Source organism: bacterium, from assembly GCA_036504735.1.
GTDB lineage: Bacteria > Electryoneota > RPQS01 > RPQS01 > RPQS01 > DASXUQ01.
The window spans coordinates 57672-434659 of sequence record DASXUQ010000009.1; the positions used below are offsets into that span (position 1 = coordinate 57672).

301 protein-coding genes, 1 other RNA gene and 1 pseudogene (1 of these 303 only partly in view) are annotated in these 376988 nt (G+C 56.9%); 140 read left to right on the top strand and 163 right to left on the bottom strand.

Features of this window, described 5'->3' with window-relative positions; translation table 11 throughout:
• Both VGL38_07820 and VGL38_07825 read right to left on the bottom strand, forming a co-directional pair.
• A protein-coding gene (locus tag VGL38_07820; protein ID HEY3295331.1) for an FAD-dependent oxidoreductase crosses the window boundary here: on the bottom strand, positions 1-728 show its 5' portion. Its footprint begins 409 nt before the window's first position; the window shows 728 of its 1137 coding nt (coding positions 1-728); the start codon lies at positions 726-728; its stop codon lies off the left edge, out of view.
• A 300-nt stretch (positions 729-1028) separates the two neighbouring features.
• Positions 1029-3290, bottom strand: coding sequence for a VIT domain-containing protein (locus VGL38_07825; GenBank protein ID HEY3295332.1), 2262 nt, complete (start codon positions 3288-3290; stop codon positions 1029-1031).
• 237 nt (positions 3291-3527) lie between these two features.
• Here VGL38_07825 and VGL38_07830 point away from each other — a divergent pair, with 237 nt between their 5' ends.
• The 6 genes from VGL38_07830 to VGL38_07855 all read left to right on the top strand — a co-directional run bounded on the left by VGL38_07830 (position 3528) and on the right by VGL38_07855 (position 12292).
• Entirely contained in the window at positions 3528-4124 is a 597-nt protein-coding gene (locus VGL38_07830) for a sigma factor (GenBank protein HEY3295333.1), read from the top strand.
• Positions 4121-5500: a tetratricopeptide repeat protein gene (locus VGL38_07835; GenBank protein HEY3295334.1), complete on the top strand. Its 1380-nt coding sequence runs from the start codon at positions 4121-4123 to the stop codon at positions 5498-5500. The genes VGL38_07830 and VGL38_07835 overlap by 4 nt, the downstream gene beginning before the upstream one ends.
• Positions 5501-5910: 410 nt before the next feature.
• Entirely contained in the window at positions 5911-9573 is a 3663-nt protein-coding gene (locus tag VGL38_07840) for a PAS domain S-box protein (protein ID HEY3295335.1), read from the top strand.
• A 52-nt stretch (positions 9574-9625) separates the two neighbouring features.
• Positions 9626-9892 (top strand): hypothetical protein, encoded by a 267-nt coding sequence (locus VGL38_07845; GenBank protein ID HEY3295336.1) that lies wholly within the window; start codon positions 9626-9628, stop codon positions 9890-9892.
• Positions 9893-10102: 210 nt separating this feature from the next.
• Positions 10103-10597 carry a chemotaxis protein CheW gene (locus VGL38_07850; protein HEY3295337.1) on the top strand — a complete coding sequence of 165 codons (495 nt, stop codon included), beginning with the start codon at positions 10103-10105 and terminating at the stop codon, positions 10595-10597.
• 72 nt (positions 10598-10669) lie between these two features.
• Positions 10670-12292, top strand: a complete 1623-nt coding sequence (locus VGL38_07855; protein HEY3295338.1) for a methyl-accepting chemotaxis protein — start codon at positions 10670-10672, stop codon at positions 12290-12292.
• Between the two features lie 252 nt (positions 12293-12544).
• On the opposite strand, the gene VGL38_07860 is transcribed toward VGL38_07855, so the two are convergent.
• Positions 12545-17545, bottom strand: a complete 5001-nt coding sequence (locus tag VGL38_07860; protein HEY3295339.1) for a carboxypeptidase regulatory-like domain-containing protein — start codon at positions 17543-17545, stop codon at positions 12545-12547.
• Positions 17546-18250: 705 nt separating this feature from the next.
• Here VGL38_07860 and VGL38_07865 point away from each other — a divergent pair.
• The gene (locus VGL38_07865; GenBank protein HEY3295340.1) at positions 18251-19351 is read left to right on the top strand and encodes an efflux RND transporter periplasmic adaptor subunit; all 1101 of its coding nucleotides are present in this window, start codon (positions 18251-18253) and stop codon (positions 19349-19351) included.
• Positions 19348-22437 carry an efflux RND transporter permease subunit gene (locus VGL38_07870; GenBank protein ID HEY3295341.1) on the top strand — a complete coding sequence of 1030 codons (3090 nt, stop codon included), beginning with the start codon at positions 19348-19350 and terminating at the stop codon, positions 22435-22437. The genes VGL38_07865 and VGL38_07870 overlap by 4 nt, the downstream gene beginning before the upstream one ends.
• Positions 22438-22559: 122 nt before the next feature.
• Here the strand turns inward: VGL38_07870 and VGL38_07875 are convergent, their stop codons facing one another.
• The 12 genes from VGL38_07875 to VGL38_07930 form a co-directional block, all read right to left on the bottom strand.
• Positions 22560-23606, bottom strand: a complete 1047-nt coding sequence (locus tag VGL38_07875) for a rhodanese-like domain-containing protein (protein HEY3295342.1) — start codon at positions 23604-23606, stop codon at positions 22560-22562.
• Between the two features lie 205 nt (positions 23607-23811).
• The gene (locus VGL38_07880; protein ID HEY3295343.1) at positions 23812-24171 is read right to left on the bottom strand and encodes a HepT-like ribonuclease domain-containing protein; all 360 of its coding nucleotides are present in this window, start codon (positions 24169-24171) and stop codon (positions 23812-23814) included.
• Entirely contained in the window at positions 24161-24472 is a 312-nt protein-coding gene (locus VGL38_07885) for a nucleotidyltransferase domain-containing protein (GenBank protein ID HEY3295344.1), read from the bottom strand. Before VGL38_07885 ends, VGL38_07880 begins: the two co-directional genes overlap by 11 nt.
• A 174-nt stretch (positions 24473-24646) precedes the next feature.
• A complete protein-coding gene (locus tag VGL38_07890) occupies positions 24647-27619 on the bottom strand; it encodes a chemotaxis protein CheB (GenBank protein HEY3295345.1) in 2973 nt (990 codons plus the stop codon).
• On the bottom strand, positions 27616-29346 hold the full coding sequence (locus VGL38_07895; protein ID HEY3295346.1) for a PAS domain S-box protein: 1731 nt from the start codon (positions 29344-29346) through the stop codon (positions 27616-27618). Before VGL38_07895 ends, VGL38_07890 begins: the two co-directional genes overlap by 4 nt.
• A gap of 280 nt (positions 29347-29626) precedes the next feature.
• Positions 29627-30499, bottom strand: a complete 873-nt coding sequence (locus VGL38_07900) for an MlaD family protein (protein HEY3295347.1) — start codon at positions 30497-30499, stop codon at positions 29627-29629.
• A 30-nt stretch (positions 30500-30529) separates the two neighbouring features.
• Complete coding sequence (locus VGL38_07905) at positions 30530-31345, bottom strand: ATP-binding cassette domain-containing protein (protein ID HEY3295348.1); 816 nt, start codon at positions 31343-31345, stop codon at positions 30530-30532.
• A 16-nt stretch (positions 31346-31361) separates the two neighbouring features.
• Positions 31362-32174 (bottom strand): ABC transporter permease, encoded by an 813-nt coding sequence (locus VGL38_07910; GenBank protein ID HEY3295349.1) that lies wholly within the window; start codon positions 32172-32174, stop codon positions 31362-31364.
• Positions 32175-32197: 23 nt separating this feature from the next.
• Positions 32198-33502 carry an Nramp family divalent metal transporter gene (locus VGL38_07915; GenBank protein HEY3295350.1) on the bottom strand — a complete coding sequence of 435 codons (1305 nt, stop codon included), beginning with the start codon at positions 33500-33502 and terminating at the stop codon, positions 32198-32200.
• 277 nt (positions 33503-33779) lie between these two features.
• Entirely contained in the window at positions 33780-34055 is a 276-nt protein-coding gene (locus VGL38_07920) for an RNA-binding protein (protein ID HEY3295351.1), read from the bottom strand.
• Positions 34056-34241: 186 nt separating this feature from the next.
• On the bottom strand, positions 34242-35435 hold the full coding sequence (locus VGL38_07925) for a hypothetical protein (protein ID HEY3295352.1): 1194 nt from the start codon (positions 35433-35435) through the stop codon (positions 34242-34244).
• A 221-nt stretch (positions 35436-35656) separates the two neighbouring features.
• The gene (locus VGL38_07930) at positions 35657-35845 is read right to left on the bottom strand and encodes a hypothetical protein (GenBank protein ID HEY3295353.1); all 189 of its coding nucleotides are present in this window, start codon (positions 35843-35845) and stop codon (positions 35657-35659) included.
• A gap of 626 nt (positions 35846-36471) precedes the next feature.
• On the opposite strand from VGL38_07930, the gene VGL38_07935 reads away from it, so the two are divergent.
• On the top strand, positions 36472-37833 hold the full coding sequence (locus tag VGL38_07935) for a C10 family peptidase (GenBank protein HEY3295354.1): 1362 nt from the start codon (positions 36472-36474) through the stop codon (positions 37831-37833).
• A 124-nt stretch (positions 37834-37957) separates the two neighbouring features.
• On the opposite strand, the gene VGL38_07940 is transcribed toward VGL38_07935, so the two are convergent.
• The 14 genes and pseudogenes from VGL38_07940 to VGL38_08005 all read right to left on the bottom strand — a co-directional run bounded on the left by VGL38_07940 (position 37958) and on the right by VGL38_08005 (position 62812).
• On the bottom strand, positions 37958-38074 hold the full coding sequence (locus VGL38_07940) for a lmo0937 family membrane protein (GenBank protein ID HEY3295355.1): 117 nt from the start codon (positions 38072-38074) through the stop codon (positions 37958-37960).
• 120 nt (positions 38075-38194) lie between these two features.
• Positions 38195-39640 carry an OmpA family protein gene (locus VGL38_07945; GenBank protein ID HEY3295356.1) on the bottom strand — a complete coding sequence of 482 codons (1446 nt, stop codon included), beginning with the start codon at positions 39638-39640 and terminating at the stop codon, positions 38195-38197.
• Between the two features lie 139 nt (positions 39641-39779).
• Positions 39780-41294 (bottom strand): DUF4070 domain-containing protein, encoded by a 1515-nt coding sequence (locus tag VGL38_07950; protein ID HEY3295357.1) that lies wholly within the window; start codon positions 41292-41294, stop codon positions 39780-39782.
• Positions 41295-41340: 46 nt separating this feature from the next.
• On the bottom strand, positions 41341-41709 hold the full coding sequence (locus VGL38_07955; GenBank protein HEY3295358.1) for a hypothetical protein: 369 nt from the start codon (positions 41707-41709) through the stop codon (positions 41341-41343).
• 559 nt (positions 41710-42268) lie between these two features.
• Entirely contained in the window at positions 42269-42445 is a 177-nt protein-coding gene (locus VGL38_07960; protein ID HEY3295359.1) for a hypothetical protein, read from the bottom strand.
• A gap of 23 nt (positions 42446-42468) precedes the next feature.
• Positions 42469-43158 (bottom strand): helix-turn-helix domain-containing protein, encoded by a 690-nt coding sequence (locus tag VGL38_07965; protein HEY3295360.1) that lies wholly within the window; start codon positions 43156-43158, stop codon positions 42469-42471.
• 800 nt (positions 43159-43958) lie between these two features.
• Positions 43959-44414 (bottom strand): nuclear transport factor 2 family protein, encoded by a 456-nt coding sequence (locus VGL38_07970; protein HEY3295361.1) that lies wholly within the window; start codon positions 44412-44414, stop codon positions 43959-43961.
• Positions 44415-45836: 1422 nt separating this feature from the next.
• Positions 45837-47023 (bottom strand): annotated as a pseudogene (locus VGL38_07975) (IS3 family transposase).
• A 245-nt stretch (positions 47024-47268) separates the two neighbouring features.
• On the bottom strand, positions 47269-53934 hold the full coding sequence (locus VGL38_07980) for a peptidoglycan DD-metalloendopeptidase family protein (GenBank protein ID HEY3295362.1): 6666 nt from the start codon (positions 53932-53934) through the stop codon (positions 47269-47271).
• 195 nt (positions 53935-54129) lie between these two features.
• Entirely contained in the window at positions 54130-58128 is a 3999-nt protein-coding gene (locus VGL38_07985) for a PKD domain-containing protein (protein HEY3295363.1), read from the bottom strand.
• Between the two features lie 921 nt (positions 58129-59049).
• The gene (locus tag VGL38_07990; GenBank protein HEY3295364.1) at positions 59050-59613 is read right to left on the bottom strand and encodes a hypothetical protein; all 564 of its coding nucleotides are present in this window, start codon (positions 59611-59613) and stop codon (positions 59050-59052) included.
• Between the two features lie 96 nt (positions 59614-59709).
• The gene (locus tag VGL38_07995; GenBank protein HEY3295365.1) at positions 59710-60567 is read right to left on the bottom strand and encodes a hypothetical protein; all 858 of its coding nucleotides are present in this window, start codon (positions 60565-60567) and stop codon (positions 59710-59712) included.
• The gene (locus VGL38_08000) at positions 60533-61567 is read right to left on the bottom strand and encodes a type IV toxin-antitoxin system AbiEi family antitoxin (protein HEY3295366.1); all 1035 of its coding nucleotides are present in this window, start codon (positions 61565-61567) and stop codon (positions 60533-60535) included. Before VGL38_08000 ends, VGL38_07995 begins: the two co-directional genes overlap by 35 nt.
• A 630-nt stretch (positions 61568-62197) precedes the next feature.
• The gene (locus tag VGL38_08005) at positions 62198-62812 is read right to left on the bottom strand and encodes a nucleotidyltransferase domain-containing protein (GenBank protein HEY3295367.1); all 615 of its coding nucleotides are present in this window, start codon (positions 62810-62812) and stop codon (positions 62198-62200) included.
• 272 nt (positions 62813-63084) lie between these two features.
• Here VGL38_08005 and VGL38_08010 point away from each other — a divergent pair, with 272 nt between their 5' ends.
• A complete protein-coding gene (locus tag VGL38_08010; protein HEY3295368.1) occupies positions 63085-63423 on the top strand; it encodes a killer suppression protein HigA in 339 nt (112 codons plus the stop codon).
• Positions 63416-64537, top strand: coding sequence for a HigA family addiction module antitoxin (locus VGL38_08015; GenBank protein ID HEY3295369.1), 1122 nt, complete (start codon positions 63416-63418; stop codon positions 64535-64537). The genes VGL38_08010 and VGL38_08015 overlap by 8 nt, the downstream gene beginning before the upstream one ends.
• 326 nt (positions 64538-64863) lie before the next feature.
• Here VGL38_08015 and VGL38_08020 read toward each other — a convergent pair whose 3' ends face one another.
• The 20 genes from VGL38_08020 to dcm form a co-directional block, all read right to left on the bottom strand.
• Positions 64864-66204, bottom strand: coding sequence for a hypothetical protein (locus VGL38_08020; protein ID HEY3295370.1), 1341 nt, complete (start codon positions 66202-66204; stop codon positions 64864-64866).
• 774 nt (positions 66205-66978) lie between these two features.
• Positions 66979-67848: a hypothetical protein gene (locus VGL38_08025; GenBank protein HEY3295371.1), complete on the bottom strand. Its 870-nt coding sequence runs from the start codon at positions 67846-67848 to the stop codon at positions 66979-66981.
• Between the two features lie 29 nt (positions 67849-67877).
• Entirely contained in the window at positions 67878-68834 is a 957-nt protein-coding gene (locus VGL38_08030) for a hypothetical protein (GenBank protein ID HEY3295372.1), read from the bottom strand.
• Positions 68835-68837: 3 nt separating this feature from the next.
• Entirely contained in the window at positions 68838-69935 is a 1098-nt protein-coding gene (locus VGL38_08035) for a GTPase-associated system all-helical protein GASH (protein ID HEY3295373.1), read from the bottom strand.
• Positions 69925-71292, bottom strand: coding sequence for a metallophosphoesterase (locus VGL38_08040; protein HEY3295374.1), 1368 nt, complete (start codon positions 71290-71292; stop codon positions 69925-69927). Before VGL38_08040 ends, VGL38_08035 begins: the two co-directional genes overlap by 11 nt.
• Positions 71293-73704: 2412 nt before the next feature.
• Positions 73705-74298 (bottom strand): hypothetical protein, encoded by a 594-nt coding sequence (locus tag VGL38_08045; GenBank protein ID HEY3295375.1) that lies wholly within the window; start codon positions 74296-74298, stop codon positions 73705-73707.
• Positions 74291-75742, bottom strand: coding sequence for a hypothetical protein (locus tag VGL38_08050; protein HEY3295376.1), 1452 nt, complete (start codon positions 75740-75742; stop codon positions 74291-74293). The genes VGL38_08045 and VGL38_08050 overlap by 8 nt, the downstream gene beginning before the upstream one ends.
• A gap of 652 nt (positions 75743-76394) precedes the next feature.
• A complete protein-coding gene (locus tag VGL38_08055) occupies positions 76395-77504 on the bottom strand; it encodes a site-specific integrase (protein ID HEY3295377.1) in 1110 nt (369 codons plus the stop codon).
• A gap of 226 nt (positions 77505-77730) precedes the next feature.
• Positions 77731-78381, bottom strand: a complete 651-nt coding sequence (locus tag VGL38_08060) for a retron system putative HNH endonuclease (GenBank protein HEY3295378.1) — start codon at positions 78379-78381, stop codon at positions 77731-77733.
• Positions 78378-79667, bottom strand: a complete 1290-nt coding sequence (locus VGL38_08065; GenBank protein ID HEY3295379.1) for an AAA family ATPase — start codon at positions 79665-79667, stop codon at positions 78378-78380. Before VGL38_08065 ends, VGL38_08060 begins: the two co-directional genes overlap by 4 nt.
• 146 nt (positions 79668-79813) lie before the next feature.
• The gene (gene thyX / locus VGL38_08070; GenBank protein ID HEY3295380.1) at positions 79814-80758 is read right to left on the bottom strand and encodes an FAD-dependent thymidylate synthase; all 945 of its coding nucleotides are present in this window, start codon (positions 80756-80758) and stop codon (positions 79814-79816) included.
• A 55-nt stretch (positions 80759-80813) separates the two neighbouring features.
• Positions 80814-81797: a hypothetical protein gene (locus VGL38_08075; protein ID HEY3295381.1), complete on the bottom strand. Its 984-nt coding sequence runs from the start codon at positions 81795-81797 to the stop codon at positions 80814-80816.
• 2 nt (positions 81798-81799) lie between these two features.
• Positions 81800-83590, bottom strand: coding sequence for a hypothetical protein (locus VGL38_08080; GenBank protein HEY3295382.1), 1791 nt, complete (start codon positions 83588-83590; stop codon positions 81800-81802).
• The gene (locus tag VGL38_08085) at positions 83577-84419 is read right to left on the bottom strand and encodes a hypothetical protein (protein HEY3295383.1); all 843 of its coding nucleotides are present in this window, start codon (positions 84417-84419) and stop codon (positions 83577-83579) included. Before VGL38_08085 ends, VGL38_08080 begins: the two co-directional genes overlap by 14 nt.
• Before the next feature lie 366 nt (positions 84420-84785).
• Positions 84786-84974 carry a hypothetical protein gene (locus VGL38_08090; GenBank protein HEY3295384.1) on the bottom strand — a complete coding sequence of 63 codons (189 nt, stop codon included), beginning with the start codon at positions 84972-84974 and terminating at the stop codon, positions 84786-84788.
• 40 nt (positions 84975-85014) lie between these two features.
• Positions 85015-87099 (bottom strand): AIPR family protein, encoded by a 2085-nt coding sequence (locus VGL38_08095; GenBank protein ID HEY3295385.1) that lies wholly within the window; start codon positions 87097-87099, stop codon positions 85015-85017.
• Positions 87086-88102 carry a PD-(D/E)XK motif protein gene (locus tag VGL38_08100; GenBank protein ID HEY3295386.1) on the bottom strand — a complete coding sequence of 339 codons (1017 nt, stop codon included), beginning with the start codon at positions 88100-88102 and terminating at the stop codon, positions 87086-87088. The genes VGL38_08095 and VGL38_08100 overlap by 14 nt, the downstream gene beginning before the upstream one ends.
• A gap of 3 nt (positions 88103-88105) precedes the next feature.
• Positions 88106-90886 carry a Z1 domain-containing protein gene (locus tag VGL38_08105; GenBank protein HEY3295387.1) on the bottom strand — a complete coding sequence of 927 codons (2781 nt, stop codon included), beginning with the start codon at positions 90884-90886 and terminating at the stop codon, positions 88106-88108.
• 4 nt (positions 90887-90890) lie between these two features.
• A complete protein-coding gene (locus VGL38_08110) occupies positions 90891-92423 on the bottom strand; it encodes an ATP-binding protein (GenBank protein ID HEY3295388.1) in 1533 nt (510 codons plus the stop codon).
• A 524-nt stretch (positions 92424-92947) separates the two neighbouring features.
• Positions 92948-94048, bottom strand: a complete 1101-nt coding sequence (gene dcm, locus VGL38_08115) for a DNA (cytosine-5-)-methyltransferase (protein HEY3295389.1) — start codon at positions 94046-94048, stop codon at positions 92948-92950.
• Positions 94049-94750: 702 nt separating this feature from the next.
• On the opposite strand from dcm, the gene VGL38_08120 reads away from it, so the two are divergent.
• From VGL38_08120 to VGL38_08135, 4 genes are all read left to right on the top strand, one after another.
• Positions 94751-95182, top strand: coding sequence for a hypothetical protein (locus VGL38_08120; GenBank protein ID HEY3295390.1), 432 nt, complete (start codon positions 94751-94753; stop codon positions 95180-95182).
• Positions 95183-95721: 539 nt separating this feature from the next.
• Positions 95722-96159 (top strand): hypothetical protein, encoded by a 438-nt coding sequence (locus VGL38_08125; GenBank protein ID HEY3295391.1) that lies wholly within the window; start codon positions 95722-95724, stop codon positions 96157-96159.
• Positions 96160-96171: 12 nt separating this feature from the next.
• On the top strand, positions 96172-96468 hold the full coding sequence (locus VGL38_08130) for a hypothetical protein (protein ID HEY3295392.1): 297 nt from the start codon (positions 96172-96174) through the stop codon (positions 96466-96468).
• Positions 96413-98998, top strand: a complete 2586-nt coding sequence (locus VGL38_08135) for a primase-helicase family protein (GenBank protein HEY3295393.1) — start codon at positions 96413-96415, stop codon at positions 98996-98998. The genes VGL38_08130 and VGL38_08135 overlap by 56 nt, the downstream gene beginning before the upstream one ends.
• 950 nt (positions 98999-99948) lie before the next feature.
• On the opposite strand, the gene VGL38_08140 is transcribed toward VGL38_08135, so the two are convergent.
• The 6 genes from VGL38_08140 to VGL38_08165 form a co-directional block, all read right to left on the bottom strand.
• Positions 99949-102228: a right-handed parallel beta-helix repeat-containing protein gene (locus tag VGL38_08140; GenBank protein HEY3295394.1), complete on the bottom strand. Its 2280-nt coding sequence runs from the start codon at positions 102226-102228 to the stop codon at positions 99949-99951.
• Positions 102229-102879: 651 nt separating this feature from the next.
• Positions 102880-103176 (bottom strand): hypothetical protein, encoded by a 297-nt coding sequence (locus VGL38_08145; protein ID HEY3295395.1) that lies wholly within the window; start codon positions 103174-103176, stop codon positions 102880-102882.
• Positions 103177-103181: 5 nt separating this feature from the next.
• Positions 103182-103838, bottom strand: a complete 657-nt coding sequence (locus VGL38_08150; protein ID HEY3295396.1) for a ThiF family adenylyltransferase — start codon at positions 103836-103838, stop codon at positions 103182-103184.
• On the bottom strand, positions 103838-104563 hold the full coding sequence (locus VGL38_08155) for a hypothetical protein (protein ID HEY3295397.1): 726 nt from the start codon (positions 104561-104563) through the stop codon (positions 103838-103840). The genes VGL38_08150 and VGL38_08155 overlap by 1 nt, the downstream gene beginning before the upstream one ends.
• Positions 104532-105671, bottom strand: coding sequence for a hypothetical protein (locus VGL38_08160; GenBank protein ID HEY3295398.1), 1140 nt, complete (start codon positions 105669-105671; stop codon positions 104532-104534). Before VGL38_08160 ends, VGL38_08155 begins: the two co-directional genes overlap by 32 nt.
• Before the next feature lie 100 nt (positions 105672-105771).
• On the bottom strand, positions 105772-105981 hold the full coding sequence (locus VGL38_08165; protein HEY3295399.1) for a MoaD/ThiS family protein: 210 nt from the start codon (positions 105979-105981) through the stop codon (positions 105772-105774).
• 250 nt (positions 105982-106231) lie between these two features.
• On the opposite strand from VGL38_08165, the gene VGL38_08170 reads away from it, so the two are divergent.
• From VGL38_08170 to VGL38_08195, 6 genes are all read left to right on the top strand, one after another.
• Positions 106232-108028, top strand: coding sequence for a sigma 54-interacting transcriptional regulator (locus tag VGL38_08170; protein HEY3295400.1), 1797 nt, complete (start codon positions 106232-106234; stop codon positions 108026-108028).
• A 324-nt stretch (positions 108029-108352) separates the two neighbouring features.
• Complete coding sequence (locus tag VGL38_08175; GenBank protein ID HEY3295401.1) at positions 108353-108859, top strand: hypothetical protein; 507 nt, start codon at positions 108353-108355, stop codon at positions 108857-108859.
• A gap of 153 nt (positions 108860-109012) precedes the next feature.
• Entirely contained in the window at positions 109013-109471 is a 459-nt protein-coding gene (locus VGL38_08180) for a hypothetical protein (GenBank protein HEY3295402.1), read from the top strand.
• 149 nt (positions 109472-109620) lie between these two features.
• On the top strand, positions 109621-110445 hold the full coding sequence (locus VGL38_08185; GenBank protein HEY3295403.1) for a hypothetical protein: 825 nt from the start codon (positions 109621-109623) through the stop codon (positions 110443-110445).
• 487 nt (positions 110446-110932) lie between these two features.
• A complete protein-coding gene (locus VGL38_08190; GenBank protein ID HEY3295404.1) occupies positions 110933-111193 on the top strand; it encodes a helix-turn-helix domain-containing protein in 261 nt (86 codons plus the stop codon).
• Positions 111194-111433: 240 nt separating this feature from the next.
• Positions 111434-112423, top strand: coding sequence for a site-specific integrase (locus VGL38_08195; protein HEY3295405.1), 990 nt, complete (start codon positions 111434-111436; stop codon positions 112421-112423).
• 141 nt (positions 112424-112564) lie between these two features.
• Here the strand turns inward: VGL38_08195 and ssrA are convergent.
• From ssrA to VGL38_08250, 11 genes are all read right to left on the bottom strand, one after another.
• Positions 112565-112924: a transfer-messenger RNA gene (gene ssrA, locus VGL38_08200) on the bottom strand.
• Positions 112925-113301: 377 nt separating this feature from the next.
• Positions 113302-116301, bottom strand: a complete 3000-nt coding sequence (locus VGL38_08205; protein HEY3295406.1) for a FlgD immunoglobulin-like domain containing protein — start codon at positions 116299-116301, stop codon at positions 113302-113304.
• 18 nt (positions 116302-116319) lie between these two features.
• The gene (locus VGL38_08210; GenBank protein ID HEY3295407.1) at positions 116320-117033 is read right to left on the bottom strand and encodes a hypothetical protein; all 714 of its coding nucleotides are present in this window, start codon (positions 117031-117033) and stop codon (positions 116320-116322) included.
• A gap of 265 nt (positions 117034-117298) precedes the next feature.
• Entirely contained in the window at positions 117299-118996 is a 1698-nt protein-coding gene (locus tag VGL38_08215) for a hypothetical protein (protein HEY3295408.1), read from the bottom strand.
• A gap of 289 nt (positions 118997-119285) precedes the next feature.
• Positions 119286-120317, bottom strand: coding sequence for a tetratricopeptide repeat protein (locus VGL38_08220; GenBank protein ID HEY3295409.1), 1032 nt, complete (start codon positions 120315-120317; stop codon positions 119286-119288).
• 479 nt (positions 120318-120796) lie between these two features.
• Positions 120797-124000, bottom strand: a complete 3204-nt coding sequence (locus tag VGL38_08225; GenBank protein HEY3295410.1) for a right-handed parallel beta-helix repeat-containing protein — start codon at positions 123998-124000, stop codon at positions 120797-120799.
• A gap of 66 nt (positions 124001-124066) precedes the next feature.
• On the bottom strand, positions 124067-127729 hold the full coding sequence (locus VGL38_08230; protein HEY3295411.1) for a right-handed parallel beta-helix repeat-containing protein: 3663 nt from the start codon (positions 127727-127729) through the stop codon (positions 124067-124069).
• Positions 127730-128190: 461 nt separating this feature from the next.
• Positions 128191-131700 carry a right-handed parallel beta-helix repeat-containing protein gene (locus VGL38_08235; GenBank protein HEY3295412.1) on the bottom strand — a complete coding sequence of 1170 codons (3510 nt, stop codon included), beginning with the start codon at positions 131698-131700 and terminating at the stop codon, positions 128191-128193.
• 19 nt (positions 131701-131719) lie between these two features.
• Positions 131720-132883 (bottom strand): T9SS type A sorting domain-containing protein, encoded by a 1164-nt coding sequence (locus VGL38_08240; protein ID HEY3295413.1) that lies wholly within the window; start codon positions 132881-132883, stop codon positions 131720-131722.
• Positions 132884-133295: 412 nt separating this feature from the next.
• Positions 133296-135731 (bottom strand): T9SS type A sorting domain-containing protein, encoded by a 2436-nt coding sequence (locus VGL38_08245; protein HEY3295414.1) that lies wholly within the window; start codon positions 135729-135731, stop codon positions 133296-133298.
• Positions 135732-136259: 528 nt separating this feature from the next.
• Positions 136260-137489 carry a T9SS type A sorting domain-containing protein gene (locus VGL38_08250; protein ID HEY3295415.1) on the bottom strand — a complete coding sequence of 410 codons (1230 nt, stop codon included), beginning with the start codon at positions 137487-137489 and terminating at the stop codon, positions 136260-136262.
• 551 nt (positions 137490-138040) lie between these two features.
• On the opposite strand from VGL38_08250, the gene VGL38_08255 reads away from it, so the two are divergent.
• A complete protein-coding gene (locus VGL38_08255) occupies positions 138041-138370 on the top strand; it encodes a DMT family protein (GenBank protein HEY3295416.1) in 330 nt (109 codons plus the stop codon).
• Positions 138371-139031: 661 nt separating this feature from the next.
• Positions 139032-139583, top strand: coding sequence for an SWIB/MDM2 domain-containing protein (locus tag VGL38_08260; protein HEY3295417.1), 552 nt, complete (start codon positions 139032-139034; stop codon positions 139581-139583).
• Between the two features lie 121 nt (positions 139584-139704).
• On the opposite strand, the gene VGL38_08265 is transcribed toward VGL38_08260, so the two are convergent.
• Entirely contained in the window at positions 139705-140661 is a 957-nt protein-coding gene (locus VGL38_08265) for a hypothetical protein (protein ID HEY3295418.1), read from the bottom strand.
• Between the two features lie 9 nt (positions 140662-140670).
• Positions 140671-141645 (bottom strand): homocysteine S-methyltransferase family protein, encoded by a 975-nt coding sequence (locus VGL38_08270; protein ID HEY3295419.1) that lies wholly within the window; start codon positions 141643-141645, stop codon positions 140671-140673.
• A gap of 350 nt (positions 141646-141995) precedes the next feature.
• Between VGL38_08270 and VGL38_08275 the strand changes: the two genes are divergently transcribed.
• The 9 genes from VGL38_08275 (at position 141996) to VGL38_08315 (ending at position 155830) form a co-directional block, all read left to right on the top strand.
• Positions 141996-144158, top strand: a complete 2163-nt coding sequence (locus tag VGL38_08275) for a P-loop NTPase fold protein (GenBank protein HEY3295420.1) — start codon at positions 141996-141998, stop codon at positions 144156-144158.
• A gap of 210 nt (positions 144159-144368) precedes the next feature.
• The gene (locus VGL38_08280) at positions 144369-147761 is read left to right on the top strand and encodes a hypothetical protein (protein HEY3295421.1); all 3393 of its coding nucleotides are present in this window, start codon (positions 144369-144371) and stop codon (positions 147759-147761) included.
• A 215-nt stretch (positions 147762-147976) separates the two neighbouring features.
• A complete protein-coding gene (locus VGL38_08285) occupies positions 147977-149311 on the top strand; it encodes a T9SS type A sorting domain-containing protein (protein HEY3295422.1) in 1335 nt (444 codons plus the stop codon).
• Positions 149312-149355: 44 nt separating this feature from the next.
• Positions 149356-149895 carry a pyrimidine dimer DNA glycosylase/endonuclease V gene (locus VGL38_08290; protein ID HEY3295423.1) on the top strand — a complete coding sequence of 180 codons (540 nt, stop codon included), beginning with the start codon at positions 149356-149358 and terminating at the stop codon, positions 149893-149895.
• A 10-nt stretch (positions 149896-149905) separates the two neighbouring features.
• Entirely contained in the window at positions 149906-150559 is a 654-nt protein-coding gene (nth, locus tag VGL38_08295; GenBank protein ID HEY3295424.1) for an endonuclease III, read from the top strand.
• 113 nt (positions 150560-150672) lie between these two features.
• Positions 150673-151113 carry a hypothetical protein gene (locus VGL38_08300; GenBank protein ID HEY3295425.1) on the top strand — a complete coding sequence of 147 codons (441 nt, stop codon included), beginning with the start codon at positions 150673-150675 and terminating at the stop codon, positions 151111-151113.
• 125 nt (positions 151114-151238) lie between these two features.
• The gene (nth, locus tag VGL38_08305) at positions 151239-151865 is read left to right on the top strand and encodes an endonuclease III (protein HEY3295426.1); all 627 of its coding nucleotides are present in this window, start codon (positions 151239-151241) and stop codon (positions 151863-151865) included.
• A 501-nt stretch (positions 151866-152366) separates the two neighbouring features.
• A complete protein-coding gene (locus VGL38_08310) occupies positions 152367-155240 on the top strand; it encodes a right-handed parallel beta-helix repeat-containing protein (GenBank protein ID HEY3295427.1) in 2874 nt (957 codons plus the stop codon).
• 236 nt (positions 155241-155476) lie between these two features.
• Entirely contained in the window at positions 155477-155830 is a 354-nt protein-coding gene (locus tag VGL38_08315) for a VOC family protein (protein HEY3295428.1), read from the top strand.
• Between the two features lie 204 nt (positions 155831-156034).
• Here VGL38_08315 and VGL38_08320 read toward each other — a convergent pair whose 3' ends face one another.
• The 55 genes from VGL38_08320 to VGL38_08590 form a co-directional block, all read right to left on the bottom strand.
• Positions 156035-156727, bottom strand: coding sequence for a redox-sensing transcriptional repressor Rex (locus VGL38_08320; GenBank protein ID HEY3295429.1), 693 nt, complete (start codon positions 156725-156727; stop codon positions 156035-156037).
• Positions 156728-156778: 51 nt separating this feature from the next.
• The gene (locus VGL38_08325; GenBank protein HEY3295430.1) at positions 156779-158224 is read right to left on the bottom strand and encodes a sugar transferase; all 1446 of its coding nucleotides are present in this window, start codon (positions 158222-158224) and stop codon (positions 156779-156781) included.
• Positions 158225-158338: 114 nt separating this feature from the next.
• Positions 158339-159241: a tetratricopeptide repeat protein gene (locus VGL38_08330; GenBank protein HEY3295431.1), complete on the bottom strand. Its 903-nt coding sequence runs from the start codon at positions 159239-159241 to the stop codon at positions 158339-158341.
• A gap of 57 nt (positions 159242-159298) precedes the next feature.
• Entirely contained in the window at positions 159299-160171 is an 873-nt protein-coding gene (locus VGL38_08335; protein HEY3295432.1) for a retropepsin-like aspartic protease, read from the bottom strand.
• A 52-nt stretch (positions 160172-160223) separates the two neighbouring features.
• On the bottom strand, positions 160224-162386 hold the full coding sequence (locus VGL38_08340; GenBank protein ID HEY3295433.1) for a YCF48-related protein: 2163 nt from the start codon (positions 162384-162386) through the stop codon (positions 160224-160226).
• 446 nt (positions 162387-162832) lie between these two features.
• The gene (locus VGL38_08345; protein HEY3295434.1) at positions 162833-163723 is read right to left on the bottom strand and encodes an aspartyl protease family protein; all 891 of its coding nucleotides are present in this window, start codon (positions 163721-163723) and stop codon (positions 162833-162835) included.
• A gap of 369 nt (positions 163724-164092) precedes the next feature.
• Positions 164093-166591, bottom strand: coding sequence for a DNA gyrase subunit A (gyrA, locus tag VGL38_08350; GenBank protein ID HEY3295435.1), 2499 nt, complete (start codon positions 166589-166591; stop codon positions 164093-164095).
• Between the two features lie 164 nt (positions 166592-166755).
• Complete coding sequence (locus VGL38_08355) at positions 166756-167097, bottom strand: HepT-like ribonuclease domain-containing protein (GenBank protein HEY3295436.1); 342 nt, start codon at positions 167095-167097, stop codon at positions 166756-166758.
• A complete protein-coding gene (locus tag VGL38_08360; protein HEY3295437.1) occupies positions 167087-167398 on the bottom strand; it encodes a nucleotidyltransferase domain-containing protein in 312 nt (103 codons plus the stop codon). Before VGL38_08360 ends, VGL38_08355 begins: the two co-directional genes overlap by 11 nt.
• Before the next feature lie 57 nt (positions 167399-167455).
• The gene (locus VGL38_08365) at positions 167456-167923 is read right to left on the bottom strand and encodes a DinB family protein (GenBank protein HEY3295438.1); all 468 of its coding nucleotides are present in this window, start codon (positions 167921-167923) and stop codon (positions 167456-167458) included.
• 10 nt (positions 167924-167933) lie between these two features.
• Positions 167934-168434, bottom strand: coding sequence for a DinB family protein (locus tag VGL38_08370; GenBank protein HEY3295439.1), 501 nt, complete (start codon positions 168432-168434; stop codon positions 167934-167936).
• A 241-nt stretch (positions 168435-168675) separates the two neighbouring features.
• The gene (locus VGL38_08375; protein HEY3295440.1) at positions 168676-168990 is read right to left on the bottom strand and encodes a hypothetical protein; all 315 of its coding nucleotides are present in this window, start codon (positions 168988-168990) and stop codon (positions 168676-168678) included.
• Positions 168991-169079: 89 nt separating this feature from the next.
• A complete protein-coding gene (locus VGL38_08380; protein ID HEY3295441.1) occupies positions 169080-169418 on the bottom strand; it encodes a DUF6614 family protein in 339 nt (112 codons plus the stop codon).
• Positions 169419-169483: 65 nt separating this feature from the next.
• Positions 169484-169825, bottom strand: coding sequence for a DUF6614 family protein (locus VGL38_08385; protein HEY3295442.1), 342 nt, complete (start codon positions 169823-169825; stop codon positions 169484-169486).
• Between the two features lie 195 nt (positions 169826-170020).
• The gene (locus tag VGL38_08390) at positions 170021-170488 is read right to left on the bottom strand and encodes a PH domain-containing protein (GenBank protein ID HEY3295443.1); all 468 of its coding nucleotides are present in this window, start codon (positions 170486-170488) and stop codon (positions 170021-170023) included.
• A gap of 32 nt (positions 170489-170520) precedes the next feature.
• Positions 170521-170748 carry a hypothetical protein gene (locus tag VGL38_08395; protein ID HEY3295444.1) on the bottom strand — a complete coding sequence of 76 codons (228 nt, stop codon included), beginning with the start codon at positions 170746-170748 and terminating at the stop codon, positions 170521-170523.
• 11 nt (positions 170749-170759) lie between these two features.
• Complete coding sequence (locus VGL38_08400) at positions 170760-170927, bottom strand: hypothetical protein (protein ID HEY3295445.1); 168 nt, start codon at positions 170925-170927, stop codon at positions 170760-170762.
• Positions 170928-171044: 117 nt separating this feature from the next.
• Positions 171045-171572, bottom strand: coding sequence for a putative metal-dependent hydrolase (locus VGL38_08405; protein HEY3295446.1), 528 nt, complete (start codon positions 171570-171572; stop codon positions 171045-171047).
• 48 nt (positions 171573-171620) lie between these two features.
• Entirely contained in the window at positions 171621-172094 is a 474-nt protein-coding gene (locus VGL38_08410) for a YdeI/OmpD-associated family protein (GenBank protein ID HEY3295447.1), read from the bottom strand.
• Between the two features lie 170 nt (positions 172095-172264).
• Positions 172265-173272, bottom strand: coding sequence for an alpha/beta hydrolase-fold protein (locus VGL38_08415; protein ID HEY3295448.1), 1008 nt, complete (start codon positions 173270-173272; stop codon positions 172265-172267).
• Positions 173269-175143, bottom strand: coding sequence for a T9SS type A sorting domain-containing protein (locus VGL38_08420; GenBank protein HEY3295449.1), 1875 nt, complete (start codon positions 175141-175143; stop codon positions 173269-173271). The genes VGL38_08415 and VGL38_08420 overlap by 4 nt, the downstream gene beginning before the upstream one ends.
• 71 nt (positions 175144-175214) lie before the next feature.
• Positions 175215-176642, bottom strand: coding sequence for a T9SS type A sorting domain-containing protein (locus VGL38_08425; GenBank protein HEY3295450.1), 1428 nt, complete (start codon positions 176640-176642; stop codon positions 175215-175217).
• A gap of 169 nt (positions 176643-176811) precedes the next feature.
• Complete coding sequence (locus VGL38_08430) at positions 176812-177315, bottom strand: MauE/DoxX family redox-associated membrane protein (protein ID HEY3295451.1); 504 nt, start codon at positions 177313-177315, stop codon at positions 176812-176814.
• Between the two features lie 204 nt (positions 177316-177519).
• Positions 177520-178050, bottom strand: a complete 531-nt coding sequence (locus tag VGL38_08435) for a rhodanese-like domain-containing protein (protein ID HEY3295452.1) — start codon at positions 178048-178050, stop codon at positions 177520-177522.
• A 49-nt stretch (positions 178051-178099) separates the two neighbouring features.
• Positions 178100-178963 (bottom strand): TIGR00730 family Rossman fold protein, encoded by an 864-nt coding sequence (locus tag VGL38_08440; protein HEY3295453.1) that lies wholly within the window; start codon positions 178961-178963, stop codon positions 178100-178102.
• Between the two features lie 96 nt (positions 178964-179059).
• Positions 179060-180466 carry a T9SS type A sorting domain-containing protein gene (locus VGL38_08445; protein ID HEY3295454.1) on the bottom strand — a complete coding sequence of 469 codons (1407 nt, stop codon included), beginning with the start codon at positions 180464-180466 and terminating at the stop codon, positions 179060-179062.
• A 36-nt stretch (positions 180467-180502) separates the two neighbouring features.
• A complete protein-coding gene (locus tag VGL38_08450; GenBank protein HEY3295455.1) occupies positions 180503-181765 on the bottom strand; it encodes a T9SS type A sorting domain-containing protein in 1263 nt (420 codons plus the stop codon).
• 30 nt (positions 181766-181795) lie between these two features.
• The gene (locus VGL38_08455) at positions 181796-182413 is read right to left on the bottom strand and encodes a DUF4276 family protein (GenBank protein HEY3295456.1); all 618 of its coding nucleotides are present in this window, start codon (positions 182411-182413) and stop codon (positions 181796-181798) included.
• Positions 182410-183615 (bottom strand): AAA family ATPase, encoded by a 1206-nt coding sequence (locus VGL38_08460; protein ID HEY3295457.1) that lies wholly within the window; start codon positions 183613-183615, stop codon positions 182410-182412. Before VGL38_08460 ends, VGL38_08455 begins: the two co-directional genes overlap by 4 nt.
• Before the next feature lie 32 nt (positions 183616-183647).
• The gene (locus VGL38_08465) at positions 183648-184778 is read right to left on the bottom strand and encodes a saccharopine dehydrogenase C-terminal domain-containing protein (protein HEY3295458.1); all 1131 of its coding nucleotides are present in this window, start codon (positions 184776-184778) and stop codon (positions 183648-183650) included.
• A 54-nt stretch (positions 184779-184832) separates the two neighbouring features.
• A complete protein-coding gene (locus VGL38_08470) occupies positions 184833-185024 on the bottom strand; it encodes a hypothetical protein (GenBank protein HEY3295459.1) in 192 nt (63 codons plus the stop codon).
• Positions 185025-185133: 109 nt separating this feature from the next.
• Positions 185134-186264, bottom strand: coding sequence for a saccharopine dehydrogenase C-terminal domain-containing protein (locus VGL38_08475; protein HEY3295460.1), 1131 nt, complete (start codon positions 186262-186264; stop codon positions 185134-185136).
• 67 nt (positions 186265-186331) lie between these two features.
• Entirely contained in the window at positions 186332-186772 is a 441-nt protein-coding gene (locus VGL38_08480) for a hypothetical protein (GenBank protein ID HEY3295461.1), read from the bottom strand.
• 114 nt (positions 186773-186886) lie between these two features.
• On the bottom strand, positions 186887-187315 hold the full coding sequence (locus VGL38_08485) for an SRPBCC domain-containing protein (protein HEY3295462.1): 429 nt from the start codon (positions 187313-187315) through the stop codon (positions 186887-186889).
• A gap of 94 nt (positions 187316-187409) precedes the next feature.
• A complete protein-coding gene (locus VGL38_08490; GenBank protein ID HEY3295463.1) occupies positions 187410-188333 on the bottom strand; it encodes a diacylglycerol kinase family protein in 924 nt (307 codons plus the stop codon).
• A gap of 100 nt (positions 188334-188433) precedes the next feature.
• Positions 188434-188919, bottom strand: coding sequence for a GNAT family N-acetyltransferase (locus VGL38_08495; protein HEY3295464.1), 486 nt, complete (start codon positions 188917-188919; stop codon positions 188434-188436).
• 53 nt (positions 188920-188972) lie between these two features.
• Positions 188973-189536, bottom strand: coding sequence for a transposase (locus tag VGL38_08500; GenBank protein ID HEY3295465.1), 564 nt, complete (start codon positions 189534-189536; stop codon positions 188973-188975).
• Positions 189537-189767: 231 nt separating this feature from the next.
• The gene (locus VGL38_08505; protein HEY3295466.1) at positions 189768-190076 is read right to left on the bottom strand and encodes a superoxide dismutase; all 309 of its coding nucleotides are present in this window, start codon (positions 190074-190076) and stop codon (positions 189768-189770) included.
• 177 nt (positions 190077-190253) lie between these two features.
• Positions 190254-192194, bottom strand: coding sequence for a DNA topoisomerase (ATP-hydrolyzing) subunit B (gene gyrB / locus VGL38_08510; GenBank protein HEY3295467.1), 1941 nt, complete (start codon positions 192192-192194; stop codon positions 190254-190256).
• Between the two features lie 268 nt (positions 192195-192462).
• Positions 192463-192666 (bottom strand): hypothetical protein, encoded by a 204-nt coding sequence (locus tag VGL38_08515; protein ID HEY3295468.1) that lies wholly within the window; start codon positions 192664-192666, stop codon positions 192463-192465.
• A 21-nt stretch (positions 192667-192687) separates the two neighbouring features.
• Positions 192688-192918, bottom strand: a complete 231-nt coding sequence (locus VGL38_08520) for a hypothetical protein (protein HEY3295469.1) — start codon at positions 192916-192918, stop codon at positions 192688-192690.
• Positions 192902-193177, bottom strand: a complete 276-nt coding sequence (locus VGL38_08525) for a hypothetical protein (GenBank protein ID HEY3295470.1) — start codon at positions 193175-193177, stop codon at positions 192902-192904. The genes VGL38_08520 and VGL38_08525 overlap by 17 nt, the downstream gene beginning before the upstream one ends.
• Before the next feature lie 66 nt (positions 193178-193243).
• A complete protein-coding gene (locus VGL38_08530) occupies positions 193244-194413 on the bottom strand; it encodes a ketoacyl-ACP synthase III (protein HEY3295471.1) in 1170 nt (389 codons plus the stop codon).
• A gap of 231 nt (positions 194414-194644) precedes the next feature.
• Positions 194645-195331, bottom strand: coding sequence for a hypothetical protein (locus VGL38_08535; GenBank protein ID HEY3295472.1), 687 nt, complete (start codon positions 195329-195331; stop codon positions 194645-194647).
• Between the two features lie 36 nt (positions 195332-195367).
• Positions 195368-196153, bottom strand: coding sequence for a hypothetical protein (locus tag VGL38_08540; GenBank protein HEY3295473.1), 786 nt, complete (start codon positions 196151-196153; stop codon positions 195368-195370).
• Positions 196154-196227: 74 nt separating this feature from the next.
• Positions 196228-197409 (bottom strand): amino acid--tRNA ligase-related protein, encoded by a 1182-nt coding sequence (locus VGL38_08545; protein HEY3295474.1) that lies wholly within the window; start codon positions 197407-197409, stop codon positions 196228-196230.
• Positions 197410-197873: 464 nt separating this feature from the next.
• Positions 197874-198491: a hypothetical protein gene (locus tag VGL38_08550; GenBank protein HEY3295475.1), complete on the bottom strand. Its 618-nt coding sequence runs from the start codon at positions 198489-198491 to the stop codon at positions 197874-197876.
• A gap of 12 nt (positions 198492-198503) precedes the next feature.
• Positions 198504-198836: a hypothetical protein gene (locus VGL38_08555; protein HEY3295476.1), complete on the bottom strand. Its 333-nt coding sequence runs from the start codon at positions 198834-198836 to the stop codon at positions 198504-198506.
• 8 nt (positions 198837-198844) lie between these two features.
• Positions 198845-199078: a hypothetical protein gene (locus tag VGL38_08560; GenBank protein HEY3295477.1), complete on the bottom strand. Its 234-nt coding sequence runs from the start codon at positions 199076-199078 to the stop codon at positions 198845-198847.
• Positions 199079-199103: 25 nt separating this feature from the next.
• The gene (locus tag VGL38_08565) at positions 199104-199871 is read right to left on the bottom strand and encodes a glucose 1-dehydrogenase (protein HEY3295478.1); all 768 of its coding nucleotides are present in this window, start codon (positions 199869-199871) and stop codon (positions 199104-199106) included.
• 101 nt (positions 199872-199972) lie between these two features.
• Positions 199973-200263, bottom strand: a complete 291-nt coding sequence (locus VGL38_08570) for a DUF721 domain-containing protein (protein ID HEY3295479.1) — start codon at positions 200261-200263, stop codon at positions 199973-199975.
• Between the two features lie 467 nt (positions 200264-200730).
• Positions 200731-201582: a hypothetical protein gene (locus VGL38_08575; GenBank protein ID HEY3295480.1), complete on the bottom strand. Its 852-nt coding sequence runs from the start codon at positions 201580-201582 to the stop codon at positions 200731-200733.
• A gap of 92 nt (positions 201583-201674) precedes the next feature.
• The gene (gene dnaN / locus VGL38_08580) at positions 201675-202790 is read right to left on the bottom strand and encodes a DNA polymerase III subunit beta (protein ID HEY3295481.1); all 1116 of its coding nucleotides are present in this window, start codon (positions 202788-202790) and stop codon (positions 201675-201677) included.
• Positions 202791-203038: 248 nt separating this feature from the next.
• Positions 203039-204421 carry a chromosomal replication initiator protein DnaA gene (gene dnaA, locus VGL38_08585; protein HEY3295482.1) on the bottom strand — a complete coding sequence of 461 codons (1383 nt, stop codon included), beginning with the start codon at positions 204419-204421 and terminating at the stop codon, positions 203039-203041.
• A 799-nt stretch (positions 204422-205220) separates the two neighbouring features.
• Positions 205221-206513, bottom strand: coding sequence for a T9SS type A sorting domain-containing protein (locus tag VGL38_08590; GenBank protein HEY3295483.1), 1293 nt, complete (start codon positions 206511-206513; stop codon positions 205221-205223).
• Between the two features lie 321 nt (positions 206514-206834).
• On the opposite strand from VGL38_08590, the gene rpmH reads away from it, so the two are divergent.
• The 30 genes from rpmH to VGL38_08740 all read left to right on the top strand — a co-directional run bounded on the left by rpmH (position 206835) and on the right by VGL38_08740 (position 235415).
• Positions 206835-206984, top strand: coding sequence for a 50S ribosomal protein L34 (gene rpmH, locus VGL38_08595; GenBank protein HEY3295484.1), 150 nt, complete (start codon positions 206835-206837; stop codon positions 206982-206984).
• 404 nt (positions 206985-207388) lie between these two features.
• Entirely contained in the window at positions 207389-207625 is a 237-nt protein-coding gene (yidD, locus tag VGL38_08600; protein ID HEY3295485.1) for a membrane protein insertion efficiency factor YidD, read from the top strand.
• A 133-nt stretch (positions 207626-207758) separates the two neighbouring features.
• A complete protein-coding gene (yidC, locus tag VGL38_08605) occupies positions 207759-209525 on the top strand; it encodes a membrane protein insertase YidC (GenBank protein HEY3295486.1) in 1767 nt (588 codons plus the stop codon).
• 391 nt (positions 209526-209916) lie between these two features.
• Positions 209917-212460 carry a tetratricopeptide repeat protein gene (locus VGL38_08610; protein ID HEY3295487.1) on the top strand — a complete coding sequence of 848 codons (2544 nt, stop codon included), beginning with the start codon at positions 209917-209919 and terminating at the stop codon, positions 212458-212460.
• A gap of 570 nt (positions 212461-213030) precedes the next feature.
• Positions 213031-214626: a YCF48-related protein gene (locus VGL38_08615; protein HEY3295488.1), complete on the top strand. Its 1596-nt coding sequence runs from the start codon at positions 213031-213033 to the stop codon at positions 214624-214626.
• A 164-nt stretch (positions 214627-214790) separates the two neighbouring features.
• Positions 214791-215501: a VIT1/CCC1 transporter family protein gene (locus tag VGL38_08620; GenBank protein ID HEY3295489.1), complete on the top strand. Its 711-nt coding sequence runs from the start codon at positions 214791-214793 to the stop codon at positions 215499-215501.
• 191 nt (positions 215502-215692) lie between these two features.
• On the top strand, positions 215693-216190 hold the full coding sequence (locus VGL38_08625) for a hypothetical protein (protein ID HEY3295490.1): 498 nt from the start codon (positions 215693-215695) through the stop codon (positions 216188-216190).
• A 21-nt stretch (positions 216191-216211) separates the two neighbouring features.
• Entirely contained in the window at positions 216212-216421 is a 210-nt protein-coding gene (locus VGL38_08630) for a TOBE domain-containing protein (protein HEY3295491.1), read from the top strand.
• Positions 216422-216451: 30 nt separating this feature from the next.
• The gene (locus VGL38_08635; GenBank protein HEY3295492.1) at positions 216452-216922 is read left to right on the top strand and encodes a DinB family protein; all 471 of its coding nucleotides are present in this window, start codon (positions 216452-216454) and stop codon (positions 216920-216922) included.
• 52 nt (positions 216923-216974) lie between these two features.
• Positions 216975-217340 (top strand): cupin domain-containing protein, encoded by a 366-nt coding sequence (locus tag VGL38_08640; GenBank protein HEY3295493.1) that lies wholly within the window; start codon positions 216975-216977, stop codon positions 217338-217340.
• A gap of 130 nt (positions 217341-217470) precedes the next feature.
• On the top strand, positions 217471-218766 hold the full coding sequence (locus tag VGL38_08645) for a retroviral-like aspartic protease family protein (protein HEY3295494.1): 1296 nt from the start codon (positions 217471-217473) through the stop codon (positions 218764-218766).
• A gap of 275 nt (positions 218767-219041) precedes the next feature.
• Entirely contained in the window at positions 219042-220349 is a 1308-nt protein-coding gene (mnmE, locus tag VGL38_08650) for a tRNA uridine-5-carboxymethylaminomethyl(34) synthesis GTPase MnmE (protein ID HEY3295495.1), read from the top strand.
• Between the two features lie 48 nt (positions 220350-220397).
• Positions 220398-220916 carry a transposase gene (locus VGL38_08655; protein ID HEY3295496.1) on the top strand — a complete coding sequence of 173 codons (519 nt, stop codon included), beginning with the start codon at positions 220398-220400 and terminating at the stop codon, positions 220914-220916.
• A gap of 20 nt (positions 220917-220936) precedes the next feature.
• Complete coding sequence (locus VGL38_08660; protein HEY3295497.1) at positions 220937-221443, top strand: hypothetical protein; 507 nt, start codon at positions 220937-220939, stop codon at positions 221441-221443.
• A 35-nt stretch (positions 221444-221478) separates the two neighbouring features.
• Positions 221479-222315 (top strand): OmpA family protein, encoded by an 837-nt coding sequence (locus VGL38_08665; protein ID HEY3295498.1) that lies wholly within the window; start codon positions 221479-221481, stop codon positions 222313-222315.
• Between the two features lie 45 nt (positions 222316-222360).
• Entirely contained in the window at positions 222361-222711 is a 351-nt protein-coding gene (locus VGL38_08670; GenBank protein HEY3295499.1) for a TfoX/Sxy family protein, read from the top strand.
• Positions 222708-223187 (top strand): hypothetical protein, encoded by a 480-nt coding sequence (locus VGL38_08675; GenBank protein HEY3295500.1) that lies wholly within the window; start codon positions 222708-222710, stop codon positions 223185-223187. Before VGL38_08670 ends, VGL38_08675 begins: the two co-directional genes overlap by 4 nt.
• Before the next feature lie 62 nt (positions 223188-223249).
• Positions 223250-223813, top strand: coding sequence for a transposase (locus tag VGL38_08680; protein HEY3295501.1), 564 nt, complete (start codon positions 223250-223252; stop codon positions 223811-223813).
• A complete protein-coding gene (mnmG, locus tag VGL38_08685; protein ID HEY3295502.1) occupies positions 223810-225675 on the top strand; it encodes a tRNA uridine-5-carboxymethylaminomethyl(34) synthesis enzyme MnmG in 1866 nt (621 codons plus the stop codon). Before VGL38_08680 ends, mnmG begins: the two co-directional genes overlap by 4 nt.
• A 306-nt stretch (positions 225676-225981) precedes the next feature.
• Entirely contained in the window at positions 225982-226599 is a 618-nt protein-coding gene (rsmG, locus tag VGL38_08690; GenBank protein HEY3295503.1) for a 16S rRNA (guanine(527)-N(7))-methyltransferase RsmG, read from the top strand.
• Positions 226600-226690: 91 nt separating this feature from the next.
• Positions 226691-227641 carry an N-acetylmuramic acid 6-phosphate etherase gene (gene murQ, locus VGL38_08695; protein ID HEY3295504.1) on the top strand — a complete coding sequence of 317 codons (951 nt, stop codon included), beginning with the start codon at positions 226691-226693 and terminating at the stop codon, positions 227639-227641.
• Positions 227642-227835: 194 nt separating this feature from the next.
• Positions 227836-228693 carry a hypothetical protein gene (locus VGL38_08700; GenBank protein ID HEY3295505.1) on the top strand — a complete coding sequence of 286 codons (858 nt, stop codon included), beginning with the start codon at positions 227836-227838 and terminating at the stop codon, positions 228691-228693.
• Positions 228680-230431: an RNA-directed DNA polymerase gene (locus VGL38_08705; protein HEY3295506.1), complete on the top strand. Its 1752-nt coding sequence runs from the start codon at positions 228680-228682 to the stop codon at positions 230429-230431. The genes VGL38_08700 and VGL38_08705 overlap by 14 nt, the downstream gene beginning before the upstream one ends.
• A 194-nt stretch (positions 230432-230625) precedes the next feature.
• Positions 230626-231168 carry an SRPBCC domain-containing protein gene (locus tag VGL38_08710; protein ID HEY3295507.1) on the top strand — a complete coding sequence of 181 codons (543 nt, stop codon included), beginning with the start codon at positions 230626-230628 and terminating at the stop codon, positions 231166-231168.
• Between the two features lie 35 nt (positions 231169-231203).
• The gene (locus tag VGL38_08715; GenBank protein ID HEY3295508.1) at positions 231204-231782 is read left to right on the top strand and encodes a YdeI/OmpD-associated family protein; all 579 of its coding nucleotides are present in this window, start codon (positions 231204-231206) and stop codon (positions 231780-231782) included.
• 254 nt (positions 231783-232036) lie between these two features.
• Positions 232037-232873: a sulfite exporter TauE/SafE family protein gene (locus VGL38_08720; GenBank protein ID HEY3295509.1), complete on the top strand. Its 837-nt coding sequence runs from the start codon at positions 232037-232039 to the stop codon at positions 232871-232873.
• A gap of 89 nt (positions 232874-232962) precedes the next feature.
• Positions 232963-233304, top strand: a complete 342-nt coding sequence (locus tag VGL38_08725; GenBank protein HEY3295510.1) for a DUF1634 domain-containing protein — start codon at positions 232963-232965, stop codon at positions 233302-233304.
• Between the two features lie 37 nt (positions 233305-233341).
• A complete protein-coding gene (locus VGL38_08730; GenBank protein HEY3295511.1) occupies positions 233342-233851 on the top strand; it encodes a hypothetical protein in 510 nt (169 codons plus the stop codon).
• A 144-nt stretch (positions 233852-233995) separates the two neighbouring features.
• A complete protein-coding gene (locus VGL38_08735) occupies positions 233996-234646 on the top strand; it encodes a DUF5698 domain-containing protein (protein HEY3295512.1) in 651 nt (216 codons plus the stop codon).
• A 139-nt stretch (positions 234647-234785) separates the two neighbouring features.
• Complete coding sequence (locus tag VGL38_08740; GenBank protein ID HEY3295513.1) at positions 234786-235415, top strand: TMEM175 family protein; 630 nt, start codon at positions 234786-234788, stop codon at positions 235413-235415.
• A 4-nt stretch (positions 235416-235419) separates the two neighbouring features.
• On the opposite strand, the gene VGL38_08745 is transcribed toward VGL38_08740, so the two are convergent.
• A complete protein-coding gene (locus VGL38_08745; protein ID HEY3295514.1) occupies positions 235420-235542 on the bottom strand; it encodes a hypothetical protein in 123 nt (40 codons plus the stop codon).
• A gap of 11 nt (positions 235543-235553) precedes the next feature.
• On the opposite strand from VGL38_08745, the gene mfd reads away from it, so the two are divergent.
• From mfd to VGL38_08845, 20 genes are all read left to right on the top strand, one after another.
• Complete coding sequence (mfd, locus tag VGL38_08750) at positions 235554-238997, top strand: transcription-repair coupling factor (GenBank protein HEY3295515.1); 3444 nt, start codon at positions 235554-235556, stop codon at positions 238995-238997.
• Between the two features lie 11 nt (positions 238998-239008).
• Positions 239009-240532 (top strand): glycosyltransferase family 39 protein, encoded by a 1524-nt coding sequence (locus tag VGL38_08755; GenBank protein HEY3295516.1) that lies wholly within the window; start codon positions 239009-239011, stop codon positions 240530-240532.
• A gap of 41 nt (positions 240533-240573) precedes the next feature.
• The gene (locus VGL38_08760; protein ID HEY3295517.1) at positions 240574-242157 is read left to right on the top strand and encodes a glycosyltransferase family 39 protein; all 1584 of its coding nucleotides are present in this window, start codon (positions 240574-240576) and stop codon (positions 242155-242157) included.
• Positions 242154-243617, top strand: a complete 1464-nt coding sequence (locus VGL38_08765; protein ID HEY3295518.1) for a glycosyltransferase family 39 protein — start codon at positions 242154-242156, stop codon at positions 243615-243617. Before VGL38_08760 ends, VGL38_08765 begins: the two co-directional genes overlap by 4 nt.
• Before the next feature lie 188 nt (positions 243618-243805).
• Positions 243806-245569 (top strand): peptidylprolyl isomerase, encoded by a 1764-nt coding sequence (locus VGL38_08770; protein HEY3295519.1) that lies wholly within the window; start codon positions 243806-243808, stop codon positions 245567-245569.
• Between the two features lie 247 nt (positions 245570-245816).
• Entirely contained in the window at positions 245817-246524 is a 708-nt protein-coding gene (locus VGL38_08775; protein HEY3295520.1) for a peptidylprolyl isomerase, read from the top strand.
• A 152-nt stretch (positions 246525-246676) separates the two neighbouring features.
• Positions 246677-247972, top strand: a complete 1296-nt coding sequence (locus tag VGL38_08780) for a peptidylprolyl isomerase (protein ID HEY3295521.1) — start codon at positions 246677-246679, stop codon at positions 247970-247972.
• A gap of 118 nt (positions 247973-248090) precedes the next feature.
• Positions 248091-248843 (top strand): DUF4846 domain-containing protein, encoded by a 753-nt coding sequence (locus VGL38_08785; protein HEY3295522.1) that lies wholly within the window; start codon positions 248091-248093, stop codon positions 248841-248843.
• Positions 248844-248973: 130 nt separating this feature from the next.
• The gene (locus VGL38_08790; GenBank protein HEY3295523.1) at positions 248974-250311 is read left to right on the top strand and encodes an ATP-binding protein; all 1338 of its coding nucleotides are present in this window, start codon (positions 248974-248976) and stop codon (positions 250309-250311) included.
• A 135-nt stretch (positions 250312-250446) separates the two neighbouring features.
• Positions 250447-250947, top strand: a complete 501-nt coding sequence (locus VGL38_08795) for a hypothetical protein (GenBank protein HEY3295524.1) — start codon at positions 250447-250449, stop codon at positions 250945-250947.
• A 323-nt stretch (positions 250948-251270) separates the two neighbouring features.
• A complete protein-coding gene (locus VGL38_08800; GenBank protein ID HEY3295525.1) occupies positions 251271-251915 on the top strand; it encodes a DUF4159 domain-containing protein in 645 nt (214 codons plus the stop codon).
• 115 nt (positions 251916-252030) lie between these two features.
• Positions 252031-252309, top strand: a complete 279-nt coding sequence (locus VGL38_08805) for a zf-TFIIB domain-containing protein (protein HEY3295526.1) — start codon at positions 252031-252033, stop codon at positions 252307-252309.
• 15 nt (positions 252310-252324) lie between these two features.
• Positions 252325-252552: a CDGSH iron-sulfur domain-containing protein gene (locus VGL38_08810; GenBank protein ID HEY3295527.1), complete on the top strand. Its 228-nt coding sequence runs from the start codon at positions 252325-252327 to the stop codon at positions 252550-252552.
• Between the two features lie 373 nt (positions 252553-252925).
• On the top strand, positions 252926-253273 hold the full coding sequence (locus tag VGL38_08815; protein HEY3295528.1) for a hypothetical protein: 348 nt from the start codon (positions 252926-252928) through the stop codon (positions 253271-253273).
• A 205-nt stretch (positions 253274-253478) separates the two neighbouring features.
• Positions 253479-254120 (top strand): hypothetical protein, encoded by a 642-nt coding sequence (locus VGL38_08820; GenBank protein HEY3295529.1) that lies wholly within the window; start codon positions 253479-253481, stop codon positions 254118-254120.
• A 117-nt stretch (positions 254121-254237) separates the two neighbouring features.
• On the top strand, positions 254238-257693 hold the full coding sequence (locus VGL38_08825) for a DUF4175 family protein (protein ID HEY3295530.1): 3456 nt from the start codon (positions 254238-254240) through the stop codon (positions 257691-257693).
• 146 nt (positions 257694-257839) lie between these two features.
• The gene (locus tag VGL38_08830) at positions 257840-258619 is read left to right on the top strand and encodes a phosphatase PAP2 family protein (protein ID HEY3295531.1); all 780 of its coding nucleotides are present in this window, start codon (positions 257840-257842) and stop codon (positions 258617-258619) included.
• The gene (locus tag VGL38_08835) at positions 258619-259323 is read left to right on the top strand and encodes a phosphatase PAP2 family protein (GenBank protein HEY3295532.1); all 705 of its coding nucleotides are present in this window, start codon (positions 258619-258621) and stop codon (positions 259321-259323) included. Before VGL38_08830 ends, VGL38_08835 begins: the two co-directional genes overlap by 1 nt.
• Entirely contained in the window at positions 259324-261210 is a 1887-nt protein-coding gene (locus tag VGL38_08840; GenBank protein HEY3295533.1) for a tetratricopeptide repeat protein, read from the top strand.
• A 142-nt stretch (positions 261211-261352) separates the two neighbouring features.
• Positions 261353-262399, top strand: coding sequence for a trypsin-like peptidase domain-containing protein (locus VGL38_08845; GenBank protein ID HEY3295534.1), 1047 nt, complete (start codon positions 261353-261355; stop codon positions 262397-262399).
• A gap of 211 nt (positions 262400-262610) precedes the next feature.
• Here VGL38_08845 and VGL38_08850 read toward each other — a convergent pair whose 3' ends face one another.
• Both VGL38_08850 and VGL38_08855 read right to left on the bottom strand, forming a co-directional pair.
• Complete coding sequence (locus tag VGL38_08850; protein ID HEY3295535.1) at positions 262611-262886, bottom strand: hypothetical protein; 276 nt, start codon at positions 262884-262886, stop codon at positions 262611-262613.
• 11 nt (positions 262887-262897) lie between these two features.
• Entirely contained in the window at positions 262898-263224 is a 327-nt protein-coding gene (locus VGL38_08855; GenBank protein HEY3295536.1) for a hypothetical protein, read from the bottom strand.
• 104 nt (positions 263225-263328) lie between these two features.
• Here VGL38_08855 and VGL38_08860 point away from each other — a divergent pair, with 104 nt between their 5' ends.
• From VGL38_08860 to VGL38_08870, 3 genes are all read left to right on the top strand, one after another.
• Positions 263329-264612, top strand: coding sequence for an asparagine synthetase B (locus VGL38_08860; protein ID HEY3295537.1), 1284 nt, complete (start codon positions 263329-263331; stop codon positions 264610-264612).
• Between the two features lie 873 nt (positions 264613-265485).
• Positions 265486-266445 (top strand): hypothetical protein, encoded by a 960-nt coding sequence (locus VGL38_08865; protein HEY3295538.1) that lies wholly within the window; start codon positions 265486-265488, stop codon positions 266443-266445.
• A gap of 95 nt (positions 266446-266540) precedes the next feature.
• On the top strand, positions 266541-267311 hold the full coding sequence (locus VGL38_08870) for a DUF3800 domain-containing protein (GenBank protein HEY3295539.1): 771 nt from the start codon (positions 266541-266543) through the stop codon (positions 267309-267311).
• 279 nt (positions 267312-267590) lie between these two features.
• Here VGL38_08870 and VGL38_08875 read toward each other — a convergent pair whose 3' ends face one another.
• Positions 267591-268514, bottom strand: a complete 924-nt coding sequence (locus tag VGL38_08875; protein HEY3295540.1) for a cysteine synthase family protein — start codon at positions 268512-268514, stop codon at positions 267591-267593.
• Between the two features lie 68 nt (positions 268515-268582).
• Here VGL38_08875 and VGL38_08880 point away from each other — a divergent pair, with 68 nt between their 5' ends.
• From VGL38_08880 to VGL38_08945, 14 genes are all read left to right on the top strand, one after another.
• Positions 268583-269506, top strand: coding sequence for a hypothetical protein (locus VGL38_08880; protein ID HEY3295541.1), 924 nt, complete (start codon positions 268583-268585; stop codon positions 269504-269506).
• Between the two features lie 27 nt (positions 269507-269533).
• Positions 269534-270208, top strand: coding sequence for a carboxypeptidase-like regulatory domain-containing protein (locus VGL38_08885; GenBank protein ID HEY3295542.1), 675 nt, complete (start codon positions 269534-269536; stop codon positions 270206-270208).
• Between the two features lie 82 nt (positions 270209-270290).
• Positions 270291-271550 (top strand): carboxypeptidase regulatory-like domain-containing protein, encoded by a 1260-nt coding sequence (locus VGL38_08890; protein HEY3295543.1) that lies wholly within the window; start codon positions 270291-270293, stop codon positions 271548-271550.
• Between the two features lie 338 nt (positions 271551-271888).
• A complete protein-coding gene (locus tag VGL38_08895) occupies positions 271889-273019 on the top strand; it encodes an acyl-CoA dehydrogenase family protein (GenBank protein HEY3295544.1) in 1131 nt (376 codons plus the stop codon).
• Positions 273020-273034: 15 nt separating this feature from the next.
• On the top strand, positions 273035-273895 hold the full coding sequence (locus VGL38_08900) for a PhnD/SsuA/transferrin family substrate-binding protein (protein ID HEY3295545.1): 861 nt from the start codon (positions 273035-273037) through the stop codon (positions 273893-273895).
• Between the two features lie 246 nt (positions 273896-274141).
• Positions 274142-274468 carry a hypothetical protein gene (locus VGL38_08905; GenBank protein ID HEY3295546.1) on the top strand — a complete coding sequence of 109 codons (327 nt, stop codon included), beginning with the start codon at positions 274142-274144 and terminating at the stop codon, positions 274466-274468.
• Between the two features lie 90 nt (positions 274469-274558).
• The gene (locus VGL38_08910; protein HEY3295547.1) at positions 274559-274861 is read left to right on the top strand and encodes a hypothetical protein; all 303 of its coding nucleotides are present in this window, start codon (positions 274559-274561) and stop codon (positions 274859-274861) included.
• A gap of 104 nt (positions 274862-274965) precedes the next feature.
• On the top strand, positions 274966-275427 hold the full coding sequence (locus VGL38_08915) for a metal-dependent transcriptional regulator (GenBank protein HEY3295548.1): 462 nt from the start codon (positions 274966-274968) through the stop codon (positions 275425-275427).
• 107 nt (positions 275428-275534) lie between these two features.
• Positions 275535-275990, top strand: coding sequence for a large-conductance mechanosensitive channel protein MscL (gene mscL, locus VGL38_08920; GenBank protein HEY3295549.1), 456 nt, complete (start codon positions 275535-275537; stop codon positions 275988-275990).
• Between the two features lie 52 nt (positions 275991-276042).
• A complete protein-coding gene (locus tag VGL38_08925) occupies positions 276043-276981 on the top strand; it encodes a DUF3078 domain-containing protein (protein HEY3295550.1) in 939 nt (312 codons plus the stop codon).
• Positions 276982-277032: 51 nt separating this feature from the next.
• Positions 277033-278352: a glycosyltransferase family 39 protein gene (locus VGL38_08930; GenBank protein HEY3295551.1), complete on the top strand. Its 1320-nt coding sequence runs from the start codon at positions 277033-277035 to the stop codon at positions 278350-278352.
• Positions 278353-278394: 42 nt separating this feature from the next.
• Entirely contained in the window at positions 278395-279678 is a 1284-nt protein-coding gene (locus tag VGL38_08935; protein ID HEY3295552.1) for a glycosyltransferase family 39 protein, read from the top strand.
• A 66-nt stretch (positions 279679-279744) separates the two neighbouring features.
• Positions 279745-280194 (top strand): GtrA family protein, encoded by a 450-nt coding sequence (locus tag VGL38_08940; protein HEY3295553.1) that lies wholly within the window; start codon positions 279745-279747, stop codon positions 280192-280194.
• Positions 280195-280950, top strand: coding sequence for a CDP-alcohol phosphatidyltransferase family protein (locus tag VGL38_08945; GenBank protein ID HEY3295554.1), 756 nt, complete (start codon positions 280195-280197; stop codon positions 280948-280950).
• Positions 280951-281023: 73 nt separating this feature from the next.
• Here the strand turns inward: VGL38_08945 and VGL38_08950 are convergent, their stop codons facing one another.
• The 4 genes from VGL38_08950 to VGL38_08965 all read right to left on the bottom strand — a co-directional run bounded on the left by VGL38_08950 (position 281024) and on the right by VGL38_08965 (position 284093).
• The gene (locus VGL38_08950) at positions 281024-281653 is read right to left on the bottom strand and encodes a porin family protein (protein ID HEY3295555.1); all 630 of its coding nucleotides are present in this window, start codon (positions 281651-281653) and stop codon (positions 281024-281026) included.
• A gap of 18 nt (positions 281654-281671) precedes the next feature.
• Entirely contained in the window at positions 281672-282979 is a 1308-nt protein-coding gene (locus VGL38_08955) for a PLP-dependent aspartate aminotransferase family protein (GenBank protein ID HEY3295556.1), read from the bottom strand.
• 60 nt (positions 282980-283039) lie between these two features.
• The gene (locus tag VGL38_08960) at positions 283040-283522 is read right to left on the bottom strand and encodes a hypothetical protein (protein HEY3295557.1); all 483 of its coding nucleotides are present in this window, start codon (positions 283520-283522) and stop codon (positions 283040-283042) included.
• Positions 283523-283730: 208 nt separating this feature from the next.
• A complete protein-coding gene (locus VGL38_08965; protein ID HEY3295558.1) occupies positions 283731-284093 on the bottom strand; it encodes a carboxymuconolactone decarboxylase family protein in 363 nt (120 codons plus the stop codon).
• Positions 284094-284558: 465 nt separating this feature from the next.
• Between VGL38_08965 and VGL38_08970 the strand changes: the two genes are divergently transcribed.
• The 17 genes from VGL38_08970 (at position 284559) to VGL38_09050 (ending at position 308232) form a co-directional block, all read left to right on the top strand.
• Positions 284559-285740 carry a hypothetical protein gene (locus VGL38_08970; GenBank protein HEY3295559.1) on the top strand — a complete coding sequence of 394 codons (1182 nt, stop codon included), beginning with the start codon at positions 284559-284561 and terminating at the stop codon, positions 285738-285740.
• Positions 285741-285749: 9 nt separating this feature from the next.
• Positions 285750-286685, top strand: coding sequence for a cytochrome c3 family protein (locus VGL38_08975; GenBank protein HEY3295560.1), 936 nt, complete (start codon positions 285750-285752; stop codon positions 286683-286685).
• Between the two features lie 8 nt (positions 286686-286693).
• Positions 286694-288013, top strand: a complete 1320-nt coding sequence (locus tag VGL38_08980) for a CxxxxCH/CxxCH domain-containing protein (GenBank protein HEY3295561.1) — start codon at positions 286694-286696, stop codon at positions 288011-288013.
• 109 nt (positions 288014-288122) lie between these two features.
• Positions 288123-289475, top strand: a complete 1353-nt coding sequence (gene ccsA / locus VGL38_08985; GenBank protein ID HEY3295562.1) for a cytochrome c biogenesis protein CcsA — start codon at positions 288123-288125, stop codon at positions 289473-289475.
• A gap of 45 nt (positions 289476-289520) precedes the next feature.
• Positions 289521-291122, top strand: a complete 1602-nt coding sequence (locus tag VGL38_08990) for a cytochrome c biogenesis protein ResB (protein HEY3295563.1) — start codon at positions 289521-289523, stop codon at positions 291120-291122.
• Positions 291123-291180: 58 nt separating this feature from the next.
• A complete protein-coding gene (locus VGL38_08995) occupies positions 291181-291756 on the top strand; it encodes a cytochrome c family protein (GenBank protein ID HEY3295564.1) in 576 nt (191 codons plus the stop codon).
• Between the two features lie 367 nt (positions 291757-292123).
• Positions 292124-293842, top strand: coding sequence for a T9SS type A sorting domain-containing protein (locus tag VGL38_09000; protein ID HEY3295565.1), 1719 nt, complete (start codon positions 292124-292126; stop codon positions 293840-293842).
• A gap of 260 nt (positions 293843-294102) precedes the next feature.
• Positions 294103-295053 (top strand): 4Fe-4S dicluster domain-containing protein, encoded by a 951-nt coding sequence (locus VGL38_09005; GenBank protein HEY3295566.1) that lies wholly within the window; start codon positions 294103-294105, stop codon positions 295051-295053.
• Positions 295053-296282, top strand: a complete 1230-nt coding sequence (nrfD, locus tag VGL38_09010) for an NrfD/PsrC family molybdoenzyme membrane anchor subunit (protein HEY3295567.1) — start codon at positions 295053-295055, stop codon at positions 296280-296282. Before VGL38_09005 ends, nrfD begins: the two co-directional genes overlap by 1 nt.
• Positions 296283-296300: 18 nt before the next feature.
• Positions 296301-296429, top strand: a complete 129-nt coding sequence (locus VGL38_09015; GenBank protein HEY3295568.1) for a hypothetical protein — start codon at positions 296301-296303, stop codon at positions 296427-296429.
• A gap of 104 nt (positions 296430-296533) precedes the next feature.
• The gene (locus VGL38_09020; protein HEY3295569.1) at positions 296534-297634 is read left to right on the top strand and encodes a cytochrome c3 family protein; all 1101 of its coding nucleotides are present in this window, start codon (positions 296534-296536) and stop codon (positions 297632-297634) included.
• Between the two features lie 163 nt (positions 297635-297797).
• Positions 297798-300281, top strand: coding sequence for a cytochrome c3 family protein (locus VGL38_09025; GenBank protein ID HEY3295570.1), 2484 nt, complete (start codon positions 297798-297800; stop codon positions 300279-300281).
• Between the two features lie 4 nt (positions 300282-300285).
• Positions 300286-302778 carry a hypothetical protein gene (locus VGL38_09030; GenBank protein HEY3295571.1) on the top strand — a complete coding sequence of 831 codons (2493 nt, stop codon included), beginning with the start codon at positions 300286-300288 and terminating at the stop codon, positions 302776-302778.
• 88 nt (positions 302779-302866) lie between these two features.
• Positions 302867-304807: a cytochrome c3 family protein gene (locus tag VGL38_09035; GenBank protein HEY3295572.1), complete on the top strand. Its 1941-nt coding sequence runs from the start codon at positions 302867-302869 to the stop codon at positions 304805-304807.
• Entirely contained in the window at positions 304804-305118 is a 315-nt protein-coding gene (locus VGL38_09040) for a helix-turn-helix domain-containing protein (GenBank protein ID HEY3295573.1), read from the top strand. The genes VGL38_09035 and VGL38_09040 overlap by 4 nt, the downstream gene beginning before the upstream one ends.
• Positions 305119-305285: 167 nt before the next feature.
• Positions 305286-306755, top strand: a complete 1470-nt coding sequence (locus VGL38_09045; GenBank protein ID HEY3295574.1) for a T9SS type A sorting domain-containing protein — start codon at positions 305286-305288, stop codon at positions 306753-306755.
• A 37-nt stretch (positions 306756-306792) separates the two neighbouring features.
• Entirely contained in the window at positions 306793-308232 is a 1440-nt protein-coding gene (locus tag VGL38_09050) for a T9SS type A sorting domain-containing protein (protein ID HEY3295575.1), read from the top strand.
• A 77-nt stretch (positions 308233-308309) separates the two neighbouring features.
• On the opposite strand, the gene VGL38_09055 is transcribed toward VGL38_09050, so the two are convergent.
• The 3 genes from VGL38_09055 to VGL38_09065 form a co-directional block, all read right to left on the bottom strand.
• Positions 308310-309320, bottom strand: a complete 1011-nt coding sequence (locus VGL38_09055; GenBank protein ID HEY3295576.1) for a hypothetical protein — start codon at positions 309318-309320, stop codon at positions 308310-308312.
• Between the two features lie 229 nt (positions 309321-309549).
• Positions 309550-310206 carry a hypothetical protein gene (locus VGL38_09060; protein HEY3295577.1) on the bottom strand — a complete coding sequence of 219 codons (657 nt, stop codon included), beginning with the start codon at positions 310204-310206 and terminating at the stop codon, positions 309550-309552.
• Positions 310207-310332: 126 nt separating this feature from the next.
• On the bottom strand, positions 310333-311058 hold the full coding sequence (locus VGL38_09065; protein ID HEY3295578.1) for a hypothetical protein: 726 nt from the start codon (positions 311056-311058) through the stop codon (positions 310333-310335).
• A gap of 561 nt (positions 311059-311619) precedes the next feature.
• Here VGL38_09065 and VGL38_09070 point away from each other — a divergent pair.
• Together VGL38_09070 and VGL38_09075 are read left to right on the top strand one after the other, a co-directional pair.
• Positions 311620-313125 (top strand): right-handed parallel beta-helix repeat-containing protein, encoded by a 1506-nt coding sequence (locus tag VGL38_09070; GenBank protein ID HEY3295579.1) that lies wholly within the window; start codon positions 311620-311622, stop codon positions 313123-313125.
• 39 nt (positions 313126-313164) lie between these two features.
• A complete protein-coding gene (locus VGL38_09075) occupies positions 313165-314850 on the top strand; it encodes a right-handed parallel beta-helix repeat-containing protein (GenBank protein ID HEY3295580.1) in 1686 nt (561 codons plus the stop codon).
• A gap of 283 nt (positions 314851-315133) precedes the next feature.
• Here the strand turns inward: VGL38_09075 and VGL38_09080 are convergent, their stop codons facing one another.
• The 5 genes from VGL38_09080 to VGL38_09100 form a co-directional block, all read right to left on the bottom strand.
• On the bottom strand, positions 315134-315358 hold the full coding sequence (locus VGL38_09080) for a hypothetical protein (GenBank protein ID HEY3295581.1): 225 nt from the start codon (positions 315356-315358) through the stop codon (positions 315134-315136).
• A 166-nt stretch (positions 315359-315524) separates the two neighbouring features.
• Entirely contained in the window at positions 315525-316961 is a 1437-nt protein-coding gene (locus tag VGL38_09085; protein HEY3295582.1) for an FAD-binding oxidoreductase, read from the bottom strand.
• Between the two features lie 446 nt (positions 316962-317407).
• Positions 317408-318130: an alpha/beta fold hydrolase gene (locus tag VGL38_09090; GenBank protein HEY3295583.1), complete on the bottom strand. Its 723-nt coding sequence runs from the start codon at positions 318128-318130 to the stop codon at positions 317408-317410.
• Positions 318131-318276: 146 nt separating this feature from the next.
• On the bottom strand, positions 318277-319242 hold the full coding sequence (locus tag VGL38_09095) for an aldo/keto reductase (GenBank protein ID HEY3295584.1): 966 nt from the start codon (positions 319240-319242) through the stop codon (positions 318277-318279).
• A gap of 72 nt (positions 319243-319314) precedes the next feature.
• On the bottom strand, positions 319315-319635 hold the full coding sequence (locus tag VGL38_09100; protein ID HEY3295585.1) for a ferredoxin family protein: 321 nt from the start codon (positions 319633-319635) through the stop codon (positions 319315-319317).
• Positions 319636-319965: 330 nt separating this feature from the next.
• On the opposite strand from VGL38_09100, the gene VGL38_09105 reads away from it, so the two are divergent.
• Positions 319966-320403: a hypothetical protein gene (locus VGL38_09105; GenBank protein ID HEY3295586.1), complete on the top strand. Its 438-nt coding sequence runs from the start codon at positions 319966-319968 to the stop codon at positions 320401-320403.
• A 105-nt stretch (positions 320404-320508) separates the two neighbouring features.
• On the opposite strand, the gene VGL38_09110 is transcribed toward VGL38_09105, so the two are convergent.
• Positions 320509-322005: a T9SS type A sorting domain-containing protein gene (locus VGL38_09110; protein HEY3295587.1), complete on the bottom strand. Its 1497-nt coding sequence runs from the start codon at positions 322003-322005 to the stop codon at positions 320509-320511.
• A gap of 205 nt (positions 322006-322210) precedes the next feature.
• Positions 322211-323512 carry a DUF1015 domain-containing protein gene (locus VGL38_09115; GenBank protein HEY3295588.1) on the bottom strand — a complete coding sequence of 434 codons (1302 nt, stop codon included), beginning with the start codon at positions 323510-323512 and terminating at the stop codon, positions 322211-322213.
• A 253-nt stretch (positions 323513-323765) separates the two neighbouring features.
• Here VGL38_09115 and VGL38_09120 point away from each other — a divergent pair, with 253 nt between their 5' ends.
• From VGL38_09120 to VGL38_09140, 5 genes are all read left to right on the top strand, one after another.
• Complete coding sequence (locus VGL38_09120; protein HEY3295589.1) at positions 323766-325049, top strand: CBS domain-containing protein; 1284 nt, start codon at positions 323766-323768, stop codon at positions 325047-325049.
• A 367-nt stretch (positions 325050-325416) separates the two neighbouring features.
• On the top strand, positions 325417-326505 hold the full coding sequence (locus VGL38_09125) for a hypothetical protein (protein HEY3295590.1): 1089 nt from the start codon (positions 325417-325419) through the stop codon (positions 326503-326505).
• A gap of 89 nt (positions 326506-326594) precedes the next feature.
• Entirely contained in the window at positions 326595-327794 is a 1200-nt protein-coding gene (locus VGL38_09130; protein ID HEY3295591.1) for a DUF2130 domain-containing protein, read from the top strand.
• A gap of 134 nt (positions 327795-327928) precedes the next feature.
• Positions 327929-329191, top strand: coding sequence for a DEAD/DEAH box helicase (locus tag VGL38_09135; protein HEY3295592.1), 1263 nt, complete (start codon positions 327929-327931; stop codon positions 329189-329191).
• Between the two features lie 162 nt (positions 329192-329353).
• Positions 329354-330628 carry an Nramp family divalent metal transporter gene (locus tag VGL38_09140; GenBank protein ID HEY3295593.1) on the top strand — a complete coding sequence of 425 codons (1275 nt, stop codon included), beginning with the start codon at positions 329354-329356 and terminating at the stop codon, positions 330626-330628.
• A 98-nt stretch (positions 330629-330726) separates the two neighbouring features.
• On the opposite strand, the gene VGL38_09145 is transcribed toward VGL38_09140, so the two are convergent.
• The 20 genes from VGL38_09145 to VGL38_09240 form a co-directional block, all read right to left on the bottom strand.
• Entirely contained in the window at positions 330727-331587 is an 861-nt protein-coding gene (locus VGL38_09145; protein HEY3295594.1) for a DMT family transporter, read from the bottom strand.
• 139 nt (positions 331588-331726) lie between these two features.
• Positions 331727-333295, bottom strand: a complete 1569-nt coding sequence (locus tag VGL38_09150) for a T9SS type A sorting domain-containing protein (GenBank protein HEY3295595.1) — start codon at positions 333293-333295, stop codon at positions 331727-331729.
• A 51-nt stretch (positions 333296-333346) separates the two neighbouring features.
• Positions 333347-334915: a T9SS type A sorting domain-containing protein gene (locus tag VGL38_09155; protein HEY3295596.1), complete on the bottom strand. Its 1569-nt coding sequence runs from the start codon at positions 334913-334915 to the stop codon at positions 333347-333349.
• Between the two features lie 77 nt (positions 334916-334992).
• Positions 334993-336531, bottom strand: coding sequence for a T9SS type A sorting domain-containing protein (locus tag VGL38_09160; protein ID HEY3295597.1), 1539 nt, complete (start codon positions 336529-336531; stop codon positions 334993-334995).
• Between the two features lie 93 nt (positions 336532-336624).
• A complete protein-coding gene (locus VGL38_09165) occupies positions 336625-338196 on the bottom strand; it encodes a T9SS type A sorting domain-containing protein (GenBank protein HEY3295598.1) in 1572 nt (523 codons plus the stop codon).
• Positions 338197-338204: 8 nt separating this feature from the next.
• Positions 338205-339806, bottom strand: coding sequence for a T9SS type A sorting domain-containing protein (locus VGL38_09170; protein HEY3295599.1), 1602 nt, complete (start codon positions 339804-339806; stop codon positions 338205-338207).
• A 67-nt stretch (positions 339807-339873) separates the two neighbouring features.
• A complete protein-coding gene (locus VGL38_09175) occupies positions 339874-341274 on the bottom strand; it encodes a T9SS type A sorting domain-containing protein (protein ID HEY3295600.1) in 1401 nt (466 codons plus the stop codon).
• Positions 341275-341363: 89 nt separating this feature from the next.
• Positions 341364-343304, bottom strand: coding sequence for a T9SS type A sorting domain-containing protein (locus VGL38_09180; GenBank protein ID HEY3295601.1), 1941 nt, complete (start codon positions 343302-343304; stop codon positions 341364-341366).
• 14 nt (positions 343305-343318) lie between these two features.
• Positions 343319-344905: a T9SS type A sorting domain-containing protein gene (locus VGL38_09185; GenBank protein HEY3295602.1), complete on the bottom strand. Its 1587-nt coding sequence runs from the start codon at positions 344903-344905 to the stop codon at positions 343319-343321.
• 58 nt (positions 344906-344963) lie between these two features.
• A complete protein-coding gene (locus tag VGL38_09190; GenBank protein ID HEY3295603.1) occupies positions 344964-345917 on the bottom strand; it encodes a T9SS type A sorting domain-containing protein in 954 nt (317 codons plus the stop codon).
• Positions 345832-346395: a hypothetical protein gene (locus VGL38_09195; GenBank protein ID HEY3295604.1), complete on the bottom strand. Its 564-nt coding sequence runs from the start codon at positions 346393-346395 to the stop codon at positions 345832-345834. Before VGL38_09195 ends, VGL38_09190 begins: the two co-directional genes overlap by 86 nt.
• Positions 346396-346423: 28 nt before the next feature.
• Positions 346424-346522: a T9SS type A sorting domain-containing protein gene (locus tag VGL38_09200; GenBank protein ID HEY3295605.1), complete on the bottom strand. Its 99-nt coding sequence runs from the start codon at positions 346520-346522 to the stop codon at positions 346424-346426.
• Positions 346523-346575: 53 nt separating this feature from the next.
• Complete coding sequence (locus tag VGL38_09205; protein ID HEY3295606.1) at positions 346576-346719, bottom strand: hypothetical protein; 144 nt, start codon at positions 346717-346719, stop codon at positions 346576-346578.
• A gap of 740 nt (positions 346720-347459) precedes the next feature.
• Positions 347460-350567, bottom strand: coding sequence for a T9SS type A sorting domain-containing protein (locus VGL38_09210; protein ID HEY3295607.1), 3108 nt, complete (start codon positions 350565-350567; stop codon positions 347460-347462).
• A 108-nt stretch (positions 350568-350675) separates the two neighbouring features.
• Entirely contained in the window at positions 350676-351584 is a 909-nt protein-coding gene (locus tag VGL38_09215; protein ID HEY3295608.1) for a D-2-hydroxyacid dehydrogenase, read from the bottom strand.
• Between the two features lie 172 nt (positions 351585-351756).
• Positions 351757-352590, bottom strand: coding sequence for an arylamine N-acetyltransferase (locus VGL38_09220; protein ID HEY3295609.1), 834 nt, complete (start codon positions 352588-352590; stop codon positions 351757-351759).
• 9 nt (positions 352591-352599) lie between these two features.
• The gene (locus VGL38_09225) at positions 352600-354012 is read right to left on the bottom strand and encodes a T9SS type A sorting domain-containing protein (protein ID HEY3295610.1); all 1413 of its coding nucleotides are present in this window, start codon (positions 354010-354012) and stop codon (positions 352600-352602) included.
• A 16-nt stretch (positions 354013-354028) separates the two neighbouring features.
• The gene (locus VGL38_09230) at positions 354029-355471 is read right to left on the bottom strand and encodes a T9SS type A sorting domain-containing protein (protein ID HEY3295611.1); all 1443 of its coding nucleotides are present in this window, start codon (positions 355469-355471) and stop codon (positions 354029-354031) included.
• 16 nt (positions 355472-355487) lie between these two features.
• The gene (locus tag VGL38_09235) at positions 355488-356234 is read right to left on the bottom strand and encodes a hypothetical protein (GenBank protein HEY3295612.1); all 747 of its coding nucleotides are present in this window, start codon (positions 356232-356234) and stop codon (positions 355488-355490) included.
• A gap of 127 nt (positions 356235-356361) precedes the next feature.
• Complete coding sequence (locus VGL38_09240) at positions 356362-357462, bottom strand: alanine--glyoxylate aminotransferase family protein (GenBank protein ID HEY3295613.1); 1101 nt, start codon at positions 357460-357462, stop codon at positions 356362-356364.
• A gap of 317 nt (positions 357463-357779) precedes the next feature.
• Between VGL38_09240 and VGL38_09245 the strand changes: the two genes are divergently transcribed.
• The 14 genes from VGL38_09245 to VGL38_09310 all read left to right on the top strand — a co-directional run bounded on the left by VGL38_09245 (position 357780) and on the right by VGL38_09310 (position 371659).
• Positions 357780-358202 carry a hypothetical protein gene (locus tag VGL38_09245; GenBank protein ID HEY3295614.1) on the top strand — a complete coding sequence of 141 codons (423 nt, stop codon included), beginning with the start codon at positions 357780-357782 and terminating at the stop codon, positions 358200-358202.
• An 88-nt stretch (positions 358203-358290) separates the two neighbouring features.
• Positions 358291-358764, top strand: coding sequence for a DinB family protein (locus VGL38_09250; GenBank protein ID HEY3295615.1), 474 nt, complete (start codon positions 358291-358293; stop codon positions 358762-358764).
• A 301-nt stretch (positions 358765-359065) separates the two neighbouring features.
• Positions 359066-359347: a hypothetical protein gene (locus tag VGL38_09255; protein ID HEY3295616.1), complete on the top strand. Its 282-nt coding sequence runs from the start codon at positions 359066-359068 to the stop codon at positions 359345-359347.
• Between the two features lie 15 nt (positions 359348-359362).
• Positions 359363-359908 (top strand): hypothetical protein, encoded by a 546-nt coding sequence (locus VGL38_09260; protein ID HEY3295617.1) that lies wholly within the window; start codon positions 359363-359365, stop codon positions 359906-359908.
• Positions 359909-360162: 254 nt separating this feature from the next.
• Positions 360163-361902: a sodium:solute symporter family protein gene (locus VGL38_09265; GenBank protein HEY3295618.1), complete on the top strand. Its 1740-nt coding sequence runs from the start codon at positions 360163-360165 to the stop codon at positions 361900-361902.
• Between the two features lie 9 nt (positions 361903-361911).
• Positions 361912-362820 (top strand): cation diffusion facilitator family transporter, encoded by a 909-nt coding sequence (locus VGL38_09270; GenBank protein ID HEY3295619.1) that lies wholly within the window; start codon positions 361912-361914, stop codon positions 362818-362820.
• A 100-nt stretch (positions 362821-362920) separates the two neighbouring features.
• Positions 362921-363772: an undecaprenyl-diphosphatase UppP gene (uppP, locus tag VGL38_09275; GenBank protein HEY3295620.1), complete on the top strand. Its 852-nt coding sequence runs from the start codon at positions 362921-362923 to the stop codon at positions 363770-363772.
• Positions 363773-363820: 48 nt separating this feature from the next.
• Positions 363821-364267, top strand: coding sequence for a chromate resistance protein ChrB domain-containing protein (locus VGL38_09280; protein ID HEY3295621.1), 447 nt, complete (start codon positions 363821-363823; stop codon positions 364265-364267).
• A complete protein-coding gene (locus VGL38_09285; protein HEY3295622.1) occupies positions 364267-365022 on the top strand; it encodes an RNA methyltransferase in 756 nt (251 codons plus the stop codon). Before VGL38_09280 ends, VGL38_09285 begins: the two co-directional genes overlap by 1 nt.
• Before the next feature lie 21 nt (positions 365023-365043).
• Positions 365044-366228 (top strand): toll/interleukin-1 receptor domain-containing protein, encoded by a 1185-nt coding sequence (locus VGL38_09290; GenBank protein ID HEY3295623.1) that lies wholly within the window; start codon positions 365044-365046, stop codon positions 366226-366228.
• 3 nt (positions 366229-366231) lie between these two features.
• Positions 366232-367305, top strand: coding sequence for a BamA/TamA family outer membrane protein (locus VGL38_09295; GenBank protein ID HEY3295624.1), 1074 nt, complete (start codon positions 366232-366234; stop codon positions 367303-367305).
• A gap of 1 nt (position 367306) precedes the next feature.
• Positions 367307-368827, top strand: a complete 1521-nt coding sequence (locus VGL38_09300; GenBank protein ID HEY3295625.1) for a SpoIID/LytB domain-containing protein — start codon at positions 367307-367309, stop codon at positions 368825-368827.
• A 95-nt stretch (positions 368828-368922) separates the two neighbouring features.
• Positions 368923-369300 (top strand): cupin domain-containing protein, encoded by a 378-nt coding sequence (locus VGL38_09305; protein HEY3295626.1) that lies wholly within the window; start codon positions 368923-368925, stop codon positions 369298-369300.
• Between the two features lie 103 nt (positions 369301-369403).
• Positions 369404-371659 (top strand): M1 family aminopeptidase, encoded by a 2256-nt coding sequence (locus VGL38_09310; protein ID HEY3295627.1) that lies wholly within the window; start codon positions 369404-369406, stop codon positions 371657-371659.
• A gap of 86 nt (positions 371660-371745) precedes the next feature.
• Here the strand turns inward: VGL38_09310 and VGL38_09315 are convergent, their stop codons facing one another.
• The gene (locus tag VGL38_09315) at positions 371746-372156 is read right to left on the bottom strand and encodes a hypothetical protein (GenBank protein HEY3295628.1); all 411 of its coding nucleotides are present in this window, start codon (positions 372154-372156) and stop codon (positions 371746-371748) included.
• A 279-nt stretch (positions 372157-372435) separates the two neighbouring features.
• Positions 372436-373554, bottom strand: coding sequence for an arsenite methyltransferase (arsM, locus tag VGL38_09320; GenBank protein HEY3295629.1), 1119 nt, complete (start codon positions 373552-373554; stop codon positions 372436-372438).
• 210 nt (positions 373555-373764) lie between these two features.
• Between arsM and VGL38_09325 the strand changes: the two genes are divergently transcribed.
• On the top strand, positions 373765-376002 hold the full coding sequence (locus VGL38_09325) for a M1 family metallopeptidase (protein ID HEY3295630.1): 2238 nt from the start codon (positions 373765-373767) through the stop codon (positions 376000-376002).
• A 145-nt stretch (positions 376003-376147) separates the two neighbouring features.
• A partial coding sequence (locus VGL38_09330; protein HEY3295631.1) for a hypothetical protein occupies positions 376148-376988 on the top strand: 841 nt, incomplete at its 3' end.

Below are 376988 nucleotides of genomic sequence, written 5' to 3' on the forward strand. Positions count from 1 at the left end.
CCGAGGAACAAGTCATAGGGCATCTCACTTCGGTCATCCAAAACAGCCACGCGCCGTACAGGGTCAAGCTCCACCACACACCGGTTCGGGACGAAGCCGATTCCCCGCTCGGCAAAGGCCGTAAGCAGAGCGTTGGACGTGTCGGGCGAAGGCGGAATCGGTGTGCCGAACGGCATGACCAGGCTGATCCGGCAGGCATCGCGTACTCCGCGCGTTACAAGGTCGTCGTGCAGCAGCAGGGCGGTTTCGCTGGGAGCCGGCGGACACTTGAACGGCGCCGCCGCAACGCCCACAATCGCGTGTCCTCTCGAGAAGGTGGGCAGCACCTCCCGCAGCCGCTCCGCGCCCGCAAAAGAGTAGAATTCATTGCCTCCCTCCGTCAGCCCCGGTGTCGCTCCAAAATCGTAATCTGCGCCCAGCGCCACCACCAGAATATCGGCCTCGTAGCTTCCCTTCCGGGTGGTGACGCGCCGGGTTTCAGGGTCGATGGCGGTGATGGTCTCCCGCAGAAAGCGCACTCCGGGTTTCAGAATACTGCGGTAGGCAAGCCGCACCGAATCCGGCGTCTTGCGGCCAAACATCACGTCGAGCTTGGAAAAGCCGAAGACGAAGCAGTCACTCTTGTCGATCAGCGTAAGGTCAAGGCTGTCGGTGAGCGTCTCGGACAGGATGGTGCTGATTTCGAGTCCACCGAAACCCGCTCCTAAAATGAGAACACGTAATTTCATGCGTAAGGGGTACTCCATTTAAGCAGATAAATAGGTAATGTTCACATCGCGTTGCGTTCCTGGAGTTCAGGTCTACAACCTAACTTTATAGACGGGCAAATGCAATTCACCCCCAACATCTTTTCTTGCAAGTTTTCGAACTTTCTGAGCAGCGGCGAGCCTCCTTACTGATGCTCTCCTGTCTCATCTTGTTCTCTGCGGCGAAATGCCGAGAGGCAGCTTCATCTCGGAAGAGAAACAGGCTCCCCCTTACGGAGGAGCCTGTGCCGGCGATCACGAGAACGTCAGGGTGTGCGGTTGTTACTCGATCAGGTAAGCCGTGCCACGAAGCAGGATCGCCAGTTTCTCGCTCGGCTTCTGGGAAGCCAGAACCTTGTTTTCTTCTGCGGTGTTCTCGCGGGTGAGAGCAAAATACTCTTCGGAGAACCGCTGAATGATTTTAAATTTGCTGCGGTCCTTCACCGGATCGCGGTCGCCGACTGAAGCGGTCACCCAAATGTCACCGTGCTTGTACAGGGTCTCGTTGCCGGCGATGCGGATGGTGGTGATGGCGTCGCTCCCCCCGCGCTCATACTGGGTTTGACTGGATGCGCCCAGCCGCATCGCGTGGCCTTCGGTATCCACCTTGAATCCCGGACTTTTCGAGATCAGCGCCTCTGTGCTGGCGGCGGCATCCATTTGAGCCTGCGGGCCGGTGACGGAATGACTCCTCGTCAAGGCCTTGGAGGACACTTGCCTACGCACTTCCTGGGAGGACAAGTCATATTGCCGTTCATCCGCAAGGTAACTCGTGTACGGCGTGACTATCCCGTACTGTTTGCTGAGCCGGATCAGTTCATCGACGGTCTCTTCCGCGCGGCCCCGGAGCCGGATCTCTTCAAGCAATTGGCCGATGCGCCGCGTTGCCCAGAGCTTCTCCACAAACCGGTGGGAGGAAGATTCGCCGTTCGCATCGAGGGCAATCGGATACTCGAAACTACGGTGCTCCCCGCCGAACATGCCCGACACCGTCAGCATCGCCGGACAGTCACGCGCCTGCATCAGGTCGTAGGCCTTGTCGCTGTTCGGATAAATCCTTCCCGCCCGAATCAACTGATCTCCTTCGAAGAGATCGCCCAGTTCAGCGGGGCTGTCGTCACCGGTGCCGAATCCATCCAGCGCCACGGAGACATTGGTCATGAACGGATTCTTGATCCGCTTGTAGAGCGCGGATACTTTCGCTTCGATGGATTCATTCGGCTTTACATAATCGCTGCGGCCATGATTTTGATTGACCAGATTGTCCAGCAGCCGCACGTTGACATCATAGCCGACGCCGAAGGAAAACAGCCGCACGCCCGCCTGATTGGCGCGGGAGGTGTTCTCCAGAATGGCCGTCTCATCGGTGTTGCCCACCGTAGGCAGACCATCGGTCAAGAAGATAATGAACGCCGGACGCTTGCTTCCGCGCTCACCATCGAACCGGTTATGGGGAAACTGCGTCATGGCATCATCAAGGGCACGGTAGATGTTTGTGCCGCCCGACGCTTCCACCCGGTCCAGCCTGTCCATCGCCCGTTCGATATTCTGCCGCGAGGCCGTCTGCAGCGAATTGAAGCAGGGTGCCGGGCTGTCATTGTAGGTAATGAAGTTGAAACGGTCGCGGGAATTGAGATTGCGCAGAATGAACCGCGCGGCGTCGCGCGCCTGTCGAATCTTTTCACCGCCCATCGAACCGCTGCGGTCCAATACCACAATGATGTCCTTGGCCAGGGCGGTGCCGGCCTCGGCGCGCGGATTGGGGCTCACCATCAGGAAATAGTAGCCATCTTTGGAGTGATCCGGCCAATAGGTCAGCAGCGTCGCGCCCACCTGATCGTGTGACGTCTCGTAGAAGAGCTGCAGGTCGGACTGCGGACGGTACTGCTTGGCCGCATAGCTTACGACCACACGGTTCGGGCCGCGGCGGTCCACATCCAGATCCATCGTGGGAGAGTACACATTCACAATATCCGCCGCCGACCGGATGTCCGCCGACACCCGGAAGCGGCCCACCGGTTCCGCTCCGAACCGGCCCGTGGTCATAGGGTACCATAGTTCTACCACGTCGCCATCCTTTTTGCAGGTGGCGGTGTAATGCACCACAAGGAGCGCCGCCTGGTGCGCTCCCAGCGGAAATGCGCTGGAGCGGTAGAAGCCATAGCCTGCATATTCAAGCAGACCGGGATCGCGCCTGCGGCGGACAATGTCATTGTAGACCTGTCTCGCCTCCTGAGCATCCAGCATCCGCCCGGTCAATTCCCGGCCATCCACCACCAATGTAAACTGATCCACCGCCGCATCGGCGGGCAGCGGAAACACATATTCCACTTCCACATCATGGTCACTGGGATTGGTCACCGCATCCGTCACCGTAACCGATGCCACCTGATCCTGCACCTGCATATCCACGGTGCGCTCGCGTACCGACCAGCACTCCCACCCGTAGTCCCCACGTATTGGAAGCGCCATCTGCCCGAGGGCGCGTGAGGCGGCCCACCCCATTAGAAAGATCATGGCTAAGAATTTGATGCGCGGTGACATGGCGGGTCCCTTTCAATGCAATGATGAGGTTGCGTTCCAAGGCGTCAAGGCTGGTTGCCTTCCGGTTCAACCCAGTGATTTGAACTGATCCTGTTTTCTTACCGCGTCCCTAAAAGAGCAACCGAAAAATCGTAAAACGATGGAAATAGGATCTTTACCTGTTGCCATCGCGTTCTATTGACAGCCAAGGTCCGGATCATTACATTGTAGCATGAACCTCGAGAGGACGCCGCCGCAATGATGAGTGAACAGGATCTGGCCCGGCACCTCGCCCAGGCAAAAGCGGGCGATGCGGCGAGCCTTGGCCTTTTGTGCGAAGAGGCCAGGGTAAGACTTCAGCTCGTGGTCAAATATCGGTTGGGACGGTGGCCGGAGGCCGACCGCGAGGACTTGGTGCAGGATGCCTTGATGACATTTTGCGACAAGCTTCAGGAAATAGACCGGACTCCCATGGCCTTCGCGCTGTGGATTCTCCGGCAGAAAATCGGCAATGAATTCCAAAAGGCTTACCGGAACCGGGAGCGCTCTTTTACCGAAGCCTTTGGACTTCCCGGACGGGAGGGAGAGGACCGAATTGTGGAGCCTCCGGATCCGGAGGATGATCTGGCCGTCCAATATGATCGCAAGGAAACCGTGGAGCGTATGCGCGTGGCTATCCGTGGGCTCAGTGATTTCTGCCGGGCCGTCTTTGCGGGCGTGCTCGAAGGACTGCGCATGCAGGATATCTGGGAGCAGTACCGGCAGATTGAACCGGGCTTGCAGCGCAGCGCCTTTGACAAGCGCACGCACGATTGCCGCCGCAAACTCTTCGCGCGGATGGGAGCAGCCGAATGAAGAACGACATCCGGCAATTGCAGTGCGTAAATCCCGAACTGGGCGAACGGCTCTTCCCCTACGGATTGGGAACCCTTGCTGCGGAGGACGCGGCAGCGTTTGAAGACCACCTGATGGAGTGCGCCTACTGCCGCACCGAACTGGCGGCGGGATTCGAAGCCTTTGCCGCGCTGAAAGAGCATCGTTCGGATCTCGTGGAGCAGATGAAAGCCTCCGGCGAAGATTATGATACTCTGTTTGCCAAGTTGCGCGAGGCCGCAGAGCCTGAGCGCCGACGCGCGATTTCCTTGCCCACACGATGGAAACAATTCATCGATGCCGTGCTGAATCCGTGGGTCTATGGCCCGGTCGTGACCGCCGCGGTCGCGGTCATTCTTATTTTGCATACGACGCGTCCTCCCCAGCTCGGCACTCCCTCAGCGCCCCGGACCCACTCGGGGGACACTCATCAACTTCGTGCACTGGAAGAAGCAAAGCCCGAGTCTCAGCCTTCCCAACCACAGGCAGAAGAGAAGACTATTGAGCGCATTGCGCCACCCGTACCGGAGACCGCGCCGCTGGCGGATCAGGTGATGCCCCAGCAGAGAAGTCTCAGTCCGGATGTGGCGAAGCAAGCCGTGCCGGCGCTGCCCGAACCGCGCGCCATGCGCGCAGGCCATTCAACTTCCGAGCTGCGCTCCGAAGTGCGGGTGCTGCCCCCTCAAAGCGTTTCTGCGCCGCCGGAATCTGCGGTGCCACAGCAGGACATCACCTACCAGTCTCCGCCGGTCAAGATCGACGTCTCCTCCAAACAGATGCGGTTTGCAGCCGGCCAGAGCCACGAAACGCCTTTGCCGCCTGCGGTTCAGAACCGGGCGCTGGCCCTCATTGCAAATCCACCCCTGATGCAAGAGCGCGCTGCCTCGACGTCCATGCAGCAGATGTTATCCAAGCAACCGGGATTCAAGGTGGATCCTTCCGGCGAGAAGCATGTACGGAAGAGCCATGAAAGTGCGGCTCCGGATACAGCCCGGCCACATCCTGTTCTTGCAGGAATGGCTGCGTACCGCCACGGGGACTATGCCGCCGCCATTCCCGCATTCGCAGAAGCGGCGCGCGAGCAGCCCGCCGACAGCAGCGTCTGGTTCAATCTGGGCATCTCGCACCTGCAACTGAGCCAGTGGGCGGCAGCCGCCCAAGCGCTGACCAAGGCCGATTCCCTTTCCGGCAGCCGCAATCCGCTGCCACACTATTATCTTGCCCTGGCTACGCTCCTGAACGGCGACCTTGAAACCGGACGACTGCTGCTTAAAGGATTGTCCGCAAGGCAGGATTCATTGGGCATCCGCGCCGCCGAGCTTGAGCGTCTGCTCGACGCTCCTGTCAAACGCAGGTAACCGTTTCTCTATCGAACACAAAGCGGGCGACCCTTCAAGGTCGCCCGCTCTGTGTTTAGGCCCAACGCCCAAACTGTGATTTGCCCCGTGGTCGTATCAGGATTTTATGGCACAACGTCTCGAAGCCTTGCGCGGCCAACTGTAAATATGCGTCTACAGGACGATTTTAGGATCTCATGGCATTCCGCCCGCTGCCGGAGAGGTCTCCGCCTCATAAAATCTCAAATAACAGAATATTGGATCTACTGATCGTTATGTTTATTCATGACTTGCGATGTGCTCCCCTGTATTATCACTTGCTCAATTTACTTGTGTGAGAATGCAGGAACCCCTATACTGGAGGGATATTACCATTATGTCATTATGGTGACCCTAAACTGGCAGCCCGTGCGCTGTCTCCGGACGTAATTATGGCGACTGACAAGAAAAAGGGCGCAGTAAGACGGCCTAAAGTCCCTTCCGCGGAACTACACACCGCAACGAACCAGACAACCGAACCCATGCACCGCAGCCCCGAGAGCGACCTGCCTGAACTGCACCAGGCAACCCTGAGCGCTATCCTCGAAAGCTCTGATCAGCCGATCTTTGCCATAGACCGGAGCTATTGCTATACCGCTTATAACGCGGCCCATGCCCGGGCGATGAAGGCGCTCTTCGGTACGAGGATTGAAATCGGCGCCAATATCCTGGATTACCATACGCTTCCCGAAGAACGCGCCACCGCAAAATCCAACATCGATCGCGCTCTGCTCGGAGAATCTGTAGTCGTCGAACACTATGCCGGCGACGAAGCCTTCGAACGCCGCTATTTTATGATCGTTCATAATCCGGTTCGGGACACGAACGGAGCCGTTGCCGGGGTCACCATCTATGCTCAGGACTTGACCGAGCAAAAACGGGCCGCCGCACGGCTCGAAAAGGAGGCCAAACGGTCCGGATTTCTGCTGGAACTCCACGAGAAGTCGTCCCGGCTGACCGAGCGGGAACTCTATGGCTATGCCCTCGACGAAGCGGTAATGCTCACCAACAGCACCATCGGGTATCTTCATCTGGTCTCCGATGATCAGCAGGAGATCAACCTTACCCTGTGGAATAAGAGTGCGCTGGAAGGATGTACCGCCGTCTACGATTCCCATTACCCCATCGAAAAGGCCGGCAACTGGGCCGATTGCGTGCGCACGCAGCAGCCTGTCGTCTATAATGATTTTCCCAATTCTCCGAACCAGAAAGGGCTTCCTGAAGGGCACGCGCCCGTCACGCGGTTCATGACCATCCCCGTACTGGATAACGGCAAGGTAAAAATCATCTTCGGTGTGGGAAACAAGGCGGCCTGCTATGACGAACACGATGTCAACCACATTCAACTGGTCGCCAATGAGCTGCACAAGATTCTCGAGCAGCGCCGCGTTGAAGCCGCACTGCGGGAGTCCGCCGAACGGCTCGATCTTGTCCTGAAAGCTTCCGCCGCCGGAACGTGGGATTGGGATGTTGCGTCGGACACACTGGTCTGGTCGCCGCAATTGTTCAGGATCTTCGGCCTCGATCCCTCCGTGGCAGAGGCTTCCTTCGCAAAGTGGGATGCGGCGCTGCGCCCGGAGGACCGCGAACCCGCCCGCATGCGAATTGAGGATGCGCTCCGCGAGCACCGCTCCCTCGACGCTGAATATCAAGTCGTCTGGCCCGACGGGCAGGTCCGCTGGATCCATGCCCTGGGCCTTGCGGTGTACGATGATCAGAGGCAACCGGTTCGCATGAGCGGTATCTGTATGGATATCACCGAGCGCAAGCGGGCGGAGCAAAAACTGGAACGCAGCGAGTTGCGGTACCGTACGCTGTATGAGAACAGCCTCGACGGAATTCTGCTGACGAAACCCGACGGCACGATTCTTACCGCCAATCCCCAGGCCTGCCGCTTGCTGGGTATGACCGAAGCGGAGATCATCGCAGCCGGACGCGATGAACTTGTGGTCGCCGACGACGCACTCACCGTGGCGCTCGAGGAGCGCACCCGGAAAGGCCGGTTGCGGGCCGAACTCACGTTCCGCCGCAAAGACGGCAGCACCTTCCCCTGTGAGGTAGCCTCCGGCATCTTTACGGACACCGATGGCCTGACGAAAACCAGCATGGTGATCCATGATATCACCGAGCGCGTGCGAGCGGAGGACGAGCGGCGGAAGAGCGAAGAAAAGTTCCGCGTCGCCTTCATGAGCAACCCGAACCCCTGCTATCTGTTGACCATGAACGATGGCGTGATGGTGGAAGTGAATAGTGCCTACGAAGCCCTCTACGGCTATGCGCGGGAGGAGTGCATTGGCCGAAGCTCCGCAGAATTGAATGTCTGGGAAAACTACTCCGATCGCGCCCGCTTGCTTCACGAACTGGAATCGAAGGGATTCGTGACCGGTTTCAGAAGCCGCAGCAGATTGAAGAGCGGCGAAATTATCGATGTGCAGCTTTCGGTCACCCGGCTGAATCTGGATGGAAAGGCCTACCTCTACGGGGTCGTCCAGGATATTACCGAACAGCTCCGTGCCGCCCATGCGTTAAGCGAAAGCGAGCGGCAGTACCGGACACTGATCGATTTTCTGCCGGTGAGCATTCTGGTCCACCGCGATGGCATCATCCTGCTCGCCAATCACAAGAGTGCACAGTCCTTTGGCGTCGCTTCGCCGGAACAGCTCATCGGAACTCGCGTGCTGGATCTGGTCCATCCGGACGACCGCCCCAGAGTCATGAAACGGGTGCTGGCGGCCATCTCTTCGGGCCAGTTGGCGGAACTCGAACGGGAGACCCTGCTGCGCAAAAATGGCGAGAGCTTTGCCGCCCAGGTCACCGGCATGTCCGTGGTGTTCGGCGACCGCCCGGCGGTGCTGGTGGTCTTCGACGACATTTCCGAAAAGCTGGCCTCCGAGGAGGCGCGTGCCGTCCTGACCCAGCAGCTCCGGCAATCGCAAAAGATGGAAGCTGTCGGCCGGCTGGCCGGAGGCGTGGCGCACGATTTTAACAACCTGCTGACGGTGATTACCGGCCATACCGAGTTGGCGCTCCTGCAACTTCGCGACGGAGATCCCCTCCGCCCCGAAATCGAGGAGATTGCCCGGACTGCCCAGCGCGCCGCCAATTTGACGAGGCAACTGCTCGCCTTCAGCCGCCGCCAGATCATGGCTCCGGTGATTCTCGATCTGAACCATATCGTGTCGAGCATGGATCGCATGCTGAAGAGGATTATCGGCGAGAACATCCATCTCGAAACATCTTCCGCGGACGACTTGTGGAACGTCAAGGCCGACCCCGGTCAAATCGAACAGGTGATCGCCAACCTTGCCGTAAACGCGCGCGATGCAATGCCCCGCGGAGGCGCCGTCACCATCGAAACGCTGAATGTCACGCTGGACTCCGGCTTTGTCCGCTCCCATCCGGAAATGACTCCCGGACCGTATGTGCTGCTGTCTGTGACGGACACCGGCATTGGCATAAGTCCGGAGATTCAGGCCCGGATCTTTGAACCGTTCTTCACCACCAAACCGCTGGGCGAAGGCACCGGGCTTGGCCTGGCCACGGTGTACGGCATCGTCAAACAGAGCGGCGGCCACATCCTCGTCGAAAGTGAGGAAGGGCTGGGGACAACGTTCAACATTTATTTGCCCGCGGCGATGGAAGCGGTAGCGGCATCGGAAGCTCAACCGGTTATGGAACGGCGCCTGGGCGGCTCCGAGTTCATTCTGCTGATCGAAGACAGCGCCACCGTCCGGAAAGTGCTGACGCGTGCCCTCGAAGGATATGGCTATCGCGTCATGGCCGTCGGCAGCGCCGAGGAGGCTTTTGCGGCCATTCCCCACATGTCCGGTCCCGCTGATCTGGTACTCACGGATGTCATTTTGCCGGGACTGAACGGCGTGGAACTCGCCGGAAAGATCCGGCAACTCTGGCCCACCTCGAAAATTCTGCTTATGTCCGGCTACACGGCCGACGTTATTCCAGAGGGTACATCGGAGTTGGAACTTGAACTGCTCCAGAAACCCTTTGGTCCCGCCTTCTTAGTTTCGAAAGTACGTACAACCTTAGATCGTTAGCCCTATGGACAGAGGTCGTACGTGATGCCGGGACCTGCGCGGCTATGTGTCGATGACATTTCGCAACATGATCGACGCCACGGGAGAACTCAAACGGCTGCTCGATTTTGCCTATCCGGATGTCAACAATGCCGAGGTCTGCCGCACCGTCCGCTGCCCCGTGAAACAGAGATTCGAACTTATGATGGAGCAGGCCGTCACCGCTTTGCGGGAGCCGAAAGGCTCCTTCAAATCCAAAGAAATTGCGGATTTGCGCAAGCGGTTCGAACACCTGCTGACGGAGGAGCGTCCGGTGCCGTCGAGGCCACAAGAGTTGTAGTGGTACACTCCTTGCTCGACACTTTCCCGTAACCTTCGCAATCAGGCGGAGAGCCTTACCGGGTAAGTATCCAGACTTACCAGTTGGAGGCACAGTCTACGGATCCATTCAGGGATCTTAGGACTGTGCCTTTTTGCGTTCTGAACATTGCCTTCTCGACCTCTGTACTTGGATACGGATACAAACTAAAGCGAGAAACGCATGAGTGCCATGGCACAACAACGGTCCCGGCTGGACGCATCGGCGGCGTCCGATTCCCGGGCAGGCAAATATCTTACATTCGTGCTCGCGAATGAAGAGTATGGGTTGGAGATTTTGAAGGTGCGGGAGATTATCGGAAGCATGAGCACGACGGCGGTGCCGGGAATGCCTCCCTATGTCAAAGGGGTGATCAATCTGCGGGGGAAGGTGATCCCGGTGATCGACTTGCGGTTGAAGTTCGGGATGGAGGGCACGGAGCAGACGGCGGAAACGTGCATCATCGTGGTGGACGTGCAAGGCAATTTGATCGGCGTGAGAGTAGACCAGGTCTCGGAGGTGCTGGACATTCACGGCGACGAGATCGAGGATGCTCCCAACGTGGGAGTAGCCATTCAGAACGACCATCTCCTCGGCATGGCCAAAACGAAAGGTCGCGTCAAAATATTGCTTGAAATCAGCAAGGTGCTGACGGAAACCGGCCGGAACTTTGCCATCTCCGAGTAATCATCTGCACCGGACATTGCACCAGCGGCAACTGCCGCCGCCTACCGAATAATCAACATAGGAATCTCGTCGATGTTTGCCAACTTGTCTCTGAAAACGAAATTGATCGGATCCTTCTGCATTGTCGCAACCCTTCTTGCCATCGTCGGGTATGCCGGATACTTCGGCCTGGCACGCGTCGGTCGCGGACTGGACGAATTGGGCGACAACCGGGTGCCCAGCTACATCGGGCTCTCTGCGATGGAAGCCGGACTCAACCGCGTGCGCCTCAATGTATACATGGTACAGAACGACCGCTTCGACCACGACACCCGCGCACAATACGTGGATCGCGTAGCAAGCGCCTGGAAAGATATTGATGAAGGTCAGAAGCTTTATGAGCCGCTCTCCCATACAGCGGAGGAAGCCGCAAAGTGGAAAGAATTTGCCGCGACTTTCGAGCGCTATCGCAAAGACTGGAATGTCTTCCATCAGGTTGCGCTCGTCTCTTTAAGTGAAAAAAATCCCAAATTAGAAGATGCCGACTTTGCCCAAATGGCCGAGCTTTCCAAAGGGGGCATGAAAGCATCAGCCCGTCAGGCAACGGATCAGATCCGGGCCTTGCTGGACATAAACGCTAAGGCTGCTACGGATGCAAATACGGCGGCGGACACAGCGAAAAATCGCGCGATAACGCTGTCCCTCATTCTGAGCATGGTGGGAGTCATTACGGCCCTTGCCTTCGGCATCTTCCTCAGTTTGAATATAACCCGCAAGCTGAACCGGATCGTGGCCGAATCGGCGGAGGGGGCCTCGCAGATCGCGTCGGCGGCCTCGCAGGTCTCGTCGGCGGCGCAGGGGGTGGCCCAAGGGTCGCAGGAGCAGGCGGCGGCGATTGAAGAGAGCAGCAGCAGCCTCGAGGAGCTGGCCTCGATGACCAAACAGAATGCCGATAACGCCAAGTCGGCGGCCTCGCTGGCCGGCGAAACCAAGAGCATGATGAGCAAGTCCGCCGAGGGCGCCAATGCGATGGATCAGGCGATGAAGGACATCAAGAGCGCCAGCGATCAGACCAGCAAGATCGTCAAGACCATCGACGAGATCGCCTTCCAGACCAACCTGCTGGCGCTGAATGCGGCGGTGGAAGCGGCCCGTGCCGGGGAAGCAGGGAAGGGTTTCGCCGTCGTCGCTGAAGAAGTACGGAACCTGGCCATGCGTGCTGCCGAAGCGGCCAAGAACACCGGATCGCTGATCGAAGAAAACGTGAACCGGGTTAACGGCGGGGTGCAGATCGTGGACGGGCTCAAAACCACGCTGGGTCAGACGGTGGCGGCGGCGGACAAGGTGACGAATCTGGCCAATGAAGTCGCGGCGGCATCGGATGAACAGTCCAAGGGGATCGAACAGATCAATGTGGCGGTGACGCAGATGAATGCGGTAACGCAGCAGAACTCGGCCAACGCCGAAGAGGCCGCCTCCGCGTCCGAAGAAGCCGCAGGCCAGGCCGAAAATCTGCAAGCGTCGGTGGCTGAATTGACCGCTATCGTCAACGGCAGCGCCAAACACTCGGCACGACACATGCACCACGCCACAGCATCTGTCCGTCCGGATCAACGACGCGCAAGTGGCGGATCCAAACCGCGCGTGAGCCCTGTCGTAACACGCCAACAGCCTATTCCCCTCGATGCGCAGGAAGAACAACTCGTCCGGTTCTGAGTGACAACGGGATTCTGCCGGATCCCGTGGCCAATGCGCAAACACAAAGCAGAAGCGGACCCGCTGCAACAGGTCCGCTTCTGCTGTAATCATCCCCGACGCAATGTGTCCCCACTGAGCACACAGGCTCCCCAAAAATGGGGAGCCTGTGCGTTGTTCGAGGTTGAAAAGGCATCGGGACTTAGTTTGACCTTCATCCTTCCGCCTTGTCCCCTTCCCCTACTTTAGTGGGGGAAGGGTTAGGGATGGGGGTTACTTCAGCAGCATCATCTTGTTCATGGCGGTGTAATTGCCCGCCGTCATCTTCACAAGGTAAAGACCCGAAGGAAGATTTCCGGCATCGAAGCTGACCTGATACCGGCCCGCGGCGTACTTGCCGTTGACCAGCGTCGCCACTTCCTGCCCCATCACATTGTAGACGATGATAGCCACCTGACTGTTCTGCGGCACATCAAATGGCAGCAGCGTCGTCGGGTTGAAGGGATTCGGATAGTTGGCATGCAGGGCAAACTCCGTCGGCAGCAGGCCGGGGAGCTGATCCACCGACAGCACGTTCATATCCACCTGAAGCAGGAACGGGCTGCCCGGCGCGTTGCACAGCACCCGCATCGTGGTGTGGTACTCATTCGGCTGCATGGTACCCGGCGATGCTGTCACCGTAACGGTCACGCTCTGGTTCGGATCCAACGTACCACTGGCCGGATCGCTCGTGATCCAGGTGACACTGTCCAGCACCTGATAACTCAGCGGGCAGGTGCCGTTTACATTGGTAATCGTGAAGGTCTGCGGCTGCGTCTGGAAGCGGCGCACCACAAACGTCAGCGAACTGGCCGAGAGTGTGGCATTCGGCGAATGCAACGACATGTTGATGGTAGAATTCACATTCGCTTCCACCACGACGCCAGTGCGCACCGAATCGCAATGCGTGGCGTGCTGGTAATGCACCGTGTATGTTCCCGGATCCACCGGCATCTGATAATGGCCATTGGCATCGGTCAGCATCGTATCGGGCAAACCGGTCACCCACACGCGGGCATTTTCGAGGAGGGGATTGGTGCCGCCCAGATGGCGGATCGTGCCGTCAATCGCCTGACGCGGACCGCCCCAGAACTGCACGGCATTATTGCCCGGCGTAAACGGCCCGGCGTTTGTGCACCGCAGGCTGACACCGTCGGATCCATCCGCATTCTCAACACCAATCACGGCGTCGGTGCCGCCCATTGTACCGTAGTTGAGCGTCACGCCACCGTTCGCATCCAGAATCACCTGGAAGTTGAATATCGGACTGCCGCCGAAATGCGGGCAGTTATCCCAACTCACGATGAACCGTTGGCCTGCCGCATCCGCGTAGTACTTGCATTGCCCCGCGGTCGGAAACAAGTCCGTTCCGAAGACATACACCACGCCGTTAGGTATACCCGTATTCGGTGGGCACGGCGGATACAGCGTTACACTCTGGTCGCCAAAGGTAATGTAGCCATTGGAACCCACCATCACCGATGTGTAGGTCTGGCCGTAATAGGGGAAGCTGAAGCCCAGATCGTACGGGCCGGTAACAATGTCGTCGCTCTGCGCGGCCACGGTGCCGTTGGTGGTGATGTCCACCCACTGCAAATCCACCGTATGCCACGGACTGATTACCGAACCGGAACCATCCGCACCCGCCCCTTCATTGGGTACCTCGTCAATCGCTTTCACCGACCAGGTATAAATTATCGTCGGATCGGGCGGTGTGTCCGTGTACTGATGCACTCCCGGAGCCACAGGGGTCGCCGTGATCAATGTGCCGTCACGGTAAACGCGCAAGCCGGCCAGATCCGTGCACGGCGTCCCATCGGCATTCACTACCGGGTCCGTCCACGCGATGCGCATCTGCGTCTGACCCACCGCGGTAACGGTAACGCCCGTCGGAGCGCCCGGAGCCATGTTGCACATCGCGGTCACAGCGTTCGACGACGGAGACAACAGGCCGTCATCATAGCGTGCTTTTACAACATAGGTATGATTCTGATTCTCGACCACGCCGGTGTTGTCATAGGTCAGAACGCTGGGCAGCGTCGAGCCAATCGAATCGGGGGCGCCGTCGCGGAAGATCACGTAGCTGACGATGTCATCCAGTGCGCGGCCACCGCGTCCGCGGGACGCCGACTCGGTTGCCAGCACCGTCGGTGCATGCGGTGCCACCGCCGAGTTCAACCGCTGGGCGGTCTGCCAAGCCTGTAAGCCCGTGCGCGTGCCGTTTTCTTCCGGAGTCGTCGAATAGATTCCCGGCTTGACATTGTTCTGATCCGCGCCCAGCGTTATTGTCTGAGTCGTCGCGGGAGCCGTCAGAGCCTGAATCTTTGCGGGCGTCTTGCCGAGGAAACCGTTCTGCGGCGCGGCGCGGCGTACCAGCATCGAGGAGACCAGCGCGTGTGAAGCGGCAGCCACCTCTTTGGCGGCCTCAACGTGGGCCGAGAGCATCGGAAGCGACAACAGTGCCGGCTCCCAGGTGTTCCACGCGGCGCCATCGAAGTTGTAGAAGAAGGTATTGGTGATGAACGGCGTCGTGTTGTCGCCGCCCAGACAGAGCGAACGGTCGCTCATCTGGCGGATTCCCACAAAGAAGGAGCCGTTCTCCACGGTCACCGGAATATCCAGCGTCCACTCGTGCACGGTATTCAGCGGCGCTTCCACCGCGGCGCCAAGCACATACAGCGGAGTATGCGCCGGATGCCCCGTGCCATCGTCGGCAAACACACCCACCTGCAGCGGAGCGCCCAGCGTGGCATTCTGCGTCAAAAAGGCCCGTACACCCTTTACCGTCAGCGGACCGTTGCCCTGGTAATGGGCCACCATCCAGCCGTAAGAAGGAGTACCGCCCCACCATCCGATGCCGTCCACGTCATTCAAGCCATCGTCATAAGACAGATGGGACTCGGCCAGCGTCGTGGGCGCATTCCATGACAGGCGGATCCGGTCATCGAACACGCCGTTCGCCGTCAGGTTGATCGGGGCCAGATGCCCGAACGGACTGGTGACGCTATCCGAATACGCCGACTCCACCCACGGCGGAGCCAGCATGTTGGTGTCTACCGCCGTCAGTACAAAGTTGTACACGCCATCGGTCTCAAACGTGTCCTTGATGAAAACCGTCGTGCGGCCCAGGATGGTCTGACGGAGAGTAAACGTGGCATCCGTTGACAGTTTACGGTACAGCTTGTATTCGTCCACCAGCAGATCGGTGGAGGCCGTCCAATGCAGACTGTCTTTGCGCTCGGCCGTCAACACCGTGCTCGTCAGGCCTGTCGGAGCCGGCGGATTGCTGCGGCGCAGCGTCAGGTCGGCGCCGGTATGGCCACTCTCGTCAAGGTTGAACACCGTCGATCCGTCAATGTAGCCGGCGAGGGTCGCCGTGACGCGGCGGTTGTTGCCGATCTGCACATTCGGCAGCGTATAATCACCGTTCGCAGCCGGGTGAACGGACGGGTTACCCGCACCGCCCGCAACCACGTTGACAGCGGTCACATTGCCGTTGCCGCCATCCAGCGTCACATGTCCCGTAACGGTCGCGTATACCAGCGGGCCGCCCCAGAACTCTACGGCATTGTTGCCGCCAGGCGTAAAGTCACCTGCCGTATTGCACCACAGGCCATAACCGTCGCTGCCGTCCAGATTCTCCAGACCCACGACGCCCGAGGTATTGCCCATCGCGCCGTAGTTCATGGTGATGCTGCCGCTGCTGGTCAGGATGATCTGGAAATTGTAGAAGGGGCTGCCGCCGAAAGCCGGGCAGTTGTCCCAGCTCACGATGAAGCGCTGGTTGACCGCATCCGCGTAATACTTGCACTGGCCCGCGGTAGGAAACAGATCTCTTCCGAAGACATACACCACGCCGTTCGGCACGCCGGTGTTGGGCACACAGGGCGGGCTAAGGATAACGGACGCATCACCGAAGGTGATATAGCCGTTGGAGCCGACGCGAATCTGCGTGAAAGGCGTATCGTAATAGTTGAACGTGAAACCGAGATCGTAGGGGCCGGTGTTGATGTCGTCCGCCTGCGCGGCAATCGTGCCGTCGCTGGTGATGTCCACCCAGTCGTAACCGGTCTCACGCCACGGGGTCGCGCCCACTGCCACCGCGACGCTCGCCGGAGCGCTCAAAAAGGCATTGGCCTTCGCGACGGCAAAATACGTGTAATGGCCGTCCGGCTGGCCGGACAATGTAATCGTCTGCACACCGGCGCCGACATGACCGATCTGAGAAGCCGGCTGCGTATTGCTGCGGAAGATCAGAATGCTGTCCGGAGTAAGCAGATTGCCGTTCGTATCGTGATCCGGATCTGTCCAGGTCAGGATGACGTCCGGTGCCACATAGCTGCCCGCAAGGCCGGTTACCGGATTCGGAACGCCTGCCGGTTGGGAGAATTTCACCGCCGAATTGGAGACAGGCCGCGTGCCGATCTGCTGGTTGCAGCACCAGAGCTGAACCGCCTGCGTGCCCGTCGCGTTCTCGATGCCCACAAAGCAACTGTCCGGTCCCGTCAGCGTCCCGAAGTTATAAAGGATCGTGCCGTCGGTGCGGATCACAATCTGAAACGTGTACGAACCGGCCGGCCCGGAAGGCATCCACATGGGCACATTTTCCCACGCCACAATAAACCGGCCCGCCGCAACGTCCGAACGGTACCGGATGCTTCCGCCACCGGTGGGGGAAGGGTCCAGGTCACTCCAGAATCCATACATCATATTGTTCGGTACGCGCGTGCTGGGAAGGCATGCGGCCACGATGGGATTGTAGATGTTGTCCGTCCCCGTGTCCGTGGGGCTGATCGAACCGTTGGAATTAATGTGCATCTGGGTATAGCTGTTCCCGTAATAGGAAATCGTGAACCCGATGTCAAACGGTCCCTGGCTGTCATCATCGCCCATCGTCACAACGGTGCCGCCCGTCATGTCGATCCAGGAGTACGTCGTGTCCTGCGACACATAATCATCCAGCGTGTGGTGCGGCGGACGCGGTGTGGCCGAAGCGTTCGCGGCAATCTCGCGCTCGATATCGGCCACGGCAGACATAATGTCCTGCCGGTCCATGCTGGCCGCGTGAATCTGCCGGGCCACGGCGAAATCGGCCTCGGACAATGGCCCCTTGGCCGCCAGGTTTGCTTTCAGGCGTTCGTAGCCGGCTTGATTGAAGGTCGCGGACTGTGCCGCAGCACACAACAGCAGAATCGCTGCCATGCTCCAAACGAAAAACTGTTTCCACGATCTCATAACGTTTCCTCCCTGGTGAATGCGGATGATGACAGTGGTGGCTTACGTAGTGCTGATGTTCAGCGAAGGGTGATTGGCATGTTTGCATCTGCCTCTCCATGCAGGACCTGCGTTGGGGCAGAATCAGCGAGCCCGAGGCGCCCCGGCGGCGCCTGATTAGGGAATAGAATCACAAGGTATAACTATACCGTTTGTTAATCTACTCAACCAAAAGGCTTAAGTCAATGAACATAAGCAATTTTGAAAAGTTCTGCATTCATCTTATGTCACTAATTATCAATATGTGAAAGATTGATCCGGCATTGGACTTCAACGAACCCTGCCCATTTAGAAGAGGTCAGAAGCCTTGGGTAAACGCTTAATCCTGCGGCAATTCTCTTGCAGTCGAGAGGCCCAAGACCAGCGAAAACAAACCTGTACAGCATCATCAGAGTCGCATCCCGGTGGTTCAAAGCCCAAGTCAAGGGCTGCCTGTCTTCCCTTCGGCGTGTGCCCTTTGCCGAAAATCACTATCGCAAGGAACATGTGCAGTAGCGGACTGGTTTCCATCTTATGCACGTATGACTTTCCCATGCACCACACCAGTCACCTTCAACCACATCTATCTCGTCTCAACTTATTCATACCCCAACGGATCGTCGACTGCCGTAGGCGATTCACCCTTTCCAATTTCAAGCATATCCTCCGAATCGGGAGATTCTTAGAATGAAACTTGTACGGTACAGTACTCTTTTTGCGGTGGCGTCAGCCTTGGTCTTAACCGGATGCAAGGGAGCAGGCGGTTGGGGCAAAGGATTCTCCATGCCGCCCGCGATTGTGGAAACGGCAATCGCCACGGTCCGGCCAGTGGCGGACCGCTTCGAAACCGTCGGCACCATTGAGGCAGATGAAGCCGTCACGGTGGTCTCCGAATTGGGCGGCATCGTCCTGAAGATCCCCTTCCCTGAAGGAGGCTCGGTCGAACGTGGCGCTCTGATTGCCCAACTCGATGACAACGAACTCAAGGCCGAACTCGACCGCACCAAAGCGGTGCGCGATCAGGCGCAGTTGAACTACAATCGCATGAAGATCATCGTGACCCAGGGCGCTGAGGCCCAGCAAAGCCTTGACGATGCGGCCGCCGCGCTGAAAGTGGCTGAAGCGAACGTTGCTTCGGCGCAGGCTCGATTCGACAAGACACGCATCACCGCCCCTTTTAGCGGCATGGTGGGAGCGCGGCGCGTGAGCCCGGGTACCTATGTCCAGCCGGGCACGGCCATCACCAACCTCGCCAGTCTGCAGATGCTGCGCGTGAATTTTTCCGCGCCGGAACGCTACCTGCCGCTGCTGAAGCGTGGTTCCGAAGTCACGGTCTCCGTGACCGCGTTTCCCGACGACGCGATCACCGGGCGGATTGAAGTGGTGGAACCCCAAATCAATGCCGCGACGAGAAACGTCGGCATCGTTGCCCGCGTTCCCAATCCGGGAAACAGGCTCCGACCCGGCATGTCCGCCAATGTCGCCGCGGTGCTCAGCGAACGCGCCTCGGCGCTCACGATTTCCAGTGAAGCCGTGGTTGTGGATCAGAACCAGCCCGTGGTGTATGTGATCAAGCCCGACTGTACGGTCACCCGCACGGTGATTCGGCTCGGCTCTCGAATGAAGGATGTGGTGGAAGTGGTGGACGGCCTGAAGGCAGGGGATCGTGTGGTGCGGGCCGGCCACCAGAAGGTCTATGAAGGCGCGAAGGTCATTCCGGCCTCCGGTGCGGACTCGGTTGCGGCCTCATCCCGCGACACCACCGTCTCCAGGAGCGCGGCGCAATGAAAATCAGCGATCTCTCGATCCGGCGGCCGGTATTCGCCACGGTCATGAGTCTGGCGATTGTCCTCTTTGGAATTATCGCCTTCCTGCGGCTTCCGGTGCGTGAATATCCCGACATCGACCCGCCGGTGATTTCCGTCGTAACGCTCTACCGTGGCGCCAGCGCCAGCGTGGTCGAAACCGAAATTACGGACCCGCTCGAAGAACAGTTTGCCACGCTCTCCGGAGTCAAGACCATGACCTCATCGAGCCGCGAGGAGGGCTCGGTGATCACCATTGAATTTGAACTCAGCCGCAATGTAGACGAGGCCGCCAACGACGTGCGCGAGCGCGTCTCCCGCACACGGGGAACTCTGCCCCGGGAAATCGATGAGCCGGTCGTCTCCAAGGTAGACGTAAACGCGCAGCCCATCGTCTGGCTGGCGCTGGCCAGCGATAAGTACACCGGCCTCCAACTGACCGACGTGGCCGACAACATTCTCAAAGAGCGTATCCAGCGTTTACCCGGTGTGGGTTCGGTGATTCTTGGCGGTGAGCGCCGCTACGCCATGCGGGTCTGGCTGGACGCGCAGCGCATGGCGGCGCGCGGGCTGACTCCGCAGGACGTCGAAAACGCCATCCGCCGCGAAAACGCCGAAATTCCCAGCGGTCGCGTCGAAGGCTCCCAGCGGGAATTTGCCGTGCGTACCCGGGGCGAACTCAACACGCCCGAGGAATTCGGCGGGATCGTTGTTGCTCAGAATGCCAGTGGCGTCGTGCGCCTGCGGGACGTGGCCGATGTTCAGGTGGGAGCCGCCGATGAACGGACAGTGGCCCGCTGGACCGGCCAGCCGGCGGTCGGTCTGGGCATCGTCAAACAGACCAAGGCCTCGACGCTCGACGTCGCGCGCGAAGTGCGCAATGCGCTCGGCAATCTCAAGGGCTCGATTCCTCCCGGCATGGACCTCAAGATCGCTTACGACTCCTCCGAGTTTATCCGCGACTCCGTGCAACAGGTCGGTGAGACGCTGCTGATTGCCATGTGCCTGGTGATTCTGGTCGTGATCGCCTTCATGAAGAGCCTCCGCGCCACGCTCATTCCCACTCTGGCGATTCCGGTGTCCATCATCGGCACGTTTGTGGTCATCTATTTCCTCGGCTTCACCATCAATATTCTCACGCTGCTCGCGCTGGTGCTGGCCATCGGATTGGTGGTCGATGATGCCATTGTCATGCTGGAGAACATCTTCCGGCATATGGAAATGGGCAAGGGGCGCATGCGGGCCGCCTATGACGGCTCGAAGGAAATTGCCTTCGCCGTGCTGGCCACGACCATTACGCTCGTTGCCGTGTTCGTGCCCGTCGCCTTCCTGACCGGATCCGTCGGACGCCTGTTCCGCGAATTCGGCTTCACCGTGGCCATCGCCGTGGCCCTCTCCGGCTTCGTGGCGCTCACCCTGACCCCGATGTTCAGCTCCCGCATCCTGAAGCCGCTCCACGGCACCGGCGGCGGCTGGGCCGCGCGCAGTTTCGACGCCTTCTTCGTCTGGCTGGGTCGGGTTTATGAATCGTCGCTCCGCTTCGCGCTGCGCCACCGGGTGCTGGTGATTTCGCTATCGGCCTTCGCGGTCATTATTACCTTGGGGCTCTTCAAATTCATGCCCCGCGAACTCGTCCCCACCGAAGACCGGGGCATCGCGTTCGGCATCGTCCTTGCTCCCGAAGGTTCTACACTCAACTACACGGACCGCTACATGCGCGAGGTGGAAAAACGCCTGCTTGCCCTCCCCGAAACCAAAGGCCTTTTCACCGCAACCGGCGTCGGGTTCGGAGGCCCGGGCCGGGTCACCGACGGCTTCCTCTTTTTGAATCTCGGGCCGAAACGTGACCGTAAGCGTTCGCAGCAGGCGATTGTCCAGAGCCTGTTCCCGCAGATGTTTTCGATTCCCGGCGTGCTGGCCTTCGTGATCAATCCGCCCAGCCTCGGCAGTTTTTCTTCCAGCCCGATCGACTATGTGCTCGAAGCGGATAGCTATGACGAACTGAATCAGGCGGTCGGCATCATGCAGGCTGCGGCCTCCAAGCTTGGATACCTCTTTAATGTGGACACCGATCTGAAACTGAACAAGCCGGAACTGAACATCGCCGTGGACCGCGACCGCGCCTCCGCGCTCGGGGTTTCCGTCACCGATATCGGCTCCACACTCGAAGCGTTACTCGGCGGGCGCGTCGTGAGTGATTTCAAGCGCGGCACCAAACAGTATGACGTGCTGATTCAGGTGAAAGCCGCCGATCGCGCCACGCCGGATGTGATTCAAGACGTCTATGTGCGCGGGGACACCGGTCTTGTACAGCTTGCCAACGTGGTCAATGTGTCCGAAGCGGTCGGCCCGAAAGAGCTGAACCACTTCAACCGTCAACGCTCCGCCACCATCACGGCGAACCTGATTCCGTTTGTCTCCCTCGGCCAGGCGCTGAGCGATCTCGACAATGTCGCCAAAACCAGTTTGCCGAAGGACATCAAGCACGACTATGCCGGGCAGTCGCTGGAATACAAGGAATCCAGTTCCGGTCTGTACTTTTTCTTTCTCCTTGCGCTGGTGTTCATTTTTCTCGTGCTGGCCGCACAGTTTGAAAGCTTTTTCCATCCCTTCACCATTCTGTTGTCGGTGCCGCTGGCCGTGTTCGGAGCTATCGTCGCCCTCTTCGTGTTCAAGCAGAGTCTGAACATCTTCTCCCAAATCGGACTCATCATGCTCATCGGCCTCGTCACCAAGAATGCGATTCTGATTGTCGAATTCGCCAACCAGCTTCGCGCCGGGGGGAAGGACGCGGTGGAAGCCGTCGTCGAAGCGGCGAGCATTCGCCTGCGGCCGATTCTCATGACGTCGTTGGCCACCGTGTTCGGCATCCTGCCCATCGCCATCGGTTTCGGTGCCGGAGCGGAATCCCGGCGGCCGCTGGGAATTGCCGTGGTGGGCGGTCTGCTGTTCTCGACCTTTCTGACCTTGATCCTGGTCCCCGTCGTATACACACTGCTCGCACGCTTCACGCACATTCCCCAGCCCACACCCGAGGTGACGGAGCAACCGCAGCCGGTGGCCGTATGAATCGGTAATGAACCCCCACCAGCCGCCGGAAAAGAAACGGGCTGTCCCTTCTTAGGGGACAGCCCGTTGTTTATCGGCGATATGCCTGAGAGCTTCTCTGGGACACACCGGCAAGGCGTTCGTCAGTGACGCTCGATGGCGCCCTTTTCAACCGGATAACTAAGCTTCTGGGGTGGAACCCACGTATTGTTCGGACCCAGAATCGCGCTATTATCCGTTAACGCATTGGCTCCGAAGCGGAGCGTCCAGGCGTCATAGCCCAGCATGCGGAGGTACATACAGACTTGCCCGGAAGCGTGGCCGCTGCTGCACGAAACAAGAATCGGCTTATCCGGCGGCAGGTAGCGAAGGCTTTCATTTTCACCGAGCGTGCCCGGTTCGATGCAATAGGCTCCGGCGATATGCCCGGCATTGTATTGACCACGCGGCATGTAGCTGATGATGAAATAGTCGTTCGTCGAGTCCGCATCGTGCATCCTCTCGCGAACCATCGTCCAATCCGCGATCTTCGACTTATATCCCGCGCGGAAATACGCGTCGAAACGCTCCGTGATCATGCCCTTCAGATCAGACGCTTTGCAAACCGGATTGGGAAACGGATATGTCCTGGTTAATTCGTGCGGCGTGGTTTCAATGCCTTCAGGACTTCGACGCAAGGCATACCAGGCTCCACCGACTCCGACGACCGAAGTGTCGGTCGTCCAACCGCTCATCCCCCATTTCAGATTGTAAGCGTCGTAGCCCATCAAATTCAGATAGGCGGTGACCAGACTCGATGTCTGCCCCGCATAGCAATAGACCACGATCTTCTTGTTCGCCGGCAGCAAACCGCGATTGGCGGGGTTCGTCAGCGATGTATAGTCCCAATGGACAGCCCCCGGAATGTGCCCGCGCGCCGAATCATCTCCAAAGTGGCGGACGCTGATAATATACGGCTGTGTGGTGTCCGCATCGTTCATCTCGGCCCAAAGCTCTTGCGCGGAGATCTTCTTGGGAGAGTTCGGTTGACTGAGGTAGGCATCACCGGCTGCCGACATCTGCTCAAAAGCGCTCTGTGAAAGACCGTGTTCGTCTGTCCGCGTCCCGGCATTACCTGGCGACCAGCCGATAAATATAAACGATGCCGCGCCCACTATCGAAACGCACAGGATGCGATGGAACCACTTCATGAACCGCTCCTCGTTTAATTGCTTGTGGTTTACGCAAAGATGCTCACGTAATCCGTGTCCATTACTGCTGACTGTCAGCAACCATTCGTCTCTGATATCTTTTATGCCAGGATAATGAAAAGAGTGCTGGCAAGCAACACATTTGCCCGCATGCAGTTCAGCACACTCTTAGCACACCAAGTCGATTGTGAAACGTGGGTGCAATCTAACCGTTTGAAGGCTCGTGTTGGGCGGGAATGAAGGGCTGGATCGCTGCCAACAAATCAGGCAAGTCGTGCCGAACGGTCTCCCAAACTACGGCCAGGTTCACCCGGAAATACTCGTGGACTAAACGGTGCCGCATTCCCGTGACGTCTTCCCAAGACACTCCGGTCACCGTTTGTTTGGCTTCCTTCGATAGTTTGGTGGCAGCCTCGCCAATAATGGTCAGCATCCGGATCAGCGTGTGCTGCAAGAGTTCGTTGGACAGCAGATCTTCCCACGTCTGCCCGGCAGCATAAGTCTGTGCCTTGCGGAGCGCGGTTTCGATGTCTACCCGGTAGCCAATATCCCGTTCAGGCAGCATACACCCTCAGAACTGACTGCAACACGCTATTGCGCCGGATGAAATTCTCACTCATCTCCACTTCGCTGCGTTCGACGATGTCCGCTTCCCGACCCAGAATGGAGGTCAATTCGCGCTGCATGCGAGACAACGCAAAGAGCCCATAACGGACCGTCGGCGCGAATGCAACCAGGACGTCTATGTCGCTATCGGGGCGGAAGTCCGGGCGAACAACAGAGCCGAACAGGCTCAGTTCCACAATTCCCCAACGCTGGCAGAATTGGGCGATACGTTCGTTATCCAGAGGGATTTGAGGTGCCATGGTTTGACGTGTTAAGCCACTGTTTTGACGATAACTGCAACAATGCAATATACAAAAGCGATCCTCAATAAGCAAGGGCCTGTTTCACAACAGGCCCTTCACATTTTAAGGGTGCAGAAAGGGTGCTCATCCCGTAATCGAGTCTTCGAACGACCCCTTTGCGTGCCCGTTCCTTCAACTGGCTCCGTTTTCGTCCTTCGCTTCCATCGCCAGCAGAATCAAGTCCTGACTGAGGTGCTTATTACGGACACGGCGCGCATTCAGAATCAGCTTCCTTCGTCCTGTCGGCGCGGAGTCAAAATCCAAAACAAATCCGGTAATCTCCGTGTGACCTGGCAGCACGGTTTCGAGTTGCTGCTCGAGCAGCCGGTTATGCCACTGTCCCCCGCCGATTTCGGACAACAGCCTGCCTTCCGTTTCTTCCGGCGCTGCTCTGAAGAACTGATAGTAAGACCGGTTTGCCGAGACGACCCGGAACGTACTATCGAGGATAAGCAGCGGCTCGCGGACCGTGGCAACGATATTCTCCGCATAGGTCATGGCCTCCTGCGCCCCCTGCTCACTGTCTCTTAGAGAGCGCTCCAACTGCTTGATCGTCGTAATGTCCGTGAAGGTGAGCACCGCGCCGGCGATCACATCATTTCGTGTGCGGTAGGGATGAATGCGCAGAAGGTACCAGCGGCCGTCCTTGGATTCGACATGTTCCTCCCGGTGCACCAGAGTGCGCACCACTTCGCGGGCCCGTTCGTCAAGGTCGCAGTTCACCAGATTGGTCATCACATGCGACAGGGGACGTCCGACGTCCGCCGGAATCAGGTTCACCAGGTGAGTGACCTCGGCGGTAAAGCGTTTGATATGGAAACCGCCATCCACAAAGATCGTGGCGATCTCCGCGCTGTTCATAAGGTTGGTCAGGTCGTCATGGGCCACGGACAATTCCGAAACCTTGCTTTCCAGCTCCGCATTGGTCGTCGCCAGTTCTTCATTCGTGCTCTGCAGCTCTTCATTCGCGGACTGCATTTCCTCATTGGTGGAGGTCAATTCCTCCTGCACGCTGGCCATCTGCTCCATCGTGCTCTGCAGCAGGTCACTGGTCTGTTCAAGTTCCTTTTTCAGCGACGTTTCCGCTTCCGAGTCCTTCCCCTTCAGGCGGCGCCGTCGCCGGCGTGTTGCGGTTGCGGCGCCGACCAGGCTCGAGGGGTCTTCAAAAGTGATCAGCACCAAGCCTTGCATGGTCTGCAGCTGGTCAATGCGCCGGACAATAATCGTCACCGGCTGGGGGTGGCCATCCACTTCGAAATCTGCCAGTTCGACCCTGATCTCCTCGGGCTGTACGGCCGCTTGCCGCACCGCCCGGTTCAACTCCAGCCGCAGCCCTTCACGAGCCATGGCATAAAGATTCATGTTGGTCTTTCCGGCGGGCAGCTCGAGGTACTTGCCGGTGCGGCCATGCACGAACACCACGTCTCCCTGAGGGGTCACTACGACCGACGGCGGAGCGTAGAGTTCCGCCAGCAGTCGACCGACAGGATCAGGGGCCATCTCTTTTTCCCGCAGCAGAACGGAATTGGGATAGGATCGTTCGCTCGCGCGGATCGCGGGCACAACCGGCATCTCGGGCAGCGAACGCCGCGCGGACGACGTAGCCCTGCGCTCATAAATACGCCACTTGGAGTCGAGTGTTGCAAACAGGTCCGCCCGCGCGCCGATGGTTTCCGCCGAACCCAGAAACAGCAGGCCGCCGGGATTCAGCGCGTAATGGAACATGGACAGCAGCCGCTGCTGCAATTCCGGAACCAGATAGATCAGCAGGTTCCGGCAACAGATCAGGTCCAGCTTGGTAAACGGCGGATGCATGATGACATCCTGCGGCGCGAACACGATCTTGTCCCGTATGTTCTTGCGCACTCCGTAATTGTCGCCTTCCCGCCGGAAGAACCGCTGCAGCCGTTCTTCGGACAGATCCGCCAGAATATTGGGGGGGAACAGTCCCCGCCGCGCGTTTTCAATGGCAACCTTGTCCAGGTCCGTCGCAAAGATCTGACAGTTCATGTCGGCGCCTGCAGGGAGAGCCGCCTGGCATTCCTGCACAGTGATGGCTACCGAGTAGGCTTCCTCGCCGGTAGAGCAGCCGGCGACCCAGGCACGGAACGGCGAGCCCTCGGGACCGTTCGCCGTGAGCCGCGAAAGCAGTCGTTCTTTCAACGCAGTAAAGGCCTCGGGATCGCGGAAGAATTGGGTGACACCGATCAGGAGTTCTTTACTCAGCAGATCCAGCTCCGCATTATTTTCCTGCAGATAGCGGACATAATGCGCCAGATCGTCAATGCGATGGATCCCCATCCGTCTTGCCAGACGGCGATCGATCGTATTGCGCTTGTAGAGCGTGAAGTCATGGCCAGTCCGGTTCCGCAGCAGCACGAACACCTTCTGCAAGGGATCACCGCCCGTGACAATCGCGGGATGCTCCGGGATAGGAAGATGCACAGACCGGCGGCTGTAATCCGCGATCCGGGCCGCCAGTTCCGGTGGCGGAGCGACAAAGTCCACCAGGTCCGTGGCAATGGCGCTGCGCGGCATGCTGTCGTATTTTGCCGATTGCGGGTCCTGCACGACCACCAGTCCGAAGTGCTCTTTGAGCGAACGCATCCCCTGCGTCCCATCGGTCCCCATCCCCGACATGATCACGCCGATGGCCCGGTCCCCGGCGTCGGCGGCGAGCTGGCGAAAGAAATAGTCGACCGGCAGGCGTTGCCCCCGAGGCTCGATCATCTCCATCAAGTGCAGCGTTCCGCGCAAGATGGATAAGTCACAGTTCGGCGGAATCACGTACACCTGATTCGGCTGAGTCCTCAATCCGTCTGTCGCCTGCGTTACCGGCATGGGGGTGTGCTTCTGCAGCAATTGCGCTATAACCCCCTTGCGGTCCGGATCCATATGCTGAATCACCACAAAGGCCATACCTGTGTCCGGGGGCATGGCCTCAAAGAAGCTGCTGAAGGCCTCCAGTCCCCCTGCGGAGCCGCCGATTCCCACCACAAAGGAAGGCCCGCTTTCGTGTCCGTCCGCAGCCTCCGGCGACGGCTGCGTCATGGCGTGCTCTCTGCGCTGGGTGCCCGGCTTCTTGCCGCGATGGGTCTGATTCATGGTTGCTGTTCCACGGTTTGGGCGGCGGGAAGTTGCACCACGACGGTCGTTCCCTTTCCTTCCGCAGTGCTCAGTTCGAGTGTTCCGTTTGCCCCCTCGACCAGTGTGCGCGAGGTGGACAACCCGACATGCATTCCCTTCTCCCGGCGGGCTGCTATACCATCGGTGAAGGAATCAAAAATGTGCGGCAGAATGTGGGCCGGGATGCCGCTGCCATGATCCTGAACCGCAATGTGGACCATACCTCCCGACTGCTGAATGGCAAATCCGATTTCGCTTCCCTCCTGTGACGCCTTGAGCGCGTTGGTGTACAGGTTATACAACACTTGCTTCAAGGCGCTCTCGCTTATCTTCACTGTGGCCTTGGAGGAAACGTCCACCCGCACTTTGATGCGGCGGGACTCCACATCCGCCGCCATGACCATCAGGACGTCATCGAGCACCCGGTTGGGATCGCACTGCGCGTTCACCTCGGTTACGGGTTGTCCGTAGCCGTACATCTTCCGCACTAACTGGGCCAGCCGCTCCAGTTCGCGGTTAATCAGCTCGAGAAACTGGTAATAGGGATGGTCCGGTGATATTCCTTTCCGAATCAGGCGGAAGGAATTCAGAATGCCGGCCAGGGGGTTGTTGATTTCGTGAATCACTGTTGCGGCGACCCGCCCGGCGGTGACCTCTTCCGTCATGGCGTCCCGCTGCTGCTCGAGTTGCCGGATTTGCGTCGCCCGCTCCAGCGATTGCCGCTCGACGTCCCGTGCAGCCTGGTGCAGCGCCTCTTCCACCCGCTTGCGGATCGTCACGTCGCTAAGAATGCCGTCCGTGCGCTGCTTCCCGTTCACTTCAAAGGTGCGCACACTGCGGCTCTGAATCCAGATCTGCTCGCCGCTCTTGTGCCGGAAGCGGTATTCGACTTCGTAGATATCCCTGCCCTTCGCCAGTCCCTGAAACGCCTGCAGAGCCGCGTCCAGATCCGCAGGCTCAATGCGCTCTTCCCAGAAATCGGGCTTGCTCTCCAAAATCTCGGCTGCCGTAAAGCCCGTCAGCCGCTCCACATTCGGACTGATATAGGTGAGCCGCCCGCGCTCATCCACCGTCCATGTCACATCCGGAATATGCTGTACGAGCGTGCGAAAATGCTCTTCACTCTGCCGCAGCGCGTCCATCGTGGCCTGCAGGACGCTGACGTCGCTGATACTGAGCCGCAGTTGCGGCGGGCCGTCTGGGACTTCAAGGGCGAGGCCATCCATATGCACCGGAAAGGTCGTGCCGTCGGCACGCACCAGTGTCGCATCCAGCGGAACCCGGACCTCCGACTGGCGGGCCGCCTGTATATACGCCTCGAAAGCGCTCCTCGCGTCCGCAGCCACATAGCGCGCCAGTGTCTGGTCCAACAGCCTGCCGCGTTCAACCCCCAGCATTCGCGCGATCATCAAATTGGCCTTGACCATCGCGCCCTGCGCATCCAAGGTCACATAGCCAACAGGAGCAAAGTCATACAGACTGGAATAGCGGTCGCGTGACAGTCTGAGTTCCTCTTCGGCGCGCCGCAACTCTTCGTTCTGCATCTCCAGTTCAATCTGATGGACCTGGAGTTCGTGCACCAGCCGCAACGCTTCTTCCGGCGTGATGGCCGCACTCTGCCCCCCCTCCGCGACTCTTGCGGTGAGTAGGGTTTCGGCCTGCTTACGCCGATCCTGTGACGTGGGTTCTTTGTCTTTCTTACGCACGGAAGGCTCGTTCGAGATGAATCATACTCGCATTACATTGTTCAACTTACGCCGGGAGTTACAGCCCTATTTGAATATATGGAGAATTCATATAACAATCAAAGCGGCTGTAGGTGGAAAAATGATCTTGTCATTCTTTTTCCAACATCAGCCGCTGGCGCAAAAGCACGTCAACCGTGTCAGCTTGCCAACATCAACAAAAACATCCCCTGAATCGTCAACCCGCAGGCAGGTCAGAACCAGCAAGGTCGGAGTCCATCGCCAATGCCTCCCCCAGCGTCTAAAATCCCCACAGCAGGAAACTCTTCTTGGCCTTCTTCGTCACAAACTTCATGTTCTCCGTTCCCTGCTGAATGTTGATCATCATGGTATCCATCGCGAGTGCGGCCGCCGAATCCGAGATCAGCCTTCCCGCGATACCGTGGCCCAGGCGTATGGATTCCATCATCTGCTGCAAGTCACTGGTGATCTGAATCGCGTTGTCAATCGGGATTTTGAGACGCGTTGTGTCCATCATCAGTTGCCCAATCGTGCCCTGGCGAAAGGAGGCCACCATCCCTTTGACATCGTTGGTGATGCCGATCGCATTGGCAATCGGGACGGTCAAGTAGGTACTGTCCATCAGCAGTTGCCCGATCGTCCCCTTACCCTCGCGGATCGAGTGGACGATATCGGCCAGATCACCGGTGATCACGGCCAGATTATCGTTCGTCTTTTTAACCGTACCCATTAACTGGTCAATATTCATAGGTGCATTCGTCTTGAGGGTGTCCCCATCTTCGATTTCCGGCAGATTGCTGGTGCCGGGCGTGATGACAAGAACCTTGTTTCCCATCAGGCTCTCGGTTCCGATGACCGCTACAGCGTCTTTCTTTATGAACCGCCGCACGTCTTCGTTGATGGACGCGTCCACGCGCACCGTGGTGTCGCTTTCCATCTTTATGCGCTGGATGATGCCGACGGTAATGCCCGAAAACCGCACGTTGTTGCCCGCCTGCAGACCGCTCACGTCGTTGAAGATTCCGCTGATGTGAAAGGTCCTATTGAAGAGTTGCTGATTCATGCCCACGACATAGATCGCCACGGCAAACAGGACAAAGCCGATCGTGATAAATATTCCGAGCTTGATATGGGTTGTTGCTTTTTTAATCATGACTAACATTCCTTCGTATGCGAATTCACATCATTGATGCGAATCGGTTTGCCATTCAAAGAATGACTTCACTTCCTCATCGTGCGAGTTTTCCAGCTCCTCGAACGTACCCTCCGCCACGCAAAGGCCGCCTTCCAAAACGACGATCCGGTTCGAAGTGATTTTCGTGCATTCCATATCATGGGTGATGATGATGGACGTTGTCCGGTTGGTTTTCTGCACCTCCAGAATGAGCGTGCTGATTTCCCGCGCGGTAATCGGATCGAGTCCCGTGGTCGGCTCGTCGTACAGCATGATCTCGGGTTTCTGAATCAGCGTGCGCGCCAGTCCCAGACGCTTGCGCATTCCGCCTGAGAGTTCTGAGGGCATCTTGTCGATGGAGTCGGACAGTCCCACACTCTTCAACGCGTCGCGGACCAGCTCATCCGTTTCGGTGCGCGAAGGCCGGGGCTTCAGATTCCGCAGGGGGAATTCGAGATTCTCCCGTACGCTCATCGAATCGTACAGCGCCGCGCTCTGAAAAAGAAAGCCGATCTTCTTCCGCAGGCCCGTCAGCTCCTTCTTTCCGATCGTCGAAATATCCTTGCCGAACAGAATAAGGGTTCCCTCGTCCGGTTCCAGCAGCCCCACCAGGCACTTGATGAGCACCGATTTTCCCGCTCCTGACCTTCCCAGCACCGCCAGACTTTCTCCCTTTGCCACATTCAAGGAGACGTCTTTGAGGATATCGGCGGTGGCAAACGATTTCTTCAGGTGCTTGATCTCAATCACATACGGGTTCGCTCCGCTGGATTCCTGCACCGGCGTCACCCCCCTCGCTTCAATCTCTGATGACAGTAATTCCATTCTTCAATACCTGACGTTACATGAATACGCTGATAATCTGCACGGCGACCAAATCAATAATGAATACGGACAGGGAGGCCATTACGACGGCGGAGTTTGCCGCTCTTCCCACGCCCTCGGTTCCGCTGTTGGCATTGTACCCCTTAAAGGCTCCGATCAGGCCGATGGCGAATCCGAAGAAAAAGGTCTTGATGAACGCGGGCAGAATATCTATAAACGTGAGGCTTGCCATGGCCTGCGAAAAGAACAAGGTCAGGCTGACGTCCCCCCGCAGGTTGACTCCCAGAAACGATCCGTAAAACGAGCAGGCGTCGGAGAAGATCGTCAGCACAGGAATCATGATCGTGGCCGCCAGAACCCGCGTCACGACAATGTATTTGAAGGGGTCCGTACCCGACACCTGCATGGCGTCAATCTGCTCGGTCACTCTCATGGAGGCCAGTTCAGCCCCGATGCCGGAACCTATCTTGCCGGCACAGATCAGCGCGGTGATAATGGGACCGATTTCTCGCACGATCGAAACCGCGACCATCGCCGGCAGCCACGACTCGGCGCCGAACTGCAGCAGGGTCGGGCGCGACTGAATCGTCAGCACGAGCCCCATGATGAAGCCTGTGATGGCGACCAGCGGCAACGACTTATTGCCGATCAGATAGCACTGCTTCAGGAATTCACTGATCTCGTACGGCGGTTGAAGCACCTTGCGAACGTAACGAAACGTGAACAGGACGAGCTGCGCGGTGCCCTCGAAGAGGCTTTGCAAGCCGGCGTAGGCACGTTTCCCGGGAGACGGTTCAACCGCTATTTCAATATCCGCTTTAGTCATCATTAGATCTCACATAATTCAGCATGCTACATGGTCACAAACATCCCGATTGCCGCGGCCGTCATGATCCCCGCCGTTATCCAGCCTAAATAGCGCAGCGGCCGTGAACTGACTCGCGTCCCCATGACCTCAGCCTTGCTCGTCAGCAACACCACCAATACAATCAACGGGGGCGCCAGCACGCCGTTCAGCACTGCCGAATAGAAGAGCATCTTCACCGCGTTGAAACCGACAAAGTCCAACGCCAGACCAAGCACCATCGAGATGGCGACCACCGCGTAGAACTTGCGCGAGATACCCGGACGATCCTCTAACGTCCCCCGCCATCTTCTTGCCTCTGCCACCGCGTAGGCAGCGGAACCGGCCAGCACGGGAACCGCGAGCATTCCCGTCCCGATCAATCCAAGCGTGAAGAGAAGGTATGCTCCCTTTCCCGCCAAGGGGCGCAGTGCTTCAGCCGCTTCGCGGGCCGATTCGATGTGTATCTTCCCATGCGCGTGCAGCGTCGCGGCGGTTGTCAGGATAATGAAGTACATGACGAGGTTCGAGAAGAACATCCCGATCAAGACATCTGTTCTTGCTCCTCTGAGTTCTCTGTCGGTCGCGCCCTTTCGCTGCTCGACGGTGGTTCTCCCTTGGGCCCGCTCGTCTTCAACCTCCTGTGATGCCTGCCAGAAGAAGAGATAGGGCGAGATCGTGGTGCCGAGTATGCCGACAAATGTCGCCAGAAACGCGCTCGACCATTCCACGCGCGGGACCAGGGTCGCCCTCCAGACGGCGCTCCAATCCGGTTTCGCGAGGAAGGCGGTCACAATGTAGGCAAAGAGAACGAGGGTCAGCCATTTGAATATGCGCGCAATTTGCCTGTACGAGGAAAAGAAGAGCAGCGATATGATCAGCAGCGTAAAGACCGGTGTCCAGAAGTAGGACTTGATTCCCGTCATCATTTCGCTCGCTTCCGCCATGCCGCCCAAGTCGGCGCCGATGTTAAAGACATTGGCGACGATCAGCAGCGCGCAAGCGCCCCAAAGGACAGACCGCGAATAGTTGCGCCGCACAACGCCTGCCAGCCCGCGCCCTGTGACCATGCCGAGTCGAGCGCACATCAATTGAACGGCAGTCATCAGTGGAAACGAGAAGAGCGCCGTCCACAGCGGGAGATAGCCAAACGCTGCGCCCGTTACCGAATACGTTGAGATGCCCGACGGGTCGTCATCAGCCGCACCCGTGATGATCCCGGGGCCAAGACCGGCAAAGAACCCTTGGACTCTCTCCGGGGCTTTGGACTTCGGTTCTACCGGACCCTTCCGGGCAGGGGTGGTATCGTTCATTTTGTGAGTCTCTCCATCGAATCAAAGTCGCCGGACACGCAGCCGTCTCTCTACTCCGTAGTCTTGCCATCGAATAGTGATGATAGTGTGATTGGTCCCGGCCGGCACAACGATCGCGCAGCCCGCGTCGGATTTCCGTCCGAACACTGTCGAGAACCGCCACACCTTGTCAGCCATCCCAAGGAATCGCCACCGGAACCCGTACTCTGGATGGACCATATCCCCGAAGGGGCGGATCATCTCCGCCCCTTCAGGTGCATCACGATGGAACCGAAGCTTAGTAGCGGTCGCGACGGGCGGGGCGATCCTCTTTGGGCTTGGCCACGTTGACCATCAGCTTGCGGCCTCCCGTTTCCATTTCATTCAGCGCGCCAATGGCCGCATGGCCTTCCTTGTCATTGGGCATTTCGACAAAACCGAAACCTTTGCTGCGGTTCGTCATGCGATCCATGACGACGCTGGCGCGGTCTACCCGGCCGTGTGCTTCGAACATGTTGCGGAGATCGGCTTCCGAGGTCTCGTAAGACAGATTGCCTACGTAAATGTTAACCATTTTCAAATCCTTCTCGACTTGGGGGAGTGTGCCCCCGCTCATGCCACCTGTGTACCTATCGCCAAGCCGAAGAAGGGCGTCGGAGTCCAAACCTTCCCGTGACAGAGGCCTGCGAAGAGCTCCTGATGGAGCATCTGTTAAGAGGTTGATTGCCGGGGGGGAAGAGCCACCCCACTGACCGATGGCTCAGCGCAAGCGGTAGGTGATGCTGCCGAGGAGCGACCAGTTGGTTAGCGCTTTATCCACGCCGTTGTCGTGATAATTGACCACGAAGGATGGTCCGAAAGTCAGACGGTTTTCCAGATAGAACAGAAAGGCACTCGTGAAATTCCCGGAAACATCCGTCTTGGCGCCGGTTGCGGTTGGAATATTGAACTCCGCGCGTACCGAATTGTCCCAGTCGATCCGGTTGGTAATTTCGTAATAGACCTGGAAGTAGTCGCCCACAAGGTAAGACATATCCGTGGCGAAAACGGCACGCGAATAGAAATTATCGTTGAGTTGCAGGTCAATGCTCAGCGGCTTCGACCAGTCCAGTTCGGCGGAGGCAAAGGGATCGCCCTTCTTACCGTTGAAATTGTGCAGTACCACGCCGCCACCGAGGCGCGCTTCCCAGCCGGTAATGCGCCTTCCCGTCGGTTCATCCAGCACTTCCTGGATGCGAATGATGCCCATGGCGCCGAGATTCGGCCCGGTCAGAACATTGGCATCCCGTACCACCTGCTCCATCGCTTCATACCAGTATTTGCGGTACTCCACCGGTCCGTACTTCGACTGGAATTCGCCCTTGCGGTCAATGATCCGTGCCAGCGCAATGAGCTGATCATCGGACAGGTCACCCTTAATCACGCCGAACCGCTTCCAGTCTTCCTGCATCCGCCACGCCTGCTTCAGCACGGTGGCGTCAATCGTTCGTCCGTAGCCGACGCCCGCCGAGACATCCGCGTATGGATCGTCCGTCGTGTCCACACCCAGTTGCTTGCGGTACTCGAAGGTAGCCGCGCCAAAGCCGAAATAGTCCTTGTCATTGGAAAAGTACCTGTTGCCCCGCGTCGTCGCCCGGACATCATAGGCATCCTGGCTCTTCGCCCCTTGGGTGACCGCCTTGGCGGAAACGATATTGCCTACAACGTCGAAGTTGTAGCTGAACGGAAGCGAGCGGTAAAACAGATCATAATTTGCCACCGCCGACAGGTTGTAGCCTGTTTGCGTGCTGTCGGCATTGGTGCCGCTGAGGTTGAAATTTCCGGTAAGGTACGCATTCTGTGAAGTACTGGTCGGAAAGGTGTACTTGGTCAGATTCACCAGAGCAGGAGCCTGATGGGCGGCTGCCAATAGTGCTGCGACGATCAGCGCAGAGCGAAAAATAATAGACTTCATTTCATAAATCCTTCTTAATGTGATAGGGCCTGCGAACACTCCGTTTGTGCCACGAAACAGTCAGACACAGACAATGCGGACTAAGAACCTGCATTATGCAGAGGAGCCAACTTAGCATAGACAACAGGAACAATGAGAATTGTTTGTATCTATACAAATCAACCCCTATACATGGTGTCAAGTTCCTCCGTCCGTCCAGAGCCATACCACAGCACGACAGGTCAGTCTTCGGGCATGCGTTTCTTCTTCGCGTCCATCCGCCGGGCAAGAGCGGACAAGCGGGGTATGTCCGTCATCTGGGAAATGATCTCTACCACTTTCGACCGGAATTCCCGGCTCAGATCAAGCTGCTGCATGCGCATTTCGATCTGCGTGCGAATCGTAAACAAGTGCCATTCGAGATTATTCATGCAACTCCTTACATGAGCCATAGGGGGTACAAATAGACAAACCTTTTGACGTGACTGACACCGTTCGGGACAGACCGGGCGAGAGGCGAGCCTCTCTATTCCTAACGAGTTTGCGTCCTCAATCGGTGAGACGGTTTTCACCTCGTGGTGCTCCACGATTTGAAAAATCGCTCGTTCCGTTAAGCTCCGATACAGAAATCAGTGTTGTCAAGTGCTAATGACGAGTGGCCGTTACGCCATTTTTGTGATGTGGCTTGATATTCTCAACCCCCGTCACTTCTTCCCGTCCTTTTCCCGCCCTCGTGCTATGGGAAGCGCACCGCCGCGCTATTCTCCCGAATCTTCATGCAATTGCTGAATTTGAGGTACGAGGTCACAAGCAGTTTAAAGGCCAGCGCTTCCGCTTGACAAAGGCGACATCAATGTCTAATTTAGATCAAGCAAGTTCGAGCACCTCGTTTGCCCGGCACACGAAGCTCGAGAAATCGGAGTAGTCGAGCTTGAACGGATTTCTGCTCTGTACCACCGCAACAAATTCGTTTCCCGTTTAAGCCCTCAATTGTACCCGGCCGAAAGTAGGTCGGAATCACCGGATCCTGGGACGAATTGTGAAAATAGCATTCGCCATGCGTATTTGCGCAGCCATGATTCTGATCGTGGCTTATGCTGTTGTCGGACTTTCCGTCAGCGATGCGTCACCGCTGACCGGCGCCAGCCGTGATGCGGCTTCCGCCGTGGTGCAAAACTGGATGCACTATTGCCGTGAGATGCACTGGACTCTCAGCAATCCTATGGATGATAGTGCACCCGTGCTGCAGGACATTTTTTACGACGGACAACTGGTTGGCTATGTCTCCGCTCAGGGAAACGGCTACGTCGTGGTGCCGGCGTACAAGGATCTCCCGCCGGTGACCGCCTATTCGACCGCATCACATTTCTATGTGAATGACGAGGGCGGCCTGGTCGCGCTTGTCAAAAAGGATCTCGCGAACAAAATTCGCGTGGCGCAGTCCGCACTGGATATGACCCGGAGCGCTCCGAAAATGGAACCGGCTCGCGAACAAGTCGAAAAGGATCATCGCCTCTGGCAGAGTTATGCGGCAACCTATGACGTATTCCGTCGCGCCGCCGACGCCGAGACGAACGCTCACCCCTTGGATGAAAGGCTGGACACCGGCCCGCTCTGTAAGACCGCCTGGCACCAGACGGCGCCGTTCAACAATTTCTGTCCGATGGGAAGCGGTGGCCGCTGTGCCGTGGGTTGTGTCGCCACCGCCATGTCTCAGATCCTTGCGTACTGGCGATCTCCCGCCGGTGGCACAGGCTCCCACAATTATTCGTGGCCCGGTGACAGCTCTTGCGGTGAGGCAACTCCCGGCGCAATCCTCGGCGCGTCGTTCAGTGATCCGTATGATTGGGCCAACGCCGGGAACGTTGTTACAATCAATTCTCCTCAAGCTCAGCAGGATGCCGTCGCTCACATCAGCTATGAAACCGGCGTGGCCGTAAACATGATGTACGGACATTGCGGCTCCGGCGCGTATGTCCCCGGCCCGGTAATGACTGCCTTTCAGAACTACTTCGGCATGGCCGCCGGCGAGAACGTTGTCATGCGCAGTTCCTGCACCGCCACCTCGTGGTTCGCGGCACTCCGGCAGGAACTCCAGGCGGGCCGGCCTCTATTCTACACGATCTATTCGCATGCCCTTGTTTGCGACGGGTACCGTGTGTCCGGCGGAAATCAACTTCACTTCAATTTCGGCTGGGCTGAGGGACACACGACATGGTACACGGTAGATAATCTCTACAGTCCGGAGAGCGGGCTCACACCGATGGCTGAGCAGGCAATTCGTGGCATCATGCCCGCCACGACACCGCCACAGATGGCCAGCACAATTGTCAAATCTCCTGGCGGTGGAGAAACCGCACTGCGGAATTCATTTTCTTCCTTGCGTTGGATTTCAGCGGGCATCTACTTCGTCCCCTGAGCGCGGGATCCGGACCATACAGCGGGGTATTCAGCCTGACGAATTCGCGGGTCTGCAAACCAATTGTTTGCGGACCTTTTTTCATGTGCCCCCTGCGACTCCCTGTCCATTTCAACCCGCTCCCTCAGAGGACCTTTCTACCCTGAATGAGGCGAACAACGACCACGATAACGGCGATGACAAGCACAAGGTGAATGAGACTGCCTATATGAAACACGGCAAACCCGAGCAACCACAGCACAAGCAATATGACGGCAATGGTCCAAAGCATGATAAACTCCTTCTGCTGCAGCGCACCGCTGTACGCGGTGCGCTGCAATGGGTGTAAGAAACAGGCAACGGAGTCACATCGACTTCGCAGCTATTTCGTACGTTTGAATTCAATGCGGCGGTTCAGCGCCCGGCCTTCTTCGGTATCGTTCGTCGCAATCGGATTGGTCTTGCCATACCCCACGGCCATGAGCCGATTGGCCTCGATGCCCTTGTTGATCATCCACTGACGCACCGATTCCGCTCTCTTCTGTGAAAGCATCTGATTAGCCTTCGCGCTCCCAATGGCGTCGGCATAGCCACCGATCTCGACGTCAATGTCTTTATGATCATGCAGCGAGTTGTAGGCCTCGATGAGTACAGCTTCTGATTCCGGCTTAATGACGGCCTTGTTGAACTCGAACTGGATTCCCGGCAGCACCACCGGTTTGTCCAGCTCGAACATCATGACTTGCGGCGCAGGCACATCATCGGCAGAAGCCAGCGGATCCGTTCCGCGTTCCACTTCAAGTCCGTCAGGAACCGTGCCACCGTCGGTGTCCATCTTCAGGGGATCGGTCTTGTACTTGTTGACTTCAAGTCCATCGGCAAGTCCATCGCCGTCGGTGTCCGCTTTATTCGGGTCCGTCTTGTATTGCATGACTTCTGCGCTGTCCGAAAGGCCGTCACCATCCGTGTCTGTTTTGAGCGGGTCTGTCTGGTACTGCGTGACTTCCGCAAAGTCGGAGAGGCCGTCGCCATCCGTGTCCGTCTTCAGGGGATCCGTGTGATGCTTGAGGACTTCATCGCCATCCGCCAGACCATCGCCGTCGGTATCCATCTTCAGCGGATCGCTGTGGTAGGTGTGGACTTCGTCGCCATCCGTCAAGCCGTCACCGTCCGTATCGGCTTTCTTGGGATTGGTGCCCAGTCTCTTCTCATCCTTGTTTGACAGCCCATCCTTGTCCCAGTCGCGATTGGGGCGACTCGCGGTAAACTGTACGCCGGCAAGCACACCCCAGAATCTGTCATGCTGCGTCCGGGTTACGCTAGGAGAAACGTCCGACGACAACATCTGATTGTAGGTACCGCGAAGATCGAGCTGCGTGACTTGGCTGAGCTTGAACTGAAGACCTGCGCCCACCGGAATATAAGGCACCCATCCGTTGCGGACCGTTCCTGCTGCGGTATTGAGCGGGAAATCGTCATAGCGGTAATTGAGCACGCCGGCACCGCCGAAGAAATAGGGGAAGAGCATCGACAGCCCACCGGGACTTAATTTCATAATCAGATCGGCGGGCGTCATCACGGTATGCGAGTGTTCGCTCCGCAACTCGGTGAAACCGCCACCGAGTTCTAATTGTGCAAACGGCAAAAGGGTTGCCGCCAAGGAAAGCCGAGCCTGCAACCCCGGTTGCACATTTTTTACACCGTCACTGTTATCATAGGTAGTGGATCCCATAATCCCGACCTGAACCCCTGTGTCCCTGTACTGAGCGTGCACCGGACTCAGGAACAGGGCGCAGATCAAGATAGCGAGAGCAATGCGAATAGACATGATATCCTTCTTTTGTTACGGGTCATCCGGCATTTGGACATGGCGGACCCTACAGACATTAATTCGAGACGAGTATCTTACTCTATTTAAGTAAAGTTCATGGTCTATGTTTTCTGTTTCCTTCAAATCGCGCCTTCATTCAGTGATCGAAGATTTGAGTTGGTGGGGCCAGATGCTCTTCGAAAACCTTACGAAAATGGAACCCGTAGATGGCGTGCGTAATGGCCAGCGGAAAGAGTCTGGGCCGGCAGAACAGGGACCAGAAGAAGAGTTTCCAATAATGAAAGCGCTCCCGCCCGACAATACCCAGCAGCACGGTGGACTTGAGGAAGGCGGAGATCTGTCCGAACCGGAGGTGAAATCCACCGCGGGTGACCGGCTGAAAGCCTCGCAGAAAATGCCGGACACGTGCATAGTAGTGCTCCGGGGTATAGATGTTGCTCAGGACGTGCTGATATCCCTTGAGGAGGGTTTCGGAATTCATCTTCGGCGCAAAGTTCATGGAAGCGTCCGTATTGTCTCCCGAAATCTGCTCCAGTAACCGGCCTTCTTTCACCAATCGTTCGTAGAGCCTTGTGCCGCGCGGCGCGTTCAGCAACCCCACCATGGCCGTAACGATCCCGCTCTCCTGAATGAAACCGGTGAGCCGGTCGAAAATCGAAAGCGGGTCGCTATCGAACCCGACGATGAAGCCCCCTTGCACCTCCAATCCCGCTTGCTGAAGCTTCCTGACGCAGGAGATCAGGTCCCGGTTGCAGTTTTGGTCCTTGCCGCACTCGGCCAGGCTCGCCTCGTTGGGAGTTTCGATTCCCACGAACACCGTGTCAAAGCCCGCCGCGACCATCAGGTGGAGCAGACGCTCGTCGTCGGCCAGGTTGAGCGACACCTCCGTCGACAGCGTGACGGGGCGCCCCAGATCTTCCATCCAGCGGATGATTGCAGGAAGAATTTCCCGCTTGAGCTTGACTTTGTTGCCGATAAAGTTGTCGTCCACCAGAAAAATGTGTCCGCGCCAGCCCCGGTCGTAGAGACTGTTCAGTTCGGCGATGACCTGATCCTTGGTCTTGGTGCGCGGCGTCCGGCCATACAGCACGGTGATGTCGCAGAACTCGCAGTCGTAGGGACAGCCCCGCGAATACTGAAGGTTCATCGTCGCATAGTGCTTGGGATTGATGAGATCCCACAGCGGCACCGGCGTGGTCTGGATATCGGCCCAAGCGGAGCTGGTATACACGGGCTGCGGATGTCCGGCCGCAAGATCCGCCAGAAAGAGCGGCAGCGTGATCTCCGCCTCGTTCAGCACAAAATGGTCCACTTGTTCAGCGGCGAAGTCCTCATGCCGCGCGGTGAACAGAGGCCCGCCAGCGACCACCTTCACTCCCAGTGATTTGCAGCGGCGGATCACGAAACGCGCGGACTCCTGCTGCACCGACATCGCGCCGATGAACACGTAGTCTGCCCAGCGGATGTCGTCGTCATTCAACTCTCGAACATTCATGTCCACGAGACGTTTATCCCATGCGCGCGGCAGCAAGGCGGCTACCGTAAGCAGCCCCAGCGGCGGGCTGCCGGCCTTCTTTGAGATAAACTTGAGTGCATGCCGGAAACTCCAGAATGTGTCCGGGCACCGAGGATAGACGAGAAGGATCTTCATGGTCATGTCCGTTTCGTTGGCGAAGGGGGGACTATCCGCGGCGGCGCTAAAAGCGCAGTCGCACGGAGACGCCTGCATACCCCCGGCTGAGCTTGGGTCGAATGTGGACGGCGAGCCAGGAGTCCGGACTCACTCCGTAGTCATACGACGAATACTCTGTGACAAAGTTCTGAACCGGGCCCGCCAGCGCCATCACACTTACAAGGAAGCGCCCGGTTCCGGATCGCTGCATCACACCTGATGTCGAAGAATCCCCCTCGAGTCCGGGAGCGGCATCAATCCAGTTCAGCCGGAAATCCTTTTGAGGCTTCAGAACACCGATACCGGCGGGCAAAGCTCTCTGGTCCGTGCTGGTCCGGTTGGATAGCAAGCAGATGCTCAGCCGGCAGGAAGGGAATTCGCTGCGTGCGCGCATCTTCTCCTCCGCGAACACAACGTTTGCGAAGAGTAGAAGAACATACAGGAGTCGGTGCATGAGGACCCAATCGGCTCGGGCTCCCTTCTCAATGTGACGATCCCGCTACGATAGTTCGTCCAGCGGCGGCCCTCGCCGGGCAATATCGCGTTCGGGAGAACCCGCCAAGAATGTGCAGAGGGAGTTGCAGTTTGCTGCAACTCCCCATCATCTAACGCCGGTAATTAAGATCAGACCGATAAAGTCTTCGCATAATGATCACCCTGAATCATTTTGAAGCCTTGACTGGCTGCACACGGGTCGGCCACTCGTCAGGAGGTGCCGGGAGTGGCACTCCGCTACCAGGAATGCCGCCCGCTTCCGAAAGGTGTTTAGACAGATCCTATCTGCTGGGAGGTGCTTTGAATGGCGCATCAGGTGACCGCTATTTTCGAAATCCGGAGACAAAGATGACGTCAGAGAAGGTGCTGCGATAAGCGGAAGTGTCCGGTATGGATACGTGCAGGTGCCATGGCGCTACTCTGCCCGAACCTTCCGAACTCGCGGGGACACATATGGACTACGCGCTGATCCAGCGCAATAATCGAAGAGCCTCGTCAAGCTGTCGTGCTTCCTGGATCAGCGCCGGGGCGTCCCGACCCTCACTATCCGCTTCAAGGCGTTTTCTCTGGGCAATATGCTCCAACTGCATGATCGCCGAGCGCAAGCCTGTCCGGGCCGGGATGGTCGCTTTCATAAATCCTCAGAATGATGGTGTGACTAAGGCTTTGTAATCAACAATCCGCGCTTGAGGATTGTGCTCAAGGTCAGTTTCCATTCTTCCCACACGATCTCGCTGTGGAAGTCCCGCTCGTTGATCATCGAAATCAGCGGAGCGAGATAAATGGCGCTGTAGCCGATAGCCAGCAGGCATTCCCGCACCGCTTCAATCGGCAGTTCAACGGCTTTGCCGTCGCGCACCGCCGTCAGATAAGCGTTATGGAAGTGCAGATTCGCTCCCAGCGGGCCATGTTCCGCGACGTCCTTCAGTGCGCGCCGCAGGTGAACCGCCCCGTCGGCAATTTCGCGCCGCAGCAAGGACGCCCATTGCGGGTTGTCATGCAGCACCTGCATCAGGCGGATGGGAGTGTCGATCAGCATCTCCTCGGGCGACTTATGATCAGGGTTCCCCCCGAAGATCACTGCCAGCATCGCCATGCCTTCGTGCTTGAGCACCGCTTCGTAAAGCTGTTCCTTGCTGCCATAATAGTAATGCAGCATGACCGGCTTCACTCCGGCGGCGTTCGTGATCGCACGGGTGTGAGTTGCCTGAAAGCCGGACTTCGAAAACAGCCGCGTGGCCGCTTCGAAGATCTGGCCCTTGGGAGTATTCGGATCCGGAGGAGTCTCCACGTCAACCAACCGGTTCACCAGCGCCGTATCTTCAAATATTTCGGGTATTACGGGCATTAGTTCGCTCTTCTCATCTTAAGCGGTATGCACAGCAGCACGAACGTGATCAAAGGTACTTCGAGCGCGCCCGCTGAACAGCGGACTGCCAACCACTCGCCATTTCCGTCCGCCTTAGCCAATAGCCTTAGCCACTTGGCACTGTCAACAGCTAATATAAACATATTTTACAAATATGCAACATATTTAATAATTATTTCGTAAGTTATTTGCAAAGTTAATTTCAATTAATCATACTTTCTCATACAATAACACTTTTCTTCCGTGATTCGAATAATTTCGAGGAGAGGCCTTCGGACAATTTTTTGCCTCTCGCAAACCAGCATTTGATTATAACCCATATAAAACAGCCCCTTGATAGGGGCTGCCGCGAGTCAATCCATGTATTTTTCGAGTTCACAGCGGTGCGTCGGTGTCGAGCGCTTACCAGATTCCATACTCGCGCTGAACCGTCTCCATGCCGTGCTTCCGCTCAATTCCAGCCACCGTTACAATCGAACAATCGTCCGTTTTTCGTCTCTTTGGCTTAAATGTAGTACTTACAGAGACCTGCGACATCGAACCGCAGGGTTATTTTAGTTCTGTAAGTCTATATTTTGTAATATTTTATCCGCGCAGTTTGGCATATTTACGGCACAGGAAACGCTGTCACATTCTGTCACAAAACGAACAGGCTCCCCCGGTGATGAGGAGCCTGTAACTGCCATTTTGACAACCGCCAGTCACGCGTACGGCGCGCACTTCGCCAGTGATGTTTCCCGAGAACCTAAAGCATCGCTGACGGAGAAACGTTCCCCGCCTTAGCGTCCACCGGATGGAGCAGAGGATTCAGCGGCTTGCAGGCGGCTAAGCACATCAAGCATTGCAGGTGAAATATCCGTGTGGTGGTGGACAAGCTTCCACGCCCCGCCTTCACGCTGATAGATGTTGGTAACACGATGCTCGATAGCAACTTTTTGTCCGGCCAGTTTGAATTGTCCCTGCTCAACGCCCACTTCGTAGGCTACGTCTCCGATGACTCTGATCAGTTGATCCTTGAGCTCGACTTTCCCCTCGGAAGCCAATTCTCCAACGTGCCCAAAGGATTGCTTGACTGCATCCCAACCGACTTCACGCCCGCCAATCGGGTGCATGGTCGTGACCGTCGGGCCGTGCGACCAGATCTCGGCCAGGGAGTTGCTGTTCCCATTGGCCATGAGGGTCAATGCGGCATAGAACTTCTGGGATGCCTTGCGGACATCGTCTTCGACTGCCATAAGAGGTTTTCCTTTCATTAATAGCTGGTTACTAAGAGTGGTGCGATTCGTCGAGAAGGGCACAAGTAAGAGTAGATGCGTGCGCAGACTATTCCGCAGCACTTAGAACTTGATATGTGAAGGTTACACAGCGTGTCTGACCGAAGGTTCCCCGTGAGTTTCAAAATCGCTGACAATAAGAGTAGTGTCAAGCTTCCCATTACTGCAGAGCACACAACATGAGTAACGATCGACCTTAGGGGACAGACTGGCATGGTACGAAGCCGTTTCTCCATCCACCGACGAGTTCGGGCAGAGCAAACATGCCGACGTGCTTGATCGTGATGTCTGTCGAGGAATGGTCGAGCATCTGAGTCAGGGCAACAGATCCATTCTCGCCCGCAACGACTGTACAGCAAACGTCTGGCACCCACAATTAGCCTCAGCCGAGGAATATGAGCCTTGCCTTGCAAGACCCCTATTGGGGTCGTTTAGCCAGGAACAATCTTCGGCGCAGCGTTAGCCCGCGGCCCTGACGGACGCGGGCAATTTCATTTCGTCCGAGTTGCCTTTCACAAACTCCGCAAACAGTAAAATCAAGCACATAGGAAAGGCCGCCACGCCTTTGTGACGGCCTGTGTGCCCAAAATGTGCCGAAACTCGGTCACAACACATAACACCTTTCGCTTGCAACGTCAACAATATGTGCTATGTGCATATATATGCCAAGATATTACTCTGCAATCGAACTTGAGTCCTTGCCCTTTGTGAATCACTGCAACATCATTAGAAACAATACCCGGAAGTATTACGCGGTTTACCCGTTCTTCATAGCTAAGTCCAATGTTTTGCTCGCGGATTTTGGGGTGTTTAGGACAGAATTAGGCCAGGTTTTTCGATGTCACAAGCATCACAAAGTCGTTGTTTAGATGGTTCTTGGAAGCAGGTCCGGATGGTGCTCGCGGAGCTACTCTGCAAGCTTGACACGCAAATCTGTGGACAGATCGAGCATCTCCAGTGCCTGCTTCTTGGACACCATATCCACCTAATCATAGCCGCTAATATTGCTGAGCTGACAGAAGCTTTCTGAGGTAATCGCTTACTGCGATAGGGCTGCAGGCGCTGGCAATGGAGTAATTTCCGTCAGGCTGAGGCCGGATTCTGAGCAAATGAAGTCAAAACGGTAGATTGGCTCTAAGTCCATTGCAAGGACCGGAAGTGTCTTTGTCAAGCTGACAATTTCTTCCCTCACCTGTGCCCTATCCCCCAACGCCTGCTGTGTGAGCGATTTCTCTCTGCATGCCAGGCTGTAAGTCTGCCGGTTCTTTGATACACTGACTCGCACAACCTGCGAAGAGTGTTCATATCCATCTGCCTCAGATCTTCGCACTCACCGAGAGGAAGAACGCGGTCGACGTGAATATGATCGACACTGTGAGACATAAGACTCTGGTCTGCCCCCCATTTTGGTACCAGGTGCAATGTCACACTTTGGGGCTCTCCCTGCTTCCGGCGTAGCGGGGGAGCGGAGCCGGAAGCAGGGTCAACACCGTTTTCGGCGCGGGCGGCCGGTAGCCCAGGCTGCTGTGGGGACGCTCGGTGTTGTAATGCACCCGCCACTGTTCGATCACGATCTGCGCTTCTTTGACCGTATCGAAGATCTCGGTGGACAGAAAGAGCTTGAGCCTTGCGTTGTAGCTCTCGATGTAGCCGTTCTCCCAGGGACTGCCGGGGGTGATGAACAGCGTCTGCACGCCCAGCCCCGAAAGCCATTGGCAGACCAGCTTCGCCGTGAACTCCGGGCCGTTGTCGCTGCGGATGTACTCCGGAATGCCCCGCTCCAGGAACAGTTCTGCCAAAAGCGCCAGGATATCGTCGGCGGTGATGCGGCACGCCACCAGGATCGCCAGGCTTTCCCGCGTGTACTCGTCCAGAATCGACAGTGCGCGGAAGGGACGGCCCCGCGCCGTCTGCCCCGTGACGAAATCGTAGCTCCACACATGGTTAACATGCTGCGGACGCAGCCGGATGCACGAGCCGTCGTGTAACCATAACCGCCGCCTGCGCGGCTGCTTCCTCGGCACCTTCAGCCCCGCTTGGTGCCAGATCCGTTCTATGCGCTTGTGGTTCACTCGCCAGCCGGTCAGCCGGATCATGGCGGTGATGATGCGGTAGCCGTAGACCCCGTACTGGCCTGCCAGCGCGATCACCAGACTTTCCAGCGCATCCTCATCGTCCCGTCGCACCGGAGCATAGCGCTGCATCCGCCGCGACTGCCAAAGCACCCGACACCTTCTCCTCGCCCAGCGAACGGCGGACCGCCACCACGGTCTCCCGGCGCGCCGCTGGGCTCAGGATTTTCCCTTTAAGGCCTCGGACAGGATCTGCTTGTCCAAGGTCAACTCCGCCACCGCCCGCTTCAGGCGGCTGTTCTCCAGTTCCAGCTCTTTTAAGCGCTTGGCCTGGTCCAACTTCATCCCCCCGCACTCCCGCCGCCAGTGATAATACGTGTGCTCATGCACCCCCAGCTTGCGGCACACCTCCCGCACCGACTTGCCTTGCCCGATCTCCACTTCCGCCTGCCGCAGCATCGGAATGATCTGCTCCGGTCGATACTCCGCCTTTGGCATAGCCACCTCCTGCTCCCGTAATATACCACTTCTCTCTGACTTTCAAAGTGGTACCAATTCCGGGGGCTAGATCAATGCCGAGGCCTCGCACTTTGGCACGTTTACGGCACAGGAAACGCTGTCACAATCAGTCACAAGATGCAGGCTCCCCATCGCTGAGGAGCCCGATCAGTTAGGACATTACTTTTTCAGCCGCTGACGCTTCAATAACACCGCAGGCGGATGAGCGCGGACTGCGGCTGTAGTCACGGCTCCCTATTTGTTTGATGCGGTTCAACTCTCGTCGGTGGGGCTGACTGAGAACGGAGTGCCTGCTCTCTCTGCCGATTCGTCCGGACCGCACGGACTCTGAAGAAGGCCTTCGCGGGTAGGTTTGTTCGGCCCAATGCGTAATTGGAGGTGTCGGCTGATCCAACAGTGCTCCAACCCACGAAGTCTGTGCTCATTTCAATCACATAGGAAATATCGCCGATAGGATTCCCGGAAGTATCCGTGAGCACCGGAGACCAGTCAAGTCTCACAGAATCAGGCTGCATTGTGACCACAACATCATTCACGGCACGCGGTGCAGCAACGAAAAGAACCGTCCATGTTGCCGCTGATGACATGACTCCGCCGTGCCCATCCGTTGCGCTTACAAGGACATTGTGTATACCGGTGTCCGACAGCGCGGGGGTGAACTGGATCCACCCCGTTGAAGGTTCGACGTCAAACATGGCCGCATTGTCCGTGAACATCAGGGTATCCAAATCGATGTCATATGCTCCGACCGTCCACTCGAACATCTCGCCGACCAAGACGGTTGTGTCGGGAAGCGGATCAATTTCCGGCGAGGTGTTCGGAGTAATCGCGCTCACAGGCGCAGAATAAACCGAGCGCCCTGCCGAGTTCCAACTTCCTGCACGATATTGGTAGGCGCGATGTCCTCGAACTGTTGAATCCATAAGGGAGACCGTGTTTGCAGGCACCGCGCCAATGTCCAAGAACGGTGCGGATTCTCCGTCCTGACGTTGAATCACAAAACCCGATTCGTTCTGGGAGACGTCCGTCCAGTTGATTTGCACAACCGTGCTGGACTGAATCGCGGCCGTCACGCTTTGTGGAGCGCTCGGCGTGGTTTGGCTGGTTGTACTGAAATACCAGAGAGGACCTGAAGTTTGCGCCCCTTGGTTGTCTATAGCCGTCACTCTCCAGAAAATAAAGCGGCTATTCTGCAGGCCCGACACGGCCTTAAACGTGTCAACGAGGGCGGTATCGATAACGGGAGGTACGGACGATGTCCCGAACTGCAAGCGATAATGTACCTGATCTCCCGGGTCTTCATCGCCGCCGGAGTACCGGAGTGTCAAATCAAGTGGTTGATTGGTCGTCCCATTAAGAGGATGGGGCCGGGCCGGTACCCGTGGCGGTGTATTTCCCGTAACCACGACGACTTCATTGGAGCTTGGGGACAGATGCACGCCGTTGGATGCGTACACTCGATAAATGTGCCGTGTATTCGGGGGCAGATTATCTAGCGTCAGCCCCGAAGAGTCCACCGACGTGACGCCGGCGATTACCCAAAGGGAATCTGAGCGGTCCTCGACCACAGTCATTACTGCCGAAGTTGGGTGGTTGCGCCAGGCTAGCCTGATTTGACTCGTGCCAAGCGGCCATCCCCTCAGGCTATCCGGTCCAGCGAGGACAGATGCCATAGTGAATTTCCAAATAGGCCCCAGCACTGTATGATACGGATCATGGACTTCGATGCGCCAAAAATACGTTGTCCCTTCCGGAATCCCCTGTGACGCCCATGATGTGCTGTCTGTCGGGCCAGCCACATGCGTCAGGTTGATCGAGTCTGTGCCTGCCCAGACGTGGTACGACAAGTGATCAGCATCCGGATCTGTTCCCTGCCATGAAAGGATGGCCGGTGCCATCACATTAGAGGAGGCGTGCACGGGGACCGGCGCAAACGGCGGCAGGGGAGCCGCATTGGCTGGCATGATCGTCAGATAGGTCTGAGAGCTGTCTGTCACTTCGTTCCCTTGCCGGTCGCGTACTCGCACCACCACACGTGCGTTCGGGCTGGGCGCGCCCGTCGCGGTCCATAACAGGACAAAAGGAGTGTGTGCCCCCGCCGTCAGTATCTCGGGATCCGAAGAAGGAGTTCGCCGCAATAGTACATCGCATGACAGGGAATCTACCGGCGTGTAGTTGTCCGATGCTGTCCAACGGATGGTGTCGGCTTGTCCAATCACCCAATGCCCGCCTCCGTCTGGCGCCAGGAATTCTACCGTTGGCGCGCTGAGGTCGTGAATAGCAAACACCGTTGGCGAAAGCGCCGTTCCGGTATTTCCGCCTGTATCGTGAACGATCAGCTTCATCAGGCAGGAATCGCTGCTTACGGCAGGCACAATCCAGCTTTGAGAACCTGTGTTGGCGGCCGAAGCCGCTAACAAAGTGAAGTTCCGACCCGAATTGGTCGAAAGGTAAATGTCCACTCCGGCGATGCCGATGTTGTCGGACGCTGTCCAACGCACTGTATCGGTGCATCCCATGGCTTTGATCTCGCCTCCAGTCGGGGCAAGCAATGACACCTGCGGTGGAGTGAAATCGCTGCTCAGATGGGCGGCCGAGAACTTCAGACAGTTCTCCACGGGATCGTTGTAGGCAAGATACGCAGAGTCGTCTGGCGTAATCACATACCCCAGCCTGGTACCCACGTTGCTGTTAGCCGTGAGTGATACGGCTGGACCCCACGTTACGTTATCACGGCGTCTCCATGTGAGGCGATCATTCTGTAAGAGGCTGGGCCACCCTCGGCTGTCCAGGGCAAGTGGCCCGTAGTAGATGGTGCCGGGCAGAGGTTCGATACTACCCCAGATTCCGCCCGTGCGTACACGGTATTGTGCCTGATCACCTCCCAGACTCCGTGTACATACAAGATGTTCGGCACTATCCGCTGTGATGAGATAGTCAAAGAGATAGCCTCCGTCCACATAATAACCGGATGCCATACCGGGAATAAACGCAGCGCTTGTCCATAGCCCGCCGATGCGTGAGACCGTCGCCAACCCGTGGCCGGCAGTGGTAGAGTCCGGCGATTGATATGCAAAAAGTATCTTTGGTGATTGGCCGAGCATCTGGATCCTGACGCCGGCAACACTGGGGAATGCCCCTACTTGCTCAGTCGCCCCCCATGTTCCGCCTGACCACCGGGCTGCGCCTACTCGCCCCGTGGCATAGCCGGAGACGCCCCATGCGGCCCAAACATCTCCGGATGCCGTAGCTACGGCTTGTACATAATTCAGAGCAGGTTGACTGTCCAGTGAAACGGGGGCTTGCCAGCTGCTGCCGTCAAAATACCGAGCGCGGACATAGCGCATCGAATGATTGTAGTCGTTGTAGTCATAAACTACCATCGGATGCCCGGGACTTGGTAGCACAAGAGTAGGAGAGTCACCAAGCGAATCCAGAGTGGTTTCAGAGCTCCAGTTCCCCGCCGGGCTTCGCTTCAAGTAGCGCAGCGTATAACCAGTGCCACGAGTGTATACCAGGTGCAGTGTGCCGTCGGTATCCCGCGCCATGGCTACTCGCGAGACACCACCCACCCCGCTTGCGAGGACAGCGCTCGGTGACCAGGGAGAAGGAAACTGAGTCGAGTTTGGAAGAATCCGGAACGTTCCATCGCTCCAGTCAGCCGCCTGCCCCCCGTGCCCGTCAATCGAGATATGGACTGCTATCGAGTCACCGGATGCGCTCCCCGGAACCGTCCATTGGTAACTGGTAGCCGGTGGCAGAACCAGTGAGGCAATGGTCATGTACTGTGGCGAGCCGACACCGGTATTGCTGTAATGGAGACTTGCCGATACCCAGTTCTGCGCCGTCCATTGAAGGGTATGGGTTTCTCCTACACGCCACACCTCACCACCGTTCGGGGACAGGATCGTCACCGAGGGATTCGCAAAGTAAAGAACATGAACGCTATCGGATACCAGTGATGCGGAGTCTCCTGACACATCAATGACAACCACCTTCAGACGTCCGGCGTCCGTCGTGTCTGCAACTGCTGGCGTCCAATCAAAGTGCAGCGACACGTCGTCATTGTAGGGTGGGGGTGTTTCTTCCCATGGACGGACAGTATGCCACGTTATTCCATTGTCCCGGCTGAAATCCCAGCGGAATCGTGCGATACCGGCCTGGTCAGACGCTTGCCCGCTCGGATGATATGTCTGTCCGGCCTGAAACCACAGGGGCGAGTATCCCGGCATGTGTCCCCAGGACCAATAGGGATTCCCTTCAAACGTCACTAGCGGAAGATTTGTATCCACCCAATTCACTTCATCAAGGGCGCGATTGTTCGTCAGCACCGGCTCTACCACCCCTTGAACATCGACAACGGCAATCAGGTAGCTGGTGCCAACGGTCACTTCTGGTAATCTGACCGTCTGGCTGACCACCACTGATTGTCCTATGGCCAGCGCAGGAAATACCGTCCAGCGCGGGTATAAGGCGGTACCGTTGGATGCGGAATCCTGCGACCAGTACCAATAGACGGAACCGCCGGGCGCATCAAAATTACCGATGTTTCTGACCGTGACGGACATCGTGATACTGTCTCTGCGGCCGAACGTGCCGGTGTAGGAACAGTTGCTGGCTTGATAGTCTGGGAACTCATAGGCGGTGGTGAAACTCCACAGCGGGCTGGTCGCTATTGTTCCGGAGCCGTACGGATCCCAAGCCTTGACCTGCCAATAATATGTGCTGCCTCCCGAAAGACTATCCATGACGGCATGCGTGGTCGCGTCGCCGAACGGGCCCGTCGGGTAGAGTTCATTTGCAGACACGCCAAACCATGGCTGATACTGCAGCGCATCATTATCCGGATCAGATCCTGTCCAACTCAACACCACATGGGACCGCGAGAACCCGGTCGCGGCATGCGCAGGTGAAGGCTGCGATGGTGACCAGGGCGGATGATTGACATGCCATCCAAAGTCAATGACATTGGACCATCCACTCTCGCCATTGTTGTTAACCGCCTTTACGCGGAACCAGAAGTCGCCGTTGGGATGGTTGTAGAATGTGTATTCTGAGGCGCTCGTGGTCACCTGTGCCGGCGAAGAAAACGACGCGTTGTCATCCTCTTCCAGAACGTAATAGCTGACGTTGTTTGCGTTGCTCCAGTCAATAGTGTAATCAGGGTTCAGGCTGTAGAAACCGGGATCGTTCAATTGGGGCACACCGGGACTTCCAGGAGTCCCGGTGATCATGATCTCCGTGGTGTAGGCGACATTCAGGTTGCCGGCGCCATCCTCTGCTACAAGCCGTATGGAAACCGCACCATTGAGCGTGTCTGGAACGGTCCAATCGTATGAGCCATTCACCTCTGTAGTCGCCACAAAGGGCGACAGATTGGCCATGGTCCTCCAGAACTGGGATGCCAGGCTCGACACTTGTAAAAACACACGGCGGAGCGTTCCGTTATCGCGGGCTGAAAACGGAACCGCAAGCATCTGATGAGGCTCAGCCTGGGCGTTCGCGCATACCATCGCAACCGGCGGGATATCGTCGCCATTGCAGGCTGGTGGAGCCTGAATCAATGCCTCTGTTATGACTTCGCCCTGTTCGTCAAAGCAACCCTGTCCCCATTCGATTTCCGATTGAGTGGCCTGAATCGCACTGGACCTCCGGTAGCCCATGGCGTCATAGACCGCGTCCGATTCGAACTGCCTCAACTTGCCGTGCTCCACGGCATACTTGTTGTGGGTCGGCGATTCCAGCAACGCTCCGTCCCTGAAGGAAATGCTGCCGCCCCATGGCAGAGACGCGAGCGCGCAGCCCGGCTGCACGACTTGAGCAGAACCCCAATCATAGCCCCAGGAGCGTGCAATCGCCGGCGATGCCACGTTAAGCCGGCTCCCGTTCCTGGCCAGATAATGGTTGTTAAAGTTGTCTCCGGCGATGGTGAAGAAGGCGTCAAAAGCATCCAAGCTCACATCCGCACCGATTCCGCATCCCGATGCGCCACTTGTGTACGCCTCATACTCCGCCGTCGAAATGGTCACGATCTGGCAAGTTGCATAGCGATTGCCATTGAACACATCCATGTTGGGAATGTGGCGCAGGTGCGTACCTTCGATCACATAAATATCTGGCGAGGCCGCCTGCTTCACCAGTGTTCCGCTCGGATGCCAGGCAACTCGACCTTTCAGGTTATCCCATAAGTACTCATTCGTTGCCCGCGTATAGGGATCGGATCCACAACCTTGCCAGCCATATGGGTCGACAGGAATCCATCCATGGCCTGTCACGAACCGTCGTACCTCGAAATGAAGATGGGGCGCGCCAGGAGCTCCTGCATCGCCTGTGACGCCGATCTGTTGACCCTGGGTTACATGTCCTGGCTCGACCGTAATGTTTGTCATGTGAAGATAGATTGATGCAAGCCCTGAGCCGTGATCAATCCATACTTCATGGTAGTTGCCATTGTAACCGCCGTTGGCCAGTGCATCGGTGTGCAGTGTGCCACTAGCCGCTGCATAGACTGGACTGCCGTAACCGCTCGGATGACCGTAAAGCGTGCTACGATAGTCAATCCCGGGATGCCCATTGTAACACAAGTGTTGTCTTGCAATCGTCGCGTCACCGCATTCCGCAGTCCCGCAGTAATGTCCGTTTGCAAGAAAAGCTTGCGCGTGTTCGCCTTCATAACAATCCTGGCATACGGTTCCCCAAGTGGGGCGCGCTTCTTCACCCCACGCGTCAATAATCCGACTATCACTATCATAATCGTAGGTACACCTACCTTGAGTGCAGAGGACCGAGTGATCAAAGACGCTCACAATGGTCGCCTCGTCCGGACTCAAATTCGGGTCCAGCGGAAACCACAATCTCACCTGTCCCTGAGCCTCCACAGCTGCCAGCATGACCAGAAGCAGGTATGCAATCCGAGTAGTGCTCTTCACGCGTGTTCTCCCATCTTCTCCCCGCAGCCATTCACGTGTATTTTGTTCAAGTGCCCGTTTTGTCTTCGAACATCGGTACCATCGCTCAACGTTCCCTTGAGGCAATGATCGGTTCCGACTCGCACGCTTCGGCGCGACGATGTCCAGCAGATCATCTCAGTGCGAACCGGATACTACAGCCTTCACGCGGTAAAATCTCAGGTTCTCCGGCACCGCCTGCAAGCTCTCCGCAAATCCGGTTTGAGTTCCGGGCACCCTTCCAAGCAGCAGATAGGGACCGTCAATGCTGCTCGAGCCAAGAACCTCGTACTGCTGAATGACTTCCGGGCAATCGCCAATTGATCGCACCACGGGGTCCCAGTGGAGGGTCAAACCGTCACCCGCTATGGTTGCCGTGATCGGAGGCGATGCAGGAGTCCAATCCGAGCAGGGACTATCGGCGGCAATTTTCAGAACATAATAGTCGTAGTAACCCGCGCCGTATGACTGTGTGTAGCCGGTTAACAGGAAGTCTCCATCTCGTGTTTGCAGAACGGCATTGAGTCCTTCATCGGATGGTCCACCATAAGTCCGCACCCAGAGAGTATCACCGTTCTGGTCGAGCTTGGCCAGTATCATGTCACCATTAAGGCCATTACCACCTACTAGAAAGCTGCCGTCGAAGAGCTGCTTTACACTGTTGCCGCGTCTGAACATTGGAGGCGGATACGATCTCATCCATAATGTGTCGCCGTCGGAGTTCGTCCGCACAACAAACATCTTCCACATGTCGCCAAACGAGAACGTTTCGCCGACAATCACGTACCCGCCATCATGGGTCTCCGTGATTCCGTAGGCGCGGTCATAACTGGCTCCTCCATATGTCCGCGTCCACAGAACATCACCCGCACCGCTGGTCTTTACGACGTACATGTCTTCAGCTCCGGCACCGAACGATCCCGTAGTTCCTGCGAAAACATAGTCGCCACCGATTGTTTGCAGGACGGCATTGGCAACATCCATACCCCCGCCTCCATAGAAGCGGCTCCAGAGGGAATCGCCTGCCGCACTGACGCGCACAAGTTCTGCATCGCCGCTTTGGCTCTGGCCCGCTCCAAGGTAGCCGCCGTCGTCCGTCTGAATACCCGCCCAAGCGACACCGCACGGGCCGCGCATCACTCGATTCCACATCATATCACCGGCAGCGTTAGTCTTTACGAAATACGGCCGTGATCCTCCCCAGTATCCGATCAGAATGAAGCCGCCGTCCGTGGTTTGCTGGACGGCAAACGCGGCTTCCGAATAGGGCGGGCCATTGTATCGCCGACTCCAGAGAGTGTCCCCCGCACTGTTCAACCGGATAAGCCACATGTCTTCGTCGCTGTTTCCGGGCAAGGTCGATCTTCCGGCGACCACATATCCATTGTCCGCTGTCTCATCCGCGCTCTGTGCCGCATCGTAGTTGGAAGATCCGAACGTTCGGGTCCACAGGACGCCCGGCGGCTGAATATCCGTGATCGTAAAGTCTCCGTCGGTCGTGTCCGTGAGCAGCGGATAGGAGGTCGTGGAAATCCTCACGCGAGCATGGTTGGAGACAGGTGGCGTCACCACCCAGGCGAAATTCCCGGTGTTGGGAGCAGCCGGAGTCAACACTTCCCAGGGGCCACCCGGATAACTCCGGTTCAACTCGATCATTACCGGGCAGTCCGCATACCAACTGGACCAGGTGACGCTGTGAACTTGGCCAGCATTCCACACCGTATTGGTCCAGGGTTGCTCTATGGAAATGGCAGGTGTTGTGAAGTAGAAGTCGCTGTCGGATACCGTGTAAATTCCCGGGTAATACAGGCTGCGGATCTCGATGGACGCGCTCGCGGTAAGCGGTATTTCGTACCCCCAGGGAATCCGGATGATACAGGGTTCAGATCCATCGTTTGGAGTGCACTCCTGCAGGACTTGTGTGCCGCCGCCACCGAAATTACTGAAGTAGTTCAGCGTGATTCGCACGTCTCCTGGAAGGTTATGGGTAGTCCAGGCGACATCGTAGGGAATCGCGGCCATCACGGTGTCGCCCGGCGCGGGACTGGTCAACTCCAACTCGGGTGCCAGAATAGTGAAGTCTGAATCCGACCAGTCGTTAATACACGATCCCTCGCCGCCGATGATCCGGATCCTTGCATGGGAGGTGGCAGGGCCTGTAACGTACCACCAGGTTTCGCCATCATTCGGTGTTTGCAGCTCAATCGGTTCCCACTGGCCGTCCGGGTAACTTCGATTGAGTTCGATGCGGACCGGTGTCGAAGACTCCCACGCCGGATCCCAGGTAACGTGGTAAGTTCCGTTCCGTGCCACCAGCACTTCGCCGCCATTCGGTGAGATTACTGCGGGAGCAATGATCGTGAGATCCGCATCCGAGACATCCCAAATTGTCGGATCGTAATTGCTGGTCACCTTGAACCGGGCGCGCTGAGTTGGGGGGCCAGTAACCAACCATGCGAAGAATCCGTTGTTTGGAGCATTATACGCCAGCGTCTCCCATTGACCTTCGGGGTAGCTCCGGTTCAACTCGATCCGCATCGACTCCATGTATCCGGTGGTTGTCCACTGCACCGCCAGGCCACCGCAGGCGCCCACCTGGCTCATGGTCGGCCCCGTGACGTGAACTCCCGGCTGGTTCACCGCGATGAGGTGCTCCTTTTGCTCCTGGTCCCATCCGGCGACGTTGTGGGCGACTAGTGTTACGGTGTAATACCCTGCCACGGTATAGGTGTGGCTCGGATTCTGGGCCATCGACGAACTCCCATCCCCGAAATACCACTCCCAAGATATCGGACTGCCTGTCGACAAATCCGTAAACTGGACATTCAAAGGTAGACTGCCCGACGTCGGATTCGCGCTGAAATCAGCCTGCGGCGCCGGAGCACCGACGTCGATCGTCATATCTCCCGTGACCGTGAACGTAGGAATAGTGACTTGCGCGCCGTTGATCACGGCATAGAATCCACTGTAGATTGAGCCGTTTACCAATTCGACCGGTGTGCCGAACCCGGTGACTGGGACTCCTGAACAATACACCCCGTCTTCATCACTGAGCAGGGAGGGGCCAACGAACGTGACGTTGTTCATCAGCAGGGGGATGCCGTTTTGGTACTCCACGTGTACGCTGCCGTTCACCCACCGGAAGATGCTGGTCAGACCATTCTGATAAAACATCTGTGCATGGTCCGGTGCATTCGGATCTTCATCCGTAACAGGAGCGCCGAAGTTTATCCAGCCATGATGGTTGATCCAGTGATCCCAGAACCCCTCTTTCAAGAGGCAGACATTCCAATCCCCGACCTTGCGAATCAGTGCGGAGTACGGCAGGGTGAAATTGTTGTTGCAGCCTGAGAAGTCCTGCATGTACATGCCGTTCTGTTCATGCACGAAACGGCCCCCGGGACCATTATTCCAGGGAAAACCTAAATTATGGCTCGGATTGGCTGATTGCAATGCCTGATACTTGCTCAAAAAAGCCTGAGATATTCCATCGTTATGCCAGCCGTCCGAAAACTGCCCGACCGGGTTGGCCGCTTCGTAATGCGTGTTCGCCGCCGGATGGTCTCGTATGAAATCCGAAGGGTCCCACCAATCGCTCAAGACACAATCGTTGGGGGAGTAACCCTCCCAAGCCCATCCACCGTCACAGGGCATGTGATTAGCATGATCGTAGGAATCTCGATGGATACCGAAGTGAAAATGTGGATCATAGCCGCCGTTATGCTCTCGATCCGCAACATAGCCGATTACGTCTCCGCGACGGACTTGGTTAAATGGAGCGGTGGTTTTGACTTCCAAGGCAGGAGCACACAGGTGGGCATAGAGCGACACCACATGTTCCCCGGATGAAAGCAGGTGCTCGATCAAGACAATGCTGCCGTAACTATGTCCGGATTCCGCCATGCGAACGATGCCGTCAGCACACGCGTACACAGGACTTCTCACGGATAAAGCATAGTCTTCGGCCAAATGGTATTCACCGGGCGTGAGGCACTCCCCGAACCTGCCAAACTCGCACATCTGACGAGGATTACCCGTATACGGGCTCTGAAATCCGTCTGCCACCGGAACCGTCTGTGACCAGGCACCGCTGCGGGCGGCAAGCAGGAGCATGAAAATCAGGAAGCATCGCGTCATTGAATTGGGCCTCTGTGTTACGCCAAATGCACATTATACGAGCGTACTGAGGGGAGCAGCATCAGACCGGAGTGCCAAAGCTCTTTACGTAGCCGTATTGCGGACCACAACCAAAAGGACTGCGCGTTCGCAAACAAATAAGCGAGCCCTGCCACTGAATAGCGGAAGACTCGCTCGTCTGAAGGTGCTTGTCGGGATGAATCCTCGGTAAACCGGCATCTAATACATTCTAAGGTACTACTTCTTCAGCATGTTGTCAAGGTTTTCTATGGTCTGCAGCACTTCTGTTTGCATTCAGTATCTGCGGAAGCTTTTCTCTTCATAGGTTCTTGTCACTCGCAACTGCGCTTCCAAATCTCCTGTGCAGTAGACGACGAGTACTTTTCGCACGTCCGACTTGCCTTTCACAATCTCCGCAAGCAGTAAAAACAAGTACATAGAAAAGGCTCTCTCGAGATTGAGAAAGCCCCTGTGCCCACAACGTGCCACAACGCAGTCACAACGCGTCACACTTTTGTCGTGTAACATCTATATTATTGGCTGTTTGCAATCAATATTTCTTGTTCTACTCTGTAATCCAACAAATAATCTGTTTTTGTCTCTTTGACCTAAATCCAATACTTACAGATCCATGCGACATTCTCGCTACGGGTCAAGATGATTCTGTAAGTCTATATTTTGTGATGCCGAGTCCTCTCGATTTGGCACATTCATGGCACAGGAAACGCTATCACATTCTGTCACAAAATACAGGCCCCCATCGCTGAACAGCTTGTCCATAACCGCCCAACTTGTTATCACTTGCACATGGGGTTGGCTTCAATACCCTTGTGTCGCGGTCTGCTCGGGAACTGATTGGATGGCTTCAGACAAGAGAACTGTTACTCCTTCTTGCGAGCGCCAAAAGGATCCCAAATCGGATTACCCATTCGATCCTCCTGATTCTTGCTGGGAATCCAACTTGTCACGGAAAAGGACTTCGCCGACAACGCGGAAGTATATTGTTCCGTTTTCTAAGTCACCACGTACTCCGACAGGGAACATTTCCGAGGCCCATAGCCGCACGTCTTCACCGAACGCTTTGTCTATGAATTTGCCACGGAATGCTGCGTCATCGTCCTCGCACAGCCCTTCCATCATTTCAGAAAGCTTCAGCCCAACGACGACATCGAACTCATCACCATTCATGTATGGTGCGCGCTTTTCCGGTGAGTCCAAAGGCTGGGTGACAGGTCCGTGATAACTACGAAGCAAATCCTCCCGAAGGTGTTTGGTTTTGCTGGCAACGGACTGAGTGTTTTCCCGGATCTCATCAAATTCAACGAGTTCAGATTCAACATCGTTCATCAGTTTATGGGTTGCTTCAACGCCGGTTGTGCCAAGTAACACCAAATCTTTGGCATCTTCCAAGCTTTTCGCTTCGATGCCTTGATAAGTCGTTTCAACGCGGTAGGTTTCGATGGCTACAATGTCGTACTTGGGCATAGAGATTTTCCCGTTCGGTTCGTGTGTGCACTGATGATCGCAAGGGCTCTTTTCGTGCTAAGCATCGTGGATAATCGCTTAAACTTTCCTTGGCATTTACCGCATGCCGGCCAGCAGCTCGCGAATTAATAGCAGGGCCTTCGCCAGACTATCCTCGCTGCCGAGTAGTAGTTGCTCACGGGCCATGTTCATAGCAAGCAGCATCGATCCGTCCGTGCGGGCTTCTTCAATCAGAATCCTCTCGAGTATTGTGCGAGTTGAGGTGCTCGCAAGGCTTGCAATATGTCTTCCCAGAAGCCGAGCACTGGCTTCTTCGAATGGCCTCTCTTCGGACCAGATATCGGAGTCATCACCACGTGGATGGATTTCGGGAACATTCAAGTACTCACGCATGAGAAACAGCAAGTCCACCGCATCCTTTTCACCCCCACGCGTTTTCCGGTCCGCCCAACTGATCAGCTTCAGAATAGCCATTCCCACTGGTGAACAAACCTTGATGTCCAAGCTGGGATCGGATCGAACACGAAGGGTTACGGCGTTATCCATGGCTTCACGCATACCTACCGCCTGCATAACGAAGCCTCCATCCGGCGGCCAAGCAATGGCGCCTTTGGCGTCTTCAATGCCACCGAAAGGGATCAGGTCAACAACGGTTCCTGGGTGATGAAAGAAACGCTGGCGCTGCTTCGTGTCCTTCGTGAATTTCTTTCCGACAACCAAGGCTGACGCCATGGCCTCATAGTTCACCCAAGCCGCAACTTGCACTGAGAAGTCCACGTCTACCGTCTTCCGTCCGGTATGAATGTTGAACACGGACTGGAAGATTGCATCCCTCGCGGCGGCTCCTACCAGCATGTACTCGATGCTCAGAGGCCGAAGCACGGCGTCAAGATCCGCGATCAATCCTGCAGTTGCGGGGTCAATGGTCGCGGAGATGTCTTTCCAGATGCTCATCGTAGATCAGCTTGGCGGTTTCGACATTGCGGGGATCTGGATGCGCCATCAAATCGGCGTAGATGAGCAGCGGCGGGACAATGCCGGGCACTGCGGTCTCATAGGGAAAGTCCCAGAAGAGTTCGCGTAGTTCAACATCCCCTTCAGGATGGGCCACCAGTTTGTATTCGATCACCAGTTCTTTTACGGGACGGCGCAGATAAATGGTTGTGATGGCAGGCTTCAAGTAGCTGGTGAGTTTTGCTGCAGCGGTCTCGCCTCCCCACAAAGCGTTGTGATGTGGCACATCGAGATTCGCCCAATCTATCGCTTTGCCGGCCCGGTATGTCCCTATCAGTTGTTTTGGCCGCAGCTGCTCCGCGTAGGCGATGATCCAGCGTTCGAAGAGCTGTGCCGTGTTGAGTAACCGGCGGCCTTGGGTCCCTGTATCTGCCAGGAAAGCTTGGCGCTGTAGTCCCTTCAACACACGGCTGATCGTTTCCAAGCCGACATCCGCAGCCCGTGCGATCTCGCGATAGGCCGCATTCACAAGATCTGGGTTGCAGAGTAGGGTATAGATGACCTTGGTTCCTGCCGGAGTGAAAATTCCCTTCTGTGCTTTGCCAGCGTTTGCTCGCAGAGGCTTGTTCCCGTGAAGAAACAGGTAAGCTCCCGGTGCATTCAAGAAAGCATTGCCAGCGGTGTCGAGGAATTGAATGCCCAGATCACGCAGCTTCGTCGCCTGAGGTGGCGGCACATGCCGCGCAATCAACAGCGCCTGGTGCTGGACTCTACGGAATTGCTGCGTCACGCGGCCAATAACTACGTCGTTGACGTTAGGCTTCACTTCCACCCAGTAAGTCTGCAACTGGCCATTCCACTCCAGCCCCAGTTCCGCGTCGAAATCTTGATCTTTGTCTTTTCGCTCGTGGAGGGCATGCCTTATCCTTAGCCGCGCATGCACGCGCAGCGCCTCAACGGCTTCCTCGATCAAGTCCATATGCTGGGTTGCGCGATCCATGACCTGCCTGTTCGAACCTCGCGTGTTTGTAGTTATCGAACATACGAAATAATCGAACAAGAGTCAAGCCTTGACCAATGTACAACCCGTAAGGCTCTTCTTGAGGTAGGACGCGGGCATTTTTGTTTCGTCCTACGCACCTTTCACAAACTCCGCAAGCAGTAAAATCAAAGACATAAAGAAGGCTTTCCTGACATTGAGAAAGCACGTGTGCCCAAAACGTGCCACAACTCGGTCACAACATATCACACTTTACGCTTGTATAGTCTATAGACATAACAAATTACGAACGTCTGTCATCATTTTACTCTGGAATCGAACTTGAGTCCTTACCCTTTGTGAATCACTCTAACATCAATAGGAACAATACCTGTAAGTATTACCCAGTTTACCCATTCTTCATAGCTAAGTTCAGTATTTTGCTCGCGGATTTTGGGGTGTTTAGGACAGAATTAGGCCACCTTTTTGGATGTCACATGGATCACAAAGTCGTTGTTTGCGGGGTTCTTGGAAGGAGATTCGGGCAGTACTTTCACAGGCAGTCGTGGCAGACTTGGCCCATATGTCGATGGCCAGCAAGGCTCGATTGATGGTCATGAAGTCGACGTTATCTTGACAGGTTCGAGCCGGTCATTCCTGACCCAGTCGGTCAAGCTCATTTGATGTGCCGATCAGAAAGATCTTCGCTTCGCTTTGCAAGGATGTGAGGAAGTGGTTACCACCTTTTAGGCGGGCTCGGTATTCATCCGCAGGGTACACAATCGGATTGAGCTCACGGTTCAGCGAGTCTTGGACGCTGTTCAGTACACCCACCAAATCACGCATGCTAATGTCACCAATGATCAGCACGTCCACGTCACTCTTGACGTTCTCACCGCCGCGAGCAAACGATCCGAAGATAAAGGCGACTTGAATCTGATCCCCAAAAGTCTTCAGCGCATCGCGCAGTGCGATGGACACGCCCATTGTTTTAGCCACCAGAGATCTTAGCTCTGTGAAAATCGGGCAGTCTTTGTTCGCCCGATACACCGGCTGTAGATCCCGCAGTTCTCGCAGAATGATTCCAGCTTCAGTCAGTCGCTGAAGTTCTCTTTGAATGGTCCCTTGTCCGATCCCCACCTTGCGAACGATTCCCCGGAAATGATATGAAGTGTCGGGATTCGTGAACAACAAGCCGAGGACTGCCTGCTGTGTTTTCGTGAAAAGCGCATCCGAAAGCTGGCTATAAAAGATAGTTGAACCCATATAGGGTGCCAATATACCCACTTTGGGTGCTAAGATCAAGCAATCGGGCAAATATCAACGCACGCTCCTGACTTAACTTTATAATTCACATAATATTGTAGCATTTTGGGAGAGATGGTTGTGGTTACCGTTAACCGGATTGTCGGCTGACCTACGGATCAGGATTCCAACGCGACGCGCATTGAAATCAACTTCGAGGCACAACTTACGCTTGACTTTGCGGGTCTTGTTTCGTAACTTATTAACCACTTTGGTTAATAAGTGCATTCAAGTTGAATATTCAGTTTGCCGATAAGAAGATGCTGAAGAGTTGCTCCGATCCCCTATTAGCCTCGAAGGCATGGGGTCAACGAGGAGCCAAGATTCGTCAGCGCCTGGACGAATTCCGTGCTGCGGTTTCGCTCAAAGACATCGCGATGCTGCCAGCGGCACGCTTACACCCCTTGAAGGGAAACCGGTCCGGGCAGTTCGCCGTTGACATCATACACCCCTTTCGACTGGTGTTCGAGCCGGTTGGAAGTCCGAATGATCTCAACGACGTGCGCGGCAACTTGGACCTGAAAAAGGTAAAGACGATTCGCATTCTGGAGGTAGTTGATTATCATGATTGATCATAGCCTGAACCAATACCATCCCATCGAAGTCACGTTGCCCGGCGCCACGCTCTTGGAGACTATCGAATCATTGGGAATTCCTCAAGTTGAAGTAGCGCGTCGAACGGGGTTCACGCCGAAGCATATTAATAGTATCATCAGCGGCAAAGCCAGTATCACTCCCGAGACAGCACTGCGCTTGGAACGTGTCCTTGGAGTTTCGAGCCATTTCTGGCTGAACCTTGAGCAGAATTATCAAGCATCTGTTGAACGACAGCGTGAACGTGAAATGATCGAACAGCGTATAGTGACCTACACGAAATGGGTGGCGCAGTTCCCGATTGCCGCCATGATCCGGCTTGAATGGCTGCCCAAGACCTCTGATCAGATTGACCGAGTGCGTTCATTGCTGGACTTCTTCGGCATTGCATCCGAAGAGCAGTGGTCGTGGGACAGGGTTCTTGGTACCAATACGGCGTTTCGACAGTCGCAGGCATTGAAGGCAGACAAAGGATCTGTAGCTGCCTGGGCGTGGAAAGGTTACTCTGAGGCACAACGCCTGGTATGCAGTCAGTTTAGTGCGACCAAGTTCAAAGCTGCGTTGAACGAGGCGCGCAATTTGTCTCGCAACCCATTGTCCGAATCATGGCCTGTTTTAAGAGCTCTCTGCGCTGACGCCGGTGTTGCGCTGCTAACAGTTCCAAGTCTGCCTGGACTTCACATGTATGGGGCTGCGCGCTGGGTGAATCCTCAACGAGCGATGATCCAGTTAAGCTTCCGTGGCAAGACCAATGACCAGTTCTGGTTCAGCTTCTATCATGAAGCAGGACACATTCTTCTTCACGGCAAGACAGAGACCTTTATTGATTCTGTAGGTGCACAGGAACATACCAAGGAAGAGAACGAAGCCAACGCGTTCGCTAGTGATGCTTTGATACCACGGGATCAGTGGAAAAGCTTCTTGGCCAGCAACGCTTCTTTCACCGGCAAGTCTATCAACAGCTTCTCAGTGAAACTTGGCATCGCTCCCGGCATCGTTGTAGGTCGGCTGCAAAAGGAGAAATTACTTCGCTACGATCAATTCAATGGCTTGAAGCAGCACGTAGATCTCTTCGATCTTACAACACACTGATTTCTACAATCCAATAAATGAGTAAAGCCGGTAGCGATACCGGCTTTTCCATTAACTCCACACAATGGACCATTCCCCTGGCGCTGGATAGACCGACATTACGTACGCCCTCCAGCTATCCGGTAATGCAACTGGGTCAACTGTCCCGTGCTGACGACGAACAAGATGCCGAATCAAAGCTAGATCCAGTGTGTTCAAGAGTAGTACTTGCGCGAAGAGGAGAAGATTCTACATTTGCAAATCCACTTCTCCATCATAATCGCTACCATTGCTACCAGGTCATGTGTGTCACATTCGCAGTTAGACAACACTTTTTAGCAAGTTCGTCATAAGTATCTGCGCAGAATCGCCTGGCGTTCGTCGGACAAATTGTCCGAAGCAGTGTTTCTGAGAGCCGACCTCAAAGATTTCAGATACGCCTTGCCCGTTCGCTCATGGGAAATCACGTTTGCAGCGTGCTCCAGTGCGTTGAGACTACGTATAGTGGCAAAGAATTCTGTGTCTGGAGACTGCGCCTGCAACAATCGAGTGCTGACGGCTGCCGTAATACGCTCGCACTTATCCCAATCCTTCCACCTATGGCGAACTGGGGCGTATCTCTCAACCCACGCCCAAACCTCAAATTCATGAGCATCGTCCCATAACGCATCAAACACATCCTGAAAGAACCCGCTCAGTAGATTGCTGAATGTTGGTAATGCGAGACCGAGGGCCAAACCAAACGCTGCGATACGCGGATTGTGCGGTCGATTCTCGCCGACAGTAGCAAGGTACGTTTTCCAAACTGGAGAAGTTCTCTTGGCGGTCAGTTTATCACGAGGATCCAGCACACGCGCTGCGACCATCATTGCAGAGTCGTCAATCGAAGATTGCTTCTCGACCCATTCCAGAATCGGAACTTGTTGCCCTTGAAGCGCCTGCCTCCATATCCATGTACATTCCATCCGCTTTTCCCGAATTGCGTCGAGAATTAGTGGTACGGCGACCCCGCCCAAGTCAGAGCATAGGATATCTGCGACATCCTCGGCGGGTGAGGTAAGGATACTTGCTACTAATTGACGTGCATAATCCTTATCCTGCCTCATGTCTTCGACCAACTCGGACAGAAGTTCCCGTTTTCGAGGCCCGACCCCGCTCCAAAGCCACGGCGAGCAGGCAAGAAGGCGATTTGCTTTTACCAATGTGGCCGTAAGCTCGGGATGGGTATTGACAATCTGTAAGGCATCTTGGACATCAACGTGGGCCAGAATTCTCGTCACGATCTCCTCCCCGAGTGGTTCGAGATCAGCCTTCAACAAATCAGTTAGCAAGTCCAGTACTTGGCTTTTGCCTGCATCGTACAAACGACTGATCTCTTCCTCGATCTCTGGAATACAGAAGCTGAATAGAGCCAATTCGTCGATAGACGCCAGCGCTCTAAGAATAGGAGTAACTCCGTCGGAGTCCGTTTGTGATTGATAGCGGCTAAATACTTGGTCAAGGAGCTTTGACAACGACTTTGATCGTATCGTTTCGGGCGATAGGCTGCGTGATATTGTGCGAAGTAAATGGATCGGATCCGTAGACGCAGTGTCTGTCCAGTCGCCGAAAATTGTAGCCACTGAAGGCATCAGGTTGCGTGAAGACTCACTCGTGATCCAGCTATCGACCCAATAGCGAAACGACATAGGCGAGTGATCCGTAAGGTCTCTTCGGAGAACTGCCACCCAATCGCTTCTTTCGTGGGAAGTTCCTATACGGCGCGGATCAATAACCGCCGCCCCACTTGACAATCTTCGCTGCAAGGAAAGCGAAGTTGTTCGGGGGACGACTTGCACGTCAATGGTCTTTTCTAGGACAGCGCGCGGGCTAAGTGCACCGCTGCAGAAGCCGAATCTCGATCTGAGGTTTGGCCACTGCTGCAACCAAAGAGCGAATAGAAGACCTTCAAATTGTTCGGCATTGTCACCCAAAATTAGGACAGGGCTACTGCTCTCTGAGTAAATCGACTTGATAATGCAGTCTACCGCACTTTCCTCATCCGTCAGAAAATCGTCATCGTTGGTGCCAGTCCAAGGCTTACAGCTTGTCAACGGCTCCAGGCTTGGACCAGACGCTACGCTCTCCATGGTAGGTCTGCTAAACAGTCGCGTGATGAATTGTCGGCTTGAGATACCACGAAGTGCCGAGTTATCGAGAAGGAGAGAGTGAGTCCACACACAGCCTGGTCTGCGCATTTCGCTTGCATACCAAGTCTTAGCCAAAACATATTGCTTTCCGTTGGGTAGCGGATAAGCAGTAACGTATTGCTCGAATCCTGGCTCCATAGAGGGACCCGACATGTCACTCATAACCAGAAGTATTCGGTTCACCTCTGAGTCGATGCTCGTCGACGCTTGGAGTAGACGATGTCCTTCACGATAGCCGTGGACGAATTGATGAATGACAAAATTCTCCACGTACTACCCTTGTTGATCTAATAGCCAAGATATTGGTGCAGTAATGTCATGCGGAGGACAGTTAAGCCCTTCCACTTGTATCCGATCCGACGCAGACATTGTTTCCACCAACTTGGTGTGGTCTCGTTTCAAATCGCCACCTTGGGCGCTTACCCCAACGACACTGTAGTTGATGATGTCGTTGTTCGATTCGAGAAATTGGTGCAATAAGGGTAAGTAGGTGCGCAGGACCTCATCCGGATTGCCTTGTGGGATTAGGTCCCACGCAGAAATGATGACGACTGTATTCAACCCTTTGTCAGAACCACGGCGTTCTAACAAGAACTGCAACAACTCCACGTAGCCAACTTGGGTCGGCATATCGTCATATGTCCATGGCTTTGGCTTGTCGTCATTGTTTCCTTCGGCTGACGATGTGTCGTTCGCTTCCTTAATGGTGATTGCCAGGATGTTGGCAATATCTAATCTTGGACCTAAGTTCAACTTGCCAGGATGGACGAAAAGTAGAATCCCGTCTGCGGATTGAGCCATAGCCTCGTACTCAGGAGACCATCGTCTCTCGCTTAGTTGAAGTTGAAAGACCTCGCCGAAATGGTCAGGGATTATGACCTGAATGTGCCGACCGTTCTTATCATTCAAAGATAATTTCACGGTCTGCATGTCGTTCAAGTTGGTCCTTCCGATCTCACTACAGGAAAGCCAACTCTTGTGTATCCGGTTTAGATATGTCCGATCACCCTCGAGACCCGATAGTTCCAGCAACGACTCTGTACTATTGTCCTGCACTATGTGCCATAATCCAGCAAGAAATGTTGTCTTTCCGGTCTTAGGGAGTCCAATCAGGAGTGCATGTAGTTGTGGAACTTCGGTCACTTGCGTTCTCCGTTGATGTTGTATTCAGACTATCGGAATCGCGCAATCTCGCGCGCATTTTGTACCCTTGAAACCACGCTTTCGGATTCAGTTATGGTAATTGCAGACGGCACCGCAAGCCAGTCTATGAATGCCTCTTCAACCCCATACGCTAAAGGCAAGTCCTCGCCAACGGGCCGAGCAGCCACCTCACGAACCTTAAGCGTCGGCAGGAGCGAGGAGAATGCTACATTGAGTCTCTTCTTGGTCATATTAGCGAAATCTTCCGCATCTTGTCCCCCGCGCCGAATACAATCATACTTCGATATGAGGTACTCTACTCGGGTACTGGTCCCTATCATGTTAGCATCGAGAAAGCTACGCAACATTTGGATAGCAGAGTCAAGTTCATATGCACGCGTGTCAGCATTGGAGAGCTTCTCCCCGTTGATGAGAATCGCGAGTACATCGGCTCGTCTCAGAAACACAAGCGCTCTGCAATCATCAGCGGAATCACATGCGAGTTCATACAACTCACCAGACGGTACAGCAAAGATAACCTGCTTCTGCAATTTATCGCATTGAGTACTATGCTGTTTCAGGGATAAGTGGTAGTAGTAGGCTTCATCCGATCCTTTCGTGCGCTCTGTCTCTGCAGTAGACAGTCCAGAAGCGAATCTGTTCAAGTGGCATACCCGTTCGTATCCAACGAGTGTCTTGGAGCCTGCGAAGGCGAATCCGCCGAACGGTCCTTGGAGAAACTCTTCGTAAATCGAGGTCAACAGAGTCGTCTTTCCGCTTGCTACATTTCCAGCGAACACTACAACCGTCGTCCTATCGCGGTTAGTTATTGTGTCGCACTCGGAGGCAATAAGAGCGGTGCCTGGTAGCAACCCAACATAGCCGCTCGATGCAGTGGACTCGAGCACGCCCTCCTCCGGCTTCGACTTAACGTCGTCTGGAACACTGGCGCTTGGTGGTTGATCAGAATTTGGCACTGCGACCATATCCTACTTCTCCTCAGCAAGTGTTTTAAGCAATGTAGTTTCGTTATACATCTGAACCGAAAGCTGATCGGCTGGCATGGACATGTCGGTCGGCAGACCAGTCGAGGACTTGACAAAGGCAGACCATGTCTCAGCATCGCGAGCAGATCTCCGTTTCATTATAGCATTCCAGATTGGCGTCAATTCAGAGGCATGCTTGGATACAGGCGTTGCGGTGTATGCGTCAATAGTCTCAATCGGGACAGAATTGATTGCATCCGCAATCGTCGCTGTCTCTGGCCGTACAGATGTGGCAACGTGTTTCAGTAGGGTAATAGCGTATTTGGGGCCAGGCAAGAAGTGAGTCAGATCAGCGAGTTCTTTGGCCGACACTAACGGGATGGCAGAAGGCACGACCTCAGTCCACTTCCGACTAAGATCACGGCTGTATTCTGACTGGAACCACCAGAGCATATTGCACTCTTCATCGCTTCGCAGTTGGTTATCGAGCAAAAGGGCATAGGAGGACAAGAGAGCCTTCTGTTTTGCGTCCAGATCTTTGACGACGGCCAAGATGCTTGCGTGAAAGTCAGCTGGCTGCTCGGTCGGATTGACTTTCTCGAGTTGCGCAATCAAGGGTTGGAGTTTCTTGCTCGCATCTTTAAGTACGACGTTGGCGTTGTCGCGCTCTCGAATTGTTACGGATGCACTGTCAATGTATTGTTGGGCAAGCGTGATGACTTCCGCATAGACCTCGCGCGGGGCATTGTGAGAGATCGGCTTGGTGGAAATAAGCGCGAGCGCCGACGCGAGTCGTAACCAGGTATCGTCACCGCTCGAAAAACAATTTACAAGCGAACTCCCGGCCAATACTTGAATCTCAAAACGGTTTCGTTGCGAAAATGCAGAATCAAACTCTTTTATGCTGGTGGTGAACTGGATCGCGGTATCGGAGTTCTCTAAATCCGTGCCGATGAAAATGCGCAAAGTGTCAAAGAGTAGCTTGTGGCTGGCCCTAATCTGAGAGCACCACTTCTCGACTCCTGTCCATCTGCGTTTCAGCAGGTCATCATTCGGGACGATAGATGCAATGCGGTACCACTCAGAAAAATCACGATGCATGATTAGCCTCGGTTCCTTCTTGGTTGGATGAGAAAGGATTATCTACGGCGTCAATCCCATGGCGTTTCGCAGTCTCTTCCCACAATCTAGCAAGCATGCCCTTTGATTTCGCCCGCGAGAAAGCGAGCGCAAGTAGCTTGGCGTTTGCTAAGAGCTTATCTGATTCCTCCAGCAGGCCGAGCTCAAGCAGGATATCTATTTGGTCAGGAAAAGGAAGCGACATAAAGAGATAAGTCAGACGGCGTTCGTTATCCACTATGTCTCCTTCACGGCTAACTTCGACAGGAGTCGGCGCGGGATTATCATTCGACGGTGTCTCATTAGATGGAGCAATAGTCACAATCACATCACTAGTTGCACGGAGAGTGTCAGCTCTCATGGGAGCCGCGTTTTCCCAAATGGCCTCAGAGAACAAGTCGCCACTTATTGGATCAGGATAGGGCTGAAACTTCAGGGTAGTCTTGTTCAACTGTCTCGCGTAGCTCCGAATCCTAAGCCGCTGTTCGTCCACACGTCCTATCTGCAAAAGATTGTACATGGGAAGCCACTCTGGCTCGCGCCTATCAGGATGAGTCGCTCCCGCTATCAACCGCAGGCCACCGTTAATGTGCGTGACTTCCGGCGCATGCTTATGACCGTACAATTGTAATCGAGCACGCGATTCGGTAGGTCTCACGATTCTATTTTTGTCACGAAACCAGTCTAATGGATGATGGCACAAGAAAACAAACTCCGTGTGCGCGGCGTTTTCATATTGTGCCTGAAGGCTTCCCAGGATCAAGTTACTTTCTTGATCATCCGAGTCCGAAATAAGGACAGATGTACCACCGCGAAGAACAATTCGTGTTCCGCAGGGTAACACCAATGGCTTTTCCCAAAATGGCTTGTCTGCAGTAATATCGCAGGAATACTGCATTGCGAAGGTGTTGTAATTTGTCAACGGCGACATTAGCGCTTCAGCGAGTGGATGATCTTCCGCCGCGTCCCACAATTCTTGATCAATTTCGCCCACTGCTAGCTTTCGAAAGCGCTCGTGTAAAATGCGGGTTGTCTTGCTGCTTTCTATCACGGTGCGATCTACGTCGTGATTTCCAGGAACTGTCCACACATGCTCGTCAGAACATCCGAGCTCCGCATTAAGATGCTCAATCCATTGCTGCGCCTTTGTGTATTCCGCTTCCTTCCCAGAATAAGCGATGTCTCCTGTAATCAGCAAGCCACTGACTTGGCCCAGGTCCGCCGCGTTCGACACTGCGTCGTGCAACAAATTGTCCCGCAGGACCTTGTCAAGGTCGTGAAGCGAGGTGTCAGAGCGCTTGGTGAAATGGATATCCGACAGGTGAACGAAAGTCAGCATTGTACATGTTCCAGTGAAGCCGAGCTTCGGTGATCACTATATCTTACTAATGTATTCGGTCGCAATTCGTGTACGTCATCGGGCCATAGGCACACTTGCGCATAGGCCTAACGAAGGCTCTAACAGCAGCGCCATGTCTTCTCCTGAATGTTCATATGAGTATACGATGTCGAAGCGGAGGCTTAGCTAACAGACCCGAATGGTTTGATACGGGACAAGCGAACCCTGCCACTTCATCAGCGGAAGATTCGCTCGCACATAAGTTGCCCGCCATGATGAATCTGTGGCCGCAAGTAATTGTGCTATAAGCTACTAAATTGACAGGAACATGTCAACACGCCGTATTGGCAACATAATATGATCAACCGTGTCTGATTGTAACCTATTTTCCGGGTAGTTAGCACTCGCCGTTCTGGCATAAGATAATAGAAATTATGGATCCACGCGGCTCAACTTGTTCCTTGTCCCCGCCTACCATGACCCTATCGCTTCCCGTATCTTTGGGAGCCCTTCCGTTGACTCGGTTGCTGGCTGGTGAAATTGGCCGCCAGCCAGCGGATGGAGCGCTCATGCATTTATCTCCGGTGCGAACATCAAACTAAAGGAAATCCATGAAAACGTTGTTGACTGCTAAGCAGACGGCAGTCTACCTGAATGTCAAGCTGAGCACGATCCGAAAGTGGACGCATCTCGAATTCATTCCTGTTGTAAAGATGAGAGGCGCTGTACGATATGACCAGGCGAAGCTTGACGTCTGGATCGAAAAGCGATCCGCTGAAGGACGGACCAGGCTAAGGAAATCCGTGCACGAGAATGGTGCCGGACTTCCTCGACGCGATCCCACGAAGCCTGTCTCTTTTGAATTGGATTAGAAGAAAGCCCCGTGATCATCTGGTCACGGGGCATTATTTCATCGAGTTTGGGTCTTGAAATCGCAATCTGAACAGGTCAAATTCAATGACAAGACATACTTGTGAGATTCAAGTGCGATACACAATACTGCGAATAAAGTACTTGCGAAATCGCTTGTACTGGACTGGCTAAAAGGTCTATCGACTGTATCACCGAGCTTTCTCCACACTGGATCTGGCCCAGCGCATCTGCCTTTGTGAGTATTGCTGTTCTTCAATGTGCCGAATTAAAGCATGTTGCCGAACATCGTTTACCATCAACGAGACCTTTCGTGATTCGGCCACATTTAGCTTCAGAGAGGCCGGATTTACAAGCACAGCACCGTTCTTCAGTGCAAGGCCGAAATCGGCGTTAACGACCGCTAAGGATGATCGAAAGTAGTCAACAAAAGTGCGCATATCGAACCGGTCGAGATGCGTTGCGACGTGGATGTTCAAGATATCTGTTTCGTCCGGTGATCGGGTGATATCGATTATCAGCCTACATACCCTCTCCCCTGTAATAGCAAAGTGATCATCACATATTGCCTGGATGTCGACTGGGAACACAATAGCACTCCCAGCAATGAAGACCGAATCTGTACGCCCCAATACACGGTACCTTGGCGCCATCCTTCCGCACACGCATCGGTCAGGTAGCACAACTCCCAAATCGCCAAGCTTATATCTGATTAAGGGCATGAGATCACGGAACGTAGTCACGATGATCTCCCCGAGTTCATAGTCCCTTGCAGGTTCCTCCGTGACCGGGTTAATCAATTCGATGAAAGTCCCACGCGAAACTGCATGGACCCCTTCACACTGTGGTGAGCCAAAGCCAAGCATCATTGTCTCTACGCTACCGTATAGCTCGGATATGTCGTTGGTCCTCCAAAGATGAGACAATAACCTTCGCGTTCCATTCGTGATAAGCTCGCCGCAGACAATTAGGGATTTGACATTGCTGAGTCCGGATTCGAAGTACTTTCGGCCCAATGGTAACAATGTTGTCGGCATGCCAAACAACGTACAAGTGTCTAACGATGGCAACAGAGCCACGACTGAATCTGCCTCATGAACAGAAATGGGTAATGTTATCACCCCCAGTCTCTCGGCAGCATCAAGTAACTCCGCTGAACCACTATGGCTGTAGCTCAAGATTGGAATAAAGTACGTACTTTGATCGACCCGCGATAAAGCGAGACCTTCGCTCAGATTGAGAGTCCATTCTTCGACATCTTCTCGTGACAGGAGTAGTTTCTTGTGCGCCCCCGTAGTGCTGGATGAAAGAAAGACTCGCCGCGCATCCGAAAGATCGCCGCATACAAGTTGCCTAGATGCTTGCTGCACTTGGCCTGGCGTAATGTAGGGCAACTGTCTAAACGATGCGTATTCGAAACTCGCAGAATCTTCGAGGTCCAAGCCATCATAGATTGAATGATAGAATTCAGATCGAGCGAAGGCTCGACGAACAAGCTGGAGTGACGGTTGTGCAGGAAAGTTATGCAATCGCAAATCCTTACTATTGCGCCGTGAGCTTTTGGTAGAATACTGGATCGCAGAGTTGGTCCTTTTTCATTGCGGACCGCCTGCATTTGACAAAAGAACAAAATGCCGCTAGGAACACGACTATCGAGATCACCAATAAGACCTGGAGGCTGTCGGATATTGAGTCTATGGTCGAATTGCTCACCACGACAAATGTCAGATTGCTAGCTGTAATCCAGAGGATGCTTAGTACGAAGACCAACATGAGAAAGAGTTGACCTATGATTCGCAGTGTTCTCATCACGAGAATTTGGTACTTCCAATAACGCCAATCTGCAATTCCGTCTAGCACAATGAGGTTGGCACTGTGTCGCACTAGCTGTCCGACAAGAGAAGTATTTTTTAGGGTCGCTGCAGCTGCTTCGCCGGGGCTTGCATATTCAGTGGTTACCGGTGTTGGAAGCTCCTTGACCGAATTGATGATTCGTTCCCTAATGCGCTGCAGCATCTGCATGTGAACTTCAAAACTCTCCAAAGATGCCTTCAGCCTATCCACAAAGGCATCGAGGGCCATGAACATTGCCAACGTGATTGTCATGACCGCCAATACGGATCTGATGTCAAGCATTACTCAATACCTTGACTGACTTACCCTTACGTGTCCGCTTGCCGAAAATGAAATAGATTCCACCCGTCACCAATACCGCGATTATCGGTGAAATCGCCGCCCATCTACCATGATCCATTACTATCATTGGGAACATTATCGTTAAGCCGACCACAACAGCAGTGAGCGCCACTCTGGGGCTCTTGTAGTCATCCTTAACACTGCCAATTAGGAGTGGTACGAGAATCAGCTGTGCGCCTGCGAATAGAAATGCGCCTTCGATAACACCAGGAAGCACAAATGCAAGGGCAACCCCGAGAACGCCCATGACCGCAACAATTAGTCGGGACTGCATCATGCTCACCTCGATCCCCGGCTTCATGCTGGGCAGAAAATCTTGGTAAACAACCTGCGCGGCGGTGATCAAACATGTGTCGGCAGTAGAAAGTGCAACCGCAAATATCAACACCAAAAAGCTGCCAATAATCCCTTGCGTTGCTGGCCCGGATCCATTTGTAAACTTGATAAGACTAGGAAGAACTCCTTCGAAGCCCTCAGCCTGAACTGGCAAAATGTTGTACGCCAACAAGCCGACACTCAGAATACCAAGAAAGAAGATACTACCCAACACGCTCCATATTAACCCTGATTTGGGCTCACTGAGGTTTCTGCTCGCATTAGCAGCTTGGGTACGAACCCACATGTCCATTGCGGTTATCTGGAAGGCCACCCCAATTACCACCAGTAGCACGATAACTCCAATGCTCTCGCTGATCGGAATAGTGCGTGCAGCAAATAGGGTAGACACAGGAACCGGATGAGCGGCAAATACCGAATAGCTGAACCACACCACGGAAATTCCTAGTATGCCTGTCTGAATCCCATCGGTGAGAAACACACTCTTGTAGCCGCCGATAATCGTGTAGAAAACACATATGAGTCCGCCAAGCAAGATCAGCCAGTATGCGTCATCTGCCCAGAATGGACCGAGTATCTTCGCAACCGCGAGAAGCTCTGCCGAAAAGGTTGCCCAATAGCTTACTATTATGGCGACACTCACGACAGTAGTAAGTTTGCGTGTGTCTTTGTCCGCTTCATAATTGTTAGATATGAATGATATGATACTGTAATTTTCTGTTTCGGAGAAGAAAGCTCTGACTTTTAGCACCTTCGAAATGAATCGTCTATATACTATTAACCCAATTATGAAGGATCCCAAGATTCCGATTCCGATTGACCAGCCATATCTGTAAGCATAAGCAATGGTCAGTACAAGCCCTCCAGAGACAGAAATATTAGTTCCAATCGTATTAAGCGCGAAATGATACCAAGTCATGTCGCGTGCAAATAGGTAGTCTTTTGCTGAGACCATACCTCTGCGACTTAGAAAACCGACAATGAGGCTTCCAAATAGCAATACGGCAAGTAAAATAATCGCGAAAAGAGCTTCAAAAGACATTGCCATAGTGTATCCTGCGATTCCTATCGGTCAAGTTTCGAACAGATAGCGTGAAGATCTGAAGGCCGTGCTTGTGCCAGATCCGTGATAGCACACAATTGGGAAGGTGAATCACTCTGAGAATGATATCGGCCAATGAAGATGAAAGGAGATAATGTGATGTATTTCGTGACAAACACAAAAAGAGCGAACCATTCTGCCTATTGAAACAGGGGCTTCGCTCGTCTAAGGTGCGCGTCGGGAGAACCCCCGGCCATCGTGAAAGATGCTTTCAAGTTAGTAATTTATCAGTAAGGTGTCAATTTCCCCATTTCATGAATCACTAGGATTTGATTAACTTATGTTGTTGATTAATTATATCTTCCAAAGTTATTTCAACACATGTTCAGATGTTCATGGTTTGAGGGGAGGAGTTGTTGCTGCAGGAAGCGTTGCACAAGAACCGTAGAGCGCATTGTGCTATCGAATTTTTCACTTAGAGATCTGTAGAAAGTACTTCACCTTTTGACGAACATTCCTCAGTCGGTATGAACGACAGGCTCGGTATTATCACTCTACGAAGCCTGCGGCTCTCAAACCAAGCTAAAGCAAAGGCCCTCGGACTACTCACTTTGGGGCCCACGCTTCAGGTGTGCGGCGCATTGCTCGCAACAGATAATCAGGTTTCTTCTCCAATCGGTATCTCCAGCCGTCGGGCTTGCGCCTGAAGTTGTCCCGGAAGCAGATTGGTGTATCGTTGCGTTTGGAGGATGGAAGCATGTCCGAGCCACTGTTGAACCACGCGAATGTCGATGCCGGATGCCAATGCGTTTGTCGCGTACGTGTGCCTGAATAAATGCATACCCGTCATATGATCGCCCTTCGCAATCCTCACTCCTTCCTTGCGCTCTATCCGCCTTAGGCAGCTTATCCAGGCGTTGCGATTGTTGCTTCGCGGTCCGCCCGAACGTCCCGGAAATACAAAAGGGCTTTCGCCCCTTCGTCTGTTCTTCAACCGATGAAACAACGCGATTGCCGCTGGACAGAGTGGCACCGCTCGGTCTCGTCGGTTCTTTGTAAGGTGAACCTCATTGCTGCGAATCTTGATATGCTCGCCGCCCGGTGTCAGCACAACGTCTTTCCACTGCAGGTGCCTGGCTTCCCCATCTCGCATTCCTGTGTACAACAGTGCCTTGTAGAAATCGGCAGATCCCTTATTTGCATGCTTGAAGATGAGTGCCAACTCCATCGGGGTATAGACCTCAACGGAATGGATTGGTACACGTTGCCGGCCAATTTGGGTAGCTGGACTGTGGGTTAGATACTCCCGATCAACCGCAAATCTGAAGTAACGCTGGATTATGTTTAACTCGTCGTTCCAACTCTTCGGAGACAGCGTTTTGCTTCGCTCTTGCAGATGAGCTTCAATATGGCTCGTTCCAATCCGCGCCAGGTTGTTGAACTTGTGACTCTGCAGGTAAAGCATGAACGGCTTGAGTTGCTGATGCATCCGCTTTGCCTGGCTTTTGGATTTCAGCAAGATCACCGCCCGCTTGAATTCTTCATATACTCGATAGTAGTCCACAAAGCTTTGCGGCAGTCCTGCCACCCCTCGTTCAAGATTGCTTTCTATCTCCGCCTTCATCTGCTCAGCGATCATCTGGCTTGTCACTTTCAGTGACCGCTGGACCTGCCTCCCATCCTGTATGTAGCTAATCCACCAAACCTTCCCTCGTCGCTTTCCTCCAGTCTTAGAGTCAGGCAATAGTCGCTTGAAAAGTGATGCCATAGAATCTCCTGAGTTTCATGTACTCTCTTATTCCATGACACCATTATTCTGCCGCGCTACTAATCCGGAAATGGACTTCGTCCGGCTACGAAACTTTCAAGCTCAATGTTCAGCTTCCGAGAGGTTTCTGCGGCATCGCCTGGTATTATCTTCTGGCTTCTTCGCTCCTCGTATTCATTGTGCCCCCTCTGCCTTGGCTCTCTTGCAAAGGTGTCCTTGCAGGCAATCAAGCGCGTTTTAGCCGCTTCTTAAGGTGGTAGACTGCGACCTCACAGTACTCTGGCAACTTCCCCATGGCGTCTCTTGACTGCCAATCCCGTAGCAAGTCTTCAAGCTCTGCTTTTGTACGAGTCGTCCCTTTAGGCCTATCCAAGTCTGCATAGAGGTTTCGGATAAGGAGCTCGCGATTGCGCTTCAGAATAGGGTGATTCAAATTCAGAATATCATTCAATTCCTTGTCAAAATCCGCCCGGCTCGAACTGACTATTCCATCGCCCATGTACCTTATCAACTGATCAAAGTCTCGGGCGGGATCTGCAGGATTGTAGAGTAAGTCATCGTCGCCTTTGCGGTAATCGCAATGCTGTAACTTGTATGGTTGTTTTTGGCCGCCTGGACAGGCTGCCAAAAGGTTTCTATAATCGAGGCTCTCACCATCGTATTTGGTTTGGCAGTGCCAATGCTCGATCCTGCATGTCTGCTCATCAACTCGGGACATGCAGTAGCAGCACAAGTAGCCCTGCTCTGCCAAGAGGCTGGCTCTGAGTTCTTCTTTGGCCGCAGGATTGCTATTGAGATCTCTTTTGTAATTTGTTCCAGGTTTGTTTCTAATTTCTTGTAGGCTTCTGGGTTCCTTTTGTTTGCTGATATTTCTCATTTGTCAGTCCGTGGGCCCTCAAGCGAGAAGATCATGGACATGGCTTGTCGAGTCTCTGGAATCTGGTAACCAATTTCCTTCTCGATTTGTACTACCAATTCCTTCGCTTCCTCCAACTTGTCCTCATCAATTAGAGAGAACACCTGTTTCAATTTCGCAGATACTTCAGGATCCCTGTCCTCTGTCCGCATTAACAGTGTCAGCAGCAAGTTGGAATCCAGCCCTTTCGCGTACTCTGGGAAAAAGCATTCTATCTCGTGTGATTGTGGGTTCCGGTTCAAGATTCTAACTTCAGTGTTATGCAACTCGCCAAGAATCTGCGGTGAATGTGTTGATAGCACGAATTGGCAATTAGGAAAGGTACTGCGTAGCCGAGGGATCACGGTCCACTGCCACGCCGGATGCAAATGCAAATCGATCTCGTCGATTAGTACGATGGCCTCGCTACGAAGCGGATTCTTTATATTCGGATTGGCAGTAGCAAGCCTTCGTGCTATGTCGCCAACCATGGCCAACAAGCATTTTTCGCCATCCGATAGTTGATCAACGCGCAGGGTTTCCGCGGCTTTCTCAATCGTCATTTGATTCGGTGAACGGCGAACGCGAAGACCCTTGTAACCTGGCATCATCTTCTCGACCGCTGATCTCACAGCATCAAGTTGGCGGTCAGAATAGCTTCTGCCACCCGAGGGACCGTGACGTACTCCTTGCTGATCGCGAAGCATTTCATTTTCCAAATCCTCCCTTGTTCGGAACCACTGGAAGAAACTGCGAAAGTTGTTTTGCCCATACAAAGCCCCATCGTAGGCTGCCAATTGGTTCTTCAGTTGGCTCTTCAACGGTGCCAGTGGAACGTCGATCACGTTCCTATTTACTGAATAGTGAACAATAAGAGGGAAACTGGCGTTCGGATCGGCTTGGAATCCATCCAAAACTACACCAGCGAGATCTTTTGCTTCCTGGGTATTAGAATACACAGACGGTTTCTTTCCAGGACGAGGCTTCGCAAGAATCCAACGATAGCGTTTATCGTAATGCGAGACCTGGAGGGATAGTACCGCTTCGCTGGAATCGTTATTTATATCGTAGCTAGATATATGCTTCCCAGAACTCCGTTGTGTTGTTATCCAACCCTGAAGCCGTGAAGCCATCTTCGATATTGCATCCAGCACACTTGACTTGCCTACACCGTTCACGCCAACAAGTACAGTCACCCGCTCCGGGAACTCCAATACTAATTCCCTGACGCCGCGGAAGCCACGAATCTCTAATTGGTCTATCTTCATTGAAGTATGCCTCTGGCCATATGTGAAATCTAGATTGGAGTGAAGCGAAACTCAGGTGTCGATACAAGTTACCTATGAGCACACATCGTTGCTAGTGGTGACTTGAGTAGGTTTGCCGTCAACGGAAAGTCCGAGGAATGTGGCTTTCAAAGGTGACTGTTTCGCCACGGAGGAAGAATCCCGAGCCTTTCAAGGATATCTTCTGCCTCTTGGCGCTCACGGCTGACTTTGGCGTTCGCTCCTGCGGCTGCAATCCAGCCCTGCGCAACAGCGATCTCCATTGCATTGTCAATTCTGCCCTGTACGGTCGCACGGATGAGCTCTATCATCGGGGAAGCCAATATCATAGCATTAAGACGATAGTCTAGGAATGCTTCCCATGTAAGCGGACACCATCTTGATACTATTTCATTCCCGATAATGTCCGCGTATTGCCGGATTTCTATTTGAGCGTGTGAGTCCATCCGCAGGTGGAGAAAGTGAAGCAGGTTATGAAGATCAATCTTCCAGTAGGCCTCGGTGTAGGTTGACAACGGCAGATCTTTCCGCGCCTGCTCACGTGTCACCCCAGCCTGTATCCGTGCATCATATATCTGACGACAATGCTGGTGCAGTAGCACTTCATCATTTGTAAGAGTTTGGCCGATAGTATCAGTCAATTTTCCTTTGCTCCCTTGCCGATTGTCGGATGTCTGGAGCCGCCATTGATCCGGTTTGGTCTGATGAGCTGAGTCGATGGCTATCGAATATCTGGTTGAGTACTCGTTCACATTGGCAGTCCGATGCCGTATCCACTGGCGCCATGTATCCATCGGAACGCGGATATGCAGCTTGATTTCGCACATCTCAAAAGGCGTCGTGTGCCGGTGCCGCATCAAGTACCGGATCAGGCCTCGGTCTTCATGAATTTGTTTCGTTCCTTGGCCGTAGGACACACGAGCAGCCTGAACGATGGCATGATCGGATCCCATGTAATCGATAACACGGATGAACCCATCATCAAGGACCTTAAGCGGCACACCCAGCAGGCCGTTTAGTGATGTACAATCTGCCCGGCTAGTATTCTCGATTTCGACCATGTTGGGAGTCATGGGGCGATCTCTCCTCTGCTTGCATCAAACGATGAAAGATTGAAACAAAAGCTCTTCACGCAAACAAACTGCGCAAATCGAGCAGATACGCATTCGTGCCAGGCTGTGAGTACTCTGCATAGTTGTACAACCACGCCTGTGCATAGCACAGCTGTACAGATTCGTCTGCCAAGTTGACCAGAGCACTACCCAACGTAGACATCTTCGTATTCATGGGGGCTATCGCATGGTTATGCTTTGGGGTCTGCCGCACTTGCAGCATGATGGCATCGCGTGCATCCACCGGATCGCAACAGGAAAATGCGAACTCGCGAACATCCGGATGCGTAGCGTATGCTTGCTTCACCAGTTCGTGAAACCGCCGATTGGTTGTTTCACCATCGCCTGATGACGTGTGGGTGCCAGGTGTTCCGTACCCCAGCGACAATACCTCCGGTTCGTAGGCTTGAATGAGTGACATAGCACGATCATCCTCGTATCCAACAAGTACAATCAAATGAGTCTTATTTGTTGGCATCATCTTGCCAGGGTATCCAAGGACAGATCGAACCTGTCGCACCCCGCGGCTAAGCCATCCACTGCACGGGTCTGTCTCTGGGCTATACGTGGCCCCAGTATATACTAGATCAATATGTACGTTCTCCGCAAAATGCCTCAGCAACACCTGCAACAGAATCAGCAATCCTTCGTGAGTGAACGTGGTCATGTCCACGACTACGTGACGCTCGCAGGTAGCCTCCCATTGCACCTGTCGCGAAGTTAGCATTCTTCCAAATGCGTCTGCGGTGATGATTGGGTCCACTGTCGAAGTCTCAACAATGCTTGGATTTGGAAGTAGGGCGCTCAGTGCTTCCGCGCTTGCACGTACATGCTCCAGAAGATTTGAATTCATTACCACGAAGGCGGACTTTACTTTGGCGAGATCGAGATTCTGAGCGACTGCAAGCGATCTGCTTTCGTAGCTAGAACAACAAATAAACAAGTCTATCGGGTACTTGAGTGTTTCTGATAGGCGACTCAATGACAGTTTCGTCACCATTCTCAATCCTCTCCTTCGAACAGCGCCAACTGCTGAGTATCTAACAGTATGTCAGGGTTCTCTTTTGCCTTTCGTAGAACAGCATTCGGATTGCTCATTGCTTCCTCCATCCGCTCGTTCGTCACAAATAGGTAACCTGCAAAGCTTGTGGGATCCAATCTAAAATGTGGTGCCAGCTGGCGCGTTAGGACATAGAGCCTTGTTCTGCCGGTGCCCATCTTGTTTCCTATAGAGGATACATGGAAATACCCTAGGTCTCTTCCCAATCGGAGTATTTTCTCCACATCCCGGCTTGCGTCGTTGCTAAAGGCAATGGAAAACACTCGACGCTCGGCTTTGTCCGATACCAGTATCTGGTGGAAGACTCCTCCAAGCACCCGAATCATATTGTGGAGTCGGCGTAGATCCTCTGGATCGAGTCTGAAGCGGCTCTGATCCTGGCTTTCCTTTTCAAGCTCCCAAAATGCAAGCTTGTCGGAAAGCTTGCGGATTTCTCGGTCTTGAATGCCTGCCGGAATCGCCGATATTGGTTGCGGTAAGCCTGCCACCGTCGCTTCGCTATACATCATTGCTGCAGCGTCGAGAAAGATACGGATCACGCCTGAGGAAATATGAGTCAGTTGTTCGAAACCGGCATATGAATAAGTTGATCCCGACTTGCTTATCCCTTCGAGTCTCTTGATGAAGTCAGGTCTAGCATAGCGCTTTGCGTCGTCAATTCCCTTATAATCTCTCTGATCGCTGGTCGCCCGTTCTTTGTAGCTTTCAGCAATTGCCGTGATCTGGCGCTCCTGGTCGAGATCGGGAGGGAAGAAATCATCCGGTTCAACATCTATGTCCAGCAACTGAAGTCGTCGCCGGACGATTTCGCGAAGACGTTTCTTGTAGCGGCCATGGGATGTTGTATAGATCTCGGAAATATCAATTTCTGAGAAATCGTGTGGAACGTCAATTCTTCTTCCTGAACCGGTCCTGAATGTTTTGTAGTCGTATTGAGTGGACACCTTTATACTTACGTCCGAACTCGTACGTGAGCTAACCCACGAGTTCAGCACCATTGTTTGAGAGAGGTTAAAGTGCCCTGCATCGTCAATTAGCAGGTATACCGGCTTCGCTCCAATATACGGAAGCTTCTTGAGGTCCATTAGTGTCGGAAGCAGGAAATCTCCGTACCCAAGCAAAGGTCCGTCATATGGGTGCGGCCCCGGATTAAATAGTCGTTTCACGTACTGCAGAAACTCTGCATAGATAGTGCTTAGGATGTCGATGAGTATCCTAAAAGACATAGTGTGGTCATTGCTTTCAATCACACCATCGTCGCCCTTCCACCCGCTGAGTCGTAGTCGATTGAGCACGCCCTTCACGAAGGCCGCATTAGCTTCCTTGCCTTCCTGCGTACCAGAGTCGGGTATGTTCAGCGCAGAAAGTGCTTCGAACGCCTTTGAGGCAATGTACAGAATCATGAAATGTTCGTTCAGCACTAGGCTGCTGTGCTCATCCTTAAGACGATCCAGCTCGGACAAGCAGAGTTCGGTGTTCTTCACCTGCACCCAAATGCTCAGGAAATCGAGATTCGTGATAGTTGTGTTATTAGAAAGACATTGACAGTCCGGCTCCAAGAAACGGAAGATCATACTCTTGCCAGATCCTCGGGGCCCATGAATGAAACAATGCCCTTGTTGTGCCACTTTCGGAAAATCACTGAATACATCCACGAACAGCCTTACAGCATCGTCAGCCGGCAACTTTTCAGGAGAACGAATGGTGAATGGATTCACGTTAGTGTGTGGCATTCGGAGCCTCTTGTTGGGTCTCGGGCCAGAGTTTAGATTTCAGCGCTTCCCCGGACGGCAAATCGTGATTGGGAAGTAGTTCTTGAATCGTCTTACCGGAGTAATCCGGATAAGCGGTCGGTTCTTCAAGCGTATAGCCAATTTGTTCCCTGGGCACAAGAAACGTATTGCTGTCATAATTATCAAACACATCAATCTTGACACGCACACGGTCTACCGTAATAAGCGGCCTTAAGAACCGCATGCAATACACCGTTTCCTGTTGCACCTTCAGTGTTCGCTTATATATTTCTTCCAAAAGATAGACTGAGCCCTGCTCCTTCGCCAATGTTCGATCTGCATACTTTTTCAGCAACTCGAAGTCCAAATATATGTCCGGAGGTTCTACGATTGCACTCTGAAGGGCAAACGAGTAAGCATGATAGATTTCGCTTCCCGCAAGCAATTTCTCATTGTGCTCAAGTATAAATCTGTTGGCTCGCTCGCGCTCATCGGCAAGTTCATCAGACAGACGGAGCAAGGCCGCGAGAACTTGCACGCGCACATGCTCGCCCAGAATGCGCGTTCGAAAATCCAAATTCCTTATCGTGTCCTTCTCCCCTGTAGGCGTCAGTCCGCCATGCGATTGTGCAATACGCACAATGATAAGCTTCTCAATCACGTCGTCGCCGGCCCGTGACCCTAAGGTCGCAAGAACTTCGTGACATTTGAGCTCGTGCTCCTTTCTGCCATACACGATGCCGACATCATGTAAATATGTCGCCGCCAGGAGTACATAGGTTTCATATGGCGTGAGAAGAAGATGAGAATGATTCAAGAGATCAGTCATTCGTCTCAACACACACAGGATATGACCTTCGCCGTGGTCATTCAAAAAGAGCGGTGACTTGTCCACAGTCTGGGATGTCGCCAACGCAGCCGTAACTGTTCCCGGCCAAACATCTCGCCGAAGATAGTCCGATATGCTCTTCAGTCTCGAAACGTAATCGGCGTTGCTTGGGAATCTGCACTCGGGCGCTCGACTATAGAACCACTCGTCTAAACGTTTTTCTTGATAGTATGATCGAGCGTTCTCGGTGGGTGGAGGATTCATAACGAACATCCGGCGCGGTTGTTAGCTTGATTTACGAGCGTGTTGTGACCCTTGGAATAGTGCACTTGGAATAAAAGCGAACCTAGCCACATCAGGACCAGTCTACTGAAGCTCTTGGCGTTTTGCATCGACCAAATGCTCAATTTCATCGAACGTCCGCTGGGTTAATGACGCAATTAGTGACATGCAGTTGTCCCTTACTGCATCGGCCATGATGTTGCCATTGTCTGACCACTGCAGGGTCAGGGCGGACAGCAACGCGTCTATCAGTAGCGTCTTCTCATCGTCCATTTCTTCTGTCTCCTTGGGCTGGATTCCACTCATTCCTTCCCTACGCGCTGGGTTTGAGCATGTCGGATGCTTCTTCGACTTTCCGAAGTATTTTCATTCCCGATTTTGCCTGCGCAGGTGACGGTTTCTTATTCCATCCCTGTAGCGCGTATAGGCTTAACGACTCTGCGATGCTACATTGTCTTGGATAGAGATTGCTGGTTTCCCTTCCCCACTTTGCGATGCGAGACCACATCTCGGCACCGACTTCCATAACACGAGCCGTGTTCTCCCTATCCTCGAATGAAAGCGGGATGTGTTCGCTGTTTGCTGGCTCACCGTCACCGTTGTGTTCCAGAGGGGTGCTTTCAATTTGACGCTTCAGGGAATCGGGCAGATTCAGATCCAGTGATCTAATCGCCTGCCAGCAGTCTTCGCGCTTGCACCATTGGGTAACGTTCCGGCCAGCCGCAGACCCGACAATAGCATTGTATATTTCTTCGGCCCATAGATTGAGTGCATCCAGCACGCCAGATCCGATGTCCTGTTGCTGCCATACATTCACGAAATCGATCAGTCCTGAGGTCCGATGCGATAGGTAGGCAACCAAGTACGTAACAATGTTAGCACGATATGCTGGAAAGTCCTTTTCTCGCACTAGTTTCTTTGCCGACCGATATAAGATGGCTTTCCCTATCATTTGCTTGAAATACACGTCGTCCGGCAACCAACCCGTTTCGAGTTTCACTCTTAGCGCTTCCATGAACGCGACAAAGTTAGCCTGTTCTCCACGGCTTACGAGTTGCGGCAATTTGTCCCAGCTGTTAAGGAACTTGGCAAGATCGGTCTTGGTGAACTTCTGAGACGGTGGACATGCCTCTTCGAATTTCCGTAACTGCGCTGGCGTAGCGCCCTGCCTTTGCTTCGCGACTTGATACTGACCTCTTGCTCGTTCGTAGAACCAGCGGCTGCGCTCTCCCGGATTCCATAGTCGCTCGGAGAGATGCTGGATTCGGACGTGGAAGGGGTTATTTGCAGAGAAGTCAGATTCGCTTATCTTGTTCTGGCTGTTAGCATACAATGATATGTGTCTTACGACCTCTTCCCTGTCGTTGTCACCGATGAGGCAGATCTTTGCTGGTACAAATACCTCCCGCAAGTCCACCTTATCCACAAAGTGGGCGCGATGGATAGACGCCATGGTTTGTCCACCGTTCACCACTTGAAATCCTTGCATCCGAACAACCGCTCCTCCGGATTGATTATCGGTGACGTCTAGCATGTCTACTACGGCAGTAATGCCGTTGTTGTACGCGAGAAATCGTTCTGGACTCGTGCGGAGTGTCTCTCGAATCTTGGCGTTGACCTTTCCTTTAACCTGTAAGAAAGAGCGAACGTTCAAATCCAAGAGCCGTGTGCCGTGTTCCTCATATAGATCGGCAAGTAGTCGTCCCGGTAGGACTGCCAGGTACGCTTTGTAGTCTACGCTCGCTGTAGGAGCAACCAGACACGGAATAGCTGTTGCACCATCATTAGAAAGGTCGACAACAATTTGCGAGTGCGGATCTCCCACGCTTCTGAATAGTCGTCTCAGATCCCAGACGATAGTCCTCACAGAGTAGGGAAGTTCGCCATCGACTTGTATGTCGGATGTGGTCGCGATGCCATCTACGAGAAGAAAGACTCGTGCCTGTGAGAGGTTTGAGCTGCAATCGCTGATTTGCTGAAACATGCTGTATTGGTCAGACGCTGGCTCCAACAGATGGTACTCTCCTCGCGAAGCGAACTTCAGAAGCCGGACCGCCCGCTTGGCAGCCTTGATGAGTTCCTCGCGCCCGACCAAGTCGGAAGATCTCGTTGCATCACACAGCGAGATGAAGATGTCGATGCGGCAACCGTCTTCATCCAAGAAGTACGCGTTCGATTTCAGCTGACCGCGTGTTGTGTCCTTGAAACAATAGCAGATTTCGGCATCGTCAATTTCGCCGATCTCAGTCAAGTACTCGGTAAATAACTGGGTAAAAGCGTTTTCTTTGAAATCCGAGTCGGACCCATCACTTGTCGCGTCTGCGACTCCCCTGGCGCGTTCCATGACTTCCGCTCGGAAATTCAGAACGTACTCTTCAAGCTGTCTATCGGTTGGCATGGCCGGCCCTATGGATTTCCCTTTGCGCGTCCTCATCACTCATTATGTAATCGTGCCCTGCTTTCAAGTCAAGTGTATATGCGACGTCTTCTATTCCAAAAGGCAAGTGGTTCTCGACTAACCGCGGAAAACCATCGGTGACCATAAAGAAGGTATGATTGCGGACATGATACCCCCTACCGGCATATCTCTCGGATTGAGAGTCTAAGTACCCTGCCGCCAGTAAGCCCTCGTCAAATAGCTGGCCAGCCGATGGGTCATTTTCAGCCAGTGTTGTGCGAATAGCGTCTATGACCTGATTCAGCGTCTCGCCACTGCCACTCCGCAACTCTGTTGAGATGTGGATCAAAATCAGGGATGCTAACCCTGCGCCGTCGAGTTGTCTTATATTGCTAATGTGAACCGTTGCGAGCGTGACCGTAGTAGTCTTGACCTCTAAGGCGCATGCACCTATTTGAAAGTCCTGATTTGATCCATAAGGGGCAGTCCATGCTCGAATGGCATCAAGGGGCAGCATTGACGGAAGTAGATGCTTGGATAGGAACCACAACTCGCCAAACAGACCAATTTGTTGGTTCTCAGAGAGCCCCTTGGGCTGAAATGACTGTAGAAGCAACTGCCATCTCTTTAGGCGCGAAATCAATTGCTGTACAGCAGACTTCGCGTCAAAAGTCTCGGCCACCACCTTCACAAGATCCTCTCCCAGAACACCGAATATATCTGAGTAGCTATTGTCCACCAACTCGATTGTAATCTGTACTGTGGCCTTAGCCATGACGTACGAAGGAAAGATACTCAACCCCTTGGCAACGGGATACCTGATAGCTGCTGGTACAGCTGATGACGGCGCCTCTATAATCAATGCCCGAGCGTCCCCTGGCATATGCACCGCTGCATAGATGGCTACAGGTGCGTCGGGCATAACACGCTGGCAATGCCATCCGGTTCTACGTTCTGCTTGTTTGGAGAGACTATCCCATGTCGATTCGAGACTGATCTCCATGATTCACAGCTCTTGAGTCTGTTCGAATACATTGTTCACGACATAACGTAGAGGTTGACTCTCCGTGTCGTTCGGAAAACTGAGGGCAAATCCGACAACTGGATTCTCTGATTCCGGTGCGATTATCGTCGGGTCAAGAGGATATATTATTAGCAACCCACGCGATGTCGAACGTTGCATTCGCACCTCCTCGCCGGTCAGAATCCCAGCTCTCCGATACTCGTCATCTGTTAAGTCAATACGTTCGTCACGCGGTGTCAGCGTAGACCGCGTCCAGAAATAGCCGAGGTCAGCCTTTTGCTCGTCTGACAAGCCGCTTCGCCAGTCACGCTTCACTGTGTGCAATCGCGCAGGAGCGCACACATGTTCCGTAGTTCCGTCTCCCGATCTTATTAGTACATCCCAGCTAGCAAGCTTCTCGGCACTGATCTCGTTGGTAATGTATTGCGTTAGCAGGGTCGTTCGAATGTGGAAATCCTCGGGGTGCGACCTGTATGATCTCAAGAACTCAATTACTCTCATTGGGCTCACGTTGCTAAGCCGTATGCTGTTGCGCCATTCCTCGCGCCGTCCGTCCGGCCACTGACGTACGGGACTTACCACCTGAATTGCCCCATCCTGACGAGCGCCATTCAATAGCTCCTGCATCGCACTGTAGTTCAGCGCGTTCTCTGGCCCGATTCTATGATATCGAAGTGTCTGAATGAGTCGTCCATGGCAAGTGTATTCAAGTTCGGTTCCGTGCCTCATCTTGACACGTGACGTGACAAGCAGCGAAGGGTGCGACCTGACACGCAAGCCATATTCGAGTGGAGTAGCCCCGACCGCCGCCATGTGGTCAAATTCCTCACGGAGCTCTTCCTCAGCCTCAGCAATGTGCTGAAACCAGTTGGCCAACTCTTCGGTTGTAAATAGGCGGCAAATATCAATGTACCCGTGTCTATATCCAAACCAACGCCCCATCTGCATCAGCGTGTCGTACATCCGTGACGCGCGAAGGAAGTAACTTACACTCAGACCTTCAAGAGTCAGTCCGCGCGACAGTTTATCTCCTCCTATCGCGATGATCGTTCGAGCATCGGGCAGTGTGTAGTCGAGAACATCCCGGCTCGTACCGTTTATTTGTCTTACCTCGACTGCTAGCAGCACCTCCATTACGTGTTGGACCACCTCCTGCCAAGTAATTGGGGCACAGTAAGCATCTTCAATCGCCTCGATTGTGGGAACAAAATCGCGTATCCACATGTCCTCAAGCTCTTCTCTCAGCGTACCAACTGACTCGGTTGTCTCGCGCTGAAAGCGAGTGCGATAAGTCTGAAGAGTCTCGACAACCTGATCATACACTCTTCGTTGAACATCGACGAAGCGTGTGACATGAATGAGCATCGACTTGTGTCGGTGCATCTGACCGCGCGCATTTCTCGCTGCACAAGATAGGATGAACGACAGAAGTGCACGGCGCAAGGAAGGCGGCAATTCAGGGCGACCATCGATAGTCGGAACATGTCCAGCGCTGTGCCGGGGCGGCATCCAGCCGTCGATTTCGTCCACGTCATCGGTCCAAGCGTCGGCTATTTCCCTGATAACCGGTAGTGGTTGGAACTCTTCCTGGCCGACTGACCCTAGTCCAAAAAGCTCGCGCGGTCCTGTGTAATTAGATGGTGCCGGTAGATTCATAATGAAGCTGCGCGGGAAGAGATCATCGCCTTCTTCACGCGTCGCGGCTCTTTCATGGATGAATATGTTGGCAAACGGTGTCGCTGTATACCCTACATAGGCACTCTTTTCAAACGCATAAAGTAATCTACGTATTCTCTGGTTGATTACAGTTGGGTCATGGTCTAGATCCGGCTGACCGTTCGACTCAAATCTCAGCTCTGAGGTGTCTATCGATCCGTAGTCGGCCTCGTCATCGATCAAGAGCAACGGGATACCTCGCACTATAGCGCGTTGCCCCGCGTCGCCGCCGTGTGCAGACCATTCTACCCAGTTCAGAAGATTTCGCAGAACACTTCCGTTCTTCTTCACGACAAAAAGCAACGGATTCAAGCCAGGCGAAATATGAAAGTTCTGCGCTACATCAGTCTTGAAATCTCCATTATCGGCTCTGGTCGTGATAGTATCTGGGCTTGGAATGAATTGAGCAATGCGGCCTACGCCGACAGTATGCCGACCGTGAGTTCCGAGCTGGTCAATGCTGTCATACCCCAGGAATCCTTCATCAAGTCGAATTTGTGTTTGGCTCCTAAGACTATTGTGAACGCCAGCAAGTACGACTATCAACTTATAGCCGGCGTCTACCGCTTTATTGATCAAGCCGATGTAGTTGGCGGTTTTGCCAGATTGAATTCTGCCCACTACCATTCCTCTACGGTCCCAGGCATTTTCGCGTTGCGGATCCTCCAGTAACCCGAGAATGTCCGTGCACATACTGTCCAACTTGTCAATGGTGGCGTCGGCCCATCCCCGCTCCTGAAGAAAACTTCGGTATCGTGACCAGAAGCGCCAATTGATTTCCTGAGCACGTCGATCAAGCCACCGCACGTGATCGCGGTTATCCTGGAGTGTCGTAGCGTCGCCGATCCAAAAACGGAACACGGTTTCAAGTTCTGCTATTAGTCTGGCGCGATCCAATTCTGTCCACTCGGGTCGCATTCCCAAGACTCCGCTGACCTCTCTCTCAATTACATCACGCGTAATAGCCTCACCATTCTGGTCGCGAACATACCGAATTAGATTTCCAGCGACGGCAAACGCCGTTTCAAATGCGGAGTCTTGAGACATGGGCTCAGTTCTCTTTAGCGGTTAGTCTTTCAGCCAGCGATGCATATGGTCGGAAGGCGTCCATGTGCGAGACTGTCTCGCGCGCTTGAGTTTCGGTCAATGTGCCGCTGGACAGGAGACGATTGAACACTTGCTGCATAATATCTTGAATCTCAGGTTTGTCATAGCCTTCAAATGGTTGCGCAGGTGCTTTGCTTCCATCTGCAACATCCAGCCAAATTCGCTCTACAGGCACAGTCTCTTCAAGAATACGCACCAACAACTCTACCTCACGCCGTTTCCCAAAAGTGCCGATAGCGGCCTTCACAATTGGATGGCCACGATCAATCCGGTACTTGAATCTGTTTCGAGCTGGATCCAGTTGCGGAATCCACAGTCGGGTGAGTGATTCATCTCGAGGCCTGGGTCCATATGCGCCGCGATGAACGAACACCTCCCTCGCGCGTCGTCGAATTTCACTTGCCAGCTGTATTAAGCGTGGACGCATCGAGCTGGGGGGCCGCGCAGTGGATTTCTTGACATCTATTTGCCATTCAAAGTCGGCTGACGTGGGTATGTCAAGTCTTATTCGAGCAAGCTTATAATGCTCCTCTTTCACCCACGTTCGGCCAATCCCTAATCCGAGCCAGTGTCCCGGCACCAAAAGCCTCTCGTTCCGATAGACGTAAAAACCCTGCTGGGCAAACCATCCGTACGGTCCTCCGAAAAGCTCATAGGCTGCGTCATCCAACTTGTCTCGGTGCGGCAGAACAGAGCCCTGAAGGGTTACTGTGCCGCACGATCCAGATATATGTTCAACGGGTGATGGATCCGTTGCTGGATGATTAATCGCAAAGGGATCCCATGCGCTAATTTCCTTTGACTCTTCGGAATGATTACTGTTGACGTAGATCTTCAGCCGCGGACTTACGCCAGCCAAAAAGCGGTGGAATACCATACCCAGATGCCGCTCTACCTCGTCTGTCAACGCCCAGAATCGGTCCCTCGAAATCGATGTCAGACCGTTATCTTGTCCAAGAATACGATCTAGTATTTGCCATACGACCGCCGTACCATGCGCCAGATTCGACAGGCGATCAACTACACCCTCGACTCCTGGTCGCAGATTCTTGAGAAGATTCCACGTATTGGTTTGACTCACAAAGTCAAGGTCCCATCGCCGAATGCATATGTCCGTTGAATTCTTCTTGCTTGCTACAGTACAGCTTCTGCACTGAGAGAACGAAGCCGTCTTAAGCCCGAGACCGAACCTGCCAAGATCTGTTGGTTCCCGCTTATCACTACGACTCTGTGTTCCTGGTCGCATGGCTTCCACTAGTTCAGCTTGATCCATACCAATGCCATCGTCCAAAATGGCGATGTAAGATTCTCCTTCACGCCAGACAAATTCGAGCCAGACACGTGTCGCACGTGCAGAAATGCTATTGTCAATGATGTCAGCAATAGCGGTTTGTAACGAATAGCCGTACGCGCGAAGTGATTCAACCATTGAGGCTGCTTTCGGCGGAACAGGCTCGGCAATCTCGGGGTTACCCATGGTCCTCGGCTTGGAAAGAAATGCGCCCGCACATATAAGTTAGCACGCTCGCTTAGTAAGGATACTTTCAATGCGCATAATGCATTTGTCAAAGTTGTTCTTTAACTGGTGCTCCCAGAATCGGATGACTGTCCAACCGGATCTTCGTAGCGACCGGTTCACTTCTTTGTCGCGTTGTTTGTTGTGTGCGAGTTTCGGAATCCAGTAACGCCGATTTGCTTTTGGCACGTTTGAGTGACGCGGACACTGATGCCAGAAGCAAGAATCGAGAAATACCGCGACCTTACGGGAGACAAACACTATATCAGGCTTGCCGATTAGCCGGGAGTAATTCTTCCGATATCGAAAGCCTCGGCGGTGGAGTTCGGAGCGGAATCGAGTCTCCATCTTTGTGTCGGTGCCCCGAATATGTTGCATTGCTCTTCGGCGCTGCGATGGTGTCAGATTGTCCACAATATGAATCTCTGTCCAGGCGCTCGATTAATCGTGGTGGCGAAATCCTTCTGCGCCTTGCGAAGTCTTTCCTATCTCTTTTGCGGCTGTGGCGTAATATGTGGCAAATTCGTCTCGACAGATCGATACGGCACGCCTGCAATCGTGTTCAATATGGCCCTGAAGATCACTTTGGCAGCACGGGGCGGCACAGCCATTCCGACTTGTCTTCTGACACTGTCCTTCTTGCCTTCAAATACAAACTTGTCAGTAAAAGTCTGTAATCGCGCTTTCTCGCGATTGGTGAGGGCCCTATTCTCTTTCCAGTGGTACACATGGGTTCCGCCGCCACCACTTCCGGTAACCGTATATGAGGGGAGTCTAGAGTCTAACCTTCGGTAGATCTGGCTGATCCACGCGCCCTTAACATGAAGTTTCAGGTGACGAGGCAAATTCGCGTTCCATGCATTCTCCCCTGGCTTGATGTGACTAAGCCGATCAATCACAGTCTGTGATTGAATTGTACGTTCGTGGTTCGGCGTGTCCGGTTTGATTGGGTATTTTTCAAGGGCGTGCTTGCACGAAACATGTTTGTGATGAGTCGGGGCCGGAATTTTGAATGTATGCTTTAGATCAGATCTCACACCGACAATAATGATACGATGACGCGCCTGTGGCACGCCGTAGTCTTCAAAATGGTACAGGTGGGGGACAAGTTTGTAGCCTGCAGCAGCAAACTCTTTGAACACCGCCGATAAACCGTCGCCGTTGGACAGTAGCTTGAGGCCATGCACATTTTCAGCGACAAAGAACATGGGACGAAAGTACTTGAGTGCGCGAGCAGCATGCTTATAGAGAGAGCCGTAATTGCCTTTCAGGCCGCGTTGCTCACCCAGAGTGCTGAAGTCATTGCAGGGAAAGCCAAACGCAAGGATGTCCACGCTGCGTAGCTGAGTGAACTTCAGTTTCCGAACATCGCTGTGATACACGCTATCAGGGTCTTCGGGGCAAATATTCCTGCGATAAGTCTTGCAGGCATCGAGATCAATATCGCTCGCCCATGTATGTTCTATTCTATACGTCCTACCGTGGGCGCTATGTGCCTTGACTTGGGTCGCCCCGCAGGCCATGCCACCCGGGCCGCAGAATAGTTCGCCGTACGTCAGGACTCGATCAGTCTTGGTTGTCATCATGCTAATGAGGTGATTACTGCGTTGGTAAGTGATCAATGCTCTTCGAACTATGTAGTCCACAAAACCCGTTAATTTCGGCCCGGGGTTTCCGTTCCAGTGATCTGACGGAACGCTGTATAAGAGGGGCATAGATCGTCCCGATTAATTAACGAATTAATAGTGACATAGTCAAGTGTAGATCACCGCGATTCGTGTTTGAAATATTGATGAAACAATCTCTTACAGATTAACCTCGCAATCTGGTACAGCTTCACCAGAGGTAGCTAAGTGATTCCCAATCGAACCCGTCATCAAATTCTCTTCAAATTGTCACTCTTGACCAGCCGCGATACTTCCGCATAACGTATAACCGATGACGCATCAGAATGTCATTTCGATGCGCCGGTACGGGCGATCCCCAGCGGAAATGGCCTATAGTGCCGCAATAGGATGGCCCGATCCGCAATCTATGTGGTTGATTATACACTGCTTATGACGCAAATTGGTTCGGTTGGCGCGCCCGGCTTCCGGAAATTCTGCCATATCAATGGCTTAGAGGGAGGCATTCTGGGGCATTTAGGGTGGACTTACGCCTTCGTCCCAGCGATCCCCGCTTACAGCCCAGAAAATGAGACATTCGTCCTACGTTGCGGCCAAATAAGAGAGACATTCTGGCATAAGAGGCAGAAAGCAATCTCAATCCTCTGGCCAAAGGAAAACCCCATGGAAGACGAACAGAACGAAGTCAGCGACGTGAACTATGAGATCGTGAAGGATGCCAACATCGAGCGGTTCTTCAACTACGAGTTACAGCAGGACGAAGACGGGTTCTGGTACGACGATAATGAGAACCTGATGGGTGCGGTCGTTCATTTCGAGTCGTACCCGACCCACGACACGCTGACCGCCACTTTCGACGACCTCCTCGTGAAGGCCGTCATGCAGACCTGCGATGTTGAGGAAGATGAGGCCCACGAGATGATCGATGACTGTGACGACGAGGATGATTTCCCGGACGAGTTCGACATCTCGAACACGTTCAGTCTCCTGTTCACGGTCGAAGGACATCGTGGGCTCTATCGAACCCTCCTCGACTCGAACGACTATTGGACCGGCCATAGTACAGGTCGGCGCGATGATCGCTGGGATATCTAATCACAGATGATTTCGACGTCAATGCAAATCGGGGTAGGCGGCACCCCGATTTCTTTAGCTGGTACAAGCCCACGACCATCGAAATGAAATCCTGATATGGCCCGGAGATCAGATTCCGAATCATACCCATCCGCGAAAATATTTTTCATTTACCCCCTTGACATTTTCTGCAAAAGTGTGTATATTTGTATATCGGGGAATGATTCTATCGTTACTTCCGATCCCATATATGAAATAGAATTCCCTTTCGGAATTCACCAATTACGACCGACGCAAAGATGAAATAGATTCCCTACGGGCGAATGCCCGTTTGGGAACGTATCTTCTTTTGTCGGTTTTTTGTTGCCGACAAAATTCACCGTAATAGTTTCGCGGGAACGGTGCCCGCTGCCAAGATATAGAATGAAAATGGCCCCAGTTTCGGGGAAGAAAATACGATGTAGAAAGCTATTTCGCTATCGAATTTTGTCCCCAAGCCAGGTCGCCGACTTGGCTTTTTGTTAATCAAAAATAGGAAAGGATCGACAATGAGGAAGTACTTGAAGCGAGAAGCCCTAACCAATGCCCAGGTTATTCTCGTGAAGCAACGCGCAGCAGACATTTGGTCAGAAATTGCAGGTAAGGGTGACACGTGCTATAGCTATGGCGGCGACTACCATTTCTGGTGGGACGGGCTTCCCCATGGCCATCCGCTGATGAACACTGTTCGCGGTGGCTTAGTGAATCTGGATGACGACGAGGATGCTTGGTTATCTCTAAGCTACTTCGGGTATCTGAAAGCAGACGAACGAACATATTGGAAAGTCATCGCTAAAGAATTCCAGGATATCGCGCAATCACATTGCTACCCAATACCAAACGATCCGCGCTTGGATATAGGGCTGCTGCACTGTCGGAGCAAGCATATGAAACACATTACTGCGATGAACTACACATGGGAATGGTTACACGACACTCACACGACAATGACAATCTGAAAGGAAACTAAGATGACGACTACAAAGACGAAAGACTTCGGACTGGCTGCTATGCTGGTCGCGAAGAACACAAAGATGACCGGCTATACAACCGATGAATTAGGAAATCTGTGGTTTGAGTTTGCCACAGATGAGAACGTTGCGGCACTGGAAGAAGGCTTTTACCGCAACACCGTGGATGTTCGCATCCAAGATTTTCTGGCAGCACAAAAGATGCTGAAAGCCTTGATCTTTGAAACTAAGAGAAATATGTATGAAAATAGAATCAGAAGATTTAACCCAACCAACACTAACACAATTGCCGTCTAAGAACGGCACTCGTCCAGAAAGCTCAGTCCGCGAAAACGGATTCACCATTTCGCTGTCAATTTCGAAGGACAAGATTCGCACGAAGGCACAGGGAGAAACAGTCACCGAGTACATCGAGTGCGATCTGTTATCAAGCGACAAGGAAGACATTCAGGAACTCTTCACAACAAGAAACTACTCTACCAACGTTTGGGATGGCCCAAGGCATGGCGTAAACTACGTAGGCATGACCGGCGTATCGCTGGATTTTGACAGCGGCATGACTATTGAAGAAGCAAAAGCAGCATTTGCTGACTACAACTACGTTCTTCATACCAGTACTTCCCATCAAGTGGACAAAGATGGATTTGTCGCGGACAGATTTCGCGTGATTTTGCCTTTCATGCCTAACGGTCTGCGCTTCACGACGCAGGCTGACTGCAAGAGAGTCTATCAGAAGCTGCTTACAAAGTATCCGCAAATGGATGCCGCGTGCACCGACGCGGGAAGACAGTTCTTTCCTTTCTGTGATGACAAGGGCGCCAAGTTCGAGCTTTACACAAATGACACCGGTTGTTACTTCGATGTGGACATCAGCGATATGCCGGATGTCTTCGTACCAGAAGCTTTTGAAGAACGGGAATGGGACGGACATCTTCGGCCACGAAACGAGCTTGAACGCATTCTGAAGTTCTGCCCTTTCGTGAAGTGGATGGACCACCATATTGGCAATCCAAAGACAGAGATGCATGAACCACTAAGATTTGCGTTGATTTCGAATCTATGCTGGTATGAAGGCGGGCGCGAGGAGATTCATCGCATCCTCAGCCGTGATTGTAGGCCGGGGAAGTACTATCCAGGTTTGGTGGATGAGAAGATCGACCGAATTCTCGAAGCCTACAATCCCCAGACTTACGAATTGATTGTAAGGTTGGGATGGCCGGGACCGGCGCTATGCAAACCACTATCGCCTTCCGGATGGGGGCGGGTAGGCACGAAGGCCGCACGGGAATTCGTGCAGATTGACTGGGATGACAACGTGATAGTGGACTTGAACGGTGCGTGGGTCGTTGTTGGTCTGGAAGATCTGAAGGCAGACCTACTACCTGTGAACAAGAAGATGGCGGCGATCTGCCCCGTCTGTGGGGCCGAAGCTGTAGTGAAGCTCGACACGTTCCACTTTGCGAACATATGGTGCGAACAATGCCAGAAGGCATTCTATGAAGCCGCGCTTTCGCCTGGGATGTTCACTTACAAGAACAAACTCCTACGAGTAGAACGACGCGCCGGTCAGTTCATCAGCATGGAAGTCCTGGAGGAAGAATCTTTCCGTACAGGAGATGAATTCAAGTTCGCTAAGAAGAAGCTTCTGACGGATCCAAACAGAAGATTTCTGGATGATGGCTTTCAGATCCGAAGAATCGGAAGCGCGGACTTCGGGAAGCTGGTGTATGAATTCCGCATGCAGGAAAACGCATTACTGTTCAAATACCCAGCCATTCCGGTCAGAATCAAAGACAACGCCTTCATCAACAACTTTCTTGACCCGATGTTCGGCCAGTATGTAGACTTCATCAAGGACTGGATGGCGGTGTTCTGCTACACAAACTATCAGACCCTTCCGGTGATCGTACTTACCAGCGAACGCAGTTGCGGAAAGGGCACTTTTGCTAACATGCTATCGGCGATCTTTCCGACATTGGTCGGACAGTGGGACGGTGTGAAAGAGTCATTCAACGATCAGTACAAGAACAAGCTGCTGTTCGTGGACGAAAACCCGAACGCCGAGAAACCTATGCAGTACACGGAAATCAAGAAGATCACGGGCAACCGCCTGCTGCGTATAAACGAGAAGTATACACCGGCCTATTATGCCCCCAATAACATCAATATTATTATTGCAACTAATGATCCACGGCCCATGTTCTTGAAGGCCAGGGAAGAACCGAAATCTGAAAACACTAACAACTTCTTTATTCACCGCGTGCCGGATGTTAATCCGGACAGGATTGACAAGACCCTGGGCAACAAATTGGAGGACCGAATCGGCTACTATGTCCGAACCGAACTGAAGGAGCGTTACCAGAGGCTCCTGGCGGAAGGCAATACGAATAACCGTTACACTCTGGCAGCACCAATCACTCCGCTTGCACGTGATCTGTTCGCTTCAAGCAAATCAACGGTTGAAATCGAAGCAGATGAACTTGCGCGCTATCTTGTGTGCGGCGTGGAAATGCCAGATCCCTATGGAGACGGTTATTCTTCGAAGATCAAGTTCACGGCAACCGAGTACAACGGCGCCAAGTACGTGCAGCTTGCAGAGATCAGACTGCTGATCTCCCGGCTACGCTTCAAGGGAAGCTCGAATCCGAAGGCATACATCAGTGTTCTGCAGGATTTGGGCGTGCTATCATTTGACGCATCGGCACGCAGCAACGTACGACATCTTGGCTACAAGATTCTGCGTGATCAAAAGTACTATGATCCACAGCAGCCTTCAATCACCGGCACGCCAGGCGTCAGCAGCAATGGAAATGTGGTTTTCGGGTGAGAGAAGTGATAGAAGTAGTAATAGTAGTAGTGGAAACATCACCCCTTCGGGGTGAGCAATAACAACAACTTAGAAAACCAAAGTGATGAAAGTGATGGAAGTGATACTGATTTTCGAAAGAGTTTTCCAGGATTTTGCTTAGCACGACCAGCGGGTTACCATAGAAAGACTTTTCGAAATCCTTCTCACTTTCATCACTACTATCACCAGTACTTCAAAGACAATATTCTTAAGGGGCCGAAAGGCCCTTTATCTTTGAGACCCGAAAATCACTTCTTGCTTCGGTGATAACTGTGGACAAGAAGAAAAAGTAGTATTAGTGGTGTTATTGGCCCTTCGGGCCGAATTCATCCGGAAAAACGAACCGATCCTGAATTTCGATTCCCGCTTTTCGATTCCCGAAAACGGGCCGTCGCTACTTCTACTACTATTACTACTACTTCTTTTCTTGATAGGAATTCTGGACTAAGACGCTTTCAAGTCCAGATCGAAGCTGGGGGGGGCAGCACGATGCGTACGGGTGAGCTGATTGCTCCGCATAGTATCAAATGTTATGCGTTGACAGACCCCGCAACAACGATTCAACATTCGATCTACGGAGATCGCTTCACTTCCCGATGCTCTTTGAGTCGAGAATCTGAGCGGAGGTTCGACATACCCCCCACCACTCAACAAAGCATGCTTACCACAAAGTACTGTAGTGGAGATAATTGTGTTCGCATCTCCTAACAACGGGCGGCTCGCGATTCTGCGACGCCCACCAAGAGGAAACGGCAATTGACCTGGGAAAAGCCCCCGTCCAAAATTTTTTTGGGATTTTTTGAAAGTTGACCATTAGGGCTCGCATTCACTCCCTGATCGGGATCTGCTGGGCTGTTGCATATGGTAAAGAAGAAGCCGATGATTGTTCACCGGCTTCATTCTACTATGCGTGTCGCGAGTTGATGCTGCTATTCACGCTGTCCTGCTGAGCCGTGCTGTTGCAGCGCAGATCCCGCTTCGACATCCGCTGTCACCTGATAGAAATACGCTGGCTGAGTATTCAGGATGAAGGCGTGCACGTACGAGTTGGTTGTAGCGTATCCGAAGGGCACAAACGGACCGGAGGCCGTCATCGAGCCATAAATCACGTAGATTACGTTTTCGACCGGCTGTCCGCTGATCGAGTGGGTAACAGGCGCCCAATCCAGTCTAATTCCGTTCGTAGGGCCTTTCTGAACAACCAGGCTGTCGACTGAAGGCAAAATCACCTGGGCCTCGCCAAACAGCGGAATGCGAATGATGCTATCTATTTGCTGAGTGGCCATTATCACAATCGTATCTGGGAAACTGCCTGCACGCGTTGGAGTAAACGTCACGGGCAACTGATGCCCTGAATACGGCGCGACTACACCGTCGAAACCGTTGGTGCCAACAGTAAAGGCAGTCGAGGCGCAGCTCACTCCGGTGACTGGGATTGCCTGTGCTGTCGGATTGAACATCGTCAGTTGCATGGTTGAGTCAACGCCCAGGTCAATAAGCCCGAAATTGAGCGCGACGGGACTGACCATCAATGTGGTATGGATGAAGGGAACAGCCCCCATATCAGCCCGAGTTGAATCCGGACCACGTGGAGAATTCGGATCTCCGGTATCAATGCAAGGAGAGGCTGACTGCAAGTGGAAGTTGCCGTTTACTGGATCAATCAGCAACGGATCAGCATCGATGTTCCCAAGGCCTTGGTAGTTTCCGGCGACATCCGACCATGACACGGTTACCGCCGAATTCCAGAGGTGGATTTCTGGGGAAGTACTGGCTTGGTTATTCCACAGAATGCAGTTACGAAGCTCAGCACTGCTGTTGCCAGTCAGGCAAAGCGCGCCTCCTTCCGCGCTCGTGAGGTTCTCGCTGAAGGTACAGTTGACAAACAGCCCACCACAGCCCTCTTCAAACTGTGCTCCCGCTCCACACCAAACCGAGCTATTACCGGCTATCACGCAGTGATCAAACGTTGGAACTGCGTACAGATAATCGTGCACGCCGCCGCCATATCCATAAGTTGCTGCGTTGTTCAGAATCCGGCAGCGCTGAAAGAGCGGCATCGAATACAAACGACAAATAATTCCGCCGCCGAAAGCCGCCGAATTACCGAAGATATCGCAGTCACGAATGGTCGGAGAGGAGTGATCGATGCACACAATTCCACCGCCATCACTGTCGGCCACGTTGTTCCGGATGCTCGAGTACTCGATTAATGGAGAACACTGCGATAAGAGGATGCCTCCGGCGCTGTTGTCATTATCTCCTCCGCTTGCATGACCATTCTCGACCACGCAGTAGGCCAGATGCCCATCAGCGCTCGTACCCTGAAAGCGAATTCCCCACCACTTCAATTCTTCAGCCGGATAAGCTCGCGTGAACACAATCGAGTCCTGCTCCGTTCCAGTCGCCTGGAGGTTGCCGTACACATTGAATTTGTAGTGCCCGGTAAACAACACACGTACGCCGGGTCTGATTTCAAGAGTCTGACCCAAGGGCACGGTTATCTCACACGTAACATAGTATGGCGATCCTGTCGAGTCCCAGACGCCGGAAACATCACCGCATACATTGGTGCCTTGAAGGGGATCAACGCGAAAGTAGTCGAAGTCTGCGGGAATATTCGGGCCATCTGGTGGCCAATTGTAAGCATCGAAGCCATACTTTATCGGTGCCTCTGAGCCTGAAGTTCTATGCCATGTGGCCATATAGGTCCACGCGAGAGAGTCGGGAGATGCAAACGCTGAATAGGCGGTGCCCCGTTTTTCGATTCGAAGGAAACAAGGATTCCACGATTGCCCTATTGCAGCGGTTTCGAGTTGCCCGTCAGTCCAGAAGTGAGTTCGAATTCCTCCATCCGGTTGACGCACAACATTGATATTGTCCGTGCCATTGAACCACACATAGAGACCGGCTCCACCGTATGCCCCAGTCTCTATCTCAAGTTTCGTCTCAATTCTGAAGCAACTATCCGTGATCACCCGTTGCAAATAATTCTCACCGCCGACATTGCTGGTCCACATCCTTAGCCACCATGGCCTTTCTGTCAGACTCCACCCGCTCGTGTCTTCATTGATCCAAGTCCAACAGGAATCCAGCGACGGGGAATCAAAATTCTCGGCAAACGGAAGCGAAGCAGGTGAGCAGATCTGGGCAAAGCAGATTACGGTCGCCGTCAGTAACGCTGAAGAAAGTACTATCAGGCTTCTCATCTCATAATTCTCCCAAGAATTGTTCGTCTACCCTCTTATGCCAGACACATAGACAAAAAAGACCCCTGGCGTTCGTTTGGCTGACCTGTCTGTTCCTACGCAGACGAAGCTCGCACAACACAAAGCACCAGAGGCCTGAATCCCAACATGGGAAACAGGCCAGCCACGAAAAATATGTGTGTTGCGAGCGATAATGCCCGTCTGCGTAGGTACCCCCAAGATACGGAGAAAATGATGCGAAAGCAAGTATTATTGGTGGGTTAGAATAATTTCTTGATGACGTTCAGTTCTTGTCCATATTTTGTCCCCAGATCGGTCCAGATTGGCACTTCACTGGAGCTAAATATCTATTATATTTAAGAATAGGACCGCGACACAGCTTCCTTGACCCAGTGAAAAAGAACATTCAGGATCCCCGCCCAAAGACCCTTTCACGAGCCGATTTCACCCCGTTGAAATACCGCCGAATCATCGAGCGTCAAGAGCCAATAATGCCGCTCAAGACGAGTCTGACAGAGAACTTACAGCCCCACTAAGCTAAAAGAGCAGACGTTGCCGCCTACTCTCCTATGTCCAGGGTGATGTCAGAACCACCTCTTCAATATGCGCCTTGCGAACCTGTAGATCAGCGGACCGAGCTGCAGGACGCAATCAGTAGGAATTCTCATGTATCACCTCCTTCCCGATTCGCTTCTTATGACGTTGGCGAAGGAGTCTGTTTAGCCTCCGTTCGCTTTCGATAACCTTAACCTCGCCGGCATCTTCAATGGTCACGCGGATAATGCGGTGCACTTCGAGTTTTGGAGATCTTTCGCGAAGGCTTCGCTCGTCATATTCGACATCGCCCGCAAGTATCCGTTGGAGGCTATCTTCGATAGTGAGAGCCTCAACACGATACTGAACCTCGTACTCCCACCGCTCTACGGTTTCGACTTCGAATGTAGGCATAGGCATCACCCCATCATTGTGTATGTCGCCAAGTCAACAACGACTCGACCAGGAACCGCTTCGTCATTGACATAGCGCTTAACCATGTTGCAGATCACCGCAACGGCCATAAGTGGCGTGTAGCACACAGAACGCGCTGTACAAGGTTCGGAGAGTGAATCGCCATCGGTGTGCAGCGAATCCCAATAGCGGCTTCTTTCTTCGCGAACCTGCGGGTGAAGAGTGTAGACGATGAGAGTGTCGAGTCCCATGCGTGCATCCAAGTACAGTTTGACCGTCGGCTGACCGCGAACGGCACGAAAGATCGTATTTCGTGAAACCATCGAATCCACTGCCGAGATGACTACCTCGGTTAGTGGCTGATCGTCGTACCTAGCGGCAATTGCATTTGGCGTATGCCCACCGAACTGCTGCATTACCTCGGACAAGGCCGTGCACTTCAGCTTGCCAATGTCTTCGTCACGGTACATCTGATTCGACCAGTTGTGATCTTCCACTGAGTCTGGGTCATAGATCGTCAGGCCACAGGAGCCCATCTTCCCGAGATACACAGCGGAAGCACTTCCTATTGCACCGGCACCGATTAGGGTGATGCCGAGGCTGGTGAGACGGCTCATGTTGACCGCGTCTTGCTGGCGGAGGAACCGAAGATCGTTGTTCATTAGAAGGGCCTTTCTTCACGGTCAAGATCCTCCGGATAGTACCAATCGAGTTCTTCCTGCAGCTCTTCCATTGTCAGCGCTCCACGATCATGAGCAGCCCGTAGATCTTGAACATGATCCTGAGTATCACGAGCCAATTGCCGATGCCCGTTCACCCCGTGAGTATCTTCCAATACCTTGGCCTTGAACTCCGTCAGACATTGCTCGGCAAGCCCATCAATCAACGGGTAGTGAACATCCCAGACAATGTCCGTCAGATACAGATGACAGGGGTGGTATTGATCGAGTCGCATCATCGTATCGCGCTTGCGATTCACGACCAACGACAACAAATAGTCGCCATTTGCCAGTCCCGAAATACAGTCATCATCGGTCCCGCTCCAGAAGACCGACATGGATCCGTGACTATGCACCCAACATCTCAACTTGCGACTGTCAATACCCTTGTTCTCCAGATCGAGCATGAGTTGGGAGACCGCGACGACATCCATCGTCGTCTCGTCCGCGGAGCATTGCTGCTTCACCAAGAATAGATCCGTCACGAGAAGAGCGCTGACAGCACCCGAATCGGCATCTCTGATCTCCTCGACGGTACCGAGACAGGAGACTTCACCCTTGGCGATGTCAACCCAGTTCCAAAACTTCGCCATTGCGACAGCTTCCACCTGAACACGAATGCCCAATTGCACCGGCTCACGCCGCGACTTGTTCTGCCACTGATTCATGGCTTACCTCCTCAGTTTCTTCTTTGGGTCTGTTGGGGCAGTCTTCCTCATCGTGATCAACATACTCGTTACAATGATCGCACCACCAACATGAGTCGCACTCGCTTATCGTGTGACCATAGTCGTCACAATACGAGCAGTACGGTTCATCATCATCCTCGGGCTCTTCGTAATCAGGGTCCCAACGTTCGATCTTCTGATAGGGGTCACTGGAATTGTAGGAGCTCAGGAACTGATGCACTAACTGAAACAGACCGAAGAGATCGAGCTCACCTGCAAGACGACTCACGAGATGGCCGCAATTACCCCAACACACATTGCTTCGTTCATCAGTCACATGCGGGTGGACATACCCATTGATATTCGTTCCACCACCAATGAGTACTTTTCCCTGTCGAAGGTTAACCTCGACTTCGTAAGGGTCGAAGCGATAATCGTAGCCATCGTAGTTGATGATGATCTCATGCGTAATGCCAACCACGGATTCATCCTCGATCCTGAAACTCGCATACGTGCTCGGCACCAGCTTCATGAGATCGACGAATGAGTGGTTAGCACGATTACGAATCCATTCCGGCGACTTCTGAAACATCTCCAGCAGATGCCGATCCGTTTCCAACTTTCGGGAGAGTTGCATGACCTGCAAGGACAAGCGTTCAAGCTCGTAGCTATCTTCTCGGATGGATGCTTGGAGTTCACGCTTGCGATCAGACACACACCCAGCGATGCTCTCGATAAGGGCATCCTTCTGTTGATGACGGTACTGTCGGCAGATCTTCGGCAGATGCTGATCAATCAGCTTTCGAACAAATGACAGCGCAGACGGGTTCTTTGGCCAGATCAGCAGAACTAGCCATGCCTTACCGACCCGTGCCACGGGTACGTCGTCACAGGTAATCAGATCGCCCAGCAGGAACTTGGCAAAACCCGGCTCGTGAAGCACCTGCATGTCCGCAATCGTCTTCGAAGTTGAGCCGTTGCCAGGAAAGGCGACAGCTAGACCTTCACGACCCCAGGATTCTGCTTGCCAAGAATCGGTCAGGTCGGTAATGGGCACATGGTAATTCTGCGCATAGAAGCGCAATAGATCCTGAATCTGTTGAATCATAGATTGTTCCTCCGGAGGAAGAAGAGCCCCGGCAGATCACTCTACCGAGGCTCTCCTCATATCTGATAGCGGTGTAGGAAGGACCGCCAGCAGATCCTCCTTAGATGCCACCCTTCACCTGGGGCACTAGGGTGAGAACCGCCCCTTCCTGCAGCACATCACTGTCGAACGCCGGGCTGCCGTTCACATGCCGAGTATACGAACTGTCCTTGGGGAACCCGGCCTGGGAGATCGCCTGCTCTACCGTGGTGCCGTCCGAGATGTCTATCTCTTTGGCCGAACGTCCTAAACACAAAACCTTGCACTTCATGAGTCGCTCCTTGCGAGGGTTGATCAACTTTGCCGCCCAATTTCTATGGGGCGAACCTTGGTTCAACCTCTTATGCCAGAAAGCGAAATCCCTGTTCTAAGCCGGGCCAATCACAGGCAAGAACTGTAAATTGGAGCCCATGCGTCTAATTACATGACTTTGTCTCAAGGGCGATGTAAGTATTGAAAATCATCTGTGGAATTATTACATTTACATTAACAGATCATCACACTCATCAAGAGTACCTACCATGCGATTTCGGCAGGTCGAGACCGTAAAACGGACCACAAATGATTCTCTTCTGCCCGTCAAGGTTACTTACGAAGACACGACGCCAGTAGTCGAAGAAGACGAAGAAGAGGAAGTAGAATACTCTTCGGGAATCGTTGACCGGGCCAGGCAGGTGAAAGATGCCATCGCCGAGAGACTGTTTGGGTCATCCTACGATGACGAGGAAGAGGAGGACGATGAAGACGAGGGGGAAGAAGAATCGTGCTTCGATGTGCGCTTCTATGACAGAGCGTCTCCTGAACCAAAAAGTCGTAAGAAGAGTGATGATGAGGTCTTCTGCTTCGACGGATATGTGTTGACGCCGGGTCTGGCGCGGGCAATCAAGGCTGTGGCACCGCATGCCATCTTTAACGAGCCGATATTGATTGAAGGAGCGGAGGGAACCGGGAAAGATACGCTCGCTCATTCAATTCATCAATGTTCGGGTTTGTCCGGTCCCTTCATAACCGTAGATTGCGGAAGTTATCGTCCAGACATGTTTGAGGATGAATTGCACGGGACGCGAACTCGAGTCGGACTTATTGATCAGGCAGAGGGCGGAGTGCTCTACCTCAAAGACATCGATAAACTGACCGTGCCGATGCAGGAGATCCTGCTCGCGGAACTTGAATCCCTGTTGGTTTCCGATGACGAGGAAGAGGAAGTGGACGACGAGGACGAAGAATCTGAAGAAGAAGCTCAGGATGAGAGCGAGGAAGAACCAACGACTCAACTGATTGCTTGTTGCAGTCCGAGGATCAAAACACTATTGTCCAGAAGAAGATTCAGCCAAGAACTGTATACGAGTCTCAAGGTTGGCTATGCCGCGCTTCCTTCACTCCTGGACCACCCCAACGCAATCTTACCTCTGTTGAAGCTCTTTGTTAATGCCGCAGAATCGAAACGATCTGGGACGACGAAGACGAGGAAGGCGCCCACTGCCATAGACCAATACTCTTATGCGAAGGACGTCAGGGCGACCTTGACTCGCTTGAAGTGGCCGGGCAATTACGATGACTTGATCCGATGCGCCGAACGAGTAAGACAGGAGGTTACCGAGAAGCCGGGCCCGATCACCGGAGCCATGATAAAGCGGTGCCTCACCGGGCCGACAAAGTCACAAGCGAAGAAGGGAACTCGGGCCGTCGAAAGGTCCACCGCGAGCCCTACGCCTTCTTCAACTGCAAAGCCCGGCCTCGTTGGCCACTCTGAAGCTCAAGTCTCGGAATCGCCCACAAGCATTGGTAAGAAACCGCCTATAAACCAGCTCATTAAGACCTCTCATCCGATGATTGTAATCGTGCCGGACAAGCAGCTTGGCCCTGTGAGCGGCGTCAGCATGTCTCGCGCCTGGACACAGCAGCACGAGACTGAGTATCAACAACTGAGGTTAGACGACCGAGAGTGGGAAAATACCGTTCGGGCTGTCGAGCAGGCAGCGCGGGCTCTGTGCAACTCCATGTTTAGCGGAAAGTCTGGGGTCTTGAAGCGGGCACTCAAAGACAATTGGAAAGGTGAGTTCAAACGCGTTTTGATTGCACGATGGGTCATCTTAGCCATGGAGAAGCATGAGTGTGACCAGGCGACGAGGCTGCACAGGTTAGGATGGCTTGAAGAACCTAAACCGGGAAAAGACTACCAGAAGAAGTGTGAAAGCTACCGGCAGTATTGCTACCAGCTCGGATTCGTTCAACCGAAACAAGGAAACGTGCTCGAGAGAAGCTTCGTATGGCCAGAAGAACAGGCCTGGCTGGACGACTATATACCACCGCGCTAACCACTAATTTCACCATCGAATGCCTATGTGCTCGGGTAACCCCCGGGCATTTTTTTTGTTCGGTTTCTAACCGGTTATCTAACGAATAAGGCCGTTAGCTAACAAGTAATTTCGTGACAAAATTGAATTTAACACGTATCATAGGGTGAACGTTCGACAGGAATACGGCGTTGGCCACGCATCAAGAATACGGCCACCGGTAACAACTAGCTAATCACGAATTCGACCTGGCCAGGTCGTGTCAGCCAACCGCTCGATGCGGAGGGATGAGCACGGCCTATTCGTGTTTGTGCCCTTTTGCATCCGCAGAAAGGTCACAGACTCATGGCCAGCGCGAACACGCAGGTAGGATTACTCAAGGAGTGTACTGCCCGTCCGAAGCATGCCAAGAAGGTGAAGTACCCACGGGTCGGTCGCCGAACCTTGAATCACGTCAGGATGGGATTCAGCATCGCGGGGCTGGACAGAGAAGTCACCCGCTCGGATATCGATGACCAAATCGAATTATCAGACACTCCGGTATCGAATCCACACCGGAACGAGGATGTTCTGATTTCCCTGCTGGACGGGGAGCAACCGGAAGACGATAAGTACTTCGATTTGCTGGAGCGCCGTCTGGAGTTCCTGCGATGGGCCATCAGCGAGCTCACAGAGCGGCAGGCCATAGCCCTCGGATACATGTTGCAGGGTGCATCCGAGTATGAGGGGGCGGAAGCGATGAATGTCAAGCAACCTACGTTCCACGAGACACTTTACGGCAAGGATGGCAAGGGGGGCGTAATCAAGAAGTTGCGAAAGCTGGTGGCGAAATACCCTATCACTCTTTCTTGATGTGATGGGGTTGCAGAACGCTCTTTGAAATATCCAAATATCCGACCGGGACGGATTCCCGGATCTGCTTCTGGAAGTGTGAACGTCTCACCATCAGCCCATCGATGGTGTACCGGAAGGTCAACCGATTTGACTATCAGAAAGAAGGTTGATATGGATACCAACCAGATCATCCCTTTGCGCAGGGCGCTCGAGGAGTTCGGCATCCGCGACTTCGAGACCATGCGGAAAGCCGCCAAGAAGTTTGGTGCGCTCATCACCGTGGCCGGCATCGAGTACATCGATAAGGCACGGTTCGAGAGTGGACTCCAGACCGAACTTCAGGCGAAGGTCGATCAAGCGGCTCGCCGTGGTAGCGTCAAGGCTACCAGCGGTCGTCAACTGGGCTTGCTCAAGGCCCGGATCGAACTCGCCCCGTCGCGGATTGCGGCCAAGGAAGGTGCAATTGTCGCGGCACGTAAAAAGGTTGAAGAAGCTCAGAACAAGTACGAGAAGACTCGTGCGAAGAAAGCCCTGACGGAGTTGGAAGCAGGCTTGAAACGTCTGCAGGACAACCTCGCCAAAGACCAGGCTGAGCTGGATCGCCTGCTGAACGAAGGATCTGCGGAGTAATCCTCGGATCAAGTGGGACCCAGACGCCGTGTGGGTGGCTTTGTTATATTCACCATCGCCGGCGTCTGAGGTACCTCTTATCACTACGAGTGAACTTCCAGAAGATCACCATGAGGATATCTACACAGCCGCGCGGGCGTCCCCGAAAGATGTCCATTGATCGCTTCAATGTCGCAACGGATCTAACCGAAGGGAAGAAGTTCATCCGATTCAAACGCCACCTGGCGCTGACGGAGCAGGATGCATTCACGATCCTGGTGCGCTTCTTCAATTTCGTGGCGATCAACTATGCCTTTCAACCCAGAATAGATCCTGACGACGCTGATATTCTTGCAGAGTTTTGCTGGTTCGAGAGAACTGCTGCCGACTTGATAGCTGGCCTCCAGGCTGCAGGATTCGTGAATGCGGATCTGACAATCCACGATTGGTTCACGCATCAGCCATTAGCTGAGAAGATTGTCTTTGAGCGGGAGATGTACGCTTCTCGGAGTTCTTCCGCCGACTTATCGCACGAAAAGTGCCCTGCAAAGACATTTTCAACTTCGAAAATTGACACAAAGGTAACTAAAGAAGATAATTCAAATACCATTCCCCCTTCCCCCCTTCCACAATCGAATGGCGAATGGGCTTTAGTATCTGAGTCTCAAGACCCGAAGAAGCGTGTCGCAAGCGCCGAGCGGATTCGCGGTCCATGCACCATTGGAGAGTTGATTCCTTCTCTTGCAGTCGATACTGTCATTCAGACGCGCAAGGTTTCGGAAGCCGATCTTCTTTGCCAGGACTTTTGCACGGAGCACGGTTACCGTGATCAGCAGACCCGTGAGGCTCTTCGATTTCAGATTCAGAAATTCGGCGCACTGCACGGTCTGGAGGGAGTGCGATTCATGATCGCTGACATTAACGACGACAAGAATGTCCGCGAGCCGATTAAGGTCCTGTTTGCAAAGCTTCGCGGTGCCCTCCAGGCAAATTGACTTCGGGGCTTCGCGACACGGAGTCTGCGAGACCGCCAGAGAAGTCCGTTAAGGAACGAAGAAACCAACATTTTGCGGAGCAAACAAAAATGCATTGTGATTTGCTATTGCCCTGTCACGTGCGAAGCCCACCTGATACGCCGCTTTGAACGCAAGATCGAAAGATGCGCGAAGAATAGCCAAATACACCTGCGTCCAAACGGCTAAACGCAGGCTTATGTTAGCCGACAAATAAGGGTTCACAAATGTCCGACGGAAAGAAATGTCATTCCGGCACCGACGGCACCGCAGCACTGGATCGAATCTGCAACGGTGGCCGTGACGATGATGACGAGTAACCAGGCTCCTCGCCTGGCGGTTGATTTCGTCCCCAGCGTGCTGAAAGGTGAGCCGGGTTACCACGTTGCCCCCACGATGAAACGCTGAATAGGGTATAAGGGAATGAAGATGATCTTTGACCTATCAGTGTACGCGCAAAGGAGACAAGTTGAGACCATTAATTGACACGAAGCAGGTTGCGGAGCTGCTCGGGTGTTCCGAGACCAAGGTTCGCATCATGTCATCCGAAGGAAGAATTCCGCGCCTCAAGATTGGCGGATCAGTCCGGTATGATCCCGACAAATTGGAAGAATGGCTCGCGAAGAACGCTGAAGATCCCAAACTCAGCCCCAGCGAGAAGAAACCTAAGCCGGGTCTCCAGATGAGCCGTCGCAACGCGAAGCGGGCTGTGAACTTCACGCTTGACTAAATGAAAAGCCCCGCTCGATTCTGACGGGGCTTTGCTACGGAGGGCGGCCTGCACGCCACACCCATACGAGGTTAGTGACAAACAAAATATCGGATTACTACAATGGCAAGAATCTACAAACGCGCAAGCGATTCATCCTCGAAGAAGGGGAAGGAAGGAGGGGTTTGGTGGATCTCTTACACCCAGAACGGCGAGCAGATTAAGAGATCCCTGGGTGTTAAAGACAAAAGGACTGCGGAAATGATGAAAGCGGAGATCGAGCGCAACATCGAGTTGGGTAAGGTGGGGCTCCCCCAAAGTTACGTGGACGTGTATGAGCTCTTCGAAGAATTCAAACGTTCGGTGATCTCCAAGAAGACATCAAAATGGGCACAGCGTATCTTCCAGCTGCTAAAGCCGTTTCTGCTCTATGTTCAGGAGCAGAAGCAGATGAATATGGCCCGCATTACTGTGACTGATGTCGAGGATCACATGGCCAATCGCGAGAAGCAGATTTCCGACAAAACCTGGAACGAAGAAGTGCGGACCATCAGCCGGTTCTTTCAGTTTGCCGTGGACAGGGAATACCTGGCCCGCAATCCTTGCCGAAAGATCCCCTTGAAACGCGTCGTTCGACATTCTGTAGAGATCTTCACGCCCGAGGAATTGGCGCTCATTTTCAAGTACGCGCATCAGGAGGTCGTGCCCTATTACAAAATCCTGCTTTACACTGGCCTGCGTGACGGCGAAGCTCGCCACCTCCAGTGGACCGACATTGATTTGACACCCGAGCAGGAGCATGTCAAGGTGCGCAACACGAAAGTGCATTTGACGAAGACGCGCCGGGATCGGGTGGTACCTTTGTGTGCTGAAGCCATCGAAATCTTGGCACGACTTAGGGCGAGGCAGGCGAAGAGTTCACCGTTCGTGTTTCCTGGCCGCAAGGGGGGGCCGATGGGCCACAACCGCAACACATGGATTGCCTGCCTGAATCGAATCGAGAAGGCCACCGGGACCAAGATTGACAAGGGGTTTCACACGACGGGATTGCACGTGTTCCGCCACACGTTTGCAACCATGGCTCTCGCGTCGGGCGTGGACATTCGAACGGTTCAAACATGGCTCGGCCACACGACCATTTTGATGACTCAGAGGTACACAAACCTGCTCCCGAGCCAGCAGCAGGTCCAGATTCACAAGCTGAACATCCAAATTGGATCGCCGCCGAAGAAGCGGGGGCAGCCCGAGTGATTGGGTTCGGCTGTCAGATCTGTACAAGCGGATTCAGAGCTGTCCAACGGTGTTTAGGACAAAATTAGGACAATCCCCCATCATCCACCTGACCATACCACTAACAAGCCCCTGACAACATTGAAGTTATCAGGGGCTCTTTAGTGGAGACGGCGGGAATCGAACCCGCGTCCGAGAAACCGACCACACAAGGTACCACAGGCATCTTCGTTTGATGGATCTTGCTCTCAGCGCGTTCAAACGACAAAACTCTTGAGAGCCAGCCGCATCAGGTCTCGCGGGCTGCACACGGCAGACAGCCCACCAGCGGAACAGGGTTGGTGCTCGGGCCGGCAGCGGTTCCGCGCACCGCCGGGGAGCATGGCTAGCTAACTATGAGTTAGGCAGCCAGGGCATAACTGTTATTGGCAGTTATAGATTTGGAACAAGATTTACGAGGATATCCCAGCCTCGGCCTGCACCCCATGCCATCCTGAATCCCGTCGAAACCTGGTCGTCCCCGAATTTTGGCAGTTTGATCCCGGGGCCGCTTCGCGGAGCGAATGAGCGAGGGTATCTGTTCAGTGGAAGTTCAATCTACAAACGATTTGCGAGATTTCAAAGTTCCTTTGGGCAGCGAAAAATATTTTTTACCAAACGAACTGCTTAACCTGAAGAAAATGCTGAAATACTGAAACACTGAAAGGCTGAAAAAGGGCCGAAAACCGTGCTTGGACTGCCTGAATAGGACGATTTTTCGATTGGCCGGGAGTTGCACGGGGAGAGCCTTTGTCACGGACCAAATATACGAAATTTTGAACAAAAAAGCAAGTGAAAAACAGAAAACAGGCGTTCCGAAGGGCCGGAACGCCTGTTTTTGGGGCTAAATTCAGCGCGGGTCAGCGCATCAGGAGCATTTTCTTGGCATCGGTAAAGGCACCGGCGCGAAGCTGGTAGATGTACAGACCAGAGGCGACGACCGAACCGGAGGAACTGGTGCCATCCCAGAGCAGCGTGTAGCTGCCCGCCGGTCTGACCTGATCCGCGAGCGTGGTGACGAGCTGGCCGAGCGAGTTGTAGATTTTCAGTTCGACGCGCACGGCTTCGGGAAGATCAAAACGGATTTCGGTTTGCGGGTTGAAGGGATTGGGGTAGTTCTGGTAGAGTTTGTAACTGGTCGGCAGTGTGGACATCGGCTTTTCGGAGTGACCGCGCGTACCGAACTGGCGGAGCAGATCCCCTTCGAGCATCAGACCTTGAGCCACTGAGCGGACCTGTAAGTTCGTCGGGATAACCGGACGGCGTGCGCCGTCAAGGCCGCTGCCGGACTCTTCGCCGGGGGCAAGCATCTGGATGCCAACCAGATCAATGGCGACCAGTAGCGAATCCTGAAAGGTCAGACCGCTGTTCAGAAGATCCGTGCAGAGGGTCATGGCCGTGTTGTACTGTTCACGGTCGGTGTGATAGGCGGCAAGCAGACGGTGGCCGTAGACCCGCGCGGTGTAGGCACTGCTGTCCATCGCAAGAGTGCTGTCCAGCAGAGCGGGGATCCATGCGTCGCCGGATGCACCGTCGAGGTGCCGCTGTGTGGTGATCACGTGGGTCAATGACTGCCAGCGCAGACGATTGTCGGCGGTGGCGGAAGCCACGGTGTGGAAGTCCCGCTGGGCATCGCTGTAGTTTTCGGAGAGTTCGGCGGTCATGGCGGTATTGAACAGGGCCAGATCGCTTTCCAGATCATCGAGGCTGCGACCCGAGCGGACTATGCTCTGCCCCGTCCCGTCACGTCCGATCATCATGCCCTGGCCATTGCCGCAGAGGCCCCACGGATTGGTGCGGGTGGTATCCACGGCGAAATAGCTCATGGACGGGGAAAAGTCAGTGGACACGAGCTTGTGGTCCCAGTGCTGGTTCTGAGCCGGGTAACGCGGCGGCTGCACTGCGCCGTCCCACGCCAGATAGTAGCCGCCGCTCTTACGCTGATACCAGTCGTTCTTGCCGCCGGGTCCACCACTGGAGTTGACGTTGTCGATGATCGGCATGACCTTGTCATTGTAGAAGTAGAGCAGAGTGTTGGCCGAATCGCTGATGACGTTGCTGACGCCGGTGGTGAGGCCTTCCCAGCCGAAAGTGGGTCCGGTGCCCTTCAGCGCAAACAGCGGCGGGACCGCACCGTTGGACGAAGCCAGATTCTTGAACAGGCAGCACTGGAAGTTGGGAGTACAGCCCGTTCCGGCGAACAGCACACCGTGGCCTTGGGAGCGCCCCTCGAAGACGCAGCTTGCGAAGGTGCCCGTCACCTGCTTCAGATAGGCGTTAGAGGTGTCACAACCCTGAATCGTGTCACCGATGAATTCGGCGATGCAGTCGTAGAGGTAGAGGCCGCGGCCTTTGGGGGTGGTGTGGATGCGGGAGTTCAGGACAGTCATTTTGCGTTCGGACTTGCCAAGGATGCGCAGCGCGTCGGAGCCGTACAGCAGTTTGCTGCCGTCGAGGTCACAATGGTTCAGAACCAAGGGGACGCTGCCGGTCAGTTCGGGTTGGTCGGCGAAGAGACAGAAGGAATCGGCGTCGGTAACGGTGCTGTAACTCAGGGAGATCGAGCCGCCGGAAACCTTCAGGCCGGTCCAGCTCTCACCGCTATGGGCGGCGTGGAAGAGCACCCGGCCCAAGCCGCTGCCATTGACGACCAGCCGTCCCCCCTGATCTACTACCAGCCCCGCCCCTTTCTCAAAACGCACTTCCACACCGGAATCGATGGTGAGGGTGGTGCCGGTCTGTACATGCCACGTGTTGCCAATGAACACGGGGGACATGCTGAGGGTCCAATGGTCCGTAGGATAGGGTGTTGGGTTGTCGAGTGTTGTTCCGCTGACCGTGTACGAGGCCAGCGTCCAGCCACCGCTTGCACTGTCGATCAATGCCATGACCAAACGGCCGCCGACTGACCAGATTTGGATGGGAGTGGCCTGCTGGACCAGGCTGGTCTGGACAAGACGAGTTGAATTTCCCAGCGAATCGTTGCCACTCCAGAAGAAGAACTTTTTGCTGAAACGGTCGAAGGAGACCACGCCGACACCGGGGAAGCACGCGGGTTGCCGGAAGCCGGAGACCAACGAATCGGCGGTCACGTGCCACGCCTGAGAGACGAGATGGAATCCGGTGTCGGATTCGGTGGCGGTGAAGCAGTCCACACGGGAGAGGCTGGCATCGCTGACATAGAAGCGAGCCAAATCCTTGTCATCGACATAGCCGGAGATGTCACTCGGGGTGCTGTAGCCGTTGGTGAACAGGCCCCAGCGTCCGTAAACGGATAGCAGCGCACCCTGATCGGTGAGGCGGAAGATGCGCTTGGCTTCATTATCGGTAACGAAGAACTGATTGAACGCCCAGTAGATTCCTGCCGGTCGGGTGATGGCCGGGTTAGTCAGAGTGCGGTCAATAATAAACTCGCCGTTGAAGCGGTCGAAGCGGTAGATGCCAATGGTGGCTCCGGTCTGGAAAGCAACGGCGAGGCGGTCGTTGTCGGGATCGAAGTAGGTCCCTTGCTGCATGAGGCACATGGCCACGGCATCGCCGCAGCCGGACGGGGCGGCGCCTGCGCGAATCAGGCCGCTGAAAGGCAGGCCGCCCTGCTGATCAATGTGGAAGGTCGTAAAGTGCGGGGCATCGCCTTCAAGAATCACGGCCCGATAGTCAGTGGCGGAGAGCTTCAGCAGGTCGAAATCAGTGGGGAAGCTCAGGCCAAGATGGCTCGTATCGGTGACCTCGAGGGCCCAGCTGGTGGACAGTGTTTTGACGTTAGGGATGGCAAAGAAGTTGCCTTCCGGGACGAGGAAGGACTGCGCCGAGGCGGCCAGAGCCAAGCCCAGCAGCGCAATCAGGACATATTTGAACATGAGAGGTTATCCTGTGGATTAGTGTTGCTGCTGTTCATACTCGGCCTTCAGCCGCAGTATGTTGTGACGGACACTATCGTAGTGCGCACGGGATTCGGTGGTGACGGGCACCACTTCTTCGCCGCCCCAGAAACCGATGTTTCCATAGCGCTCGAACTGGATATCTATATAGCGAAGAACATCGTCGTGCCGGTGCAATCGACTGGCGAACTCGATGGCGAAGCGAAGGGCTACACGATCTGACCAGCCGGTCTTGAGAAGCGAGTCCGTGATGGCGATGGTGCGAGCGTAGTCGCGCGAGTAACCTGAGGCCACAATGTTGCCCAAGTTCACCAGTGCCGAGTCCCGTTTCGAGCACGGTGCCGAGATGGGAAAACAGCGGATTTCCGTAGAAAGGTTGCCGTAACGCGGATTATCATAGCGGGCACGGACACAGAGATATTTGCCCGCCCATCCCGGCGATAGGTCAAGGTTGAACCAGAAGCGCGGCAGAATGTCTGACTTATTTGTGTCCTGCACACCTTGGGTCCGCCAGAGGCTGTCCATTTGAGCTTGATGGAGTTCGACGAAGTATCGCAGGCCAAGCTGCCTCAACACACCGGCGGATGGGCGAAAATCAGCGGTATCCGGGGTGTTGGAGATGCACACCTCGAGCGTCAACGCTTCTGGCCAGGACCAGTCCCGGACTCCTTCGTAGGATAAGGAGATGGGCTCGGGGGAATCAACGTTCACGACAAGTGTTCCCGTCATACCAACAAGAAACGCGTCTTGGCGTTGCGGCTCGCCCATACACTCGCTGCCACCATACAAACCATGGTTTACTTTCAGCGCGAAATGTTCAGTCGCAGACACGGGGTGAAGAATCAGAAGTGACACAAGAATACAAGCAAGAAAGAGTCCCAACAAGTTGCGAGGTCCATATGTTTTGCAGACATGTCTTTGTTTCATAGTAAACTCCACTCGGAGGTTAAGGCAAGTGACTTATTCATGAGCTGTTTCATGGGCGTAAGCCCGGTTCGCCAGCCAGGCCTCCGCAGAGGAAGCTGATGCTAGTGCCATAGAAATGGAATGAATTCCAGTTATCACCTGACTGGTCACCCGAGGGTACTACAATGTAACTACCTTGGCGCATAGCGCAGTCCGGCTGCCCGGCAGTTTCTATGTCGTTGAGTCCGAGTGCATGCCCCATCTCATGGACCCAGTCCCGGTCAACAAATTCGTCTCGATAGGTTTCCCAACGCGAAAGCGGCATGTAATAGCCATTGTTGCTGTTTGCATAGAAGTCCATCAAAGCATCGATGGCTAATCTGTAGACCACGAGCGAATCCGTGTTTCCGCAGCCTCGGCCAGGAAGCCAACCTATCCAGCGTCCAGTAACCTTCTCGTCCGGCGGCGGCACAAGACCTTCGGTATTAAGTAAGTAGGCCCGGGGTATGTATCCCTGATGCCACTTGTGGTAGTTTTCTTGATAAAAATTGTTCGGGTTCGTGAAATTTGGAGGATCACACATCCAGTTGTGGACAAGCAAGTTTTCCCCCACGCGGTCATTCACATCAATCCAATCGTAAGGGTGGTTTTCTGGCCACTGCGCACCAGGCAAAAGGTTGGAAGCGAGGCTCCAGGTACCCCAAAAAAGTCCATCATGGTTCAACATATAAGAGATTTGTTGCTGACACGGGTATCCTGACTTGATGTTGAAGTCCCTCGCATCCGTACTCGTACGCACGTGGCAGTCGGGCGCTGTACAGGCGGTTTGGGTCATGAAGCCCCGGTATTCTTCGAAGGCGGTGAGCCCGTCGCCGTCGTCATCGGTGTTTCTTGTAAAGCGGCTGTAGTTTGGCGGAATCTGCACACCATCACAGACTTTCCAATCCGCAGTATTCAGGGCACGAAAATCGCCGATGGCACCGAAGTCCTGAATCCGCAGCAAAAATCGCATGGGATTCTGCGGATCCATGGGGGCTTGCCAATAGTAATGGCTTTGGCCGTCCGCCCCGAAGGTGGGGCCTTGCATGGTGCAGCCGTTGACCCCCGACACGGGGGCAATATCGCTGACGTCGTCTGTCCGGAGGATATCGGGGAGGAGCGGCGCATTCATCGCCATGCCCTCGTAGGTGGAAGACTTCAGTTCCACCAGGACTTCCATAGGCATGTTGACGCTGACTTCAAAGCAGAGGTAATCCCCATAGGTAGGCAGCCAATTGGCATTAAACTTATCGGGAGGCACCTGGTCTTTGCAGGGCCGGACCTTGATGACAGGTTTCTGTTCGGCGCGGCCCCCCATGCTGCCGAATTGTTGTGCGGCGCAGTCCTCGTCCATAGTGACACAGCAATGAACAATATTCTGGCATTCCCAGTAATCCGTGCCCGTGCCGCCGGACGAACATACCGTCCAGTGGGTTCCCGCCTGCGGCTGGGATGAGCAGTAGAGGTCTACGCAGTCCAGGAACGGAGCCGAGGTAATCGCGCAAGCGCCGTCGTTACAATTGTCCGCGCATGGCTGTCCCGGATAGGCAGCGCAGGTCCACTTGTCGCCGTTACTCACGGTGAAGCGGTACTCCTGAGCCCCCGGGACATTCGGGCTGGGAACGCTCCCATGCGGTACAATGTGTGAAGTTGAATAGACGGCCAGCGGCAAGCCGGTGACGACCAGCAGGCCGATGAGCAGTCTTCGCCAGAAAGAAAAAACACGCATGTAAACCCTCCTTAAAAGTACTGTGGTTGGATGTAGAATGCAACGAGCCGGAGATATGGATCGTTAGCAAACAACATAACATTCTGTCAAGTTGTTTTCAATGGGTCTTTCTTGCCCAACCTGTTTCTAAGTTCAATAATCTTCACGACCTCCTGTTTGACCTTGAAGTTGTGAAGGCATAGGCAAAAATGTGGCGTGATATATACGGAAAAACAGAAATCCCGCAGGGGATGTGCGGGATATATAACACTATTATTTTCGTAACTATTGGAGTATTCAGAAGATGAGTTTAGGGCTCGATGCGGTTGGAGGTGCCGCAGGCGGGGCAGCGGACGAGGGTGGGTTTGGAGGGGCGGACGGCATCGGGCCAGGCGTGGCTGCAATGGCCACATTCGACCTCGACGACGTAGTTGTCAGTCTCCCCGCTTTGGGCGGCGGCAAGAGACACGGGATGGGGTGTGCCGATGATACGGCCCGTGGTTTTGGCCAAGCGCGGATGCACCTGAAAGGGCAGCAGCTTGTCCAGATGCAGACCGGCGTCATTTAGACTCCACGTGCCTTCACGCGGGGTGATGACCCGCACCTCATAGCCGGGACGGCGCAGGCGGCGGACTTTCAGGAATTCGCGGGCAATGCGGGAATCGGGGGCTTCGAGCACTTCGATCCAGCGGCCATCCACCGATTTCTTCTCGAGAAAATTAATGGTGGCGGAAGGGCCGAGCTTGTCCAGCGCATCACAGAAGCTTAAGCATTCATCGAGTTCATGGGCCAGGTCGGCATCGAGAGTTTCCAGAATATCCAGCTCCGTGCGCGCGCGGGCCATCTGCGAGCGTCCAGCGGTCAGACAGCCGAGAAAGAAATGCGTGCGGGCATCGGTGGGGTCCAAGGCAATGACGCGCTCATAAGCGGCCTGCGCATCATCGAGCCGTCCCAGCTCCTCACAAACCACGCCGAAGTAGAAATGTCCGCCGGGGAAAAGCGGTTCACGGCCTGTGATGAAGGTCAGATGTTCGAGGGCTTCTTCCCATTCCTGCAGCCGAAAATAGGTGACCCCCAGCCAGTAGCGCGCGGCCCAATGCGCGGGAAAGAGATCCACCGCGCGGGCTAAAGCAAGCGCGGCCTCATCGCACTGATCCAGATCCAAACAGGTGCGGCCAAGCTGGTAACAGTACTCGGCACAGTCGGGCTCGAGTTCGGCGGCCATGCGGAAAATGGGCAACGCTTCCGCCGCCTTGCCGGCATCCCGCAGCGCGGCAGCGCGAGAGACCAGCTCGGTGATGGCATCGGCCACCGGTGGGGCAGTAGTAAGATTCGTAGACATGAAACCATCAGAAAAAACAGAGGAAAACGCGACCTTCTATTTTAATCGCTTTTGGTGTGCAGCGCAAAGCTTTTTCGCGGGATCGAGAAATTATTCGAAACGTTTAGCTGCTGTTTCTTTGATAGTTGTCCGAGATGTTGGATTTTGACCACTGTTGCCTCTCGGCAGGGCTAAGCCCTGCACCTGTGTCGCCTGCTCGGCGTCGTAAGGGTTCAACGTGGAGACGGGGTAGCTGCCTGCTCTGCTCCCCTTTCTCCATTTCATGGGGAAAGGGGCCGGGGGATGGGGGTCTGCGGGCAAAACGAAAAGAGGATCGGAATCCGTAGAAGGGGCACGATCCTCAGAGCGAGATCTCGGCTTCGCCGGACATGTCGTGCCCGTTCCTCAGCCCACAGAGAAAGGGCGACCTTTGCAGGCCACCCTTTCTTGTGTTTCGGTTCTTTTGGTGTGGACGGGCGGGAGCCCGGCCCCAGATGGCGTTATTTCAGCAGCAGCATTTTCCGGACGAACTGTTTATCGGCGGCGGACAGGATGGTGAAGTACATCCCACTGGGATAGGCTTGGGCATTCCACTCCACCGAGTAGAAGCCGGCACTCTGCCGCTGGCTGACCAGCGTGGTAACCTCCCGGCCCAGCACATCGAAGACTCTCAGGCGGACCTCGCAAGGCTGGGGAAGATCGTAACTAATCCGCGTGGCCGGGTTGAAGGGGTTGGGGTAGACCGCGTGCAGGGCAAAGACGGTGGGCAGCGGATGAAGCTGTTCTACGCGGTCGGGAATGTCCACGACGAAGCGGAAGGTATCACTGGTGATCGTGGTGTCGGGGAACAGCGAATGTGCGGTGACCCACCAGGAAACAGGGCGCGGCGGTGTCAGGTGCAGCGGCGCGAGGTTGAGAGTAGACATGCTATCCACGGGCGCGGCGACGGAGAAGGATGTGTCCGCAAGGGACAGATGAAGGGTGCAGCTCAGAGTGTCCCAATAGTCGGGATCGGACGCGCGGCCCCAGCGGAAGGTGACGGCGCTATCGGCAGTCAGGATCGAATCGTTGGCCGGGGCGATCAAGGTGAAGGGCAGCGGCGAGTGACCGGACTGCGGAAAGTAGAATGCACCAATATCTGGCCGGGTGTGGTCGGAATCTGAGGGGAGAGTCGAATCGCCGGCGTCGATGCAATGGGATGCGGCGGTGAGGTGGTAATCGTGGGCCACAGTATCGGCAAACAGCGGATTGACGAAGACATTCAGATACTGGTCCGAAGAGTCGCCACGGAAGTTGGTGCGGTTACGGCGACCTATGCCCGGGGGCATATCCGATAATCCATTTACGGAACCGAAGTTGGCAACGGTACTGCCATAGAAGTCGCAATGGGCAACCACAGCGCCTGCACTGAAATCGAATCCTAAAGCGATGCCACGGGTAAAGCTTATGATGGAATTGTCAAGTGTCACCGCACCGTAGCAGAAGATCCCTGCCTGATCCCCTGCATTATTCCGAAGGAACGTGCAGCGGGTAATTTGTGCGCCCGATATATATGCCGCGCTACCCTGAAGAGCGTCATTGCTGTCAAAGACGCACTCTTCGAAACGGGCGCTCGAGTAAACTCGAATGGCACCGCCATCCTCCGCCCAGTTTCCGTAGAACAAGCAGTTGGAGATCACCGCAGAATTGGCGTCAGCATCAATGGCTCCGCCACCATACCAACCGCCATTCGCGACGAAGGTGCAATGCGATACGTACGGGGCACCTTGCTGGTCAAGGAGCAGGCCGCCGCCCCATGCGCTGGATCTGTTATGGTTGAAGTAGCAATTTTCGAAGACCGCGTTCGAGGAGATACAGGCCGCTCCCGCCCCGCCATAGCCCGATCCCCCGCCATAGGGTGCAACGTTAAACCGGAATGTACACTGCTGGAAATGTGAGGTATCCGCCTGGCAGTAGACTCCGCCGCCGACGGCGCTATTCCCGTATTCGAAGACGCAATGATCAAAAGTGGGGCTGGTGCTGTATATGCGGACGTTGCCGTTATTGGAATTCGAAATACGGCAGTATGACATGCGACAACCGTAGGGAGAGTTGCGGAATTCCATGCCCTGCCAGTGGTTGGGGGAAGCTATTGTATCCGCCGTGATGATTATGGAATCCTCTTCGGTCCCCATTGCCAGAAGGAGTCCCCGAATGACAAATGAGCCTCGTGTAACAAACGTCAGTTGGGTTCCGGGCAGAAGAGTGAGAGTGTCCGCGGCATCCACCCAGATATCCTCCCCGACCAGAAATGTGCCTGGTCCCACCGTACCCCGCAAGGCTGCATGCAATTGGTTAGGTGACGAATTACTATGGCGGTTTTCGAAGGCACCTATGTCGGGATTGGATTCCTGCGGCCAAGGCCGTGCCAGATTGTCAAGATCCATCACAGGAATAGTCGCTGCCGCAAAAGAGGCCGCGAGGCAGCGGCTGGAGTCCTGCAGACGGAAGTTGCTACTGTCCGGGTTAACAAACAGCGGGTCAAACATCAGGTTCAGGCTGGCATCACATGAGTCACCCCAAAGATTGGTGCGGCTCCTGCGGCCCAAGCTGGAAGGAATCGCACCACTGAAGGCGGACCCTGCGCTGGAAAACACATCGCAACATACGGCGCTGATTGAGCCGGAGTTGACCACATGAACTCCGGTGCCTTGATCGGGCGAGGCCACGATGACATCAGCCAAGGCGAGGGCATCGTTGCGGGACCATACGGCGGCATCCGAGGCCGGATTATTGGCAACGGTACAGAAATTCATCGTGATCTGCGAACCGTCGGCGCTGAACATCCCGCCGCCGGATGGGGCCTGATTGCCGCTGATGAGACAGTTCACATAGTCCACATGAGCGGCAGAATCCCACACCCCGCCGCCACGTGCGGCACTGTTGCCCTGCATCCGGCAATTGTTCACCGTGGCTGAGAGGCGATGTCCCCGGAAATAGAGGCCGCCACCGTTCGCCGCGACGTTGCTATCTATTTGGCAACTGGCAAGTACCACATTGACAGGGTTGGATTCGAATGCGACGCCGCCGCCGGCCTGGCGAGTTCTGTTGCCGCGGACCATGCAGCGGGTAAGAATCGGACTGGATTCCAGCCCAAACAGGCCGCCGCCATCGCCAAGATGCGAGTAGCATCCGATGATCTCGCAATCGGTGAAGTTGGCATTGCCGTTGCTCCGGCAGTACACACCGCCACCGTCCAACAGAGCATAACAGTAGCGGATGGTGCAATAGGAAAGGGACGGAGAACAGTTTTGGACTTCGAGGCCGCCGCCGTAACGGTCATCGCCCGGCGAGGTGGCATAGCCGTACTCGATCACGCAATGCTGTAACGTGGTTGAGGTGGCCTGTAACAGACGGACTCCGCGCCAGCGGGACGGGTTCGCCACGGTGTCCGTGGTAAAGTAGATGGGACTGGCGGCTGTGCCGATAGCCCTCAGGGTGCCATACACATTAAAGCGGTAAGGGCCGTCAAAAAACACGGTAACGCCTGCGCCAACGCTCAAGGTGGTGCTCGTTCCCACAGTTACCGTGCGCTGGATCATGTAGGGGCTATGGGCGGAGGTCCAGGTGCCACTGATCAGGGAATCCGAGACCCAGGTGGTATCGGCATGGGCCAACGCGCAGGCGATCAGGACAAAGATCAAAACACTAACGGTGCGGCACATACACGGACTCCGGAAAAGTTCGAAGACAGAAGCCAAGATTCCAAGAAGCCAAAATCACGACAGCCACTATTTCAGCAGCAGCATTTTCCGGACGAACTGTTTATCGGCGGCGGTGAGGATGGTGAAGTACATCCCGCTGGGATAGGCCTGGGCATTCCACTCGACCACATAGGAGCCCGCGGGCATGTGCTGATCCACCAGCGTGGCCACTTGGCGGCCCAGCATATCGAAGACCTTCAGGCGGACCTCGCAAGGCTGGGGAAGATCGTAACTAATCCGTGTGGCCGGGTTGAAGGGGTTGGGGTAGACCGCATGCAGGGCAAAGACGGTAGGCAGCGGATGGCCTGCTCCCAAGCGGTTGGGGATACTCAGGACGAAGCGGAAGGTGTCGCTGGTAATGCTGGTATCGGGCAGAAGCGAATGCGCACTGACCCACCAGGAGATCAGGGTATCGTTGGGGATGCCCAGCGGGCGCAAGTCCATGGTGTACATAGTATCCTGATGTACGGACATCGCCATGGAGATTCCGGGAGCAGTTAGATGGAGATCGTAAGTTACGGTATCCGCTGCATCGGGATCTATGCTGGCACTCCACACAAAGGCTACCGCGCTATCGGTGGTAAGGATCGAATCATTGGCCGGGGAGATCAGCGTAAAGGGCTGCGGGGGGCGTGGAGGCAAGGTGTGCAGGGTGATCAGAAAGGTATCACTGGCAACACTGGTGTTCGGGTAACAGGAATGGGTCATGACCCACCAGTGCAGGGGGGTGTCTGTAGGGAAATGCAGCCCGTGGAGGTTGATGCTGAGGGCGGTGTCCTGCTGCATGTACACGGAGACGATGGTATCGGGCGCTTGAAGCTTCAGAACATAGGTCACCGTATCCCAGCGGTCCGGATCGGAACTGCGATTCCAGGCAAAGTCCGCAAAACGGTCGACCGTGAAAGTGGAACTGTCGGCCGGGGAGATCAGCGCGCAGGCGAGGGGTGGGTGAGCGGCCTGTGTAAAGGCGAAGGCGCCGATGTCCGCAAAGCTGCCGTCGGAGTCATGCGTCAAACCGGAATCACCCGCATCAATGCAGGGCGACGTTTCGGTGAGGTGAAAGTCATGCGCGGCGGTATCGGCGAAGAGGGGGTTCAGGAAGACATTGAGGTATTGATCGGAGGAATCACCGCGCGCATTGGTACGGGAAAGGGTGCCGATTCCCACAGGCCGGTAATTGACGGCTCCCGAGAAGTTGCCGCCGCTGTTGGCGAAGAAATCGCAAAACCGGACGGTGACGCCGGAGGTTTGCTGAAATTTGATTCCCGCACCCTGAGAGTTGCCGATGATGGTGCTGGTAATACGTGGAGTGGAGGAGGTCGACGCCGAAACCGTGATGCCGGCGGCATCAGACGTGGTTCCGGCATTGCCGGAAAGCGTACAACGGCGGACAATGGCGTTGTTCGTAACGTACAAGGTCCCACCCGAATGGCCCGTGAAAAGACACTCCTCAAACAGAGGGGTCCCTGTATACTCCATATAGGCGGCTCCACCATGAGTCGCCAAGTTTTGAGTGAACTGACACCGTGAGAAGGTCAGGGGACCGCGTACATACGCGGCGCCGCCAATTCCGCTGGCGGTGTTCAGGCTGAACTGGCAGTCAGCGAAGACCATCGTATTACCGGAAACGCTGACCGCGCCGCCGGAAGCGGCGCTGTTCTGGAAAAATTGGCACTGGGAGAACACCGCACCACCCGAACCATAAACCACGCCACCTTCATTTGCGGAGTTCATTGTAAATGCGCAGCGGGTGAAGTTGGGATTTCCGGAGAAGTAAACTCCTCCACCGACGTTGTAGTACCCTGTCAATGCGCGATTGTTTGAGAAGTCGCAATCCTGAAAGACCGCATGGGTGGTGTTACCGGCCATGCCGCCTTCATTGCCGGTGAACGAACAAAAGAGGAAGCGGGAACTGTCGTAGTTGCAGGTTACCCCCCTGCGCCCACGCTCAAATCCGCAATGGGAAAACACCGGATTGGTTTGGTTAATCGAAACGTTGGAGTTGCCATTGCCTGAAGGAATCGACGCGGCGGAGAAGCGGCAATAGGTCAGCGAACACCCCCGCACGGAGAAGATGAATTGCAGACCCGTCCAGCGCTGCGGGAACACCACGGTATCCACGGTAAGAATCACGGAGTCCTGTTCGGTCCCCAAGGCCTTCAACAGGCCATAGACAAGCAGGCCCGTGCCTCCCGCGAAACTCAACGTGGTTCCGGCCGCAAGAGTCAGCGTATCGTTCGTGCGCACGGCCACATTTTCACCCACGAGAAAACGTCCAGGGCCGATCAGGCCGCTGAGATTGCCCGTGAGATGAGGTACGGGACTGCTGAGGCGGTTTTCATACGCGCCCATGTCCGGCTGGGAATTCGACGGTGACGGGCGGGACAGGCCTTCAAAATCATTATAGAACTGATGAGTGAGGTCCTGACTCGCGGCCAGGCAGTGGCTGGAATCGCTGAGGCGGTAGTTGGCGCTGTCGGGATTGACGAAGCGGGGGTCCAGCAGCAGATTGAGGGCCACATCACAGGAGTCGCCCCACGGATTGATCCGCGTCAACTGGCCAAGGTTCTGCGGCGTATTGCCGGAAAACGGGCCGGTGGCATTGGCGTAGAAATCGTTGTACGTAATCTGCGCCGAGCGCGGCAGCGAGAAGTAAACCCCTGAGCCCTGCGCCGTGCGGCTGATGATGGAACCGGTCAGGATGATCGAGTCATTACGGCAGTGGAGGGCTGCGGTGGACGACTGATTGTCGTCCAGTGTGACAAAGTTGAGGGTGTTGCGGGAATTGTCCCCGCTGTAGAGTGCGCCACCCTGAGCGGCCACGTTGCTGTTGAACAGACAGTTGACATAGCTCACGATGGCGGAGGTGTCGAAGGCTGCGCCGCCCCGGGTGGCGGTGTTGCCGCTGAAAACACATTGGCGCATGGTTGCCGCGCCGTTCCAGTACCGGGAACAGACGAAAAGTCCGCCGCCGTCCCCAGCCGAATTGCCGTCAAAGACACAATTCGAGACAGCAATGTTGGGCTGGTGCATGAGCAGCCCGACGCCGCCACCGCTCAAAGTTGTACGATTGCCGCGGAAGGTACACCGGGTCAGTTGCGGGCCGCTGTTGCGGCTGAACAGGCCGCCGCCACCGCCGAGCTGGGAAACGCAGTTCAGGATATCACAATCGGTGAAGGCAGGCGTCCCGCCATCGCGGCAATAGATACCGCCGCCATCCAGCAGCGCATGACAGCGGCGGATGGTGCAGCGGGAAAAGGTGGGGGAGCAGTTCTGAACTTCGATCCCGCCGCCGTAGCGGTCATCGCCCGGAGAGGCGCCGAGCCCATCCTCGATGAGGCAGTAACTCATGGCCGACGTATTGTTCGCCGTAAGGAAGCGCACGCCCCGCCAGCGGGAAGGATTGGCCAAAGTGTCCGTGGTGAAGCGGATGGAATCGGTTACCGTGCCAAGGGCCTGGAGGGTGCCGCGCACATTGAAGCGGTATGGACCCACAAAGCAGACCGAGACGCCGGGACCGATGGTCAGTGTCTGCGCCGCGCCCACCGTTACCGTGCGCTGAATCATGTAGGGGCTGTGGGCGGAGGTCCACGTGCCACTGATCAGCGAGTCCGAGACCCAAGTGGTGTCGGCATAGGCGAGGGCAGCAAAGGCTAAGAGAGCAAGAAGTAGAGTGGTAGCGCGGGGCATGGGCATGGCTTCCTTGAAAACAGGTACTCCGCAGGAGAGGGGTCCGACGGTTTGGCTAAAGGTACAGAAATCAGGTTACAAGATCGGCGGTCAGCGAACAGGTCGCCTAAATTCTGCCATCTTGATACGACACCGATTTTTGCCAAGCGGGAAAGAGACTATTCAGGTAAAGATAACACAGAATGAGAGAAAGGGCAAGGGGGCAGGGGAAAAAGCAAGAAGTGAAGCGGGCAGACTCTGAGAGCGGGCTCTGCTTATTCCTGGGAGTATCCTTCGTCATGATTAGGCACCACGCTCCGGCATGGTACGCATGGGGAAACCAGCATGCGGGAGCGCGCTGGCTAGTTTTCGTGAGGAGGGAAATGGAGACAGGGCGACCCGCAAAGGTCGCCCTGTCTTGTGTTTTTATCCTTGTGCAGCGGGCGGATGCAATCCGCCCCTACGACAACCGCATGAGGCGGTTATTTCATCAGCAGCATCTTCTTGGTGGCCGTGAAATTTCCGGCTTTGATTTGGCAGAGGTACATGCCGGAGGCCAGATGGCGGCCATCCCACGTGACGGTGTAGCTGCCGGCGGGACGCGACTCGTTCACCAGTGTAGACACGAGCTGGCCGAGGGAATTGTAGACCTTCAGTTCCACCTGGACCGCTTCGGGCAGGTCGAAGCGGATCTCGGTCTGAGGGTTAAAGGGATTCGGGTAGTTCTGGAACAGACCGTAGCGGGTCGGGACCGGCAGGGTTTCTTCCTGAAGCGTCGTGCCGTGACCGGCATACAGGGTCAGGACGGAATCCAAGCGATGCTCGACGCGGGCCATGCGGTCGATCATTGTCTCGGACGCGAGCGATGCGTCGGTCTGGCCGCCGTTAACACCGCGCCGACTTCCTCCGGGATTCGTCACCTGCATGCCGAATGCGATGTCATCCTGCTGCACCTCGGCCATCAGCAGTTTCAGGGATAGAGCCAGCCGGTCATAGGCCTTGTTGGTATGATCGAGCAGCGAGTCGAGTTCCACCTGAGCCGCCGTATAGTCTCCGTCTTCGGCCAGACACCAAGCGGCGTTGGACTTGCAGAGCGTAACCAGCGAGGAATCTTTCGAACTGTCGGCGGCGAGATCCTGGAAATAGCTGCGGATATTCTTCCATGACCATCCGATGGCTGACTTGCAGACCAGCAGGCGATCCGTGACTACGGTCTTGTAGGTTCCGCCGGGGTATTGAAGCAGATAGTTCTCATAGGACGTGACCGCGTCGGCGAATTGTGCGGCGCGTTCCTGATCCCACCCCTGCTTGAACAGCAGATAGTCGGGGGCAATCACGCAAGTGGTGGGAGGCGGATCCGTGCAGGGGACGGTCGCGCTCAACATGGAATCGATCACGGTGCTGGCGGGCAAGCGAGACAGAATATTCTGGCGATTGGTGGTGCCCCAGAAGTTGCGGCCGGCCTGCCACTGATCCGGCGGCATGATTTCGATTTCGTTGTCAATCAGCGTGTGGGCGTTCTGCGCGTCACTGATGGTGTTTTCGCCGCAGTACAAATCTGCCGTTCCGCCCTGCAAATAGATCTGGCCGTAGTCGTAGCCCAGCAGATTCAGCGCCTGCATGTTGTCCGAGAGTTTGTTGCGGGCGCTGGTGCCCATGTCCCCGTAGGCTTGCGGCAGCAGCAGCATCGCCGGTCCGGCGTTGTGGTCGAAGCTGTTGCAGGTCAGCGTGACCGCGCCTTCCAGCACTTCAAGACCCGGCCAATAGGCGAAGTCGGCGCGGTGCAGCCCGCCGTTGTTCTGGAAGATGTTGTTGGAGAGCGGAATCTGATCGCAGCCCCAGATGCGCAGGCCGTAAACGCCGTTGCCGCTGAAGAGATTGTCATGCACGGCGACACTGCTGCGGAAGAGAAGCGCGCCCCGCACGGAGTCATTTTGCAGGGTGCAGTGGCTCAGGGTGCCCGTGCTGCGGGCAAAGCCCACGCCGTTCCACTGACAATTTTCGGCGGTGACGTAGCTGATGGTAGCCCGGCTGTTGCTGACGCTGATGCCGTTGACCGCATTGCGGACGGTGGCGTAGCTGATGGAATTGGCGGGGTCGGCGCTGTTGCGGATGGAGAGGCCGGTCCACAGTCCGGTGGCGCCGGAACGGTCAAAGACGATGGGCGCCGCCGCCGTGCCGTTGGCGATAATCTTGCCGTTGACCGTGATGGACTTCTCGGGGGCGATTCTTATCTTGGTGCCGGGGTTAATGGTCAAGGTTGTTCCGGTGGCGATGGTGAGATTGTCATCTACCACCACGCTGTCCAGCCATAACGCACTGGTCGTGATTACCCCCGACCAATGACGGCTCGTGGCGTTTACCGTACAGGTGCCTGCCCAGTGATCCACGTTCAGAACTTGTATCCCTGCCATAGTCGGCAAATCCTGCGCCCAAGGCGACGTATTTCGCTGAACGGCTGCGCTCGGATTACTTGTATCGCTGAAGACACGCCCGGTCCCGAAGAACGTGGCACCGGTACCGGCAGAATGTGCTTCTGTCGGAGTGCAATAAGCGAGCTGCGGGTGCGTCCACGCATCGTTATGTTCCCACATGAAGTCGAAGCTATCAAGACCCGTCACAGTGTTCCGAATCAACTCGTTCTCGCCCGTATTGAGGGAACACGGAATTGTGTTAAATGGCGGGTCGAGCCAGCAGTGCCAGGTCGTATCCACATTTTCCCATCGTTCCGTCCATGTGTATTGACCCGAAGCCAGTTCGACATCAAACCGCTTGTGGCGACGATCATTTTGGCTTTGTGTGGGATTCGCGTGCATGATCATCACACCGTCTGCTGGCCAGAGGCGATCCCACGGCTTATTACGCGTGACGGCCGTCGCTAGGAAGTATTGGTCACTGCCCTGACCTGAACGGTAAGAAGGAAATTTCAGGCAAGCGTTCGATGTGCCCTGCAAATGATCGGTCATGACGTAGTTCATCAGCGGATGATCCACGGTGACCGTTGACATCCAGTTGATGCCATTGCGCCAGTAAGGGTTGTAAGGGCACACCTCGCCTTCCAGGTAACCGTTCTCCGGATCACGAAACCCATTCCCGGCGCTCATGGGATCGAGTGCTCCACAACCAATATGGCTGCCTTCGCTCAGGTCCACATAGTTGCAATCACCGAAGCCATGCCAGTGAAAGCCGCCGATTTGATGTCCGAGTTCGTGGGCTGCGATTGTTATGTTCGGCCAGTATGCAGCCGAAACAGGATCCGACACACCCCACCCTTGGCAGAAGCTGTTTGTATACGCTTGTTCGGCAACACTCCAGCAGGTTACGCCAGTTCGGACACGGATGAACTGTCCCAGGCTATTCGTCTGGTGTGTGGAGGTGTACCAATCAGCCAAGCCCGATACTCCGCCGCCTTCCGCTTGACAAGCCTCGGCCAGGCCGTAGATGTCAAAGATTGTGTATTCGACATCCTGAGAAGAAGGGGTCGGGAGGAACTCATGTAGATCTACAAAGGAGTCTACCTTGGCCATGATGTTGTTAAAGAACGCCGTTCCGCCGCTCTGGTCACTATGGATGGGGCGTACCGCCTGATTCGGATCGCACTTGAATACGGTGATGCTGTCCCTGCCGACCACTTTCCCGTACACGCCGAACTTTCGCCCGGACTGGTCGAGATAGTAGCGGGACAAGCTCCACGGCACAGTCGAATCGAGCGCGGCACTTGCCCAAGATGGCATCCGGTAGGTTACCGGATTGCAGACGCGCTGTCCTGGATCGTGTCCGATGGGCCAACTCTGGGGAAGTGAAGCGGAATCCGCGGTGCAGACAATCCACAGAATCTTGACTCGTCCCGTCCCGCTCGTAATACCCGTAATGGGCGTCCCTGAGTTGACCGCTTCGCAATCCACGCGGGGAATGCGGGGGTCATATGGTGCTTGCGCAAAGCCCCAAGCGGCAAGCACTACCAGGAATGTGATCAGCCAGAATAGACGCATAGCGGCCTCCTGTCAAAAGTTACTCTATCGTATTGTACTTGGTACTTACTGTACCGTGATAAAGCTGAATGGAAATGAGATAGGTCCCAGCCGACAGCGATAGTTTCGGTAGGACGCTTGAACTGTGCTGGCCGTCTGAAGTGAAGGTGACGGGATATTGTCCTACCAGTCGTCCAAGGATGTCATGGATTTTTACTACTTGCTCCCCGTGGAGGGCTACGCCGGATAACGCCAGCCTAAGACTTCCTGAACCCTCCCCAATGGCAGATAGCGTTGGTTTGGGCTTCGACTCTTGATGCTGCCGGGGGGTTGCTGCCACGTTGGAGGTGTCGATGGTGACCGCGATACGGTAGGCTTCGCAGGGGTAGGGCGATTCACGAATCCATAGGGTTCTTCCATCTACCGCCATGCAGGGATCGGCGTCGCAGCTTACTTGCGGGTAATTGTTGGGAGGCGAAGGCAACGGTACGGCTTGTTGCCACACTCCGTTCACCTTTTCGCTGACATAGATGTCGCCCATCATTTGGCCCGTGTGCCAGAAAAAGATGCGGTTGTTATCTGGCGATAAACACGGGTGCTCGTGCCCAGACAGGTGGCCGAGATCATTGATTTCCGGGGGGTACAAATTGGCCGGCCCCCATGTGCCATCGGCCTGCCTTTCGTGCCAGTAGATCACCGGAAAGACACCGTATCCGCCCCTGCTGGAGGACACCAGCAGAGTTCCCCCGTCCCGACTGATGCCCACGGAGAATTCCCGGTCGCTGGAACTGACATTCGGCCCGGCATTATGCACTGGTCCCCAGCAGGTGTCACACGGCCCGGTGCGAATGGTGTAGTAAACGTCCCACAGGCCGAAGTTCTCGCAATCCGTGCGCGCGTCGCCGATGAAGTAGAGGGTGTCATTATTCGGACTGACAGCCGGACATCTCTGTGTCGGGGTCAGGCATATGCGGTCTGGCATGTCTGTTCGCGGCCCCCACGCCGAATCAACCGACGGGCGAGAGAAGACACCCAAGCAGGCCATACTGCTCATATAGAGGTGCAGGTTATCGTTGCTGATCCACGGGGACTCCGCTCCCGTTCCCGGCTGTGGACAACGAGTGGTATCAGGAATCGTCCATTGGGCAAAGCCTGTGGTCAGGCCGAAGAGGAGCAGGGTAAAAGCAAATAGTAGGTATTTCATGAAGGCGTTCCTTTCAGGAAGTTGTGGCTCGCTGTGCGACGAGGCAAAAGGCAAAGGCGATCATGGGGAGTCTCTTCTGAGCAACTTTGCATAGAAAAGAAGATATCAATTTGTCAAGCGGAGTCAATAGGGTAAACGCCTTGGCGAATATTCTAACTTCAATAATTTCCTCGACCTCCTGTTTGATGTTGAAGTTGTAAGGGCATTACCAAAAATATGGCGTGGTATATGCGGAATATGGGTGGCTTTCAGCTAACGATGTGCTATATATTACGAATTTATTTTCGTAAGTAGTTTTGATACAAGATGATATTATAAGACAGGCCAACAGAAAGGGCGGATCCGCAGGTCCGCCCTTCCATCCGTGAGTGTCCGGGCGGCGCAAAACCGCCCGGTGCTGGCTGGGGAAACGCTATTTCATCAGGAGCATTTTTCTCTCGGCCACAAACTGATTGACCTCGATGCGGTAGAGATACACACCCGAAGGAAGGTAGGATGCATCGAAACTCAACACATGGTGGCCGGGATTGAGAGTCCCGTTGACGATGACGGCGACCTGCTGGCCGAGCAGATTGTACAGGCCAAGCGACACATGGCCCTGCTCGAGCAGATCGAAGGCAATGCGCGTCGTGGGATTAAAAGGATTGGGGTAATTCTGGTAGAGCGCGTACTGGATGATCAGCGCCTGACCATCGGTTTCCGGCGTGGCTTCCACGCTCTTAAGCAGCGACCGCCCGCCGTTCAGGTCCACACCGTACAGGTCAAAGTGGGCGACGCGGCCATTTTCCAATCCGGTTTCGGTCCAGGTGTAGCTGTGGCCTGTCGGTGAGTTGCCTTGCGAGGAAATGGTGGCGACCCGCTGCCCATCACGTTCAATGTCGAAGTGGTCATTGCTGGTTTCGGAGGCCGTCTGCCAGTGCAGGGTGACTTCATTGCGCCCGGCGGTGGCCGTGAGCGAAGCCAGTTCCACCGGCAGGATGACATCACTGTGAATGCTGAGGGTGATGTCTCCGCAGTCAAAGCTGAAGCGGGAAACGGCGACATAGTAGACACCTGCCGCAAGGTGCAGACTGTCGATCCGTTCGGCATGGGTGATGGATGTGTCCGAAGAAGCGATGCAGGTGCCGGTGGGATTGGAGCAATCGGTGAACACCATGATCTGCGCATCACCGCCGATGGCACTGAGGTCTACAATGGCCGGCGCCGCCGGATGAATGCGGAAGATGACCGCCCGGCCCGCGGCATACATGGTGCCGCTGCAGGCCCGCTCAAAGACAAAGGGCAACGGACTGGTGGCACAGCAGGTGTTTACCAGCAGGCTGAAGTCTGTGGTCTCGCCGACATTGATGGGGTTGGCGCAGTAGTCCCGCAGCGGACAGCAGGACGTGGCGATTTTATAGCGGTTCAGGCAGGCGCCGTCGCCGTGGACATCGAGATAGAAGGTAACCGGAATGTCCCCGGGGTTGGTAAGGACCCAGCCGGTCGAACTGCCGGAGTCAAGCAGCTCGCAGTTTTCACCCCGCACATCACTTTGGATGCAGGGCGAAGGCAGCGAGTCACAGTCTGTTCCCGCCGAAGGGATGACCGTCATCACCGAGCGCTCGCGAACGGAAACCCGGTACACGTCATGGTCATCGGCGGGGCATAGGGTGCCATACAGCAGCGTTTCCACCACACCGGTATCATCAGTGGGGCAGGTGATGGTGAGCGGATCAAGCTGCGAAGGACAGATATTATTGGGTTCGGTTTCGGCGGGAGTGCCGCAGGGAAGAATGTCCGTGCAGTTCGGCTGGTGGCAGTTGATGCCGTTATCGGTGATGTCCAGCCGGAACCCCCCGTAGGCCCCCTGATAGCCATGCACCAGCATAAAATACTGCACGCCGGCCACCGAGCACCAGGTGACCTGCGAGCGGTTGTCGCAATAGTCATCATTGCCGCCGACGCAGGTCAGACTCGGACAGGGGCCGAGGAAGACACTGAGTTCGGTATCCCAATCGGCGGAAACGTCGCATAGGGAAGCGGTCATCATGTTGCCGGTGCCATTGACACGGTACCAGACGCCGGGCGCAGTAGGCGCGTCGGCATTGCCGCAGGCGGGAATCGCATCCAGCGACGCATGGAGCGTGGTGCCCATAGTCTGGGACGGTACGGCCACCTGCTCGGCATTCACGCACAGATCATTGGCCGGCGGAACATTGGGCCCATAAGCCCGGAAGTTGTACGGGCTGGCGGTGGACGTGTTGTACTTGCCGCATTCGATGTAGATGATCTGTCCGGTGGAAAGAGCCAGCGTGAGGGAGGGGTCGTAATCGCTGCCGCAGGAGTTGTCATCGGCGACGTTGTTCCCCGCACAGCAGGTGCCTTCGGTCCAGAGCCGCATGTAGGTGTCTCCGGAACTGCCGCACATGTTGAAAGTGTGGTTGCCGTTCTGGATAGCCGTGTAGCGGTAGAACACATCGCGGTAAGGACGCCCTGCACAGTTGTCTGTTGAGCCCAGCGTACCGGACTCACTGAAGGGCAGCGCGGGAATGGTAAAGGCATTGGCACAATCTTCCCCCCCTTGGCGGGTATCGGTTGTGCTGGAAGCGGACGGCATCTTATCCAGTGCCCCGCCCCGGGTGCCGCGGGATTCTCCAGTCAATTCATCGATACGGTCAAACAGAGCCGGATCAGGCTCCTGATCAAGGGCTCGAGCTTGATCAATCTGCGCCATAATCTGCTGGATTTCCACTTTGGGTGGAAGCGGCGCTTTTCCAAGGGTCGCACCGGACCGGATCACACTGGGGGTAGCAAAGAGCGAGGTGCTCATGATCAGGATAAAGGTACACAGCCAGTAAGAACTCTTCATTATGGCTCCTGTGAATATAATAATGCTCAAGATGGTCCGTAAATGGTAACAGAAATATAGGAGCTATCCTGAAGCGAGGCAATCTCAGCACAATTATTACAGAAAAACACCACCCCGTTTTGCTCCCGCTGTAGGTTGATCGAACGGATTTTTATAGTTGCTATAGGTAGTAATTGGGATGGCGAGAGATCGGGAAAGGATGCAATATCTCCGGCACACCCAGAGCACAGGCCCGCCTTGAACAAATTAGACCATAGAGGCGCAGGGGTAACCCCTGCACCCGGGGCCGGCTTTGCCGGGGGGACAGCGCGGGGGTACCGCGCGGTCCCTTCCGCATTGATCCCTAGCGGCGGCCTCTGGTCCGGCGGAGCCGAGATCTCGCCTTCAGCGGACCGTCAGCCCGGAGGGCAGCAACCACCAAGGCAATCCAGCACGCGGGAGCGTGCTGGGTAGTAGGTGAGGAGAAGAAAACAGGGCGACCCCTGCGGATCGCCCTGTCTTGTGTTTCGATTCTTGTTCAACGGGCGGTCACTTCAGCAGCAGCATCTTCTTGGTGGCAGTGTAGCCATTGGCCTGCAGGGTGTACAGGTACATGGCCGAAGGGAGATTGGTGCCGTCGAAGTGTACGACATGGTGGCCCTGGTCCATCGTGCGGTTCACCATAGTGGCAATTTCCTGACCGACCATGTTGTAGAGCTTGAGCGTGACAAAACCCCTCTCCGCCAGATCAAAGCTGAGACTGGTGGTGGGGTTGAAGGGATTGGGGAAGTTCTGATAGAGAGCGTAGTCGGTGATTTCGGCAGGGTTGCCGGCGGTGGCGGTGGCATCGCGGCTGCCCAGCACCGTGCGGTTGCCCAGCACATCCACGGCGACCAGCGTGTAGGTGTACGATTCACCGGTCTGCACCGACTGATCGGTCCACGAGTAGCGGGCGCCGCTGGCGCTGTTGGTGGCGTTCACCCGGGCAACGGTCTGGCCGTCCCGCTCGATTTCGAAATGATCATTGCGGTTTTCCGCGACCGTCTGCCAGCGCACGGTCACGCCGTCGGCTTCGGGTACGGCATCAAAACTGCGCAGTTCGGCGGCGAGTTGATTATCCGCCGGGGAGCAGTTGACGCTGGCGACGTAGGTGCGGCAGCCCATCCACTGGAAGTGGGCCGGGGCGACATACAGCCAGTAGGTGCCACGATCCAGCACGGCACTCACCGTCAGGGGATGGCATTCCTGCGCCACGGCGGGGGCGGTATAAGCCACGCGGTCTTCGCAGCCGTTGGCGCCGGGGCCAAGGATCATAGCCAGAACATCGAATTCGGCGGTGACGGTAAAGGTGACCGTATCACGCTCGGAGACGGTCAGTTCATACCAGTCGGTGTCACGGATCAAAAACCACGAGAAGGCGCTGCCGCAGATGACGTCATTGCAGGCGATGGGCATGAACGCGGGGGGTGTCGAGAAACAGCCGCCGTTATAGTGGTCACAAAGGTTGAGGCAGGGCTCGCCTTCGGGGCGGGCACCAGCCGGGCATTCCACGGTGCAACCGCAACGCGAGAAGCGATTTGCATCGGTTGAACGTCCGCTGTGCTCGCCGAAGGAATCGGTCTGGGAGAGCAGATCATTCAACGCCGCGGTGTCAAACTGCGAGAGTCCGGACGAACCCGGAGCCACGGCGCCAAGGTAAACGCTCTCTGCGGGGGAGCCGGCAAATGCCAGCGCACAGACGAACAGTAACGTGCCAAAGAAAGCTAACAGTCTCATCATCATCATGTCCTTTACCAATGCTATGGGAGGTCATCAAAGTCAAGTTTTCGACACGGCGGGGGTCCCGCTGTGGGATGCATAACATACACAAGCCAAAGCGGGAGCACAAGAGAAAGCCCGCCTTTTTCTCGGGATAATTTGCCGTGGCACGGGCGGTTACGGTATAGTTGGTATAGTTGAAAAGGGTATCCGGATTCGACCGCATCATTTCAAATATGTCAAAAGATGAGAGAAAATTTTCGAAAGTGTGATCAGGATTGCGGACCCGCCGGTGGCCTTGTGAGACAAGGTTCTGTGCCCCGAGAGGCGCCCACAGCAAGAGGTGACCCCTTGACCCGGGGCCGCCTACCGGCGGGGGGACAGCGCGGAAGACCGCGCGGTCCCTTCCGGATTCTTGGTTTCGGCCGGGTTGTGTCATCAACGAATGTGAAGGAACGATCCGGCTCAACCCGGCTCGGCGGTATTTGTGCAGCGGGCGCTTGCATGGCGGCGGGGAAATGGCTATTTTGAGCGGTGGTTTGGAGGCGGATTGTCTATGGGAGAGAGGGCTGATGCGAACGATTGTGCTGCTGACATTGTCGAATGTGTTTATGACCTTTGCCTGGTACGGGCATCTGAAATTCCGCAGCGCACCGCTGCTGATTGCCATTCTGGCCAGTTGGGGAATTGCCTTTTTCGAGTACTGCCTGCAGGTGCCGGCCAACCGCTACGGCTACGGGCAGTTCAATGCGGCCCAACTGAAGACGATTCAGGAGGTGATTACCCTCGGGGTCTTTGCGGTCTTCTCGACGCTCTATTTGAACGAACGACCGACGTGGAATACCCTGATCGGCTTCGGTTTCATAGCGGTGGGCGCGTGGTTCGTGTTTAAGAAGGGCTAAGCAGCGTAGAGCCGTAGGGGAGGGTTAAGGTACTCCGCAACCCTCCCGTCTTGCTATTGCCGGGATCAAAACGGGCGGGTTGCGCGTAAGGCATCCACCGTCTGGCGACATTCTTCTGCTTAACCCGCCCCTACACGAGGTTGCTGTGGTGTGAGGGCAGCACAACTATACGCAGCGAGGTCGGCGGGTAGAGCGGTCTTTCAAATTTTCAGCCTTTAGCCCTTCTTCACTGGGGGAATGCCTCTCTTTCTTAGGGGAAGCGACGCAGGCAAGGAGCTTCTCATAGCGGGCGGGAGGGTGTTTGACCGGCAAATGGGAGTATGTGGCCTTGGGACTCAAGTTGAGATTAGGGAGTGGTTTGAGAGTGAGCGGCGGGGTTTATCGATGGGGAGAGAGCGGGAGGTGTGAGCGCACTATGAGAAAGGCGGAGCGCGCGGGGAAGAATCAGGAGTAACGGCGAAAAGCCCTTGACAGAGAGAGCGTCCCATGAGTATATTAGCGCGTTGCACTGTGGCTGGCTGTTCTGGCGGCCGGCGAGATCCTGATACCGGCGCGATTTCCGCCTGACGAAGCGGGCTGCGCCGGTCCCTATGCCTGAGTTCAGTTCACTCAACGTTGTTCACACTCTGTGGACCAACCGTAAACCCCGAAGGAGAATCTCATGAAGAAAGCTCCCGCTAAGAAGGCCGCCCCGAAGAAGGCCGCTCCCGCAAAGAAGGCTGCTCCGAAGAAAGCCGCCCCGAAGAAGGCCGCTCCCGTGAAGAAGGCTGCCCCGAAGAAGGCCGCCCCTGTGAAGAAGGCCGCTCCGAAGAAGGTCGCGCCGAAGAAGGCCGCCCCGAAGAAGGTTGCCCCGAAGAAGGTCGCGCCGAAGAAGGCCGCCCCGAAGAAGGTTGCCGCCCCGAAGAAGGCCGCTGCCCCGAAGAAGGCCGCCCCGAAGGCCGTGAAGCCGAAGGTCAAGCGCGCGCCGAATCCCGCTTTTATGGCCCCGATGGCCCCCGACGCCATCCTCGGCGCCGTCGTTGGCGACAAGCCGATGCCGCGCACGGAGATCACCAAGAAGTTGTGGGAGTACATCAAGAAGAACGGCCTGCAGGACAAGGTCAACAAGCGCATGATCAATGCTGACGAGAAGCTGCGCGCGTTGTTCGGCAAGGGCGCCGTCTCGATGTTCGAAATGAACAAGCTGTTGCAAGGCCACCTGAAGAAGGCGTAAGCCGGAGAGCAGGATAGAGTTCAAGAAGCCCGAAGCGATTGCTTCGGGCTTTTGCATGGCGGGGAATTTTCATCAAAAGCGGGCCGGTCTAAGACCGGCCCCTACACCGACAGATGGTGAATTATTGCAATTCCCATTTGCAGAGGCCGGCGCGGAGAATACGACCGTTGTGGATGCGGACGGTGAGGGTGTCACTGGTCAGATGGCAGGGGCCGCCGATCATGCGGCCCGAGGCGATGTCATAGGGGACCGCGGCACCGGGCATGCTGATGAGAGCGACGGTGTTATCCGGCGAGAGCCAGCAGGCATTGGCCCCGCGCAAACTGAGCAGCACGGCACCCACGGGAAGCCGGGGGGCAATGCCAAGGTTGACAAAGGAGAGCGCCCCGGAGGCTTCATAGACGGCGGCCACCCGGCAGCTTGCGCCGAGCGCAAAGCCCTGCGGCGAGAGGGCAAAGCCCTGGAGTCCGATCTGCGCCGCGTCAGATACGGCAACCGTATCACTGCACGGTGCGCCCTGACCGTGGCGCAGGTCATAGAAGGCCAGTTCGCCAAAGGGGGATACATGCGCGCAGAGGCTGTCGCAAGGCTGGGATTCGATGCCGAAGGCGAGCCGGGTAAAAGGGCCGGTCTGGCGCTGTATCCAGAGCCGGAATTCCTTGCGGACGGGCTGCGGCAGGCTGTCGGAGACGGCTTCGAGCACAAAGTTCAGCTTGCCGGTGGGAGCCTGGCCCAGCAGGGGAGTCAGATGCACGGTGGCACTGGCCGTCGTGTCGAAGCTGGCCGAATCGATGCCGACCTTCAGCCAGCCGGGAGTGTCCGAACCCGGTTGCAGCCGTACGGGAATCCGGCGGCCAGAGACCCAGAGGATATCCAGCGGGATGTTATAGGTCAAGCCCCATTCGAGAGTATCTGAGGAGACGGATGAGGTGATCACGATGCCACGGGCAGGCGGCAGCTTGCGTGCATCGGGCTGGGGCACCGCCATCGGCGGCTGCGGCGGTGCAGACGCGCAACCGGACAGAAGCAAATAGGAGATGTGAAATAGGAAATAGGAAAGAAGACAAGACTTCTTCATTTTCAGTTTTCAGCTTTCAGCTTTCAGCTTTTCGGAAAGGGCGGCAATGTGCTCGGGAGTGGTGCCACAGCAGCCACCCAAGATGTTCGCACCAAGGCTTACCATCTGCTCTCCCCAGCGGGCGAATTCTGCGGGGGAAAGCGGGGCGGAAAAGTCCCACGGCTTGCCTTCCGGTGCTCGGAAGTTGGGATAAGCGCCCAGCAGGATGTCACCCTCGGGCAGCGCGGCGCGCAGGGTTTGGAAGGCCGCCGCAGCCAGATCGGGCGGGCAGCAGTTGATGAGCACGGCATTGGCTCCCAAGGCAAAGGCGACGCGAGCGGCATCGGTCAGGGAATCGCCATTGTATAGCTCGGTGGCGCTTTTGGGCATAAAGGATGTCCAGACGGGCAGGCCCATGTTCAGGGCCATTTCCGTGGCAATCTGGGCTTCCCGCGCACTATTCTGGGTCTCGACGAGGATCAGATCGGCCCCGGCATCGCGCAGCAGCCGCGCGGTGTGCGCATGTTCGCGCAGCAGAATCTCATCGGGCGGGCACAGGTCGGGGCGGTAACAGTCTTCCAAAGGGGCAAGGGAGGCGGCGACTCCTGGAAAAGGCTGAAACGCTGAAAGGCTGAAACGCTGAAATTCGGAACCCCCTTCTTTTCCCCCTTTTTCAAAGGGGGAAGGATCAGAGTCTCCCCCCTTAGAATAAGGGGGGAACAAGGGGGGTAGAACTTCCCTTGCCAGCCTGATGGCCAGCCGTGTCAATTCCTCCGCGCGGTCGGCCATGCCGGCTTTAGCGAGGGTGTAACGGGTGGTGCGGAAGGTGGCGGCGGTGAGGATGTCGGCTCCAGCGGCCAGATAGTGCTTGTGGATGGTCTGGACGAGGTCCGGGGCTTCGATCAGGGCAAGGGCCGACCACAAAGGCAAACGGGCCACAAAACCGCGCCGTTCCAGTTCGGTGCCGAACGCGCCATCGAGGATAATGGGGTAGCCGGACGCCATCAGGCCTCCGCACCGTGAAGGCTATGCAAAAGATACATTATCTTACCCACCTATCCACAAGACAAGCTCTTGTTTATTGAAGGCCAAATTTGTCGCACGGGCTTTGCAGCGACGCTTTAAGGATACCGGAAGTTCTGACCTAAGCTGTGGGCTGCATTGCCTTTGGAACGGCGAATCCGTATCTTAACTGTTTGGGTAGAAGGCAGTTTAGCGATATTCGCGGACAAAGGCAACCCCCATCCTGACCTTCCCCCACGAAAGTAAGGGAAGGGACCAACCTCGGAGGACGCTATGCGGCGGTTTCTCTTGCTTGCTTTGGCACTTTTGCCGGTGGTGTGCTGGGGGCTGATATGACAGATGAAAGCCGGACGGTCTTGGACTTCGACTCAGATCAGCCAAAGACTGATATGAAGGATGATGCGCTTGGCCGGACGGGTTATGCGCGCTATTTGGGCGATTCCATCCTGTCGTACAAATCAACCGATAGCTTGGTTGTGGGTATTTACGATGAGTGGGGCTCGGGCAAAACCACGCTTATCAATTTCGCCCTTCAGCATATTCGGAAGAAGACAGCCGGGCACAACGACAGGCCAGTTGTCATTCATTTTAGCCCTTGGCTATTCTCAACTTCCGAGGCCTTGGTTTCGGCGTTCTTCAAAACTCTGTCGCAGAATTTGAAGCGTCAGGACTGGAACGCCGAGTTGCAGAAAGCTGGCGCGTTGGTGTCATCCTATGCGGCTTTCTTTGCATTCTTGTCGTATGTACCGCAGGACGGGATGTCGCATTACTGGGTCGTTGGTTCCCAAATGCTCTTTGCGGCCGCGTCTGTTCTCAAGAAGAGCGGGAAGGTATTGAAGCGTGACCTCGAGACGAGAAGAACGGCACTATCTAAGGTCCTAAGGGATCAGCCAAGCAAAGTCATCATTGTAATAGACGATCTTGACCGTCTGCCCGATGAAGAAGTCAGGCAGATATTCCAGTTGGTCAGATCCATGGCGGACTTTCCCAACACCGTTTACCTGCTTGCTTTCGACCCCAAACCTGTCGCGAAGGCTCTTGACAAGTCACAGGATGGTTGTGGCAACAAGTATCTGGAAAAGATTATACAGGCACCGTTCGTGGTGCCCAAAGCGACCCCAGAGGCGTTGTCAAGCTACGTAGGCGCCAGGATACGCGCCCTGCAGGAGGAAGCCCCAGCGGAACGTCGAGACAAAAACGATCGGTTGTTCAGTATCTTGGACTGGAATGCGTTCCATTTGATTCAGAACCTCCGACACGCGAACCGTTTTTTGAACATCTTGACGTTTAACTTCGATAGGCAGAGGGAACATATAAATTTTGCCGATATCGTCGGCCTGAGCGTTCTTCAGGTATTCTGCGAACCTGTTTACCGTGGGATTCGAGATAACCACCTGATTTTCAGACGAACGATCTCGGCTGGACTTCGCCTGCCAGACACCCACGCCAAGGAGTCAATTAAGTCTGTCGTCGAAGGCTTGTTCGCCCAGATCATTCCAGAGCACCGCAAGTACGCCGAGGGCATACTCTTTGAACTCTTTCCCGACATAGGGGCCATCTGCAACAAACCGACGGGAGGTCCGCACGAAGAGGAAGACGATCTGCGGACAGGTCGAATATGCCATCCTGAGAACTATAACAGAGCACTTGCATTCGACGTTCCGGAAGGAGAAACCACGGATGCCGAGGCTTCAACGCTGTGGGATGACGCTGCTGATCTCGAGATGGAACAACTGACAGGCAAGCTCGGGGATCTATGTCGTACTCATGAAGTGTCGCAGCTTTTCAGACGCCTTGCTGCAAAGGCGCCCGTTGAACTTCAACAAAACACCGCTATCAAGGTCATCGCTGCGTGTCTCTTACTCTGGGAGCAATTCAGCGAAGACGAGTCGGTGATTGGTGGCTACCCGAGTGACGCAACGGGGTTTGTGGCACGCGTGCTGCGTCGCTTTCCTGATTCGATCGCGCGCGGGAGAGTGCTGCGTGATGGCATCAGTTACGCTTCCGGTTGTGTTTGGCCGATAGGTGACTTGGTTCGCCGTATAAAAGTTGAGGGGTCACCCGCATCGGGAGCATCGCTGTACGACACACCTCTTGCCTTGCAGACGTATGCCGATTGTAAAGGGATTGCACGCGGCCGCATTCAAGCAGCGGCGAGAGATGGGCTTTTGTGGTCGCATCCACACTTCTATTACATTCTGCGGGCTTGGCACGACTTTGGGGGTACTGAAGATGTGCGGGAATTTATATCGCGCGAGACTTCTAGAGACGGGAGGCTGCTTGAGTTACTTGACCGTCTCCCGTTAACAAAGGAATCTGTGCCGTTCTTGGGTTTGTTTATGGATATACCGGCTTTGGTCGCTCGCTTAGATACCATTGTACAGGCGGGTATTGGCAGCGCGGTGTATGATCGAATTGACTCGGTCACTCGGTATTTGAACATATTGAGAGGGTCGCAGGCCACCGACCGCGGGGAGTCACCAGGTGAGCTTTGAGGGGAAGGGGTTGGCCTCGGGGGTGTATGTGTATCGATTGCAGACGGCGGATGGGGTGCGGGCGGGGAAGATGGTTTTGCTGAAATAAGGATGAAGGCGGCGCGAAGACGAACCCGAGGTCCTTCAGCCCGAAGACGGGCTTCAGGATGACAAGGGTGGATGGGGAACAGTTCTTTTCGCAAACAACAACTTCAACATAGAAGACAACAGATGAGCAAGCATTGGGTGAAGGTGGGGCTGGTGGTGCTGGCGGCGGCGATGGCCGTTATGGCGATGGCGGCTCCGAAGGCGGCGCAGCGAATGGTGAATGTCTATCAGCAGCTTGCGCCGTGGCGGGCCTACTATAATTCGCGCACCGACTGGCCACGGGCGCACGGCTACAAACCGTTCAAACGTTACGAATGGGATGTGATGCAGCGCGGCTTTCCCGACGGCAATATTCCGGCGGGAGCCTACTGGGAAGCCTTCCAGACACGTGGCCGGATGCGGCACCATTCCCTCGATGAAGCCTGGGTGAACCTTGGCCCGTACAATCACGGCGGGCGGGCGCGGGTGATCCGCTTCGACCCGCGCAATGCCAATATAATGTACGCCGGGGGAGTAAGCGGCGGGATTTTCAAGTCTATCGACGCCGGAGAATCCTGGCACCCGCTGACCGATAATCTGCCCAATCTTTCAGTCGGCTGCTTTGAACTGGACCCGTCGCACCCCGATACGATGTACCTCGGAACGGGCGAGGGCTACTTTAACGGCGACGCGATTATGGGCATCGGCCTGCTGAAGAGCACCAACGGCGGGCAGACGTGGGCCACCACGGGACTGTCCTATCAATACAATCAGGGCGAATCCATCTTAAGGCTCTCGATTGACCCGCGCGACGGGCAGATTGTGATGGCCTCGACCAATGACGGCCTCTACCGCTCGACGGACGGCGCGGCCAGCTTTACCATGGTGCGCTCGGGAGACATTAAGGAACTGAAGCGGGATCCGCAGGATCCGGATATTCTGCTGTGCGCGCCGGGCAATCCGGGCGGCAGCGGCGTCAACGGCATCTACCGCTCGACGGACAACGGCATAAGCTGGACCCGCACGTCGACGGGACTGCCCTCCATCGACCAGATCGGGCGAATTGTGCTGGCGTTCTACGCGGCCAATTCGCAAATCGTGTACGCGGGAATCTGCGGCACCTGGTCTTCCAACGGTTCGCAGATGGTGGGAATCTACCGCTCGATGGACAATGGACAGAACTGGACGCAGATGTCCCAGACGGGCGCGAACCATTATGCCAGCCAAGGGTGGTATGACATGGCGCTGGCGGTGAAGCCCGACCAGCCCAATACGGTGCTGTCGGCGGGGCTGGACACGTGGCGCTCGACGAACTCGGGTCTGGCTTGGACACAGGTCAGCCACTGGGATTACAATTTCGGCAATCCGGCCTATGTGCATGCGGACCATCACGAAATCGTGTTCCATCCGACCAACGCCAACGAGGTCTGGCAGGTGACGGACGGCGGGATTTTCAAGTCCACCAATGCCGGTTCGACATGGCTGGAAAAGAGCAACGGCTTTGTGACCTTCCAGTATTATGCGATGGGCAACGCCACGCTGGATACGGCGCTGGCCTACGGCGGGACGCAGGATAACGGCACCTTCCGCTATCACGGCAGTCAGGATTTTGCGGCGGTGTTCGGCGGGGACGGCGGCTATTCGGTGGTGGACTTTACGAACGACAACACGGTGTATGCCGAGTGGCAGGGCGGACACCGCTCCCGCAGCGACGACGGCGGCAACAACTGGAGCGACATCAATCCGGGAATCAGCGGCGACGGCGCGTGGGTATGTCCGATGGTGCTGGATCCCTTCGACCATCTGACGATTTATACCACGACCACCGACGGCAACGTGTGGAAATCGCCGAACCAGGGGCGCAACAGCAGTTGGGCGACCGTAGGGCAGACGCTGGGCGGCACGATGCAGGTGATTGTCCCCTCTCCGGTGCAGCAGGGACGGATCTATCTGGCGACGGATAATTCGGTGTACCGCCTCGACCCGGACGCCACACAGTGGGTGAATATCACCGCCGGACTGCCCGGCGCCTATGTGACGCGGATTGTGCCGGACCCGGTGGATGCGAATACGGTATTTGTGACCCTCTCCGGGTTCGGACACGGGCATGTCTACAAGTCTACGCAGGCCGGCAGCAACTGGGTGAACATCAGCGGCAATTTGCCGGATGTGCCCTATCAGGATGTGGTGGTGGACGTGCGCGACCATAACACGCTGTATGTGGGCGGGGATATCGGCGCGTACTATTCTCCCAGCGGCGGCTCGGACTGGCAGATTATGGGCGAAGGATTGCCCGCGGTGCGGATCGACGACATGGATATGCAGCCGGTGACGGGCGTGCTGCGCGCGGCAACACACGGGCGCGGCATGTGGGAAGTGCCCACAGGCTCGGCGCGGCTGGCCCTGCTCTATCCCAACGGCGGCGAAGTGCTGCAGCCGGGACAGGCCGTGGGGCTGCGCTGGAGCGGCACCAGCTTTGGCGGCAATGTGCGGCTGGAGATAAATCGCAGCTACCCGTCGGCGACGTGGGAGACCCTCTTTGCTTCCACGCCCAATGACGGCACGGAAAACTGGACGGTGACCGGACCGGATGCGGACCATGTGCGCTTCCGGATCACGCATGTCACGCAAGCGACCCTGACGGACAGTTCCAACGCGGATTCGCGAATTGTGAGCCCGTCGTTGCATCTGGTGTGGCCCAACGGCGGCACGGTGTTTACCGGACTGCGGGACACGGTGCGGTTTGCCCGGCAACTGGTGACCGATCCTTTGAAGCTGGAACTCAACCGCGATTATCCCAATGGCACGTGGCTGGAACTGTCGAACAATATCACGGCGGACAGCACGGCGATGTGGATTGTGCAGCTTCCGGCAAGCAACAATGCCCGGCTGCGGGTGACCTCGATGGACCGTCCCGAGCTGACCGATATGTCCGACGCCGACTTTGTGCTGCGCGCCCCGCAGATGACTCTGTCCGCGCCGAACGGCGGCGAGCAGCTTGCGGCGGGTACACCGTACAATATTCAGTGGTCCGCACCGGAACATCGCGGCACACTGAAGCTGCAACTGAACCGCGATTACCCCGGCGGCACGTGGGAGACCATCAACTCCAACACGGCCAACGACGGCGAATTTACTTGGGTGCCTTCGGGGCTGGGATCAACCCATTGCCGCGTGCGGGTGAGCACGGTCTTCGATCAGCAGAGCTTTGTGGAGAGTGCGGCGGACTTTACGATTACCTCTCTGGCCGCCGACAGCAAGCCGGCTCTGCCCAAAGAGTTCGCACTGCACGAGCCCTATCCGAATCCGTTCAATCCCACCACCGTGGTGGCGATTGATCTTCCGGTGCGGATGAAGGTCAAGGCCCGGGTGTTCAACCGCCTTGGCCAGCAGGTGGCGATGCTGAAGGACGGCTTTTTAGAGCCGGGCTCACATGATATGGTCTTTGACGCCAGCATGCAGCCTTCCGGCGTGTACTTTATCCGGGTGGAAGCGGCAGGGAAGATGCAGATACTGAAGGTAGCGCTGGTGAAATAGCAGGAGTAACCCCTGCACCTGTATCGCCTGCTCGGCGTCGCAGGGATTCGGCGTGGAGACAGGGGTGCCATCGGTGAGGGGAACAGCGCGGGGAATATCGCGGCCCCATGGGGCGTTGTCATTCTGTTCCTCCGTAGACTCGCGGAGGGACGGAATGACATTATGCGGGTGGCAGTAGTCGTGCTAAGGAAATTCAATCATTGAGGAAGGACAGCATGCGAGTTGGGATATTGGTTTTGCTGCTGGCGGGGATGACGGTTTCGGGGTGGGCACATAACAGTTATACGGGATATTCGAGCGCGCCGGGCAGCCGGGGGACGTGCGCGTCCCAGTGTCACGGTTCTACGGGCGGCACGATTACGATCACGGGGTTTCCCACAACGTATACTCCGGGGCAATCCTACAGTCTGACCATCGGCCACAGCGCGGGAAGTACGATCAGCAACTTCAATGCGTCGTGCCGCGCGGGCATGGGCAGCGCCAATGCGGGCAGCTTGACGGCGGGGACAGGCACCTCGACATACAACGCGACGGGGGAATCCAACGGCGTGAAGCTGTCGAGCAATAATCAGAATTCCGGCAGCTTCAACTGGACGGCTCCGGCGGCGGGGACGGGGACGGTGCGGCTGTATGTGGCGGGTTTGCAGGGCGGTTACAGCGGGCAAAATACGCGACTGATCCTGGTGTCCAATGAAGCGGCGGCAGCGCCGGGCGCGGCCAGCAATCCGGTTCCGTCGAACGGTGAAGAGGGTGTGACTCCCGGCGACTCGCTGTGGTGGACGGCGGGGGCAGGAACCACACTGCATGTGCTTTACTTTGGCGTAAGCAACCCGCCGGATTCGGTGGGGGCGTATGCCCTGCCGGTCTATTACAGCACGAACACGCTGCCGGGGACGACCTATTACTGGCGGGTGGATGAGCAGAATGCCGCGGGAATTACTCCCGGAGAGCTTTGGCACTTTACGACGCTGGCCTTGCCGGATACGGCGAGCCATCCTTTTCCGGCCAATTGCGATACGGCGATTGCGGTGCGGGTGACACTTTCCTGGCTGGCTGATGGCACGGTGTGGGGGCACAATGTTTATCTGGGCACCACCAACCCGCCGCCGCTGGTCTCTACCGAGCAGTCGGGCAATTCTTATCCGCCGCCGCAGAATCTTGAAGAAGGAACTCTTTACTACTGGCGGGTCGACGAGATCAACAACGCAGGGACGACCGAAGGGCCGGTGTGGAGCTTCCGCACGGAGAGTCCCAATGCGGTGGGTGATCCGAAAGCGTTGATACCGACGGAGCTGGCCTTGGGTCCGGTCTATCCCAATCCGTTCAATGCCACGGTGACGATTCCCTTTGCCCTGCCGCAGGCCGCCAAAGTCAGTGTGGCCCTGTATGATGTCACCGGACGGTTGGTGGCGGTGATGGCGAACGGCACGTATGGCGCAGGGGTTCATTCGGTACAGTTTTCTTCGGAAGGGGTAGCCAGCGGGGTGTATCTGGTGAAGCTCGCGGCGAATGGCCATATGCTGACCACCAAGGTGGTGGCGCTGAAGTAAAATGCTGAAAATCTGAAACGCTGAAACGCTGAAAGGTCAAGCTGATGAAATTCAGACCTTTCAGCGTTTTCTTTGGGTGCAACTACCGGGACGGTTTGCGCGTTTTCATACTAATGAATATCTTTGTACTGGACCGGGAGCCGGAGCGGGCGGCGGAGTACCATTGTGACAAACATGTGGTGAAGATGGTGCTGGAAAGCGCCCAGCTTCTGGCGACGGCGCATCATGTCGTGAAGCCCTCCAGGCGGCTGCCGCCGATCCGGGCGACGCATCAGAATCACCCCTGCGCCTTATGGGTACGGGGCTCTCTGGCCAACTACCGCTGGCTGGCACGGCTGGCACTGGCGCTCTCGGCGGAATACACGCGGCGCTACGGAAAGGTCCATCGCTGGGAGCCCTATATTCACTGGCTGGCCGCGCACGAGCCGCCGTTGCCCGATGCGGGATTAACGCCCTTTGCGCAGGCCATGCCGGAGAGTTATCGGAATAAGAATGCCGTAAAGGCCTACCGGGACTATTACCGCGGCGAGAAAGCCTACTTCGCCCAATGGAAAACCCGGCCGCCGCGCTGGTGGACATCCTAAGGATGGCCGTATGCTTGAGCCAAAGGAACGCGCCCGCGCAGAAAAGATCCTGAAGATTCTGCACCAGACGTATCCCGATGTTACCACGGCTTTGATTCACACGAATGTATTCGAGCTGTCGGTGGCGGCGATTCTCTCCGCCCAGCAGACGGATGCAGGCGTAAATGCAGTGAGCGGGGAGCTTTTCGAGCGCTACCAGAATCCGCAGGCGCTGGCCGAAGCGAACCTCGATGAACTCGACGGGATGATCGGGACTATCAGCTTCCACCATGCCAAGGCGCGGTACCTGATCGGTTTCGGGCAAGGATTGGTGGAGAAGTTCGGTGGCAAGGTGCCGAAGACGGTGGAAGAGCTGACCTCGCTTCCGGGCATCGGGCGGAAAATTGCGCAGGTGATTTTGGGGACGGGCTACGGCCTGGCCACCGGAATTGTGGTGGACACGCATGTGATCCGCATCTCTTACCGGCTGGGTCTGACCGAGAATAAGCAGCCGCTCAAGATCGAGAAAGACCTGCTGCCGCAGATTCCGCAGCAGGATTGGATCTGGTTTACCCATGCCATCATCTGGCATGGCAGGGCCATTTGCACCGCGCGGCTTCCACAGTGTTCGATCTGTCCGCTGAATGAAGTCTGCCCAAAGAAGGGCGTCACACAAAGAAAATAGGAAATAGGAAACTTGAAATAGGAGAGAAGAGGTCTCTTCGCTTCCGTATTCTGTTTTCCTTTCCTATTTCACATGTTCTATTTCCGCTTATGCTCCACGCAATTTCGCGCCGCTTGGCCCCTTATCTTCTGCTGCTCTTGATGTTCTTTCAGGCGATCAGCGGGTTTGCCGGCGGAGTGACGCTGCTGGCCAGTCCCGATGGCCGTCTGATACAGTTTCCCGCCGATGCCCTGGATAAATCGCCCTTTCCCGACTATCTGATTCCCGGTCTGGCTTTGCTTCTGCTGCTGGGGGTGTACCCGGCGCTGGTGTGCTATGGACTGCTGCGCCGTCCGCACTGGAGATGGGCCGAGGCGCTGAATGTCCACAAGGAGAATCACTGGAGTCTGACCCACGCGCTGTATGTGGGGATCATGCTGATATTCTGGATTGACGTGGAGATGATCTGGATCAGCTATTCCCCGCTGCAAACGGTGTATGGGTTGCTGGGGCTGGCGATGGTGATTACCGCACTGACGCCGGGGGCGAGACGGTTTTACCGGAAAGTATCGTAAGATACCCCCTTAGTCTCCCCTTATGCTAAGGGGGAGACTCTAATCCTTCCCCCTTTGAAAAAGGGGGAATAAGAAGGGGGTTCTGTTTTCCTATTTTCTACTTCACATTTTCTTCTTCCATTCCTATGAAAAATTCCATTCAGAAATTCACCACGGCGCTGTTTGAGAGCTATCCGAATGCGGCCTGTGCGCTGCATCATAAGGATGCCTTTCAACTGGCGATTGCCACGATTCTCTCCGCGCAGTGCACCGATGAGCGGGTGAATCTGGTGACCAAAGACCTGTTCAAAAAGTATAAGACGCCGCAGGCTTTTGCGCAGGCGGAGCTTGAAGAGCTGGAACAGGATATCAAATCCACCGGCTTCTACCACAACAAGGCCAAGAGTATTCTCGGCTTTTCCAGGGCGATTGTCGAGCAGTTCGGCGGGAAGATTCCCAAAGATCTGGATGCTTTGGTGAAGCTGCCCGGTGTGGGACGCAAGACGGCCAATGTGATTTTAGGAACCGGCTTTGGTCTGGCGACCGGTGTGGTGGTGGACACCCATGTGACGCGGCTCTCCAACCGCATGGGACTGACCACTGAAGAGGATGCGGTGAAGATTGAGCAGGATCTGATGAAGCTGCTGCCACAGGAGCAATGGATCCTGTTCAGCCACGCGATGATTCTGCATGGGCGGCAGATCTGCGCCGCGCGCAAACCGAAGTGCGCGGAATGCCCGATGGAGAGTTTCTGCCCGAAAATCGGCGTTTGAAGAAAAGGCTGAACTGCGAAGGATTCCGTTTCGGGGCGGAGCAGCTTAACAACCTGAGTGTATGATTGGAGGCAGCGGGAATGGACCCGCTGCCTTTTTTTGTGGGCGGGAGCTACGAGCGGGCATGCAAGGCTGGCACGTTCGCTTCTGCTGCGGCAACGGCGGAGGCGGCAATAGGCAGGGTTTGGGATCCGATCCGCCTATGCCATCACAACTTACTTTCGAGGATAAGAATAGGTGTCTTTATCAGCCCGACCGCGCGGTCGGGCTTTTCTTTGGATGTACAGTTTATCGAGCCGTGTCACTATAGCTAATATAACCAGAGCGCGACAAGTTTATTATAGACCCAACATTTATTTGCAGTTATTGGACTCTGACGGTATCTTTTACAAAAATCATCAAATGGAGGTTGCCGTGAACAGGATCTATGGGACTATTTGGTGTGCACTTCTTGTGATCTGGTGTGTGTCGCCGGCGATCGGCAGGGACTTGCGGACAAGCATGAACATGCACGACCGCTCTCCCGTGACGGTGTCGGGAGATATTTCGGGCGTGTGGAACCTGGCGGGATCGCCCTATGTGATCACCGGCAACGTAACCGTGCCCACGGGTCAGACATTGACCATTCAGCCGGGTGTACGGGTGCTTTTCGGCGGCCACTATACCTTTGTGGTCAACGGCACTTTGAATGCCGTCGGTACGGAGCACGATTCGATTGTTTTCAGCCGTGAGTATCCTACCGAAGAGTCCAAGTGGGGCGGCATCCGGATGTATAGCGCCGCGCCGAACACTCATCTGGCCTATTGTGTGATCGAGTACGGAAAGGCTATCGGAGGGGACTTTGAGAACATCGGCGGCGGTCTGATGACGCACCTTTGTTCCCCCACGGTCGAGCATTGCACCTTCCGCAACAACGAAGCGATCTGGGCGGGCGGCGCTATTTCCTGCGACACCGGCACGCCGGTGTTTTCCCGTTGTGTCATTACCAACAATACCGCCCCGTATGGCGGCGGCGTGAACTTGTGGCACTCCAGTGCTACGCTGCTGAACTGCACGGTCAGCGGCAATATGGGATCGATTGATGGCGGAGAGCTGCGCATCGGACAGTCCGAGGCCATTATCCGGAACAGCATTTTCTCTTTCTCCGCGGGAACCGGTGTCACCTTCGCCATGGGCGCGCCATATGGCACGTTCGACCACTGCAATTTCTTTGGCAACAGCCTTGATAATCTTTCGGGTGAAGTTCCGGCGGGAATGGGCGTGATGGATCATGTGAATGTCCACGGCGATCCCTGCGATGCGTCCTTCAATATCTCATTGGATCCGCTGTTCTTCAATGCCGGATCTGCTAATTTCCGGCTGACGAGCGGCTCGCCGTGCATTGATGGCGGCAATCCGAGTTCGCCCGCGGATCCGAACGGTTCCGTCGCGGACATCGGCGCTTTCTCGGCTGGCACGGTGGTATGCGGAAATGTCTCCGGCGTCTGGACGCTGGCCAATTCGCCGTACTACGTGTCATGCCAGGTCACGGTGTCCTCCGGACAGACGCTGCGGATCGAACCCGGTGTTCAGGTCAAGTTTTTGGGGCATTACAAGTTTGAAGTGGAAGGCACCCTGAGGGCTATCGGAACGGCACAGGATTCTATTCTGTTCACGCGGGCCTTCCCGACGGAAGCGTCCAAGTGGTATGGCATCCGTTTCTGGTATGCGTCAAACACCTGCAGCCTGGCCTATTGCAATGTGGAGTATGCCAAAGTGGATGGACCGGCAGGGACCTACGACGCCGCGGGTGGCGGAGTGTTCTGTCTGGCCTGCTCGCCCACCGTCGTGCATTCGACGTTGCGCTACAACTGGTCGCGGGACGGCGGCGGTGGTTTCCACTGCGACGCGGGTTCGCCGCACGTGTCGGACTGCTATGTGCATGATAATGTCACCGCCTATTATGGCGGTGGAATGAGCGCCTGGCATGCCAACCCTTATGTTGAGCGCACGCTGATTGTGCGTAACACCGGTGTGGTGGGTGGCGGGTTTTCCTGGGGCCAGGGTATGCCGACGCTGATTCATTGCACACTAAGCGACAATACCGCCAGCCAGATGGGCGCCGGTGTGTATTGCTATGATACGGACAATTCCAATTTTACGATGACCAGTTGCATCGTCGCCAATTCCCACGGTTCGGGCATTGCCTTCTGGGAGCCGAACAATGTGTGCCACATCCGCAATTGCGATGTCTACGGCAGCACCGGCGAGAATTTCCAGAATCCGACGTGGGGCCCGCCGGGCATCGGCGTGTTGAATCACACCAATGTCAACGGCGATCCGTGCGATGTGTACAATAATATCGTGCTGAATCCCGAGTTCGTCAATTCGGCCAACGGCGATTACCATCTGAACGGCACGTCGCCCTGCATCGACTCCGGCGATCCTGCCCTGCCGCATGACACGGATGGCAGCGTGTGTGACATGGGCGTGTTCCCTTATCTGCACGGCACCGAATCCGGACGCGGCTATGTGAACGTGATTCTTTCCGGCCCGCCGAACTGGGGCTATCGCCTGACGCGGCAGAGCGGTGCGCTCTCCCGCCTGGTGTTCACCCGTTTCTGCCCCGGAACGCAAGGGTCGGTGGGCGGTGCGGCGGCGGAGCACTGGACTGTGCTGCCCAACGGCGACGGCAATGACGGCGACTCGATTATCTTCGTGTCGGACGTGCCGTTCACGGGCGCGATGCTGGACACCTTCCGGCTGAGCCATCCGTGGTGCACGGATGCCGTGCGCTGGTGCAGCGGCGACTCCTGCGGGTCGGTGGAAGGTCCGTTGCCGGTGGAACTGTTGAGCTTCGCCGCCGATGGCGGCAATGGTTATGTGCGTCTGAAGTGGGCCACGGCTTCCGAATCCAACTCCGATCACTTCGAGATTTTGCGTGACGGCATTGCCTTGAGCCGGATCACCGCGGCGGGAAACAGCTCCGCGCGGCATGATTACGCGTACGTCGACCGCGCGGTGACCAACGGCGCCACGTACCGCTACACGCTTGTCGAAGTCGACATCAACGGATCGCGCAGTGAGCTGACATCCGCCAGTGCCACGCCGGTCTCCAACGTGGTGCTGATCGACGAGTACGCGTTGCAGCAAAACTATCCGAACCCCTTCAACCCGACGACCAGCATTGTCTTTGATCTGCTGGAGAGCGGCACGGTAAATTTGAAGGTGTACAACCTGATGGGACAGCAGGTGGCGGATCTGGCTAATGGCACAATGGCCCAGGGCAGACATCAGATCACCTTTGACGCGGCGAATCTTCCGTCCGGCGTGTACCTGTACCGTCTGAAGGCAAATGAGTTCGTGGCGGAGAAGAAGATGCTGCTGATGAAGTGACCCTTCGGGGTTACTACTCCACACCCTCAGGGTGTGGGTAAACGACAGAAGAAAAAAGGGGCGATCCGCACGGGTTGCCCTTTTTTTCTCGCAACCAAATGGTCTGGAACTTTGATCACGCGTTCAGAGTGTGAGCTATATTGAGTCAATCTAAAGATTCCCCTGAGTTTTCAGGGGAAGGTACAAGAGTTCGGGTCGAGGATAATCTAAAGTCTATTCACAGGGAGAGTTGAAAGATGGCAAACGGGATCACACATTTTGAGATCATCGGTCAGAACAGCAGCAAGCTGCGCGAGTTTTACGGCAAGCTGTTCGATTGGAAGATCAAGGTGGAGAAGATGGGCGGCGGGGAGTACGGCATGGCGGACACCGGCGGGATGCCGAACGGCGGGATCACGGATCCGATGCCGGGCGGGGGCAGCATGGTAACGATTTATGTCGGCGTGGATGACCTCGAAGGGACCCTCAAGAAAGCCGAATCGATGGGCGGCAAGACCGTCGTGCCGCCGACCGAGATTCCCGGTGTCGTGACCTTCGCCCAGTTCAAAGATCCGTCCGGCAATGTGATTGGGCTGACGAAGAATATGTAAGCCTTGGGAAGCGGCTGAAAGAATATCGGGTGTAGGGGAGGGTTAAGGTCTGCCGCAACCCTCCCGTCTTAGCGATTGCAAGGTGTGGCGCGGGCTGAACGCAAAACGGCGGCCCAAGGGCCGCCGGAAGCAGGAAAACACAGGCGAAGCCCGGCCAGAAATGGCCGGGTTTTTTCGTCTTTAGAAAAGGCGGAAGAAAGAGAATCAGGCCGGGACGGGGGCGCCGGTGCGGGGGCGGTGCGCGCCTTTGCTGGTCAGGGCGTAGGACAGGGCTTCGATTTCGATCACCATGTTCTCGTTACGCACAAAGACGCCGGGCGGCACCAGAATGGTCACGGGAGCGAAATTGAGAATGGCCTTGACGCCAGCCTGCACGAGACGGTCCACCACGCGCTGTGCCGCGGGAGCGGGCACGGCGACGACGGCGATCTTGATCTTCTCGCGACGGATCAGCTCCTCGCAGTTCTCGAAATCCTGAATCTCCAGTTCGCCGATCTTCTGGCCGTACTTGGAGGGATCGCTATCCAGAATCAGCCGGAAGATAAAGCCCTGATCCTGGAACTGCTTGAAATGCACAAGGGCGGTACCGATGTTACCGGCGCCGACGAGGCAGACGTTCCAAGTCTTGTGCAAGCCGAGAATCTGGCTGATGTTGCGGTGCAGATCGGAGACATTGTAGCCCAGACCGCGCCGGCCAAACGCGCCGAAGAAGGACAGGTCCTTGCGCACCTGCGCGGCGGTGAGGCCGTTGATGCGGGCGATTTCTTCCGACGAGATCGTGGTCTTTTCCGCCGCAATGGCGTTTTGCAGCGTACGGTAGTACTTGGACAGCCGCTTGACTGTCGCATCGGAAATTTTCGGGCCGTCCAGATTTGGGATCGTCGCTTGACGAGGCATATCCTGCGTTCTCCTGCCTTTAAAGAATATTTGCCGTTGTACGTTCGCCGCTTACATCGCGCCGCGGCCCCGAATCACTTCGATGACCGTGCGCAGCAGAATGCGGGCGTCGAACCACAAACTCCAGTTCTCAACGTAGTATAAATCGTATTCGGTGCGCTCTTCGATGGTGCTCTCACTGCCCCGCAGCCCGCAGACCTGCGCCCAGCCGGTGATGCCCGACTTGACGCGGTGGCGGTCCAGATACTGCGGAATGTGCTTGGAAAATTCTTCGACGAAGTAGGGCCGCTCGGGACGCGGGCCGACCAGTGACATGTCGCCGCGCAGCACGCTCCAGAATTGCGGCAGTTCGTCCAGCGACCAGCGGCGCAAAAAGCGGCCCACCCGCGTGACGCGCGGATCGCCGGATTTGGCCCACACCGGCCCGGTCTTGGCTTCGGCGTCGGTGCGCATGGTGCGGAATTTGATCATGTCGAACTCCCGGCCATCCATCCCGACGCGCGGCTGCTTATAGAAGATCGGCTTGCCGCCCTCCAGAAAGACAATCGCGGCCAGCAGGCCGTAGAGCCAACTGAACAGCAGCAGGAAGAGACCGGAAAAGGCAAAATCGGTAAGCCGCTTGACCACATAGCGCCAGCCGGCCATGGGCAAGGTCTTCATGCGCAGAATGGGACGGCCGCCGACTTCGGTGACGCGGATGCGCGACTTGGTGATTTCCAGCGCGGCGGGACAGTAGAGCAGTTCGATGGTCAGCCCTTCGGCGTAGTGCATCACTTCTTCCATCTGCTCCTCTTCATCCGGCGGCGGAGCCATCACCAGCAAGTCCAGATCGTGTTCGAAGATCAGATTCTTGAGGTTGGGAACATCGCCGAGGGACTGTCCGCCTTCCACCGGCGGTTTGCCCAGCGCGCCGATCAGGTCAAAACCCTGTGTGCGACCGTGCACGAAGTCCTGCCAGAGTTTGGCGGCCACGTCTCCCGCACCCCAGAGCGCCACACGCTGCACGCCGATGCCGCGGCGGAAGAGCGCAATCTGCAACCGCTGAAACAGCGAGCGCGCGATGATCAGCGCGGGGATCATCATCGTAAGGGTCAGCAGGAACACGAAGCGTGAATAGGTGAACTCGCGGTAGAAGAAGATCAGGGCGAGGGCAACCCCCATCGACAGCAGCGCGCCGCGCAGAATGCGGCCCACCTCCTGTTCGAGGGGCACACGCAGCCGCGTGGCATAGCTGCGGTAGGACCAGGAGACCATCACATAGATGAGCCCAAGGCCGATGCCGAACAACAGATAGTTGACGATCCACGGCTGCCACGTCTCTTTGTAGCGGCTGATGACTCCTGCCACCGGCGTGTAGAAGCGCAGATAATAGGAGAGCAGCGCGGCCGCCGTAACCGCCGCGACGTCGATAAAGGCGGCAGTGACCGGTAGCCAGAAGAATACGGCGAGGGAGCGTTCGCTGGAGCGGCGCTCGCGTTTTTGTCTTGTCTTTTCCAAAGCGGGTTCTCGGGAAAAATAGGAAATAGAAAATTTGAAATAGGAAAGCAGATCCGCTTTCAGATTTCGGTTTTCAGTTTGGTTTTCTATTTCCTATTTCAGATTTCAGATTTCCTACTTCTCTTCCTCGTCCGGACCTTGCTGGATGATCTGCATGAGCAGGTTGTTGGCCAGTTGCGGGTCGAGTCCAGCAAGCTTTTCGAGCTGGGTGGCGGCTTCCTGTCCCTTGCCCTGGCCAAGATAGACCAGCGTCAGCAGGTAATGACCATCCACGGAGTCGGGACGCTCCTGCACAAAGCGGCTGCACATGGCTTCGGCATCGGCCAGACGGCCCAGTTCGGTGTAGGTGCGGGCAAGGGCAAAGATGGCCAATTCACTTTCCGGCTCCAGCGCAAAGGCGCGCTCGAGAACCGGCAGGGCATCGGCGGGGTGACCAAGGGTTAAATACGCGCCGCCCACGCTGACCATGGTGGAGGTCGAGTCGGCGCTCTTGCTCAGCAATTCCTGCAGCACGGCGTCGGCTTCGGCATAGCGGTCAAGGTGACCGAAGGCAATCGCCTGGCCAAGACGTGGCTCTTCACTGTCCTCATCGGATGCCAGCACGCGCTCATAGGATTCGAGGGCTTCTTCCCAGCGTCCGGCATCGGCATACATGTCGCCCAGCCGCAACTGCACTTCGTCATATTCGGGATCCATCTCGGCGGCCTTTTCAAGGACTTCGATGGCACGGTTGCGTTCATCGAGCATATAGTGGGCAAAGCCGAGACCCAGCAGGGAGTCGGAATCTTCGGGATCGAGTTCAGACGCCTTGGTGAAGGCGCGCACGGCTTCGGTGTAGCGTTGCAGGGAATTCAGCTCCTGGCCGAGGAAGAAGTGCGCTTCGGCCTGGGTGGCATCGAGCTGGATGGCTTTGATAAAGGCGCGGGCGGCTTCTTCATGCTTGCCTTCCGAAGACAATTCGATGCCCTCGCTCATGGCTTCAAGAAACTTCTCCGGGCTCTTGGAATCTTCCGACATGGTGCCGCCTTTTCGGTTAAAGGTAAGGTTTTGCCCGGCGTGGCCGTCCACCGGCGGTTAGCGTTCGATGGCGATTTGTTGATGCTGATAATCGAGCGTCAATCGCATCTCTTTGAAAAATTCATTGCCGAGGCTGCCGCCGCGCTCGGACAGGATCTGCTCTTCGGGGCTACGGGAGGCAAAGTAGAGCGACACCGAATCGAAGACCGCCGTCTGCAGCCGCAGTTCGGCGCGGGGGCCTTTGCGCACCTCCAGAACGCCGCCGTACACCAGCGTGGTCATCAGCCGTGCGTTCCGGGCCGCTTCGTTCAAACCCAATTCGGTGGTTGCGCGCGGGTAGAGCAGCAGACCGAGGCTGGAGCCGGTGTCCAGAGAAGCGCGGAGGGAATGGCCGTTGACATGCAGGGCATCGAACAGCGGAATCATTTTGCCGGAGAGAAAGTGCATCGGCAGCATCACATTGCGGCCGCTCTTTTCGATGGCGGGCGGATGGTTCAGGAAGCGAACCACATGCTCGCGGTAATCGATCTGGACAATGCGGTCCTTGAGAAAACTGTAACCAAGTACCCCGTGCAGCGGCCTGCGCAACGCCTGGCTGACGTCGGCCAGATTGGGCGCCCAGGCAAACAGGCTGTCCATCACCAGCAGGCCGACCTTCAGGTCCCGCAGCCAGACGGTGGCGGGAACGCCGCCGCGAGAACTCTCGCTGAGCATCACCTGCAGACCGATGCGCCGGGCGGTGGCTTCATCGATGGTGGAGTTGTCGGTGCCGGTGTCGAGCAGGAAATTCAGGGAATCATGGCCATTCACCGAGACCCGGAGAATAATCTGGTTGTTCTCGAAGGTGAAGGGGACGTCCCCCGGGCTGCGCTGCAGCGCCGGAGAGCCGACTGACATCGCCCATGCCAGGAGAATGGCGAAGATGGTCATGGCAAAGCCCGGATTAGAGACAAAGGACCGGATACTTGAAATCGCGAGACGGCTATTTCAGCACAATCATCTTGCGGCTTTGAATCTCTGTGCCGCTTTGCAAGCGATAGAAGTAAATTCCTGATGGCAGCTTGGATGCATCAAAGGTTGCGTTATGTACTCCCGCCGGAAGAACATCATTCATGAGCTGCGCCACTTCCTTCCCCAGCAGATCGTATACCTTGAGAGATGTCTTCCCCGCCCGCGCCAGATCGAAACGGATTTCGGTCGTGGGGTTGAAAGGGTTGGGGTAGTTGCAAAGATGGATAGAAGACGGTGGTGCAGCATGGGACCCCTCAGAGAATGCCGGCGCATCATAATGCAACACGCAGCCACCAGTGCCTACCGCCCATATATTCTCCGGACCGGCGGCGACGAAATTGTAGCGAAAATCTCCACCCGGAAAATCCACATGCTCCCAAAATGTTCCTTCGTCGGTGGTGTGTTCCACACCATCCCTGGCATAGATATTTCCCAACGACCAGCCCTCGCTACGCGAACAGAAATACGGGTATAGAGGATCTTCGGTGCGCTCCCAAGTGTCGCCCCCATTCGTGGTTCGTATGACATACCCGTACCCCAACTGCTGATCGGCTACGGTTACCCAACAATAGGCAGAGTCGAGGGCAAAGAAACCCGCAGGAAAACGGTATTGGCCGAACACTACCGAATCCCAAGAGATACCACCATTGCGGGTGCGGAACAGACTGTCGGTCATCACCCATCCGTGCCGGCGATCGACAAACTGCAACCGGGATAGGCTGGCGTGCGTCCATCGTCGTTGCGGCATCCATGTCTGTCCACCGTTAGTGGTGCGCAACACCGTAGTGGTATCGCCCAAGGTTAAGCCGAACCATCCATAAAGCGAATCGGTGACACTCAATCTGTCGCCATACGAGAGCGGCTGTCCGGCGCGCATCTGAGCCCACGTCGCGCCGCCATCTACCGTCTTCAAAATCGCGCCATCACCGACGACGATCCAGCCGTGCAAGCTGTCTGTGAAGGTTATACCGCCCATCCCGTGGACGGTATCGTTCACGGTTTGAGTATTCCACTCCTGTCCCCCGTTCGTGGTGTACAGTAGGTTAGGACCGGCGGCGATCCAGCCGTGACGTGCATCGGAAAAGCACATCTCCGGAATGCCATCACACAGCACGAGCCCCCCGCAGGCCCTGCTCCAATGCGTACCGCTGTCTACAGAGGCCAGGATTGTGCCTCCTTCCGCTACCGCGAACACGCGGCCGTTACCGTCCGTCCAACCGCCATTTAGCGAACCGACGTTCAACAGCGTATCCGGGGACGCTATCCATGTTATGCCACCGTCCGTCGTACGGCTCGTGAACCGGTTCCCGAAAGACCATCCGTGCCACTCGTCGGTAAAGAGCAGAGTTTTCCCGTAACTATAATCATCGTGCAGTTGGGACCAGGTAACGCCGCCATCTGTGGTGCGGTACATCGCCAAGCCAAAAAGCGGCACGGTCGCCCAGCCGAGTAACGGGCTGGCAAATTCAAATCCGCTTACATTGTAGAAAGGTGTATCGGGAATGATATGCGAGCACATCCAAGTCTGGCCACCATCGGTCGTGCGAAGCACATTCGGGCCGCCGACAATCCACCCGTTCTGACTATCGACAAACTTGAGATGGCGGGCGCGGACCATGCTGTCCAGAGGTGTGGATGCCCACGTGTCACCACTGTCGGTAGTTCTCCACAGCACGCCCGTCGGAACCTCGATGCTGGCATAGCCGACCATAAAGCCAATAGCCGGCGTGGGGAAGGCTATGGCAGAGGGAAAGCCGTCCGCAGAAATTGAGGTCTGCTCCTCCCAGCTCTCACCGCCATCAGTGGTGCGGAAGACTGCCGAGGAAAAATCGAAAAAGGCAATCCCACGGATACCGATGGCCCAGCCGTGCAGCGAGTCCGCAAAGACGATCTGTTGCACATTGGCCCAGCGCGGCAGAATTCCAGAGTAATCATTCCAAGTCAGGCCGCTGTCAGTGGTGTGCAACAGGGTGCCGCCCGAGCCAGCCGCCCAGCCACTGCCTGTGCCGTTGAAGGTGACGCTGTTCAGGGTATTGCCCGTCAGCGCCGGACGCTGCCATTCCCAGACTTGTGCGCTCAGGCTCGGAGTGATGGCCAGCAGCCCAAGCAGCAGAACGAGGTGAAAGTACTTCATGGTGCCCTCCAATTGCGTGTACGAAAGTGGTCTTGATCTGCAATTACCAGTCGGTGTTTCTCGGTAGCCGAGACAGATCGGAATCGCAGATGCCTGATTCACGATTTGCCCTGGCGGCAGAGAATCTCCTTCACTTCCGGCTCTTTCCCACCATCCGGGAAAGAGCAATTGTAATGCGAGCAACAGGGCCAGGTGATCTCAGTGCCGTATCTCGAAAGGTTGTTTTGGTTGTGGTGATCTGACCCTTTCCGATAGTTGACGGCCGGAGGGCGGCGCAGCCGTATGTTTGAGTCCGAAGTGTATCGGGCGATGTGCGAAAGCCACCACTGTAATCATCAGCGTGATGAGCAGCCGGAGTCCACGCATGAGCCGTCGCCTCCAAACTGCGGAAGTTCTCTTACCGGATCGTCAGGTGGTGCTATCGGCCCCTACCCATATTTCATCGCTCATAGCTCGATGGAGATCAAGCCGTTCTTATAATCGAGGGTGAGGCGGGCATTGCGGAAGAAGGCGTTGCCGAGCGCACCATCCCACAGATCGGTCCCCTGGCTGCTCCAGCCCTCGCGGGTGAATTCGACGGCGGCGGCATTGAAGCGCATCTCCTCGATCTGCACCGTGGCGCGATGGCCGCGCAGAATATCGGTTTCCTCGCTCTCGCCGTGCAGCACCGAGTCGGCGCGGATGTTGGCGCCGTAGTTGTCCAGCCCGAGGGCCGCCACTGTGGCCGGAAAGAGCAGAAAGGAAAAGCTGGAACCGGTGTCGATGCCCGCGTCGAGGGGCGTGCCATCCACGGTGAGGTCGTGGATGAGGGGTGTGGTCTCGCCTTCAATCATCATCATGGGCACGGTCACGCCATTGCGGCCCGGATCCACATCCGGACGGTCATCATAGAGCCGCACCACGTGGCGGCGGTAGTCGATCTGCACGATGCGATTCTGGAAAAAACTGTAGCCCAGCACTCCGTGCAGCGGCAGACCGATGTAGCGCGAGGACAGGCTGAGGTCCACCGTCATTGCCGGGATACTGTCGATATACACTCCACCGACATTCAGATGGCGCAGGGGCGCCACATAATCCAGCGAATTGCTGCGGGACTCGTCACCGGGGGCATGGCGCGCGGGACGGACAATCAGGCCGCGAGCCTGCGCAGTGGTCAGATCGACCAGCGAGGGGTTAGCCCCGGTGTCGAGCTGAAAGTTCAGAGTATCCCCTTCGATCACCACCGGGAGAATGATCTGGTTCATCACCCAGCGAAAGGGGATCTCGGCAACGGGGTCTGCGGCGAAGAGTCCTCCACAGCAGAATAGCAGCGCGAGGAAAAGCACAACCGTTTTCATGGAAATCAGAGCATAGGAGGTTTGAAACAGGAAAGAAGAGGTTCTTCTGGACATCTCTTCGGCAAGACCGCACGAAGGGTCCCGCTTCTATTTCCTATCGCTTTGCGCCGATTTAGTTCCCCTGTTGCTGCCGCTTAGTCGTCCGGCGGGGTAGACGGGCACGACATGTCCGGCGAAACCGTGATCTCGCTCTGCGGATCGTGCTTCTACGGCCGATTGCGTGCCTGAACCGAGGGTCATGCTGCCCTTTGGGCTGACGGCCAGAGGCCGCCGCTAGGGATCAATTCGGAAGGGACCGCGCGGTCTTCCGCGCTGTCCCCCCGCCGGTAGGCGGCCTTGGGATCCAACGCCCCGCGTTGGGTGCAGGGGTTACCCCTGCTCGCCGAGATCGATCTCTTCCTCGTCTTCGGGGACGATCTTGGCCACATCGGCCACGTGGTCACCGTTGTCGAGTTTGATCAGCCGCACGCCCTGCGTGACGCGGCCCATCTCGCGAATTTTGGCCACGCTCTGGCGGATCATGACACCGCTGGAGGTGACAATGATCAGATCGTCGGCCTCGTTGATTTCCTTCATCGCCACCAGCGGTCCGGTCTTGGGAGTGGTTTTCAAAGCCAGGACGCCACCCGCACCGCGCTTGGTGCGGCGGAAGTCGCCGGCCGCCGACCGCTTGCCGTAGCCCAGATCGGTGACGGTGAGAATCGAGGATTCCTTGTGGACGACGATCATGCCCACGGCCAGCACGCCAGAGCGAAGCGATACGCCGCGTACGCCCGTAGCGCTGCGGCCCATGGGACGGACGTCGCTTTCCTCGAAGCGCACGGCCTTGCCTTCGCTGGTGCCGATGATGATTTCATTCGTGCCGTCGGTCATGGTGGCGTCGAGCAGTTCGTCACCCTCGGTAATGTTCAGGGCAATGATGCCGGAGGAACGCGGGTTGGAGAACTCGGAGAGCGCGGTCTTCTTCACGGTGCCGTTCTTGGTGCACATGAGGACGAAGCGGTTCTCGTCGAAGTTCTTGACCGTCACCCAGGCCCGCACCTTCTCTTCGGCGCTGCGCTCGATCAAGTTGACCAGCGCCTTGCCGCGGGTGCCGCGTCCGAGCTGCGGAATCTGGTAGACCTTCAGCCAGTAACACTTGCCCTTATCGGTGAAGAAGAGGATATAGTCATGGGTGGACGCCACAAAGAGGTGCTGGATCCAGTCCTCCTCGCGCGTGCTGGCGCCCATGCTGCCGCGTCCGCCGCGTCCCTGCTTGCGGAAGCCGGAGACGGGAAAGCGCTTGATGTAGCCCGAGTGGGAGATGGTCACCACCATGTCTTCCTGGGCAATCAGGTCTTCCAGTTCCACTTCGGCGGTGTCATCTACCACCAGCGTGCGGCGATCATCGCCGTACTTGTCGCGCAGGTCCTTCAGTTCCTTCTTGACTACCGCCATGCGGCGGTCGTGGGATGCTACCAGTTCTTGGAGGTCGGCAATTTTCAGTTTCAGTTCGCGGATCTCGTCGATCAGCTTCTGGCGTTCGAGACCGGTCAGCCGCGCAAGGCGCATGTCGAGGATCGCCTTAGACTGCAGTTCGGAGAGTCCGAAGGCCGCGCGCAGTTCCGCCCCGGCCACTTCCACCGAGGACGCGCGGCGGATGATCTCGATCACCTCGTCGATATTGTCCACGGCTATCTGCAAGCCTTCGAGGATGTGCATGCGGGCCTGCGCTTCGCGCAGATCGTACTCGCTGCGGCGCAGCACGACCTCGTGGCGGTGCTCGAGATAGTACTCGATCATCTGCTTGAGGTCGAGGATTCGCGGCGCGCCCTTGACCAGCGCCAGCATAATCACGCCGAAAGTTTCCTGCATGGGCGTGTGCTTGAAGAGCTGGGAGAGCACCACGTCGGGCACCGCTTCCTTTTTCAGATCCAGCACCAGCCGCATGCCGTCGCGGTCGGATTCATCGCGGATGTCGGCGATGCCTTCAATCTTCTTGTCGTTGACCTGCGAGACGATGCTTTCGATCAGGCGCGTCTTGTTGACCTGATAGGGGATCTCGCTGACCACGATCTTCTGCCGTCCGTTGGCCTTGACCGGCTCTTCGACATTGGCCTTGGCACGCACGGTGATGCGGCCACGGCCCGTGACGTAGGCGTCCCAGATTCCCTGGCGGCCATAGATGATGCCGCCCGTGGGAAAGTCCGGCGCGGTGATATGCTTCATCAGGTCGGGCACGCCCATGTCGGGCTTGTCGATCAGCGCGATGCAGGCGTTGACCACTTCACGCATGTTATGCGGCGGAATCCGCGTGGCCATGCCGACGGCGATGCCGTCCGAGCCGTTGACCAGCAGATTGGGGATAGCCGAAGGCAGCACGTTCGGAATTTGCAGCGTCTCGTCGTAGTTGGGGCTGAAGTCGACCGTTTCCTTGTCGATGTCTCGCAGCATTTCTTCGGCCATGCGGCTCATGCGGGCTTCGGTGTAACGCATGGCGGCGGCGCCGTCACCGTCCACCGAGCCGAAGTTTCCCTGGCCGTCCACCAGCGGATAGCGCAAAGAGAAATCCTGCTCCATGCGCACGAGGGTATCGTAGATGGCCGCGTCGCCGTGCGGATGGTATTTACCCATCACGTCGCCGACGATACGCGCGCACTTTTTGAAGGGACGTCCCGCGCCGAGGTTCAATTCGGTCATGCCGTAGAGAATCCGGCGGTGGACCGGCTTGAGGCCGTCGCGCACGTCGGGCAAGGCGCGCGAGACGATCACCGACATCGAATAGTTGATGTACGATGTCTTCATCTCGTCTTCGACATTGACCGGCAGCAGCCGCTCCTTGCCGTTGCCGTTCAGATCCAGTACTGTGTCGTCTGTTTTCTTGGACATTGCGTTTCTTTATTGGTGAAAAACAAAAATCGAAAAATCAAATCCCCCGGCGGCCTATGCCACCTCAATCGTCGTATCAATCGCCCCTAGCGGCGGCCTCCGGCCGTCAGGACGAAGTCCGGCACAAAGTCCCGATTCCGGTTAGGCGAATGCGCGGTTCCATGTCAGGGTTTTTCCGGCGGGACAAGCGGCTCAAGCAGCCGAATGAGTTCGGGTATCGCCTGTTGGGCGGCTTTCCACACCATCTCATAGTTGACGAGCTTGTATCCGTGAATCATCCGGTGACGCATGCCAATGATATTGCTCCACGGAATTTCCGGGTGCCGCTTTTGAAAGGCGTCCGAGACATGATTTGCGGCTTCGCCGATATTGGAAATCTGGAGAACTACAGAGTCGCGCTTCTCCCGGTCGGCCAGGAATTCCTCCCACGTGACTCCCTTGGCGGACTCCACGACATACCCTGCATATTCCAACATGTAAAGCAGGAGCGTTTCGTCATGCGCCATAATAGGTCCTCAGATTGCTCAGAATATTTCTGCGCAAGATGTAATTCTTGCTTCGCTCAAGTGCGGGACGGGTCACGACGTCTACGTCCCGCCCCACAATCTGCGCGAGTTCATTTTCCAGATCCACCATGTCAAAAATCGTCCACGGCGCATCGTCGGAGAACTTCACCATCACATCCACGTCGCTGTCGGGGCGGAAGTCCTCAGTGAGCACGCTGCCGAACAGAGAAAACTCCACGATCTTCCATTTCTGGCAGAAGGCGGCGATCTTCTCTTTGTCTATGGGGATGCGGGGTTCCATTTGGGATACGGGTTTATTTCACACCCTGCCCTATGGGCAGGGCCACGGGTGCAGGGGTCACCCCTGCTGCTCCCGGCAGAACCAGATGTAATCGGTGATGACGGGTTCGAGGCCGGCGGCGCGCAGGTCGGTGGAGATTTGCGCGCGGTGGTGGATCGAATGGCCGTGGAGCTGGGTGAGAATGTCCACGATGCGCAGCGTGACCGGGCCGTTGGGAGACGGGAAGGTCAGCGTCTGCCTGTCCAGCGGATCCGGCAGCGCCGCCAGATACCGCGCCCAGTGCTGCGCGCTCTGCTCGTTTCGGGTCAGGCACTCTTCAACCGAGAGCTGGGGAAACCATTCGAACCGCCGGAAGTCGACCGCTTCACCGGCCAGCCGCTGCTCCCAGAAACCGTGAGCCGCCATAATGTGCGGACACAGTTCGGCGGTGCGCGAAGGCACGGACGGCGCGGCTTGCAGTGCGGTCAACAGCTTATGATTGGCCCACTGCTCGTGGGCAAAGAGTTTTTGCAGATAGGCGCGCATGGGACTTTTGTTACAGGCGCTGCGGCTGGACCTCAAGATGCGCGTACCAGGGGAAGCGCGCCTGCTTGATAGCCTTGACAATATAGATGATCTGGCCGGCGTGGTAGGCAAAGTGCTCGACCACGTGGTAAATATCCTTCAGCAGCGTGACCTTGTTCCCCTGAATCACGCGTTCCTCGGTGAGCAGTTTGGGATCGAGCGTCGCCACCACGTGGAAGGCTTCCAGCACGGTGGTTTCGAGATTGTTCAGCAGCATGGCCTTGGAGATGCCGCCGTGGGCGGTGAACTCCTTGGGACGATTGCGCTCATCGGGACGGCCACCCACGCCGGAAAGAATGTGCTGCCGCACGTTTCCAGTCAGGTGCATCAGCAGATTGCCAACACTGTTGGTGGACTCGTTTTCCTTCGCCCAAAGTTCGTCTTCGGACAGAAGCGCTACCGCTTCCTTGATCTTCGGCAGATACTGGTCGCGCAGGGTGCTTGCCGACACGGCCAGAAACTGACGTTCCATAGACTCCATGACTATCACCTTTCATGTTCCGCGTTGCAGACGCGAAATGTATGATTTATGCAGAGCCAGCCGGAAAAAGCATAAGCCTTTCCCGCCATTCCAGTCTGCTTATTAAACGCATGTATCAAAGAATCGAACCAAGCGGAAGGCGAAATGAAAAACTCAAAATCAAAAGTCAAAGAGCCTGATAATCCTTCTCGGTCACTTTTATCATTTTTAATTTTTAGTTTTTCGTTTTCTCTTAGTAGTTGAACTCGTCCTTCTTTTCCTTGGAGGACGGGGCGGCGAAGCGGAAGTTGGTGTAGAGTTCCTTGCCGTCGATGTCGGCATAGACGCCGATGGAGCCCTTGTCGCCGGGGGAAACTTCAAGCAGCCGCTCGAAGGCCACTTCAGCGGCGCGGATCATGTTGCCGTAGCCCTTGCGCTCCAACAGGTGCCGCAAGTGGGCCAGGATCTGCTGCTTGTTTTTGGACTTGGCAATCGCCTCCATGTAGGCGTCCCAGTTCACATCTTCCACCGGCTGCCAGCCCGGCTTGATTTTCGGTTTATCGTCCATAAAGGATCCTGCGTTTCCCGGTAATTAAGCCCATGTTTCGCATGGACACGGCAAGCCATGTCCCTACTTCATCCTTCATCCTTCCGCCGTCATCCTTTCTTCCGTCGCGCTTCCGGAAAGTCCCGGTAGAGCGCGGTGGAGACATTCCGCACGGCATCGCTCAGCGGCTTGTGGAACGCCAGAACCTCCTCGCCGCCCTCGGAGAGCAGGGCAAAGGCGCGGTTCATCTGCGCGATGCTGGCAAAGTCGACGGTGATCTGGAACTCGCCTAAAAGCGGCGGCGAGATGACAAACTTGCGGCGCGTGATGTAGTAGCCTTCGATCAGTTCGCGCTCATGCAGATAGCTCAGAAACTCGCGGACGCTTTCACAGAACTGGAGAACATTCTGCCCCGCCTTGAGATTACACCAGATGTGAAAGTGATTCATGCAGAACTAAATCAAAAATGAAAAATTGGAAACCATAAATGACGATGCTGAAGACGTGGGACTTTTTAGTTTTTCATTTCTCTTTCCCCGTCCGGAAAGTCGCGGTACAAAGCCGTGGTAAGATGGGTGGCCATGCTGTAGACGGGGCGGTGCAGCTCTTCGATCCTGCCGCCGCGCGTGGCTACCAGCGCAAAGGCATCATCCAGCCGTCCAAGATTCTCGCATTCCACCATGATGTGAAAATCCCCCAGCCCCGGCGGCGAAAACCCGAACTTGCGCCGCGTAATGCGATAACTCTGCACATGCCCCTGCTCCTTCAGATGCCCGAGGTACGCATGCACCGCGCGTACAAACTCCAGATCCTTCGATCCGTCCTTCAGGTCGCACCAGATGTGGTAGAGGGTCATAAGATTATCAGTTGAACCGTTCACTCACCATTAACATCACTATGAATTTCGAAACAACACCGGCGCACCCCCACACCTTGTCATCCTGAAGGCCGTCTTCGGCCTGAAGGACCTCGGGCAAGTCTGCGGTGTTGGCTGCTTGCAGCCGAGCCGTTCGGCAACGCAGTACCCAAACGATCCGATCAAACATGAGAACTATTTTGTTATGACTTCTCGCTGTTCAGCTATGATGATTTGATCCTGCATCCTTGCCCGAAATGTGAGAGGAGCTTCCACTTTGGTAAAAGGCTGCTGCGTTCCGCCGGAGCCTACTACGGTTAGTTTTCCGTAGTTAAACATGCGCCCGAAGATTCCTTGATTGACATGAGCGCCTTCGACTTTGGAGAGGAGAATCTCGATTGTCCGCCGTCTCAAGAATCCATCTTTCAAGACGACTCTTCGGGTCGTCACGGCAAATTCAGCACTCCGCAATCGAATCGCGTTCGAAATCAACGAGAGCAACGTCAGCAGTCCACAAAAGAAGATCAGTGGTTGCACTCGAACGAGAATCGCCCATATCCATAGGAGCGCGAAGAGGAGTGAACTTGAGAAGATATACGGTGAGAGCTTCCCCTTGTAGACCACGGTTTCGTTCGCCGCCAAAGACTGCTCAATATATCCCATGATTCGGTCTCCGTTTTTGCTCTCCTCTACGATCAGTCCGTTTCTGCATCTTCAGATACTTCTATTTCGAACGTAACGCAAAGCCGCGCCAGCTCGATTCCGAAAACCGTGCACAACTCTCCAAGCGCCAACCAGAACCCGAGGTCCTTCAGGCCGAAGCCGGCCTTCAGGATGACAATGTTTGGGTTTGCACTATCGTTGTCAGGGATTCCGTTCCGAAGACGGAACGGAATGACAAATCTCTGTGGAGTCGGCGCCATTCATTGTCCTTTCACCGCAGCACAAACATGGCGGTATCGGGCGCGGCGACGGTGCTGTCTTCCGGGGCTTGCTGGGTGGAATCGGTGTCGTCGGTCTTGGGGTCGGGGCGGCGCTTGGAGTGCGACGAACAGGAAACCAGCAGCAGACCCAGCAACAACACGAGCAAGTACTTCTTCATAAGCCTCGCCTGAAAGAAAAACAAAAAGCAGAGAGCAGAAAACAGAAACGACGATCATGCGCTTCTGGCCTATTCTCCTCTTTCATCCTTCATCCTTCCGCCTTCATCCTTTTGAGGTCACCATCCCATGCGTTTGCGCAGTTCGGTGACGTGCGCGACGTGGTGCGGGCCGTGCCAGGCATAGATGGCCAGCAGGAAATCGAGGCTGCGGACGCCTTCAAAATCGGGATGGCGGTAGCCACGGGCAAAATCACTCTCAGCCATCGCGCGCAGCACATGGACCCAGCGCTCATGCAGACATTCCAGAAAGCAGAGCGACGTGTGAATGGGTGTGCTGACCGAATCCGGCAGCATGGCCCACGCCGCTTCGTCGTAGGGCTTGACCATCGGGCTGTCTTCGGTGAGCGCCAGCTTGAAACGCGTGTAGGCATTCAGATGGCTGTCGGGCAGATGATGCACCACCTGCCGCACCGTCCAGCCGCCCTCGCGGTACGGAGTATCAAGCTGCGCGTCGGACAAACCCTGAACCGCTGCGCCGATCTGCTCGGGCGTGGCGGCAATCGTGTTAATCATTTCCTGCCGCAGAGACGGCGTCATTACTTGCGGCGGCGCGAATTTTCCAAGGGGGTAGCGGGGATCTTTCATAAAACGAAAAATCGAAAATAAAAAATTAGAAAATCGAACACACTGAAATCAGGAGCGTTTTTGTCCTTCGGCGATCATGCCAACGGCCTTTTCGATGCGCGCGGCGCGGGTTTCGGCCTTCTTGGCTTCCTCGATCCAGCGCACGTATTCCTTCTTATGGGAATAAGCGAACTTCTCGAAGACTGCTTTGGCGGCCTTGTTCTTGTTCAGCGCCTTCTGAAAATCTTCCGGCGCCTCCACGGAGCGCTCGGCGGTGTCGCGCTCGAGGATCACGTGCACCACATCGCCTTCGCCTTTGCCAATCTTCTCGCGGATTGCCTTCAGCACACCCAACTGATGACAACCGCCGCCCATGTTGGCCAGCGAGCCGCGATAGGGCACGCCGTCGATCAAGGCATTGACCGGCACCCGTCCCTTGGTAGCGTAGATGTCCATGATTTTGGCAGGGACTTCCACCCACGCGCCGCCGCCGTCACCGAAAATGAGCGGAGCTTTGAATTCCTGTTGGTCGGATTTGGGCATTGTTTTACACTACTCCGTTGCTTGTCATCCTGCAGCATTGTCCCATTACTTTGTCATCCTGTAGACCGTCTTCGGGATACAGGATCTCTCTTCTCTGCTGCTTCCCGAGAGATCCTGCATTTGAAGCCAAATGCAGGATGACAATGCTGAGATAACCGCCACATTACGTATTAGCTCACAAGAATGCGCGAGCCCCACCAGCTCAAGCTTTCATCATAGCGGTAGTGCGTCTGCATATGGCCGGCGTTGAATTCGCGGTGCTCGATGGACAGGCCGGCGGCGCGGAGTTTTTTTACCAGAATGCGCGCTCCCCACTGCAGGTTGAATTCATCCTGCATTCCGCATTCGATGTAGATGCCGCGGAGTTTGTGCAGGTTTTCGGTTACGGCACTTAACTGTGCCATGCGCACCGGATCATGCGCCAGCCAGCGCAACCAGACGTCTTCCCGCAGTTCGGCGGTTTCCAGATCGAAAGGATAATCGAAGCCCCACGGGCTCTCGCGGTTGGGAGAATAGCAGGCAGCCATGGCGGTCACGTTCAGCGCCTGCATGTAACTTTTGGACATCGGTCCGGGTTGGCCGATCTTCCGGATAAATTCCTGCGGCCCGCCCGCCTTCTGCAACTCTCCTGCGGTGGCGGGGAAATCGGGCAGCAGGCTGTACTCGAAATAGCAATCTCCGCTGTGCATGATCATCCAGCCGAACAGATCGGGATGCCGCGCGGCCAGCACAAACGCGCCGAAGCCGCCGGAGGATTTTCCGGCAATCACCGTCTGCTCGGGCTTAAGTCCTGCGCGGAACGTGGCGCGCACCCACGGAATCACTTCTCCCGTGATGTGATCTTCATAATCGCCCACCGCGCTGCTGTTCAGATACTGGCTGCCGCCCAGCCGCGTGAAAGCATCGGGAAAAACGGCGACGCACGGTGGAAGCCGCTTTTCGGAAATCAGCCGCTCGATGCGCTGCGGCATGGTCTCGCCCCAGGGCATCCAGTTCAGATGCGAGAGACCCGATCCGGTGAAGCCCGCCAGAACCAGCAACAGCGGATAGTCCCGCGTGCCGTCATAGCCTTCAGGCAGATACACCGGAATCTCGCGCACGGCACTGTCGCCGAGGGGATTGCCCTCGAGGCAGCGGCTGTGCAGCGATTCGATGAGTAGTTGACCGTGAAGCTTCATTTGATGAGCAGCACCTTGCGCGTCACGGCCTGGTCATCGGCGTTCAGCCGCACGAAATACAACCCGCTGGCATGGCGAGCGGCGTCCCACGTGTGAATATGTCCGCCTGCCGCCGCATGGGTCTCGGTCAGCGTTTCCACTAAGCGGCCCGTCAGATCGTAGACGCGCAGCGAGACATTTCCGGCGCGAACGAGATCATAGCGGATTTCGAAGGTGGCATTACCGGGATTGGGCCAGACCGTCAGCGCAGGGCGGCTGGGAAGGTCGGCGTCGTGCTGTGGCGAGGTGCCCAGCGGTACCGAGGCCGTGCAGAGAATCTCCACGCGTCCGCTGGCGACGTTACTGACGCTCAGATAGCGGCTGAAGCTGCCGCCCGAACGGCTGGTAAAAGCTACATACAAGGGCATGGATTGACCCGGATGCAACGGCACCGGAATTCCCTGCCAGATCGGCGTAAACAGCGTGTCCCCGCCGAAGACTCCCGTCACAGTATCCATCGCGCTGCCCGCATTGGTCAGGGTCACGGCCAGTGTGTCCGTATGACCCGCGGCGACTATGCCGAAGTCGAGAGTGTCGGGATCGGCCAGCAGCAGCGCCCGCGAACTGTCGGGCAGATAAAGCTGGGTGCGCCAGATGCCGCCGCGAAAATCGGAGAACACTCCGGCGGCCAGCACATCCACATACGCATTGCTGATGCGGATGGCCTTGAGTGCGCGGATCTCCGCCGTCAACTGCAATTCCACCACCCAGGTCTGCCCGCCGTCGGTGGTACTCCACACGCGGCCTGTACCCGCCTGATAGTTGCCGCCCGCGGCAAAACCGATTTGCGGCGTCACCATTTCCACGGCGCGGACCGGCACCAGTGTGCTTAACACGCGGCCCGACCAGGTCTGTCCACCATCGGAGGTGACATGCACCCAGCCGTGCGAGGTGGGAGTAGTCATGCCGCCGCCGGCAAGACCATGCAGGCTGTCCGCAAAACTGATACAGGTATCGAACAGGGAATCGGCGGCCACGCGAATACGCCAGTGCCGGCCACGGTCATTGCTCACCCATTGATGAGAGCCAACGGCCAGCAGCCGGTTGCCGATGCTGGTGAATCCGGAAACCCACGTCTGTTCGGGAGTCAGGCTGTCTTCGCGTCCGGCGCGCTGAAAAGTCTTGCTGGTGTTGACTTCCGCCCACAAATTGCCGAACCGCAGTGTGTCATTTTCCCACAGCCGGCCCGTCATGCCGCCGAAGACCAGACCCGTGGTCGAGTCCGGCACCAGCACACCACTCAGCCAGACGGGAGTGTCGAGCTGGCGGAATGGATACAGACGGTGACCACCCTGATAGTAGATGACGCGCACATTGGATGTATCGGCGGTGGCGCTGTAGGCGCTGACCAGCACGGTATCCAGGTTGATGCCGGGCCGGGTGATCGGACGCGCCGCCAGTCCACTGATGTACATCGGCGAGCGCAGCACGCCCCAATCCGAAGGAATAGTGGACGGCTGCGGGTGCAGATCGAGGTTGTGCCACGTGCGGCCGCAATCGGAGGTTTCGAAAACCGTATGCAGCGTCGCCAGAAAGCCGTTAGTGTTGCGGCAAAACGCAAACTGCACAGGCACGGCATTCAGATAGGCCGCGTAATTCTGCGAGGTCGTGTCGGCGTCGTACAGGTACTGCACAAACTGCCACGGCTCATCCAGCGAGGACCCGGCTCTTTCGCCCGGACGCGGCGCTACATAGGCCACGGGTGAGACGGGCCGCAGCGGAGGCAGCTCAAAGGCGACGTTCGGTCCGTTGCCGAAGGTGCGCGCGAGGGCCGGTCCGGCCCCGAGCACCGCGCACAGGCAGAGGATACACAGCGCACTCAGTGGTTTCACGCAACCTCCGAAGAAAAAGCGAAAATAAAGCAGGCCGCCGGGGGCGGTCCTTATCCCTTAGCACTTAGCCCTTACTTCAAAAGCATCAGCTTTTGCGTGGTGGCAAAGTCCGGCGTGCTCAGACGCGCGAAGTAGATCCCGGAAGGCAGGGCACTGCCATCGAATCCGATGCGGTGCTCGCCGGCTTCATACACGCCATCGGCCAGAGTGCCGACCTGCCGGCCACTCACATCATACAATCCGATGTGCGCCCGCGCGCTGTGCGGCAGACTCAAACTCAGCGTGGTGGAGGCATTGAAGGGATTGGGATAAGCCGACAGCGCATAGCCCAGGGGGATCGGATCCCGGCGCGGCTCGATTCCCGCGGTCATGCGGTCGCGGCCCGTTTTCAGAATATAGAAATCCCAGTTGTGCGTCTGCGAGGTGGTGTAGCCCGCCATGATGTAGCAATCGTCGCGGGTCGGCTGCATGGCATACGGCAGCATGCTCCACGTGCTGTTGGTATACTCTTCATCCCAGCGGACAATACCGTCGGTGTCGATGCGCGCAATGTAGAAGTGGCCGCGCAGTGTGCCGCTGACAATGTAATTGCTGTCCGCCAGAATGTCCACCGAATAGAAGGCACCGCTGGTGCCCGCCGGGCCGTAGGTGTGCGTCCATTGCGTGCGGCCGAGGGAATCGGTCTTCACCAGATACGGCTTGTCGTCACCCGAGGAGGTGTTGCTCTTGCCCGCCACAATGTAGCCGCCGTCGTACGTCTGCTTCACCGCACGGAAAAGCTCATCCCCCGAGCCGCCGATGTACTTTGTCCATTGGGAGTGGCCCGTGGCATCGGTCTTGACCAGATAGCCGTCGCCTTCGAAGTAGTGGGTGCGCCCGGCGATGATGTAGCCGCCGTCGGCAGTCTGCTGCACCGAATAGCCGGCGTCATCGTTGTGGTTGATGTACCGCGTCCAGGTCGGGTTGCCCTGCGCATCGGTCTTGCGCAAATAGATGTTGAAGGTCTGCCCCACCGCGTCGGAGGCTCCGGTCAGGATGTAACCGCCATCCGTGGTCTGCTGCACGTCGTTGGCGTACTCTTCGGCGGTGCCGGTGTAGGTGCGGTTCCACTGCTGAATACCGAGGGAGCTGATCTTCATCAGGTAGACATGCAGCGGCCCGTTTTCCTGCGTCTGGGAATAGCCGGTGACAATGTAGTAGTTGTCCGCCGTGCGGCGGATGGCTAGCGCCGCATCGTGGTACGGCGTACCGTAGGTGCGATACCAAGGGGAATTGCCGAGGCTGTCCAGCGCGGCCACATACATGTCCCAGCCGCCCGCTCCCCAGCTTCCCGTGTAGCCGCACAGCAGATAGGTGCCGGCGCCGGTCTGCACAATTCCGGTGACGGTGTCAATCGAATCTCCGGCGATGGTCCGCGTCCAACGCGTCAGCGGGTTCGGCTGCGCAAATACCACGCTGCCGCACAATACCCAGATCCCAATCCACAAGCTGCGTGTCATGTTCCCTCCCTGAAACAAAACGCTGAAACTCTGAAAAGCTGAAAGAAGCGCTATCGTCGTCGGTGTTCCGTTCCCTTCCCAAGTACGTAAGGGGACCGAATGACAAGTTGTGTCTGATCGGTCTTCCCTTCATCCCTCATCCCTCATCCTTCCGCCTTCATCCTTCTCTTCACTTCCACACGCTCTCCCGGTCCAGCGCATATCTCCTCTGCCCGGCGGGAGCCGAGCGCCAGAAGATGAAGATGCACATGACCAGCCAAAGAGCATCCTCCAGAATCTTGTTGATCCCGACTTTGCTGGCCAGAGCCTTGGAGACACCGCCGCTGCCGAAACAGCCGCAGTCGATATTCAGGCCGCGCGCCACCGCCTGGCCGATGAGCACAATAAACATCAGCAACATGGCTCCGGCAATCAGGCTGGCTATGCGTTTCCATTTGTTGGAAAAGAGCGCAATGGCCACCACCGCTTCGAGCGCCGGCAAAAAGATCGCCACCGGATAGATGTAATCCTGGCCAATGATGGGGAAGGATACGCGGTAGTTGGCAATCGCCTTGGCAAAGTCGAGGGGATCGAGCAATTTGGGGATTGCTGCCAACAGATACACCACGGCAATCCCGAGGCGGCAGACCCACTCCAGCACGAGGAGTATGATACGTTTAGAGGTAGAGTTCATCACGTCAAAGGTACCGCTTTTTTTTCACAAAGTCAAGGAGAAGTCCTGAAAAATCCAGTAAGTTAGAATGAACGCAGAGCATAGAAATGGCCCGCCGATCCGGGCAAAATCCGGGCCCTTCCGGTCTATCCTAAAACAAAACAAGGTACCCTCAGCGGTACCCTGTCTTGTTGAATTGTGACATGGATCTGGTTGTCCGGAATGCTATTCTTTCTTCTCGATAAATTCCGTCTCTTTGGACCATTCATTCCAGCCGCCCTCATAGACCGCCAGCCGCTTGTAGCCCTTCCCCTGCATGTATTCGGCCAAGTCTTTGGACAGGTGACAGTCGCCGCCGTCACAGTAGAGCAGATACAGATCCCCCGCGGGCATGCTGTTGAACGCTTCGGTGTACTGTGCAACCTTTTCGAACGGGATGTTCACCGCGCCGGGAATATGGCCGGCATTGTACAGCGGGACATCGCGGGCGTCAATGAAGTGCACATTGTACTTGGTGCGCTTGGAATACAGACCCATCGTCGTGGAAAAGTCCACCAAATAGGCCTGTTCGGCGGGGACAAACGCACTGTCGGGCGATGCCGTGTTGACTGCGGCAAAGCCCATCTTGGGCTGAATCAGTTCTATCGGCTTGGGGAAACCCCAGAAAGGCACCGTTGTTTTCTGCACTACGCGCGCACCGACTCCCAGCAGCACAGCGGCCACCAGCATTACCAAGAATTGCCTGGAGAGCATCATTCCATTATCCTGTGTTTCAATCTTTCTGTATCAGAACCCGCTGACCATTCTACTCCAAAGAGGGCTCGTGGGGTTCCGTCGCTGCCAGCAGGTGAACTTCTGATTTTATAAACTCAAAGGCTTCCTCGGGAGTATTGCAAATCTTGAAAAGATTCAAGTCCTCCGGAGAAATCACGCCCCAGTCCAGCATGGTGTCGAAATGCAGCACACTTTCCCAGTAGGCGCCGCCGTAGAGCACAATGGGTAGCCGCTTACGGACCTTCTTGGTCTGGATGAGGGTCAGCATTTCGAACAGCTCATCCATCGTGCCGAACCCGCCCGGAAAGACCACCAGCGCCCGCGCCAGATACATAAACCAGTACTTGCGCATGAAGAAGTAGTGGAACTCGAAGGTCAGCCGCGGATCCAGATAACGGTTTGCACTCTGCTCCATCGGCAGGCTGATGCCCAGCCCCACGGTCCGGCCGCCGGCTTCAATCGCCCCCCGGTTGGCTGCTTCCATGATGCCGGGGCCGCCGCCCGAACAGATGACATGGCGGTCGCGGGCATCCGGCAGAGCCTGAAAGTACTCCGTCAGCATCCGGGCAAGCTGCTCCGTTTCGGCATAATAACGGGACAATTTTTCCATACAGCTCATGCGGTGCATGATCCGCTTCCGGTCGGCGGCGGACGCCTGCTCCGCTTCCGCCCGGGCCTGACGCATGGCCACATCCAGTTCCTCGGGCGAGAGTGCCCGGGCCGAACCGAACATGACAATCGTGCCCCGGACTTTGTACTGCCGGAGCCGGGCCTGCGGTTCGAGATATTCGGCCATCATGCGGACAATCCGCGCCTGCGGGCTGTAAAGGAATTCTTTGTTATTGTACGCTTTAGGGTAGAATTCCCGTGCGTTGCCGTTGCTGTTTTCTGCCAAAAGAAAATCTCCAGGAATAAAACCGAAATCTGAAAGCCGAAGAAAGACGCAGCCACCTATAGCCTCCGAGCTTCATCCTTCTGCCTTCATCCTTCGCTATTTCATCAGCATCAATTTCTGTGTCTGTGAGAGGGTCCCCGTTTCCAGCCGGGCAAAATAGAGTCCTGATGCAAGTGCGGTGCCATCAAAGCTCAAACGGTGCTCCCCCGCCTCAACATGTCGGTCCAGCAGGGTCTCCACGAGCCGCCCCGTCACATCGAATACCTTCACTTTAACCGTGCCCGTTATCGGCATCGAAAAGGAAAGCGTGGTCGCCGGATTGAAGGGATTCGGATAAGCCGGATGCAGAGCCGGAGTTGTTGGCTGTGAAGCACCTGGCTGCACCCCGTTCGGGTCGGCGCTGAATTTCAAGAGCTTCAAATACATGTTGTCGCTGGAATCCATAAAATATCCGCCCACCAGGAACCCACCATCGGGCGTGGATTGGACGAATGAACACACCGACATCCAGTTCTGGTTGTAAATCGTATTCCAGAGGGTCGTGCCTTGGGAATTGATTTTGATGATTCGTAAATCGGTCTGTCCGCTCGTCGAAACCAAAACCGCTGAGCCGTCCGCCGTAGTATCCATGCAGCAAAAGTATTCGTCGCTGGCGAGATCAAGCGTCCGTTCCCAACGAAGTGTCCCATCCGGCGCCAGGCATGAAACACCGAGATCCATGCCCCCATTTTCCCTGCCCGCAATTAGACAATCACCAGACCGCAGCAGCCGAATCTCACAGGGGCTCAAGAGAGCCTGCGGGTGCTGGATGGTGCAACGCCAGAGGCTATCCCCCGCAGAGTTGTATTTGATGATGCCTTGCCATGACGTGCTTGTGGACTTCTCGGCAAAGAGGATGCCGCTGTCGGCCGTTTCCTGCACCGCGCGAAACGTGTTGGTATAACCAATGTCCACGGTGCGCCGCCAGAGGAACGAACCGTCATTAGCCAGCCGGCACAGCGCTGCGGTCTCGCCACCTCCCGCGCGTGGGCTTTCTCCGCCGATCACGATCCCGCCATCCGACAGGGCAGCCATGGCCCAGCAGGTCGCTGGACAGGAATCGCTTCTTTGCCGGCTCCAGAGGCTGTCGCCTTGCGCACTGACGCCGCAGGTCCATCCATGAAACCCGGCAATGACATAGGTGCCATCCGCCGCGCGTGCGGCGTAGCGGGGAGCTTGGGCGGGATACGACCGTGTCCAGAGGGTGTCGCCCGATACATCCGTGCCCATCAGAACAAGCCGGAATGTCGAATCGGGGCTGCCCGAGTTGGCAATGGAATCAGATGCGATCAGAACATACCCCGTGTCCGCTGTCGCATAGCCGTGCAGGAGCGTTGGAAAGTTCCACGTCGTGCCATAATTGAAACTGTAGCTGTGGGCCCATTCTACATTGGGTTGGGCCTGCACATGCGTGATAAGAGACAACACCATCCACACACCAAAGAACATCCCGAAGCGATTCATAGCAGCCACCGTTCTTATGGTAAAATTGCGTCCCGCCTATTTGATCAGCAGCAGCTTCTGCGTATCTGTGTGCTCGCCAGCCTCCAGCCGCACAAAGTAGATCCCCGATGGCAACATGCTGCCTTCCATCCACAGTCGATGCTCGCCTGCATTCATTCGTTGATCGGCCAGCGTCTCCACCAACCTCCCTGAGATATCAAACACCGTCACCTTCACCGCGCTTGCCTTTGGCAGAGAAAAAGAAATTGTCGTTACCGGATTGAAGGGATTGGGGGCACAAGAAAGGCTGAAGGCGGAAGGATGAAGGACGAACCCTCGGTCTGCTGCGTCCAGCGCCGCCGAGCAGTCGTACACATCCAGCCGGCGATAGGATGTCACGAAGGCATAGGGTCCGCTCATCGCCACTTCCCCCGTCCATGCGGCGGACCTGTGATAGCCGCTTAAGACCGGTTGCGTGGGGTCCGTAACATCGTACACCAGCAGACCCTCATCGCCCGCCGGAACCATCACATGATGGCCCACCGCGGCGATTCCGTCGCTGTAACCATGCGTGATCACATAAGTGACATGGTGCGCTGCGCGCGGTTCGGAGACATCGATCACACTGAACGCGCCGCCGAACAGCGTGACATAGGCATAGCCATCCAGCACCGCCACGTGGATCGCGTCCGAGTCCGGCACAACCGCAACTTCTATCGGCAAAGCCGGATCATGGACGTCCACCACATGCAGACCGCCGGAGGCGGCGACATAGGCATAATCGCCGGCAAGGCACAGTCCGGAGGGATCATCCGCAAACGGCAGAAATCCGACAAGCTGCGGGTGGCGCGGATCGGCGATGTTGGCGGTAAACAGGCCGCGCGGCACATAGCGCACCGCATACAGATAGTTCCCCTGCAGCGCAACATCCCACACCAGTCCGTCGCCTTCGCCGATATTGCTCAGATGCTCGGGCAAGCGCGGATTGCGGATGTCATACAGATCCACCTGCCCCGCGGCAGACGCGATGGCGCACAGGCTGTCGGACACGGCAATGCCCAGCGCCCCCCAGATGGTGGAGACGGTATCGAACGCCGCACTGTCCGGATGCGCGGGATTGGAAACATCCACCACCCACAGCCCTTCCACCGTACTATCCCCGCCCGTCCCCGCAAACGCATAGTCCCCCTGCACCGCCACCCCATTCAAAAACCCCCGCGAAAGCCCCACCGATCCAATGCGGCGGATGTTGAGGGAATCCTGCGAGAAGGCGGAGGCGCTCAACCAGAAGATGACAAAGAGCAGAGCAAAGTATTTCATATCACGTCTCCGTTCCTTCAAGCGGCTCCGTCAGCAATGCGCTTCGAGAACATCAAACAACCGCTTGCAGTGCGGCGCAGCAGCGCAGACGCGGTTACGATCCAAGAGCTTCAAGATACCAGCAGAGTGTTTGCGTTTTTGATATACACCCTTAGTGGTCTCGCGCGTTGCGGCCTCCATGCCATGGTAAATATCATTCTTCGGGACTTGCTCAACTTTCGAATGCGAAGGCAATGCGTTTTCTCGAAATCGCTGTCCATAGTGAGTTCGAAGTGCTTCACGATCCGCCAGAAACCACGCTTCCATCACTTGGACCATCATGTGATAGTGTTCGTCCGGTAATTCAGGCAGGTTCCAGGATGGGTTGCTGGTCTGCAGGAACTGACGATAATTGACTTTGGCGGGAACATCCTGATCCGAATCCACCACCAAAACCACAAACGCCGTTTCCGAACTCGCCAGCGTGGCCTTGAAGTCGCTCACCGTATTATCTTTGCTGCCGCCGGGAATGATCCGAAAGCTGACCTTTTCTTTGAATTCACGGAAGAAAACCTCCAGACCTTCGCGGAATTCAATTTGCTGACTCCTGTTCTGACCACCGCCTTCAATATTGATCCAAATTTGCTTCTTCGGTATTTGCGGTTTCACCAGCGGGTTCCCCCAATGGCGCCCTTCAACCACACTTCGCCCAGAGAATAGCGCTCAAGCCAATCTTTCATCTTTTCCGGCTCCAAGCGCTGCATCCTCGTCCCCCTACCGTCATGCTCGCAAACCACGATAGCCTCGGGAATATCGGAGAGTGCCGAGATGAGAAGGTCGGAATGCGTCGTGACAATAAGCTGCGTTCGCGTGGCCGCATCTTTCAATAGCTCGGCAATCTTATGAATCATATCAGGATGAAGGCCAAGTTCGGGCTCCTCAATACAAACAAGAGGTGGCGGCGTCGGATGTAAGAGTACCGTGAGAAGAGAAAGAAAGCGAAGGAACCCGTCGGACATCCGTGTGGCAGGGACGGCTTCGTTGAGCCTTTCTTCTTTCACATAGAGTTGTATTGCACTTCCAGAGGGCGAAATGTGCAACGAGGTGATTCGCGGATAAAGTCCACGCAAGTGCTCTGTCACGCGTTCTCCTAACTCCGAATCGAGAAACAACGAATTCAGAACCGAAGCGAGATTTCTCGCGTTTTCCTGAAGGAAATCGCCGCGAAGATCTGCGCTCTGCGGTTGGCGATTTGCAGCGTGTCGCCCAGAAGACCAATCCGTATAAAGTCGAATTTCGGCCAGTGAGTTCCCAATCCGCGCCGCCTCCGGGTGAAAGAGTTCATCTCGAGTACGGTCGAACAGCGATTTTTGTGGATCAGGATCTTGATCATAAATGAAGAGATACTCTTCGGCAGACCTCTCGGGAAGTCGGCGCTTCACCTGTGCTGCTTTCTGCAATCGTACAAATAGCCTCTCTTCAGGCTGGTGGTCGCGCAGCAGAAGTAGCACCTCATTCATAATTTCAGCACGATAGTTCGCTATGACAAAAGATAGTGTGTACTGAATGGACGCTTGTTCACCGGTCCAGGGGAAATTGACCGTTATTATCGGCACGTTCTGTGTCGCTTGTTGATCGCCAGAAGTCACACCCTTAGACATCCACTCTATGGCGCCACTCATCAGGAAAGGTTCCGTGAAATCATCCCGTAATGATCGGAGAATGCTCACTACATCAATCAGATTCGACTTCCCCGACCCGTTCGGCCCGATCAGCACATTCAACGGCTGGAGTTCAAGATCGATCCCCTCTTCGTCAAATGAGAGAAGGTTCTGCACCTTGATGCGACGGATGAATCTTTTGCCTTCCATGAGTGACTCCTTGGCCTAATTGCTTTTCTGAATTACCACCCGATCCCGAATTTCCCTAACTGCTCTTTCATCCAGGAATAGGGCATGACCGTCTCCTGGGTGTGGGCGCCGGGGGGAACTTTGCCTTGCAAAATGGCAAGGGTGATGGCGGCGGCGGGGAAGGCGGTCATCTGGCCCATGGCGCTGATGCCGTGCTGCTCATCCTGCCGCACCACCAGTTCGATCTTTTCTTCGCGGCCACCGTCGCCGCGGGCGGTAACACGCGTCAGCACCACGTCGGGCACATTCTTGGGCAGGGTTTCTTCGAGCACCGCTGCCAGCATCTCCCGCGGACTGGCTTCAGCGCCGCTTTCAAGATGATACTTGCGGGTGGAAGTCATGCCGGTATCGCGCAGCAGCTTGAGGGCGTCGAAGTGTCCCGGATAGCGGATGGTCTTGTAATCGAGCCGGTCCACCTTGCCCAGCAGTGTGCGCGGCAGAGTGGAGGTGCCGCCGGAGGTGACAAACGCTTCAAACGTGCCGAGGCCGTCAAACTCGAGACTTTCCAGATCGGACGGCGCGAGTACCAGCGCCTCTTTGCCGTCGCGGATTTCCCGCGCGTCTTCGAGGTACTCGTTTAAGAGCCCGTGGATCGAAAAAAACTGCGCGTACTTCAGCGGCCCTTCCGGCTTCTGCGGCAGTCCGCCCACGCGCAGATGCACTTCCTCGCAGCGCTTGAAACGGTGCACGAGATCCCACGCCAGAATGCTGACCAACCCCGGCGCCAGTCCCGTATCGGGGATGAACACGATGCCCTTGCGCGCGGCTTCATTGCTCATGCCCAGCGTAAGATCGGTGATCTGCGGATTGCCGCCGAGGTCCACCATGGAAATGCGGCTGCGCAGGGCGGCGCGGGCCACGCGGGGATTCAGAAAATAGGGCACGCAGGACAGGCACACCTTGGTGCCGCCCAGCACATTGCCGACTTCGATCTCGCTGGCCGCATCGGCAATCTTGGTTTCTACCAGATCACTGTTCAGCCACTGCGCCGCACTGCGCAGCGTTGCCTCGCTGCTGTCCGCCAGCCGCACCGGAAACGGCCCGTCGGGATGATGTACAAAAAAATACGCCGCGACGCGTCCCATCAGCCCCGCGCCGAGAATCAGAATTTCTGGATTAGGCATAGGATTCCGAAAATAGGAAATTGGAAATTAGAAATAGAAAACTCTTGGCGCCGCTCATTTCAGCACCACAAACTTCTGCAATACCGACCGTTGCCCGCTGGACACTTTCAGCACATACATACCCGACGCTTCTGCCGTAGGGGCACGGCATGCCGTGCCCGTCTGTATCCCCGTCACCACCTGCTCCCCAAACTTCTGCAACGCGGCTGAGCACAAACCGCCGACGCCACCAGCACCATCACCCAAAGCAAACCCCTGCCGAACCAACCGGGCAGGGGTCGGGATGGATCGCAAGAGACATCTGTTGCCGCTGCCTTCACGATGCCCTCCAAAAATTGCGCGCGGCGTCTCCGCTTTACAGCGTGATGCCGTAATAGCCGAGCTGCTCTTTCATCCAGCCAAAGGGAATCACGGTTTCCTGCGCGTGAGAGCCGGGAGCAACTTTGCCTTGCAGAATCGCCAGCGTCACTGCCGCGGCAGGGAATCCCGTCACCTGCTCCATGGCCGAGAGGCCGCTGGAAGCATCGGGCTTGACCACCAGTTCGATCTTCTCCTGCTTGCCGCCGTCACCCGTGGCCGCTACGCGCACCAGCACCATGTCCGCCACATCCTTGGGCAGTTTGGCTTCGAGCACCTTCACCAGCATTTCGCGCGGACTAAGCTGCCCGCACTTGAATTCATACGGCGTCAGATCGGCCAGGCCAAGGTCGCGCAGATATTCCAGCGCTTCCATATGGCCGGGATAGCGCATCGTCTTATAGCTCAGCCGGTTGACCTTGCCTTCGAGGGTGCGCGGCAGCGTGGACGTGCCGCCGGAGGTCACAAAGGCTTCAAACGTGCCGTGGCCGGGGAAGTCGATGGTTTCCAGATCGGAGAGCGAGGGCACCGTCACCACTTTGCCGTTGCGGATTTCGCGCGCGTCTTCGAAATATTCATTGACCAGACCGTGGATCGAAAAGAACGCCGTGTAGTTCAGCGGTCCCGTCGGCACCTGCGGTAGACCGCCCGCCCACAAGCGCACGTCATCGCACTTCTTGAAGCGGTGCACCAGTTCCCACACCACGATGTTCAGCAGTCCCGGAGAAAAACCGGTGTCGGGGATGAAGGCCACGCCGCGCGCGCGGCAGTCTTCGTCCATCTTCAGGATCTCATCGGTGACGTCGGCCTTCAGGCCGAGGTCCACATACGATACGCCCAGCGACAGGCAGGCGCGGGCGATGGCGGGATTCAAAAAATAGGGGACGCAGGACAGGCAGACGCGCACTCCTGAGAGCGCGCGCAGCAGCATATCGTTGCGCGTGGCGTCGAGCCGCATGGTATGCACCCGGTTGCCGTCGGCGAGGATCTTCTCCGCGCTGTCCAGCACCGCTTCATCATGATCGGCCAGCAGAACGGGAAAGGGACCTTGGGGGTGATTGCGGAAGAAATACGCCGCTGCGCGGCCCATCAGGCCGGCGCCGACGATCAGGATTTCGGGTTTATCCATGACGCGTTCTTTCTGGCGGACAGCGCCCGCCGATGTGGAAGTTCACCGGGAGTTTTTCCCGGAGCGGTTACGGTTCGACGTGCTCGATGGGCTCGGCGATGGCGGGCTTTTCCTGATGAATGATCGCTCCCATCGGCTCTTCCAGTTCGAGCAGGCGATGGGTCAGCAGATTGCAGGCCACTGCCGGGTGATCCTGCACCAGCCGCTCGGCTTCGCTGCGGCTCTTGACCTTCAGCAGCCACATGCCGCCGATGGACGAGGGATAGCCGCCGCTCATCAGCAGTTGCCCGCGACGGATCATGTCATGCATGCGCTCGGTCAGCTTGGGACGGATAGCGGCAAAGTGGGTCTTGCGCGCGCCCGGCACAGGTTGAAAGTGCACCTGAAAATACAAATGCTCGGGGCGCTTTTCCAGTGGCACACTTTCCACGGGAGCGGCAGGTCGGGGCACGCGCAGCCGACGGCGCACCACCGGAGGCTCTTTTTTCGGTTCCTGATCGTTTAGCATAAGGTTCCTGTTGCTCTTATCGTTCATGGATCAACGTCAATTCGGGTCCATCACTGCTTTCCCCGTGTACGCAGGGAAGCTCCGGAGGAAAGGATTTCCTTCATCCTTCCGCCTTCATCCTTCTTTCGTTGCTTCCGCCACCTTCTTCAGCTTTTCGAGAAAGTAGCCGCCCCAGGAGTTGCGCTCGCGGTCGCACAACTCTTCAGAGGGAAAGCCTTCCATCTTGAGCGTCAGCACCGACTTGGCCTCATGGGTCTCGATGCTGAAGGCCTGGCGCGTGAGAAAGGTGCCCTCGTCGGAATCTTCGGTGTTCACCCACAGCGGCGTAACCAGCCCGAGGAGGAACGGCGGATCATAGACCACGATTTCGCTTTCGATCAGGCGGCCTTCCTCGTCGCGCTTGCGGATCCTGCCCGCCAGACACATATCATCCTGCACCCACTGGCAGTAATCCCACTGGGTGATCCGTGCCGGATCGGTAATCGCCGCAAATACCGTATGCGGCGGCGCGGCAATAACAGTCTTGAGTTCAAAGGAGTGCATGGGCGTTTGTCGGAAAATGAAAAATCAAAAATGAAAAACCTGAAAGGGGAGATGCCCCGGCGGCCTTTTTCATTTCTAATTTTGAGTTTTTTATTTAAGCTAAAATCGTTCTGTCGGTTTCTTCCACGGAAAACGTGACGGGCGTGCTGCCGCAAGGGTCGCCATCCAGTTGCACAAAGGACGGCGGTGTGGTGGTCACGGTGATTTCCGTAGCCATGCCGCAGGTCACACCGTGCATCTTGGAGAGGGTTTCGAAGAGCATTCCCACCGCAAACCGGCCGATATTCCACTTGGACTTGCCGCCCAGAATCGCATAGGTCAGTTGCGGCAGACTGGGGTCTTTGAGCGGGAGCACGTGAAACGGTCCGCCGTAGTGCTGGCCGCGGCCCACGATGACACCCAGCACATCTTCTTCCCAGGGGACTCCGTCGATCGTAATCTGGAACTTCGGCGGCGAGTAGGAAAGATAGCTGGGGAAAATCTGCAGCGCGTAGGCCCCTTGGCTCAAAAACTGTTTGAGAGGGTAGCCGGTGCGATGCACCACCAGCGCGTCGAAGCCCACCGAGGCCACGCTGGCAAAGGGGCGGCCATTGCCGCAGCCCAGGCGCACCGAGCGCGTGTGGCCCGAGGCCAGCAGGCCCATCCACATGTCCGGAGAGCGCGGGATATTCCAGTTGAGGGCAAACAGATTGGACGTGCCGCCGGGATAGTAGGCAATGCGCACGTGCAGCGGCAACTGCGCGATCACTTCCCACAGCGTGCCGTCGCCGCCGATGATGATCACCGCTTCCATGCCGAGACGCACGCCTTCCAGCACCACCCGCGAGCATTCCAGCGCGCCGTGCGGACAGACCACCTTGTAGCCGCGCGCTTGGAGCAACGACACCAGTTTGCGCGCCCGCAGTTTGGAGCCCGCGTGTCCTGACACCGGATTGTAGATCGCCAGTGTCACGTCCGGCGCAAAGGGATGTTCGGCGCGAGTCTCGCTCGCCTCCATCAGATAATCGGCTTCAACCATGAATAACCCTAATGATAATCCACATTCCCCCCGCTCTTCATATGTAGGGACACGGCTTGCCGTGTCCGCCTGCCGCGTGTCCGTCTGCCGCATGCGCTCGTCAATCCGCAGGCGTCAAGTCTTTTTCCATATACAACGCGCCGGGAATAGGATTGTAGCGGTACGGTTCGATCTCCCGGAATCCCTGCGCCCGATACAGCGCCACGGCCGTCTGCATCTGCTGGGCAATGGTGTCGAGCCGCATCTGCCTGTAGCCGATCTCCCGCGCTTCGGTCATCAATTGCTCAGAGAGCAGCTTGCCGATTCCCAGCCCCCGCGCCTGGGGCCGCACATACAGCCGCTTCATCTCGCACACCGTTTCGCTGATCCGCCTGAGCGCCCCGCACCCCACCGCTGCCCCGTCGAGATACGCAATCAACAATCTCCCCACCGCCCCCGCATACTCCCCCGGCAACCCCGCCACTTCCTCTTCAAATCCCTGAAACCCCAAATCAAACCCCAACGACTCGGCATACTCTATGAAGAGGGCGCGGGCCTCTACGATCTGCTTTTCATCCTGTGCCTGAAGAATGGAGAGCATGCTCATCTTTCTTTTCTCCCGAGGAGAAGAGCGCACAGCCGTGCGGCACTACAACCATGTCACATCAACACCCCGGTCTTGTGCTGGTCTGCTGCCCAGCGCTCGGGATTCTTGAGAATGTACTGCCGCGCTTTGTCAACGCTCTCGTATTGGCGGATGATATGCTCATAGAAACGTGGCTGCCAGACACGTGCAGCGGCTGTGCGCCGAAGGTCATTGATGCGACGCGTTGTTGTCGCCTTGAATTGGGCAATGAAGGAGCAAAGGGACCGTGGTGCACGATCACGCGATCCGCGAAGCGGTTCGGCCTGTAGCGCCGCACGGCTGTGCGCTCTGTCTCTTTCATCAAGCAAATCCCCGGCAGGCCGGAGCCCTACCAACCCATGAAGATGATCGGGCATGACAATGAACTGGTCCAATATCAGCTCGGCTCGCACCTCGCCCGAACGCCGCCATTCCTCATCCACGATCCGGCCCAAATCATTCAAGACCATTTGTCCGGATTGAATCTCTCCGAACAGTTGTTCGCGGTTCGTCGTACAAATCGTGACGAAATAGAGATAAGGTTCGGTGTAGGCTACAAACGGCAGCCGAACGGATTTGTGAGGAGGCTTTTGATCCATGCACCTCTCCTAAGGATAAGGAGCGCACGGCCGTGCGGCGCTACGGCATCGTGTCCATCACCGCCCGCTCACCCTGTGCCGTCCGCCCATCCACTCCGACCGGGGCCGCCCCCGCACACAGACCGCATACAGAGCAAAAATGATCAGCACGATGATGAGCGCGATGCGCATTCCGCCGCGAAGAGGACGCCGGGGAGGAGCCAAAAGGAAGAACCGTCTTCTTTCCGCGTTTCAGTTTTTCAGCGTTGCCGCGTTTTCCGCAAACAGCCTGGCAAATCCCGGATACGGTTTCAAGGGCAGAAGCTCGAAGGCAATCAAACCTTCGCGCACCAGCGGCAAAGAATTCAGGGCAGCCTGTGCGGCGGCAAGGTCCGGGCACTCCAGCATCAGCACGGCCTCGGTGACGTCGGTGCGGAAGTAGATCTCGCGCAGCGTCCCGTCCTGCACCAGTTCCCACACGCGCTGCGCTTCGGCCTTCAGGTGCGGCTCAAACCGCGCATCCCGCGCGCCGATGTTCTTTTCCAGAGCAAGAATTTTCATAAACTCCGTTTGGCCTCTTTGATTCGCTCCTTCTCTACCCTTGTCATCCTGCAGACCGTCTTCGGGATGCAGGATCTCTCTTCTCCGCGACTCCCCGAGAGATCTTGCATTTGAGGACAAATGCAGGATGACAAGTGGAGGACTGTCGCAGAAATCAAGGCGACTCGCAAGCCGGGACTACACGTCCAGATTGGTTACATACCGCGCATTGGCTTCGATGAACTGCCGTCTTGGTTCGACGGCGTCGCCCATCAGGACCGAGAAGATCTTGTCGGCGGCGGCGGCGTCTTCCAGCGTCACCAGCATCATCGTGCGGCGGTCGGGATCCATCGTGGTTTCCCAGAGCTGCTCGGGATTCATCTCGCCCAGGCCCTTATAACGCTGCACGTACACGTTGCTCGCTCCGCCGAATTCCTTCATATGCACGTCGCGCTCTTTTTCGTCATACGCGTAGCGCACAGCTTTGCCCTTGGCCACGCGGAACAGCGGCGGCATGGCAATGTAGATCCGGCCGTCTTCCAGCAGGGCCTTCAGGCGGCGGTAGATGAACGTCAACAGCAGCGTGCGAATGTGCGCGCCGTCGACGTCGGCATCGGTCATCAGAATAATCTTGCCGTACCGCACCTTGGACAGGTCGATGTCCTCGCCGTCCTGTCCCCAGCCCGCGCCGATGGCCATGATCAGCGTCTTCAATTCTTCGTTGTCGAGAATCTTCTCCGGACGGGCCTTCTCCACATTCAGGATCTTGCCCTTAAGCGGCAGAATCGCCTGAAACTCGCGGTTGCGGCCCTGCTTGGCGCTGCCGCCTGCCGAATCGCCCTCGACGATGTACAGCTCGGAAATCGCGACGTCATTGGAGGTGCAGTCCGCCAGTTTGCCGGGCAAGCTCCCGGATTCGAGGGCGCTCTTGCGCCGCGTCAGGTCGCGCGCCTTGCGCGCCGCTTCCCGGGCTCGCGCCGAGGTCACCGACTTTTCGATAATCGACTTGGCCGCGTGCGGGTGCTCTTCAAGATATTGCCCGAGCTTTTCGTTGACGATCTGCTCGACAATGCCCTTGACTTCGCTGTTGCCCAGCTTGGTCTTGGTCTGGCCTTCGAACTGCGGTTCGGACACGCGCACGGAAAGCACGCAGGTCAACCCTTCGCGCACGTCCTCGCCGGAAAGCTGGAACTTCTCGTTCTTGAACAGCTTGTTCTTCTCGGCGTAGTTGTTGATCGTGCGGGTGAGGGCCGACTTGAAGCCCACTAAATGCGTGCCGCCTTCAATGGTGTTGATGTTGTTAACGTAGGTAAGGGTGTTCTCGTTGTAGCCGTCGTTGTACTGCATGGCCACTTCCACCGGCACGCCTTCGCGCTCCTGCGAGAAATAGATTACACCCTTGTGGATCGCGGTGCGGGTCTCATCGAGATACTTGACGAATTCGGCGATGCCGCCGTCGAACTTGAAATCGTGCTTGGTGCCGTCGCGTTTGTCTTCGGCCAGAATCCGCAGGCCGCGGTTGAGGTAGGCCAGCTCCTTGACCCGCTCCACCAGTGTGCTGAAGTTGAATTCGGTGGTCTTGAAAATCTCCGGATCGGGGAAAAAGGTCGTCATGGTACCGTTGCCTCGCCCGTTCCCGATCTCTTCCACTTTCCCCGTGGGAATGCCCCGCCGGTATTCCTGCCGGTATTTCCTGCCGTCGCGGCGCACAATCACTTCCAGCTTTTCGGAGAGCGCATTCACCACCGACACGCCCACGCCGTGCAGACCGCCCGACACCTTGTAGCTGTCGCGCGAAAATTTGCCGCCGGCGTGCAACACGGTCATCACCACTTCGAGCGCGGAGCGCTTTTCCACCGGATGCATGTCCACCGGAATACCGCGCCCGTTGTCCACCACGGTCACCGAGCCGTCTTCGTTGACGGTCATGCGGATCTCGGTGCAGTATCCCGCCATGGCTTCGTCCACGGAATTGTCCACCACCTCGTACACAAGGTGATGCAATCCCCGCGTGCCGATGTCGCCGATGTACATTGCCGGCCGCTTGCGCACCGCCTCAAGCCCCTTGAGGACGGTGATCGAAGATGCTTCGTAACTGGATGCTTTTTTCTTTTCCTGTTCGAGAATGCTCTCAGCCATGTATCGTTCCAATCGTAAGTGAAAAATCGTTGCCTACTGTCCCGATCCCTGAACCCCCTTCTGATTCCCCCTTTTTGCAAAGGGGGAAGGGCATCGGGGATCCCCCGTTCACGGGGGATTAAGGGGATCAGGTCTCCCCCCTTAGCATAAGGGGGGACCAAGGGGGGTTCTGTCTCCCCCGTTCACGGGGGACCAAGGGGGTAATTCGCCAGAGCAAACCCCTATAAAGTTAAACGCTTCAGCGCCTGCCGAATCTCCTTTGGCGCGGTCACATTTCCGGCCAGAGCATGCCTAAGTTCGGGCGGCCATACCATAGCCAATATACGAAAATCGCCAGCAGGATGGTTGCCAGAATTGCGGCGGCGGTGCGGCTCATCCCCACCGGTCGCCCGGCAAAGACGCCGTTGAAAATCAACAGCCCGGCCAGCGCAAGGAAGATCCCCGCGCCAAGATATTTGATCAGGGTATGCATTCCAAAATGCCCGCATTTCCGCTACATCTGCGGCCACCACTCGGCTACACTGGGATAGCTCCACAGCAGCCAGACAATGAACAGCGCAAGCGTGATAACCCCGACCCCGATCGTGACCGCTTTGCCTTGCCACACCGGCCGCTCGGCAAACACCCGGTTGAAAATGACAATCGCGGCTATGGCCACGACGAACCCCGCGCCGCCATATTTGATCAGCGTATGCATCATGCCGCCGTCATTTTTCGAACGCACCGTTTTGCATGCCGATCCAGAAGGCCCGGAAGAAGTTGTGCCGGACGGCAATGCAAAACGCCAGCCCAAGCACCGCCAGCAGAACCAGCGCAATCGTGATCAGCGCCGTGGTCCGCCGGCCTTCGGTGAGCATCGGCGGTTCCATGATCCTCGATGTTCCCCAAGACACGCCGCCGCGTTTCATGGCTCGCCACACGGCCAGCCCACCCAGTGCCAACAGTCCGAGCGGTGCGTTCCAGCGCGAAAGCCACATCAACATGGTCGTGTTTTCCTGGAGAGCATCAGCGATTGATTTCCCCACCGCAGGCGGCCCCGGGTGCAGGGGTCACCCCTGCTTGAACAGGTCCTTTGTCTGCTCCGCTGCCCAGGAAATATCCTTGGCGCGCGGGTGCTTGTCCGACCAGCGCACAATCGCCAGCCCATAGGTCAGCCCGCCGCCGAAGGCATACATGAGGATCGGATCGCCCGGCTGGATCTCCGAGAATTGCGGATCGTGCAGATGCCGCGTGAAGGCTTCGCCCAGCGCCAGCGGCACCGCCGCCGAGGTCGTGTTGCCGAAGCGGTTGATATTGCGGATGACACGCTCGGGACGCAGCCCCACCGCGCGCGCCAGCGCCGTCGTAATCCGGTCATTGGCCTGATGCATGCAAAAGGCCGCGATGTCATCCGCCTTCAGTCCGTTTTTTTCCAGCGCTTCGCTGATCAGACGCGTGCCCAGCGGCACCACTGTTTCGTACACTTGTGGACCCTTCATCCACACCCGCCGCAAGCCGCGCGAGACCGCTTCATCGGGATAGTTCGCCGCCTCCGGAACCACCATGCTGCCGATCAGATCAATGCCGGAGGTATCCTGCCCGGACGTCATGTACAGGAAACAGTCATCTACCGGGGCGCATGCCGCCAGCACCACGGCCGCCGCCGCATCGCCGAACAGCATGAAGGAGCCACGGTCGCGGGGATTGGCCGCTCCCGCCATAGCATCCGCGCCCACCACCAGCACGCGCTCCGCCATACCCGAGCGGATGGCCATGTAGCCCTGTTCGAGGGCGTACATGAAGCTCGAACAGGCGGCGGTCACATCATGTCCGGAAATCTTCGGATCCTGAAAGGAGTGCGTGACCCAGGCCGCTTCCGACGGCCAGTGGTCTTCCGGCGTCACCGTGCCGACAATAATCCGGTCGATATCTTCAATGGTGCATCCGGCGGCATCTAAGGCCCGCCGGCAGGCCAGCGCGGAATAGTCGTAGAGCTTTTCGCCCGGGTTCATCCAGCGCCGCAGTTCGACGCCCGCCGCCTTGCGCACCCACTTCCCGTCCGTCGGCTTTCCCGCCGCAATATTGACACTTTCCGGAGGATCCAGAAAGGGAATTATCGCTTCCGTGACGTCCTGATTGGTCACCTGTCGAACCGGCAACCCCCACCCCAACCCAGCAATATAAGCGCCGTACGGTCCGACGCGCGTCCCTGCCTTTGCGGCAGAATATACTTCACTCATTCTACATCATCCCAAAAGTTGTTATGCTGCGCTCCGCACCGTGCGGGCCAGCGGAAAAGAGAATACGATTTTTCTGAACACGGTTACGGTCTAAACGTAACCAACTTGTAGGGGAGGGGCAAGCGGAAAGAAGCCACAATGAGCATTCCGTCCCACGCGCGACCCGCCCGTCTTACCGAAATGACAAAAAGAAGATTGCAGCAACAAGAGCGATCAGATGAGTTTCTGCGGTCAGCGCTTTTCACCGATTGATACACTCTGCTCTCCAGACTCGTTTGTCACAACGACGTTATGGTCGCCGTATATGATGTATTGAACGAGTCTCTGAACCTTCTTTTGATCAGCGGCCTGTTCGCCGATTTTGCTTGCTTCTTTCTCAGGATATATCCGTTCCAGTTCTAGCACGAATTCCAATAACCGATTACGGATGATATATAGTATTTGTTCTAATTGAGCCTTGTTCAGCACTTTCCATGCTTGCATGCAACGCATACCGGGATAAAGAATATCTGCGAATGGTGTCAGGTAGCGCTCGGGCCAGAGGACCTTTACGCTTGCTTCCCGGTCCATGCTTAGCAAGCCCTCGATTTCTTTTACACCTTGAGCTACCCGGTGATACGGAATTGTGTTCTCAAATTCTTCTTTGATCTCATCGGGTAAATACGAAGATCCTATCTGTAGATTCTTGGCCTGTCTCCCCCAGGCGTCGACAAATAGACCGAGATTTGCCACACGGACAATCCGATAGTCAGGGACCGCCATCATGTCTTCAATGTAGCCTGACATTTCGCGCTGAACCCAGTCTTTTAATTGTCCGTTGTCTAGCAGATATGCCACCTCCAAGGCGTTCCGTAGCACAACAGACAGAGGAAGGTCATGATTCACTGCCGCTCGGCGCAAATCTTTCAGCTCGGACACATCCAACTCCTTCTGTTCAACATTTGCGCTTCAACTCTATGACCCGAAAAATGCCTGCCACAAACCGACTACCGTTCCCCAAACCCCCTTGCCCTTCTCATTGACGGTCTTGCCTTCGGACACCTCACTGCTTGGGTTAGCGACATTGACAGCGCCCTTTTGGATAGGCACGTGCTGTTGGCCAGAGGCGTTTGAGACTATATAGTTATTATCGCCCAAGATAATGGTGTGAACGGAATGCTCTATAGCGGCTGCTGATTCCTTGATCTCTTGCGGCGTTGGTGTACGATCTTTGGGAAGCGTTTTCTCTAAGTCAATCACAAAATCTAATAGCCGGTTCCTGACGGTGTCCAGCACTTGTTCCAACTGTGCTGAGGAAAGGATCTTATGCGCTTCCATCAGCACCATATCTTGAAATATCTTTTCGCCGACTGCGGCTACGGTGTTTGGCGGCCACTGAACAATCAGTTGGTTGTCGCCCTTGTTCTCTACGGTTGATTCAATGGCCTTGATCCCATCGTACAGGACGTGTTTGCCTGCCCATTCCTGAAGCTTTGACGACAGATTGAATGTCGGTATTGGCTGATTGCGAATGCCGCTTCCGAAGGGGCCCGAGAAGTTGCCTATTGAGTGGGTGGACAGGACACGATACGATGGGACGGTATCGCCATCAAATGCGTAACCTTTCATCTCCTTGTCAACCCAACCCAACAACTCTTTGCTGCCCAGATCCGTTGCGAGTACTTTCGCTCTCCGCAATATTCCCGATAATGGAGTTTTCTCGTCGAGAATTGACTCCTTGAGGTCCGACAATGCAGACATATATGTCTCCTCCGAAATTTTCTGTCCCCGCCGGGGGCACTCGCGCACCCCCGGCGGAGAACATCAGATATTCATTAAGCTGCCTCGACTTCTTCGAGGGACCGCGCCGTCTGCGGCGCTGTCCCACCGCCGAAGGCGGCTATGGGTGCAGGGGTCACCCCTGCATGTCTGAAGTTGGCAAAGGTGACAGGAAACGCGTCAATGGCTTCAATCGTCGCCTGGCCCATCAGGCCCTGCGCGATGCGGTTCATGCCGAAGCCGCAGCCGGCGTGAGGCAGACCGTGGGAGCCGACTTCTTCGAAGTACGGTTCGAAATCTTCCAGCACCGATTCTGCCGCTTCATCCATCGTCGGATATTTGCCCGCGGCCACGAGCCACTCAAAGCGGCGGTTCACCAGATGCTCGAACATCAGCGAATGCACCAGGCGGTCTTTCAGCAGATCCAGCTTGTGCAGCCGCACCGCCGCGCCCACCGATTCGCCGCTGCCGGGCAGAATCAGGTCCGCGCTGTCAATCCGCCCTTCGCCGTCGGGCAGCATGTTGAAGAACTTGATTACCTTCAGCTCGCGCTTTGTAGCGCCGCACGGCTGTGCGCTCTGCAGTTCCGGATGCTCCCACAGCGGATCGGGGAACTTCATCATAAAGACCGGCCCATGCGCTTCGGCCAGCTTCAATTCCTGCCAGTGGGTAAAGTCCTCGCCCCACAAAATCGGCTCGCCGAGGCTCTGCAGTTCGGCAATCGCTTCGCTGTAAGTCAGACGGGCAAAGGGCGTGCTGGCCCACTTGTCTAAAAGTTTGACGCGCGCATCCGAAAGGCCAAGCCCTTCGGCATTGGCGGCAAGCTGGCTGCACAGCGCCTGCACAAAGCTCTGAATTTCGTTCAGCAGGGCATCATACAGGTCGGCAGGTTCGCCGCGGAATTCGATTTCATGGAGGGAAAATTCGAGGCAGTGACGGCCATCGGAGGGATCATGCTGTTCACCGCGGAAACTGCGGCCGGCGGTGAAGACTTTGGGGAATTTGCCGAGCGCGCCTTCAAGGTGAAGCTGCCCGGTCTGCTTGAGGAACACGGGCTGTGCGCCCCAGTTCAAGCGTCCGTCGAGGGAGGCTTCCATCAGGGAATCTACGAATTCGCAGGCGCCCGAGGCGCGCACTAAGGCGGGTACTTCCACGTAGGTGTAACCGCGTGACCACCAGTGATTGAAACTGGTGCGCGTGAGCAGATCCCACAACTTCACTTGCTGAGTCGTCTTCATGTTAAGCTCCGATCTTTCTGTTTAGAACCGTTTTTTCTTAGGGGCGAATCTCTGTTCGCGCCATACCTAATTCTGGTGCGGATCACTGTCCGCGTCATCCCATCGGTTTGCCCGCAGCAGGTTCATAACTCCCCTGCCGGCCTGTCACTGTTCGCTTTTCGATCTCCTATAGTTTATTTGCCGCGTTATCTTATTATTGTCATCCTGCATTCTTCTTAGAATGCAGGATCTCTCTTCTCTGCCCTTCCCCCTTTGAAAAAGGGGGAATCAGAAGGGGGTTCTGCTTCGTTGCAAGTAGAAGGCCCAAGTCCTTCCCCCACTTTGTGGGGGAAGTTAGATGGGGGTAACGCACAAGCCGGGGATGGGGGTCCGCCCTCACACAACTAAGCACCACGCTCCCGCGTGGTGCGGGTGCGGCGAATCCAGCACGCCGGAGTGTGCTGGCTAATGAGAACATCCACCGCTCACGCCGTCACCATCCCCTTGCGCTCCGCCAAACTTTCCTGCAGCATCTGCAACGCTTCCGCCCGGTTTTCGATCCGCTTCAAACTGATGCGACGTTCGCCGCCACCTTTGCGGTGAACCGTAAGGCGGTTGTCTTTCAACTCTATGCTCTCAACGTCGGACCATGCCATTGCCAGGGAGGAAATGGGCCGTGTGCGCAGGGAAAAACCGTGATCGGTTACGCGCAGGCGGCGCAGTTTGGGCAGCTTTTGCTGCAGGATCCCGGCCAGCATGACCACGAACCCCGCGGCCATGGTCAGCGTGCCCGGCTGCCACCACTTGTGCCCGTGCAGCTTGTGGACTCCTTCCATCATGATCACCACGCCGGCGACGACATCGTACCACGCCACGCGGGAATGGCTGTGCGCTCCCTTGCGTGACGCTTCCCGCTTGAACAGGATCATCAGCGCGAGACCGGCGGCAATGCCCAGCAGGTTCAGCGCCAGATGCTCCTGCTCCCCCTGCACCAATTCTCCCATACCGAGGATAATCAGCATCAGCGCCGGCGCCAAGTGCGAGCGGTGCTGCGCCATGTGGGCGCGGTGCGTCAGCTTCAGGTGCAGGGTTTTAGAGGCCATGATGTCAACGGCCTACAGTTGATGCCATTCGCTGGGTGGACGTTTCTTCGGCCAGAAGGTGATCGCCACCATCGTCAGCAGGGCTCCGGCAAGAAGTGACCAGAAGAGTGTGTCGCCAGGCTGGAACAGCGGCGCCAGTTTCACGGCCAGATAAATCAGAAAGCCGTAGACCAGTGCGAAGATCAACACGTATGCAAAGCGGTCCAGCCCGTGCTCGCCTGCCAGCGCGTCGTGCGCTGAATAGGCCTGGCGCAGACTGAGCGTACCGTGCCACTTGGGCAGAAAGATCATCACCAGTAGCACGATAGCCGTCGTCAGGACACGCAGCAGAATGGAAGCGGTCATCGGTTACCTCACAGCGCCGGGCGGCTCGTCATCACATGGACAAACAGGCCGATAATCACCACCATCGCCACAAACAGGCTGATGACCAGCATAATCCGCTGCCGTGGTCCCAGCCGTTTGCTCTGCAGATACTCCAGCCATCCCACATGCGGCCGCTTCCCGCCCAAAGACCACAATGCTAATCCGAAAACCGCCGCCACAATCCCTATTCCGGTCAACGTCATGCGGTCTGCAAGCGTCATCGAAAAACCTTTCTCCCGGCAAGGGTTATTTGGCGGTATACCCGCCATCAATCACCAGTTCGCTGCCGGTGACAAACCGCGATTCGTCGGAGGCCAGATAAAGGATGGCATAGGCGATATCCAGCGGCTCGCCCAGGAATCCGATGGGGTGCTGGCTGGTCAGAATGCCGCGCATGGTTTCCAGATCCCCCAGCGCTTTCATCGCGTTTTCGACCAGCGGCGTCCACACAAATCCCGGATGCACCGAATTGACGCGGATATGATCCGCCGCATAAAACAGGGCATCGGTTTTGGTGAGCAACCGCACGGCGCCTTTGGATGCATGATAGGGCGGGGCATCCTGCGCGCCGACCAGTCCGTAAATCGAAGAAAGGTTGATGATGCTGCCGCCGCCGGCGCGCTTCATGTGCGGCACCGTATGCTTGGTGCAGAAGAACACACCCTTCACGTTCACCGCCATCACCTGGTCCCATTCTGCTTCGGTGATCTCGGTCGTCGGCTTGGAGACGCCGCCGATGCCTGCGTTGTTCACCAGAATATCGATCTCGCCGAAAGTGGCCACAACATCACGGATCACGCGCCGCACATTCTCTTCGCTGGAGACATCCAGCATGAAGAACTGGGCTGAGCCGCCCTTGCTCCGGATCCGCGCCGCGCATTCTTCACCAGCATCGGCCAGAATGTCGGTCACCGCGACTTTCGCGCCTTCTTTGGCCAGAAGTTCACAGGTCGCCTGCCCGATCCCCAGCGCTCCCCCCGTCACCACAGCTACTTTTCCATCTACTCGTCCCATCTTGCTCTCCGTATCGTTAAGGATCCTTTTTCGGTTTCCCTGAATACGGTCAAGCAAGATGCGAGTTCCCAGAGGAAAATATGAAAACCGACGAATCTGCCTTACCTCAACCAGATCTCCGTGACCACACCTTCGCCCATCCCTTCGGCGATGCGTTTGAGAAGTTCGGGTTCCAGATATTGCAGTTCCGTGCGCCAGACATCGTGGTCACAATGGACTTCCAGCCGCTTGCCGTGGAACCTGTACGGCTGGGCATGCGCCGAGATTTCCGGCCCCACCAGCTCGGCCCACATCTGCTTGAGCTTGGCCATCTGAAAATTCGACTGCCACTTCTTCTGCCGCAGCAGACTCGCCAGCAGATCGTCAATCCTAAGTGCTTGTTCTTTGCGCATTTTGAGAGTAGGCTCCAACGGAGTAATATACTGATTTTCTACGAGAATAACAACCTTTCAGAGCCCTTTCGGCAACTCCCGTAAGCCATAATTGCACAAATGTTTAACTTCCCTTTGCATACGTTTTTCCCGCCCCGTAAGTTCCTGCTCCCCGTCCCCGCCTCCGCCCCAAGTGGATGATACACTAGTCCCACTTACGAATAAAAGCGAGCCTTGGTAGCCCGCTCTTTTCATCTTTGATTGCGCCGTTTCCCTGTCTGTAGTCGTGTGAACGCGCCCGGACGCTAAGTCGAGTGTACAACTCAATTTACGCGGCATAACTTTTTTATTTCCTTGCGCTTACCTCTTGACAAGACAAAAATATTTTCGTATCATTATGTCAATTCGCCTACGGGCGAAGGGAGATGAGTTTCCATCGCAGAAGGACCGCGGCCGCGGTCCTTTCTGTTTTTGTACGTTCAGCTCGCTCACTTCGTTGGGTATAGTTTGAGGCCCCAGCCCTTTGTTCGCCCATGAATGTCTTTATCAATTAGGTGACCTACCTCGCCCATAAAGTGCTGATCACGTTCTCGTAGTGGCCGAGTATCGGCGTGGTATTCAAAAATTGTGGCCCAAGTCAGCGGATTAGTTATCAGATCTACCAGTTCCAGTCCTTCAACTTTATCACCCTTAGATCGAAATGGGAGATCATGACGAGGTATGGCTGTTTGGATTCTTTTTGGACTGAGTGTACCTTGCTGGTCGAAGAGCAGGTGCCCACTGCTCCAGATCTTCATGTAAGCTTCATTCACCAGTCGGTTCTGTTGTGGGGTTCTGGATTCGGCTACCACACGTGCCGCCCACTGTGTTTGTCTTTTTCCAAGGGTATCAAGATGAAACACGATACGCTCGATATGAAGCGCCAGCGCAAGTTCATAGGGGTCTTTGTGGGGATTCTTCTCCCATAGAGGAATTTTTCCCATCAGTGCCAATTTGTCAATACAGACACAGCGTAACTTCACATCAAGGCTTCCGAGAAAACGAACAATCTTCTGCCATGTCCTGGCTATTTGTTCGTCTGAATATTCATCGAAAGGCGGTAGACGGTGGAACAAGGCTCGGTAATGGAGGTAAATTCCCGGATCACCAAACACATTTGCCTTGAAGACTCTATATCTCGGCAACAAGATGTCTTGATAGTAATTGTGGCGAACACACAGAGCCGCAACCGATAGGTATCGTGCTAACGGTTGACCGCTGGGTTTCAGAGACGAGTTTCCGTACTCATCCAAAAACACGAGCATTGTGGTTCGCGGATCATATCGAAAGGTACTTGTCACGCCTGCTTCCAAATGTGATATGGAGCGAGAGCGGGCGCCGCACGCCCGCTCTCTTTAATGACCGCTTTGCCCCGAACGAGTCCCAGTCCGGTTCAGTTCAATCGGACCGGCATGATGAGCATCAGCAGGTCTTCATCCTCTTCCTGCTCGGTGGGCTTAACGATGCCCGCCGAGGTGGGAGTCCCCAGTTCGAATACCACTTCATCGCCCATGTCGATCTGCTTCAAAACATCCAGCACATAGCCGGCGTTGTAGCCGATGTCCATCGGATCGCCCGTATAAGCGCAGGGCAGGGTTTCCTGGCCTTCGTTGCCCTGCTCGATATCTTCCACCATAATCCGCATCTGGTCGCCCGTAAGCTTCAGACGGATCTGGCGCGAAATTTCATTGGAGACGATGGACGCGCGCAGCACAGCCTGCATAAACTGGTAACGGTCCACCGTGAGCGTATTCTTGTTTTCCGAAGGAATCACCGCTTCGTAATTCGGATAGCGGCCTTCGATCAGCTTGGTAATCAGCGTCGTGTTGCCTACGCGGAAGCCGAGCTGATTGGTTCCGAACAGGACCTGCACTTCGCCTTCGCCGGCGCACATCCGGGCCACGGTATTCATGGCCTTGGCGGGTATAATACACTCGCGCGGTTCGCCGCTGTAGCCGCTGTGCTTGACGTTGATCTTCGCCAGGCGGTGACCGTCGGTGCTGACCATGCGCAATTCTTCGGGAAATATCTTCAGATAAATTCCCGTGAGCTGCGGACGCAGTTCGTCGCGCGACACGGCAAAGATCGTCTTCTCGATCATGCGCTTCAGCTTGGCGCGGTCAATCGTAAAGGCTTCCGCTTCCTCGAGCGAGGGCACCTTGGGATAGTTCTGCACACCTTCTGCCGAGAGATTATATTCCTTGTCTTCGGCGTTGAGTTTGATCCGGCCGCTCTCGTTGGCTTCCACGGTGACCATCACGTCGGGAAAGACGCGGATCTCCTCGAGAAACTTGCGCGCCGGCAGCAGCGCACGGCCATCTTTCTGACCCTTAACCTCCATCCGCGTCTCCATCGAGACTTCCAGATCGGTGGCGGTGATGGTCAGCGTATTGCCCGCAAGCTGCGTCAGGAAATGCGTGAGCACCGGCATCGGGCTTTTGGCGGGTACAACTCCGGCGAGGGGTTGCAAGCCAGTTTGCAGACTGCTCTGGGAGGCGGAAAACTTCATGAAGGCCTCATTACAAGTAGGTTAAGAGAGAGTAAAAATTCGTAATAGTAGTAGCCCCTGTGGCTTTGTGGAAAAGGGCGGCTAAACTGTTTGATTTCGGCTCTCTGCGGTGTGCACGGCGAGTGACTTGCGAGCCGCTTTCTCAAACAGTTTTCCGCTCTCGTTCACTCTCTCCCTGAAGGTCAAGTCAGTCAGGTTCTTCAGAGGAGCGGAAAAGAGTGGCTTTCCCGTCTTCTGTCCACAGTTATTCACCGCTGTCCACTCAACAGAGTGGATACAGCAAGGGTCTGGCTAAGAGTGCGCAGCGCGTTCAGGACTTCCGGATCCTGGGCTACGCGGCGGTCGTGAATCGTGTCGCGGGCGTGAATCACCGTCGAGTGATCACGGCCGCCGAAGGCTTCGCCGATCGCCTTCAGAGAGAGCGCCGTGTGTTCGGTCATGAGCATGATGCCGATCATGCGCGCGAACACTAATTCTTTCTTGCGCGACTTGCCGCGCAACGCTTCAGGAGTGACCCGGAAATGTTCAGCCACCGCGCTGATAATTTTCTCCGTGGGCGGCCGCATACCGTTCTGGCCGCTGCGGCAGCGAAGTACTTCCCTCGCGAGGTCCAGCACCGGGGGGACACGCATCAGTTGACACCTTGCCGCTAATGTGACATAGGCTCCTTCCAGATCGCGGATGTTGCTGGTCACATGGGACGCCAGAAAATCCGCGACGTCGCGCGTGAGCGGGAAATGATCCTGCTCCGCTTTGGTGCGCAAAATCGCCACCCGGGTTTCATAGTCCGGCGGATCGATGTTGGTGACCAGGCCCGAGTCGAAGCGCGAGATCAACCGCTGATCGAACCCCGCCATGTCCGAGACCGGGCGGTCCGAGGTCATGACGATGCGTTTGCCGTTCTGATACAGCGTGTTGAACGAATGGAAGAATTCGATCTGCGTCCGTTCCTTGGCCGCAAAGAACTGGACGTCATCTACCAGCAGCAGATCAATGGAGCGGTAGCGGTGGGAAAAGTCGGTGGTCTGCCGGGACTGCACGGACTGAATAAAGTCCGCGGTGAAGCGCTCGGCGCTCACATACAGTACACGGTGCGTCTTGTATTTGGCCAGCACCCGGTTGCCGATAGCCTGCAGCAGATGGGTTTTGCCGAGGCCGGTTCCGCCGTAAATCAGCAGTGGATTCCACGGGCTGCGGTGCGCCACGTCGGCGACGGCCATGCAGGCCGCGCGGGCAAAGGAGTTGGAGTCCCCTTCGATAAAATTCTCGAACTGGTAGCGGGGATTGAGAAAGGTCTCGATCTCCTCACTGACCGTTTCGGAAGGGGAGTGCACGCGCGGCATCGCGGGAGCAGTTACTTCTCCCTTGTGGGGCTGCACATACAGCTTAAGCCGGATTCCTTCGCCGCTGACCTTGCGCAGTGCGGTCTCAAGATTCCTGATATAGTGGCCTTCGATCCATTCCCTGTGGAACTGGCTGGGAACCGCGAGCACCAGGGCGTTGCTCTCCAGTTTCTGCGGGACTAAGGGCTGGATCCACGTTACAAAACTCTGATCGGGAATCTGACTCTTAAAAGCATCAAGCAACGCGGCCCATAATTCGGTCGCGGAGGAGTAGTCAAAAGAAGTCATAGAAGATAAGGTGGCTTAATGCAGAGGTGAAGGCTGGACTCTGCGCTCGAACATACAGTTCTCGAGGCGGCAGCCCGAAGGGCCGCCACATGCGGGATAGGACAATAAAAGGGAGCAAAGCCTGCTTGCGGCAGGACTACCGCTGACTGGCCCCCAGTTATCTACATGGCCGCCACGCTATAGGAAATTCTTTCTGCGGCAAAAAACGGCACGGGGGGTTGTTCAGCAGGCACTACAATATAACACGATTTCCCCTGATGTCAACTCAGTAACTCCTCATTTGAAGAGAACTTACAACCTTTACAAGACTGTATTTTTTGGCTCTGGGGAATTGGCATACCGCTTGGCCCCGAAGCTGAGAGGAGAGCCCGGACACACCGCTACCTCCAACTCCTCCACATTCGCACCGCCGACATGTGCATAACCCGCCGGACTCAGCCAAGGTTTCCGCTGTAGCATGCTCCCTGTGGCCTATTCCGGATAATAGCGTCTGCAAACTCGCCGTTCCCACACTCCTATCCTATTATAGTCTCCGGCCCAAAAAGGCAGCAGAGCCCCCCAGAAAGGCTCTGCTATTGCATATAAACACAGAATATAGCTCTACTTGAGCAGCAAGATATTCCTCATGAAGCCCGCCCTGTCCCCTTCCGCTCGGCTACCAACAATAAGAGACCCACCACAGCATCAGCCACCACGCGCTGTAGACATAATACTTGGTTTCCGAGGGTAATTCAGCGCTTCGTGGGTCTCAAAGGATGGGAACGCCCGTGCGAAGCGCAACTTCCACCGTGACACCTTGCTACTTCAGCAATACCATTTTCCCTGTTTGGCGGAAGCCGGACGATGTTGTGAGGGAACAGAAATAGAGACCGGACGGCAACGCTGTGCCGTCAAAGGTCAGCGTGTGGCTCCCCGCCATATATTGCCCGTCGGCCAGGGTTTGTACCTTTCGTCCCATCCTGTCGAAGACCAAAAGACTTACCCTTTCGGCTTTCGGCAGGCTGAAGCTGATCCGTGTGGCCGGATTAAAGGGATTCGGATAGTTGGGTGCCAAGAAGCACTCCCGCGGCAAGTATCCCCCGGCCAACGACGGGACGGTCAACGGTCCAGCGCTGGCACTATCCAACTCCACCCGCCCACCGTTCACATCCACAGCCACCAACATGTAATGGTAAACGTCCCCAATGGCCACACCGCCGTCTATGTAGCTGTAGGAATGCAGGGTGTCCGAATGAGTGCCGCTGACTCGAGCAATCGTTGTACCGTCGCGCATAATCTCAAAATGGTCGTTCTGTATTTCCGATGCTGTCGTCCAACTCAAATTCACCGCGTGATCCGCCGGGACGGCTTCGAAGCTGACCAATTCGATACCTATCATGAGACCGCAAATCCAATAGTCTTCCACTTCGCCTACAGAATCCAAAGCACAGGTGCCACTGTCCGCCGGACAAGCCGGATCTTGCGGATTCAAGCCGTAGCCATACCGCCCCATTTGGTGGCTGCTGAGGCGGAAACGGAACACGCCCCAATGCGGGCCGCCATGCAGAGGGATATTTATCGGGTTCGGAAAGGTGTAAATATGCAGTCCGGGATCGACCACGGCATCCTGAATAATCCATTCGGAAGAGCCACTGGCACTGCAGGTAACGTCATCGTCGAAGCTTCCGTTCAGGTTTCCATCCTGCCATCCATTTAGGTAGAGCGAGCCGCCGCAATCATGGTATGCCGTATAGTTGGGACCCGAAGATACTAACACAGCGATCGTGACCTGCGAGCACGGTTGCCAAGGGATGCCAAAGAACGCCACGCCGTCTGTTCCCGGGTCGAGCCCCGGAAAGTTACCACTGCAACTATCTGCGGCAAGCGAGTCCCTCGGCTGAGCTTCCCCCGTGATTTGTGGTCCGAGCCAAGCAACACCGGAAAGGCCGTGGCCCGGATTGTTGACTTGGGTCGGATAGCAGGCCGCGAGATTGCCCATGTCCACTTCGGTATAAGTGAAGAGGCACGGCTGAGCAGCTCCGGTCTGCAATCCTGCCATCACCAGACACGCGACAAGTGCAGTAACAGTCAGTCCTTGGAAAAGCGCCTTCATAGAGGTACGGCCTAACTTATTAGGGAGGAGATTTGTGCACAAGTTAGCCTAACTCACCCAAAAAATCAATACCACGCATGGAAAACCCAAAGCCGGAAAGGAATATCAAGACATAATTTAGGTTCATCCTTCATAATTTATTTTCCGGACTTCCATCCTTATATCCCTCCGCCCTCATTCCTGCAAAGAAGAGTTGCGCCTTGATGCTCATTTTCTTATATTTAGGTTTCCCTGTCCGCTTTCGGCGAGATCTCGACTGCGTCGGACCGGATCACGGCGGGCTTATTTGAGTTACAACGACACACATAAAGCAGACCTCGCATGAAACGTACGTATCAACCTTCTCGCCGTAAACGTGCCAATAAACACGGGTTCCGCACGCGCATGGCCACCAAGGCCGGCCGGGATGTCCTGAAGAGGCGGCGGGCGAAGGGTCGCAAGCGGCTGACCGTATCGGATGAGCGACACTAAGTTTCCGCGCTCCGAGCGGCTAACCGGCCGCGCCGAGCTGGGACTGGTAAAGAAAGAAGGCCGGCGCCGGGTCCTCCCCGAGTTGGTCCTTTTTTTTTATCCGCTCCCCACAGCCGCCACATCGGCTTCGGTGCGACCAAACGGGTCGGCAACAGCCCCGCCCGCCATTTCCACGTGCGCAAACTCCGCGAGTTCTATCGCCTGAATAAACAAATCTTTCCAGAAAACGGCCAGCTCTTCTTGCTGATGCGTAAGCCCATTGAAGACTGGAAAGGGTTTGAAGAGCGGCTGCGCAGAGAAATTGGAAATTTGAAATAGGAAACCTCATTCCGACCTTCCCGTGCAACGTGGAGGAAGGAACAGAACGTCTGCTTTTGGCATTTGGGCTTTTTGGTTTTTGCCCCATGCGTATCCTCTCCTGGCTGCTTCTCCGATTGATCGATCTGTATGCGGTGACGATTGGGCCGCATTTTGGAGGGCGCTGCCGCTTTGAGCCGTCCTGCTCGCGCTATGCCCATGAAGCCATCGCGGTGCACGGCCCGTTTAAGGGAGTACGTCTGACCGTTGTCCGGCTGGCCAAGTGCGGCCCGTGGCACCACGGCGGGTTCGATCCCGTACCGCCGAAAAAGACAGGATTGTAGACTGGACAGATACCACGTTGTTTTTCCCGCGAAGCGGGCCGCGGGTGCAAGGAGCACCCCTGCCCGCTGTTTGCCGTTTGCTGTTTGGACCATGCTCGATTATGTGCAGAAAAAGAAATAACAAAAGGTTCGCATGTTCGACCGCAGAACTCTTATCGCCTTCGCCGTTGTTGCGCTGATTCTGATTCTCCTTCCCAAGTATATGCAGTGGGTCAATCCGCCGCGGCCCGTTCCGGTAACCACCGAAGCGCCTAAGACCCCGCCGGCAGACACGACCACTACCGCTGCCGCGCCGAGCGCGCCGGTAAAGGCTCCGGCGGATACCGTCGCCACCACAATGCAACCCAAGACAGAACCGGGAGTCATCTCGCCCGACACGGCGCAGCCGGTGCCGGGGTATGTGACCGTGGAGACGCCGCTGTTTGACATGGCCATTGGGTCGAATGCGCAGGTGACGCGGTATAATCTGAAGAAGTACCACGTGACTACCGGCCAGCCGGTGGCGCTGCATCAGCCGCCGACTCAGGTAAGTCCGGCCATCGGCGCGGTGGACTTCGATTTCGGCGATGCCAATCCCCACACGCTGAAGAATCTGCGCTTCAAGGCCAGCAAGACTACTCTGAATATCGGCGAGGGCGGCGCGGACTCGGTGGTGTTTACGGCGGGCGATTCGGTGGGCCAGCAGATCCGGCTAACTTATATTATCCGCGGCGACAAGTACGGGTTTGATCTGGCGCTGCGCACGGAAAAGCTGGCCGTGCCCGAGACCGGGGAATTCCACGTGCTGTGGAAGGGCGGCGTGCCGGTGACCGAGCCGGATCCGGCGCGGGATATTCAGTATGCCGGAGCCTATGCCAAGGTCGGCGATGAGGTGGTGACGGTTAAGGCGGGCAAGGATCCCAAAAAGGAATTTACCCAGACGGGCTCGACCGGGTTTGTGGCGGTGCGCTCCAAGTACTTCATCGCGGCGGTGATTCCCAATTTGCCGGCGGCGGGAACGGAGATTGTAGGCCGCAATGCCGCGCCCAAGGACAAAACCTCTCTGCCTTCCTATGATGCCACGCTGCGCGAGACCTGGGGCAAGAACGCGCTGGGCTACTGGACGGTCTATTGGGGACCGATGAAGTATGAGAATCTGAAGGCCCTGAATGCCGGCGTTGAAGAGACGATGAACTGGGGCTGGGCGATTATCAAGCCGATCTCGCGCCTGATTTTGAAGGCACTGGTGGGGCTGCACAGTGTCATTTCCAACTACGGCATTGTGATCATCATCTTTGCGATCTTCATTAAGCTGCTGCTCTGGCCGCTGACGCGCAAGTCGCAGATCTCGATGAAGAAGATGAGCGCTTTGCAGCCGGAAATTCAGGAGCTGCGGGAGACGCACAAGAATAACCCGCAGGCGATGAACGCGGCGATCATGCGGCTCTACAAGGAGCGCGGGATCAATCCGGCGTCGGGCTGCCTGATGCTGCTGCCGCAGATGCCGGTACTGTACGCGTTGTATGCGATCTTTTCCAGCACCATCGAATTCCGCCAGGCGCCGTTCTTCGGATGGATCAAGGATCTGGCGCAGCCGGACATCGTGGCTCAGTTGCCGTTTTCGATTCCGCTCTACGGCGCGCACGTCACGATTCTGCCGCTGATTATGGGCGTCACGCAGTTCTTCATGGCCAAGCGCACGGCCACGGACCCGAACCAGAAGGCGATGATCTACCTCATGCCCGTGATGATGATGCTGATCTTCAATAACCTTCCCTCGGGCCTGACGCTCTACTACACGCTCTTCAATCTGCTGGCCATCGTCGAGCAGAACTTCATCAAGGTCCCCGACTTCACGCCTTCGGTGCAAGTGATCGAAGAAAAAAGCCAAAAGGCCAAAAAGCCAAAAAGCCAAAATTAGACGCGGGCACTTACGCTGTGAACGAGGGGTACAAGGGGGCGATGCGGACTTCTAAGACTGTGTTGTCACCTTTGGTAGCTGCTTGGAAAGGCTGGGGTTCGGCGGCGGGGAGTTATCGGCTCGACGTCAATAACTCTTCATAGGGGAAATTCTTTAGCCTTGCCAGAAGAGACTGAAGACTAAAGACTTGGGACCGGTGCCGAAAATCGCGGTTTTGCAGGGGAAATGCAAAATAAGGTGCGGCGGGATGAACAGGATGCGAAGTGCTTGCACCATTATTAGAGCGAAGGATGAAGGCGTAAAGATGAAGGATGAAGTTAAGAGGTAGAGATATTGTAGATTAGGGTGGCATGGGGAGAGATGGGGAAGCTCTCCAACAGGAGAAACTGCGGTGCCAACACCAGAGATTGTCACACTTCTGACTCAGCTCGGCCAGATCGTACCGGGAATCGAGGCGAACATTGTGACCGCCCTGCTCTTCAAGTTCGGCGGCAAGTTGGCACGCCCGTTGGTCAAACGAATCCGCGAGGAACTGTCTGCAACGAGCGGTGCGGATTTGTGGAAGCAGTTGGAAGCGGTGGAAGCGGGCACTGTAGAACCAAATGATCTCGCGGCGTTGAATGGGGAAATTGCGAGGCTTATGGCACAGAGCCAGAGTTTTCAGGCGGACATCGCGGCTCTGCTGTCGGAAATCATCGCCGCCAGTGGCGAGGCTCGGGAGTTGATGGAGCAGACGCTGGCGGGGATGAAGACGCATGACGATGTGACGCGTGCAGATCATGACAAGCAGACGGTGCTGTTAGAAAATATCCTTGCGCGACTTGCGACACTGGCAGCGCAGAGTCCCGTGGTTGCCGTGGGGAATGCTTTTCCCGAGCCGGTGACGCTCTACGGTCGGCCCGATGAGACCAACCGCTTGAAGGACTTGTTGAGCTGCCACCAACCGCGGGTGATTCAACTGATCGGCCAGAGCGGAGTGGGCAAGACGGCACTGGCCGCGCGGGTGGTGCATGATTTGAAGCTGGACTATGTCCGCGTGGAGATGCACGGCGAAAGCGCCGAAGCGGTGACGAACAGGCTCTTTGAAATCTTGATTGGACAACAGGCACCGCAGAGACCGCATGCGGAACTTGTGGCGGCGATTGTGGACGCATGGCAGAAGCGGAAATGCCTGCTGGTGCTGGACAATCTGCACAGCCTGCTGACGCCGGAGGCCGTTCCGAAAGACGATGCGGCCAAGCTGTTGCTGGAAAAGCTCGGCGAGCACGGCCAACTGCTGACCTTGGGCTGGCCGGGAACGGACGCGCTGGGGACGAGTAACGAGCACGTGCTCACGTGGCCGCTGGAAGGGATCAAGGAAACTCCCGGTGTTGCCAAGATGCGGGCGGAGGGTGTGAGCGGTGAGCCCAAAACGATCAGCCTTGAAAAGGTTGTGGAAACGCTCGATGGCAATCCGAAGATGCTCGAGATTTTGGCCACGCTGATTCGAAAATATGGTGGCCAGGCGACGATTCTCGATCAATATCCGGATTGGGTTTCCGGCAGTATGGCACCTTTGCGCGCGGTGTGGGATGCCATCGGGAAGGAGTTGCAGGAACTGGTGGCGGCGCTGTGCGTGTTCCGGCGGGGAAGGAATGCCATGCGGTTAGGTGCGTTCCTTAACCGCAAGAATGTGCAGCCGCAGCTTGAGAGCTTGATGGCTTGGAGGTTGGTGCGGCCACTGGATGGGGTGCAGGATTATGGGCCGGATCATGATCTGGTTAGGAAGGTGGTAGGCGAGCATTTTGGCGAAGAGAAGCTGCATAAGTTGCATGGCCGTGCGATCGCGATTTGGTCTCGGGATACGGGGAACATTGGTAAGGAGAAGACACCGACGACACTTGAAGAGATTCGGCCGCTGCTCGAAGCCGGGTATCATCTGGCACAGAGGAAAGACGGCGACGCATTGTTAGAACTCATATGGTCGAAGCGGGGCGGACAGACACTTGATGAACTTGCCGGCATGTTCGGAGCTTGGACAGACATCATGGAGTTGTGGGCGGCGGCTTCTCTATATGCCTCGGATGAACGCAACCGTGCCGCAGCCCGACAGAATATGGGCATTTACATGCAGAGACGGGGCGACTGGGAAAGGGCCCTGGCGGAATACCGGGCATGTCTTGCGATCATGGAGAAGTTGGGCGATTTCGCAGGAGTGGCGAACAGCCGCGGTCAGATCGGGAGGGTGTATCACGATCAAAGGGAGTGGGAGAAGGCGCTTTCGGAATACCGGGCCAGCTTGGAGATTGCGGAGAAGATCAGGTATGTGGCGGGGGTGGCGAAGAGCCGTCACAATATCGGGGTGGTATATCAGGATGGAGGAAAGTGGGAGGAGGCGTTGGCTGAATACCGGGCCAGCTTAGAGATTGCGGAGAAGCTGGGGGACGTGGCGGGAGTAGCCAAGAGTCGTCACGAGATCGGGATGGTGTACCAAGCTCTGGGCGAGTGGGAGAGGGCGCTTTCGGAATACCGGGCCAGCTTAGAGATTGCGGAGAAGCTGGGGGACGTGGCGGGAGCAGCCAAGAGTCGTCACGAGATCGGGAGAGTGTATCAGAAGCAGGGGGAGTGGGAGAAGGCTCTGACGGAATACCGCACCAGTCTGGAGATTGCAGAGAAGATCGGGGATAAGCGGGGTGTGGCCGAAACGCACGGACAGATGGGCCTGCTCTATAAAGAGATCAAAGGATATGCCGAGGCGCTCCCGCACTCGCTGATGGCACTGTCGGTTTTTGCCCAAATAGGAGATCCACGAGTGAAGATCGTCGTAGGGCATTTGGTTCTCCTCCATCGGGCATGGGGTTCCGAGAATTTCGACACGGCGTGGAAGGAGCAGACGGGGGAAGAGGTGCCGGAGTGGGTGAAGGGGGAGACTGAAGGAATGCGGGAAGACAGGTAAGCCCGGCAGGTAAGCTGAGGTCCTTCACTTCGTTCAGGTCGAAGACTCCGTTGGAGTCCACGGACTCTAACGAGATGACAAGGGTTGTGAACGGCACGGTGCGGGGAAACGAAAGACTTGAGCCGCAGCCGCAAGGAAGCTGAGGTCCTTCAGCCCGCAGCGGGCTTCAGGATGACAAATCTTAAGGGGCAGGGCTTCATGGGGAGAATCGTTCAGGTCGAAGACTCCGTTGGAGTCTACGGACTCTAACGAGATGACAAGGGTTGTGAATGGCGCGGTGCGGGGAAACGAAAAACTTGAGCCGCAGCCGCAGGGAAGCGGAGGTCCTTCAGCCCGCAGCGGGCTTCAGGATGACAAATCTTAAGGGGCAGGGTTTCATGGGGAGAATCATCATGTCGAAGTACATTATGGGTGGAGTCCACGGACTCTAACGAGATGACAAGGGTTGTGAGTGGGACGGTGCGGGGAAACGGGAGATTTGAGCCCGGCAGGGAAGCTGAGGTCCTTCAGCCCGAAGCGGGCTTCAGGATGACAAATCTTAGGGGACGGGGCTTCATGGGAAGAATCATCATGTCAAAGTACATTATGGGTTTGGTGTTGTTGTGCGCGGTGAGCGGGTTTGCGCAGGGCGGGTGGGTGCAGATAAGCAGTCCGACCACGAATGATCTGACCTCGGTGGATTTTTCCTGGATACCGAATGGGCTGGCGGTGGGTGATGCGCGGACGATTCTACGAACATCCGACAACGGGATAACCTGGAGCATCGTGAACGCGGGCGAAGGGGCGCGGCTGAATGCCGTCGCGATGACGGAGGACTCGATCGCGGTGGCTACAGGGCTGGACGGGCAGATCCTCTACACCGACAGATACGGTTCACAGTGGGAAGTGGTTCAGGAAGGCTGGATGATCGACTACCATGCGGCACATCAGCTCTCGCGGAATGTGGGCGTCGTGATGGGCAGGAACACGGTCCTGCAGCCGTTCGGTTCCTGGACGACCAACGAGTGGCAGAGCAAGACCGATTTCAATTTCTATGTGAATCACGATGGTTCAGGAAACGAAGGGGCTGTGATGGGGGTGCACTTCCTGGACAACGCCTTGGGTTGCGCCGTGGTGCATATCTGGGACGGCCACGGGGCGATTGTCAAGACCACCGACGGCGGGGCAAACTGGACAACAACCTACTGGGGCGACTATCCACTGAATGCGATTACCGCCGCGCATGAAATTTCGGACGCCATGTTTGCCGCCGGTTCCAATGGCACTTTTCTGATCTCGACTGATAACGGCGACACATGGACGGCAGGCGCGCCGGCCGGAACCGATATCTACGGCCTGAGTTTTGTAAATTCTCAACTGGGCTGGGTTGTCGGCAACGGCGGCAGGATCAAACGCACGACCGACGGCGGAGTCGGTTGGCAGGATCAGGCCAATCCCGCTGGCGATGAAACGCTGCGGGGAGTGCGTTTCATCACCGCGGATATCGGCATAGCGGTCGGCGACGGCGGTGTAATTTTACGCACGACGACGGGCGGCATGCCCGGCAATACTCCTCCCGGCGCGTTTGCAAGAGTTTCACCGCCGGACAGTTCGTATCTGGGGTGCGGGGAAGAAAGTCTTGCCTGCATTCATTTCGGCTGGACCACGTCACAGGATGCGGACAACGATTCGGTGCGGTATCTGCTGCGGGTCAACGATCAGCACGGCGACACGCTGCACTTTGTCACGCGGGATACGGTGTTCACCGACAGCCTGCGCGCGTTCGTGGAGACCGGGGATATCGTCTTCCACATCAACTGGCGTGTTTGGGCGACCGATGGACAGGATACGGTTGAAGCCGAAAACGGCGCGGGATTCTTCACCGCCACTGTGCCCGACGCCGCGACGCCCTTCATCCCTCATCCTTCAGCTTTCAGCCTTACGTGCTATCCTAATCCGTTCAATCCCACAACAACGCTGGCGATCTCATTGCCGCAGGCGGGCGAGACGACGCTGGCGGTGTATTCGATTGAAGGGCGGAAGGTGCTGGAGCAGCGGTTCGGTGTGCTGACGGCGGGTGAACATCGCGTGACCTTTGACGGATCGAATCTGCCTTCGGGAATTTATATCTCGCGGGTGGAAGCCGGACGCGCGCGGTTCAGCCATAAGCTGGTGCTGCTGAAGTAATCCCGATACCCCCCTTTTATCCCCCCTTATTCTAAGGGGGGAGACCTGACCCCCCTTAGTCCCCCCGTAGACGGGGGGAGACCTGATGGCCCTTCCCCCTTTGAAAAAGGGGGAATCAGAAGGGGGTGCTACTTTCACCTGCAAAATTTAGACGAGGGTATTTCATGGCGGAGACGGCGGCGGAGCATAGTCACAAGGAAGAGCACTTCTCCGGTACGGAGACCGTGCGGGATATTGTGATTGGGATGTCGGACGGGCTGACGGTGCCGTTTGCGCTGGCGGCGGGACTCTCGGGCGCGGTGGATCAGGCACATATTGTCGTGATTGCGGGGTTGGCGGAGATTGCGGCGGGCGCCATTGCCATGGGCCTCGGCGGCTATCTGGCGGCCAAGACCGAATCTGAACATTATGCCAGCGAGCGCAAGCGCGAAGAGTGGGAGTGCGTGCATCTGCCGGAACGCGAGCGGGCCGAAGTGGAAGAGGTGCTGATGGGCTACGGCGTGGACCAGGACGGGGCACAGCTTGTGACCACGCGCCTGATGGAGAACCGGAAGAAGTGGGTGGACTTCATGATGCGCTTCGAACTGGGCCTTGAGGAGCCGGATCCGAAGCGGGCGCGGGTGAGTGCGGCGACGATTGGAGTATCCTATATTGTGGGCGGGCTGGTGCCGCTCTTTCCGTACATGCTGATGAGCACCAGTGCGCGGGCATTGGTGGTGTCGGTGATCGTGACGCTGATTGCGCTGTTCATCTTCGGCTTTGTCAAGGGCCATTTTACCGGTATCAGCACATGGCGCAGCGGTCTGCAGACGATGCTGATCGGCGGCTTGGCGGCGGCGGCGGCGTTTGGCATTGCCAAATGGATTAGCGCATAGGTCGCACGGGTTTGTCATCCTGTAAACCGCTGCGGTTTACAGGATCTCTCGGGAAGCCGCAGAGAAGAGAGATCCTGCATCCCGCAGACGGGCTGCAGGATGACAAGGTAAGGGGAGCGGGCTGCAGGATGACAAGGTGGGTTGAGTGATAGTTATAGTTGAGAAGGTATTCATGAAGGATGGGAGTTCTTATGAACACGTTATTATTGGCGGCCGTGCTGCTGTTTCCGACGGTGCACGGGCGGAGCGTGATGCAGCGCCATGTCGCGCTGCCTTCAGACCTTGCCGGCAGGCCGACGATTGTGCTGATTACCTTCGGGCAGGATCAGCAGATTATGGCCGATAGCTGGCTGCCGCTGTTCGGGCAGATTCAGACGGAATATCCCGCCGTCGGCTACCGCGAAGTGTCGGTCTCGAATTTCAATGACCGTTTGACGCGTTGCACGGTGGATGCTTACAACAATTTCAGTACGCAGGATCCGGCGGTGTATGAAAACACCGTGGTGCTGAGCGCCGGCCGCAGCCGCTTTTTAAGAGACCTGCATCTGCCCAATGACCACACCACGTATACCTTGCTGCTGGATGCGGCGGGTTTTGTGCGCTGGAGGGCCGCCGGAACCATGACGCCGCTGAATGGGCAGCGCCTTAAGGAAGCTGTGGGGGAATTGTCTGAAAAGAGTAAAAGTTAAAAATTGAAGAAGGAGCACATTATGAAGTACGGAGCACGCAATCAACTGGTCGGCAAGGTGACGGAGATCAAGAAGGGGCAGCTTATGTGCGAGGTCAAGCTTGACCTGTCCAGCCCCGGTTCGATGGCGTCGGTGATGACAATCGAATCGCTCGAAGAGTTGAATCTTCAGCCCGGCGACACGGTGAAGGTGGTGGTGAAGGCGGTCAATGTGCTGCTGGTAAAGGAGTGAGTCTATTCCCGTTATCTGGAGGCAATAGTTATGGACTTATTGCATCACTTCCGGAAGCTGTTCGAATATGACGAGTGGGCGAACCGGGAAGTCATTGAGGCGATTCGCGTCTCCGGAGCGCCGCCGTCGCCGCAGGTGCTCAAACGGCTGGGGCACATCGTGGGTGCCGAGGCCATGTGGCTGGCACGCTGGAGACAGCAGGCGAGTCCCAAAGTGTGGCCGGAGTTGTCTCTGGCACAGTGCGAGCAGGAATTGAGCGACATCGCCAAAGGCTGGCACGATCAGTTGCGAATGATCACTCCCGAGCAGCTTGACGGGAAGATCACTTATGTCAACAGCAAGGGCGAGCCGTGGGCGAACCTTGTGTCCGACGTGCTCACCCAGTTGGTGATGCACTCGGCGTATCATCGCGGACAGATTGCCTCGGACATGCGTGCGGCGGGCCTCGAACCGGCTTACACGGATTATGTTCATGCGGTGCGGCAGAGCCTGATTGCTTAAAAAGCGAAAAGCGAAGAGCGTAAAAAGCGAAAATGAAGACGGTGAGAGCATCATGAAAGTTGTCTTGCTGAGGGATGGGGAAACCTATCAACCGGAGCCGGAGTGGAAACGGGTAAGCCTGGCCGGAAGCGCGAACATGTCCTTAGAGTATTTTGAAAAGCCGGCGGGGCACTCCTCGCCGCTGCACACCCATCCGTCCGAGCAGGTGTCGCTCATTTTGCAGGGGCAGATGAAGGTGGTGAATGGCGACGGGGAAGAGGCGCTGCTGGGTCCGGGAGACACGGCCTGGTTCGCACCCAACGAACCGCACCGCATCGAGAACCCCACGGACAGCCTGGCGATTGGCGTGGATATTTTTGTTCCGGCGCGCGGTTTTGATTTCTGGACGAAGAAGCTTCAGGAAAAGAAGGCCCCGTGAGCGCCGCCCGGCCTGTGATGCGATGCCCGTGACCGCGACCGAATCCCCTTGCCTGCGATCTGCCCTGCCCATACCCGGCGGGGCTGTCGTGCTGGCTTTTATTGCCCGGAAACTTAAGAGGAGTTGACGCATGAAGCGTAGCGTTTCTCTTGTCACACTTGTGGTTGCGGCACTGACCCTCGGCGGCTGTGCCTCGATGAAGCTGTCGGTCAAGCCCGAGACTCCCCCCGCGCCGGCGACGCAGACGGTGCAGGCCTATACATCCTTCTGGGATGCCGTGGACAATGTGGATCTGCCGTATGCCCAACGGCAGGAAGAGAGCGCCGAGCATAAGGACTTGGCCGCGGCCATGCAGACGGCGCTGGACGGCAAGACCGATGAGGCGGTGGAAGCTGTGCGCAAGGTGTGGATGTCCACGGCGGATTCGGCCACACGCCACCGGTCGCGGGAGCTGCTGGAGAACCTGCTGTTTACCCGCGCGCGCTGGAAAGATATTCTGGATTTGTACACACGTGACACCAGCACGGTAGATCCACAGGAAGACATGCGCGCGCTGGTTAAGGTTTATGCCGCTGCTCCCCAAGAGCAGGTGGATCTGCCCGCTGCGCCGGATACGACGGCAATCAAACTCAACGGCGTGGGTCTGCCGACGGTGGAGGTGATGGTCAACGGCCATCCACGGCGGTTCATCGTAGATACAGGAGCCGCGGTGAGCGTGCTCTCTTCGGATTTCGCGAAGGAATGCGGCGTCAGGGCGGCGGAAGAAAGCGCACAGGCGGGAACATCCAACACCAAAACCGTGGCCATTCAGGCGGCGGTGGTAGACAGCCTGCGCTGGGGCAAGCTGCTGGTACAACACCATCCCGTGGCGATCATTGAAGCCTCCCATCTGCGCTTCAGGTTGCTGGGGGTGATCACGCTGCTGAGGATTGACGGCATTGTCGGCTGGAATCTGCTCCGCGAATTGAATGTAAAAATGGATTACCGGAACAAGATCGCCGTGGTGCAGCCGCCACAGAAAAAGGACGGCATGCCGCGCAACCTGTTTGATCTGGGCGAGCCGATGGTAATGCTCCAGAATGAGCAGGGCACACGGTTCAATTTTCTGTTGGACACGGGCGCCAATTCCACCTGTCTTGGCCAGAGCGGCCTTAACAAGCTCCCCGCCCAAACCTATCACAAGCGGCGTACGATGGTTGGCGGTGCGGGCGGCATGGAGAGTTTCAAGGCCGCCGTAGTGCCGCACCTGACGCTGTACACCAATGGCTACGCGTTGCAGTTCAAAAACCTGCGCACCGGACCTGAAGCCAAGACATCCGGCGTGAAGCGCGACGGGATTTTGGGCAGCGATGTGGCGGCCAAGGGGGCGATCACCCTCGATTTTCAGAATGGCCGTTTCGAGTATGAATTGCCGGCAACACATTGACATCAGCTTTTGACACGATCTGCGCCCTTTCGACCCCGCCCGGCATCGGTGGGATTGCCGTGCTGCGTGTGAGCGGAAGCAAGGCATGGGAGGTGGTGGAGCAATTGACAGGTAGGGGCGGGTTAAGTCCGCGCAACCCGCCCGTGCTGCCGGAGGCGAATACGGTACACTTTGCGCGCATCTACGCGCGAGAGATACCCCCCTTAATCCCCCCTTATGCTAAGGGGGGAGACCCGCCCCCCCTTGGTCCCCCCGCTAAAGCGGGGGGAGACCCGATGGCTGATGTGACGATATCGCAAGGCGGGGCAGGGCAGGCCCAAAGAGCCCTGCCGCCGCGAAGGTTACGATCACCGCAAGACTCAGATTCTTCCCCCTTTGAAAAAGGGGGAAAAGAAGGGGGTTCGTACTTAGACAACGGCGAACTCATCGATGAGGTCATCCTTACCTTCTTCCGGGCGCCGAAATCGTACACGGGAGAAGATGTGGTGGAGATCTCCTGTCATGGCGGCCGGTATGCGGCGGCGCGGATTCTGGAACTGCTGCTGGAGCAAGGGGCGCGGATGGCACGGCCGGGAGAATTTACCGAGCGCGCCTTTCTGAACGGCAAGCTGGATCTGGCACAGGCCGAAGCCGTGGCGGAGCTGATTCATTCGCGCACCCAGCAGGCAGGACGCGCGGCGGCACGGCAACTGGCGGGCGGGTTGTCACACAAGGTGTCGGCGATGCGCTCGCGGCTGCTGGATCTGCTGGCGCTTTTGGAACTGGAATTGGATTTTTCTGAGGAGGATGTCGAGTTTCAGGCGCAGAGCGAGCGGCTTTCGACCCTGCGAGAACTGATGGAGGAGATGCGGGCGCTAACGGCGACCTTTGCGCGGGGACGGGTGGTGCGCGAGGGGCTGCGGGTGGCGATTGTCGGCGCGCCCAATGCGGGGAAGTCGACCTTGTTGAATGCGCTCTCCGGACAGGACCGGGCGATTGTCAGCCCCGAGCCGGGCACTACCCGCGACGTGGTGGAAGCGCATATTGAAGTTGAAGGCATCGAACTGATTTTGCAGGACACGGCGGGGCTGCGCGAGGCGGCGGGCAGCATCGAGAGCGAAGGCATTGCCCGCACGCGCCGCGCCATCGAGCAGGCCGACGTGGTGCTGCTGGTGGTGGATGCGAGCGATCCCCATTGGCCTGAAGAGAATACCTTCGGCAAGCGGACGCTGCTGGTGTGGAATAAGACAGACCTGAACGGCGTCGTAGGGGCGCACAGCCGTGCGCCCGTTGCCTTCGTTTCCGCGCATCGCATCTCCGCTTTAACAGGCGCGGGGGTGGAAGAACTGCTGCATCAGATTCTCGCGCTGACGATAGGGGAGGAGTTCGGCGCACAGGAGATTATCATTTCCGAAGCGCGGCATCACGACGCACTGACGCGCGCCATCGGTAGCCTGGAGCGCGCGCAATTGCAAATTGGTCAATCCACCCTGATGGCTTCCGATCTGCGTGACGCGGTGAATGCCTTAGGCGAGATCACCGGCGAAACGGTGGGCGAAGAAATTCTGGACAGGATCTTTTCGAAGTTTTGTATCGGAAAGTAGGGGCGCACCTATGTGTGCGCCCGGTGCGAGAGAAGGTGCGAGGGAGCCATGGATTCCGTCCGCCCGTTTCCGAAACGCAAGCACATTCGGTTGCCACATTTTGATTATTCCGGCGTGGCTTCCTATTCTCTGACGATATGTACTCACCATCGGATCTGTTTCTTCGGTACGGTGGTTGACGAGCAGATGCGGCCCGGTCCCGCAGGGGAAATGGTGGAACGATGGTGGCTCGAACTCGAGCAGCGGTATGATGTGATGCTTGATGAATATGTGGTCATGCCAAACCACTTTCACGGACTTCTGCTGGCGTGTAATCAGACGGGCGCACACGCAGGTGCGCCCCTACAGCAGATCATACGATGGTTCAAGACGATGTCCACGAACGACTATATGCGCCATGTCAAAGAGCAGGGGTGGCTGCCGTTTGACCGGCGGTTGTGGCAGCGCAATTTCTACGAGCACATTCTTCGTGACAACGTGGATCTGGTCAACCATCAGCAGTATATTCGAGATAACCCGGTGCATTGGGAGCGCGACCAGCACAATCCGAGTTTTCTGTTATCATGACTTAATGGGAAAAATTCTTTATGAAAACACTTACCGAACTTCAGAACTACAAGTATCGCGCGGCGCGGGCGCTGCTGATCTTGCAGGAGTATGGGCTGCGGCATTTTTTGGAAAGCTGGCGCAAGGCTAAAGCGCAAGGGGTCGTGCTGCCGGAGACGGACAATCCCGCCTTCGAGTCTCTGGAGTATCTGGTGCGTCACGTGCTGCAAGTGGCGCAGGAAAACATGACCTGGATCTGCGAAAAGCTGGGTCTGCCCGATCCGTGCATCACTGAACCGCCCGACGTGCTGGCGATCGACAAGGAAGCCGACTGGTACCTGATCTACCTGCTGGAAAAGCTGCGCGAGCCGCTGGAGAACGTGGAGCCGGAACGGTTCTACGATGTCTCCTACGAAACCCCCTGGAAAGAGATGTATACGGTTCACATGATGCTCGAACATCTGGTGTGCCACGCTTTCCGCCACGTCCTGCAAATCGAAGAACTCTGTGCCGCGCAACAGCCGGCCGAACACCATCAATCCGTGTGATCCGATTTCTGTTTATCCACCGAGGAACTTTCCCGATGAAAACGTTTGTCTCATCCGTACTTTTCGTGTGCGCGCTCTGTCTGTTTGCCCTGACGGCTTTGGGTGATCCTTTAGATACCGAAGGCTGTGTGGATCCGCCGCAGTTCAACCGTCTGCCCGGCTATGTTATCAACAACTGTGAGATCAACGACTTTAACGCCTTTGATTTTCCCATGGCGGGCGACGAGACCACGGTGCAGCGCGCGGAAGGGAAGTTCTGGAAGGTGGACTACTATTTCCACGAAGGCAAGGCGGCATCCTATGTGGGCCTGCTGCACAATTTCAAGAACGCCGTGGAAAAGGCCGGGGGCAAAGTGGTCTACCTCGACGACAAGGATATGATGCGTCTGACGGGAAAGATCAGTAAGGGTGCGGCGGAGACCTGGGTGCACGTGGCCGGACGCGACGACGGCGCGGGCTACACGCTGGTGGTGGTGCAGAAAGAAGCTATGAAGCAGGAGATCACCTCCAACATCATGCTGGACTCGCTGAACGCCACGGGGCATATTGCGCTGGCCATCAATTTCGATACCGGCAAGGCAACGATCAAGGACGATTCCAAGCCGATCATCGAGCAGATGGTGGACCTGATGAAGAGCAACGCCGGTCTGAAGGTGGAGATCCAGGGGCACACGGATAATGTCGGCAAGAGCGATGCCAATCAGAAGCTGTCTGAAGAACGCGCCGCGAGTGTCAAAAAGGCGCTGGTGGATAACGGGATTGATGCCGCGCGCATGAGCGCCGTTGGATACGGTGACACCAAGCCTGTCGCCGACAACAAGACCGACGAAGGCAAAGCGCAGAACCGCAGAGTGGAACTGGTCAAAAAATAGCAGGGGTGACCCCTGCACCCAAGGCCGCCTTCGGCGGGAGGAACAATGCCGGTTTCTGAAGATTATCTTGCGTACGTGCTCGAGCAGATGCGACTCGTGCGCGGTGTGACGACGAGAAAGATGTTCGGCGCGCTTTGCCTGTTTCATCAGGCCAAGGCCTTTGCGCTGATTGACGAGGACGTGCTGTATCTGAAGGTGGATGATTCCAACCGCGGGAATTTTGTGGCGGCAGGAATGAGCGCGTTTACACCCGATGCCAACAAGCCCGAGTACAAGATGAACTATTTTGAAGTGCCCATCGATGTGCTCGAAGAGCCGGAGGCGCTGCGGGAGTGGGCGAAGAAGGCGATTGCCGTAGCCAACAAGGCGGCCCTTAAGAAGAGGAAGAAAGCATGAGCACTGTTGCCGATTTGCCGGACTACCGTTATCGCGGCGCGCGGGCGATGATCCTGATGCACGAACGCGCGATGGCGGAATTTATCGCGACCTGGCGGAGGGCGAAGGCCGCGAACCTCGCGCTTCCCCAAACCGAAGATCCCGATTATGCGTCGCTGGAGGCGCTGCTGCATCATGTGCTGCGCGCCGCGCGCGGCTATATGGTGTGGATGTGTGAAAAGCTCGGTCTTCCCGATCCGCAAATTGATCCGGCCCCGCCCGCTGAGCGTGTGGCCGCCGAAGCCGAGGGTTACCTTCTGCACCTGAACTCCCGCTGGCGTCTGCCTTTGGTTTCGATAGATGAGGAAGCTATGTCCCGACCCTCCTACAAATCCCGCTGGAATATGGACTATCCCATCGAAGCCATGATGGAGCACGCCTTGGTGCATCCGCAGCGGCACAGGTTTCAATTGGAAGAGATGATGATGGGGCGGTAATGGGTGAACGATTGATGGGTAGGGACACGGCTTGCCGTGTCCGTCATCGTGAGGACAATGCCATGTCGCAAGGCGACGATGATCTGCCACATCGAAAAATCACTCGGCTCCCGTGGTATGATTACGCAGGTCGTGGGGGATATTCCGTCACCATCTGCACATGGCAGCGTGCGGAGTTGTTCGGAAAAATATATGACGGCAAAATGTTGATGAGCCGGGAAGGTGAGATCGCCGCATCAGATTGGCTCCAAATTCCAACGCATTATCCAAAGATCGTGCTCAATGTATTTGTGATCATGCCGAACCACATGCATGGTATTCTCTTTCTTCCCCAAGCGGAATATGATGAGGCTCTTCGAATCGGGCCGGACACGGCAAGCCGTGTCCCTACCCGTACTTTTGGACCTTTGCATCCATGCTCGCTGCATACGATTGTCGGCAATTACAAAGCAGGCGTGACTCGCAAGATTCGAGCAACGGTTAACCAGCCAATCATTGTTTGGCAATCCCGTTTCCACGAGCACATTATCCGCGATGAGGTCGATCTTTCAAATCACCAGCAGTATATTAAAAACAATCCTTCAAATTGGGAGCGGGACAAGCATAATCCGGACTTTGTCGAATGACTTCTTCTTATGACATCCTTATTATAGGTGGTGGCCATGCGGGGTGCGAGGCGGCGCTGGCGTGTGCGCGCATGGGACTACGCACCTGTCTGGTGACGCAGAATCTGCAAACCATCGGGCAAATGTCGTGTAATCCTGCGGTTGGAGGGCTTGCCAAGGGGCAACTGGTTAAGGAAATTGACGCGTTGGGCGGGGAGATGGGGCGCGTTACCGACCTTGCAACCCTGCAATTCCGCATGCTGAACCGCTCCAAGGGGCCGGCGGTCTGGTCGCCGCGCGCGCAGTGTGACCGGCAACTCTATGCCCGGACCATGCGGCAAGCACTGGATGCTCAGAAAAATCTTGATCTTAAGCAGAACATGGCGATTGACTTCGGCACGGCGGGCGGCCGTCTTTCCGAAGTCATCTGCGTGACCGGCCAGCGCTTCGAGTGTCGCGCCGCGGTGCTGTGTGCGGGGACTTTTTTGAATGGCCTGATCCATATGGGAGAGTTCTCGATGCCGGCGGGACGGATCGGCGAAGGGCCGGCCACGCAGCTTTCCGAAAATTTGTTACGCAAAGACTTTAACCTTGGTCGACTGAAAACCGGTACGCCCCCACGGCTGGATGGCCGCAGCATTGACTACAGCAAGTGCGAACCGCAGCCGGGAGACGGGCGGATTATTCCCTTCTCCAAGCGCACGCAAGCCAAATATAGTAAACAACTTAGTTGTTATCTTACGCGGACTACCGAAGAGACGCACGACATTCTTAGAAATGGTCTTACGCGCTCGCCGCTCTTCTCGGGTAAAATTGTGGGCCGGGGACCGCGCTACTGCCCATCCATTGAAGACAAGATTGTGCGCTTTGCCGACAAGGATCATCACCAGATCTTCCTCGAGCCCGAAGGCTGGGAGACGGCGGAAGTTTATATGAATGGCTTCAGTTCGAGCCTGCCCGAAGAGATCCAGTACGCCGCCCTGCGCACCGTGCCGGGACTGGAAAAGGCGGAGATGATGCGGCCCGGCTATGCAGTGGAGTACGACTTTTTTCCCGCGCATCAGATCCATTACTCTTTGGAAACCAAGCCATTAGAGGGACTGTTCTTTGCCGGGCAGATCAACGGCACCACGGGTTATGAGGAAGCCGCGGCACAGGGGTTGATGGCCGGGATCAATGCGGCCAGGAAGGTCAAAGGAGAAGAGCCGCTGATTCTGCGCCGCGATCAGGCGTATATCGGGGTGCTGGTGGATGATCTGATCCGCAAGACTCCCGAAGAGCCCTACCGCATGTTTACCTCCCGCGCCGAGTACCGGCTGCTGCTGCGCCAGGACAATGCGGACTTGCGCCTGACGGACATTGGACGCGGCCTTGGCTTGGTTAGCGATGAGCAATACGAGCTTTGCCAGCAGAAGAAGCAGCTCATTGCCGATGTGGAAGGCTTCTTAGCCGAAACGAAGCTGGAAGAGCTATCCGACAGCGGTATCCTGGCTGATCCCAGCCTGAAAGGGATCCGCTTTGCGGCACTTTTGAAGCGGCCGGAGATTTCCCTGACCGATCTGCTGGCCACACAGCCGGAGTTGTCCGCCATCCGCCGCATCGGCGAGGATGAAGACCTGCTGGCCGCCGTGGAGATGGATGTTAAGTACGAAGGCTATGTCAAACGGGAAACGCTGCGCGCCGAACAGTTGCAGGCCTTGGAGGGGATGAAGCTCCCGGTTGATCTTGATTATGCGCAGATTGTGTCTATCTCCTCTGAAGGTCGGGAGAAGCTGGGCCGCTACCGCCCGCAAACCCTTGGTCAGGCGGGCCGGATTGACGGCGTGAGCCCGTCCGACTGCAGTGCCCTGCTGATTCATCTGAAAAAGATGAAGAGATCCTGACCCGGTCCTATTGTTTCACGTGAAACGCAGGGTGACCCTGCACCCCGGTCGCCTGCGCGGCGTCGAAGGGATTCTGCGCGGAAGACTGCGCGGTCTTTCGCAGGCTTAATGTTTCACGTGAAACCGCAGGGGCTATGAGCTCTCTGCTTCTCCAATTCACGTCCCTGTTGCCACCCGAACCCCCTTCTGATTCCCCCTTTTTCAAAGGGGGGAGGGCAATCGGGTCTCCCCCCGTTCACGGGGGGATTCAGGGGGGGCGGGTCTCCCCCCTTAGAATAAGGGGGGATGAAGGGGGGTACTATTTCTATGACCAAAAAAATCTTTGAAGCTATTCAAGGCCTGGGCTGGGAAGCGGATGATGTCCGCTGGACGGCGCTGGCCCACTTTGCCACGCGCGTTGAGCAGGCGGGCCTTTCGCTCGTGTCTCATGCCGACCGGGAGCGGCTGGTGCACCGCCATATCCAGCCCAGCATTGAAGGGCTATCCTGTGTCCCGGAATCGGGGGAACTGTTGGATGTGGGCTCCGGCGGGGGCTTTCCGGCCATCCCCATTGCCTTGGCGCGCCCCAAGCTTACGGTCACGATGGTGGAGTCAAACTCCAGAAAATCAGCATTTTTGCAGCGCGTTTCACGTGAAACGGGCCTGACTAATGTGCAGGTGGTTAACTGGCGGGTGGAAAGTCTGGGAGCACTCTACCGCGGCTATTACCATGTGATTACCGCCCGTTCCGTGGCGGATCTGCCCGAGCTGATCAAATGGACCCGCAAGTATCTGGTGGAAGACGGCTACTGGCTGCTCTGGAAAGGCAAGAAGTGGCGGGATGAAGCCAACCTCGACCGCCTGAAAGTCGAGCTGGCCGATGAACGGACCTTGAGCGACGGCGGACGGCTGGTGCTTTTGAGAAGGATGAAGGCGGAAGGATGAGGGATGAAGGAAGGACGCCCCACGGCATGAAAGCTTGGGGGCAGGCTCCTGCCTGTCCGCTCTGTAACAGATAGCATAAACTGAACATACCATGACGAAATCTGTTTTCGAAGAACTTCAGGGTCTGACTACCGAGCAGCGTAATCCGGCCACCATGCGGCTGGATACGATGTCGGTGCCGGAGATTCTGCTGGCGATGAATGAGCAGGACCGCACCGTGCCGGAGCGAGTGGCGGCGGCCCTGCCGGATATTGAGCAGGCGGTGAACCTGATTGTCCCGGCCCTGCAGCGCGGCGGCCGGCTGATTTATGTGGGTGCGGGGACCTCCGGCCGGCTGGGTGTTTTGGATGCCGCCGAGTGTCCACCGACCTTTGGCACCGAACCCTGGCAGGTGCAAGGGTTTATTGCGGGCGGTTATGGAGCCTTAGTCAAGGCGGTGGAAGGCGCGGAAGATAACGCCGGACAGGCCGTGCGCGACTTGGATTTGTGTTCTTTATGCGCCAATGATGTGGTCTGCGGAATTACGGCCTCGCGGCGCACGCCATATGTTATCAGTAGTTTGCAGTACGCACGCGAGCGGGGTAGCAAGACAGTGTTTATTATATGCAACGATCCGCCTCCCCCTACCCCCCCGCAAGCAGGGGGGACAGACGACTTTGCCGATGTGGTGATTTCTGTCCCGGTAGGGCCTGAAGCCCTGACGGGCTCGACCCGCCTGAAAGCCGGCACCGCTACCAAGTTGGTGCTGAACATGCTGACCACGGCTTCGATGGTGCGGCTGGGCAAGTGCTATGAGAACCTGATGGTGGATTTGCGTACGACCTCGGAAAAACTCAAAGCTCGCATGCGCCGCATCCTGATGGACCTCACCCAATGCGACTATGAGTGGGCCGATGCCTTAATGAAAGATGCCGACGGTGAACTGAAGACGGCCCTGGTGATGCATTGGAAAAATGTCGGCGCGGACAGAGCGCGGGAATTGCTCGAAGCGAACGGCGGAGTGATAAGAAGAGTGATTGAAGGAACGCATGATGCTAATTGATAAAGGTAACATCGGTGACTCTTACAGGGACACACTTCTGGAGAATGCGACTGGAGAGTAAACGCTCATCTTGGCCATACTGAATAACGTCTTTCTAAAACAGGGGTCGTGATATGCCCATAATACCGGAACAGCAGATTCCCACGCACCTATGGAGCAATGCTGTACTTCACCTTCCAAAGGAGCTTGTCCGCTTGTATCAAAAAAATCTTGAAGATGAAGGCTTACTGGATGAAGCGTGTAAGCGGACACCATCAGACTCGGAACTCATAGGAGGGTCTTCTGATGAAGAGACTATGGCCCACTTTGCGCATCGATTTGCTGCTTCATGTGCGAGAGTCGAGTATCTAATTCTTGATCCTAGTTCGAAATTCCAAGAGGAGTCAAGTGACATTCTTACGCTCCTATCTGAAGGACAAGTTTCGATTCTTGACGTGCCATGCGGGTGCGGAGCTGCTGTGCTATCGATGATTGCGACTGTGGCGGATTTGCGTCAAAGTGGAGTTTTGCCAAAATTGCCTCTGAATGTGGACATCGTCGGAGGTGATATTTCGCCGAAGGCGGCGGAAATGTATCAAAAGCAACTGGCAGAAATATCAGAATGGTTGACGGCGCAAGGGATCCACCTTACCAGAAAGGCGGAATTCTGGGACGCAAAACGCCCTACGACAACCGCGCAGTTAGTTGACGTATGGTTGGATGGAAGGCCACGTGCATCGGGCCAATATCTCGTTGTAGTCGCAGCGTTCGGGGGAGCGATGAAATCCCAGTTCAATGATTTCTCGCGGACCTTTAACCATGTTGCAGAGCGGCTGTACCAAGGCTCGCGAACACTGTTGTGGGTTGAGCCTGGTATGACAAGCAGCGAGAAGCTCCTCGATAAGGTAGCAGACTGGTTCAGGGACAAGATAAGCTGGCTTAAACCCAAAGGCGAGCCACAGCCGAGCATTCGTTTTGACTGGTTTCACCCTATTAAGGCTTTCGAACTACACGGCACAATTCTCGTTCGCGAGTTCAGGTCCACACAGGAGACCACAGATGCCAGACTTTGAGACCCTTGCCGTGAGAGCCTTAAACGAATACCGCAACCTCTATGGTCCAACGTATCTGGGGCTTAGGCTGCTACTGGACTCGGTAATTGTAGATCCAAAGTCCGAATATGGCGCGCGCCTGATTACACGCAAATTGCTCTCAGGTTTTGAGCCTAGGTGTCGTTCCTTTCAGGGCATCAAAAGTGCCAACATTAAAGGGCAACCAGAATACCGAACCTTCACGACGTGCAGTCCCATGACATGTATGATTGAAGCGTTCATATTGGCGTTCTTGGGTAAACAATCGCAGTTCAACAGCCACACCGCAGTTTACAGCTACCAATGGCCGCCGTCGCTAAGAAGCGGAAGGAGTTTCGCTTTTTACATGCATGGCTTCACAAAGCTGAATTCCCACATCTCAACACTTCTGACAGATCAGCAAGCGGAGGGAGTGCTGATTACTGACATCAAGAGATTCTACGCAAGCGTTCGAACCGAACCGTTGCTCAGGAGACTTCGGGAAAAATTACACTCGATTGAGGACACTAGATATTCCGATGCAATCGAGAATTTTGCAGCAGCATTGACAAACACCAGCGGTTCAGGAGGAATTCCGGTTGGCCCGCTCCTGAGTGCCATGCTAGGCAACGTAGCATTGGAACGTGTAGACACGGAATTAAGCAAGTCTTTTCCCAACAAATATTGTCGTTATGTGGACGACATCTTCATCGTTTGTTCGAGGGCCGAAGAAAAGCTCGTCAGGCAGCGGATCGCGGCGGTGCTCGAAAACGAAGGGTTGGTTATGCACGAGCGAAAAACTGATTACGTCAGCCGCGAAACTTGGCAAAGACACCACTCTGGCCTTTATGAACCAACGGCTGAACCGCAGTTTCAAGATCTTGTGAGTGGATTGGTCACCTACCTTGCTGTACATCCGGACAAAGTGAATGACCTTCGAGGGATTTTCGCCGACGCAGGAGTGAACATCCCTCTCAGTCGGCTCGCCGCGATCTCGACGAGCCCACGATGGTGGGGCTACATAGCTTGGAAAAGTCGCAAATGCGGTCTGCGCCCACTACACTTCGTGAAGTCCATATTCGTAAATCAAAAGACAATTCTACAAATGGCTATCCAGATGCGCGATAGGTATTCGCGCCAACTGGAACAGATCGTGGCCAAGGGAATACCATTAGGAACTGCTGAACGAAAGTGGTTCGCCCGCGAATGCAGGTACTATGCAAACCGACTTCTTTACTTGCGCCCGGTAGATGACCTTCCAGAGTTGTTGAAAGTCTTGCCATCGATTGATGAACTTGGCGAGAACCGCCTCCTGATCGAAGCTTACGTTAGCAAAGACGTATCTACTCTCCTCAGGTATCCTGGTCGAGTTGTGTCAGCATTTGCCGAACTGTGGTCAGAGACACAATCATCACCTCCCAAGGTATTCCTCTCTGACTACATTGATCCAACCGTGTTTGAGAGCCTCTGTGTTCTCTCGCTTTACCGTGTCTTAGAGGTTGACATCGCCGATCGCCATTCGCTCGATTCATCCTCAAATCAGCTTTACGATTTTTGCGCCGGTGCTGCTCCGCGTCAGCGAGAACTGAACGATCTGTCATATATTGATGAACTGCGGACGCTTCAATTAGGAAGATCGAAAGAGCAACAGCGCGACCTCATGATCAAGAGGTTTAGCCCGGACGAGACACTATCGTTGCGATTGCTGCGGCTTGGCGCGGGATCGTATGTCAGTGGATAGCGCCTCGATACATTAAACAATTGAAATAGTGCATCGCATCCTGCGCTGGTATCGTCTAGCGTTTTGGCACAGCAAGCTGTGCAACTACTCTGCTCAAGGGCGGGCGAACACACAGGTTCGCCCCTACAGGATCATTCATGATGTCCGCACTTGGGGACATAGTTATACCCTCAACCTTCAAGGAGAAAACTCTCATGGCCACGAAGAAAACTGTAAAGAAGACCGCGAAGAAAGCAGCCAAGAAGGCAGTAAAGAAGACGGCGAAGAAGGAACTGCCGCCGAGAGTCGAGAAGCAGAAGTTGCCGGTGGGCAAGGGGCCGATCACGTACACGACCTCGAACACGTTCAAGGCGTCGGTTTCCAAAGTGTGGGACGCGGCCACGAAGCGCGAACACCTCATCAAGTATTTCCTCGATGACATGCGCGGCAGCTTCGACAAGCCGGGCACGGTGGAATGGTATTGGAAAGAGTGGGGCTGGATGCCGGTGGAAGTGGTGAAGTATGTCAAGAACAAAGAACTGGTGATTCAGGCACAGGAGATGATGGGTGGCAAATACAAGACCACCATCCGCTATGAAATCCTGCGCAAGGACAACAAGACCATCTTCCGCGTCCACGAGAGCGGTTACCGGAGCAAGGACCTCAAGAGCGCCTTCATGATGTGTGAAGGCTGGACGGAATTCCATTGCTATCTGAAGGCCCACCTGATGGGTGTGGATCTGCGCAAGGCGGGCTAACACGCGCGTAAGACTCGAGACCGGAGACCAGAGACTTGAAAACCGGCCGTACGTTCAAGACCCTGCATCTGACCACGCGTGAGGACTGGCGCACGTGGCTGGAGAAGCATCATGACCGCGAGAGCGAAGTCTGGCTGGTGTTCTATAAGCGGCACACCGGCAAGCCGCGTATTGCCTATGACGATGCGGTGGAGGAAGCGCTCTGCTTCGGCTGGATTGACAGCCTGGTGAAACGGCTCGATGAGGAGTGCTACGCGCAGAAGTTCACCCCGCGCAAGGCGGGCAGTAAGTGGTCGGACTCCAACCGCGCGCGGGTGAAAAAACTGCTCAAGGCGGGATTGATGACCGAGGCGGGGAGAGCGGTTTTGGAAAATAGGAAAGCTGAAATAGGAAATAGGAAAGAAGAGAAGACCGCGCTCGAGGTCGGCGCGGATGTGACGATGGCGATTCAGGCAAATGCCCCGGCGGCAAAGTATTTTGCCACGCTGCCGCCGGGGTATGTGCGGATGTGCATGAAATGGATTAACGATGCCAAGCGGCCCGCAACGCGCACGAAACGGATTGCGGAATTTGTGGGCCTGTGCGCGGGAGGGAAGAGGATCGGATTGAAATAGACGGGGCGCAGGCAACGCAGAACCCACTCACCTTGTCATCCTGTAAACCGCAGCGGTTTACAGGATCTCTCGGGGAGTCGGAGGGAAGAGAGATCCTGCATCCCGCAGACGGGCTGCAGGATGACAAGGTAAGGGGAGGCGGGCCGCAGGATGACAAGGTAAGGGGAGCGGGCTGCAAGGATGACAAGGGTAGGTGACACGGCGCAGGATATCCATAAGAGCATGCCGTCCGATTGCGGAAAGAACATCATATTGTGAACACTTTCGAATTTACTTTAATCACCTTTGCCGGTGCGGTGGTTGCGGGGCTGTTGGGCTCGCTGACGGGCTTGGGCGGTGGGGTGGTGATTACGCCCATGCTTACGCTGCTGTTCGGCGTGGATATCCGCTATGCCATCGGCGCGTCTCTGGTGACGGTGATTGCCACCTCCTCGGGCGCGGCGGCGGCCTATGTCAAAGAGGGCTTCACCAACATCCGGGTGGGGATGTTCCTTGAAGTGGCCACCACCTTCGGCGCGCTGATCGGCGCGGGACTGGCGGGCCTCATCTCGCCGCATGTGATTGCCGTGATCTTCGGCCTGGTGCTGATCTACTCTTCGATTGCCACGCTGAATCCGCCCCAGGAAATTGCCGACGGCACACCGTCCGATCCACTGGCAGCGAAACTGCGTCTGGGCAGCACCTATCCGACCGCCAATGGCAAGAAAGCTTATTCGGTGCACAAGGTCGGCGCGGGATTTTCCCTGATGACCTTTGCCGGAATTCTCTCCGGTCTTTTGGGCATTGGCTCCGGCGCGCTGAAAGTGCTGGCCATGGACCGCCTGATGCGGCTGCCCTTCAAGGTCTCCACCACCACCAGCAATTTTATGATTGGCGTCACGGCGGCGGCCAGTGCGGGGGTCTATCTGCACCGCGGCTACATCGATCCGGCGCTGGCCTTTCCGATTATGCTGGGCACGTTGGGCGGCGCCACCTTCGGCTCGCGCGTCCTGCCCAAGACACGCAACCGGACGCTGCGCATTATCTTCAGCATCGTGATTTTCGGTCTGGCGGCGGAGATGATGTATAACGGCTTTGCGGGGAAGATGTGAGCAGAAAGGATGAAGGCGGAAGGATGAAGGATGAAGTCCGGGCCCAACCCCCCTTGCCCCCCCGTGAACGGGGGGGAATTGAGAACACGATGGGGAATCTGCTGCGGGCGGGGGTGCTGACGGCGGCGGCGGTGGTGCTGATCGGTGGCATTTTCTATCTGCTGAAACACGGCACGGACATTCCCGATTACCGCACCTTTGCCGGAGAGTCCGCCGACTACACCAGCTTTTCCGGAATTTTCCGCAGCGTGCTGGCGCTGATGCCGCGCGGGATTATCCAGCTCGGTCTGATCCTGTTGATTATCACTCCGGTGGCGCGGGTGCTGTTTGCGCTGTTGGCTTTCATCCGCGAGCGCGACCGGAACTTTGTTGTGATCACGCTGGTGGTGCTGGCGTTTCTGCTGTACGGATTCCTCGGTGGCAAGATTTGAAGAAAACGCTGAAACGCTGAAAGGCTGAAACGCTGAAATGAAAGCGATTTTATGGGCAGTGGTCTGTCTGGTGGCGATCAGTGCGTATGCCAAAGAGCCGGCGGTGCAGTTTTTCGGCGCGGTGCGCGCGGAGAATTCGCGTGTGGATCTGGGGATTCTCTCCATCGAAAACTGGAAACAACCGGACCGCGTGGTGGCCGATGTGGACAGCGGTCTGGCCAGCTTGCGCTTCAAACGGGAGCTGGTGCTGCAACTCGCGCCGTGCGCCGGTGTGGACTCCGCCACGTTGAGCGCGATTCTCGGCCGCTTCACCGGTAAAGAGCTGAACAGCATCAAACCGCGCGGGGAATGGCAGTTCAGCCAGCCGGTGCTGATTATGCTCGCCGATTCCAGCGCCTGCCCTCCCGCTTTGGAACTGAATCAACTCCGCTGGGTGGAAATCCAATACGGCTCCGATCTGAAGCAGGCCGTCGCCCGTGCCTCGCGCCTCGGCGAGATGTACCGCGAACAGCAACTGGGACCGATGAACGGGATCTTCCGGAGATAGACGGGAGACTTGAGACCAGAAACTCGAGACCAGAGACTTGAGACTAAAGACCGGAGACATGAAAACTTGAAGACACTGCTCTTCTTCGAGTCTCAAGTCTCGCGTCTCGCGCCATGGGAACAGGATGAATGGAAAGAGACGTAGATGATAGAATTCCTGCACGCCAATACGTGGCTGCTGCTGACCGCGGTGTTTCTCTCGCGGATTGCGGATCAGACACTGGACACCTTCCGCACCATCAGCATTTTCCGCGGCTACCGCTTCTTAGCGGCGCTGATGGGCTTTCTGACGGTGCTGATCTGGATTAATGTGGCGGGGCAGGTGATCACCAACCTCTCCAGCAACTGGTATCTCTCTGTCGTGTATGCGGCGGGGTTTGCGGCGGGGCAGGCGACGGGCTTATGGGTTGAAGGCCGCATTGCGCTGGGGCATCAGTTTGTGCGGATTCTCGCACGGCAGGAAGTCGGCATCGCCGAGAAGCTGTGGGAACAGGGCTACTCCATGACCGAACTGGACGGCCACAGCAAAGCCGGCCCGATTGACGTGGTGTTTGTGGTGGTTAAGCGGCAGAAGGTCCGCGAACTGTGCAAGCTGATCAATCAGCTCGACCCCGAAGCTTTCTTTACCGTTGAAGAGATCAAGCAGGTAGGCCTGCGGCACGTGGATCCGGGCTTGGTGCTGGGCCGCAAACTGCTGGGCGGCGTGGGTGACTTCGTCACCTACCCCATGCGCGAAGGCCGCAAGATTTTTTTGCGCTCGCAGGAAGAAGAGAAAGAGGACGATAAGGAAGCGTAACCCCCTTCTGATTCCCCCTTTTTCAAAGGGGGAAGGATCAGAGCGTCTCCCTCTGCTTTAGCGGGGATCAAAGGGGGTACTTCACACGGAGCAAAAACTGTCTACCCCAACCGAAAGACCGGAAAAAGACACCGCACGGATTGAAGCCTTCAGCGACGGCGTGTTTGCGATTGCGATCACGCTTTTAGTGCTGGAACTGCATGTGCCCAAGCCGTCCGAACTGCACGACGCCAGCCTGTTGAGCGTGCTGGCGGAGGACTGGCCGTCCTATTTCGGTTTCATTTTGAGTTTTTTTACGATTCTCATCATGTGGTTTAACCACCACAAGCTGTTCACGCACATCAAACGCTCGGACCATGTGCTGCCCTATGTCAACGGCTTTCTGCTCTTTTTCATCACGCTCACGCCGTGGCCGACGGCGCTGATGGCCGAGTACCTCGGCCACCCGCAGGAGCAGGTCGCCACCTCGGTCTTTGCGGCGTTCTTTGTAATGATGGCGGTGTCCTTTAATCTGCTGTGGCGGTATGCCAGCCACAAAGGCCGCCTGCTGGCGCGTGATACCGACCTGACCGAAGTGCGGCGCATTACCAAAATGTACTCCCTCGGCCCCACCGGCTACTTCGCCGCCTTTCTGGTATCCTTTGTAAGCGTGCCCCTGTGTCTGATCATCAGCATGCTGCTGGCGATCTTCTTCGCCTTCACCGGCATGAACCTGCCTAAGGACAAACAGCGCGCCAAGGGTCAGGTGGCGGCGAACGAACCGGAATAGAATTCTACTTCCACGCCTTGCGGTGCTGCACGAATAGAGAAAGAGGCAAACTGCCGTTTGCATCTACGATGGATACGTCGGACACGGCAAGCCGTGTCCCTACCGATTTGGATACATGGACGGACATAACGAGATTTCATGGATTGGTTAAAAGATAAAGTTTTCGCGGCGGACGCGTTTTCGCAGATAGAAGAACATCTGACGGACGGCGGGCGGCTGCTGGTTAAAAATGTGCCGGGATCGCTCGCGGCGTTTGTGGTGGAATATCTGAACGACCGCTGCAAACGGCCCGTGCTGCTGGTGACGGAAAGTCTGGAAGACGCCGAAGAGGTGGCGGACGATCTGACTACGCTGATGGGCGAGCGCAGTCCGTGCCTGCTGCCCGGCAAGCCCGCTTTTGGGCGCGCGCTCACCGCCGTGGAGCAGTCCGAGCGGGCCGAAGTGTTGCTCACCCTCACGCAGGGCAAGAAGCCGGTGGTGGTGACGACCGCCGGAGCGCTTTTAGATCCGCTGCCCGCGCCGGGCGACGTCTCGGCCAACATGTACACCGTCTCGCGGGGCGAAACGCTGGACCGCGAGTCGCTGCTGCGGTATCTTTCCGACGCCGGCTACAAGCGCGAAATCCTCGTGGAAGGCGTGGGGCAGTTTGCCGTGCGCGGCGCGGTGGTGGACATCTATCCCTTCGGCGCGTCGCAGGCCGTGCGGCTCGAGTTCTTCGGCGATGACGTGGACAGCATCCGCCACTTCGATCCCTCCACGCAAAAGTCCACCGGCGAGATCGAAGAGGTGACGCTGATGGCCGCGGAGATGGGTGACGATGAAGATGCCCATCTGCTCGATCATCTGCCCAAGGACACGATTATCGTCTGGTCCGACGGACGCGGCGCGTGGAATGCGGTCAAGAAGATTTTCGAAGACCGCGCCTCGCTGGCGGTGGGCAAGCGCATCCGCAATTTCTCGCTCAACGACGAGCGCGAGGATGATGAAGAGTTCGCTTACGGCGGCGAGATGGCGCAGATCCTCGACGAGGAGGACGCAGAGGATGATGACGCCGAAGAGACCGGCGAAGAGTCCTCCGGCACCCACCGCTACGCCGAACTGCCGCGCGAGCGTGAAGCGATCAAGATTGTCGATCCCGCCGAAATCCGCAAAGATGCGCGCGGCTTCATGCAGGTCTTTTTAGGCAGCACCCCGCACGGCGACGAAGGGCACGTCGACGTCGGCGCACTGCCGCAGGAACGTTTCGCCGCCAATCTGCCTTTAGTGGCCGAGCGTCTGAAGGAATATTACGGCGACGGCATTCAGACCTATCTGCTGTGCGATTCGCAGATTGCCGGCGACCGGCTCTCACAGGTGCTGATCGAGCGCGGCTGCCCGGAAAACGCTTTCGAAGTCTACGAAGACGGCCTGCACCACGGGTTTACTATGACCGCGGTCAAGCTGGCCGTGCTGGTGGACCACGACATCTTTGGCCGTCTGCGCCGCCGCCGCCGCTTTATGAAGTTCAAGAATGTCGTGCCGCTGCATGACATCGACGCCTTAAAGCCCGGGGATTATGTGGTGCACGTGGATTACGGCATTGGCCGCTACCGCGGACTGACCAAGATCGAGGTGGGCGGCGTGCAGCGCGAAGTGCTGAAGATCGAATACCGCGACGGCGTGACGCTGTTTGTCAAGCTGGAAAATCTGGCGCAGGTGCAAAAGTATTCCGGGCGCGAAGGATTTCAGCCGCCGCTCTCCAAGATCGGCGGCCGCGATTGGCGCGAACTGAAGAAGAAGACCAAGAAGTCTCTGCTCTCGATTGCCGAGGACCTGATCAAGCTCTATGCGCAGCGCAAGGCGGTCAAAGGCATCGCCTATTCTCCCGACACCGCCTGGCAGCGGGAAATGGAGGCGATGTTCCCCTACGAGGACACCCCCGACCAGATGCGCGCGGCAGAAGAGGTCAAGGCCGATATGGAAAGCCTGCAGCCGATGGACCGCCTGATTGCCGGTGACGTGGGCTACGGCAAAACGGAAATCGCCATGCGCGCCGCCTTCAAAGCCGTCACCGACGGCAAGCAGGTGGCGGTGCTGGTGCCGACCACGATTCTGGCGCAGCAGCATTACCGCACCTTTAAGGAGCGCTTCAAAAACTGGCCCGTGGCCATCGAAGTCGTGTCGCGTTTTCAGGCGCCCAAGGAACAGCGCCGCGCCTTAAGCAAGCTCGAAGAGGGTAAGGTGGATGTGATCATCGGCACGCACCGGCTGCTCTCCAAGGACGTGCGCTTCAATGATCTGGGTTTGCTGATCATCGACGAGGAGCACCGTTTCGGTGTGGTGCAGAAGGAACGCATCAAGGGCATCCGCTCCAACATCGACGTGCTCTCCATGAGCGCCACACCCATTCCGCGCACGCTGCACATGGCGCTGATGGGCGCGCGCGACCTGTCACAAATTAACACGCCGCCGCCAAACCGCCAGCCCATCGAAACCGATGTGGTGCAGTTCTCGGAAAAGGTGATCAAGGACGCGATTCTCTACGAAATCGAACGCGGCGGGCAGGTGTTTTTTGTGCATAACCGCATCGAGTCTATTCCTGCCGTCAAGCGGATGCTCGAGCGCATCCTGCCCAATGTGCGCTTTGCCGTGGCCCACGGGCAGATGGACGAGGATGTGTTGGCGCATGTGATGATGGAATTCATCGAAGGCAGTTTCGACGTGTTGATCTCGACCATGATCATCGAGTCCGGCCTCGATCTGCCCAACGTGAATACGATGATCGTCAACCGCGCCGACCGCTTCGGCGTGGCGCAGCTTCACCAGCTTCGCGGACGCATTGGCCGCTCTTCGCGCAAGGCCTACGCCTATCTGCTGGTGCCGCCCAAGTTCGAAATGTCGCGCATCGCCCGCGAGCGTCTGGCGGCGCTCACCAACTTCTCCTCGCTCGGTGCGGGATTTCAGGTGGCCATGCGTGATCTGGAAATTCGCGGCGCGGGAAATTTGCTCGGACGCGAACAGTCGGGTTACATCAATGCCGTGGGCTTTGAAATGTACCAGCGGCTGATCGAAGAGGCCGTGCGGGAGGTGCAGATCGAGCATACCGACGGCAATGGTGTGGAACCCGAACCGGTGGAACTGAAGCTGAAGGTGGAAGCCGATGCTTTCTTCCCCGAGAACTACATGCCCGAAGGCGGCATGCGGCTGAACTATTACCGCGAACTGTCTCGCACCAAGAACCTTGCCCAGGTGGATGAAACCGAAAGCGAAGTCGCTGACCGTTTCGGCAAACCGCCCGAAGCGGCGCAGAACCTGTTCGACATGGTGCGGTTGCGGATCTTAGGCGAGAAGCTGGGCGCGGAAAAGATTACCATCGAGCGTCCGGCGGCGTTGATCGAATTCCCCAAGGACGCCATGCCGCGTGAACGGGTGCTGAACATCACCACCCAAAGCAGCGGCTTTCCCGTGGAGTTCTCCGGATCCGGCCAGCTTTCGATCCGCTTGCCCCTTGGTATGATGAAGGACTGGCGCGATAAGCTGGGTTATATGATTCGCTACCTGAAGGCCGTCGCCGAAGAGCGAACCGTAATCGCCGTCAAATAAGGCAAAAGCACATGGTGGATGACTCGAGCGGGAGCACTGCCGCATCGCTTGTGAAATACTTGGCAGGAAGTCTCGCCGCCGCCTATATCCTTATATATGTCGTGGTGGCGATCCTGCGCATCTCCTACCCGTTCGAACTGGAATGGGTGGAAGGCAGCATGGTGGATCACGTGCAGCGCGTGCTGGACGGCAAGCCGCTGTATGTCGCGCCCTCGGTAGATTTCGTCCCCGCCATCTATCCTCCCTTCTATTATGTGGTCTCCGCCGGTGTGGCCAAAGTGACCGGCTTGGGCTTCTTGCCATTGCGGCTGGTCTCGCTGCTTTCTTCCCTTGGCTGTCTGGCGCTCCTCTTCTTCTGGGTGCGGCGTGAAACGAGGAGCCGCTTTGCCGGGTTGCTTGCGGCGGGGCTGTTTGCGGCGACCTATCGCCTGGGCGGTGCGTGGCTGGATCTTGGCCGCGTGGATTCCCTGTTTTTGCTGCTGCTGCTGGGCGCGCTCTACCTGTTGCGCTTCCACCGCACCCGAGTGGGCTTTGGGCTGGCGGCGGTGCTGCTCTTTTTCTCGGCTCTCACCAAACAGACCGCGCTGCTGGCGGCTCTTCCGCTGTTGTGGCTGGCTATTCGGCAGCGCAAACAGGGCGGCCTCACCTTTGTGGCGGTGTTTGTCCTATTGACCGGATTTGCGGCCGCCGCTTTGCAGATCACGAGTGACGGCTGGTTCAGCTTTTATGCGCTGGATGTTCCTGCCGGACACAATATTATTCCCGGACGGATTGCCGATTTTGTGCTGGGCGATCTGCTGCGACCGTTTATGGTGGCCTGTCTGTGCGGCGTGGTGTACCTGATAATGCAGGCGGGGAAAGCCGCGCGCGAGGAGTTGTGGTTCTACCTGTTTTCCGGTGCGGGAGTGCTGCTGGCTTCATGGGTGCCGCGCATCAAAGACGGCAACTTTGCCAATGATGTGATTCCCGCATGGGCATTTCTGGCGCTGCTCTGCGGTGTGGCGGTGCCCGCGCTCCGCACAGCAGGGCAGAAGGTGCTCGCGGCCTTGCCGGAAGACTTTCCTGCCCGAGCGCGTCTTGCTCGCTGGGGCCTGCCCCTGTTTTACGGCGCGCTGGTGCTGCAACTGGCCACGTTGTATTACCTGCCGCAGGAGATCATCCCCACCGCTGCCGACCGCGCCGCCGGATACACGCTGCTCAAGAGTATTCAGCAATTTCCCGGCGAAGTCTGGGTAGCCCACCACGGCTATCTGGCCACGCAGGCTGGCAAACGGCCTTATGCCACCGCGTTGCCGATCTATGATGTGTTGCGCGCCAAGAATGAGCACGCCAAACAGGTGCTGTTCGACAGCATCGATGCCGCTTTCAAGGCGCACCGTTTCGATGCGGTGTATGTGGATAACGACCGCTTTATGGACATCGCCGACCGCACGGACTATGTGCGCAAAGCCGGCGTGTTTCCCGATCCGTCCGTCTTCTGGCCTGTCAGCGGCGCACCCAGCCGCCCGCTCCGCGTGTACGTTCCCCAGCCGTAAGCCCACCTTTTCGCGAGCACCTTTTTGAGGAGTTCCAGTAAATGGATGACCAGCTGGCCGTCGCGGATGATTTCCGCACCGGATGGATTCGCCGACTTGCCCCGTTCCTGAAAATTTCCGCTGCCTGCGGTGCGGCGGGCTACATCCTGATGTTCATCGTTCTGGCCCTGCGGCGCATGGCCTATCCCTTCGAACTGGAATGGATGGAAGGGTTGAGTGTGGACCATGTACAGCGCGTGCTGGATGGCCTGCCGCTGTATGTCCCGCCTTCGGTGGATTTTGTGCCTTCGATCTACACACCTCTCTACTATTATGTGGCGGCTATTCCGGCGGCAGTGCTGGGCAACGGTTTTGTTCCGGTACGGTTGATCTCCTTTCTGGCCTCGCTGGGCAGCATGGCGCTGTTGTTCGTCTATGTCCGCAAGGAAGCCAAAGATAATTTTGCAGGATTGATCGCGGCGGGATTGTATGCGTCCACCTATTATCTGACCGGCGCGTGGCTGGATATTGCGCGGGTGGATGCACTGTTTGTCTTCTTTCTGCTGCTGGCGGTGGGCGCCCTGCGCTTCCATCCCACGCGCACTGGTTGGATACTGGCCGCTCTGCTGACCACACTGGCTTTTCTGACCAAGCAGACGGGGCTCCTGGCCGCGCTCTTTTTCATGATCTATGCTGTGACCGCGCACCGGAAGCATGGCCTGTATTATATTGCGGCCTTTGTGCTGTTTACCGGCACGGCGGTGTTGGGCATGGATTGGCTGCATCATGGCTGGTTCAATTTCTACGTGTTCGAAGTCCCCGCCGGGCATCCGATCGAAACACTCCAGTTTTTGAAGTTCTTTGCGCAGGACACCCTGCGGCCCATGCCGCTGGCCAGCCTGTTTATCCTCACGTATCTGCTGATCCGCTGGCTGAAAGGCGAGCGCCAGGACATTGCTTTTTATGTGCTGGTCGGCATGGGGTTTCTGGCCGCGGCGGGTGCACCGCGCGTCAAGGCGGGAAACTATGTTAATGATCTGATTCCGGCGTATGCCTTTCTGGCGATGGTGTTCGGCATTTCTATTCCCGCGCTGCGAAACTGGTATGGTAACCTGTTTGCCGCGCTCCCCGCCAGCTTTCCGGACCGCGCCCGCATCGGCCACGGGCTCTCTGGTCTGTTTTACGCGTTGATTGCCGTGCAACTGATCATCATGGTCTATGGTCCAACCAACCAGATTCCTACACCGGCAGACCGCGCGACCGGTACAGAGCTGATCCACACGTTTGCCGCCTTCAAGGGAGATGTCTGGGTGGTCCATCATGGCTACATGAGTGTTCAGTCCGGTAAACGGTCGCATTCCATGTCCCAGCCGTTCAATGATGTCCTCTGTGCAGGCAATCCGCAGGCAAACAAGCTGCTGCTGGATGATTTGAATCGCGCCTTGCAGAATCACCGCTTCGCCGCCATTGTCACCGATACCGATGAGGACAGTGTCGCCGCTTACTGCCAGAGGGCAGGCTACATCTGCGAGCCGATTTCATATGCTGATGAGCAGGATGGCTGGCCGATCAGCGGTTATCCTACTCGACCCAGCAAAATCTACCTGCCGCAGGAACCTTCCTTGGCTGATAGGACCGCGCCGTGAAGTCCGCTCTTCACTGGCTGAAATACCTTACCATCGTGGCAGCGTTGTTTTTTGTGGCGCAGTACATTTTGCTGGCCCTGCTGCGCATCTCCTATCCCTTCGAACTGGAGTGGATGGAAGGCAGTATGGTGGATCACGTGCAGCGCGTGCTGGACGGCAAGAGCCTGTATGTCCCGCCGACGATTGACTTTGTGCCGTTCGCTTATCCGCCGCTTTACTTCTATCTGTCGGCAGGACTGGCTAAGGTCACGGGCATTGGCTTTCTGCCACTGCGCTTAATCTCCTTGCTCTCGTCTCTCGGCGCGCTTTGGCTGATTGCGCTGATCGTCCGCAAAGAAACGGGCAAATCGAGCTACGGCATTTTGGCGGCGGGACTGTTCGCGGCAACCTACCGTGCCTGCGGCGCATGGCTGGATATTGGCCGCGTGGACTCTCTGTTGCTGTTGTTGCTGCTCGGCGCGGTGTATCTGCTGCGTGTCCATGACACCCGGCGCGGTGCAGCCATAGCCGGACTGTTATTGGCTTTGGCCGTGCTCACCAAACAGACTGCCATTGTGGTGGCCGGACCGCTCTTCCTTTATATAGTGCTGACACGGCGGGATCTGTTCGGATGGGCAGTTACGCCTTTTATGGTGGTTGCGGGCGGTGCGCTGCTCGCGCTGACCCTGACCACCGACGGCTGGTTCTGGTACTATAATGTTGTCCAGCCCGCACACCATGCCATGCAGCTTTTCTCCTTCTTCTTTTTTCTGGGGCATGATCTGGTCGCCACCATGGGGATTGCGACCGGTGCCGCTGTCTGGTGGTTCTGGACCGGCAAAGCAGAAGGGAAAACGCGCCTGTTTTACGGATTATTTGTGCTGGGTATGGCGCTGGCCTCCCTGCTGCCGCGCATCAAAGCCGGCGGTTTTGCGAATGATTTGATTCCCATCTTCGCTGCTCTGGCGGTCCTGTTCGGCTTGGCGGCATCCCGTTGGATAGAAAGCTCCGCTGCACTTCGGGCACCGGCACTGCTTTACGCTGCCTGTCTGCTGCAGTTTGTCCTGCTGATCTACAATCCGTTGCGCTGCATACCCACATCGGCGGACCTTGAAGCAGGAAAAGCTCTATTACGCAAGCTCCAATCGCAGCCGGGGAATGTGCTGGTTTTCAGTCACGGTTTCCTTTCGGCACAGAGTGCCAAGCGGCCGACCGCCAACTGCATTGCGGTGACCGATGTACTCAGCGCGGGAGATCCCCGGGCGCGTGGCGCGTTGGTGAAGGACTTCCGTGAGGCCATTCAAGCGCACCGCTATTCGGCGCTGATTCTCGATGATGATGATCCGCTCTCATGGACCGAGATCGCCATCGCTTCTCAGTATTCCAAATCCGAAGTGGCCATTGAAAATCCTGTGGCCTTCTGGCCCGTCAGTGGCTGGCCCACAAGGCCGGAGTGGATTTACCGTCCCATCGGGAAGTGACGACCATTGAGGATCGGCCAAGCGGAACACCCCTGCCGCTTGCTCCACTAAGAGCGGGAAAGCTGGATTATATCTTTGGAAATCTGTATATTGAAAGCTTGGGCGCGTCGAGGCAATGGACCGAGGCGGCTCAATCCAGTGACATTTCTGTTCAATTCGGATAAAACAACAAGGCGATGGACATGTTCGTGAAAACCAGCAAATTCGTCGGCATCGGCCTGCTCCTCACGGTTCTGGCGGTAGGCTGCGGAACGCGGGAACCTGTAGTGGCTCGCGTAGGCCGGGAAAAGATCACTCTGAAAGAGTTTAAGGACAAATTCATCAGCACGTTCAAGTCGGAAGAGAACGCCAAGAAGCAAGGCATGGAGGAGCGCGAGACGACGCTGCACGCCATGGCCGTTGAACTGGCGAAGTATCAGGAAGCCGTCTCGATGGGTTTGGACAAGAAGCCCGAGATTGCCAAGGCACTGGAACAGTCGGCCCGCCGCAAGGCGCTGGATCTGCTTTATCAGGACAAGGTCATCAACGCCGTGATCACCGATGCGGCGGCCAAGCACTTCTATGAGCAGTCGGGAGAAGAAGTCAAGGCGCGGCACATCCTGCTTAAGACTCCGCCGCCGGACTCGCTGAATGGCGACACCCTGCGGGTCAAGGCGCGGATCGATTCCATTAAGAAGGCGATTGCCGGCGGGCTCAGCTTCAAGGCAGCCGCCAAGATGTTCAGCGACGACGCCACCTCCGCGGCGGACTCGGGCAATCTCGATTGGTTCCAGTGGGGCCGCATGGTCGATGAGTTTCAGGAAGCCGCATGGTCGGGCAAGCCCGGCCAGATTGTTGGCCCCGTGCGCACCAACTATGGTTACCATCTGATTCTGGTCGAAGAGCGCCGCCCGGTGCAGGGTCGCGCCGCCTTTGATGATGTCAAGGACAATATCAAGGCGCAGCTCAAGCAGATTGAAGGCCAGAAGCTGATGGATCAGGCCCGGATTTATGTCGAGAATCTGCACAAGAGTTACGGTCTTGAGTATAAGGATGCGAACATCGAGACCTTCCGCAAGAAGCTCGACGATCCGCAGACTCCCAAGAATCAGGATCTGGCAACGGTCTTTACCGCCGACCAAAAGAAGCAGGTGGTGGCGACCTATAAGGGCGGCCAGGTGACGGTGGACAGCTTAGTTACCAAGATCGGCCCCAATGCCCATCGCGTGGAATGGAACAACAAGCAGGTGGTGATCGACCTGATCAATTCCATCGTCGAGCCGGGGTTCCTCGAAAAGGACGCCGAGAGCCAGGGCTACCTGAAGAAGGCGATGAACGATCCGGAAGCCAAGTCCGAAATGCGCCAAGGCCTGATCGGCCAGCTCGAAAAGGTTGAAGTCAGCGACAAGGTCCGCCCGACCGATGCCGATGACCGCCGCTTCTACGACACCCATCTGTCGAATTTCATCCAGCCCGAAATGCGCACCGTGCGCGAGATTTTCGTCAAGGCCGACTCCATGAAGGCCGTCCGTATCCGTGACCGCGCCGTCAAGGGCGAGGATTTCAAAAAGCTGGCAATGCGCTTCAACGAGAAGGAATCGACCCAGCCGGATACCGGCCGCATCGGACCCTTCGAAGAAAAGCGCTTCGGCCTGATCGGCAAGACCGCCTTTACCCTGCAGAAGCCGGGCGACGTTTCGCCGGTGACTCCCAGCGGTAAGAATTTCTCGGTCATCCAACTGCTGAGCATCGATCCGTCCCGTACCAAGACCTTTGAAGAAGCTCAGGCCGAAGTCAAGCGGCAGAACCGTCAGGCGATGACCGATGCCGCCATGAAGGCGCTCGAAGAGAAGAGCCTGAAGGATTTCAAATACGAAGTCGATGCCAAGGTGCTTGCTTCGGTCTGGCCGGTGGAACCGAACCCCGCCGGCGCCAAGCCTGCCGCCCCCGCCCCCGCCGGACGGCCGCAGTAACCTGTACATGATGATGCCGAGTCTTCAAGAGCAGACTTACCCCCCTGTAATCCCCCCTTATTCTAAGGGGGGAGACCCGACCCCCCTTAGTCCCCCCGTAAACGGGGGGAGACCCGATGGCCTTTCCCCCTTTGAAAAAGGGGGAAGCAGAAGGGGGTTCTGCTCTGCTCCCTATCTGCTTTTAGCTTTCTGCTTTCTGCTCCTGTTCACTGCCTGCAGCAAGAGCAGCCGGGCCGACAAGCAGGTGTTGGCCAAGGTCGGATCGCGGGAGTTGACCAAGGCCGGACTTTCGGCGCTGGCCGGAATGCCGGCCGATTCTCTGGAAAAGCCGGACCGTGTGCGGCTGATCGAAGCCTGGACCGAGCGCGTGCTGGTGGACCTCGAAGGCCAGAAGCGCCACATGGACAAGGATCCGGAGATCACGGCCAAACTGACCGGTGTGCGCTCCGAGATGTACCGCGCCAAAATGCTCTCCGAACTCTCCGCTCCGCCGCCGACGGATTCGGTGGTCACCGCTTACTACAAGGCCCATCAGCAGGAATTCCTGCGGCCTATGGATATGTACTCGGTGGAACTCTACTGGACGCGGGGCAAGGAACTGATGGCGCGTTTCCGCGATGATCTGTTGCGCGGCGACACCAGCCTGGTGGCCTCGGGGGATATCACTTCCGAAGGCAAATGGCTGGCGGAAGCTTCGGAACTGGATGCGGATCTTCAGAAGGAAGTGTCCAGTTTAAGACCCGGTGAGGTGACCTTTCCCCATCCGTATGATGACGGTTACCGTGTCGTGCGCATGATGGAAATCTACCCGGCGGGAACCGTGCTGGACCTTGCCGCCGTGCGCGATGAGATCATGGCGCGGTTGATGGCAGAGCAGGGCCACAAGCGGCTCGACTCCCTGATGACCCGCCTCCGCTCCCGCTACTCCGTGAAAATCCTCGCGGATTCGCTGTAAGCGGACGGAAGGAATACCAGACCCCCCTTCTTATTTCCCCTTGTTCCAAGGGGAAGGATCAGAGACAAAGGGCTTAAGCCCTTGCCCCGCATCAACGGGGAGATCAAGGGGGGGAGACGGCCAAAAGTGCAATCAATTAAGGTACCCTTTATATGCCAAGACTCCTCCGTCTGGCCGCGCTGCTCTTTGTGGCTCTGATGATGGTGCATCTGGCCACCGCGGCGGATCAGGAAAAGATCATTGACCGCATCGTGGCGGTGGTGGACAATGATATTATTCTGGAATCGGAACTCTCGCAGTACGTGCAGTACAATATCGGCTCGCAGGCGGCGATGGATGCCATGCGCCCCGCGCAGCTCGACAGCCTGCGCAAGATGGTGCTTGACGAACTGATTCTGCAGAAGGTGCTGCTGGCCAAGGCCCGCCTCGATACCGTTACGGTGGACACCAAGACGGTGGACGGCGAACTGGACGCGCGCATCAAATCGCTCACCGAACAGGCGGGCGGTCAGGACCGGCTCGAAGAATACTACGGCATGCCGCTGGCCAAACTCAAACGGCAGTTCCGCCCGCTGGTAGAAGAGGGCCTGCTGATCGACAAGGTCAAGCAGGAGAAGCTCAAAGGCATCGTGGCCGGCCCCGGCGACGTGCAGCGGTTCTGGCAGACCTACAAGGATTCGATTCCACCCCTCAAAGACGGTGTGCGGCTGGCGCATATTCTGCTGGCCGATACGGTTTCGCAGAGCGCCATCGATGCCGCCCTGCATAAGGCCGACTCGGTGCGCACGCTGATCACCTCCGGCAAGATGACCTTCGAGGATGCGGCGACGCATCTGTCCGATGATCCGGGCACGGCGTCCAAAGGCGGCAAGCTCGGCACCACCAACCGCGGTGATCTGGTTCCCGAATATGAAGCGGTGGCCTTCAATCTCAAGCCCAGCGACATTTCCCAGCCTGTGGCCTCGCAGTTCGGCGTGCATCTGATCCGTGTGGACAGCCGCACAGGAGAAAAGATTACCTCCAGCCACATCCTTTTCAAGATCGGTCCGACCGACGCCGACCTCGCGCGCACCAATGCCCGCGCCGATTCGATGGTTAAGGCCATTCGCGGCGGAGTGCCCTTCGGTGACCTTGCGGCTAAGTACTCCACCGATCTCAAGACGGCGGGCAAGGGTGGCGACCTCGGCTGGTTCAGTCCGGATGAAATCCCGGCGGATTTCAAGCCCGCCATTGCCGGTCTGAAGAAAGGTGACGTGGCCGGTCCGGTGCGTACCCGCTTCGGCGCGCACGTGATCCTTGTTGCCGACCGCATCAATGCCCGTCCCATCACGCTGGAAGACGACTATGACCGCATCCAGCGCATGGCCCTGATGAAAAAACAGGATGAAGTCTTCCGCAAATGGGCCAAAGACCTGACCGGCGAAACGTTTATCGAAAAGAGAATCTGAAGAGAAATGAAAAATGATAAATGAAAAATTAAAAAGGAAGAGTAGTCTTCGTTTTCTTTTTAGTTTTTCATTTATCATTTTTGGTTTTTCCGTCTTCGCCCAGAGTTCAATTCTGTACCTGTGGCATCATGAGAGTACTGAAAGCCTTGCGTCGCGGTTCGATCCGCCGCAAGGCTTTTTGCGTCTGGCCCAGCCTGAAGGTTCCTTCGGCGCGTGGCTGCGCGGCCTGCCCCTTTTGCCGGGCAACCCTCCGGTGCAGCTTTTCAACGGCGCACCCAAACAGAATCAGCAGCCCCATGCGGCGGTGCTTGACATCGACGCCGGAACCGAAGACTTGCAGCAGTGTGCCGACGCCATCATCCGCCTGCGCGCCGAGTATCTGTTTTCGGTGCACCGCGACCGCGACATTGTCTTTCACTTTACCAGCGGCGACAAAGCCGCCTGGACCGAGTGGCAGAAAGGCCTGCGGCCCGAGGTGCGCGGCAACCGGGTCACATGGAAAGCCGCCGCCCGTCCTGACAGCAGTTACGCCAATTTCCGCCGCTACCTGTCGACAGTCTTCCGCTATGCGGGCACGCTGTCCTTAAGCAAAGAACTTCAGACGGTGAGCGATCCGTCGCGCGTCGAAATCGGTGATGTGTTTATTCACGGTGGCTCTCCCGGCCATGCCGTGCTGGTGGTGGACGTGGCCGAAAATGACAAAGGCGAACGCGTCTTTATACTCGCCCAAAGCTACATGCCCGCCCAGCAAATCGAAATCCTCCGCACGGTCCTCTTCCCCCGCTCCCCATGGTATACGGCACGCCCCTCCGGCATCCTCGAAACGCCGGAGTGGGAGTTCCAATACGAGGAATTGAAGAGATTCCGGTAAACGCCTGCTCCCCCCGGCTTGTCATTCCGTTCCGTCTCGGAACGGAATCCCCAACAATGATAGCTCTTCTTAACCACGCGGTGTCGGCTGCTTGCAGCCGACCCGTGAACCTAATAATTGATGTCACCCTATGTCATTATCGGAGGGAACAAAAAGGCTGCTTGCTGGCGGAGAGGACATTGAAGTCGAGTACAAAACCAAGGTCACACAAGACTTCAATGATACTCTTGTGGCTTTCGCGAATGCAAGTGGTGGTGTGTGTTTGATCGGAGTTGAAGACGCTGAAGATGAAAACGGACGGCATATTGGACGCGTCGTCGGCATAGAAATCTGCGACAGAACAAGAGGGCAGATTCAATCGCGAGCAGACCAAACCCTCGACCGGATTCCCATTTCGATAGAAGACGAGACTGATGAAGATGGGCGTGGAATATATATAGTCTCTATTCCTGAAGGGCAAAGCAAGCCGTACTGCACGGGGGGCGGCAGATATCTCATCCGGCGTGACGGGCAAAAGTGTCCAATGACGCCAAGAATGATAGGAAACTTCTACGTTCATACCGGCCCGACGCCAGCACTTGCCCTTAGATGGCGCGAAGCTGACATTGACCGCAAAACATGTCTTGATGTTCCTGCATTGCCAGAGTTGTCGCGCGAATCGCTTCTGGAGAAGATTGCCTCCTTGATGCCAACAGATGGGGAGATAGCGATCGTCAATGAGCATACGCCGCGAATCAAACATTACTTGGAAGCTTGCCAACAGAAATTCACCGAGTTCGGGGGTCCTCTTGTTACAGTAGAGGTCGACGATATCGAAAAGTTTTTTGCCTATGTAGACAAGTTGAGGAAGCTTGCAAGGAAAGTAGAAGAGGACTGTAATGCGGTAAATAGAGGTATTGACGCGGTGAGCAGAGCAGTAGAGCCGATGTTAGTACTAACAAACAACGGGACTGCTCCGGCCGAAAACATCACGGTATTCCTTACCCCGAACGCCAAAATCGAATTCAAATATATGGGCCAAGTTAAGCAGCTCTCGATCTCGATCCCTGAGGGAAGACCCGACTATGTTGTTGGGATTGTCGAGCTAGCGAAGCGAACCGACAGGGAACTTGCCGAGATGACATATCGCGCAGAGCATGGAATGGGGTCGGAGTGGTCGATGGCACAACGCTTGGGCTTGGTGCGAATGCGGAAGAATGCGACACTCTTGTCTGTAGATAACCCGAATACATTTGACATTCTTCACAAGGTTCCAAGGCTGTTTATGGATGGAGACCGCATACGGCTTGACTGCACACGATTGTCCCATAACTTCGAAAACACCCCGAAGTCGGGTGAGCTCCGATTGCTATGTAGTCTTCGGGCTGGGGAAGAGGCAGAGCTACATTATGAATGCAACGCCGACAATCTGCCGATCCGGCAACGGGGTGTGCTTAAGGTCATAGGGAAAGCACTCGAAGTAGATTAACTGGTTGTCCAAATAGACAGTCCTTCATCCCTCCCCCGGAACTCCTCCCCGGCCCACGATGGTATAAGACTCAAGGAAAGTTATTGCTTAGTGCAGTGTTATCTTAGACTTACTCTCAATTATTCGGGGTTTATTATGAGACGCTCTTACCCTATTATACTTGCCCTGATCCTGGTCTTGGCTCTGGCTGGGGCAAGCGAGGCCAAAAAGCACAAGGCCCCTGCCGCCGATCCGGGCTATCCGGGCAAGGCGCAGACCCATCAGGTGATCCTGCAAAAGGTCCTGCTCAGTGACTTTGATCTCACCCGCGATACTACCGGCGCGACGCGCAGCATTATTGTGGAACTGCTCGAAGACGGCAACGTGATTGTGCCGTCCAACGGAGACACCACCATTACAGGCATGCGCGGCGAGCACCTGCTGGAGACTCCCGTGCAGTGGCTGGTAAATTATGACCCACGCAAGAATTACCAAGTGATTATCACCGAGCAGTTGGCTCCCGGAGCGACCAATACCGGCAACCGGATCATGGTTCCGGCAACTCCCAAAGCGGGCTACTGGCCCTTCGGCGTGATGGCCGGGAAAGTGCCGTTCGGCAAAGAGTCCTATCTTCAGTTTGTCGACAAGCCGCAATAGTGGCGGTCTGCAGCGCACCGAGGCTAAGTAGTCGGTAGCCGCTTAGCCTCCTGAACATGCCCGGGTTCATCGTGACCCGGGCACTTTTTTTGGTGGGCTATGTGCTTTTGAATCAGGAGTTAGCTATATTATTCCTGCGGCATCTGGTTTTGACGCGAAAGGGCAAATCCGGCAGGCGGAAAAGTGAGCGCAACTGTCGGGGATATCAAAGAGTTGAAGAAGAGTTACCCGAAAACTCCAACGCATCGCACAGTCCATTGAAAACACACCGTTTGAAAAAGGCCATTGTACTGCTTCTGGCCTGCGCTATCCTATCATTATTAGTGACGGCACCTTCCCCGCCGGTTTCCACCAAGGACAAAGGCAGCCGGGTGACGGTGGGCCTGGTCAAGTACAAGGGCGGCGGCGACTGGTATGAAGATGGCCGCGCGCTGTGCAACCTGTTCCAGTACGTGCGCTCGAATACCAATATTGATATTGCACCCGAACCCGCGGCGGTCGAGCCGGGATCGGCGGAGCTGTTCTCTTATCCCATCATCTACATTTCAGGCCACGGCAACGTCTCCTTCAGCGCGGATGACGTGGCCAACCTGCACCGCTACTTTGCGGCGGGCGGCTTTATGTTCGCCAATGATGATTACGGGATGGACAAGAGCTTCCGCCGGGAGATGAAGAAAGTTTTCCCCGATGCCGATTGGATGGAGGTCCCCTTCAGCCATCCGGTCTATCATAACCTCTACCAGTTCCCTAACGGCTGTCCGAAAATCCATGAGCACGACAATCTGCCGGCGGAAGGCTTAGGCCTGTTCCTGAACGGCGTGATGGTCGCGTTCTATGATTACCAATCGGACCTTGGCGACGGCTGGGAGGATCCTTCGGTCTACAATGATCCCCCCGAGAAGCACGACGCCGCCATGAAAATGGGAACCAACGTGATTGTCTATGCGCTGAGCAGAGGAGTGGAATAAAAAGCCTGAAAGCGGAACCCCCTTCTGATTCCCCCTTGTTCCAAGGGGGAAGGATCGGAGTCTCCCCCTTAGTATAAGGGGGGCTTTCAGATTTCGACAATCATCGGAAGGCGTAATGAAGAAATCGCAATTAGAACCCCGCACCTGTCCCGTCTGTTCTGTGGAGCTGAAGTCCGCCGAGCGGCAGGGAGTGCGGATAGATGAATGCCCCAATTGCCGGGGCGTGTGGATGGACCGGACAGAATTGGATAAGGTGATCGAACGCGCCAATGCCGAATCTTCCCGGCCCGAACTGAGCGGCGCGGTTCACCTCGGGGCAACAGAGGAGTGGTCCCATTTGCATCCAAGCCATGGTACCCGGAACCGCGGTTTTCTGTCTGACCTGTTCAGCTAATCGTTTAAGGAAAAAATGGAAGAGCCTAAAGGACCCGAGTCCATCGAACCTAAGGTGACCAGCATTCTGGTCAGGCACAATGGCCCGCTTCGTGTCTACAACCTGACGGTCCTCACCAACTCCAAAGGTGAGACTCTCGAAACCAAAGAAGTCATTACGCTCTGCCGTTGCGGCGGCTCACAGACCAAACCCTACTGCGATGGCTCGCACAAAACCAATGGCTTCACCGACGACATGAACTAACAAGGGCTGAGCCCTTGACCCGGGGCCGCCTTTGGCGGGGGGACAGCGCGGGAATACCGCGCGGTCCCTCTTTTCCCATGCGGCATCCCTTACCCGGACTAGCCAGCACGCTCCCGCGTGCTGAGTCCATGGCCACGGTATCGCCCAGCGGGGCAGGCCCAGGACCCAAGAGGCCTGCCGCCGCGAAGGGTAGCGTGTCCTGCCGCCGCGAAGCTTAAGGCCATCGCGATGTCTCTGATCCTTCCCTCTTTGAAAGCGGGGAATCAGAAGGGGGTTCTGTTTGCAGTCTTAATCATGCTCACATTCATCCTCCATCCTTACCTTATGGTGAAGGATTTGCTGACCGTAATAAAGAACATAGAGGAGAACGATCATGCCAGTGGTATCGCTAATCCTGTTTTTGGTCGGGGCAATTTTCGGGGTCATCGTCTGGACGGCCATCTTCAAGAACCGTCCCACGCCCACAACTGCCGTGTATGTTCATGGTCTGATTGTCGTCATCGCGTTTATTATTCTGTTGATCTTTGCGGGCAAAGCCGCACCGGGGACCGCGCCGATTACGGCAATTGTGTTCTTTGCCATTGCCGCGGTGGGGGGGCTGATTCTGTTCTCACAGGATCAGGCCAAGAAAACCATCCCCCGCTGGCTGGCCATTCTGCATCCGATCATCGCCGTGCTCGGCGTGCTGGCCCTGATCTTCTACATCGCCCGCCCGATGTAAGAGAAGGATGAAGGCGGAGGGATGAAGGATGAACGAAGACCTGTAGGGGCGGGTTAAGCGGAAAGATGCAGCGCAGCATCGGATGTAACATGCGCAACCCGCCCGCCGGACAAGAAACGAATCCACAACCGGTCAAAATGCAACCATTTGATTTTGGCTTCTTGGCTTCTTCAGCTCTTGGCATCTAACTTCAGGGGAGGGTTTCATGATCCCGCGAACTTTGGGGATGATTGTCATCGGCGCGCTGTGTATGGCGCAGACGACGCTGGCGGACCAGCGGATTTCAATCAGCGGCGGCGCGGAACTCGGGGCCTTCTCGGGGAATTCCGCGATGGTGGGAGCCTCGCCGTACACGCTGCATTTGCAGGCGACGATGGATGCGCCGGGCTGGCTCCGCAAGCATGTGCCGCTGGAATTCGTCTTCGGCTTTACCGGACCCTATCCAACAGAGCGGCACATCGGCTACATCAGTAACTCGCCGTCGTCGTCGTCGTGGTACTCCACAAATCAACAGAACTGGCGGCCGCAGAGTCGGTTCTCCGAGGCCGTGCGCTTATACATCGTTGGCCACAATACCCGAACGCATAAGCCCGACGGCATGGAACTGGCGTTGGGCATCGGCAATCATCAGGTGTTCTCCAAGCTGGATGATTACTATCACACCGGTCAGAAGGGTATCCGTCTGGATTCGCAGTGGCGGGCACATCTTGCCTTTCGCACGCAATTCCTTCCCACGCAACCATCGGGTCCTGTGCTGGAACTGGAACTGCAGCACGGCCTCGAACGATTGCCCACGGCTTTCCCCGATGCTGCGGCTCTGACTCTTGGCTGGCGGTTCCAGGTATAAACCATATTAGCCTCGTGTTCTATTCCGCGGCGTGTGGCCGGATGGAACCGGCCACCTAATCCAGAATATTAATTCTCGCTTTTTCGCTTTTCGCCTTTTCGCTTTTTGGGAGTACTCATGGGTGCGCGTGAAGTATTACTGACGATCCACACTTGGATGGGTGGGCTGCGCCGCGCGGTGCTGACCAACCGCTTGAAGACCGGCGCGTTGACGGCGCTGGCCGGGCTGATTGCCATCAGTCTGGTGATCATGATCGTCGAAGCTCTGGGACATCTCTCCGGAACCGCGCGGGCCGTGCTGCTTGCGCTGTGGGGGATCTCCGCTCTCGCCGCGCTCGGTCTCGGCGTGGTCTGGCCCGTTCTGCGCTTTACCGTGTTTGCTCCCGATGACAAGACTCTGGCCGGCGACTATGCGCGGCGCATGCCCAGCATTCGCGACCGCGTGTTGAATGCCTTACAGCTTTTGGAGCGTGTGGAAGGCGCCAACCGCGAAGGCTATTCTCCCGAACTGATTTTAGAAGCCGGACGCGAAGTCGCCGAAGACTTAAGACCGCTTGATCCGCGCACCCTTCCCGAAAAGCGCCCCGTGCAGCTCTCCGGACGGCTGGCCATGGTGGCCGGCGGCGTGGCCGTGCTGCTCTTTCTGTTTGCGGGAGAATCTCTCTTGTCCGCCGGCGAGCGCGTGATGAAACCCGGACAGGATTTTGAACCGCCTGCACCGTTTGCGCTGTCGGTCAAACCCGGCAACGCGCAGCTTGTGCGCGGCGATTCGCTGATCGTGGAAGTCACCGCTTCCGGCAAAGCTCCCGCTGCCATCACCATCGAGCGGCTCGAAAAGGGCAAGAACGCCAGCGAACCCATTAATCTGAAAAGTGACAACGGCGTTTTCCGTTACGTCTATCGCTCCGTCAGCGCACCCTTTACCTACTGGGCGCATGAAGGCCGCGTAAAGACTCCCGAGTATGATGTGCAGGTGCAGGAACTTCCCGCCGTGCGTTTCCTCTCGCTGCGTCTGGCGCCGCCCGCCTACACCAGGCTGCCCGAACAGGTGCTTGATGAAAATGTCGGCGACGTCGCCGCGGTAATCGGCACCAAGGTGCATCTCGAACTGGCCGCCACCAAAAAGCTCTCCCGCGCGGACATGGAATTTTTGAAACCCGCCGTTAGCGCCCCGCCGCAGGATTCCGCTTCTCTCGGGTCTCCCCCCTTTGAAAAAGGGGGGACTAAGGGGGGTGGGGGTGAAGGCCTCCTGAAATCCCTTACCGTGGAAGGCTCCCGCGCCAGCACGGATTTCAGCGTGACCGAGAGCGGCTATTACAAGCTGCATCTGAAAGACGCCGACGGCCTCGAAAACCGCGATCCGATTCTTTACCGTATCACCGCGCGGCCCGATGAGCCGCCGCTGGTCAGCCTGGTCCAGCCGTCGCAGGATGTGGACATTGCCGCCAGTTCCAAAGTGCCCGTTACCGCCGAGGCGATGGACGATTTCGGTTTTACGCGCATGGCGCTGCGCTACTATCGCACCACCACCTCCGAGCCCACCGAAGCACAGAGCGATGAGAGCAAGTACAAATCCCTGCCGCTGGATTATCACCTGATCGAGCCGGGCAAGGCTCGCGGCGAGATGACCTTTGATCTGTCGGCACTGGATCTGCTGCCTGAAGATCAGGTGCTGATCTTTGTCGAAGCCTGGGATAATGACGGTATCCACGGACCCAAGCGCGCGCGCAGTGAAACCCGCACGCTCCGCTTCCCCTCCATGTCCGAACTGTTCGAGAAGCAGGATCAGGAAGCCGAAACGCGCGAAATCTCGCTGGCCGATCTGCTCAAAGAATCGCAAGACATTCGCCAGAAGGTTGACGAAGCCGTGCAGGACTTCAAGTCCAACCCGGAGATGAGCTGGGAGAAGAAGCAGGAAATCCAGAAGCTGCTGGATAAACAGCAGGCGATGAATGAGGCGCTGAAGCAGATCTCCGAGCAGATGCAAAAGGCTTCCGACCAGATGAACCAGCAGGCCATGTTCTCGCCGCAGGTGATGGACAAGTTCCAGAAGATTCAGGAACTGGTGAAGGAAGTCATCACACCGGAAATGCGGCAGGCCCTGCAGCGGCTGCAACAGACGATGAAGCAGCCCAGCGAAGAGGAAGTCCGCAAGGCGCTCGAGAATTTCAAGATGACACAGGAGATGTTCGAGAAGGCGCTGGATCAGGCGCTGAACCTCCTGCAACAGCTCAAGACCGCCAAGAAGCTCGATGAACTGACGCGCCGTCTCGACGAACTGGGCCGCAAGCAGGACCAGCTCAACGAGAAGATGGACCAGAACACGCCACAATCGTCCCCGCAGAACTCCGAAGAGCAGAAGAAGCTTGCCGAAGAGATGGCCAAGATTCAGGAAGAGGCCAAGAAGCTCTCCGAAGAGATGCAGAAGCAGAACATGCAGGCCAAGGAAAAGATGCAGGCGCTGCAGCAGGAGATGGAGCAGGAGCAGCTTCCGCAGGAGATGCAGAAGAACTCCCAGACCATGAGCATGAACCAGAATCAGTCGGCCAAAAAGAAAGGCCGGCAGATGCGCCGCAAGATGTCCGAGTTCTCCGAACAGATGCAGAGCATTCGCCAGCAGATGCAGACCGATCAGGACCTGGAGACGCTGCAAAAACTCGAACGCACCCGCGACCAGCTCCTCGATCTGTCCATGCGGCAGGAGAAGCTGTGGAAGGATTCGGAGAAGCTGCAGGGCGGAAGTCCGCAGCTTGCCCAGAGCGCCGAAGAGCAGGAGAATCTGCGTCAGGAGTTGAGCCGCGTCAACGATGACGTGCAGAACCTTGCCAAGCAGTCCATGTTTGTTACGCCGCAGCTCATGGCGGGAATTTACGGCGCCATGCAGCAGATGGAACAGGCCGGCGGCGCATCGCAGAGCCGCGATCCGCGCACCATGGGCTACTACCGCCAGCTTGCGCTGGGAGCACTGAACAGCGCCCTCAAAGAGAGCAACCAGTCCTGCTCAAGTTGCCGCAGCGCCTGCAGCAAGCCGAGTCCCAATTCGGCGGCGGGCAAGGCCGGCATGATGGCCATGCAGCAGCAGCAGCTCAATCAGCAGACGCAGGATATGATGGGCAACAACAATCCCGGCACCCTGACCGTGGGTCAGCAGGCGGGCATGCAGAAGCTCGCCGTCGAGCAGCGCGCGCTGCAGAAATCCGCCCAGGAGTTGTCGCAGGAGGCCGCCGCCTCGCAGCAGAGCCTCGGGCGGCTGGATGACGTCGCCAAGGAAATGGAAGAGGTGGCCAAGGATCTCGAGAACCGCAACGTTACCGACCGCACCACGGAAAAGCAGGAGCACATCGAATCGCGCCTGCTCGATTTCCAGCGGGCGCAGCGCGAAAAAGAATTCTCTCCGCAGCGGCAATCGCGTCCCGGCATGGATGTCGTACGCGCCTCTCCGCAGCAGCTTCCGAGCCGCCCCGGCACCGACCAATTGCGCGAGGACCTGTTGCGGGCCCTTGACGCGAAATATACTCCGGATTATGAGCAACTCATCCGCCAATATTTCGACGCACTATCAAAATGGAAATAACCGAACAGTCTGTTGCGCGCAGCACGACTGCGAGTAGCTTGTCTGCCTTCCTTCAATTGTCATCCTGCATCCTTCTTCGGATGCAGGATCTCGCGGGGAGCAGGAAACGGAGAGATCCTGCATTTGAAGACAAATGCAGGATGACAATGAGAGTGGTTTTCGCCTTGGTTGTGCTGGTGGTTGTGCCACGCTTTGCCTTTGCCCAAAGCTTCAAGTCCGAAGCCCACACCGCCTGGCACGTGACCGGCGACATGGTACGCGCGCCCCTGCATGCCAGCACCGGGGACTATCTGATGGCGGCGGGGCTTCTCTCGGGAATCGTGCTCAGCACGACGCTGGACCGTCCGGTGCATACAGCCGTGCGCAAGCTGAATGATCCGTGGGTGAAGACGGTGGATGACATCGGCCACGCCTACCAGTCGCCGTTTGTAATTTTCGGCACCGCGGGCGCGCTCTATGCCTATGGCGCGCTGGAAAGCCGGCCCGGTGTGCGGCGCGTGGGCTGGGAGATTATGGAATCCTATGCCATCGCCGGCGCGGGCACGCAGATTGTCAAGCATGTGGTGGGGCGGCATCGTCCCTATGAAAATGACGGCCCGTTCAGTTTTTCCGGTCCGAGTGTGAAAAACGGCCACCAGTCCTTTCCCTCGGGAGATGTGACGGTGGCCTTTTCCTTCGCCTCAGTGCTTGCCGCCGAAGTGCATACCGTTCCCACAACCATTTTATTCTATGGCCTCGGTGCCCTCACTGCCTTTCAACGCATGAACCGCAACCAGCACTGGTTTTCCGATACCATAGCCGGTGCGGCCTGGGGCACGGCGGTCGGCCTCGGTGTGGTACATTACAACCGGCTGCGGGCCTCCTCACCGGTCAAGATCTCAGCCAGCGCACAGCCCATGATCATTGCTTTTTCTGTGGATCTGTAATGAAGGCGCGGCATGTACTGAACAGGATGTTCCCCCGCTTCGGCTCGCAGCTGGGCACGGATTTTCGCGGCGCGCTGATCATTGCGGAAAAATTGCTGCATCTGCCGTTCCACAAACGCCGCGCGGCATACGTGTCCGCGGCGGGACTGGCCACCGGCGTGGTACTGGCTTCCGCCTTCGACCGCCGCATTACCGCTACGGCGACGAAACTTAGCGGTCCGTGGGTGCGGCAAGTCAATCGCATCGGCCATCTTTACCAGACTCCCGGACTGATTCTCGGCACTGCCAGCGGTCTGTATCTGTATGGCATCGCCGCCAATCATGCCAAGACGCGCCGCATGGGAGTGGAAATTGTCGAGGCCTATGCCGCGGCTTTTATCGGCACGGAAATCCTGAAGCATCTGCTGGGGCGCAGCCGCCCATTTTTGAATCAGGGACCGTACACCTTCGGCGGACTGCGCCTGCGCTATCGCCACACGTCGTTCCCGTCCGGAGACGTGGCTGCCGCGTTTTCGCTCTCGTCGGTGCTGGCGCTGGAATCGCAATCGGCTCCACTGGCCGCCGTGTGTTACGCGCTGGCTTCCCTGACCGCCTTTCAGCGGATCAGCACCAACCAGCACTGGTTTTCCGATACTGTGGCTTCGGCCATCTGGGGCACCGCTTCCGGTTTTGCCGTGGTGAATCTCAATAGGATTAAGGAATAGATGACGTCTTCCACACGCCCCATTCGCCTCGCGCTGCTGCTCATACTGCTCGGTCTGCTCTGGACCGTCGTTCAGGCGCAGGTCAAAATCACTCCGGTGCCGATGACGGGCAAGCCGCCCTCCAAGGTGGTCTCCGACGAGGCGGTCATGGCCGAACGCGCCCGCCGCGCCGAAGCGGCGGGGGACTATGCCCGCGCACTCTCCATCTGGCAGGAACTGGCGAACCGTTCGCCGTGGAATGTCGAGGCCGTGCAGGGTGTGCCGCGCGACATGATTGTACTCAAAAAGTACGATGACGCCGAACGGTTCTTAAACGAGTGGATCCACAAGAACGAACTGCGCGGGCAGGTGATCAGCCCCATGGATCCCACCAGCACCTATGCGCTGGAGCTGCAGCTTGGGCAATTGGCTCTTGCCCGCGGTGACGAAAAGAAAGCGTGGGAAGTGTGGAACGCCGCGCTGAAAGAGCAGGGCAAAACCTTCGAGACCATCCGCGCCCTGGTGATGGTATTGCAGCAGAATCGCCGCTGGGAAGACAGCGAGAAGTTGATCCGCGATTTCCGCAAAGAGAGCAAACAGCCCGCCTATATGGCTTTGGAACTGGCGCTGGGTCTGCGCGGCCAGATGGATTATGCCGGGGCCACCGAACAGCTTCTGGTCTATGCGGAGAACACTCCCGCGAGCTGGCAGGTGGCGATGAACTATCTTGAAATGTTTCCGGACGATTCCACCGTTTCGCCCAAGGTGAGCGCCGTGCTGCGCAAGGCCGTGCAGCGCGACCGCAAAAATCCCATTCTCTGGCGGATGATCGCTGGCTACGCCCACAAGACCGGGCATCCGGATGAATCGCTGGAGGCCACCATTGCCGCCGATTCCCTCTCCCACGGCAACGGCGCCGAAACGCTGGGTCAGGCGCAGCAGTTTCTCACGGAGAAATCCGTCGCCGTCGCCCGGCGCGGATTTCAGAAGGTCCTGTCGTGGAAACCGCCCGCTGATGTTGCCGCGCGCGCCGAACTGGGATTGGCCAAGTGCCTTGAAGCGCTGGATCAGGCGGGTGAAGCCAAGCGCGCCTATGAGTCCTTTGTGTCCATGCACGGCACCGCCCGCGAGGCCGACGAAGCCCGCTTTCGCATCGCGGAAATCATGCTGAACCATGATCACAATCCCACCGACGCGCTCGGTATGTACAAGGGACTGTGGCAGCGGGCAACCGCTATTCCCCGCGCGCAGATTGGCCTGCGGATCGGCGATTGTCACGCCTTTATGCGCGACTTCGACGACGCCGTCAAGGCCTGGTCCGACGTGGTGCATCTGAACGGCACGGCCATGAATGAGGATGCCACACAGGCGTTGCTGCGGATTGCCCATGCCAACTTGTGGCGCGATTCGCTGGCCGGTGCCATGGCGATTCTGGACAGCATCCAGACCGGCAGCCCCATGAACAGCGGCTTCAATGAAGCCGTGCTCTACAGCGGGGTGCTCGGTGAAGGCGGCTTTCACGGCGCGGTGCGTGTCTTTGCCGAAGGCGACTACGCCGAATTCTGCAATCAGGATTCCCTGGCCGCGTCCAAGTATGACTCGGCGGCCAGCCTGGCCAAGACCGGCAAGCTTGCCGAATGGGCGCGCTACTCGCAGGCTCTTACACTGCGTGATGCCCGCCAGCCGCAGCGCGCGGTCGCTGTGCTGGACACCTTCATCGCCAACTTCCCCGAATCGGTGGACGTCGACCGCGCCGAATACATGCGCGCCGTGATCCGCATGGAAGATCTGCACGACGACAAAACCGCGCTCACCGAATTCCAGAACTTCCTCGCCGCCCGTCCGCGCTCCATCTATCTTGAAGAAGCTCGCAAAAAGGCACGGATGCTGACGGGACGGATTTCGTGATTCAGTAGGCTGAAATTCAGAACCCCCTTCTGATTCCCCCTTTTTCAAAGGGGGAAGGGCAGTCCGAGCGTCCTCCGTTCACGGGGGATTAAGGGGGGTGAAACTCCCCTGATTTTGAAATTAAAATTCCATTCATACTTATATGCAATACGATCCTTGGAATGTGGCGCGGGAGGGCGAGACCAATGGTCAGCCGTCTGCGGCAACCGACGCGGAACAGGCCGCCGAGCAGGTGCTGCTCGATGCCTATTCGCAGGCCGTTACGGGCGTGGTCGAGCGTGTCAGTCCGACCGTAGTGGGCATTGAAGTCGCCCATATGGTGCGGATGCGCAACCGGCCCGATGCCCAGCGCGAAGTGCACGGCGGCGGCAGCGGCTTCTTTTTTACGCCCGACGGCTTTATCCTGACCAATAGCCATGTGGCCCACGGCGCGACCAAACTCGATGTAACGCTCAACGATGGCCGCCGCTACAGTGCCGATCTGGTGGGCGACGATCCCGATACGGACTTAGCTGTGCTGCGTATCGGCGGCGGGGATTTTGTCGCCGCGCCCCTCGGGGATTCGTCACAGATCCGCGTCGGCCAGCTTGTGATCGCCATCGGCAGCCCGTACGGCTTTCAAGCCACAGTTACCACGGGAGTGGTCAGTGCGCTGGGCCGCACTTTCCGCTCGATTTCGGGACGGCTGATTGACAGTGTCATCCAAACCGACGCTGCGCTCAATCCCGGCAACTCCGGCGGCCCACTGGTCAATTCGCGGGGGGAAGTCATCGGCGTCAACACAGCGGTAATTCCCACTGCCCAGGGGATCTGTTTTGCTATTGCGGTCAACACCGCGCGTTTTGTGGCTTCGCAGATCATCCGCCATGGCCGCGTCAAGCGCAGCTACTTAGGGGTCGGCGGACAGAACACACCGCTCTCCCAGCGCTATGTGCGTTTTCATCACTTGCAGGCGGGCAGCGGGATTCTGGTGCAGTCCATCGAGGACCACAGCCCCGCGCAGCTTGCGGGATTGCAGCAGGGCGATATCATCGTCGAATACGGCGAGCACCCAGTCTCCAGCATCGATGATCTGCACCGCCTGCTCACCGAAGATCAGGTCGGCATCCGCGCCCCGCTCACGGTCCTGCGCGGCGTGGAAAAACTGACCTTGGAAGTCGTCCCCGCCGAAGCCCGGCAAGCGGCCTAACAAAGGATGAAGGCGGAAGGATGAGGGATGAAAGGGTAGGGACACTTACAGCAATGCGTCCGCAGGAGGAGCAAAGGTAGGGGCGGGGCAAGCAGGTGATGTGGCATAAAGCACAGATCTTCATGTGCGACCCGCCCGCGCTTCGCACAAAACAAGACCGGCCCTGCATCAGAATGCAGAGCCGGTGAAAAAAGGGCGTTGAATAGACGCGCTACGGGCTCTTGAATACAGCATGTGTGCCCACACGACGCAGCATGCAAACATCCAGGCCTCTGAACTTTCCTTCAAAGCTGAAGGTCATGCGGTGGCTTTGGCTGATCCGCGCTTCCCATACGCCCGGATGCCCATGAACTTTTTTCACTTGCAAGCCCGGATAACGCCAGTTCCTGTCGAGCAGCTCAACCGCTCGAGCAACCTGATGTTGATGTACTTTCGACAGCGCCTCAAAGTCTTTCCTGAACCGATCTGTCCATTGAATATAGAGCAACGGTCTCTTGCCTATTTCTTGGACTTGAGCGCCGCGATGGCCGCTTTTGCGCCCTTGTAACGCCGGGACACCCGGCCAGCCTTGATATCCTCATAGGCTTCCTGCTCTGCCTTTTCCCAGTCCTCTGCCGTCCAAGGGCGGTCGCTGAATAACTGAGGCGAAAGAATAATAGAGCCGGGAGGAACGACCGTGCGCTTACGAGCCACGGTGAACGCGACAAAGGCTCCTTCTGACACCTTGGCCGCTTCACAAACGGCCTGCGGCAACGTGATCTGATTCTTGGCGCGGATACGCGCCGTTGATGTCTTGGGCTCGCGGGAACGGGGTCTGTTTTCCATCTTTCACACTTTCCTACTTTCTTACTCTGCGCAATATACAGCAGGAAAGGGCGAAAGTCAAGCCACGCGGTGGCACGTCTTTAAATCCATCTTTTACATACTCTATGAATCGCATTCTCCGCCTCATCCTTCATCCCTCATCCTTCATCCTTGCCTTGTTGCTCTGCGCTCTGCCCGCCTTTGCCGCCAAGCTGCTGATTCCCATGGACCTTGCGCAGACCGACCATCTCAAAGCCTACGGCATTGCCTGGGATGCGCTGCATCGGGGCCTTAAGGTCGAGTGGCTGCTGAACTATCGCGGCGGCAGCTTCATGATGGACCCGACTCCGGAAATCGAAGCCGAGTGCCGCTTGCGCGGTGTGCTCTCCGAGAACGTGGGCGATCCCGGACCGATCTACAGCCAGATCGAGAACAATAACATGGAAACCGTGCTGCTGGAGAAGGCCACCAAAATTGCCATCTATGCGCCGCCCGAAGTCGAGCACGGCCCGTGGGATGATGCCGTGAACCTTGCCCTCACCTATGCCGAAATTCCCTTTGACCGGCTCTATGATGAAGACATTCTGGCCGGCAAGCTGTCCAAGTATGACTGGATCCACCTCCACCATGAAGACTTTACCGGACAGTACGGCAAGTTCTACGGCATGTACCGCAATGCCGACTGGTACATCAGGCAGGTGCAGTCCGAAGAGTCCCGCGCGGCCAAGTTAGGCTTCAAAAAGGTCTCGCAGCTTAAGCTCGCCGTGGCGCGTACGCTGCACAGCTATGTCGGTCAGGGCGGCTTCATGTTTGCCATGTGCAGCGCCACCGACAGCTATGACATTGCCATGGCCGCCATGGAGACCGACATCTGCGCGCCCGCCATGGACGGCGACGCCATCGATCCCGATTACAATGCCAAGCTGCGCTTCGACCAGTGCTTTGCCTTCCAGAATTTCCACCTGATTACCGATCCGATGGTCTATGCCAAGTCGGATATCGACGTCACGCCCGTCATGGGCATGATGCCGCGCGGCGACGAAGGCGACTACTTCACGCTGTTCGATTTCTCGGCCAAGTATGATCCCGTCCCCAGCATGCTCACGCAGGATCACACCGCGGTCATCAAAGGCTTCATGGGTCAGACCACCGGCTTCCACAAGGAGTTCTTGAAGTCCAGTGTGACGGTGCTCGGCCAGAATGAAGGCACCGACCAGATCAAGTACATCTACAGCAACTTCGGCAAAGGCTTCTGGACCTACTACGGCGGCCACGACCCCGAAGACTACCGCCACCAAGTCGGCGATCCCCCCACCAACCTGGCCCTCCACAAAAACTCCCCCGGCTACCGCCTGATCCTTAATAATGTTCTGTTTCCTGCTGCCAAGAAGAAGCAGTTGAAGACGTAGAACTGAACTAGCAGTTGGTGCAGGACTCACATAGCTCGCTATATCAGCGGGCTTTTTGTTTGCCAAACGACAGACATCCAATGTTTTTCAGAAGCCACATTCAGAAACACACTCATAAAAAAAAGAAAAATAATTAATTACAGATATTGTTGTGCGTCATAATCGGCTTCGTTAGTTCATTGTAATAGATATGATGCTCTCCTTGCTCGTTTACGTGTTGGAATCTTGGTGCATATTCCTACGCCCTATTTGTGGCCTAAATATGCTATTCATATGACAATGACGATAGACGGATCAACAGCGTCCGGGCTTGCGTTCATATTGGATTACCTCTCCCCCCCCTCCCATGCCAAATAAGCAAATGCGTGCCGCAATGCTTACAATATCTCTTGACAACAAATGGTCTTCTGTGAATGGCAATGGCAAAGTTGTGGCGACTGGGCAATAGACAACATGGAGTGTCTTGGGCTGAGATTGTATTCAGATGAACTGCTCACAGAAGTATCCTAACAGACTCTTCAACGGTGGAGGCATAAGAGCAGCGAAAACGTGGAATCAAATTTGTTAATATGATGTGCTTCGATCGAACCATATTGTGCAAGTGATTTAAATTACAATTGTTAGCGCTATTGCTTGGAATTTGATGGTCTGCTCCGCTGCCTTGACAAAATTGAAAAGGCGTGTTATATTTCCATCACAGACAAATGTGCACGCGTTTTGCTCCTTGACCCTCCAAAACGGCATTGGCCAAATCGGGGCGCGAACAATGCAGCTTGTTCTGCACTGAGACCGTTTTCAACAGTATGCCAACCCAGAGAGATCTCAGTTTTGAAGTAGATTGTCAGTTCATTCATCCAAGGAGAAGGCAGAGCAATGCCAGAATCAAGATTTAGTCTAGACCTCGGCAAGGGGACCTTCGAGGTCACCGGAAGCGAGGAGTTCATTGAGCGTCACCTGCCTGATCTGAAGGATCTGGCATCTAAGGTGATTGAAGTCATGAAACAAAACCCTCAGACATCTGGTGCTCCCGCTCCCGCGATGGGGATCAATGCCCGGCAGCAGTTGAGATATTCCGACGATCTATCGTCGGCTCCGAGCGAGCTTCTGGTAGATGAACTGAAAGCATTTCTCGATGCACTTGAGCTGCGCGAGAGCGAAATTGAATACACGACCGCAATCGTGTATTACTTGCGCGAAAAACTCGGCAGGGATACGGTAGAATTTGACGACATCGAAGAATGCTATCGGCTCGTTGGACGTCCGGTCCCGCGCATAGACAAGTCAGTGCATAATGCAGCGTATCGTTACAAGTTTTTGAATCGCGATAAGGACGGAAATGTTGCAATTACGCGGGTTGGACGCAATTTCATAGAACATCCGGAGACTGCCCGCGGAGCAAAACCGTCAAAAGGCACAAAGTCCGACGACAATGGAGATACACGAAAGAAATCATCGAGCTCTGCTCCATCACCCAAGGTGAAGGGTGATTTGGACCTTTTTGGAACGGCAGGACATATCCCGTTTAAGGGTTTTTGCGAGAGCAAATCCATCAACGAGAAGTCTAGTAACGCTGACAAGTTTGCCGTGTCCGCTTATTATCTGACCCAGCAAATCGGGCAACCTACCTTCGACGAAAACGATATTTACACTTGTTTTGATCATATGCGTTGGGCACCACCATCCTATATTCGAAACAACTTGATCAACCACAAGAACCAGTTTGGTTATTACTCAATGGAAGAAGGGCGGTTTGCGGTGACTCTTAAGCTGAAGATCCGAGTAGAACGCGAGCTTGGCGAGAGAACGCCGGGGAACCTTGATCTCTTGAAGTGAAAATGCAATCCTACATAGGATACAGTCGAACCGTTGAGAACGTTATATGCAAGGGTGCCACACTCGATGGTTGGCAAACACACGCTGTTAAGTACATGGCAGGTGAAAAGGCAAGTCACATGATTCTGTTTTATTGCGATGAGGCAGGTAACACCGGAGCGAACATTGACGACTCCAGTCAACCGTATCACTATGTTCTCGCACTGGGAGTTGATGAGGCTAAGTGGACGAGCATTAAGACGGCTTACTACGCACTTATCAAGGCCGTGCTGCCGCGCATCGGAGTTGATAGTTCGAACTGTCCGTACCCAATCCTCCCCGCCGATTTTGAGCTACACGCATGCGAAATATGGCATCGCAAAGGTGTTCACTTCAGGAACCTGAGCATGCACGATCGTGTTAATCTGATTCAGGGCGCGGCTGAGATTATAGATCGTCATAAATGCGAGATAGTATACGGGCGGTGTCCGAAGTCAAAGCTGGCAAAGTACTCTTCACCGGCCCATCCGCATTGGTGCGCCGCGTTGATCTGCTTGGAGCGGATCGCACGCGTCTGCACCAGAAACAACGCTCTTGCAGTTGTGGTTGCTGACCAAAACCTCGAGGTTCAGGATATGGTGAAGGACGTTGTGTCGCATTACCGGCACCATGGCCCTCCATTCGGTCCAGCTCAGAATCTGCAATGTATCACGGACAACGTGCATTTTATGGATTCGCGTGGCAGCGAGCACATGCAACTCGCAGATGTCTGTACATGGCTGATTGCGCGTAACGAGAGACGGGCCAACGGAATCGACCCAGCGTTGGCCCAAGCCCACAAACTCGTGAGGCAGAACGTCTCCGATTGGCGCAGCTTTCCGTACTAAAGACTTGTATTAATACAAGTTGTCGAATGTACATTTGTTCACTTTCCCTTGACAACTGGATATTCCTTTAGTATATTATGCCCTGACGACTGGTCAGGGCCGCCACTAGGCGACTCCGGGCCGCAAGGTCCCCGGCCGTCACCTTTTATGACCTTGCGGAGACACCTAGTTTTCGCGAGGTTTTTTTCGTCGTGACGTGGCAAGTGGCAGCACCTGCCACAACAAAACGCGCGGGGTAAGGACACCCCGCGCGGCGATATTACCGATTACTCTTTTGCGCTATGGTCTTCTGTACACATCCGTGCTCACATACTTCAGCCCCGAGTCGGCCAACAGTGTGACGACCTTGGCCTTTGGGCCAAGCTGCGCGGCGACCTGAAGTGCAGCGATAACGTTCGCGCCGGAAGAGGTTCCGGCAAACAGCGCTTCTTCGCGCGCTAAACGCCGCGCCATCTCTTTGGCGTCGTCGGTTTTGACGGGCAGGATCTCATCGATGAGTGACGGTTCCCAGAGGGGCGGAGTGTAGCCGATGCCTACGCCTTCGATCTTGTGGGGTCCGGCCTGACCGCCTGTCAGCACCGCCGATTCAGCAGGTTCCACAGCGATGATTTTGATATCCGGTTTGTGCCGCTTCAGGGCTGTAGCTACGCCACGCAAAGATGCCGCCGTGCCCACGCTGTGCACAAAGGCGTCAATCTCTCCCTGGGTCTGATTCCAGATCTCCTCGCCCAGCGGAAAGTAACCCGCAATGGCATCTTCATTGTAGAGCTGGTTGGTCCAGTAGGTGTCAGGCTCCATGCTGATCTCGCGCGCCGCTTCAATCATATCCAGAATCAGTTTCTTGGTGGTCAGCCCGCCCTCGCTGCGGACCAGCGTCAACTCCGCCCCCAGCGCCGTCATCTGATCGAGCTTCTCGCGGCTGAAGGCATCGGACGAGACAATCTGCAGCGGATAGCCTTTGGCCGCGCAGACCAGCGCCAGCGATGCACCTGTGCTGCCGCCCGTGTATTCGACCACGCGGCCACCGGGCTTCAGGCGGCCATCTTCTTCCGCCCGCGAAATCACCGCCAGCGCCATCCGGTCTTTCATGCTGCCGGTGGGATTCTCCCATTCGAGCTTCACAAAAATGTTCGCGCCGTGGGGTGGAACCACCTTGCGCAACCGAACCAGGGATGTATTGCCAATCGCATCGAGAATATGCATGGAGTGAGCCCTCCGTGTTATCTGCCTTTCCACCAAGTTAGTATCGCGGTCCCTCAAAGTCAAGACTTATGAGATTTGATTTCAAAACCTTGTTCACGCTCAGCGTGTTGCTCTGTTTGCCGCTGTCGCTGCTTGCCCAGCCGGACAGCACGGCCGGCAAGCGTCACGCGCAGGAGCCCGAGCGGATCCTGTGGATGGAGAATGTGCAGAATGCCTATCCGCGCTGGTCAAAGGATGGCTCGAAGATTCTCTTCCAGTCTAACCGCAGCGGCAAATGGCAGATCTATGTCATGAACCGCGACGGCTGGCACGAGGGCCAGATTACCCGCGACAGTTCCAACAACAATTTGCCGGACTGGTCGCCGGATAATTCCATGCTGGCCTTTGTCTCGGACCGTGGCGGAAATGAAGATGTCTATGTGATGAGCATGGATGGCCGGGGGCTGAAGAATCTCTCCAATCATCCCGGACGGGACATTCATCCCTACTGGGCGCCGGACGGCAAAAGCCTGCTGTTCAATTCCAACCGGGACCGGGCAGACGGCTTCGAAATCTACCGCGTGAATGTGGACGGCAGCAAACTGAAGCGGCTGACCAACAGCCCCGATGTCAAAACCTGTGCGCGGTTCTCACCTGACGGAAAGAAGATTGTCTATCTCAGCGGCGGAACCAATGATGATGTGGTGGTGATGAATGCCAACGGTACCAACCCCGTCAACCTGACCAAGAGTGCCGCGGCGGAAGGCTGGCCGGCCTGGTCGCCGGATGGAAAAAGAATTATCTATTCCTGCGATGAGCCCGGCACCTTCAGCCTCTATTTTATCCATCCCGACGGCTCCGCGCGCCGGCAAATCACCTTTCCCCAGCCGCCGTACCGCGATGCCCGCGCCATGATTTCTCCCGACGGTTCCATGCTGGTGTTCAACCGCCAGACGGAAACCACCATCGGCATCTACACTCTGAACCTTCCCGCCTCAAACGCGACAAAGTAACGGGACCAGAGAGAACCGCGCCTTCCCATGCCCAGCCTGCGTCTTTTCCTTTTCGCGATGTTAACCGTCCTGTCCGCCCGTGCTGCCGAGCCGCTGTGGGTGCAGGATGATTGCTACATGCGCTACAATCCGGACAAGACCGGCCCCGGACGCAGCACGCTGGTAGGGTATGTGTTCGACAAGGACCGCAATCTGCCCATCCGCAACGCCGAAATTGCGCTCGCGGCGGATTTTGTGGATTCAACAGGCGGCGGCCATACCTGCTGCTGTTACCGCGCTCGAAGTAATGAGCAGGGCCGCTATGCCGTGCAGGACATTGCTCCCGGCTACCGCACCCTGTCCGTCACTGCGGACGGTTACTGGACCTACTTTCAGGAAATCACCATCACGCAGGACACCGCGCGGATCGCCAATTTCGAGTTGTCCGCTGCCACCCCTCACGATTCCCTGCTTTCCGGGTCGGTCACAGGCCGCGTGTGGGATGCCGTGCGCCGCCTGCCCCTTGCCGGTGTCACGGTCTCCGACAGCACCCATTCCGCCCTCACCGATGCCGACGGCGTCTTCCTGCTGCCCAATCTTTCCCCCGGCGGGCATATCCTGAGTTTCACGCATCCCGGTTACATCTTGGAGCAACATCTTGTCATCATCACCACCGCCTTTTGCTCTGAAGACGTGATCTTAAAGCCCATGCTACGGCCATAGCCGACTCCCGTCAAGACGTGGCCAAAGGCCGCGTGTCGGAGCGGAGGACCTAAGACCCGCCCGTTAATCTAAGAACATCCTTATGCAACCTGCCCTTCGATTCCCATCACGTGTCATTGCTCTGGCCGCTGCAATGCTGCTGCTTGCCGCAATGGTCTTTGCGCAGACGGGTGCGATCAAGGGCCATGTGGTCGATGAAATCGGGGACGGGATCAACCGCTCCTTTGTCGTCGCGCTGCATGCGGACTCCGCAACGATGGCCAACAGGCAGGATGGAAGTTATGTTCTCCGTGGTTTGCCGGCAGGCTTCGATACCCTGAAATTCTCCGCCGCCGGATATAGCATTGTCTATCAACCGGTTGTGGTAATCGCGGACTCCGAAATTGTTGTAGATCAAGTAATGATGGAAGCCAGCTCCTGGACAGATGGTGATTACCATTTTCCTTCGGATGTTCTGCCTCGAATGGAAACCAAGCGGGGGCACTCCTCCATTATTGGAAAAATTCTGCCGCTAATTCCGCGCGAACGACTCGCTCGTCCGACGTATGTCGTACTGTGGAAGGACGGCATTGATGAGCGGGGCAATGGCTACACGACGCAGCTCACCTATCATGGGAAGATCACAGAGGATGGCACCTTCGTCATAGATGATGTTGAGCCGGGCTGCTATTCGGTCGTCGCACGCCGGTCAGGCTTCTATGCGGAAACGCGTAAAATACGGGTGGAGGCGAATCAAACCATCCGGCTGGATTTTCCGCTCTGTTGGCCCGGGGGTCGTGACACCACACAACCCGCCTCGGTATTGGGTCGGCTCTGGAATCAGAAATCCCGCGCTCCATTTACCGGCGCCTCGGCTACGCTCTTTGAAAAAGGTGGGTCGACGGTTCAAACAGATGCCTTCGGAATGTACTGTTTCCAAAATGTGACACGCGGAACGCATCTTCTAAAGCTCTCTGCTTCGGGTTACGCCACCGAATGGGTCTCTTTCAATGTCGAGAACGGGATGACAAACTGGGTGCATGAGAGTATGCTCCGTCCAGCCTGGGTCCCGGACCCTCAACTGGGCACAGTCAAAGGCCATGTCTTCGAACGCGATATTTATGATCCTGCCATGGGTGCTGTTGTAATGTTGCTGGATACATCCTACAAGTCGCATCCGGGCTCGTCGTTAAAAAGTTATCTCCGTAGCCACGCCGATATCAAAAACCGCGGATACATTCTGCGGGACATCAAACCGGGCCGCTACATTCTAAGAGTTGACGCCGTAGGTTACTCGCGCCAAGAAAAAGAGGTGATCGTTGCCGCAGATTCTGTCAGCATCGAGAACATCCAAATGCGATAGGCGCTAATCCAAGGGGAAGAAATCGAGAACCGGTCTTCCACACCGCATTTTCCCGCGTCGCCTGACCATTGCTCAAAACGCCGCCGACCACCAAGTAGCGTGACGCACTGTACGACTGCCACCACCTGTTTTCGCAGGCTGTCTCTTCCTCGGAACCCCATCTCTTCTTTTAAGGTTTAATACGACACACTGGATCTAAGAGTGACACAATTATGAATCGGTATCGTTGAATTCCTCACCGGCCTGATGGGATCAGGCCCAAACTGCTGATCGCTATGACCTAAGCTCCGGCTTGTTGCCCCTGCTTGGCCGTGGCATCGGTCAAGCAAGGAGCAAACATGAGTACGAACGGAGAGAATTTCCGGGACGCGCTGGAGCAGATCTGCATGGATGTCATCGCCCCCAATGCGGCGGCGGTGGATCGCAGCGGCAGTTTCCCGCAACAGTCCGTAGACGCGCTGAAGGCGGCAGGACTATTGGGGGCGGTCAGCGCCAAAGAGGTCGGTGGTTTGGGTTTAGGAATGCGCGGCGCGGCAGACATCGTGCGGCGCACCGCCGAGGCGTGCGGCTCCACCGCTATGGTGGTGTGCATGCACTTCTGCGGCACAGCGGTGCTGGAAGCTTATGGCGACAAAGAGACGCGCCGGGCCGCGGCCTCGGGCGCGCATTTCAGCACGCTCGCCTTCAGTGAAGCCGGATCGCGCAGCCACTTCTGGTCTCCGGTCAGCACCGCCCGCACCAACGGCAGAGGTGTGATGCTCGATGCCAAAAAGAGTTGGGTCACGTCGGCTACCACCGCCACGGCCTATGTGTGGTCCTCTAAGCCCTTGAACGCAGAAGGGTTAAGTACCCTTTGGCTGGTGCCGGCCAAGACCCAAGGCCTCACCGTGTACGGCCCGTTTGACGGCTTGGGCTTGCGGGGCAATGACTCCTCGCCGATTGCGGCGGCTGGGGTGCATGTGCCTACCACGGCGATGCTCGGCGCGGACGGCCAGGGCTTTGACATTATGATGGGCACTGTGCTGCCGATGTTCAGTGTGCTGAATGCCGCCTGCACCATTGGTCTGATGGAAGGCGCCGTCAAGCGCACGGCAACACATGCCGCGGACATCCGCCATAGTGATACCGGTACGTCGCTGGCCGATCTGCCGACCGTTCGCAATTACATCGCCCGCATGCGGGTCAAGACCGATATGGCCAGAACGCTGCTCGACGATACGATCACCGCTCTCGAAGCCGGACGCGCCGACGGCATGCTGCGCGTGCTCGAATGCAAGGCGGCTGCAGGCGAAGCGGCGACGGAGGTGCTGGATACTGCCATGCGGGTCTGCGGCGGCGCTGCCTTTCGCAAGGATGTCGGCGTGGAACGTTACTTCCGCGATGCCCGCGCCGCCGGCGTGATGGCTCCCACGACAGACGTGCTCTATGACTTCATCGGCAAGGCGGTCTGCGGACTGCCGCTCTTCTAAAAAGGAACGAAACCGATGAATGATTCAACCCTGATACTCGGAGCGGTGGCTTACGATCCTAAAGTGGTCACCATCTGGAACGGCTTCCGCGACTACTTCCGCGCCCACGGTCTCGCCTTCGACTACATTCTCTTTTCCAACTATGAGCGGCAGGTGCAGGCGCACTTTGCCGGCGTCATCCATGTCGCCTGGAATTCACCCTTAGCCTGGCTCCAATCGCAGCAGCTTGCCGCCTCGCGGGGACGCCGCGCCGAAGCCATCTGCATGCGGGACAGTGATCGCGATCTGACCTCCGTGGTGCTGGTGCGCGCGGACAGCGCCATTGCTACGGTCACCGATCTAACAGGCAAACGTGTCGCCGTCGGAGCCAAGGATTCGCCGCAAGCCACGCTCATCCCTCTCGAACATCTTTCGCAAGCCGGCCTGAAACCCAACACAGATTTCGCTGTCATTTCCTTCGAAGTGCTGGTTGGTTTGCATGGCGATCACATTGGCGGCGAACGCGATGCCGTCGGCGCGCTCTTGGATGGGACCGCCGATGCCGCCTGCATCCTTGAAGGCAACCACGCCGCCTTTCTGGCCGATGGCACACTCCCCAGCCATGCAACCCGCATCCTCTCCCGCACGACCCCTTTCGATCACTGCAATTTCACCGTACTCGACGGCGCACCGGCTGAACAGGTAAACCGTTTTCGAGAGCTGCTGCTGGCCATGAGCTATGCTGATCCGCAGGTCAAGCCGCTCTTGGATCTCGAAGGCCTGAAATGCTGGAAGCCCGGCCGCACCAGCGGTTATGCGGTGCTGACCGATGCCGTCGAACGCTTTGGCACCTTAAGAGAATTTGTCCGCAGCAGCGCCGCCGCCATTCCGTCCTGAAAGCCCGAACCACTTTGCTTTGGAGGCGCACTTACCGTGCGCCTTTTTTTCTCTGCGGCCAAACCCTTGACAAACTGTCCTCCTATGTGCTATTATTACTGTGCGGCTAACAACTTGGCCCTTGTAAAGATGCACGTATTCTATGGCCCGCTTTACTGATCATTTTCAGATTTTCAGTCCGCGCGCCGGGCGAGGTCTCGCTCAGCGGACCTTTCAGTATTTCAGATTTTTCTTCAAGGAGGTCTTATGTATGCGTGCCAATGGCATTTCGATATTCCTTTCGGGAAGCAGACAGAGGTGCTGGACATTATGAAGCGCTGGGAAGAGGAGATCGATAAAGATCCACAGTCTCCCAAGGGACGCGGACGGCGGCTGATGGTGGGGCATGTGGGCGCGTCAGCCTCTCATATTATCCACGAACATCTGGTGGATGAACTGTCCGACTGGGATCACGCGCTGAAGATCGTCGCCACAGGCCGCTTTCAAAAGTACTCCGATTCCTTGGCCCCCTTCATCGTCCCCGGCAGCCAGCACTGGATAATCTACCGCGTACATGGTATAACCACCGTCTGAAGTTCAATAGCAAAACAAGACAAATTTCGCACGAATATGCATCACATATACTTACTCTAACTATATATCATATTTACAGGTGATCTGAATATGCAAGAGATACTCTGTGCTCATACCTATTGGAAAGTCAAGCCGGGCCGCGAGGATGATTTCCTGCTGACATGGCAAGGGCTGGCCGACATCTTCTCTTCTTTGGCAAATCCTCCCCTGTGGGGCACCGTGATTCAAGGGATCAAGGATCCCAGCATCTTCTACTCTATCGGTCTGTGGGGCAGTCATGAAGACATTGCTGCCATGCGTGCCGATCCGCGCGTTCGAAAGATCCTGCGAAAGGCCCGGAGCCTTTGTCTGGAAATCACGGCCGCCAACATGGTAGCGGATGTGACCGCGTAATTGAAGCGGCATACAGAACGCATAAGCATCAAGGGCGGCACAACAAGGTCGCCTTTATTGTTGACTTTTCGCTTCAACTTTGTAAATTGTTAGAGGAAATAAACATGAACCCTATGGCGATGGATCAACATATACCGAATAAGAACAACACCCTGACGCCCACGCGGGAAAATTACCTGCGCGCACTGTATCAGCTTTCGCGTTCCGGGGCCGGGGTGCGGCTGACGGATCTGGCGCGGATGCAGGGGGTTCGGCTGCCGACGGCCCGCCATGCGGTGGACTGTCTGCGCGATGCCGGTCTGGTGGCACAGGAAAGCTATGGCTTGATCACGCTCACTGGTCCGGGCCGTACAACGGGCCGGGCGATCTGCGACCGCTTTGACCTCACCCGCAAATTCCTGATTGATGTGCTGGGCGTTCCCGAAGAGGTTGCCGAGCGGGAGGCATGCATCATGGAGCACCACCTCGATGACGACACGCTCAACCGTCTGGCCGCCTTTGTCAAAAAAGTCACGGATGCGCCGGGCCGCAAGCCCTTCGATCTGCTCCCGCTGCAAGCGCAGTAGCCTGCCGCAGCCAGGAAAGCGTACACCGCCGGCGTGGCGCCTGAATCTGTATTCGGATTCCCTGTAGATAAAGTAACACTCTTCATTAATGACTGGAGGACCGAACCATGTGGAAAGACTTTAAAGTTTTCATTATGCGCGGCAACGTGGTGGACCTGGCCGTCGGTATTATTATCGGCGCGGCCTTCGGCACCATTGTCAGCTCACTGGTCAATGACATTGTCATGCCCCCCGTCGGTCTGGCGCTTGGGCAGATGGACTTCTCCAATCTCTTTGCGGTCGTCAAGGAAGGGGTGACCCCCGGTCCGTATCTTACTCCGGCGCAGGCCAAAGCGGCGGGTGCGGTGACGGTCAACTACGGTCTGTTCATCAACACGATCATTAACTTTCTGATCGTGGCCTTTGCGGTTTTCCTTCTGGTGCGGGGTGTCAGCAAATTGCACCGCAAGGAAGCCTCGGCACCGGCGGCAGAACGGCTTACCCGGCCTTGCCCGTATTGCCTGACCGAAATTCCCGCCCGGGCGACCCGTTGTGCCCACTGCACCTCGGAATTGACGGCCTGAGACAAGTCACGCTACATTATTACCTCGGCTGTAGACATTACAGGAGACGGACATGTTTGGCAAGCAAATCCTTTTGGTGCTCACCGCGCACCTGATTCTCGTGCTCTTTTCCGCATCTCTATTTGCTGCGCCGCCCGCCCCAAGCCCTTGGCGCCTGCAGATGGAATCCAATCTCGGCCTGGCCCAATCCAGCTATTCGAACAATTGGGTTGGTGGCGAAGCCGGTTCCATGACGTGGGTGTCCAACTTCCTGGGCAAAGCCGAACGGCAATTTTCCACGTCCTGGTTTGAAGGCAATGAGTTGAAGCTGCAATTCGGCCAGACCCATTCTCAGCGGCAGTCGGACAAGCATTGGCTTCCGCCCCAAAAGTCTGCGGACCAGATCCGCTATGACGGCATCGTCCGTTACACTCGCGGCTGGTTTGTGGATCCCTATGTCGGTCTGACCTTCGAATCGCAGTTTCTCGATGCATCCGACTCCCTGAAGCACCGCTACCTGAACCCCATTGACCTGACCGAAGCGACCGGCTTTGCCCGCACGCTGATTGAAAAACCCGACGTCAATGTTTTGACGACGCGTTTAGGTTTCGGCCTCAAGCAGCGCTTCACCGCCTTTTCCGATCCGGCGGATCCCACCCATGAGAAAACGCTGCGCCAGAACACCAATGACGGTGGTATTGAATGGGTGACCCATCTGGTGCTGGGCTCACCCAAGAAGCCCTATAACTTCGACTCGCGGCTGACGGTTTTTCAGGCGCTGTTCCACTCGATTCACAGCGATATCGCGCTGCCCCCACAGAATGACAATTGGAAAACTGCCACGGCCAACTGGGACAATACGGTCAGTGTGAACGTTACCAAGATTCTGCAGGTCGGTTTGGCCTGGCAGCTTCTGTATGACAAGCAGATTGCCCTCGGTGGCCGCTTCCGCGAAACCTTGTCTTTGGGCCTGGCCTACAAGTTCGCCAACTACACCGAAGAGAAGAAGTAGCCGTCTGCTTTTCTGTTTCTTATTTCCAATTTCACATTTCCTATTTTCTTCTTGATCCGACCCCCCCGCATTTTCTGGCTGTTGCTGCTCGCCGGCGCCCTGCTTCGCGTGGCGGCAATTCATCTTCGGCAGGAAGGAGTGCTGGAGCGCGCGCCGGATGAGGATGAATTCTTCACGCTGGCGCGCAGCGTGGCACACGGCGACGGCTTTGCCCTGCATGGTCAGACCACCGCCTACCGCGATATGCTGCTGCCCGTGGTCACTGCCGGCACGCTGAAGCTTTTCGGCGATACGGCTTTGCCGATGCTCTATCTGCAGATCGTGTTGTCCGCGGCCAGCGCGTACTTTCTGTATCTGCTCGGGCGGAAACGGTTCGGCGAAAAGGCCGCCCTATGGATGGCGGCGGCATGGATGTTTTATCCCGCGGCGATTCTCTACTGCGGGCTGCTGATTACCGAGACCCTGTTTGTTTTTCTCTGGCTCCTGGCCCTCGTGCTCCATGACAAGCTCGAAGAAAGCGAGTACGATCTGAAGTGGGCGGCGCTCACCGGCCTTGCGCTGGGGTTTGTGATGCTTTCGCGGCAGGTGGGCACCACCTTTCTGGCGGCGGTGTTGATTTATGTGGGGCTGATCCGCTATGAGACTCCCCGCCCGCGGCGCTGGAAGGCCGCGGCGGTGATCCTCGCCGGAGCCGCACTGGTGACTTTGCCGTGGATGATCCGCAATGCCGTGGCGGTGGGAGACTTCGCCCTCAACAGCAACGGCGCGATGAACTTCTTCATTGGCAACAATGCCAAGGCAAACGGAGCTTACAAGCTCGAACCCGACCAGGAGGCTCTGTTGCCTCCGCCGACGGTCAGCGAAGGCGACGGTGCGCGCGGCACATCTGCCGTGGCGTGGCGCTACATCAAGGAACACCCGCAGGAAACCGTCAAACTCTGGCCGCGCAAGTTCGCCTTTCTCTGGTCCACCGACGCGGCGCAATGGATTCATTATCTGCCGCCCGAAGGACCGCCCCATGTCAGCGAGCGCTTGCGGTCGCTACCGCTGTGGATGCTGCTGATCATGGCCGTGCCGTATATGCTGCTGGTGTGCTTCGGTGTTTCCGGTTACTATCTGGTGCGGCACTTTCCCACGCGGGGGCTGTTCATCCTCAGCATTTTCCTCGGGGTGGTGGCCAGCCTGATCTCGTATGGTTTGCCCCGTTATCATTTTCCGCTGATGCCCGCCGTGATCATCGGCGCGGGAGCCCTCGTCGCCCCCAAAGTCTGGATCAGCGCGCCCGTCTGGCGGCGTCTGTTTCTGCTCTTTACATTAGGGATGTTTGCCGGCATGTGGCTGTTTGAAGCCATGACCATTGCCGGTGTCTGAGATCAGGCTGCAATCCCCACCATCCAGCGTTTGGAGACCGTTGTGTCCCGCATTCCTCGCCTATTGTGGATATTGCTGATTGCGGGAGCCGTGCTGCGGGCCGGGGTGATTGAACTCCGCCCCAAAGCCGCGCTGGAAAGTGCGCCTGAAGAGAGCGAGAATCTGGATATTGCCCGCAGCCTCGATCTGCATCAGGGCTTCAGTCTCAATGGCCAGCCGACGGCCGACCGCAGTCTGCTCTTTCCTGCCCTTGCGGCGGCCGTCATGCTGCCGTTTCACGGCTCTCCCAAGCCGGTGCTCTATGTGCAGCTTCTGCTGAGTTGCGCCAGCGCGTGGCTGCTGTACCGGACAGGGCTTAAGCGCTTCGGCTCATCGGCAGCACTGCTGCTGTGTGCGGCATGGCTGTTCTATCCCGGTGCCATTCTGGCAACCGCGCTCTTTCAAACCACTACCCTGTTCGTGTTCTTGTGGATCGTGGCGCTGGCGCTCTATGACCGCCTCGAGGACAACGGCTTCCGCCTGCGCGATGCCGTTCTCCTTGGCCTTTGTGCCGGGCTGACCATTCTGACGCGGTCGATTGGTTTGGTGCTCTTGTTATCTCTGGTCCTGTATGTGTCCGGCCTTCGCTTCGGTGCCTTCCGTGAGGTGCATTGGCGCAGCGGACTGGTGATTCTGTTCACGGCGCTCGTGCTGATTGTGCCGTGGATGCTGCGGAACTCGCGGGCCGTCGGACATTTTGCGCTGACAACTAATAGCGGAATCAGCCTGCTGGCGGGAGAAATGACCCATGAAAGCGCGTTCCCTTCTCATGAGGCGCGGGACAGTATCGCGGCGCGGCGTCCATCCTTAGAGGAGAACACGCCGGCACCCCGACCGCAACTCGCCGCCGGGGAAGTGTGGGTGCGGAAACTGATGCGCCTCTGGGCCACGGATATCGGATTGTGGCTGAACTACTTTGCGCAACCGAATGACCCGGGTCTGTCCCGCAGTGTGCTTTGGCACATCCTGCCGGTCGCGGTGGCATCCATCCCCGGAATGCTCGCGGTTGGCCTGGGCGCGGCGGGTTTTCTTCTGGTGCAGACGTTCCGCTCCCGCAGGCTCTATCTGCTGCAACTGCTGCTGGGTGTTGCCGCTCTGTTTCTGACGTATGGTCTGCCGCGGGATCATTTCATGTTCCTGCCGGCGCTGCTTATCGGCGCGGCCGCTCTCTGGCGTCCCGCTGTCTGGGTCGAAGCTCCGTGGATCCGCCGCGCCGCCGTGATTTGCACCCTCGGTGCCTTTGGCGGTTTGTGGCTGCTCGAAGGCCTGTCCGTTGCCGCGATGTGAAAGGCTGCCAAGGGAGTACCTTCTGATTCGTACAGGATTTCCGGCTCTTGACCTTATGGCTTTGGATTGAAGCTTTCGAACATAGTTGCATCCGCCAAGCGTCATCCCGCCTTTCCGCTGTTGTTTCGCGGTACGCGGTTTATGATTGTGGCGTGGATCGGGATGGCGGTCAATACGGCCCTGCTGTTTCTGTTCAAGGGAGTGATGGGGATTCCGTTGATTCCCGCCAGTTTGCTGGCCATCGAGATTGCCATCCTGCACAACTTTATCTGGCTGCGGTACTGGGCGTGGAGTGACCGTAAGACGGATAATCAGCGTCCGCCGTTCTGGAAACAACTGATTGTCTATAATCTGGCCACGGGCGCGGTGGACCTGATGGCCAATGTAACGATTCTCTGGGTGCTGGCTACCCTGTTCGGCGTCCATTATCTGGTAGCCAACATCATCGGCATGATCCTTGGGCCGTTCATCAAATTCTGGGTCAACGACAAACTTATTTTCAAGGAGACGCGATAAATGGCTAAAGATGGTTCGTCGCCGATTCTCCGTATCAATAATATCTCCCTCGGTCCGTTCGAACGGCGCGTGCTGCCGTGGATGGCCAGGCGTCTGCCCGCCTGGGTGATGCCGGACCATCTGACGTACCTCGGGCAATTCGCGGCGCTCTTAATCGGCTTTTCTTATTGGCTGACCCATTACAGCCTGGACTGGCTGTGGCTCACCAATTTTGCGTTTGTGCTGCACTGGTACGGCGACAGCCTCGACGGCACCCTTGCCCGGGTGCGCAACATCCAGCGCGAACGGTACGGCTTCTTTGTGGACCACTACAGCGACGCGGTGGCGGTTTTTCTGATCTGCATGGGCATGGGCGTCTCGCCGATCATGGATCTGCGCGTGGCGCTGATGCTCATCGTCGGCTACTATGCCATGATGATGCTGGTGTATCTTGTGTCCCTCGCGCGCGACGTCTTCAAGATTTCCTTCGGCGGCTTCGGACCCACGGAAGTGCGGCTGGCAACCATCATTGCCAACATTGTGGTCTGGAGCCTGCATAACCCGACGGTGATCACCATTGACGGCGTGCCGCTGACCCTGTTCAGCGTGTTTGGACTGGCGGTCTTCGGAGTATTGGGCGTCTTTTATGTGATCTTCGGGACCATCGAACAGCGCAAACTGGCGCGGCTCGATCCCACACCCGACCAAGGCGCTTCACCCCGCTCCGAAACGATGGTTTCCATTCCCGCGCCCAGTCGCGGCGTCAACCGGAGCTAAGCAGTAAAACGGGATATGCAAAAAGGCCAGCGAGATTCTCGCTGGCCTTTGTTGTATAAGTCGTTGCTCTGATTTAGAAGTCGAACAGCGAGTAGCCGACCAGCAGTTGCAGGCCGTTGGTATGGGCCTTGGTTGAACCGCTGGTGCTGGCGGCAATGCCACCCATGTTGGTGAGGCCGAGGTTGTAGCGGCCTTCCAGCGTCAGGACATGTCCCTTCAGCGGAAGATTGACGCCGGCGCCGACATTCAGGCTCAGACTCTGGTTTTTCCAGTTGCTGCCCGCGGAATAGTCGGTTGCGCTGCCGGTGATCTTGTCCCGTGCGTTGAAGCCCGCTTCGGGACCGGCCTCGATAAACGGCTTGATGGTCGGCACGGGCAGATTGTACACCAGAAACGGCGCGATCACCAGTTCGTCCTCATTTACAGTGAACGTCTGGTTGAAGATCTCGTGCTTGAATCCCTTCTGTACATAGAGCAGTTCACCCCGAACCGAGAAGCCGGTGAGGGGAACGGCGACTTCACCGTACACGCCGCCCAGGAAACCGGGCTTGATTTTCTGCGTGGTGGCGGTCGCCTGATTCGGAATCTCGAGCTTCGTGTTGGCGAAAATCGCTCCGGCCTTGATACCGGCCCGGATCAGAGCGTGACTCGGAGTCGTACACAGCAGCAGCGCGAGCGGCAGTAGGAAAAGGAGTTTCTTCATAGCGGGTGGGGCTAAAGGTTAAGCGGTCGTCGGCGTGGCTTGCTTGCGCGCGGCCGATTTGGTCACTGCATTCAACGCGTGGTCGAGATCGTTGATGATGTCCTGCACGTCTTCGATGCCCACCGACAGGCGGATCAGGCCTTCGCCGATGCCGCAGGCCGCGCGGGCTTCGGGAGACATGGCGCTGTGGGTCATGGAAGCCGGATGCTGAATCAGCGAGTCCACGCAGCCGAGACTGACGGCCAGCGAGATCACGTGCACGTTGTTCATCACCACCTGCGCCGGCTTATAACCGCCCTTGACGTCAAAGGAGATCATGCCGCCGAAATCCTTCATCTGCTTCTTGGCCAGAGCATGATGCGGATGGCTGGGCGAACCGGGGAAGTAGACACGCTCCACCGCCGGATGGCTCTCGAGGAACTTGGCCACGAGCTTGGCATTGGCGCAGTGCCGCTCCATGCGGATCGGCAGCGTCTTCATGCCGAGGTTGAGCAGCCAGCAGTCGAACGGCGAGGGGCAGGGGCCGAAGTCTTTCATCGTCTTGTAGAAGGCGTCCTTCACCCAGTCGTGCCGGGTGACCAGCGCGCCGCCCACGATGGTGCCGTGGCCGGACAGATACTTGGTGGTGGAGTGCATGACGATGTCCGCGCCCAGCGAGAGCGGATTCTGCAGGTACGGCGTGGCAAAAGTGTTGTCCACGGCCACGAGGCACTCGGGGTTGACGCTCTTGACCAGCTTACAGATCTCTTCGATATCCGACAGCTCCATCATGGGATTGGTCGGGGTTTCGAAGAAGATCATCTTCGCCTTGGGATTCAGGCGGATGGCATGCTCGACATTTTCCAGCTTGGTGGTATCCACCAGCACGTTCTTCACACCGTAGCGGGGCAGAAAATCATTGAAGAAGTGGTCGGTGGAGCCGTAGAGCACGGTGCCGCGCAGCAACGTATCGCCGGGATTCAGGACCGCCATCGAGAGAGCCGAGGTGGCGCCCATGCCCGAGGAGAAGAGCAGCGAAGAGATGCGCACGTTTTCCGGATCGGCCAGCTTGACCTCGCGGCCCTCGAGAGCATTCAGCTTGGCTTCGGCGACGACGACGGTGGGGTTGCCCATGCGGGTGTAGACAAAGCCTTCGCGCTTCTGCGCAAAGAGGTCTGCGCCCTCTTCGGCATCGTCGAAGATAAAGGTCGAGGTCTGAAAAATTGCGTTGGTGTGAGCCTTGGACTTGGGCTGCCCGACTTTTTCTCCGGCGTGGAGACAGCGCGTAGCAAACCCGCAATCCAGATAAAACTGCTCAATCACATCTTTACGTTTGGAGTCTTCCATGAGGTGGTGTCCGGTTTATTTCCTGCAATCGCCGAGGCGGACGCCCTCGTCCGCCCGAAATCAATATGTCACTGTAATCACCCCCGGTTCCTCGAAAAAGAAGAACCGGGCACTCGACCAAAAATAGTCTTCGGGAGCGGCAGCCATACCGCGCTTCACCGGATTGAAATGCATGTAGCGGCGGCGTATTATCGCTGCGCGTGGCCCCGGAATGGGAACGTCATCGTAGTGGCTATTCCACAATGGAAGCGAGGGCGGATACCCGTGTGGTTGGCAAATGTGAGCGACGGTACTCTTGAAAGCCTGCATCAAGCGAGGCACTGCCATGCCATCCTCTGTCTGGCCAAGCAAAGCGTGGAAATGATCAGGCATCAGCACGTATCCGTAGCACACTACACCGAATTTCACGCGGTTGGTTTCGAAGACATCCAACACAGCACGGCATGCGGCATCATCAACGAACCAATTCCCCATCACTCGTGTACTGGTTGTGACGAAGTGCAGAGTGCCCACGAAGGCGATTTGTGAATGTCGTCGCCGCATGTCAAGTATCTCGTTGACCAGAAACCACTGGCTTGGCCGAGGCGGACGCCCTCGTCCGCCCGGAAGGGTGGCAAGGGAGCTTTCAAGGCCGTGCGGAAACTGTGTTTGAGTGCGTGGGGGTAAGAGCAACCCTGAGCATTTCGGGCGGGCGGGGGCGCCCGCCTCGGCGAGGTTCAAGGGCGTGGTGCTTGCCGAATGAGCGCCAACCTTACACGGTTCTCTTTCTTTCTTCTTCTTCCAACTCATCAAGGAAGGCCACGGCGCGGCGCAGGTGGGGGATGACGATGGAGCCGCCGACGGTTAAGGCTACGGAAAAGATGTCGAACAGTTCGGCGCGGGTGACGCCGTGCTTGCGGCACTCGATAATATGGTAGGAGATACAGTCGTCGCAGCGCAGAACCATGGAGCTTGCGAGGCCGAGCATCTCCTTGGTTTTGGCCGGGAGTGCGCCGTCGCGGTAGGTCAGGGTGTCCACGCCGAAGAAGCGCTTGATGGAGGCATGGTCTTCTCCGAGGATGCGCTCATTCATCCGGCTGCGGAAATCGTTGAACTCGTCGAGCCGTTTTCCCATGATATTTGATGCAGTTGGGTGAAACCAAACCGGCACGTCCCAAGGCAGTCCGGGACAGGAGTGATGATCCTGCCGGGCAAAGTGAGTGAGTCTACACGATACGCAAGATTCTTCACAAGGTCAAGTGGGGCCAAGTTAGCCGGAGTTCTGCAAGGGTTCTTGACCCGCCAAGGGCTCGCTGGCGCGCAAAGAGAGGCATTTGGACTCGTGCATTTGAAGATTCTCATATCTAATATGACCCATTCAGGCTGAATTCCCGACAATACGATCTTTAGCTTCCCTACCGCTGTACGGGATTGCTGTCCAATGTTAACAATAAGTGTTTTTTGTGCTTGACTATGTGCCTCCATTTTTCCATATTTGGTGTGAATTCCTTCACAGAGGTGGCTTATGCAAACAGGGATATTTCAATTTTGTCCCGGGCGATTCCGACCCCTCGCGCTACTTGTGCTTTTCTTAACAAGCATGGCACTTTGGGGCGGTTCGGCCCGTGCGGCGGCGGTTAATGGATCGGCGTCGATTTGGAGTTATGTGCGCAACGACACCACCAGCCATGTGCAGGTGGCGCCGATGGTTACTTTGAATGTGCGGGATTTCGGCGTGAAGTCGCTGCGCTTCGAGTCGTCGCTGCGCGGCTTCACCGATATCCGCCACAGCACATCGGAAGATCGCCGCCTGCGCATCTGGCGCGCGGTGTTTGTGTATGCCCCGGACAAATCGCCGTGGGAAGCGCGGCTCGGACAGCAGTGGCTGACCGAAGGCGTGGGTCGGGGCAATGTGGCCGGGCTGTGGGTCAAGCATAAGCTGGGAGCGTTGAGCAGCGTCACCGTGTTCGGCGGCGCGCGGGTGTTAAGCTCGGTGGACTTGCAGGAGACCAACCACTATCAGGGTCTGGCCGCCGGCATTCACGGGCAGACACGCATCCACCGCTACAACGTCGGCGCATCCTACTTTTTTGTGGGCAAGGACAAGGTGCTCTATCAGGGCGCGGGCGTGGAAGCGTCGGGGCGGATCATCCATAATATGATGGCGCGCGGACGGTTTGACGTCAACCTTGAACACGGTTCGGTGGAGAAGGGGCAGCTCGGGTTGTACTGGACGGCGAACAAGCGCCTGGATCTGACCGGCGAGTTCCGGGTCGAGCAGCCGCGGATTTTTGAAGATTCCTATTTCCGGCAGTTCCTCGGCCAGGTGAATACCACCTTTGGCCGGGTGGGCGCGCTCTGGAATTTCTACAAAATGTTTTACGTGCGCGGCAACAGCGCGCTGCTGTTTACCGAAAGCGATAACGGGCTGTACAAGGTGCAGGCCGCGGCGGGCTTCAACAGTTGCCGTTCGCTGGAAGTGGGCTATACCCACTGGCTGTCGGTGGACAAGGCCAAGTGGGACGGCCTGTTCGGTGAGTTCCGCTGCCGGTGTTTCTCCAAGGTGAACGTGGATGTGGGCTTCGATTGGGCACGCGGATCCAATGCGGAAACGACCCTGTTGCCCGCGCGGGACTCCCAGTCGCTGTACTTCGGGGCGGAAGTGACGCCGATTTCCGCTCTGACGCTTTCGGCCCGCGCCGAGCAGATCAAAGATCCGCTCTACAAGAGCCAGTGGCGCGGCCTGTTTTCGATCGGCACACACTTTTCCAACCTTCGATAGGAGCCTCCCATGAAAACCCGAGTCCTTCCTATCACCAGGATTTTGAGCCTTGGAGCCGTCTGTCTGCTGCTGGCCGTGGCGGCCTTTGCCAAGATGAAGATGGAGCCGTCGGCCACGCGCCGCGAGCTGAAGTTCAGCCACGGTTTTCATCAGGAGCAGGGAATTACCTGCGACCAATGCCATGTCAACGCCAAGACCAGCGCCACGGGCAAAGATGATCTGCTGCCCGGCCATGCGCAGTGCAGCCAGTGCCATGATGTCCAAAAGACCACCGAGTGCAGTACCTGCCATTTGAGCCAGGCACCGAAGCCCAGCGCGCGGATTGTCGATTACAGCCCCAAGTTCAGCCATCAGCGGCATATCGAGCAAGGCAAACTTGAGTGCACCCTGTGCCATACCAATCTCGATTCGGCGCTTACCCCCCATCAGATGGGACATGGGCCGAATATGGGCGAGTGCATGACCTGCCACGATCAGCAGCTGGTAAAGAATGATTGCAGCACCTGCCATCTGCCGACGGACAAGCTGAAACCGGAAGATCATAATCTGAACTGGGTGTACCGGCACGGTATGGCGGCGTCGAGCATGACTGATGTGCGCTGCATGATGTGCCACAACACCAACCAGAACGCAGCGATGGATTGCAACCGCTGCCACAACGGCGACCAGATCACCAATCCGCACCCGCGCGACTATGTGACGCGCCACGGCGCGGATGCGCATCTGTCCGATGTGCAGTGCAACGTGTGCCACGAAGTCAGTTATTGTAACGACTGCCACGCACAGCGGCAGCTTGTCCCGCCCAGCCACTTCAAACCGAACTGGGCTAATCGCACCACAGGCGGCGATCACAAAGACCGCGCGGAATTCGATTTGGAAAGCTGCATGTCCTGTCATGACCGCCCCAATGCGGAGCCGGTCTGCGTTCAGTGCCACGGGAAATGAGGCCCACTATGAAACAACACAAATCTCTTTGGATATTTCTCGGGCTGCTCGCGCTGGCGCTGATGGTGGCGATGGTTTCCTGCAAGACCACGCGTGAACAATCCACCTTAGGTCCGCATCCGGCGGGTTGGAATGACCCGGCCAGCGCGGCCTTCCACGGCTTTGCCGCCGCCCGCGACAGCAACTCCTGCCGCGAGTGCCACGGTCAGGATCTGCACGGCGGATCCAGCGGGCGCTCCTGTTACGATTGCCATGCGACCTTCCCGCATCCGGCCACCTGGATGGACACCACCAGTTCTGCGTTCCACGGTGTGGCGGCCAAGACCGACAGTAGCAAGTCCTGCGTGGGTTGTCACGGTTCCGATTTCCAGGGCGGCATCAGCGGCGTGGGCTGCTACCGCTGTCATACGACGTATCCGCATATTGTCAATACCGCCTGGCAGCAGCCGCTGTCGACGTCGCCGCTGTTCCACGGCTGGTACGCCCAGAGCGACACCAACGGCCCGGGACAGACCTGCAAGCCGTGTCACGGCACAGACTTCCGCGGAACGCCGCGGGCCAATTCCTGCTACGATTGCCACAGTGTGCTGCACACGACGGTGGAAAACGAAGATACCGATACTCACCGCGCGTTTGTCGCTTCCAAGGGCTGGAAGATCAATGATAACTGCGCCGTGTGCCACGGCACCGACTTTACGGGCGGCGCGGCGGCCGGTGTGGACAGTGCGGCGGTGTGCATCCAGTGCCACGCGCCGACCGACAACGTGATGATGCTGACGGGCTGCAATGTCTGCCATACGACCGAACCGGAACTGCGTTCCTTCTGGAAAGTGCCGTTCGGCACGGCGGACGCGGGCGCACATCCGCTGCATGTGGCGGACAACAAGTTCTCCTGCCGCGAATGCCATCCGTCGCTGTCCGCGTCGGGTCATCCCCATCCGCTGCCGGCAGATGTGGCCTTCAACCGCGCCGTACTGGCCGATACCTTCGGCTTCAGCCCGGCGTTCAGCCATGTGGGCGCGCCCAACAGTGGCAACGGGGCCTGTTCGAATGTCTACTGCCATTCCAACGGCTTAAACCCGAACTTCCCGCCGCATCAGAATCCCCGTCCGGCGGTGGTGTTCCCGCAATGGACACTGCACGGCGGCTGCGGGATGTGCCATGCGATTCCGCCGTCTCTGGCTGATGACCCGAGTCACCCGCAGGGAACCGGCCTGAACTGTTCGGCGTGCCATCATGACGTGGATCCGAACTCCAATTTCAATTTCCCGGATTCCATTCGGTTTGTCTCCGATTCTTTGCACGTGGATGCCAACTATCATTTGTAAGTGACCGTTACGGTCCCCGATCATGCCTGGGAGTTTGCCCAAACGAGGGTTCCCGCGCTGATGAATTTACTTTCTGCAGTGTATGTTTGTCTAAATGTAAAGTGAGACGATGGGCACAACTCTCGACGTCAAGTTATTCTGGGTAGCCTTCGCGTGCTACGGATTCGGCTGGCTGGCGTATTCCTTCTGGCTGGGGCTGAGAAAACCGATCCTGACGAAGCTGGGAACCACGCTCTTTGTGCTGGGCATTATCCCGCAGACCATTGCCTTTGGTCTGCGCTGGGCCAATACCGGCCACTTCCCGCTCTCCAACATGTATGAGTATCTCGCGGTGATGAGCTGGATGGCGGCGATCAGCCTGGCCTTTCTGACCTGGCGCTATCGCCATTGGGTCATCAGCGCGCTGATTTCACCTGTGGTAGTAATGTTGATGGTGGCGGCCTCGCTGCTGCCCAAAGAGCCTTCGATGCAGCTCATGCCTGCGCTGCAGAGTTACTGGCTGATGATTCATGTGTCGCTGGCGTCGATCGGCGCGGGCGCGTTTGCCGTCGCGGCGGCGGTGTCTATGATCTACCTGTTTGCCGCCAAGGACAAGGATGAGGAAAAGGCGCCGTTCCAGCCCAAGCTGAAAGCTCCGGCAATTTCGCTGGTGGCGATTCCGGCCTTGATGCTGATTATCGGTGGCGCAGCGGGCCTGTTCTCGAATGTTACCCACTTCGGCTTCTTCGGTGATCCGTCGGGCGGCATGGGCAGCGCGGTGATTTTGTGCGGTATGTATCTGCCATTGGCGGGATTTGTCTGGGCGCGCCTGGCCAAGGGTGAACCGGGACCGGAACAACGGTACTGGGCGGCGGTCGGTTTCCTGGCGCTGTTTATCGGCGCACTGGTTACCGGTTTCCTGATCCGCAGTGACAGGATTGCCTTGACGACCGACAGCCCGCTGAAGATCTTCGAATTCTTCGGTGTGACCCTGATCTGTTCAGCCATTGCCCTGTTTGTTGTTCATGCCCTGCTGGGCTTTGGCAAGGTGCCTGCCAAGTTGCATCTTGAGGGCAAACTGCTCGATGAGATCAACTACCGCGCCGTGACCCTTGGCTATCCCTTGTACACATTGGGCGCGTTGTTTGCCGGGGCCATCTGGGCCGAGCAAGCGTGGGGCGCCTTCTGGAGCTGGGATCCCAAGGAAGTCGGCGCACTGATTATCTGGCTGTTTTACAGCGCCTTCCTCCATGCCCGCTACCAGCGCGGCTGGTCGGGATCGAGAACCGCCCTGCTGTCCCTGGTCGGCTTTGCCATGATGATGCTCTCGTTCTTCGGCAACTACTTCTTCGGCGGCCTGCACTCGTATGGACTTAACGCGGCCAGTGAACAACGTATCGAACTAGCCGCTGCGCCCGCGCAGGCGCAGCCGGCAACCGCATCGCTGGCGGATGGGTTTTGGACAATCCCCACCGACAAGTGATCGGATCCTTCGGTCTCTTAATCTTGATGAACTAACCTTGAGTATATGGACGATCTGAATTATCAGAGTTACCTGACGGAACAGGAAACTCTGGAGCCGGAAAGTAAGCCAGCGGCGAAGAAGAAGCTGAGCCTGTGGGATCTTCTGGCAACGATGAAATTTGCGATCTGGATTCTGGTGCTGCTGGGCGTGCTCTCGCTGGTCTCGCTGTTTGTCGGTGAACTTCTGCCCAAGAATGAAGCCGGACAGGCGACGGTACAGGGAACGGGACGCGCGGTGGTAGATCTGTTCCAGATGACGGATCCCTTCCGTTCCTGGTGGTATAGGCTGTTGCTCGGTTTGCTGTGCCTGTCTCTGCTGGCCTGTGTGCTTGAACGCACCCCGGTTATCTGGCGGCTGTGGCATCGCAAGCCGCCGGAGGATGCCGGCTGGCTGCGGAATATCCGCTACGGTGTGCAGCGCGTTGTGACCGCTCCGCGTGAAGATCTGGAAAAGCATCTCGGCGGCGGCTGGGACTGGCGGCTGAAATCGGACAAGTTGTGGGTGGGCGAGCGTGGCCGGGTCGGCATGTGGGGTCCGCTGCTGACGCACATCGGCATGCTGCTCATCGGCGTCGGCGCATTGATCGGCTCCTTCGGCGGGATGACCACCCGCGCGGGCGGTTATGCCGCCGATACGATTGACGCTCAGGATGTGCCCGGTCTGCCCTTTGCCGTGCGGATCGACAGTTTCCGCATTCAGTACTGGCCGCTCCAGCCGGGGCAGATGGTACTGGTGGACAACCGTTATGTGGGCCGGCTGGTCAAGCTGGAGGCGGGTGGAACGTGGCTGGTCGAAGAGCAGGATGAGACGGGCAAGAAGACCTTGTCTTCCAACGAGCCGCAGTATATCCGCAATCAGTTCAACAACAATATGGATCGCGGCAACATCCGCAAGTTCGCCAGTTATGTGACGATCCTGGAAAATGGCCGCGAAATGGAAAAGCGGGAAATTGCGGTGAACGCTCCGCTGCGGCGCAGCGGCTACCGCTTCTACCAGAGTTCCTACGATCCGGATAATCCGCGCGCGACTGCAACCTATGCCGGCGCGATGATTTCCCTGACGGACAGCGCCAAGGGGATCACCGACAGCCTGCTCTTGAAACCCGGCGTGGAAACGGCCCTTCCCGGCGACACTCTGAAAGTCACCGCCGGCCAACTGCTGCCGCATTTCAAGCTGGGACAGAATGGGCCGTTCAGCGAGGACGCGGAATTTGTCAATCCCGCGGTGCAACTGTCTTTTAAGGGCCCGCACAGTTACGAAAAGACGCAGTGGGTGTTTTTGAAATTCCCGCCCATGCAGTCCGGACCGGGACACTTCAGCTACCGGGTCACCCGTTTGAGCGGGGAGCAGGCCTCGGCAGAACTGGCGACCATTTTCGAAGTCAAGAAGACGTATGGCGCCTGGATTTTGTGGGCAGGTTTCCTGATCTGCTCTTTAGGACTGGTATTGTGTTTCTACATTTCACACCGCGTGCTGTATGTGGAGTGGCCGCAGGCAGGACAGAAAGAGATCCGGTTGACCGGACTGTCCCGCAAGACGGCGCACCTGTTTGCGCGGCAGCTTGACCTTATGCTCGAAGGTTTGAACAGTCAGGCGGTCTCATAGCCCTCGGGGCGCGGACCGCAGCCGATTTGACGATACCCCAACTTCTCAAGGAGGATTCATGTACGGTCGTTTTGCGAAAATCATCACCTTCGCGGCGGTGATGATGGTTCTGGTTCTGGGTGCCGCCCTGGCCCTGGCCGAGGATGCCCCCAAGGCCGCCTCGGACACCAAAAAAGAGCACGCGTATGTCGGCAGCAAGACCTGCAAGATGTGCCATAACACCGAAGCTCAGGCAAAGATTTACGACAAGTGGATGAGCACGAAGCATGCGCACGCCATGGCGGCGCTGGATTCGGCCAAGGGCGAGACCACCAATCCCAAGTGCCTCAAGTGCCACACCACCGGTTACGGCAAAGCCACGGGTTTTGACAAGGTTAAGGACAAGCAGGGTGCCGAAGATCTGGGTTCGGTCGGTTGCGAAGCCTGCCACGGCCCCGGTTCGGATTATAAGGCCATGGGCGTGATGAAGAATCACGAGCAGGCCATTGCCAATGGTTTGATCGTTCCGACCGAAGAAGTTTGCAAGACCTGCCACAATCAGGAATCGCCGACCTTCAAGGGCTTCGATTACACCACCATGTTCCCGAAGATCGCCCACGGTAAGAAGGCGGCGGGCGCTGGCGAGAAGAAGTAAGCATCCGGGTTGCCGGACGGCGCTGTGTGCTGACTGAGCAGTTGCCGCTCTTTAGGGGTGGAGCGTTGGGGCGGATCTTTCTAAGATCCGCCCCGGCCCCCCGTTTTTAAAGAAGAAGACTTAGAAATAGGAAAAGCGGACTTTCGACAGAGGTTGGTGGGAATATCCGCCTTATTGCTTGACATAGAGATGATCTTATTTGAAGATCCTTTGCATCAGAAGAGCATGGCCGGACAGCCGTTCGGTGGTGCGGCGGTGAGTAACCCGTAGGGGTTTTCGGACCGCGCCCGCCCGCGTTGCGCCCTCCCATGTGAAAGGATTCTCTAAAAACCGAGCCGTGAGCGAAGCACGACCCGAAGGAGTCATCATGGGAAGGCTATCGGTCTTCTTCCGGTTGGCGATGAGTCTGCTCTTTGTCACAGGGCTGCACCACCTTTCCTACGGGCAGCCTGTCTCGGATTGCCTGCCGTGTCACACGCATTATGGGCAGATGATGTGGCCCACTAATCCGCACGCGCACACGCAAGAGCATGTTGCCGGGGAACTGGCAGCCAACTGGGCAGGGCAGCCGCCGGATTCCGTGATCATCGGATCGCAGGCGGAAAACTGCATTGCCTGTCACGCTCCGCGCGCCGTGACTATCGGCGGGGGCATGACGGAATCGCAGGCGATGGGCTATTTCTTTTCCACGAGTGGCGGTGTCTACACCGATTCCACCCGTTCGCTGCATACAGACACCTGGCCCGATGTCACGTGTGTGAGCTGCCACCGTATGCCCACGTCGCATCCGGGTCAAATGCCTACTCTGGCACTGTTTAATTCGACCACCGCGCAGTATGATTCGGTACGCAATGTGTCGGAGCAGTGCGGGCAGTGCCATGGCGGGCTGCGCTTTGCGGATACGGACCATCAATTGTTCTCAGCCTGGCAGCAGAGCACCCACGGTCATCGCGGCCAGACCGACGTTGCCTCGGAGTTGGCGTCCGATTGGGCAGGCCGGACTCCGGCGGAAGTCATCAGCGGCCCGGATCCGGAAGATTGTATCCAGTGTCACGCACCGACGGCGGTGAAGCTGGACGGCGGAATCACGGAAGTGCAGGTGCTCAACCGGTTCTTTACAACGGTGAACGGACGGTTTACCGCGAACACCACCGTGGCGGATACGGCGCACTGGCCGGACGTGGCCTGCAATTCCTGCCACGATCCGCACCAGCCGGATTCCATCGCGATTTACAATTCCGCCTTACGCCGTTACGATTATTTGCCGAGTAGAGATCAACAGTGCGGACAGTGCCACGGAAATTTGCGCTTTGCGGGCACGGACCACTTAAGCTACAATATCGAGCAGGGAACCGGGGGAATCGGAGTTCCCGATCTGGTGACGATGCCGGGAACGCACTGTACGGATTGCCACATGCACCGCGGCGATACCGATGGTACGCACTCCAAGACGTACGAAGGCCATCGCTGGTCCGTGTTCACGCCGGAGTCAGACGGCTCGGTGAGCGCTTCCTGCACTGTTTGTCATGCCGGAATGAGCGCCGATTCGGCCCAAGCCACCGTGGATGCGTGGCGCGGGGAATTTGAGCAGCTCGCGGCGAGCGCCGGCCAGCGTGTGGCCCAAGCCGACAGCGCGCTGCAAGGCAGCACAGACAGCCTCCGGCTGCGGGACCTCGACGAAGCGCAGCGCAATCTCCAGTTTGCGCAGTCGGACGAGAGCGGCGGCGCGCACAACCACACGTATGTGATGGCGTTGTTCAATGACGCGATCATCAAAGCGGATGGAATTCTGGGCACAGACGCTGCGCCCCGGGCGGTTCCTGAACGCTTCGCGCTTCTCCAGAATTACCCGAATCCGTTTAATCCTTCAACGCGGATTCAGTTCAGCCTGGCAGCTCAAGTGCATGTGCGGCTGCAGGTGTACAATGAATTGGGTGAACGGGTAAGCACCCTGTTGGACGGCAGCCGGCCCGCCGGAACCTACACACTGATGTGGGACGGAAAGAATGCCGCCGCGGGAATCTATTTTTACCGGCTTGAAGCCGGCAGCTTCACCGAAACCAAGAAGATGCTTCTGATCCGCTGAGTTCGGCGGATTGGATGAGACGAATTTTTCGAACAACCACTGTCCACGCTCGTGGCGGGGTTGTGACCGGCCGGCGCTCTGAACGCCGTAGTGATTCTTTGGCGACGACCGGAAACATCAACCGACGCGGGCGTAGAAATTACGCAATCCGCGCCGAAGGTCAATTCTTGACACGCAGATACACAAGTGCGGATTGGCGAAAGTTTTCACAACTACCCCGCGGAAGAGTTTCCGCACATTGCTAAACCGCACGTCCCCCTATGGATCCATCACGACGACAATTCCTTAAGACGGCCGGAGTGGCCGCCGCGGCTGCCGCCGCCGGGATTGTGGCCAAGCCACTCACGGCAGAGGCAAACGTTCATGTTGAGGCCAATCCGGACCGTTTCGGCGTCCTGACCGATACGACTCTGTGCATTGGCCTGAACTGCCGCCGCTGTGAAATCGCCTGCGCCAAGGAAAATGGGAACCCGCCCATTGACACACCGCCGGAAGACGAGTCCGTCTTCGACCATCTGCGCCGCACCCACGAGAATCAGTTCACGGTCGTCAACCGTTACCCGAATCCACACGGGGCGGACAAGCATCCGATTTACGTCAAGAAGCAGTGTATGCACTGCGATGAGCCGGCCTGCTCCTCGGCCTGTTTTGTCAAGGCCCTGCGCAAGACCAAAGAAGGTCCGGTGGTGTACGACGCCAGTGTCTGCGTCGGCTGCCGTTACTGCATGGTGGCCTGCCCGTTCGATATTCCGGCGTATGAATATCATAATCCGACCTCGCCCAAGGTGCGCAAGTGCACGATGTGCTATGCCACCCGCACCAGCCTCGGACGCAAGCCGGCCTGTGTGGAAGCCTGTCCCAAGGAAGTGATGACCTTCGGCAAGCGCAGCGATCTGATCAAACTGGCTTACGAAAAAATTCAGGCCGATCCGGTGCGCTATGAACGGCATCTTTACGGCGAGCATGAAGTGGGTGGCACAAGCTGGATGTTCCTGTCGGGTGCGCCGTTCGAAAAGATCGGCCTGCCGGAGCATCTGGGCGACGTGGGGCTTCCCGAATATCCGCGCAACTATCTGTCCGCGGCACCGCTGGTGATGGCGATCTGGCCAGCCCTGTGGGGCGGGCTGTATATGTTCACCAAGCGCCGCGACGAACTGGAAAAGCAGGAAAAGGAAAAGGGCCACGAAACCCATGATCAGGAGGAGAAGTAATGGCGGCTCCTTCTATCGGACGCCCCGCCGGCAGTGACTGGGTGCGGGAAAAGATCTTTTTGGGTATGACGCCGCGCGAGTATGTGCGCAGCCTGGTGACTCCGGGCAACGCGGTTGCGGCGGTGATTCTGGCGGTGGGACTGCCCATCACCTTTATCCGCTTCACGCAGGGGATGGGCGCAGTGTCGAATCTTTCCGACGCCAACCCGTGGGGAGTGTGGATTGCTTTTGACGTGCTGTGCGGCGTGGCGCTGGCCGCGGGCGGTTTTCTGACCGGCGGCGCGGTGCACCTGTTCGGCATGAAGGAATACAAGCCGTTGGTGCGGCCCGCGATCCTTACCGGATTTTTGGGCTACGCGCTGGTGGTGGTGGGACTGCTGTTCGACCTGGGCCGTCCGTGGCGTCTGCCCTATCCGATGATGGTGTCTTTGGGCACGACGTCGGTCCTGTTCGAAGTGGGCTGGTGTGTGGCGCTCTATCTGATGTGCCAGGCGGTGGAAATGCTGCCGCCAGTCTTCGAATGGCTGGGCTACAAGAGACTGCGGCAATGGGCCGTGGGTCTCACCGCCGGAGCCACGGTTACGGCAGTCGTGCTCTCGACGTTGCACCAATCTTCACTTGGCGCGCTCTTTCTCATCGCTCCGGGAAAACTGCATCCGCTGTGGTACACGATGTATCTGCCGGTGTACTTTATCTGCAGTGCCATCGGCGGCGGCATCGGCATGATCATTTTCGAATCGTCGCTGTCGCACTCCTACTTCAAGGAGCAGACCAAGCATCATCCGCATGGTGAATTCGACAAGCTGACCATCGGCCTCGGCAAGGCCGGCGCGGTGGTCATGTACATGAACTTCCTTCTGCGCTGGCTGGGTGTGGCGCACGACAACCGCTGGGAACTTTTAACCACCGGCTGGGGCGCATGGTGGCTCGTGGAAGTGGTCGGATTTATCGGTCTGCCGTGTCTGGTATACCTTTGGGGATACCGCAAGGACAACGTGCTGGCCATCCGCATCGCCGCCGTCTGGTCGGTGATCGGGCTGATCCTGAACCGCTTCAACGTCGGCCTGATCGCCTTCAACTACACATCCACCGAGCGTTACGTCCCGCGCTGGACGGAAATCTGGGTCAGCGTGATGATTATCACGATTGGCGTTTTGATTTTCCGCTGGATGGTCAACCGCATGCCCATCCTCCTTCAGCATCCTGACTATGCCGGCGACGAACACTAAGCGCGTGAGGACACACCCATGAATTCGATGCAGGATTTCGCTCTCGTCACTCAGGCCGCGGAGTATATCGTTGGCATGACCGGTCTGCTGCTGTTTGCCCTTCTCTGGAAAGCCTTAAGCAAACCGAAGAAGGGAGCGCGGGCATGAATACGAAATTAGAAATTAGAAATGAGAAATTAGAAAGAAGACAGTTTTCTTTCAGCGTTTCAGCATTTCAGCGTCTCAGCGTTTGCGCTTGGTTTTTTGGTCTTTTGGCCTTTTGCTCATTGAGTTTCGCCGCGCCGCAGACGTTTCAGAAGAAGCGGAATACGCCGGCGGATTGCGCGGCCTGCCATACCTGCAAGAACCCGGATCAGACTAATCCCTGTCTGACGCTCTGCCCGCGGCCCCGCGCCACGTCGCAGGACATTATTCACGCGCCGGAAACCGTGCTCCTGTATGAACTGGAAAACGAGTACGAACCGGTGGCCTTCAATCACCGCACCCATGCCCAGATGTCGGCGATGGGCGGCGAATGCGCCGACTGCCATCACTTCGGCGAAGGCGGGCGGATCGAGGCCTGCAAGCAGTGCCACAGCCTGACCGCGTCCGAAGATATGCGGCAGCCGGGGCTGAAGGGCGCCTACCACCGCCAGTGCATGAAGTGCCACGAGCAGTGGAGCGGCGAGACCAACTGCGAGAATTGTCACATCAAGAAGGGCATGCCCGGACCGCTGACGGCGGCCAATGTCGCCGGAGCCCCTCACGAGACGCACATGCCCGGCAATCTGAAAGATATGCAGCAGCCGGACAAGAAAGTCTGGCAGTCTTCCTATAACGGCGGCACGGTGGTGACGCTGCATCACAAGAACCACACCGAAAAGTACGGGATCGACTGCGCCGCCTGCCATCACGCCGAAGGCTGCGGAAGCTGCCACAGCAAGCAGGGCACCACGGCGCAGGTCAGCAAGAGCGAACAGGCTCTGCACGCCACGTGCAATGCCTGCCATGCCGAGATGAGCTGCGGCCAGTGCCATCAGCAGAGTGAAGCGGTGGCCTTCAACCATGACCGCACCGGATTCCAGCTTGGCAAGCAGCACTCGAAACTGCAGTGCAAGTCCTGCCACGGCGATCCGTACCACTTTACCAAGCCGAAAGCCGACTGCAACGGCTGCCACAACAACTTTGCCGAAGGCAAGTTCAACCATGCCGCTACGGGCGTTTCGCTGGACGAGAACCACAAGGAAATCGGCTGCGAAATCTGCCACGTAAAGCGGGCCTTTGCCGAGCCGCCCAAGTGTACCGAGTGCCACGGCGCCGAAGTCGCCTATCCGGCCAAGGTCCCGGGAGCGCGGGTTAAGGGCAAGCATTAATTCTCAGGACCCGTTCAGGACGCTGTGGGGAAAATGAAAAACTAAAAATGAAAAAGTAAAAGCGAAAAGAAGGCCCAACCGCTTCGTTCTTTCTTTTTAGTTTCTAATTTTTGGTTTATCGTTTTCCTCCGGCTCTCCCGACTCATTAACGAATAAAACGCCCATGTCTCGACGGATTCCCCTTCTCGCGCTGCTTTTCCTGTGCGGAGCCCTCACGGCGCTGGCGGCCAGCAACCCCAACGACGTCTGCATGCAGTGCCACAGCGACTCCTCCATGACTCGCACGCTGGCCAACGGTGCGGTGCAGTCCCTGGCGGTTACTCCCGACACTCTCGCCGGCTCGCGCCACGCGTCCCTAAGTTGCGTGCAGTGCCATGCCGATCTGAAAGTCGCGGACTTCCCGCACCCGGAACACCTGAAGCCGGTGAACTGCGCAAGCTGCCATCAGGAGCCCGCTTCGCAGGTCGCTCACGGCGCGCACGAGTCGCAGATCAAATGCGCCGGCTGCCACGGTTCGCACAAGATTCTGAGTCCGTCCAATCCCAATTCGCCGGTATCGGCGGGCCGCATCAATCAGACCTGCGCCGATTGCCATAACAAGCAGCACGCGCCGATCCGGGGACGCACCGCCCAGTATGCCAGTTATGACGTCGGCGTTCACGGCAGTCATCCCAAGACCGACGGGACCACCAACCCGAGTTGCACCACCTGCCACGGCACCCACACCATTGCCAATGAAGCCAATCTGGGGCCGCAGCTTGAAGCCGCCTGTTTGAAATGCCATCCCGGCGTCGAGCAGGAGTTCAAGCAGTCGGTGCATGCCGACATCAACGGTGGCCGCGCCAATTCCCATTGCTTCCAGTGCCACGGCGAACACCGCAGCCGCGCGCCCTCCGATACCACGCTGCGCGTGACCAATGAATCCTCGGCTGAAGCCACCTGCGGTCAGTGCCATGCCGAATCCGTTGCCCGCTACAATCAGAGCCTGCATGCCTATGCCCTGAAGAGCGGCAGCCCCCGCGCCCCGCGCTGCGAAAGCTGCCACGGCGGGCATAACATCCGCCGCGTGTCCGATCCGCTTTCCCCGATGTACCGTACCAAGCAGCCGGAAACCTGCGCCAAGTGTCACAGCAAAATCGGCATCACCACCGATCCCGATGTGCGGCTGCCGCGCTCTTTCGAAAACTATCAGGAAAGCACCCACGGCAAGCTGCTGGCCAAAGGCGACACCCGCGTTCCCGTGTGTATCGACTGCCACGGCGGTCACGCGATTCGTCCTGCCAGTGATCCGGCGTCCACGATTGCTCCGCTGAATCTGGACAAAACCTGCGGCCGCTGCCATCCGCAGGAAGACCAGGCGTATCAGGCCTCCATCCACTACCGCGCCCTCAAGGCGGGTGTAACGGACGCGCCGAACTGCACGGGCTGCCACGGGGAGCACATCATGCTCTCGCCCAAGGATCCCAAGAGCAAGGTCAGCCATGCGCAGGTCGCGCGCGAAACGTGCGGCAAGTGCCACGACAACCCGGTGATGATTCGCAAGTACGGTCTGGCTCCCGATGTGGTCGAGACCTACCGCGACTCGTACCACGGTCTGGCCACGCTGGCCCGCAGCAGCCGCACGCCAAGCTGCCCCGATTGCCACGGCGCCCACAATGTGCGCACCGAGCGCGACTCGCTCTCGACCATCAACTCCGCCCACGTGGTCGAAACCTGCGCCAAGTGCCACAAACAGGCCGACGTCAAGTTCGCCCAATCCTACACGCATCGCGCGTTGCAGCCCATGGCGGGCGGTGCGACCTATTGGGTGTCGCGCATGTACTGGGTGCTGATTGCCCTCGTCATCGGCGGCATGCTGCTGCACAATTTCATCATTCTGAACTTCCATATGCTGCTGGCCAAGAAGAAGCAGCACCTCGGCAAGAAGATTACGCGATTCGACACCCATCAGCTTATCCAGCATATGGCGCTGACGGTGTCCTTCACCATGCTTTCGGTGACCGGTTTTGCGCTGAAGTTCCCCAATGCCTGGTGGGTGAAGTGGCTGGCCGCCATCGGCCTGTCCGAGCCCGTGCGGCGGATCACGCACCGCATCATGGCGGTGATCCTGATCGCCTGCTCGGTCTACCATATCATCTATCTGTTCATGACCAAGCGTGGACGCGAAGAATGGAAGGCCATGCTTCCCGAGCCCGCCGACATCACCGACATGACCAGCACTATGAAGTACCATCTGCAGCTCGGTCAGAAGCCGCCGGAATATGGCCGTTATGACTATTCGCAGAAGGCCGAATACTGGGCGCTGATCTGGGGAACGATTGTGATGATTGCCACGGGCTTTGTGCTCTGGTTCCCCGCGCAGCTTTCGCCGATGCTGCCCAAGTGGGCGGTCGCGGTCAGCCAGACGGTACACCTTTACGAGGCGTGGCTGGCGACGCTGGCGATTGTCGTCTGGCACTTCTTCTTTACCATCGCCCACCCGGAAGAATATCCCATGAGCTGGACCTGGCTCACGGGCAAAATGAATCTCGAACACGTGCGCCATCGTCACGGACGCTGGTACCGCACACTGGTGAAGAATAACGGGCAGACTCCCGACGAAGATGCCCACGACGCGACTGCCGCAACGCAGGAAGAGACTCTCTAAGTACATGGCTTTCCGATCCGCCCTCCTTGTCCTCTGGCTGTCCCTGGCCGCGGCCGTCTTTGCCCAGCAAAGCGAGCCGTGCATGGACTGCCATTCCGACCCGTCGCTCAAAGTTGAGCGCATGACGGGCACGGTCTCGCTGACCGTGACGCCTGACAGCCTGAAAGGCTCTCCGCACGAGGGCCTCAAGTGCACCGACTGTCACCAGAGCCTGCAGGGAACGACCGAGTTCCCCCACGGCGCGGTGAAGACGGTCAACTGCGGTCAGTGCCACGAATCGCAGCTCAAGCAGTTCATGGCCGGCTTCTTCAAGAAGCTGAATGACATGGGCTACCGCTCGATTCCGGCCTGCAGTGACTGCCACGGCACGCACAAGATCAGCCGCCATGCCGACACCCGCCACGTCTGCGGCCTGTGCCACCGCGCCGAACTCAAGGCGCTGGAGGCCAGTGTCCACGGAGAAAAGGGCAAGGGCGACGAACGTCCGTTAAGCTGCACCTCCTGCCACGAACCGCATTTCAAGTCGCGGCGCGGGGAGATGACGGCGTCCGACTGGCGGATGACGCTGGTCAAAGAGTGCATGCGCTGTCACACGCAGGAATCCAAGGACTACCTGGCCAGCAAGCACTACGCACAGGTTTCGTCCGGCGACACTCTGGCTCCGACCTGTATCAATTGCCACGGCAACCACGATATTTTGTCGCCGAAGAATCCCGCCGCCCCGACCTCGGTCGAACGGCTGGACAACCTCTGCGCCCAATGCCACAGCGGCTATGTAGAAACGTTGCACCGCAAGGATGGCGCCGATCCCAAGCTCATGACCTGCGTGGCCTGCCACACGGGACACGAGACGCAGATGACGCGCACGCCCGACGGCGTCACGCGGCAGACGATTCCCGGCAGTTGCAACGGCTGCCATGCCGACGAGCGCCACGCCAAAGAGACGCTTGCCCACGGCAAGGTCATGACCCTGAACGCCAGCGGCGGGCAGGCGAATTGTACTCAATGCCACGTGTATCACTGGCGCAAGAACGGCGGCACCCGCGAGGCGTCGCTGCGGATGCAGTGCCAGAACTGCCATGTAAAGGAAACCAAGGAATACGACCAGTCGCAGCACGCGGCGGCGCGGGCCAAGGGCCATAACGAAGCGCCCACCTGTGTCACGTGTCACGGCGAACGCGACATTCAGAAGGTTTCCGAGTCGATGCGGCCCCGCGAGGTGATTGACCTTTGCAGCCGCTGCCACGGCAACCGGGAAATCGCGCTCAAATTCCAGCTCAACCCGGACGTGGTCAAGTCTTACAAGAAGACCTACCACGGACAGGTGTACAGCCTGGGCTATCAGGGCGAGGACTTTGCCACCTGTATCAACTGCCACGGCAATCACGATATTCGCTCGCCCAAGGATCCGCAGTCGCGGGTCAGTCAGCAGAACATCGTCAAGACCTGCGCCCGCTGCCACAAGGACGCCAACGAGAAGTTCGTCGGTTTCCTCTCCCACTACGATCCGCACGGCGGCGAAGTGGGCGCGCTCTCAGGTGAGAAGCGCGTGTCGGTGGTGGAACGGGCCATGAACGCGCTGCTGTTCTTTGTGTTCGGCTTCTTCGGCATTCACACTATTCTGTGGTTTGTCCGTTCGGGCATCGAAAAGAAGCGGCATCCGCGCACACGCTCGCCCGAGTCCGCCCGCAAATGGGTGCGCCGCTTTACCCCGTGGCAGCGCGTGCTGCATATCTTCCTGTTCTCGACCTTCCTGATTCAGGCGATGACGGGCCTGCCGCTCAAGTTCTCGCACAGCCAGATTGCCTACTGGATTGCCGCGCATATCATGGGCCTCCGCACCATGGCCATGCTGCACCGGATCAGCGCCGCGGTGATGATTACGGTGTTCCTGCTGCATGTGCTGACACTTGCGTATCTGGCTCTGGTTCGGCGGCAAAAGGGCCTGTTTATCGGCGAGAATTCGTTGGTGCCGCGTTTACAGGACCTTAAGGACATGATCGCGCATTTCCGCTGGTTTCTGTTTAATCGTACGCGACCGCACTTTGGACGCTGGACTTATTGGGAAAAATTTGATTACTTTGCTGTGTTCTGGGGCGTGGTTGTAATTGGCTCTTCGGGCCTGGTGCTTTGGTTCCCCGAGTACTTTACTCGTGCACTGCCCGGTTGGCTGATCAATTTAGCGCACGTCGTTCACAGCGAAGAAGCTCTACTGGCAACGGCTTTCATTTTCACCGTACACTTCTTCAATGGCCACCTTCGCCCCGACAAATTCCCGATGGACGATGTGATCTTCACCGGACGCGAGTCCACCGAAGAGATCGCCCATGAGCGGCAGCGTCAGATGGTGGAACTGGAAAAGGCAGGTTCCATTGAAGAACAGGTCATTCCTCCCATGGGTTACTGGACACGGAAAATGCTGGTGATCTATGGCTGGATAGCCTTCGCCCTCGGAATCACGCTGCTGTTCTTTATCATTGGCAGCATGATTCTGTGATTAGCCGGCGGGTAGGAATCCGCCCACCTAATCGGCTTTCGGGGCACGAGTGTGAAGCAATGTACGGTCGAAAACTGGAGAAACGAGCGTGTGGGTCTTCCGTGAATTTTTCGCAGCCGCCTGGGAAGTGGTGAAGCTTCCCTTCTGGCTGATTGGACAGGGTTGGCGGCGGTTCTTTGCACTGGGTGGGCGGCGGATCGCGCTCCTCGCGGGGGCGGCGGTGATTGTGACCATCGTGGCTCTCACTGTGCTGGTGGAAGCCACCTCTCAGCCGGGCTTCTGCGTCTCGTGCCACTTCATGAAGCCCTACTTCGACAGTTGGCGGCTCTCGGCCCATGCCGATACGCCCTGCATCAAGTGCCACATCCCGCCGGGCGTCGGCGGCACCGTGCGTGCCAAGTTCATGGCGCTCTCGATGGTGGTGGACTACATGACCGGCGTTTACAAGCGTTCGAAACCGTGGGCGGAAATCGAGGATGCATCCTGTCTGCGGGGCGGCTGCCATGAAACCCGGCTCTTAAAAGGCCAGGTGAACTTCAAGGGCGTGACCTTTGACCATACGCCGCACTTGACCCAGCCTCGCCGTGACCGCCATTTGCGCTGTACCTCCTGCCACGGCCAAATCGTGCAGGGCCAGCATATTACGGTGACCGAGAGCACCTGTTTCCTCTGTCACATGAAGCCGGATTCCTCCGGCAAGGCTACCGATCTGGCGCGCTGCACCCACTGCCACAAGCCGCCCACGGGACAGGCGGCGGCGGATACGTCCTTCGATCATGCGTCGGTGCTCTCGCGCGGTGTGGACTGTCTGAGCTGCCATTCGACCTTGACCTCCGGTGATGGCTATGTGCCGCCGGAACGCTGCAACAGTTGCCACGCCAAGCTCGAGCATGTTCAGAAGTACAATGACGAAGTGTTTGTGCATGAGATGCACGTGACCCAGCACAAGGTCGACTGCCAGAACTGCCATTTGCAGATCCGGCATGGCACCGAGGCGATTACAGAGAAGAATCCGCAGGAGCAGTGCGCGACCTGCCACGGCGGCAAGGACAGCCCGATTGTCGCGGTGTGGAACGGCATGTTGCCGAATCTGCCGCGCTCGCCGTCGGTGATGGCAAAGCTGGGAATGTCCTGCAATGCCTGCCACGTGGAGCCGATTCATCAGGATGGCACAAAGACCGAGAAGCCCAAGTTCCGCGGTCCGCAGTGTTCTCCCTGCCATACCGAGAATTACAATTCCCTCTGGCCGATGTGGAAAGGTCCGCTGGCCCAGAAGGTGCAGGGCCTGCGCAAGGACGCCGAGCGTCTGCCCGAGCCCAAGCGGTCTCAGGTGCTGCAGGATCTGGATATTTACGCGGCGGGCGATCCGGTGCACAATCCGGATTTGATTGCCGCCATTGCCAATCAGATCAGTGGCCGCAGCGAAGGGGGAGCCGGAACCCAGAATTGCGCGAGCTGCCACCCCGCGGCGTTGAACATTGCGCCATCGTGGAACGGTCTGCTGGTGCGGCATGCGACACACTTCAAGCAGGGGATCGGCTGCGAAACCTGCCACAAGACCACTGAACCGGACCATGGCAAGCTTAAGCTGACTCTGGAGCAGTGCAACAATTGTCATCATAGCCGCGCAGCCAAGCAGGGGTGTCTGCCCTGCCATGATCTGCAGACCGGAGTCTATTCGGGTAAGTTGCCCAATCCGGTGGGCACCCAGCCCTCCACGATGTCGGCGGCGTCTGTCGGCTGCACCGACTGCCATGCGTTGCAGGATGCCAAGGTGACGCGGCGCAATCCGGACGCCTGCGTGGCCTGCCATGAACCGGCCTTTGCCGATACTTTGAAGCTCTGGGAAGTCCGGAGCGATAGCCTGTTAAATCTTGCCGAACGTAAGATGCGCTCCTTGAATGCCGGCAGTAAAACCTATCAGAATTACCAGCAGTTTGTGGCCGCGCTGCGCAGCGATGGCAGCAAGACTGTTCACAACCCCGCACTATTTGCCGATTGGCTGAAGCGAATTGAGGTGGCCCCATGACCCTTATCACCGAGACTGCAACTCCCGGAACGGATGCCGAGCGACCGAAAGCGGAACGCACGAGCCGTATCAAAGAACCTGCGGTGCGCTCCAAAAAAGTGGACGGCGCCGTGAAACCCGAGGAAGAACAGCCGGGGCGCCTCATCACGCTCACCGAAGCCGCTTTCCGCCTGGGCCGTGTCCACCGTACCACCATTATGCGCTGGGTCAAGGAAGGCAAGCTCAAGTGCATCCGCCTGTCCCGCAAAGCCATTCTCTTCGAGCCGGGCGAAATCGACCGCTTTATCCGCGAGCACCGGTACTCGGGATAACGACCGAAAACAGGAAATAGGAAATTTGAAATAGGAAAAGGGAGCAGCGGTTTTCTTTCCTCTTTCCTATTTCACATCTCCAATTATCTCTTGACTTTCCCGAAAGTCGGCGTATATTGATCCATAACAACCACGGCTGAGAAGCAAGCTTCCTCGGGAGGGTAGCTATGGATCGGCAGCAGACTATGACTGGATTAGCCTTGCCACCTTGTGTGTGGCAGGGCTTTTTGTTGTGGATGGCTTTGTCTTGTTTGGGTGCATCCGCCTTTGCCCAGCCGGACAGTTTATGGAGCCGGATGTACGGCCAGTATGGCGAAGCGTGGGGTATCTCCGCTTTGCAGACGGCAGATGGCGGTTATCTGCTGACGGGCAGCATCGAGCAAGGGAACGACTGGAATTTCTATCTGCAGAAGACTGCTGCCAATGGTGGTACGGTCTGGGAGCGGTCCTTTGGGATGGGGAGATATGACGGCGGTGGGTATCTGGCACCTGCGCGAGATGGCGGTTACGTTCTGGCAGGCACGGTCTGGACCAAGGACATGTACCTGCTGAAGATCAGTGCTGGCGGGGACTCCCTGTGGTCACACGAATACGGCAGGCAGATGACCGACAATTGCACGGCGATTGAGCCGACTGTTGATGGTGGCTTCCTGCTGGCCGGATACCGGCAGACCGGTCTCACCGTTCTCGAAGGCATGATTTTGAAGACCGACGCCAATGGCGACAGCCTGTGGAGCCGCATTTTCGACTCCGAGCATGTGGAAGCTTTTCACGCGGTGCGCCAGACACCGGACGGTGGATACATCCTCTCGGGGCAAACCAATGACTCGTCAGCAGGCGGCTACGATGTCTGGCTGATGAAAACCGACTCGATGGGCAATACCATCTGGCAGCGGATTTACGGCGGCTTGGGAAACGACATCTTCGCTCATGTGCAGTTGTGCCCGGATGGCGGCTACATTGTGGCGGCAACGACCACGTCTTACGGCGCGGGCGGCGAGGATATCTGGCTGCTGAAGACCAATGCCCAGGGCGACAGTCTGTGGAGTAAGTCCTTCGGAGGCACTTCCGACGACGAAACCCACTCGGTACGGTCACTTCCCGACGGGGGTTTTGTCATCGGTGCGCACACAGCATCTTATGGCGGGGACGACCAGTTCTGGCTGATTCGAATGAATGCCGATGGCGACAGTCTGTGGAGCCGCGTCTTCGGCACCGCAGGGGCGGAATGGTGTAACGATGTTCTGGCCACCACGGACGGCGGCTTTGCGCTGTTCGGCGCGGTCTCGCTGCTGAACATGCATCAGGCAGCTTTTCTGCTTAAGACGGGTCCGGACCCGCTGCTCTCCGCCGGGGCTTCCTTCAGCCTCCCGCCTTCATCCTTCACCCTTTCCAACTACCCGAATCCCTTCAATTCCTCGACATGGGTGAGCTTTGATTTGCCTAAAGCAGGGAGTGCCTCGCTGAAGGTGTTTGATGTTTTGGGCCGGGAAGTTGCGGTGTTAAGGGATGGGCCGATGCCTGCGGGAAGTCATCGCCTGCTGCTGGATGGCACGGGGCTGGCCTCGGGAAGTTATGTGCTGCGGCTGGACGCTGGTGGTGCGGCACGGGCGACCAAAATCACACTCTTAAAGTAGTCCGAAGATCATACTTAGCTCACTTGGGAGGGTAGCTATGGAAAAGCGATGGATATTCCGGCGATGGGTCATGCTGGCGGCGGTATGCGGTCTGTCCGGCATGGCTATTGCCCAGCCGGACAGCCTATGGAGCCGACAATACGGACAACACAGCTACGCGTGGGGCATCTCCGCCTTGCAGACGGCGGATGGAGGGCTATTGCTGGGAGGGAACATCCTGCAGGGGAACAACTGGGACTTTCTGTTGGTGAAGACCGAGGCCAATGGCGACACCGCATGGATGCGCCCATTCGGCGCGGGGCGCTATGGTGGCGGGGGATACCTGTGTTCATTAGCCGACGGCGGCTATCTTCTGGCGGGAACGACGGAAGCAGAGGGTTTCTATTTGCTGAAGGTGACGGCAAACGGCGATTCGGTATGGTCGAAGCAGTACGGCGCATTCGGGACAGACAACTGCACTGCCGTTGTTGCGACGCGGGACGGTGGCTTTCTGCTGGCAGGCTACCGCGCCTATGAGGACAGATTCGCGGCGATGATCCTGAAAGTCGACGCCAACGGGGACAGCTTGTGGAGTCGGCAATTCGGCGGACCCGGCCTGCAAGTTTTCTACTCAGTAAACCAGACACCGGACGGAGGCTACATCTGCTCCGGCATGAACAACTATCCTTCTGCGGGTGGATATGATATGTGGCTGGTGCGGACAGACTCTCTGGGATTCCCGCTCTGGCAACATATGTACGGTGGCCGGAATAATGAGATGTATGCCCACGTGCAGGCCTGTTCAGATGGAGGCTTTGTGCTTGCCGGGACCACGAATTCCTACGGCGCGGGAATTGAAGATGTGTGGCTGCTGAAAACCAATGCGCAGGGCGACAGCCTCTGGAGCCGCACCTTTGGCGGACCCAACTTTGACGAATGCAGCGCCGTGACCGTACTGCCAGACGGCGGCATTGCGTTGGGTGCACGCACGATGTCTTACGGTCCAACCGGCAACAACTTCTGGCTGATCCGCACGGATGCGAACGGCGACAGCCTGTGGAGCCGGGTCTTCGGCACTGATAGCGACGAGTGGTGCAATGATGTGCTGGCCACAAGCGATGGCGGTTTTGTGCTACTGGGCGGAGTGGACCTACCCGCTAACCACTACGCGATGTGGCTTGTCAAAACCGGCCGCGATCCTGTGCTCTCCGCCGGGGCTTCCTTCAGCCTCCCGCCTTCAACCTTTAGCTTGTCTAATTATCCGAATCCCTTCAATTCCTCGACGTGGGTGAGCTTTGATCTGCCTAAAGCGGGGAACGCGACGCTGAAGGTGTTTGATGTTTTGGGACGGGAAGTTGTGGTGTTAAGGAATGGGCCAATGCCTGCGGGAAGTCATCGCCTGCTGCTGGACGGTGCGGGGATGGCTTCGGGAAGTTATGTGCTACGGCTGGAAGCAGATGGTGCGGCACAAACAAAGAAAATGACACTTCTGAAATAGCAGAAACAACACTGTACAAAAAAACAGGCGCGAGCATTTTCGCGCCTGTTTCATCTCAGCGTTTCAGACTTTTCATCTTACCACGGGCACACGGATGTGACTTTGTAGAAGCGTGTGTGCGCTGCGGTGCCGGAAGAATCTACGAAGTAGGTGAACGGGGTTGTGCCAAGGTGGTCATAGATGCCGTTGGCGGTCGGGGAATACCAGACCACAAAGTAACTGGGTCCGGTAACCTCCGGCCAATCCAGCAAAGGATAGCCACCGACGGATCCTAATACCACTGGTCCGGGAGCGGGGCAGCCGGGAAGCTGCGCGGAGACATCAAGACTGAAATATCCGACCTGATTGGCGCTCGTCCCTTCCACCAGAATATAGTAATCTCCGGCCGGCAAAAACCAGACGGTCAATTCCGCGCCGAGATTACAGCCTGTATCGGCATCATCCATGAACTCGTTACAGCACTGTCCGAGGATCTGCACGCGAGCATCGAAGAAGTCACTGCAAACCGTGACATACAGGTTGCCCGTCGCCGGGTGGTGGAAGCGGTAAAACACATCGGGCGCTCCTGTACCGCACTGGCTGGTCATTCCCGCCGTGCAGCCTTCATCGTAATAGGGAAGCGAGGGGATAACGCGCGGCGTCGTGCAGTAATCATAGGATTCGGGCAGATGGATCGGGCATCGCAGAATCAGACTGTAGGTGCAGTCGGGATACGCCGGATGCCGCAGCACACGCAGCACATAGTCGGCGCTGCGCGGCGCCACATAGCGGATTTCCGAAAATAGTCCCGGGCCGTCATTTTGATTGACCGTCAGCAGGGAATCCCGGTCATCACACAGGGCCAGAACCGTATTAGTCACACTGCCGTCACAAGGGACCGTGGTGGCTATGATCGAATCCTGCATCCACGCATGAAAGCGGAAGTGGTCCAGATCACCCGTTGTCGCGAGGTCCGCACAATACACGGTATCGCCGCAAGCAATCAGGTTGGCCGTCTGTGACGTATTGTTCGGCTCGTCTTCGGTCACAAGGGCGTGGGTCAGCCCGCCCATAAAGATCGGCGCCAGAATCAGCAGCCACTTTGTCATCCTGACCCACTGTAACCTGTACTCAGCCATCAGACCGCCTCGCCAAATGCCCATGGTATGCAAGTCATGATAGCGACTTTGCCGGGAATTGTCAAGCAAAATCTTGTGTTACCGAAAGAAAACAGGAGTTATGGTGACCCTTCGGGATTCATCCATCCTTGGTCATCTGCACAAAGGGACGGGCTCGCAAGCCCGTCCCTTTGCATAAGTCCATGGTGTTCGGGAAGAATCAATGCCCGCGCCTTCCACTACGGGGCTGTCCGCCGTCATGTGGGCCACCCCCGCCGTAGGGCCGTCCCGCATAGTGCCTGCCGAAATAGGGGCGGGAATAGTAGTGCCGTCCGGCGACGTAGGGGCCACGATGATAGTATGGCCCGAAGTACCACCTTGGACCGGGGCCGACCATGTAGAGCGGTGGCCGGAAAAAGTACACGTCGAAGTAAGCTTCGGTCGGATACCAGCCCGGCCAATATTCACCGGCATTCACCCACAGCGGAAAGCCTTGGTCATCGGTCAGCTCGATGACAAAGCCGGGACCCCAGATACCGCCGGCGAAGTACGGCCCGTCGATATCAGTCCGGTGCCATGCTTCCACCTGCACCGGAATTCCCACTGCCAGATGATAGCCGCGCTCCCGCCAGAAAGATCGCGGTCCCAAATCCACATCGACACGCTCGCCGGACTCCGCGCGAATGGTCGCCGTCTCTCCATGTATGGACTCGACGGTTCCTTCGATCTGCTCCTTGGTCAATGGAGACTGATCCTGCGGTGCCGCTATGGAATCTGCATCGGCATCCGGATAGCTCGGAGCATCCTGCGCAAATAGCGGGCTCTTTAGGGTGATAATCAGAAGCAGACTGAAGGTGAGAAGAAATCCCTGTCGCATTGGTGTTGCCTCGCTCCCACATCGTCCCGCGGTGCATGATGCGGTGTTCATCAGCGCAACCGCTTGGACAGTCATCTTATAGGAAGAAGGGACGGGCCTTCACGGTCCGTCCCTTGGTTATCCTGGTTAGTGCCGGCGTTCTCCGCCGCGCTGGTCCCGGTGGTTGTCATCCCGTCCGTCACCCTGCCATCCGCCGCGATGATCGCGATCCCGATCCCGGTCGCCGTGCCTGTCGTCACGGCGATCATTGTGCCAGCCACCGCGCGGTGGTCCACCGTAGGGTCCGTCGAAGTGTCGCCACCCGAACCGGAAACCCGGCCGTCCGTAGAAATGATGGCGTCCCCACCACCACCGCGGGGGCGGTGTGCCATACCAGTAGGGAGGCGGAGGACCGTAGGCATAGGGAGCCGGTCCGCAGTAATAATGGTCATAGTAGTCGGCGGTCGGATACCAGCCGTCCCAGTAGTCATCCTGATCCGCCCACATGGGGAAGCCGTTGCCGTTGGTCAGTTCAAAGTAGAAGTCCGGTCCCCAGATGCCGCCGGCGAAAAATGGTCCGCGGTCATCATCGTCTCCGCGCCAGCCTTCCACCGTCACCTGACGGCCCGGAGTCAACCGGTAGCCGTGTTCACGCCAATAGGCTTGGGGGCCGAGATTGACCTGCACCCGGTCGCCGCGTCCGGTGCGGATGGTGGCCTTTTCTCCCTGAACCGATTCCACCATTCCGGAAATGCGTTCTTTTTTCAACTGTTCCGCGGCCCGGTTATTGGGCTGGGGTGGTGATGCGAGTGCTGCGCCGCCCAGAGCAAAACTCAGAAGCAGGCTCAGTATTAATTGTGTGCGTTGTCTCATGGTTGGCCTCATGGAAGCTGTAGTACCGTGTTCTGCTCATTGGACGCCGCCATTTTCAAGAGGTTTAATCCCGCTGCGCCGCATCCTACCTGAGCACGTCGTTTGCAAATTACCCAGTCGCTCTAACCCCTGCATCAGATGTTCATCCCCTTGCATAAGTTACACTTTGAGCATGGCCGCATGTTCCCGAAAGCAGAAGATGGCGTGCTCAACGCGACGGGATCAGCGTTTCTGAAGATTACCGTGTCTATATTCAATAATTATAGTTTTCTCTTGACATTTTCCATCGACGAGATATATTGTTGACAGCAGACGTCGCACCGCACCTTCATCTGAGGAACAGTTATAAACATGCGCATCATCTTTGCCGGTTTTTTTTTGCTGATTCTTAGCTCTGGGGCTTTGGCCGATACCACGTGGGTTTCGGGAGGTGTTTCCGGAATATAGGGGGCGGAGCACAGTCCGTATGTAATCCGCAGCGGGGCTTGGGTGCTGGGCGGCCAGACGTTCCACATTAGTCCCGGTGTTCGCGTTTGTTTTTCGGCACATGCCCAGTTTTACGTGGAAGCCACCGCCCGACTCGAAGCTATCGGCGCGGTAGAAGACTCGGTTTATTTCACGCTGGATACTCTTGCCTACGACAGTTTTGGCTATCTGGAAGGTTGGGATGGAATAAACTTCTCTCCCGACGCAGACACCTGCCGTTTCGAATGGTGTGTGCTGGAACATTCCCGTTGTGCAGGCTATGGCGGGCTCTTATGGATGGTGTCCGCACCGCTGACCATGCGGAACTCTACTTGCCGCGACAATCGGGCGAGCGTCGGTGGTGTGGCATGCCTGCAAGGGTACGTGGACATCTCCCACTGTCTGTTCGAGTCCAACTCGGCGCTCCAAGGCGGTGTCTTTTTCTCCGACTTCGGCACCGGCACGATCACGGATTGCGTCTTCCGCAACAACTTCGTTCCCAATCCGGACTCGCCCTATTCAGGCGGAGAAGGCGGTGTGCTCTTGTATGCCTCGCACTCACCACTCAGGTTTCAGCGTTGCGATTTTCTGAATAACGCGGCACTGGGCGGTGGTGCGGTTTGGGTGCCAGTCGGAGATACTTCTCTGGTCTTTGAGGACTGCCGCTTTGTGGGCAATCATGCCGACAGTTGCGGCGGAGCGATGGGAAGCCAGACGAGCAGCCCTGCATCGGCCAAGTTCGTGCGCTGCCTGTTTGACAGCAATTCAACACCTGGTGCGGGCGGCGGCCTTCTGATCTGTTCATCCACGGTGATAGACCACTGCGTCATCACTCATAACAGCGCGTCGCTTGGCGGCGGAATCTGCTTGCGGCTCAACGGCTGCCCCTGGCGTCCGTCCATGCGCCAAAACACGATCATCGGGAACACCGCCGCCGAAGGTGCGGGCATCCATCTGCAGGACTGGGCGGGTGTCCGGAACAACATTATTGCCTTCAATCATGGCCCCGGTATGCATCTTCCCGATGCGGACTCCTCGACAATCGGCTTCAACCTGCTTTATGGCAACAGCGGCGGCAATGTAACTCCTTTGGGCAGTCGTGTCGGCCAGAGCGCCGGAGTCAACCGGAATGGTGACCTCTGCGACGCGTACATGAATGTGCTGCTTGATCCGTTGCTGGTCGACACCGCGACGGAAGATTACCATTTGACAGAGACTTCGCCGTGCATTGACGCGGGCGATCCCGCATCGCCGAATGATCCCGACAGCACCCTTGCGGATATCGGCGCGCATTACTTCCCGCATCCGAACAGGGTTGCTCTGGCCTTTGTCTCTTATCCTTCGTCTCTTATCCTTTCTTCCTACCCGAATCCGTTCAATCCGTCGACCGAAATCTCCTTTACGATGTCGAAAACGGGGCAGGCCACGCTGGCGGTATACGACCTGCAAGGCAGGATCGTGAAGACACTGCTGGCGAAAGTGTGTGCCGCCGGAGAGCACCGCTTCACCTTCGAGGGCGCTGCGCTGCCGTCGGGTGTTTACTTTGCCCGCCTCAGCGCCAATCACCTGGTGCGGACTCACAAATTGCTGCTGCTGAAGTAACCCGAGCTTCTATCATCACTGCAACTTAAGGTGCATCCCATGAACACTCGATTTAGCCTTGCTGTAATTGCTCTGCTCATGCTATCCTCCTGGGCTTTTGCCGATACCACGTGGGTTTCGGCGGGAAATGTGTCGGGCAACTGGACGGCGGAGCATAGCCCGTACGTCATTCAGGGTGACGTGCATGTTCCGGGAGAGCAGGCATTGGACATTGGCGCGGGGGTGCGCGTGTACTTTGACGGCTTGTACCGGCTGGAAGTGGACAGCCTGGGCTCCTTCAGCGCCGTCGGCGCGGAAGGGGATTCGGTGGTGTTTACTACCGACACCCTAATCCATCCGCTGCGCTGGTGCGGGATCCTGATGCACACTCCGGCGGATACCGTGCGCATGAGCTACTGCGTGATCGAGAACATGCGCCGCGACAGCACACGAATGCAAGGGCTGCCGCGCGATACGATTGCCAACCAGGCTGCGCTGCAAATTGAGAACGGCATCGGATTGAACTTATCCCACAGCCGTCTGCGTTACAATCGGGGATCTGCAATGGGCGGCGCGTTAAGGCTATACGGCTGTGATGCGACGATTACGGAGTGTGTCTTCACCGGCAATTCCGGCGGATACGGCGGCGGAATCAACTTGGGCTCCAAGGCAGATATCCGGAATTGTCTGTTTGAGGGCAATGCTTCGGGCGGTGGCGGCGGGGCGATTCATGTGTGCTTCGGGAATGGGGAATCCTCGATCAGAGATTGCGTATTTCGGAAGAACTGGGCCGTCACTCTGGCTCCCGATGGCGGCGGCGCGATCCTGCATCACACAGGCATCTTGCATGTTACCGGTTGCGCATTCCTCGGAGACTCTGTAGATGTCGGTGCCGACGGTGGAGCCATTAACTCGGGTGCCGTGGCCGCCGATAACCCGCTTGCGCTGACGGTTGGGGACTGCCTGTTTGCGGATAACAGGGCGGGAAGCCGTGGCGGAGCCATTGTGATGGCGAACGGCTCCATGACTAACTGCACCGTCGTAAGAAGCTATACCTTCGGCGGCGCTGCCGTAAGTTGGCACTTGGAAAGGCAGGCAGAAGACACCGTGAGCGTGGTCAACACCATTGTTGCCAATAGCCGGCGTGGCTCAGGCATCGCGCTCTTTGGGACACATGCGCAGCTTCGCAACAGCCTGATCTTCGGCAACGCCGACGGCGGCGCGGTCATCATGTCGGATACCCTTATGGGACGCGTCATCCAAACCAACACCAACGGCGATTCCTGCGATGTTTATCAGAACATTTTTCTTGATCCGCTGTTTGCCGATACGGCGGCGGGAGACTATCATCTGACGGCAAACTCTCCGTGCATCGACGCCGGGGATCCTGCCTCGCCGCGTGATCCGGATGGCACCGTGGCCGACATCGGCGCGTATTACTTCCCGCAGCCGAATGCGGCACATCGGGACGTCATCCTTTATCCTTCCGCCTTTAGCCTTTCTTCCTACCCCAATCCCTTCAATGCGGCTACGCGTATCGCGTTTGATCTTCCACGCGAGTGCAGGGTCGCGCTGCAGGTGTATGATATTAGCGGGCGGCTGGTGAGGGTACTGGTGGATGGACAACTCAAAGCGGGGCAACATGAAGCGCGCTTTGACGGAGAAGGATTGGCCTCGGGGGTGTACTTTGTCCGTTTGCAGGCAGGAGAGCTAACCCGTATGCAGAAGATTGTGCTGATGAAGTAAAAGCCAAAAGAAGAAGGCCGATGAGGGTTAGGTTTCGGGCGGGTTGTGGATGTGGTAATGGTTCGGCGGGCCGGTCTTAGACCGGCCCCTACCCCGACTCGGCATGGAGAAATAGCGACCCCGAGGTCCTTCCCGAAGACGGGCAGGATGACAAATCATTGGGGGCGGGGTCCTGAATGGCAAGGGATAGGGAGTGCAGAAAGGGCGACCGTTATGGCCGCCCTTTTAATGAACTGTTCCCTTCCTCCACTTTAGTGGGGGAAGGGTCAGGGATGGGGGTTCGTTATTCTTCGTGTCCTTCCAGTTCGGCGCCTTGGGCGTCGGATTCGGCATTGCGGACCTGAGTGGACACGTCGGATGATTCCACTGCGGGCTCGGGGTTCTCTTCTTCTTCCTGCTGTTGCTGCAGAGAGCCTTCAATGTTCTCGCCACGGGCGCGGAACTCCGATTCGGGTTCGGGATAGTCTGCCTTGCCGTCGGGGGTGAAGCGGGTCTCCTGCGGAGTCATCCATTGCGTGGTGACGTTACCGTATTCGGGAGAGAGCTGGTCCCGCCGCTCATTGGGAGCTTCCCTTTCCAGCGAATCTTCAATGGCCTGCGGATCTTCCGCAGCATCATCTATCGGGAGCGGTCCGTATTCGGCGGAGCTTTCTTTTTTGTCATGATGGTCTTTCTTACTGCACCGCTACGGTCTCTTCTTCGGGCACCAGATTCTGGTTGAAGCAGAACATATTCTCGGGATCGTACTTCCGCTTCAGATCCACCAGCCGGGCAAAGGTGCGGTCGCTGTAGGCGGCGCGAGTGCGCTCGTTGTCATCCTGCATAAAGTTGGAATACACATTGCCACTGGCATAGGGCCGCAGCGCGTTCCATGCGTCGCGGGACCATTGAATATGCCCATTGGGCGGACTCTGGTCATTCCACAAGGAGATCCAGTTGAGGACATATGTGGCGTCGCGCTGGCCGAAGGCCGTCTTGCCTTCACCGACTTTGCTGACGGCGCCGCCCAGATGCTGCACGTGGACCTCGGAATTCGGCGAGGTGCGGCGCGAGGCAAACTCACAGATCAGATCGATGGCCGCATCATCGAGACGGTTCAGGAAATCGGATTTCAAATAGCACTGAATCCCCGGAGGAGCCGATGCATCGAACATGGATTGCATCGCAACGTACGGCATGGGACCGAAGAGGTTGACGTCGGGCGGACCGAAGAGGCGCACCGGCTTCAAGGCATCGTCGCCCTTGGCCAGATCGCCGCAATAACATGCCGCCAGCGCCACCATCGGCTTGCCCTGCAATTCAGCAGGTACGAACGGTGCGGGCGGTGCGGTCATAAACGCAACCATCGACGTCAGTTCATCGGGGGCCTTGGCGGTGAAGTCGCGGAAAAAGCGCAGCAACTCGCTGGCCCTCTCGGCGCGGTACAGTGCTGCGCCGCCGTAGATGATCGGGCCGACATTATGGAGCTGATATTCGAAGGAGGTCACCACACCGAAGTTGCCGCCACCGCCGCGCACACCCCAGTAGAGATCTTCATTGTGCTTGTGATTGGCGGTAATGAACTGGCCGTCGGCGGTGACAACATCCACCGAAAGCAGATTGTCGCACGATAGTCCATGCTTGCGCATCAGCCAGCCGATGCCGCCGCCCAGCGTCAGCCCGGCGATTCCGGTATGGGAAATCAGGCCGCCGGTGGTTGCCAGGCCGAAGAGTTGGGTTTCATGGTCGAACAGTCCCCAGGTAACTCCCGGTTGGGTGCGCACCGTCTTGCGGTCGGCATCCACCCACACACCCTTCATCAGGGAAAAATCCACCACCAAGCCATCATCACATACCGAATAGCCGGGAAAACTGTGCCCGCCGCCCCGTACTGCCACGGGCAGATGATAGGCCCGGGCAAAGCTCAACGCCGCAATCACATCCGCCGAACCGAGGCAGCGCACGATAAACGCCGGACGCCGGTTGATCATTCCATTCCACACGGCCCGTGCCGCATCATATCCATCTTCGCCGGGTCGAATCACCATGCCACGAAGATCCGACCTCAGTCGTGTGACCGCCGCATCGTCCACTGCTGCCGGTTGCGGAGGTACCGCGTCCATCATTGCCATGCCGCCTCCTGTATGATCGAGATAGATGAGTTAATAAGGGAATCACGTTGCCGTTAATTGAAACATTTCACTATGAGAAATACACGCAGTAGGTAAACCTACAGTTCCGAAACCCTCATCTGTACCGCTTTGGGCAAGCGGTAGTATCAATTGCTATGCCATGGGATAACAAAAGCCGCGCGAAGCGGTTGTACACTTCGCGCGGCAGATAGTGGGGTCAAAACGCAACAGGAGTTCACGGGCACGACAGGTCGTGCCCCTACGGCAGAGTCTTATCCTAAGTTTGTTTGTGCCGGCAGACCCCTATCCCCCGGCCCCGCCTTCGTCGAGGTCCGGGACCTTTCCCCATGAAATAGGGAAAGGGGAGCAGAGGAAGGATAGCAAGGTCTCCACGTCGAACCCCTACGCCGCCGAGCAGGCGACCCGGGGGCAGGCGTCACGCCTGCTTAGTCGAGGCGGTTCAGGAAATCGCGGAAGACCGGGAGGAAGACGTGATCGCGCAGGCTGTCCAGCGGGTGATTGGTATCGGGGAAGACACAGAGCTGTCCGCGGCGCAGAGCGCGGTACAGATCGATGACTTCGTTGACCGGCACCAGTTCGTCGCGGTCGCCGCCGGAAACCATCACCGGCAGTTCGCTGTCTTCGAGATCCATTTCCGTCAGGCCGCTATCGGGCATGCCGGTGATCATCTTGGCCAGCCACGGCATCATGGCATCGAGCTTCTCGTCGCCATGTTCGCTGCGGAGTTGCGCCAGACGGTCGGGGTTGTTCTCTTCGAGGTAGGCGACATCCAGTTCGGCGGCGAGGTTTTCCGCTTCTTCACCGGACCAGTAAAACTTGGTGGCGTGCATCCACACACCGACGACGCGGTTCTTATGCTTGAGGGCATAGGACAGCGCGGCATAACCGCCCGTGCTGTAACCGAGCAGCACGGCAGGTTCGGCATGCAGACCGTTGAGCAGGCGGTCGATCTCTTCGACCATCACGCGCATGGTCAGGCTCTTGGTCATTTCCGACGGCCCGTGTCCGGGCAGATCGGCGGCAATGACGGTATAGCCCATATCGGCGATGGGCTGAAGGTAGCGTTTCCACTGGGACTCGATTGTCCCTAACATGCCGGGGAGCACTAATACCGGCGGTCCGCTCCCGATGGATTGATGATGTAACATGGTCTTCTGGGTAATGTCCTATGTCGATGGCGGCCACAAGCCGCGTTGATTGAATACGAAACAAAAAAAGCGAAAAGCGAAAATGCGAAAAGCGAAAATGAATGGACGGCTGTTTCCTATTTTCTATTTCACATTTCCAATTTTCTTCACAGTCCGTTGCTCACTTCGTCCAGTTCGTTTTCCTCTTCCTGCGACAGGCGTTTGCCCGAAGCGGTGAGGGAATCGTCTAATTGCTGGATGGAGGTCGCGCCGATGATCGGGCTGGTGACAAACGGTTTGGAGAGCAGCCAGGCCAGTGCGGTCTGGGTCATGCTTTCGCCGCGCTTCCGGGCCATCAGTTCGAGCAGCTCCAGCACTTTGAGCACCTGCGGCGTCATCTTATCGGACGCGCGCTGGTTCAGCGTGTGCCGCGCGTTTTGCGGCAGCGGCTGGCCTGCTTTGTACTTGCCCGTCAGCAGTCCGCCTTCGAGGGGAGAATAGGGGATCACGCCCATTTTCGTCTCTTCGACATAGGGCAGCAGATCATCTTCGAAGGCCTTGCGGCAGATCAGATTATACTTGGGCTGGGTGCAGATGAACTTGCACTGGTAATGGGTGTGCGCGTAGTCATTGGCGCGGCGCGTGAGGTCTGCGGGGAAATTGGAGACGCCGATGTAGCGGACTTTGCCTTCGCGGATCAGTTCGCAGAGTGTATCCACGGTTTCTTCAATCGGCGTATTCGGATCCGGCGCGTGGCACTGGTAGAGGTCGATGTAGTCGACCTGCAGCCGTTGCAGCGAATCGGCACAGGCGCGCAGAATATGTTTGCGTCCCAGCCCTTCGCCGTCTTCCCCTTCCCACATCCGCCCGCGCACCTTGGTGGCCAGCACAATCCGGTCGCGCGGCTTAGTCTTCAGCCATGTGCCGACCATGCGCTCGGCGACTCCGCCGGGATTGCCTTCCACCCAACTGCTGTAGACGTCCGCCGTATCCACAAAATTAATGCCCCGGTCGAAAGCGCGGTCAAGAATCTGATGGGACAGGGCTTCATCCGTCTGCCAGCCCATGGTCATCGTGCCCATGCACAGTTCGGACACCTTCAAAGCGGTATTATCAATCGTACGGAATTTCATAATTAAGATCCGGGATGGTATGGCCAACGTCTGCCGTAGGGGCACGACATGTCATGCCCGTCGGAATAAAGCTTAAGACTTCGGCTTTTCGTACACATTTCCCCGGCGGGGCGGGTCGGTGGCCGGGCGGGGATCGGGCACGGGATTATTTTTGAATAAAGGGGATAATTTGGCGTTGATCTCCGCGTAGACGGGATCTTCGTCGGGATGTTCGATAATCGCTTCCACGGGGCACTCGGGGACGCAGGCTCCGCAGTCAATACACAGTTTAGGGTCAATGACCGCGAAGGGCTGGCCTTCGTAGTCGCCGGGGTAGATGCAGTAGACCGGGCAAACCTGCATGCATGAGGCATACTGTTCGCCGAGGCACTTGTCGGTAATCACGAATGTCATCGTTAATTCAGTCCTAACTAATCCGAAATCAAAATGTTAAAATCAATAAAAACAAATACCATTGTCGAAAGAGCGGGCTTAGGGCCCGCTCTTCAAACGCTTGGTAATATGGCAAATCTCCCGCAAATAAGCAATGGAAATTGCAACGATTTCACATTTTCCTGATGAAAAAAGATTTGTAGAGGGAGGCCATGTCCGGTTATTTTTTGCGGGAAAATCCCAAGACCCGGTTGTAAGGCGGTTTAAACCTCCTTGGGCGGGCGGTGTCTAAAGGGCATTCGCAGGCAGGAGATAAGGCTTTGCGACTTTAAGCTATAGAGGAGATGATGTATGAAGCGCGCGATGTACCTCGTGATGTACCTGATGCTGCTGATTGGTGTTGTGGCGGTCAGCCTGCCGGCTGCGGCTAAGGAGCACAAGTCCACGGCCAAGCAGGAGAAACTGTTCCAGAAGGGCAAACATGAGACCGTGAGCGGAGAGATCACCGACGTGAAGACCCGGGGAGGCCGGGACAATCAGGGAAGCCGCGTGGTGCTGACCGTGAAGACGGGCACCGGCGATCAGACCGTACTGATTGGCCCCGAAGCCTATCTGAAGGACAATCACTTTGACCTGAAGGCTCATGATCAGATCACCGTGGATGGCTCGCTGGTGGACTTCCACGGCCATAAGGTCATCATGGCCCAGAGACTGCAACACGATCAGGCTGAACTGAAACTCCGCGACGAATCCGGCCGTCCGATGTGGACGACCGCCGCCGCCAAGTAACTTCTTCCTTTCACCTTCGTTCAAGCGCATAACGGGCGCGGAGTTTTTCCGCGCCCGTTGGCATTTCCGGCTTCTTGTAGTGCCGGACGGCAGTCCGCTCTTATTCTATTTGAGCAGGAGGAGCTTCTGCGTCTTGTTGACTGATCCAGTGGCCAGCCGCGCAAAATAGATCCCCGAAGGTAGGTTGCTTCCGTCGAAAGTCACCTGATGCTCGCCTGCCTCATACGATGTGTTTGTCAGCAGGAGCACTTCCCGTCCCATGATGTCGTAGACCGTCAGCTTCACTCGCTGCGCGCGCGGCACGGTGAAGGTAATTTGCGTGGCGGGGTTGAAGGGATTGGGGAAGGCGGACAGCGAATATGATTCTACTTGCGCCGACCTCTGGCCGACATCGATGTCAAGATACTCACCGAAGCGGTATAGCTTGATGCGGCTGCCATCGCGGTTTCCTAATCTGCGAGCAGATCCGTCATAGCGACCGATAATCCTCAGGTCAAACGACCACGGATCAATGGCCAGAGTATCCGTATGACCATAGGAATGGCCATTTGTGGCATTCAGAACCTCGAAGTCCTGCTGATTCCACCGGTAACACAGAAACTCCTCCGACGAATTGCCGCCGATCACATTCGCTGCCAGTGTTGTCCAATAACTGTTGGGAATCCGCCAGAGTTCGCCGAGACTGTCCTCCGCTGCCCAGTTGGACCCGACGTCGCCGAAGAATACAGGCCTTCCCGTCGTACTGTCATAGGTGCAAAGCACGTCGCCTTCAAAACAAAGGTCCGAGTTGCTATCCGGCAAACCACAGGCTGCTGCCCACGATTCGCGAACCGTGTCAGCCATGAGTTCCAGCGTGCTTGCTCGATAATTGACACTGACATGATTTCCGCCGGGACCCTCAAAACTCGAAGTACTGGTACCTGCGCGCGCAAGATGGACGGTCCGGCCATCCCAAGCCCAAGCGGCGCTTGAAACCATATCCAAGCGGGCTGTCACGGTCGTGTCTCCCGCAAGAATATTCGCCAAGAGGAGCCCCTTATGAGTGTCGTCCGTGAAGCGGGAAGAACCTTCGTCGTCGAGATAGTGGTAATGGTACCGAATCAGCGCGGGCACGATTGTACTAACGGCGGGCGGCGGTGGCAACGGAGCGGCTGTGGCAACCCGGTATTCGTCAATATCCCAGTGCTGGTGCAGGTCTGTGTGCTCATAGTGCCAGCCAAGCGCTGGAGTCAACGGCGCACCATCGGAGAGACGAAAAACCTGGAAGGATTCAACGGACCATGCCGTGGAGAAGGAACTGGCAATGAGGACTTCGGCTTCGTACCCGCCACCCCAGAATGCATGTATGGATATGGGCGAGCCGATGCTCAAATCCAGCGAGTCCACCCCCGCCGAATCTGTCCTTCCCCAGTAGATTCGCGTCTGCGTCGAGTCGTGCGTCACCGCCTGCACCCACAGATAATACCCATCTGGGTGCGGCATCACATCCCAGATGGCTCCGGCTTGAGGCAGCGTAATCGTCTGGTCCAACTCCAGCGGAACAAGCTGGGCGGAGGCGAGGAGGGGGAATATGAGGAGGAGAAGAAATCCGAGCGGTTTCATGGGGCAGCCTCCCTATTTGCAGCGGAAACGGGAATTGTCTCAAATTCGCCAAATTGTACCACAAAAACAAGAGCCGCGCGAACATTTTGTTCACGCGGCTCCGTCTATCATGACCCTTTTCTCCGTTTTGAGGAGGAAGAGCGCACAGCCGTGCGGCGCTACAGAGGCGCGATAAATCGCGCGGTTGCCCCTTTCAGCGTTTCAGCTATTTCTTAATCTTCAGCGGCATCATCACCAGGCCGGCCAGAAGCTTCGGGTAGAAGTCGGTGGACTTTTGGGGCATGCGCTCGCCGACGCTGGCGACGTCCTTGACATTCTTGACATCGGTCGGGTTCAGCAGGAAGACGGCCTGAATGCCGCCCTTGCCCAGCTTTTCCATAGCCTCTTCGGTGTGGCGCACGTACTCCACATTGGTGAAGGCTTCGAGCTTGGCCTTGTCGATGCCCAGCTCATTTTCGAGGATCAGCTTGTGGAGCACGGTCACGTCAAGACGGCGGGAGGGCTCGGAAGCATCCGGCACCACGGTGTCCATCACCTTGGGATCCTTGATCTTCAGGAAATAGAACGGGGCCGGGGCATTGACGGCGGCCATGCCGAACACATTCTTGCCATTGCGGTTTTCCATCTTCCTGGTCAGCTCATCGGCGGACTTCACCGGCTCGATCTCAAAGTTCCTGGAGAGGGCGGCCAGCAGCTTGTCGGTGGAGAAATCGGAGACATTCTTGACGAGGCGATGGGTGGGGAAGATCACCAGACCCGGGTCTTCCATCGGGAAGAGGGCCATCATGCGATGGTCAAAGCCCTGGCTGCCTTCCGGCTTCCAGCCCTTGGCAAGGCACTCATTTTTATAATTTACAGCAGTTTCGAAACGGTGATGGCCATCGGCGATGAACAGTTCCTTGGGAGCCACCAAGGCTTGCAGCTTGGCCACAGTGGCCGGATCGGTGATTGCCCAGACCTTGTGGGTCTCGCCGAAGTCATCCACGGCTTCAATCAGCGGCTTCTGACCGGCAATGGCGGCATCCATGATCTTCACGGACTCGTTCTGCGGGTCGGAAAAGAGCATGAAGATGTTTTCGTCATTGGTTTCGGTGGCGCGCAGCAACCGCAGACGGTCGGCCTTAGGCCCGGCCAGGGTGTGCTCGTGGGCGCGAACGCCCTTTTCTTCAAGTTCAACCGAGGCGATAAACCCTTTGCGGGTATAGGTTTGACCACGAAACTTGAACGTCTGATAATAGACATAGATGGCCGGCTGGGCATCATTCTTCAGAAGACCCTTGTCCACCCACTCCCGCAGGGTCTTGCCCGCGCCGGGATAAGGGGTTTCTTTGTCAGCCACGGATTCATCGGAGAGGATGACGCGTACAATGTTGTAGGGGTGGCGCTCGTAGTACTTGACCTGAAGCGCGCGGTCGATTTTGTCGTAGGGCTGAGTAACCAGCTTGTTAATGTCCCCAGCGGCACTCTGGTCATAGCGCAGAGCGACGAAAGGTGCGATTTTAGCCATGAACGGATTTCCCAATAAAACACGTGAGCTGCTTTGTACAAAAATACGCAAACCGGGTCGGAAAATCAAGCCGGGCGGTTGACTAACATGATGGAATTTTCTATGTTGTTAAGTTGAACCTGTGTGAGGCAAGCCCCAAGGGCCGCCGTGGTGGCTTTCCAAAGCCACCCGGTCCCGCTGACCATTGCGGGGGGACTCTGGAGAGTCCCCACCGCGAGTTATCGCAACGGGGATTCTGCGAAGGAGACTTCCTATGACAGCCCGTATTGTCGAAGAACTGCATTTTCTATCCGAATTTTTAGGGCGGCCGGCCAAGAGCAAGAAGCTGGGCACGTCCATGGGCCGTATCTGGGACTGTGTGGCCACCTTAACGGAACTCTATCCGCAGGTGAAGGGCCTGGTGCTGCGGCACCGGCAGGAGCTGGTGCTCTACCCGGCCACGGCGCAGGAATATGCCGATCTGTTCAAAAAGGGCCACCTTACGGTGGATGAGCAGCGGATCATGCCGTTGGAGATGGGACCGAATGACGTGGGCGTGCGCGACATGCTGTGGGATAAGCAGATCGTGGACGTGGAAGGCGCCAAGGTGGTGCGCGTGAACGACGTGCATCTGCTGATCGGCGAGCGGCAGTGGATCGTGCATGTGGATGTGGGCTTTGCGGGGTTGATGCGCCGCTTAGGCTGGGAAGCGCCGATGCGCTCCACCTTCAAAGTGCTGGGCAAGGAGATCCACGACGAACTGATCAGTTGGAAGTTCGTGCAGCCGGTCTCCTCGCAGACGGCGCACATGGAACCGATCCGTCTGACGGTGGGTGCGCAGCGGCTGAATGATCTGCATCCGGGCGAAATTGCGGACATCCTCGAAGACCTCGATCACCAGCAGCGGCAGGCGATGGTGGCGGCCCTCGAGCCGGAGACCGCCGCCGAGGCCTTGCAGGAGACCGACGAGGATGTGCAGAAGTCGATCATCGAGGGGATGGACGAAGAGCTGGCGGCGGACATCTTAGAGGAGATGGAGCCTTCGGAAGCGGCGGACATTCTGGCGAACATCGACGAGGAAGCCGCCTCGGGGATTATGGAGGCGATGGAGAGCGAGGAGGAGGTGGCCGAGATCGAGGAGCTGATGACCTACTCCGAAGATACGGCGGGCTCCCTGATGACGACGGATTATGTGGAGATCGGCGCGGACCGCACGGTGGGGGAAGCGATGGAAGCGGTGCGCGAAGCGGCGGAGGATGTGGAGTCGATCTACTACGTGTATCTGCACGATGACGACGGCAAATTGATCGGCGCACTCAGTCTGCGCCATCTGCTGCGCACGGACCCGCGTTTGCAGGTGGGCAACATTCTGCAGCCGCGGCTGATTACCCTGCACCTCGATTCGCAGGTCACGGAAATCGCCGAGACCTTTTTGCGCTACTATTTCCTCTGCCTTCCGGTGGTCGATGACGACGGCGTGCAGCGCGGCGTGATCACCTTCAAGCACGGCTTCGACCAGCTCTTGCCGCATTTGTACCGGGCGTGGAAAGCAGACTGAAGCTGAGTCAGCTTCACCACGAAGCCGCCTGCGGCGGGGGGACAACGCGGGAATACCGCGTGGTCCTCGGCGAATCTTGTCACAAAAACTTTGTGGTCGCGCGATTCATCGCGCTACATTCTGCCCAAAAGCAAAACGCACATTGGCTGGCGCACCAAGCATGAGACTGCTAACAACGTGCCTATTGATAGGCTTGGGAATACTCGTAGCACAGGCGCAGACGCCCAAATCGCGCCGCAGGTCGCCGAAAACGGACGCTTTCCTTGCGCGCACCGACTCTGCAGGGCATGTTCTCTGGGCTAAGACGTTCAGTATGGGTGCTGAAACACGCTGTAGGGCAGCGGTCGCAACTTCGAGCGGTGGATTTGTGCTTGGTGGGACAGCCGATAGTTGCTACTATGTGCATACGCAGGGCGGGGCCTGCTGGATAATGATGACCGACAGCATGGGCGGTACGCAATGGGAGAATTGTTACTGGCGAGAAGGGGACGACTACCGCAGCCTTCACACATTGATGCGGACAAAAGAAGGCAACATCGTTGCCGCCGGGCCAACATGGATGTTGTGCATCAGCGAGGCAGGCGAAGTGCTGTGGGCACAGACGTATGTAATTGGAAATGGTGGCGGCAACAGAGTAGTAGTGCCGTGTCCCGACGGCGGGTTTGTGATGGCTGGGTCGGGTTTTATGCGGCCCAACGGGAAGGGTCAAGGCGGTTGGGTCTCGAAAACCGACGCCAAAGGGCAACGGCAATGGCTACGCCAATTCGGCAGCGGTTACACGGATTGGCTGATGGATGCAACAGTGACACCGGACGGACGGATCGTTTCCGTCGGTCAAGCCTATGCGGACAGCGCTGACGTTAACCTTTGCGACTGGAACAGCGACGGCTGGGTGGTGGTGCTCGACTCCAAAGGCCGGAAACTCTGGAACCACATTTATGGTCACAAGAATGTCGGGATGCGTTTCCTACGAGTGTGGGCTGCACCCGACGGAGAACTACTGCTCAGCGGGCAGTTATCATGGCCTCGTGGGAGTTCGAAACAATCCTCGGAAAATCTGATAATGCGCCTCAGTGCGGATGGTGACAGCGTGTGGAGTCAGCGTCGACAAGATGGGTGGATTCAAGATTTGGGCGACACTACGAGCGGTTCCAATCTCCCGCTCGGCTATTACGATCAGGTTATGCGCCTCGAACCACAGCGAAACCTTCCTCCCGGGGCTGCAATGTTTTCTGGAGGGGATCAGATCGCAGAACACCTGCGCTCCGCGGGTTACCTTGGCCGTGTAATAGGCACTCGCACGGGTATTACGCCTAAGGGGTACTTCGAGGCCGGATGGGTGGAACGTGCGCCATTTGCGCTGTACCCCAGGAACACCATAGAGTGGCGGTTGCGGTTAAAACCAGTGCCGAAGCTGCGGCCGTATGTGGCGCAGCGGGATGTCGTCCGGCATTAGTGGACGCACTGCCGTGCGCGGCTACGGATTTGATGGTGGTGCGCGGGCACGATACGAGACAGAGAATTTTCTAACCTTCGATAAGAGCCATGTCTGAGCAACAGATCAAGTGTCCCAAGTGCGGGCATAATTTTGCGGTGACGGAGGCGATGACGCAGCAGATCGCCAACGAGTACCGCGAAAAATACAAGAGCGCCGCCGCCGATTTGCAGGCGAAGTACGAGCAGAAGCTCGAGGAAGAGCGCAAGGGTGTCGAGCAGCAGATCAAGGAACGGCTCGAAGCGGAGAAGGTGCGCGCGCGGGAAGACGTGGCGGTGGAACTGAAGGATTTGCAGGCGCAACTCGAAGAGAAGGCCAAAAAGCTCGACGAAGCGCACACCCTCGAACTGGACCTGCGCAAAAAGCAGCGGGACCTTGATGAGCGGGCGCGGAACATCGAACTGGAACTGACGCGCAAGATGGCCGAGGAGCGGGACGGGCTGCTGCTGGAAGGACGCAAGCGAGCCGACGAAGAGCACGAACTGAAGCTCAAGGAAAAAGAGAAGCAGCTCGGCGACGCGCTGAAGCAGGTGGATGAGATGAAGCGCAAGCTGGAGCAGGGCAGCCAGCAGACACAGGGCGAGATTCTGGAACTGGAACTGGAAGAGCAACTGCGCATCAACTTCCCCGACGATGAAATTCAGCCGGTAGCTAAGGGCGTGCGCGGCGGCGACGTGATCCAGCGCATCGCGGGCTCGGGCGATCCGCTGTGCATTCTCTATGAATTCAAGAACACCAAGAACTGGTCGGACGGCTGGGTGTCGAAACTCAAGCAGGACCAGCGGGAATGCAAGGCGGAGATGGCGGTGCTGGTGACGCGCGCGCTGCCCAAAGAGATCAGTTGCTTCGGCCAGAAAGACGGCGTGTGGGTGACGGATTTTGCCTCGGCTATCGGCGTGGCCTGCGTGCTGCGCGAGAGTCTGATCCGCATTTCCTACGCGCGCACCGCCGCCGAGGGAATGAGCTACAAGATGGAGCTGATCTACAAATATCTCTCCGGCCCGGAATTCCGCCAGCGGGTCGAGGCGATTGTGGAGAACATCCGCGACATGCAGAAGGATTTGAACGATGAGATGCGGCGCATCACCAAGCTCTGGGAGAAGCGGCAGACGCAGCTCATGATCATGCAGTCGAGCACGATTTCGATTCACGGCAAGCTGCATGCGATTATCGGCAACGCGCTCTCGGAGATTCCGGTGCTGCAGTTGCCGCCCGAAGACGGGAGATTGGAAATAGGAAATGAGAAATAGGAAATAGGATATGGGGCCTTCAGCCCATCCCGTGGTTCGGCCGATCGGCTGTCCACAAGATGGAAAGGCAAGGCCTTCACGATGAGCGCGACATTATGCGCGCGCTTCAGGAAACAACGAAAGAAGAAAGACATTTGACGAAGACAACAACGCAGGCGAAGGACTTTACGAAGTTCGGGCTGGACGAACGACTGATCAAGGCCGTGACCGAAATGGGGTATGAACGGCCGACGCCGATCCAGGAGCAGGCGATACCCTCGCTGCTGGAAGGCAAGGATGTGATCGGCTCGGCGCAGACCGGCACGGGCAAAACCGCGGCCTTCGGGCTGCCGATCCTGCACAAGTTTCTGGGCCAGCAGACGAAGGGGCACTCGCTCCGCGCGCTGATCCTCTCCCCTACCCGCGAACTGGCGGCGCAGATCGAAGAGGCGCTGAAAGCCTACGCCAAGCACACCAAGCTGAAAGTGGCCGTGGTGATCGGCGGCGTGTCCATCGTGCCGCAGACCAAGCGGCTGAAGGACGGCGTGGACATTCTGGTGGCCACACCGGGACGGCTGCTGGACCACGTGGAGCACGGCAACGTGCGGTTCGACCAGCTCGAAGTGTTTGTGCTGGACGAAGCGGACCGCATGCTGGACATGGGTTTCCTGCCCGACGTGCGGCGGATTGTGGCGATGCTTCCCAAGCAGCGGCAGACGATGCTGTTCTCCGCGACGGTGCCGCCGGAAATTGCGGTGCTGGCGGGAAGTTTGCTGCACAATCCGGAGCGCGTGCAGGTCGGGCGCACGTCGCAGGCAGCGGTGGGCATCACCCATGCGGTGTATCCGGTGCAGGCGCATCTGAAACCGGATCTGCTATCCTCGCTGCTGCGGGACATCGGATCGCCCTCGGTGCTGATTTTCACGCGCACCAAACGCCGCGCGGACAAGCTGTCGCGGGCGCTGGGCAAATCGGGTCTGAAGATCGCGGTGATCCACGGCGACCGTACGCAGAATCAGCGGATCGCGGCGCTGGAAGGGTTCAAGCGCGGCAAGTTTGAAGTGCTGGTGGCGACGGACATCGCGGCGCGCGGTCTGGACGTGGAAGGAATCACCCACGTGATCAATTTCGACGTTCCGGCAACGCCGGAAGATTATGTGCACCGCATCGGCCGCACGGCGCGCGCCGAAGCCGTGGGCGACGCCTTTACACTGGTGGCACCGGAAGAGGAATACGAAATGCGGCAGATCGAAAGCCATCTGGGCCGCGCGCTTCCCCGCGTGGCGCTGCGCGATTTCGATTACGGCGTGGCCGCACCGGAAACCCGCAACTCCCTGCAGCGGGCCAGTGTGAACAAGAAGACCATTCCCACCAGCTTCCATTCGTCGCGAAGGAAAGCGCTGCCGAGGAAACGCTGAGGGAACGCAAGCCATTGTTCATCAGTGCATAGAGAAACGCACATGGGCAATGGATTGCGGCTTAATTATGCCTTGTTTGTATTTATGCTTCGGCGGTATACCCTTTTTCCCTTTCCTCTTTCAGCGTTCCATTACGTCTCCAGTCATTTTTAGCAACTTCCTTTGACCTTTCCATCTCCCATCCGCAATATTAAATCCCGGTTCAATCCCACATGGGCGCGGCTGCTGCTGTTTATGTCCGTGATGGGACCGGGGATAATTACAGCCAACGTGGACAACGACGCGGGCGGCATCACCACGTACTCCGTGGCGGGCGCGCACTACGGGTTGGCCACGCTATGGATCTTCATTCCCATGACCGTGGCCCTGATCATGATTCAGGAGATGGTCAACCGTATGGGTGTGGTGACGGGCAAGGGGCTCTCGGACCTGATCCGCGAGCAGTTCGGCGCGCGCTGGACCTTCTACCTGATGGTCGCGCTGCTGGCGACAAACTTCGGCAACGTGCTGGCGGAGTTTTCCGGTGTGGCGGCGGCGGGAGAGTTGTTCGGTGTGCCGCGCTGGGTCAGTGTGCCGATTGCCGGCGCGCTGGTGTGGGCGCTGGTGATTGCCGGAACCTATGCCACCATCGAGAAGATCTTTTTAGTGGCCACGCTGTTTTATGCGGCCTATATTATCAGCGGCGTCGAAGTGCGGCCCGACTGGCTGGCGGTGGGCAAATCGCTGGTGATTCCCACTATTACCAGCGAGCGCGCCTATTTGTTTACGCTGATCGGCCTGGTGGGAACCACCATTGCGCCGTGGATGCAGTTTTACCAACAGGCTTCGGTGGTCGAGAAGAATATTCCGCTGAAGAATTACCGCTATTCGCGGATGGACACGATTTTCGGCGGGATCACGGTCAGTGTGGTGGCGCTGTTCATTGTAGTGGTCTGCGCGGACACGCTGTTTGTCCATGCGGTGCGGGTAGAGACGGCGGATGAAGCCGCCAAGGCGCTGGCGCCGCTGGCGGGACGGTTTGCCTCGATCCTCTTCGGGCTCGGTCTGTTGAACGCCAGCCTGTTTGCGGCCTCGATCCTGCCGATCTCCACTTCCTACACGATTTGCGAGGCGATGGGCTGGGAAAGCGGTCTGGACAAGAAGTATTCGGAAGCCAGGCAGTTCTACTTTCTGTATACGGCGCTGATCGTAATCGGCGGCCTGTTTGTGATGATACCCGGCCTGCCGCTGATCGGCGTGATGCTACTCTCGCAGGTGGTCAACGGGATTATGCTGCCCTTCACCGTGGTGCCGATTCTGCTGTTTGTCAATAACAAGCGGCTGATGGGCACCTATGTCAATGGCCGCCTTTACAACTATGTCTGCTGGATTTTTATGGGGGCCATCACGCTGCTCTCGCTGCTGTATCTGGTGATGCAGTTTACCGGGAAAGAGTAGGCGGGAAAATAGGAAATCCGAAATAGGAAACCCGGACCCCGAAAACAGAAACGGCCGCAATCATGCGGCCGTTTTGTTTTATCCATGGGCGAAGAGATCTACGGGATTTCGGGTTTGACGGGGGACGGGGTGGAAGCGGAGAGCAGCATGCCGGCGAAGATGAAACCCGCGCCGGTGAGGGTCGCGATGCCGGGGACGGCGCCGAGGATAATCCACGAGGCGAGTCCGGCGAACACCGGTTCCATGGCATAGATGATGGCGGCGGCAGTGGTGGAGATGCGGGGCTGATAGCGCATCTGTGCCCAGACGCCGAGAGTGGTGGCAAGCAGCGAGGTGATGAGCAGCGCGGCCAGCAGAAGCGGCGAGAAGGTCAAGCGCGGAGCCTCGAGGGGAATGGCCAGGCCGGCCAGCAGCATGACGGCGGCAATTTGCAGCCAGGAAAGCTGGATCTCATTTTCATGTTTGGCCCAGCGGCCCACATAGACCACCTGCAAGGCAAAGCTGACTGCACAGAGCAGTGTCAGCGCATCGCCGAGGTTGAGGCCGCCTGCCGATGGTTCGGACATGATGGCGGTTCCGGCAAAGGCCAGAACTACCGCAATAATTTGCCGGCGGTTGATGCGCTCGCGGAAGAGCAGCCACGCAAACAGCGGAGTCATGGGTACGAGAGTGCCTGTCAGAAATCCCGCGCGCGCGGCGGTGGTCAGGCCAAGCCCGAAGGTTTGCAGCGCGTAGCCCGCGCCGAGCAAAATTCCCAGCACGGCGCCCTTCCAAAGCAGGGTGTGGTTCAGGCGGAAGGCGCGCGGCCAGACCAGCAGCGGAAACACTACCGCCGCCAGACCGAACCGCAGGCCAATAAACACCATCGGCGAGGCGGAATGCAGCGCGGCCTGCACCAGCGGAAAGGTAAATCCCCACGCCAACGTCAGGGACAACAGACTCACATAGGCAACAAGCATGAGGCCAAGATAGTAACAAAATAGGAAATTTGAAATAGGAAAGGGAAAGACTTAAGACTGGAAACCTGAAAAAGGCCCTGCCTATTCCGCGTGGGCGGATCAGGCAGGGCCTTTCAATTCGAGAGGCTGTCGGGCGCGGCTACTTGAGCAGTAATACCTTCCTCGTCGCCAGATGCTGACCAGCCTGCAACCGGACAAAGTACACACCCGTGGCCAAGCCGTCGGCGCTGAGGTTTATGCTATGGTCTCCAGCTTCTACGGCGGACAGATCGATCTGTTTGACGCTGCGGCCTAAGACATCGAAGAGGGTGACCTTCACTGCGCCGGGTTCGGAAAGGGTGTAATGCAAGGTGGTGGTCAGATTGAAGGGATTAGGGGAAACATCGAAGACCACCGGCGAAGGATGGCCGCCGGGAAGACCACGGCCGCGCAGGACGATTTGGAAATAGTGGTAGGGTGTGCTGATGTAGAGGACGCCGGAAAAGGTCCCCGTATGAGTTGGGGTGAAGCGAGCGGGAATGTTGAACCCCCGGGCGTAGAATGGCGGCACCCGCGTGGCCCAGAAGGGAGAAGTAGCCGTGACCGAGCCGAGATTGCATTCTACACCAACATAGACATAGCCGGTGTCCCATACCGTCTGGCCCACGGGGACATCTCCGAAGTTCAACGTGTCGGTATTGCGAGAGGTATTGTCATCATAGGATGGAACCCCGGGCGGACTCCACGGCACAAAGCGCGGATCCCAGCGATAGTGTACGAAATAGCCCGTGGAGATATTGGTGGAGCGGTGCAGCGAACCGCGCCGTTTTTGTGTCAAAGACCCATAGACATAGGCCGAGCCGCGATCATCGCGGTGCGGTGTGCCTACGGGATTTTCATAGACGTAACCACTATCCAAATCGTTCTGCTGTTCGAAGGTGAAGCTCTCGCCCAGCGCATAGAGCGCAGCAGAAATGGCGATGCTGGTCAGATCGGGATCACTCTGGTTAATGCCCAGCCCATTGGAGTTCTCGCGGCCATTGGCCGGAGTGTTGGCGATTTTGATATCGGCTTCCGAGGCCAGCATCAGGTAGTTCGGACTCTCGGGGGGAACAGTAACTCCATGGGTCAAATCGGCATCATCATACACCACATTATCCAGCAGTCGCATATTATACGAACAGCCGATGGAGACTTCACCGCTCATGTGGCCTTCGATATCCAACGGACGGTCGAAAAACATGCATCGGCGGCGTCCCAACGGGACAGCCCAACTGTCGGAAGAATCGAAGGGAGTCCCTGTCCACCAACGGCTGACCAACGCGGTGTCCCCGCGCAGATGCACGCGATAAGACTTGCCCGCATCGGAGAAAAACAGATCCTGAATCATCGCACAGCGGCGTAGCTCGGTCAGTTGGCTGGGTATTTCGACGCGCGGCGCACGGAAAATTGGCATAAAGCCGTGGAAGCCGGGATTGTAGCCGGGGCCGCGCCAGAAATCCCGTTCCGTAGTGCTGACCTGACCGTAGAACTGAGGACTGCCCTCAATGGCGATCAGACTGTTGGAGTGGACACTGCCTTGCAGTGTGTCCGAGGTCCAAAACTTGATGCGGTCCCCGAAGATTGACATCTCCTGGTCGGAGAGATACGTATAGTTGATGCCATACGCCAGCGACACCAAGAATATGAGCAGGGCCGCGAAGACCAGATGTTGTAAACGAATTTGCATGGTACCCTCCCGGAGTAAAAGCAAAAAGCGAAAAGTAAAAACGGGCGGAAGCTACTTGAGCAGCAGCAGCTTTTTCATAGCCATCTGCTGTCCGGACTGTAACCGCACGAAGTAGACCCCGGTGGCCAAGCCGTCGGCACTGAGGCTCACGTCGTGCGCTCCGGCTTCGACCTTTAAAAGATCGATCTGTTTGACGCTGCGGCCCAAAACATCGAACAGGGTGATAGTCACTTCGCCGGGGTCGCTCAAAGAGTAGTGCAAGGTGGTGGTCAGGTTGAAGGGATTGGGGGAAACATCGAAGACCATCGGCGAAGGGTTGCCGCCGGGCATGCCGCGACCCCGCAGCACGATCTGGAACGACTGTGCCGGAGTATAGATGTAGAGAATTCCGGAATATTGTCCGGTGTGTGTCGGCGTGAAGCGGGCGGGAATATGGAAGGAACTGCTATCGAACGGCGGCACGCGGGTGGCATAAAAGGGAGGTGTGGCGGTGACGGCTCCCAAGGTAGTGACGACATTCAGGTAGACTCGCGCTGTGTCCCAGACCGTCCGCCCAACCGGAACCGTACCGAAATCCAAGGTGTCGGTGGTGCGGGGGCGGGGAGCGTCGAACGACAGCGCTCCGGGAGGCATCCACGCGGCAAAGCGCCTGTCCCAGCGGTACTGCTTTGCGTAGCCCGTAGACATGTTGGATGACCGGTGCACATAGCCGCGACGCATTTGGGCCAGCGAGCCGTAGAGATACACGGTGCCGCGGTCGTCTTGGGCGGGTTGCGGCGGATCGCCGATCTGGTAGACATAGCCGCTGTCCACGTCGTTCTGCTGCTCGAAGGTGAAACTCTCGCCGAGCGCAACCAGCGCGGCGCTGATGACGATGCCGGAAAGGTTACGATCAGGCTGACTGAGGCCCTCGCCATTGGAATTCTCGCGGCCATTGGCGGGAGTGTTGGCAATCTTAATGTCATGCTCCGAAACCAGCATCAGGTAATTGATACTGGTCAAGGGGGTGCGGCCCGTCAGTGAGTCCGCATCGTCGTATACGACATTATCCAGCAGCCGGAGATCGCACGCCGTTCCGATGGATGCTTCGCCGCTCATGTGGCCTTCGATATCCAGCGGGCCGTCAAAGAAGATGCACCGGCCGCGAGGCAGGGTGATCAGCCAGGAGTCTGTCGAGTCAAAGGGTGTCCCGGTCCACCAGCGGCTGACCAGCGCGGAATCGCCGCGCAGATGCACGCGATAGGACTTGGCCATATCGGCGAAGAACATGCTCTGAATCATCGCGCAATTGCGCAATTCCTGGGCACGATGCGGGATTTCCACGCGCGGCGCGCAGAACTGCGGCAGGGGGCCGTGGAAGCCGGGATTGTAGCCCGGTCCACGCCAGAAATCGCACTCCGAAGTGGTTACCGACGCATAGAACTGGGGTGTACCTTCGATAGCGAGCAAGCCATTGGAGTGCACGGGGCCTTCGATCGTATCCGGCGTCCAGAATCGAATGCGGTCACCGAACGGGGTGGTTTCGCAATCGGAAAGATAGAAGTAGTTGATGCCGTAGGCCAGCGATACAAGGGACACCACCAGCGCCGCGAAGACCAGATGTTGTAAGCGAACGTGCATTGAACCCTCCCGGGGGAAACGATGAACGGGGAACGATAAACGATGAACGAGGAAAGGTACCTGCTGCTATCAGCGTGTCACTTCAGCAGCAAAATCTTTTGTGTTAATGTTTGGCCGGCGGCTTTCAGGCTGACAAAGTAGACGCCGGAGGAGAGGCCTTCGGCGTTCAGTTGCGCGGTGTGGGCTCCGGCGGGTACGGACGAAAAGTCCATCTGCTTGACACTGCGGCCCAGCACATCAAACAGGGTAATCTTCACGGCGCCGGCTTCAGGCAGGGAATAGCTTAGCGTGGTGGTCAGATTGAAAGGATTGGGAGCGACATCGAAGACCACCGGTTGCGGTCCACCCGCGGGCATGCCGCGGCCACGCAGCACAATCTGGAAATAATCTCCGGTCACGCTGATGTACAGGATGCCTGTGAACTGCCCGACGCGGGGTGGAATAAAACGGGTAGGGATGGCAAAACTATCGCTGACGAATGGCGGCACCCGCGTGGCATAGAACGGGTAATTGGCAATGACCGAGCCCAGAGTCACGGCGGACGGCAGCACGATATAGGCGGTGTCCCAGACCGTCTGGCCCACCGCTACATTGCCGAAATTAAGAGTATCGGTGACCAGCGGTTCGTCACCCGGAAGGTGCTGCCAGCACGGCGGAAGAATACGGTCGATGCGCCAATCGTAGCGTGCTTGCAGCATATAGCCGGTGAAGGTGTTGGTGCTGCGGCGCAGGGGCTTCCAATGGCTTTGTACCATGCTGCCATAAAGATAAATTGTGCCGCGCTCGTCGGGCACACACTCACAGACATAGCCACTGTCGATATCATTCTGCTGATCGAAGGTGATGCTGCCTCCCGCCCAGAGCAGGCCATCGATCACGATGCTGGTGAGATGGGAATTATTTTGACTACTACCGAGCCCATCGGAATTCCAGCGCCCATTGGCCGGGGTATTGGCAATCTTGATGTCATGTTCGGAGGCGATGCCGAGTATGGCCAGTGAGTTCACCGGGATCTGTCCTTGAGGCCCTGCACCCGCATAGGTGATGTTGTCAATCAGCCGAATGTCGTGAGACGAGCCGATGGTCACCTGACCGGTGAGACCGGATCCCTTTAATTCCAGCGGACCGTCAAAGAACAGGCACGCCCGCCCGACAATCGGAATCGGCCAGCGCTCGGTGGAATCAAAGGGTGTACCCTCATCCCACATGTCGCAGTAGATGGTGCCACCGGCAATCGTTGCCCGGAACTGCTTGCCGGGGAAGTCATAGAACTGTCCCTGCATGGCCGCACCTTGGCGCAGGTTGGTCAGGGTGGTGGGGATTTCGACCTGCGGTGCATTGAAAATCGGCTGCGGACCGTGAAACTCAGGATTGTAGTCCGGCCCATGACTGAAAGCCGGCGCGGAAATACTCACTTGGCCATAGAATACGGGATGACCCGCGATGGCCAGCGGGCCATTACAGTGCACCTCACCTTGAATGGTATCGCCCGTAATGAACGGACAGATCGAGCTATCCTGCGGCAAAGGCTGTCCATCATTGGACAGCCATAAATAGGCGGCATGACACGGCAGAGCCGCGACGCACAGCCATAACAGACATGCGACATAACGCATGGTTTCCCTCCCACACGGTGAAAGTACCCCGGCGCGGGTTAAGCCGTTTCCCTCCCGCAAGAGCACGCACTTAACCCGGCCGGAACAATGAGATTATTTCAGCAGGAGCACCTTACGGGTAATGGTTTGGCCTGCGGCGTGCAGATTTATAAAGTAGACGCCGGATGCCAGACCGTTGGCCTCCAGTTTCAGCGTGTGTGCACCGGCGCCCTCGGCGGGCAGATCCACTTGCCGGGCCACGCGGCCTAAGATATCGTAGAGCACGATCTTCACGGCACCCGATTCCGGCAGATCATAGCGGATCACCGTGGTCAGGTTGAACGGATTGGGCGAAATGTCCACGTTCACCGGCGCACGGGCGGGCATCCCGCGTCCCCGCAGCACGATCTGGAAGTAGCGTGTTCCCGCGCTGATGTAGAGGATACCGCTGAACTGCGCGGCGCGCGTCGGCGTGAACCGCGTGGGAATGGCAAAGCTGTCGCTATGGAAGGGCGGCACCCGGGTGGCAAAGAACGGCGTATTGGCAATCACCGAGCCGAGATCACCCGGCACCGAAAGATACACGCGCGCCGTATCCCACACCGTGGTCCCGACCGGCACCGTACCAAAATCGAGGGTATCGGTTGAGGGTCGCCGCTCTTCATCGAATTCGAAACCGCAGGGCATGGTCATGTGGGCAAGGCGCGGGTCATAGCGCATGTGCAGATCGTACCCGGTGCTGGTATTCGAAGAGCGATGAAGATAGCCACGCCGCCGCTGCGCCAGACTGCCGTAGAGGTAAATTATACCTCGTTCATCACTGTGCGGCGTGCCGGCGGGATCTTCATACACGTACCCACTGTCGATATCGTTCTGCTGTTCGAAGGTGAAATGCTCGCTCAGAGCATACAGCGCCGCAGTGATGATCACGCTTGTAGAATCGGGATTGGTCTGATTGAATCCCCGGCCATTTGAATTCCAGCGGCCATTGGCGGGCGTGTTGGCGATCTTGATGTCATGCTCGGAGACCAGCGCGAGTAGATTCGGACTGCTCTCCGGAGTGTCTCCGGTGAGGGAATCGGCGTCATCATAGCGGATATTGTCCAGAATCCGGATGTTGTGGGAACTGCCGATGGAAACTTGACCGCTCAGATGGCCGAGGATTTCCAGCGGGCCGTCAAAGAACATGCAGCGCCGCATCACAAGGGCGACCATCCACGTGTCGCTGGAATCGAACGGCGTTCCGGTCCAATAGCGGCAGACCAGCGCGCTGTCACCGCGCAAGTACACGCGGTAAGAGCGGAACGGCTCGTCGTAGAACGTGCGCTGAATCATGGCGCCGTCCCGCAGATTCTCTGCCATGAGCGGCATATCCACGTGCGGCGCGCGGAATTGCGGCGCAGGACCGTGGAAGCCGGGATTATAGCCGGGGCCTCGCCAGAAATCGCACTCGGTAGTGCTGACCAGACTGTAAAATTGCGGACTGCTGTATATGGCGATTAGACTGTTAGAGTGCACGGGACCCATCAGCGTGTCGCCCTGCGTGAACGGATGGCGGTAGAGTGGGCTGTCTCCGAACGTCGTAAGTTCGCAATCCGAAATGTACATGTACTGAATGCCGTAGGCGGCACTGACCAGAACGATAATCAGCACCGCAAACACGAGTTTTTGCGTCAGGTGATGCATGGCTTCTCTTACTTCACGAGCAACAGTTTCTGCGTCAGCGAATGCTGTGCGGTTTCCAGACGAGCAAGGTACAGACCCGAGGGCAGATTGGCGCCGTCGAACATCACCGCATGCTCTCCGGCGGCGGTTTTCTGATCCAGCAGCGTCGCCACCAGCCGTCCCGCCACGTCATAGACCTTCAGCGTGACCATTCCCGCCTGCGGCAGGGTAAAGGCAATCCGCGTGGACGGGTTGAAGGGATTGGGGCTCGAAGAAAGGATGACGGATGACGGATGAAGGATGGGGTCGGAGACCGCATTGGGTTCGCCGGTGCCGGTGCCGCTGACGGGAATGCTGTACCACCGGTGGTAGTAGTCGATGTACAGATGAATGGTGTCGCTGACCTCACCGGGCTCGGTGGGGATGAAATAGACCGGCATGGTGCGCTGCCACATGAGGGTGTCGCCATTGGTCTGCACGAAGAACGGCGCGGGCGCCACCACGCTGTCGATGCGCACCGGCACAAAGTCGTTGCTCATCGTTACCCATTGCCGCCCTGTGGACCCGATAGCCACTTCGCCGAAGCTCACCGATGACGGTTGAATCAGATTCTCCCGGCCTTCGAAGACTCCAACATGCCAGTAGCGCAACTGCTCATCGTAGCGGTACTGCTTGAGATAGCCGGTGGAGCCGTTCGCCGAGCGATGCATGTAGCCGCGGCGGTGCTGCGCCAGGCCGCCCCACAGGTAGACGGTGCCGCGGTCATCCATGTGCGGTGTGCCGGTAGGATTCTGGTAGACATAACCGCTGTCGAGATCATTCTGCTGATCGAAGGTAAAGCTTTCGCCCAGCACAAAGTAGAGCCCGTTCAGCAGAATACTGGAGGAATCGAGGTTGGTCTGATTGAGGCCGCGCCCGCCGGAGTTTTCCCGGCCATTGGCGTAGGTATTCAGAACCTTGATCTCGCCTTCGGCCACCAGCGCAAACTTCTCCGCATGATTGTCGGCGGGCCTGCCGTTGGCCGGATTGGAACTGGCATACAGAAGATTGTCTTCCAGCCCCGCACGGCCGGACACGCCCATGATGAGGTTGCCGCTGACCGTGCCCCACAGGTTGACAATGGGGCTGTCAAAGAAGACAACGGACGAATCGGGAAGAGCATGCGAACTCACCTCGCTGCTGTCAAAGGACATGCCCAGACGTGCCCAGGAAACGAGCATATGGTCACCCTCGAGGTGTACCCGGGCCTGCATCGTGTCGCCCTGGCTGAAGTAAAGCCCTTGGGTGGCAGCCTGCTGGCGGATCCAGGGCACGGTCGTCGGCATTTCCAGCCGCGGTGCGTTGAACACGGGCGGGTAGTCGGTGGTGAAGCCGGGATTGTAGCCCGGGCCGCGCCAGAAATCGGCCTCGCTGGAGATCACCAGATCGCAGTAATACGGATCCTGCATGATGGCGATCTGGTCATTGGAGCGTACTGGTCCGCAAAGCGTGTCGCTGTGCCAAAACTTGATCCGCTCGCCAAATCGAGTGGTCTCGACATCCGAATAGTAGACGTAGTTGACGCCGTACGCCAGCGACACAAGGCTGATAAGCAGTGCCGCGAACAAAAGATGTTGTAGACGGACTTGCATGATACCTCTCCTGATGTTGGTTCGTGACTCGCCCTCTATTTTCTCCCCAAAACTCACAATTCGTGTTTCACTTGACGAGCAGCAGCTTCACGGCGTTTTGACGGTGCGGGGTGGACAGGCGGGCGATGTAAGTGCCCGCCGCCAGATCCGAACCGTCGAACAAGATAGAATGCTCGCCCGCCGCCCAAAAGCCCCGCGACAGGATCGCGGCTCGCCGCCCCAGCAGGTCATAGACCTCCAGCGTTGTCCATCCCGCCTGCGGCAGCACGAAACTGAGCCGCGTCTGCGGATTGAACGGATTGGGGCTGGAGGAAAGGCTGAAGGCGGAAGGATGAAGGATGGAGCCTCGATCCTCCGCCGAAAGCCGCGGTCCGGTCTTCAGCAGCCAGGCATCCACGGTATTACCCGGATGCCGGTAATAGCAACCGCCGAGAATACACTCTCCGTCGGCTGTTGCCTCAATATCGTTGATTTCACAGTCGGCCACGGGCTCGGCATCACGCTGCCAGAGCACCATGCCGGCGGAGTCCGTACGCAGAAAGGTAGAACTGCCGGCCATCAGAAAACCGCCATCATTCAAAGGCGCGGCGCTGATGACCGTGCGGTTGGACGTTTCCGCCCAGTAAAGCTGGCTCCAGAGCATGGTACCGGCAGAATCGGTCTTCATCAGCCAGCGGTCGTAGGTCAGATGGTCCGGCTGCATATGCAGCCCGCTGAGGATGATGTTTCCATCCGCGGCAAACCGCGCGCGGTGACATTGAAAGGCGGGCACAATCGCGTGGCGCGTGCAGGACAGGCTGTCCCCGGCCGAATCGGCGCGCAGCACCCACAGCTCCCAGCCGCCGTATTCATCGGTTTCCATCTGGGAAAGGAGGGTGAAGGTGCTGTCGGCGTTTTGCCGGATGTTCAGCGGGGAGTCGTTCAGCGGTCCGCTGATCACGCTTGTCCAGAGCACGGCGCCGCCGGCATCCATGCGGCAGAGCTGTAGATTGCGGCGCGTTCCCGCCGCACCCAGGGGCGTGCATCCGGCGTAGATAACACCGCCGTCAATGGTCTCGGTGACGAAGTTGCCGTACCCGGCATCGCTATTGGGAAAAACTTGCGTCCAGAGCGTGTCCCCCTGGGCGTTGGCGCGCACCACGCGCTCGCCGGCGCCGAAGGCGTCACTCCAGCCCACCATCACAAAGCCGCCGTCGGACATCACCCGGAAATCTTCCAGCAAGTCCGCCTGCCCTGCGCCGTACATGCGACTCCACAGGCTGTCCCCCGTGGCCGTCGTGCGTACCACCCAGAAATCGCTGTTGCCTGCCCCGAAGGAATAGGTGTATCCGGCAAAGAAGTAACCGCCGTCGGGCAGTTGCCGCACCACCGAGCCGCCATCGTCGTTGGTCCCGCCGTAGGTGCGCGTCCATTGGTCGTCGGGCTGGGCGCACAGCAGTGCGGGACTCAGCAGCAGAAGAAGAAGCATGAGCAGGCGGAATTTCAGCAACAATCTTGTGTTTCCTGCTAAGAAATGAGAAACGAGAAACGATGAAGGCGGCGAGCGCCTTCGACGGGTTACTTGATAAGCATCAGCTTCAGGGTAGCCTGGCGGTGCGGAGACAGCAGGCGCGCGAAGTAGATGCCTGCCGAGAGTGTGGACCCGTCAAAGGAGATGGTGTGCTCGCCGGCACTAAGCAACCCGTCGTGCAGCGTGGCCAACCGCTGGCCCAGAATGTCGAACAGGCCAAGATTCACGCGCTCCGCTTCCGGCAGCGAGAAGGACAGCCGCGTCTGCGGATTGAACGGATTGGGAGCGCAGGAAAGGGTGAAGGATGAAGGCTGAAGAATGAAAGGGATATTTTCTGCCGGGGAAGGGCTGAGGTTCAGCCACGTTTCTCTCGGGGTCAGCAGATCAGGATGACTGTCATTGTTGACATCGGCAAAGGAGATTTCCGGCGCGGAGAAAACAGGCAGAACTCCCGCATGGATATCCCATTCACCGTTGCGGTAGAAGTAGGCATCCCAGTGTCCGCTGCTCTCATCGCCGAAGGTTTTGCCCAGCAGTTCACACACGCCATCACCGTCCAAATCCACCAGCCGGAAGTTCAGCAAGCCCTCGGGAAGCCCCGCGCTCCATTCCGGATGCAGCACCAATGCGGTATCCTGCGCAAAGGTAAATTCATAGAACAGGATGCGCGGGCTTTCCTCGCCGATCGTACCCAGTGCGGCCAGTTCGGCGCGGTCACTACCCGTGATGTTTCCGATCTGCGCAAACTGCAGCAACGTATCCGGGTTATAGACATGGCGGAAACTGCTGTTGGTCAGATTGAAATCAGTTTCGAAGCGATCGATAGTGCCCGCACCCGTGTTAAGCTGGAATTCCCAGGCTCGATAGCCTTCGCTCTGAGGGTTGCCGCTGCCCATCGTGAGCAGCAGATCCTTGCGGCCATCGCCGTTCACATCCGCCATGCTGGCGGCCAAGCACTTGCCGCTGTAAGCGTGCACCAAAGTGTTTCGGTCGTCAACCCATCCAGCGCTGTTTCGCAGCAGCAGGTCAAACTCGGTCCACCCGTTGGCCAGCGACGGCTGGTTGTGCGCGATAGCGACGGTGGTTCCGGCGGCCGTGTGCACAGTGCCCAGCGCCATGCCGGACACATGTCCGAGATGCGTGGTCGACGAGGCATGGGTAGCCGACGCGGTGACAACCACCGCGAAGCCGGAATAGCCGGGGAGGCGGAACAGGCCTTCCCATTCACCGTCGCCATTAAGATCCCCTCCGCCCGGGCCGCTTAAGTAGGGAGTCTGCCACGGGGCATAAGTGGAGAAACGGATGCCGGGATGCAGATTTGTGGCGATCACGTACCCCGGCGCGGCGGCAAAATCCAGATCACCGTCGTGGTCGAAGTCGCCATCAAACAGATTGGTCACCGGGTATTCACCGGTAGTGACTACCGTATCCGCGCTCCAGTCCCCCGCGGTACTGCGGTGTTCGAGGGTGAGCAGGTCGTATCCCGCAACGCGCTGCCAGATTATGCCATCCAGTTCGCCGTCGCCGTTGTAGTCGCCGAAGATCGCCTGCTCCAGTGTGTGCGGCAGGGCAAAGTCAAAGAGCAGCATGTCATTGCGCGTCCAGCGCCACGACACCGCATTTTGCAATTTCCATGCGCGCGGCGGGTTGTCGTAGACCACCAGTTCTTTGGCAGGATCATCATCCAGATTTGTCGCCCAGAGGCGGCCATAGCCGAGGGGCTGGGTGATGGTATGCAGCGTCCAGTGGATATTGTCCGCATTGCGCACGGCGACCTGCGCACCGTTGGGAGAGAGCAGGATCACTTCGTCGCGGCCATCGCCGTCAAAGTCTCCCACCGCCACCATGGCAGAGGTATCCGCCGAGAACGGTGTCTCGAAGCCGGAGGGATCCCGAAAATCTCCATCCATCCTTTGCCACTGCCACGGTTGCGCAAACAGAGCCCCGGCGCAGATCAGGCAAGCCAAAACAATGATGCAGCATTTCATGAGCAATCCTCGAGTTACTTCAGCAGCACAAGTTTGAGTGTTCTTTGGTGGGATGCCGCTTCCAGCCGCAGGAAATAGATCCCCGCCGGAAGCTGCGCCCCGTCAAAGGTCACGCGATGTTGACCTGCTGTCAGCAAACCGTTTTGCAGGACCGAGATCTGCTGGCCGAGAAGGTCGAAGACCTTGACCGTTACCCTTTCTGCCGATGGCAACGTGAAAGCGATCTGGGTGGTTGGGTTGAAGGGGTTGGGATAGACGGAGAGACTGAAGGATGCGGGCTGAAGGATGACGTCGGGAGACCCGTTCGGATTTGGGGTTGCCGTGCCGCGGACGGGGATCTTGAACCACTGCTGATAATAGTCGAGATAGACGCGAACGGTATCGGCAAATGTTCCCGCATGGTCCGGCGCGAATGTGACCACAATCGGCTGCTCCCAGCGGTAGCTGTCGGGCCGCACCGCCTGAAACTGAGACGGCACGCGGATGCTGTCAATCGTCAGGGGGACAAAGTCATTGCGGACCGTCACCGTATCCTGCACGGTTCTGCCTGCTTGAATGGTGCCGAAGTTGATGGAGGCCGGTGTCAGCACATTTTCCTGACCCTCAAAGACTCCGATGTGCCAGAACTTCAGTAGCGGATCATAACGGTACTGTTTCAAATAGCCCGTGGTACCATTGGTTGACCGGTGCACATAGCCGCGCCGCGCCTGCGTCAGGGATCCCCACAGATAGATGGTGCCACGATCATCCGTGTGCGGCGAACCGGGAGGATCCTGATAGACATAGCCGCTGTCTACGTCATTCTGCTGCTCGAAGGTGAAGCTTTCGCCTAACGCACAATAAACGCCATTCAAGGCGATGCTGGTGAGAGCGGGATTCGTCTGGCTATTACCGAGGCCGCCCGAATTCTCGCGGCCATTGGCCGTCGTGTTCAGAATCTTGATTTCTCCTTCAGCGACCAGTGCGAACTTCTCTGGATGATTGGGGGCAAGCTGTCCCTGCGGCCCGGTGGAGCTGGTATAGACGATGTTGTCTTCCAAACCGATTTGTCCGGAGGCACCAAGTATCAAGATCGTACTGAGAGTTCCGAAGATGCGTACGTGCTGTGCATCAAAGAACACCACCATGGAATCGGCGAGAGGCACAAAAATCATCCTGGTGCTGTCATAGGCTGCCCCTTCTGGCCAATAGTCTATTCGCATGACGCGAGATTCGAGTTGAACCCGGTACTGCATCCCCGGAAAACTGTAGAAATTTCCCTGTGCCGCTGCCTGCTGGCGGATTGACGTTACAACGTGCGGGAAGGACAGCGTCGGTGCATCCGTAATCACGTACGACCCGCGGAAATATGGCCCCCAGGCAAAGCTATCGCAGGCCATCATCAGAAAGTCGTAATTGTAAGGCAATTGCAGCGGGTTGGAACCAAAGCAGTCGTTGGAGCGGATGGGCCCCATCAGGCTGTCCATAGCCGAGAAATGCATGCGCTGGCCGAGCACGGTCACTTCCGAGTCGGTGCAGTACATGTAATTGAGACCGTAGGCGAGCGACACCAGCGATATGACCAGCGCCGCAAAGATGAGATGTTGGAAACGGATGTGCATGATACCCTCCCTGAGAATGATGAACGACAAACGCTGAACGATGAACCAGCGCCCCGATTTACTTCAGCAGCACAAGTTTGAGTGTTGTTAGATGGGATGCCGCTTCCAGCCGCAGGAAATAGATCCCCGCCGGAAGGTGCGCCCCGTCAAAGGTCACTCGATGTTGACCTGCAGTCAGCAAACCGTTTTGCAGGACCGAGATCTGCTGGCCGAGGATGTCAAAGACCTTGACCGTTACCGGTCCGGCTGTTGGCAGAGAGAACGTAATCTCTGTCGCGGGATTGAACGGATTGGGATACGCCGATAGGCCGAAAGATGCGGGCGAAGCGATGAACGAAGGGGCCATCGATGGTATCTGTTCATATCCGATCTTCGCCAGCCATATCTGGCCGGACTGAGTCTGTGTCAAGGCGGTTCCGGCAACCACATAGGCACCGCTGGCGGTTCGCGCCACGGAGTTGGCCTGACCGTGCGTGGTGCTGAACGTCATGCTCCATAAGCTGTCACCTTCCGCATCCGTTTTCAAGATGCCAATCACGGCAGTCGATGTTGGGTACTCCAATCCAACCAGCATAAAGCCGCCGTCGGCGGTTTGCTGCGCGTCATACGCTTGCCAATCGTAACTTCGGCTGCCGTAGGTGCGAGCCCACAAGCTGTCGCCGGCGCTGCTGACCTTCTGGATCCGCATGCCCAAATAATAGCCGGAGCCGATGGGTCCTAAGCCTCCCACCACGTAGCCGCCGTCCTCGGTCACCGTCACCGCCTGTGCGGAGCCACGATCCAAGTGCCGCGTCCACAGGGTATCACCGTTTTCGTCCAGTCGCACCAGCCATTTGTAAATGTCTTGCGGCTGCCAGTATCCTGCGGCAATAAAGCCTCCATCGCTGGTCTGCCGAACCGCATTGAAGTGCTCGTCTGCCCAGCGTTCACCGAGCGTCCGCGTCCATAGGGTATCGCCGAGGCTGTTCAATCGTACAAGATAGCCGTTGCACAGCGACCCTCCGGCAGGCATCCGGTTGCCGGCTACAATGTAGCCGGCAACCGGATGTCTGCTGCACCGATTCGAAATTCGCCAAGGTGTCGACCGAAAAAGTGCGCGTCCATACAGTATCTCCAAGCCGGTCGGTCTTGATGACCCAGCCATCTTGATTGAGATAAGGAGCGCCGTTGCAACGGCCGGCCAAGACGAAGCCGCTGTCGGCCGTCTGCACGATGGCATTAATGCCATCGTAGCCGTTGCCGCCATAGGTGCGGTTCCATTCGATGTTTCCTGCCGAATCGGTCTTCACCAACCAGGCATCCGAGCCTCCGGCGCCCAGCGAACTGGTGAGTCCGACGATAGCAAAGCCACCATCAATGGTGGCGCAGACCGCGGTGCCTTCCTCTCCTGAATTGCCGCCATAGGTGCGGGTCCACAAGGTGTCCAGCGGCTGCGCAATTGCTACACCACAGAGCGCGAGCGTCAGCAAAATCATCAAAGAATATTTCACGGCTGTTCCCTCCCGAGGAATTCCAGAGTTACTTCAGCAGCACGAGTTTGAGTGTTCTTTGGTGGGATGCCGCTTCCAGCCGCAGGAAATAAATCCCCGCCGGAAGCTGCGCCCCGTCAAAGGTCACGCGATGACTGCCGGTTCGACTGAAGGCAGCCGAAGATGACCTCGGTTGTCGGATTAGAGGCATTCGAAGCGGCGGAGAGGTTGAAGGATGCGCGGAGTGAAGGCCGGATCCACCGAGGAGCAGATGGTACCTATGCCGCCAACCGACACGCCATCAGGTGTGCCGGTACTGTCGGCATTAGGAAGGCGAATGGCCATCCGTGCCTACTGAGCAGACGCGAAGATCAGGAGGACACCAAAAGCAATCGAAAGTGCGCGCATTTGACCTTTTCCTCTCCAAAGGCGGTCATGCAATAACAGTGCAACCGTGCAGAAAATGCAAAGCCTTCCGGTGAAGAGAAAATAGTACTCTTCACTCGGAAGGCTCTGTAAAAACATAGGTTTCACCGGAGATGTGTAGCTTTGGAGATCAGACGCGAAACCGCCAGTAACGGACAAAGCTCGCGCATGAACCCTTGGCAACCCGCCGGATCAGCCCTACAGAGCCGCTATGAACTGCCGTGAAAACAGCATCTCAGAGCGGGCCTGATATGTAAGGACGGTGGCCGCAGCGCATGCAGCAATCAACAAATAGCCGTGCAACAACCTTGCCGGAAGCCAGGGCTAAAGGATAAGACCGGAGACCAGAGACTGAAGACTTGAAACGCGCTCTGAAAAGGCCTTCAAGTCTCTGGTCTTTAGTCTCGAGTCTTCCCTTAGCCCTTCAGAAAAACTTCACCCCCCGCCCATTTACCTTTGACCGGGGAGGGTGGTGGTCAAGAGCTGAGGGCAGGGGGGTCAGAAAGAGTCAAAATCAGAAGGCGAAGCGATCATCGGGATGATGGATTTTGGACACACCTGTCCAGATCCCTCATCCCTCCGTCTTCATCCTTTTCCTAAGTTAACAAGCTTTCCGGATTATTGCAACTCTTTTGGCGAAAAAAGAGAATCGAGCGCTCTTAGCGGAGGAGCAGCATCTTGTGGGTTTGAGCAAAGCCCGGAGCCTGTAAACGATAGAAATAGACTCCCGATGCCAGCCCGGATGCATCAAAGCGCGTCGTATGTTCCCCGGCTTCCATCACCCCATCGGCCAGAGTCCTCACCAGCCTCCCCATCACGTTGTACACCCGCAGTTCCACACGCCCCCGCACCGCCAGATCGAATTGGATAAGCGTGGTCGGATTGAAAGGGTTGGGAAAAGCGGGATGAAGCGCGAAACGGGAAGCAAGGGCTATTCTCGGCTTCGCAGCGAGAACGGTCTGTTCGAGAGTAAGCCGCTGGGCGCGGACATGGTAGACTGTCAGTGCTTGACTGTCGTCCGTTTGCCATTCGGTCCAAGCGAGAGTGACGTGTCCACGCCCGTCAGATGCGGCCACGGGAGGATAATAATAACTGACGGGCGCTTGCTGAATTGGGCTCCCTTCGGGTGCCGCCCAAAAGGGATCGCTTGCAGGTTGCCCCGAAGCATCGAGGTGCCGACAGAATATCTTGAACCCTCCAAGGTCTCTGCTGCACCACGCGGCGAACAGCCCGTCGCTGCCGTCGGGAGTCACGGATAACTGGGAGACGCCACTGTCCGTGACGCAGACCTGAGCGCCTTCCCAGATGAGATTGCCCTCGGGCGAAAGCTTCGTCGCCATTACGGATGATCTGACGACAGGCCAACCTTCGTACTGAGTCCACGCCAGCATCAGATTATTATGAGCATCCACTGCCGTGGCGGAAAGGCCGCGCGACAAGGTCGAGGGCTGGAGCACCACAAGGCCGTCCGTGCCCCAAAGCCGCGTCGAATCGGCCGCCAAATGCTGCGCGAAAACGGCAGAGGAATCGGGAAGAGAGTCGGCTGGTGCAGCTATCCTCTTGCCCCAAGCGAAATAGGCCCCGCCGTTGCCATCGGCCACCATCGGCGGCGGGTTGGGATCCCAGTTGCTGCAATAGCGCCCGTCAGGGAAGGCTCCCGACACTTGAACAGCCCATTCCCGCTGCCCAAGACCGGTGACGCGAGCGCAGAAGAGGTCAGCATGAAAGCCGACGGTTGCAGCATACCTCCCTATGCTGTACGCAATAAGGCAGGACGCATCGGAGTTGGCAACGATGCCGAAGGGTTCATTACCCAAGCAGTTTGACGCCGTTGCCACGAGAGTCGGCGGCGACCATACCTGATTCAGCAGGCTGTCGAGTCGCGCGATATACACGCGCTGATCGGTTTGCGAAATACTCTCTGCCCATGCAACATAGACTCCCCCCTGTCTATCCGGGGCGCAGACAAAACGGTATGGCGAGCCTGTCACTGGCGCTATAGCTCGGCCAAGCCCGTCGCCTGCCGCCTGCCCCGCCGCATTGATCCGCGTGACCCGATATGAGCTTACCGGGGAGTGATAATCCGAAAACACTGCGAAGAACCCGCCGTGCTCATCCGGACAACTGGCCAGAGGCGATGCGTATGCCCCGGGGTCAGTATCCTGCTGGCACAAGCTGTCGCCTCCGGATGCTCCCGAAGCATGGCCTGTGGAGTCAAGAATCTGAAAATATGTGTAAACGCGCTCATCTCGCCGGTCCGGCCACAGAACTGCCGTATTCCCATTTCCCGTACTGACAGCTTGCACATACTCCACCTCTCCATTCAATCCGCCGGCAAGGTGAAGTCCCGCAGGAGTTAGTTGCCGTTCGCCTGAAGTCATGCCGAGAATCTGTGCCCGAACACCGGTGACGCCCCGCGTGACATCATTCCATGCAACCAGAACTCGAGCGGAGTCTGTCGGGACGATGACGGCATCGTAATGATGCAGCGAATCCTCTGACACAGGCACGCCGCCCGGCCCATTCCATAGGCGGGTGCCACTGGCAGACACGCGTGCGGCACGGACATCCGAGTATCCGTTACCGCGCTCTTTGCCCCAGGCAACAACCGCTCCGCCCGCACCGTCAGATGCTGCCCGCGGCGAAATGTTACAGAAGGCCGAATAGCTCCAGAGACCTACTCCATTGGCCGTCCATGGGAAGCTGCCCTGCGGCGAAACCTTCAATGCATAGACGGTATTGGGACTGCCGTGGAAGGCGAGGAGACAACCATCTACGGTGTCCTGGTTGACGCTGGCAATGAGGTTGTAATCAGTGGCTCCCCGGTTGCAGGACACGCCGTTGGCGGCCCACGTCACCTCCCCCAGCGAATCCATACGCTGTATGTGCAACGCGCCGTCATTCGTGAGCGTAGGGGTCCAGGAGACATAACAACCACCGGATCCGTCCAGGCAGATGTGTGGGCCGTAGATTGAACAGTAAGCGGCATAGATTTGTACACCGCTCTCATTCCACAGGAGTGATCCGGAGGAGTTCAACTTGTTAACCCGGATGCGGCTCAGGCTCTCCCGATAATCCTCCCAGGCGATCAACAGGTTGCCTGCGTCATCACATGCCGTTGCTGGTGATGATCCGGAGTTGGTTGCAGCCACCGCCACCGGTGCTTCCCACACGGACGTCCCCTCACCTGCGATGCGCAATGCGTAAATAGAGTCGCTTCCGCTAGTACCTCTATCCCATGCAAGGATAGCTCCTCCGGAATGATCGTCGGTCATCGTGTATGCGAGTACGAAGCCATCAACTTCACTGCCCTCAATCTCAACTCCGGTGAAGTTGTCGGCGCTCCACTGCCGTTGTCCCGCAGCGTTCAGTTTCTGCGCTCGAATTTTACAGCATTCATCGTCGTGAAACTGACAGTCGCGTGGTGAACGATAATCCTGCCATGCAACTATCCATCCGTCGCTCCCCGCGATGGCCGCCGGATAGCGTTGCCCGCCGGGATCGCCGCACACGATTACTCCACCTTCCGCCCATTGCGGTGTCCCATCCGGGCTGATCAATTGCGCCCAGATGTCTCCATCACCGCCGGCAAAACTGCTCCACACCACCAGCACGTCCCCTTGCTCATTCCGCGCCGCCACCTGTTCCCATTGCAGATCGTCGCCTTGCCGAATCACCACGCCGGTCGTGTCCCATTGGCGGGGATCGGCAAAAAGCGACCTGTTTGTGAGGAGTAAGCATGTCAGAGTAATCAGCAGTGACTTCATGTTTCCCTCCAAGGAAGTTACCGGGCCACATTGCATGACAGGATGTTCTACGCGCCAGAAGCCGGCGCGCCGGTGAAATGCTCACCGGCGCGCCGTTCAGTCCGTTGCCTATTTCTTGAAGTAGTCCTTGAGGATTTCCACCACTTCGCCGCCGACGCGGGATTGGGCTTCGCCGGTGGCGGCGCCGATGTGCGGGGTGACGATGACTTTGGGATGCTCCACCAGATCGCGGCGGGGATTGGGCTCGCCGACAAACACATCGAGGCCTGCACCACGGACCTTGCCGCTGTTGAGGGCGGCAATCAGCGCCTCCTCATCCACCGTGCCGCCACGGGCACAGTTAATCAGCACCACACCCTGCTTCATCAGGGCAAATTCCGCCGCGCCGATTTCCGGGCCAACGGTCTTGTCGAAGGGGATATGCAGGGAAATGAAGTCGGCCTGCTCCAGCACTTCCTGCTTGGAGACCAGCGGGAAACCGTGGTTCTTGACGGCTTCGGGGAATTTGTCATAGGCCATGATCCACATGCCGAGGGCCGCGCACCGCTGGGCAAGCTGCGCGCCGATGCGGCCCATGCCGATGAGGCCCAGCACCTTGCCGCCCAGTTCGATGCCCTTGCCGAATTCCTTCTTTTCCCATTTGCCCGACTTGGTAGAGGCATCGGCCTGTGGGATCTGCCGCGCACAGGCGAACATCATGCCGAGGGCCAGTTCGGCCACGGACGCGCTGGACGCGCCGGGAGTGTTGCGCACTTCAATACCCTTGCTCTTGGCATGGGCGACTTCGATGTTGTCCACGCCCACGCCGCCGCGAATGACGAGCTTCAGACCGTTGGCATTGTCCAGCACCGGTTTGGTAATTTTGGTAGCCGAGCGCACGACAACCGCGTCGAACTTCTTAATGTTCTCGATCAGTTCCGGCTCGGGAAAGAACTGTTCGGTGACGTCAAAGCCGAGCTTCTTCAGTTCGGCCACGGCATTCTTGTCCATGCCGTCCGTAATGAGAATTTTTTCCATGGTAAGTGTTTCCCAGTTGGGTTATGAAACGGGGGTAAAAGTCAAACGATGAACGAGAAACGATGAGTGATGAACGGAAGAATCCGAAAGTAGTTGCCCAGCTTGCTGGGCTATGATGCCATGATCGCGGTGCGGACTGTTTGCCGCCGCAAAGGGAAAAGCCGAGGGCGTGTCATTCCCACACGTCGCGGAAGGCCGGGATTTCGGTCAGGGCTTCGGCAACAACGGCGCGGGGAATGGCGAAGAGGCGCTCGGCCTCTTCGGCCACGGCCTCAGGGCCCGTAAGGGTGCGCCGGATGGTCTGCCCGCCCGCCATTTCGAGGCTTTCCAGATTGTGCAGCACGCGCGAGCCGCCGGGTGTGTACGTGGCGATGAGCACGCCGTTCATAAAGGTTGCGTCGGGGCAGAAGGAATCGGCAATTACGGCAGAGAAATCGGCGATTGCGCGCGGCGCAGGATTCACGGTGTAGCCGTGCCGCAGTTCGCCACGGCGACGCAGGGTCAGCCGCGACCGGCCCGCTGCGTCCTGCGGCGCGAGCACATAGCGATCCTCGCCATGGATGATCACAACGTCTGCGGGCAGATCGCGCGGCAGGGGGTCCAGAAACGGCGCACCGTAGCCCACATCCACCAGAAATTCTCGCCCCTCCGTCCGTACGAGGCTGACCACGTGCACATCCGGCGCGCTCATGTCCGCGCCGCACAATGTCACGTCATAGCCAAGATGGCGCAGCAGGGAATGGAAATGGCCATTGTTGGCGTAGCAGGTGCCGCCGAAGTGAAAGGCCTCGATCCCCGCAAGGAACCGGTCAAGATCCGGAAAGCCCCGCCAACCGTAGCGCTTTTTGTAAAAGAGCTTGGAAACATTTTCGAACGGCACGCGCCGCAGATGCGCCCGCACCAGTTCGGTAAGAGCCGCATAGCCGGGAGCCCGGCGCGTGACGCCCAACAGAGACAGGTAGCGGTCGAACAGATCCTGAGCCGCTGGCGGGTGGGCGGGAAGCATAGCTCTTTGTTACTTCAGATAGGCCAGCTTAAGCGTGCGTGTGGTCTGTCCGGATTTCAGCACGGCAAAGTAGATTCCGCCCGCTCCCGCCGGAGACCAGCTCTGTGTGTGCGTGCCTGCGGCCTGCATCCCGTCAAACAATGTCGCCACTTTTTGCCCCAGCAGATTGTAGACGGAAAGAACGATCTTCTGCGCCTGTGGCAGACTGTACTCGATTTGCGCCTCACTGTTGAACGGATTGGGACTGGAAGAAAGGCTGAAGGCTGAAGGATGAAGGCTGGAATGCCGATCACTTGATTGCAGCGGAGTATCCCAGCCGAGGGACGCAAGGTGCAGAGAAACGGTGCTGGAATCGAGCGGGCTGTATTCGACCCACAGCGCGGCGATCAGGCCGTTACCGGTCATGGCCAATGCGGCCTCCGAGATCAGGTAACCCGCTTGCGGTTCGGCGAGCAAACCCGGAAGAGACGAAATCGCGCCCATCGTGTCCGCGCGGAACAAATACCAGTCCCCGATGCCGCCGGCGAGCCACGCCATGCCGAAGTCGGGATGGGACGCGGAAGCGAGGGGCAAGCCTTCCGTGGTAGCGCGCGCTTGAGCACTCTGCCCAACAACTTCATAGAGGCGTGCCCTGTCCGAAGCGCAAAGTACGAGGGTATGCGCGGCGCGCGTGCGCAAAAAGTTCACGACATTTGCCGGGCAATCCAGTGGGGTGGGCGGTGGTTGCACCATTTCGTGCGGCAGAAGCAGGAACAGCGATGGATCCGAACCAAGGGCAATAAGAGAGTCCGGTGAAATCGAGCGGATCATAAGACGGTCTCTTGGTCCTTGAAAATAGTTCAACGTCTGCGCCACCTCGCCTGACCACAGATAATCCTCGCCACTAACACTAATGCCGCCTTCCTGCTGTTGCGGTGTGCGGACATCCCAATAATCAATCCAGGCAGCGGCATAGCCGCTGTCTCGCGGCGCGAGCACTGGCGAAACATGGCGGCTGGCATACGTCCATGGGCTGTTGTCACACCAGTTGTTTCCCGAATCGATGACCCTGCCCGTGTCTGCGGCATCTCCACCCGTATAAATAACGGTCTGATTGATCGCGGACGTGGTGTCGTAAACGAGTGCCACCCACCTCGAACTCGTCATGGTCACGTCGGCCAGCCAGCGCGTCCAGCCGGAGCCATGCGTCGTCAACGCTTCCGGTCCCGCCACCACCTGCCCGTTCTGCAGCAACACCGTGGCATGAAATACCGTGTCGGCGATCTGATAGAATACATCCGCCGTGTCCGCATTGCGCAAGGTCAGATGCGGCTGGGAAATGGTGGCCATGGTGGTCAGTTCGGTCACCGTGAAAGGTCCGGTGAAGGGCTGCGAGAAGGCAACCGTCGACAGGAACACTAAAGCAGCAACTAAGCGTAGCATGAGTTCCTCCTTGACGTTATTTCAGGTAGACCACTTTCGATGTGCGGACGGCGTCCGCGGACTTCAGCATGACAAAATAAATCCCCGTGCCGCACTGCGGCGTCCACATCAGTGTGTGGGATCCCGCGATCTGAGGGCCGCTGATAAGCTGCTCGATCTTCTGACCGAGCACATTGTAAATGCTCAGTTCGAGTGGCCCCGCATGCGGCAGCGTGTACTCGATGCGCAACGTGCCATTAAAAGGATTGGGGCTGGAAGAAAGGATGAAGGATGAGGGATGAGGGATGAAGGAAGATCCTGCATCGAGGATCGCGTAGGGGCTCAGAGAAATGATCCGCAGTTGGACGCGGCTGGTGTCCTGCACGCCGTTTTCGAGCCACACACTGGCCAGAAAGCCATCTGTGGCCATGCCCAAGGTCGATTCTCCGAGATGAAAACCACTGCGCGGCGTGGCCAGCAGTCCCGGCAGGTAGAACATCCCGCCGCTGGTGTCCACACGCATCACGTAGAGTTCCGTGGCCCCTCCGGACAGCCACGCCATACCGTAGTTGCGGTCTCCGGCAAAACTGTGGGGCACGCCGCGGGTTGTCTGGCGCAACAGACTGGTCTCATTTCTGAGTTCCATCAGCCGCGCACTGTCGGCATTGGCCAGCACAAACAGCCGACCCCCGGGAGTGGCCAGAAAGCCGACCGGATGGGGCGCCCAGCAGGCGTATTCCCGGTTCCAGACACTTGGCGGCTCAAAGAACGGGGACAGGTGGCGCAACATGGCCGTGCTGTCGAGGGTGGATATGCCGCAGGCCAGCACCGAATCCGCGCGCACGGAGCGGATCAACATGGCGTCATAGTCCCGCCCGAAATCATCATGTCCGATGCGCACCGCGGCGGTATCCGGCGGATAGTCCATGCCCAGCCAGCTTACGCCGGCTTCCCGTGCACCGCCTTGAGTCACCACATACTCCCAGGCATTCAGCCATGCGGCCACGAATCCACCTCCGACTCGCGGCGCCAGATGCAGGGAATAGTTGTAACTGCCTTCACTATAGGGCAGTCCCGTGGGACGGGTGCGGTCCGCGGCCACGATTTCGCCGTCGCCGGGAGTATCCAGCCCGCGGTAGATGAGCGTGCGGTTGAACTCGGCCGTGGTGTCATAGACCAGTACCGCCCAGTCCGCTCCGGTCCAGACGGCGTCGCAGATCTGCCGCGTCCAGTTCTGGCCTTCCATTGCCAGTTCCTGCGGCCCGGCAAACATCTGGCCGTCCTGCAGCGTGACCGCAAGATGATAGACCGTATTCTGAGAAGCATAAAAGACATCCGCCGTATCCGCGCTGCGCAGCGTGACATGCAGATCGCTCATCCGCGCATAGCTGCCGGTCTCAAAGACCGTGAACGGCCCGCGCGGCGGCTGGGCAAAGAGCGCCGACGAAAGGAACAACAGGGCAAGAAGAGCGCGTTGCATCGTTCCTCCGGTGAAGTTACGGTGTGAATCTCGTTACCACTCGCTTTGTGAGTGGGTCATAGAGAACTATATCTACGAACCTCGCGTCGACCCAGTGCACGAAAAAACCCGCGTCGATAGGGTTATCAAACTTGGGCCTGAGAACGTCTACACACTCCATGGCACTGTTATTAGCACTCCAAAGCTTGACGCCCACAGCGAGTTTGATCGTCTTGCTCAATCTCTCAGCTTCCTTAGGCGGTCTATGAAGGGCGAGCTTCATAGTGTGAGTGCCATAATCATAGATGCTGTCTGGAAGTGAGCGAAGACCATTCACGTTAAGCACGTAATCGTGCGACCACACCTCTTTCACTGTCACTGACGCGCCGTACGCGTTGGATCCCTTGTAAGATCCTCTATTCTCAATCACGTTTCTGACTAAGATCGGATCGCCTTCTATACCTCGGTAGTCTGTCGGCCTACGGTCGGGATTTCCTCCGCCATGAAACTCGAGAACTTGCGATTCAAGATCGTAGGTGTACGATTTCGAAATGAGGCCCGCAGTGCCTAATGGAATGTAGTAGACTATAGAGGTGTCCACGGTTTTCGACAGGCGCTTCTCGAATTCCTCTTTTGTCTCGAACTCTCTTCTTTCAGGGTCGGTCTTCAGGGAAATGACGCGAGAGAAGAATGTTTCCACATTCTGAATTCTCACGGTACCCTGGGCTTTCGCGGTCTGGCTTCGTAAAGGGTGCGGAAGGCTAACCAGAAGGAGAATTGCCATGCAAAGGTATCTCATTGCATCTCCTGATATGCGTATGACAACAATCACGCCGAGCGAGCTGTGAGCCGTAGTCAGAGTGGAGCAAGGGCACGGTGGTTGTGCCGTGCCCTTGCTCAGAGTCTGTTTCTTAGGCTTTGACGGCGGCGCCGTTGGCAACCACGGGAATCAGTTCATCCAGCCAGCCGAGCAGTTCCTTGATCTCGGCCATGGTGCAGTCTCCCATGTGGGCGATGCGGAAGGTCTTCTCTTTCAGATCACCGTAGCCATTGGAGATGATCGCATGGTACTTCTTGGACAGCGCCTTGTTCAGGTCGCCGATGGGAATGCCCAGCGTGTTATTGATGCAGGTCAAGGTGTTGGATTCGAAGCCCTTCTCGGGGTAGAGTTCGAAGCCGGCATTGACGGCCCACTCGCGCACGACCTTGGCCATGGCAAGGTGACGCGCCCAGCGGTTTTCGAGGCCTTCTTCATTCAGAATATGGTCGCAGGCGGCCTTCAGACCGAAGATAATGGGGATAGCGGGAGTGTGCGGGGTCTGAGCCTTGTCATTGTACTTCTTGGCGTCCACGAAATTGACATAGTAGCCGGGAGCCTTGGCCTGCGCCGCGCGCTCCATGGCCTTATTCGACACCATCGTCACACACAGACCGGTGGGCAGGCCCCAGCACTTCTGAGTGCCGGCGAGGCAGACGTCGAGGCCAAGCTTGTCGCATTCGATCTTGTCGCCAGCCATGGCCGAGACGGCGTCCACGCAGAACATGACATTGGGGTATTTCTTCATCATGGCGGCGACCTTTTCGATGGGCGCGCGCACGCCGGTGGAGGTCTCGTTGAAGACCATGCACAGCACATCATACTCGCCGGTGGCCAGCTTGGCGTCAATCGCCTCGGCGCTGACGGCCTGGCCCCAGGGGACTTCGATCTTGTCGGCGGCAATGCCGTTGAACTTGTTGATTTCGAACCAGCGCTTGGAAAAGGCGCCGTTGACCGTGGTCAAAACCTTCTTCTGGCACAGGTTGCGGACGCTGCCTTCCATAACTCCGGATGCCGAGCAGGTGAAGAGGAGGACATCCTGTTCAGTGTAAAGGATTTTCTGCAGCATCGGGATCAGGGCGCCGTGCAGATCCTTGTACTTCTGGGTGCGGTGGCCGATTTGCGGCGAGGCCACAGCGGCGAGGAGTTCGGGACGGACCTCTGAGGGTCCGGGGATAAATAATTTGTCGTGCATGATCGGCTCACTCAGATTGTAGGGTATTGATTTTCAGCATTTTGCAATTTAAGCAAAACGCAACTATTTCCACGTTCCAAAATTAGCAAATTCCCGTGTCAAAGGCAATACAATGCCGAGAGATGCTCGAATTGTTTGGGACATCTTCGTTGCCTTTGGTGCGGAATGTTTTATCTTTAAGGGATGCCAATTCCGAACCCCCTTCTGATTCCCCCTTTTTCAAAGGGGGAAGGATGAGTTGTCTCCCCCCTTAGCATAAGGGGGGATAAAAGGGGGGTACCGTCCGAACATCCTGAAGAATTACTGAGGCAACAAATATGAACTCCCGTTTGAGAATCTTCTCCGCATTGGTTATACTATTTGGTCTGCTGGCGGCCCTTGGACACAGTCAAGAGAAGGCCGAAAGTTCTGCTCCCGCAAATAGTGCTCCCGCTGACAGCGCCAAGCCGCTGCCGTGGCTGCATGTGGAGGTGGAAACCAGTTACGGCTGGTTCTGGCAGAAATCCACCGGCATTGCCTACACCACTGCCGGACGGGACAGCAAACAGCGGGTAAAGGTCGGCAAGCTCTGTGTGCGCCTTGCCGCCCATGACACCACCGTCAAGTGCCTGGAGAATGCGGACTCGGTGGTCGTCTTTGAACAGAAGAAGGGTGTCGGCATCCACAAGCTGACCGCCTTTGTCTCCGCCTGGACCGAAAACCCCAAGCTGGATACGCTGCGGGTGCAGATGAACCCGTAAGAAAGGATGAAGGCGGAAGGATGAAGGATGAACCCGCCGACCTCTTCAGTTTATAATTTATCATTTTCAATTTCTAATTTTCCCCTCCATGACTTCCCAAAACCTTCTCAACCAGTTCCGCTTTAACCAGATGATTCTGGTGCGTACACTGGCGGACATTTCTCAGGAAGACAGCCTGTGCCCCCCGGCGGCGCAGGGCAATTGCATCAACTATCTGCTGGGCCATCTGATTGCCACCCGGTCTTTTCTGCTGCGGGATCTCGGGGCCGCGCCCGTTTGGGGCGAGGGGCTTGCCGTGTATGACCGCAACCCCAAGGACTTCCCCGCCGGCGCCAAGCCGCTCTCCGAGCTGAACGGGCTGTTGCAGGAGTCGCTCGAGACCGTCACCGCCACGCTGCACTCTTTCGAGCCCCGCCTCGGCGAGTCGGCCAAGCAGTTCCCCCATCTGCCCGAAGGCGGCACCTTCACCGACCGCATCGGCAGCTTCATCTGCCACGAAGCCTACCACGTCGGCCAGATCGGACTGGCACGGCGGGCGCTGGGAAAACCGGGGCTGTTTTGAAGAAAATAGGAAATGGGAAATAGGAAATAGGAAAGAAGAGCGGCGGTAGGGGCTGATTGCATCGCCCGCCAAGCCTGAACAGCACCGCCGAGCCCGGTTGAGCCGAATTGCGAACGGACCTGCACTGCTTACACAACCCGGCCGAAACGCAGCCCCACCGCTACTACTCCACACCCTCCGGGTGCGGGTGAAAGACAGAAGGATCTTGGCCTTTTCGTCCTGACGGTACTCCGGAAAGATCTCAGGCAGATAACCAGATCGAAAGCTGCTCCTGTTTCAGAAAAAAAGTTAGAGAGGAATCGTGTTCAACGCCAAGGGCTATCTTTGGAGTGGGCCATATCCCTTCGGCCCAAGATCAACGGTTCGCGCGCCTGCCTTCTATTTGATCCTCGACGCGGATGAAGATCCTCGCGCTGTCGGTGCGGTCTCGCGAGACCAGCGCGGCGAGGATGTTCTCCGCGAACAAAACATGAACCCGCGCAGTCGTTATCTGATCTGCTATCAAACCGTAACTAGCGAGGATGGCGGCGAGGTCGAAGACCGCCTTGACTTCTATCGAGAGCTATATGAGATTGGGGGATAGGGCGTGGAAAGGAACATGACGATAATGAAGACACACTGGGATCAATGGAGTTGCCTGGAGAGGGCTGCTGATCACCTTCTTGCATGGGAGCAGGATGGCCGAAATGCCATTCCGTTGATCTACTGTGCACTCGAATTACGGTTCGCAATAGAGTCGTACCTTCTAAGTCGCTATGAGAACATAATGGGAGCGAAGCCGAAGCCCAAGCGAAGGAACCAGAATCCAGAGAAGATGATTGCCGCCCTTCTCTCTGCTGACGATCAAGCGATGACAGAACACTCTTTGCTAGTTGGTTTGAGCCAGAGTCCAGATCAGGAACCTGCATTGTACACTCAGTTGAAGTACACGGTACTTACCAAAGAGAAGGCGCGTACCTACTTGGGAAAGGTCGGCGATTTCCTCCATGCAACTGTAAAATCTCAGACGCACAGCTACCTAAAGTACTTTTGGGATGAGCGATACGCCATGCTCGTAGAAATCCACACCGATCTTGTCGAAGCGACTTCCGGTGCATTGCAGAGGCCTGTAAAGTTTAGTCCGGGAACCGCCGGGCACGAATGAGAACGAATGGGTGCCAAGACTCAAGCGCAAATACACATATGCCCTTCGTTCAGGCTGCATACGACAGCTCGCTCCCCAAACCTAAGATCCTTCCGTGGCGCCGTCAGGAAGTCACAAATTTTGGAATCCCTCTTTCACCCGCACCCGGAGGGTGCGGACTAGTAATACGTGATGAACGGGCAGGAGCCCGCCCGTAGGCCGTCCTTAGGTCTTCATTTCAGCCTTTCAGCGTTTCAGAATTTCAGCATTTTCCCTTGGCTAATTTAAATTCTCTCGATTGGGCGATTATTATCGCCTACAATGTGCTGAGCCTGGTGGTCGGCATTATCATGACGCGGCGGGCGCACAAGTCTACCGAGGAATATTTCCTCGCGGGGCGGGCGCTGCCGTGGTGGATTGCCGGGACCTCAATGGTGGCCACCAGCTTTTCGTGCGACACGCCGCTGTATGTCACCAAGCTGGTGCGCACGATGGGCATCTATGAGAACTGGCAGTGGTGGTGCTTCGGCATCGGCTCTCTGTTTGCCACGTTCTTTCTGGCGCCGCTGTGGCGGCGGGCCAAGGTGCTGACCGACGTGGAACTGACGCAGGTGCGCTATGGTTCGGGCACGGCCTCGCGGATTCTGCGCGTGTTTCGCGGCCTGTGGCTGGCGCTGCCCATTAACGTGATTGTGATGGGCTGGATTATTCTGGCCATGTACAAGATCACCAATGTCGCCCTCGGCTGGGATAAGCCGTTTGCCATCTTCGTCTTTACCGGGCTGGCCTTTTTCTACACGCTGCTCTCGGGCATGTGGGGTGTGGCCTTAACGGACCTGGTGCAGTATGCCATTGCGCAGATCGGCGCGATTATCTTAGCTGTGTTTGCCGTGGACAGGGTGGGGGGACTGGCGGCCTTGAAAGACGGCGCGATGAAAGCGGTCACGAATCCCGACCTGCTGCGCATGGCGCCGGCGCCGGGGCAAGGTGGCTTCTTCAGCGGGGATTTCTGGACGCCGGCCTTCACCGGCTTCATGACCTACATTGCCGTCACGTGGTGGGCCAATGTCAATTCCGACGGCGGCGGCAAGGTGATTCAGCGGCAGAATTCCTGCAAGAATGAAAAGCACGCGCTGCTGGCGACGCTCTGGTATAGTCTCACCAATCTGGCCTTCCGCACCTGGCCGTGGGTGATCGCCGCGCTGGCGACGCTGATTCTCTATCCGACGATTGCCGATCCCGAGATGGCCTATCCCAAACTGATGATGGACATTCTGCCCTTCGGCTTCAAAGGGTTGATGATCGCTTCGCTGCTGGCGGCTTTCATGAGTTCCACCTCCACGCATCTGAACTGGGGAGCCAGCTATCTGGTGCATGACGTCTACCGTTCCTATCTGGTCAAGAATCGCGGCGAACATCACTATCTCTGGATGAGCAAGGTGGCTACCGTGCTGGTGGTGATCGGCGCGGCGCTGGCGGCGTGGTGGACGGAGAGTGTGACCGACGCCTTCAAATTCGTGATCGCCTTCGGCGCGGGAACAGGGCCGGTCTATGTGCTGCGCTGGTTCTGGTGGCGGATCAATGCGTGGAGCGAAATTTCGGCGATGGTGGCTTCCAGCGTGCTCACGCTGGCGCTGCTCGGCGTGCCGTTGAGCTACGGGGGGCGGTTGCTGATCATCACCTTCGGTTCGATGGTGGTGTGGGTTGCCGTCACCTATCTGACCAAACCCGCGCCGATGGAAGCCCTGGCCGAATTCTACCGCCGCACGCGGCCCGTGGGCGTGTGGGGCGCGGTACGGACATGGATGCGCGCCAACGGTCAGGTGACGCCGAAACCCGAAAAGGTCTCGACCCCGCTCTGGGGTTTTGCCTGGGGCATGGCGCTGGTGTTCGGCTTGACGCTGGGCATTGGCTACCAACTGCTGCTGAATCCCCCCTTAGCGATCCTTGGGTACGTCGTCGCGTTGATCGGCGGCATCGGCCTGTGGAAGGCGGGATTCCTGAAAACATCATGATCCGATCTCATGCATCCTAATCATACGCACCACGCCGGCGAGCGTGAGCACGCGGCGAATACGGAAAAGCGGCGACGCGCTCTCGTCTGGGCCTTCTGGCTGAATGCGGCCTTCCTGATCATCGAGGTGATTGGCGGCTGGATCAGTGGCTCTCTGGCACTCCTCGCGGATGCGGGTCATATGCTTTCGGATGTGGCCGCGCTGGGAGTTGCGCTCTGGGCTTCCTATGCCATGCTGCGACCCGCGAACGCAAAGCGAACCTACGGTTATGGCCGGATTGAGGTTTTGTCCGGACTGCTGAATGGTCTCGTGCTTTGGGTGGTGGTGGGGTTCATCGTGTTCGAAGCCCTGCAGCGCGTTGCGCATCCCCAGACGGTGAACGCGTACATCATGCTGCCCGTAGCCGTTGCCGGCCTGCTGGCCAATCTGGCTTCGGCCTGGATGCTGCATGCGCATCAGCATGATGATTTGAACGTGAAAGCCGCCTTCCTGCACCTTGTCGCGGATGCCGCGGGATCGGTCAGCGCAATTCTTGCCGGTGTGGCGATTTGGGTTGGCGGGTGGACCATCGTGGACGTGGCGGCGTCCATTATTATCAGCGTGCTGATTCTTTTCAGCACGTGGACCCTGTTAAGGAGTGCGATTCACATTCTCCTTGAAGGCTCGCCGCCGCATATCGATCTTCAGGCGCTTCGCAACGACCTGAACGGTCTGACCGAAGCGGAATCGTGCCATGACTTACACGTTTGGCTGATCGGCAGCGGCGAGCCGATGCTAACGGCGCATTTGCTTCCCGCCAGCGGATGTGACCCGGATTCCACGCTGTGTGCCGCGCAGGATCTCCTGAAAGAGAAGTACGGGATTACTCACTGCACGCTGCAGATCGAACCCAAACCCTGTCCCGAATCGCACCTCTGACCCGGCTTCGCTCTGGCGAGACCGATTGGGCGCAGGAAAGCCTGCTTCTTGAAAACAGTCTTATTGCTTCTTTCACCTTTCTCATGGCGCCATCCACACGATGAGTATTCTGCAAGCCATTGTTCTGGGCATTATTCAAGGGTTGACCGAATTTCTTCCCATCAGCAGCACCGCCCATCTGCGGATTATTCCCGCGCTGGTGGGCTGGAGCGACCCCGGCGCGGCCTTTACGGCGGTGATTCAATTCGGCACATTGCTGGCCGTGTTCTTCTATTTCCGGGGCGACATCGCGCGCATGATTACGGGTGTGGTGGGGGGACTGGCCGCGGGCAAACCGCTGCGGGACCGCGACGCGCAACTGGGCTGGATGATTGTGCTGGGCACCATTCCGGTGGTCATTCTGGGCGTGCTGTTCAAAAAGTCTATCGAAAGCGAGTGGCGGTCGTTGTATGTGATTGCCGGCTCGATGATCGTGCTGGCATTGGCGCTGATGGCTGCCGAGATCATCGCCCGCTGGCGCGTCGCGCATGCCCGAGAGTTGAAGCGCATGGACACACTGTCGTGGAAAGATGTACTGTTCACGGGGCTTGCGCAGGCGGTGGCGCTGGTGCCCGGCTCCTCGCGCAGCGGCACCACCATTACCGGCGGGCTATTGGTGGGCATGAACCGCGAAACCGCGGCGCGGTTCTCGTTTTTGCTCTCACTGCCGTCTGTGCTGGCGGCGGGACTGTTCGAACTGATCAAACAGCGCCACATGCTGCTCTCCACCGAGGCCGGCGTGACCGGTCTGATCGTCGCCACGGTGGTGTCTGGCGTCGTCGGCTATGCGTCCATCGCTTTTCTGCTGAACTATTTGCGGAAGCGTTCAACCTATCTGTTCATTGTCTATCGCCTGGCGCTGGGGTGTCTATTGCTGGCTTTGCTGATGAACGGCGTGCTGCCGCCCGATTAGGCGGCGCGGATTTATGCATTGGCTTCTTATTCATAAAGGGTGCACACGATGAAATGGATTACCCGTGAGCATGTGATGGTAGACCGCGTGGCCTGCCCGTGGTTAATTAAGAAATTTGTGGATGCCGACGCGGAGTTCCTGTTTGTCCCGACCGATAAGGTGATGGAAGCCGCCAAAAAGGAGAATGCCACGCCCTTCGACGTGGCCGGAGTGGAACTCGGCCACCATGTGGGGCACTGCAGCTTCGAGGCGATTGTGGCCAAGTACCGTCTCGAAGATCCGGCCATTCAACTTATGGCCAAGGTCGTGCATGGGGCCGACGTGGAGGTGGATCTGTTTGGGCGGCCCGAAGCGCCGGGGATCAAGGCCATTGCCAAGGGCTTCCGCCTGATCGGCCTCAAGGATGACCACGAGATTCTGGAGCGGGAATTCATCGTCTACGATGCACTCTACGCCTACTTTCAACAGCAAACCGGCTCTACACCGACCCATTAATGATCGAACCTTATTCCGCGCCCACGCGCAAGCAAGTTTCGGACTGGTCCAGCCTCACACAGAAGAAATTCCGCCGCGAGCACAGCGAATTTCTGATTGAAGGGGACGTCTGTGTGCGCGAAGCGCTGCGCGCCCGTGTAAGCCTTGAGGCGGTGCTGGTGCTGGCCTCCGAAGTCGAAAAGTGGCAGGAGGAGTTCGGCTCGCGCCCGCGATTTCCCGTGTTCACGGTGAACAGCGAGACCTTTGGCCGGATCTCCACGGTGGAGAGCAGCCAGGGAATCGTGGCGGTGGCGCGCGTCTTTCAACTGCCGCCCCGCGCCGGAAAGCTGGCGATTCTCTGCGAAAAGGTCTCCGATCCCGGCAACTGCGGCGCGCTGGTCCGCGTGGCGGATTTCTTCGGCGCAATAGAACTGCTGCTCGGTCCGGAGTCTGCCGAAGTCTGGAACCCCAAGGTAGTGCGCGGCAGCATGGGCAGTCTCTTCCATCAGCCCGTGCAGACCGACGTGGACATTGCGGCCTTTCTGCGGGAATGGCCCGGCTCCAGCGTGGCCACCGTGGCCCACAGTGGCGAGCCGCTGCATGGCAAACTGAATCTGAAGCCGCCCGTAGTGCTGGTCCTTGGCCACGAAACCCGGGGACTGTCCGACGACGTCGCCGCCCTCTGCACCGACCGCATCACCCTTGCCCCGCAAGGCAGCGCCGAGAGTCTGAACCTCGTGACAGCCGCTGCGGTGTTCGCGTATGCGCTGTCCTGAAACTTACTGAGGATTTGGGAAATGGCAAATCCGGAACATGTGAAGATTGTCAATAAGGGAACCGCGGCGATTAGTTCTTGGCGAGTATCCCACCCGAAACAGAAATTGGACCTTTCAAGAGCTGAATTCGAAGCCATTGATCTGCGAGAGGCAGATCTTTCTGGCGCAAACTTTCAGAATGCGGATATTGTCCACTGTAAACTGCAACGTGCGAACTTAACAAGATCGAACCTTAGTGGCGCCGCCCTCTGGGACGTAGATCTTGATGATGCCCAAATGTGCCACGTTTCTATGAACGGGGCACAACTCGCTGATGTAGCCCTTCGTGGGGTGGACCTTACTGGCGCACAAGTCATTACGACAGTTTTTGACACAGGCCTATTCGATGACGCCGTTCTTTGCCATGCAGAATTGGCACAAACGGTTTTTCTGAATTGTTGGTTCTCTAACACTCAAGTCGGAGGAGCGAAATTCGGCGGAACCGTCATGGCTGATGTTGATCTACGAGGCATGTCCGGTTTAGAGAAGGTGGTACACGAAGGACCATCAACGATTGGCGTAGATACGTTGTTGAATTCGCAAGGTAACATCTCCGAGATCTTCTTGCGCGGCTGCGGCCTCCCCGATCACGTTATCGCATACGCCAAATCCCTTGCCCAATCACCCATCCAATACTACACCTGCTTCCTCAGCCATTCTTCCAAGGACAATGCCTTCGTCAAGCACCTTTACGACAAGTTGCAAGACTCCGGTGTTCGCTGCTGGTACTTCCCGGAAACCGCACGCACAGGTGAATCGCTAAGACACGAGATTGATAAGGCCATCCGCCTCTACGACAAACTCGTCATCGTCTGTTCCTACAACTCGCTGAATAGCCAGCCCGTCATTGACGAGATCGAGGAGGGGCTTAAGCGCGAGGAAGAGGAAGCCGTTCGGAAGGTGAAGGACGAGGAGAAAGTGGCACGCGGTGAGTTGGATTATGAGGACTTTGCCAAGCGCCGCTACCAAGAGCGCGTCCTATTCCCGATCATGATTGACGATTACTTGCTGGACGGGTGGAATCACAAGCTCCAGTATGTGATCAAGAACCGTGTTGTAGCCGATTTTCGAAAGTGGAAGAGCCACGATTCCTTCAGCAAGCAATTAGACAAGCTCCTTCACGACCTGAACGCTCAAGATACTGCATCGATGATTGTGAGACCGTAGCAGATGTTCTTTCGCTTTCTTCTTTTCTTTCTGATCGCTTCCTCCGCTCTTGCGGCGGACAGCACATTTATTAATACCACGACCACGCAACGGCCCAAACGCATCAGCATTATTCCTGTGCCGGTCATCGGCTATGCGCCGGAGACGCAGTGGCTGGCGGGATTTGTGACGGGGATTATCGCGCGGATCGACACTGCGCGGCCTTCGACAATTGTCGCGCTGGCAACCTACAGCCAGAATGACCAGTTCCGCGTCTATCTGAATCCCGATCTGTACCTCGGGCCGTGGCACACCGTGGCGGAACTGGAGATGCGCCGCTGGCCGGATTCGTACTGGGGGATCGGCAACCACACCTCGCAGCGCGACAAAGAAACCTACACGCCGCGCGAATACAGCGCGGATGTCAGTGTGCAGAAGAAGCTGACCAAAACCTTCGGCGTGGGACTGCACTATGCGCTGAGTTCGGTTCGGCTGCTGCGGGTGGAACCGGGGCGGGCGCTCGACCGCGCCGGCCTCAAAGACCGTAACGAGGTGGTCTCCGGACCCGGCGCCAGTATCTTTTATGATTCGCGCGATAATACCTTCTCGCCCGGGCGCGGCGTGTATCTGTTCGGCAAGTTCGGCCTGTCCCATAAGAGCCTCGGCGCGAGCAGCAACTACCGCGGCTTAAACCTCGATCTGCGCGCTTACCGCTCGCTGCATGGCTCGCATGTTCTGGCCGTGCAGGGATGCGCCACGTTTGAGGGAGGATCTCCGCCGTTTACCGAACTGCCGTCCATCGGCAATGAGTACCGCCTGCGCGGCTACAACTATGGCCGCTTCCGCGACATGAATGTACTCACGGCGCAGATCGAATACCGCTTTCCGCTGATCTGGCAGATTCGCGGCGGACTGTTTGCCGGAGCGGGTGACGTCGCGGACAAGGTCTCGCATTTTTCCCGGCCCAATTTCAAACACTCGCTCGGCGGCGGTCTGCGCTGGGTAATTCTGCCCAAGGACAAAGTGTGCCTGCGCCTCGACAAGGCGTGGGGACAGCGCTCCGATGCCTTTTACCTCTCCTTGAATGAAGCCTTCTGACATGAATCGTACCGTTTCCGTCGGCCTCCTGTGGGATGAACCCGTAATTACGGGTGAACTGATCTGCGATTTCCGCATCGAGTGCCGCACCGATTGCTGCCGCAGCATGACCTTAGACACCACCGCCGGGCATTTTGAAGTCCGCGCCCAGAAGGGCAAGCGTGAGCAGCGCTACGGCGTCCGTCTGGCTGAATCACTCTCCTTGCACCATGCCGAGCAGGTCCTGCATGCCGTGCGCGAGTCGGGCAAAGCCTTCGATCTGGAAATCGTGGAAGCGGGCAAGCAGTGGCCGCCCTATGACAACCGTGTCTGGTGGCCGGTGGTCAAGCTCGGCACGCCGCAGGATGCCGATGAGGTGCTAAGCGCCTTACGCTGCATTGAGGGGCTGAACCCATTGGGCTTTGCCGTGGTGCGGCTGGACACGGCCACAGCCCAGGAGATGTTCGAGGTCAGCATCGGCGACTTTTCGGCGCGCGTGATGGAGATGCGGGCGACGCCGCTCAATCCTGAGTCGGTGTTCTGGCTCTACAATGTGCCCATTGGCCGTGGCTTCCACTGGGAGCGCAAGGAGCAGCTTGAATATCGCGGCGAGCTGCATCTGTTCCATCCGGGCGGCCTCGGCCTCACCGCCGCCAACTGCTTGCCGCTGGAAACCTATCTGGAGAGCGCCGTGGGCTCTGAAATGCGCAGCGACTTGCCGCCGGCCTTTTCGCAGGCGCAGGCGATTTGCGCGCGATCCACGGTGCTGGCCACCGCTAACCGCCACCATCACAGCGACGGTTTCGACGTCTGCAATGATGACCACTGTCAATGCTATCAAGGCGTCAAACGCGAAGCCAACGCCGTCATCGCTCCCGTCCGCGAAACCGCCGGCCAGATTCTTATTTCATCCTTCCGTGTTGTGGACGCCCGTTATGCCAAATCCTGCGGTGGAATCAGTGAACGCTACGAGGCCGCGTGGGGGGAGGAAGGGCCGGACTATTTTGCAGTGCGTACCTGCGGCGATTTTGACGGCGACGACCTGTCGAATGAAATCTTAGCCCGCAACTTTCTGTTGAATCCGCCGCCCGCCTGGTGCAATGGCGAGGTGTATCCTTATCCGGATCCGTGGGACAAAGACCCGCTGTTCCGCTGGGAGTTCTCACGCACCCGCGCCGAATGGGGAGAACTGCTGGCCGAAAAGACGGGCCGCAATCTGGGCGCGATCAAAGCCTTTCATGTCCGGCAGCGCGGCAAGTCGGGCCGCATTCTGATTCTGGAGATCGAAGGCGAGGCGGCCAGCAGCACGATCTACGGCGAGCTGAACATCCGCCGCGCACTCTCACCCTCGCATTTGCCGTCCTCCTATTTTGTAGTCGATGAGCACGGCGATACGCTGACCCTCAAAGGCGGCGGCTGGGGCCACGGCGTGGGCCTCTGCCAACTCGGTGCCGTCGCCATGGCCCAAAACGGCTGGAGCGTGGCGCAGATTCTGGATTATTACTATCCGGGAAGCGAATTGAAAACAGGAAATGAGAAATAGGAAATAGGAAACAAAGCAGAGAGCAGAGAGCAGAAAGGAAACAGATTTCCCTCTGCTTTCCTATTTCAAATTTCCTATTTTCTTCGGAGTCTACCATGTCCAATCCCAACGATTATCCCTACGTCACGCGGCTTGATATTCTCTATCCGCCGCTCGAAGTGATCGATGAGAAGGCGCTGTCCGATGCGAACCGACATAAGTGGTTCAATCAGACATTGTGCGAAGTGAATGACTCGGTAGTGCGGGTGGGCGTGGTGGAGGGGGAGTACCACTGGCACAAGCACGATGAGGACGACGAGTTCTTCTATGTGGTGGAAGGGGAACTGCTGATTGATCTCGAAGATCAAGTGGTCGCCCTTGCGCCGCGACAGGGGTTTGTAGTGCCCAAGGGGATTATGCATCGCACGCGCGCCCTGAAACGCACCGTGATGCTGATGGTGGAGAAGAGGGGGATTATCCCTACGGGAGACTGAAGAAGGGATAAGTGCTAAGGGATAAGGGATAAGAGAAGTAGGAAAGAAGAGCGGGTTTCAGCTTTCAGCTTTTAGATTTCAGCTTTACTTCAAGGAGAACGGCATGAAAGTGAAAACAGGATTGTGGGTGGTTGTGCTGCTGGCGCTGGCGGGTGCGGTGGCGCTGGCCGTGGATTCGGCGGACAATGCTCCGCCGGCCAATCCGCGTGAATTCCATGAGCGGGAAGCAGCGCGCATCCGGCGGGGGATCGAGGCCGAGCAACAGCAGGCGATCACCTCCACGCAGAATGATTACGATGTCACCTATTACGATCTGTGGATCGACGCGCGCGCGTATTCGGCCCACCAGATGTCGGGCGCAGTGAACATTACCGCTCGCAGCCTGGCCGCCGATTTGAATGAAATGGTGCTGGACTTCTGCGCCACCATGACGGTGGATTCGGTCTACTGCGCGGGCGCGCCCAGCACCTTTACGCGCAATACCACGCTGAGCCAGATCACCGTCGCCATGGACCGCGTCTATCCTATCGGGCAGACGGTCAACGTGCGCGTCGTGTGGCACGGCACGCCCTGCCTGACCAACGAGAACCCCTCCTATTCCTTCTATGACCGCAACGTCAACGGGCATCTGGTGCCATCCGTCTCCACGCTCTCCGAGCCTTTCGGCGCGCGCGACTGGTGGCCCTGCAAGGATGTCGTCGGCGACAAGGCCGACAGCGCGCGGATTACCGTTACGGTAGCCGACACGGTGACGGTCACCTCCAACGGGCTGCTCGAATCCACGGTCACCGTGCCGCCCTCTTCGCGGAGGTTCACGTGGTTCCACAGTTACCCCTTATCCACTTACCTGATCTGCTTTGCCGCCACCAACTACGCCCACTTCCGCGAATGGTACGTAGCCCTCAATGGCGACAGCATGCCGATGGATATGTATCCCTATCCGGAATATCTGTCCAACGCTCAGGTCTCCTGGAGCAATTGCCCGCAGATGGTGACTTTTTTGGCCAACACCTTCGGCGAGTATCCGTTCGTGCGCGAAAAATACGGCATGACGAACTTCCAATGGTCGGGCGGCATGGAGCACCAGACCAACACCTTCTACGGCTACCAGATCACCACCGGCGACCATTATTACGATTGGATCGAATTGCATGAACTCTCTCACCAGTGGTGGGGAGACCGCACCACGTGCGACACGTGGCCGGATATCTGGCTGAATGAGGGCTTTGCCTCGTACATGGAAGCATTGTGGGTGGAGCACTTGAACGGTTTTCAGGCGTTGCGCAATTACGAAACGAATTTGGGCAACAACGGGGTGTCGGACCCCTCCGGCCCGGTGTACAATCCGAACCCGCTGTTCGACGGCAATACCGTCTACAACAAGGGATCGTGGATTCTGCACATGCTGCGTGGCGTGATGCATAACGACTCCCTCTTCTTTGCTGCCATGCGCTACTACGGCGAGCAGCACAACTACGGCAATGCCACCACGGCGCAGTTTCTGGCGGATATGTCCACCGTGGCGGGGTACGATCTGGAGCCGTATGTCCACACCTACCTCTACCGTACCAACCGCCCGCGGTTTCGCCCCACCATCGAGACCGGCATTCTCGATGGTCAACTGCACACCATTGTGCGCATCCGGCAGACCCAAACCAACGTGGATACGACCTTCCGCACACGGCTGGATCTGCGCTTTGCCAACGCTCAGGACACGGCCCGGCGGCGAGTGGAGAATTCCGAATGGCAGCAGCGCTACCATTTTAATTTAGGATTCGCGCCCATTGCCCGGCAGCTTGTCATCGATCCGGATGACTGGGTGCTGAAGACGGTTCAGAACATGGACTCGACCGCGCTGCTTATTTTGAATGACGTTGTGGATTCGGGAATGGTGGGGATCCCTTATGCAGATACGCTGGTGGCAGTCGGTGGCGGAACCTCGGCGCGTACATGGAGCATCCTCTCCGGATCCCTGCCGCCGGATATTTCGCTGTCCGCCAATGGGCTCCTCGCCGGTAACCCCAGCCAGGCCGGAACCTATTCGTTCCGTGTGCGCGTGGCGAACACCAGCAGCGCCGACACGGTTGGTTTCTCGATGGTGGTCCTCTCGCCGATTATGGCTCCGGAGCATCTGACCGTCTATCTGCAATCGGATGGCCGCGTGCGTCTGGCCTGGCCGGCCGTGGCTTTGGCTGACAGCTACTATATCTACCGCGCCGATCATCCGGATATGCTGAACGTGCAGCACATTCTGACCACCACTGTTCCCTTTGCCTTCGATTCTACGGTACAAGTTACCCCGCCGGACGCGGCAACACGCTTCTATCAGGTCACCACTGTCGAGCGGTGGCCGAGGTAAGTACAGACCGAAAAGCGGAATGCATAAAAGAAACTGGCCAGACATGTTGTCTGGCCAGTGGTATTTTTGAGAAGGGGTGAAGCCGCTCAGTATGTGCGATGGGCGCGCAGCAACTGGAGGACATCCCGGACCCAGCGCATGCTGCAGCGGGCCTGACAGCCTTCAAGGTTGCGGTGATCGCTACAGTGTCCGGAGCAACTCTCCGCGCCGGCATTCAGGAAATCCTCGTGCGGCCCCTTGTAGAGTGGCCGAAAGGCCCGAGCCTTCAGGGCCAAGGTCGAGAGGCAGCCTTCAACGCGATGGGTAAACAGAATCAACCCTTCGTCCGGGTTGTCGAAAAACGCCTGATACCCGTTCAGGGCGAGCGTCGGATCGGAGACAAAACTCTCCCGGTCCTCCCAGACAGTGTGGCACATATTGCAGGTCTTGAACGGAGTGGCTACGGGAGCGGCTGCTCCAGCCTCCGCAGGCGAAAGAGTGTCTTGTACAGCTTGCATAAAGGGTATCTTTCTCAGGGAATCAGATAAAACAGTTTTCTATATTCGCTTCCACAAACTTAAAGCAAAGAATCCGGTTGCAAAAACTATGTCACATATGCAGATCAAAGGTATGCTATTATAAAGATTCCCGCAGTAAGCAATTACCCGAAGGCAGAGCATTCGCAAACAGCATTTCAACTTTGCCGTGCAGGCAAAAAGCACTTCCCTGATACGCAACGGGCCGGACAAAAGTGCCCGGCCCGTTTCACAGAGTGTCTTTCTACGACCATCCATCTATTACTTCACCGCGCGAACCTTGATTGAGACCACGGCTTCCAAAGCCTCGGTGCGCAGATCATCGCCAATCACTTCCAAGCCCACATCATACACACTCTGATCCACAATCGTAATGTTGCGGAAACCTGCTTCCTGCATCAGCGTCAGATAGTCTTCCTTCATCGAGGCTCCTGCCACGCAGCCCACGTAGGCCTCCACTGAGTTCTTCAACTTCTCCGAAAGCGGTCGACGCAGCACGAGATCCGACACCAGCAGGCGGCCGCCCGGTTTCAGCACCCGTAGTGCCTCGCCGAAGACCCGAGGCTTGTCGGGCGAGAGGTTGATCACACAGTTGGAGATAATCACATCCACGCTGTTGTCCGCTACCGGCAAATGCTCAATTTCCCCCAAGCGGAACTCCGTGTTGGTGCACTCGGTCTTGGCGGCATTGTGGCGCGCCTTCTCCAGCATCTGCGGAGTCATGTCCACGCCGATCACATGCCCTTCGGGGCCTACCTCGCGCGAGGCCAGAAAGCAGTCGAAGCCCGCGCCGCACCCCAAGTCCAGTACGGTTTCCCCGGGTTTAACCTGTGCATATTCAAGAGGATTGCCACAGCCGAGGCCCAGATTAGCGCCGGCTGGAACATCTTTCAGATCTTCCAGCTTGTAGCCGATCTTCTGCGCCACTGCATCCACATCCTGCGCGCCGCCACAGCACGTGCCACCGCAGCCGCACAGCGAACCACTGTTCTCCGCTGCCTGTGCATAGCGCTCCCGCACCACCGTGCGGACATCTTCCGTCGGTTCCATAGTCTCTCTCCCGGTCTTATAAACAGTAGGTCTTTCCAGTATTTCGATGAGTTCGCGAAATCGCGCCAGCGCCGCGTCGTTGATGCAATAACATGTGCGCGGCCCTTCAATCTCCCCGTCAATCCAGCCTGCCGCTTTCAGCTTCTTCAAATGCTGGGAAACCGTGGACTGAGCAATCGGCATCTGCTCCACAATGTCGCCGCAGATGCAGGCGGCACATGACCGCAGAAATCGCAAAATGGCCACGCGGTGTGCGTGTCCCAAGGCTTTGGCCAACCGGGCCAGCTCTTCGTCCAGAGTCTCGGCCACTTGTTTTTCCGATGCTTCCATTTCAGATTCCGTTTGTGATCAAATCGTCTATCGTAAATATACGATAAAAGAAAGCCAAAGTCAAGACCCAAATTCAGTCAGTTCCGGACAGCTTGCGATTTTGCAAAACACAGCCGGAGCCCTTGCGTACGCACTATTCCTGTACTATATTTAATATAGATAATTAGGACTTGACTTGATGTTGTTATACCACGAGCTGCATATCGCGCCTTGAAAACTCTTTTCTTTACAGTACTTATTCTGATCGGGCTGGCGCTGAGCCAACGAACGGTCTTTGCCGATCCGAGCGATGGCGAGGGTGCGCCCGCTAATCCGCAGGAGTTCCACGAGCAGGAATCGACGCGGCTGCGGCGGGTCTTTGCCGCCGAAGCTTCCACGCCTATCGCCGCGTCGCAGGAAGACTTTGACGTGGTTTGCTACAATCTGGCGCTGGATTTCCGCGGCTACTATCAGCAGATCATCTCGGGCGCAGTGACAATCGATGCTCGCAGCAGAGTACCGGCGCTGACGGAACTGGTGCTGGATTTGTGCTCGGCGCTGTCGGTGGATTCGGTCATCTGCGGAAGTGCTTTGCAGCCGTTTGCGCTGGACAGCAATCTGCTGCGGATCTCGTTAGACCGGGCCTACATGCAGGACGAGCGGGTTCAGGTCCGCGTAGTTTATCATGGCACACCCTGTCAGACCAATGTCCCCTACACGTCGGTGCAGTTTTACAACCGGCCTGTGGGCAGCTATTTTGTCCCTACCGAAGCGACGCTCTCCGAGCCCTACGGTGCGCGGGACTGGTGGCCCTCCAAGAATGTGGTTTCGGACAAGGCCGACAGCGTGCGCGTGTCAGTGATTGTGGCTGACACGCTCACGGCAACCTCCAACGGCCTGCTCGAATCGGTGATCGCCATTCCGCCATCTTCGCGGATGTTTACCTGGGTGGAACGGCATCCGATCTCCACCTATCTCATTTCAGCCAGCGTAACCAACTACGCATCGTATCCGGACGCGTATCTTACGCTGGCTGGCGACACGATGCCCATCGTGCATTACGCCTATCCCGAACGGCTGACCCGCGCTCAGACAAGCTGGAATGTGCTGCCCGCTATGATGAACTTTTGCGCGCAGCTCTTCGGCGAGTACCCGTTTGTGGACGAAAAGTACGGGCACACGATGTTCAGCTTCGGCGGGGCGATGGAACACCAGACCAACACCTCCTTCGGGCGCAACATCACGCCGGGGACGCATAGCTACGATTACATTGTACAGCATGAACTGGTGCACCAGTGGTTTGGAGACGACGTCACTTTGGCGACCTGGCCGGATGTCTGGCTGAACGAGGGCTTTGCCTGCTATGGCGAGGCGCTGTGGATGGAGCATCTCGGCGGTTTTGCCGCCTATCGCAGCTATATGACCTCCACCGGAAACCTGATCGTCACCGATCCTTCCGGGCCGGTGGTCAATCCTGCGGACCTCTTCAACTCCAATACGGTCTATCATAAGGGCGCGTGGGCGCTGCATATGCTACGCGGCCTCGTGCGCAACGATTCCCTTTTCTTTGCCGCGCTGCGGGAATATCACACCCGCCATGCCCACGGCAATGCCACCACGCAGGAATTTCTGGCCGATGTTTCCGATGTTGTCGGCTTCAACGTCACGCCGTATCTGTACAACTACCTCTACCTGACCAACCGTCCGCAGTTTGTGACCTCTTTCGGCAGCGCGGAAGTGAACGGGGAAGAGCAGACTGTCGTGCGCATTCGGCAGGTGCAAACGAATCCGCAATCCAGCTTTCAGACGCGGCTGGATCTGCGCCTTGCCCACGGTTCAGACACGGTGCGAGTCCGCGTGGACAATTTCCTCTCGCAGCAGCGCTACTATCTGACACTGCCTTTCCATCCGGACTCCTTAAAGATCGACCCCGATGACTGGGTGCTGAAGCAGGCCAGCACTGAGCCGCTGCCGCTGACCATACTGAATGACACGCTGCCTGCGGCCACCATTGGCGAGCATTATGAAGTGCACCTGACGGCCATTGGCGGCACCGGAGCACTGCACTTCTGGAGCGCCATGCCGCGTGATCTGCCGCCGGGATTGCTGCTGTCGCCGGACGGCATGCTGGGCGGCGCACCGGTCGAGCAGGGGGTGACCCGGTTTGTCGTCAAGGTGATTGATGAGCGCGGCGCGGTGGACAAGCTCGAGGTGGTCTTGCATATCCTGCCACCGCTCGCGCCGCCGCAGAATGTGGTCCTCTACCCGGAAGGGAATGGTTTGCATCTGCACTGGTCTCCGGTCTCCACAGCCGACAGCTACCGCGTCTACCGTTCAGATCAGCCCGACTCTCCCTCTATGGAATTAATCGCCACCACTGCCGACACCTTTGCCACCGATACCTTGGCCCCCATCGACCCCGATTCCATGGCCCACCGGTTTTATGAGGTGCGAGCGACGAGAAGGTAAGGATGAAGGAATACTACTCCACACCCTCAGGGTGTGGGTAAAAGACATGACGAGACTCGCCGCGTGGCGGGTCTCGTTTTATGCCCCGATCTGCACTTGACAATCCGGCAAATATCCGGTATGTTTATGCAAACTCGAGGTGTCCATGCGCTTTTTGCCGGTTGTGTTTGTCCTCTGTTTTGCCGCCCTTGCCGGCACGCCCTTGCCGCAGACGGACTTCTTTGTCCAAAATGAGGGGCAGTGGGAAGGGGCGTTTGCCTTCAAGTACGAGGGCAATGGCGCGGCTTACTTTCTGACTGAAAGCGGAATGACGATGGACCTGCATTCCCCCGAGCCCCGCACCGCCCCCGACCAACTTTGTCATCCTGAACGCAGTGAAGGACCTCGGGCGAGAGAAATCAAAGGCCACGTCCTCCGCCTGTCCTATCTCCACGCCAACCCCACCCCCATTCTAACCGGTGAAGACAAACTCCCCAGCTACAGCAACTACTTCCTGTCCCGTGATAGCTGCCAGTGGCGATCCCGTGTGGGCCACTACCGCAGCGTCACCGCTAAGGATGTCTGGCCGGGGATTGACGTACAATACCGCATTGCACCTTCCGGTGTGGAAACCGTCTACCACGTTCATCCCGGGGCCGATCCCACACAGATCCAGCTAAGATACGCTGGCCAAGACACACCTATCGCCGTAGATGCAAACGGCAGTTTGCTCTTGTCCACGTCGCTGGGCACCGTCAAGGAACAACCTCCCTTCGCCTATCAAAACATCAACCACACCCAAATCGAAATCCCCTGCCGCTACGACCTGACCGCTGAGGACAACTACCGGTTTGTCTTAGGCCCTCACGATCCCACGCGGGAGGTGGTGATTGATCCGCTGGTGTATTGCAGCTACTGGGGAGGCTATGGTGAGCTGGAACTTTACGACATTGCCGAGGATGGTGAACATCACAAACTCTTGACCGGGCATGTGTACTATGCTAATG

Bases quoted from the DNA above. Each gene is read 5' to 3' on its own strand.
- VGL38_09295 (HEY3295624.1), top strand. From the start codon at position 366,232: ATGTTCTTTCGCTTTCTTCTTTTCTTTCTGATCGCTTCCTCCGCTCTT.
- VGL38_08820 (HEY3295529.1), top strand. From the start codon at position 253,479: ATGATCCCGCGAACTTTGGGGATGATTGTCATCGGCGCGCTGTGTATG.
- VGL38_08445 (HEY3295454.1), bottom strand. From the start codon at position 180,466: ATGAATCGCTTCGGGATGTTCTTTGGTGTGTGGATGGTGTTGTCTCTT.
- VGL38_08730 (HEY3295511.1), top strand. From the start codon at position 233,342: ATGAAAGCGATTTTATGGGCAGTGGTCTGTCTGGTGGCGATCAGTGCG.
- VGL38_09215 (HEY3295608.1), bottom strand. From the start codon at position 351,584: ATGGAAAAAATTCTCATTACGGACGGCATGGACAAGAATGCCGTGGCC.
- VGL38_08645 (HEY3295494.1), top strand. From the start codon at position 217,471: ATGAAGCGTAGCGTTTCTCTTGTCACACTTGTGGTTGCGGCACTGACC.
- VGL38_08675 (HEY3295500.1), top strand. From the start codon at position 222,708: ATGAGCACTGTTGCCGATTTGCCGGACTACCGTTATCGCGGCGCGCGG.
- VGL38_08105 (HEY3295387.1), bottom strand. From the start codon at position 90,886: ATGTCTCAAGACTCCGCATTTGAAACGGCGTTTGCCGTCGCTGGAAAT.
- VGL38_07875 (HEY3295342.1), bottom strand. From the start codon at position 23,606: ATGAAGTGGTTCCATCGCATCCTGTGCGTTTCGATAGTGGGCGCGGCA.
- VGL38_07910 (HEY3295349.1), bottom strand. From the start codon at position 32,174: ATGATGACTAAAGCGGATATTGAAATAGCGGTTGAACCGTCTCCCGGG.
- VGL38_09115 (HEY3295588.1), bottom strand. From the start codon at position 323,512: ATGGCTAAAATCGCACCTTTCGTCGCTCTGCGCTATGACCAGAGTGCC.
- VGL38_08735 (HEY3295512.1), top strand. From the start codon at position 233,996: ATGATAGAATTCCTGCACGCCAATACGTGGCTGCTGCTGACCGCGGTG.
- VGL38_08135 (HEY3295393.1), top strand. From the start codon at position 96,413: ATGAAAATAGAATCAGAAGATTTAACCCAACCAACACTAACACAATTG.
- VGL38_08345 (HEY3295434.1), bottom strand. From the start codon at position 163,723: ATGAAAACGGTTGTGCTTTTCCTCGCGCTGCTATTCTGCTGTGGAGGA.
- VGL38_08145 (HEY3295395.1), bottom strand. From the start codon at position 103,176: ATGCCTACATTCGAAGTCGAAACCGTAGAGCGGTGGGAGTACGAGGTT.
- VGL38_08045 (HEY3295375.1), bottom strand. From the start codon at position 74,298: ATGCTTGACATCAGATCCGTATTGGCGGTCATGACAATCACGTTGGCA.
- VGL38_07855 (HEY3295338.1), top strand. From the start codon at position 10,670: ATGTTTGCCAACTTGTCTCTGAAAACGAAATTGATCGGATCCTTCTGC.
- VGL38_08620 (HEY3295489.1), top strand. From the start codon at position 214,791: ATGGCGGAGACGGCGGCGGAGCATAGTCACAAGGAAGAGCACTTCTCC.
- VGL38_08415 (HEY3295448.1), bottom strand. From the start codon at position 173,272: ATGAAGCTTCACGGTCAACTACTCATCGAATCGCTGCACAGCCGCTGC.
- rpmH (HEY3295484.1), top strand. From the start codon at position 206,835: ATGAAACGTACGTATCAACCTTCTCGCCGTAAACGTGCCAATAAACAC.
- arsM (HEY3295629.1), bottom strand. From the start codon at position 373,554: ATGGAAGCATCGGAAAAACAAGTGGCCGAGACTCTGGACGAAGAGCTG.
- VGL38_08680 (HEY3295501.1), top strand. From the start codon at position 223,250: ATGTCGCAAGGCGACGATGATCTGCCACATCGAAAAATCACTCGGCTC.
- dnaN (HEY3295481.1), bottom strand. From the start codon at position 202,790: ATGAAGTTTTCCGCCTCCCAGAGCAGTCTGCAAACTGGCTTGCAACCC.
- VGL38_08285 (HEY3295422.1), top strand. From the start codon at position 147,977: ATGCGAGTTGGGATATTGGTTTTGCTGCTGGCGGGGATGACGGTTTCG.
- VGL38_08425 (HEY3295450.1), bottom strand. From the start codon at position 176,642: ATGACACGCAGCTTGTGGATTGGGATCTGGGTATTGTGCGGCAGCGTG.
- VGL38_08570 (HEY3295479.1), bottom strand. From the start codon at position 200,263: ATGCGCAAAGAACAAGCACTTAGGATTGACGATCTGCTGGCGAGTCTG.
- VGL38_07870 (HEY3295341.1), top strand. From the start codon at position 19,348: ATGAAAATCAGCGATCTCTCGATCCGGCGGCCGGTATTCGCCACGGTC.
- VGL38_07980 (HEY3295362.1), bottom strand. From the start codon at position 53,934: ATGCTGGCAGCTGTGGAGGCTCAGGGACAGGTGAGATTGTGGTTTCCG.
- VGL38_09080 (HEY3295581.1), bottom strand. From the start codon at position 315,358: ATGACTCCGCAGGAGACCCGCTTCACCCCCGACGGCAAGGCAGACTAT.
- VGL38_08095 (HEY3295385.1), bottom strand. From the start codon at position 87,099: ATGCCAACCGATAGACAGCTTGAAGAGTACGTTCTGAATTTCCGAGCG.
- VGL38_07970 (HEY3295361.1), bottom strand. From the start codon at position 44,414: ATGGCAGTCGAAGACGATGTCCGCAAGGCATCCCAGAAGTTCTATGCC.
- VGL38_08005 (HEY3295367.1), bottom strand. From the start codon at position 62,812: ATGGGTTCAACTATCTTTTATAGCCAGCTTTCGGATGCGCTTTTCACG.
- VGL38_08795 (HEY3295524.1), top strand. From the start codon at position 250,447: ATGAGACGCTCTTACCCTATTATACTTGCCCTGATCCTGGTCTTGGCT.
- VGL38_07835 (HEY3295334.1), top strand. From the start codon at position 4,121: ATGAAGAACGACATCCGGCAATTGCAGTGCGTAAATCCCGAACTGGGC.
- VGL38_08860 (HEY3295537.1), top strand. From the start codon at position 263,329: ATGAATCGCATTCTCCGCCTCATCCTTCATCCCTCATCCTTCATCCTT.
- VGL38_08185 (HEY3295403.1), top strand. From the start codon at position 109,621: ATGTCCATTGATCGCTTCAATGTCGCAACGGATCTAACCGAAGGGAAG.
- VGL38_08950 (HEY3295555.1), bottom strand. From the start codon at position 281,653: ATGAAGAAACTCCTTTTCCTACTGCCGCTCGCGCTGCTGCTGTGTACG.
- VGL38_08430 (HEY3295451.1), bottom strand. From the start codon at position 177,315: ATGAACTCTACCTCTAAACGTATCATACTCCTCGTGCTGGAGTGGGTC.
- VGL38_08155 (HEY3295397.1), bottom strand. From the start codon at position 104,563: ATGAATCAGTGGCAGAACAAGTCGCGGCGTGAGCCGGTGCAATTGGGC.
- mnmE (HEY3295495.1), top strand. From the start codon at position 219,042: ATGGCTGATGTGACGATATCGCAAGGCGGGGCAGGGCAGGCCCAAAGA.
- nrfD (HEY3295567.1), top strand. From the start codon at position 295,053: ATGGCGGCTCCTTCTATCGGACGCCCCGCCGGCAGTGACTGGGTGCGG.
- VGL38_08320 (HEY3295429.1), bottom strand. From the start codon at position 156,727: ATGCCTCGTCAAGCGACGATCCCAAATCTGGACGGCCCGAAAATTTCC.
- VGL38_08460 (HEY3295457.1), bottom strand. From the start codon at position 183,615: ATGGAAGGCAAAAGATTCATCCGTCGCATCAAGGTGCAGAACCTTCTC.
- VGL38_07960 (HEY3295359.1), bottom strand. From the start codon at position 42,445: ATGAAAGCGACCATCCCGGCCCGGACAGGCTTGCGCTCGGCGATCATG.
- VGL38_08665 (HEY3295498.1), top strand. From the start codon at position 221,479: ATGAAAACGTTTGTCTCATCCGTACTTTTCGTGTGCGCGCTCTGTCTG.
- VGL38_08755 (HEY3295516.1), top strand. From the start codon at position 239,009: ATGGTGGATGACTCGAGCGGGAGCACTGCCGCATCGCTTGTGAAATAC.
- VGL38_07990 (HEY3295364.1), bottom strand. From the start codon at position 59,613: ATGCCCAAGTACGACATTGTAGCCATCGAAACCTACCGCGTTGAAACG.
- thyX (HEY3295380.1), bottom strand. From the start codon at position 80,758: ATGACTCCCAACATGGTCGAAATCGAGAATACTAGCCGGGCAGATTGT.
- mfd (HEY3295515.1), top strand. From the start codon at position 235,554: ATGGATTGGTTAAAAGATAAAGTTTTCGCGGCGGACGCGTTTTCGCAG.
- VGL38_08100 (HEY3295386.1), bottom strand. From the start codon at position 88,102: ATGGAGATCAGTCTCGAATCGACATGGGATAGTCTCTCCAAACAAGCA.
- VGL38_08880 (HEY3295541.1), top strand. From the start codon at position 268,583: ATGAGATTTGATTTCAAAACCTTGTTCACGCTCAGCGTGTTGCTCTGT.
- VGL38_07955 (HEY3295358.1), bottom strand. From the start codon at position 41,709: ATGCGCGCACGCAGCGAATTCCCTTCCTGCCGGCTGAGCATCTGCTTG.
- VGL38_08560 (HEY3295477.1), bottom strand. From the start codon at position 199,078: ATGACGCTTGCAGACCGCATGACGTTGACCGGAATAGGGATTGTGGCG.
- VGL38_08705 (HEY3295506.1), top strand. From the start codon at position 228,680: ATGCCAGACTTTGAGACCCTTGCCGTGAGAGCCTTAAACGAATACCGC.
- VGL38_08205 (HEY3295406.1), bottom strand. From the start codon at position 116,301: ATGTTCAAATATGTCCTGATTGCGCTGCTGGGCTTGGCTCTGGCCGCC.
- VGL38_08550 (HEY3295475.1), bottom strand. From the start codon at position 198,491: ATGGCCTCTAAAACCCTGCACCTGAAGCTGACGCACCGCGCCCACATG.
- VGL38_08945 (HEY3295554.1), top strand. From the start codon at position 280,195: ATGGCTAAAGATGGTTCGTCGCCGATTCTCCGTATCAATAATATCTCC.
- VGL38_08870 (HEY3295539.1), top strand. From the start codon at position 266,541: ATGGCAGGTGAAAAGGCAAGTCACATGATTCTGTTTTATTGCGATGAG.
- VGL38_09305 (HEY3295626.1), top strand. From the start codon at position 368,923: ATGTCCAATCCCAACGATTATCCCTACGTCACGCGGCTTGATATTCTC.
- VGL38_08895 (HEY3295544.1), top strand. From the start codon at position 271,889: ATGAGTACGAACGGAGAGAATTTCCGGGACGCGCTGGAGCAGATCTGC.
- VGL38_09315 (HEY3295628.1), bottom strand. From the start codon at position 372,156: ATGCAAGCTGTACAAGACACTCTTTCGCCTGCGGAGGCTGGAGCAGCC.
- VGL38_08360 (HEY3295437.1), bottom strand. From the start codon at position 167,398: ATGGAACCCCGCATCCCCATAGACAAAGAGAAGATCGCCGCCTTCTGC.
- VGL38_08060 (HEY3295378.1), bottom strand. From the start codon at position 78,381: ATGAGAAATATCAGCAAACAAAAGGAACCCAGAAGCCTACAAGAAATT.
- VGL38_07925 (HEY3295352.1), bottom strand. From the start codon at position 35,435: ATGAAGTCTATTATTTTTCGCTCTGCGCTGATCGTCGCAGCACTATTG.
- VGL38_09210 (HEY3295607.1), bottom strand. From the start codon at position 350,567: ATGAAGTCACTGCTGATTACTCTGACATGCTTACTCCTCACAAACAGG.
- VGL38_09015 (HEY3295568.1), top strand. From the start codon at position 296,301: ATGAATTCGATGCAGGATTTCGCTCTCGTCACTCAGGCCGCGGAGTAT.
- VGL38_08290 (HEY3295423.1), top strand. From the start codon at position 149,356: ATGAAATTCAGACCTTTCAGCGTTTTCTTTGGGTGCAACTACCGGGAC.
- VGL38_07905 (HEY3295348.1), bottom strand. From the start codon at position 31,345: ATGGAATTACTGTCATCAGAGATTGAAGCGAGGGGGGTGACGCCGGTG.
- VGL38_08080 (HEY3295382.1), bottom strand. From the start codon at position 83,590: ATGCCACACACTAACGTGAATCCATTCACCATTCGTTCTCCTGAAAAG.
- VGL38_08810 (HEY3295527.1), top strand. From the start codon at position 252,325: ATGGAAGAGCCTAAAGGACCCGAGTCCATCGAACCTAAGGTGACCAGC.
- VGL38_09160 (HEY3295597.1), bottom strand. From the start codon at position 336,531: ATGCGTTATGTCGCATGTCTGTTATGGCTGTGCGTCGCGGCTCTGCCG.
- VGL38_08260 (HEY3295417.1), top strand. From the start codon at position 139,032: ATGAAGAAAGCTCCCGCTAAGAAGGCCGCCCCGAAGAAGGCCGCTCCC.
- VGL38_08540 (HEY3295473.1), bottom strand. From the start codon at position 196,153: ATGTCTGCATTGTCGGACCTCAAGGAGTCAATTCTCGACGAGAAAACT.
- VGL38_08495 (HEY3295464.1), bottom strand. From the start codon at position 188,919: ATGAGCATGCTCTCCATTCTTCAGGCACAGGATGAAAAGCAGATCGTA.
- VGL38_09155 (HEY3295596.1), bottom strand. From the start codon at position 334,915: ATGCACGTTCGCTTACAACATCTGGTCTTCGCGGCGCTGGTGGTGTCC.
- VGL38_09310 (HEY3295627.1), top strand. From the start codon at position 369,404: ATGAAAGTGAAAACAGGATTGTGGGTGGTTGTGCTGCTGGCGCTGGCG.
- VGL38_09180 (HEY3295601.1), bottom strand. From the start codon at position 343,304: ATGAAATGCTGCATCATTGTTTTGGCTTGCCTGATCTGCGCCGGGGCT.
- VGL38_09105 (HEY3295586.1), top strand. From the start codon at position 319,966: ATGAAGCGCGCGATGTACCTCGTGATGTACCTGATGCTGCTGATTGGT.
- VGL38_08530 (HEY3295471.1), bottom strand. From the start codon at position 194,413: ATGAGTGAAGTATATTCTGCCGCAAAGGCAGGGACGCGCGTCGGACCG.
- VGL38_09245 (HEY3295614.1), top strand. From the start codon at position 357,780: ATGAACTCCCGTTTGAGAATCTTCTCCGCATTGGTTATACTATTTGGT.
- VGL38_08175 (HEY3295401.1), top strand. From the start codon at position 108,353: ATGGCCAGCGCGAACACGCAGGTAGGATTACTCAAGGAGTGTACTGCC.
- murQ (HEY3295504.1), top strand. From the start codon at position 226,691: ATGACGAAATCTGTTTTCGAAGAACTTCAGGGTCTGACTACCGAGCAG.
- VGL38_08565 (HEY3295478.1), bottom strand. From the start codon at position 199,871: ATGGGACGAGTAGATGGAAAAGTAGCTGTGGTGACGGGGGGAGCGCTG.
- VGL38_09005 (HEY3295566.1), top strand. From the start codon at position 294,103: ATGGATCCATCACGACGACAATTCCTTAAGACGGCCGGAGTGGCCGCC.
- VGL38_09000 (HEY3295565.1), top strand. From the start codon at position 292,124: ATGGGAAGGCTATCGGTCTTCTTCCGGTTGGCGATGAGTCTGCTCTTT.
- VGL38_08130 (HEY3295392.1), top strand. From the start codon at position 96,172: ATGACGACTACAAAGACGAAAGACTTCGGACTGGCTGCTATGCTGGTC.
- VGL38_08505 (HEY3295466.1), bottom strand. From the start codon at position 190,076: ATGAAAATTCTTGCTCTGGAAAAGAACATCGGCGCGCGGGATGCGCGG.
- VGL38_08160 (HEY3295398.1), bottom strand. From the start codon at position 105,671: ATGATTCAACAGATTCAGGATCTATTGCGCTTCTATGCGCAGAATTAC.
- VGL38_09270 (HEY3295619.1), top strand. From the start codon at position 361,912: ATGCATCCTAATCATACGCACCACGCCGGCGAGCGTGAGCACGCGGCG.
- VGL38_09130 (HEY3295591.1), top strand. From the start codon at position 326,595: ATGTCTGAGCAACAGATCAAGTGTCCCAAGTGCGGGCATAATTTTGCG.
- VGL38_08710 (HEY3295507.1), top strand. From the start codon at position 230,626: ATGGCCACGAAGAAAACTGTAAAGAAGACCGCGAAGAAAGCAGCCAAG.
- VGL38_08995 (HEY3295564.1), top strand. From the start codon at position 291,181: ATGTACGGTCGTTTTGCGAAAATCATCACCTTCGCGGCGGTGATGATG.
- VGL38_08965 (HEY3295558.1), bottom strand. From the start codon at position 284,093: ATGGGAAAACGGCTCGACGAGTTCAACGATTTCCGCAGCCGGATGAAT.
- VGL38_08020 (HEY3295370.1), bottom strand. From the start codon at position 66,204: ATGTCGTTTCGCTATTGGGTCGATAGCTGGATCACGAGTGAGTCTTCA.
- VGL38_08760 (HEY3295517.1), top strand. From the start codon at position 240,574: ATGGATGACCAGCTGGCCGTCGCGGATGATTTCCGCACCGGATGGATT.
- VGL38_07865 (HEY3295340.1), top strand. From the start codon at position 18,251: ATGAAACTTGTACGGTACAGTACTCTTTTTGCGGTGGCGTCAGCCTTG.
- VGL38_08265 (HEY3295418.1), bottom strand. From the start codon at position 140,661: ATGAAGAAGTCTTGTCTTCTTTCCTATTTCCTATTTCACATCTCCTAT.
- gyrB (HEY3295467.1), bottom strand. From the start codon at position 192,194: ATGGCTGAGAGCATTCTCGAACAGGAAAAGAAAAAAGCATCCAGTTAC.
- VGL38_07840 (HEY3295335.1), top strand. From the start codon at position 5,911: ATGGCGACTGACAAGAAAAAGGGCGCAGTAAGACGGCCTAAAGTCCCT.
- VGL38_07900 (HEY3295347.1), bottom strand. From the start codon at position 30,499: ATGATTAAAAAAGCAACAACCCATATCAAGCTCGGAATATTTATCACG.
- VGL38_08525 (HEY3295470.1), bottom strand. From the start codon at position 193,177: ATGTTGATGTGGCTTTCGCGCTGGAACGCACCGCTCGGACTGTTGGCA.
- VGL38_09085 (HEY3295582.1), bottom strand. From the start codon at position 316,961: ATGGCAATGATGGACGCGGTACCTCCGCAACCGGCAGCAGTGGACGAT.
- VGL38_09065 (HEY3295578.1), bottom strand. From the start codon at position 311,058: ATGAGACAACGCACACAATTAATACTGAGCCTGCTTCTGAGTTTTGCT.
- VGL38_08545 (HEY3295474.1), bottom strand. From the start codon at position 197,409: ATGAAGACGACTCAGCAAGTGAAGTTGTGGGATCTGCTCACGCGCACC.
- VGL38_08400 (HEY3295445.1), bottom strand. From the start codon at position 170,927: ATGAAGAAGTACTTGCTCGTGTTGTTGCTGGGTCTGCTGCTGGTTTCC.
- VGL38_09170 (HEY3295599.1), bottom strand. From the start codon at position 339,806: ATGCAAGTCCGTCTACAACATCTTTTGTTCGCGGCACTGCTTATCAGC.
- VGL38_08805 (HEY3295526.1), top strand. From the start codon at position 252,031: ATGAAGAAATCGCAATTAGAACCCCGCACCTGTCCCGTCTGTTCTGTG.
- VGL38_08725 (HEY3295510.1), top strand. From the start codon at position 232,963: ATGGGGAATCTGCTGCGGGCGGGGGTGCTGACGGCGGCGGCGGTGGTG.
- VGL38_08375 (HEY3295440.1), bottom strand. From the start codon at position 168,990: ATGGACGATAAACCGAAAATCAAGCCGGGCTGGCAGCCGGTGGAAGAT.
- VGL38_09090 (HEY3295583.1), bottom strand. From the start codon at position 318,130: ATGTTACATCATCAATCCATCGGGAGCGGACCGCCGGTATTAGTGCTC.
- VGL38_08390 (HEY3295443.1), bottom strand. From the start codon at position 170,488: ATGGGATATATTGAGCAGTCTTTGGCGGCGAACGAAACCGTGGTCTAC.
- VGL38_08980 (HEY3295561.1), top strand. From the start codon at position 286,694: ATGAAACAACACAAATCTCTTTGGATATTTCTCGGGCTGCTCGCGCTG.
- VGL38_08315 (HEY3295428.1), top strand. From the start codon at position 155,477: ATGGCAAACGGGATCACACATTTTGAGATCATCGGTCAGAACAGCAGC.
- VGL38_09260 (HEY3295617.1), top strand. From the start codon at position 359,363: ATGACGATAATGAAGACACACTGGGATCAATGGAGTTGCCTGGAGAGG.
- VGL38_08220 (HEY3295409.1), bottom strand. From the start codon at position 120,317: ATGTCTACGAATCTTACTACTGCCCCACCGGTGGCCGATGCCATCACC.
- VGL38_08245 (HEY3295414.1), bottom strand. From the start codon at position 135,731: ATGAAGAGTTCTTACTGGCTGTGTACCTTTATCCTGATCATGAGCACC.
- yidD (HEY3295485.1), top strand. From the start codon at position 207,389: ATGCGTATCCTCTCCTGGCTGCTTCTCCGATTGATCGATCTGTATGCG.
- VGL38_09145 (HEY3295594.1), bottom strand. From the start codon at position 331,587: ATGCTTGTTGCCTATGTGAGTCTGTTGTCCCTGACGTTGGCGTGGGGA.
- VGL38_07945 (HEY3295356.1), bottom strand. From the start codon at position 39,640: ATGTCTATTCGCATTGCTCTCGCTATCTTGATCTGCGCCCTGTTCCTG.
- VGL38_08475 (HEY3295460.1), bottom strand. From the start codon at position 186,264: ATGGATAAACCCGAAATCCTGATCGTCGGCGCCGGCCTGATGGGCCGC.
- VGL38_07995 (HEY3295365.1), bottom strand. From the start codon at position 60,567: ATGAGCATCTGGAAAGACATCTCCGCGACCATTGACCCCGCAACTGCA.
- VGL38_08790 (HEY3295523.1), top strand. From the start codon at position 248,974: ATGTCATTATCGGAGGGAACAAAAAGGCTGCTTGCTGGCGGAGAGGAC.
- VGL38_08275 (HEY3295420.1), top strand. From the start codon at position 141,996: ATGACAGATGAAAGCCGGACGGTCTTGGACTTCGACTCAGATCAGCCA.
- mscL (HEY3295549.1), top strand. From the start codon at position 275,535: ATGTGGAAAGACTTTAAAGTTTTCATTATGCGCGGCAACGTGGTGGAC.
- VGL38_07830 (HEY3295333.1), top strand. From the start codon at position 3,528: ATGATGAGTGAACAGGATCTGGCCCGGCACCTCGCCCAGGCAAAAGCG.
- VGL38_09190 (HEY3295603.1), bottom strand. From the start codon at position 345,917: ATGCCTGCCGGAGGGTCGCTGTGCAACGGCTATCTTGTACGATTGAAC.
- VGL38_08330 (HEY3295431.1), bottom strand. From the start codon at position 159,241: ATGTCGGAAGATTCCAAGAGCCCGGAGAAGTTTCTTGAAGCCATGAGC.
- VGL38_08370 (HEY3295439.1), bottom strand. From the start codon at position 168,434: ATGGAACGTCAGTTTCTGGCCGTGTCGGCAAGCACCCTGCGCGACCAG.
- VGL38_08015 (HEY3295369.1), top strand. From the start codon at position 63,416: ATGATTGATCATAGCCTGAACCAATACCATCCCATCGAAGTCACGTTG.
- VGL38_08745 (HEY3295514.1), bottom strand. From the start codon at position 235,542: ATGTCCGTCCATGTATCCAAATCGGTAGGGACACGGCTTGCCGTGTCC.
- VGL38_07885 (HEY3295344.1), bottom strand. From the start codon at position 24,472: ATGGCACCTCAAATCCCTCTGGATAACGAACGTATCGCCCAATTCTGC.
- VGL38_09165 (HEY3295598.1), bottom strand. From the start codon at position 338,196: ATGCATCACCTGACGCAAAAACTCGTGTTTGCGGTGCTGATTATCGTT.
- VGL38_09235 (HEY3295612.1), bottom strand. From the start codon at position 356,234: ATGGCAATTCTCCTTCTGGTTAGCCTTCCGCACCCTTTACGAAGCCAG.
- VGL38_09300 (HEY3295625.1), top strand. From the start codon at position 367,307: ATGAATCGTACCGTTTCCGTCGGCCTCCTGTGGGATGAACCCGTAATT.
- VGL38_08630 (HEY3295491.1), top strand. From the start codon at position 216,212: ATGAAGTACGGAGCACGCAATCAACTGGTCGGCAAGGTGACGGAGATC.
- VGL38_08655 (HEY3295496.1), top strand. From the start codon at position 220,398: ATGGATTCCGTCCGCCCGTTTCCGAAACGCAAGCACATTCGGTTGCCA.
- VGL38_08170 (HEY3295400.1), top strand. From the start codon at position 106,232: ATGCGATTTCGGCAGGTCGAGACCGTAAAACGGACCACAAATGATTCT.
- VGL38_08405 (HEY3295446.1), bottom strand. From the start codon at position 171,572: ATGAAAGATCCCCGCTACCCCCTTGGAAAATTCGCGCCGCCGCAAGTA.
- VGL38_09150 (HEY3295595.1), bottom strand. From the start codon at position 333,295: ATGCAAATTCGTTTACAACATCTGGTCTTCGCGGCCCTGCTCATATTC.
- VGL38_08090 (HEY3295384.1), bottom strand. From the start codon at position 84,974: ATGGACGATGAGAAGACGCTACTGATAGACGCGTTGCTGTCCGCCCTG.
- VGL38_08960 (HEY3295557.1), bottom strand. From the start codon at position 283,522: ATGCGGCGACGACATTCACAAATCGCCTTCGTGGGCACTCTGCACTTC.
- VGL38_08040 (HEY3295374.1), bottom strand. From the start codon at position 71,292: ATGCTGACTTTCGTTCACCTGTCGGATATCCATTTCACCAAGCGCTCT.
- VGL38_09110 (HEY3295587.1), bottom strand. From the start codon at position 322,005: ATGAAACCGCTCGGATTTCTTCTCCTCCTCATATTCCCCCTCCTCGCC.
- VGL38_08410 (HEY3295447.1), bottom strand. From the start codon at position 172,094: ATGCCCAAATCCGACCAACAGGAATTCAAAGCTCCGCTCATTTTCGGT.
- VGL38_08035 (HEY3295373.1), bottom strand. From the start codon at position 69,935: ATGCATCGTGATTTTTCTGAGTGGTACCGCATTGCATCTATCGTCCCG.
- VGL38_08885 (HEY3295542.1), top strand. From the start codon at position 269,534: ATGCCCAGCCTGCGTCTTTTCCTTTTCGCGATGTTAACCGTCCTGTCC.
- VGL38_07935 (HEY3295354.1), top strand. From the start codon at position 36,472: ATGCGTATTTGCGCAGCCATGATTCTGATCGTGGCTTATGCTGTTGTC.
- VGL38_09100 (HEY3295585.1), bottom strand. From the start codon at position 319,635: ATGACATTCGTGATTACCGACAAGTGCCTCGGCGAACAGTATGCCTCA.
- VGL38_09220 (HEY3295609.1), bottom strand. From the start codon at position 352,590: ATGCTTCCCGCCCACCCGCCAGCGGCTCAGGATCTGTTCGACCGCTAC.
- dcm (HEY3295389.1), bottom strand. From the start codon at position 94,048: ATGATGACAACCAAGACTGATCGAGTCCTGACGTACGGCGAACTATTC.
- VGL38_08450 (HEY3295455.1), bottom strand. From the start codon at position 181,765: ATGAAATACTTTGCTCTGCTCTTTGTCATCTTCTGGTTGAGCGCCTCC.
- VGL38_07965 (HEY3295360.1), bottom strand. From the start codon at position 43,158: ATGCCCGTAATACCCGAAATATTTGAAGATACGGCGCTGGTGAACCGG.
- VGL38_08215 (HEY3295408.1), bottom strand. From the start codon at position 118,996: ATGCGTGTTTTTTCTTTCTGGCGAAGACTGCTCATCGGCCTGCTGGTC.
- VGL38_09175 (HEY3295600.1), bottom strand. From the start codon at position 341,274: ATGCTTCTTCTTCTGCTGCTGAGTCCCGCACTGCTGTGCGCCCAGCCC.
- VGL38_07825 (HEY3295332.1), bottom strand. From the start codon at position 3,290: ATGTCACCGCGCATCAAATTCTTAGCCATGATCTTTCTAATGGGGTGG.
- VGL38_08975 (HEY3295560.1), top strand. From the start codon at position 285,750: ATGAAAACCCGAGTCCTTCCTATCACCAGGATTTTGAGCCTTGGAGCC.
- VGL38_08660 (HEY3295497.1), top strand. From the start codon at position 220,937: ATGAAAACACTTACCGAACTTCAGAACTACAAGTATCGCGCGGCGCGG.
- VGL38_08990 (HEY3295563.1), top strand. From the start codon at position 289,521: ATGGACGATCTGAATTATCAGAGTTACCTGACGGAACAGGAAACTCTG.
- VGL38_08465 (HEY3295458.1), bottom strand. From the start codon at position 184,778: ATGCCTAATCCAGAAATTCTGATTCTCGGCGCGGGGCTGATGGGACGC.
- VGL38_08395 (HEY3295444.1), bottom strand. From the start codon at position 170,748: ATGGCGCCGACTCCACAGAGATTTGTCATTCCGTTCCGTCTTCGGAAC.
- VGL38_08910 (HEY3295547.1), top strand. From the start codon at position 274,559: ATGCAAGAGATACTCTGTGCTCATACCTATTGGAAAGTCAAGCCGGGC.
- VGL38_08310 (HEY3295427.1), top strand. From the start codon at position 152,367: ATGAACATGCACGACCGCTCTCCCGTGACGGTGTCGGGAGATATTTCG.
- VGL38_08500 (HEY3295465.1), bottom strand. From the start codon at position 189,536: ATGGATCAAAAGCCTCCTCACAAATCCGTTCGGCTGCCGTTTGTAGCC.
- VGL38_08815 (HEY3295528.1), top strand. From the start codon at position 252,926: ATGCCAGTGGTATCGCTAATCCTGTTTTTGGTCGGGGCAATTTTCGGG.
- VGL38_09230 (HEY3295611.1), bottom strand. From the start codon at position 355,471: ATGCAACGCGCTCTTCTTGCCCTGTTGTTCCTTTCGTCGGCGCTCTTT.
- VGL38_08900 (HEY3295545.1), top strand. From the start codon at position 273,035: ATGAATGATTCAACCCTGATACTCGGAGCGGTGGCTTACGATCCTAAA.
- VGL38_09075 (HEY3295580.1), top strand. From the start codon at position 313,165: ATGAACACTCGATTTAGCCTTGCTGTAATTGCTCTGCTCATGCTATCC.
- gyrA (HEY3295435.1), bottom strand. From the start codon at position 166,591: ATGTCCAAGAAAACAGACGACACAGTACTGGATCTGAACGGCAACGGC.
- VGL38_08230 (HEY3295411.1), bottom strand. From the start codon at position 127,729: ATGCCCCGCGCTACCACTCTACTTCTTGCTCTCTTAGCCTTTGCTGCC.
- VGL38_07845 (HEY3295336.1), top strand. From the start codon at position 9,626: ATGACATTTCGCAACATGATCGACGCCACGGGAGAACTCAAACGGCTG.
- VGL38_09290 (HEY3295623.1), top strand. From the start codon at position 365,044: ATGGCAAATCCGGAACATGTGAAGATTGTCAATAAGGGAACCGCGGCG.
- VGL38_08825 (HEY3295530.1), top strand. From the start codon at position 254,238: ATGGGTGCGCGTGAAGTATTACTGACGATCCACACTTGGATGGGTGGG.
- VGL38_08180 (HEY3295402.1), top strand. From the start codon at position 109,013: ATGGATACCAACCAGATCATCCCTTTGCGCAGGGCGCTCGAGGAGTTC.
- VGL38_08250 (HEY3295415.1), bottom strand. From the start codon at position 137,489: ATGATGAGACTGTTAGCTTTCTTTGGCACGTTACTGTTCGTCTGTGCG.
- VGL38_08140 (HEY3295394.1), bottom strand. From the start codon at position 102,228: ATGAGAAGCCTGATAGTACTTTCTTCAGCGTTACTGACGGCGACCGTA.
- ccsA (HEY3295562.1), top strand. From the start codon at position 288,123: ATGGGCACAACTCTCGACGTCAAGTTATTCTGGGTAGCCTTCGCGTGC.
- VGL38_09055 (HEY3295576.1), bottom strand. From the start codon at position 309,320: ATGACAAAGTGGCTGCTGATTCTGGCGCCGATCTTTATGGGCGGGCTG.
- VGL38_08640 (HEY3295493.1), top strand. From the start codon at position 216,975: ATGAAAGTTGTCTTGCTGAGGGATGGGGAAACCTATCAACCGGAGCCG.
- VGL38_08365 (HEY3295438.1), bottom strand. From the start codon at position 167,923: ATGCGCGCCTATCTGCAAAAACTCTTTGCCCACGAGCAGTGGGCCAAT.
- VGL38_08240 (HEY3295413.1), bottom strand. From the start codon at position 132,883: ATGAAATACCTACTATTTGCTTTTACCCTGCTCCTCTTCGGCCTGACC.
- VGL38_08195 (HEY3295405.1), top strand. From the start codon at position 111,434: ATGATGAAAGCGGAGATCGAGCGCAACATCGAGTTGGGTAAGGTGGGG.
- VGL38_09030 (HEY3295571.1), top strand. From the start codon at position 300,286: ATGGCTTTCCGATCCGCCCTCCTTGTCCTCTGGCTGTCCCTGGCCGCG.
- VGL38_09060 (HEY3295577.1), bottom strand. From the start codon at position 310,206: ATGCGACAGGGATTTCTTCTCACCTTCAGTCTGCTTCTGATTATCACC.
- VGL38_08255 (HEY3295416.1), top strand. From the start codon at position 138,041: ATGCGAACGATTGTGCTGCTGACATTGTCGAATGTGTTTATGACCTTT.
- VGL38_08515 (HEY3295468.1), bottom strand. From the start codon at position 192,666: ATGCATACCCTGATCAAATATCTTGGCGCGGGGATCTTCCTTGCGCTG.
- VGL38_08490 (HEY3295463.1), bottom strand. From the start codon at position 188,333: ATGGTTGAAGCCGATTATCTGATGGAGGCGAGCGAGACTCGCGCCGAA.
- VGL38_07930 (HEY3295353.1), bottom strand. From the start codon at position 35,845: ATGAATAATCTCGAATGGCACTTGTTTACGATTCGCACGCAGATCGAA.
- VGL38_09045 (HEY3295574.1), top strand. From the start codon at position 305,286: ATGGATCGGCAGCAGACTATGACTGGATTAGCCTTGCCACCTTGTGTG.
- dnaA (HEY3295482.1), bottom strand. From the start codon at position 204,421: ATGACTTCTTTTGACTACTCCTCCGCGACCGAATTATGGGCCGCGTTG.
- VGL38_08150 (HEY3295396.1), bottom strand. From the start codon at position 103,838: ATGAACAACGATCTTCGGTTCCTCCGCCAGCAAGACGCGGTCAACATG.
- VGL38_07920 (HEY3295351.1), bottom strand. From the start codon at position 34,055: ATGGTTAACATTTACGTAGGCAATCTGTCTTACGAGACCTCGGAAGCC.
- VGL38_08335 (HEY3295432.1), bottom strand. From the start codon at position 160,171: ATGACCATCTTCGCCATTCTCCTGGCATGGGCGATGTCAGTCGGCTCT.
- VGL38_08075 (HEY3295381.1), bottom strand. From the start codon at position 81,797: ATGGTGACGAAACTGTCATTGAGTCGCCTATCAGAAACACTCAAGTAC.
- VGL38_09225 (HEY3295610.1), bottom strand. From the start codon at position 354,012: ATGCTACGCTTAGTTGCTGCTTTAGTGTTCCTGTCGACGGTTGCCTTC.
- VGL38_08030 (HEY3295372.1), bottom strand. From the start codon at position 68,834: ATGGTCGCAGTGCCAAATTCTGATCAACCACCAAGCGCCAGTGTTCCA.
- VGL38_09285 (HEY3295622.1), top strand. From the start codon at position 364,267: ATGATCGAACCTTATTCCGCGCCCACGCGCAAGCAAGTTTCGGACTGG.
- uppP (HEY3295620.1), top strand. From the start codon at position 362,921: ATGAGTATTCTGCAAGCCATTGTTCTGGGCATTATTCAAGGGTTGACC.
- VGL38_08615 (HEY3295488.1), top strand. From the start codon at position 213,031: ATGTCAAAGTACATTATGGGTTTGGTGTTGTTGTGCGCGGTGAGCGGG.
- VGL38_08835 (HEY3295532.1), top strand. From the start codon at position 258,619: ATGAAGGCGCGGCATGTACTGAACAGGATGTTCCCCCGCTTCGGCTCG.
- VGL38_08840 (HEY3295533.1), top strand. From the start codon at position 259,324: ATGACGTCTTCCACACGCCCCATTCGCCTCGCGCTGCTGCTCATACTG.
- VGL38_08435 (HEY3295452.1), bottom strand. From the start codon at position 178,050: ATGATGCTCTCCAGGCAATTCTTGGTAATGCTGGTGGCCGCTGTGCTG.
- VGL38_09025 (HEY3295570.1), top strand. From the start codon at position 297,798: ATGTCTCGACGGATTCCCCTTCTCGCGCTGCTTTTCCTGTGCGGAGCC.
- VGL38_08845 (HEY3295534.1), top strand. From the start codon at position 261,353: ATGCAATACGATCCTTGGAATGTGGCGCGGGAGGGCGAGACCAATGGT.
- VGL38_07950 (HEY3295357.1), bottom strand. From the start codon at position 41,294: ATGAAGATCCTTCTCGTCTATCCTCGGTGCCCGGACACATTCTGGAGT.
- VGL38_09120 (HEY3295589.1), top strand. From the start codon at position 323,766: ATGACAGCCCGTATTGTCGAAGAACTGCATTTTCTATCCGAATTTTTA.
- VGL38_07985 (HEY3295363.1), bottom strand. From the start codon at position 58,128: ATGACGCGATGCTTCCTGATTTTCATGCTCCTGCTTGCCGCCCGCAGC.
- VGL38_07860 (HEY3295339.1), bottom strand. From the start codon at position 17,545: ATGAGATCGTGGAAACAGTTTTTCGTTTGGAGCATGGCAGCGATTCTG.
- VGL38_08380 (HEY3295441.1), bottom strand. From the start codon at position 169,418: ATGAATCACTTTCACATCTGGTGTAATCTCAAGGCGGGGCAGAATGTT.
- VGL38_08355 (HEY3295436.1), bottom strand. From the start codon at position 167,097: ATGGCGCATGACGAAACGCTCCTGCTTTACATGTTGGAATATGCAGGG.
- VGL38_09050 (HEY3295575.1), top strand. From the start codon at position 306,793: ATGGAAAAGCGATGGATATTCCGGCGATGGGTCATGCTGGCGGCGGTA.
- VGL38_08270 (HEY3295419.1), bottom strand. From the start codon at position 141,645: ATGGCGTCCGGCTACCCCATTATCCTCGATGGCGCGTTCGGCACCGAA.
- VGL38_08555 (HEY3295476.1), bottom strand. From the start codon at position 198,836: ATGACCGCTTCCATTCTGCTGCGTGTCCTGACGACGGCTATCGTGCTA.
- VGL38_07915 (HEY3295350.1), bottom strand. From the start codon at position 33,502: ATGAACGATACCACCCCTGCCCGGAAGGGTCCGGTAGAACCGAAGTCC.
- VGL38_08480 (HEY3295461.1), bottom strand. From the start codon at position 186,772: ATGCTAAACGATCAGGAACCGAAAAAAGAGCCTCCGGTGGTGCGCCGT.
- yidC (HEY3295486.1), top strand. From the start codon at position 207,759: ATGTTCGACCGCAGAACTCTTATCGCCTTCGCCGTTGTTGCGCTGATT.
- VGL38_08925 (HEY3295550.1), top strand. From the start codon at position 276,043: ATGTTTGGCAAGCAAATCCTTTTGGTGCTCACCGCGCACCTGATTCTC.
- nth (HEY3295424.1), top strand. From the start codon at position 149,906: ATGCTTGAGCCAAAGGAACGCGCCCGCGCAGAAAAGATCCTGAAGATT.
- VGL38_08050 (HEY3295376.1), bottom strand. From the start codon at position 75,742: ATGGCAATGTCTTTTGAAGCTCTTTTCGCGATTATTTTACTTGCCGTA.
- VGL38_08165 (HEY3295399.1), bottom strand. From the start codon at position 105,981: ATGAAGTGCAAGGTTTTGTGTTTAGGACGTTCGGCCAAAGAGATAGAC.
- VGL38_08830 (HEY3295531.1), top strand. From the start codon at position 257,840: ATGAGAGTGGTTTTCGCCTTGGTTGTGCTGGTGGTTGTGCCACGCTTT.
- VGL38_09095 (HEY3295584.1), bottom strand. From the start codon at position 319,242: ATGAAATTCCGTACGATTGATAATACCGCTTTGAAGGTGTCCGAACTG.
- VGL38_08905 (HEY3295546.1), top strand. From the start codon at position 274,142: ATGTATGCGTGCCAATGGCATTTCGATATTCCTTTCGGGAAGCAGACA.
- VGL38_08485 (HEY3295462.1), bottom strand. From the start codon at position 187,315: ATGCACTCCTTTGAACTCAAGACTGTTATTGCCGCGCCGCCGCATACG.
- rsmG (HEY3295503.1), top strand. From the start codon at position 225,982: ATGACCAAAAAAATCTTTGAAGCTATTCAAGGCCTGGGCTGGGAAGCG.
- VGL38_09205 (HEY3295606.1), bottom strand. From the start codon at position 346,719: ATGGCCATTCGCCTTCCTAATGCCGACAGTACCGGCACACCTGATGGC.
- VGL38_08855 (HEY3295536.1), bottom strand. From the start codon at position 263,224: ATGGAAAACAGACCCCGTTCCCGCGAGCCCAAGACATCAACGGCGCGT.
- VGL38_08890 (HEY3295543.1), top strand. From the start codon at position 270,291: ATGCAACCTGCCCTTCGATTCCCATCACGTGTCATTGCTCTGGCCGCT.
- VGL38_08625 (HEY3295490.1), top strand. From the start codon at position 215,693: ATGAACACGTTATTATTGGCGGCCGTGCTGCTGTTTCCGACGGTGCAC.
- VGL38_08235 (HEY3295412.1), bottom strand. From the start codon at position 131,700: ATGCGTCTATTCTGGCTGATCACATTCCTGGTAGTGCTTGCCGCTTGG.
- VGL38_07880 (HEY3295343.1), bottom strand. From the start codon at position 24,171: ATGCTGCCTGAACGGGATATTGGCTACCGGGTAGACATCGAAACCGCG.
- VGL38_08875 (HEY3295540.1), bottom strand. From the start codon at position 268,514: ATGCATATTCTCGATGCGATTGGCAATACATCCCTGGTTCGGTTGCGC.
- VGL38_08065 (HEY3295379.1), bottom strand. From the start codon at position 79,667: ATGAAGATAGACCAATTAGAGATTCGTGGCTTCCGCGGCGTCAGGGAA.
- VGL38_08915 (HEY3295548.1), top strand. From the start codon at position 274,966: ATGAACCCTATGGCGATGGATCAACATATACCGAATAAGAACAACACC.
- nth (HEY3295426.1), top strand. From the start codon at position 151,239: ATGAAAAATTCCATTCAGAAATTCACCACGGCGCTGTTTGAGAGCTAT.
- mnmG (HEY3295502.1), top strand. From the start codon at position 223,810: ATGACTTCTTCTTATGACATCCTTATTATAGGTGGTGGCCATGCGGGG.
- VGL38_08670 (HEY3295499.1), top strand. From the start codon at position 222,361: ATGCCGGTTTCTGAAGATTATCTTGCGTACGTGCTCGAGCAGATGCGA.
- VGL38_08055 (HEY3295377.1), bottom strand. From the start codon at position 77,504: ATGGCATCACTTTTCAAGCGACTATTGCCTGACTCTAAGACTGGAGGA.
- VGL38_08970 (HEY3295559.1), top strand. From the start codon at position 284,559: ATGGCACTTTGGGGCGGTTCGGCCCGTGCGGCGGCGGTTAATGGATCG.
- VGL38_08340 (HEY3295433.1), bottom strand. From the start codon at position 162,386: ATGAAGTACTTTCACCTCGTTCTGCTGCTTGGGCTGCTGGCCATCACT.
- VGL38_08280 (HEY3295421.1), top strand. From the start codon at position 144,369: ATGAGCAAGCATTGGGTGAAGGTGGGGCTGGTGGTGCTGGCGGCGGCG.
- VGL38_08225 (HEY3295410.1), bottom strand. From the start codon at position 124,000: ATGTGCCGCACCGTTAGTGTTTTGATCTTTGTCCTGATCGCCTGCGCG.
- VGL38_07850 (HEY3295337.1), top strand. From the start codon at position 10,103: ATGGCACAACAACGGTCCCGGCTGGACGCATCGGCGGCGTCCGATTCC.
- VGL38_08385 (HEY3295442.1), bottom strand. From the start codon at position 169,825: ATGACCCTCTACCACATCTGGTGCGACCTGAAGGACGGATCGAAGGAT.
- VGL38_09040 (HEY3295573.1), top strand. From the start codon at position 304,804: ATGACCCTTATCACCGAGACTGCAACTCCCGGAACGGATGCCGAGCGA.
- VGL38_09240 (HEY3295613.1), bottom strand. From the start codon at position 357,462: ATGCACGACAAATTATTTATCCCCGGACCCTCAGAGGTCCGTCCCGAA.
- VGL38_08955 (HEY3295556.1), bottom strand. From the start codon at position 282,979: ATGGAAGACTCCAAACGTAAAGATGTGATTGAGCAGTTTTATCTGGAT.
- VGL38_08865 (HEY3295538.1), top strand. From the start codon at position 265,486: ATGCCAGAATCAAGATTTAGTCTAGACCTCGGCAAGGGGACCTTCGAG.
- VGL38_09280 (HEY3295621.1), top strand. From the start codon at position 363,821: ATGAAATGGATTACCCGTGAGCATGTGATGGTAGACCGCGTGGCCTGC.
- VGL38_07890 (HEY3295345.1), bottom strand. From the start codon at position 27,619: ATGAATCAGACCCATCGCGGCAAGAAGCCGGGCACCCAGCGCAGAGAG.
- VGL38_08635 (HEY3295492.1), top strand. From the start codon at position 216,452: ATGGACTTATTGCATCACTTCCGGAAGCTGTTCGAATATGACGAGTGG.
- VGL38_09185 (HEY3295602.1), bottom strand. From the start codon at position 344,905: ATGCACATCCGTTTCCAACATCTCATCTTTGCGGCGCTGGTCATATCG.
- VGL38_09250 (HEY3295615.1), top strand. From the start codon at position 358,291: ATGACTTCCCAAAACCTTCTCAACCAGTTCCGCTTTAACCAGATGATT.
- VGL38_08085 (HEY3295383.1), bottom strand. From the start codon at position 84,419: ATGACTGATCTCTTGAATCATTCTCATCTTCTTCTCACGCCATATGAA.
- VGL38_08110 (HEY3295388.1), bottom strand. From the start codon at position 92,423: ATGGGTAACCCCGAGATTGCCGAGCCTGTTCCGCCGAAAGCAGCCTCA.
- VGL38_08120 (HEY3295390.1), top strand. From the start codon at position 94,751: ATGGAAGACGAACAGAACGAAGTCAGCGACGTGAACTATGAGATCGTG.
- VGL38_08000 (HEY3295366.1), bottom strand. From the start codon at position 61,567: ATGGATCGCGCAACCCAGCATATGGACTTGATCGAGGAAGCCGTTGAG.
- VGL38_08780 (HEY3295521.1), top strand. From the start codon at position 246,677: ATGCCAAGACTCCTCCGTCTGGCCGCGCTGCTCTTTGTGGCTCTGATG.
- VGL38_08590 (HEY3295483.1), bottom strand. From the start codon at position 206,513: ATGAAGGCGCTTTTCCAAGGACTGACTGTTACTGCACTTGTCGCGTGT.